This window comes from Chitinophaga solisilvae (assembly GCF_009928525.1).
GTDB classification, from domain to species: domain Bacteria; phylum Bacteroidota; class Bacteroidia; order Chitinophagales; family Chitinophagaceae; genus Chitinophaga; species Chitinophaga solisilvae.
This window is the reverse complement of sequence record NZ_JAABOK010000007.1, coordinates 57,672-453,559: the sequence shown is the minus strand read 5'-3', so window position 1 is coordinate 453,559 and position 395,888 is coordinate 57,672. Positions and strand designations below refer to the sequence as shown.

Annotated in this window: 349 protein-coding genes and 3 tRNA genes; 212 read left to right on the top strand and 140 right to left on the bottom strand. The window is 47.0% G+C overall.

Going from position 1 to position 395,888, the window contains the following annotated elements:
• Positions 1-96: 96 nt before the first annotated feature.
• Positions 97-1,200 carry a DUF2891 domain-containing protein gene (locus tag GWG06_RS17470; protein ID WP_235938397.1) on the bottom strand — a complete coding sequence of 368 codons (1,104 nt, stop codon included), beginning with the start codon at positions 1,198-1,200 and terminating at the stop codon, positions 97-99.
• Positions 1,201-1,210: 10 nt separating this feature from the next.
• On the bottom strand, positions 1,211-2,503 hold the full coding sequence (locus tag GWG06_RS17465; protein WP_235938396.1) for an NAD(P)/FAD-dependent oxidoreductase: 1,293 nt from the start codon (positions 2,501-2,503) through the stop codon (positions 1,211-1,213).
• A gap of 87 nt (positions 2,504-2,590) precedes the next feature.
• On the opposite strand from GWG06_RS17465, the gene GWG06_RS17460 reads away from it, so the two are divergent.
• The 4 genes from GWG06_RS17460 to GWG06_RS17445 all read left to right on the top strand — a co-directional run bounded on the left by GWG06_RS17460 (position 2,591) and on the right by GWG06_RS17445 (position 5,499).
• A complete protein-coding gene (locus GWG06_RS17460) occupies positions 2,591-2,896 on the top strand; it encodes a YbaB/EbfC family nucleoid-associated protein (RefSeq protein WP_127041762.1) in 306 nt (101 codons plus the stop codon).
• A 179-nt stretch (positions 2,897-3,075) separates the two neighbouring features.
• Positions 3,076-4,281, top strand: coding sequence for a PepSY-associated TM helix domain-containing protein (locus GWG06_RS17455; RefSeq protein ID WP_160714683.1), 1,206 nt, complete (start codon positions 3,076-3,078; stop codon positions 4,279-4,281).
• A gap of 317 nt (positions 4,282-4,598) precedes the next feature.
• A complete protein-coding gene (locus GWG06_RS17450) occupies positions 4,599-4,964 on the top strand; it encodes a DUF7674 family protein (RefSeq protein WP_127041766.1) in 366 nt (121 codons plus the stop codon).
• Positions 4,951-5,499 (top strand): N-acetyltransferase, encoded by a 549-nt coding sequence (locus GWG06_RS17445; RefSeq protein ID WP_160714681.1) that lies wholly within the window; start codon positions 4,951-4,953, stop codon positions 5,497-5,499. The genes GWG06_RS17450 and GWG06_RS17445 overlap by 14 nt, the downstream gene beginning before the upstream one ends.
• 69 nt (positions 5,500-5,568) lie before the next feature.
• On the opposite strand, the gene GWG06_RS17440 is transcribed toward GWG06_RS17445, so the two are convergent.
• The 5 genes from GWG06_RS17440 to GWG06_RS17420 form a co-directional block, all read right to left on the bottom strand.
• Positions 5,569-6,186: a hypothetical protein gene (locus tag GWG06_RS17440; protein WP_127041770.1), complete on the bottom strand. Its 618-nt coding sequence runs from the start codon at positions 6,184-6,186 to the stop codon at positions 5,569-5,571.
• 142 nt (positions 6,187-6,328) lie between these two features.
• Positions 6,329-6,754, bottom strand: a complete 426-nt coding sequence (locus GWG06_RS17435; protein ID WP_127041772.1) for a hypothetical protein — start codon at positions 6,752-6,754, stop codon at positions 6,329-6,331.
• A 31-nt stretch (positions 6,755-6,785) separates the two neighbouring features.
• Positions 6,786-7,478: a hypothetical protein gene (locus GWG06_RS17430; protein ID WP_127041773.1), complete on the bottom strand. Its 693-nt coding sequence runs from the start codon at positions 7,476-7,478 to the stop codon at positions 6,786-6,788.
• Positions 7,479-7,536: 58 nt separating this feature from the next.
• Positions 7,537-8,571 carry a GTPase ObgE gene (gene obgE / locus GWG06_RS17425; RefSeq protein ID WP_202183046.1) on the bottom strand — a complete coding sequence of 345 codons (1,035 nt, stop codon included), beginning with the start codon at positions 8,569-8,571 and terminating at the stop codon, positions 7,537-7,539.
• A 163-nt stretch (positions 8,572-8,734) separates the two neighbouring features.
• The gene (locus GWG06_RS17420; RefSeq protein ID WP_160714679.1) at positions 8,735-9,322 is read right to left on the bottom strand and encodes an adenylate kinase; all 588 of its coding nucleotides are present in this window, start codon (positions 9,320-9,322) and stop codon (positions 8,735-8,737) included.
• A 280-nt stretch (positions 9,323-9,602) separates the two neighbouring features.
• On the opposite strand from GWG06_RS17420, the gene GWG06_RS17415 reads away from it, so the two are divergent.
• Complete coding sequence (locus GWG06_RS17415) at positions 9,603-12,584, top strand: serine hydrolase domain-containing protein (protein WP_160714677.1); 2,982 nt, start codon at positions 9,603-9,605, stop codon at positions 12,582-12,584.
• A gap of 158 nt (positions 12,585-12,742) precedes the next feature.
• Here GWG06_RS17415 and GWG06_RS17410 read toward each other — a convergent pair whose 3' ends face one another.
• Complete coding sequence (locus GWG06_RS17410) at positions 12,743-13,192, bottom strand: hypothetical protein (RefSeq protein ID WP_127044623.1); 450 nt, start codon at positions 13,190-13,192, stop codon at positions 12,743-12,745.
• Between the two features lie 174 nt (positions 13,193-13,366).
• Here GWG06_RS17410 and GWG06_RS17405 point away from each other — a divergent pair, with 174 nt between their 5' ends.
• From GWG06_RS17405 to typA, 3 genes are all read left to right on the top strand, one after another.
• On the top strand, positions 13,367-14,410 hold the full coding sequence (locus GWG06_RS17405; protein ID WP_127044624.1) for a COX15/CtaA family protein: 1,044 nt from the start codon (positions 13,367-13,369) through the stop codon (positions 14,408-14,410).
• A gap of 171 nt (positions 14,411-14,581) precedes the next feature.
• On the top strand, positions 14,582-16,810 hold the full coding sequence (locus tag GWG06_RS17400) for a patatin-like phospholipase family protein (RefSeq protein WP_127044595.1): 2,229 nt from the start codon (positions 14,582-14,584) through the stop codon (positions 16,808-16,810).
• A gap of 303 nt (positions 16,811-17,113) precedes the next feature.
• On the top strand, positions 17,114-18,922 hold the full coding sequence (gene typA / locus GWG06_RS17395) for a translational GTPase TypA (protein ID WP_160714675.1): 1,809 nt from the start codon (positions 17,114-17,116) through the stop codon (positions 18,920-18,922).
• 262 nt (positions 18,923-19,184) lie between these two features.
• Here the strand turns inward: typA and recA are convergent, their stop codons facing one another.
• The 5 genes from recA to GWG06_RS17370 form a co-directional block, all read right to left on the bottom strand.
• Positions 19,185-20,195 (bottom strand): recombinase RecA, encoded by a 1,011-nt coding sequence (gene recA / locus GWG06_RS17390; protein ID WP_127043950.1) that lies wholly within the window; start codon positions 20,193-20,195, stop codon positions 19,185-19,187.
• A 577-nt stretch (positions 20,196-20,772) separates the two neighbouring features.
• Positions 20,773-21,474 carry a hypothetical protein gene (locus tag GWG06_RS17385; protein WP_127043951.1) on the bottom strand — a complete coding sequence of 234 codons (702 nt, stop codon included), beginning with the start codon at positions 21,472-21,474 and terminating at the stop codon, positions 20,773-20,775.
• Between the two features lie 8 nt (positions 21,475-21,482).
• Positions 21,483-22,970, bottom strand: coding sequence for an RNA polymerase factor sigma-54 (gene rpoN, locus GWG06_RS17380; RefSeq protein ID WP_127043952.1), 1,488 nt, complete (start codon positions 22,968-22,970; stop codon positions 21,483-21,485).
• 69 nt (positions 22,971-23,039) lie between these two features.
• Positions 23,040-23,639 carry a ribonuclease HII gene (locus GWG06_RS17375; RefSeq protein ID WP_160714673.1) on the bottom strand — a complete coding sequence of 200 codons (600 nt, stop codon included), beginning with the start codon at positions 23,637-23,639 and terminating at the stop codon, positions 23,040-23,042.
• 80 nt (positions 23,640-23,719) lie between these two features.
• Positions 23,720-24,157 carry a hypothetical protein gene (locus GWG06_RS17370; protein WP_160714671.1) on the bottom strand — a complete coding sequence of 146 codons (438 nt, stop codon included), beginning with the start codon at positions 24,155-24,157 and terminating at the stop codon, positions 23,720-23,722.
• Between the two features lie 270 nt (positions 24,158-24,427).
• On the opposite strand from GWG06_RS17370, the gene GWG06_RS17365 reads away from it, so the two are divergent.
• From GWG06_RS17365 to GWG06_RS17335, 7 genes are all read left to right on the top strand, one after another.
• The gene (locus GWG06_RS17365; protein WP_160714669.1) at positions 24,428-26,590 is read left to right on the top strand and encodes a S46 family peptidase; all 2,163 of its coding nucleotides are present in this window, start codon (positions 24,428-24,430) and stop codon (positions 26,588-26,590) included.
• 185 nt (positions 26,591-26,775) lie between these two features.
• Positions 26,776-27,939 carry a porin gene (locus GWG06_RS17360; RefSeq protein ID WP_160714667.1) on the top strand — a complete coding sequence of 388 codons (1,164 nt, stop codon included), beginning with the start codon at positions 26,776-26,778 and terminating at the stop codon, positions 27,937-27,939.
• A gap of 10 nt (positions 27,940-27,949) precedes the next feature.
• Positions 27,950-29,383: an anion permease gene (locus tag GWG06_RS17355; protein WP_202183045.1), complete on the top strand. Its 1,434-nt coding sequence runs from the start codon at positions 27,950-27,952 to the stop codon at positions 29,381-29,383.
• Between the two features lie 24 nt (positions 29,384-29,407).
• Positions 29,408-30,076, top strand: coding sequence for a succinate dehydrogenase cytochrome b subunit (locus GWG06_RS17350; protein WP_127041104.1), 669 nt, complete (start codon positions 29,408-29,410; stop codon positions 30,074-30,076).
• A 6-nt stretch (positions 30,077-30,082) separates the two neighbouring features.
• Positions 30,083-31,993: a fumarate reductase/succinate dehydrogenase flavoprotein subunit gene (locus tag GWG06_RS17345; RefSeq protein ID WP_202183044.1), complete on the top strand. Its 1,911-nt coding sequence runs from the start codon at positions 30,083-30,085 to the stop codon at positions 31,991-31,993.
• 10 nt (positions 31,994-32,003) lie between these two features.
• A complete protein-coding gene (locus tag GWG06_RS17340) occupies positions 32,004-32,750 on the top strand; it encodes a succinate dehydrogenase/fumarate reductase iron-sulfur subunit (RefSeq protein ID WP_160714665.1) in 747 nt (248 codons plus the stop codon).
• A 216-nt stretch (positions 32,751-32,966) separates the two neighbouring features.
• Complete coding sequence (locus tag GWG06_RS17335) at positions 32,967-33,332, top strand: IPT/TIG domain-containing protein (RefSeq protein WP_160714663.1); 366 nt, start codon at positions 32,967-32,969, stop codon at positions 33,330-33,332.
• Positions 33,333-33,426: 94 nt separating this feature from the next.
• Here the strand turns inward: GWG06_RS17335 and GWG06_RS17330 are convergent, their stop codons facing one another.
• From GWG06_RS17330 to rlmD, 11 genes are all read right to left on the bottom strand, one after another.
• Positions 33,427-34,392, bottom strand: a complete 966-nt coding sequence (locus GWG06_RS17330; protein ID WP_160714661.1) for a DUF4377 domain-containing protein — start codon at positions 34,390-34,392, stop codon at positions 33,427-33,429.
• Between the two features lie 149 nt (positions 34,393-34,541).
• Positions 34,542-35,417, bottom strand: coding sequence for a hypothetical protein (locus GWG06_RS17325; RefSeq protein ID WP_127041089.1), 876 nt, complete (start codon positions 35,415-35,417; stop codon positions 34,542-34,544).
• Positions 35,418-35,432: 15 nt separating this feature from the next.
• A complete protein-coding gene (locus GWG06_RS17320) occupies positions 35,433-36,053 on the bottom strand; it encodes an alpha-ketoglutarate-dependent dioxygenase AlkB family protein (RefSeq protein ID WP_160714659.1) in 621 nt (206 codons plus the stop codon).
• A 49-nt stretch (positions 36,054-36,102) separates the two neighbouring features.
• Positions 36,103-36,711: a DNA-3-methyladenine glycosylase family protein gene (locus GWG06_RS17315; protein ID WP_160714657.1), complete on the bottom strand. Its 609-nt coding sequence runs from the start codon at positions 36,709-36,711 to the stop codon at positions 36,103-36,105.
• 181 nt (positions 36,712-36,892) lie between these two features.
• Entirely contained in the window at positions 36,893-37,885 is a 993-nt protein-coding gene (locus tag GWG06_RS17310; protein ID WP_127041080.1) for a M28 family peptidase, read from the bottom strand.
• A gap of 24 nt (positions 37,886-37,909) precedes the next feature.
• Positions 37,910-39,406: a cysteine--tRNA ligase gene (cysS, locus tag GWG06_RS17305; protein WP_127041078.1), complete on the bottom strand. Its 1,497-nt coding sequence runs from the start codon at positions 39,404-39,406 to the stop codon at positions 37,910-37,912.
• A gap of 155 nt (positions 39,407-39,561) precedes the next feature.
• Entirely contained in the window at positions 39,562-40,704 is a 1,143-nt protein-coding gene (locus GWG06_RS17300; RefSeq protein ID WP_160714655.1) for an endonuclease/exonuclease/phosphatase family protein, read from the bottom strand.
• A gap of 29 nt (positions 40,705-40,733) precedes the next feature.
• Positions 40,734-41,801, bottom strand: coding sequence for an endonuclease/exonuclease/phosphatase family protein (locus tag GWG06_RS17295; RefSeq protein WP_160714653.1), 1,068 nt, complete (start codon positions 41,799-41,801; stop codon positions 40,734-40,736).
• A gap of 93 nt (positions 41,802-41,894) precedes the next feature.
• Entirely contained in the window at positions 41,895-42,815 is a 921-nt protein-coding gene (locus GWG06_RS17290; RefSeq protein ID WP_160714651.1) for a rhomboid family intramembrane serine protease, read from the bottom strand.
• A gap of 47 nt (positions 42,816-42,862) precedes the next feature.
• A complete protein-coding gene (locus GWG06_RS17285) occupies positions 42,863-43,696 on the bottom strand; it encodes a rhomboid family intramembrane serine protease (protein ID WP_127041069.1) in 834 nt (277 codons plus the stop codon).
• A 12-nt stretch (positions 43,697-43,708) separates the two neighbouring features.
• The gene (gene rlmD / locus GWG06_RS17280; protein WP_202183043.1) at positions 43,709-45,118 is read right to left on the bottom strand and encodes a 23S rRNA (uracil(1939)-C(5))-methyltransferase RlmD; all 1,410 of its coding nucleotides are present in this window, start codon (positions 45,116-45,118) and stop codon (positions 43,709-43,711) included.
• Positions 45,119-45,215: 97 nt separating this feature from the next.
• On the opposite strand from rlmD, the gene GWG06_RS17275 reads away from it, so the two are divergent.
• The 5 genes from GWG06_RS17275 to GWG06_RS17255 all read left to right on the top strand — a co-directional run bounded on the left by GWG06_RS17275 (position 45,216) and on the right by GWG06_RS17255 (position 49,984).
• Positions 45,216-46,622, top strand: a complete 1,407-nt coding sequence (locus GWG06_RS17275) for a TlpA family protein disulfide reductase (RefSeq protein WP_160714649.1) — start codon at positions 45,216-45,218, stop codon at positions 46,620-46,622.
• A 126-nt stretch (positions 46,623-46,748) separates the two neighbouring features.
• A complete protein-coding gene (locus tag GWG06_RS17270) occupies positions 46,749-47,456 on the top strand; it encodes a porin family protein (protein WP_160714647.1) in 708 nt (235 codons plus the stop codon).
• Between the two features lie 153 nt (positions 47,457-47,609).
• On the top strand, positions 47,610-48,233 hold the full coding sequence (locus GWG06_RS17265; RefSeq protein WP_127041061.1) for an outer membrane beta-barrel protein: 624 nt from the start codon (positions 47,610-47,612) through the stop codon (positions 48,231-48,233).
• Between the two features lie 189 nt (positions 48,234-48,422).
• Positions 48,423-49,115 carry a porin family protein gene (locus GWG06_RS17260; protein ID WP_160714645.1) on the top strand — a complete coding sequence of 231 codons (693 nt, stop codon included), beginning with the start codon at positions 48,423-48,425 and terminating at the stop codon, positions 49,113-49,115.
• Positions 49,116-49,261: 146 nt separating this feature from the next.
• The gene (locus GWG06_RS17255) at positions 49,262-49,984 is read left to right on the top strand and encodes a porin family protein (RefSeq protein WP_127043338.1); all 723 of its coding nucleotides are present in this window, start codon (positions 49,262-49,264) and stop codon (positions 49,982-49,984) included.
• A 285-nt stretch (positions 49,985-50,269) separates the two neighbouring features.
• Here GWG06_RS17255 and metF read toward each other — a convergent pair whose 3' ends face one another.
• Positions 50,270-51,223, bottom strand: a complete 954-nt coding sequence (metF, locus tag GWG06_RS17250; RefSeq protein ID WP_127043339.1) for a methylenetetrahydrofolate reductase [NAD(P)H] — start codon at positions 51,221-51,223, stop codon at positions 50,270-50,272.
• A 168-nt stretch (positions 51,224-51,391) separates the two neighbouring features.
• Between metF and lptB the strand changes: the two genes are divergently transcribed.
• From lptB to GWG06_RS17210, 8 genes are all read left to right on the top strand, one after another.
• Entirely contained in the window at positions 51,392-52,153 is a 762-nt protein-coding gene (gene lptB, locus GWG06_RS17245) for an LPS export ABC transporter ATP-binding protein (RefSeq protein WP_127043340.1), read from the top strand.
• A gap of 66 nt (positions 52,154-52,219) precedes the next feature.
• The gene (locus GWG06_RS17240) at positions 52,220-53,704 is read left to right on the top strand and encodes a GH3 auxin-responsive promoter family protein (RefSeq protein WP_235938394.1); all 1,485 of its coding nucleotides are present in this window, start codon (positions 52,220-52,222) and stop codon (positions 53,702-53,704) included.
• A 17-nt stretch (positions 53,705-53,721) separates the two neighbouring features.
• A complete protein-coding gene (fabG, locus tag GWG06_RS17235) occupies positions 53,722-54,471 on the top strand; it encodes a 3-oxoacyl-[acyl-carrier-protein] reductase (RefSeq protein ID WP_127043342.1) in 750 nt (249 codons plus the stop codon).
• 158 nt (positions 54,472-54,629) lie between these two features.
• Entirely contained in the window at positions 54,630-55,190 is a 561-nt protein-coding gene (locus GWG06_RS17230) for an RNA polymerase sigma-70 factor (RefSeq protein ID WP_127043343.1), read from the top strand.
• Positions 55,191-55,195: 5 nt separating this feature from the next.
• Positions 55,196-56,359 carry a FecR family protein gene (locus GWG06_RS17225; protein WP_160714643.1) on the top strand — a complete coding sequence of 388 codons (1,164 nt, stop codon included), beginning with the start codon at positions 55,196-55,198 and terminating at the stop codon, positions 56,357-56,359.
• Positions 56,360-56,586: 227 nt separating this feature from the next.
• Positions 56,587-59,754 (top strand): TonB-dependent receptor, encoded by a 3,168-nt coding sequence (locus GWG06_RS17220; RefSeq protein WP_202183042.1) that lies wholly within the window; start codon positions 56,587-56,589, stop codon positions 59,752-59,754.
• Positions 59,755-59,774: 20 nt separating this feature from the next.
• Entirely contained in the window at positions 59,775-61,298 is a 1,524-nt protein-coding gene (locus GWG06_RS17215; protein WP_202183041.1) for a RagB/SusD family nutrient uptake outer membrane protein, read from the top strand.
• A gap of 183 nt (positions 61,299-61,481) precedes the next feature.
• The gene (locus GWG06_RS17210; protein ID WP_235938392.1) at positions 61,482-64,508 is read left to right on the top strand and encodes a glycoside hydrolase domain-containing protein; all 3,027 of its coding nucleotides are present in this window, start codon (positions 61,482-61,484) and stop codon (positions 64,506-64,508) included.
• A gap of 118 nt (positions 64,509-64,626) precedes the next feature.
• On the opposite strand, the gene GWG06_RS17205 is transcribed toward GWG06_RS17210, so the two are convergent.
• Complete coding sequence (locus GWG06_RS17205; protein ID WP_160714641.1) at positions 64,627-65,520, bottom strand: SMP-30/gluconolactonase/LRE family protein; 894 nt, start codon at positions 65,518-65,520, stop codon at positions 64,627-64,629.
• 147 nt (positions 65,521-65,667) lie between these two features.
• Between GWG06_RS17205 and GWG06_RS17200 the strand changes: the two genes are divergently transcribed.
• A complete protein-coding gene (locus GWG06_RS17200; protein WP_127044474.1) occupies positions 65,668-66,720 on the top strand; it encodes a nucleoid-associated protein in 1,053 nt (350 codons plus the stop codon).
• Between the two features lie 192 nt (positions 66,721-66,912).
• On the opposite strand, the gene GWG06_RS17195 is transcribed toward GWG06_RS17200, so the two are convergent.
• The 6 genes from GWG06_RS17195 to radA all read right to left on the bottom strand — a co-directional run bounded on the left by GWG06_RS17195 (position 66,913) and on the right by radA (position 73,122).
• On the bottom strand, positions 66,913-68,415 hold the full coding sequence (locus tag GWG06_RS17195) for a PSP1 domain-containing protein (RefSeq protein WP_160714639.1): 1,503 nt from the start codon (positions 68,413-68,415) through the stop codon (positions 66,913-66,915).
• A gap of 147 nt (positions 68,416-68,562) precedes the next feature.
• Complete coding sequence (locus tag GWG06_RS17190) at positions 68,563-69,702, bottom strand: DNA polymerase III subunit (protein WP_127044422.1); 1,140 nt, start codon at positions 69,700-69,702, stop codon at positions 68,563-68,565.
• Between the two features lie 34 nt (positions 69,703-69,736).
• Positions 69,737-70,285, bottom strand: coding sequence for a hypothetical protein (locus GWG06_RS17185; RefSeq protein WP_160714637.1), 549 nt, complete (start codon positions 70,283-70,285; stop codon positions 69,737-69,739).
• Positions 70,286-70,400: 115 nt separating this feature from the next.
• On the bottom strand, positions 70,401-70,922 hold the full coding sequence (locus tag GWG06_RS17180) for a glutathione peroxidase (protein ID WP_160714635.1): 522 nt from the start codon (positions 70,920-70,922) through the stop codon (positions 70,401-70,403).
• 105 nt (positions 70,923-71,027) lie between these two features.
• Entirely contained in the window at positions 71,028-71,714 is a 687-nt protein-coding gene (locus GWG06_RS17175) for a ComF family protein (protein ID WP_160714633.1), read from the bottom strand.
• A 31-nt stretch (positions 71,715-71,745) separates the two neighbouring features.
• Entirely contained in the window at positions 71,746-73,122 is a 1,377-nt protein-coding gene (gene radA, locus GWG06_RS17170) for a DNA repair protein RadA (protein ID WP_160714631.1), read from the bottom strand.
• Between the two features lie 559 nt (positions 73,123-73,681).
• Between radA and GWG06_RS17165 the strand changes: the two genes are divergently transcribed.
• From GWG06_RS17165 to pyrH, 6 genes are all read left to right on the top strand, one after another.
• Entirely contained in the window at positions 73,682-74,371 is a 690-nt protein-coding gene (locus GWG06_RS17165) for a zinc metallopeptidase (protein WP_160714629.1), read from the top strand.
• Between the two features lie 288 nt (positions 74,372-74,659).
• On the top strand, positions 74,660-75,103 hold the full coding sequence (rplM, locus tag GWG06_RS17160) for a 50S ribosomal protein L13 (RefSeq protein WP_127044410.1): 444 nt from the start codon (positions 74,660-74,662) through the stop codon (positions 75,101-75,103).
• A 14-nt stretch (positions 75,104-75,117) separates the two neighbouring features.
• Positions 75,118-75,507 (top strand): 30S ribosomal protein S9, encoded by a 390-nt coding sequence (gene rpsI / locus GWG06_RS17155; protein ID WP_127044411.1) that lies wholly within the window; start codon positions 75,118-75,120, stop codon positions 75,505-75,507.
• A gap of 62 nt (positions 75,508-75,569) precedes the next feature.
• On the top strand, positions 75,570-76,565 hold the full coding sequence (gene rpsB / locus GWG06_RS17150; protein ID WP_127044412.1) for a 30S ribosomal protein S2: 996 nt from the start codon (positions 75,570-75,572) through the stop codon (positions 76,563-76,565).
• A gap of 152 nt (positions 76,566-76,717) precedes the next feature.
• Positions 76,718-77,542, top strand: coding sequence for a translation elongation factor Ts (tsf, locus tag GWG06_RS17145; RefSeq protein ID WP_127044413.1), 825 nt, complete (start codon positions 76,718-76,720; stop codon positions 77,540-77,542).
• 193 nt (positions 77,543-77,735) lie between these two features.
• A complete protein-coding gene (gene pyrH / locus GWG06_RS17140; RefSeq protein WP_476695788.1) occupies positions 77,736-78,425 on the top strand; it encodes a UMP kinase in 690 nt (229 codons plus the stop codon).
• A gap of 120 nt (positions 78,426-78,545) precedes the next feature.
• Here pyrH and GWG06_RS17135 read toward each other — a convergent pair whose 3' ends face one another.
• Entirely contained in the window at positions 78,546-79,655 is a 1,110-nt protein-coding gene (locus tag GWG06_RS17135; protein ID WP_127041824.1) for a DUF3298 domain-containing protein, read from the bottom strand.
• A gap of 87 nt (positions 79,656-79,742) precedes the next feature.
• On the opposite strand from GWG06_RS17135, the gene pdxH reads away from it, so the two are divergent.
• Positions 79,743-80,390, top strand: a complete 648-nt coding sequence (gene pdxH / locus GWG06_RS17130) for a pyridoxamine 5'-phosphate oxidase (RefSeq protein ID WP_160714627.1) — start codon at positions 79,743-79,745, stop codon at positions 80,388-80,390.
• Positions 80,391-80,526: 136 nt separating this feature from the next.
• Here pdxH and GWG06_RS17125 read toward each other — a convergent pair whose 3' ends face one another.
• The 6 genes from GWG06_RS17125 to GWG06_RS17100 form a co-directional block, all read right to left on the bottom strand.
• The gene (locus tag GWG06_RS17125) at positions 80,527-80,646 is read right to left on the bottom strand and encodes a 30S ribosomal protein THX (protein ID WP_127041828.1); all 120 of its coding nucleotides are present in this window, start codon (positions 80,644-80,646) and stop codon (positions 80,527-80,529) included.
• Between the two features lie 148 nt (positions 80,647-80,794).
• On the bottom strand, positions 80,795-81,064 hold the full coding sequence (locus GWG06_RS17120) for an HU family DNA-binding protein (protein WP_029465307.1): 270 nt from the start codon (positions 81,062-81,064) through the stop codon (positions 80,795-80,797).
• Between the two features lie 316 nt (positions 81,065-81,380).
• Positions 81,381-81,683, bottom strand: a complete 303-nt coding sequence (locus GWG06_RS17115) for a DUF4286 family protein (protein WP_127041830.1) — start codon at positions 81,681-81,683, stop codon at positions 81,381-81,383.
• Between the two features lie 48 nt (positions 81,684-81,731).
• Complete coding sequence (locus tag GWG06_RS17110; protein ID WP_160714625.1) at positions 81,732-82,496, bottom strand: exodeoxyribonuclease III; 765 nt, start codon at positions 82,494-82,496, stop codon at positions 81,732-81,734.
• Between the two features lie 153 nt (positions 82,497-82,649).
• Complete coding sequence (metH, locus tag GWG06_RS17105) at positions 82,650-85,415, bottom strand: methionine synthase (protein ID WP_160714623.1); 2,766 nt, start codon at positions 85,413-85,415, stop codon at positions 82,650-82,652.
• A gap of 37 nt (positions 85,416-85,452) precedes the next feature.
• Positions 85,453-86,469 carry a homocysteine S-methyltransferase family protein gene (locus GWG06_RS17100; protein ID WP_160714621.1) on the bottom strand — a complete coding sequence of 339 codons (1,017 nt, stop codon included), beginning with the start codon at positions 86,467-86,469 and terminating at the stop codon, positions 85,453-85,455.
• 402 nt (positions 86,470-86,871) lie between these two features.
• Here GWG06_RS17100 and GWG06_RS17095 point away from each other — a divergent pair, with 402 nt between their 5' ends.
• Positions 86,872-87,087, top strand: coding sequence for a hypothetical protein (locus GWG06_RS17095; RefSeq protein ID WP_127041838.1), 216 nt, complete (start codon positions 86,872-86,874; stop codon positions 87,085-87,087).
• Between the two features lie 193 nt (positions 87,088-87,280).
• Here the strand turns inward: GWG06_RS17095 and recR are convergent, their stop codons facing one another.
• A complete protein-coding gene (recR, locus tag GWG06_RS17090; RefSeq protein ID WP_127041840.1) occupies positions 87,281-87,898 on the bottom strand; it encodes a recombination mediator RecR in 618 nt (205 codons plus the stop codon).
• Positions 87,899-87,958: 60 nt separating this feature from the next.
• Complete coding sequence (locus GWG06_RS17085) at positions 87,959-89,416, bottom strand: Ig-like domain-containing protein (protein WP_160714619.1); 1,458 nt, start codon at positions 89,414-89,416, stop codon at positions 87,959-87,961.
• A 129-nt stretch (positions 89,417-89,545) separates the two neighbouring features.
• On the opposite strand from GWG06_RS17085, the gene GWG06_RS17080 reads away from it, so the two are divergent.
• Positions 89,546-90,016, top strand: coding sequence for an SRPBCC family protein (locus tag GWG06_RS17080; protein WP_127041844.1), 471 nt, complete (start codon positions 89,546-89,548; stop codon positions 90,014-90,016).
• Here GWG06_RS17080 and GWG06_RS17075 read toward each other — a convergent pair.
• Genes GWG06_RS17075 through GWG06_RS17065 form a run of 3 tightly spaced genes read right to left on the bottom strand, consistent with a single transcriptional unit; the run spans position 90,000 to position 92,855 of the window.
• The gene (locus tag GWG06_RS17075) at positions 90,000-90,527 is read right to left on the bottom strand and encodes a hypothetical protein (protein WP_160714617.1); all 528 of its coding nucleotides are present in this window, start codon (positions 90,525-90,527) and stop codon (positions 90,000-90,002) included. The genes GWG06_RS17080 and GWG06_RS17075 overlap by 17 nt on opposite strands.
• Positions 90,528-90,554: 27 nt before the next feature.
• Positions 90,555-91,559 carry a lipid A deacylase LpxR family protein gene (locus GWG06_RS17070; RefSeq protein ID WP_160714615.1) on the bottom strand — a complete coding sequence of 335 codons (1,005 nt, stop codon included), beginning with the start codon at positions 91,557-91,559 and terminating at the stop codon, positions 90,555-90,557.
• 24 nt (positions 91,560-91,583) lie between these two features.
• Positions 91,584-92,855, bottom strand: a complete 1,272-nt coding sequence (locus GWG06_RS17065; protein WP_160714613.1) for an acetyl-CoA hydrolase/transferase family protein — start codon at positions 92,853-92,855, stop codon at positions 91,584-91,586.
• Between the two features lie 123 nt (positions 92,856-92,978).
• On the opposite strand from GWG06_RS17065, the gene GWG06_RS17060 reads away from it, so the two are divergent.
• The 7 genes from GWG06_RS17060 (at position 92,979) to GWG06_RS17030 (ending at position 97,243) form a co-directional block, all read left to right on the top strand.
• Positions 92,979-93,479, top strand: a complete 501-nt coding sequence (locus GWG06_RS17060) for a GNAT family N-acetyltransferase (protein ID WP_160714611.1) — start codon at positions 92,979-92,981, stop codon at positions 93,477-93,479.
• 155 nt (positions 93,480-93,634) lie between these two features.
• Positions 93,635-94,099, top strand: coding sequence for an RNA polymerase sigma factor (locus GWG06_RS17055; RefSeq protein WP_160714609.1), 465 nt, complete (start codon positions 93,635-93,637; stop codon positions 94,097-94,099).
• Positions 94,090-94,569 carry a hypothetical protein gene (locus GWG06_RS17050; RefSeq protein WP_127041856.1) on the top strand — a complete coding sequence of 160 codons (480 nt, stop codon included), beginning with the start codon at positions 94,090-94,092 and terminating at the stop codon, positions 94,567-94,569. Before GWG06_RS17055 ends, GWG06_RS17050 begins: the two co-directional genes overlap by 10 nt.
• 133 nt (positions 94,570-94,702) lie before the next feature.
• On the top strand, positions 94,703-95,203 hold the full coding sequence (locus GWG06_RS17045) for a hypothetical protein (RefSeq protein ID WP_160714607.1): 501 nt from the start codon (positions 94,703-94,705) through the stop codon (positions 95,201-95,203).
• 123 nt (positions 95,204-95,326) lie between these two features.
• Positions 95,327-95,818: a lipocalin family protein gene (locus GWG06_RS17040; protein WP_127041860.1), complete on the top strand. Its 492-nt coding sequence runs from the start codon at positions 95,327-95,329 to the stop codon at positions 95,816-95,818.
• Between the two features lie 120 nt (positions 95,819-95,938).
• Positions 95,939-96,688 (top strand): metal-dependent hydrolase, encoded by a 750-nt coding sequence (locus GWG06_RS17035; protein WP_202183040.1) that lies wholly within the window; start codon positions 95,939-95,941, stop codon positions 96,686-96,688.
• A gap of 30 nt (positions 96,689-96,718) precedes the next feature.
• Positions 96,719-97,243 carry a GNAT family N-acetyltransferase gene (locus GWG06_RS17030; protein ID WP_127041864.1) on the top strand — a complete coding sequence of 175 codons (525 nt, stop codon included), beginning with the start codon at positions 96,719-96,721 and terminating at the stop codon, positions 97,241-97,243.
• Here GWG06_RS17030 and GWG06_RS17025 read toward each other — a convergent pair.
• The 3 genes from GWG06_RS17025 to ispG form a co-directional block, all read right to left on the bottom strand.
• Complete coding sequence (locus GWG06_RS17025; protein ID WP_160714605.1) at positions 97,233-98,126, bottom strand: LysR family transcriptional regulator; 894 nt, start codon at positions 98,124-98,126, stop codon at positions 97,233-97,235. The two genes, GWG06_RS17030 and GWG06_RS17025, sit on opposite strands and share 11 nt — an antisense overlap.
• A gap of 220 nt (positions 98,127-98,346) precedes the next feature.
• The gene (locus GWG06_RS17020; protein WP_160714603.1) at positions 98,347-98,670 is read right to left on the bottom strand and encodes a hypothetical protein; all 324 of its coding nucleotides are present in this window, start codon (positions 98,668-98,670) and stop codon (positions 98,347-98,349) included.
• A 76-nt stretch (positions 98,671-98,746) separates the two neighbouring features.
• A complete protein-coding gene (gene ispG / locus GWG06_RS17015; RefSeq protein WP_160714601.1) occupies positions 98,747-100,699 on the bottom strand; it encodes a (E)-4-hydroxy-3-methylbut-2-enyl-diphosphate synthase in 1,953 nt (650 codons plus the stop codon).
• Between the two features lie 137 nt (positions 100,700-100,836).
• Between ispG and GWG06_RS17010 the strand changes: the two genes are divergently transcribed.
• From GWG06_RS17010 to GWG06_RS16995, 4 genes are all read left to right on the top strand, one after another.
• Complete coding sequence (locus tag GWG06_RS17010; protein WP_160714599.1) at positions 100,837-101,706, top strand: helix-turn-helix domain-containing protein; 870 nt, start codon at positions 100,837-100,839, stop codon at positions 101,704-101,706.
• A gap of 113 nt (positions 101,707-101,819) precedes the next feature.
• Positions 101,820-103,235, top strand: coding sequence for a TolC family protein (locus GWG06_RS17005; protein ID WP_202183039.1), 1,416 nt, complete (start codon positions 101,820-101,822; stop codon positions 103,233-103,235).
• Between the two features lie 41 nt (positions 103,236-103,276).
• The gene (locus GWG06_RS17000; protein ID WP_127043974.1) at positions 103,277-106,510 is read left to right on the top strand and encodes an efflux RND transporter permease subunit; all 3,234 of its coding nucleotides are present in this window, start codon (positions 103,277-103,279) and stop codon (positions 106,508-106,510) included.
• Positions 106,511-106,539: 29 nt separating this feature from the next.
• Entirely contained in the window at positions 106,540-107,646 is a 1,107-nt protein-coding gene (locus GWG06_RS16995; protein WP_158631657.1) for an efflux RND transporter periplasmic adaptor subunit, read from the top strand.
• 468 nt (positions 107,647-108,114) lie between these two features.
• On the opposite strand, the gene GWG06_RS16990 is transcribed toward GWG06_RS16995, so the two are convergent.
• The 4 genes from GWG06_RS16990 to kbl form a co-directional block, all read right to left on the bottom strand.
• Entirely contained in the window at positions 108,115-108,855 is a 741-nt protein-coding gene (locus GWG06_RS16990) for a tetratricopeptide repeat protein (protein WP_160714597.1), read from the bottom strand.
• Positions 108,856-108,899: 44 nt separating this feature from the next.
• The gene (locus GWG06_RS16985) at positions 108,900-109,922 is read right to left on the bottom strand and encodes a VWA domain-containing protein (protein ID WP_127043320.1); all 1,023 of its coding nucleotides are present in this window, start codon (positions 109,920-109,922) and stop codon (positions 108,900-108,902) included.
• 243 nt (positions 109,923-110,165) lie between these two features.
• The gene (gene blaOXA / locus GWG06_RS16980; protein ID WP_127043319.1) at positions 110,166-110,969 is read right to left on the bottom strand and encodes a class D beta-lactamase; all 804 of its coding nucleotides are present in this window, start codon (positions 110,967-110,969) and stop codon (positions 110,166-110,168) included.
• Positions 110,970-111,105: 136 nt separating this feature from the next.
• A complete protein-coding gene (gene kbl / locus GWG06_RS16975; protein WP_127043318.1) occupies positions 111,106-112,293 on the bottom strand; it encodes a glycine C-acetyltransferase in 1,188 nt (395 codons plus the stop codon).
• Positions 112,294-112,668: 375 nt separating this feature from the next.
• On the opposite strand from kbl, the gene GWG06_RS16970 reads away from it, so the two are divergent.
• The 6 genes from GWG06_RS16970 to GWG06_RS16945 all read left to right on the top strand — a co-directional run bounded on the left by GWG06_RS16970 (position 112,669) and on the right by GWG06_RS16945 (position 119,425).
• On the top strand, positions 112,669-113,154 hold the full coding sequence (locus GWG06_RS16970) for an RNA polymerase sigma factor (RefSeq protein ID WP_127043317.1): 486 nt from the start codon (positions 112,669-112,671) through the stop codon (positions 113,152-113,154).
• Between the two features lie 17 nt (positions 113,155-113,171).
• Complete coding sequence (locus GWG06_RS16965; RefSeq protein ID WP_160714595.1) at positions 113,172-114,245, top strand: anti-sigma factor family protein; 1,074 nt, start codon at positions 113,172-113,174, stop codon at positions 114,243-114,245.
• An 18-nt stretch (positions 114,246-114,263) separates the two neighbouring features.
• Positions 114,264-115,208, top strand: a complete 945-nt coding sequence (locus GWG06_RS16960) for an outer membrane beta-barrel protein (RefSeq protein ID WP_127043315.1) — start codon at positions 114,264-114,266, stop codon at positions 115,206-115,208.
• Positions 115,209-115,239: 31 nt separating this feature from the next.
• A complete protein-coding gene (locus tag GWG06_RS16955) occupies positions 115,240-115,578 on the top strand; it encodes a hypothetical protein (protein WP_160714593.1) in 339 nt (112 codons plus the stop codon).
• 169 nt (positions 115,579-115,747) lie between these two features.
• Positions 115,748-118,690 carry a M16 family metallopeptidase gene (locus GWG06_RS16950; protein WP_127043313.1) on the top strand — a complete coding sequence of 981 codons (2,943 nt, stop codon included), beginning with the start codon at positions 115,748-115,750 and terminating at the stop codon, positions 118,688-118,690.
• 168 nt (positions 118,691-118,858) lie between these two features.
• Positions 118,859-119,425, top strand: coding sequence for a L,D-transpeptidase family protein (locus GWG06_RS16945; RefSeq protein WP_127043312.1), 567 nt, complete (start codon positions 118,859-118,861; stop codon positions 119,423-119,425).
• A gap of 192 nt (positions 119,426-119,617) precedes the next feature.
• On the opposite strand, the gene GWG06_RS16940 is transcribed toward GWG06_RS16945, so the two are convergent.
• The 3 genes from GWG06_RS16940 to GWG06_RS16930 all read right to left on the bottom strand — a co-directional run bounded on the left by GWG06_RS16940 (position 119,618) and on the right by GWG06_RS16930 (position 123,149).
• Positions 119,618-120,562, bottom strand: a complete 945-nt coding sequence (locus GWG06_RS16940; RefSeq protein ID WP_160714591.1) for an alpha/beta hydrolase — start codon at positions 120,560-120,562, stop codon at positions 119,618-119,620.
• 85 nt (positions 120,563-120,647) lie between these two features.
• Positions 120,648-122,561 (bottom strand): acetate--CoA ligase, encoded by a 1,914-nt coding sequence (gene acs, locus GWG06_RS16935; RefSeq protein WP_127043310.1) that lies wholly within the window; start codon positions 122,559-122,561, stop codon positions 120,648-120,650.
• 321 nt (positions 122,562-122,882) lie between these two features.
• Positions 122,883-123,149, bottom strand: a complete 267-nt coding sequence (locus GWG06_RS16930; protein ID WP_127043309.1) for a hypothetical protein — start codon at positions 123,147-123,149, stop codon at positions 122,883-122,885.
• 466 nt (positions 123,150-123,615) lie between these two features.
• On the opposite strand from GWG06_RS16930, the gene GWG06_RS16925 reads away from it, so the two are divergent.
• Positions 123,616-124,230: a helix-turn-helix domain-containing protein gene (locus tag GWG06_RS16925; RefSeq protein WP_127044186.1), complete on the top strand. Its 615-nt coding sequence runs from the start codon at positions 123,616-123,618 to the stop codon at positions 124,228-124,230.
• Positions 124,231-124,376: 146 nt separating this feature from the next.
• Positions 124,377-124,904 carry a hypothetical protein gene (locus GWG06_RS16920; protein ID WP_160714589.1) on the top strand — a complete coding sequence of 176 codons (528 nt, stop codon included), beginning with the start codon at positions 124,377-124,379 and terminating at the stop codon, positions 124,902-124,904.
• Here the strand turns inward: GWG06_RS16920 and GWG06_RS16915 are convergent.
• On the bottom strand, positions 124,901-125,440 hold the full coding sequence (locus GWG06_RS16915) for a 5' nucleotidase, NT5C type (protein WP_127044184.1): 540 nt from the start codon (positions 125,438-125,440) through the stop codon (positions 124,901-124,903). The two genes, GWG06_RS16920 and GWG06_RS16915, sit on opposite strands and share 4 nt — an antisense overlap.
• A gap of 82 nt (positions 125,441-125,522) precedes the next feature.
• Here GWG06_RS16915 and GWG06_RS16910 point away from each other — a divergent pair, with 82 nt between their 5' ends.
• The 4 genes from GWG06_RS16910 to GWG06_RS16895 all read left to right on the top strand — a co-directional run bounded on the left by GWG06_RS16910 (position 125,523) and on the right by GWG06_RS16895 (position 133,251).
• Entirely contained in the window at positions 125,523-126,269 is a 747-nt protein-coding gene (locus GWG06_RS16910; protein WP_127044183.1) for a DeoR/GlpR family DNA-binding transcription regulator, read from the top strand.
• Positions 126,270-126,285: 16 nt separating this feature from the next.
• A complete protein-coding gene (locus GWG06_RS16905) occupies positions 126,286-127,440 on the top strand; it encodes an MFS transporter (protein WP_160714587.1) in 1,155 nt (384 codons plus the stop codon).
• Positions 127,441-127,758: 318 nt separating this feature from the next.
• On the top strand, positions 127,759-130,575 hold the full coding sequence (carB, locus tag GWG06_RS16900) for a carbamoyl-phosphate synthase large subunit (protein WP_160714585.1): 2,817 nt from the start codon (positions 127,759-127,761) through the stop codon (positions 130,573-130,575).
• Positions 130,576-131,154: 579 nt separating this feature from the next.
• The gene (locus tag GWG06_RS16895) at positions 131,155-133,251 is read left to right on the top strand and encodes a ComEC/Rec2 family competence protein (protein WP_160714583.1); all 2,097 of its coding nucleotides are present in this window, start codon (positions 131,155-131,157) and stop codon (positions 133,249-133,251) included.
• Positions 133,252-133,373: 122 nt separating this feature from the next.
• Here GWG06_RS16895 and GWG06_RS16890 read toward each other — a convergent pair whose 3' ends face one another.
• Positions 133,374-134,225: a hypothetical protein gene (locus GWG06_RS16890; RefSeq protein WP_160714581.1), complete on the bottom strand. Its 852-nt coding sequence runs from the start codon at positions 134,223-134,225 to the stop codon at positions 133,374-133,376.
• Between the two features lie 150 nt (positions 134,226-134,375).
• On the opposite strand from GWG06_RS16890, the gene purH reads away from it, so the two are divergent.
• The 3 genes from purH to GWG06_RS16875 all read left to right on the top strand — a co-directional run bounded on the left by purH (position 134,376) and on the right by GWG06_RS16875 (position 137,678).
• Positions 134,376-135,890, top strand: coding sequence for a bifunctional phosphoribosylaminoimidazolecarboxamide formyltransferase/IMP cyclohydrolase (gene purH / locus GWG06_RS16885; RefSeq protein WP_127043743.1), 1,515 nt, complete (start codon positions 134,376-134,378; stop codon positions 135,888-135,890).
• Between the two features lie 167 nt (positions 135,891-136,057).
• Positions 136,058-136,615, top strand: a complete 558-nt coding sequence (locus GWG06_RS16880; protein WP_127043742.1) for an RNA polymerase sigma factor — start codon at positions 136,058-136,060, stop codon at positions 136,613-136,615.
• Positions 136,608-137,678: an energy transducer TonB gene (locus tag GWG06_RS16875; protein WP_160714579.1), complete on the top strand. Its 1,071-nt coding sequence runs from the start codon at positions 136,608-136,610 to the stop codon at positions 137,676-137,678. Before GWG06_RS16880 ends, GWG06_RS16875 begins: the two co-directional genes overlap by 8 nt.
• Here the strand turns inward: GWG06_RS16875 and GWG06_RS16870 are convergent.
• From GWG06_RS16870 to mutY, 6 genes are all read right to left on the bottom strand, one after another.
• Positions 137,675-139,051, bottom strand: a complete 1,377-nt coding sequence (locus GWG06_RS16870; protein WP_160714577.1) for a LutB/LldF family L-lactate oxidation iron-sulfur protein — start codon at positions 139,049-139,051, stop codon at positions 137,675-137,677. The genes GWG06_RS16875 and GWG06_RS16870 overlap by 4 nt on opposite strands.
• 55 nt (positions 139,052-139,106) lie before the next feature.
• On the bottom strand, positions 139,107-139,703 hold the full coding sequence (locus tag GWG06_RS16865) for a DUF3109 family protein (protein ID WP_235938390.1): 597 nt from the start codon (positions 139,701-139,703) through the stop codon (positions 139,107-139,109).
• Positions 139,704-139,751: 48 nt separating this feature from the next.
• Positions 139,752-140,351 carry a gliding motility lipoprotein GldD gene (gene gldD / locus GWG06_RS16860; RefSeq protein ID WP_127043739.1) on the bottom strand — a complete coding sequence of 200 codons (600 nt, stop codon included), beginning with the start codon at positions 140,349-140,351 and terminating at the stop codon, positions 139,752-139,754.
• Positions 140,352-140,376: 25 nt separating this feature from the next.
• Entirely contained in the window at positions 140,377-141,651 is a 1,275-nt protein-coding gene (gldE, locus tag GWG06_RS16855; protein WP_160714575.1) for a gliding motility-associated protein GldE, read from the bottom strand.
• 205 nt (positions 141,652-141,856) lie between these two features.
• Positions 141,857-142,318, bottom strand: coding sequence for a single-stranded DNA-binding protein (locus GWG06_RS16850; protein WP_127043737.1), 462 nt, complete (start codon positions 142,316-142,318; stop codon positions 141,857-141,859).
• A 197-nt stretch (positions 142,319-142,515) separates the two neighbouring features.
• Positions 142,516-143,589, bottom strand: coding sequence for an A/G-specific adenine glycosylase (gene mutY / locus GWG06_RS16845; protein WP_160714573.1), 1,074 nt, complete (start codon positions 143,587-143,589; stop codon positions 142,516-142,518).
• A 219-nt stretch (positions 143,590-143,808) separates the two neighbouring features.
• Between mutY and GWG06_RS16840 the strand changes: the two genes are divergently transcribed.
• From GWG06_RS16840 to GWG06_RS16830, 3 genes are all read left to right on the top strand, one after another.
• Positions 143,809-144,096: an HU family DNA-binding protein gene (locus tag GWG06_RS16840; protein WP_073084475.1), complete on the top strand. Its 288-nt coding sequence runs from the start codon at positions 143,809-143,811 to the stop codon at positions 144,094-144,096.
• 24 nt (positions 144,097-144,120) lie between these two features.
• Entirely contained in the window at positions 144,121-144,963 is an 843-nt protein-coding gene (locus GWG06_RS16835) for a tetratricopeptide repeat protein (protein ID WP_127044020.1), read from the top strand.
• A gap of 452 nt (positions 144,964-145,415) precedes the next feature.
• Positions 145,416-146,966 (top strand): Rne/Rng family ribonuclease, encoded by a 1,551-nt coding sequence (locus GWG06_RS16830; protein ID WP_127044019.1) that lies wholly within the window; start codon positions 145,416-145,418, stop codon positions 146,964-146,966.
• 109 nt (positions 146,967-147,075) lie between these two features.
• Here GWG06_RS16830 and GWG06_RS16825 read toward each other — a convergent pair whose 3' ends face one another.
• On the bottom strand, positions 147,076-147,405 hold the full coding sequence (locus GWG06_RS16825) for a cupin domain-containing protein (protein ID WP_127044018.1): 330 nt from the start codon (positions 147,403-147,405) through the stop codon (positions 147,076-147,078).
• 163 nt (positions 147,406-147,568) lie between these two features.
• Between GWG06_RS16825 and GWG06_RS16820 the strand changes: the two genes are divergently transcribed.
• The gene (locus GWG06_RS16820; RefSeq protein ID WP_160714571.1) at positions 147,569-149,242 is read left to right on the top strand and encodes a L,D-transpeptidase family protein; all 1,674 of its coding nucleotides are present in this window, start codon (positions 147,569-147,571) and stop codon (positions 149,240-149,242) included.
• A 116-nt stretch (positions 149,243-149,358) separates the two neighbouring features.
• On the opposite strand, the gene GWG06_RS16815 is transcribed toward GWG06_RS16820, so the two are convergent.
• On the bottom strand, positions 149,359-149,739 hold the full coding sequence (locus GWG06_RS16815) for a RidA family protein (RefSeq protein ID WP_127044016.1): 381 nt from the start codon (positions 149,737-149,739) through the stop codon (positions 149,359-149,361).
• Between the two features lie 175 nt (positions 149,740-149,914).
• On the opposite strand from GWG06_RS16815, the gene GWG06_RS16810 reads away from it, so the two are divergent.
• From GWG06_RS16810 to GWG06_RS16785, 6 genes are all read left to right on the top strand, one after another.
• Entirely contained in the window at positions 149,915-150,577 is a 663-nt protein-coding gene (locus GWG06_RS16810) for a 3-hydroxyacyl-CoA dehydrogenase family protein (RefSeq protein WP_127044015.1), read from the top strand.
• Between the two features lie 7 nt (positions 150,578-150,584).
• A complete protein-coding gene (tsaB, locus tag GWG06_RS16805) occupies positions 150,585-151,262 on the top strand; it encodes a tRNA (adenosine(37)-N6)-threonylcarbamoyltransferase complex dimerization subunit type 1 TsaB (protein ID WP_158631661.1) in 678 nt (225 codons plus the stop codon).
• Between the two features lie 214 nt (positions 151,263-151,476).
• Positions 151,477-151,836: an ArsR/SmtB family transcription factor gene (locus GWG06_RS16800; RefSeq protein WP_073084462.1), complete on the top strand. Its 360-nt coding sequence runs from the start codon at positions 151,477-151,479 to the stop codon at positions 151,834-151,836.
• A 142-nt stretch (positions 151,837-151,978) separates the two neighbouring features.
• A complete protein-coding gene (locus tag GWG06_RS16795; RefSeq protein WP_160714569.1) occupies positions 151,979-153,382 on the top strand; it encodes an MBL fold metallo-hydrolase in 1,404 nt (467 codons plus the stop codon).
• 354 nt (positions 153,383-153,736) lie between these two features.
• A complete protein-coding gene (locus GWG06_RS16790; RefSeq protein ID WP_158631410.1) occupies positions 153,737-154,219 on the top strand; it encodes a BON domain-containing protein in 483 nt (160 codons plus the stop codon).
• An 18-nt stretch (positions 154,220-154,237) separates the two neighbouring features.
• A complete protein-coding gene (locus GWG06_RS16785) occupies positions 154,238-154,615 on the top strand; it encodes a LysM peptidoglycan-binding domain-containing protein (RefSeq protein ID WP_127037068.1) in 378 nt (125 codons plus the stop codon).
• Positions 154,616-154,742: 127 nt separating this feature from the next.
• Here the strand turns inward: GWG06_RS16785 and GWG06_RS16780 are convergent, their stop codons facing one another.
• The 5 genes from GWG06_RS16780 to GWG06_RS16760 all read right to left on the bottom strand — a co-directional run bounded on the left by GWG06_RS16780 (position 154,743) and on the right by GWG06_RS16760 (position 160,847).
• Positions 154,743-155,600 carry a lysophospholipid acyltransferase family protein gene (locus GWG06_RS16780; protein WP_160714567.1) on the bottom strand — a complete coding sequence of 286 codons (858 nt, stop codon included), beginning with the start codon at positions 155,598-155,600 and terminating at the stop codon, positions 154,743-154,745.
• Positions 155,601-155,653: 53 nt separating this feature from the next.
• Positions 155,654-157,252 carry an L-aspartate oxidase gene (gene nadB, locus GWG06_RS16775; protein ID WP_127037072.1) on the bottom strand — a complete coding sequence of 533 codons (1,599 nt, stop codon included), beginning with the start codon at positions 157,250-157,252 and terminating at the stop codon, positions 155,654-155,656.
• Positions 157,253-157,399: 147 nt separating this feature from the next.
• Positions 157,400-158,071 (bottom strand): lysoplasmalogenase, encoded by a 672-nt coding sequence (locus GWG06_RS16770; protein ID WP_127037074.1) that lies wholly within the window; start codon positions 158,069-158,071, stop codon positions 157,400-157,402.
• Positions 158,072-158,120: 49 nt separating this feature from the next.
• Positions 158,121-159,461, bottom strand: coding sequence for a sensor histidine kinase (locus GWG06_RS16765; protein WP_127037076.1), 1,341 nt, complete (start codon positions 159,459-159,461; stop codon positions 158,121-158,123).
• 39 nt (positions 159,462-159,500) lie between these two features.
• The gene (locus GWG06_RS16760) at positions 159,501-160,847 is read right to left on the bottom strand and encodes a sigma-54-dependent transcriptional regulator (RefSeq protein WP_202183038.1); all 1,347 of its coding nucleotides are present in this window, start codon (positions 160,845-160,847) and stop codon (positions 159,501-159,503) included.
• A gap of 214 nt (positions 160,848-161,061) precedes the next feature.
• Here GWG06_RS16760 and GWG06_RS16755 point away from each other — a divergent pair, with 214 nt between their 5' ends.
• The 8 genes from GWG06_RS16755 to GWG06_RS16720 all read left to right on the top strand — a co-directional run bounded on the left by GWG06_RS16755 (position 161,062) and on the right by GWG06_RS16720 (position 173,103).
• On the top strand, positions 161,062-162,309 hold the full coding sequence (locus GWG06_RS16755; protein ID WP_127037078.1) for an efflux RND transporter periplasmic adaptor subunit: 1,248 nt from the start codon (positions 161,062-161,064) through the stop codon (positions 162,307-162,309).
• A 58-nt stretch (positions 162,310-162,367) separates the two neighbouring features.
• Positions 162,368-163,057: an ABC transporter ATP-binding protein gene (locus GWG06_RS16750; RefSeq protein WP_127037080.1), complete on the top strand. Its 690-nt coding sequence runs from the start codon at positions 162,368-162,370 to the stop codon at positions 163,055-163,057.
• Between the two features lie 467 nt (positions 163,058-163,524).
• On the top strand, positions 163,525-165,933 hold the full coding sequence (locus tag GWG06_RS16745; RefSeq protein WP_160714565.1) for an ABC transporter permease: 2,409 nt from the start codon (positions 163,525-163,527) through the stop codon (positions 165,931-165,933).
• A 32-nt stretch (positions 165,934-165,965) separates the two neighbouring features.
• A complete protein-coding gene (locus GWG06_RS16740) occupies positions 165,966-168,353 on the top strand; it encodes an ABC transporter permease (RefSeq protein ID WP_160714563.1) in 2,388 nt (795 codons plus the stop codon).
• Positions 168,354-168,458: 105 nt separating this feature from the next.
• Positions 168,459-169,124, top strand: coding sequence for an ABC transporter ATP-binding protein (locus tag GWG06_RS16735; protein WP_127037086.1), 666 nt, complete (start codon positions 168,459-168,461; stop codon positions 169,122-169,124).
• Between the two features lie 149 nt (positions 169,125-169,273).
• Complete coding sequence (locus tag GWG06_RS16730; RefSeq protein WP_158631411.1) at positions 169,274-170,641, top strand: TolC family protein; 1,368 nt, start codon at positions 169,274-169,276, stop codon at positions 170,639-170,641.
• 24 nt (positions 170,642-170,665) lie between these two features.
• Positions 170,666-172,033, top strand: coding sequence for an efflux RND transporter periplasmic adaptor subunit (locus GWG06_RS16725; RefSeq protein ID WP_127037090.1), 1,368 nt, complete (start codon positions 170,666-170,668; stop codon positions 172,031-172,033).
• 41 nt (positions 172,034-172,074) lie between these two features.
• Positions 172,075-173,103 (top strand): NAD(P)H-dependent glycerol-3-phosphate dehydrogenase, encoded by a 1,029-nt coding sequence (locus GWG06_RS16720; RefSeq protein ID WP_202183037.1) that lies wholly within the window; start codon positions 172,075-172,077, stop codon positions 173,101-173,103.
• 9 nt (positions 173,104-173,112) lie between these two features.
• On the opposite strand, the gene GWG06_RS16715 is transcribed toward GWG06_RS16720, so the two are convergent.
• On the bottom strand, positions 173,113-173,391 hold the full coding sequence (locus GWG06_RS16715) for a hypothetical protein (protein WP_127037092.1): 279 nt from the start codon (positions 173,389-173,391) through the stop codon (positions 173,113-173,115).
• Positions 173,392-173,969: 578 nt separating this feature from the next.
• On the opposite strand from GWG06_RS16715, the gene GWG06_RS16710 reads away from it, so the two are divergent.
• The 4 genes from GWG06_RS16710 (at position 173,970) to GWG06_RS16695 (ending at position 178,737) form a co-directional block, all read left to right on the top strand.
• Positions 173,970-176,243, top strand: a complete 2,274-nt coding sequence (locus tag GWG06_RS16710) for a glycosyltransferase (protein ID WP_160714561.1) — start codon at positions 173,970-173,972, stop codon at positions 176,241-176,243.
• Positions 176,230-176,616, top strand: a complete 387-nt coding sequence (locus GWG06_RS16705; RefSeq protein WP_235938388.1) for a response regulator — start codon at positions 176,230-176,232, stop codon at positions 176,614-176,616. Before GWG06_RS16710 ends, GWG06_RS16705 begins: the two co-directional genes overlap by 14 nt.
• A 63-nt stretch (positions 176,617-176,679) precedes the next feature.
• A complete protein-coding gene (locus GWG06_RS16700) occupies positions 176,680-178,113 on the top strand; it encodes a sigma-54-dependent transcriptional regulator (RefSeq protein ID WP_160714559.1) in 1,434 nt (477 codons plus the stop codon).
• 129 nt (positions 178,114-178,242) lie between these two features.
• Entirely contained in the window at positions 178,243-178,737 is a 495-nt protein-coding gene (locus GWG06_RS16695; RefSeq protein ID WP_160714557.1) for a low affinity iron permease family protein, read from the top strand.
• On the opposite strand, the gene GWG06_RS16690 is transcribed toward GWG06_RS16695, so the two are convergent.
• Positions 178,738-180,174 (bottom strand): hybrid sensor histidine kinase/response regulator, encoded by a 1,437-nt coding sequence (locus tag GWG06_RS16690; protein WP_160714555.1) that lies wholly within the window; start codon positions 180,172-180,174, stop codon positions 178,738-178,740. It lies immediately after the preceding gene.
• An 81-nt stretch (positions 180,175-180,255) separates the two neighbouring features.
• Positions 180,256-181,686, bottom strand: coding sequence for a sensor histidine kinase (locus GWG06_RS16685; RefSeq protein ID WP_160714553.1), 1,431 nt, complete (start codon positions 181,684-181,686; stop codon positions 180,256-180,258).
• 321 nt (positions 181,687-182,007) lie between these two features.
• Between GWG06_RS16685 and GWG06_RS16680 the strand changes: the two genes are divergently transcribed.
• From GWG06_RS16680 to GWG06_RS16665, 4 genes are all read left to right on the top strand, one after another.
• Positions 182,008-182,232, top strand: a complete 225-nt coding sequence (locus GWG06_RS16680; protein ID WP_127037105.1) for a hypothetical protein — start codon at positions 182,008-182,010, stop codon at positions 182,230-182,232.
• A 35-nt stretch (positions 182,233-182,267) separates the two neighbouring features.
• The gene (locus GWG06_RS16675; protein WP_160714551.1) at positions 182,268-182,852 is read left to right on the top strand and encodes a YciE/YciF ferroxidase family protein; all 585 of its coding nucleotides are present in this window, start codon (positions 182,268-182,270) and stop codon (positions 182,850-182,852) included.
• Between the two features lie 84 nt (positions 182,853-182,936).
• Positions 182,937-183,803 (top strand): SDR family oxidoreductase, encoded by an 867-nt coding sequence (locus tag GWG06_RS16670; protein WP_160714549.1) that lies wholly within the window; start codon positions 182,937-182,939, stop codon positions 183,801-183,803.
• A complete protein-coding gene (locus tag GWG06_RS16665) occupies positions 183,796-184,860 on the top strand; it encodes a DNA topoisomerase IB (RefSeq protein ID WP_160714547.1) in 1,065 nt (354 codons plus the stop codon). Before GWG06_RS16670 ends, GWG06_RS16665 begins: the two co-directional genes overlap by 8 nt.
• On the opposite strand, the gene GWG06_RS16660 is transcribed toward GWG06_RS16665, so the two are convergent.
• Entirely contained in the window at positions 184,849-185,196 is a 348-nt protein-coding gene (locus GWG06_RS16660) for a hypothetical protein (protein WP_127037111.1), read from the bottom strand. The genes GWG06_RS16665 and GWG06_RS16660 overlap by 12 nt on opposite strands.
• A gap of 117 nt (positions 185,197-185,313) precedes the next feature.
• Here GWG06_RS16660 and ku point away from each other — a divergent pair, with 117 nt between their 5' ends.
• The 5 genes from ku to GWG06_RS16635 all read left to right on the top strand — a co-directional run bounded on the left by ku (position 185,314) and on the right by GWG06_RS16635 (position 190,517).
• Positions 185,314-186,096, top strand: coding sequence for a non-homologous end joining protein Ku (gene ku, locus GWG06_RS16655; RefSeq protein ID WP_160714545.1), 783 nt, complete (start codon positions 185,314-185,316; stop codon positions 186,094-186,096).
• The gene (locus GWG06_RS16650; RefSeq protein WP_160714543.1) at positions 186,093-186,695 is read left to right on the top strand and encodes a DNA polymerase ligase N-terminal domain-containing protein; all 603 of its coding nucleotides are present in this window, start codon (positions 186,093-186,095) and stop codon (positions 186,693-186,695) included. Before ku ends, GWG06_RS16650 begins: the two co-directional genes overlap by 4 nt.
• 65 nt (positions 186,696-186,760) lie before the next feature.
• Entirely contained in the window at positions 186,761-188,623 is a 1,863-nt protein-coding gene (ligD, locus tag GWG06_RS16645; protein WP_160714541.1) for a DNA ligase D, read from the top strand.
• Between the two features lie 25 nt (positions 188,624-188,648).
• Positions 188,649-189,140 carry a DUF4199 domain-containing protein gene (locus GWG06_RS16640; protein WP_160714539.1) on the top strand — a complete coding sequence of 164 codons (492 nt, stop codon included), beginning with the start codon at positions 188,649-188,651 and terminating at the stop codon, positions 189,138-189,140.
• Between the two features lie 36 nt (positions 189,141-189,176).
• Positions 189,177-190,517: a sigma-54-dependent transcriptional regulator gene (locus tag GWG06_RS16635; protein ID WP_127037121.1), complete on the top strand. Its 1,341-nt coding sequence runs from the start codon at positions 189,177-189,179 to the stop codon at positions 190,515-190,517.
• Here the strand turns inward: GWG06_RS16635 and chrA are convergent.
• The 4 genes from chrA to asnS form a co-directional block, all read right to left on the bottom strand.
• The gene (gene chrA / locus GWG06_RS16630) at positions 190,512-191,672 is read right to left on the bottom strand and encodes a chromate efflux transporter (protein ID WP_235938386.1); all 1,161 of its coding nucleotides are present in this window, start codon (positions 191,670-191,672) and stop codon (positions 190,512-190,514) included. The two genes, GWG06_RS16635 and chrA, sit on opposite strands and share 6 nt — an antisense overlap.
• A 383-nt stretch (positions 191,673-192,055) precedes the next feature.
• Entirely contained in the window at positions 192,056-193,012 is a 957-nt protein-coding gene (locus tag GWG06_RS16625) for an isopenicillin N synthase family dioxygenase (RefSeq protein ID WP_127037123.1), read from the bottom strand.
• A gap of 283 nt (positions 193,013-193,295) precedes the next feature.
• Positions 193,296-193,823, bottom strand: coding sequence for an ExbD/TolR family protein (locus GWG06_RS16620; RefSeq protein WP_127044612.1), 528 nt, complete (start codon positions 193,821-193,823; stop codon positions 193,296-193,298).
• A gap of 240 nt (positions 193,824-194,063) precedes the next feature.
• Positions 194,064-195,503: an asparagine--tRNA ligase gene (asnS, locus tag GWG06_RS16615; RefSeq protein WP_173962872.1), complete on the bottom strand. Its 1,440-nt coding sequence runs from the start codon at positions 195,501-195,503 to the stop codon at positions 194,064-194,066.
• Between the two features lie 465 nt (positions 195,504-195,968).
• Between asnS and rho the strand changes: the two genes are divergently transcribed.
• Positions 195,969-197,681 carry a transcription termination factor Rho gene (rho, locus tag GWG06_RS16610; RefSeq protein WP_127043932.1) on the top strand — a complete coding sequence of 571 codons (1,713 nt, stop codon included), beginning with the start codon at positions 195,969-195,971 and terminating at the stop codon, positions 197,679-197,681.
• A 207-nt stretch (positions 197,682-197,888) separates the two neighbouring features.
• On the opposite strand, the gene GWG06_RS16605 is transcribed toward rho, so the two are convergent.
• From GWG06_RS16605 to GWG06_RS16550, 12 genes are all read right to left on the bottom strand, one after another.
• Positions 197,889-198,074, bottom strand: coding sequence for a quinol oxidase subunit 4 (locus GWG06_RS16605; protein ID WP_160714537.1), 186 nt, complete (start codon positions 198,072-198,074; stop codon positions 197,889-197,891).
• Between the two features lie 123 nt (positions 198,075-198,197).
• Positions 198,198-198,800, bottom strand: a complete 603-nt coding sequence (locus tag GWG06_RS16600; protein ID WP_127043930.1) for an outer membrane beta-barrel protein — start codon at positions 198,798-198,800, stop codon at positions 198,198-198,200.
• Positions 198,801-198,863: 63 nt separating this feature from the next.
• Positions 198,864-199,502, bottom strand: a complete 639-nt coding sequence (locus GWG06_RS16595) for a TetR/AcrR family transcriptional regulator (RefSeq protein WP_160714535.1) — start codon at positions 199,500-199,502, stop codon at positions 198,864-198,866.
• Positions 199,503-199,766: 264 nt separating this feature from the next.
• Positions 199,767-200,516: a LytR/AlgR family response regulator transcription factor gene (locus GWG06_RS16590; protein WP_160714533.1), complete on the bottom strand. Its 750-nt coding sequence runs from the start codon at positions 200,514-200,516 to the stop codon at positions 199,767-199,769.
• 29 nt (positions 200,517-200,545) lie between these two features.
• Positions 200,546-202,630 (bottom strand): histidine kinase, encoded by a 2,085-nt coding sequence (locus tag GWG06_RS16585; protein ID WP_160714532.1) that lies wholly within the window; start codon positions 202,628-202,630, stop codon positions 200,546-200,548.
• Between the two features lie 19 nt (positions 202,631-202,649).
• Entirely contained in the window at positions 202,650-202,880 is a 231-nt protein-coding gene (locus tag GWG06_RS16580; RefSeq protein WP_127043926.1) for a 4a-hydroxytetrahydrobiopterin dehydratase, read from the bottom strand.
• A gap of 91 nt (positions 202,881-202,971) precedes the next feature.
• Positions 202,972-203,415: an IPExxxVDY family protein gene (locus tag GWG06_RS16575; protein ID WP_127043925.1), complete on the bottom strand. Its 444-nt coding sequence runs from the start codon at positions 203,413-203,415 to the stop codon at positions 202,972-202,974.
• On the bottom strand, positions 203,415-203,840 hold the full coding sequence (locus GWG06_RS16570) for an MGMT family protein (RefSeq protein ID WP_160714530.1): 426 nt from the start codon (positions 203,838-203,840) through the stop codon (positions 203,415-203,417). The genes GWG06_RS16575 and GWG06_RS16570 overlap by 1 nt, the downstream gene beginning before the upstream one ends.
• Positions 203,770-203,916 carry a DUF5522 domain-containing protein gene (locus tag GWG06_RS16565; RefSeq protein ID WP_235938402.1) on the bottom strand — a complete coding sequence of 49 codons (147 nt, stop codon included), beginning with the start codon at positions 203,914-203,916 and terminating at the stop codon, positions 203,770-203,772. Before GWG06_RS16565 ends, GWG06_RS16570 begins: the two co-directional genes overlap by 71 nt.
• Positions 203,917-203,941: 25 nt before the next feature.
• On the bottom strand, positions 203,942-204,667 hold the full coding sequence (trmB, locus tag GWG06_RS16560) for a tRNA (guanosine(46)-N7)-methyltransferase TrmB (RefSeq protein ID WP_235938384.1): 726 nt from the start codon (positions 204,665-204,667) through the stop codon (positions 203,942-203,944).
• A complete protein-coding gene (locus tag GWG06_RS16555) occupies positions 204,667-205,683 on the bottom strand; it encodes a virulence RhuM family protein/type II toxin-antitoxin system death-on-curing family toxin (RefSeq protein WP_160714526.1) in 1,017 nt (338 codons plus the stop codon). The genes trmB and GWG06_RS16555 overlap by 1 nt, the downstream gene beginning before the upstream one ends.
• Before the next feature lie 267 nt (positions 205,684-205,950).
• Positions 205,951-206,094, bottom strand: a tRNA-Asp gene (locus GWG06_RS16550).
• Between the two features lie 175 nt (positions 206,095-206,269).
• On the opposite strand from GWG06_RS16550, the gene GWG06_RS16545 reads away from it, so the two are divergent.
• Both GWG06_RS16545 and GWG06_RS16540 read left to right on the top strand, forming a co-directional pair.
• On the top strand, positions 206,270-206,737 hold the full coding sequence (locus GWG06_RS16545; RefSeq protein WP_029465139.1) for an Lrp/AsnC ligand binding domain-containing protein: 468 nt from the start codon (positions 206,270-206,272) through the stop codon (positions 206,735-206,737).
• A 62-nt stretch (positions 206,738-206,799) separates the two neighbouring features.
• A complete protein-coding gene (locus GWG06_RS16540; RefSeq protein ID WP_127044601.1) occupies positions 206,800-207,729 on the top strand; it encodes a tryptophan 2,3-dioxygenase family protein in 930 nt (309 codons plus the stop codon).
• A 9-nt stretch (positions 207,730-207,738) separates the two neighbouring features.
• Here the strand turns inward: GWG06_RS16540 and GWG06_RS16535 are convergent, their stop codons facing one another.
• Positions 207,739-208,443 (bottom strand): alpha/beta fold hydrolase, encoded by a 705-nt coding sequence (locus tag GWG06_RS16535; protein ID WP_160714524.1) that lies wholly within the window; start codon positions 208,441-208,443, stop codon positions 207,739-207,741.
• A 275-nt stretch (positions 208,444-208,718) separates the two neighbouring features.
• On the opposite strand from GWG06_RS16535, the gene GWG06_RS16530 reads away from it, so the two are divergent.
• From GWG06_RS16530 to GWG06_RS16455, 16 genes are all read left to right on the top strand, one after another.
• Complete coding sequence (locus GWG06_RS16530; protein WP_160714522.1) at positions 208,719-209,426, top strand: DUF4290 domain-containing protein; 708 nt, start codon at positions 208,719-208,721, stop codon at positions 209,424-209,426.
• The gene (murA, locus tag GWG06_RS16525; protein WP_127039527.1) at positions 209,423-210,736 is read left to right on the top strand and encodes a UDP-N-acetylglucosamine 1-carboxyvinyltransferase; all 1,314 of its coding nucleotides are present in this window, start codon (positions 209,423-209,425) and stop codon (positions 210,734-210,736) included. The genes GWG06_RS16530 and murA overlap by 4 nt, the downstream gene beginning before the upstream one ends.
• A gap of 220 nt (positions 210,737-210,956) precedes the next feature.
• Positions 210,957-211,526 carry a guanylate kinase gene (gene gmk / locus GWG06_RS16520; RefSeq protein ID WP_127039524.1) on the top strand — a complete coding sequence of 190 codons (570 nt, stop codon included), beginning with the start codon at positions 210,957-210,959 and terminating at the stop codon, positions 211,524-211,526.
• Positions 211,527-211,568: 42 nt separating this feature from the next.
• Complete coding sequence (locus GWG06_RS16515) at positions 211,569-212,834, top strand: hemolysin family protein (RefSeq protein ID WP_160714520.1); 1,266 nt, start codon at positions 211,569-211,571, stop codon at positions 212,832-212,834.
• A 573-nt stretch (positions 212,835-213,407) separates the two neighbouring features.
• Positions 213,408-214,265: a twin-arginine translocase subunit TatC gene (gene tatC, locus GWG06_RS16510; RefSeq protein WP_160714518.1), complete on the top strand. Its 858-nt coding sequence runs from the start codon at positions 213,408-213,410 to the stop codon at positions 214,263-214,265.
• Between the two features lie 28 nt (positions 214,266-214,293).
• Positions 214,294-214,752: a ribose 5-phosphate isomerase B gene (gene rpiB, locus GWG06_RS16505; protein ID WP_160714516.1), complete on the top strand. Its 459-nt coding sequence runs from the start codon at positions 214,294-214,296 to the stop codon at positions 214,750-214,752.
• Positions 214,753-214,873: 121 nt separating this feature from the next.
• Positions 214,874-216,412, top strand: a complete 1,539-nt coding sequence (locus GWG06_RS16500; protein ID WP_160714514.1) for a M28 family peptidase — start codon at positions 214,874-214,876, stop codon at positions 216,410-216,412.
• Between the two features lie 638 nt (positions 216,413-217,050).
• Positions 217,051-217,581, top strand: coding sequence for an HdeD family acid-resistance protein (locus GWG06_RS16495; RefSeq protein WP_158631493.1), 531 nt, complete (start codon positions 217,051-217,053; stop codon positions 217,579-217,581).
• Between the two features lie 278 nt (positions 217,582-217,859).
• Positions 217,860-218,360: an RNA polymerase sigma factor gene (locus tag GWG06_RS16490; RefSeq protein WP_078669945.1), complete on the top strand. Its 501-nt coding sequence runs from the start codon at positions 217,860-217,862 to the stop codon at positions 218,358-218,360.
• Positions 218,361-218,768: 408 nt separating this feature from the next.
• A complete protein-coding gene (locus GWG06_RS16485; RefSeq protein WP_127039506.1) occupies positions 218,769-219,839 on the top strand; it encodes a fatty acid desaturase family protein in 1,071 nt (356 codons plus the stop codon).
• A gap of 75 nt (positions 219,840-219,914) precedes the next feature.
• Positions 219,915-222,248 carry an ATP-dependent helicase gene (locus GWG06_RS16480; RefSeq protein WP_160714512.1) on the top strand — a complete coding sequence of 778 codons (2,334 nt, stop codon included), beginning with the start codon at positions 219,915-219,917 and terminating at the stop codon, positions 222,246-222,248.
• A gap of 48 nt (positions 222,249-222,296) precedes the next feature.
• A complete protein-coding gene (locus GWG06_RS16475; protein ID WP_127039500.1) occupies positions 222,297-222,758 on the top strand; it encodes a regulatory protein RecX in 462 nt (153 codons plus the stop codon).
• 65 nt (positions 222,759-222,823) lie between these two features.
• Positions 222,824-223,633 (top strand): amidohydrolase, encoded by an 810-nt coding sequence (locus GWG06_RS16470; protein ID WP_127039497.1) that lies wholly within the window; start codon positions 222,824-222,826, stop codon positions 223,631-223,633.
• A 6-nt stretch (positions 223,634-223,639) separates the two neighbouring features.
• Positions 223,640-224,035 (top strand): SMU1112c/YaeR family gloxylase I-like metalloprotein, encoded by a 396-nt coding sequence (gloA2, locus tag GWG06_RS16465; protein ID WP_160714510.1) that lies wholly within the window; start codon positions 223,640-223,642, stop codon positions 224,033-224,035.
• 14 nt (positions 224,036-224,049) lie between these two features.
• On the top strand, positions 224,050-225,147 hold the full coding sequence (gene nagA / locus GWG06_RS16460) for an N-acetylglucosamine-6-phosphate deacetylase (protein ID WP_160714508.1): 1,098 nt from the start codon (positions 224,050-224,052) through the stop codon (positions 225,145-225,147).
• A gap of 41 nt (positions 225,148-225,188) precedes the next feature.
• Positions 225,189-226,865 carry an ArnT family glycosyltransferase gene (locus tag GWG06_RS16455; protein WP_160714506.1) on the top strand — a complete coding sequence of 559 codons (1,677 nt, stop codon included), beginning with the start codon at positions 225,189-225,191 and terminating at the stop codon, positions 226,863-226,865.
• A 108-nt stretch (positions 226,866-226,973) separates the two neighbouring features.
• Here the strand turns inward: GWG06_RS16455 and thiL are convergent, their stop codons facing one another.
• Positions 226,974-228,008: a thiamine-phosphate kinase gene (gene thiL / locus GWG06_RS16450; protein ID WP_127039485.1), complete on the bottom strand. Its 1,035-nt coding sequence runs from the start codon at positions 228,006-228,008 to the stop codon at positions 226,974-226,976.
• Positions 227,992-228,780, bottom strand: a complete 789-nt coding sequence (locus GWG06_RS16445) for an inositol monophosphatase family protein (RefSeq protein ID WP_127039482.1) — start codon at positions 228,778-228,780, stop codon at positions 227,992-227,994. The genes thiL and GWG06_RS16445 overlap by 17 nt, the downstream gene beginning before the upstream one ends.
• A gap of 166 nt (positions 228,781-228,946) precedes the next feature.
• On the opposite strand from GWG06_RS16445, the gene GWG06_RS16440 reads away from it, so the two are divergent.
• From GWG06_RS16440 to GWG06_RS16430, 3 genes are all read left to right on the top strand, one after another.
• The gene (locus GWG06_RS16440; RefSeq protein WP_127039479.1) at positions 228,947-230,491 is read left to right on the top strand and encodes a GH3 family acyl-acid amido synthetase; all 1,545 of its coding nucleotides are present in this window, start codon (positions 228,947-228,949) and stop codon (positions 230,489-230,491) included.
• Between the two features lie 24 nt (positions 230,492-230,515).
• Positions 230,516-231,154 (top strand): LysE family translocator, encoded by a 639-nt coding sequence (locus GWG06_RS16435; protein ID WP_127039476.1) that lies wholly within the window; start codon positions 230,516-230,518, stop codon positions 231,152-231,154.
• Positions 231,155-231,285: 131 nt separating this feature from the next.
• Complete coding sequence (locus GWG06_RS16430; RefSeq protein WP_160714504.1) at positions 231,286-231,897, top strand: hypothetical protein; 612 nt, start codon at positions 231,286-231,288, stop codon at positions 231,895-231,897.
• A 120-nt stretch (positions 231,898-232,017) separates the two neighbouring features.
• Here the strand turns inward: GWG06_RS16430 and GWG06_RS16425 are convergent, their stop codons facing one another.
• Positions 232,018-233,052, bottom strand: coding sequence for a 2-oxoacid:ferredoxin oxidoreductase subunit beta (locus GWG06_RS16425; protein WP_127039470.1), 1,035 nt, complete (start codon positions 233,050-233,052; stop codon positions 232,018-232,020).
• A 63-nt stretch (positions 233,053-233,115) separates the two neighbouring features.
• On the bottom strand, positions 233,116-233,460 hold the full coding sequence (locus tag GWG06_RS16420) for a carboxymuconolactone decarboxylase family protein (protein WP_127039467.1): 345 nt from the start codon (positions 233,458-233,460) through the stop codon (positions 233,116-233,118).
• A gap of 234 nt (positions 233,461-233,694) precedes the next feature.
• Here GWG06_RS16420 and GWG06_RS16415 point away from each other — a divergent pair, with 234 nt between their 5' ends.
• A complete protein-coding gene (locus GWG06_RS16415) occupies positions 233,695-235,911 on the top strand; it encodes a M28 family metallopeptidase (protein WP_160714502.1) in 2,217 nt (738 codons plus the stop codon).
• A 112-nt stretch (positions 235,912-236,023) separates the two neighbouring features.
• Here the strand turns inward: GWG06_RS16415 and GWG06_RS16410 are convergent, their stop codons facing one another.
• Together GWG06_RS16410 and GWG06_RS16405 are read right to left on the bottom strand one after the other, a co-directional pair.
• Positions 236,024-237,769 carry an N-acetylmuramoyl-L-alanine amidase gene (locus GWG06_RS16410; RefSeq protein WP_160714500.1) on the bottom strand — a complete coding sequence of 582 codons (1,746 nt, stop codon included), beginning with the start codon at positions 237,767-237,769 and terminating at the stop codon, positions 236,024-236,026.
• 169 nt (positions 237,770-237,938) lie between these two features.
• A complete protein-coding gene (locus GWG06_RS16405; RefSeq protein ID WP_160714498.1) occupies positions 237,939-239,738 on the bottom strand; it encodes an acyl-CoA dehydrogenase family protein in 1,800 nt (599 codons plus the stop codon).
• Positions 239,739-239,923: 185 nt separating this feature from the next.
• Here GWG06_RS16405 and GWG06_RS16400 point away from each other — a divergent pair, with 185 nt between their 5' ends.
• The 27 genes from GWG06_RS16400 to GWG06_RS16270 all read left to right on the top strand — a co-directional run bounded on the left by GWG06_RS16400 (position 239,924) and on the right by GWG06_RS16270 (position 268,835).
• Positions 239,924-240,724, top strand: a complete 801-nt coding sequence (locus tag GWG06_RS16400; RefSeq protein ID WP_127041526.1) for an alpha/beta fold hydrolase — start codon at positions 239,924-239,926, stop codon at positions 240,722-240,724.
• Positions 240,725-240,730: 6 nt separating this feature from the next.
• Positions 240,731-241,873 (top strand): glycosyltransferase, encoded by a 1,143-nt coding sequence (locus tag GWG06_RS16395; RefSeq protein WP_160714496.1) that lies wholly within the window; start codon positions 240,731-240,733, stop codon positions 241,871-241,873.
• Between the two features lie 12 nt (positions 241,874-241,885).
• On the top strand, positions 241,886-243,016 hold the full coding sequence (locus GWG06_RS16390) for an ABC transporter permease (RefSeq protein WP_235938382.1): 1,131 nt from the start codon (positions 241,886-241,888) through the stop codon (positions 243,014-243,016).
• 48 nt (positions 243,017-243,064) lie between these two features.
• Positions 243,065-243,502, top strand: a complete 438-nt coding sequence (locus GWG06_RS16385; RefSeq protein ID WP_127041532.1) for a hypothetical protein — start codon at positions 243,065-243,067, stop codon at positions 243,500-243,502.
• Positions 243,503-243,690: 188 nt separating this feature from the next.
• Positions 243,691-244,779 (top strand): glycosyltransferase, encoded by a 1,089-nt coding sequence (locus GWG06_RS16380; protein WP_160714494.1) that lies wholly within the window; start codon positions 243,691-243,693, stop codon positions 244,777-244,779.
• Positions 244,780-244,828: 49 nt separating this feature from the next.
• On the top strand, positions 244,829-245,176 hold the full coding sequence (gene gldC, locus GWG06_RS16375; protein ID WP_127041536.1) for a gliding motility protein GldC: 348 nt from the start codon (positions 244,829-244,831) through the stop codon (positions 245,174-245,176).
• Positions 245,177-245,194: 18 nt separating this feature from the next.
• Positions 245,195-245,644 (top strand): GatB/YqeY domain-containing protein, encoded by a 450-nt coding sequence (locus GWG06_RS16370; RefSeq protein WP_160714492.1) that lies wholly within the window; start codon positions 245,195-245,197, stop codon positions 245,642-245,644.
• Positions 245,645-245,701: 57 nt separating this feature from the next.
• Positions 245,702-246,244: a CvpA family protein gene (locus tag GWG06_RS16365; protein WP_127041540.1), complete on the top strand. Its 543-nt coding sequence runs from the start codon at positions 245,702-245,704 to the stop codon at positions 246,242-246,244.
• Positions 246,245-246,315: 71 nt separating this feature from the next.
• Entirely contained in the window at positions 246,316-247,089 is a 774-nt protein-coding gene (locus tag GWG06_RS16360; RefSeq protein ID WP_127041542.1) for an alpha/beta fold hydrolase, read from the top strand.
• Positions 247,090-247,205: 116 nt separating this feature from the next.
• The gene (locus GWG06_RS16355; protein ID WP_127041544.1) at positions 247,206-247,868 is read left to right on the top strand and encodes a CBS domain-containing protein; all 663 of its coding nucleotides are present in this window, start codon (positions 247,206-247,208) and stop codon (positions 247,866-247,868) included.
• Between the two features lie 119 nt (positions 247,869-247,987).
• Positions 247,988-249,400: a POTRA domain-containing protein gene (locus tag GWG06_RS16350; RefSeq protein ID WP_160714490.1), complete on the top strand. Its 1,413-nt coding sequence runs from the start codon at positions 247,988-247,990 to the stop codon at positions 249,398-249,400.
• A gap of 187 nt (positions 249,401-249,587) precedes the next feature.
• Positions 249,588-250,478, top strand: coding sequence for an NAD kinase (locus GWG06_RS16345; RefSeq protein WP_127041548.1), 891 nt, complete (start codon positions 249,588-249,590; stop codon positions 250,476-250,478).
• Positions 250,479-250,648: 170 nt separating this feature from the next.
• Positions 250,649-251,515 carry a type IX secretion system protein PorG gene (porG, locus tag GWG06_RS16340; RefSeq protein WP_127041550.1) on the top strand — a complete coding sequence of 289 codons (867 nt, stop codon included), beginning with the start codon at positions 250,649-250,651 and terminating at the stop codon, positions 251,513-251,515.
• 218 nt (positions 251,516-251,733) lie between these two features.
• The gene (locus tag GWG06_RS16335) at positions 251,734-252,495 is read left to right on the top strand and encodes an isoprenyl transferase (RefSeq protein ID WP_127041552.1); all 762 of its coding nucleotides are present in this window, start codon (positions 251,734-251,736) and stop codon (positions 252,493-252,495) included.
• Entirely contained in the window at positions 252,476-255,238 is a 2,763-nt protein-coding gene (locus GWG06_RS16330) for a BamA/OMP85 family outer membrane protein (RefSeq protein WP_127041554.1), read from the top strand. Before GWG06_RS16335 ends, GWG06_RS16330 begins: the two co-directional genes overlap by 20 nt.
• Before the next feature lie 69 nt (positions 255,239-255,307).
• Positions 255,308-255,823, top strand: coding sequence for an OmpH/Skp family outer membrane protein (locus GWG06_RS16325; protein WP_127041556.1), 516 nt, complete (start codon positions 255,308-255,310; stop codon positions 255,821-255,823).
• 56 nt (positions 255,824-255,879) lie between these two features.
• Positions 255,880-256,389 carry an OmpH/Skp family outer membrane protein gene (locus GWG06_RS16320; protein WP_127041558.1) on the top strand — a complete coding sequence of 170 codons (510 nt, stop codon included), beginning with the start codon at positions 255,880-255,882 and terminating at the stop codon, positions 256,387-256,389.
• Positions 256,390-256,728: 339 nt separating this feature from the next.
• Positions 256,729-256,884 (top strand): 50S ribosomal protein L34, encoded by a 156-nt coding sequence (rpmH, locus tag GWG06_RS16315; RefSeq protein WP_012788729.1) that lies wholly within the window; start codon positions 256,729-256,731, stop codon positions 256,882-256,884.
• 13 nt (positions 256,885-256,897) lie between these two features.
• A complete protein-coding gene (locus GWG06_RS16310; protein ID WP_338076695.1) occupies positions 256,898-257,296 on the top strand; it encodes a ribonuclease P protein component in 399 nt (132 codons plus the stop codon).
• An 88-nt stretch (positions 257,297-257,384) separates the two neighbouring features.
• Positions 257,385-257,603, top strand: coding sequence for a membrane protein insertion efficiency factor YidD (gene yidD / locus GWG06_RS16305; protein ID WP_127043282.1), 219 nt, complete (start codon positions 257,385-257,387; stop codon positions 257,601-257,603).
• Positions 257,604-257,646: 43 nt separating this feature from the next.
• Positions 257,647-259,320, top strand: a complete 1,674-nt coding sequence (locus GWG06_RS16300) for a S41 family peptidase (RefSeq protein WP_160714488.1) — start codon at positions 257,647-257,649, stop codon at positions 259,318-259,320.
• A gap of 51 nt (positions 259,321-259,371) precedes the next feature.
• Positions 259,372-259,917 carry an RNA polymerase sigma factor gene (locus GWG06_RS16295; protein WP_127043284.1) on the top strand — a complete coding sequence of 182 codons (546 nt, stop codon included), beginning with the start codon at positions 259,372-259,374 and terminating at the stop codon, positions 259,915-259,917.
• An 88-nt stretch (positions 259,918-260,005) separates the two neighbouring features.
• Positions 260,006-261,043, top strand: a complete 1,038-nt coding sequence (locus GWG06_RS16290) for a FecR family protein (protein WP_127043285.1) — start codon at positions 260,006-260,008, stop codon at positions 261,041-261,043.
• Positions 261,044-261,207: 164 nt separating this feature from the next.
• The gene (locus GWG06_RS16285) at positions 261,208-264,642 is read left to right on the top strand and encodes a TonB-dependent receptor (RefSeq protein WP_160714486.1); all 3,435 of its coding nucleotides are present in this window, start codon (positions 261,208-261,210) and stop codon (positions 264,640-264,642) included.
• A gap of 17 nt (positions 264,643-264,659) precedes the next feature.
• Positions 264,660-266,354 (top strand): RagB/SusD family nutrient uptake outer membrane protein, encoded by a 1,695-nt coding sequence (locus GWG06_RS16280; protein ID WP_158631618.1) that lies wholly within the window; start codon positions 264,660-264,662, stop codon positions 266,352-266,354.
• A gap of 291 nt (positions 266,355-266,645) precedes the next feature.
• A complete protein-coding gene (locus GWG06_RS16275) occupies positions 266,646-268,031 on the top strand; it encodes a Gfo/Idh/MocA family protein (RefSeq protein WP_127043288.1) in 1,386 nt (461 codons plus the stop codon).
• Positions 268,032-268,046: 15 nt separating this feature from the next.
• The gene (locus GWG06_RS16270; RefSeq protein ID WP_160714484.1) at positions 268,047-268,835 is read left to right on the top strand and encodes a 3-keto-disaccharide hydrolase; all 789 of its coding nucleotides are present in this window, start codon (positions 268,047-268,049) and stop codon (positions 268,833-268,835) included.
• 102 nt (positions 268,836-268,937) lie between these two features.
• On the opposite strand, the gene GWG06_RS16265 is transcribed toward GWG06_RS16270, so the two are convergent.
• Positions 268,938-269,540 (bottom strand): superoxide dismutase, encoded by a 603-nt coding sequence (locus tag GWG06_RS16265; RefSeq protein WP_127043290.1) that lies wholly within the window; start codon positions 269,538-269,540, stop codon positions 268,938-268,940.
• A 241-nt stretch (positions 269,541-269,781) separates the two neighbouring features.
• Between GWG06_RS16265 and GWG06_RS16260 the strand changes: the two genes are divergently transcribed.
• The 3 genes from GWG06_RS16260 to GWG06_RS16250 all read left to right on the top strand — a co-directional run bounded on the left by GWG06_RS16260 (position 269,782) and on the right by GWG06_RS16250 (position 272,129).
• Entirely contained in the window at positions 269,782-270,486 is a 705-nt protein-coding gene (locus GWG06_RS16260; protein ID WP_127043291.1) for a LuxR C-terminal-related transcriptional regulator, read from the top strand.
• 303 nt (positions 270,487-270,789) lie between these two features.
• Positions 270,790-270,999: a hypothetical protein gene (locus tag GWG06_RS16255; RefSeq protein ID WP_127043292.1), complete on the top strand. Its 210-nt coding sequence runs from the start codon at positions 270,790-270,792 to the stop codon at positions 270,997-270,999.
• A gap of 200 nt (positions 271,000-271,199) precedes the next feature.
• Positions 271,200-272,129 (top strand): SPFH domain-containing protein, encoded by a 930-nt coding sequence (locus tag GWG06_RS16250; RefSeq protein ID WP_160714482.1) that lies wholly within the window; start codon positions 271,200-271,202, stop codon positions 272,127-272,129.
• Between the two features lie 242 nt (positions 272,130-272,371).
• On the opposite strand, the gene GWG06_RS16245 is transcribed toward GWG06_RS16250, so the two are convergent.
• The 3 genes from GWG06_RS16245 to ligA are packed head-to-tail and all read right to left on the bottom strand — an operon-like array spanning position 272,372 to position 275,617.
• Positions 272,372-273,055, bottom strand: a complete 684-nt coding sequence (locus GWG06_RS16245; protein ID WP_160714480.1) for an acetyltransferase — start codon at positions 273,053-273,055, stop codon at positions 272,372-272,374.
• Positions 273,056-273,066: 11 nt separating this feature from the next.
• Positions 273,067-273,507, bottom strand: coding sequence for a nucleoside deaminase (locus GWG06_RS16240; protein WP_127043693.1), 441 nt, complete (start codon positions 273,505-273,507; stop codon positions 273,067-273,069).
• Complete coding sequence (ligA, locus tag GWG06_RS16235; RefSeq protein WP_160714478.1) at positions 273,500-275,617, bottom strand: NAD-dependent DNA ligase LigA; 2,118 nt, start codon at positions 275,615-275,617, stop codon at positions 273,500-273,502. Before ligA ends, GWG06_RS16240 begins: the two co-directional genes overlap by 8 nt.
• Before the next feature lie 165 nt (positions 275,618-275,782).
• Here ligA and GWG06_RS16230 point away from each other — a divergent pair, with 165 nt between their 5' ends.
• The 10 genes from GWG06_RS16230 to GWG06_RS16185 all read left to right on the top strand — a co-directional run bounded on the left by GWG06_RS16230 (position 275,783) and on the right by GWG06_RS16185 (position 292,359).
• On the top strand, positions 275,783-276,502 hold the full coding sequence (locus tag GWG06_RS16230) for an NUDIX hydrolase (protein ID WP_127043695.1): 720 nt from the start codon (positions 275,783-275,785) through the stop codon (positions 276,500-276,502).
• 683 nt (positions 276,503-277,185) lie between these two features.
• Positions 277,186-280,584, top strand: a complete 3,399-nt coding sequence (locus GWG06_RS16225) for a methylmalonyl-CoA mutase family protein (RefSeq protein ID WP_127043696.1) — start codon at positions 277,186-277,188, stop codon at positions 280,582-280,584.
• 230 nt (positions 280,585-280,814) lie between these two features.
• On the top strand, positions 280,815-282,245 hold the full coding sequence (locus GWG06_RS16220; RefSeq protein WP_160714476.1) for a glycoside hydrolase family 125 protein: 1,431 nt from the start codon (positions 280,815-280,817) through the stop codon (positions 282,243-282,245).
• Positions 282,246-282,341: 96 nt separating this feature from the next.
• Positions 282,342-284,120, top strand: coding sequence for a MutS-related protein (locus GWG06_RS16215; protein WP_160714474.1), 1,779 nt, complete (start codon positions 282,342-282,344; stop codon positions 284,118-284,120).
• 170 nt (positions 284,121-284,290) lie between these two features.
• Positions 284,291-285,382 carry a PA0069 family radical SAM protein gene (locus tag GWG06_RS16210; protein ID WP_127043914.1) on the top strand — a complete coding sequence of 364 codons (1,092 nt, stop codon included), beginning with the start codon at positions 284,291-284,293 and terminating at the stop codon, positions 285,380-285,382.
• 792 nt (positions 285,383-286,174) lie between these two features.
• Entirely contained in the window at positions 286,175-286,741 is a 567-nt protein-coding gene (locus GWG06_RS16205) for a DinB family protein (RefSeq protein ID WP_160714472.1), read from the top strand.
• A gap of 826 nt (positions 286,742-287,567) precedes the next feature.
• Complete coding sequence (locus GWG06_RS16200) at positions 287,568-288,632, top strand: AAA family ATPase (protein WP_127043912.1); 1,065 nt, start codon at positions 287,568-287,570, stop codon at positions 288,630-288,632.
• A 110-nt stretch (positions 288,633-288,742) separates the two neighbouring features.
• The gene (locus GWG06_RS16195; RefSeq protein WP_160714470.1) at positions 288,743-289,495 is read left to right on the top strand and encodes a hypothetical protein; all 753 of its coding nucleotides are present in this window, start codon (positions 288,743-288,745) and stop codon (positions 289,493-289,495) included.
• 3 nt (positions 289,496-289,498) lie between these two features.
• Positions 289,499-290,911 carry an RtcB family protein gene (locus tag GWG06_RS16190; protein WP_160714468.1) on the top strand — a complete coding sequence of 471 codons (1,413 nt, stop codon included), beginning with the start codon at positions 289,499-289,501 and terminating at the stop codon, positions 290,909-290,911.
• A gap of 230 nt (positions 290,912-291,141) precedes the next feature.
• Complete coding sequence (locus GWG06_RS16185; RefSeq protein WP_127043909.1) at positions 291,142-292,359, top strand: sterol desaturase family protein; 1,218 nt, start codon at positions 291,142-291,144, stop codon at positions 292,357-292,359.
• Here the strand turns inward: GWG06_RS16185 and GWG06_RS16180 are convergent.
• Both GWG06_RS16180 and GWG06_RS16175 read right to left on the bottom strand, forming a co-directional pair.
• Complete coding sequence (locus GWG06_RS16180; protein ID WP_338076692.1) at positions 292,344-293,465, bottom strand: acyltransferase family protein; 1,122 nt, start codon at positions 293,463-293,465, stop codon at positions 292,344-292,346. The genes GWG06_RS16185 and GWG06_RS16180 overlap by 16 nt on opposite strands.
• Positions 293,466-293,536: 71 nt before the next feature.
• Positions 293,537-294,037, bottom strand: coding sequence for an RNA polymerase sigma factor (locus GWG06_RS16175; RefSeq protein WP_127043907.1), 501 nt, complete (start codon positions 294,035-294,037; stop codon positions 293,537-293,539).
• Between the two features lie 535 nt (positions 294,038-294,572).
• Here GWG06_RS16175 and GWG06_RS16170 point away from each other — a divergent pair.
• The 26 genes from GWG06_RS16170 (at position 294,573) to GWG06_RS16045 (ending at position 325,966) form a co-directional block, all read left to right on the top strand.
• Positions 294,573-297,062 carry an SLBB domain-containing protein gene (locus GWG06_RS16170; protein WP_160714466.1) on the top strand — a complete coding sequence of 830 codons (2,490 nt, stop codon included), beginning with the start codon at positions 294,573-294,575 and terminating at the stop codon, positions 297,060-297,062.
• A gap of 27 nt (positions 297,063-297,089) precedes the next feature.
• Positions 297,090-298,178, top strand: a complete 1,089-nt coding sequence (locus GWG06_RS16165; RefSeq protein WP_160714464.1) for a GumC domain-containing protein — start codon at positions 297,090-297,092, stop codon at positions 298,176-298,178.
• A gap of 20 nt (positions 298,179-298,198) precedes the next feature.
• The gene (locus GWG06_RS16160; RefSeq protein WP_160714462.1) at positions 298,199-299,488 is read left to right on the top strand and encodes a nucleotide sugar dehydrogenase; all 1,290 of its coding nucleotides are present in this window, start codon (positions 298,199-298,201) and stop codon (positions 299,486-299,488) included.
• A gap of 48 nt (positions 299,489-299,536) precedes the next feature.
• The gene (wecB, locus tag GWG06_RS16155) at positions 299,537-300,712 is read left to right on the top strand and encodes a non-hydrolyzing UDP-N-acetylglucosamine 2-epimerase (protein ID WP_160714460.1); all 1,176 of its coding nucleotides are present in this window, start codon (positions 299,537-299,539) and stop codon (positions 300,710-300,712) included.
• A 40-nt stretch (positions 300,713-300,752) separates the two neighbouring features.
• A complete protein-coding gene (locus tag GWG06_RS16150) occupies positions 300,753-302,192 on the top strand; it encodes a lipopolysaccharide biosynthesis protein (protein ID WP_160714458.1) in 1,440 nt (479 codons plus the stop codon).
• Between the two features lie 5 nt (positions 302,193-302,197).
• Positions 302,198-303,334, top strand: a complete 1,137-nt coding sequence (locus GWG06_RS16145; protein WP_160714456.1) for a DegT/DnrJ/EryC1/StrS family aminotransferase — start codon at positions 302,198-302,200, stop codon at positions 303,332-303,334.
• Entirely contained in the window at positions 303,303-304,265 is a 963-nt protein-coding gene (locus GWG06_RS16140) for a glycosyltransferase (RefSeq protein WP_338076691.1), read from the top strand. Before GWG06_RS16145 ends, GWG06_RS16140 begins: the two co-directional genes overlap by 32 nt.
• Positions 304,228-305,778 (top strand): right-handed parallel beta-helix repeat-containing protein, encoded by a 1,551-nt coding sequence (locus GWG06_RS16135; protein ID WP_160714452.1) that lies wholly within the window; start codon positions 304,228-304,230, stop codon positions 305,776-305,778. The genes GWG06_RS16140 and GWG06_RS16135 overlap by 38 nt, the downstream gene beginning before the upstream one ends.
• Before the next feature lie 44 nt (positions 305,779-305,822).
• Positions 305,823-306,995: a hypothetical protein gene (locus GWG06_RS16130; protein ID WP_160714450.1), complete on the top strand. Its 1,173-nt coding sequence runs from the start codon at positions 305,823-305,825 to the stop codon at positions 306,993-306,995.
• A gap of 38 nt (positions 306,996-307,033) precedes the next feature.
• Complete coding sequence (locus GWG06_RS16125) at positions 307,034-308,227, top strand: glycosyltransferase family protein (RefSeq protein WP_160714448.1); 1,194 nt, start codon at positions 307,034-307,036, stop codon at positions 308,225-308,227.
• A gap of 79 nt (positions 308,228-308,306) precedes the next feature.
• Entirely contained in the window at positions 308,307-309,134 is an 828-nt protein-coding gene (locus GWG06_RS16120) for a glycosyltransferase (protein ID WP_160714446.1), read from the top strand.
• Positions 309,135-309,263: 129 nt separating this feature from the next.
• A complete protein-coding gene (locus GWG06_RS16115) occupies positions 309,264-310,412 on the top strand; it encodes an N-acetyl sugar amidotransferase (RefSeq protein WP_160714444.1) in 1,149 nt (382 codons plus the stop codon).
• Complete coding sequence (gene hisH / locus GWG06_RS16110) at positions 310,409-311,023, top strand: imidazole glycerol phosphate synthase subunit HisH (RefSeq protein ID WP_160714442.1); 615 nt, start codon at positions 310,409-310,411, stop codon at positions 311,021-311,023. The genes GWG06_RS16115 and hisH overlap by 4 nt, the downstream gene beginning before the upstream one ends.
• Before the next feature lies 1 nt (position 311,024).
• Positions 311,025-311,804 (top strand): AglZ/HisF2 family acetamidino modification protein, encoded by a 780-nt coding sequence (locus GWG06_RS16105; RefSeq protein ID WP_160714440.1) that lies wholly within the window; start codon positions 311,025-311,027, stop codon positions 311,802-311,804.
• A 57-nt stretch (positions 311,805-311,861) separates the two neighbouring features.
• Positions 311,862-312,902, top strand: a complete 1,041-nt coding sequence (locus tag GWG06_RS16100) for a polysaccharide biosynthesis protein (RefSeq protein WP_160714438.1) — start codon at positions 311,862-311,864, stop codon at positions 312,900-312,902.
• Between the two features lie 2 nt (positions 312,903-312,904).
• The gene (locus GWG06_RS16095) at positions 312,905-313,336 is read left to right on the top strand and encodes a cupin domain-containing protein (protein WP_202183035.1); all 432 of its coding nucleotides are present in this window, start codon (positions 312,905-312,907) and stop codon (positions 313,334-313,336) included.
• A gap of 29 nt (positions 313,337-313,365) precedes the next feature.
• Positions 313,366-314,484, top strand: coding sequence for a polysaccharide biosynthesis C-terminal domain-containing protein (locus GWG06_RS16090; RefSeq protein ID WP_160714436.1), 1,119 nt, complete (start codon positions 313,366-313,368; stop codon positions 314,482-314,484).
• 44 nt (positions 314,485-314,528) lie between these two features.
• Positions 314,529-315,668: a non-hydrolyzing UDP-N-acetylglucosamine 2-epimerase gene (gene wecB / locus GWG06_RS16085; protein ID WP_160714434.1), complete on the top strand. Its 1,140-nt coding sequence runs from the start codon at positions 314,529-314,531 to the stop codon at positions 315,666-315,668.
• A 14-nt stretch (positions 315,669-315,682) separates the two neighbouring features.
• Positions 315,683-316,912, top strand: coding sequence for a glycosyltransferase family 4 protein (locus tag GWG06_RS16080; protein WP_160714432.1), 1,230 nt, complete (start codon positions 315,683-315,685; stop codon positions 316,910-316,912).
• A gap of 19 nt (positions 316,913-316,931) precedes the next feature.
• Complete coding sequence (locus GWG06_RS16075) at positions 316,932-317,855, top strand: NAD-dependent epimerase/dehydratase family protein (RefSeq protein WP_160714430.1); 924 nt, start codon at positions 316,932-316,934, stop codon at positions 317,853-317,855.
• A 43-nt stretch (positions 317,856-317,898) separates the two neighbouring features.
• Positions 317,899-319,110, top strand: coding sequence for a polysaccharide biosynthesis protein (locus GWG06_RS16070; RefSeq protein ID WP_160714428.1), 1,212 nt, complete (start codon positions 317,899-317,901; stop codon positions 319,108-319,110).
• 11 nt (positions 319,111-319,121) lie between these two features.
• A complete protein-coding gene (locus tag GWG06_RS16065; protein WP_160714426.1) occupies positions 319,122-319,799 on the top strand; it encodes a sugar transferase in 678 nt (225 codons plus the stop codon).
• A gap of 173 nt (positions 319,800-319,972) precedes the next feature.
• On the top strand, positions 319,973-321,085 hold the full coding sequence (gene gmd, locus GWG06_RS16060) for a GDP-mannose 4,6-dehydratase (RefSeq protein ID WP_160714425.1): 1,113 nt from the start codon (positions 319,973-319,975) through the stop codon (positions 321,083-321,085).
• A 1-nt stretch (position 321,086) separates the two neighbouring features.
• A complete protein-coding gene (gene fcl, locus GWG06_RS16055; RefSeq protein WP_160714423.1) occupies positions 321,087-322,022 on the top strand; it encodes a GDP-L-fucose synthase in 936 nt (311 codons plus the stop codon).
• 196 nt (positions 322,023-322,218) lie between these two features.
• The gene (locus GWG06_RS16050; protein WP_127043700.1) at positions 322,219-323,805 is read left to right on the top strand and encodes a hypothetical protein; all 1,587 of its coding nucleotides are present in this window, start codon (positions 322,219-322,221) and stop codon (positions 323,803-323,805) included.
• A 259-nt stretch (positions 323,806-324,064) separates the two neighbouring features.
• Entirely contained in the window at positions 324,065-325,966 is a 1,902-nt protein-coding gene (locus GWG06_RS16045; RefSeq protein ID WP_160714421.1) for an ABC-F family ATP-binding cassette domain-containing protein, read from the top strand.
• Between the two features lie 228 nt (positions 325,967-326,194).
• Here GWG06_RS16045 and GWG06_RS16040 read toward each other — a convergent pair whose 3' ends face one another.
• The 3 genes from GWG06_RS16040 to GWG06_RS16030 form a co-directional block, all read right to left on the bottom strand.
• The gene (locus GWG06_RS16040) at positions 326,195-326,884 is read right to left on the bottom strand and encodes a hypothetical protein (protein ID WP_160714419.1); all 690 of its coding nucleotides are present in this window, start codon (positions 326,882-326,884) and stop codon (positions 326,195-326,197) included.
• A gap of 186 nt (positions 326,885-327,070) precedes the next feature.
• Positions 327,071-327,796 (bottom strand): LytR/AlgR family response regulator transcription factor, encoded by a 726-nt coding sequence (locus GWG06_RS16035; protein WP_160714417.1) that lies wholly within the window; start codon positions 327,794-327,796, stop codon positions 327,071-327,073.
• The gene (locus GWG06_RS16030; RefSeq protein WP_160714415.1) at positions 327,793-328,818 is read right to left on the bottom strand and encodes a sensor histidine kinase; all 1,026 of its coding nucleotides are present in this window, start codon (positions 328,816-328,818) and stop codon (positions 327,793-327,795) included. The genes GWG06_RS16035 and GWG06_RS16030 overlap by 4 nt, the downstream gene beginning before the upstream one ends.
• A 205-nt stretch (positions 328,819-329,023) precedes the next feature.
• Between GWG06_RS16030 and GWG06_RS16025 the strand changes: the two genes are divergently transcribed.
• Positions 329,024-330,172, top strand: a complete 1,149-nt coding sequence (locus GWG06_RS16025) for a serine hydrolase domain-containing protein (protein ID WP_160714413.1) — start codon at positions 329,024-329,026, stop codon at positions 330,170-330,172.
• A 42-nt stretch (positions 330,173-330,214) separates the two neighbouring features.
• Here GWG06_RS16025 and catB read toward each other — a convergent pair whose 3' ends face one another.
• Positions 330,215-330,841, bottom strand: coding sequence for a type B chloramphenicol O-acetyltransferase (gene catB / locus GWG06_RS16020; protein ID WP_160714411.1), 627 nt, complete (start codon positions 330,839-330,841; stop codon positions 330,215-330,217).
• A 292-nt stretch (positions 330,842-331,133) separates the two neighbouring features.
• On the opposite strand from catB, the gene lpdA reads away from it, so the two are divergent.
• From lpdA to GWG06_RS16005, 3 genes are all read left to right on the top strand, one after another.
• Complete coding sequence (gene lpdA, locus GWG06_RS16015; protein WP_160714409.1) at positions 331,134-332,534, top strand: dihydrolipoyl dehydrogenase; 1,401 nt, start codon at positions 331,134-331,136, stop codon at positions 332,532-332,534.
• 139 nt (positions 332,535-332,673) lie between these two features.
• Positions 332,674-332,883: a helix-turn-helix transcriptional regulator gene (locus tag GWG06_RS30855; RefSeq protein ID WP_127044009.1), complete on the top strand. Its 210-nt coding sequence runs from the start codon at positions 332,674-332,676 to the stop codon at positions 332,881-332,883.
• Between the two features lie 17 nt (positions 332,884-332,900).
• Positions 332,901-333,377 carry a HipA domain-containing protein gene (locus GWG06_RS16005; protein WP_160714407.1) on the top strand — a complete coding sequence of 159 codons (477 nt, stop codon included), beginning with the start codon at positions 332,901-332,903 and terminating at the stop codon, positions 333,375-333,377.
• 144 nt (positions 333,378-333,521) lie between these two features.
• On the opposite strand, the gene GWG06_RS16000 is transcribed toward GWG06_RS16005, so the two are convergent.
• Positions 333,522-333,722, bottom strand: a complete 201-nt coding sequence (locus GWG06_RS16000) for a class I lanthipeptide (protein WP_160714405.1) — start codon at positions 333,720-333,722, stop codon at positions 333,522-333,524.
• Positions 333,723-333,907: 185 nt separating this feature from the next.
• On the bottom strand, positions 333,908-334,105 hold the full coding sequence (locus tag GWG06_RS15995; protein WP_127044013.1) for a class I lanthipeptide: 198 nt from the start codon (positions 334,103-334,105) through the stop codon (positions 333,908-333,910).
• 616 nt (positions 334,106-334,721) lie between these two features.
• Here GWG06_RS15995 and GWG06_RS15990 point away from each other — a divergent pair.
• Positions 334,722-335,228: a hypothetical protein gene (locus tag GWG06_RS15990; protein ID WP_160714403.1), complete on the top strand. Its 507-nt coding sequence runs from the start codon at positions 334,722-334,724 to the stop codon at positions 335,226-335,228.
• Between the two features lie 425 nt (positions 335,229-335,653).
• Here the strand turns inward: GWG06_RS15990 and GWG06_RS15985 are convergent.
• Positions 335,654-335,728: transfer RNA gene (locus GWG06_RS15985), tRNA-Arg, on the bottom strand.
• A gap of 47 nt (positions 335,729-335,775) precedes the next feature.
• Positions 335,776-336,342 (bottom strand): MarC family protein, encoded by a 567-nt coding sequence (locus GWG06_RS15980; RefSeq protein WP_127044066.1) that lies wholly within the window; start codon positions 336,340-336,342, stop codon positions 335,776-335,778.
• Positions 336,343-336,430: 88 nt separating this feature from the next.
• On the opposite strand from GWG06_RS15980, the gene GWG06_RS15975 reads away from it, so the two are divergent.
• The 4 genes from GWG06_RS15975 (at position 336,431) to GWG06_RS15960 (ending at position 343,460) form a co-directional block, all read left to right on the top strand.
• Complete coding sequence (locus GWG06_RS15975) at positions 336,431-337,015, top strand: helix-turn-helix domain-containing protein (protein ID WP_160714401.1); 585 nt, start codon at positions 336,431-336,433, stop codon at positions 337,013-337,015.
• Positions 337,016-337,114: 99 nt separating this feature from the next.
• Positions 337,115-340,324: a SusC/RagA family TonB-linked outer membrane protein gene (locus GWG06_RS15970; protein WP_160714399.1), complete on the top strand. Its 3,210-nt coding sequence runs from the start codon at positions 337,115-337,117 to the stop codon at positions 340,322-340,324.
• Positions 340,325-340,349: 25 nt separating this feature from the next.
• Complete coding sequence (locus tag GWG06_RS15965; RefSeq protein WP_160714397.1) at positions 340,350-341,936, top strand: SusD/RagB family nutrient-binding outer membrane lipoprotein; 1,587 nt, start codon at positions 340,350-340,352, stop codon at positions 341,934-341,936.
• A gap of 222 nt (positions 341,937-342,158) precedes the next feature.
• Positions 342,159-343,460, top strand: coding sequence for a DUF5690 family protein (locus GWG06_RS15960; RefSeq protein WP_127044063.1), 1,302 nt, complete (start codon positions 342,159-342,161; stop codon positions 343,458-343,460).
• A 103-nt stretch (positions 343,461-343,563) separates the two neighbouring features.
• On the opposite strand, the gene GWG06_RS15955 is transcribed toward GWG06_RS15960, so the two are convergent.
• The 12 genes from GWG06_RS15955 to GWG06_RS15900 all read right to left on the bottom strand — a co-directional run bounded on the left by GWG06_RS15955 (position 343,564) and on the right by GWG06_RS15900 (position 354,983).
• Positions 343,564-343,776 carry a Sec-independent protein translocase subunit TatA/TatB gene (locus GWG06_RS15955; protein ID WP_127044062.1) on the bottom strand — a complete coding sequence of 71 codons (213 nt, stop codon included), beginning with the start codon at positions 343,774-343,776 and terminating at the stop codon, positions 343,564-343,566.
• A 121-nt stretch (positions 343,777-343,897) separates the two neighbouring features.
• Complete coding sequence (gene cobC, locus GWG06_RS15950) at positions 343,898-344,455, bottom strand: alpha-ribazole phosphatase (protein WP_127044558.1); 558 nt, start codon at positions 344,453-344,455, stop codon at positions 343,898-343,900.
• Positions 344,440-345,216 carry an adenosylcobinamide-GDP ribazoletransferase gene (locus GWG06_RS15945; RefSeq protein ID WP_160714395.1) on the bottom strand — a complete coding sequence of 259 codons (777 nt, stop codon included), beginning with the start codon at positions 345,214-345,216 and terminating at the stop codon, positions 344,440-344,442. The genes cobC and GWG06_RS15945 overlap by 16 nt, the downstream gene beginning before the upstream one ends.
• Positions 345,213-346,259: a nicotinate-nucleotide--dimethylbenzimidazole phosphoribosyltransferase gene (gene cobT / locus GWG06_RS15940; RefSeq protein WP_235938380.1), complete on the bottom strand. Its 1,047-nt coding sequence runs from the start codon at positions 346,257-346,259 to the stop codon at positions 345,213-345,215. The genes GWG06_RS15945 and cobT overlap by 4 nt, the downstream gene beginning before the upstream one ends.
• Before the next feature lie 11 nt (positions 346,260-346,270).
• Positions 346,271-346,786, bottom strand: a complete 516-nt coding sequence (locus tag GWG06_RS15935) for a bifunctional adenosylcobinamide kinase/adenosylcobinamide-phosphate guanylyltransferase (protein ID WP_160714393.1) — start codon at positions 346,784-346,786, stop codon at positions 346,271-346,273.
• Between the two features lie 169 nt (positions 346,787-346,955).
• The gene (locus GWG06_RS15930; protein WP_160714391.1) at positions 346,956-348,287 is read right to left on the bottom strand and encodes a DUF5074 domain-containing protein; all 1,332 of its coding nucleotides are present in this window, start codon (positions 348,285-348,287) and stop codon (positions 346,956-346,958) included.
• A gap of 168 nt (positions 348,288-348,455) precedes the next feature.
• The gene (locus GWG06_RS15925) at positions 348,456-349,052 is read right to left on the bottom strand and encodes a DUF6580 family putative transport protein (RefSeq protein ID WP_160714389.1); all 597 of its coding nucleotides are present in this window, start codon (positions 349,050-349,052) and stop codon (positions 348,456-348,458) included.
• A 19-nt stretch (positions 349,053-349,071) separates the two neighbouring features.
• Entirely contained in the window at positions 349,072-351,018 is a 1,947-nt protein-coding gene (locus GWG06_RS15920) for a TonB-dependent receptor plug domain-containing protein (protein ID WP_160714387.1), read from the bottom strand.
• Positions 351,019-351,188: 170 nt separating this feature from the next.
• Positions 351,189-351,839: a tetratricopeptide repeat protein gene (locus GWG06_RS15915; protein ID WP_127037825.1), complete on the bottom strand. Its 651-nt coding sequence runs from the start codon at positions 351,837-351,839 to the stop codon at positions 351,189-351,191.
• A gap of 125 nt (positions 351,840-351,964) precedes the next feature.
• Complete coding sequence (locus tag GWG06_RS15910) at positions 351,965-352,855, bottom strand: EamA family transporter (RefSeq protein ID WP_160714385.1); 891 nt, start codon at positions 352,853-352,855, stop codon at positions 351,965-351,967.
• A 184-nt stretch (positions 352,856-353,039) separates the two neighbouring features.
• Positions 353,040-354,263 (bottom strand): MFS transporter, encoded by a 1,224-nt coding sequence (locus GWG06_RS15905; RefSeq protein WP_127037829.1) that lies wholly within the window; start codon positions 354,261-354,263, stop codon positions 353,040-353,042.
• A gap of 45 nt (positions 354,264-354,308) precedes the next feature.
• Positions 354,309-354,983 (bottom strand): FadR/GntR family transcriptional regulator, encoded by a 675-nt coding sequence (locus GWG06_RS15900; RefSeq protein WP_127037831.1) that lies wholly within the window; start codon positions 354,981-354,983, stop codon positions 354,309-354,311.
• Between the two features lie 149 nt (positions 354,984-355,132).
• Here GWG06_RS15900 and GWG06_RS15895 point away from each other — a divergent pair, with 149 nt between their 5' ends.
• The 9 genes from GWG06_RS15895 to GWG06_RS15855 all read left to right on the top strand — a co-directional run bounded on the left by GWG06_RS15895 (position 355,133) and on the right by GWG06_RS15855 (position 365,273).
• Positions 355,133-355,828: a sterol desaturase family protein gene (locus GWG06_RS15895; protein ID WP_160714383.1), complete on the top strand. Its 696-nt coding sequence runs from the start codon at positions 355,133-355,135 to the stop codon at positions 355,826-355,828.
• A 96-nt stretch (positions 355,829-355,924) separates the two neighbouring features.
• Complete coding sequence (locus GWG06_RS15890; protein ID WP_160714381.1) at positions 355,925-358,321, top strand: alpha/beta hydrolase family protein; 2,397 nt, start codon at positions 355,925-355,927, stop codon at positions 358,319-358,321.
• Between the two features lie 279 nt (positions 358,322-358,600).
• Positions 358,601-359,479 (top strand): helix-turn-helix transcriptional regulator, encoded by an 879-nt coding sequence (locus GWG06_RS15885; RefSeq protein WP_160714379.1) that lies wholly within the window; start codon positions 358,601-358,603, stop codon positions 359,477-359,479.
• An 18-nt stretch (positions 359,480-359,497) separates the two neighbouring features.
• On the top strand, positions 359,498-359,959 hold the full coding sequence (locus GWG06_RS15880) for a DUF983 domain-containing protein (protein ID WP_127037839.1): 462 nt from the start codon (positions 359,498-359,500) through the stop codon (positions 359,957-359,959).
• A gap of 221 nt (positions 359,960-360,180) precedes the next feature.
• Positions 360,181-361,527 (top strand): TolC family protein, encoded by a 1,347-nt coding sequence (locus tag GWG06_RS15875; protein WP_235938378.1) that lies wholly within the window; start codon positions 360,181-360,183, stop codon positions 361,525-361,527.
• Between the two features lie 12 nt (positions 361,528-361,539).
• The gene (locus GWG06_RS15870) at positions 361,540-362,766 is read left to right on the top strand and encodes an efflux RND transporter periplasmic adaptor subunit (protein ID WP_127037841.1); all 1,227 of its coding nucleotides are present in this window, start codon (positions 361,540-361,542) and stop codon (positions 362,764-362,766) included.
• The gene (locus GWG06_RS15865; RefSeq protein WP_160714377.1) at positions 362,763-363,512 is read left to right on the top strand and encodes an ABC transporter ATP-binding protein; all 750 of its coding nucleotides are present in this window, start codon (positions 362,763-362,765) and stop codon (positions 363,510-363,512) included. The genes GWG06_RS15870 and GWG06_RS15865 overlap by 4 nt, the downstream gene beginning before the upstream one ends.
• Position 363,513: 1 nt before the next feature.
• Positions 363,514-364,734, top strand: coding sequence for an ABC transporter permease (locus GWG06_RS15860; RefSeq protein WP_160714375.1), 1,221 nt, complete (start codon positions 363,514-363,516; stop codon positions 364,732-364,734).
• Positions 364,735-364,751: 17 nt separating this feature from the next.
• Positions 364,752-365,273 (top strand): GNAT family N-acetyltransferase, encoded by a 522-nt coding sequence (locus GWG06_RS15855; RefSeq protein WP_160714373.1) that lies wholly within the window; start codon positions 364,752-364,754, stop codon positions 365,271-365,273.
• A gap of 54 nt (positions 365,274-365,327) precedes the next feature.
• On the opposite strand, the gene GWG06_RS15850 is transcribed toward GWG06_RS15855, so the two are convergent.
• The gene (locus tag GWG06_RS15850) at positions 365,328-365,618 is read right to left on the bottom strand and encodes a hypothetical protein (protein ID WP_127037849.1); all 291 of its coding nucleotides are present in this window, start codon (positions 365,616-365,618) and stop codon (positions 365,328-365,330) included.
• Positions 365,619-365,809: 191 nt separating this feature from the next.
• Here GWG06_RS15850 and GWG06_RS15845 point away from each other — a divergent pair, with 191 nt between their 5' ends.
• Entirely contained in the window at positions 365,810-366,403 is a 594-nt protein-coding gene (locus GWG06_RS15845; protein WP_160714371.1) for a hypothetical protein, read from the top strand.
• A 67-nt stretch (positions 366,404-366,470) separates the two neighbouring features.
• Here GWG06_RS15845 and GWG06_RS15840 read toward each other — a convergent pair whose 3' ends face one another.
• Positions 366,471-366,869: a nuclear transport factor 2 family protein gene (locus GWG06_RS15840; protein WP_160714369.1), complete on the bottom strand. Its 399-nt coding sequence runs from the start codon at positions 366,867-366,869 to the stop codon at positions 366,471-366,473.
• Positions 366,870-367,027: 158 nt separating this feature from the next.
• Between GWG06_RS15840 and GWG06_RS15835 the strand changes: the two genes are divergently transcribed.
• Positions 367,028-368,023 carry an AraC family transcriptional regulator gene (locus GWG06_RS15835; RefSeq protein WP_160714367.1) on the top strand — a complete coding sequence of 332 codons (996 nt, stop codon included), beginning with the start codon at positions 367,028-367,030 and terminating at the stop codon, positions 368,021-368,023.
• Here the strand turns inward: GWG06_RS15835 and GWG06_RS15830 are convergent.
• Entirely contained in the window at positions 368,011-368,598 is a 588-nt protein-coding gene (locus tag GWG06_RS15830) for an SMI1/KNR4 family protein (protein ID WP_160714365.1), read from the bottom strand. The genes GWG06_RS15835 and GWG06_RS15830 overlap by 13 nt on opposite strands.
• Before the next feature lie 167 nt (positions 368,599-368,765).
• Between GWG06_RS15830 and GWG06_RS15825 the strand changes: the two genes are divergently transcribed.
• Positions 368,766-369,044, top strand: coding sequence for a hypothetical protein (locus GWG06_RS15825; protein ID WP_127037859.1), 279 nt, complete (start codon positions 368,766-368,768; stop codon positions 369,042-369,044).
• Positions 369,045-369,100: 56 nt separating this feature from the next.
• Here GWG06_RS15825 and GWG06_RS15820 read toward each other — a convergent pair whose 3' ends face one another.
• A complete protein-coding gene (locus GWG06_RS15820) occupies positions 369,101-369,949 on the bottom strand; it encodes an AraC family transcriptional regulator (RefSeq protein WP_160714363.1) in 849 nt (282 codons plus the stop codon).
• Between the two features lie 86 nt (positions 369,950-370,035).
• Between GWG06_RS15820 and GWG06_RS15815 the strand changes: the two genes are divergently transcribed.
• A complete protein-coding gene (locus GWG06_RS15815) occupies positions 370,036-370,434 on the top strand; it encodes a DoxX family membrane protein (RefSeq protein ID WP_160714361.1) in 399 nt (132 codons plus the stop codon).
• A gap of 105 nt (positions 370,435-370,539) precedes the next feature.
• On the opposite strand, the gene GWG06_RS15810 is transcribed toward GWG06_RS15815, so the two are convergent.
• From GWG06_RS15810 to GWG06_RS15745, 14 genes are all read right to left on the bottom strand, one after another.
• Positions 370,540-372,147, bottom strand: a complete 1,608-nt coding sequence (locus GWG06_RS15810) for a Na+/H+ antiporter (RefSeq protein WP_127037865.1) — start codon at positions 372,145-372,147, stop codon at positions 370,540-370,542.
• A gap of 123 nt (positions 372,148-372,270) precedes the next feature.
• Positions 372,271-372,978 (bottom strand): carboxypeptidase-like regulatory domain-containing protein, encoded by a 708-nt coding sequence (locus tag GWG06_RS15805; RefSeq protein WP_160714359.1) that lies wholly within the window; start codon positions 372,976-372,978, stop codon positions 372,271-372,273.
• Positions 372,979-373,047: 69 nt separating this feature from the next.
• On the bottom strand, positions 373,048-373,782 hold the full coding sequence (locus GWG06_RS15800; protein WP_127037869.1) for an FkbM family methyltransferase: 735 nt from the start codon (positions 373,780-373,782) through the stop codon (positions 373,048-373,050).
• A gap of 228 nt (positions 373,783-374,010) precedes the next feature.
• A complete protein-coding gene (locus GWG06_RS15795; RefSeq protein ID WP_160714357.1) occupies positions 374,011-374,754 on the bottom strand; it encodes a DUF2846 domain-containing protein in 744 nt (247 codons plus the stop codon).
• Positions 374,755-375,220: 466 nt separating this feature from the next.
• Positions 375,221-375,292, bottom strand: a tRNA-Arg gene (locus GWG06_RS15790).
• A gap of 60 nt (positions 375,293-375,352) precedes the next feature.
• Positions 375,353-377,167, bottom strand: coding sequence for an AMP-dependent synthetase/ligase (locus GWG06_RS15785; RefSeq protein WP_127037875.1), 1,815 nt, complete (start codon positions 377,165-377,167; stop codon positions 375,353-375,355).
• A gap of 34 nt (positions 377,168-377,201) precedes the next feature.
• Positions 377,202-377,459, bottom strand: a complete 258-nt coding sequence (locus GWG06_RS15780; protein ID WP_160714355.1) for a 2TM domain-containing protein — start codon at positions 377,457-377,459, stop codon at positions 377,202-377,204.
• 84 nt (positions 377,460-377,543) lie between these two features.
• Complete coding sequence (locus GWG06_RS15775) at positions 377,544-378,209, bottom strand: YceI family protein (protein WP_158631443.1); 666 nt, start codon at positions 378,207-378,209, stop codon at positions 377,544-377,546.
• A 70-nt stretch (positions 378,210-378,279) separates the two neighbouring features.
• A complete protein-coding gene (gene paaN / locus GWG06_RS15770; protein WP_127037881.1) occupies positions 378,280-379,935 on the bottom strand; it encodes a phenylacetic acid degradation protein PaaN in 1,656 nt (551 codons plus the stop codon).
• Between the two features lie 21 nt (positions 379,936-379,956).
• Complete coding sequence (locus GWG06_RS15765; protein WP_160714353.1) at positions 379,957-380,931, bottom strand: tetratricopeptide repeat protein; 975 nt, start codon at positions 380,929-380,931, stop codon at positions 379,957-379,959.
• A gap of 307 nt (positions 380,932-381,238) precedes the next feature.
• Positions 381,239-382,483: a DUF1015 domain-containing protein gene (locus GWG06_RS15760; RefSeq protein ID WP_127043564.1), complete on the bottom strand. Its 1,245-nt coding sequence runs from the start codon at positions 382,481-382,483 to the stop codon at positions 381,239-381,241.
• Positions 382,484-382,653: 170 nt separating this feature from the next.
• On the bottom strand, positions 382,654-383,724 hold the full coding sequence (serC, locus tag GWG06_RS15755) for a 3-phosphoserine/phosphohydroxythreonine transaminase (protein WP_127043565.1): 1,071 nt from the start codon (positions 383,722-383,724) through the stop codon (positions 382,654-382,656).
• A 191-nt stretch (positions 383,725-383,915) separates the two neighbouring features.
• Positions 383,916-384,899 (bottom strand): zinc dependent phospholipase C family protein, encoded by a 984-nt coding sequence (locus tag GWG06_RS15750; RefSeq protein ID WP_127043566.1) that lies wholly within the window; start codon positions 384,897-384,899, stop codon positions 383,916-383,918.
• Between the two features lie 156 nt (positions 384,900-385,055).
• Positions 385,056-385,664 carry a DUF502 domain-containing protein gene (locus tag GWG06_RS15745; protein ID WP_127043567.1) on the bottom strand — a complete coding sequence of 203 codons (609 nt, stop codon included), beginning with the start codon at positions 385,662-385,664 and terminating at the stop codon, positions 385,056-385,058.
• Positions 385,665-385,930: 266 nt separating this feature from the next.
• Between GWG06_RS15745 and GWG06_RS15740 the strand changes: the two genes are divergently transcribed.
• The 6 genes from GWG06_RS15740 (at position 385,931) to GWG06_RS30600 (ending at position 395,684) form a co-directional block, all read left to right on the top strand.
• Positions 385,931-386,542 (top strand): TetR/AcrR family transcriptional regulator, encoded by a 612-nt coding sequence (locus GWG06_RS15740; protein WP_127043568.1) that lies wholly within the window; start codon positions 385,931-385,933, stop codon positions 386,540-386,542.
• A gap of 4 nt (positions 386,543-386,546) precedes the next feature.
• The gene (locus tag GWG06_RS15735; protein WP_160714351.1) at positions 386,547-387,905 is read left to right on the top strand and encodes a TolC family protein; all 1,359 of its coding nucleotides are present in this window, start codon (positions 386,547-386,549) and stop codon (positions 387,903-387,905) included.
• A gap of 39 nt (positions 387,906-387,944) precedes the next feature.
• Positions 387,945-389,063: an efflux RND transporter periplasmic adaptor subunit gene (locus GWG06_RS15730; protein WP_160714349.1), complete on the top strand. Its 1,119-nt coding sequence runs from the start codon at positions 387,945-387,947 to the stop codon at positions 389,061-389,063.
• Between the two features lie 23 nt (positions 389,064-389,086).
• The gene (locus GWG06_RS15725) at positions 389,087-392,647 is read left to right on the top strand and encodes an efflux RND transporter permease subunit (protein ID WP_127043571.1); all 3,561 of its coding nucleotides are present in this window, start codon (positions 389,087-389,089) and stop codon (positions 392,645-392,647) included.
• Positions 392,648-393,047: 400 nt separating this feature from the next.
• Complete coding sequence (gene kynU / locus GWG06_RS15720; protein ID WP_127043572.1) at positions 393,048-394,316, top strand: kynureninase; 1,269 nt, start codon at positions 393,048-393,050, stop codon at positions 394,314-394,316.
• A 9-nt stretch (positions 394,317-394,325) separates the two neighbouring features.
• Positions 394,326-395,684 (top strand): 2'-5' RNA ligase family protein, encoded by a 1,359-nt coding sequence (locus tag GWG06_RS30600; RefSeq protein WP_235938376.1) that lies wholly within the window; start codon positions 394,326-394,328, stop codon positions 395,682-395,684.
• Positions 395,685-395,888 lie beyond the last annotated feature (204 nt).

Sequence of the window (395,888 nt, the reverse complement as noted above, 5' to 3'; positions counted from 1 at the left end):
GAAGCGAAGACATAAGCGGATGAAGAATTTAGTATCCGCTTATGTCTTCGCTTCTCATTCGCAATTCGTAATTCGCAATTCGTAATTGATTAACACTTATTGTTGTTCTGCGGTAAGCAGGTAAACGGCAAAGGAGGCGAGCCAGTGTTCGCCGGCGTAGTCGCCGCTGGCTACCTGGTGGAATGAAGTCTGGAGGTGTTGATCAGCCAGGGCCTGAATGGCCTGCTGGTTTTTGCCGCCATGGCGGGCAATAGCTTCCAGGCACCAGGCTCTGCTGAGATTGAGGCCGTCGAGGTGTACCAGTTTGCCGTCAGTACGGTCTTTTACCTGACCGGGGGCCAGAATGGTAATGGGTGTTTTGAAGAGGCCGGGCAGGAAAGCGTATAGCCATGTGCGGTATTGCTGCTGCGGCAGTATACGGCGCATCAGATCCGCCTCTTCCAGGCTGGGAGAGAGGAAGTCGTAGCCACCGGGCTCCCAGGCAACGGGTGCATTGATATCGCCGGAGTAGAAGCGCATGGCAGCATCGCGGATGGCAGTCTGTAATGCCTTGTCATCCGTGGTTTTGGCGTAATCCCATGCCAGGCATAGTCCGAAGGCCAGGTTGGTATGTTCGCCCACACGGATGGGATACATGATTTTTCCCAGGAAATCGATGTAGGCTTTGGCAAAATGTTGTGCCAGTGGCGCTACATTTTTGCTGAGTTCTTTTCCCAGCGGATCGTTCCATGTCTGCAGTTCGCGTTGCAGCTGCAGCAGCCAGCTCCAGCCGTAGATGCGTTCAAAGCTTTTATTTTCTTTCCCTTTAAACAGCTGCAGTTCCGTTTGAATATTGGCAGCGGTAAGATGCTGGGCCAGTTTGGTGCGGATCTGGTCTGCCTTTTCCATATCGGGGAACATCTTGAGCAGCCGTACCAGCATCCAGTGGCCGTGTACGCTGCTGTGCCAGTCAAAGCAGCCATAGAAGGCCGGATGATAATTCTCCGGCGCTGTCAGCAGTGAGCTGTCAGAGAATACGATACCGGTTTTATAAGGGAACGGCTGGTCCATGCATTTCAGGGGCAGCGCTGCCAGCTGGCTGGCAACTTTGGCACTGATCTGTGGTTTACGGGTATCCGGTGTTTTTTCCATGGTAGATGTCTGTGCGTTTAAGGCAGCAGGAAATAACAGGATGGTGGCTAGTCTGCTCAGGTATCTCACAAAAAAGGATTTATCGGTTGAACAACAGTTTTACATAGAATAATGGGTTGCCCAGTTTCTTACGAAGATCTACTTCGTGGAACATGCATGACATCAGCTCTTTCAGTTGTTTATTACGGGAGCCCATTTTCATCAGCAGGTTAAACAGCCAGGGGTACTTGATAAGTTTTTGCAGTTTGGTACTTACTTCCAGTTCGGGGCCCAGGATGCGGTAAACGTTTTCATCGTAGGCGTCGAAGAACTTATCGGAGAAGTTGTTGGCGGAGATGGCAGCTGCGGCTTGCTGGGCGGCTATTCTGCCGGAGTAGAGCGCGTTGCCGATGCCTTCGCCGGTGAAAGGATCGATGAGATAACCGGCATCGCCGATGAGCATATATCTTTCTCCGTGCAGTTTCCTTTTTTTACTGCCCAATGGCAGACCGTATCCATCAATTGTTCCCACAAGTTCCGCATTTTTAAAACGGTCCTGCATGGTGGCATCGGTGGCAAGTGTGTCCAGCATGAGCTTTTTCAGGTTTATCTTTTTGTTGCGCGCGGTATTGCTGAGCATACCTACGCCCACGTTGGCTTCACCGTTGGGCAGCGGGAATATCCAGAGGTATCCCGGCAACATATTTTTCAGGAAGTGCAGTTCAATGAAGTTGTCGGTATGCAGTCCGGAGATGCCTTTATAATAGGCGCGGATGCCGGCAACATAATGCTCCGGTTCCATTTTGATACCCGCTACATCTTTGGTAAAGGCGGAGTGGGCGCCGTTGGCCACGAGTATCACATCTGCCTTCACCTGAAAAGTCCCTTCTTTGTCGGACAGGTAGTAGCCATCCGCTTCGAGGCGGTAATTGTCGATACTAACGCCTTCGAATAAACGGATTTCAGGGCGGCGTTTAAGCTCTTCTACCAGGAAGTTGTCGAAATCAATACGTTTGCAGACAAACCCTCTGGGATCATTCTTATGTTTCTGGTAATCAGGTTTATAGGGGATGTCCATCCCGATACGGTTGGGCGCCACAAAGGTGACTCCCCAGCTGTCCATTTTAAAGGCGGCCTGCTGCAGGCGTTCACCGATGCCTTTATCAATGCGCTCAAGTATGGTGAGCACTTTGCCGCTGAGGCCATCTCCACAAACTTTATCTCTCGGAAAAACGGCTTTGTCAACAACGATACATTCAATGCCCAGTTGTGCCAGCTGTAATGCGGCGCAGGCGCCACCGGGACCGGCGCCTATGATACAAACTTTTGTTTCCATTTTTTTGCTGATAGTAATTACCTGCCAGTAAGATACGTAATTGTTATTGTCAGACATTCGTATGTGATAAATATCGCATATCAAAAGCCTTGTGACAGCCCGCAGTAAAGGCGTATCTTTACAGTTCTAAAAAACACACAAGTTATGTTTGGTTTGGACATATTAGGTAAGCTGACACAGATCCAGCAAAAAATGAAAGAAGGAAAAGAGCGGCTGGCAAACGTTACCCTGGAAGGTACAGCGGGCGACGGTGCAGTGAAAGTAGTGGTAGACGGCAACCGTCAGGTAAAAAGCATTGATATTGCGGAACAGCTGTTTGCTCCTGAGCGTAAGGAAGAAATGGAAGACCTGCTGCTGACGGCGCTGAACCGTGCACTGAAAGAAGCGGAAGCTGCTTTTGAAGGCGAAATGAAGAATGCGGCAGGCGGTATGCTTGGCGGATTATTATAATATTGTATATCAAATAGTTAGGGCGCAGGTATCAGTAATGATACCTGCGCCCTTTTTGTATACGGGAAAAAAATAAGGCTTCTCCTGCCGGAATTTTTCCCGATTGCGTAAATGATTTTCCGTGTAGGCGGTTATATTCCCCCGCGCGCGATGCACCTTTGCAGCTGGATCAATCTAATATGAAAGTTTTTTTTAGGCGTATTCACCTGTACCTGGGCCTGGCTGCCGGGCTGGTGATTACAATCAGCTGCATTACCGGTGCACTGCTTGTATTTGAAAAAGAATTAACAGAAGCGTTTAACCATGACCGTTATTATGTTCAGCCTGCCGGCAACCGGCTCCCGCTGGATGAAATAGCGGCAGGCGTTAAGAAACAGGTGCCTGGCGCAGGAATATCCCGTATACAGGTTTTTGCAGATCCTGCCCGTACGCTGGCGGTAGTACTGGATGAAAAGAAAGGCGGTAAAGAAAACAAGGCTGCCGGAGAAGGAAAAAAACAACCGGCGAAACCTGGCGGAGAAAAAGGAAAGAAGGAGAAGGGCGGCCGCACCGCGTACGTGAACCCCTACACCGGAAAAATTATTGAACTCTACAGCTATCAGAAAACATTTTATTACAGGATCTTCTCGTTGCACCGCTGGCTGCTGGCCGGCGACACCGGTAAAATGATCACGGGTATCAGCACGCTGATCTTCTTTTTTATACTGCTGACAGGCATCATACTCTGGTGGCCTAAAACACGTAATATCCTCCGCCAACGCCTCAAAGTGAAATGGGACAGCGGCTGGAAACGGATTAACCACGATATGCACATTGTACTGGGCTTTTACACCTCCCTGTTCCTGTTTGTATCTGTGTTCACCGGCCTTACCTGGTCCTTCGAATGGTTTAACAAAGGCATGTATGCTGCCCTGGGCACTTCCCCCAAAGCAATGGAAGCGCCGGCATCTGTAGCAGATACTGCCGCCACCCACTCGACCATCAGCTACGAAGCTGCACTGGCACAGGTGAAGCAACAGGCTCCGGATGCTGTATACTACTCCCTGAGCGCGCCCAAAGACAAAGACACTGCCGCTGCATTTACAGTCAGCCTGCTACCTGCCGGCGCCCTGCATGAAGGCGCTACCACTACCTATTACCTGGATCAGTTCAGCGGAAAAGTACTGCAGTCCCAGACCTTCGCAGAGCGCAACCTCGGACAAAAAATCCGTGGCACCATCAAACCGCTGCATACCGGCTCCATCTTTGGCATGCCTTCAAAAATATTTGCCCTCATCCTCGCCCTCCTGGGCGCTACCTTTCCCACCACCGGCACCATTCTATGGATTAACAGAACCATGAAGAAGAAAAAGCCAAGGAAAGTGGTGCTGAGAGCGGCGGCTTAAAGCGGGAATTGCGAATTACGAATTGCGAATTACGAATGTAAAAGCGAAGAGCTAAGCGTAGATTAAAGCGGATAATTTATAGTTATCACCTTTAATCTACGCTTAGCTCTTCGCTTTTACATTCGTAATTCGCAATTCGTAATTCGTAATTAAAATTTCACTTTCTGCAAGCCGCCATGCAAAAACTGAAGGGTTTTCCGATGGCTAAGATTAACTATTTGGACATTTCCTATTGTCTGTAGCGGGTTACGTGGTTTTGTGCCGGTAAGTGGAACAGGTTTTGGCATATATGGTTTATTAACAACGAATGCTAAGCCATGATAAACCAATATGAAGTGCCGGCCTATATTGAAGATAATATACCGGCACTTAAAAAAGCCCTGCATCAGTTCCCGGCGATTTTTCATATATACGACACCGTTAGTTGTCTGAGTGAATACACCGGGAAGCAGTTGCGGGAACAGAATTTCAGCGTTGCAGGCAAATGCCTGCAGCTGGCAGGAAAGCTATATGAGCGGGGGAATGAAGTAGTCAGGAGTGCTATCACCAGGGTGTTTCTGCCGGTAATATCCAGTGTGCCGACCGGCGACGCGGTAAGCCGCATCCGCATTTATTCGCTGATACCCGATTCCATATATAGTCTTTATATCCAACAACAAATCAGTAACAATGGAAACAGATGAGGAGATAGTGGTCAGGGTGGCCACTTCTGCCGATGTTGACTTTGCCCTTCCCATTGTGGCAGAGATGGAAGCATCTGCCAAAGTGAGAGGAACAGGTATTGCCAGACGTAATCCGCTGACGATCAAAGAAAAAATACTGGAAGGAAAAGCGGTGATTGCTTTCACCAAAAGTGGTATCTGGGCGGGCTTTTCTTACATCCAGGGATGGCAGAACAGCCGCTTTGTATCCAACAGCGGGCTGATAGTAGCACCGGCTTTCAGAGGGCTGAAAGTGGCGGCAGCTATCAAACAGAAGATTTTTGAATTAAGCCGTTTATTATATCCATCTGCAAAAATATTCAGTATCACTACCGGTTTTCCGGTGATGAAATTAAATACCCGGCTTGGATTTGAGCCGGTAACCTATACCGAAATTACGACGGACCCTGCTTTCTGGGATGGTTGTAAAAGCTGCATTAACTATCCTGTCCTGGCGGGCAAAAACTTTCGCAACTGCTTGTGTACAGCCATGTTGTTCTGCCCGCCGGAGTTGTAAAACCCAATACTGTTAAGTACAGCCGATAATCAGCAAACCGGAGATGCGTCTGCATTACCGGTTTTTGTTTTATACCAGCGCCATCACCGGTGAGAGGTGTATGGACAAAATTTTTTCTTTCATCGCTGCATACTTTTCTTCCCCGGTAATAACATAATTGTAATGCGCCATGGTGAACAGCAGGTATTTATTATGTTCACTGATATCTTCCTGTGCTATCATGGCTTCCCAATCGGCGCCAATACCCAGGGTGGTATTGCATACATTTTCCAGTTCTTCATACAGGGCGAACCGTATTTTCGGTGGCAGCAACTCAGGTAGCATATTGTATTCAAATGCGCGGGAAATATAACTGCGGGTAGCTTCTTCTTTTTTGCCGGTTACCGGAAACGTCATCCAGGAATAGAGGCCGTTCAGTAATGCCGCCAGTGCGAGCAACAGTTGCGGAAGTGAAAGTTCACGGGCAAACATAACGCCGGCAATACCCATGGCCAGCAAGGTAGTGCGTGAATAGCCCTTCCATATGCTTTTACCATTGATAGGAATGGCAATGGCTTTGTTGCCGGCAAGTTTGTAGTAGGTGGACAGGGGAAACAGCGGCAGCCCCAGCATAAAAAATTTAGATCGGATTCCCTGGTCTTCGTAATAGTGTATACTACCAGTGAATATGGTACCAATCATGATCATAGGAATGGGATAGTTTTTGACAAGATAACTACATTATCCATTCAGCTAATACTACATTCATGGGATTAATACCGGTTAACCATAAGTTCACGTGGCGGATAACGTATAGGCGGTACAGTTAGATGTGACTTTTATTACAGCATTACTTTTCGCCTGGCATGGCGGTGGTTCTGATAAGATTAAACCAGGTAGGGCTTTTATCTTTACCGTTGACAGGCGTCCAGGAGCCGGTAGCCTGCGTAAAATTTTTATCGAAGGTGAGGAGAAATTTTCCATCGAAAGGATTATCGCCGGGTTCACTCAGTGAAACAAGAAATGAGTCGCCTTTGGGTGTGACATAGCCGCTGAATTCGCGGCGCAGACCTTTGTGAATATTATAGCCGGTAACTTTATTTCCATCCGGGTGGTGAAGATGAATAAAGATAGGTGTGCTGCCGAATTTTCCCGTGTAGGTGCCGGGCAGGCTGTCTGGGGAAGCAGGCGAGAGCGTTGTGAGTTGTCCGGCCGCAGTGTGGGCGGCTGTGAAATACAGGCAGCAGGCGAAGAGGCAGAGAAGAGAATATTTCATCAGAGAGGATTTATGTAAATATACGTATCAGTTATAGTGTTACATCGATGATCAGCACTTTGTTGATCCTGAGCGGGGAATTGCGGATGGTGCCGTTTACCCGGAGGAAGTAGCTGCTGATAGCTGCTTTGGGTAAGGTGTCCAGGAGAGAAACTGCTCTGACAAGTTCTTTATTACCAGTTTTATTTGCATGCAGCTGCAGATCTGCCAGGGTGGTTTCCGGAAAACGGGAGCGTTCTGACGCGGAGTATTTACGGCAGATGTAGAAGTTATTGGCTTCGGCGGTAAGGTGTTCCCAGGCGCCCCGGTGATGCTTCCATTTGCGCAGCAGCTGGTGGCCGGCCACCATACTGGTTTCATAGCTTTGAGCCACTTTTATCTTTTCTGATTCACCGGTGGTGATGGCAATCATCTGGCCTTCGATGGTGCGTTTAGGCGCCAGTGTAAAGAAGATGGTATCCGGGTGGAGTTCAAAATCATTCCGCTGGGTATTGGGCGTAATCCAGTCCAGGGAAAAGTAGCAGTCACCGAAACGCACGTAGGTGGTGCTGTCGCGGCTCACAACAGAGACTTCATTGGATGCTACCTTTACAGCTGATTGCGCGGGTGGCGCTATCAGCTGCATGGTATCAATTTGTACGGGCCTTTCTTTTTCAGGAGGAACTGTTTGCTGGCAGGACAACAATACAATTGCAGGCGCGACAAGTTTAAAAAGTGTTTTCATGGTATGTGGGATCCTATAAAACGAACGTTGGCGTTGTTATCCCTTCATACTGCACGGGTTATTCTGCTTCTACGGTATCCGCCGTATTTACCTGGTTATTTTTATCTGTAAGGGCAGACCAAAGTATATCTTTCAGCTCACTGAGCCCTTGTTGTGTTACAGACGAGATAAACACATGCGGTACATTTTCAGGTAATTCCGCAGATATGGCAGCTTTCAGCTCATCGTCCAGCATATCGCTTTTACTGATGGCCAGCAGAAATTGTTTATCCAGCAGCTCGGGATTATATTGTTCCAGCTCATTCACGAGCACATCGAACTCTTTTCGGTGATCGGGACTGTCAGCCGGAATAAGGAATAATAATACGGCGTTTCTTTCAATATGTCTCAAAAAACGATGTCCTAATCCTTTTCCTTCGTGCGCACCTTCAATGATACCGGGTAAATCAGCCATACAGAATGATTTATTATCGCGGTATTCCACCATGCCCAGCTGAGGGGTGAGGGTGGTGAAGGCATAGTCAGCCACTTTGGGTTTAGCGGCGGTGATGGTGGAGAGGAGGGTGGATTTACCGGCGTTGGGGAAGCCAACGAGGCCCACATCAGCCAGTACTTTGAGTTCCACAACTTTCCAGCCTTCGCGGCCGGGCATGCCGGGTTGGGCATATTCCGGTGTCTGGTTGGTGGCGGATTTAAAGTAGGCATTACCTCTTCCTCCTTGTCCGCCGGGCAGCCAGATTACTTCCTGGCCATCATGGAGGATTTCGGCTTCTACTTCACCTGTTTCTTCATCTTTCGCCTGCGTACCCAGCGGCACTTCGATGATAATATCTTTCCCGAATCTTCCGGTACAGTTGTCGCCACTGCCGTTTTCCCCGTCTTCAGCCAGCAGGTTTTTATGCCAGCGGAGATGGAGGAGGGTCCACAGCTGTGAATTACCTCTTAAAATAACGTGCCCGCCTCTGCCCCCGTCTCCTCCGTCCGGACCGGCCTGTGCATTAAATTTGGTACGCATGAAATGCATGCTGCCAGCACCGCCTTTACCGGATTTACAAAATACACGGATATAATCTACGAAGTTTGCTTTTTCCACAATTCTCGAATTTTTGAAGGGTTGCTGTACAGCCAGCAACATAAAAATAAAACGCAAAGATCGTCAAGTTTAGGGTAATTAGTACATCACCTGTACCAAGTACCATTAACCTACAATCTCTGCGTTGTATAAAAATTTAATGAAAGCCTTTGTGAGTGCTGGTTTACACTTTTTCAGCCACCAGCTCATTCAACTCCCGGCTGAGTAACTCAAATACCTCCTCTTCGGTACCGTCGCCCTTTACCTTTTTGAACTTGCCGAATTTAGCGTAGTGATCCGCCACAGGAGCGGTTTTATTATGATATTCCACGATACGGGCTTTCACAACGCCTTCTGAGGCGTCGTCACTGCGGCCGGAGGTTAATCCGCGGTTGAGCAGGCGTTTTATCAGCTCATCCTCAGGAACTTCCAGGGATAATACCACAGAAATGGCCGTTTTTTTCAGGGCCAGTAATTTATCGAGAGCTTCTGCCTGAGCAGTAGTGCGCGGAAAACCATCAAAAATGAAACCTCTTGCATCAGGGTTTGCATCCAGCTTGGAGCTGATCATGCCGATAACCACTTCGTCCGGAACCAGTAAACCCTGATCCATGAACTTCTTGGCTTCAAGGCCTAAAGGGGTTTTTTCGCCTATCTCACTACGAAGCAAATCGCCGGTGGAGAGGTGAATCAGCCCGTACTTATCAATAATCTTAGCACTTTGGGTACCCTTGCCGCTTCCGGGAGGGCCAAATAAAATGAGATTGACCATGTTTTATTTAAATCTACTTTACTCGCAAGGTTGCAAATATAACAAACAGTTGAATGTATTGGTAATTAAAATTGCGATTGGTTAAAAAATATAAAAGTTTTCGACAAAATAGTAAAGATATTTTAAGTTTTATAGAGAATCTATGAATTATCTTCAAATATCATATTCTAATTTAACGAATATCCCGATACCTAACAAAATCATATTATTAATATTAATAATTAATTGATAGTCAGCCTTAGGCACATAAATTCTTGCCGATTATTTGTAAGTTTATGATATGAGGAAACAATTACTGGTTGCAGGACTTACAGGCTTGTTAATGACCGGAAGCGCCATTCCCTTGCCTCCCGGAATTATCAACAAGAAAAAGCAAAAAAAGATCAGCGGACAGATAAATCCGCAACAGGACAAAGCTGCGCAATGGGCCGACAGCGTTTTCCAGTCGCTCACCCCGGCCGAACGTATTGCCCAGCTTATTGTTATCCGGGCTCATTCCAATCTGGGACAAGATCATATTAACGCCGTGGTAAAGGATATACAGGAGAATAAAGTCGGAGGCGTCATCTTCTTCCAGGGCGGACCTGTCAGACAAGCTAACCTCACCAATTACTACCAGTCCATCTCCAAAGTGCCGCTGCTCGTTTCGATAGACGGAGAGTGGGGCCTGGGCATGCGCCTGGACAGCGTCATCAGCCTGCCCCGTAACATGATGATCGGCGCCACCAGGGATACAGCCCTGGCGTATGATGCCGGCCGCATCATCGGGGAACAGTGCCGCCGCCTCGGTATCCATATCGACTTTGCCCCGGATATGGATGTTAATAACAACCCCAACAACCCGGTTATCAACGACCGCTCCTTCGGGGAAAACAAATACCAGGTGGCCCGCCTCGGCGTAGCCACCATCAGAGGTATGCAGAGCGTGGGCGTGATGGCCTGTGCCAAGCATTTCCCCGGTCATGGTGATACCAATGTGGATTCTCACTTTGATCTCCCTTCTATCAACAAAACCCGCAATGCACTGGATTCCCTGGAGTTATATCCGTTCCGGGAAGCTATCGCCGCTGGCGTAGGCTCCGTTATGGTAGGGCATCTGTACATTCCCGCCATCGATAAAAAAGCCAATACCCCCACCTCCATCTCCTACAATGCAGTAACAAAACTGCTGAAAGATGAAATGGGATTTGACGGCCTGGTGGTAACGGACGCACTTGAAATGAAGGGCATTGCCAAATTTTACTCAAAAGGACAGGAGTCCGCCCAGTCTCTGCTGGCGGGCAACGATCTCATGATATTACCGTCCACGGCCGCCGGCAGTGTGACCGCTATTCAGAAAGCTATCAGGAAAGGACAGATCAGCCAGGAAGAAGTAGACGCCCGTGTGAAAAAAGTGCTGCGCGCCAAATACAACCTGGGCCTCTGGAAGCCGCAACAGATAGACCTGAACCATCTTGCAGAAGACCTGAATGTACAAACGGACTCCCTGCGCCGCCGGATTGCACAAAGTGCGATTACCCTGGTGAAGAATGAGAAAGACCTCATTCCGTTCTCACCTGCCATGACCCAGCAGAAACTGGCGGTCATCGCAGTAGGCGCTGATGTGAACAACGAATTTATTCAGTCCGTCAAAGCATACAAGCCCGGAACGGATGCCTTTATTTTCACTGCACGCCAGTCGGTAGACCAGATAGCACCCATTGTATCGCGCATCCAGCGCGACTATAAAGCCGTTATCATCAGTGTGCATAACTTCAGCCGCCGCCCGGCCAATAATTTTGGCCTGTCGCTGGCCCAGCGGCTGATAGTACGCCAGCTGCAAACGGAAATGCCATCTGCCACCGTTGTATTCGGTAATCCCTATGCGTTGCAGCACTGGTGCGATGCGCCGGTAATGGTGGCCGCTTATGAAGATGACAGCACCACCCAGCGGGTGGCGGCAGACCTTCTCTTCGGCAAACTCGGCCCTAAAGGAAAACTGCCGGTGAGCGTTTGTCCGGCTTACCCTGCCGGTACCGGCATCACTTACGAGGTGAATCAATATACCGTGCTGCCGGAAGCCGCGCCCGCACTGGTAGGCATGAATGAACAGACATTATTGAGAATTGACGGACTGGCGGCGGATATGATTACCCGTGGCGCCGCTCCCGGCTGTCAGGTACTGGCCATGAAAGACGGCAAAGTGGTGTATAACCGCTGCTTCGGCCATTATGAATACAACCGGCAGGAGCCGGTATCACCGCGCTCCATCTATGACCTGGCCTCCGTAACGAAAGTCTGCGCAACTACTATCTCCATCATGCGCCTGTATGACGAAGGGAAAGTGAGCCTTGACGCCACCCTGGGCGATTATCTTCCCTTTGTGCAGGGAACAGACAAAGCCAGGCTGAAAATACGTGATGTGCTGCTGCACCAGGCCGGACTGGTCCCTTTCATTCCCTTCTACAAGGAAACTTTGTATCCCGGCGGAGAGCCCGATACGCTGCTGTACCATGATATGCAGGACAGCGCCTGGTCTGTAAGGGTTGCCGACGATATGTATATGGACCGCCGCTTTGAAGATACCATCTGGAAAAGAATACTGGACAGCAAGGTAACTCCGCATCAGGGCTATGTGTACAGCGACCTGGATTTCCTGTTCCTGGGCAGGGTAGTGGAGCAGGTAACAGGAAAGAAGCTGAATGACTACGTACGTGAAACATTTTATAAACCGCTGGGGCTGGCTACCACGGGGTTTCTGCCAAGAGAACGCTTTCCGGTGGCTTTGCTGGTGCCAACGGAGCATGAACATTTTTTCAGGATGCAGTTGCTGCGCGGAGATGTGCACGATCCGGGCGCAGCCATGCTGGGGGGCGTAGCCGGCCATGCCGGTTTATATTCCAATGCCCATGACCTGGGCATTCTGATGCAGATGCTGCTGAATAATGGCTATTTTAATGGTAACCAATACTTTAAGCCCGAAACCGTTAAATTATTCACCGCCTATAACAGTAATATCAGCCGTCGCGGACTGGGATTTGATAAACCGGAAAAAGACAATAGCTCCCGCCGGGAAAGCTATCCTGCCAAATATCCATCCGGCGCCACTTTCGGACATACCGGCTTCACCGGCACCTGTGTATGGGCAGACCCCGCCAGTAATATTGTCTTCATTTTCCTGAGCAACCGCGTCTACCCTAACGGAGGCGCCAATACGAAAATATCAGCCCTCAATACCCGCGGGAAAATGTTCGACGTTCTGTACGAATCCCTGAACATATAAGGGGCCCTGCGGGCAATTACGAATTGCGAATTACGAATTACGAATGAGGTGCGAAGATTGTAGCGAAGATAAAAGCGAAGAAGCCGCCAGGATATTTCCTGACGGCTTCTTCGCTTTTATCTTCGCTTAATTCGTAATTCGCAATTCGTAATTCGTAATTACTTCTCAACAGATACCATTCTGTTTACCTGCGTCTGGGTCTTGATACCGATAGCTTTTTCGCCCAGTTTGTTTTTACCGCTTCTTACTTCGAAGATGTACTCGCCATCTTCCAGGGATTGGAGGTTATAGCGGGCTTCGAATTTCACAGTTGCCGGTAATACTTCGCGGTGGAGTGTATTATTGAAACTGTCTTTTATATAAAGCGTGAGCTTTTCGTTATCAGGATTTTCAACAGAAAGCTGAAAATGCAGGGAGTCTTTGTCCAGTTGAGCGATAGAGATGCTGAAAGCTCTTTTCTCAATGGGCAGTGGTTCTTCATGCACAAATTTCTTGCTGTTGAACGCAAAAGGGTTTGCCTGCGCTGACATCTGAACAAACGGGATGAGAATAGTAGCGAATAAAATCATTGCAACTTTGGGTGCTAAAACAAAACGTAAGTGTTTCATGACATTATTTTTTTAACTGTATTGTCGTTTTTAATGAGGGCGGTATTAGCTAATACAATGGTGCCGTTTAATTTTCGATGCAAAGCTCCGATTCCAGCGTTAACAGAATATTACGCGATTGTTAAAAGAATGTGAGTATTTGGAGAACCCTAATTCACTATTTTTGCACCGTTTATGGAAGCAGTCAATATAAAGAATAACAGACCGGTAGCCATCTGGCTATATATAGGCGTGGGAATGCTGATAATACAGGTATTATTGGGCGGGCTGACCCGTTTAACAGGGTCCGGGTTATCGATAACGGAATGGCAGCCTCTTCTGGGCGCATTTCCTCCTATGAACGAAGCTGCCTGGCAGAAAGCATTTGACGGATACAAGCAGATTGCCCAGTATAAATATGTTAACAGTCACTTTACCTTATCGGACTTCAAGTTTATTTATTTCTGGGAGTGGCTGCACCGCGACTGGGCACGGCTGATCGGTATTGTGTTTATTGTGCCGTTTATATATTTCATTGTAAAAAAGAAGATTAACAGGAGTATGATCAATCCGTTGATTATACTTTTCGTACTGGGCGCATTGCAGGGCGCTATCGGCTGGATTATGGTGAAGAGCGGCCTGAATGACGAAAACCTGTATGTAAGCCATATCCGGCTGGCCGTTCACTTTATGTCCGCACTGGTGCTGCTGTGCTACCTTTTCTGGTTCGCCCTGAAAATCAGCATTCCGCAAACGGAAATATTATCTGCTAAATTCCTGAAGAAACTCAACCTCTGGCTGCTGGCCCTGGTAGCTGTACAGCTGGTATACGGCGCATTCATGGCCGGGTTACACGCGGCGCTGGTAGCCAATACCTGGCCGGATATCAACGGTACCTGGGTGCCCGCCGGTATGTTCACACAGGGCGGATTCTTTACAGACATTGCTCATAATACTATCACGATTCAGTTCATCCATCGCGGCCTGGCTTATCTGATTACCATCCTGATTGCCATCTGGTGGTGGAAGTCAGCCCAAACTCCCGCCAGCAGTCTGTTACACGGTATCCGTTATCTGCCGTTGCTACTGGTATTGCTGCAGGTATTACTGGGCGTACTCACACTGTTAAACAGCCAGGTAAAAATACCTATCACATATGGCATCCTGCATCAATGCGTAGGCATGCTGCTGCTGCTATCACTCGTATGGACCCTTTACCTTACGAAGGGTTCGGAGTAACCGACATTTCATTATTTAATTATTTGAGATGTAGTTATTTAAAATGCAGCGAAGACTTTTGTGAGTATGTCCGCGAAAGTCTTCGCTGCATTTTAAATAACTACATCTCAAATAATTAAATAATGAAATGATTGGCGATTTTTACGTAGGTTTATTGGTAATAATCGCCAGATGAAGCTGAAGTTACTGCTAATAAAAACGTACTATTCTTTTCCTATTCAGTTGCTGTTGCTGCATTTCAGAAAGTACCAGGTGTTACTCATCTTCTGGATTATTCTTTTCAGCACTATTAACGGGGGCTTTGCTAAGGTATTTGGCGGGGATGCTTTGTTTCTGGCGCCGGAATATCTGGGGAAGGTGAATTTTTACAGTACTACTATTCTGGGATTGGCTACCGGTATGTTTATAATGAGCTGGCAGATCACAACTTTTATCCTGCATACCGGCAGATTTAAATTTCTGGCTACTACCTCACAACCTTTCTTTCGCTACTGCCTGAATAATTCCATCATTCCGCTGGCTTTCGCTATCTGTCTGCTGTATCGTATGTGGTCGTATCAACGGCATGAGCAGCTGAGCAGCGTACCTGAAATATTATTGCTAGGGGAAGGGTATATCTGCGGATTGTTGTTTATCATCTTCTTCTGTTTTTTTTATTTTTTTAATGCAGATAAGAATATAGGCCGAAGACTGGAAAGGCGTTTCGGCAATCCCCGTAATTTTCTGAGAACCATATTGAAACCTACACAGGAGCCGGATGAAAATGCGCTGCCTGTACATAATTACTTCTCCACTCCCTGGCGGATCAGAAGGGCAAGAAATGTAGATCATTACAACAAGCATTATCTGGACAGCATCCTGAAGCAACACCACTTCGCAGCGATGATAACAGTGGGGTGTGCATTGATATTTCTGGTAATACTGGCTTACATGATGGATTATGATGTGTTCAGAATTCCGGCCGGCGCCAGCGTGCTGATATTTTTTGCATTCCTCATCGGGGTAGCCGGGGCATATTCCTATATGTTACAGACATGGTCCATACCGGTGCTGCTGGTAATTTTGTTCGGCCTTAACTGGATGGTGGAGCACAACTGGGTAGATAACCGTAACAAGGCTTACGGGCTGAATTACCGGCAGAAGAAAGAGCGGCCGGAATACAGTGTGGGTGCGTTACAGACATTTTTCACGCGGGAGAAGTCAGAAGCAGATAAAGCGCAGACCTTAGAAATATTGAAAACGTGGAGATCGCAGTTTCCGGCAGATAAAAAGCCCAGGCTGATTGTGATGAATTTCAGCGGGGGAGGGAGCCGGTCTGCAACATGGTCACTCAACGTATTGCAGCGGCTGGACAGCCTGCTGCATGGACAATTGCTGAAGCATACCGTGCTGATGACCGGTGCATCCGGAGGCATGATGGGAGCGAGCTATTTCAGGGAATTGTACTACAGGCAGCAATCGGGGCAACCAATCCGGCTGTGGGACAGTATTTATGCAGAAAGAATTTCCCGCGACCTGCTGAACTCGGTGTTCAGCGCAATGGCTGTAAATGATTTCATTACGCCATGGCGGAGTTTCAGGGAAGGAAACAACCACTATGCCAAGGACAGAGGATATGCCTTTGAGATGCAGCTGAATCAGAATACTGACAGTGTGCTGAACAAGCAACTGAAAGACTATAGGGAGCCGGAGCGGCAGGCCCGTATTCCGATGCTGATATGGAATGCCACCATTAATGCAGATGGCCGCAGGCTGATGATATCTCCGCAACCGATCAGTTATTTATGTAGTCCGCAATACCTGTATCCCACACGCCAGGTGCGGGATATAGATGGTGTGGATTTCGGGCAGTACTTCGCTGCGCAGGATGCTATGGACCTGCGTGTTACCAGCGCCATCCGGATGTGTGCAACTTTTCCGTATGTGCTGCCTAACGCGTTCCTGCCCAGCAGCCCTATTGTAGATGTAATGGATGCCGGTATCAGAGATAACTTTGGACAGCAGACCTCATTGCGCTATCTCTATACATTCAGTAAGTGGATCAATGAAAATACCAGCGGAGTTGTATACCTGCAGATACGCGATACCCGGAAAAATGATATTTCCCCGATCAAGAAAACCAAAGACCTGGGTGACCTGCTTTTTGAGCCGTTGTTTACCATGCAGCAGCATTGGAGCGCCATGCAGGACTTTGACCAGGATGATTTGCTGAACTATATGGAAGGATACTTCCCGGATAAGTTCCACCGTATTATATTCCAGTACGTACCGCAGCAACAGGATAAGGGAGCTGCATTGTCCTGGCATCTTACTTCCCGCGAAAAACTGGATATAGCGCATGCGTTGGATAATCCTGCTAATCAGAGTGCGCTGGAGTATGTATTGAAATTGATGAAATAGAAAAGATAATTACGAATTACAAATTGCGAATTACGAATGAAAAGCGGAGAGCGAAGCGGATACTGAATAGTATTATCCGCTTCGCTCTCCGCTTTTCATTCGTAATTCGCAATTTGTAATTCGTAATTAATAACCAATTGATTATTAGTTATTTGCGCCCCCATAAATATAAGTGACTAAATGGTTACATTTATTTAAAAGACGACTTCCTTCATTCTCGCTATGTTTTCGTACCTTTGCGCCTCATTTTTGTAGCTATTAGCGTAAATTTTGTTAATGGCTGATAGCTAAAGACATACGCATATGAACATTCGTAATATTGCTATTATTGCACACGTAGACCACGGTAAAACTACCCTGGTTGACAAAATCCTTCATCAGACCAATGTATTCCGGGCTAACCAGGAATCGGGAGAGCTGATCATGGATAGTAACGATCTTGAAAGAGAGCGTGGTATCACTATTTTCAGCAAGAACGCTTCTGTTGAATACAAGGGCACCAAAATTAATGTGATTGATACGCCGGGCCACGCCGACTTTGGTGGTGAGGTAGAGCGCGTATTGAAAATGGCTGATGGTGTAATCCTGTTGGTGGATGCTTTTGAAGGCCCGATGCCACAAACCCGGTTTGTGTTGCAGAAAGCATTACAGCTGAATCTGAAACCAATTGTTGTTATCAACAAAGTGGACAAGGCTAACTGCCGTCCGGATGAAGTACACGACGCTGTATTTGAATTGTTCTTCAACCTGGATGCTACTGAAGATCAGCTGAACTTCCCGACCTTCTACGGTTCCGGTAAAAACGGCTGGTTCAACAGTTCCCTGGAGCAGTGCGCAGACATTACACCGTTAATGGATGGTATCCTGGAACACGTACCTGAGCCGAAGACACCAGAAGGTAGCCTGCAGATGCAGATTACTTCCCTGGACTATTCTTCTTTCCTGGGGCGTATTGCTGTAGGTAAAGTTACCCGTAATGCTATTGAAGAGAATCAGTGGATTTCCCTGATGCAGGCTGATGGTACTATCAAGAAACAGAAAGTACGCGAGCTGTACATCTTCGAAGCACTGGGTAAGAGAAAAGTAAGTAAAGTATTTGCCGGAGATATTTGCGCCGTAGTAGGTATTGAAGGATTCAACATCGGTGATACCATTGCCGATGCGGAAGCTCCGGAAGCCCTGCCGGTTATCAGTGTGGATGAGCCGACCATGAACATGCTGTTCGGTATCAACAACTCTCCGTTCTTTGGTAAAGATGGTAAGTTCGTGACTTCCCGTCACCTGCGTGACCGTCTGATGAAAGAAACTGAGAAGAACCTGGCGCTGCGCGTAGTAGATACAGACAGTGCTGATAGCTTCCTGGTTTACGGCCGTGGTATCCTGCACTTAGGCGTATTGATTGAAACCATGCGTCGTGAAGGTTACGAGCTGACTGTTGGTCAGCCACAGGTAATCGTGAAACAGATTGACGGTAAAAAATGTGAACCATACGAAACTTTGGTGGTAGATGTTCCGCAGGAATTCGCCAGCAAGGTTATTGACCTGGTAACCCGCCGTAAAGGTGAGATGCTGATCATGGAAACCAAAGGTGAAATGCAGCACCTGGAATTTGAAATTCCTTCCCGTGGTCTGATTGGTCTGCGTACCCAGATGCTGACAGCAACTGCCGGTGAAGCTGTAATGGCCCACCGCTTTAATGACTATAAAGCCTGGAAAGGCGCTATCCCTGGCCGTAACAATGGTGTACTGATTGCGAAAGAAGCGGGTAGCACTACTGCTTACTCTCTCGATAAGCTGCAGGACAGAGGATCTTTCTTCGTTGATCCGGGAGAAGAAGTGTACAAGGGTATGATCATCGGTGAAAACAATAAGCCGGGTGATCTGGTGGTGAATCCTAATGAAGGAAAGAAACTGACCAACATGCGTGCGAGCGGTAGCGATGGCGCTGCGAACATTGCACCTAAGATCCTGATGACACTGGAAGAATGTATGGAGTACATCCAGCATGATGAGTGCATTGAGGTTACGCCTAACCACATCCGTATGCGTAAAACCATTCTGGATGAAGAAGAGCGTAAGAAATCTGCAAAAAGCATGAAGGCAGAAGCATAATAGTTATTTAGTAAGATGTAACTAGTGATAAAAAAGCCGCTCCGTTATCGGAGCGGCTTTTTAGCGTTTAGCCGTCAGGGTAACTGGCTGTTGGCATTACACCTGATGGCTAATTGCTTTTGGTGCTAACTTCTAAGAAAAATCCCCGCCCAGGATAAGGCAGGGATGTGCATACTAACCCAATGCTTACTAAAACTAAAACTAACTTCTATGTATGTTTAAAAGAGTCTTATTCATTTTTTTCGGCGGAATTACATAACAATCAAGCCTCTTCCTGTTTCTCAGCAATTTTCGCCTTGATTTTTGTTTCAATTTCCGCGGACAGCTCAGGATTATCGTTCAGCAGTTGTTTTACTGCATCGCGGCCCTGGCCGAGTTTGTTGGAATCATAGCTGAACCAGCTACCGCTTTTCTGTATAATTCCGTATTCTACGCCCATATCTATTATTTCACCCATCTTGGAAATACCCAGGCCATAGATAATGTCAAATTCTGCCTGACGGAACGGTGGTGCTACTTTGTTTTTCACCACTTTCACTTTCACACGGTTACCTACAGCTTCGTCGCCATCTTTGATCTGGCTCATGCGGCGGATATCCAGCCTTACAGAAGCGTAGAACTTCAAGGCGTTACCACCTGTTGTTGTTTCCGGGTTGCCAAACATAACACCGATCTTTTCACGTAACTGGTTAATAAATATGCAGCAGCAGTTTGTTTTGGAAATGGTGGCAGTCAGTTTACGCAGCGCCTGAGACATCAGACGGGCCTGCAGACCCATTTTGCTTTCACCCATTTCACCTTCCAGCTCACCTTTGGGTACCAGAGCAGCCACAGAGTCGATTACCACCACGTCCACGGCGCCGGAGAGAATCAGGCGGTCGGCAATTTCGAGTGCCTGCTCACCATGATCCGGCTGGGAAATCAGGAGGGAATCCACATCCACCCCCAGTCTTTTAGCATAAGAGCTGTCAAAGGCATGCTCCGCATCCACAATGGCGCAGATACCGCCTTTTTTCTGCGCTTCCGCAATAGTATGTATAGCTACGGTTGTTTTACCAGATGATTCAGGACCATATATCTCTATGATTCTCCCTTTCGGAAAACCACCAATTCCCAGCGCGATATCAAGACCCAATGAACCGGTTGATATAACCTCCATGGGTGCTTCTGCTTTCTCGCCCATCATCATCACAGATCCCTTACCGAAATCCTTCTCGATCTTATCCATTGTAAGGCGTAACGCCTTCAGTTTTTCTGCATTGGCTGTAGACATATCAGTAATTGTTTTTTACAAATTTAATCGAAAGCAATTCACATCAGGATTGGAATGCTAAATTAAAACCTAATTTTTAATTTTCCTAAATTTTTTAGCATTTTATTTTTAATGCTAAAAAAACTAGTATTCATATCCCCCTGTTTCTCTTCTTCATTCCGGTGCGGCAGCTCCTGAAAACCGTTGTCCCGCATTGACATAACAAAGATGCGAAGCCGTTACGCATTGAATATGCGCAATCAATTTTTCTTTCAGAAAATATTTTTCAGCGGACTTCGGGGGAAACTACTGCATTTTGAAAAAACGTAGTTATACGCTTGAGTATCAATATAGAATATCAGACTTTTGTACTGTCAAGTTTAGTTGTTGATGATTGTTACCCCACATGTTTGTTAGGATTGTTTGTTAACCTTGCCTTGCGGCCTTGCATCCATTACCGGAACAACCGCATCCGGCCCCAGGTAAGCCCCAAAGAAGTTTTCGCCATTCGTTTTCCCCCTTTGTTTCCCCCAATCCCTGTCAACTGCTTAGCTGTATAAGCCGGAACACGGGGATTGGGGAACGGGAAATAACTATATTAAATTACCAGCATCCAGCACGCTGCCAGCTGACTGATAATTCCGATAAAAAATCCGAGGTAAATCTCTGCCGGCGTATGCGCCTGCAGCACCAGCCGCGCAGTAGCTACCAGGCCGGCCACCAGGAAGGTAATCACCAGCGGTACAGACACATTCATGTGCATACCCCACATCAGCGACAGCAGAAAGCCGATTACTCCGCCCCATCCTACGCTGTGCATACTGGTTTTCCAGAAATTATTGGTTACAAACGAAATTACAATCGCAATAAAACTGCCCAGGAAAAAGGCAGAATAAAACCGGGGCGCCCGGCCCTCCTGTAAAAAGGTATAAAATGCCCAGAAATAATATATAATAATCGCCACGTAAGGAATAATACGGTCACGCTGCGTTTTCATATATATAGAGGAGATAAATCCCAGCGATTTGGCCAGCAGCACCGATAATAACGGAAAAAACAGGCTGATGATGATAACCCTGAAATACAGAATATCATACGGAAACCGTTTGCTGACCGGCCTGAACGCCACCATATATTCCGGGATCGACTGCAGTACCAGGAAAGTAAGCAGGGTAGGAATAAACAACGGATGTGTAATATAGGAGATCACCTGCGCGAGCGCGCGCATTACCGGCGAAAACTCCACGGTTCGCGGTTGCATATGTTCATCCCCGAATGATACTGCTTGTTCGTGCGTCATTTGCTATTTTATAATTCTTTACGTAAGCGGGCCACCGGAATATTTAACTGCTCCCGGTATTTGGCCACTGTACGGCGTGCTATATTATATCCCTTGTCCTGCAGCATTTTGGTGAGATTCTCATCACTCAGCGGCTTGCGCTTGTTTTCTGCCTCTATCAGATCAGAAAGAATTTTCTTTACCTCGCGGGTAGATACTTCTTCTCCACTGTCTGTAGATAAGGATTCTGAGAAGAAAAATTTCAGTTTGAAGGTACCGAACTCCGTCTGTACATATTTGCTGTTGGCAACACGGCTCACCGTCGAAATATCAAGCTGCGTGCGGTCTGCAATATCCTTCAGGATCATCGGCTTCATCGTGGTTTCATCGCCGGTGAGGAAAAATTCCCGCTGGTAATCCATGATAGATTCCATCGTCGACAATAACGTATGCTGGCGTTGCTTGATGGCGTCAATAAACCATTTGGCGGCATCGATCTTCTGTTTGATGAACAGTACCGCTTCCTTCTGGCGCTTATCTTTTTTATCACCGCGGTCGTATTCCCGGAGCATTTCCCGGTAGCCGCCTGAAATGCGCAGATCCGGAGCATTGCGTGAATTCAGCGTTAGCTCCAGCTTACCGGCATTGTTCAGTATGAAGAAGTCCGGCAATACGTAACTCTCCGCTTTGTTGAGCGTGGCGTAATTGCCGCCGGGCTTGGGATTCAGCTTAATGATCTGATTGATGGACGCTTTCAGCGCTTCATCGCTCAGGCCCAGTGCCTTTTGTATCTTCTCGTAATGCTTCTTGGTAAATTCGTCGAAATAGTTTTCGAGGATTTGATAAGCGGTATGCACTCCCTCATCATCCTGCGGCTTACGTTTCAGCTGCAGCAGCAGGCACTGTTTGAGGTCTGTGGCGCAAACGCCGGCAGGGTCAAAGTCCTGTATCTTTTTAATCAGCTCGTAGATCTCTTCTTCTGTTGTATCAATATTCTGGGAGAAGGAAAGGTCGTCCACCATGGCGCTCACTTCGCGGCGCAGATAACCATCGTCATCGATGCTGCCGATAATATGCTCTGCGATGGTGTTCTGATGCCCGTCCAGCTCCAGCATACCCAGCTGGCTGAGCAGGTGCTCGTGGAAAGACGTTTCTACCCGGATCGGGATGGTCTTGTTGCTTTCATCCGGATCGGGATAGTTATCGTCACGCAGTTTATAATCTGCTACATCGTCATCTCCTTCACTCACATATTCAGAAATATCGATATTGTCGTACTCATTTTCACTGCCGTCCGGCTCGAAATCGTCCTCATCATCCTTACTGTCAAATTCGTCCTGCTCTTTAAATTCATCCTCATGCGCATCTTCCCCGTATTCCAGGGCAGGATTTTCTTCCAGTTCTTCTTTGATTCTTTCTTCGAGGTTGACAGTAGGAACCTGCAGCAGCTTCATTAACTGAATCTGCTGTGGTGATAGCTTCTGTAATAACTTCTGCTGTTGTGTCTGCTTTAACATAATCGTTCCCCCATCAGGGCAAAATTAATAATATAGAATAGCTTTCGGCTATTTTTTGCTGGAAAGCTACTACAGGTCTAACTCCAGCTGTTCCGGCAACAAACGGAATGACTTGCGGTGGTAAGGCGTTTCGCCGTGTTCCCTCAAAGCATCGCGGTGATACTTTGTGGGATATCCTTTGTTGTCATTCCATCCGAAATGCGGATATTCTGTGTGCAGCCGTTGCATATATTCGTCCCGGTACGTTTTGGCAAGAATGGATGCTGCTGCAATAGAGGCATATTTACCATCTCCCTGAACAATACAGGCGTGGGGAACATTACCATAGGCATAAAACCTGTTCCCGTCCACTATAATATACTCGGGTTGCTGCGGCAGCTGTTCCAGCGCGAGATGCATGGCCCGGAAAGAAGCTTTTAAAATATTTATCCTGTCAATTTCCTCATTATCCACACTGGCTACTGCGAAATACAGTGCTTCTTTCTCAATTACCCCTCTCAGCATGTCGCGGTTGGCAGCATTGAGCTGCTTGGAATCATTCAGCACAGGGTGGCTGAATCCTGCGGGCAGAATTACTGCTGCCGCAAATACAGGTCCTGCCAGACACCCTCTTCCGGCTTCATCACAGCCCGCCTCCAATAATAAATCCTGATAATGAGAAAGTAGCAAATCCAATTGGTTTTATAACGGGTAAAATTACAAGAATAAGTTCAAGGAACAAGGATTGTGGAATTTTGACCGGGTGGCCGTCAGTCCTTCTTAAACAGGTCTTTGAAGTTCTGTTTGAATTCTGTCCACTCCTTGTCTGATTTTCTCATCAGTTCATCCGTAGCTTTACGGGTGCTGTCCCAGGCGTCGGCGCTGCTGCTTTTGATGTCCTTCATCTTTTTGTTCATCTCCACTTTCAGTTCTTCCAGCTCTTTCAGCGCAGTTTTACTTTTTTCAGTGCCTTCTTTTTTCAGTTCATCCGCCGTCTGGTCAATTTGTTTGATACGCTCATTGATGGCCTCTGTCGCCTGTTTCTTCTGTTCGTCCAGGTAATCGCCGGCATTACCTGCGGCAGATTTCAGGTCTTCCTTCAGTTTCGCGGCATCTTCTTTCAGACTGTCCCTGGCCTCTTCCTGACGGCTGCTCTGATTACAGGAAAAAAGGGCGGCAGCGCTCAGCAGTAACAAAATTCTTTTCATGTTCGTACAGATTTAAATATTATTGAAATACCGGATTTACAATTTTGGCACGGTCACGACGCAGCTCCCCTTTATCAAAACATATTCCAGTTTTTTTGTTTATGCTATCAGCCAATAAATTTACAGGATTAAACGATGGGTAAGAAACAATAATATTTGCTGATAAGTACAGACTATGGGGAGGATGATACCCATAATGTCCGCTTCTATAACTGCTGGTAACAAAAAAATAGCTAGGTTTGAGGTCCTTTAAACAAAACCAGAACAATTATGAAGAAAAATTTAGTGGTTTTGCTCCTCCTGCTCAGCGTCAGCATTAAATGGGCGAAAGCAGATGAGGGCATGTGGCTACCTTATTTATTAGGGCAGCAAACCTACAATGACATGGTGAAGAAGGGACTGAAGCTGACGAAAGAACAATTGTACAGCATCAACAAGGCATCCCTGAAAGACGCCATTGTTATCTTCGGTGGTGGCTGCACCGGCGAAATTGTGAGCAGCGAAGGGCTGATTTTCACTAACCACCACTGCGGTTACGGCGCTATTGCTGCTGCCAGCAGTGTAGAACACAACTACCTTAAAAACGGTTTCTACGCCAAAAATAAACAGGAAGAAATTCCTTCCGGATCTTTATCCGTACAGTTCCTGGTACGGGTAGAAGATGTGACTGCGCCGATGCAGGAGTCATTGAAAGGCCTCAGCGGTACAGAAAGAGTACAGAAAGAACAACAGGCTTATGAAGGCATCATCACCAAAGCCATCAGCGGCACCGGTTATGAAGCTAAAGTGGTACCTATGTTCAAAGGTAACCAGTACCTCCTTTTTGTATACGAACGCTACAAGGATATCCGCCTTGTAGGTACCCCGCCCGAAAGCGTAGGTAAATTCGGTGGCGATACCGACAACTGGGAATGGCCCCGTCATACCGGCGACTTCTCCGTTTTCCGCGTTTATGCGGGTAAAGACGGTAAACCGGCTCCGTATGCAGCAGATAACGTTCCTTTAAAGCCTAAGCACTTCCTGCCCGTTTCCATCAAAGGCGTAAAAGAAAATGATTATGCCATGATCTTCGGTTACCCCGGCAGCACCAACAGATATGAAACTTCTTTCGGCATAAAACTGAAAACAGAAGTGGATAACCCTTCCCTGGTTAACCTCCGCGATGTCAGACTGAAAGCCATGATGGAACAGATGCTGAAAGATCCTGCGGTAAAACTGCAGCTGGCATCTTCCTACGCCAGCATTGCCAACTACTGGAAATTCTTTGACGGCGAAACCAAACAGCTGAAAGAACATCATGTACTGGAAGAAAAGGAAAGAAACGAAGCGGCCTTTGCCAAATGGGCGCAGGATAAACCGGAATTCGCCAATATCCTCAGCGATTATGCGGCAGCCTACAAAGCATGGAGCCCTTACGCCAAATCCCGTATTTACCTCACGGAAGGCATCCTCGGTTCCCAGCTGACAGCATTTGCCTCTTCCCTGATGGGCGTAGAGAAAGCCCTGGTAACTCCCGGCGCTGCAAAGAATGCAGCCGCTCAGGCAGTTGCTGCAGCTGATAAAGCCCGCACCACTTTCCTCAGCGAAGAAAATAAACCCAGCGACCAGAAAATTCTGGCGGCTACTGCCCGCATGTACTACAACGACGTGCCTAAAGACCAGCAGCCTGCCGGCTTCTTCGATGCGCTGAAAAATAAGTTCGGCAGCCTCGATGACGAAAACACCTGGAAATTATGGGCCGCTGCTGTCATGAACAATACCATCATCCTGGACGATGCCAAATGGAAAGCATTTGTAGCTAACCCGGATGCAGTAACCCTGCAGAATGATCCGGCCTTCGCATACGCCAGCACCTTCGTTAAGAATTATGTTGGCAAATACCAGCCGCTGTACACACAGTTCCAGCTGAAAACAAATGACCTGGGCCGCGCCTACCTGAAGGGTGTTATGCAGATGCAGCCTACCGGCAACAGATACCCTGATGCCAATTTCACCATGCGCGTGTCTTACGGCCAGGTGAAATCATACGCTCCCCGCGATGCGGTATTCTATGATTATGCAACAACCATGAAAGGCGTACTGGAGAAATATGTTCCCGGCGATTATGAATTTGATCTGCCTGCCAACTATGCTGACCTGTACAAACAAAAAGATTTCGGTCAGTATAAAGACGCTAAACGTAACGATGTGGTGGTAGGCTTCATCACCACCAACGATATCACCGGTGGTAACTCAGGATCTCCTGTCATCAACGCCAATGGTGAACTGATTGGCCTCGCCTTCGATGGTAACTACGAAGCGCTGAGCCACAAAATTCAGTTCGACGCTGCCTTCAACCGCACTATCTGCGTAGACGTACGCTATGTACTGTGGTGCATCGAGAAACTCGGCGGCGCCAAAAACATCATCAATGAACTGAAACTCGTTAAATAGATTCATTTTATTATTTGATTATTTGAGATTTTATTTCTCATAAAGATGCCCTCTGGTAAGTCCGGAGGGCATCTTTTTTTGAAATAAAATCTCAAATAATCAAATAATAAAATGATCAAACATTTCCGTGGCACGTGTTGTTAAAACAGGATTAACGCCTATTTACAACCTCACAACAACCGTGCATGCTCAAACAACCGATAGTCTTTATCGCCATCTTTTTATTTACGGTGAAAGGTGCGTATGCATGGAATGAGCCGGTAAAAGACAGCACTGTAAAAGATACGGTACAGAAACCGCTGGCCGCATTTCTTAAAAAAATTACGCTCGGCGGCGTGTTCCAGGCGCGGTATACTGTTTCCCTTCACCGCGAGGTGGATGTCAACGGGCAGCATCAGGCCAATACCGACGAGGTAGTACGCAACAGCTTCAGCCTGAAACGTGCCAGGCTACAGGTAAAAGCCCAGGTGAGCGACCGCCTGCAGGCGGCAGTATTGGTGAACCTCGCCGACTTTGCCAGTGATCCCAAAGGAAAAGTGCTGGAAAATGCTTTTATATCCTACCGCTGGAACGATGCGCTGAACTTTACAGTAGGGCAGTTCAGGCCTGCTTTCGGACTGGAAGACCTCTTCCCCGTTGATATTATCCAGTCCATGGATTTTTCCAACCAATACTACTCATTCGGCAGCAACGGCTGGCAGAGCTTCCAGGTAGGCGTTTCCATGTCCGGCACCTTCAGAAAAGAAACGGCGTGGCCGCTGAAGTATGCGTTGTCTGTCGTCAACGGCAATAACCGTAACCAGCTTTCCGACGATGACAACGGCAAACTGGGCACCGCCCGCCTGGAAATAGGCGACTTCAGCAAGGCGTCTGTCGGCCTGAATGGTGGCTTCGGTGGTGTAAAACAGCAAAACGTATATGCGTTGGGGGTGGATTTCTCCGGCGTGATTCCCCTCACCGGCAAATGGGACCTGCTGCTGCAGTCTGAATTCAAACAAGGCACCAACCACCGCTACTATTACTCGCTGCCCGACAGCCTGAAAACAGATCCGCTGAACAGATACCTGATGCACGGTGTATATGTACTGCCCAACTTCAGGTATAAGATCAAATACCGCAAGCTCACTTCCATTGAATTTTCCATGAGATATGAGTATTTTAATGAAGACTTCAGACATGCCGGCAATGCCCGACGTACCTATATGCCTATGATCAGCCTTGCCTTCCTCAAAGATTATGGCGGAAGAATTCAGCTGGGAATGCAGATAGATAACTACGACCGGGATATTCCCGGTACAAAAACCCATAACAGCAACCTGTTGATAGTACAGGTGCAATGCAGACTTTAAAGGCGCTTCTATGATGAAAGAAATCAGGTATCCGCAATTATTGATTACCGTAGTATTTGGATTGATTATCTGGCTTATTCCGCCACCAGCCGGTGTAACCCCCGAAGCATGGCACCTGCTGGCTATTTTCCTGGCTACCATTCTGGGCATCATCATGAAAGCGGCCTCCATGGGCACTATGTCTATGCTGGCTATCACACTGGTAGCTGTAAGCGGGGTACTTGCTCCCGGCAACCCCGGTAAATCCGTTACGCTGGCGCTCAGCAGCTTCGGAGATAAAGTTATCTGGCTGATAGGGATTTCATTTTTTATTGCCAGGGGCTTTATTAAAACAGGGCTGGGCAAACGTATAGCCTATGTGTTTATCCGGATATTTGGCCGCAGCCCGCTGGGGCTGGCATACGGGCTTGGTCTGGCCGATCTGGTGCTGGCGCCGGCAGTACCCAGCAATACTGCCCGGGGAGGCGGTATCATTTATCCGATCATGAAATCCATGGCAATGAACTTCGGTTCCGTACCGGAAGACCCTTCCACACACCGCCGGCTGGGCAGCTATCTTACGCTTAACAGCTACAACATGAACCTTATTACCTCCTCGTTGTTTCTTACAGGAACAGCCAGCAATCCCATGTGCCAGAAGTTCGCGAAAAATGTGGGCATTGATATTACCTGGATGTCATGGTTTACGGCGGCGCTGGTGCCGGCGGCAATTTCTATCCTGGCGGTTCCTTTCATACTATATAAAATTTATCCGCCGCAATTGAAATCAACCGGAGATGCGCCGGCCATGGCGGCGGAAAAACTGAAGGAAATGGGGCCCGTGCACCGGGATGAATGGCTGATGCTGCTGGCATTTGTAATACTGTTGTTTTTGTGGATTTCGGGAGATGTGTTTGGCATCGATGCCACCACCACTGCGCTGATAGGTTTGGTATTCCTGCTGTTGTCGCAGGTGCTGACCTGGGAAGATGTGAAGTCTGAGAAAGGTGCCTGGGATACTATCGTGTGGTTCTCGGCACTCGTGATGATGGCCAGCTTTCTCAACTCCCTGGGCTTTATTCCCTGGTTCAGCGATGTAATTAAACAGGAAGTGGGCGGCATGCAGTGGACCATTGCATTCCCGATTATAGTGCTGGTCTACTTCTACAGCCACTACATTTTTGCAAGCGCCACCGCGCATGTGGCTGCCATGTATGCGGCATTTCTGGCTGTAGGGATTTCGGTAGGCGTGCCGGGCACCTTGCTGGCGCTGGTGCTGGGTTTCTGCGGTGGTATTTTCGGAACGCTCACTCATTACGGACATGGACCTGCGCCGGTATTTTTCGGCAGCACCTACGTAGAGCTGAAAGACTGGTGGAAATGCGGATTCCTGCTGAGTATTGTATTCCTGCTTATATGGATGGGTATCGGCGCCGGATGGTGGAAAATACTGGGTATCTGGTAGCAAAAATTTAAACTGATTATGCTTATGGGTCAATGGAAGCAAAAAACACTGAACAGAAAAAACTGGATGGCGCTGACAGGGCTGTTCCTATGTTTTTTTCTTGTTATTCACCTGTTGGGCAACCTGCAGCTGCTATTGCCGGACGAAAGGGCGCATCTGCAGTTTAATGCCTATTCGCATCTCCTGTCAGGTAATATTCTTATCAAAATTATCTCCTGGGTACTATATGCCAGTATAACAGCACATGTGATCTATGCCGTTGTACTAACGGTGACGAATACACGTGCATCTGCAAAAAAATATCACTATGACAAAAGAGGTGCTGTGAGCAAGTGGTACAGCCGTAATATGGGAGTGCTGGGCACCATCATTTTTATATTCCTGGTCATACATTTCCGCGACTTCTGGTATGTATACAAGTTCGGGCAACTGCCGCTGGACAGCGCCGGGAATAAAGACCTGTACCGGCTGGTGACAGCTGTGTACAGCGAACTGTGGTATGTATTGCTGTATGTGATTTGTATGATAGCGCTCTGTTATCATCTGCTGCACGGCTTTTTCAGCGCTGCCAGAACCCTGGGTGTATATCATCCGCGATATGCCGGATGGATCAGCATATTTGGCTGGGTGTTTAGTATCGTTATCTGTGCAGGATTTGCGCTGATACCACTGTATGTTCATTTCTTAAAATAGCGGATCATGCTGGAGTCTAAGATACCGGGCGGACCACTGGAAGACAAGTGGAGCCACTATAAAGCACATGCGAAGCTGGTGAATCCGGCGAACAGGAAAAAGCTGGATGTTATTGTAGTCGGCACCGGGCTGGCAGGCAGCGCCATCGCGGCCTCGCTGGGAGAGATGGGTTACCGGGTAAAGAGCTTCTGCTTTCAGGATACGCCCCGGCGCGCACACTCGGTAGCTGCGCAGGGAGGCGTGAATGCCTGCAAGAACTACAAAAATGATGGCGACGGCGTATTCCGGATGTTTTATGACACCATCAAGGGCGGCGATTTCAGGGCAAGAGAGGCCAATGTTTACCGGCTGGCAGAATGCAGCGCCAGCCTGATAGATCAGGCGGTAGCACAAGGGGTGCCCTTCGGAAGGGAATACGGCGGATACCTGAATAACCGCTCTTTTGGCGGGGTACAGGTGTCGCGCACCTTTTATGCCAGGGGGCAGACAGGGCAACAGTTGCTGCTGGGCGCATACCAGGCGCTGATGCGCCAGGTGAATGCGGGATCTGTACAGCTGTATGCCCGCCATGAAATGCTGGATCTTGTCACTATCGACGGGAAGGCACGCGGAATTATTGTGCGCAATATGGATACCGGTGCAATAGAGCGGCATGGCGCACACGCCGTGGTGCTGGCAACAGGTGGCTTCGGTAAAATTTATTATCTGTCTACCCTGGCGATGGGCTGCAACGGCTCCGCCATCTGGCGCGCGCACAAACGGGGAGCTTATATGGCCAGTCCCAGCTGGACGCAGATTCATCCTACCAGCTTGCCACAATCCGGCGAGTATCAATCCAAACTGACCCTGATGTCGGAATCCCTGCGTAACGACGGCCGTATCTGGGTGCCCAAAAACAAGGATGAAAGCCGTGTGCCCAATCAGGTGCCGGAAGAGGAACGGGACTACTATCTGGAACGCCGTTATCCTGCATTCGGAAACCTTTCTCCGCGCGATATAGCCTCCCGGGCAGCTAAGGAGCGCATAGATGCCGGCTATGGCATAGGACCGCTTAAAAATGCCGTTTATCTCGATTTCTCCAAAGCGATTAAAGACCAGGGCGAAGAAAAAATTAAAGAGAAGTATGGTAACCTGTTCCGCATGTACGAAAAAATTACCGGCGTAAACGCTTATCAGGAGCCGATGCGCATTTCGCCCGCAGCGCATTTTTCCATGGGAGGGCTGTGGGTAGACTATGAGCTGATGACCACCATACCCGGACTGTACGCATTGGGTGAAGCCAATTTTGCGGATCACGGCGCCAACAGGCTGGGCGCCAACTCCCTGCTGCAGGCCTGCGTGGACGGCTATTTCATTGCGCCCTACACGATGGCTAATTACCTGGCAGACGAAATTAAATCCGGCCCTATAGATATCCGGCACGCTGCCTTTGCTGCCGCAGAAGAACAGGTGGAAAAACAACTGCAGCTGCTGATGGGCATTCAGGGTAATCTGTCAACAGATTACTTCCATAAAACACTCGGTAAAATCCTGTATGATAAATGCGGTCTTTCCCGCTCCGGCAAAGGGCTGGAAGAGGCTATCAGAGAGATTGCGGATCTCCGGGAAATGTTTTATCAGCGCCTCTATATCCCCGGCGGATACGCTATGAATACCGAACTGGAAAAAGCCGGCAGGGTAGCGGACTACCTGGAGCTGGGCACCCTGATGTGTTATGATGCACTGACCCGGGAAGAGTCCTGCGGTGCGCATTTCCGGGTGGAACACCAGACGCCCGACGGAGAAGCCCTGCGTAATGACAGGGATTTTTCCTTCATCTCCGCCTGGCAATGGGAAGGCGCTGACACACCGCCTAAACTACATAAGGAACCCTTACATTTTGAATTTGTAACACCTGCCGTGAGAAGCTATAAGTAAAATTACGGGTATGCATATACGACTTAAAATATGGAGACAGGAAAGTCCGGATGCTGCCGGCAGCATGAAGTCCTACACGCTGGATCAGGTAGATCCTGACATGTCTTTCCTGGAAATGCTCGATATGCTGAATGAACAGTTATTGCAGCATGGAGAGCGTGTTATAGAATTTGATCACGACTGCCGGGAAGGCATCTGCGGGCAATGTGGTATCATGATTAACGGGCGTGCACACGGTCCGCTGAAACATACGACCACCTGTCAGCTGCACATGCGTACCTTCCGGGAAGGAGAGGAGATATGGCTGGAACCCTTCAGGGCAACGGCTTTTCCGGTGAAGTGTGATCTGAAGATTGACCGCAGCGCATTTGACCGTATCATTCAGGCCGGCGGTTACATCTCTGTAAGTACAGGGGCTGCTCCTGAAGCAAACAGCATACCGGTAGGGCATCCTGTAGCGGAAGCTGCGTTTGATGCCGCTGCCTGTATCGGCTGCGGCGCCTGTGTGGCCGTCTGTAAAAATTCCAGCGCAGCGTTATTCACCGGCGCAAAAATATCGCACCTGGTATTACTGCCGCAGGGGGAGATAGAATCACAGGCGCGCGTGCAGCGTATGGTGAATCAGATGGATGCAGAAGGATTTGGTCACTGCAGTAATACAGAAGCCTGCGAAGCCGAGTGCCCACAGCAGATTTCAGTGCTGCATATTGCCCGCATGAACTGGGAATTTAACAAGGCGCAGGTACTGAAAAAATGAGTCTCCTACTTTCATATGGGCGTATACGTAGTAGTACGTAATTTTAAATAATGTTGATGAATTACGCGGTTTTTATCGCGATAAGATGTAAATTTGCATCCGTTTGAATACCGAATATATACTGTTGCGGATAAGAGTTGCTAAAAGCAATAGTGTTAGCCCCGGTGATTATTTGTAACAGGGTTTGTTGCCCATCCCAAAAAGTAGAAAAACAAAATGAAACATTGCAAAATGTTTGTGGTGGCCCTGCTGCTGGTTATTACAGCAATGACAGCGTGCGCTCCAAACAAAGGAAAGAAGGCATCCACCGTAACAGGTGATGCAGGTAATTTTTTAGTGATTAAAGGTCACGGATTCAGTAAAGACAAAGCAGCTAACAGAGTGATTTTCGGAGAAAAAGCTGCCCAGGTGTTGCAGGCAGATTCCAATTATCTCCTGGTTCAGATACCCACGCAACAGGCAGGAACTGTGCAGGTGGTAGTAGCTGTTGGTAATAACACTTCCAATGCCATGCTGTTTGAGTACATGCCCAAACACAAGCTGGTAGCGGCGGTGAAAGAGTTAGCCCTTGCGGCGTATTAATCTCCCGCGTTAAATAGTATACCATAGCTTTATTTGAATGAAAAAGGGGTGTTACATTAATGTAACACCCCTTGTCTTTTTTATACAGAGAAAATTATTTTCTGTCTTCTTTAGATTGCATGCCAAACATTAGTACCAGCCTGTTATTATCATACAGGTTTAATGTCTGGTCGGCCACATCATAACGGAAGGTTTTGTCGCTGATCATATGCAGGAAGGCTGCTTCCCGGCGCATCACCTCAGTATCCATACAGGCCATTTTTGTGCTGATGGCAGCAGAGAAGGAAATGACATCGCCACTGGTTTTATAACCGCCTGAAATGCTGTTACAGCCGCCTTTCCCATGGAAACGACCTGTAGCCGGATCAAACTCCAGCCAGATACCGGACTGTGTTAATGTTTTGCCATCTATCTGAATAACATTCCATCGTTTGCCGGAAATATAATTCCAGATATTGCCTTTATCTGTGTTGGCGCCGGCGATTTTCTTTTTCTCCAGTACCTTCTTCAGTGTGTATTTTACGGAAGGCGCATCAGCGGGCGGGTTCTTCACGGGAGTGATACCGATCAGCAATTTATACCGGTAACCGGGAACGTAGTTGAAACCTTCGATACTGGTGTATAAATTCTGCCAGGAAGAATCTTTCTGGTCCCTGATCTGCAGGCATTCCATGGGAGCAACGCCGGTGCAGGGTTCTTTGGATTCTTTTACATAGATGGTTTGTTCTGTGCCCTGTTTTGCTATTTTCTTTTTCTCTAAAACCTTTCTCAGGGTGTATTTCAGGGAAGAACCATCGGCAGGCGGATTTTTAACGGGCGTAACCCGGATCAGCAGCTTGTAACGGTAGCCCGGCGTGTAGTTAAATCCTTCGATGTTGGTGTATAAATTTTGCCATGCAGAATCTTTAAGTCCCTTAATCTGTAAACACTGCATAGGAGCAACGCCGGTGCAGGGTTCCTTGGTTTCTTTCACGTAAATGGTCTGGTTCTTGGGGGGCTGCTTCTTTTGCACCGGGGTGATGAAAGCAGTGGCCAGCGAGAATGCTAATTCGAAAAACATAATGTATTTTTTAATCTTTTAACAACAAAAGATGCCTTCCGGTTTTCTTTTGTCAGAATAACACGATGTTTGCAAAAACGCTGCCAGTATGGGTAATGTTACAGTTGGCTCATATATTTTCAGATTATCTTAACAGTTGGAGATGCCGGTTAATGTGTGTTTCCGATGCGGTGAACAATATTCTTGTAATAGGCCAGCTTATCTTTTCCCGGCAGGCTCACTACATGTACATCGTTGGCTGCAAGCAGATCCACCTTGAATTTAGACGCTGCCATATATTCTTCCGGGATGTAATAATAGATGTTGTTGTGTACCGGGATGTTCTTATGATGAAATTTCTGACGGGCACGGTAGGTCAGCAGCCACCAGAGGTCTGTTTCCACAAAATCGAGGGAAAGCCCGAAAATATGAATATCACGGGTAAAGAACAGGTCTATCCACGAATGGAAGAACACCTGTTTGGCGTGGATACGGCGTAGCAGCGATGCTTTCGGTACTTCCTTGCTGGAATAGAAAGTACCGCTGACTACATAGTTGCGCATCAGCTGTAACTGGCCGCCATAGTGCTCGAAGCCCAGGTTGATACTCATGGGATTGAGGCAGTCGCCATGGATATGCCAGTAGTTGATATCATTCATCCGGTAGCGTCTGAAGATGCTGTAGAATTTCTCGTTTATCAGGCTGGTATTTTCATACGGGGTACGGCCTTCGAGGGTGAACTCGTAGTTGGTGGTCAGAATATGTTCCGGTTTCAGCTCTCTGATGGCGCTGTGTATTTCGTTGCCTTTTATTTCTGCTGCCTTGATGGCAATAAAAGCCTTCAGCTCTTTTTCCCGGAGTTTATGTTTTTTGATGGCGGTTAAAAAAATTTCTTCATACAGGAGGGGGAAGGGTTTTTTGTCATCCAGTTCCACGCTGTCTCCGATATGACAGAAAGCGATAATATCCTGCAGCAGATCTTTCCAGCTTTGTCCGCTGGAAATGTTGTTGATATCATTTCCGATTAATAAAACTAGGGTATTCATAGCAGGAGTACGGTTTTAGATGTAGATAAAGCGGAAGGTAAGGTTAATTCTTCCGGGGATTTTTCGGGTGGTTTTGGGTACCTGGTGTTCCCAGTATTGCTGCAGGCTTCCTTTCATAACCAATAGAGAGCCATGTTGCAACTCCATTTCATGTTTCAGGTGATGATCATTTTTATAGCGTAACAAAAAGCGGCGTGTTGCGCCGAAATTAACAGAGGCGATAACAGGGGCGGGACCCAGTTCCGGTTCGTCGTCGGCATGCCATCCCATGGAGTCGCTGCCGTTGCGGTAATGGTTCAATAATACGCTGTTAAATGGATGGCCTGCTACCGGCGTAATGAGATCGCGTATATGCAGCAACGTTTTTGTCCATGGCTGAGGTTCAAAGGTATTGCCGGAAAAACTGTAGGCAGTGGAAGCGTCTCCGTACCAGGCCATCAGGCGCGGAAACAGTACGGTTTTTCCGTACATAGACATGGATTCCTGTTTCCAGGCGATGGTGCCCAGTAATTCTTGCATTAAACAATCACTTTCCCCCTTCTCAAAGAACTGCGGATAGTAAATCAGTTCTCCGTTTTTCAGCCTGATTTCATTGTCTGGAGCCGGCTCCTCAAAAAAGCTTCCCTGCGCGCTCATGATACAAATTTAGTAAGACACTACGCAATGTATATACACTGAGAAAATATTATTGATCTTTCCATTGCCAGAGATACCTGCAGGCATGGGTACGATAGGGCGACCATTTATCGGATATTTTTTTCATCTTCTCCCGGAAATCTTTCCTGTTACTAATATCCAGCTTATACAGTTTCGCTACCATTTGCTGAATAATAAGATCGTCCATCGCAAAAACATCATCCCGGTGCAGATGAAACATCATCAGCATTTCCACGGTCCAGCGGCCTACTCCCTTGATCCGGGTCAGGCACGCTATCACGGCTTCGTCATCCATCTTCTGCAACTTACCGTCTGTCAGCTTTTCCGTTATCACAAAATTAGCCACATTATGCACATAAGATACCTTGGCATTGGATAAACCAATACTCCGCAGCACCATAGCCGGCGTAGCCGCCACCTGCGCCACCGTAGGCTCTTTACCGTTATAAATCGCCAGAAAACGCCCATAAATTATGTCTGCCACCTTGTTAGACAACTGCTGGTTAATAATGGCCTGTATCAGCCGCAACGCAAAATTTTTCCGTTTAACCCTATCCGTTAACGGCCCGGTGATAATTTTCCGGAAACGCCTGTCCTGGCTGAGGTGAAGCTGGTAATCGGGAAGAAAATCAGGCATAAATTACGAATTACGAATGATGAATTGCGAATGAAAAGTGGAGATTTAAGCAAAGATGAAAATTATGAATTATGAATTATAAGTTAAATCGAAGATCTGACATTATTCGCCCGAATCTTCGCCTTCCATCTTCGCTTAAATCTCCGCTTTTCATTCGCAATTCATCATTCGTAATTCGTAATTAATAGTTAAACGGTTCGTTATAAGCAACATGTAATATCGTTTGCCCTACTGCTTTGAGCGTTTTGGGATCTATTACGCTCATGTTATCGTTCTGGGTGTGCCAGTGCGGAGGGAAGTTGCCGTTAGCCTGCCAGGCGATAATGTCGAAGGTGGGGATGTTGGCCATGGTGTTCACATACACGTGATCGTCGGTAATGAAGGAACCATAGTTTTCATAGCGGAAAAAGTCGCTGTAACCCAGGCGGTTAGCTACGTCCCAGAATTTCTTCATAGGTCCGTAGGCGTATTGTTTGGAGGTGCCTTCCATGTAAAACTGAGCACCGCGGCCGCCTACCATGTCCAGCAATATGCCGTAAGCAGCTTTATAGCCTTTTACGTGCGGGTTCTGTGCCCAGTACTGGGTACCGAGGCAAAATGAATTTTCGTTCTCTTTTACGCCGTAATCCTCCACATCTACGAGCAGGATATCTATGCCGGCTTCCGGTTTATGGGAGCGGAGCTGGCGTGCAACTTCCATGAGTACACCTACGCCGCTGGCGCCATCGTCTGCACCATCCAGTTTTTTGTTTTTGTCGAAGGCATCTTCGTCAGCCCAGGGGCGTGTATCCCAGTGTGCCAGCAGCAGTACCCGCTGTTTGGCGGCAGGGTTAAAGCTGGCGATGATATTGATGCAGGGCAGTTTTGCATTTTTAGGCCCGTTTACGGTTGTACGCTGCACATACACCGTATCGGCCCAGCGGCGAAGGTTGCCGGTGATCCAGGCGGCGCATTTTTCCTGTGCCGGGGTGTTGGGGATCCGGGGTCCGAAGCTCACCTGTTTTTCCGTATAGGCGTAAGCGGAGTCCGCATTGAAGGCCGGTACCGGCACTTCTACCTTGTCTACCTTACCGGCTCCCGTACTGTCGGTGCTGTTGTCTGTTGTTTTCGTTGACTGCTGACATGCGCCGGCCACGAGGGCCAGCGATGTCAGAATGATCAGAGCTTTACGCATTATCTTCCGTGAATATTTTTTAGCTTATTGAATGCTGTAGGACACCGTTCCGTCTTTCTCATCCTTGAGTTGAATACCTACGGCCAGCAGCTCGTTGCGGATCTTGTCGGAAGCGGCGTAATCCTTGCGGCTTTTGGCTTCTTTCCGCATTTCAATCAGCATCTGCAAAACGCCGTCAAGTTTATTGTCGTCGTTGGTGAGAGACGGTTGCTGAATACCCAGGATATCTACCAGGTAAGTCTTCCAGGTCTGTTGCAGCAACTGGAAAGTATCTTCGCTGATTTCATGCATTTTTACCTGACCACCTTTCAGCGAGTTGATGACTGGAGTCAGTTCAAAGAGGTTGGCCAGCACTTTTGCGGTGTTGAAGTCATCGTTCATGAATTCCGCGCATTCGTTGCACCAGGTGCGTACCTGTTTGTCCAGCTCTTCGTTGATGCCGCCGTTGCCGCCGGTCCAGCTGAGTTTCTGCAACGTTTCATAGGCCGACCATAAGCGGGCCAGCCCTTTCTCTGCCGCCTGCAGGGCCTCGTTGGAGAAATCGAGCGTGCCGCGGTACTGGGTCTGCAATACAAAGAAACGTACGGTCATAGGGCTGTAGGCTTTCTCCAGCTGCGGATTTTCTCCGGTAAACATTTCTGTCAGCTTGATGGTATTGCCATACGCTTTACCCATTTTCCGTCCGTTGATGGTAATCATGTTGTTGTGCATCCAGTAGCGGGCCATCAGGTCACCGTGGGCTACTTCGCTCTGGGCAATTTCGCATTCATGGTGCGGGAACTGCAGGTCCATGCCACCGCCGTGAATGTCGAACTGGGTACCCAGGTATTTGGCGCTCATCGCGGAGCACTCAATGTGCCAGCCGGGGAAACCCTCGCCCCATGGGCTTGGCCAACGCATAATGTGTTCCGGCGGCGCTTTTTTCCAGAGGGCGAAATCGGCCTTGTTCCTTTTTTCGTCCTGGCCTTCCAGCTCGCGGGTAGTTTCCAGCATGTCTTCCAGTACACGTCCGCTGAGGATGCCGTAGTCATAGCTGGCGGCATATTTTTTTACGTCAAAATACACGCTGCCGTCTACCTCATAGGCATATCCTTTCTCTATGATCTTCCTGATCATTTCTATCTGTTCAATGATATGACCGGTGGCGGTGGGTTCTATGCTGGGTTCCAGGTTGCCGAACTGCAGCATGGCCCAGTGATACAGGTTGGTGTATTTCTGTACCAGTTCCATCGGCTCCAGTTTTTCGAGTACGGCGCCTTTTGAAATTTTATCTTCCGCAGCGCGGCCTTCTTCTTCAAAGTGGCCGGCATCAGTGATGTTACGAACATAACGCACTTTGTAGCCCAGGTACTGCAGGTAGCGGAATACCACATCAAAGGTGATGTAAGGGCGGGCATGACCCAGGTGCGATTCTCCGGATACGGTAGGTCCGCAAACGTACATTCCAACGTGACCGGGATGTAAAGGGGTGAATACTTCTTTCTGACGATGTAATGAATTGTATATTCTGAGTTCTGACATATGCTGTAATTGGGAATATCCAGGTGTTTTTTCTCCACCAGATACTCATTTTTTATTGGTGGATGCAAAGATAAATATTGTTGCAGACGTTCATGAGCGGGTCCGGCAACAACATCGGTCAGTCATCAAAATATTAAACATTTTCATAATTCTTGTTATTTATTAACTTCTACTTCCGGTACACCGCTGCCCACGAGGCTGAGGTTGGCAATTACAGGATAATGATCGGAAAGATCTGAATTGATTCTCCGGAAGCTGTTTATCTTAAAGTCATCACTTGCAAATATATAATCTATTCGCAGGGTAGGAGCCAGTCCGTTAAAAGTACGTCCTACACCGAACCCTTTTTTCAGAAAAGCGTCCTGAAGGTCGCCCTTAATGGTGAAGTAGGTATAGGAAGACGGCGTATCGTTAAAATCGCCGCATACTATGACCGGATAAGGGCTCTGACGGATGAAATTACCTACAATATCGGCTTGTTGACTGCGGCGTATATACGCTTCCCGCATTTTCTGCACAATACTTTTGGTGGCTACCAGGCCTGTATCTTCCTGATTTTTTATCTTCCTGATGGCATTATAGTCCTTCGCATTAAAGCGGTAGGATTCCAGGTGCATGTTCACTATCCGGATGGTATCGTCATCTTTTACGATGTCGGCATAGATCAGGCTTTCACTCAGCGGCCCCACACTCATCTTCACCTTGTCCGACGCAATAATAGGATATTTTGAATAGATGATGGAGCCCCAGTGCTGCATACCGTTCCGGTTGAAATCACTGGAGAAATAGCGGTAGGGCAGCTGCATCTCTTTGGAGATATCCTCCCGGTTATTAAAATCATTCTTTTTTTCGGAAGTATAGAAATCCTGGAAGCAGGCAATATCGGGCTCCTGCTTTTTTATCAGGGCAAACATGGCCTGGCGGTTGTATTTACTGTCTTTTTCCCGATACAAGCCAAACTGGGCCACATTGTAGCTCATTACCGTCAGGCTTTGAGGCCCGCTCAGGGGCTTATTGCCGGAGGGCAGGTGAAAGGCAATAAAAGCGCTGATAGACTTCCAGCCCAGCAATATGGCGATGAGCGATAATAAGGTGTATTTATAGTTAAAAAACAGCCATCCCACAAGAAATATCACCAGCATTCCCAGCAGAAAGGGAAAGGCCAGCGTGAGAAAACTGATAGGCCAGAACCAGGCCGGTGAAATATACGGCGCGAGGCAGGCGGCCAGGAAAAGGATTACCACCGCCAGATTGATGATCAGGAAAAAGCCTTTCGTAAATAGTCTTAAAAATCGCACCGCGTACGCACTTTGTTGAAACAATAAAGTTAATGTTTTTTCAAAGACAGCCGGGCCATAACCGGATAATGCTCCGATAACGGCATCCTGAAAACCTTACAGGAATGGACGCTGAAGCGATGCTGCGGCAGGATGTAATCAATCCGCAGGGTGGGCGACAAATAGGATAAAGTACGGCCCCAGCCGCTGCCCGATTGCAGAAAAGCGTCCTGCAGGCCGCTGCTGACGGTCCGGTAGGTATAAGAAGCCGGCGTATCGTTCAGGTCTGCACAGACAACCGCCGGGTAGGGGCTGGCTGCTACCAGTGCTGCCAGCAGCTTTGCCTGCTCTGCCCTCTCAGCGAAAGTGCGTTTCATCTTCCGGATCAGGTTTACAGAACGCAGAGATTTCAGCTGTTCGAAGTCATCACGGTGAAGCATATATGAAATCAGCTGGGCTGAAAAAATCCGGATGGTATCTCCGTTCAGCAGCACATCCGCCTGCAGTATGCTGCGGCCGCTCCCGACCGCGTTGCTGTTGCAGGGAATATTGGCGGCGGCAACAACCGGATATCTGGAAAACAGCACAATGCCATAGTACCAGGTGTTCCATGCGGTCCAGTCGCAGGTAAAGTAATGATAGGGGTACCTGCCGATCTTCCGCAGGCTGTCGATATTCCTTGACAGGTCCGGCTTATCGTTCGTGTAGAATTCCTGCATACACAGTATATCCGGCGATGTGGCACGCACCATATCGTATACACCGGCTCTCATGGCAGGATTTACCTTAAAGTTCGTAACACCCATACTGCTGGTGTTATAGGTCATAATACTGAATTGACCGGCAGCAGGAGAGACCGGATTATTTTCGTTAAGGAAGCGGACGCCCCAGGTCTGCAGAGCTGGCCCGGTACATAGTACCAATGCGCCCAGTATCCACCAGATGTATTGTCTTTTGAGAAAGAGCCAGCAGGGGAGCGTAAGGGCAACACCGATAAAAACAAGGGGAAAAATCAGTGCGGCAAAGCCTGCGGGCCAGTAGCTGCCGGGGTTAAGAAACGGGAGATACGCGCTGAGCAACAAAGCCGTTATCAAAAAACCACAAATCCATTTTGTCATTTCATTATTTGAGATTTGATTATTCGGGTCCTGAAAATAGTATGTCGGGACGCGAAATAACCAAATCTCAAATAATTAAAATGATTAAATATTTTATGGGTTGCTGGCACGCAGCAACGTTTCTCTTTCTTCGGGAGTGAGTGAATCTATACCGCTTTCGCTGATCTTATCAAGTATTTCATTCAGGCGTTGTTCCGGCACTACACCGACACGTTTGTAAGGCTGATGATCGGCGCCGGGAATAGCCTGTTTGAGGGTATCCGGATCTATCTGCTGGGAGGCAGGATGGAAAACGTGCGTCAGTTTGAAGATAAGGCGGTTGAAGCCTGCGCCCAGGTCGCGGCCTTTTCTCCAGCTGTACATAAACAACATGCCGGCCAGTGCGCCGCCGGCGAGCTGGAAGATATGCGCGATGCCTGCCGTTTCACTGATGCTGGTGCCTACAGAGAGGCCGGTATAAACAAGAGTGATTACCCACAGGGGGATACCACCTGCCAGCAGCGGGAAAATGCGGTAGCGGGGAGATATGAGCGTAGCGCCGGCAGCAATTGCCATGACAGCAGGGCCTGCGCCGGTAATATTTCCGTTGGAGATAAGCGGGTGCAATGCGGGAATAGCCTGTACCGCACCTACATAAAACAGGTTACCGATAATACCGCCAAAAAGGTACACCGGCAATATGCGCTGATATCCTGCGATGTGCTGCAGGAAAGTACCAAAGCACCACAGCCACACCATGTTGGTGAAGATGTGCATTACCCCGATATGTGTAAACAGGGAGGTAAGGAGCGTCCAGGGCCTCGTGAGGAGGGTGGCCGCACCGGCCGGCAGTCTTAACCAGGTCATAATATCCTGGTAGAACCTGGCCTGACCTACATTTTCCATCTTGTAAATTACCAGTGTAAAGAACAGAAAGATGAAAACGGTAAGGTTAAAAACAACTAATTGTGTAACCATATTCCGGCCTTCTCCCAGGGAGAGGCGGGGCAATTTCTCTTTTTCCAGCGCATGCATGGCACAAAATATTTTCAATATAAAATTACGGCTTAATACAGTTCGTACTAATAAAAATCCGTCCGGTTTTTCTTACTCCATGCTTTGAGAAGCAGATATGCAAAAAGCGCGCCGCCAAGGTGCGCAAAGTGTGCTACGTTATCGCCCGGCGCATTCTGTATGCCACCCCACAGTTCCATCAGAATAAGAAAGCCGACAAAATATTTGGCTTTCACCGGAAAGAGGAAGGAAAACAGAATAATCGTATTCGGGAATAAATATCCAAATCCGAAAAGAATACCGTAGATAGCGCCGGAAGCCCCCACTGTAGGGATATTCCGGTAGCGGATCATATATTCTTTTACGTACAGTTTGCAGATTTCAATGATCTCCGGATTGTCGGGGTGGGAGGAAAATGCCGCTCTGAGGCTGTCAATGCTGGTGCTTTCATCACTCAGACCTACTTTGTTGTCCAGTAGGGCGAAGTTAGCATAACTCGGGTCATGCAGGAATGCATTGGCATATTTTGTCAGCGTCATATTCTCGTAAGTGAGCACGCCCATATAACATAAGGCAGCCCCTAATCCGCAGATGATGTAGAAGATGAGGAAACGCTTGGGCCCCCAGAGGTTTTCGAGGGTAGCGCCAAACATCCACAACGTAAACATGTTAAAGATGAGGTGCATCGGCCCTGCCGTAGAGTGCATAAACAGGTGGGTAATGAACTGGTGCGGCCTGAATAACTCAGAACCCCAGTAATGCAGGGCAAAGAGATCGTTCATATCATACCCGTACTTTTTCAGCAGGGTCATCTGAACCAACCAAACCAATCCGTTAATGATCATCAGGTTTTTGATCACCAGCGGTAAAAACTGAAATTTTCCGGGCCTGTACTCGTTCATTGTATCTGTTTATTAACTTCTTTTTTTCAGCAACACCACATTTTCGATGTGGTGGGTATGCGGAAACATATCTACTGGTTGTACTTTTTCCACCGTGTACAGCGCATCCAGCAAAGCCAGGTCTCTGGCCTGTGTTGCGGGGTTACAGCTTACATATACGATTTTGGGGGCTCCGATTTCCAGGAGTTTATCCACCAGCTTTTCATGCATGCCCGCTCTCGGAGGGTCTGTAATAATCACATCCGGTTGCCCGTGATGTGCAAAAAATTCATCATTGCAAATATCCACTACATCCCCTGCAAAAAATTCCGCATTGTCCACATTATTCATGGCGGCGTTTTCCCTTGCATCGTCAATCGCTTCTTTTATCAGCTCTATACCTACTACCTTACGGGCTTTCCTGGATACGAAAATACCGATACTGCCGGTACCGCAATAGAGATCATATACAACCTCATTACCGGTAAGTCCGGCAAAATCGCGGGTAACCCTGTACAATACTTCCCCCTGGTAGGTATTGGTCTGGAAGAAAGACTTGGGACCTATCTTAAATACAAAATCCTCCAGCTTCTCCTCTGCATACCCTTTGCCAAAATATATCTTCGGTTCCAGGTCAAATATAGAATCGTTCTTTTTCGGATTCAGGGTATACAATACCGTAGTAATGGCAGGAACCGTTTTCAGGAGGTGATCCAGCAGGGCAACCCGGTTGGCCTTGTCTTCATGATGAATTACCAGGTTTACCATAATTTCTCCGGTAGTACAAAGTCTGACAACCAGGTTGCGCAGCCAGCCTTCCTGAGAACGGATATTGTAAAAGGAGAGGTCATGACTGATGGCATAATCCCGGATCGTGTTACGGATCAGGTTTACCGGTTCCTGCATCAGGTAGCAGGTGTTGATATCAAGTACTTTGTCAAACAGTTTGGGAACATGGAAACCCAGAGCCGGTTTAACAGGTATTTCGCCGTTGTTGGCCTGTATTTCCTCGTTGGTGAGATAGGCTTTGTTGCTGAAAGTAAACTCCAGCTTGTTGCGGTAGTGCTGCGTATGCGCCGAACCCAGGATTGGGCTCATTTCCGGCAGTTGCAACCTGCCGATGCGCTGCAGATGGTCCGCTACCTGCTGCTGCTTATATTCCAGCTGAAGACTGTAAGGCATCATCTGCCATTTACAGCCGCCGCAAACGCCAAAATGCTGGCAGAACGGAGTAATGCGCTTGTCCGAATAGGAGTGGATATGAATGGCCTTGCCTTCTGCCCAGTCTTTTTTGTTTTTACTGAGCCTGACATCCACGATATCGCCGGGCATTACGCCGCCTTCAATAAAGATCACTTTACCGTCTTGCCGCGCCAGGGCCTTACCTTCTGCGGCATAGCCGGATACAGGTACGTTTTCTAAAACAACATTTTTTTTCCTCACGGCTGCAAAGGTAACTGGATTTAGTGAATCGTTAATCTTAAAAGGATATAGCATTTACCTTTTTTCCCCGTATTTTTACATATTGCCATCAAATCCTATGCGTAAGATATTTTTCCTGCTCCTGGCAGCGCTCACTATCCAGTTACACCTGCATGCGCAGGGCTACCAGCTTACGGTTAAGCTGAAAAACTATACCAGCGGAAAGCTGTTCCTGGCCAATTACATGGGCCGGACCACCTATCTGGCCGATTCCACCGAAGTGAATGCTGCAGGAGAAGCGGTGCTGAAAGGCAAAACCCCGCTGCTGCCCGGTATTTACCTCATTGTACTGCCCGGTAAACAGAAATACCTGGAAACCCTGATCGATAAGCAGCAGGTGTTTGCCGTAACCATCGATACTACTGACCTGGTCAATAAAACGGTATATAAAAATTCGGCCGACAATGACCTGTTTTTAGCCTATAATAAATTTATCTACCAGCTCGAATCTCAGGCTGCTGCCATCACTGAACAGCTGAAAAACGCGCATACGGCTGCCGATTCCGCCAGCATAGCGCCGCAGCAGCAGGCGTTGGGGAAAAAAGTACAGGAATACCGTAACGATCTGATAACCAAACACCCCGGTACCCTGCTGGCCACTATTTTCAAGGCCATGAAGGAACCGGAAATTCCGCAGAAACCCACGGGTGAAGACTCTTCCTTTGCATACCGGTATTTCAAGGCTCACTACTGGGACGAAGTGGATCTCGCCAGCGATCGCCTGGTAAGAACCCCTGTGCTGGAAGGCAAGTTGAAAAAGTATTTCTCCCAGCTGGTCGTAAATATGCCGGACTCTATCAATGCCGACTGCGATGCCCTCATCGCCATGACCCGGAAAAGCAAGGAAACCTTCAAATATGTGTTGTGGTGGCTGACCTATAATTATGAAAGCTCTCCCTACATGGGCATGGACGGCGTTTTTGTGCACCTGGTAGAGAAATACTACGTTCCGGGAGAAGCCTTCTGGCTCAATGCCGAACAACTGAACAAGATTGTCAACAGGGCTTATACGCTTGCCCCGAACCTCATCGGGCAGCAGGCCGCCCCGCTGGAATTAAAGGATACTGCCTCCAGACCCGTTTCTCTCTATAAAACCCAGGCTAAATTCACGGTACTTGTATTCTGGGACCCTACCTGCGGCCATTGTAAAACAGAAGTTCCCCGCCTGGACTCTGCCTATAAAGCCAGCTGGAAAAATAAGGGCGTGGCTATGATCGGGGTTAAAACAGAAGGTACCCGCGAAGAGTGGCTCAGCTTTATTAAAGAACATAAACTCAACGGCTGGATCCACGCTTCCGATCCGGAACCTGCCAGCAATTACCGCCGCCTGTATGATGTATACAGCACACCGGTAGTATACCTGCTGGATGAAAAGAAGAAAATAGTGGCCAAACGGCTGGCTGTAGAACAGCTCAACGAATTTATAGACCGGTCCGCCGGTAAAAATGCGGCAGCCAGACTGTAGTATATGCGGTGTGGAATGTAGAATACCATCCTCAACGGCGGATGGTAATCAATAAGTTGCGGCGTTTTAACATTCTTTTGGCATACTCTTTGGGTTTCTGGTATCGGACCAAAAAACTTAAAGGTTATGACAAAGAAGACGATTCTGTTATCAATTGCTGCGATGTGCATTTCCTTTGCAGCTATGTCACAGGCCCGAGTGGGTATAAAAGCCGGTTGGAATCTTTCCAATATTACAACGGATAACTCAGGAGGAACCAAAGACAGCCGAAGTTTATCAGGTTTCAACGCAGGCGTGATTGCCGACCTGCCGTTGGTGCCCAAGATCCTATCCTTCCAACCAGGAGTATTTTACAGCACAAAAGGTAGTAAGATTGAATCAGGAGACAAAAACAACTCCACCACCACACCTTTCATCAAGTACAGCGTAACACCGTCCTACATTGAAATTCCCCTGAACTTTGTGGGTAAAATTCCAATCGGACCTACGGTGAAACTGTTTGGTGGTATTGGTCCTTACTTTGCCTTTGGGGTAGCTGGGAAAAATAAGAAAGAAGTATTGCTGGCGGGTGTAACCACCACTACTTCCACAAGTATTAAATGGGATGACGACACCCCGTTCAATTCCAACAACAATTCCGCTCCCGGTAAATGGAAAAGATTTGACTGGGGTGGTAACGTACAGGTAGGTGCTGAAATCAGCAATTTCCTGGTAAGTGCGCAGTATGGTATCGGATTTTCAAAAGTATATTCCGGCCAGAGCAGCAGCACAGACGAAAAGAATAAGAACCGCGTATTCAGCGTATCCGTTGGTTATCTGTTTGGTGGAAAATAGCAACTGTACACAACAAATAACCTCCTGATTTTGTAATACAAGGCAAGCAAAAAATACAGGCTACTTCATAGTTAGCAATCCAGAAAAGTATAAAAGTGGCGTCACCCGCCTGTTGACGCCACTTTTAACCAATTACCAAATACATATCACAAAATGAAAAAGGTACTATTATCGATGGCGGCTATACTTATAGCCGGTGTTACTTTTGGCCAGGCCAAATGGGGTATTGTTGCAGGTCCTCAGTTCTCCAGCGTGGCAACCAAAAATTTCACATCGAACGGAAAGGAAACCAGCAAAATTTTAACCAGCATCAGAGCGGGTGTTACTGTTGACATTCCGCTGGCAGATGAATTTTACATCGGAACCGGATTACTGTATTCCGGCAAAGGCGGTAAATTCAAGAATACCGATATGAAAGTATCACTGGGGTATTTACAGCTGCCTATCAACTTTATGTTTAAACCGGAAGTAGGTAGCGGCAGGCTGGTACTGGCGGTAGGTCCTTACATCGCTTACGGCGTAAGCGGTAAATACAAGGATATTCCGCTGGTAGGCGAAAGGAAAGCCTTCGATGATGAAGCCACTGCCTTACTGAAACTGAAACGTTTTGACGCCGGCGGTAACCTGGCTATTGGCTATGAAATGCCTATGGGCCTTTACTTTGGTCTTAATGCCGACCTCGGAATGGTAAACGCATTTGATAATACCAACAACGACAGGAAATTCAAAAACACTTCCTTTGGCGTTTCCGTTGGATATAAATTCAGTGGCAGATAATTCACTGAATACACCGCAATAACAATTTCTTAAAGGGCTGCCGGGCTATACCGGCGGCCCTTTTTTATGATTTACAAAACCTTTTAATTAATTTTGCCGTTAGTAACCTTGAAAATTAATAAGAGCGGGAGTTTTTACGTTCCAACTTTATAATGACTGTGTTCTTTTAATCCCCTTATTGCGGTATAGATGAAATTTTTTACGTTTACGTGTGTAGTGGCTTTTATGGCCGTTACCACAGCCAATGCCCAGGTGAGCCTGGGGTTACGTGGCGGATATGTTAACTCCTGGACGGATTTTAAACAATCCGGCAACGGTAGCAATCGAGTGAATACTAATTCACTGGACGGATGGCAGGCAGGATTCTACCTGAATGTGCCATTACTTAAGAACCTGCATCTGCAGCCCGGATTGAGCTACATTACAAAGGGCACGAAACTGGAGACTACCGCAGGCCAGCCTTCCAATATTTTTGTTCCCGGAGCCACTGCTATAAAGCTGAAATACCTGGAACTGCCTGTAAACCTGGTTTATAAAGTACCTATCGGTATCGGTAAACTGGTAATAGGCGCCGGACCTTATGCCGCTTACTGCGTTCGCGGAGATTATGACCTGGCTATATATAGCGATGGTAAGGAAGTACAGAACAGCTCCCAGCGAGTGGATTTCAAAAAAGATCCCAATGTGTTTACCACCAGTTTCAGATTGCAGCGCTGGGATGCCGGTTTGAATGCTACTGCCGGCATAGAGTTTAACTGCTATGTAACAGTAGGCGTTAACTACAGCCTGGGGATGATGGATATAGACCGGGCTGATGCCGCACTGAAAAACAGGTACTTCGGTATTAATATAGGCGTGTTGCTGAACCGGGAAGACTGGTAATAATACTACTTAAATATATGCATAAAAAAAGCCCTTCCCAATCGGAAGAGCTTTTTTTATTTCTCGATAACTTTCACTGAATTTACCTTTTAGGCATTATGTAATTAATATATATTTGCGAAAAATATATTTAATAATTCCTTTCTATGAAAAAGAGCGTTCTGTTAATCGCCGTAGCACTGGTAGGATCCATGTCCACTTTTGCACAGGTAAAATTTGGTGTAAAAGCTGGTCTGAACCTTTCCGGAGCGACCGCCAAAGCTGATGACAAAAAAGTTGAAGGTCTGAAATCAGCCACAGGCTTCCACATTGGAGGTATCGCAGATATCTCCCTGGCTGAAAACTTCTCCCTGCAGCCTGGTTTAATCTACAGCCAGAAAGGTTTCAAATTTGAAGAACCATTTGATGGCCCCGGTTCCCAGACTGTTACCATGACCTCTAAAATGAGCTACATCGAAGTACCTGTTAACTTCCTGTACAGGGCTAACCTGGGTTCAGGTAAAATCTTTGGTGGCGTAGGACCTTACTTTGCCTATGGTATCGGCGGTAAGGTTAAGTTCGCAGGTTTAGGCCCTATCGGTGACCTGCCTGGCATGGATGATTACTTCTCCAACAGAAAAATTAAATTCGACGGGAAGAAATTATCTGAAACTGCTACTGCTGAAGAAGAAAAAGAATACTTTAAAAATGACCACTACAAAGGTTTTGATGCCGGCGCTAACGTAATGATCGGCTACGAACTGAAATTTGGTCTGTTCTTCACTGCTAACTACAGCCTGGGTTTAACCAACGGTGCAGTAGAAGATAAAGCCTCCTACAAGAACAAATCCTTCGGTATCTCCGTTGGTTACATGTTCGGTGGTAAATAACTAATTACTTCATTATTAACCGGATAACACGGGAAAAGACCGCTCAAAAGGCGGTCTTTTTTATTTTTTTTAAAAGGAATAGGGGTCTTCTTCAGATAACGCGTCTTATTTACAGAAAGTTGCCTCCCGAAGGAGGCAATGATCATTGGACAGTTAATTTAAATGTGTGACAGTTATAGGGATATGCCAGTACGTATCTACGTGATGGCATTTATATGAAAGAAAAGCAAAAAAGGGAAAGACTTTTGTCATTCCCTTTGTTTTTTATATACAGGCGGGTAATCCTTATACAATAGCCTCTACCGCTTTACGTATCACCTGTGGCTTGCCCAGGGTATAGTAGTGCAGTACCGGCACACCGAACGCTTTCAGCTCTTTTGACTGGTTAATGAGCCACTCTGTACCTACCAGTTCCACATCCTTATCCGTCTTGCATTTCATAATCTCGTTGGAGAGATCCGTAGGAAGGTCTACATGGAAGATCCGCGGCAGAATAGTCATCTGTTTCTTGGAGGTCAGCGGTTTCAATCCCGGAATAATAGGAACGGTGATACCCATCTCCCGGCATTTATTTACAAAATCAAAGAATTTCTGGTTATCAAAGAACATCTGGGTAACGATGTAATCGGCGCCGTTTTCCACTTTGCGTTTCAGATGGCTCATATCGGTCTGCATATTCGGGGCTTCGAAATGCTTTTCCGGGTAACCGGCCACACCGATGCAGAAATTGGTTTTTACGCCGCTTTGCAGGTCGTCTTCCAGGTAAACGCCGTTGTTCATACTTACTACCTGGTCCAGCAGTTCGCTGGCATAGCTGTGCCCGTGCGGGTCGGGTTCAAAGAAGGTTTCGTTTTTAGGCGCATCACCTCTCAGTACCAATACGTTATCAATACCGAGGAAGTTCAGGTCTATCAGGGCGTTTTCGGTTTCCTCGCGGCTAAACCCGCCACAGATCAGGTGAGGAACGGCATCAACATTGTAATGGTTCATGATGGCTGCGCAGATGCCTACTGTACCGGGGCGTTTACGGATTTCCACCTTTTCAAAGGCGCCGTCAGCCTTCTTTTTAAACATATGCTCACTGCGGTGGTAGGTTACGTTAATAAAAGCAGGATTGAAAGCCATCAGCGGATCCAGGTGATCGTAGATAGATTCGATGCTCTTACCTTTAAGCGGGGGAAGGATTTCAAAGGAAATCAATGTATCCTTGGCCTGGGCGATATGTTCTGTTACTTTCATAAAGTTATAAGCTTTGTGGAATGTAGGTTGTCTGGTTAAACCTGATTCCTGCTAAAATACGCGGGCAAAAATACTATATCCGGGAATCAATATCACACATTTTTCATCTTAGGAGAACTATAACTAGGCCAAGTGAATGAATTGTTTAATTTTGCTAAGTTTGATCATATGGCATTAAGAATACATACAGACCAGCTGGTAAAGCGTTACGGTAACAGAACGGTGGTAAACCATGTATCTGTTGAAGTATCTCAGGGAGAGATAGTAGGGCTGCTGGGCCCTAACGGGGCTGGTAAAACCACCTCCTTTTACATGGTAGTAGGGCTGATTAAGCCAGATGAGGGCAATGTGTACCTGGATGACCTGAATATTACCAAATTGCCCATGTACAAGCGGGCTAAAATGGGTATTGGTTATCTGCCACAGGAAGCCTCCGTATTCCGGAAGCTGAGTGTGGAAGACAATATTGCTGCAGTACTGGAGATGACCGATCTGAAAAAAGCAGAACAAAAAGAGAAGCTGGAATCGCTGCTGAGCGAATTCCGCCTGCAGCACGTGCGCAAAAGTCCGGGTGATGTACTGAGTGGCGGAGAACGCCGCCGTACCGAAATTGCCCGCGCCCTGGCCGTAGACCCGAAATTCATCCTGCTGGATGAACCCTTTGCCGGTATTGACCCTATTGCCGTGGAAGACATTCAATCTATCGTAGCCAAGCTGAAATACAAGAATATCGGCATTCTGATAACTGACCATAACGTACAGGAAACCTTGTCTATCACCGACAGGGCCTATTTATTGTTTGAAGGTAAAATTCTGAAATCCGGTTCTGCGGAAGAACTGGCAGAAGATGAACAGGTAAGAAAAGTGTATCTTGGCCAGAATTTTATTCTGCGCAGGAAGAATTACCTGGACGAAGCAGCTAAACAATAAAAACATTCTACAGCATCCTATATGAGAATTTTAAGTCCTGCAATATCACAACTCGCAAGATTGCGCATGGGGCGCATTGCATACTTTATGCAGTATCCCGTGCAGGTGCAGCAGCAGGTATTCCAAAACCTTATCAGTGCCGCCCAGTATACGGAGTTCGGCAAACAGTACGGCTTCTCAAAGATTTATAAAATCGAAGAATATAAAGAAAGGGTACCTGTACATACCTATGATACTATCAAACCGTATATACAGCGTACGATGGAAGGCCAGCAGAACGTGCTGTGGAACACGCCCATCAAGTGGTTCGCCAAATCCAGCGGTACCACTGCCGATAAAAGCAAATTCATTCCGGTAACCGTAGAAAGCCTGGATGAATGCCACTACCGCTCCGGCCGGGATGTTATTTCACTCTATTACAATAATTTCCCGGACTCCGACGTATTTACCGGTAAATCCCTGATTATCGGGGGAAGCCACCAGGTGAATAAATTATCGGAAGACAGCGATTCCTACTGCGGTGACCTCAGCGCTGTGATGTTACAGAACATGCCGTTTTACGGTAACATGATCCGCACACCGGACCTGGAAATAGCCCTCATGGACGAATGGGAAGAGAAAATAGAACGTATGGCCAACGCCGTGATCCACGAGAATGTAACCTCCATTGCAGGGGTGCCTACCTGGACCATTGTACTGATCAAACGTATATTTGAACTTACCGGAAAAGATAACCTGGCCGATGTATGGCCTAACCTGGAATTATATATGCATGGCGGGGTGAGCTTTACGCCATACCGCGACCAGTTCTCCAAACTGATCCGCAAGCCGCTGATGCACTACCAGGAAACATACAATGCCTCCGAAGGCTTCTTTGCCGCACAGGATGTTGTTGGCGAAGAAGGCCTGCTGCTGTTCCTGAACCATGGCATCTTCTATGAATTCATGCCGATGGAGGAACTGGGTAAGGAAAACCCGCGTACCCTGCAGCTGCAGGAAGTGGAAACAGGAAAGAACTACGCGCTTGTCATCAGTACCAACGGCGGCTTGTGGCGTTACATGGTGGGAGACACCATCCAGTTCACTTCCCTGTTACCTTACCGCATTAAAATCAGCGGCAGAACAAAATCCTTCATCAACGCTTTCGGGGAAGAAGTAATCGTAGAAAATTCTGATACCGCTATCGCCAAAGCCTGCGAGGCTACCGGCGCGGTTGTCAACGATTATACCGCAGCGCCGGTATATTTCAGCGACCAGGGCAACGGCGGGCATGAATGGCTGATAGAATTTGAAACAGCACCTGATAATCTGGACAGCTTCGTGACCATATTGGATAAGACACTGAAATCCATCAACTCGGATTATGAAGCCAAAAGACATAAGGATATTGCGCTCAGACCTCCGGTAGTACATGTATTGCCCAGAGGCGCATTCTGCGAATTCCTGAAAAGCAAAGGCAAGCTGGGAGGGCAGCACAAGGTCCCCCGTCTGAATAATGACCGCAACTACCTGGAGGAAATCCAGCGCTTTGCGGCTACCATGAACTCTTAAAACCTATCAACTATAACATGAAATTACTGGAGAACAAAGTAGCGATTGTAACAGGCGCCAGCCGTGGTATCGGAGAAGCGATTGCGTTGAAATTTGCAGCACAGGGAGCTAATGTGGCATTCACATATGTAAGCTCCGATGAAAAGGCAAAGATCCTGGAAGATAAACTCCGGGCACTGGGCGTACAGGCGAAAGCCTATAAATCCAATGCAGGTGTATTTGAAGAATGTGAAGTGTTGGTAAATGAGGTACTGAAAGAATTCGGAAAAATTGATATCTGCGTAAACAACGCAGGCATCTCCAAAGATAACCTCCTGTTGCGTATGAGCCCTGACCAATGGGATGATGTGATGAACATCAACCTGAAGAGCGTATACAACATGACCAAACATGTTATCCGCCCGATGATGAAAGCCAAATCCGGCAGCATCATCAATATGAGCTCCGTTATCGGGATCATGGGAAATGCCGGCCAGAGCAGCTATGCCGCTTCTAAAGCAGGTATTATCGGATTCACCAAATCCATTGCACAGGAAATGGGTAGCCGCAACATCCGTTGCAACGCTGTGGCTCCGGGTTTCATTGAAACAGATATGACCAGCTACCTGAAAGAAGGAGAGGGCGCCAGCAATTATATCCAGCAGATTCCCCTGGGCCGCTTTGGTACGCCGGAAGATATTGCCAACGTATGCCTGTTCCTGGCATCCGACCTGGGCGGATATGTTACCGGCCAGACAATCAGCGCCTGTGGCGGTTTGTGCATGTAATACATTATTTTAAAATCGGGAAAACGCGGGTAGTTTATCCGCGTTTTTTTTATTGATATTAACTGTAGTATCTTGCCCTGACAGTATATTTGTTTACAGTGAACAATGTTGCAGGATAATGCCCTCACCGGTATTGCCTGCATCCCACACTTAACATTTTGGAGGAAGCAAGTCTAAATATCAACCATCAGAAACGCACCCCGCCAGCTTTTGACGCGTTATTCAAAGCGCACTACAATATGCTGTGCGCCTTCGCCTACAATTTTGTGAACCGCCACGACCTTGCCGAAGAAATTGTACAGGACACCTTTCTCCGGATATGGGAACGTTATGATGAGCTGGATATGACTGCTGAAAAAGCATACCTGTACCGCGCTGTGCAGAACAACTGCCTCAACTTCATCCGGCAGGATAAAATCCGCCGCCGTTACGGGCACGAGCTGATGGAACAGCTGGAGAACAGGATCTCCCTTATGAATACCGGCGCAACACCTTCACCGGCAGAAAAACTGGAGCATTCGCAACTGGCGCTGATGGCCGAAGCTGCCATCCGCCGCCTGCCACCCCAATGCCAGGACATATTCCGGCTAAGCCGCTTTGAAGACTTATCATACCCCGAAATATCCCGCCAGCTGGGCATCTCCGTTAATACCGTCAAAACGCAGATGACCCGCGCCCTCCGGAAATTGCGCGACGAATTACTCCCGTTGCTGAAATAATCATCTTGCTGAAAAAAAAATTTTACGGCCTTGTCACCCTGTTCTATACCGGCGATTGTCTTAGTTACTGTTTTACGTATATGGAGGCTAACTATTTCAATGAACAGGCAGATGATCTGATTGCATGTTTTCTTTCCGGCAATGCTACACCGGAAGAACAGGAACAGCTGAAACACTGGCTGGAAGCGTCGCCGGACAACCGGTTACATTTTCAGCAGCTGCGCGATGCATGGCTGGCAGCGGGTACTTCCCGTGGCTATGATGAGGCAGCTGCCTGGCATACGCTGCAGCGGCAGCTGGCTACACCTGCTATCCGCCGCTGGAAGCCTCTCCTGCGTATGGCGGCCTCCTGGGCGCTGCCATTCCTGCTGGGCGGTGGTATCGTTTTCTCCTGGCTGGCCTTCCGTAAAAATACCGGAAACTCCGGTATGGTGACCGTTACCAGCCCCAAAGGAGCTACCACCAGAATTGAACTGGCGGATGGCACCGAAGTATGGCTCAATGCGGGCAGCCGCCTGCAATACGCTGCCAGCTATAATATGCAGGCACGGGAGGTACAACTGGAAGGAGAAGCCTTTTTTAAAGTGCAGACCAACCCCCGAAAACCTTTTACCGTAAAGGCGGCAGACCTGAAAATACTGGCGCTGGGAACCTCCTTTAACGTGAAAGCCTATCCGGAAGATAAAGACGTGGTCACCACCCTGGTGGAAGGCGCGGTGAAAATTGATGGCTCCGGCGCCGTCATTCCTTTCGATATGATGATGAAACCTCATCAGAACGTAGTATACCGGAAGCCGGAAAGCGTGAACAGAAAAGCATCTCCGGCCGGAAACCCTGCAATGCCGGAGCCGGTGGTGAGCAAACAGATCAGCGATACCGAAATATATACAGCCTGGAAAGACGGCAGCTGGATCGTTGCCGGCCAGGCCCTGGAAGAACTGGCTGTAACCATGGAACGCAGATTCAACGTTAACGTGGTATTCAACGATGAAGAACTGAAAGCATATCGTTTCAGCGGCACTTTCCGCCAGGAAACACTGGAACAGATACTCAATATCCTGAAACTGACAGCACCATTATCTTATAGCATAGAAGGAGGAACCGTAACACTGAACGTCGATAAAATACTGAAAGAGAAATATGCCAACGCGCTGAAGGCCGCGAAATAGCCATCATCATTATTAAACCTGTAAAAACACATTTAATGAACGGTATGAACAACTGAAAAAAATTGGGGTAATGCGACTTACCCCAATCCAACGAACAACACATGTTGGTGTAAGCCTTTGCGACGGGCCTGCACCGTAATTATTCGTTTAACTAAAATCTACACAAGTTTATGAAATCCACTTCAAACCTGGCGGCATTTCCGTGGCCCGGGCGAAAATTATTACTTATGACCAAATTAACAGGGTTACTGATTTTCGGAGGTTTTCTACAGGTTTCTGCCACCACCTTCGCGCAGGACAAAATCAGCGAACTCCATGCTGAAAACAAAAGCGTGCGCGATGTTTTCAAGCTCATTGAAAACAACAGCAGCTACCGCTTTTTTTATAATGAAAATTTTGCTGACCTCAACAGAACCGTCAGCATAGATGTGAAAAATAAAAGGATAGGAGATGTGCTGGGAATGATGTTTTCCAGTGCCAGCGTTACCTATCGCGTACTGGAAAACAACCTCGTGGTCATTACTCCGGTAAACAACCAGGCGGTGAAAGTTACCGGCAGAATCACAGATGCCGTTACCAATGAACCATTGCCCGGTGTAACGGTGACTGTGGAAGGCACTGCCATCGGCGTAGTAACAGACGCCAACGGAAAGTACACGCTGCAGGCGCCGTCTGAAAACAATGTCCTCGTCTTCTCCTTCATCGGCTACATCTCCCAGAAAGTGCCCGTAGGCGCCCGTACGGAACTAAACATCAAGCTGGAACCGGATACAAAGAAGCTGGAAGAAGTAGTGGTGATGGGGTATACTACTACCACCACCAAAAACCTCACCGGCGCAGCGCAGTCTGTCAGCGCCGCCAGGCTGAAAGATGTACAGGCAGCGAGCGTGGACAAGATGCTGCAGGGAAAGGTGAGCGGCGTATTTGTGGGCAACAGCTCCGGAGATCCTGCTGCTGCACCAATTGTTCGTATACGCGGTAACGGTACCCTCACCGCCAGTAATGCACCGCTGGTGGTGGTAGACGGTATCATCGGCGGGCTGCCCAATCCCAGCGATATTGAAACGGTTACCATCCTGAAAGATGCGGCAGCTACTACGCTCTACGGCGCACGTGCAGCCAACGGCGTTATGGTTATCACCACCAAACGCGGGAAGGCCGGTAAAACACAGGTCAGCTTCCGAACCAACATCGGTGGCGCCTCCCTGAATACGGGCAACTTCCACCTGATGAACGGCACGCAGCTGTATGATCTGCAAAAAGCCAGCGGCGCCAAACTGGATCCCGAACAACGTGATATCAACACCAACTGGCAGAAGCTGGCTTTTCAGAACGCCACCAACCAGAACTACGAACTGGCGGTCAGCGGTGGTAACGAAAAAACCAAATTTTACCTGGGCGGTAACTACTATAAAGAAGATGGTATCCTGAGAGGCACCGGAGTAGAGCGTTACAGCGTGCGGTTGAACATTGACCATAGCATCAACGATAAACTCCGGCTCAGCGCTAACTTCGCAGGCACGCAGCAGCGCGACCAGGATAATTCCAACGGCTCCCTGTATCAGTATTACCTGAACGTTCCCTGGGATAACCCTTACGATGCTGCCGGAAAGCCCGTCAACCCGGTATTTGTCGATAAATGGTATAACCGCGATCAGAGCAATTTCCTGTATGACCAGCAATACAATTACGACAAAAATACCCGGCAGAACCTGGAAGCGCTGGTGAAACTGGAATACGATATTACCCGGTGGCTATCCTTCAGCACTACCAACCGCGCCCAGTATTACCGCCGTCAGGAAACTTTGAACGGCGATTCCAGAACCAGCGCCGGTGGCGATGATTTCGGCAACCTGACCAACTACAACCAGGACTCTTCTACCTACATCAGCTCCAACCTCCTGAAAGCCAGGTATACGTTCAATAAGAAACATAACGTGGACGGCCTCGTGGGCGCTGAATTCCTGAGTAACAACTTCCTCGACCTGAATGCCAAAGGTAAAGGCATGCTGCCCGGCACCAATGTGCTGGATGTTACTTCCACACCGGTGAAAGCAGGCGGCAGCAGAAAAGAAAGCGTGTATAACTCCTACTTCGTACAGGCCAACTATAACTACGATTACAAATACTATTTCACCGCCTCCTTCAGAAGAGACGGCTCTTCCAAATTCGGACGGGATCAGCGCTATGGTAACTTCTATGCCGCCGGTGTTTCCTGGGCCGTTTCAGAAGAAGCATTTATCAAACAGATCAAAGCCATCAGCAACCTGAAAATCCGCGCCAGCTACGGTACTACCGGTAATGCAGAGATTGGCGACTACACCGCTATCGGCGCCTATAAAATTGATGTGCAGTACAACGGCCGTCCGGTTGGCTATCCTAACATTTACAATGCCCCCGATCTTTCCTGGGAAAAGGCGTACAATGCCAACCTGGGTATCGACATCGGATTGTTTAACCGTATTAATCTGACGGTAGAACTCTACCAGAAAGATAACCGGGATCTGCTCTTCAACGTACCGCAGCCGGCCACCTTCGGCTACGACTACATCGCCCAGAACGTAGGCTCCGTGCGTAATAAGGGTATCGAAATCAATCTCAGTACAGATAATCTCACAGGCGGATTTAAATGGAGCACAGACTTCAACATCGGGTTCAATAAGAACAACATCACAGAACTGAGCAACGGTAAAACATCTATCATCGATCCGCTTAACAGCAGATTTATTCTGCAGACAGGCAGGGATATGCGCAGCTTCTATATGAGGGAATGGGCCTACGTGGATCCCGCTGACGGCTCTCCGGTATGGTATAAATACGGAACAGACGCCAGTGGCAATGTTACCAGAGATACCACCCACAACTATGGCGCAGCAACGCTGCAGGTAGTAGGTACGGCCACGCCTGTATTCTTCGGCGGTATGCGCAATGTGTTTTCCTACAGGAACTTCCAGTTGTCGGCCTTCCTGTCTTTCGTTTCCGGCAATAAAGTATACAACGGCACCCGTGAACTGATGGACAGCGACGGCGCCTATGCCGGCTACAATGCCATGCAGCTGTACAAAGGCTGGAGCCGCTGGGAGAAACCCGGAGACCAGGCTACGCATCCGAAATGGACGAATGGTTCCAGAACCAATTCCAACAAACCGTCTTCCCGCTACCTGGAAGACGGCAGCTACCTGCGTCTGAGAAATGTGAACCTCAGCTATACCTTCCCCAAAGAATGGCTGAACCGCATGCACCTGGGTAATGCGCGTATATCCGTTGGCGGTGATAACCTCTGGACACTCACCCGCTTCTCCGGCATAGATCCGGAAGCAGATGACCGTGGTATCTCCGGCATTAAATATCCGTACAGCACCAAATGGTATGCAGGTCTGGAAATTAATTTCTAACAGGTATTTAAACTGATTACATGATGAAGAAGTTCATATCAACATATCTGGCAGGGGTAATGATGGCATTGGCTTTTACCTCCTGCTCCCTCGACAGAAAACCTTTCAGCGCTGTGGAAGACGACGGCATGCTGAAAGATCCCAGTAAGTGGTCCGCCGCTACAGGCGGTAATTACGCCATGCTGAAGGAAGCAAACTTTACCCGTAACTATGTGCAGATAGGAGAGTTTCCCAGCGATGATATTGTGTTTGTAAAAACATCCACAGACAATCTCTTTTTTTCTTACAACTATGTTCATATTCCAGCACAGGCCAACGTGTACCAGTTATGGACAATGGGATACAAGGCCATCAACGGCTGCAACCGCCTGCTGGAAGCTATGGAGGCCGGAAAATCTCCGGCCACGGATCAGCTGATAGGAGAGAACCTGTTCATCCGTGCATTCGTGCATTTCAGTATGGTTAAAATATTCGGACGTCCTTATCCGCAGCAGGCATCTACCAACCTGGGTATTCCCGTGGTAACAAAAGCCAATGCACCGGTACCGCCTAAACGAAATACAGTCAGAGAAGTATATGACCAGGTAATTGCCGACCTGAAGAGAGCGAAAGACCTGATGAACAATGACAATACCAACAGCTATGCTACCAGCAGCGCTGCAAAGGCATTGCTGGCAAGGGTTTACCTGTATAGGGAACAGAATGATTCCGCATACATCTATGCCGATTCTGTTATCAACTACGGTATGATCAGCAGCCGTGTAAAATTAAAACTGCTGCCCGGAGATGCCCTGCCAGGCTACTTTACCAAGAACAACGAATCCAATGAGGAAACCATCTTTGCAATCAGGCATACATTGCAGGATGACAGAGACTGGGCTTCCCTCGGATCGATGTTTTATACTTCGCCGGGTGGTATGGGGTATGGAGAAGTATATGCATCAGAGCCCTACCGCGAACTGCTGGACAAATATCCGCAGGATATACGCCACGCCTTTATTCAGGCAGCCGGTTATATGAAAAAGACTAACGGAGAAGACTCTATCGGCCCCAACGGGAAGAAGGTCGTGATTAAAGCAGGCCGGGATACCGCCACCTGGGCAGATAAATGGTACATCCTGAAATACTCCAACCAGGAAGGCGTGCCCACGCTAAGTTCGCCGGTAGTACTACGCCTGGCCGAAATGTATCTCATCAGGGCGGAAGCCAGCGCCAAAATGGGTAAAATGGATGCTGCCATCGCTGATGTAAACATCATCCGTCAGCGTGCCGGCCTGAGCGGCAGCGCCCTTTTCTCCACCACCGACCTGAAAGGCTACCCTTCCGTACTGGATGTAGTACTGGATGAAAGGCGCCTGGAGCTTGCATTTGAAGCACAGCGCAGCTTCGATCTGTTCAGGAATAACCGTAGCGTCATCCGCAATTACAAAGGCGTACACCCGCCTAACCAGGTCATTCGCGCTACCGACGAAAAAGTACTGCACTACATTCCGGAACAGGACATATTGTTGAATCCGAATCTGGTACAGAACCCGATTCAGTAATTACGAATTGCGAATTACGAATTACGAATGAGGGGCGGAGACATGAGCGGATAAAGAATTTACTTCTTCGCTTATGTCTCCGCCCCTCATTCGTAATTCGTAATTCGCAATTCATAATCTCCCATTTCCTATGTAAATTGATCCCGCAGTGAACAATATCATTTAATAAACCTTTCAATTTTCATGTACCTGATTCATCACCACCGCCGTCTGTGGCGGAAAGGATTGCTACTGGCCGGGTTTTCCCTCGCCTTGCTGGGTGCTGCAAATGCCCAGCAGGTAAAGTATACGGCCGGCAATAACAGCTGGGATGCGGATTCTCTGGGTAATCACCGCGCAGTAGTAACTTTCAGCGGTAACGGCCCGGTAGCCCGCGTTATTATTCCCTGGAGACGCAGAGATGCCCATCCTGAAAACAAACGGATTATTATCCAGGACGCCCAGACGAAACAAAAAATTTCCAGGATAAAATCACTGTCGCTTACCCGTGAACAGGGAGATATATGCTTTGAACCTGCCTCCGGGAAAGGAACATACTATATTTATTACCTGCCGTATAAGAATGAGGGCAGATCCAACTACCCGCAGGGAGTATACCTCAGCCCGGAACAAACGACAGATAATAACTGGCTGCAGTCTGTTCCCGCTAGCCTGAAACCCAATGCAGTACTGAAAGAGCTGGAAGCTACAGATGATTTCAATACTTTCTTCCCCATGGAAGTTATCGCTACAGCGACCGAAGAAAAGCAGCTGCTGCTAAAGCATCCCGGTGCCGGATACCTCGTATTTCCGGAAGACAGGCAGTATCCCATCAAAATGACAGACGACCTGCCTCAGCGCTGGATTCAGAAGGGGCCATCCCAGTCATTTGCCGGTCAGGCAGATAAAGGAGAATATTATTCCTTTCAGCTGGGCATCTATGCACTCAAAGATCTGAAGCAGGTAAAAATATCTTTCGGAGATTTAAAAGCGCCTGATGGTAAGACTATCCCGGCATCGGCCTTGAACTGTATCAATACAGACGGTACTACCTACGACGCACAGCCGTTTTCCAGTAAGGTGAATATCGCCGGTGGCAAAGTACAGGCGCTGTGGTGCGGCATTGATGTTCCCGCATCCGCTGCAGCCGGCACTTATAAAGGGATTGTCACCATTCATCCGGAAGGTATGCCGGCAATGCCTGTCAGACTCACACTAACGGTAACGAATAAACCGGCAGTTAACAGCGGCTTTAATGAACCCTGGAAACAGACCCGCCTGAAATGGCTGAACTCCACGCTGGCACAGGACAATGCGGTTATTGCTCCCTATACGCCGCTGGAAATGAAAGATAGTGTTATCAGTCTGCTGGGCAGAAAGGTGGCTATTAATAAAGACGGATTCCCGGCGCAGATACAAACTTTCTTTACCCCGGAAATGACCGCCATCTCCAGCCAGGCAAAGAACCTGTTCACCGAACCGGCACATTTTCATTTTGTCTCCGCAGCAGATGGTAAAGACCTGCAATGGCAGCACAGTGGCTGGCAGATCACCGGCAAAGACGCCGGCAAAATCAGCTGGAAAGCCACCAATACCACCACCGGCCTGCAGATGGATGTTGCGGCCTCCCTGGAATTTGACGGCTTCATGGAATATACCGTGCGCGTTACCGCACTGCAGGATGTAGCATTGAAAGATGTTACCCTGCACCTGCCCCTCGACAAAGGCGCCGCTAAATATATGATGGGCCTTAACCAGAAAGGCGGACTGCGTCCTGAAAAGATCGACTGGAAGTGGGATGTACGGCACAGAAACCAGGATGGCGCCTGGATTGGCAATGTCAATGCCGGCCTGCAGTTCACTCTCCGTGATGAACATTATGTACGACCCCTCAACACCAACTTCTACCTGCAAAAGCCTTTGCTGCTGCCGGTTTCATGGGGTAATGACAACAAAGGCGGCATCACCGTCGGAGAAAAGGGCAAATCAATACTCGTTAATAGTTACAGCGGCGAACGCACCATGCATAAGGGAGATACGCTTTACTTTAACTTCCACCTGATTATTACGCCGTTCCATCCTCTTAATACAGATTTCCAGTGGAGCACCCGCTTTTATCACAAGTATAATAACCTGGACAGTATCAGGGCTACAGGCGCTACTGTAGTCAATATCCATCATGGTAATGAAATCAATCCATGGATCAATTACCCGTTTATTGAGTGGAAGAAGATGAAAGACTACATTGATGCCGCCCACAGTAAAGGATTGAAAGTAAAGATCTATAATACGGTACGCGAGTTATCCAATCATGCCTGGGAAACCTTCCCGCTGCGGAGCCTGGGACATGAAGTGTACAGCCCCGGTAAAGGCGGCGGCTTCTCCTGGCTGCAGGAGCATATTGCCGATGATTACATCGCCGCATGGTTTGTACCTGAGTTCAAAGACGCCGCTATCATCAACAGCGGCATGAACCGCTGGCATAATTATTATGTGGAAGGTATGAACTGGCTGGTGGATAATGTCGGTATTGACGGTATCTACCTGGATGATGTTGCTTTTGACCGCATCACTATGAAGCGTATCAAACGGGTACTTACCAAAGACGGACATCCGGGTATCATTGATCTGCATTCCGCAAATCAGTATAATAAATCAGATGGTTTCATCAACAGCGGTATGCTGTATATGGAACATTTCCCTTACCTGAATCGCCTCTGGTTCGGAGAATATTTCGATTATGAGAATAATTCTCCCGATTTCTTCCTTACGGAAGTGAGCGGTATTCCGTTCGGCCTGATGGGAGAGATGCTGCAGGATGGCGGTAATCAATGGCGGGGAATGGTGTACGGCATGACTAACCGGATGCCCTGGTCAGACAATGCAGATCCGCGCCCTATCTGGAAAGTATGGGATGATTTTGGGATGCAGGGCTCACAGATGGTCGGCTATTGGGTAGATAACAATCCTGTAAAAAGTAACAACCCGGAAGTACCAGTAACCATTTACAGGAAAAATGGCGCCGTACTGGTAGCTCTTGCCAGCTGGGCAAAGGAAAATACATCCGTTAAACTGGAGATAGACTGGAAGGCACTGGGCCTCGATCCATCAAAGGCAGTTATAACAGCGCCGGATATACGTAATTTCCAGCGCGGCCAGGTCTTTGATAAGAACGCCGCCATCCCGGTAGAAAAGAACAAGGGCTGGCTCCTCACCATCAAAACCATTTAGTTATTTGGTTATTTAATTATTTGAGATTTTGTATAAAAACAGATGCCTTCCGGACTGTCCGGAAGGCATCTGTTTTTATACAAAATCTCAAATCTCAAATAATAAAATAATTAAATGATTAAAATTTTTTGCCTGGGATATCCACTCTGAAGGTCTCCACACATTTTCTGTCCTGGAGGGTAACGTATACTGTTTTACCGTCTTTGTCACCGAAAATCAGGTTGCTGCATTGTTTGCCTTTGAGGGGGATTTCGCGGATGAGGTTACCTTCCGGAGAAAGTACGGCGATGACTCCTTTGCCCCAGCGCGCGATATAGAGATTACCGGCTTTATCGCATTTCATTCCATCAAATCCGAAATCGGGGAAGGAGGCGAAGAGTGTTTTATTGGAGATGTTACCCGCTTTATCCACATCAAATTTCCAGACGTTGCGTTGTTCGCTTTCGTTGACATAGAGGGTTTTTTCATCCGGGCTCAATTCAATGCCATTGGTAGTGCCCATATTGGATTGCAGCAGTACGGGTTTCCGGTTGGCGTCTATACGCCAGAGCTGACCTGTTTTAGCAGCCCAGTTGGGATCGGATGCGAAGATCTGGTCTTTCTTATTGATGCAGAGATCGTTGGGCTGATTGAACTGACCGGAGTGGGCATATACGCTGATTTTTCTGGTTTTCATGTCCACCATCAGCACGTTATGGCCTTTGAAATCGGGCAGAAACATATAGCCTTTGCTGTTAAAGTTAACGCTGTTGCCTATACTGCCTTCGGGCAGGGTAATGAAAACTTCGCCGGCGCCGGTTTTGGTGTTGATTTTACCAACGGTGCCATCCTGCTTGAAATTTACCACGTAGAAGTTACCGGCCTTGTCGAAGTTAGGGCCTTCAATGTTAACGGAGAACATGTTTTCCGCAGTGAGGTCCTGTGCTTCAAAGAGGGGGCGGGAGCTTTGCTGGGCTATTGTTGGCAGTCCATATCCGGCTATTGCTGCCAGCAGGATCAGGTGTTTTCTCATGGGCTTGAATATTTTAGCAGGTTAAATTAAGCAAGAATTCCTGATTTTTTCAGATGGATTGGCAGGGAGTATTTTTAAGTTGTCAGGAAAAAATGTGGAAAAATATGCTGCAACCGGACTGTCAACTTATTTCTTAATTTTGCGCCCATGATTCATGTTTCGGAGTTTAAAGATCTGTCGCAACTCACAATACATAAGGTGGGCAACTCTTCCAACGAGGAGCCGCTTATCTGTTCAAAGGCGCCTTTGCAGCTGGAAGACGAAACAATCAGCCAGTTGCTGGTTACTTATTTTATTCAGCCTTTTGCCAATGCAGCTGAATATTTCCGGTTTTATCATGATGCAGATATACAGCTAAATGAAATTTTTCAATATTGTCGACGTATATTTACTGAACAAAGTGATTTTCAGGAGCAGTCTGTCAATATTGCCAAACATCTATATAAACATTCCACCCATCCAAAAATAAAAGGCGGGGAGTTGTATATTACCTACTTTAGCAAATGTCAGGTGGATGGGGAAGAAGTGGAAGCCATTGGCATATTTAAATCGGAAAACCGGGATACCTATCTGAAAGTGTTTCTGTCAGACGAGAATTACCAGGTCAACTATGAAGATGGTATTAATATCAACAAACTGGACAAGGGGTGTCTGGTATTTAATGTAGAGGAAGAAGAGGGGTATAAGGTCAGTATAGTTGACAGTAATAGTAAGCAAACCGAAGCCGTTTATTGGAAAGATGCGTTTTTACAGGTGCAGCGCCGTGAAGACAGCTACCATCAGACAGAAACAGCTGTGAATATGTGCAAGCAATTTATTCACAATAAGCTGCCAACCGAATATGAAATGGACCGTGTAGATCAGGTAGATCTGTTGAATAAATCAGCCGCTTACTTTAAGGAGAAAGAACAATTCCAGCTGGACGATTTTGCGAATGAAGTGTTGGGGCATCCGGATGCGATAGCCTCCTTCAAAGAGTACAGAAACGAATACCAGCAAACATATCAGCAGGAGATACCGGATGAATTTGATATTTCAGCTCCCGCTGTAAAGAAGCAGCAGAAAGTATTTAAGAGCATTTTGAAACTGGATCGTAATTTTCACGTTTATATTCATGGAAACCGCGAGATGATTGAGCGCGGTTATGATGAAACTACCAGCCTGCATTATTACAAATTGTTGTTTGAGAATGAATCTTAAATAACGGAACTGACTACAGGCGGCCGTGTTGTTGAATTGGTGAGAGTGATTTACAAAAGATATTTTTAAGTTTTTCTCATAAGCAAAAACCAATTATTAACAAAGGCTGCCTCATCTGGGCGGCCTTTTATTGTATATATCATTACTTAATTAAGCAAAAAGAGACAACCATATGGTTGTCTCTTTTTTATTTTACGCTTTATTATTAGGCTGATTGTTCGGGTTGTTGGGCTTAGGCTTATGGCGGGGAGGTCTCCGGTCCTGTTTAGGATTGCCCTGGCCTTGCCGTTGACCTTGTTCCGGGCGTGGCTGTTGTTCTCCGCGTCCCTGTTGTCCCTGTTTAGGCTGGCCGCCCTGTTCAGTGCGTGGTTGCTGTTCGCGTTCACGTCCCTGCCGCTGTTGCTGGCCGCCACCACCGCCCTGCCGCGGCTGGCGGTTTTCTGGTTTAGGTTTGCGTTGCTCCTGCTGCTGGCGGTTTTCCTGACGCTGGCCTCCTTTCTGTTCAGGCTTTTGTTCGTTTCTGCCACCACCTGCGGACTTCTGCTCGCCGCCTTTCTGTTGTTTATGTTTGTCTTTATCTTTCTGCTTACGTTTCTGGACAGTCTTCTCCAGGGATTTCAGACTGATTTGTCCTACTACATCGGCGAAGCCCAGATCCGTTTCTTTTGGTTTGGCAGTTACCACTTCCACTGGTTTCAGGTCATCCGGTTTAACGCCCTGCCTGTTGAGCAGGCGTATTTCCTTCGCCCGGGTGATGGTCAGCGGATACTGTTTGTTACTGCCTTCGTAGGAATACCACATCAGGCTTTTGAAGATATCTCTCTTCTGCAGATTGGCAACACCGGCGGCAGTTTCAATGGTATCTGCATCTTCCGGGAAGTCTTTCAGTGCATCCAGGTAGGTATCCAGTTCGTAGTTCAGGCAGCATTTGAGGCGGCCGCACTGGCCGGACAGCTTTGCCTGATTGATAGAGAGGTTCTGATAACGGGCAGCCGTAGTGTTAACGCTTTTGAAATCAGAAAGCCAGGTAGAGCAGCATAATTCGCGGCCGCAGCTACCGATACCACCAACTTTCCCGGCTTCCTGGCGGGCGCCTATCTGGCGCATCTCCACTTTAGCCCTGAATTCGGAGGCATAAACCTTGATGAGTTCGCGAAAGTCAACACGATCGTCTGCTGTGTAAAAGAAGGTGGCTTTACGGCCATCGGCCTGAATTTCCACTTCAGCGAGTTTCATTTCAAGGCCAAGATTGCGGGCAAGTGCTCTGGATTTAATGAGAGCTTCTTTTTCGCGTGCCTTGTTATCGCTCATTCTTTGCAGGTCATCGTTACTCGAACGACGTAATACTTTTTTTACTTCGGGGGTGTCTTCAGCACGTCTTTTCTTCATCTGAAGTTTAACCAGTTCGCCGGTAAGGCTAACGGTGCCAACATCAAAGCCGCTCACGCCTTCTACGGTAACCATTTCCCCTTTCTGGAAAATCTGTTTGGTCACATTGCGGTAGAAGTCTTTGCGACTGCCATTGTTGAAACTCACTTCTATAATGTCAAATGGTGCTAAGCTATCGCCAAGCGGAATATTGGACAGCCAGTCAAATACATTCAGTCTGTTACAACCTCCAGTGCTGCATCCTCCATTACTCTTACATCCTGACGGCTTTCCATCCACACCCGTACCACATCCGGCACAAGCCATATTATTAAATAGTTTAAATTTTAGAAATAAGCATTTCAGGTTATACCAATCCTTTAAAATACGTTTTTCCGGTCAGAAAAACAAAAAGGACAGGCGCTGACAAAGGTAAGGAAATGGGATGACAAGCTGAGAGCGGGCTCGCAGTTATTACAGAACCGGTAAAGGTTTCTTTTTAAATATATATTGTAGCTTGATAGACAATGCATGAAATAGCATCTTCGCATTGGCGTTGCGCTCAATATGATAGCAGGCGTTGTCCAGCGCATCCACAATCTCCCGGGTCTGGTCCAGGTTGGCCAGTTTGGCGAGCTTGGCAGCAAAGTCCATTTCTTCCTCAGAAAAAGCCAGCAGGCTTTTATCCAGATACTGTAATCTGAGGGTATGTTCCAGCAGATTAATAAAATAGCGGAGGAACTGTTTCTGGTTCTCACGGCCTGTTTTAGCGCTGGAGATGCCCTCAATCCATTCCTGCAGGGCTACGCGGTTGGCGGTAAAAATATAATTCAGCCAGTTGCGGAGCAGTTCATGATAGTCGTCGTCAGAGTGCTGCAGCAGGTAAATTGCTTCCCGGTAGTTGCCGGCAGTGATGGTGGCAATCTGTTGCGCGCGGGGAGGAGGTACTTTGGCTCTCTCGGTGAGCGCCTTTACCATATCTTCCTTCAGCAGGGGATTGATTTTTACCAGGTGTGTGCGGGATAATATAGTAGCCAGGATCTGTTCCTGGTTTTCAGCTACCAGTATGAACAGGGTATTCTGGGGCGGTTCTTCTATCAGTTTCAGCAGGCGGTTGCCTTCATTACCGAGGTATTCCGGCATCCACATCAGCAGTATTTTATAACCGCTTTCAAAGCTTTTCAGATTCAGCTTGCGGATAATATCCTGACATTCGGTGGCGGTGATGTTACCCTGCTTGTTTTCAGCGCCGATGAACTGCAGCCAGTCATAGGCATTGCCGTAGGGATTGTTTTGTACAAACTCCCTCCATTCACTGATATAGTCTGTGCTCACAGGCTTATCGCCGGCTTTGCGGGGTATTACCGGATAGGAGTAATGAATATCCGGATGTATGCCCTGGGCTGCTTTCATACAGGCAGCACATTTTCCGCAGGCATCGTTTTCCTGCTTGTTTTCACAAACAATATACTGTGTAAAGGCCAGGCCAAGCGGAAGCCCCCCTGCACCTTCCGGCGCCAGCAGTATCATGGCATGACTAAGTCTGTTCTGTTGTATCGACTGCACCAGCTGATGGCGTACATCAGCCTGTCCTATGATGTCTGAAAAAAGCATGGCCGCAAGATAGTGAAAAGGGGCTAATCCATTGTTATGGGAGTGACACGTAGCAGGCACTCACAAAAACGCCTGATCCTTTAACGGTACGGTTGGAAGCTTCAAAATAGAAGGTGCCTGTTACCGTTTTCAATTTGGTATTTACCCGTGTAATGGTAACACTGGAAGTATCGGTAGTCAGGTACCGGTAGTCTTCCTGCCCGGTTTTCACGGCGCCGGCTACCAGGCCGCCCTGGAGTTTGGCTGCCCTGGAAAAAATGTAGGTTTTAAGACGGAGGCTGTCATCCGCGAGTTTATGATCCGGATAAACGCCGTCTACTACATTGATAACAATACGTATGCTATCGGAAACGGCTTCCAGGCTCAGGTACTTGGCGCCGCCGCTATCGATCTGTTGCCGGAAAATGGTGTTGGTAGACAGTTGCATACTCCTGGTGGTATTCTCCAGGGTGGCGCTCATGCTCATATTGGGGCATGAAATGATGGGAGTGTTAAAATCGGACTGGCATGCATTCGTACAAACGCTCAAAGCAATCACGGCCGCTACAGCTAAGGGGCTTTTAAAATTCAGTTGGTGTTTCATGTAAATAAAAAATCCACTTGGTGTAAAATGAATATCATTGAACTAACGTATAGGTATATACGCGAGCTAGCATCAAATTATTACACTCAATGGTATAGGTAGAAAAATGTGACGGCTATTTTTCAATAGCAGCGATTACTTCCGGCGCATCCGGTTGTGTTTTGGGGGAAAAGACAGCTACCAGGTTCCCTTTTTCATCCAGCAGATACTTCTGGAAATTCCATTTCACTTCAGCTGGTTCCAGGTGTTTGGCCTTGCTTTCGTCCAGGAGCCATTTGTAAATGGGGTGAATGTCGCTCCCCTTTACAGAAATTTTAGCTGCCATCGGAAAAGTTACGGCGTATTGCCTGGTGCAGAAGGCCTTGATGTCTGCATTGGAACCAGGTTCCTGTGAACCGAAGTTATTGGCCGGGAAACCTACAATGACCAGTTTGTTCTGATATTTCCTGTATAACTTTTCGAGTCCTTCGTATTGCGGAGTATTGCCACAAAGGGAGGCGGTGTTAACGATCAGGATCTTTTTGCCTTTATAGGCGGCGAAATCAATCTTTCCGCCATCCACTGCATCTACCTTGAAATCATAGATGTGCGATGCCGTAAAAAACATGATAACAGATAAAATCGCTAATCTGAACATAAAAAGTGTTTTTGAGGAACGGTCAAAATATTATGGATACTGCGGCATAAAGATAATTATCCGATATGAGATTTTCCCCATAACAAGAAAAAAATAACTTTATTATTACCGGTAGGCATATGCCAGGCAACAGATACTGACGCCGGCGCCGGCCTCGAGCAGGGAGTGTCCGCAGGCTTCGGTGGTGGCGCCGGTAGTAATCACATCGTCAATCAGCAGCACATGGCGGCCATTGACGCAGGAATCCGCGCTGAAAACGGTTTGTACGTTTTCCCATCTGCTGATCCTGTTTTTCCTGGTTTGGGAGCTGGTATACTGTGAACGGACGAGCGCCTGCGGCAAGACGGGCCTGTTCAGTACTGAGGCGATGCCTGCCGCCAGCACAGCCGCCTGGTTATATCCGCGTTCTTTCTCCTTGCGCGGGTTGAGCGGCACCGGAACAATGGCATCTACCGCTGCTGCCCATGCACTTTCCTGCAGCATGTGCCCCATCTGTTTACCGAGCCAGAGCGCAATGTCTTTTCGCTGCCGGTACTTAAACCGGTGAATAAGACGCTGCAGCCCGGAGGCCTGGCTGTAATAATAGGCAGCAGTGGCCTGCGTAACCGGTAGCCGTCCGCTGAAGATACCGCTTACCGGATTATTCGTATACAGGTGAAAGTTAGTGGCCGGCAGGGTATCCTGACAGGTCATGCATAACAGTTCATCCGTGCGGGAGAGATCTGTACCGCATAGCTCGCAGCAATGCGGATAAAACAAATGTACGAGGGGGGATAACAAACTTCTGATCATGGGGTACTTATTTGCGGGCGGATGGCCGTAGTCAGAACAACTGCTGATAAACTTCCTCCACCCTTCCTACTGAAACTACTTCAATATTGAATTTACTTAAATCTATTCCTTTTTTGTTGTACCGGGAGATGAAAATTTTTTCAAAGCCTAACTTTTCTGCTTCCGCAATGCGTTGTTCAATTCTGTTGACGGCACGTATTTCCCCGCTGAGTCCTACTTCTCCGGCAAAGCATATTTTGCCGGCGATGGGGTTGTCTTCGTAGGATGATAACAGGGCGCATAATACCGCGAGGTCAATAGCAGGATCTTCTACGCGGATACCGCCGGCAATATTGAGGAATACATCCTTCACGCCGAAGTGGAACCCGCCGCGTTTTTCCAGTACGGCCAGGAGCAGCTGCAACCTGCGCAGATCAAAGCCGGTGGCTGTTCGCTGGGGGGTGCCGTATACCGATTGCGTTACCAGCGCCTGTACTTCCACGAGCAGCGGCCGGAGGCCTTCCATGGTTGCAGAGATGGCCACGCCGCTGAGGAGGTCATCGCGTTGGGAGATTAATATTTCAGACGGATTGGTCACCTGGCGAAGACCGGCGCCGGTCATTTCATAGATGCCCAGTTCTGCGGTAGAGCCGAACCTGTTTTTGATGGTACGAAGAATGCGGTAAGCATAATGCTGGTCGCCTTCAAACTGCAGCACGGTGTCCACCATATGTTCCAGTACTTTAGGACCCGCAATGGAGCCGTCTTTTGTAATGTGACCGATCAGGAAAACGGGGGTGTTGCTTTCTTTGGCGAAGCGTTGCAGTTCAGCAGTTGTTTCGCGTATCTGTGATACGCTTCCCGGAGCAGATTCAATTAATGGTGTGTGTAATGTCTGTATAGAATCCACGATCACCAGTTGAGGCTGTAATTTTTTAATTTCCTGGAAAATGGTCTGCGTGGAAGTAGCGGTTAACAGGTAAAAATGTTCATTGGAATTCTGGATGCGGTCTGCCCGCATTTTTATCTGTTGTTCACTTTCTTCACCGCTGATATAAAGTGTTTTTACCTGCTTCAGCTGAAGGGCATTCTGCAGGAAGAGCGTAGATTTTCCGATGCCTGGCTCGCCGCCGACGAGTACCAGCGAACCCGCTACTATACCGCCTCCCAGCACACGGTTCAATTCATTGTCGGGCGTGAGTAACCGTTTTTCTTCGGTAGTGGTTACATCAGAAAGGTTGATGATTTTCTGGCTCCGGTTGTTGGAGGTATCATTATCTTTCCAGTCCTGTTGTTTGCCTGGAATATCTTTTTGTACTCTTTCCTCAACAAAGGTGTTCCATTGTCCGCAACTCGGACATTTACCATTCCATTTTGCTGATTCGTATCCACATTGCTGACAGAAAAATGCTGTTCTTATTTTACTCATAAAAATTTTAAAGAGGACAGATACAAAGTAAGTAGTTTTAAAAAAAATCGGGGTGGAAATGTTAAAAGAAGTGGTGTAAAAAGTGAGTTAAAAACCCCTGAAATGAGAAAAGAGCCAAACGGAAGATTCCGTTGACTCTTTCTACTTACTAACCCATTAAATTCAGGACTAAATTACAAAATGGGTTCAGAATAAAAAAGTTTATTTAATCGATGTGAATAACTTTTGAGTGTTTTTTCTAATGTAAGAAAGTGGCTGCCATCGCTTGTTTCAGCCGCTGGATTGTCCAATATTACTTTCATTGGCAACTCGTAAAATGTTGATAAATAGGGTTGCTGTTGAGGATTTTTGCATATAAATTTTTTCAAATATGGAAATTGCCGCTGATGTAATTTTCCGCCGTATTTTCAGGAAAATTTCTTAAATTAAGTCAAAATGACAGTGTTAAATTTATATATCAGCGGTAAAAAGAAGGGTTGGCAGCAAAGTCTTAAATAAATCTTAAACCGATGGGTCTGGAAAGGTATTTGTTCGTTTTAAGTCACCTAATTTTAAAAGTATGACACCAGGAATCATGTTCGTTTCGCTGATTTTTGTAGGGATCAGCCTGCTTGTGAGCTATGTGTTGAAAAGTAAGTTCAGGTCCTACAGTGAGATACCTACCTCATCCGGACTTACGGGGAAGCAGATTGCCGAGAAAATGCTGCGGGATAATAATATCCATGACGTCAGGGTGCTGTCTTCCGAAGGCTTTTTATCAGATCACTATAATCCGGCCGATAAGACCGTGAACCTCAGTCCGGATGTATATTCCGGCGCCAATGTGGCCGCAGCGGCAGTAGCCGCACACGAATGCGGGCACGCAGTGCAGCATGCCACGTCCTATCCGTGGCTGGGACTACGTTCCAGGCTGGTGCCGGCCGTACAGGTCAGCGCTTCCCTGGTGCAGTGGGTGCTGCTGGGCGGTATCCTGCTGATCAATGTCTTTCCGCAGCTGCTGCTGGGGGGGATTATCCTGTTTGGTATTACCACGTTGTTCTCCTTGATTACGCTGCCGGTAGAATTTGACGCTTCCAACCGGGCGCTGGCCTGGCTGGACAGCAGCAATGTTATGCGTCCGCAGGAGCACGACAAGGCTAAAAATGCGCTGTGGTGGGCTGCTATGACCTATGTGGTGGCAGCGCTGGCATCTATTGCCACACTGGTACAGTATGTTCTTATATATATGGGTGCCCGGGACCGGAGGTAGCAGGCGGGGCAGAAGATATGCCGGCCGTGCAGCCTTCCCGGCTGCACGGTTTTTTATTTTTCTTCCGGCTGTGCCCGGAAAACAGGCCGTTGACATTATGTTTTCTACTGATATCAACGGGGTGTTAATAACTTTAAAACAAAATTTTTATTGAAAATCAATTTGTTGCAAAGGTGCCTTGTAAAAAAGTGGGTAAAATGTATGGTTATTCAGCAGGAGCTGTTTACCTTTGCGTTCCCCATTCCAGGGGGAATTGTTTACAAGACGTAATTTTTATCGTAAATAACAATGAATACATTAAGCTTTAAAACTAAATCGGCTAACGACGCTTACGTAAAGCGTGACTGGCATATAGTAGATGCTACCAACCTGACACTCGGAAGAGTTTGTGCTAAGATGGCGGCTATCTTAAGAGGTAAAAACAAGCCTTACTATACGCCTCATACTGATTGTGGTGATTTTATCATCGTAATCAATGCAGATAAGATTTCTTTGACCGGCAACAAAATGCAGGAAAAAGAATACATCCACTACACAGGCTATCCTGGTGGTCAGAGAATTGAACTGGCTAAAGACCTGATTCGTCGTCGTCCGGAAGTGATGATTGAAAAGGCTATCAAAGGTATGTTACCTAAGAACCGCCTGGGCCGCAAAATGTTCAAAAAACTGTTTGTTTATGCAGGTGCTGAGCATCCTCATGCTGCGCAGAAACCACAACCTTTAACTTTCTAATTTTTCTCTGATACATGGAAAAGCAAAAAAATACAATAGGTCGTCGTAAGGAAGCTGTTGCCCGCGTGTATATCAGCAAGGGTACCGGTAACATTACTGTAAACGACAAAGACTATAAAAACTTCTTTTCTCTGATCTACCTGCAGAACCAGGTTGAACTGCCTCTCAAAACTATCGACGCTGTTGATAAATTTGATATTAAAGTGAATGCACAGGGTGGTGGTATCAAAGGACAGGCAGAAGCTATTAAACTCGGTATCGCCCGCGCATTATGCGAAGTGAACATCGAGTTCCGTCCTGCGCTGAAAGCAGCAGGTCTCCTGAAACGTGATCCAAGAGGTGTAGAACGTAAGAAACCAGGTAAAGCGAAAGCTAGAAGAAGCTTCCAGTTCTCTAAACGCTAATTTTGAGTACTTAGCTAACATCGCTAAACATTATTTGATCCTTTTAATTGAGCAATATAAACATGGAAAATAATACCTCATTGCAGCAGCAGTTACTGGAGGCAGGTGTTCACTTTGGTCACCTGAAGAAGAAATGGAATCCTAAAATGCTGCCTTATATTTTCGCAGAAAAGAAAGGTATTCATATCATTGATCTGAACAAAACCGTTGAAGGTTTACAGGAAGCAGCAGCTGCCCTGAAATCTATCGCTAAAAGCGGTAAAAAGATCATGTTCGTTGCTACTAAGAAGCAAGCGAAAGACATCGTAGCAGATGCTGCGCGTAACATCAACATGCCTTTCGTTACTGAAAGATGGTTAGGTGGTATGCTCACCAACTTCTCTACGATCCGTAAGAGTGTGAAGAAAATGCAGAGCATTGAAAAAATGCTGCAGGACGGAACTTTCGACAACATCACTAAAAAAGAACGTCTGACTTTAAGCCGTGATAAAGAGAAAATGGAAAAAGTGCTGGGTGGTATTGCCCAACTGGCACGTGTACCAGCTGCTCTGTTCATGGTAGATATCAGCCACGAGCACATTGCACTGGCTGAAGCTAAACGTCTGGGTATCTCTACCTTCGGTATGGTAGATACTAACTCAGATCCAAGCAAAGTTGATTTCGCTATTCCTGCGAACGATGACGCTACCAAATCTATTGCTATCATCACCAGCTACATCTGCGCAGCTATCGCTGAAGGTCTGTCTGAAAGAGCTACAGAGAAATCTGAAGAAGAAGTAGAAGAGGAAGAAGCAGACGATAAGGCACGTAAGTTCGAAGTTGAAGGTGGCGAAGACCGCGAAAGAGGCCGTAAATCCGGCAGCGGCGGTGGTGCAGGCAGAGGCCAGGGCGGTCCTGGTGGTGCTAACCGTGGCGGTGGCCAGGGTGGCGCTAACCGTGGCGGCGGCAACAACCGCGGTGGCGGTGGTCCTAACCGTGGCGGTGGCCAGGGTGGCGGACAACGTCGTCCATCTAACGCCGGCGGTGGTGCTCCAAGAAAACCACAGGGCGGAAGATAATCTCCGGTCATTTTGATTTATTGATTTGATAATTTAAGTATTTGAATGCAGCGAAGACCTTTTGGTACCTTCGCTGCATTTCAAATATTTTAAGTCTGAAAATCAGTTTATCCAAAAATCAATTATTTAATTCTCTTAAATCAATATAGCTCATGGCAACAATTACAGCAGCTGATGTAAACAAACTGCGTCAGCAAACTGGTGCGGGTATGATGGATTGCAGAAAGGCACTGGTAGAAAGTGATGGCGATTTTGAAAAAGCAGTAGACTACCTGCGTAAGAAAGGTCAGAAAGTAGCTGCGCTGCGCTCCGACCGTGAAACCAAAGAAGGCGTTATCATCGCTAAAACTTCAGCTGATGGTAAATCCGGTGTTATCGTAGGTCTGGGTTGTGAAACTGATTTCGTGGCTAAAAACGAAGACTTCGTGAAATTTGCACAGGCTATCGTTGACCTCGCCCTGTCTAAAGGTATTAAAACTATTGAAGACCTGAACGCTGCTGAACTCGACGGTGCTACCGTTGCTGATAAAGTAAACGACCAGGTTGCAAAAATCGGTGAAAAAATCACCCTCAATAAATTCGAATACGTTGAAGCTGGTGGCGTAACTGCCTACATCCACGGTAACTACCGTATGGGCGTACTCGTAGCTTTCTCTAAACCTGTTACTGAAGAAGTAGGTAAAGATATCGCTATGCAGATCGCTGCAATGAACCCGATCGCAGTAGACGCTGACAGCGTTCCTGCTGAACTGATCGCACGCGAAAAAGAAATCGCTGTTGAGCAGGTGAAAGCTGAAGGCAAACCAGCTGAAATGGCTGAGAAAATTGCCGTAGGTAAAGTGAATAAATTCTTCAAAGAAAGCACCCTGCTGGCTCAGGCCTTCGTTAAGGATAACAATAAATCCGTAGCGGATTACCTGAAATCAGTAGATGCTGACCTGAAAGTGGCTAGCTTCAAGCGAATCGCTTTAGGTTAATCTGATCATATTAAAAAAAAGGAGAGAATTAAGTTTCTCTCCTTTTTTTTGCGCAGAAAAAAATAGCCGCTGGTTGTGAGCCTTTAGCCACTGCTAATCGCTAAAGACGAACACCTAACAGCTAAAAATTGTATCTTAGGATTATACATCTTACAATATTTATAGCGTCATGTTGCCAAAGTATAAGCGAATTTTGCTCAAATTGAGCGGTGAGGCCCTGATGGGGGATGCAAATTATGGTATTGATCATAAGGTAATTTCCCAGTATGCCTACGATATAAAAGCTGTTACAGACCTCGGTGTGCAGGTTGCCATTGTAATAGGTGGTGGTAATATTTACCGCGGAATGAACGAAGCTGAAACCGGTATTGAAAGAGCCCAGGGAGATTATATGGGAATGCTGGCAACCGTTATCAATGGAATGGCCCTGCAAAGCGGACTCGAAAAAATAGGACTGTACACCCGTCTCCAGTCAGCCATTAAAATGGAACAAATCGCAGAACCTTACATCCGCCGCCGCGCCATCCGCCACGTGGAAAAAGGCCGCGTAGTAATATTCGGCGCAGGTACCGGTAACCCTTACTTTACTACCGATACCGCTGCCTCCCTCCGTGCCATCGAAATCCAGGCAGATGTGATCCTCAAAGGAACCCGCGTAGATGGTATCTACACCGCGGATCCGGAGAAAGACAAATCCGCTACCCGCTACGAAACCATTACCTTCTCTGAAGTATACCAGAAATCACTCAACGTCATGGATATGACAGCTTTCACCCTCTGTCAGGAAAACAAGCTGCCCATCATCGTATTTGACATGAACAAACCTGGTAATCTGTTGAATGTAATTATGGGTAAGAACGTAGGGACGTTGGTGCAGGGATAATTTCATTTTATTATTTTACTATTTGAGATTTACATAAGAGCGAAGACCTGAGCAGATATTATTCCGCTCAGGTCTTCGCTCTTATGTAAATCTCAAATAATAAAATAATTAAAATGAAAACTATTTCATCAGGTTTTTTATCTCGGAAAGCGGCACAAAGAGCGTCACCTGCCCCAGTGCATAAGGGCCTATTTCATAAGGGCTGTAACTGAATGCCACGCCTTTATCGGTCATGATGAAATTGTTGTTGGGTGTAATGGTTTTTACCAGCAGGCTCTGATCGAGGGATTCGTCTTCGTCTATATGGAATTTTTTACGGAAAGCCTTGTCCAGGAAGGGAGCCAGGGCTTCCTTGTAGCCGGGTTTAAAAACTTTTTCGGGGGTAAGTACTTCTTTTTTTGCAAGATCCAGTGTCTTGTAGCTGGAGCCCCAGTTGCCGTGCGCCCCGCCGGTGAAGTCGTATACATACTTTTCTATCACAAGTAACGGCCAGGTATTCCATACCACCTTCATATCGTTTTCGGCAGTCCAGTTCCAGGAAGCGGAGGAAGTGGAGGCAATTTCTGCGCTGTCAACATCCCTGGCGGCGAGGCGATAACCCAGTACAAAGGAATCCACTGCTTTTCGCACGTACTTGTGCGGGTCATTGATTTTTGCGCTGCCGGTGATTTCCTGTATAAGGAATTTGCTGAGGGTGGAATCGGCGGAGGAGTCTGGCCAGATAATACTGTTGGAGGCCGTACCTACCGGCGAGGCCGCCATGGAGGGCACCAGCTTTACAGAGTCGGTACTGTAGTATATATTGAGCGGCATACATTTATTCATGTCTGTATGCAATTCAAAATGAAAGGAGGTGCTGTCTCCATGCCATACTCCCATGAAATAGCCATCGTCAGTGAGTTTGCCACCAAAGAAGCGTTCTTCTTCCTTACTGGCATTATCTTCATAAATTTTAACCTGATCGGAGTCCTCACTACCCCAGATACTGATAGGCACGCCCGCGCTGTCATAGCTGTAATAGCCACGGAAAAGGTGCGGAGCCAGTTTAAGCAGTTGCATGGTAATCATCCGGCCGCCTACCTGGCCTTTAAGTTGTGCATAATAAAAAGGTGTGGTGACCAGCGGAATAATGACGGGCGCCTTTTCATTCTTTTCTTCCGGCTGCCGGTTGTTATGACAGGAGAGCAACGCCGTCGTTGCCAGGATGAACAATAGGAAAGCTCTTTTCATACTATGATTTATATCAGGTCTTCAAAATTACTATTATCCTTCCATACCTTTGCTATACAGGTTTAAACCAATAAAATTCTACAGACCATGTTAAACCAGAAAGTCGCTGATTTAAGGAAGGATTACAGGCTGACCTCACTGGATGAGGGCGATGTGGCGCCGTACCCGTTGCAGCAGTTTGAGAAATGGTGGCACGATGCAACCAGCAGCGAGGTAGAGGAGCCTAATGCCATGACGCTGGCAACCAGTACGCCGGACGGCCATCCTTCTGCACGTATTGTGTTGCTGAAGAGTTTCGACGAGGAAGGGTTTGTGTTTTTTACCAATTATGAAAGCCGCAAAGGGCAGGAGCTGGCACTGAATCCGCACGTGACATTGCTTTTCTTCTGGCGGGAACTGGAGCGTCAGGTACGTATAGAAGGCACGGTCAGCAAGGCATCTATGGCTATTAATAATGAGTACTATAACAGCCGTCCTCTGGGGAGCCGTATCGGGGCAATCGCGTCGCCTCAAAGTAAGGTGATTCCGGGCCGTTCTTTTCTGGAAGAACAGGTGGATCAGGTGGCATCAAAATATGAGAAGGAAACGCCTCAGCGGCCGGATTATTGGGGTGGCTATGTGGTAAAGCCCAGCGTAATGGAATTCTGGCAGGGAAGAAGCAGCCGTTTGCATGACCGTATTTTATATACCCTCACACCTACCGGCAGCTGGAAGATAGAGCGTTTAGCGCCCTGAGCATTTTACTATCTGAGATTTAATTATTTGAGATTTGGCCATTTACAATACACCGGAGATCCTGGCAGATTATATTCGCTTATATCTCCGCTGCATTGTAAATGACCAAATCTCAAATAATTAAATAATAAAATGTTTATGCTTTTTTCTCAGCTTTAGCGGCTGTAGCAGATTTTCTTGTTTTAGACGGTCTTACTTTACCGAAAGATTTGCTGAAGATTTTACCTCTTTTGGTTTTGATATCTCCTCTACCCATGATGAATGATTTGAGTTTTGTTTTTTAATATGATGTTATCAGGCTGCAAATTACTGCAAATAGCCGAAATAGTCTACAGTCCGGGTTCTATATAAAAAAAAAGCAAGAAACATGATTGTTCCTTGCTTGAATAAGTTGTGCTAACTGATTAGAGCTTATCAGATAAAGCTTTACCAGCTTTGAATTTAGCAACTTTCTTAGCCTTGATCTTGATGATCTGACCGGTCTGTGGGTTTCTACCGTTACGTGCAGCACGTTTGGAAACGGAGAAAGTACCGAAACCAACCAAAGTTACTTTACCACCTTTTTTCAGGGTATCAGCAACAGCTTTGGTGAAAGAATCCAGAGCTTCGTTAGCTTGGGTTTTAGTGATAGCTGCGTCTTTTGCAAGCTTGTCGATTAATTCGGCTTTGTTCATAGTTAGTAAGATTTAACTAGTGAAAAAATGTTTGATGTGAGCAAATATAGCGCGTTTTATCAGATTACCAAATTTTTTACAACTTTTTTATAGAAATTTTTATCGGCTGAAAAACGCTACTGGTAACGGTTACAGCTGATTGGTCACCTTCCCGCTAAAGCCGATGACTTTAGCAGAAATACATAAAACCCTGTGCCATAGCTAATTTGCCAGTATTTCGACTGTTACCGCCCCCTCTTTTCAAGTATTGTACCAAACTACAAATGCCTTGAAAATAGTGAATTTCCTGTGGATAAGTTTAATTGTTAAGCATGGTTTACACCACCTGCATAATGGTATTAAAGGCAATAAAACGATCGCCGAAAAGGTCGTAACCCCTTTGCCGCAGGGCTTGTTCGTGCTCGCTTCTGAAGCGCTGATAGTTCTCCGTACTGTCTGTGAAGTACTGGATCGCATAGGTGGGTCCCTCGGTATCATCCTGCTCCAATAACCGGCAGATGCGGCAATCATGGAACAAGCCGGTGTTGAGCATAGCCGGAATATGTTCTTCCCGCATCCATTTCAACCACGACAAATGCGTATCTGTGGCCACTTTTGTGGTAACGTTGTAAATAATCATCTTGTTGTCTGGATTAGTATTCCCATATTAATATATGGCCGGAAACCATTACAGGGCCAGCTCTACAAATACCGGGCAGTGATCTGAATGTTTCACTTCCTGATAAATAGCGGCATGTTTCAGCTTCTCTTTCAGCGGCGAGGTAACGTTGATATAATCGATACGCCAGCCTTTGTTATTGTTCCGCGCATTGGCCCGGAAGCTCCACCAGCTGTACTGGTGCGGATCCGGATTGAAATGCCGGAAGCTGTCCACGAACCCGCTGGCAAAGAATCTATCCATCCAGGCCCGTTCTTCCGGCAGAAAACCGGTAGAGTTCTTATTGCTGACAGGATCATGAATATCTATCGGTTTATGGCAGATGTTGTAATCTCCGCATACCACCAGATTAGGACGGGTTTTCTTCAGCTCTTCCAGGTAGGCAAAGAACTCATCCAGCCACTGGTATTTGTAGGTCTGCCTGAGGTCCCCGCTGGTGCCCGAAGGGAAGTAGGTATTAATCAGGGTCAGATCGCCGAAATCCAGCCGGATAAAACGGCCTTCTGTGTCACTCTGTTCATGGCCGCTGCCATACTGCACAAAATCAGGTTTTATGCGCGTCAGCACGGCCACCCCACTATAACCCTTCTTTTGTGCCGGATACCAGTAGTGCTCATAGCCCAGCTTGTCAAACTGCTGGAAGTCTACATTCTCCTGATGCGCTTTGATTTCCTGTAAGCAGATAACATCTGCAGGATCCGTTTGCAGCCATTCGGTAAAACCCTTGGTCATGGCGGACCGGAGGCCGTTTACATTGTAGGAAACAATTCTCATAACAAACCATTTTGTAAATAATTACGAATTGCGAATTACGAATTACGAATGAGGAGCGAAGACATAAGCGGATAAAGAATTTACTTCTTTGCTTATGTCTTCGCTCCTCATTCGTAATTCGCAATTTGTAATTCGTAATTCATATTGTACGAACTATATATCATATTCCAGATTAGGCCTCAGCCACTTCTCGGCTTCCTCCACTGTCCAGCCTTTGCGGGCGGCATAGTCTTCTACCTGGTCTTTTTCAATTTTTCCCAGACCGAAATATTTGGATTCCGGATTGGCAAAATACCATCCGCTGACGCTGGCAGCAGGGTACATGGCCAGGGATTCAGTGAGGGTAATGCCGGTGTTGGTAGTGGCATCCAGGAGGTCGAATAATTTGTATTTCTCGGTATGCTCCGGACAGGCAGGGTAGCCTGGCGCCGGGCGTATTCCCATGTATTCTTCTTTAATCAGTGCTTCGTTGCTCAGGTGTTCATCGCTGGCATAACCCCAGAACTCCTTGCGCACGCGTTCGTGCATCAGTTCTGTAAAGGCTTCCGCAAGCCTGTCTGCCAGGGCTTTCAGCATGATACTGTTGTAGTCGTCATGCTCCGCCTTGAATTTATCGAGCCATTTTTCAATGCCGATACCCGCTGTTACGGCAAATCCGCCGATGTAATCGGTTTTGCCTGCAGCTGCAGGGGCGATATAATCCGCGAGTGACTGGTTAGGTTGCCCGGGCGCCTTCTTGATCTGCTGACGCAGGAATTCCAGCTTAACCGGGGCAATTTCAGTCTGTTCAGGCGTCACCTGGATGGTGTCGGGAGCGGTTCTGACAGCCGGGTAAATGCCGATAACGGCTTTGGCGCCCAGCCATTTTTCACTGATAACTTTCTTCAGCAGCTCCTGCGCATCGTTGTAGAGCCTGGTGGCTTCAACGCCTACTACCTCATCTGTCAGGATCTGCGGGAATTTACCATGTAATTCCCAGGCGATGAAGAATGGCTGCCAGTCAATATACTTTGCAATTTCTGCCAGGTCATAGTCTTCGAAAGCCTTGATGCCGGTGAATTTCGGCTTAACAGGCGTAAACTTGTCCCAGTCAATCTTCGCATTGTTTTCCTGTGCAGCGGCTATCGTCAGGTACTGTTTTGTCGGTTTTTTATTTTTGAAAGATTCGTTGAGCTTTCTGTATTCTTCCTGTACGGCAGAGAGGAAATCTTTCTTCAGAGCTTTGTTCAGCAGGCTTCCGGTAACGGTTACACTGCGGGAAGCATCCAGTACGTGCACTACGCCATGGGTGTATTCCTGCGCAATTTTCACGGCAGTATGTGTACGGGAGGTGGTAGCGCCGCCGATGATCAGCGGAATATCAAATTCCTGTCTTTTCAGTTCACGGGCTACGTGTACCATCTCATCCAGGCTGGGCGTAATCAGGCCGCTCAGTCCGATGATATCTACCTTTTCCTGGCGGGCTGTCTGCAGAATTTTTTCAGCAGGCACCATTACGCCGAGGTCTACTATTTCATATCCGTTACAGGCGAGTACTACGCCTACGATGTTTTTACCGATGTCGTGCACATCTCCCTTTACGGTAGCCAGCAGGATTTTTCCGGCGGATTTGATTTCTCCTCCGTGCAGGGCCTGGTTGCGCAGTTTTTCCTCTTCAATGAATGGCGTAAGTACCGCCACAGATTTCTTCATTACACGGGCGCTTTTCACGACCTGGGGGAGGAACATTTTACCGGAGCCAAAGAGGTCGCCGACGATGTTCATACCATCCATCAGGGGGCCTTCAATTACATCCAGCGGCCGCGGATATTTCTGGCGTGCTTCTTCCGTATCTGCATCAATATAATCGGTGATACCGTTTACGAGGGCGTGGCTGAGTCTTTCTTCCACGGTTCCCTGCCGCCAGGTTTCATCCTTTTCCACCACTTTGCCTTTGGCCTTTACGGTGTCGGCAAACTGGATCAGTCTTTCAGTTGCATCTTCGCGGCGGTTTAATATGGCATCCTCACAAAGTTCCCGGAGCTGCGGTTCAATATCATCATAGATCTGCAGCATGCCTGCATTTACGATACCCATGTCCATACCTGCTTTGATGGCGTGGAACAGGAATACGGAGTGCATGGCTTCGCGCACGGTTTCATTACCGCGGAAGGAGAAGGAAACGTTACTTACGCCGCCGCTCACTTTTGCCAGCGGCATCAGTTGCTTGATGCGGTGGGTGGCGTTGATGAATTCTACTGCGTAGTTATTATGTTCCTCGATACCGGTTGCGATAGCGAAGATGTTTGGATCGAAGATGATGTCCTGCGGATCGTAGCCTACTACTTCCGTCAGTATTTTATAAGCCCGGTGGCTGAAGCTGACTCTTTTTTCTTCCGTATCAGCCTGTCCGTGTTCATCGAAAGCCATTACCACTACTGCGGCGCCGTAGCTTTTACAGATATAGGCCTGTTCAATGAATTTGGCTTCACCTTCCTTGAGGGAGATGGAGTTTACAATACATTTACCCTGTACGCATTTCAGGCCGGCCTCAATTACACTGAACTTACTGGAGTCAATCATAATGGGGATACGGGCGATGTCCGGTTCTGCGGCCACGAGTTTCAGGAAGGTTGCCATGGCGAGTTCGCCGTCGAGCAGGGCATCGTCCATGTTAACGTCGAGTATCTGTGCGCCGTTTTCCACCTGCTGGCGGGCAACGGACAGGGCTTCTTCGTACAGGCCTTCGCGGATGAGGCGGGCAAATTTTTTGGAGCCGGTTACGTTGGTTCTTTCGCCTACGTTGATGAAGTTGGTTTCAGGACGAACTACCAGCGGTTCCAGGCCGCTCAGGCGCATAAATGGTTTGATTACCCGGTGCTGTTCCTCTGAAATAGCAATATCGTTGGTATCAGTATTGTTTATGATGGTTGCGCTCATGTTGCTTGTTACTCAAATTTAGAATGTAGAACCCTTGTTATGCCAGTGCTGCAGCCAGTGCTGGCTTTGTGCGGGGTTTAATATTTTTCACATGCATGGCAATGTGGCGGATGTGATCCGGTGTAGTACCGCAGCAGCCGCCAACAATATTTACAAAGCCTGATGAGGCAAAGTCTTCGATGATGCAGGCAGTATCTTCCGGTTCCTCGTCGTATTCGCCGAAGGCGTTAGGCAGGCCGGCATTCGGGTAGCAGCTGACATAGCAGCTGGCGATATTGGAAAGCTCTTCCACGTAAGGACGCATCTGTTGTCCGCCGAGTGCACAGTTCAGTCCGACAGAGAATGGATTGGCGTGCATCACGGAGATGTAGAATGCTTCCAGGGTCTGGCCGCTCAGGGTTCTGCCGGAGGCATCCGTGATGGTACCGGAGATCATGACAGGCAGTTCCGGTTTGCCGGATTCTCGGAAGTATTTTTTGATGGCGTATATCGCGGCCTTGCAGTTGAGCGTATCGAAGATGGTTTCGATGAGGAGTATATCCACGCCGCCGTCTGACAAGCCTTTGATCTGCTCCTCATAGGCTGCCGCTACTTCATCGAAGGTAACGGAGCGGAACCCGGGGTTGTTCACATCCGGGGAGAGGGAGAGGGTTTTGTTCAATGGTCCGATAGCGCCGGCAACGAAGCGGGGCTTGTCGGGATTCTTTGCGGTATATTCTGTGGCGGCTTTTTTGGCAATGCTGGCAGCAGCCACATTCAGTTCATAGGCCAGTGCCTGCATATCATAGTCAGCCATAGCTATGGAAGTGCTGCTGAAAGTATTGGTTTCAATAATATCAGCGCCTGCTTCGAGGTACTCTTTATGTATGGCTTCTATAATATGGGGCTGTGTGAGGTTCAGGAGGTCATTGTTGCCTTTGAGATCACTATGGTAGTCAGCAAAGCGGGTTCCCCTGTAATCTGATTCTTCGAGTTTGTACCGTTGAATCATGGTGCCCATTGCACCGTCAATAATGAGCACACGCTCATTTGCGCAGTCTTGTAAAGATTTCATGTTCTTAATGCGTTTATTAGTTTCAGTTTAAGAGCACACAGGGTCGAACAATAAACAAATCCACCCCGTATTATCCTGTAAAGATAAACTATTTTAAGATCTTTCAATCCCCGTTATCTGAAGTCCGGACAACGCTTTTATACGAATGTTTTGCTGATTATATCTGCAGTGTATGATATAGATTTTGTCTATAAATAGAAGTTTTATTTGGTAGAAGTCTATAAAGTCTACTATATTTGTAGGGTAATAAGAAACAACATGCAACGAAATGATTTAAACATACTGATAAACCCGGCAAAGGCCGCCCAGCTCCATGGCTGCTGTATCCCAGGGTGTTGCTGTTAATATACAGTGAACAGATTTGTCATTAGTTCTCCCTCTTTATTACAACAAATTTAAATCATGTCTATATCCAAACATATCCATGCCCTCCGTGAACATCTAGCCAGTCTGGGATTACACCCGGTACCGGAAGTGAACAACGGCAGCCAGTCAGAAGTGTTTAAGGTATGTTTCCTTAATAAATACGAAATGAAGCGCTGGAAAGAACTGCGGCAACAACAAGGATCAGAAACCAATCATAAAATATTTCAGCGCCCATCCCAAAAAGGGCGATGACACCTTTTCATAACGTGGAATTACAGGTTAAACGAAGACGGGCGCTATTGAGCGCCCGTATTTATTTTGGTTATTTAATTATTTGAGATTTGGTTATTTAAAATGCAGCGGAGATTATTGCGAATAAGGTATACGCGAAAATCTCCGCTGCATTTTAAATAACCAAATCTCAAATAATTAAATAATCACATGATCAGGGTTTGACGTAGCTGTCGAGTGGCAGGCGGTTGGAGATGGAGCGGGCGAGCGTCATTTCGTCGGCGTATTCCAGTTCGCCTCCGAAGGCGATGCCTCTGGCGATGGTCGTAATTTTTACCGGGAACTCCTTTAGCTTTTTGGAGAGGTAATAAATGGTGGTATCGCCTTCAATGGTCGGGCTCAGCGCCATAATCACTTCTTCTACACCGTCGTGCTTCACCCTGTCTACCAGGGATTGTATGTTTAACTGTTCCGGACCGATACCGTCAATAGGAGAGATGATGCCGCCCAGTACATGATACAGACCATTGAACTGCTGGGTATTTTCAATCGCCATCACATCCCGGATGCTCTCTACCAGGCACACCACGTGGCGGTGGCGGGAGTGGCTGCTGCAGATGCTGCACAGTTCCTCATCGGATACATTGTGACAAACCTTGCAAAACCTGATCTGTTGCCGCATACGGGCAATCGCTTCACCAAACTGCTGTACCTGGGCTGTTTCCTGCTTCAGCAGGTGCAAAACCAGGCGCAGCGCCGTTTTCTTACCGATGCCCGGCAGTCTGGCGAATTCATTTACTGCGTTCTCTATCAGGGCGGAGGAAAATACCATAATGCAAAGTTAGGAATATTGGCGCTGTACCCGCAGCATTGCCAGGGCAGCGCCAATAAATTATATTTCTATGGTCTGTTTAACGGACCAGTATGCTTTCAGGTTTTGTTTGCCGGGGATGAGAATGACCCGCTCCGGCTGCTTTTTAGGCTGGGTATAGTAATTGCCGCGATCCCATTTACCGTTACCGTTTTTATCCAGCAGCACCCGTACTTCATATTCTCCCGGTGTGATGAACTTCTGCAGCCATAAGCCGTTAACGGCTTCCCCGGAGTATTTGATGGTTTTGTCCTGCACGAGCTGAATAACGTAGTGCATGGAATCGTTGTGCAGGGCGTTGCGGGTACTGTCGCTGATTTTCAGCGTACCGCTGAAGATAGCATAGTCGCTGACTTTCTTGGCTTTAAAGCTGATGGTGTCCGCACGGGCCAGCTGCTGCCCTGCGGTATCTGTAGGCGCATCTTTCGGAATAATGAGGCGGTACGGCAGTCCTTCTTTCCAGGTGTAACCGATGCTCAGCCGGGTATGGGTAGAGTCCATGGTGCTGGTAAAGGTTACAGGCGTATAGGCACTGTCTTCGCCGAGCGTCATCCTGGCGCTGTCCAGGTTTCTCAGAGGCAGGTTAAAGGTGATGGTCATGGGCTGGGGCAGTTCCTGCTGACCTCCGTCCAGTGTTGGCGTGGCCTGCAGTTTAGGCAGCTTTTTCTTTTTCTCTTCCTGCACCGGTTCGTCCAGGTCTGCTGAATCAACAGGTTCGGGCGGCGGTTTAATGGTACTGTCACGTTCCATAAACAGCAGCATGTTTATGTCTGCTATATTGCTTTCTTTCAATACTACCGGCTCTTCACGGAAGGCAATCAGTTCTGAAGGCTGATTATACTGGAGGTCGCGGTCTTCTTCTTTCAGTGCAAAAATCTTATAGCTGCCCGGCGCCAGGTTTTTAAAGCGGAAAGAGCCATCGCTTTTGGTTTTGGCGTAATACACGGGCTTCTCCTTGGATACGACGGAGTCTTCAACTCCACGGTACAGCATCACGGCGATGTTACTGTCCGGCCTCCCTGTTTCCGCATCTATCAGCTGCCCGGTTACCTGTAAGCTATCCAGGTAGTTGCCGGTAGATACTACATACTGAAAGTCGGGGATGGCATTCCGTTCATTGATATCCCGGATGGCGTCTGCAAAGTTGAAGGTGTAGGTGGTGTTTTCCTTCAGGGTATCCTTGATTTCCATGGTAACGGTATGCAGCTTGGCGGTTACGATGGGCGTACGTTTCAGGGTAGGAGACACGATGATTTTATCATTCACATTATCGAGTTCCACAAATTCATCGAATACAAAATATACTTTCTTGTTCTTGAAGTGCAGGGAGGAGTCTTTCGGATTCACTGCCAGCAGGGTAGGCGGTAAGCTGTCGCGCGGGCCTCCGCTGGGCGGCACTATATTGGCGCAGCGGGTCAGTAGAACGGAAATCATTAAAAAAAACAGCGGGAAAGCCCAGCTCCTGATATATCGATACATGTACCTGTCTGATTAAATATTCTACAAACTTACGAAAACGGAGGAAAGCAGAAAGAGAATAAACAGGTTTGGGCCGGCAGATTATAAAAGCCTTGCTGGTGGCCGGCGGGCTTTCATTATCTTTACATTATGTCCCGTATATATGTTTTAAAACGCACCCAGCTCATTCCGGCTTCCCTGCCGGAAGTATGGGATTATTTTTCCATGCCTGAGAACCTGGCAGATATTACCCCGCCGGACATGCGTTTCCGGGTTACCTCTCCACCACAGGAAGGTCCGGTGTATCCCGGTCTTATCATTACCTATAAGGTGAGTCCACTGGCCGGTATCCCGCTGACGTGGGTAACCGAAATCACCCATGTACGCGAAGGCGTTTATTTTGTAGATGAACAACGCGCAGGGCCTTACCGGATGTGGCATCACCAGCATCATTTTAAAGAGGTGGCCGGTGGTATAGAAATGACAGACCTGGTGCATTACAGCCTGCCATTAGGATGGCTGGGCCGCCTGGCGCATTACCTGTTTGTAAAACGAAGACTGGAACAGATTTTCCGGTTCCGGTTTCAGGTGGTGACCAACCATTTTACTCCGGTGTTGTAATGGTGGCGGTCAGCTGATCGCCGGTGTAGAATTTAATGGTGGTCTTGCCCGTTTTAGGAATAGTACCTAACCATAACGGCAGTACGGAATAAGAGTTTTTTGTTTTGGCCGGCGCAACAAAATGCATTTCGGCATTATTACTGACATTATCTATGGTGGCGGATTCCAGCTGTATCTGCGTGCCATAGTAGGTAGCTGGCATTGTGGCGGCTACTACCAGCCGGGTGCCGAAATCAGGTTTGTCAATAGTGTTATTCATGGTCTTCGCCATTCCAAACAGGCTGTCAAATGATTGCTGATTATCAATCAGCCAGAACGTGAGACTGTCTGCCGGCTGGATGGAGTTCTTTACAAAATAGCCGGATATCGGCTGTACATCCATGTTCCCTTTGTTATCCGCCTGTATGTTCATGGCGGAATCCTGATTGCCGTCCATGGCTTTGGGCGTGCTGCCGCTGCAGGCGGTAAGGGCAGCCAGACAGGCTGCTGCTGTTATGTGGTGAATGCGCATAATTGATTTGTTTGTAAGAAGATAACACTAGCGGGACGAATTGGTTGATGGGGACAGCGGAATTAACAGCGTAATGTTCCCGACCGAATGTTTTCCCGTGCCACTCATCCAGGCGGTGCGCGTTTGCTGGGTGTAGCAGACGGAGGTACGGCCAATGCCGATTCCGATGCCATAGTCCAGCCCGATGGAAAACCTTCTCATATGCGAGGTATGCTTTCCCTCCAGTTCTTCAAAATTGGTATCCCTGGAACGGAAGATGCCGCCCTGCAGCAACGCATTATAGGCAACGGCGGTGAACTGCGGCCAGACCATCAGATACAGCTGAAATTTCCTGCGCATGGCGCGTTGGACATCGGTATCCCCGAAATAGGGATTGATAAGGCCATAGCGGGCATATACCTGTGCTGTAAAGCCGGTAATCATCGTGCCGGCCCTGCCGGTAATGCCGGCAACAACTTCCCCGCTGCGGCGGTATTCCCATACCATTCTTTCGTAGGTGAAATTATAATTGAGCAGGGGCGAATTGGGAACCTGGTGTTCCCAGCCTTCCGGCGGCCGGTAGTTGATGATATGATGAAACAGGGTTTGTGTTTCCTTTGCCAGCGACCAGGGGCCCAGCACGCCGAATACTATTTCTGACCGCAGGCTGTATTTTTTAACAGGATCATAAGAGGTAAGACCATGCGTGGCAAACAGCGCTCCGGCATAGTAATAGTCTTCCGGATGAAAACTGGTGTCTGCAATCTGGTTAGGCGTAATCATAATCTGCATCAGCGCCCAGTCGAACACATTAACGGCGTCCTTTCCGGCTTTCGGAAACAACCAGTTGTCGATGAAAACCGATGGTTTCTTTTTCATATATACGTAACCGATACTGCTGCCATTGCTGTAGCCTTTATCAGTACCTCTTCCCCATACGTTAAAGAAATCATCATCTTCGTACAGGCGTAATAGTTGCGCTGCGTTCTGCGTAATCTGCGCATGCGTTGCAACCGTAATGCATAGTATCACGGGGAGTAGTAACTTCTTCATACGCCATCGCTTTAGAGCGGAAGCCTAAAATACCTTGAAGATCTCAAAGGCGTCCCGTTGCAGTTGATCCCGGTGATCGGGATGGGCAATGCTGATCAGTGCCTGGGCGCGTTGTTTCAGGTTTTTGCCCATCAGGTGTGCAATACCGTATTCTGTGACTACGTAATGCACGTGCGCACGGGTAGTTACTACGCTGGCGCCGGGTTGCAACCGGGAAACAATGCGGGAAATGCCGCCGGAAGTGGTAGACGGAATAGCGATGATGGGCTTGCCGCCGGGAGAAAGCGCCGCACCGCGCATAAAGTCCATCTGGCCGCCTACGCCGCTGTATTGCCGGAAGCCAATGGAATCCGCACATACCTGTCCGAAAATATCAATTTCTATTGCACTGTTGATGGCAGTGACTTTAGGATTTTTCCTGATAGTAGTAGGATTGTTGACATACGCTACATCCATCAGCCGGATAATCAGGTTGTTATCCATAAAATCGTACAGGCGGCGGCTGCCGATGGCAAAGCTGGATACCAGCAGGCCGGGATGTATAGCTTTATATTTGTTGGTAATGACACCTCTTTCTACCAGGTCGATGATGCCATCAGAAAACATCTCTGTGTGAATACCGAGATCCTTGTGGGAAGAGAGCGATTGCAGCACGGCATTGGGAATACCACCGATGCCCATCTGCAGCGTAGCCCGGTCGTCTATCAGAGAGGCGGCATGTTTGCCGATAGCCAGTTCAACGTGGCTGGAAGGCCGTACTTCAGCGGCATAGATCGGATAGTCCACATCTACCGCAGCTGTGATTTTAGAAATGTGAATGACACCATCTCCCAATACACGCGGCATATTGGGATTTACCTCCGCAATAATGATTTTAGCCACATCAATCGCTGCCTTGGACACATCGCAGGAAACACCTAAAGTACAGTACCCGTTTTTATCCGGTGGTGATACCGAAATCAATGCTACATCAATAGGGTCTTCCAGCGTACGGAAGTAATGCGGTATCTCGCTGAGAAACATCGGCACATAATTGGCCCGGCCTTCGTTTACAGCCTTGCGTATATTCTTGCCGACAAAAAAAGTATCTATCTGAAAAGATTGTGCATGGGCCGGATCAGCATAGGGAGCCTCCCATTCCGTGTGTATGCTGACAAGCCGCACATGGCGCAGCTCCGGGCTTCTGGCTGCCATCGCCTTTACAAGCTCACGCGGAGTAGCTGCGGCAGTATGAATGAAAACCGTATGACCAGACTGAATAAGTTGTACTGCATCGTTAATTGTCGTATATGCCATCCTGATAGTTTTGAACAAATTTATCAAGGGTTCGAAAGAATAAATATGAGTAAAATCATATCGTAATTTTATTCCAACAAACGGGCCGTGTTATTTGTTGGCGGGCCTGTTAAATCACAGACTATGATATCACTGCAATATGGGGAGGCTACTGCTGCTGACCGTGCGGGTATCCTGGAGCTTTCCTGCATCAGTTACGCCTCCTTTGCGGCACAGCTGGCGCCGGAACACCGGGAAACGCTGCTGCGCAACCAGGGAGATGAAAAGTTGCTGGCGGTATTAATGGCAGAAGCCCGCACTTTTATCTGCAGCACCGGAGAACAACTGGTGGGAGTGGTATTTCTGGTGCCTGCCGGTAAGGCTACGCCGGTATATCCGGCAGACTGGGCCTATATCCGCCGGCTGGCGGTACATCCTGACTTCAGAAGAAGAGGCATCGGCCGGCAACTGATGGAAATGGCCATCGTGCAGGCGCGGGCCGCCGGAGAAAAAATCCTGGGGCTGCATACCAGCACCCTCATGCCGGAAGCGCGCCGGATGTACGACCAGCTTGGATTTGAACTGGTACGGGAGTTGCCGGTTGCACTGGGGCAGCAGTACTGGCTTTACCGTATGGAGCTGTAAATTGTTGTCCATTTCAGCTTTTCCTGTTGATAAGTAGAAATGGATCCTATTACAGAAAGCTATATATTAGCATTCTTAAAATTGGGTAGCACAACTTTTTTTCGTTTTTGCGGAGAGATCTGACACATATTAGTGAGCAAGTGCTTATTGAAAGGTTGACGAAAGGGGATCAGACAGCAAAGGAACTGTTGTATGACCGCTACGCAGCTGGTATTTATGGTATTGTGCTACAGTTGGTGCCTATAAAAGACAGGGCCAATGATGTGATGGTAAGGGTTTTTACCTGGGCTTTTCAACACATTGAATCATTCAGTTCATCCGGCTACCGTACTTTGTTTGCCTGGCTAATGCGTAAAACAAGGGAGTTGTCTATTCAGGAAGCAATACCGGATACAGCATTGACCGGTACGGAGCTGATGAAACGTGAAGAAGGAATTTTACAACAATTCTATATACTATTACCTGCCTCCGAACAGCAGGTGTTCAGGCTAAGCTATTTTAAAGGACTGTCCGTCGCAACGATTGCCCGTATGCTGGGAATGCCGGAAACGGAGGTAAATGAAATACTGGGAGCGTCCATGAAGGCTTTCAGAAAATTCTTAAAAGATAATTGGAACTAAAATTTTACATAGAAAGCGGTATTATCGAATCTTATGTTTTAGGGCTCGCCACTGAAGCAGAAACGGAGGAGCTGCAACATATGAGAAAGCTGTATCCTGAACTGGATACAGAAGTAGATCTCGTGGAAAGACGCCTGGAGAAAGCAGCTTTCGATGAGGCAGTACTGCCGCCAATGGAAGTAAAAGACCGCATCCTGCAAAGGGCGCGCTGGGAATATGCCGGCGCCGGCTATGGGGATTCCTCCTCCAACTATACCTTTATTAACATACAGCCGAAAGACGGCAGCCATATCTCTGTTCACCGCTGGTGGAAAATATTTTTTATCATCATCTTCATACTGTCCAAAATTTTCCTCTTTTTTGCCATCTTCTATTACCTGAAATACCGCCAGCAGAAAGAAAAAGAAGAACCAAAACAGGTGACTGCCATATATGTGCAAGTGCAGCAGAAAAACAGCCATCAGTTATAATTTTGATGGCGATAGTCCGTTTAATTAAAATTATTTTCTCAACTTTAGAATCCGCAAATCATACGGTACCGTATCTATAAAGATATAGAGGATAAAATTTATATTAACGGCAGTCGTTCCTTAAATCCGTGGCTTGAATTTACGAGACTACATAGACAGTGGGGTAATAGAGCGTTTTTTACTTGGCCTTGCCACAACTGAGCAGGAGCAAGAACTCGCGTACCTTCGTCAGCAATTCCCTATTCTTGAACAGGAGATTGCCGCAGTTGAGTTGAAAATAGAAAGAAAGCTGCTGGAAGAAGCCGTAGACCCGCCATACGCCCTCAAGGATGAAGTAATGCAAAGCATCCACCGGAATTACAGCGGAGGGAAACATTACCGTACTTACAGCACAAAAACCCGCCCGCCCCGGAACGATGAGCCTGAATATATTCATGTGAAGCCAGGCGGCTGGAACCGCCGGATAGAAGTAAGCATCTGGTGGCGCTGTGCATTCATCGCCGTTTGTGTACTGGCAATGTCCCTCGCTGCCAGTACCTGGTATTTTCATAAACGGACAGAAAAACTCGAAGACATTCTCATCAGACTGAAAACACCGGCCATCCCCGCGGTTCAGTCAGTTATCCCGGGATGATAATTTTTCATTTGGTACGTTTATTGTAAATGCTGAACTTGCCAGCGCATTTCAGGCTGTTATAAACCTTATTTGATTACAGCTGTTGAATACACAGGCATTAAACATACAAATTCATTTCCCATGAAAAATTTATCATTAGCAGCATTATTTCTGGCCCTGATCGCTATAGCAGGAACTTCCTGCTCCCCCAAACAAGGTGTTACCACCGACATTAACAAAGCGTCAGTTAAAGGAAACTGGATCTTATCTGATGTTAAATATGAAGGTATCCCCGAAAACGCCAAAGTAACTGTTTTTGATCAGGCCGAAGCCAAATGCTTCGTAGGCAGCCAGTGGGTATTACCGGATAACAATGCTAATGGCTCCTATACGCTTTCTTCTTCCGAAAGCGGCTGCAGCCCGGCTACACAGAATATCGTCTGGACGCTCAGCAAACAAGGCGGTGTTACCATGTTCGGTTTTAAAAAGCTGATCAGCGGTACCAAAGCTAAAAATGTGGCTGATGGCTATTATGTACAGGTAATGGGCGCCGGCAGCACCATGACCTGGAGAGCAAATGTGAGCTTTGAAGGTAAATCCGCCGCTATCATCTATACATTACAACGCAGATAAACTTTACCCGTTTATACAAAAGCATCCTGCCTGGTTTAATTACCGGGCAGGATTTTTTATTTGGCAACTTTCATGTGAGAGAAATAGTATATTTAGATAAGGTAAAAAAGCCAGATGACTATGAGCACGCAACACGCCCAGATCCTGTTTATCGGACACGCCAGTTTTCAACTAACGACGCCTGAAGGGAAAATCATTCTGATAGATCCCTGGTTTACCGGTAATCCGGCTCTTCCCGCCGGATATACCATTCCGGAAAAAATTGACCTCATCCTGCTGACCCATGGGCACCGGGACCATCTGGACGCAAAGATTATGGACATCATCCGTAACAGCTCGCCCAAAGTTATTGCCAACCCCATCGTGCGCCTGTTCCTTCTGGAAAATGGTATACCGGAATCCGTGTTCGAACCCATGAACGCAGGCGGTACCGTCTCCGTACTGAATACCAAGGTGACCATGACCAATGCATTCCACTTTGCACAGGTATACCTGCCGGATGGTAAAATTGGCTATACCCACGCCTCCAACGGCTTTATCGTGTGGATGAGCGACGATACTTCCGTATATTATGCCGGCGATACCTCTGTTTTCGGGGATATGGCCCTGATAGGAGAAATTTATGAACCGGATATCGCCATCCTGCCGATAGGCGACCGCTTTACAATGGGGCCACTGGAAGCTGCTTTCGCTACCCGCCTGCTGAAAGTCAGGCACGTGATACCCTGCCATTACGGAACAATGCCGACCCTCACGGGAACGCCCGAACGATTTAAAGAACTTACTGAAGACCTCGGACGGTTACAGATTCATGTGATGAAACCGGGAGAAACACTGGATACCGCCGGATTGAAATCCGGTAACTGGTAGCACATTTATTATTGCTATAACTACCTGTTTATGTTACCCCTTCAAACATCCAGGCTGCTGGTATTCCCATGCCGGCTGCCCGTTATAACGGAAATTTATCTGCAGGATCCGCACGCAGCGGAATCCCTGCAGGCACGCATTCCGCCGGAATGGCCACTGGCGGACCTGAAAGAACAGCTGCCTCACCTGATAGAAACCCTGCAGGACGATCCTAAAGCATTTCCATGGCTGCTATGGGTCATCATTGATGCGAAAGATAAAACCCTGATCGGGGATGTGGGGTTTAAAGGCCGCCCTGATAAAAACGGCGTGGTGGAGATAGGCTATTCCCTGTTACCGCAGTTCCGCGACCGGGGCTATATGCAGGAGGCAGCCACCGCCCTGGTTCACTGGGCATTTCAGCAGCCACATGTGAAAAAAGTAGTAGCGGAATGCGATGTCACCAATACCGCCTCGCGCAGGGTACTGGAAAAACTGGGTATGCAGGAAAATGGTATGACAGGGGAAATGATACAGTGGCGGCTGTTACGCGGGGAATTGCGCCCTATTCGGTAATATGCTGCCGGGAGAATTTAATAAAAAGCTGCGCCAGTTTGTCCTGCAGCCCTTGCAGGTAGGTGAAGTGCAGCTTCCGCGTTATCCGGAAATTCCTGATAGGTATAACAGTGAACTCGCCTGTCTGCAGCTCCCGCTGCACAGCCTGTAACGAAATAAACGCTGCACAGGGAGAATGCCGCAGATATGATTTAATACTTTCGGTACTGCCCATATACATGGCCACATTCAGGTCTGTGATCTTGATTTTCAGCCGTTTAAGTTCATCTGTGATTACTTCCAGGGTACCGGAGCCATGTTCCCGCATCAGCAGGGGAATGGTTTTCAGATCGGCGGGAGTAAGCGGTTCTCCCTTACCATAAGGATGACTGGCATTGCCTACCAGTACAATTTCATCTTTCGCGAATTCTACATATTTCAGCAGCGGATTTTTGGAGCTGCCTTCTATGATTCCTAACAGTATACTTTTTTCAAACAGCGCCTGTTCTATCTGTTCGGTATTGCCGTTGGTCAGCGAGGTTTTAACATCCGGGTAGCGCTGGTTGAATTTTGCGAGCAGCGGCGGCAGCAGGTACTGTGCAATGGTAGTACTGGCGCCTATTGCCAGCAGCCCGCCCTGGGTATGTTTCAACTGATTGATGTCATATTCCAGGTTGCGGTAATCAGTAAAGATAATTTCTGCATGATGCATCACCAGCTGGCCGGCGCGCGTCAGTTTAATCCTGTTCCCTATTCTTTCAAACAAAGCCATGCCCAGCTGCTGCTCCAGTTCATGAATATGTTTGGTCACTGCGGGTTGTGAAATATACAGTTCCTCTGCAGCTTTGGTAAAGCTGAGTCTTTTGGCCACCGTATAAAATACTTTGAGTCTGAAATCGAACATGGAATAAATGTAAGTTTTATTTGATTATTTAATTATTTGAGATTTGATTATTTGATTGACGGATTTTGGAATTTTTTGATTTTGGAATTTATTAATGCAGAGAAGACTTAAGCGAATAATTACGCTTAGATCTTTGGTGCATTAATAAATTCCAAAATCAAAAAATTCCAAAATCCGTCAATCAAATAATCAAATCTCAAATAATTAAATAATCAAATAACTATGCTTTTTTCTTGCCGGCCTCTTTATTATTTGATTTGAAGCGCATATCCGGGGTGCCGTCTTTTTTCTTTGGGCCTTCGGAGGCTGCGTCTTTGTTTGTTTTAAATCTTTTGTCGGGGGTACCATCTTTTTTCAGATGGGTATCGCCTTTGGCGGTGACAACTGGTTTGGCTTCTGCTTTGGCTTTAGGTGCTGAAGTCTGTTCAATTTTAGTTTTGGCAACTTTAGCTTCTTTTTTGGCAGGTGTTGCAGCGGGCGCCTGGGCCATTGCTACGGATGCTCCCATGAATAATGCCAGCATCCCGGTAAGGAACTTTTTCATAAAGTATGTTTTACCAAAAATTAAGCAATTTACTTACCAGAATCACCCGGCCTGTCTGATTTTAAGCAATATTTAATTATTGTTTTTCTACCCACATGCCATTTTCGCGGATCAGGTCAATCAGTTCATTCACGGCAACGTCGCTGTTAAGGCCGCGTTTCACGATTTCCTTACCCCGGTACAGTGTTATTTTACCCACGCCGCTGCCTACATATCCGAAGTCGGCATCTGCCATTTCACCGGGGCCGTTCACAATACAGCCCATGATGGCGATTTTAACGCCTTTCAGGTGATGGGTCACTGCCCGGATGCGGGCGGTGGTTTCCTGTAAATCAAACAGCGTGCGGCCGCAGGACGGGCAGGAAATATATTCTGTTTTGGAGATGCGGGTACGGGTAGCCTGTAATATCCCGAAAGCAATATTATTCAATGTGCTGTGCTGGGTAGCGTCCTGTCCGTGGTTGGTCAGCCATAATCCGTCTCCGAAGCCATCGAGCAGGAGTGCGCCGGCTTCTGTGGCATGATGGATCAGGTGTTCGTCCATGGCGGACCGGGGACTGATGCTGTGTATGATAACGGGAACGCCTATATTTTTTTCTGCCAGGATGATAAACAGTTGCCTGATGGCAGCCATAGCATTACTTCCGGTGGCATATGCCGCCAGGATAACGCCTGTAGCCTGCTGCTGCAGGGCGGTAAACAGGCGGGTATTATCGGTGGTATCAAGGTCATCGCAGCTGATGGCTACGATATTCTTTTTACCGCCGGTGTTGTTTTCCAGGTATTGTGCGGCCGTGAAGTAAGGTACATATGATTCCTTGTCTGCCAGGGTGCGCCAGTGAGCTACATCAGTGATTACCTGCAGTGTTCCGGGCAAGGCGAAGGCGGGTGCCTGCGAGCCGGTGTAAATGTAGTCTGCTGCGGCATCTGCAATATTCCATTTGTCAGACGGCTCATCGTACGTATAGCCGATAGCGTTGAGGTCTGCCGGTTGCAGGGCAGCGGCATCTTTAAAATCAGCTACGACCACAGGCACGTGTTTATCTCCGGTATTATCCACTACCAGACTTTCGCGGCGTTTGTAGGAATAAGGAGAGTAGGGGAGTGTGCCTACCGGCTGTGCAGATGCGGGTTTGCCGGCTTCGCGGTGTGTGTAGCGACTGATGATATCCCGGCAAACAGGCAGTTCAAATTCAGGATCTTCTGTCAGCGATACCCTGATAGTGTCGCCCACGCCGTCTTCCAGGAGGGTGCCTATACCGATGGCCGATTTGATACGGCCGTCTTCTCCATCGCCGGCTTCTGTAACACCCAGGTGCAGCGGGTAGCAGTGGCCCAGCTCTTGCTGCATGGTTTGCACCAGCAGGCGGTAGGCCTGTACCATTACCTGCGGGTTGCTGGCTTTCATACTCAGCACGATGTTACGGTAGTGCAGATCTTCCGCGATGCGCAGGAATTCCATGGCGCTTTCCACCATGCCCATAGGCGTGTCGCCGTAGCGGCTCATGATACGGTCGCTCAGCGAGCCGTGGTTGGTGCCGATACGCATGGCGGTACCATATTCCTTACAGATGCTTACCAGAGGCGTAAACTTTTCCCTGATGCGGTCAATTTCCTCCTGATATTCAATGTCTGTGTAATCCAGCGTTTCGAACTTCTTTTTATCCACATAGTTGCCGGGATTGACACGTACCTTTTCTACAATGCGGGCGGCTATTTCCGCTGCATTGGGGGTAAAGTGTATATCGGCCACAAGCGGAGTGGTATAACCTTTTCTACGCAGTTCATTTTTTATATTCAGAAGATTTTCAGCTTCCTTTTTACTGGGTGCTGTAATACGCACCAGTTCTGCACCTGCTTCGATGCAGCGGATAGACTGTGCCACTGTGCCGGCTGTATCCATAGTGTCTGTAGTGGTCATCGTCTGAATCCTGATAGGATTGAAATTTCCGATGGTCAGATCACCTACTTTTACTTCCAGCGTTGCCAGTCGTTTATATTCTGTTAATGAGTTGCAATAAAGTTGCATACGATTTTGTTTTCCTGCCAGGCAAAGTTAATAAACCTGCGGTGCAATCCCGCGGACCTTAAAGCTACATTAAATTATACGAACGGTAGCCTCAGGGAACCGTATATAACGCCGGATGACGTAAATTTGAGGCGCTTATGTTACCTAATAAAGGACTGGACATACCGTACCAGCAACTGCTCTACCAGGAACAGTTCCGTATTTGTCAGCTGGACAATAACAATACTAATGAATTCACCAATCAGCCACACCGCCACGACCATTTCCAGATAATATGGTTAACCCGCGCCAAAGGCAGACACATGGTGGATTTCGTGTGGTATGATGTGGAAGATAATATGGTGTTCCTGCTGCGGCCCGGCCAGGTACATCAGCTGGACTGCTACCGGGAAGGATATTCTATCTTCTTCACAGAGAAATTTTACTTTACCAACAAACACGATAAGGAAACGCTTTACGATTATTCCAACTTGTTTGACAACTGGCATGGCTACGGTCCCATCTCTGTCAGCGATGTTACTGCTACCGCCCTCCAGGGCCTGGTGAACCTGATCTCCAATGAATTAAATCACCAGTGCTGCACCAATAACCGCAGTATCGTAAAACATTACCTGAATGCCGTGTTGCTGCTGGCTGAACGGGAAAAGAAACGCAACGCCACCGAAACCATGATGCCGCTGAATCATGACGCCAGAGTAGTACAGCTGCGCCGCCTCCTGGAACAGCATTACCCAACGGAACACCAGGTGGCCTTTTATGCCAACGCCTTTGCGCTGACACCAAAAAGACTCAACGAAATCACCAAGGAAACTACCGGCCGCACCGTTACAGAACTGCTGCACGACCGTATCGTACTGGAAGCTAAACGTAACCTGGCTTTCAGCCATAAAAGTATCAAAGAGATCTGTTATATGCTGGGATTCGAAGACCCGGCCTACTTCAGCCGCTTTTTTAAAAATAATACAGGCATCTCCCCGCAGGACTTCCGGGACATGATGTTCAAATAGTACAAGTCAATAGCTGATTTGTCCTAACACCCGCCTGCTCCCACGTCCTACATTTGCATACGATTTTACTCCGCCCTGATCAACGGCTTTTTTAGACGCTATTAGAATAATTTATGAACATCTGGAAACCAATGTTCCTGCTGGCTCTTGCCGCAGGATGTGGCCAGACTATGGTGATGGCACAAGCCCGGCCACTCACACTGCAGGAAGCCTTGCAAACGGGGTTGAACAATTATCAATCTATCAAAGCAAAGGAAAACTACGCAAAGTCTGCCAACGAAAATATCAGTGCTGTACGCAGAGAATTTCTCCCTGATCTGAACCTCTCCGCCCAGAACAGCTACGGAACAGTGAACGGACAGAACGGCCCCGTATGGGCTTACAAAGGATGGTCTACCGGCGCTTCCGGTCCCGCCCTGCCGGCACAGAACTGGAACGCCGCATTCGGTGGGCTTTACCTCGCAAATATCAGCTGGGACGTAGTCACCTTCGGCCGCAGAACAGCCAAGGTAGGACTGGCAAAAGAACAGCTGCATAACAGTACAGCAGACCTGGAACAGGAAAAATTTGAACAACAGGTGAGGATCGCCGGCGCATACCTGAACCTGCTGGCAGCGCAACGGCTCCGTGGCTCCATGGTATCCAACCTGCAGCGCGCAAAAGAACTGCAGCGCCTGATCGTCAGCCGCGCCCTGAACGGCCTCAGCGCCGGTGTAGACAGCTCTATCGCCAATGCTGAAGTATCAAAGGCGCAGCTGACATTGATCGACGCTGTTAATTTTGAACAGGTGCAGGGCAATAAGCTCGCTGAAATGATGGATGTGCCGCCGCAGGAATTTACACTCGATACCTCTTTCGTGACAAGGGTGCCGAAAGAACTCACGGAAACGGCCACCACAGCAGATAGTATCACCCTGAAACAACAGCCCCTGCTGAAATTATTCAGCAGCCGTATTTCACTGAGTGAAGCCAGTCAGCAGTTTATCAGTAAAAATGTGATGCCCCGTCTGTCTTTCATGGGAGTCATGCAAACACGCGGCTCCGGCTTTAGCAGCGACTATGGCATCACCGGGCTGGATCACTACAGTCAGGGCTACTGGGATGGCATTCATCCTACAAGATCCAACTACCTGGTAGGGCTTAATCTTTCCTGGACGGTTACGGACCTGTGGCGCACCCATGCTCAGGTAGCACGCCAGCACTATACTACAGAAGGACTGAAGCATGAATACAATCAGACCTATCACCGCCTGCAGCAGCAATTGCAGCTGGCGGAGCAGCAAATGATCAATGCCGTGAAAAAATACAGGGAGGCGCCCATCGGCCTGAAAGCCGCCAGTGATGCATTTCTGCAGAAAAGTACCCTGTACGAAAACGGTCTTTCCAATATTGCCGATCTGTCGCAGGCACTGTATAATATCAATCGTGCAGAAACAGACCGGGACATTGCCTATAACGGAATATGGCAGGCCGTACTTTATAAAGCAGCTACCATAGGGGATCTGCAACTGTTTCTGAACAGCTATTGATGAGATGAACATTTAATTACCAACAGTACAATGATTGACCCATGAATCTGATTAAAACCGCATTGCAAAAACCGATCGCCATTATTGTTGTCGTGGTGGGCCTGTTATTCTTCGGTATTTCGTCTATGCGGGATATTAAGATAGACATCTTTCCGGACCTGAACCTGCCGGCCATCTACGTTTCGCAGCCTTATGGCGGAATGTCGCCGCAACAGATGGAAGGTTTTATTGCTACCAACTACTCCAATCTCTTCCTGTATGTAACAGGCGTAAAAGATATAGAAGCCAAAAATATTCAGGGTCTGACCATGATTAAGATTGTCTTCTACGAAGGCACCAATATGGCGCAGGCAGCGGCAGAGGTCACGGCGATGGCTAACCGCGCATTTTCCGCGATGCCCGCCGGTACACAGCCTCCGTTTATCATCCGCTTCGACGCTTCCACACTGCCTATCGGACAGCTGGCGCTGAGCAGCGCTACCCGCAGCAACAACGAACTGCAGGATCTGGCGATGACCATTGTCCGGCCTTCCTTCAGTCGTATCGGCGGACTTACCTCGCCGGCACCGTTTGGCGGTAACTCCCGTACCATTGTTATTCACGTAGACCCGCAGCTGATGCGCAGCCACCACCTTACCCCCGATCAGATTGTGGCCTCTGTAAAAGATAATAACCAGATTTCTCCCTCCGGAAACGTGCGTATAGGTGATGTTACCTACATGACGCCCGCCAATACGGTGTTACGGACGGTGAAGGAATTTGAAGCTATACCACTCTCGCAAAACGACGGACAAACCGTATTCGTCCGCGATGTTGCCAAAGTGGAAGATGGCGCGGATATTACCGGCAGCTATGCCATCATCGATGGAAAACGATCCGTATACCTGCCCATCATTAAAACAGCAGATGCATCTACCTGGACGGTGGTGAACAACCTGAAAAAAGCGCTGCCCAATATTCAGAAATTATTACCGGAAGATGTGAAAGTATCTTTCGTATTCGACCAGAGCGTATATGTGGTGAACGCTGTGAAAAGCCTGATCAGTGAAGGTGTTATAGGAGCGGTGCTGACTGCCCTGATGGTACTCCTTTTCCTGGGCGACCGCCGCAGCGCATATATTGTAATCATCACCATACCGGTGTCCATTATTGTCGGGGTGTTGTGTCTGAAGATGTTTGGCCAGACTATCAACATCATGACACTCAGTGGCCTGGCACTCGCTATCGGTATCCTGGTAGATGAATCTACCGTAACGATAGAAAATATTCATCAGCACATGGAGATGGGAAAACCTAAAGCACAGGCCATCTGGCATGCCTGCCAGGAAATTGCATTCCCCAAGTTGCTGATATTACTGTGTATCCTGGCGGTATTTGCTCCTTCATTTACGATGAAAGGCGTACCCCGTGCGATGTTCATGCCTTTGTCGCTGGCAATCGGTTTCTCCATGATTGCTTCTTACCTGCTTTCACAAACGATGGTGCCCATTCTTGCCAACTGGATGCTGAAAGCCGATAAATTCCAGGGGCATCATCACCATATTTTCAGTAATGAAGCACATAAATCTGCCGGGTATATTGAAACCGAGCTGGCAGATGAAAAACAGCACCCTAAAAGCATCTCCCGTTTTGACCGCTTCAAGCTACACTTTATGGGATGGCTGGAAAACCTGATGAGCCGCCGTAAATTGGTTATAGGCGCATATTTCATCGGGGTGCTGGGTATAGTTGCCATATGTATAAGTGTTATAGGCCGTGATATTTTACCTAAACTGAATAACGGACAATTCCAGTTACGGCTGAAAGCGCCCATCGGAACCCGTTTGGAGCGCACGGAAACCATGCTCATGAAATCGACGGAAATTTTAAAAGAGATCGTCGGTGCTAAAAACATCGACATCACATCTTCTTTCATAGGAACGCATCCGTCGTCGTATTCCACCAACCCCATTTACCTGTTCATGGCTACGCCCAGCGAAGCGGTGCTGCAGGTGAATATGAAAGAAGATTTTAAGATCAATATGGATGAATTTAAGGAGAAACTACGGAAACGCATACACGCTGAAATGCCGGATGTGAAGATGTCGTTTGAACCGATAGATCTGACAGATAAAGTGATGAGTCAGGGCGCCAGTACACCTATTGAGATAGCGGTAATGGGTAAGAATTTCAAAGACAGCCGTCCTTTTGCAGAAAAGATACTGGCGGAGATGAAGAAGATACCTTATCTCCGGGATGTACAGATCAATCAGCCACTGGATTACCCGGCTATCCGCATCAACATTGACCGTACCCGCGCCGCTCAGCTGGGTGTAACGGTAGGAGAGATCTCCCGTTCGTTAACGGCCGCTACATCTTCCAGCAGATTTACAGAGAAGAACGTGTGGCTGGATGAAAAAAATGCGACCTCTTATTTTGTGCAGATTTCCGTACCGGAAAATACGATGGCTGCCATCAGCGATATGAATGCCATTCCGGTCAGCAAAGACCGCGACCGGCCGGTACTGGGCGATGTAGCCACGCTGCAGCCGGATACCGTTATCGGGCAGTATGACCGTCTGGGTGCTGTGCGTATCATTTCTATCGGGGCCAACATCCACAAAAAAGATCTGGGCACTGCTACCGCAGCCGTATCCAAAGCTATTGAACGTGCAGGAGAGCCACCGCGTGGCATCTCTGTAGAGAAACGCGGCCTCATGACATTGCTCGATGAAACGCTGAACAGCTTGCAGACAGGTTTGCTGGTGGCGGTAATCGTTATCCTGCTGCTGCTGGCGGCCAACTTCCAGTCGTTCAAAGTAGCGCTGGTAGTGGTATCTACAGTGCCGGCGGTACTGGCGGGATCCCTGATCATGTTGCTGCTGACCGGTTCCACGCTGAACCTGCAGTCTTACATGGGTATCATTATGTCCGTAGGGGTATCGGTCGCCAATGCCATCCTGCTGGTTACCAATGCGGAAAAACTGCGTCTGGAAAATCATGATTCCCGCAGGTCTGCGCTGGAAGGCACTTCTATCAGGCTGCGTCCTATCCTGATGACCAGTATAGCGATGGTAGCCGGTATGATACCAATGGCATCGGGGCTTGGTGAGGCCGGAGATCAGACAGCCCCGCTGGGCCGCGCTGTAATCGGTGGGCTGATAGCCAGCACGTTTGCTTCACTGTTTATCCTGCCGCTGATATTTGCATGGGTACAACGGAAAAGCGCTGTAACCTCCGTTTCCCTGGATCCTGATGATAAGGAAAGCCAGTTTTATGTTCCTGCTAAAGCATAACCTATATGACTAAACGATATTTAACACAAATGACTATACATAAATACAGCCTGTACGTTGCCTTGCTGCCGCTGGCATTATCCTTCACCGCCTGCCACAGTAGCCGCGCTGAAGACGACGAGCACACCGAAAGTCAGGGTGTGCAGGTGAAATTGATTGCGCTGCATAAAAGTCAGCTGGATGCCGGTCTGAAACTGCCCGGAGAAATTAAGCCCTTCCAGTTTGCTGACCTGTACGCAAAGGTGAACAGCTATGTGAAGAATGTAAATGTAGATCTGGGCAGCCAGGTGACGGCGGGGCAGGTGCTCGCTACCCTCGACGCACCTGAAATGCATACGCAGCTGCTGGAAGCCGAATCCCGGCTGCATACCAAAGAGGCGATGTTCCGCGCCAGCCGCGCTACTTACAACCGCTTGCTGAAAACCAGCAAGGTGCCGGGAACCATTTCTCCGAATGACCTGGACATGGCTTTTGAAAAGATGAGCGCAGACAGTGCAGAGTACCTTTCCGCACGCAGCGCCATTCATGAAGTACAGCAAATGCTCAGCTACCTCGTTATCCGCGCACCTTTCGGAGGAGTTATCAGCCAGCGTAACGTACACCCCGGCGCCTATGTAGGACCAGCCGGAAAAGGATCCGACCGGCCGTTGTTCCGCCTGGAAGAACAGCAGAAACTCCGTTTAGCCGTTGCCGTTCCTGAAATATATACAGATGACGCACACCGTGCAGAACAGGTGCATTTCACGGTGAAGTCCCTGCCGGGAGACACATTCACAGCGCAGGTGAACCGCATCGCCGGCAGCCTGGATACCAGGATGAGGTCCGAACTGCTGGAAATGGATATCGCCAATAAGGAGAAACGCCTGCTGCCTGGCATGTACGCAGAAGTAAGCCTGCCGCTGCCCGGTAAAAAGGATGTATACGTAATTCCGAAAAGTGCGCTTGTCAGCAACTCAGAAAAAGTATTCGTCATTAAAATGACTGCAGGAAAAGCAGTATGGATACCAGTGCAGCGGGGTAATGAAGCTGATGGAAAAGTGGAAGTATTCGGCAACCTGTCTGACAACGATCAGCTGGTACAGAATGCCAGCGATGAAATTAAAGAAGGCGCACTGTTACAGGCAGTGACAAAATAATGTGTGTTTAAAAAGGGAAGGTGTCTGCCAATAGTCAGGATAAATGAATTAACGACGAACAACGGCCGGGGAGTGGGTAAAGAGAAGCCCGGTAAGACAGGCAGACCCCAACCCTTATTTTAAACAGTTCCTTTCTTTCAGGAATAAAGACTGTTACCGTGCGTAACGTTGTAGGTTTAGGTAAAATGGCCGGAATAATCTTGTTCCGGTTTTTTTATTTTATTATTTTTTTATTTGAGATTTTGAATAAATAGAGAAGCCCTTTGGGTTTTAATTACGAATTGCGAATTGCGAATTACGAATTACGAATGAGGAGCGAAGACATAAGCGAAGAAGTAAATTCTTTATCCGCTTATGTCTTCGCTCCTCATTCGTAATTCGTAATTCGTAATTCGCAATTCGTAATTAAAACCCAAAGGGCTTCTCTATTTATTCAAAATCTCAAATAAAAAAATAATAAAATAACTCCTACCAATCTTTTTCTACCGGAACTGGCTGGCCTTTTGCTTTTTTCGCTTTATCCTGCAGTTTCTTTTCTTCCTGTGAGAGGGCCTGCAGCAGGCGTTCTGCCTCCTGTTTATTCAGCTTGCTGGGCTGTGGTTCAGGTTTTTGCTGATCGTCCTTGTTTTTATTATCCTTATTCTGATCTTTATTCTGCTGGTCTTTGTTCTGATCCTTTTGATCTTTCTGCTGGTCTTTGTCTTTGCTTTTATCGTCTTTCTGTTTGTCTTTACTCTTGTCGTTATCTTTTTTATCCTTGTTGTCTTTATTATCACCGCCGCCGCCTTGCTGTTGTTTTTTCAGCATGGTCTGTGCATAGGCGAGGTTGTAGCGGGCATCTTCGTCAGCCGGATTTATTTTCAGCGCCTGTTTGTATGATTTGATGCTTTCTTCCCATTTTTTGCCTTCCATGTAGGTGTTGCCGATATTATAATCGGCGTTGGCAGACACGTCTTTTTTATCGCCTATTTTCAGGCTGTTGGCGTATTGCTTGCGGGCGTCATCGAAGCGTTTCTGCTGGTAGAGTGAGTTTCCCAGGTTATAGCTGCCGATGGCAGATTGTGCATTTTGTTCCAGTGCTTTTTTATAATTGGCTTCAGCGTCGGTGTATTGTTGTTTCAGATACAGCTCGTTACCCTTACGGATAAACTTGTTGGACCCGTTCTGCGCGGAGGCGGTAATGCCGGTGAGCAGTAGTGCCGAAGCCATCAGACAATATTTTATCAGCGTAATTTTCATGATCGTAATATAAGTTATGCCACCGGGGTTTCCGCGGAAACCTTGTTGCGGCGTACTTCCGGAATGAAAAATTCTATCAGCAGCAGTGCCAGGCATACGCCCAGAAAATACTGGAAGTAGCTGTTATAATCTGTGAATACGTTTTCACCGAATTCTTTCTGTTCCATGCTGTCGATTTTATTCACCAGCGTGTTTACTACTTCATCTGTATTGTTATCCAGGTGCTGATACAGCCCTTTACCTGCGGCAGCAATGCCTTTCAGCTCATTTTCATTGAGTTTGGATATAACGGTGTTGCCTTCACGGTCTTTTTTGTAACCGCCGGTTTCCGGATCGGGCAGCGGGGAACCGTTGACAGATCCGATACCAATGGTGTTGGTAACAACGCCGTTATCGAAAGCCAGCCTGGTTTTTTGCAGGGCGCTTTCGTCATGGTCTTCGCCATCGGAGATGACTACCAGTGCTTTGTGTTTGCGTTCTTTTTTATTGAAGGCATCGTCGCTGACCTGGATAGCCTGCCCGATGGCAGTGCCCTGTGTAGGGATCATATCAGGGGAAACAGTGCTGAGGTACATTTTAGCCGCAGAGTAATCGATGGTGAGCGGCATCTGCAGGTAGGCGTTACCGGCAAATACCACCAATCCTACGCGGTCGTTATCCAGTTTATCCATCAGCTTACTGATGAGTTGTTTGGCGCGGGTGAGCCTGTCTGGCTGAATATCCGCTGCCAGCATACTTTTGCTGACATCCAGCGCAATCATTACATCCACGCCTTTGCGGGTAATTTTTTCCATGCGGCTGCCCTTCTGCAGATTTGCGAGTCCGATTACACCAAAAAAGAACGCGAGGAAGATGAGCAGAAATTTAAGTACAAACAGCTTACGGGAGTATCCGGTAAACAGCTTTTCTACCAGTGCGGTATCCCCTATACGCCGTATGGAACGCCGCTTCCACCAGGATATTCCCAGGAAGGCAAGCTGCAGAACCAGCAGCAGGGTCAGGGCCCATAAATATTCACTATGCTGAAAACGTAACATATTTCACTTTAAGATGGCTTACCCCAAAGAAAGGTGGCAAGATCTCAAAAATAATTTTTTTGTCACGTATTACAAGAGGGAGTCTAGGGGTTTAGGTTTTTTTTAACCAAATCGGGGCCTATCAGGATGTATTTATTTAATTATTTGAGATTTGGTCATTTAAAATGCAGCGGAGATTACAGTGGTTTTTACCCGTAAATCTCCGCTGCATTTTAAATGACCAAATCTCAAATAATCAAATAGTTACATTTCGCCTTTGAAGTAGCCGGCCTCTGTGAGGATGTCGTGGAGGATGGCTTTACGGGCGGCGACCATATCAAATTTGGGATCTTCTGATTCTATGTTCAGCACAAAGAAGGAGGGGTGTCTGTTTTCTTCGATCCAGCCTACGATCCAGCCGATATTTTTAGCGCCGGAACGGCCCCATCCTGTTTTGTAGGAGAGTTCGTATTGAGGGGTTTTTTCAACCAGCATTACTTCTCTGACAGATTTCATGTTGGTTTTGGCAAAAGGCAGCTGATCGAAATATAGTTTTTTCACAAATCCCAGTTCTTCGTCCGGAGAGATCTGGAGGGAGTTATCGAGCCAGAAAGTATCGATTTTGCTGATTTTCATATTGCCATATTTCACAGAATCCAGCCACAGCTGCATGTTTTGCTTACCTACCCGGCGTGCTACTTCCTGAAAATAGGGCACATCAGAAACTTTGAAAGCCTGTGCCATGCTCTGGTCCTGGTCCCAGCCCGGCATGTTGCGTACTACACCATCCCAGGGAATTACCATGCCGGTATCGCCGATCACGCCGGTTTGCAGACCAACCAGCGAGTTGAAAATTTTGAAGGTAGATGCAGGCGTAAAGCGTTCTTTCGCCCTTTCCAGATTATAAACCTTGAATTCGCCCTGGGCATTATTGAATAACATAAAGGTGCCTTCCACCTTGAACCGGGTAAAATATTTCTCCCAGGATTTTTCTTCTTTAACGTTATTTGGCGCACAGGCTGTAAACGCAATGCCTATCGCTAATAACATCCAGCCAAATCGTTTCATCTGCATAGATTTAGTAAATAATCAGGTGCAAATGTAAAGAGAAGACGGCCAATTCAGCATAAAAAAGCGAAGATTCAGGCAGGTGCATACTCTCACCCGCTGAATCCCCGCTGATATCCGCAATGTATACTGCGCGTTATTTAATTACTCCCAGCTCTTTACCCACTTTGGTAAAGGCTGCAATGGCCTTGTCAAGATGCGCCTGTTCATGCGCGGCACTCAGCTGCACACGGATACGCGCCTGGCCTTTGGGCACCACCGGGAAAAAGAAGCCGATTACATAGATGCCCTCTTCCAGCAGCTTTTCTGCTACTTTCTGACTCAGCACTGCATCGTAAAGCATTACCGGTACAATCGGGTGATCGCCGGGTTTTATATCGAAACCAGCTTCCGTCATTTTGGTACGGAAGTATTGGGTATTGTATTCCAGTTTATCACGCAGCGCCGTGGTTTCGCTCAACATATCCAGTACGGCGATGGAAGCGCCTACAATGCTGGGAGCTACGGAGTTGGAGAAGAGGTACGGACGGCTGCGCTGGCGCAGGATGTCGATCACCTCTTTCGGTCCGCTGGTGAAACCGCCGGAAGCACCGCCCAGCGCTTTACCCAGCGTACCGGTGATGATATCCACCCGGCCCATTACCCCACGGTATTCATGGGTGCCGCGGCCGGTTTTGCCCAGAAATCCGGAAGAATGACTTTCGTCGGACATCACAATGGCATCATATTTATCGGCCAGGTCACAGATTTTATCGAGCTGAGCAATAGTGCCATCCATGCTGAAAGAGCCGTCCGTAACAATGATACGGCTGCGGCAGCCCTGGGCTTCCTGCAGTTTGGCTTCCAGGTCTGCCATGTTATTGTGCTCGTAGCGGAACCGCTGCGCCTTACACAGGCGCACACCGTCAATGATAGACGCATGATTCAGCGCATCGGAAATGATGGCGTCCTGCTCGTTGAATAATGGCTCAAATACACCGCCGTTCGCATCGAAGGCAGCTACGTATAAAATGGTGTCTTCTGTTCCCAGAAATTTGGAGATCTTTTCTTCCAGCTCCCGGTGAATATCCTGCGTACCACAGATGAAACGAACGCTGCTCATTCCATAACCATGTGTGTCAATGGCATCTTTCGCAGCCTTTACCACAGCCGGGTTGGAAGACAGCCCCAGGTAGTTATTGGCGCAAAAATTTATAACCGTTTTACCGCCTACCTGTATTTCAGCTCCCTGTTCAGACGTAATAATACGCTCTCTCTTATACAGACCGGCTTTGCTGATTTCGTCCAGTTCTTCCCGTAAACGGGTTGTAAACTTCTCATTCATAATAAATGCAATGTTTTATAACGCTTTGTCAAAGTTATGGGCAATAAATGTATTACGATTATGTATCGTGTAAACCAGTAACGACTTTTGATGTAAAAAGTTTGACCCAGCTGTAACATTTATGAACCGCATTCCGTCATAATACTATCATGATTGTAGATGCCATGTAATGGAAAACTGAGAATCAGACCTGTGGATAACGGAATAAACCAATGGCTGGAAGATAAGAGGTTGATCATCAGTTTAAAAGAAACTGTTCCTGCCACGTATATTGATTTGCAGCGCTGACAAGTGGAGTGGGAAGGCTGGATTTAGACCATGATGGGGTATTGAACTAAATGTCGGAACTTAGCACTAAAATCCCGCACCACCGGAATGACGGAAAAGGAGTACAACAAATGTGTGGATCTGTATTCGGACAATGTTTTCCGCTTTATCATAAAAAATCTGGATCATGCGGAAGATGCCAGGGATGTAGTACAGAACGCCTTCGAAATATTGTGGAAGCACTGCCAGGATGTGCCTTTTGAAAAGGCAAAGTCATACCTGTTTACAGTCGCGTACCACAATATGATCGACCATGTGCGTAAGAATAAGCGGATAACGCTGGTGGAACAGTTTAAGGAAGAAGAAAAAATAGCTGAACATAAGGTACATAACGCCCGGGAAGTGATTCAGCAGGCACTGGCCAGACTGAGTGAAGTACAACGGTCGCTGATCATGCTGAAGGATTATGAAGGATATAGCTATGAAGAGATAGGGGAGATAATGGAATTGAACCCGTCCCAGGTAAAAGTTTACCTCCACAGGGCCAGGTTACATCTGAAAAATTATCTTGTGAAGATGGAAAATGTTTTATAATTTTTTATAATAAATAATTGGCTGTAGATATTAACATATCGAATTATGAAGGTTTCCTCCTCAGTTATGTGGACAACGAACTGACGGAAGAGGAACGACATGCGCTGGAAAATTTCCTGCAAAAGCACCCGTCTGCCAGACAGGAGCTGGATGTATTGCAGGGAATCCGCCTGGTGCCTGATGAAACCCTCACCTTCGCTAACAAAGCCATGTTATACCGGAAAGATACGGCAGAAGCGGACTATGAAGCGCTGATGTGCAGTTTCATTGACGGTGAGCTCTCCTCCACGGAAGAGGCTGACCTGAAATCCTGGCTGCTCCGTCATCCTGAGCAGGAACAACAGCTGGCCCGGCTGACAGCTGTGAAGCTGCAACCGGATACCAGTATTGTATTCGATAATAAAGCCGCCCTGTACAAACAGCGTACACGCACGGTACGGATGCATTCTGCCGTATGGTGGGGAGCTACCGCTGCGGCCGTACTGGCAGGAATCATCATCTGGATGATGCCCGCCCAGGTACAGCAGCCACACCCGGCTATCGCATCCGGCAATATCACGCAGGAAACCATGATTACACCGGCAGCGCCTTCCACCACCAGGGAAGAAGCCGCGCCTGCTCCGGCCACCGCCACGGCAGATATTGCACGCAGTAAGCCCGAACGCGCTACAGTAGCAGCTTCTGTAAAAGAAAGCCACGCAGCAACTGCTAAGGCGCCCGCTGCAGATCAGGCTCCTGAACCAGTACTGGCCGCAGCTGCCAAAACAGAAACGCCTGCGCTTTCCCAGCTGCCTCCTCCCCGTAATACTACAGACGAAGTAATAGAAAAACACCTGCAGCAGCATACGACCATTGCCGCTGTAAGACCAATAGATAACAATACCGTTGCCGCCGGCACAGGTAAGGAACCGTTGTTAGCTGCCAATATACCGGCCGGCAACACCGCTCCTGCCTCCGTCAACCCCGCACCAACACCAGAACCAGCTCCCATTAAAGGAGAATTGATTATGTCGGTAAGTGGCAGCGATAGTCGCATCCTTGATAAAGTAACCAACGTAGCTAAATTTTTCTCCCGGAGAAAAAGCAAATAAAAATGATGGTAAAAGCATATGAAGCATAAAGTTTTACTCTGTTTATTGTTAGTGCTGAGTGTAGGATTGGCCCAGGCGCAAAAGTTGGATAGCCCTAAAAATACTGCTGCTGCCACCGCGGATACAATTCAGATCAAAGGGCTGATCATCATAAAAGGGAAGAATGAAAAAGGCCGTACCAGCTATAAATTTTATAATGATACCGCCTATGCCCGCACCAAACTTAAAAAGAACCTGCAGACAAGATGGTTCGTTTTTGACCTGGGGTTCAACAATTTTATAGACAGAAGCGAATACGGCGGCGCCAGCTTCCTGGCGTATTACCCCAATACCACCAGTTTATATAACAGCGGCATGCCCGCCTCCAAATCATACGATTACTCCGCCGTAGGCCTGGCTACCTTTGCCCCCAGAAGCGGCAGCGAACCTTTAACACCTTCGGAGTTTAAACTTATCACCGGAAAATCCATCAATTTTAATATCTGGCTATTTGAACAGCGACTTAATATAACAAAACACAAACTAAACTTGTTATATGCCTTGGGAGTGGAGATGAATAATTTCAGGTATGCCCGGAATATCACCTATCAACCGGGTTATCCGACAACAATCATCAGAGACAGCGTAGAATTTTCAAAAAACAAGCTATTTGCCGAGTACGTTTCTATCCCGGTAATGCTCAATTTTAATTCTAACCCCGCCCGCCCTGGACGCGCGTTCCAGGCGAGTATCGGCGTCTCCGGAGGTTACCTGATCAAATCCAGAACCAAACAGATAAGCGAGGAGAGAGGCAAAGTGAGAAAAACCGACGACTTCAATCTCAACAAGTGGCGCTTCGGACTTACCAGCGAACTTGGCTACGGCCCGGTTAAGCTGTATGGCAATTTTGCCCTTACACCACTGCACGATTACGGGTTACAACAATATCCGTTCTCCATTGGATTGCGGTTTAACGGTTTTTAGACTTTTTCAGATCAGACTAAAAACTGCGTTTATGCGTTCTTTCGTTGCGCTGATGGCATGTATTAGCGGGATTGCATGGATTCACTCATGTGAAAAACGTTTGCTGGGGGTTAAATCTGCCCTTGTCATGGAAAGTAATCAACCGGAACTGCCGGTCGATATTTCAGCCGGAACCCTGCAAAACTCCGCCGGATCAACCATTATTCAGAAAAAGACTGTCGACATTCAGGCAAATTCACCGCTGCTGGCCCGCTACGGAAAAAAAGAAGCCGTCAGCTATTATCCCCCGCTGTCAAAAGAGCCGTACACTTACAACCATTTAATCGTAGTAAAACGGCCCTCATCTTTAATGAATTTCCTTATCCCCTGATAATCAGCTAATAAAAGGAAATCCCTGTCCTTGTTTTTTCCGGTTTACAATCGGTTGAAAATCAGTCTGTCTTACCGCTCATAGAATTATCCTCCCTAAATTCCGGTTTTTTTTATCCTTCCGGTTATATTTGGCAACAATTTCTAAACCAAACATTAAATATTTTTCTATGAAACTGTTCAAACAGGCGGCCTTACTGCTGATGTTGCCCTGTACCGTGCAAACCGCCATGGCCCAGGGAAACCATCAGTGGAAAGAAGCATCATCAGGTGGGTATACCTATAAATATGTAACCGACGACCCGATGAAAGCCCGCTTCTATACACTTAAAAACGGCCTGACCGTTATCCTGAGCGTGAACAAAAAAGACCCGCGCATCCAGACCCTGATAGGTACCCGCGCCGGAAGTAACAACGACCCGAAGGATCATACCGGGCTGGCACACTACCTGGAACACCTGCTGTTTAAAGGCACCCAGCAATACGGCTCCCTGAACTGGGCAAAGGAAAAACCGTATATCGACCAGATAGAAAAACTGTACGACAAATACAACAAAACTACCGGCGCTGACGCCCGTAAAGCAGTGTATCATGAAATCGACAGCATCTCCGGTATCGCAGCAAAATTTGCGATCGCCAATGAATACGACAAAATGATGACCTCCATGGGCGCCCAGGGAACCAATGCCCACACCTGGGTGGAAGAAACCATCTACGAAGAAGATATTCCTTCCAACGCCATCGATAAATACCTGACCGTTCAGGCCGAACGCTTCAAAGACCCGGTATTCCGCCTCTTCCATACTGAGCTGGAAGCCGTGTACGAAGAGAAAAACCGCGGACTGGACAACGACGGCCGCAAAGTGTACGAAACCATGCTCGCTGCATTGTTCCCTACCCACAACTATGGGCAGCAATCTACCATCGGTACGGTTGAACACCTGAAAAACCCTAACCTTAAAGTTATCCGCGACTTTTACAACGCCTACTACGTGCCCAATAACATGGCTGTGGTAATGGCCGGCGACTTTGACCCGGATTACGTTATCAAGGCTATTGACCAGCGCTTTAGCTACATGAAACCCAAACCTGTTAAAGAATATAAACCAGCGGCGGAAGCTCCGATCAGCGCTCCTGTCGTAAAAGAAGTATTCGGTCCGGATGCGGAAAGCCTGGATCTCGCCTTCAGACTGCCCGGCGCCCTGGATACCAGGTCCAACCTGGTACTCAGCGTGTTGTCAGGTATCCTGAGCAATGGTAAAGCCGGTCTTATCGACCTCAATATCAACAAACAGCAGAAAGCCCTCAACGCAGAAGCTCAGGTAATGAACCTGAAAGACTACTCCCTGCTGGCGCTTTCCGGTAAAGCCAAACAAGGCCAGACGCTGGAAGAAGTAAAAGCCCTGCTGCTGGGACAGCTGGAAATTCTGAAGAAGGGAGAATTCGATGAAACACTGGTAAAAGCCATCGTAAACAACGCCAAACTGGGCGAATTACAGGGGCTGGAAAGCAATAACACCCGCGCCACTTCTATCATGGACGCTTTCATTAAGAGCCGCGCTACCAACTGGGCCTTTGATGTAGCCTACATCGATGATATGAGCAAAGTAACCAAGCAACAGATCGTTGATTATGCCAACAGGTATTTCAAGGATAATTACGTATTGGTGTACAAACGTAAAGGCGAAGATAAAAGCATCGAGAAAGTAGAGAAACCCGCTATCACCCCGATTGAAGTAAACCGTGAAGCACAATCCGCTTTCCTGCAGAAAATAGAAACCATGCCTGCCACCCCGGTAAAACCACTGTGGCTCGATTATGAAAAAGATTTTCAGACAGCTCCTTTAGGTAACACCCAGCTCATGTATGTGCAGAATAAAGACAATGGTCTGTTCCGCCTGTATTACAGATTTGACATGGGGACCTACAGCAATAAAAAGCTGAACCTGGCTGCTTCTTACCTGCAGTTCCTCAGCACAGACAAATACACTTCCGAGCAGATCAGCAAGGAATTCTATAACATCGCCTGCAATTTCAGCATTTCCGCTTCCGGTGAAAATACCAGCATCACTATCAGCGGGTTACAGGAAAATTTCGATAAGGCCGTGTCCCTGTTTGAACATATCCTGAGCAACTGCAAACCGGATGAAGCTGCCCTGGCTGCCCTGAAAGGCCGCATCCAGAAAGGCCGTGCCGATGCCAAGCTGAGCAAGAAATCCATCATGAGCGGCGTGGTTAACTATGCCATGTATGGTGCAAAAAATCCGTTCAACAATCAGCTGAGCCAGGCAGAACTGGATGCTGTTTCCGCTAAGGAACTGACAGACCTCCTGCATGAACTGCCTGCCTATAAGCATACTGTCATCTACTTCGGACCAAAAGCCCTTGCAGATGCAGCAGCAGATATTAAAAAACTGCACCCGCTGCCAGCCGCCTTCAAAGAAGCACCGGCAGCTATTGCCTTCCACAAGGCAGCACCAGGCCAGACTCAGGTATTATTTGCTGATTACGACATGGTACAGACCGAAGTAAACTGGATCGGTAACAGCAGCACCTACGACCCTGCTAAAACAGGTATCGTTTCCCTGTTTAACAACTACTTCGGTGGTGGTATGGGCTCTATCGTATTCCAGACTATCCGCGAATCAAAAGCACTGGCATACTCTACCTACGCTTTCTATGCATCTCCTGATAAAAAAGCAGAGCGCTATTCCGCCATCGCTTACGTGGGCAGCCAGGCCGATAAAATGAATGACGCCATCAAAGGCATGAACGAACTCCTGAATGAGATTCCCCGTTCCGATAAAATGCTGGCAACAGCCAAGGAATCCATGAAACAGGAAATCGAAACCGAACGTATCACCAACGATGGCATCATCTTCAGCTACCTCGCTGCACAAAAGCTGGGCCTGAACACCGATATCCGCAAACAGGTATATGAATCCATCGATAAAATGAACTTCAGTGATGTGAAGAAATTTCATGACGACAACCTCGCACATAAACCATATACTTATTGCATTGTTGCCTCTGAAAAGAAGATCAACCTGGATGATCTGAAGAAAATGGGAGAAGTGAAGAAGCTGACGATGGAAGAAATATTTGGCTACTAATACAAGGAATTACGAATTACCAATTACGAATTACGAATGAAAAGCGAAGACCGAAGCGAATATCCGCTTCGGTCTTCGCTTTTCATTCGTAATTCGTAATTCGCAATTCGTAATTGATTTATCACAATAAATTCTCCCTATACACGTTATCTGCATATTATTTGCCCTATGAAAAAGTGCCTGAACTATTGGTACGCAGCCTTGTTACTGCTGCTGCCGCTAACGGGATTTGTCCGGAATAATGATTTATATAATGTGCGGTTATCTGCCGGAAATATTAATCCGGATAAGATTTTTTTGCTGATAGATAAGAGCGATTACCGCATGTACCTTTATGAAGATGTAACCCTGAGAAAAATTTATAAGGTTGTTTTTGGTAACCGTGATCAGGGAGATAAATATTCAGAAGGAGACCGTAAAACACCGGAAGGAACGTTTCATATTCTCAATAAAAGAATGGATAACCGCTGGACCCGCTTTTTGCTGCTGGATTATCCCAATGAAGACTCGTGGCAGAAATTTCACACGCGGCAGGCTACCGGCTCCTTATCGTCTGAGGCCACCATTGGCGGAGGTATTGGTATCCATGGGGTTGAATACGAATCCGGTATCAGAGATAATTATGTGGACGGCCGTATTAACTGGACGCTGGGATGTGTGAGTATGAAAACAGCTGATGTGGTCGAATTATATGAAATCATAAAAACAGGGACGCCTGTAGTAATACGCCGGTAAAACAGGAAAGATTTTTGTAGTAATCAGGGACAGTGATTTCCTATGGCAGCAATGATTGCTACCTTTACTGGTCAGTGTAACAGACGGCATCTAGTGACGCAGTTGAGCAATTAACTGCATCATGACTCCAATATATACATGGCGGGTCAGATCCTGTGAAGAGCGCGCTCCACTCGTATGGTGCGCGCTTTTTTATTGTTTCAGAAAGCGCTTCACCAGCGGCTTCCAGATCTCCGGCTCATTTCTGCAGAAAGACTGATGTCCTGATTTTTTGAATACCTGCAGCTGCTTCCGGGAGGAAGCCAGCGCTGCATATACCCGCTTCGTTTCATCCTGCAGTACGCGTATATCCTGCTGGCCCCAGCAGTGCAGTACTGGCATGGTCAGCTTGCGGGCATAATCCTGCGGATTCAGGCTGAAGCCCCAGAATCCCTGCTCCACGCCGCCCCAGAATGTGAGCAGCTGAGAGAAAGGGGTAGGGGGCAGATGTACCGCACGCATCCTGCTTTTCACTGCATCAGTGAGGGTAGCATAGGGAGCTTCCAGTATAATTTTTTGCGGGGTAAGATGATATTCCGGTACGGCTTTCATGATGGCAGCCGCGCCCATGCTCATTCCCCATAGCACGACAGGCTGTGGCGTTTTTGCTGTCACATAATCCCAGGCCAGTTTTACATCTTCCGATTCGTAGTAGCCGATGCTGCACGTATAGCCGTCACTGTTACCATGCCCACGGAAATCCTGCAGGTAAACGTTATATCCCAGCTGCCGGAACCACATTGCTTCGGCAAGATGGGCGCCTTTGTTGCCGAGGTAGCCGTGCAGTACGATGACCGTGCCGGTGGCGTTGGGGGTGGGTATCCACCAGCCTTCCAGGTGCAGCCCTGTTTTGGTTTTTAACCGGACTGTTTCATAGGGTACATCCGGATGTGCGGTCGTAACGGATTTGGATATACGAATACCGAACAGCATCATCTGCGCTTTTTCTCCCACACTCATTTCCTCCGGTCTTTTATTCCGGTGTGAGGTGTCGTTGAAGAAGTGGGTGAACTTCCATGCGTGGAACGCCACTACCACATTGAGCAGTAGTGCTAAAGACAGGCAGCTGTACAGCAGGCGTTTCCAGAATTTTTTCATAGGGTGAAGTTAAGGATTACCGCAAAACAAAGATGCAGACGGAGATAGGCCGTCTGCATCCTTAAATATGAAAGAGCTGATCTGGTTATAGTTTTCCTTTCTTGATTTCATCTACCACGCCAGGATCCAGCAGGGTAGAGGTATCGCCCAGGTTGTCAAGATCGTTCTCCGCAATTTTCCGCAGGATACGGCGCATGATTTTGCCGGATCTTGTTTTAGGCAGGCCGCTTACAATCTGGATTTTGTCTGGTTTAGCGATAGGCCCTATGATACGTGCCACTGTCTGGGCAATATCTTTTTTAGAGAGTTCCGGATCGTGGGACAGGCGTTCCATGATAACGTAAGCGTAGATACCCTGGCCTTTAATTTCATGCGGGTAGCCTACCACGGCGCTTTCAATAACGCCTGCATGCATGTTGATGGCATTTTCCACTTCGGCGGTGCCAATACGGTGACCGCTTACGTTGAGTACATCATCCACACGGCCGGTAATGCGGTAGTAGCCGTCTTCGTCTCTCATACAGCCATCTCCGGTGAAGTAGAGATTTTCGTAGGTAGAGAAATATGTTTTGCGGAAGCGCTCATGATCGCCGTAGGTGGTGCGTAGCATACCTGGCCATGGGTATTTGATACAGAGGTTACCGTTAACACCGTTGCCAGTTACCTCCTTCCCGTTTTCATCCACGAGTATGGGTTGTACGCCGGGAAGCGGCAGGGTGGCGAATCCTGGCTTTTCAGGAGTAACGCCGGCAATAGGCGTAATCATGATACCGCCTGTTTCTGTCTGCCACCAGGTGTCTACTATCGGGCATTTGCCTTTACCGATATTATCTTTAAACCAGTGCCATGCTTCTTCGTTGATGGGTTCACCTACGCTGCCCAGTTTTTTCAGGGAGCTGAGGTCTTTATGATTAACGGGACCGAGGCCGTAACCCATCAGGCTGCGGATAGCAGTAGGTGCGGTATACAGGGTGTTGACACGGAATTTATCAGTGATTTCCCACAGTCTGCCTGCATCCGGGTAGGTAGGTACGCCTTCAAACATGAGGGTGGTGGCGCCTGCGCTGAGCGGGCCGTACACGATGTAGCTGTGACCGGTGATCCATCCTACGTCTGCGGTACAGAAGTATACTTCTCCCGGCTGATACTGGAAGGTGTTCACGAAGGTATAGTTGGCGTAAACCATGTATCCGCCGCAGGTGTGTACCACGCCTTTAGGTTTGCCGGTAGAGCCGGAAGTGTAGAGGATGAAGAGCATGTCTTCCGCATCCATTTCCTCCGCAGGGCAGGGCGGGTTGCCCATGGTTTCCACCTGTTTGATTTCATCTTCCCACCAGAGGTCGCGGCCTTTGAGCATGCTGACAGGCGTGCGGGTGCGGGTGCAGACGATTACTTTCTTAACAGAGGGGCAGGACATGAGCGCATCGTCGATAACGGATTTGAGCGGAATGTCTTTGCTGCCGCGGTAAGCGCCGTCGCAGGTAATAACCAGGCTGGCCTGTGCATCCTGGATTCTGTCGGCAATAGACTGGGCGCTGAAACCACCGAAAACCACCGAATGGATAGCGCCGATACGGGCGCAGGCCAGTACTGCGATGGCCAGTTCAGGGATCATACCCATATATATACAAACGCGGTCGCCTTTCTTAACGCCATTATTTTTCAGCACATTAGCGAACTGGCATACTTTATTGTAAAGGTCGCGGTAAGTAATAATACGATGATGTTCTTCAGGGTCATTGGGTTCCCAGATGATGGCAGGGGTATTGCCAAGCGTTCCCAGGTGGCGGTCCAGGCAGTTCTCCGTGATGTTGAGTTTGCCGCCGGTAAACCATTTGATTTCCGGATCTTTGAAATTCCAGTCCAGCACCTTATCCCATTTACGGCGCCACATAAAATGGTCTGCAACGTTTGCCCAGAAGCCTTCCGGGTCTATTACACTCTGCTGATAAGCCTGTTGATACTCTTCTAAAGTCTTAATCTGGTATGGGTACGACATAGCACCATCAATTGTTTATTGGTTATTATAAGCATTTCCTTACGGGGACTAAATTTAAGAAAAACCCGATGGTTTGCTAGAAAAAATCTAAAAATTTAGCAAAAAACAATTTGTTTGTCGAACAGGAAGGGTATTTATATGAAGAATTTTGCCGGCAGAAAAATAGCTTTCTGCACAGGGCCGCCTGTCAGTATAGAGCGGCGGAGGGCAGAAAGCTATTATATAAAGGCCATATTCCGGGGCAGGAAGGGATTTCAGGCAGAATTGATTGTCAGTCAACATACTTTTCGCAAACAATGGATACGTATAGCCGTGAGCGTTCTATCTCCGGTATTTCTCCATATTGTCCCGGAAGCTGTCGTACACTTCATCCATAATTTCAATGATCTTCTGTTTTTCCGCATTACTGAGGGCTGGTATCATTTCTCCCTTCCTGTGCGGATTGGGCTTGTCTTTGGTGCGTAGTTTCCGGTAAAAGGTAGGCAGGCTCCAGTTACAATCCACACATACCTTTTCCCGGAAAATGGCCGGAATCGCTGAAATCTGTTCGTGTATGTCCAGCAACACGTTGATGGTTTCTTTACTCATAGAGGATGATTTTATTTTTTTGATATTGATAGGTTAACAATTACATGTTGGTTATCATCTTTATGGTGTAATTAAAAATGTTTATAAAGATGCAAGTATAATCATAAAATTATACATTTTATCAAAAAAAGATAATCCTCTGTAATGCCGATGAATAAAGGGTTTCAGGGAAATGGTATTATCCGGCTGTCAGTTGTAATGCTTCGTTTTGTATCTCCTTTTTTACTGCTGTTATAATGCAGATTTCAATATGGTAACGGGTTTGTTAAAATGAAAATCTACGATAGCATATCAGTTACGTGTAACCGTTGTCGTTATAACCTGTTAATTCGTATTTTCTTATTGTTATTTTTTGCCTGTATTTTGATATTTTTATTTACGAAATGAAATATTAATTGTTATATTATACCATAATCCAACGGGAGGTACCCGTGCTTACGAGACTATAAACAAAAATGTATAAACGATGCAATCGAGTCTGATACATATGGGGCAGCGCTTAAAGCAGATTCTGAAGCAGAAGAAGATCAAGATTATCGACTTCGCCAAAATGGCTGGCTTCACGAATCAGATTGCGCACTACCATTTGCGCAACAGCGATATGAAGCGCATTAACCTGGAGCGGTTTTGCCTGCTGATAGGGATAACCCCGGAAGAATTTATCAGGTGGAACGGGGCTGTACAAATGATTAACGGCAAAAACATACATCATGGCAACCGGCTGCAGAACCTCATAGCGGAAAAGGGGCTGAATAAAAGTAAACTGGCAGAGCGCCTGAATATGAGCCGGCGCACGATGTACAATGTTTTTGAAAAGGAAACCTTTTCTCCGGACGAGCTGGACCGGGTGGCAAAAGGGCTGGACATGACTGCCGAAGCATTTCTGAACCCCGGCAGTATACAGGAAGCGCGGCAGACAGACAGTGAGGAAATGATGTTGCTGCGGGAGAAATATTATAAACTGCTGGAAGAACATAACCAGCTGTTGAAGAGTTATACTGCCGTGAAAGATGATGTGATAAAAGTAAAGAAGGAATTAGCTACCCTGCGTAAACAGACAAAACCCAAAACTGTGAAATAATTCTTATTATAATAATATTTGTTTATACAGTTTGAAAACCCGGACTTCCAAAATGCGCTGTATATAAGGCGTTCTGACATGAATTATTTTGAGTGTAATTAAATATCATTACATTTGTGTGCAAGCACCCCCAATGCTTTTTACACATGACAATACCATATTACATTCACGAAGGCGCCAGGTTGAGGCGTATACTCCGTCAGAAAAACATCATTATACTGCAGTATGCAAAACAGACCGGCCTTACTCCACCGGGGTTATACCGCTATTTCAATCAGCCGGTTATCAAAGCCCGCAAGCTGGACACCCTGCTGGCTGCCATACCGCTTACCAAAAATGATTTTTACCATTGGGATTCCCTGGAGAACCTGCCGCTGCACCAGGGTGAACTGTTACTGCTGTATTTTGCACAGCAGAAGCTATCGCTCAGAGGCGTGGCGGCATCATTGGAAATTACAGTACCGGAACTGTACGACTGGCTGGATACTGACCGGTTCTCCCCGGAGCAGCTTACCCAGCTTTATCAGCGCCTGGGGCTTCCTGCCACTTACTTTACAGATCCGGTACATGCACAAAAAGGTGTAAACTGGCTGGAAGCCTATCTGGATAAATGTATGGAGATGCAGCATTATATCCGCAAAATCAAAACGCTGGAGAAAAGAGGCAAGGCCTAGCCTTTTACCAGCTGCTCCTGCAACAGGGCAGCAGCTACTTCTTCCCAGCTATTCACCCGCTGGTAGTCATTGATATGCAGGTTATGCGGTGCACTGAATATTAATTTTCTGCCGTCAAAGTAACGCAGGTTCTTGTCGTGATCATCTATCATAATATCTGCGTCCACAATGGTTTTGGAACCACAGAACACAACCCGCTGCCAGCTGATAAACGGGAAATGCTCATTCAGCCATTCCAGCTTTTCTTTCAGCGACAAAGGAAATTCCATCGCAGCCGATACAATAAACACCTCATATTTATCATACAGCGCTTTTACTACCTCCTGGCTGCCCGGCATCACCGGCAATGTTCTGAAAAAACCTGGTGAGGTAATGTACCTGCGGCAGGCCTCCTTGTCGTCAAACCCTTCTCCCTCTGCTGCACCCGCCAGTGTAGCCGGATCTACCCGGATGCCGTATTCCTCTTCGTAATACTTCAGGTAATGGCTGGTCGTATCTGCCATTACACCGTCCATGTCTATTGCTATTCTTGCCATATTTTGCTGTTTATTGCAAAGATATGCTGTTTCTTGCATAATATTGCAAATGTTTTCATAATATTGCAGAAAATGGCAAAACATGCTGAAAGAAGAACGCCTGGATTATATATTGAAGAAGCTGCAGACAGATCACAAGGTGCTGCAGACGGAGCTGAGCACCGACCTGCAGGTATCTGAAGACACTGTGCGCCGCGACCTAGAAGTGCTGGCGCAGAGCGGGCAGCTGATTAAAGTCAGGGGAGGCGCCATCCCGCATTCGCCCAATCCGTATTCCTTTAAGGAACGTATAGTTTTTCATGAACACGATAAGAAACAGATAGCAGCCAAAGCCTTATCCTTCCTGCATGATGGTCAGACCATCATCATGGATGGCGGTACCTCCACCTTATCACTGGTGAAGTTATTCCCGCCGCATCTGCACATTACAGTAATCACCAACAGTGTGCCCATCCTGGCGCAGCTGGTGGAGCATCCCGCTATTGAGCTGGTGTTCACGGGTGGCCGCATCGGCAAGGATTCCCGGACGGCCGGTGGTATGGATACCATCCGTATGCTGGAGAAACTGCATGCCGACATATGTTTTCTCGGCATCTGCAGCCTGCATCCGTATGCAGGCGTAACGGGGCTTGACCTCGGCGAAGCAGATGTGAAAACTGCCATGGTAGCTGCATCCAACAAAACAATTGCACTCGCTACCAGCGATAAGATGGATACGGCGGAACCTTACCGGGTATGCGATATTACTGCCATCGATACTATTATTACAGACAAGCCGGAGCTGGATACTTTCAAACCATACATCAACCTGGGTATACAGGTGATATAACTTTATCTGACTGCTGATGTTACAGGACTTAACGATGGTGATGATCAATAAAAGAAGTACACGCATTGCCGTGAGTGCATTGTTTTTTCTGACAGGACTGTGTTTTGCCAGCTGGGCATCGCGTATTCCCGATATACAACAGGCGCTGCAGCTCAACGATGCCGGGCTGGGAAGCGTGCTGCTGGCCCTTCCCGTAGGATCTATCATTTCCCTCCCGATTGCGGGCGTGCTGGTGTCCAAATTTGGCAGCCGGCAGGTACTTATTATTGCGGCAGTAGCCTATGCGGCATTACTGCCGGTAATCGGACTGGCAAGGGCGCCCTGGGAGCTGATTATGTTCCTGGTATTTTTCGGATTCTGTGGTAACCTGGCCAATATAGCCGTCAACACACAGGCGGTGGCGGTGGAAGCCCTCTATGGCAGATCTATCATGGCATCATTCCACGGACTGTGGAGTGTGGCCGGTTTTACCGGGGCGGCTATCGGTACTGCCATGAGCGGATGGCATATTGCGCCGGTGTATCATTTTCTGCTGATTACCGCTATGTCATGGGGCATCATCCTGTTTACCATGCGCCGCATGGTAGCGCAGGATACCAATATTCAGCCCAACCAGCCGCTGTTTGCCAGGCCGGACCTCTTCCTGCTCACGCTCGGCATTATTGCTATGTGCTCTATGATCTGTGAGGGCACCATGTTTGACTGGAGCGGTGTTTATTTCAGAAGGGTGGTGCATGTGCGCGACGGCATATCCGGTGCAGGTTACGCCGCTTTTATGAGTACCATGGCAGCCGGCCGTTTCGTGGCAGACCGTATCACCACAAGGTTGGGTATTAAAAAGATGCTCCTGATCAGCGGCGTACTAACGGCCACCGGCTTGCTGATAGCAGTAGCATTCCCGTATTTCATCAGTGCTATGATTGGCTTCATGCTGGTAGGAGCAGGCGTTTCCGCTGTAGTACCCCTGGTATACAGTGCTGCAGGCCGTTCCACAGTAATGTCTCCCGGAATGGCGCTGGCAACCGTTTCCACCATCGGCTACCTCGGCTTTTTATTTGGCCCCCCGCTCATAGGATTTGTTGCGCAAGCTACCAGCCTCGCCGTTTCCTTCTCCCTCATTGCCGTAATGGGCGCGGCGATAGCAGTAATGTCGACAAGAATCAGAATATAAAATCAATTACGAATTACGAATTGCGAATTACGAATGAGGAGCGAAGATATAAGCGAACAATACTATTTGGCATCCGCTTATATCTTCACTCCTCATTCGTAATTCGCAATTCGTAATTCGTAATTTCCCCCATCATGCATGCTGAAAACATCACATACAAAAATTCTTGTCTTTAATAGGTGGTGCAAAAATCTTTCAGAAAAAAAGAAAAATTTATTTCCATTTAAAATTTCAAATGACGTAACTTTGCACGATTTTTTTGGTCCCTCGCACGGCATTAAAATCAATTTGGTTTTTCATTTTCAATAGATTACACAAATGCCAAAAGACTCATCTATCAAATCTGTTCTCATTATCGGTTCTGGTCCCATTATTATTGGTCAGGCTTGCGAATTTGATTATTCCGGTTCCCAGGCAGCACGTTCGTTGCGGGAAGAAGGAATTAAAGTGATTTTGATTAATTCCAACCCGGCTACCATCATGACGGATCCTATGATGGCCGATAAGGTTTATTTGCTGCCACTGACTGTGGAAAGCATTGAGCAGATTCTGGAAGAAAACCAGATAGATGCCGTATTGCCTACCATGGGCGGACAAACAGCGCTCAACCTCTGTAAGGAAGTTGATGAGCTGGGGATATGGGAGAAACACAATGTGCGCCTCATCGGGGTGGATATCAAAGCGATCGACAAGGCGGAAGACCGTGAACAGTTCCGTCAGTGGATGATTCAGCTGGGTATTCCTGTTGCGCCTGCCAGAACAGCCAACTCCTTCCTGGAAGGTAAAGAGTTTGCACAGGAGATCGGATTCCCGCTGGTTATCCGTCCTTCCTTTACACTCGGTGGTACAGGCGGTGGTTTCGTGCATAGCAGGGAAGACCTGGACGAAGCACTGGATCGTGGTCTGAAAGCATCCCCCATTCACGAAGTACTGGTAGAAAAAGCAGTACTCGGATGGAAAGAGTATGAACTGGAACTGTTGCGTGATAAGAATGACAACGTAGTAATCATCTGTACTGTAGAGAACCTGGACCCAATGGGGATTCACACCGGCGACTCTATCACCGTGGCGCCTGCCATGACCCTGAGCGATACTGCATTCCAGGACATGCGTAACAAAGCCATGATGATGATGCGCGACCTCGGCAACTTCGCCGGCGGTTGTAACGTACAGTTCTCTCTCAACCCGGAGAATGAAGAACTGATTGCGATTGAAATCAACCCGCGTGTAAGCCGTTCTTCTGCACTGGCTTCCAAAGCAACCGGTTATCCGATTGCCAAGATCGCCGCGAAACTGGCTATCGGCTACACCCTGGATGAACTGGAAAACCAGATTACCAGAACTACTTCTGCCTTCTTTGAACCTGCGCTGGATTACGTAATCGTAAAAATGCCGCGCTGGAATTTCGATAAATTCAAAGGCGCTGATGATACATTAGGACTGCAGATGAAATCTGTGGGTGAAGTAATGGCTATCGGCCGTACTTTCCCGGAGGCGCTGCAGAAAGCCTGTCAGAGCCTTGAAAATGATGCACTGGGCCTGGGTTACTATGGTAAGTCGCTCATGAAGAGCGAACAGCTCATCGAAAAACTGAAACGTCCTACCTGGGATCGTATCTTCCGTATTAAAGATGCGCTGATGGCTGGTGCTTCCGTTAAACACATTCATCAGCTGACGCATATTGACCGCTGGTTCCTGCACCAGATCCAGGATATTGTGAACCTGGAAAAACAACTGCTGGAACATGATCTGGAAAGCGTTCCTGTGGAAATGCTGAAAGATGCCAAACAGATGGGCTTCTCCGATAAACAACTGTCGGTATTATTCGGCAACTGTGAAGAAGAAGAAGTGTATGAAAAGCGTAAAGCCAGCAACATTGTTCGTACCTACAAAATGGTAGATACCTGCAGTGCAGAGTTTGAAGCGAAAACACCTTACTTCTATTCTACTTTCGATACAGAAAATGAAAGCAAGGTTACTGATAAAAAGAAAATTATAGTACTCGGTTCCGGTCCTAACAGAATTGGCCAGGGTATTGAATTTGACTACTGCTGTACGCATGGCCTCCAGGCCATTCAGGATTGCGGTTACGAGGCGATCATGGTAAACTGTAACCCTGAAACCGTATCCACCGATTTCGATATGGCTGATAAGCTGTACTTCGAGCCGGTATTCTGGGAACATCTGTGGGAAATCATCGAGCTGGAAAAGCCGGAAGGCGTGATTGTACAGCTGGGTGGACAAACAGCATTGAAACTGGCTAAACGCCTGGAAGAAAAAGGCATCAAAATTATCGGTACTTCTTTCGATAACATGGATATTGCGGAAGACCGCGGCCGTTTCTCCGATATGCTGAAAGACCTGGGTATCCCTTATCCGAAATATGGTACTGCCTACAATACTGATGATGCCATTGAAGTGGCGAAAGAAGTAGGATACCCTGTACTGGTGCGTCCTTCCTACGTATTGGGCGGTCAGCGTATGCGTATCGTTATCAACGAAGAGGAACTGGAAGAATCAGTACTGAGCCTGCTGCGTCACCTGCCAGGCAATAAAATCCTGATCGATCACTTCCTGGATCGCTGCCAGGAAGCTGAAATAGACGGTATCTTCGATGGTACTGATTTCCATGTAATGGGCGTGATGGAACATATTGAACCTGCAGGTATCCACAGCGGCGACAGCCACGCGTTACTGCCGGCCTTCAACCTCACACCGATTGAAGTAACCACCATGGAATACTATGCGGAGAAGATTGCACGTGCCCTGAATATCCGCGGTCTGATTAACATTCAGTTCGCGATAAAGGACGGTAAAGTTTTCGTAATCGAGGCTAACCCGCGCGCATCCCGCACTACGCCTTTCATCGCAAAAGCTTACCAGGTGCCATATCTGAACATCGCTACCAAAGTGATGATCGGCGCCAACAAGCTGAGCGACTTTACCATTGAAAAGAAACTCACCGGCTTCGCCATCAAGGAACCGGTATTCTCCTTCAATAAATTCCCGGGCGTAAACAAAGAGCTCGGACCTGAAATGAAATCTACCGGTGAAGCCATCCGCTTTATCAAAGATCTCCGTGATCCGTATTTCAGACAGCTCTATAAAGAAAAGAGCATGTACCTGAGTAAGTAATTACGAATTACGAATTGCGAATTACGAATGTAAACGCGGAGATTGAATCGAAGTATAAACGAAGAAGCCGTCTGGAATTATCCGGACGGCTTCTTCGTTTTATACTTTTGTCTCTTTTCTTGTTTTATATCTGCTTTTATGATCGCCTCAATCTTCGCTTAACATTCGCCATTCATCATTCGTAATTCGCAATTACTCACCCCTATCATGATAAGCACCATGCACTAAAAAAAACAGAGCCTGATAAAGATCAGGCTCCTTCTTTTCCCTCAAAATAACCATTAAAGACACGACTATTGAATCTTGATACGACACAAATAGCGTGACCGGTAATGCATTTTACAAATAATATTATATTTAAAGAAGATGTTAACTAATCAATAACAGATATGATAATATTTAATATTAAATATATTGATTTTTAAATATTTATATAATCGCGGAAAAAGTTGCTAAATCGGTTTGTTAACATCCGGGGTAGAAGTTTTCATGTCATCATATCTTTATATCATATGCGTTACAGAGGGCAAAAAACTTGCATGTAAATCGGTAATTTTATTGGTATAAAAGTTAACCCCCATGCAGTTTGAATCGTCCATGTTTGTGAACGCGCCCTGGAAGCGCGTGCCCTTTGTTCGTCTGATAGTACCGCTGGTAGCGGGAATTACAGCACAGTTATTTATTCCGGTTTCATTGTACTGGCTGTTGCTCATGATAGTAATGGCTGCAGCAGGACTGTGGATGTTCCGGCGATTGCCGCTGCAGTATCGCTACAGTGCAGGGTTTGCGCCCGGTGTACTTCTCTTTGTTTTATTGTACAGCGCTGGTGCTGTTCGTGTTTATACCGGAGACATTCGTCACCGTAAAGGGTATTTTGCGAATGTAGCAGATAGCTCCGCCTGTCTGTTGGTACAGATTGCCGAACCCTTGCAGGAAAAGACACGCAGCCGGAAAACGGTGCTGTCGGTCATCGCTGTTTGCCACGGTAAAAAAACAGTACCTGCAAAAGGCCGCATTTTAGCCTTTTTTAGCCGTGATAGTTCGTCAGCACTCCTACGTTACGGCGATCGCCTGCTGATCGCTAAAATGCCCGTTACAATCCGCAGCAGCGGCAATCCTGGTACATTCGATTACAAGGCCTGGTGTGCAGCGCAGCAGATCTGCCACCAATGGTACCTGCAGCCTGCAGATTACCGGTTGTTACCGGAAAAGGACCGGTCCATACTTACCGGCGCTTTACTGCAGGCAAAGGATTATTGTCTGCATACCCTGAAAAAATATACCGGCGAAGGCCCGGAAGCAGGGATGGCAGAGGCGCTGCTGATCGGATACCGGCAGGATCTTGACAAAGATCTGGTGCAAAGCTACAGCAACACCGGTATTGTGCATGTTATTGCTATATCAGGAATGCACCTGGCACTACTGTACGGCACCCTGTTATGGCTGCTGCGATGGCTGCCGCAGCGCCGGCTGGCAGATGCCGGCAGGGCAGCGGTGGTCATCACAATATTATGGGCCTTTGCGTTGCTTACCGGCGCTTCCGCTTCTGTACTGCGTTCTGCGGTAATGTTTACAGGTATAACTATCGGCCGGTTTGTGCTGCAACGCCCGGCAGTGACCTATAACACCCTTGCCGCTTCCGCCTTTCTGTTATTGTGGTATGACCCGTGGATGGTTACAGATGCGGGTTTCCAGCTGTCTTACCTGGCTGTGCTGAGTATATTGTTATTTTACCAGCCGTTATTCCGGTTGCTTTACTTTCCGCAGAAATGGCTGGAGTATATCTGGCAGATGATTGCTGTATCGCTTGCTGCACAGGTGCTTACGCTGCCGGTTAGCATCTGGTATTTTCACCAGTTCCCGAATTATTTTTTACCGGCTAACCTTATTGCGGTACCGTTATCTACTGTTGTTATTTACGGAGAGATAGTACTATTGCTGGTTTCGCCGTTTCCTCCACTGGCGGTATGGACAGGCACAGCTATCAGATATCTCATCATGTATATGAACGCATGTGTGCACTGGCTGGGAACATTGCCGTATGCACTGATTAAAAACATGCACCTGAGTCTGGCGCAGACCTGCTGGCTGTATCTGCTGATAGCCGGTCTGGCACTGTGGTGGCTGGCCCGCTGGAAACCCGGCCTCTGGCTGGCCGTTATCAGCTGCTGGTGTAGTATAGCATTGCAAGCCTGGTGGGAAATCGATTGCCGCCGTCAGCGGATGCTGATCATATATAACGTTACCGGCTATACGGCAATAGATTGTGTGGACGGAAAACGGGTGCAGTTTGCAGGTCAGGATACCATCTTTACGCTTGCTGCCGGTCAGGCTATAGCCGCCGGCCGCCTGCATTTCGGTTTACAGCCCGGTACAGTAGGCAACTTTGCCCGATACGGCAATTATATCCGTTTCGCCGGCCGGCAGCTGGTTATCATCGACCGCGCTTTACCAGGTGGTATGGCGGAAAAGAAATTCCGGACAGATTACCTGCTGTTGAATAATAATCCGCAGGTCACCATAGCCGCTGTCATGGCATATTATGACTGCCGCCAGGTCATTATCGGCGCCGCCAATTCAATAAAGCGCACTGCGCAATGGAAAGAGGAATGCAGCAAAGCCGGTATTGCATGTCATATAATGACGGAACAGGGCGCATTCATGAAACAGCTGTGAGTAAATATTTAGGAATTTTGTGATTTTGTAATTTTGAGATTTTAAATGCAGCGGAAGTATATGCGAAGCTCTCCGCTGCATTTAAAATCTCAAAATTACAAAATCACAAAATCCCTAAATATTTACCTGCGTTGTTCCAGCGCTGTGATCTTCTTCTTCATTTCAATCATGTGCAGGGTCATTTCTTCCAGTTTCTGTAATAGTTTCCGGTTCATTTCACCGAGATCCACACCTTCTCTGGCAACTTCATCTGTAGTAGGTATTTCCGGCAGATGTTTGTTTTGTCTGATGAATTCGGCTGTTTGCTCCAGGGACATCAGCGGGTAATTGTCCTGGAAAACATAATCAGGCCAGGAGGCAGCCTGTGTAACCTTTACCCTGCGGGCAGCAATGGTGCCATCCACTGCCAGCCTGCTGGAGCCTTTGGCTGCGGTGCCGATTCCAAGTCCGGCTGAATCCCATACACTTCCGCCGGGGAGCAGCACTTTATCCGTAAACCGGTTCTGATAATAGAGCCGGAATTTTTTTGCCGAAGCAGGTGATATTGGCTCGTCAACAACAGTCCAGCCCTGGTAATTAGCGGCATAATCCAACATCCCTTTGGCAAAGGCCCTTACCGCAAAGCGCTGGTAATAGTCCTTCCCCTCCAGCATAATCACCACCTTGCCGTTTTCCTCCGCGATGTATATGGGAGGGGTAAAAGAGCCGAAAGATGAAGCATTGGAAAGTACCAGCGTATCCTGGTTGATATAAAAAGTCATCACAATGCCGATAGGCTCTCCGGTGCCCAGGTTATACCCCTCAATAATAATGGTCGGCAAATGCGTACCGTTCGCAAAATTGAGATTGGTTTTAATTTTGGCGCCATACGCTGCATACTTTGTGGTATGATAGGTGACAATGTCAGCATAGCTTTGGGCTTTCAGGAGAACGGGCAGCAACAAACAAAGAAGAAATACAATATACTTTTTCATGGTACAGGATTTAAAATAAGGGCGGAAATTATGCCATTTTTGCTGCAACCCGGACAGAAGAATGGAAAAATGATTGTTACGTGTTAACTTTGCGCTTCTTTCGGTTCCGGACCAGGGGCCCATGTTAATAATATCTAATGTTTTCCATCCATGCAAAAGCAAATTAAATCAGCGCTGATCTCCGTTTTCTATAAAGATAACCTGGAGAACATTGTTAAAAAGTTAGGTGAACAGGGTGTTACCATCTATTCAACAGGCGGTACACAGAAATTTATTGAAGAGCAGGGCGTATCCTGCGTAGCCGTGGAAGATCTCACTGCTTATCCTTCCATTCTGGGCGGCCGTGTTAAAACACTGCACCCGAAAGTATTCGGTGGTATCCTGGCTCGCCGTGAGAACCCGCAGGACCTGGAGCAGCTGAAGCAATACGAAATTCCGGAGATTGACCTGGTGATTGTAGACCTGTACCCGTTTGAGGAAACAGTAAAAACAGCCACGGAAGAACAGGCTATCATTGAAAAGATAGATATCGGCGGCGTTTCCCTGATCCGTGCTGCCGGCAAGAACTTCAAAGATGTGGTAATTGTTGCTTCCAAAGATCAGTATGCAGATCTGGAAAAGGTATTAACAGAAAACAATGGCGGCACCACCTTACAGGACCGCAGGAACTTTGCTGCCAAAGCATTTGAAGTATGCGCTCATTACGATGTGGCTATCTCCCAGTATTTCCTGAACAACGAACCCGGCGATTATTTCCAGGTGTCCGTTCGGGAGGGTCAGGTGAACCGTTATGGTGAAAACCCGCACCAGCGTGGCGTTTTCTACGGTAATCTGAATGAAGTCTTCAATAAACTGCATGGTAAGGAACTTTCTTTCAACAACCTGGTAGACGTAGATGCTGCCTGCCAGCTCATCCAGGAGTTTACAGAAACCACTTTCGCCGTTATCAAACATACCAACGTATGTGGTATTGCCTCCCGCCCAACCCTGAAAGAAGCCTGGGAAGCGGCACTGGCCGGCGATAAGGAAAGCGCTTTCGGCGGAGTACTGGTTTGTAACAAAACCATAGATAAAACCACTGCTGAATCCATCAACGAGATTTTCTTTGAAATACTGATAGCTCCCGGTTTCGATGCAGATGCACTCAGCGTACTGCAAACCAAAAAGAACCGTATCCTGCTGGAACAGAAACAGCCGGTAAAGAGCAAATACATGTTTAAAAATGTACTGAACGGCGTATTGCTGCAGGACAGCGATAATGGCAGCTACAAAGAATGGAACGATGCCGGCGCCCGCCCCGCTTCCGCCAGCGAAAAGGCTGATCTGGAATTTGCCAACATTGTTTGCAAACACCTGAAATCAAACGCTATTGCTCTCGTAAAAGATAAACAACTGGTAGGAAAAGGTTGTGGCCAGACTTCCCGTATCGACGCCCTGCGCCACGCCATTGAAAAAGCAGGCCAGTTCAGCTTCGATCTGAAAGGCGCTGTAATGGCTTCTGATGCCTTCTTCCCGTTCGACGACTGCGTACGCATCGCCAACGAACAAGGCATCAAGGCGGTGATCCAGCCAGGTGGCTCCATGCGCGATAACGACTCCATCGAATTCTGCAAACAGCACGACATGGCGATGGTAATGACCGGCATGAGACACTTCAGACACTAATGCATGTAGTTATTTGATTATTTGAGATTTGGTTATTTAAAATGCAGCGGAGACATACGAAAAGGTCTCCGCTGCATTTTAAATAACCAAATCTCAAATGATTAAATAATCAAATTCCGTAAATTCCCCTGTAAATTAGACTATTGGTGCCCTTTCTTCAGCAAAATATGATGCAGGATGCAGCAGATGCAGAACTGATCCGGGAGTATAAAACCTCCGGCAGTCTGGATGTGCTGGCCGCCCTGTACCAGCGTTATATGAACCTGGTATATGGGGTATGCCTTAAATATTTTGATGAAGATGCCAGTAAAGATGCGGTGATGCAGATCTTCGAGGAGCTGATAGGCAAGCTGAAGCTGCATGAGGTCCAGAATTTCAAAAGCTGGCTGCACGTATTGGCCCGCAATCACTGCCTGATGAAGCTGAGGGCAATGAAAAACAAGGAGGGACGGCAAATTTCGGTAGATGAATACCCCATTATGGAAAATGGGGAAACGGCGCATCATGACAACGGAATTTCGCTGGAAGATAACCTCCGGTCCATGGAAAAATGCATGGAAACCTTACCGGAAGAGCAAAAGCGCAGTGTAGACCTGTTCTACCTGCAGGAAAAGAGCTACCGGGAAGTATGTGTTATCACCGGGTACGACATGAATAAGGTAAAGAGCTATATACAGAATGGTAAGCGTAACCTGAAAATATGTATGGAAAAACAACATGCCTGACAAGGAATCACATAACAAACCAGTGGTAAGCGCCGAATTAATCCGCCAGTATCTGGCCGGAGAACTCGACGACAAGGCCATGCATGACCTGGAACGCCAGGCCCTGGATGACCCGTTCCTGGCTGATGCGCTGGATGGCTATGCTATGCATACACCTGATCAGCACCATCACCTGGATGACCTTACCGCACGCCTGACGGAAAGAATAGCTCCGCGCAGGTCCAGGGTGCGTACCATGTATTACCGTTGGGCCGCCGCCGCTGCCATCCTGTTATTATTATTTACCGGTGGCTGGTTTCTGGTGAGAGAAGAGGCTGATCGTAAGCCTATTGCCGCCGTTACCCAGCCGGCAGTGCCTGCGGAAGCACCGGCGCTCCGGGAATCAACGCATATCTCAGATACAGGGAAAACGTCCGCAACGGCAGATAATCCCGCTGCCTTAATGGATACGGATGCTGCCCCTGTAACCTTAGCCGCTGCAGATAAACATAAAAAAGGGAATGCCGTTGCCCGGAAATCCGCTGAAGAGATATCCATGAGCAGCATGTCAAAAGAAGATGCCGAAACGGTTGCGATGAAAGATATGAAGGCTCCGGCCGTCACTGCTGCGCCTGCCGCTGCTCCGGCTGCTGTTGCCAAAGAAATGGCTTACGGTTACGTGAAACCATTGCCGGATACTGATACCCATGTGAATGCAATGCTTTCCAGAAAAGTTGCCGGAACCGAAATATCAGCTGTCAACGTTCAGGAAAGCAGGATGAGGGCGCGCAAGGGAACAGCACCTGAACCAATGCCTGTAGCAGGGTGGGAGACTTACCAGCATTATCTCGCAAAGCATACAAAAAATCCGGATAACCAGTTTGAAGGAATAGTACGTATATCCTTTACCGTTAATGCAGACAGTACACTGCATGATTTTAAAGTCATCAAAGGCTTAAACCCGGCCTGTGATGCAGAAGCGATCCGTGTGGTGAAGGAAGGGCCGGCGTGGAAACCCGCTCCTGACGGCAAACCTGCGATCATAGAGCTGCAGGTGGAGTTCGTAAAAAAGAAGGAAGATTAGCCTTTACGCTCTTTCCACAACTGATTGAATGACTTGGGAGCAAAAACCGGCAGTTCGCGGTTGTCTCCCCAGCTTTTCGCGAAGAACTTGCGCAGCAGGAAGTTTTTCATTTTTCCACTGGCCATATTCATCATCTTACGGCTGTTACAGCCCTGTTTCCAGACAAACCACGCAAATTTTTCACCACCGGAAGTGTGATGTTCTTCCACCGCTTTCTGCCGGTTGTGCAGTAACAATTCGTGCAGATTAATACGCACCGGGCATACTTCCGTACAGTTACCACAGAGGGAAGAAGCGAAGCTGAGGTGCATCCAGGAGTCCATACCTTTCAGGTGCGGTGTGATGACTGAGCCTATAGGGCCGCTGTAGGTGGTGGCATAACTGTGGCCGCCGATATTCTTATATACGGGACATGCGTTCAGGCAGGAGCCGCAACGGATGCAGTAAAGACTTTCGCGGGCTGCGGTGTCCTTCAGGATGTTGGTACGGCCGTTATCCATCAGGATAACATACATTTCGTCAGGACCGTCTACTTCACCTTCCTGGCGGGGACCGCTGAAGATAGAGTTATAGGCAGTTACCTGCTGACCGGTACCATAGGTCGCCAGCAGGGGCCAGAACAGTGCCAGATCAGACACGGAAGGCAGTACTTTTTCAATACCTACCAGTACAATATGTGTTTTCGGAAAAGCAGTGGTGAGGCGGGCATTGCCCTCATTTTCAGTGACGGCAACGGAGCCGGTGTCTGCAATGATGAAATTGGCGCCGGTAATACCTATCTCTGCATCCAGGTATTTCTGTCTTAATTTCTCTCTTGCCACCAGGGTCAGTTGCTCCGGTGTAAGATTGGGGTCTGTGCCTAATTTCTCTGCGAACAGGCGGGCTACATCTTCCTTGCTTTTGTGCATGGCCGGTGTAACAATATGGTAGGGCGGTTCGCCGTCCAGCTGCTGTATATATTCCCCGAGGTCAGTTTCCACGCATTCAATACCGTTGTCGGCGAGGAAAGCATTGAGGTGTACTTCTTCAGTGGCCATGGACTTACTTTTCACAATGCTTTTGCATTGTTTGGCTTTACAGATGGCCAGTATTTCCTGTTGCACCTGTTCTGCTGTTTCCGCCCAGATCACTTTGCCGCCGCGGCGGCTGAAGTTCATTTCAAATTCTTCCAGGTGATTATCGAGGTGCTCAATAGCTCTCCACTTGATATTCTTGGCTCTTTCACGTGCAATCGGAAGGTCCGCAAACTGTTGTTTGCCGGCCTTCACAGCGGTATTATATTTACCGATGTTGAAGTTTATAGTCTGACGATGACCAAGATCCGATGCTTTCTTTTCGCTTTCTTCCAGGAAAGCGGAGGCAGTTTGATGCATAAGCAAACGATAATTCCTTTATTAAAGATAGCTAATCACCTGTTGATAGCTATAGTTATTTGTACTGTTTAGTAGCTATTTTATCCAACACCTCATAAAATTCCGTGCCGTATTTTCTGATCAGCGCATCTTTGAGGAAGCGGTAAACAGGGACGCGCAGGGATTTTCCGTTTTTACAGGCTGGTTTGCATATATCCCAGCGATCGTAGTTAACTGCTTCAAAGCTCTCGTATTTGGTAACTCTGATCGGGTACAGATGACAGGAGATGGGTTTTTTGAAGTCAATGACGCCGTCTTTCCAGGCTTTTTCTATGCCGCAACCAACGATACCATGATCGTCGATGGTTGCGTAGGCACAGATGCCTTTGTTAACGATGGGTGTGACATAGCCATATTCAGCGTCGGTGGTGTTGGTGCCGGTTTTCTCGATTTCCTCGATTCCTTCGGGGCGCAGGTAAGACTTAATCTGCGGATAAATCTTCTTCAGGGTTTTGATTTCAGTTTTATCCAGCGGGGCGCCGCAGTCGCCTGCAACACAGCAGGCGCCTTTGCAGGCTGACAGATTGCATACAAACTGCTCTTCAATTACTTCGTCACTTATGTATTTATCGTCAATGATGATCATCGGGTATTGGTCTTTGGTTTGCGGCATTCACCCCGCAAACGCGTTATCATACCCCAAAGTTACGGGATTGGCAGCTTATCTCCAGCGGAGGGTTTCCACCAGGTGCCACATATCTTTTTCGAGGAACTGATTTACAGGAGCCAGGGAGTCTGCCTGGGGGGGCGCGTTGAAGTACAGGGCGCCTCTCAGGAAGTGGCTGGTGGAGTCTGTAGCAAAGAATTGCTTGGCGGAAGCCGCGTTACCGCCTACTTCATAGAAGGTGCCGGTAACATGGTTCGGCGTATGGATTTTATTTTCGTCTATATATTCAGCCTTGTAGGTATGCTTATAGGTCATTTTGAAGGCATCGTCCACCAGTTTCTGAAAACTGTTCTGGGGTCCTATTATTTTATAGCTCAGGTAGATTTTACCATTGAGGGTAGGGAAGTCGATGTTGATCCAGTAAGGATTTTCGGGCTTTTCTCCGAAGAAGGAAGTGTCTTTAACGATATTGGCGTACACCGGGTATTCGAAGGTATACGGGTATCCGGGCATATCGAATACGCGGTATTTTTTTTCCGGGAATTTCACCAGGAAGAAACCACGGGGTTTCGGTGTAGGTGTATTTTCACAGGCAGCTAGTATACAAATCAGCAGGGAAAAAAGGGCTATAGCCTTTCCTTTTAAGTATGGCATTGTTCTGATCACATTTAGGATTGGCTTATGCCTGTTCGCTGGCATCGGGCCGGATGGTTACCTGTACTTTCTGTATACGCATTTTGGTGACTTCCAGTACAGTGAAATCAAAGTTGCTGTAATTGATAACGCTGTTTTCTTCCGGAAATTTTCCTGCCAGTTCAAGTATGAGGCCGCCGAGGGAGTCACTTTCTCCTTTTACGGTTTCAAATGTTTCTGCTGGTATGTTCATGATGCGGCAAACATCGTTCAGCATGGTTTTGCCTTCGAACACGTAGGTGAAGTTATCTAATTTGCTGTAGTTGAATTCTTCCTCGTCAAATTCATCTTTGATATCGCCGATCACTTCTTCCATAATATCTTCCAGGGTAACGATACCGGAGGTTCCGCCGAATTCGTCTACCACTACGGCGAAGTGCATGCGGCGGCTCTGGAATTCGGAGAGGAGATCTTCGATGAGTTTATGACCGTGTACAAAGAATGGTTGCCGCATTACTTCGTGCCAGTCAAAGTCCGCGCCTTTATCCAGGTGCGGCAGCAGGTCTTTGGTATGTATTACACCTACGATATTATCGAGGTTGCCTTTATAAACGGGCAGGCGGGAATAGTGAAGGTCAGCCACCTGCTTAATAACTTCGGTGAATGACTGGTCGTATTCCATGCCATTTACATCCAGGCGGCCGCGCATAATCTGTTTTACGGTGATGTTACCGAATTTGATAATGCCTTTGAGGATATTTTTCTCTTCCTGGGAAGCGGTGGGGTCCACGCTCATTTCGATGGCCTCATCTATTTCCTGGAAGTTAACCGGGCCGCTGCCGCGGTTAAAAAGTTTGGATTCTATGCTGCTGCTGAGGCCCACAAAAAAATCGCTGACAGGTTCCAGGGTAGCGTGAATAAGGCTCACGAACCAGGCGAAGTAGGTGGCGAAGCGGATGTTGTTCTGGGCGGCCCATACGCGTGGTAATATCTGTCCGAAGAACAGAAGTATCAGGCAGATGAGCGAGATACGGACTACAAAGGAGAGGACTGGCAGGGTCTGCAGGTCTTCCATTTGTGTTACCAGGTAGTTGGTAATCATGATAAAGGCTATCATGAGTATGATACCGGCCGTCTGCAGGGAAGCCAGGAGTGATTTAGGCTTTTCCAGCAGTTTGGTAATAAGTTTGCCGGAAGTGTTCTGTCTTGTTTTAAGCACATTCAGGTCCTTATAATTTAAGGAAAAGAAGGCTACTTCTGCTCCGGAAACGATGAAGGTAAGCAGCAGTAAAACAAAAATAACAAGTAGGAATACAACCATATTTGGTGTAGCGATGGGTGCATTCACTTGTAACAAACAGGAAAAGTTGCTTGCCGAGAGGATCTCCAAGATGTTGAACTTTGATGTAATAAATCAAAAATAAAGAAAAACGTAATTCCCTGAATTACTTTTCCATGCACGCAAATATAAGTAATGTCCCATTATGGGATTACGTACCTGTAAAACTTAATATTTTTATATGCGGTTAGAACGGCAGGTCGTCTGCGGGTTCATTCAGCGAAGGGGGAATTTCCATGTTATTGGCGAAATTTTCACCTGCTGAAGATCCGGAACTGCTATGGTGAGGTATGGGGTGATCGGAATTATTGAGGTCCATGCGCTTGTCCAGCATTACCAGGTTATCTCCTACAACTTCTGTGGCAAATTTTTTATTGCCTTCCTTATCTTCCCAGCTGCGGGTACGTAAACGTCCTTCAATGTAAACCAGGCTGCCTTTGTGCAGGTATTTCTGCGCCAGTTCCGCCAGTCCGCGCCAGAGCACCACCGTGTGCCATTCTGTTTGTGAAATAAGTTTGCCGGCCCGGTCCTTGAATGTTTCGGTGGTTGCCAGTGAAAATTTAGCCACCGCAATATTTCCTTCCAGGAACTGAACGTCCGGGTCTCTGCCTAAATTGCCTATCAGGATTACTTTATTAACACCTCTCATAGTTGTAGGTTTTTTTAGTCTATTGTTAAAAAGTTCTTCTTTTATAAATAAACAACCTTCTTAAAGTTAATATTTTTTTCCAATCGATAGTGAAAAATTTCTTGCTGGGAGCCGATTAAGCTCATTCAGAAGCAGATGTTATAACATCTTGCTAGTTTGTCCGTTAATGTATATAAAAAACTTTTATGCATCTTTTGTCAGAATAATTGCAAATGACGCTGCTGTAAAAAGGCGGTGATGGTTTTCGGGAAGGCATAATTATTCAGCGAGGCGGCGGGTACTGCCATATAATCTGTTGCCGGCAGCGGTTGTTTTACAGACAGGCTGATGAACTGGCTGAAAATGGTCTGATGCGTGAGCTGCTGTTTACCGGGTTTGCCGACACCTTCAAATTCAAACCGGGTGTTTCCGAAAATCTGCCTGAAGCCGTCTGTCTGTTGCAGGGCCTCAAAATCCAGCGGGGTGCTGGTTTCCAGGAGAATGAATTCATGCAGGTTCTGCCATATATCGCTTGCCGTTCTTTTACGGATATAGATGTTATCCTTATAATGAACGATGAAATAATTGAAGTATCTCTTTTTTATCTGCAGTTTTTTTGATTTTACTGGTAGTACGGATATCAGTTGCTGTTGGCGGGCCGCACATTTTTTATTGAGGGGGCATTCGTTGCAGAGTGGTTGCTGGGGTTTACAGACAACTGCGCCGAAGTCCATAATGCTCTGGTTATAGGCGGCAGACTGGTCATGGGGGAGCAGTTCCTGGGCGAGGTCGCCGAATTCCTTTTTGCCCGCGGTGCTGTCTATCGGTGTTTCTATGCCGAAGAAGCGTGACAGTACGCGGTAAACGTTTCCGTCCAGTACGGCGTAGGGGAGGTTGAAGGCAAAGGAGGCAATGGCTGCAGCGGTGTAGGGGCCTATACCTTTGAGGGCTTTGATCTGATCGTACTGTGCAGGAAACTTACCTTGATAGGTATCTGCAATTTCCCGGGCGGCGGCGAGCATATTTTTACAGCGGGCGTAATAGCCGAGTCCCTGCCATAATCTGAACACTTCTTCTTCCGGTGCGGCGGCCAGTTTTTTAGCGTCGGGATAGTTTTTTATAAAGTTCTGATAGTATGGCAGCCCTTGCTCCACGCGGGTTTGCTGGAGAATGATTTCGGATAGCCATATCCGGTAGGGATCTTTTTCACCTTTCCACGGCATGGAGCGGGTATTGGTCTCACGGTTCCATTCCAGTAATTTTTCCGTAAAAAAAAGTCGGGAATTGGTCATTTATATATTATTTTAATAAAATTATTTAGTAAATTGATATGGTAAAAGCTGTCCAAAAAACCCTATAGGTACATCAGATACCCATTTCCGGGCCTGCAAATAAATATAAATTATAACCAATACAGGTATAAGAAAAATTAATAAAATTTATTTGCCTAAAATTCAGCAATTAAAAATTTTAAATTAACTTTGAGAGTAAAGTAATCCTCTCGCTTTTATATGAGAAAAGCTGATTTAATTAACAACATTGCTGAAAAAACCGGCATCCCCAAAGTAGATGTTTTAGTCACACTAGAAGCCATGTTCAAAGAGGTGAAAGAAGCCCTGGCTAATGGTGAGCATATTTACATCCGTGGGTTTGGCAGTTTTATCACAAAGAAAAGAGCCGCCAAAATTGGCCGGAACATCAAGAAGAACGTAGCTGTGGAGATCCCGGAGCACTTCATCCCTGCATTCAAACCTTCGAAAGAATTTGTTGCTGAGGTAAAGAAGCTCAAAAGTTCTTAATTTTGCAGCCTAATTTATTAGGCGATGCAAAAAACACAAGTTCTCCTGGTTAGTGGTGCTGTAGCACTATTGGTGGTATTATATGCCTTTGGCCGAACTGTACCCCGGTCAGATAAGCAAGCTATGTCAACTGCCGCGCCTATGCAGGGCGGACAGGGCGTAGAGCCTATTGCCTTTTCGGAACTGCTGGAAACAGCAAAAGCAAAGATTCCTGCTGACAAACTGTTACAGATCAACACTATCGAAACCAATGTGGTACGTGGTGACGTAAAAGCCCAACAAATAGCTGCGTACAAACAACTATACTCTACCTGGGACAGTCTCAATCAGCTGCCCGTGGCGGCCTATTATCTCGGAGAAGCCGCTAAGTTGGAAAATTCCGAAAAAAGCCTCACCTTTGCAGCCAATTTGTTTTTAGCCCATTTGCAACATGCGCCAGATCCGCGCATTGCCAAATGGGAAGCCGACCAGGCTATCAGCCTGTTTGACCTGGCTATAAAAATAAATCCGGCTAACGATACATTGAAAATATCACAGGCTATGGTGTACATGAACACCGGTGAGCCCATGACAGGTGTCGCCAAGCTGAGAGATGTAGTGGCTAAGAATCCTGATAATATTGACGCACAGGTAACACTGGCTAACCTGGCTATCACTTCCGGGCAATATGACAAGGCTATAGAAAGACTGGAAGGAGTGATGAAGAAGCATCCTGAAAATGCGAAGGTACTTTTTGTACTGGCAGAATCATACAGGAGCAAGGGAGATAAAAAGAAAGCAATTGAACTGTTTGAAAAAAGCAAACAATTCATGACCGATCCGGAACTGAAGAAAGAAGTAGACAGCTACATAAAAAGTATTCAATAATATTTATTTTTCAATCATTTAAAAACGTTTAAGCGTATGCCTTGCGGTAAGAAAAGAAAAAGACATAAAATTGCCACTCACAAGCGTAAAAAAAGACTGAGAAAGAACCGGCATAAAAGTAAGAAGAAATAATTACTCCAGTTTCCCGCCATTTATACTAATCAGGTATCCCGGCGCGGTGATCGGATAAAAATTTTCATATATCCTGCATGATTCTGGCAATTATCTTAAATTGCCGGAATCATGCAGGTTGTTTCCATAGATCCCGCATTTGATTGACTCTCCGGAGATACCCTGCAGTGATCGCTGAACCCTTAAGCAATCCATCATCACATCGGTGAAGAATATGCTAACTTTATAGTGAGCTATTGTTTGGTATGCAGTAAGCTGTTCTTACATAGCTGTGCGCATAGCATAAAAGGTGAAGTTTTAAAGGTTAAAATTTTGGACGCTTGAATAAGGAACTTATTATAAATGCGGCTCCCACAGGAGTGGAAATTGCGTTACTGGAAGATAAAAAGTTAGTTGAGTTACACCACGAAAGTGGAAACCCAAACTTCGCAGTAGGCGATTTGTACCTGGGCAAGGTAAAAAAGCTGATTCCCGGCTTGAATGCTGCCTTTGTGGACGTAGGCTTCGAGAAAGATGCCTTTTTACATTATACGGATCTTTCCCCTTATATCCGTTCTATTCTTAAATTTACTGCAACCGCCATCAGCGATAAAACCCCTGAAGGCTTCGATTTCACTAAATTTAAAAATGAACCGGAAATAGTAAAGACCGGCAAAATTACGGATGTGCTGGGTGGTAAACCCAATATCCTCGTACAGATTCTGAAAGAACCCATTTCTTCCAAAGGCCCGCGCCTGAGTTGCGAAATTTCTCTTCCCGGAAGATTCATAGTGTTAACTCCCTTTAATGATATTGTAGCGGTTTCTAAAAAGATCCACTCTTCCGAAGAAAGAAAAAGACTGCAGAAAATTGTGGAAGCCATCAAAGCTCCCAACTTCGGCGTTATCGTACGCACCGCGGCAGAAGGAAAGAAAACGGCAGAACTGCACGAAGATCTTACCACCCTCGTTCAGACCTGGAAAAATATCCAGGCCAACCTCAGCGGCGCCCAGGCTCCGCAGAAAATCCTGAGCGAGCAGACAAAAACCACCAGTATCCTCCGGGATCTGCTGAACGAGAGCTTCAACAGAATAGTTATCAACGATAAAAATATCTATACTGATACCAAGACGTACATCCAGAAGATTGCGCCTGAAAAGCAGGATATCGTTAACTATTACAACAACGGCTCTCCCATATTCGATAACTATGGCATCACCCGCCAGGTAAAGGCTTCATTCGGTAAAACCGTGAACCTCGACAGCGGCGTATACCTCATCATCGAGGCTACTGAAGCCCTCCATGTTATCGATGTGAACAGCGGATACAAAAGCTCCAGCAACAACCAGGAACAGAACGCACTTGCCTCCAACCTGGAAGCAGCCGCTGAAATAGCACGCCAGCTCCGCCTGCGAGACCTCGGTGGTATCATTATCATCGACTTCATTGATATGAAGCTGCCTGAAAATAAAAAGACAGTCTTCGAAGCAATGGAGAAATTCATGTCCCAGGACAGAGCCAAACATACCATCCTCCCGATATCCAAATTCGGGCTGATGCAAATCACCCGCCAGCGGGTGAAACCTGAAATAACCATATCCGTAGCGGAAGATTGCCCCGCCTGCAAAGGAACCGGCAAAATAGGCGCATCCATGCTTATTCTGGAAGATATTGAGAAAAATCTCCAGTACCTCCTGAATCACCAGCACAAAGGATTAACCATCTGCGTACACCCGATACTGCACGCATACCTTACCAAAGGATTCCTGACATCCAAACAATGGAAATGGTACTTCCAATACAAAAAATGGATAAAACTCAAAGCCGACTCAAACTACCATCTTACTGAATACAGGTTCTTCGATGCGAATGACGAAGAGATTAAATTATAGGTAATTTCAAATTACGAATGAGGAATTACGAATGAAAAGCGAAGACCGAAGCAAATATCCGCTTCGGTCTTCGCTTTTTCATTCGCAATTCCTCATTCGCAATTCGTAATTATTTATACAGGTAGTCTTCGCGCACCGGACAAAAACTATCTATAATCTGTACGTCTGTAATGGCTTTGCCGCCGTGGACGGTGTTAGGAGGGATGACCAGGGTATCGCCGGGATGCAGGAGATGCCTGATACCGTCCAGCTCCATTTCAAAGGTGCCAGAAACAATGTAGGTGATCTGCTCATGCGGATGCTGGTGCATCGGCGAGATGGAGTCCGCCGTTATTTCCCAGAAGGCCAGCGTACTTCTTTCGCCATGCACGAAACGGCCGAAATGTCCGGCTACGGTATTTCTTACAGGAATATCCTGGAGTGCCACGGGTGTATTCATCAGATTTCGTTTATTTACCAAGTTAGCCAAATAGAAATAGTTTTAATAATCATGATGCTAAGTGCATATATTTCATACATTTATGCCTGAAATGCAGTTTAATCCCACTGTATATTGTCATGTTTGTTTTCGGTTTTTCAAACTCATTTACATCCATTCACTTATGACTATACGTTATTCTTCCCTGATTGTGCTGGCCCTGATGATATTTGCTGCCTGCCAGCAGCAGAGCGGCGCCCGCAAAAAAAATAAAGCAAGGGATACCACCCACTACACCAAAGAGGAATACATTGAACAGGCGCTAGACAGTAATGCACTGAACACCTTCCTCGCCACCAATCATAACTTTGACGCCTACGACGATTATATCCGTAACTTCTACCGGAAGCGTGATTTCCACTACGCCTGGGTTAATAAAGACGGACTAACGGAGCAGGCCGGCAACTTCATCAATATGATGAAAAATGATGCGGCCTACGGTATTAAAGACAGCAGCCTGATGACCCCCGACCTGCAGCGGCTCACAGATACCCTGCTGGTAAGCGACGTGGGCCTGAAACGCGGCGATACCGCCATTCCACGCATTGAAATGCTGCTCACCGCACAATTCTTTGCCTACGGAAACAAAGTATGGGGCGGACTTACCGCCGATTCTGCCAAAGACCTGGAATGGTTCATCCCCCGGAAAAAGATAGATATGGAAAGCCTCCTGGACTCCATGGTGAAGAAATCAAATGCTTTCCAGGAAGAAGAACCGGTAAACAGACAATACAAACTGCTGCGGAATGAACTGAAAAAGCTGGCGGAACTCGAAGCTGCTGCGAAATGGGACTCCCTCCGTATTCCGGCTAAGAGTACCTTCAAAAAAGGCGATTCGGCAGCTGTTATCGGTGATATCAAACACCGGCTGGAGCTCATGGGCGATATGCCTGGTGGCGACAGCAGCGTACGTTTTACCAATGTAATGGATACGGCTGTACGAAATTTCCAGGCCCGTATGGGACTTAAAGAAGACGGTATCATCCGGCAAAGCGTACTGGATGCCATGAATACACCTATACAGCAGCGTATCCGCCAGGTGCTGGTGAATATGGAGCGACTACGCTGGGTGCCCGTAGATCCGGGCCCCAACTACATCCTGGTCAATATTCCCGCCTTTATGATGTATGTATATGAGAACGGAAAACTCAACTGGAGCTGTAATGTGGTGGTAGGAAAGCCCGGCGCCAATACCGTTATCTTCAGTAAAGACCTGCGTTATATTGTGTTCAGTCCGTACTGGAATGTTCCTCCGGGTATCCTCGCCAAAGAAGTGCTGCCCGGAATCAAACGGGGTGGCAACAGCTATCTGGCCAGACAAAATATGGAAATAGTGGGCGCCAGCGGTAAGGTTATCTCCCCCGGCGCTATCAATCTCAGTAAGTATTCCGGCGGAAACTTCCCCTATGTGGTGCGGCAGCGCCCCGGCGGCAGAAACTCACTGGGCAAGGTCAAATTCCTGTTCCCCAACGAATACAACATTTACCTGCACGATACGCCCGCCCGCTACCTGTTCGGAGAAAACAAACGCTCTTTCAGCCATGGCTGTATCCGCGTAGCAGAGCCTAAGCGCCTGGCTCAATGGCTGCTGCGCGCAGATTCCGGCTGGACTGATAAAAAAATTGATGAAGCCATGAACGCCGGCAAAGAAAAATATCTTACCATCAAAGAAAAAATACCTGTATTCATCGGCTATTTCACCGCCTTCGTTGACAGCAAAGGCAGACTGAATTTCAGAGACGATGTGTATGGACATGATGGAAGGTTGGCGGCGACGTTATTTGGTTCCAGTAAATAATTACGAATTACGAATTACGAATGAGGAGCGAAGACATGAGCGGATAAAGAATTTACTTCTTTGCTTATGTCTTCGCTCCTCATTCGTAATTCGCAATTCGTAATTCGCAATTGCAATTATTTAATTGCTATCACCGAGATCTCCACATTAACGCCTTTGGGCAAAGCGGCTACCTGTACGGTTTCGCGGGCGGGGTAGTTGCTGCTGAAGTAGCTGCCGTAAACTTCATTTACCTGGGGGAAGGTACCCATGTCGGTAAGGAAGATGGTAGATTTAACCACATCGCTGAAGTTCAGGCCTGCTTCCTGCAGGATGGCCTCCAGGTTTTTCATGACCATATGGGCTTCATCTACGATACCGGATTTCACCAGTTCGCCGGTGGCAGGGTTTAAGGGTATCTGGCCGGATACATAGAGGGTGTTACCAGCTTTAACAGCCTGGTTATAGGGCCCGATAGGAGCGGGCGCATTATTGGTATTAATGATTTGCTTTTCCATAAAACAAACCTAAAAAACTATTTGCTCATTTGAGATTTTTTCATGTGAGATTTGACACCAATTCTGGTTGTTCCTGTGCCTGTAAGTACAAAAGTATACCCTGACAGGTGTCAAATCTCACATGAAAAAATCTCAAATGAGCAAATAGTTTTTTAGGTTTGCGGAAATTTAGCGCATGAATATCCTGGTAATAGCAGATGCACAGCGGTATGAAGAATTGCAGCAAAGGGACCTTTCCAGGCATACGGTTCAATGGAAGACCAGTCTGGAAGAGGTTTTGTCGGTCAAGGCGTTTGACCTGGTAATAGATCTCATATTTGATGACAGGCCGGAGCATGCGGCAGTTTATGCAAAGAGTCCGGGTATTCCGGTGCTGGCAGGGATGGTGAAAACGTCGTTGTCTGAAGTCATGAACCAGTATGCCTTTGAGCAGGGATTTAATATGACAGGCTGTAATTTCTTACCTGGATTTATAGCTTTGCCGGTGGTGGAAGTATCGGTGATGGACGAAGGGCAGCGGGAGACGCTGGCAGATATTATGTATCAGCTGAACTGGGAATATACGCTGGTGGCCGATGCCATAGGTATGGTAACGCCAAGGGTGATCTGTATGATTATTAATGAGGCTTATCTTACAGCGGAGGAAGGAACGGCTTCCCGTGCGGATATAGACACTTCTATGCGGTTGGGTACCAACTATCCGTTCGGGCCTTTTGAATGGTGTGAAAGGATAGGCGTGAAGCATGTGTATGAAGTATTGAAGGCAGTGCATGATATTACGGGCGACGACCGTTATGAAGTGGCTGCATTATTGCAAACAGAATACGAGGCGATATAGAAAATTAATGGCACTAATACTGAATATAGATACGGCAACTACTACCGGCTCCGTGAGTCTGGCGCGCGACGGGCGTGCCTTGCGGACGAAGGTAAACGAGCATCAGCAGGATCATGCCGCTACCATGATATTGTTTGTAAAGCAATTACTGGAAGAGGAGGGGCTGACAGCAGCGGATGTAGATGCTGTGGCAGTGAGTGCCGGTCCCGGATCCTATACTGGTTTACGTGTAGGCGTGGCCACTGCAAAAGGCTTGTGTTATGCCTGGAAGAAGCCGCTGATAGCGGTTTCCACGTTGCAGATGATGGCGCAGGGAATGAAAAGCGTGTTGCAGGACGAAGCAGCATGGTACTGCCCTATGCTGGATGCACGCAGGCAGGAAGTATTTACCGCCATTTATGATGCAGGTTTAAATGCTGTGTTACAGCCGCAGGCGCTTGTTTTATCGCCGGATACATTCAGTGCGGAACTGGCGCAGCAGAAGATATATTTTTTCGGTGATGGCAGCCCTAAGTGGGAGCAGCTGTTGCCTGCCCATGAGCATGCAGTTTTTAAGGAATATGTGATGAATGCTGCAGATATGACCCCTTTATCTGAGCAGTTTTACCGCGAAAAAGCGTTTGCTGACCTGGCTTATTTCAGCCCATTTTACCTGAAAAGCTTCTTTTTTCCACAAAAACCCTAACACTTTCGTTTTATTTGTCATAATATTGTCAAATTACATCTAATTTGCACATATCCTCCGGTTATATATGATAAAATAAGGTATGGAAATTTTTTTTATTGTGACAAATATTATATTTTTGTATAAATCGATAAACCGCATTTGTTGTCTAACTGTTTTGCGATTACTGTCCGTTGATCCCTTTCATTTCATCATTTTTTAAAACTATTATGCGATGGAAAAAACATTATTAACTACCTCTTCTAATACTCTTATTATTTCTAGAGGTAACAATGAAAAAGACCAGATCAAATTGGATTACATTGCCGTTAAAAAAGCCGCTATGGTTTTGCGTGCTATCAACCATAAGCTGCGCCAGCAAATGATAAAGCTGCTGGAAGATCATAAGAAAATGACTGTGACAGAGATTTATGTGAAACTGCGTCTTGAACAATCGGTAGCATCGCAGCACCTCGCCATATTAAGGCGTGCCGGCATTGTAATAACCGAAAGAGATGGTAAGTTCATCCATTACACCATCAACAAGCAGCGTATTGCTGAGGTGGCGAAATTTGTGGAAGAACTGGTCGGTTAAGAATTAATTTAACCGTTTAAATACGGAATTGAATTATATAAAAAAGTAGCCATGCGGCTACTTTTTTATTTTGGTATAGATTTTATCCATAAGCAGGAGAGAAGAGAATTAGTAAATTTGTGAAAATCGAAAATCAACAACCATGTTCGTTAAACAATTATACACCAATTGCCTGTCAGAAGCTGCTTACTTTATTGAGTCAGACGGGGTGGCTGCCGTTATTGATCCGCTGCGTGATATAGATGTATATCTGGAGCTGGCACAGGAACGTAATGCTACCATTAAGTATATTTTTGAAACTCATTTCCATGCGGACTTTGTATCGGGTCATCTGGAACTGGCGAAAGCCACCGGCGCGCAGATTATTTTCGGCCCCGATGCTGAAACCGGTTTTGATGCCTATGTAGCCAAAGATAATGAGGAGTTTGCCATCGGCCAGCTGGCATTACAGGTTTTACATACGCCTGGCCATACGCTGGAATCTTCCTGCTACCTGCTGAAAGATGAGAACAAAGCGCCATATGCTGTATTTACCGGCGACACGCTGTTTGTAGGTGATGTGGGCCGCCCTGATCTTTTCAGTGGTAATCTTACCAAGGAAGAACTGGCAGGATACCTCTATGATTCACTGAATAACCGCATCAAAACACTGCCTGACAACGTCATCGTTTATCCTGCACACGGTCCGGGATCAGCCTGTGGTAAGAACCTCGGTCCTAATACCTACAGCACTATCGGTGATGAAAAGAGCAGCAACTACGCACTGCTGGCAACTGATAAAGATAAGTTCATTGAAGAAGTAACAAGCGGATTAACCACGCCTCCTTCTTACTTCCCTATCAATGCTAAAATAAACAAGGAAGGGTACGATGCGCTGCAAGCTGTTATGGACAAGGCATTACAGCCATTGTCTCCGGCTGCGTTCAAAGAAAAAGGTAAATTCGGTGCATTGATGCTGGATACACGCCCTGCTCCTGAATTCGGAGAAGGCTTTGTACCTGGCTCCATCAGCATCGGGCTGGAAGGCCGCTTCGCCGAATGGGCCGGCAGCCTGTTACCCTTTGATCAGGAAATTATCCTGGTAACACCTGCAGGCAAGGAAGAAGAAACCATCGTAAGAATGGCGCGCGTAGGCTTCGAAAATGTAACCGGTTACCTCGAAGGCGGATACCCTGCCTGGGTTGCAGCCGGCGAAGAACGCGATATGATCATCACCGTAGAACCTGATGAACTGGCCATGGATCTGCCACATGATAACAACCTCGTTATAGTAGATGTACGCAAACCGGTAGAATATGCTGACGGTCACATCAAAGGCGCCATGAGCCTTCCTCTCGGCGATATGATGGATCCGGGCAACCTCGCCGATTTCGACGAACACCTCAACCTCTACGTTCACTGCCAGGGCGGCTACCGCAGCATCATCGCCTGCTCCATCCTGAAACGCGAAGGCATCCATAACCTCCGCAACGTAGACGGCGGCTTCAATAAAATGAAGAACGAAAAAGGACTGGAAGTAGTGCAGGAGAAAAACGTGTTAAACTAGCGAATTACGAATTACGAATTGCGAATTACGAATGAAAAGCGAAGACCGAAGCGATCATACTATCAGTATCCGCTTCGGTCTTCGCTTTTCATTCGTAATTCGCAATTCGTAATTCGTAATTCATGATATATGGCTTATTTTATATGTAGCCTCTTATTTTAATGTGTTTGTAACTCCTGCGGTCGTTTCCAATTGCTTTGTGGCTGCACTTTAATCTCAGTTTCTGCTTTCTCTCTGAAGGGAATTAATGTTGTAACATGTTTTTGTTTCTTGTTGATTAACAATTAGTTAAACAAGAAAAAGTTTTCCGTTCGCTGGTTATTCGTTAACTTCTTCCACTAAAATTGTTTAGCCATGAATAGAAAATCCTTAGCATTCGCCCTGTTAATGATGATGGGCGTATTCATCTTTGCCTGTAAGCCCTCGGACAGCAAGCTACAGAAAGCTGTAAATGAAAAACTGAGCGCTATTCCAGGTATTACGGCAGATGTGAAAGGCGGCGTAGTAACCCTTAACGGAGAAGTGGCCGACGAAGCAGCCAAATCAGCAGCGGAAGAAGCTGCCAAAGCGGTTTCCGGAATTAAATCCGTAAACAACAACATCACCGTGAAAGTACCGGAAGTAGCAGCTCCTGTAGTCATCAACCCCGATGATGTGCTCAAGAAAACACTGGACTCCGCTTATGCTGCTGCAGGGTTTTCAACGGTACAGGTAAGCATTGCCAACGGAGAAGTAACCCTGAACGGAGAAGCTAAAAAAAGCGATCTGCGTAAAATTATCCAGACAGCACAGGAAGCAAGACCCAAGAAAGTAAACAACAACCTCAAATTGAAATAACCCTTTAAAATTACTCCCATGAGCTTACAGGATAAATATCAGGAACTGATCAGCCAGGCCAACAGCGCTGGCGTTAGCAACTTACAGGTAAGAGAACAGGACGGTGTACTGTACATCGACGGAGAAGCACCCGCACAGGTGAAAGACCAACTGTGGAGCACCTACGAAAAGCTGGACCCCGAAATGCGCTCTGCAGATGTAGTCATGAACATCAAAGCCTCAGACGCCTCACCCGCCGGCGCGAAGGAATATACAGTCAAATCCGGCGACAGCCTCAGCAAAATCGCCAAAAATTACCCCGGCGTTTCCTGGAAAGATATTTTCGAAGCAAATAAAGATCAGATTAAGGACCCGAATCTGATTTTCCCCGGACAGAAATTGAAAATACCAGGTTGAAAGTAATTACGAATTACGAATTGCGAATTACGAATGAAAAGCGAAGACCGAAGCGATCATACTATCAGTATCCGCTTCGGTCTTCGCTTTTCATTCGTAATTCGCAATTCGTAATTCGCAATTATTTTCAACCCGGGTATTCATGCTTCCACCTTCTATGACTCCACACCCATACTTCGGGTTGTTCGTGGATATTTTTTTCGAGGTATTGTACGAAGGCTTCGGTGATTTTGCCGGGTGGTTCGTTTTGTGGCTCTTCAAACCGGAGCGTTAGCTGCGCCTTGTAGTAGCCGCGTTTCACTTTACGGATGTCTACAAATACGACGGGGATGTTATTGCGTTTGGCTGCCATTTCCGGGCCTTTGTAGAAGGGCGTCATTTTATTGAGGAAAGGAAACCAGAGGCAGCTGCGCGGGTTACCGGGATTCTGATCGGCTACCAGCGCAATGAGGTATTGTTTTTCCATCCAGGGTTTCATACTGTTGGCCATATCATTGGCCGGGATGAGTGTGGAACCGAATTTTTCGCGAAAATGGCGGAACATGCGGTCTGCCGGCTTGCTGCTTAACGGCATATACACTACCAGAAACGGAAAGTTAACACCCTGCATACAGAACAGGTTAGCCCATTCCCAGTTGAAGTTGTGCCCCAGGTGCAACTGGCAGCTCTTGCCTTTGGCATACAGTTCATGAAGCACGCTAAGGTCGCAGATAAAGCGCTTTTGCAGCTGCTTTTTACTCATGGTCAGCAGCTTGATGGTTTCCACCATCATATCAGTGAGATTGCGGTAATATTTTTTTGCCAGCAGCCTGATTTCCTGATCTGTCTTTTCCGGGAATGCCTGCCGGAGATTGGCCAGCACCACTTTTTTGCGGTAACCGAATACATGATACACCAGCACATATAAAATATCGCTGATGAAATAAAGTACCGGAAACGGCAATATGGAAAAGCTATAACAAAATGCGAGCAACAGATAATACATAAGCCGGATTGTTGATATTGCCCCGCAAAGGTAATGAATGCCAGCGGATTAGCTTACAACACGATATTTTGAATGAGTTCGCACTTGAACGGATAATCGGTATTGAAGTGCAGGCCCCTGCTTTCTTTACGGAAGGAGGCGCCTTTGACGATCAGGTAACCTACCGTGATGAGGTTGCGTAATTCGCAGAGCTGTGGCGATACCTCCGTTTTCTGATACAGTGCTTCTGTTTCTTCATGCAGAATATCCAGGCGGCGCAGCGCGCGTTCCAGACGCACGTCTGTTCTTACAATACCTACATAGTCACTCATAATCTGTTTCAGCTCCTTGAGGCTCTGCGTGATAAGAATCATTTCACGGGGAGCGGTAGTGCCGCGTGCATCCCAGTCGGGCACATCTTCCCGGAAATCTACTGTATCGATTTTGCTGGTGGCGTCCATAAAACAGCGGTGCGCAAATACCATCGCTTCGAGAAGAGAGTTGGAGGCCAGGCGGTTGGCGCCGTGCAGGCCGGTGCTGGCGCATTCGCCGCAGGCGTAGAGGTTACGGACAGAGGTTTGCCCCCATTCGTTGGTTTTAATACCACCGCAGCTGTAATGTGCCGCCGGCGCTACCGGAATCATCTGGTGCTGTACGTCTATACCGGCATTGATACAGGTTTCGTAAATGTTCGGGAAGTGATGTACAAACTTTTCAATATCCATATGCCGGCAGTCCAGGAACACGTGTTCGGTACCGGTGATCTTCATCTCACTGTCGATAGCGCGGGCTACAATATCGCGGGGAGCGAGGGAGAGCCTCGGATCGTATTTGTGCATGAAGTCTTCGCCGTTGATATTGCGGAGAATACCACCATCGCCGCGTACAGCTTCTGTAATCAGGAAAGACGGACTTACGCCCGGCTGGTACAATGCGGTGGGGTGGAACTGTATGAACTCCATATTCTCGATGCGGCCCTTGGCCCTGTACACCATCGATACGCCATCGCCGGTGGCGATACCAGGATTGGTGGTACTACGGTATACCTGTCCGTTTCCGCCGGTGGCCAGCAGCGTAACTTTGGCCAGTATCTTTTCAATTTTCTTGTTGGTAAGATTCAGTACATAAACGCCGTAGCATTCTATGTCCGGGGTAGATTTGGTTACCAGGTAACCCAGATGGTGCTGGGTGATAAGATCCACTACAAAGCAGTGAGTAACCAGTTCTATGTTCGGTCTGCGGTGGATAGCGTCGAGCAGCGCCCGCTCTATCTCCTTGCCGGTAATGTCTTTATGATGAATTACCCTGAAAACGGAATGCCCGCCTTCACGGCCGAGGGAGAAATCGCCATCCGGGTTTTTATCGAAATTGGCGCCCCATTCAATGATTTCATTGACCCTTTCCGGGCCTTCCGTGACAACTATTTCCACTATGCGCTCATTACACAGTCCGTCACCGGCGATCAATGTATCTTCAATATGCTTTTCAAAGCTGTCATTCTCCAGGTCGTTTACCACGGCCACGCCTCCCTGGGCGTATTTGGTATTGGTTTCATCTTCCCGGCTCTTCGTGATGATCGTAATCTTTTTATCAGGACACTGCTGTGATACCTTCAGTGCGTACGTTAACCCCGCTATCCCTGAGCCGATGACAAGAAAATCTGTTTGCTGCATAGGCCACGAAATTACCAATCATTTAGCATTTTTTTATTTGAGATTTGGTTATTTAAAATGCAGCGGAAAACAGAGCGAAAATTAACCGGTCTATCCGCTTAGCTCTCCGCTGCATTTTAAATAACCAAATCTCAAATAAAAAAATAGCTACATGAGAAAGTCGCGGTAGTGTCTGGCGCCGCCGTATACGAGGCCGGCCTGTGCCAGGCCGTAGGTGAGCATAACGAGTATGTCTCCGCCGGGGATGGGGCCGTGGAATTTGCCGGTGGCAATGAGGGAGTCGGAAATAACGAAGAGTAGTGCCCCCAGCACACAGTACCAGCCTGCCGGCTGTGACCGTAAGTGGAAGGCATGCAGAGCGCTCTGCAGCATAATGGAAATAGCCAGTGCATATACAATCACCGGAATAGTCATATTGCCCAGCGTAGGAAGCAGGAAGAGGATAAATGCAATTACTGCGGCAGCGTTGAGGAAGATGACCGGATATTTGCAAAGCGGCACCGGCGGATTGGAATATCTTATCCGCAGGAGGTAGCCGATGTAGCAGAGATGCGCCAGTAGAAAACTCCCCAGGCCGGGCAGAAAAAGATGGTCAGACAGCAGCAATACATCTCCTGAAAAAGAAAAGAAAAGTGCTGCATACATCATGATCCGCTGGCTGCGGGGTACCAGGCTGCTGTTCTGAAAAAAGTAAACAGCCAGTATAACCATCAGCAATGGTTTGGTAGCATATCGGTAGGAGTCCATATGCATGGCGATCAGCGATATGTCAGCCAGCAGGGTTACAAAGAATAGCAGCAGCCATCTGGATTTCAGCATTGCAGTAAGGATTCTGTATACAATATAAGAATTCTTTCAGAATAAGAAATCAGGTATTCAGGAGAATTAAAAACGTAGAACCGTTACCGTTGTTACCCGGGCTCAGCACCTTCAGCTGCCCGCCATGCATCTGAATGATCTGTTGTGATAAGCTGAGGCCAATACCCGAACCTTTTTTCTTGGTGGTAAAGAAGGGAATGAATATTTTATTCATGGCATCAGTGTCAATACCAGGGCCGTTATCCGTTATTTCTATACAGATCTGCTGTACGTTGTTGAGGTAGGCTTTCATGCTGATAGTGGCATCGGGCATGTGTTCCAGCGCATCCATCGCATTTTTTACCAGGTTGATGAGCACCATCTGCAGCTGAGATACGTCTGCATGAATCTCGATATTATCGGCATCTATTTCCAGTTCGAAGGCGATACCGGCCTGCTTCATGTCCGCCTGAAACAGGCTGCTGACAGAGGTGACGAGCGATTTAATATTCACGCTGGTAAACTGTGGTTGCGGCAGGGTTGTATAATCGCGGTAGGCGTTCACGAAATTCATAATGCCTTTACTGCGGCTTTCTACTGTCTGCAGCGCTTCCCGCAAATCTTCTATCCCTTCCTGATTGGTGGTAGCCGGCGCCAGGTCAAGATCTACAATTTCCTGCATGGTGCCGATGAGCGATACAATGGGCGTCACGGAATTCATGATTTCATGGCGCAGTATTTTAGTGAGGTTTTGCCAGGCTTCCAGTTCTTTTTTCTGCAGTTCTGAATGGATATTCTGAATGGAGATGAGTTTGATCAGCCTGCCCTGCAGCCTTACTGTAGCGGCATGAATAGAAAGCTGTTGCTCCTGGCGGGTGGCATACAACGTTTTGTTACCTGAATTGAGTTCTATAAGCAGTTCCGGGAGGCCGGGATGTACCGTTTTCAGTTCAAAGATATTCCGCAGCCGGTAGATGCCCATCAGCCGGAATGCGGCAGGGTTGATCAGTTCTATCTTTCCTTCGATGTCAAATGAAAAAACGCCGATACTGATATGTTGAATGATGGTATCGATGTATTTCAGATTGGCTTCCTTTTCGGCGCGGGTCTGGCGAAAGGCTTCCAGCACTTCATTGAATTGTGTGTTGAGCATGCTGAAGCTCTTACCCATTTTATTATCGGCGCTGAAGCGGATGGAGAAATCTTCATACCGGATAGATTCCAGGAACAAGGTGAGCTTGCGGTTTACCCGGTTGAGGTAATGGTATACATTGTAGATCTGCAGCAGGATGAGGGGAGATATCAGCAGCGCCAGCGGCAGCATGTTATGCATATACAGCCAGACGGCGGCCGTCAGTGAGATGGTAAGCAACAACACCCGGAGGCCGATATTAATGCTGAAACGATTCATAACATGCTGTTGAAAAAGCAGCCGGCGTGATGCCCGCTGCTATATATTGTATTTTTCCAGTCTTCTGTAAAGTGCGGCCCTGCTGAGTCCCAGCTCTTTGGCTGCTTCCGTGATGTTGCCGTTGCATTTCTTCATGGCCTGGGTGATGATATTACGTTCCATCTCTTCCAGGTTGTAACCTGTATCCATAGCAGGATCGGAGGTGTTGTTATTTTTTACGAAAACATCTTTAGCCTGCAGCGCCTTGCTTTGAGAGAGGATGACAGCCCTTTCTACGGCGTGTTGCAGCTCTCTGATATTACCTGGCCATTCGTAACGTTCCAGTTGCTGTACCAGGGATTCGTGCAGGCTGTTTACCGGGCGTTTATATTTTTCGCGGTACAGCTGCAGAAAGTGTTCTGCCAGCGGAATAATATCTTCTTTGCGTTCGCGCAGGGGAGGTAGTTGTATTTCGATGGTATTGATTCTGTAGAGCAGATCCTGGCGAAAGAGATGCTGTGCCGCCTGGTGCTGGATATTCCGGTTGGTGGCGCATATCAGCCTCACATCGATGGGGATGCTTTTATTGGACCCTACGCGGGTAACAGACCTGTTTTGCAGTACTGTTAAAAGCTTTGCCTGGAAGGGGATAGAGATGTTCCCGATTTCATCGAGGAATATGGTGCCACCGGCAGCTTCTTCGAAGCGCCCGGCGCGGTCGTCGCGGGCATCGGTGAAAGCGCCTTTTACATGACCAAACAGTTCACTTTCAAAAAGCGATTCGCTAAGTGCGCCCAGATCTACGCTGACAAACGGTTTCCCGCTGCGGTCTGACTGCTGGTGGATATATCTTGCCAGCATATCCTTTCCGGTACCGTTTTCGCCGAGTATCAGGACGTTGGCATCGGTAGCGGCCACTCTGGAAATGGTGTCGAATACGGCCTGCATAGCCGGGCTCTGGCCCACTACCAGATTGCCGGTATTAGGAACGGCAGCCGGCTTATCCACTTTGGCAGCGCGCTTATTATAGGCATTCTGTATAGTGGCAAGCAGTTTTTCGTTTTCCCAGGGCTTGAGTACAAAGTCTACCGCCCCCGATTTAATAGCGCGTACCGCCATTTCTACGTCTCCATATGCGGTGAACAGCACCACCGCAGTATCTGGTTTAATGTCCAGGATACGGTCCAGCCATTCGAAGCCTTCTTTCCCGCTGCTGAGGTCGCGGGTGAAGTTCATATCCAGCAGGATCACATCATAGTCAAAGTTGGATACGAGATATGGAATCTTCTGCGGATTTTTTTCAAAATCTACCTGCTCAAAATGTCTTTTCAGCAAAAGGCGGGCAGCGCGCAGTACGTCAACATCATCATCAACAATCAGAATTTTTCCAGGTTGCATAGTGGTCATGGGCAAAGAGTGAATGGAACAATATTACACAAAGATTTTTTTACGGCCATGCTTAATTTCAGGCGGTTTTAAAAGTGTCCGTTAACGGACACCGGTTGTCCGCCAAAGGACGTTTTTTTGTGGTGTTGTGGCTGAAAATGCTTGATGGCAGGCGATTTTCAGCTTTGGCATATGAATTGGCTTTACCTGATCGCAAAACTTTTTCCCAAATAACATGGACAGAAAAATAGAAAAGAAGTTCTGGAATAAAAAACGCATCCTGATGACAGGCGGAGGCGCCCTGGTTGTTATGCTGCTGTTGTATACGCTGATCTTTGCTGATCACCGGGCTACCCTTAACGTAGAAAAGGATAAAATCACCATTTCTGAAGTCAAGAAAGGAACCTTTGATGTATATATCGCTGTAACAGCCGTAGTCATGCCATTGAAGACCATCCGCCTGGATGCCATTGAAGGTGGTTACGTAAGCCGCAAATACCTGGAAGGCGGCAGCATGGTAAAGGCCGGAGACTCCATTCTGCGGCTGGATAACCAGCGCCTGATGATGGATTTCGTTAACCACGAAACAGAGATCTACCGCCTGCGGAACGAATTGCAGAATACCAGGCTGAATATCCGCCAGCAGGAATTTACGATGCAGCAGACTATCTCTGACATAGATGCTAAAATTGATGCAGCCCAGGACCTGTACGACCGCAACAAGCAACTGGTAGATGAAAAAATTGTTGCCCGCCAGGAATTCAATAAAAATAAGATTGAACTGGAAGGGCTGAAAAGACAAAAAGGTATACAGACGCAATCGCAGTCCTACCAGCGGGAGAACGCCAAAACCCAGATTTCCCAGCTGGAAGGCACGCTGGCCCGTACCCAGCGCAACCTGGAGCTGATGCGCGAAAACCTGAACAGCCTGATTGTACGTGCCCCTGTATCCGGCCAGCTTTCCTCCATTGAAGTGGAAGTGGGCTCCAGCATCACCGCAGGCCAGAATATAGGCCAGATCGATGATCTGAACGGATTTAAACTGCGCGCAGATATCGACGAACACTATGTATCGCAGGTATTTGCCGGGCTGAAAGCCACCTTTGAGTTCGATGGCAAAACCTACGACATGGTGGTTACCAAAGTATATCCCGAAGTAAAAGCCGGTCGTTTTCAGGCCGATATGAATTTCGAAAAAACAACGCCTGAAGGAATCAGGCGCGGACAATCCTCTCCTATACGCCTCGTATTAGGAAAGTCTGCGGAAGCTACCCTGCTGCCATTGGGCGGGTTCTTCTCCGATACCGGTGGTAACTGGGTATACGTAGTCGATAAAAGCGGAAAACGCGCAGTAAAACGCAATATTTCGCTGGGCCGTAAGAATCCGTTATATTTCGAAGTACTGGAAGGATTACAACCGGGCGACCAGGTAATCACTTCTTCCTATGAAAACTTTGGAAACAAGGATGTACTGGCATTTTAATCCGGATTTTTTACTAAACTAGCATCATAAACTTCTTTCATCAGATAACTCAACAACTATGATTCGCACCGTTAACTTACAGAAATTATTTACCACAGAAGAGGTAGAAACAACCGCCCTCAACGGCATCAATATGGAAGTGCAGGACGGAGAATTTGTTGCCATTATGGGACCTTCCGGGTGCGGGAAATCTACTTTGCTGAATATACTCGGGTTACTGGATAATCCGAGCGACGGTGAGTATCATTTCTGGGGCAAGGAAGTGGCAGGTATGAGTGAACGTCAGCGTGCGCAACTCCGTAAAGGCTCCATAGGATTCGTTTTCCAGAGCTTCAACCTCATCGATGAACTGACTGTTTTTGAAAACGTAGAATTACCTTTATTATATCTGAAAGTACCGGCTGCAGAACGTAAACAGAAAGTGGAAGATGTGCTGGAACGCATGAATATCATGCACCGCCGTAACCACTTCCCGCAGCAGCTGTCCGGTGGTCAGCAGCAACGCGTGGCCATTGCCCGCGCCGTGGTAGCAAAACCCAACCTGATACTCGCGGATGAGCCTACGGGTAACCTGGACTCTACCAACGGGGAAGAAGTAATGAAACTCCTGCAAGAGCTGAATAATGCCGGTACCACACTCATCATGGTAACGCACTCCCCGTATGATGCCGGGTTTGCGCACCGTATCATCAATCTGTTTGACGGAAGAGTAGTGACCGAAAATATCAAGGAACAGTTTCACGTGTAATTTATTACCGCCATTCTAAAACCGTGTCATGATGTTCACTGATTCTACGGAAATTATCTCCTGTTATTGCTGACTGATACCCGGAATTTCAATATCGTATAGTCTATCCCGTTATAGCTGTCAATAAACACTGATAAGCCGCCGGCAAATTGATAATGTATGTTGCCACTTTGCCGGCAGTGGTTCCGTATGCGAACAGGTGAAGGCAACATAAAAATATTATACGCCGGATCTGTCGGAAGATCCGCGTTAAAACAAGAGTAGAATAACAAGTGAACAGCAAATCGGAGTGTGTATCTACACGCCCTGCTTCTTTTAAATTTAAATATAAACTATGATCAGAAATTATTTGCAGACCGTATCCGGAAATTTACATAAACGAAAGCCGTTTACCGTGGTGAATCTGCCGGGATTATCCACTGCATTGGGTTGACCCGGAATAAATTACTTTATAAAAACGTGTACATATGCTGAAAAGTTATCTGAAAATAGCCTGGAGAAATCTGCTGAAGCAGAAAGTGTTCGCCTTTGTGAACGTTATCGGCATGAGCGTAGCTATCACCGCAGCTTTATTGCTGACGATGACGGCATACCGGGAGTGGACATTTGACAGCTTCCAGGAAAATAAAGAGCATGTATACCAGATATACCGGGAAGACTACCTGGCCAAAGGTACAGCCATTGGCGGCAGTATGGCTGAACCGCTGGCAGATGTTATCCGGAAGGAAGTGCCGGGTGTAAAATATGCCACCCGTATTGCGGGCATGGAAATGCCGGTGCGTTACGGCGGTAAAAATATATACTTCGATGTGGAAATGGTTGATGCCGACTATCTGAAGATGTTTTCTTTCCCCGTGCTGAAAGGTAACGCTGCAGAGGCGCTGAAGCAGTTGAACAATATTGTGGTTTCAGAAAACGCCGCAAAGAAACTGTTTAAAGAGGAAGAGCCTATCGGTAAAACGATAGAAGTAAATATCGCGAATAAATGGCATCCTTTTATGGTGTCTGCTGTAGTGAAGGATGCGCCGGACAATTCGAGCGTATTTTTTGATGTACTCACCCGTTTTGAGAATACAGACGACTACCAGGATATCCGTAACCGCTGGGACATGGGGAATTATCCGCTGCTGGCGCAGGTAGATCCTGCTGTCAGTCAAACAGCGCTGGAGAAAAGCATGATACCTGTTTCACGTAAATACTATGCGGAGGTACTGGAAGATTTAAAAAAGGAAGGAGCTGTGAAAGATAAGGACGGGCAGATGCTCCGTCTGAAAACCATACCATTGAAAGATTTCCATCTTAACCCGTTCAGTAACTTTAATAATGGTCTGAATCCTTTTTATCCCTGGCTTATGCTCATTCTGGCGATTATGATTATCGCCATTGCCTGCATTAATTTTATCAATTTATCCATTGCCCGGTCCCTTACCCGGGGCAGTGAAATAGGCTTGCGGAAAGCGCTCGGCGCTATGGACAGGCAGTTGATGATACAATTCTGGAGCGAGGCTTTCCTGCTCTGCCTGGTGTCTCTGATGCTCGGAGTTATTCTTACTGTCTGCTTACTGCCGGTATATAATGCCAGTTTCAATCACCAGCTCAGCCTGGGATTATTCTCCAATATCCGTCTGCTTGCATCGCTTACAGCGGGTTTCTTCCTGGTAACACTGATGGCAGGCGGTTATCCGGCCTGGAGAGTAGCCCGTTCCAATATAGTGGAAGTACTGAAAGGAAAACTGAAATTATCGAAAGGCAATAATGTACGGAACGGTCTTATCATTGTGCAGTTCATTGTGGCGGCAGTATTAATCAGTTGTACGGCTATTACCTGGCAACAGTTAAAATTCGTGCAGGCAGCCCCGTTAGGGTATAATGTTACGCAGGTCATCAGTATCCCTGTTGAGAATGCACCTCAGCAAGCATTAACAGCTATGCGTAACAAAATGAAGGAACTCCCGGAAGTGGAAAGCATGACAGCAGGTATGCTGAATCTGGGAATGGGAAAGGATGGTAACATGGGCCGCTGGAAACGCGGGTTTACCTATAAGGACCGTAATGTCAAAACACAATGCCTGATAGTAGACTACGACTACGTTAAAACCCTGGATCTGAAAGTGCTGGAGGGGCGCGACTTTTCGCGGGAATTCGGGACAGATTCCACCGGTGTGGTTATCAATGAACAGATGGCAAGGCAACTGGGAGAAAAAGATCCGGTAGGCGCACAGCTGAACCTGGACGAACACAATAGGTTTCATGTGATCGGCGTGGTAAAGGACTATCATTTTGAATCTCTCCGCAAAAAAGTAGATGCGCTGATGATGATGATCAAGAGTCCGGAGAACCTGAGCTATATTTTTGTTAAGGTCAACACACCCAATGCCACTGCATCCCTGAAAAAGATTGAAGGCATCTGGCAGGGGCTGAATCCGCTGGCTCGCAACAATGCCAGCTTCCTGGATGAAAATGCCAACCGGATGTACAAGCAGGAGCAGCGCTTCTCTAAAATATTCCTGAGTGGCGCCCTGCTGGCGATACTGATTTCCTGCATGGGATTGTTTGCGATTGCCGTATTGGTGATGACGCAACGCCAGAAAGAGATTGGTGTGCGTAAAGTATTGGGAGCATCTGTAAGCAACATCGTTGTGCTGTTATCCAAGGATTTCATGAAACTGGTGGTGGTAGCGGTACTGCTGGCAACGCCATTATCCTGGTATCTGATGCAGCAGTGGCTGAACGGATTTGAATTTCATGTAAGCATTCATTGGTGGATGTTTGTGGCCGTCGGGCTGCTGGCAATAACCATTGCGTTTATTACCACCAGCCTGCAGTCCATCAGGGCGGCGCTGGCTAATCCGGTAGACAGTCTTAAAAGAGATTAATTAAGTTATTCATAAAAAAAATACGCCGACCTATGTGGAAGAATTACTGGCTCATGGCTGTAAGAAATCTGCTTAAACGAAAGCTCTATACCACCATTAACATAACCGGGCTGGCAGCAGGTATAGCCTGCTTTATACTGCTGGCGCTGTACCTGGAGAATGAATGGACCTATGATAAGTGGCATACCAATATATCTGAACTGTACCGGCTGCGTATGGATTACGGAGAGAAAGGAGAGCCGGTTACCCATACCGCGCTGACGCCCAGTGCGCTGTCTGCTGCCATCAAGGATTTTCCGGAGGTAAAACAGGTAGTGAGGGTGTATGGCGTCAATGCCACGGTAAAATACGGGGAAAAGGTAATGAATGAAGACAAGTTTGTTTATGCAGATGCTCCCTTCTTTCAGATGTTCTCTTTCCCGCTGCTGTCGGGGAATGCCGCCGCTGTTTTAAATGGTCCGGGTATGGTGGTGCTTTCGCGCCGTACTGCTGAAAAATATTTCGGTCAGGAAGATCCTGTTGGTAAAACGATTACCATTAATGGAAGGACCAGCCTGCAGGTTACTGGTGTGGCAGAGAATCCGCCATCGAATACACATCTCAAATTTGATTTCATTGCCAGCTATAGTACCCTGCAGTATAAAGACCGCTGGGGCTCTGCTAATTATTATACCTATGTGAGGCTGAATAAGGCAGATATGGCCGGCAGCCTGCATTCCCGGCTGAGCAGCATGGCCATGGCGCAGCTGCCGGAAGAGGCGCGTAACAGCGGGCTTACCTATGACTTTACGCCGGAACCGGTATCCGGCCTGCATCTCGATTCCATTGCGCAGGACCAGCCGGAAGAGAGTGGTGATAAGCGCTACAATTATATTTTCAGTCTTGTTGCCGTGATGCTGCTGATTATTGCCTGTGTGAACTTCATGAACCTGGCCACAGCACGGGCTGCAGAGAGAGGCCGCGAAGTAGGCGTACGTAAAACGCTGGGAGCGGAGCGCGGACAGCTGTTCTGGCAGTTCATTGCTGAATCGGCGCTGATCACATTTATAGCGGTCGTACTGGGTATGTTACTGGCGGCATTACTACTGCCTGCATTCAATAACCTGGCAGACAAGCAGCTGCAGTTTGGCGGTATCGCCGGGTATCGTATTTACCTGCTGCTGGCGGCAGCCTTCTTTATCACTTCCTTCCTGACGGGTACTTATCCGGCGCTGTTTTTATCCGGATTCCGTCCGGTGCAGGTGCTGAAAGGTAAGGTGAACGGGCCTAAAGGCGATAACCTCCGCAGGTCGCTGGTAGTATTCCAGTTTGCAGCTTCTGCTTTTTTCATTATCTGCACCCTGGCAGTAGGCCGGCAGCTGCATTATATACAACACAAAAAGCTGGGGCAGGAGCGGGATCACCTGCTGGTACTGGAAGGATGGAAAGAAGACGTGAATAAACTGCAGGCATTTAAGAATAAATTAATGCAGCAGGCAGGGATTGTGAATGTAACAGCTTCCCCGAATTCACCAATGTCTATCGAAGGCGGATATACCCTGGGAAACATAGAAGGTAAGCAGCCGACATATGAAATGAGTGTGACAGCATTGCCTGTGGAAAAGGATTATATCAAAACAATGGGTATCAACCTGATGAGCGGGGAGGATCTTACAGATGCCGATATACAGGATGTACTGAAAGCGGATTCGTTAAAGGTGTATCATTTCTTCCTGAATGAAACAGCCGTGCGTCTGCTGGGATGGACGCCCGAAACAGCTACAGGTAAGCGCCTTCAGATGAATGGCCGCGTCGGATCCGTAAAAGGGGTGATGAAGGACTTCCATTTTGCTTCCATGAAAAGTAAAATCAAGCCGCTGGTGATTTTCCCGGAGTATGACTGGTTTAATCAGGTGATTGTTAAAACCAGCGGAAATAATGACCGGGAGATGATTGCCGGTATTGAAAAGGTATGGAATGAATATCTGCCGCAAACGCCGTTCTCTTTCCGTTTCATGGACCAGGATTTTAACCGCCTGTACAAAACAGAATACCGGGTGGCAGCCATCCTCAATACTTTTTCCATTGTGGTAATGCTGGTATCCTGTCTGGGATTGCTGGGGCTGGCGGCGTTGACTACACAGCAGCGTACCAAGGAAATAGGTATCCGCAAAGTGATGGGAGCATCGGTTGCCAGTGTGGTGATGCTGTTATCGCGTGATTTTATTAAGCTGGTAGTTATCGCGTTAATACTGGCAGCACCGCTGTCCTGGTATATTATCAGTCACTGGTTGGAAGGCTTTGCCTATCATACTACCCTGAATGCCGGGGTGTTTTTAGGTGCTGCTGTACTGGCCGTTTCAGTGGCTTTAGTTACGGTCAGCCTGCAAACGGTGAAGGCAGCGTTAACCAATCCGGTTATCAGCCTGAAATCAGAATAGCCATCAGGAGATAAAATGGCTGAAATTGAATAAAAAGATCCGGCGAAATGCGCTTATATTGGTACGCCGGTTTTAAACCGATCATTTTAATTAAATAATGTAATCATGATAGAACTGCGGAAAATTTCGAAGCACTACCCGGTAGGATTTGGCAGGAATGAAATTCTGAAAGATGTGGATCTGACAATACAGGAAGGCGAATTTGTTTCCATCATGGGTCCTTCAGGTTCCGGAAAATCTACTTTGCTGCATATAATGGGGTTGCTGGAAGAGCCTTCCGGCGGAGAGTATCTTTTCCAGGGCGAGCGTGTGGACAGAATGAATGAAAAAAAACGCACACAGCTGCACCGGGGAGCTATCGGATTTGTATTTCAGGCATATCACCTGATAGATGAGCTGACAGTCTATGAAAATATTGAAACTCCGTTATTATATAAAAATGTTTCTTCCTCAGAAAGAAAAAGCCGGGTAGCAGATGTACTGGATCGTTTCAATATGGTGGCTAAAAAGGACCTGTTTCCCAGTCAGCTTTCCGGAGGGCAGCAACAGCTGGTAGGAATTGCCCGCGCTATTGTTGCAGAGCCCCGTGTTATACTTGCGGACGAACCGACCGGAAACCTGCACTCTGATCAGGCCAAAGTGATCATGGAGCTGTTCCGGACCTTAAATGAGCAAGACAAAATAACTATTGTACAGGTAACCCACTCTGATCTGAACGCCACTTACGGCAACAGGATTATCCAGATCCGCGATGGTCATATACAAGGATAATTTTCAGCGGGTTCTTTATTTAAATCTGTAAAAAAAGCATTATGTTGTACACTCAATTAGTAGGGTATGGTGCCATACCTACTAAAATTTTGCCTTCTATCATTAAGGGTGAAAAAGTATCATCACAATTACTATATTTTTGGCATGTTATGAGACTATCCCAAATCACAGGCATGTTCCTGTTTTTATTCATGTTTGCTAACATAACACCTACTGTAGCGCAGGATTCGTGGAGTTTGCAGCGTTGTGTTGACTATGCCATGAAAAATAATATAACCATCAAGCAGCAGGAAGTGCAGAAACGCCTTTCCGAGCTGACCCTGCAGCAGAGCCGCTTCGGCCTTTTCCCTAATGTGGACGCCAGTGCAAACGGCGGTTTCAGAGATGGTAGGTTTCCCGATCCGAACACGAACCAGAACGTTACCGCATCCGCCTTCATTGCAAACGGCGACGTGAACCTGGGCGGAGATCTGTTCGGTTGGTTTTCCAAGCAGAATACCATTAAGGCGAATAAATATGATATGCAGGCAAACAGTTTCCTGTTGCTGAAAGCACGTAATGATGTCGCTTTTAATGTTGCCACTGCTTTTTTACAGATCCTGCTGAAAAATGAACAGGTAAAAGTAACAGAAGTACAGGTACAGCAAACACTTTCCAACCTGGAGAATACCAAAAAGCTGGTGGTAGCCGGATCCGTTCCGGAAAGCAACCAGGCCGACCTGGAAGCCCAGCTGGCAACAGACAGCACCTCCCTGGTAACTGCAAAGAATGATGTGATCCTGGCAGAACTGCAGATGAAGGCATTGTTAAATCTTGGTTTTGAATTGCCCTTCCTGCCGGAAATACCGGAGAATATTACTTCCCTGCCGGTAGAACCTTTATCTGAGATGGCGCCGGAAATGGTGTACAGCGCTGCACTTACCACCTATCCGCTGGTAAAGGCTGATCAGCTGAAAATCAAAAGCGCGGAAAAAAGCTGGCAGGCGGCCAAAGGACAACTGTATCCCCGGTTGAGCCTCAACGCGAGCGTAGGATCCAACTACGGAAGTAAAGTGTATGACTTCGACTCTGTTACCAATAAGCTCTACAGGGTTCCTTTCAGAGATCAGATCAGTAATCAGTTCAGTAAATATGTAGGACTGGGACTGAGCGTACCTATCTTTAACGGCTGGCAGCGCCGGACCAATGTTGCCAAAGCAAAAGTAAATATCTACAACCTGGAGTTAACCCGTGATCTTGATAACCAAAAATTAAAACAGGATATTTATACCGCACATGCCAATGCTGTAGCCGCTTTGCAAAAATTCAAAGCCTCTTCTACCGGGGTAATGGCTGCCCAGAAAGCGTATGATTTCGCCACCAAGCGTTTTAACCTGGGGCTGATGAATACGATTGATTATATTACAACCCAAAGTAAATTATTCAGAGCCCAGATTGATAAAGTCTCGGCACAATACGATTATATTTTTAAAATGAAATTGCTGGAATTCTACAGGGATCAAAAAATATCACTGTAGTCTGTCCGGGAAATAAACTGCTTTATGAAGAAGAAGACACTCTATTGGCTCATAGGCGTTATAGGTTCACTCGTTATTTTATTGCTGGTGCTGAAAGCATCAGGTGTTATCGGACAGGAAGAAGCAACCAAGGTTGCCTCCGACAAAGCTTCCAGAAAGAATATCATCGAAGTGGTAACTGCCAGCGGAAAGATTTATCCCGAAATTGAAGTAAAAGTCAGCTCCGACGTTTCCGGTGAAATCACAGATTTAACAGTTATTGAAGGTGACTCCGTTAAAAAAGGCCAGGTACTGGCACGCATATACGGAGATATCTACGGTTCCATGGTAGATAAAGCCGTGGCCTCCGTAAGTCAGTCACAGGCTGAACTGGCCAACTCCGCAGCTGCGGTGAATGCCTTCAAAGCCCGTCTGGATCAGAATAAAGCGGCTTATCTCCGCAATAAGGAATTACTTGGCCAGAAAGTTATTTCCAGGTCAGAATTCGAAACCTCTGAAGCTACCTACCTGGCGGCACAGGCAGATTACAATGCTGCCATGCAGAAAATCAACAGCAGCCGCTATGGCGTACAGAGTGCACAGGCCAACCTGAACGAAGCCAACAAGAACCTGGGTCGTACTACCATCGTAGCGCCCATGAACGGTGTGGTTTCCCTGCTCTCTGTAAAGAAAGGCGAACGCGTGGTGGGTACCGCTCAGATGACCGGTACAGAAATGCTCCGCATCGCTAACCTCAACGCCATGGAAGTACAGGTGGACGTAGGTGAAAACGATGTGCCCAAAGTAAAACTCGGCGATACTGCTGTCATAGAAGTAGATGCCTATAATAACCGCCGCTTTAAAGGCCTGGTAACACAGATTGCCAGCTCCAGCAAAGGTGCGGCTACAGCTACCGCCGCCACCGCCTCTTCTGCGGAACAGGTAACCAGCTACATCGTACATATCCGTATCCTGCCGGACAGCTACAAAGATCTGATCGATACCAAAACGGGAAGAGTTTATCCTTTCCGCCCGGGTATGAGCGCCAGCGTGGATATTCAGACAAGATACGAGAACAACGTACTGTCTATTCCCATCAACGCAGTGACTACCCGCGAAGCGGATTCCACCAAGGCAGATAAAAAACCGCAGGATAATAAAACCACACCATCCGGCAGCGCTAAAGACGAGCAGAATGAAGTGGTATTTGTACTGCAGAAGGATAATACCGTGAAAATGGTTCCTGTAAAAACAGGCATCCAGGACGATACCAATATCCGTATCCTTTCAGGTCTGAATGAAGGAGATGAAGTGATCAGCGCGCCTTACAACGTGGTGTCACGCACCCTTTCCAATGGCAAGAAGGTGAAGGTGGTTCCTAAGTCCCAGCTGTTTGAAGGACAACAAAAATAATAGCTACTGCTATTTTTGCTACCTTGCGTAAAATTCGCATTGTGAGCAAGGACAACAGCATAGGCATTATTGGTAGTGGCAGCTGGGCCACTGCACTCGCAAAAATTCTGACAGATAACGGACAGCATATCCACTGGTGGATCCGGAATGAAGATACCATCCGTCATATGCAGCTCCGTCATCACAACAAGCATTATCTTACTTCTGTATATTTTGATACCAGCTTATTGTCGCTCAGCAACAGCATTCAGGCCGTTGCTGAGGCGTGCGATAAGCTGGTATTGGCTGTTCCATCCGCCTTTCTCCTGGATGTGCTGCAGCAGCTTCCTCCCGGCGCATTAGCGCATAAAAAAATTGTTTCTGCCATCAAAGGGCTGGTACCCGGTGAGAACATTCTCATCAACGAATACCTGGAACAGCATTTCCAGCTGCCGGCTGCACAATATTTTACTATTACAGGGCCCTGCCATGCTGAAGAGGTGGCCAATGAAAAGCTGTCCTACCTGACGCTTTCCGGCACTCACCTGGAAGGCGCGCAGGCAATTGCGGATATGTTTACCGGCAGTTATTTGCAGACGATTGTCAATACAGATATGATTGGCGTACAGCTGGCAGCGGTGCTGAAAAATATTTATGCACTGGGTGCAGGTATCGCGCATGGTTTAGAGTACGGCGATAATTTCCTGAGTGTATATATCACCAATTGTTTCAGGGAGATGCAGACTTTTCTGGAGCAATATGAGTCGCAGAAGGCAGAGCGCCTTGGCACGGAGCCGATGGTGCATAACTACAGCGCCAGCGCTTACCTGGGTGATCTGCTGGTAACCTGCTATTCATTGCACAGCCGCAACCGTACTTTCGGAAATATGATCGGGAAGGGTTATTCGGTGAAAGCGGCTCAGCTGGAGCTGAATATGATTGCCGAAGGATATTATGCCTGCAGAAGCATTTTTGAAATGAATAAGACAATAGGAGCTTATATGCCTATTGCACAGGCAGTATATACCATACTGTGGCAACAGGTACATCCTGCAGAGGCTTTCATGGCACTGGAAAAGGGATTTATTTAAGCGTAGCTGCTAGTAATCATCGTAGTCGTCGTAATTGTCTTCGCCTACTTTTACAATGGCTTTTACTTTAGGAAAGTACTGTTTGATGAGGGAAGAAATTTTCTCAAAGAGGAAATCACTTAAAACGGGTCCTTCATAATACTCCACTTCGTTGGTGGCATCTGAAATAATATATTCCGTCACTGACTGATCGATGATGGCGAGGAATCTTCTTTCTTTGGCGACCTTACGGATGTTGATTTTGGTGGGGACTCCATCTACATTCAGAGTACATGCTATGTGTCGCATAAGCGCGGTAAAGTTTGGTTAGTGAAATAATGGCTATTATTTTTCTCTGCGATGTGTCTTTAGGATAGCTAAGCCTGGAAAAGATATGGTCATTGTCTAAAAATAAGCAAGTTTGGACAATTAACAAAATTGTATATACCCTTGCTTTCTTTAGGTTTATAAATGTATCTTCCGTTAAGTAACCCCGCCAGGAATCATTATCGTGCTGATTCAATACCTGTTATCAGACAGAATACAATACTGAACCTGCATTCCATGACAAATAAGAGATAAGAAATATCCGGGCAAATAGACATCTGCCCGTTTGCCATACCTGTATTCGTATTATTTACGTCTTTACAAACGTAAAGTAAAATGTTTATACAATTTGTGAATCAAATGTAAATGCGGCCTTTTTTCTCTCCGTTAATTATCCACATGAAACGGTTTGAGTAAAAAAGTGTGGAAAATAGTCTACATTATTATTTTGTTGAATCCGGTATAAACCCATCTTTCCGGCATTGGATTGATATTTGGACCTGTTCGTGACTCCGGGAAGTGACGCCCCCGGCCGAGATAAGCCTAAAAAATGTTACCCAATGATAAAGACCTTACTTTTTGTTTCATCTTTTCCGCCACGGCAATGTGGAATCGCAACCTTCGCGCAGGACCTGATAAATGCGCTGGATAAGAGCTTCGCCGGAAAACTGAATGTTGAAATCTGTGCGCTGGAAGAGTCAGGAAAACCATTGACACAAAAACAGGCGCCCGTGACCTGGTCTGTAAACCCGTTTGATATCGACAGCTGTATCGCATTCGCCCAAGAGGTAAATGATGCACCGGAAATAGACCTCCTCTGTTTTGAACATGAATTTGGCCTCTACGGGGGTGAATACGGCCACAACCTGCTCGCCATGCTCTCCCTGCTGGACAAACCCTTCATCGTCCGCTTTCATACCGTTTTACCTTACCCCGATATTAAATGTATTAAAGTCGTCAGCCTGATCAGCTCCCTCGCTGCCAGGGTAACCGTCATGACGCAGTCTTCCGTCAGCCTGCTAAAGGATGTTTACGGTGTGCCGGAAGAAAAAATTGTACACATCCCGCATGGCACCCACGCCCACATTGTGGAAGACGTGCCCGCCCTCAAGAAACAATACAACCTGGAAGATAAACTGGTGCTCAGCACATTCGGACTGCTCAGCGAAAACAAAGGGCTGGAAACAGGCATCAAAGCCATGAAGGAAATTGTGAAGGAGTTCCCGCAGGCCGTTTACCTCGTTCTCGGTAAAACGCATCCGGTAGTGGCTTCCCGCGAAGGTGAGCAATACCGCGAATACCTGGAAGCGCTGGTGAAGGAATACCATCTGGAGAAGAATGTGCGGTTCGTAAATTCCTATCTGTCGCTGGATACATTACTGGATTATCTGTCCTTGACAGACATCTACCTGTTTACTTCCAAAGATCCGCATCAGGCGGTAAGCGGCACCTTTGTATACGCCATGAGCGCCGGATGCGCCGTTATTTCCACCGCCTTTGTACAGGCCCGCGAAATGCTTGATAGTAACAGCGGCTGTCTTATAGATTTTAATCATCCGGAACAACTGGCCACCGCTGCGCTGCGGCTGCTGCGGAACCCGGAACAACGCCGGCAGATGGGCCGCTGTGCCATCGAAAAAACACGCAGCTCCATCTGGGAAAATGTGGCCATCGCACATATGTCCATGTTCAACGAAGTGCTGGCGAACGACAAGCTGCTGCTGCCCAACCTGCCACCGCCATACCTGGACCATATCGACAGGCTCACGGATGAATTCGCGATGCTGCAGTTTGCCAGTCACGACATACCCGACCCCGTTCACGGCTATACGCTGGACGATAATGCCCGCGCGCTCATTGCCATGGCCATGTACAGCCGGGAAATAAAATCCACCAGCTTTGCGGATACACTGATCCGTAAATACATGGACTTTATTGCCTATTGCCAGAAGCCGTCGGGCCGCTTCCTCAATTACGTAGCCGTGGGCGGCGCTTTCCCTGCTTCCAACCAGGAAGTGAACCTGGACGACGCCAACGGCCGCACAGTGTGGGCACTCGGCTACACCCTGTATGCCCACAGAAACCTGCCTTTCGATGTGGTACAGCAGGCTGCATCCCTTTTCCGGGCCAGCCTCCGCTGGATAGAATCCCTGCAGTCGCCCAGAGCAATGGCCTTTGCAGTCAAGGGATTATATTATAGTTTACAATACAAAAAATCAGAAGTCGCCGAAAGTATCCTGCGCACGCTGGCCAACCGCCTGCAAAGCCTCTACAGTACGGAAAAAGATGAGGACTGGCACTGGTATGAGCCTTACCTCACCTACGGCAATGCCGTACTGCCGGAAGCAATGATGATGGCATGGCAAATAACTGGCACGGATATTTATCGTACTACTGCGGAAGAAAGTCTGAATTTTCTCTGTAGCAAAACTTTTACGCACAGTTACATGAAAGTGATCAGCAATAAAACCTGGTATCACAAACATGTACCTGATAACCAGGAGACAGGCGGTGAACAGTCAATCGAAGTAGCGTATACGATGTTGGCACTCCATACATTTTATCACTCGGCAAAAAATCATTCTTACCTTGAAAGAATGCGTGTCGCCTTTAGTTGGTACCTGGGAAATAATCACCTGAAACAACTGATTTATAACCCACTTACCTACGGCTGTTACGATGGTCTGGAACGAAACAATGTAAACCAGAACCAGGGGGCTGAATCAACCGTGTGTTATCTGATCGCCCGACTTTTAATGGAAGAATGGAACAAAAACAAATATGTTACAACCAAAAAAGATGACCTCAAACCGGCAAGGATTGGGTTTAACTAAAACAAAAATAACCAGCGATCCCAGCATCCTGATAATCGATGATGAACCGGACATCTGCCGGTTGCTGCAGCTGAGTCTTGTACGCCACGGATATTCCGTGAAGTATGTACACGAACTGAAAGAAGGGCTGTCTTATCTGCAGCAGCATCAGCCGGACCTGCTGTTTCTGGACATTCATCTGCCTGATGGTTCAGGCCTGGAAGCATTGCCCGTTATTAAAAAGAAATGCCCTGCGATGCCTGTTATTACTATCAGCGCATATGACAACGGCATGGAAAAACAGACAGCGCTGAATGCCGGGGCTGCGTTTTTTCTGCCTAAACCTTTCAGTGTTAAACATATAGATGAATTATTAGGAAGTCTGAAACAGTAAAGACTCCGAATTATGTAGTAATTTTAAATCAGCGTTGCCAAGCACCACATTATTAAAAGAAGTATGAAAAATATCCTGATTATTGACGATGAAATTAACATCTGCACGCTCCTGAGCAAATTCCTGAGCAAGCATGGTTTTAATGTTGATACTACCATGACAGGCGCTGCTGCCCTGAAAATGATGAAGGAAAAGTCCTTCGATCTGGTACTCTGTGATTACAGACTGAAAGATACGGATGGCGCACAGCTGCTGCAGGATATCAGGCAGATAAATCCTCATACGATCGTGATTATCATTACCGGCTATACAGATGTACGCGTAGCTGTGGAAATGGTTAAGAACGGCGCGTATGACTACTTGTCCAAGCCCCTGTATCCGGATGAAATTCTGAACCTTGTACACAAGGCTTTCGCCCACAAGGAATCAGAAATGGAACGCCTCGCGGTACAACCCGTAGATGCAGGCAGTGCGCCTGAAGCACGGGAAACGCTGCTCTCCCGTAATCAGCAGGATAAAAATGATAAATACGTTTACGGGGAAAGCGATGGTGCAAAAGAGCTGATACGCCAGATCAAACTGGTAGCGCCTACGGACTACAGCGTTATCATCTTCGGTGAAACCGGTACCGGTAAGGAATCGGTGGCACATCTGATACATCATCACAGCAAGCGTGCGGAACAGCCCTTTGTGGCGCTGGACTGCGGCAGCCTGTCAAAAGAACTGGCCGCCAGCGAACTGTTTGGCCACGAGAAAGGCGCCTTCACCGGCGCTATCAACACCAAAATAGGCGCGTTTGAACAGGCACAGGGCGGTACACTCTTCCTGGACGAAATCTCCAACCTGTCCTACGACATACAGGTAGCCATGCTCCGCGTATTACAGGAAAAGGTGATCCGCCGGGTAGGCAGCCTCAAGGAAATTCCGGTGGATGTACGCATCATCGTGGCTTCCAATGAAAAGCTCTCCGAATCCGTTCAGCGCGGCAAATTCAGAGAAGACCTTTTCCATCGTTTCAATGAATTCACCATCTATATTCCGCCATTGAGAGAACGCAGCGAAGACCTGCCGCTATTTGTGACATCCTTCGTAAAACAGGTGGAAAGAGAACTGGATAAGTCCTGCGGAAAGATTTCTTCAGAAGTATGGAAATGCTTCCAGCAATACTACTGGCCGGGTAATATCCGTGAACTGAAAAACGTGATCAGACGCGCCTGCCTGCTGACGCCGGAAATGCAGGAAATAACCATGGCAGCACTGCCCCTGGAAATGAAAGAGGCATTTACCCAAACAGCAGAAGAAATGCCGGTAAGCGGAGAACTCGCCATCATGGCCAATGACAACGACCTTAAAACCGTTGCATTACAGGCTGAATACAATAAAATCATCAACGTACTGAAAGAAGTAAAATATAATAAAACCAAAGCGGCGCAATTATTAAATATAGACCGTAAAACGCTGTATAATAAACTGCGGCTGCTGAACATAAACTATTAAAGGGATTTGCGGATTTAGGAATTTTCTGATTTACGGATTTGAAATACAGGAACGCTTCACTGCATTTTAAATCCGTAAATCAGAAAATTCCTGAATCCGCAAATTTCCAACCGCTTCAATCTGAAATCCATGGAGCCCCTGACAGATAAAAAAAAGCACAATTTTTTTGAAGTAATGGCTTCAAAGGTGATGGCCGCTACCGGCAGTGCCTGGGCCTTTTTCGTGGCGCTGGCTGTCATTATTATCTGGGCGGTTACCGGCCCCATTTTCAATTACTCCGATACCTGGCAGCTGGTTATTAATACCGGTACTACCATCATTACCTTTCTGATGGTGTTTGTGATTCAGAAATCCCAGAATAAAGATTCCAAATCCGTGCAGATGAAGCTGAACGAGCTGATTGCGGTCAACCGCAAGGCCAGTAACAGGTTGATAGATGTGGAGAATTTATCTGAAGAAGAGCTGGATATTCTGCACAGGTATTACGCTGTTATGGCAGAAGAAACCAGGAAACACATCAGCATGAAGGAGTCCCACTCTGTGGAAGAAGCCATCAGCGATGCGCTCGGCAAACATGAAGAACACCTGCAGGAACGGAAGAAAGCAGGTAAGAAGGGCCTGTAGTTATCGTACAGCCGGTAACGTTATGGTAAATGTAGTGCCTTTACCCTGCTTGCTGTCTACATGAATGGTTCCCTTATGATTCAATAGTATATTCTGCGTGCTGGTAAGCCCCAGGCCGGTTCCCTTTGTTTTACTGGTATAGAACGGGTCAAACAGCCGGGATAGGCGGTCTTCCGGAATGCCGGAGCCATTGTCTGTAATCTGCAGCTGCGCTTTATCCTGGATACGTATAGTCCTGATGGTGAGTATGCCTTTGCCGGGTGTCATAGCCTCTATGGCATTGATAATGATGTTGAGGAATGCAATGACGACTTTTTCATCATCTGCATTTACAAAAATTTCTCCGGCAGATAACTGTTCCTGTAAGCTGATTTCATCCAGGCGGATACGGTCGGAGGCCAGTAACAGCGCGGATTTTACCAGGTCGTTGATGTCATGCTCTGCGGTATGCAGTTCAATCATCCGGGTACTGTCCAGCAGTTCGGTAATGAGCTGATTAATGCGTGTACAGTTACGTTCAATAATATCAGTATATACGGTGGTTTCTTCATCCGCTACGATTTCATCCTGGTCTTTGAACTGGCTTACGGCCAGCAGGATGTTGGTCAGCGGGTTACGTACTTCATGGGCAATAACACGCGCAATACGGCCGGTGATCACAAATTTCTCCTGATATTGCTTTTCCTGTTCTTCTCTTTTTTTATCGGTAATATCCTGTATGACGCAAAGATATATTTGGGCAGATTCATCCAGTAAGATGGCATTGATCAGCACCACCATCTTTTTGCCATCCTTTGTTTTAAACTCGTGTTCCTGCTGGGGATCACCGGTTTCCATATGACTGCTGAATGTATCTCCCTGTTCCTGTGATACGAAGAGGTCGCGCAGGTGCATCTGCAGCAGTTCTTCTTTGGAATATTGCAGAATCCGCAATGCTGCGGGGTTCCCGTCAATGATATTTTTGGAACCGTCGGTCAGCAGAATAAGGTCATGCGCTTTTTCAAAGATGCCGTAGTATTTTTTCTCACTTTCTTCAATTGTGCGGAGATGCTTGTATTCATCCAGTGCGTAGCGGATGGATCTTTCAAGGAGATCGGCAGTAATCTCACCTTTGACGAGGTAGTCGTATGCGCCGGCCTGCATGGCTTCCCGGTCAATGGCGTAGTCGCCTTTACCGGTAAGCATGATGACGGGCATTTCGTATTGAGTAGCCTGCACATGGTGCAGGATGTCGATACCAGTATTAGGTCCCAGCCGGTAGTCTACCAGAAAAATATCATGTATTCTGCGTTCAATGGCTTCCACGCCTTTTTGGAAGGTAGGCGCCCATTCCAGCTGATATTGCCCGGGAGAGATATCACGAAGTAATTCTGTTACCAGAAAGAAATCATCCTCATCATCATCAATCATCAGGATTTGTATGGGTCGTTCGCTCATGTTGGTCGTTTGGTACGATACATAAATAAAATCAATAGGGTAATACCCCCGCAATAAAGGTGCTAATATTTGGCAGTATGCTTATTCCGGGGCATTAATTACCTGTTTGAAGGGTAGCGTTATTACGAAAGTCGCGCCGGCATTAGGCTGCCCGTATGCGATTATTTGTCCGTTATGACTGTCTACAATTTTTTTGCAGATAGCCAGCCCTATACCTGTACCGGTATATTCACTGATCCCATGCAGGCGTTGGAATATGAGGAAGATACGTTCTGCAAAGGCAGGATCAAAGCCGATACCATTATCTGCAATACTGATACGGCAGAATTGGCTGTTGGCGAGATTTTCCTTGAATCCGCCGGCTTCTTTTCCGGTTAGTACCTCATGACTGATATTAATATGCAGCTGCCGTTCCGGGCTGGCAAATTTGATGGCGTTGGCCAGGATGTTCTGGAACAGCTGATGAAAGGAGGTATCGCTGCCTTCAATTTCCGGCAGCTGATCGTAGGTGACAGTGGCATTCTTCTCTTCCAGTGGTACTTCCAGATCGTTGAGCACTTCCTGCACCAGCTGGTTCATATCCACGCTGGTGATACTTTCCGGGGTAATACGTCCGGCGCGGGAAAATATCAGCAGGTCGTTAATGAGCACCCGCATACGTGCTACAGCAGATACCATGCGGTCTATCAGCTGTATGGCGTCAGGCGGTAACTGGTCCCGGTATTTCATCTGCAGCCGGTCGCTGAAGGTAGATATCTTGCGCAGCGGCTCCTGCAGGTCATGCGAGGCCACATAGGCAAACTGTTCAAGTTCCTGGTTGGTTTTATTCAGCAGGGAAATATTCTGTTGCAGATCGCGCTGGTAGGATTTCATTCTATGCTCGATATGTTGCTGCAGCTTCACTTCCCTGTTCAGCGTAATGTAAGAGTATATGCCTATGAGAATGGCTACCAGAGAGGATATGAAGATAACAGGCACCCAGATGACGGAGAAGAAGTGGAACAGCCTTGACTTTTCATGTACCAGGTTTTCCTCTATGCGTGTCATATCCTGTACTTTACGGTCCAGACGATCCATAGAGCGTTCGCCTTCCTTTATGGAGCTTTGCTGTTTGGCGTGGGTAACTGTCTGGCCTCCTGACAATAGCTGGTTGTATTTGATGACCAGCAGGTCTTCCAGCGTATCGAGGTGGCGCTGTTGCCGCGGATTATCGGCGGTGATGATACGCAGCAGCTTATATTCTTCATTAATGCGCCTGTTCCGTTCCTGCATACTGGGATCCAGGAAGGAGCTGTCTTTGGTAAGATTATACCCTCTCAGCGCGGCTTCTGCCTCTTTCAGCTGCCTGGTAATCACCTCCAGCCTTTTGGATACTTCAATGGCATGATTTAACCTGCCGGCATTATCCAGCAGATTTTTGGCAACGAGGTAAGAAAATATTGAAGCAGTGATGATAACAGTAAAGGCAATGAAAAAACCTATACGTATCTTTTTATGAACTGGGAAATGCATTTTATCTGTTCCAGGTTTTTCTGTAAGCGCATTCAAGTTACTATTTCTGCGGCAGAAATCGGCTTAAAAATAAAGGCATTTTTCATGAAACATCTTGCTGAGCAAGATTTTCCACAGTATGACAGTAATTTCTACGAAGTATACGGACACTGCTGGAAATAGATTTTTAACAGGTTTGCATATAGGTGTAAAAGGGCTCAAACTATTGCTGTTACAGCGTTTGAGAGGATGGTTTTTATTGATTATTGCCACCTGAATGCGCTCTGGAATGAACTTTGTCTTTTTTCCGGTAAGCAGTTCTTCACTTAAAAATCTTGTCTTATGAATAATAATCCTGATAAAAATCAACAACCGGCACCGAACCCGGAACCTGATAAACAACAACCAGGAAAGACAGATCCGCCACCTGTACAGCCACCACCGGATAAGCCGGAAGTAGGGCCGCTGCCGGAAGAAATTCCGGAAAGGGAAATTCCCCGTAAACCGGCGGATCCCAAAGCAACACCTTCTTCAGAGAAGGCATTTGAAAAAAGAAAACCGCACTAGTCATTCACTTTAACTAACCATAAAATTTTAACTGTATGCCTGCAAAAACATCAACAGCCACCCGGAAAACAGCTGCCAGGGCTAATGGCCGGGAACAGCAATCCGGAAGTAACCAGGAACAAATGGATAATTCCAAATTTCATCAGCTATTTATGGATGAGCTGAAAGATATTTACTGGGTAGAGAAAAACCTTGTAAAAGCATTGCCTAAAATACAGAAAGCAGCTACCTCCGAAGAATTGGCTTCCTGTATCGGAGAACACCTGGAAGAAACAAAGAACCACGTTTCCCGCCTGGAAGAAATCTTTGAAATGATGGGCAAGAAACCACAGGCCAAAAAATGCGAAGCCATGGAAGGCTTACTGGCAGAAGGTCAGGAAGTAATTGCCGATACTGAAGAAGATTCCATGGTAAGAGATGCGGGTATTATCATCTCTTCCCAGAAAATTGAACATTACGAAATAGCTTCCTATGGCAGCCTGCGGACATTGGCCAACGTCATGGGACACCGCGATGCGGCCAATCTGCTTGAACAGACGCTGGAAGAGGAAAAGAACGCAGACAGCACACTCACTGAAGTGGCGGAAGGCCAGGTGAATGAAGCTGCTGCCAAAGAGTAGCACGTTTGTATAATTGTTGAATAGAAAACTGCAAAGGGTTCCTGTCATGATTTGCAGGGACCCTTTTAATGTAAACACCCGCTTATGCAAAAAACACAACCCAAAAAAACAGTACGTCCCCCGCAACATCAGCAAAAGCAACCCGGTGCAGAGCATAAGATGAAACCCGCACCCGTATTCGACAAAGAGCAAAGTAAAGAAGGCCGCCTGCAGAACAGGGTGGCGGTTATCACCGGCGGCGACAGCGGCATAGGGCGCGCGGTAGCCGTAGCTTTTGCCAAAGAAGGTGCAGATGTAGTGATCGCCTACTTCGACGAACATACGGATGCTACGGCCACCTGTGAACAGATCTCCCTGTGCGGCCGGCAATGCCTGCTCATCGCCGGAGATATCCGGAATGAAAAGCATTGCGCCGATATTATCAAAAAAGCAGTAAAGCAGTTCGGCCGCCTGGATATCCTGGTTAACAATGCCGCAGTACAGTATCCGCAGGAAGGACTGGAAGGTATTACGCCTGCCCAGCTGCAGAAAACCTTCGAGACGAATATCTACGCGCATTTCTACCTGACACGGGCCGCATTGCCACACCTGAAGAAAGGCAGCAACATTATCTGCACCACTTCGGTGACTGCCTACCGCGGCAGCAGCCACCTGATAGACTACAGCGCTACCAAAGGCGCTATCGTTTCGTTTGTCCGTTCCTTGTCCGCCTCCCTGGCCGATAAGGGAATACGGGTAAACGGGGTGGCTCCCGGACCTGTATGGACACCATTGATACCCGCCACCTTTAAGGCGGAAGAAGTGGCGTCTTTCGGCTCGGATGTGCCTTTAAAACGCGCCGGAGAACCGGTGGAAATTGCTCCCTGCTACGTTTTCCTCGCCAGCGACGACGCTTCCTACATCACCGGACAAATACTGCATCCCAACGGAGGGGAGATCATCAATGGATAGCCCTGATATACTCATGACCGATCCCGTGGCAATAGCCCGGTCCATGAAACTCCGCTATGTGAAAGCCGGTACCCCCGGTTATGCCCGGCTGCGCCAGGGCAACGACTTCATCTACCACGATATGCAGGGCAACCTCATACACGATGAAAACACGCTGGATCGTATCCGTAAACTGGTGCTGCCGCCCGCCTGGGAAAATGTGTGGATTGCGCCCTGGCCCAATGCCCACCTGCAGGCTACCGGCACTGATGCCAAAGGCCGCAAGCAATACCGCTACCACAGCACCTGGGCTAAAGTGCGCAATGAAACAAAATATTACCGCCTGCTGCTGTTCGGCCGGCAGCTCCCGGCCATCCGCCGGCAGATACTCGCAGACCTCCGCCGGAAAATACTGAACAGGGAAAAAGTAATTGCCATCGCATTGTCGGTCATGGAAGAAACACAGATCCGCGTAGGCAACACCGCCTATGAAAAGCTGTACGGCTCCCATGGCCTTACCACCCTCCGTAACAAACATGTTGTTATCAACGGCAGCACCACCTTCTTCCAGTTTAAGGGAAAGAAAGGTGTGCTGCATAAGATAGCCCTGAAACACTCTTCCCTGTCACGCCTGCTCAAGAAAGTAAGCGAAATCCCCGGTCATGAACTGTTCCAGTATTATGATGAAAATGGCGGCCACCGCGTGCTCGACTCCGGTGAAATAAATGACTACCTGAAACAGTTTATGCAGGAAGAATTTACCTGTAAGGACTTCCGTACCTGGGCAGGCACCGTACAGGCATTTAATATGTTGGCAGATCTGCCGCCCTTTCAATCGGCAGCGGAATGTAAACGCAATATAGTAGCGGTTATTGACGGTGTGGCGGGCAAACTGGGGAATACCCGCGCAGTCTGTAAAAAATATTACATACATCCGCAGCTGCTGGACAGCTACGAGAACGGAACCCTGGCACCCTGGCTGCAGAAGATACGCCTGAAACGCGAACAGCCCGCCATGGGCGGGCTGCACGCTGATGAAAAAGTGTTGCTGGCGTTTCTGAAACAGCTATCCGAATAACAGCTGCTCTTCACGGTCTTCTACCGGAATTTTCTGTATAAATTCATCAAAACCGGATTCATCGTGGGAACTGTAGGCCCCGTAAGCATCCAGCACATATCCCTTGTTCCCTTCCTTATCTTCCATTACATATAAAATTGAAGAATCAGACGGATCTGATTCACCTTCAAAACGATAGGTTTTGATAATCAGCAAATCTTCCGGATTATAGATTTTTTTCGTGTCAGGAGACTGCATCCGGCCGTGATCACTCATCTTTAATTCATGGTCAAATCCTCTCTCATGCAGCTTCTCCAGAACGCGTGTCAGTGTAGTCATTTCTCCCGGTTTTTCCATAAAAAGGGTTTTTGGTTACTAACGGAAAAACCAAAAGTTATGCCGCGATGTTTTACTATTACCGGTATCATGGTACCATTTATGTAAACATTAACGTATTACCAAAACTAAAACATCATGCGATCAATCTGGTCAGGATCAATAGGCTTTGGGCTGGTAAACATTCCAGTGAAAATATACAGCGCCACACAGGACAGCCGACTTGATCTCGATATGCTCGACAGCAAAGGCCTGGCGCATATCAAATTCAAACGGGTAAATGAAAATACAGGTAAGGAAGTCCCCTGGGAACAAATCGTGAAAGGGTATCTGTACAATGATGAATACGTTGTACTGGAAGATGAAGATTTTGAAGCCGCCAGCCCGAAGAAAAGTAAAATCATCGAAATAGAATCCTTTGTGGAAGAAGTGGAAATCGATGATATCTACTTCGAAAATCCCTACTACCTGGAACCCGGTAAAGGTGGCGAAAAAGCATATGAACTGCTGCTGAAATCCCTGGAGAAGACGGGCAAGGTAGGGCTTAGCCGCTTTGTACTCCGAACGCAGGAACATCTTTCCGTTATCAGGCCAAGAGAAAACTACCTGCTGCTGCAGCAACTGCGCTTTGAAGAAGAGATCCGCTCTCCGGAAGAACTGACATTACCTTCACATGTTACTATCAACAAAAAGGAACTGGACATGGCGGTTGAACTCATCAAACAGTATTCTGCTGAATTTGATATCAGCCAGTATAAGGATGAATATAAGGCGGAACTGCTGAAGATCATCAAAGCCAAAGCCAGCGGTAAGAAACCGGTGATTAAGAAAATGAAGGTGGTGCATACCAAGAGCGATGATCTGTTCGAACAGCTGAAAGCCAGTCTCACCAAACCCACCGGTAAAAAACGTGCATCATGAGTTTAGCGAAATATAAGCAGAAAAGAGATTTTACGCAGACGACAGAACCCGTTGCCGGTAAGGCTTCCGGCAAGAAGCACATTTTTGTGATCCAGCGCCATCATGCTTCCAGGCTGCATTATGATTTCCGCCTGGAAGTAGACGGCGTGCTCAAAAGCTGGGCAGTGCCCAAAGGCCCGTCGATGAATCCGGAAGATAAAAGACTGGCGATGGAGGTAGAGGACCATCCGTATGACTACAAGGACTTTGAAGGCACTATTCCCAAAGGCAACTACGGTGCGGGTACTGTATACATCTGGGATAAAGGCACTTTTGAGCTGCTTCGTCCTGACGGCGGCCACTTTGATAAGGAAGCCCTGAAAGAAATAAAATCCGGCGATCTGAAAATAGTGATGAAAGGAAAAAAACTCCGGGGAGAATTTGCCCTGGTGAAGATGAAAGGACGCGATGAAAACGCCTGGCTGCTTATCAAACACCGGGATAAATATGCCGTAGCTGAATATAACAGTGAAGACTATACGCCGGAAAAGGTGAAAGCGCTTGGAACAAAGGCAAAAGAAGAAATGAAGAAAACAGGTAAAAAAAAAGCCCGTCTATAGCTGAACCTCCCGCCGCCAATCCCGCCCGGCGTGGCAAACAGGCCATCAGGAAAGTGTATAAGCCTATGCTGGCCACATTGGTCGACGAACCTTTTGACAGCAACGAATGGATATTTGAAACCAAATGGGATGGTTACCGCGCTATCGCCAGCGTACAAAACCACCAGGTATCGCTTTACTCCCGCAACGAGAAAAATTTCAATACCGATTACCCCGCCATAGTGGCCGCTGTAGAGAATATTGCGCACAACGTTGTGCTGGATGGGGAAATCATTGTAACAGAAAAGAACAAAGGCGCCGGATTCCAGTCACTGCAGCGTTTCCGCTCTACCGGCAAAGGCGCCCTGGTATATATGGTTTTTGACCTGCTGCATCTCAATGGCAATGAGCTGCAGGAGCTGACACTGCTGGAACGCAAGAGCCTGTTGCAGGATATTGTCGCCGCGCTCAACGATAAAACAGTACAGTTTTCCGGCCATATACAGGGCAAGGGAAAAAGCTTCTTCCGGAAAGCCCGGAAACAGCAATGGGAAGGCATTATTGCCAAGCGGGCAGACAGCATATACGAAGAAGGCCGCCGCTCCGATAACTGGCTGAAAATTAAAAATATCAATGAACAGGAAGCCCTGATATGCGGCTATACCGAGCCGCGCGGCAGCCGCAAAAAACTGGGCGCATTGGTATTAGGATTGTATGATGATAAGGAGCTGAAGTACATCGGCAACTGCGGGGGCGGACTCAACGAAGAAATGCTTGGCATACTCTACAAAAAGCTGCAGCCGCTGAAACAATCAGCCTCTCCCTTCAGCAAAAAAATTAAAACCGTTATGCCGGTTACCTGGGTAAAGCCAAAACTGGTATGCCAGGTCAAATTCTCCGAATGGACGGGCGACGGAATACTGCGGCAGCCTGTTTTTCTGGGACTCCGGGAAGATAAGGCCGCCGGCGAAGTTCATGCAGAAACACCTAAATCAATCACTATGGCTACTGCTACCGCCTCTGCTGCTGAAAAAGAACGTATAGTCACGCTGAATGGTAAAAAGGTAACCCTTACCAATCAGCAGAAATTATACTGGCCTAAAGAGAAAATTACCAAAGGCCAGCTGATAGATTATTACCTCGGTATGGCGGAAATAATACTGCCACATCTCAAAGACAGGCCGCTGTCACTGCATCGTTTCCCTAACGGCATTACCGGGCAGGCCTTTTACCAGAAGGACCTTAACCTGGAACAGTCGCCGGTATGGATCAAAAGCATTGCCCTGCGGGCGGAATCTACCGGTAAGGATGTGGATTACCTGATCTGTAACAACGAGGCTACGCTGGCCTTTATGGCGAATCTGGGCTGCATCGAAATCAATCCCTGGCTGTCACGCACCGCCAGACTGGATAACCCGGATTTTATAGTGATGGACCTGGATCCTGAGAACATTGATTTTAAATACGTGGTAGAAGCGGCGCAACATATCAAAGCCTTCCTGGATCAGTATAAGGTTACCTGCTTCTGTAAAACCTCCGGCTCTACCGGACTGCATATCTATATTCCCGTGGGTGGCAAGTACAGTTATGATACCGGCCGCCTTTTTGCGGAATATATTGCCCGGCATGTTAACCAGGAGTTGCCCAAAAGCACCAGTGTGATCCGCACAAAGTCGCAACGCAACCATAAAGTGTATATCGATTTTCTGCAGAACAGCCGGGGGCAAACAATCGCAGCTCCGTATTCCGTAAGGCCCAAACCCGGTGCTACCGTATCTATGCCGTTGCTATGGAAGGAGGTGAATGAAAAACTGAAGATGACAGACTTTACCATATTCAACTCACGTGAACGGGTAAACGAAACCGGAGATTTGTGGCATGATATTCAAAGTACAAAAAATGACTTGCGCCGGTTTATCAGTGCAATTGAAAAAGGGGATGCTCCCTGATTTTGTTCAATTAAATCTCCAGGTTATGCAACAATCAAATCCGAAAGCCACAAAATTATCTCCGGTATATGGTATTGTTATCGCGCTTGTATCGATAGTACTGACCATTATTTTTTATGCTACCGATCTATATGGTGCGCTATGGACAGGGTTTTGCACGAGCCTGGTGTTTTTCCTGGGGGTGCTGGTTTCCATTATTCACTACAACAGCAGACATCATGAACATACATCGGTGAAAGCTGCTTTTGCCATGGGATTCCGTACTACCTTGCTGGCTACTATTCTCATCGCAGTATTCACCATCATCTTTCACTTCCTGATTATGTCTTCAGACGGGCATCACCAGATGGTAGAGCAGAGTACGGGCGTGGTGATACAGGATGAAAATGTGAAACGTAATTTCTGGATTATGTTCCTGGGAAACATATTGTTTGTAAACATGGTAATGGGGCTGCTGGCTGCTGCTGTTGGCGCACTGGTGTTTAAGGCCAACCAGAAAACTTCCCGCAATAATTAGTCTTTTTGCTGTTATTTTGCTCTTAAATTCAAAAGATTGAAAGGGCATATCTTAATTATTGACGATGAGGATCAGCTGCGTAAGCTGCTGAGCCGCCTATTGGGACTGGAAGGATATACGATGCACGAGGCGGCCAATATCAGGGCTGCCATGAAGATACTGGAGAAGGAAGAAATCAGCGTGGTGCTGTCTGACGTTAAGTTGCCCGATGGCAACGGTGTGGAGCTGGTACAAACCATTCATGCGCGTTACCCGGAAGTTGAAACCATTGTACTCACTGCATACGGCAACATTGCCGATGGTGTACAGGCCATTAAAAACGGCGCATTTGATTATATCACCAAGGGAGACGATAACAACCGTATCCTGCCACTGGTGAGCAAAGCGATGGATAAGGCTGCACTGCAGTTCCGTATCCGTGACCTGGAGAAGAAGATCAGCGGTAAATATAATTTCGATAATATTCTGGGAACATCGCCGGAAATCAATGCTGCTATTGAGCTGGCCAGGAAGGTGGCGCCGTCTGATATGACGGTACTGCTGCTGGGAGAAACCGGCTCCGGGAAAGAGGTATTTGCACAGGCCATACATGCCGCCAGCCAGCGCCGCCAGCAGCCGTTTGTAGCAGTGAACTGCAGCGCTATCGGCAAGGATATACTGGAGAGTGAATTGTTTGGCCATATTGCCGGTGCTTTTACCGGTGCGGTAAAGGATAAGAAGGGATTTTTTGAAGAAGCCCGCGGAGGAACTATTTTTTTAGATGAGATAGGGGAGATGCCCATAGAACTGCAGGCTAAGCTGCTGCGGGTATTGGAGGCACAGGAGTTTTACCGGGTAGGGGAGCCTAAGCCCACCAAAACGGATGTACGCGTTATTGCCGCCACCAACCGCCACCTGGAACAGGAAATTGCGGCAGGACACTTCCGCGAAGATCTTTTCTACCGCCTGTCTGTCTTCCAGATTGCTCTGCCTTCCCTCAATGAACGCAAGAAAGATATTCCATTGCTGGCCCAGTGGTTCATTCAGCAGTTCTCACCCAAAATGAACAAGCGTATTACCGGCATGACGCCCGCCTTCCTGCTGGCGCTGCAGCAGCACAGCTGGAAGGGCAATATCAGGGAATTACGGAATGTAATAGAGCGCGCGGCCATTCTAACGGACACGGATATACTGGATGTGCCCGCTTTGCCGTTCGATTTCCAGCAGGGTGGCGAAGATTCGCCTTCCTCCCTGCGGCTGGCAGACATGGAAAAGCGCCATATCATCAAGGTACTGGCGCATGTAAAAGGCAATAAAACCCGCGCAGCAGAGCTGATGGACATCGGACTGACCACACTTTACAATAAAATCAAGGAATATAATATCACCGCATCATAGCAGCCAGCCCAGCAACAGGCAGGTGATTACAATGAATGGCGACGGCAGTTTGGTGATGGTCAGCAGCGCCAGGGTACTGATCATAATCAGCAGATTGTACCAGTTGGTCGGGATGGCAAAAAACAGGATAAAGGTAGCCGCCCACATTATACCAACTACTACGGCGTTGATGCCTTCCAGGGCACGGTAAATCACCACATACTTTTTGAGATTGTGCCATATCGGGAAAAAGAACAGCACCAGTAACAGGCTTGGAAGAAAAATGGCTACCGGCGCCAGTATACAACCCAGGAACTGGTAGCCCATGCCCAGGTTACGCATAGCCATGCCACCCACATAGGCGGAAATGGAAAAGGTAGGGCCGGGCAGCGCACGCATGATCCCCGCCCCGGTCAGCAGCTCTTCCGCAGTAAGAAACTGAGTTTTGGCGCGGAATACATACTGTTCCAGCATCATGGCAATTAATATATCGCCCCCGCCGAATACAAGGCTGCCGAAGCGGTAAAAGTTCTCAAAAAGGTTAAAGGGCCTTCTGGTAATCCACTGATGAGAGCGCGCCAGCTCCGATAAAATACCCGCCAGCACAAAGATGGACACAAACAGCCAGATATTTCCCCACTGTATTTTTTTAGGTTTCTCGTTAATATCCGGAATACGTTTATTACTGAAGTTGGACACAATACCGCCCAGGATAATGAGAGCCGGGAAGGTCCACGGCGACTTCAGGTAGAAGGCCGCAAACATGGCCACTATCATAATAATGAAGGTGGCTACGTTGTTGATACTGATCTTAAACGCCCTGATGCCGCCATAGGCCAGGAATCCTACAGCCATTGGCTGAACATATTTGAATATGTCGGTCTGCAATGCCCGCTTGTCAAAGTATTGCAGCAGGAAACTGAGAGAGCCCATCAGCAGGCAGGCCGGGGTGATCCATATCAGCAGGGTGATGATGGCCAGCATAACACCGCCGCGTTTGTATCCGATAAGGGTAAGGGTCTGGGAAGACGATGCACCGGGCAGCAGCTGGCAGAAGGCATTATATTCCATCAGCTCCTGTTCCGTTACGTCTTTACGCTGATGTACAAAGGTTTTCATCATCATTGCCAGATGCCCCTGCGGGCCGCCGTAGGCAGTGATGCTATGTAATAGCACAGCTTTGAGAAAAGGTATATGACGTAGAAACACAGTTATTTATAAGTGAATTCTGCCCGAAGGATTCAATAAGTTAGTAAAAATTATCAGACAAATTACAACGATGTTGCTAATAAAGCTATCGTTCCTGTTTAATAAAGGCACAATACTTGTAATACCGCTGGCTATTGTAACGAATATGGCCTTTTATCCGTTGTGATCAGTTTGTATTAGCGAAATTTATAACCCACCGGCATGAAATAGTGTTCGGACAAAAGAATAACCATATTTTGAAAGCCGTTGAGAGTAACCATAAAATAACCAGAATTGTCCTACATCAAGGATACATGTAAAGTCCCGGTAAGAGCTTGCTTGCCGGGACTTTTACTATAGGGTGGGCCGGATTATTTTTTCAGGCCTATTTCACGTAAACGTTCGTCCAGGTATTCGCCGGCGGTGATGGGCTCGTACGCCAGCGGGTTGGCCGCAGTAATACAGCTTTCCAGGGCATCCAGCTTCATTTCTGATTTGGGATGCAGGAAGAAGGGAATAGAGTAACGGGAGGTATTCCACATTTCGCGGGGCGGATTCACCACACGATGGGTAGTAGATTTCAGACGGTTGTTGGTAAGCCGTTGCAGCATATCGCCCACGTTTACCACAATCTGCTCCGGCAGGGAGGTTACCGGCACCCAGTTATTTTGCTTATCCAGAATCTGCAGGCCGTCCGCGGAAGCGCCTACCAGCAGCGTAATCAGGTTAATGTCTTCGTGTTGTTCCGCTCTGATAGCTGATTTAGGCTCCTGGGTAATAGGAGGGTAGTGAATCGCTCTCAGAATGGAGTTGCCGTTATGTATTTTTCCGTCAAAGTAGTTTTCATCCAGTCCCAGATACAGCGCAATCGCCTGTAACAGGTATTTACCGGAAGTCTCGAAGCCACGGTACGCCTTAAAGAAAGTAGGGGTGAACGCCGGTACCTCGTCTACCGTTACATTCGGCGGATACTGTTCACTGATGGGGTCATTGTCTTCCACAGTCTGGCCAAACTGAAAGAACTCCTTCAGGTCAGGGGCTTCATATCCTTTGGCGTGTTCTTTACCAAACGAGGTATAACCGCGCTGGCCCGCCAGTTCAGGGATTTCGTATTTATGCTTTGTTTCAAAGGGCAGCTTAAAAAACTGTTGAACATAATTGTAGAGGTCAGCAATAAGCTCGTCTGGAATACCATGATTCTTCACCGCTACAAATCCTACTTCTTCATAAGCTTTTCCCAGTTGCTGCACGAAGGCTGCTTTGCGCCCGGCGTCGCCGGAGGTAAAATCTGCCAGGTCGACAGAGGGGATGGAGTGGGTTGTTGCCATATCTTACTATTGTTTTGGAGCGCTAAAGGTAAGGAATTACGAATTACGAATTGCGAATTGCGAATGGGGAACCCGGGCTTATCAGGCAGGAATAAGGATTAATTATGAATTATGAATTAAGAATTATGAGTTAGCGGGAAGATTTAAGCAGATAACAAAATATGTTCTTCGCTTAAATCTTCCCGCTAACTCATAATTCTTAATTCATAATTCATAATTAATCCTTATTCCTGCCTGATAAGCCCGGGTTCCCCATTCGCAATTCGTAATTCGTAATTCGCAATTATTCAGAAAAAATCCCTTTTTCAAATGCATTCATATCTACAATGGCATATCGGTCTATTTTGTTGATAAGCATTTCGTCCATGATGTCTACAACGTTTTCGTAGCGGGCTTTTTCATCGGCTTTGATAAGTACCATCAGGTCGTTTTTATGGGAGGTACGTTGTACTTTTTCTTTTTTGCTGATGATAATATCACGGATGCCGTTGTGATTGGAAAAGCTGGAGCGGTTGACCTGCGGCGGTTTCGCAGGGTCGTCGCCGATACCTTCATACCAGGCGATGGTATTTTGCGGACCGAGGATAATGGTCAGTGCTTTGCTGATGGGTAATGGCATTGGGTTGCCGTCGCGCGGCATAACCAGCTCCATGGTTTTGGCCTGCAGCATGGTGGTGGTGAGCATAAAAAAGGTGATCAGGAGAAACCCCAGGTCTACCATGGGAGTCATGTCCACGCGGGTGGATTTTTTGCTGCTGCGGCCTTTCCCTGGCCTGTGGCCGTTGTCGGAAGATGTGTTTATTTCAGCCATAGTTTAACGTTTGTGGATGTACGAAAATGGTTGAAAGCGCTTTCCTCAATAAGACGCAGCACCGGAAAATTTCCATAAACGAACATAAAAAAAGCCCGTACAGCCTTACCTGTACGGACTTTCATTTTACTATTTTGTTATTTGAGATTTAATTTAAATCATGATGCCCTCTTTACAGTTCAGGTGACATCATGATTAAAATTAAATCTCAAATAACAAAATAATAAAATAGCCACGTGGCTAGAATTCCGCGCTCTTAGGCGTTCTTGGGAAAGGAATGACATCGCGGATGTTGGTCATACCGGTGACGAATAACATCATGCGTTCAAAGCCCAGTCCGAAGCCGGAGTGTGGTGCAGTACCGAAGCGGCGGGTATCCAGGTACCAGCTCAGTTCTTCTACAGGTACATGCATTTCTTCCATGCGTTTCACGAGTCTGTCGTAGTTCTCTTCACGCTGGGAGCCGCCAACCATTTCACCGATGCCGGGGAACAGGATATCCATGGCCCTTACGGTTTTATTGTCATCGTTGAGTTTCATGTAGAAAGACTTGATCTCTTTCGGATAGTCGGTCAGGATAACCGGCTTCTTAAAGTGTTTTTCTACCAGGTAGCGTTCATGCTCACTTTGCAGGTCAGCGCCCCATCCTTCAATGAGGTATTGGAATTTTTTGTTTTTATTATGTTTGCTGTTTTTCAGGATATCGATAGCTTCTGTGTAAGTAATCCGAACGAATTCGTTGTTGAGCACAAACTCCAGTTTTTCTATCAGCCCCATTTCGCTGCGTTCCTGCTGAGGCTTTTGTTTTTCTTCTTCAGCGAGGCGGCTGGCGAGGAAGTCGAGGTCTTCGCGGTTGTGTTCCATCACATAGCTAATGAGCGATTTGATGAATGCTTCTGCGAGGTCCATGTTATCTTCCAGTTCATAGAAGGCCATTTCCGGTTCAATCATCCAGAACTCAGCCAGGTGGCGGGCAGTATTGGAGTTTTCAGCACGGAAGGTAGGTCCGAACGTGTAAATATCTCCGAAAGCCATTGCGCCGAGTTCTCCCTCCAGCTGTCCGGATACCGTGAGGTTGGTGGATTTGCCGAAGAAGTCTTCCTTGTAATCGATATCACCTTTTTCTGTCAGCGGCGGATTCTTCGGGTCCAGCGTGGTTACACGGAACATTTCACCTGCGCCTTCAGCATCTGATGCAGTGATGATGGGTGTGTGCAGGTATACGAATCCGCGTTCGTTGAAGAACTTATGTACGGCAAATGCGAGGGCATGACGTACGCGGAAGATGGCGCCGAAAGTATTGGTACGAAAACGCAGATGCGCGATTTCACGCAGGTATTCCAGGCTGGGCCTGTTTTTCAGCTGTAACGGAAATTTCTCCGGATCGCAGTCACCCAGTATTTCCAGGGTGGCAGCTTTAAGCTCTACCTTCTGACCTTTACCCAGGGAAGGAATCACTTCACCGGTAGCGCTGATGGCTGCGCCGGTGGTGATACGTTTCAGCAGTGCAGGGTCTGTGTTTTCGGTGTTGATTACTACTTGTAAATTATTATTGGTAGAGCCATCGTTTAATGCGATAAACTGATTGTTGCGGAAAGACCGCACCCAACCTTTTACTGTTACTTCGTAATGCGCCTTGTCGTCGGACAAGATTTGCTTGACTTTCACTCTTTGGCTCATAATAAATTTAATTTTAAGGACTGCAAAAATAAGCGTTCTCCCGCATAGTCCATAGCACCGGGTATGGCCTTTTTGCAAGATAATTATAGGGTTTCTTTCAAAAAAAAATGTTAAAAACAAACACAATATAAAAAAATGCAATATAAATACCATATGATGAGGGGCGCGCCACTACGCTTTTATAGCGGAGTCATGATCCTTTCATGTGGCTGATAATGGGTCCTATGGGGCATTGGGGGGCAATTTTTTTTGGATAATAATAAAACTTGTTTTAATCTTGCATCATAATCTGCCTGATTAAGTTCATTTTCCATCTTCATCGGCAGTTCCTAAACTCAATCATTCCCTATCAAATTTAATAATCTATTAAATTTCTTGACGCAAAAACAATTATTTGTAATTGGTGTATGTTGGTATGCAGTGGTACCCGCCTCACAACACTTCTAAAATTTGACAACACAGATGATGTACGACATCTTACAATTGAACGACATGCTCGTTCCTGAGCTGCTTGATATTGCAGAGAAGCTTGATGTTCCCAACGCTAAAAAACTGAACAAACAGGACCTGATCTACAAAATTCTGGACAAACAAGCAGTGATGGCCTCAGAAGATAACCAGTCCAACGGAGAAGAGAAGAAAGCACGCAAACGCAAACCTGTAAAGAAAGACGAAGCAACTCACGCTACAGAAGAACCAGCCGGCGCAGAAGAAAAACCAGCCGCCAAAAAAACTACCAAGAAAGTTACAGGCAAAACAAAAGAGCACGAAGCGGATGAAGCACCTGCTGCATCTTCCAAATCCAAAATAAAAGATTTCGAAATAGATCTCGATAGCATTCCTTCACTCACTTTCGATGATGATGATGATATTATCATTCCTTCATTTACCGAAGATGAAGCGGAAGAAGAAGAAGAGGAAGAAGAATTAACTGCCATTCCTGCTGCAGAAGAAGAGGAAGAAGATGATGATTTCGTGATGCCGGAAGGTATTGAAACGCTGATCCCTGCTTCGCAGAAGCAACGTTTCCCTAACAAGAAAGAAGCTGCCTTTAATATAGAATTTGATGGTGTTATCGTCAGCGAAGGCGTACTGGAAATGATGCCTGACGGCTATGGTTTCCTCCGTTCTTCCGACTATAACTACCTCAGCTCCCCGGATGATATTTACGTTTCACCTTCCCAGATAAAACTCTTTGGTCTGAAAACCGGCGATACCGTTAAAGGTTCCGTGCGTCCGCCAAAAGAAGGAGAGAAATATTTTGCCTTACTGAAAGTGGAAACCATCAATGGTAAGTCACCCGAAGAAGTACGCGACCGCGTGCCATTCGATTACCTGACACCACTGTTCCCTTTCGAAAAACTGAAATTAACTACCACTTCCAATAACTACTCTACCCGTATCATGGATATGTTTACGCCTATCGGTAAAGGGCAGCGCGGACTCATTGTTGCGCAACCCAAGGTAGGTAAAACCATGTTGCTGAAAGAAGTAGCCAACGCCATCGCTACCAACCACCCTGAAATTTATCTGATGGTGGTGCTGATCGATGAGCGTCCGGAAGAGGTGACCGATATGGAACGCAGCGTAAAGGCGGAAGTTATCGCCTCTACCTTCGATGAACCGGCTGAAAAACACGTGAAAGTATCTGCTATCGCTTTGCAGAAAGCAAAACGCCTGGTAGAATGCGGTCACGATGTGGTAATCCTGCTGGATTCCATCACGCGTCTGGCCAGAGCGCACAATACCGTTGCTCCAGCCTCCGGTAAAGTACTGAGCGGTGGTGTGGAAGCCAACGCGATGCAGAAACCTAAACAGTTCTTCGGTGCTGCCCGTAAAATTGAACACGGCGGATCCCTGACCATCCTCGCTACTGCCCTGATTGATACAGGTTCCAAAATGGACGAGGTAATCTTCGAAGAGTTCAAAGGTACCGGTAACATGGAGCTGCTGCTGGATCGTAAACTGGCTAACAAACGTATCTTCCCGGCTATCGATGTTTCCGCATCGTCTACCCGCCGCGACGATCTGCTGCTGGATAAAGATTCTCTCAAACGTATCCACATCCTCCGCAATCACCTGGCAGATATGAACACCGACGAATCCATGCACTTCATGCTGCAACACATGCGCGGCACGAAGAACAACGAAGAGTTCCTGATCTCCATGAACGGATAATAGCCTTCGGCAATTACGAATTACGAATTGCGAATTACGAAAGTAAGCGAAGATATAATCGGATATAAAAAGCGAAGAACCCGTCTGATCAAATCCAGACGGGTTCTTCGCTTTTTATATCCGATTGTATCTTCGCTTTTATCTTTCGCTGATATCTCCGCTTTTCATTCGTAATTCGTAATTCGCAATTCGTAATTATTTTAGCAATTAATATCCTCCTCTCTTCTTTTGCTGCCCTGGTGCAAAAGGTTTGGCGGATTGAGTACCGTATATTTTCTTTTGCTGTCCCGGCGGCATGCCGTGCGGGTTGCCGGAAGGGTGGGTGGTAACACAGCTTCCGAGTATGAAGGAGGTGACAGACACTAATAACAGTGCAAATTTCAGATGTCGCATACAGGTCAGTTTTATTATATACCCAAAATGCAAAAATCCCGCCACAGTTGCCTGCGGCGGGATTATCCAATCTATCTAACCTTTTTAACTATCTTATATAAAACATCAATCTAGACGTTGCTACTAGAATATGAAGTTAACACCCAGGTTAAACTGTTTGGTGAAGTTAAAGTCGAAGCTGCTAACGTTGGTTTTAACTTTAGTCGCTTCATTTTTGTTCTGTAAGTAAGAGTAACCCAGACCACCAAAAGCACCTTCAATCATGAAGTGTTTGGTTACGAAGTAAGTGATACCAGGCAGTACGTTTACAGAGAAACCATTGTGAGTATCTGTTTTAGTACCTGCTGTTTTTTCGTTACCGAAAGTGTAACCAGCGTTAGCTTCAGCGAAGAATGCGAATTTGCTTTCGCCGATCATGTGGTAGTTACGTACAAAGATACCAGGAGTGATGTCCAGGGATTTGAACTTAACATCATTCACTTTTTTAGAACCGAACTGTGTATTTGCAAACACACCCACTACCCAGTTCTGATTCAGTGCCAGACCTACTTTAGGGCTGATACCAAAAGAAGTGGAAGTAGTTTTATTGTCGGAACCTTTAACCTTTGTTGATTCTGTGTTTACATTAACTTGTCCACCCAGGATAACATTGCCTTTTGATAACTGTGCCTTTGCTACTTGTGTGCCGAACAGTGCTACTGCGGCCAATACAATCAACTTTTTCATCTTTCGTAAAATTTAAATATTCATTAAAACTGTTCTCTTGTTTCCTTCTTTGTTCTACATACATTAATGCCGTTCGTGGCTGATTGCTGGTCGATATCTTAAACCATTAAAGAAAATGGTTAATACTTGTTTTTCTCTGTCCATAAAGCATCGCAGGCCGTCGCGGTCATGCGGGTCAAAGCCCGATGCCTGCCATTTGCACCATATTACCCATAAACCGAATAATACGTTTACCAGCAGCTGCGCGGTAAGGTCTGCGTCTGTATCTTCATTGAGTTCCTGCAGACAGATACCTTTCCTGATAGTTGCCGCTATAAAAGCTACTTCCACCTGCTGTAACAGTTCAATCGTCTGCCGCATCAGGCTGGAAGGAACATCCTTGATCCATTCGTTAACACCGAACAGGAAATGATATTCCAGCAACATCTTCTCTTTCAGCTCCAGGTATCGGTTCATAATGTCCGTAGTAGATTGCGCCGTTTCCACATACGCCGACATGTCAATGAAACAATCGGCTATGATACGCTCTACTACTGCTACATAGATAGATTCCTTATCTGAGAAATAATAATATAAAGAGCCTTTCGAAATCTCCAGATCCCTGGCGATCTCTTCCATGGTAGTTTTAGACAGACCATACCGCTTGAAGCGCTTCAGTGCAGCTTCCAATATCAATGTCCGCTTTTGGTCCTGTTCTGCCATAGATTGTGGTCAAATGTTCAAGTCTGACTGTCTGACTTTTTTATTTGACGGGTCAAATGTACAACCAAAAGTAATTCCACCAAATTTTTTTGTTAAATAATTGTTACGTAATCTCCGCGCAATTACATCAAAAGAAAAGGAAAAGACAAAATTGAATTATACGCTGTAAAAAGAGGGATGATTTTTTGAAGAAATCAAAAGGAGAAGTGAAAAAAAATTGAAAATAAGTAATGACGGTAACGGGACTACGAAAAAAACAGGCTATTACTGGTGCAGTCTGGCCAGCAGATCACGTTTCCTGCGCTCCGTAATTTCCAGAACAGTACCGCTCTTGAGCAGGATACGGCCATTGCCGGCATCTACCTGGCTGATGTTCGGTAACTGTACCATCTGCATATTATTAATTTGGTAGAACTGCAATGTGGAAAAGAGATCTACATAATACCGGAAAGGCCGCTCCGCCTTAATCACCGCACCGGAGCTAAGCCGGAACAGGCAGTTATCCAGCTGCGCTTCCAGGTAGTCCACCGCAGGCAGAAATATCGTATGGGCCTCCCCGTTAGCTGCCGGCACCAGCAGCTGCCAGGCGGCATGACGCCCGTTATGGAAATTTTCCAACAGCACCTGGTAACGCTCCAGGCTGCTGTTATTAATGATCCGGGCAGATACCAGCGCAACTGACTGCAACAGGCTTTCCTTATCAATAGGTTTGAGAATCAGCTCCACTTCGCTGCAACGGATCACATGCAGAAACTTCTTTTCAAAAGCAGTGACAAAAACGGCTTCAAACGAAGTTTCCGGTTGGGTGCCCGTAAGTACATCAAACCCGGTGCCATCAGGCATTTCAAGATCCAGGAATACCAGCTGCGGCTGATGTTCCTTAATCTGCGCAATACCATCCGCGCAATCAGAAGCGGTGGCTACAATTTTTATCTCCGGACAATACTTCTCCAGCATCAGGGCTATAATATCCCGGCTGTTACGTTCATCATCTATTATAACTGCTTTTATCATGGCAGATTGCTAACGTTAATGGATATATGTTAAAGTTGCGGTATCAGCACTTTTACCACGGTGCCGCTGTCATCCCCGCTTTGCGCCGATCTGTCAATAATTTCTATATGAATCTCGGTATTGTACATCTTATTCAGCAGCTCTGCGCGGTTCTGGCTGATGTCCATTCCGGACGACTGATGATGCTTAGGCAGCGTACGCAGGGATCTTGACCTGGCAATGCCGATACCGTTATCCGCAATCACGCATTCCAGCATATCTGAGGCTACCTGGTTGAAATGGATCGACAGCTTGCCTATGGCCGCCTGCGGGTTAGTCATACCATGCTTTACGGCATTTTCCACATAAGGCTGCAGCAGCATGGCCGGGATCTCCAGCTCGGCGGTAGCAATCACCGGATCTACAATAATCTCATATTCCATCCTGTTCTCAAAACGCATTTTTTCCAGTCCCAGATAGGTATTGAGATAGGTGATTTCATCTGCCAGCGAAATGAAATTCCTTCTGGAGAAATCCAGTGTTTTACGGATCAGGTAAGAAAAATCGGACAGGTATTTCTGTGCATATTCATAATCCCGCTGCATAACAAACAGCTGTATGGAATTGAGACAGTTGAAAATGAAGTGGGGATTGATCTGTGCCCGGATAGCCTTCAGTTCTATCTCTGTGAGCTTTTTGTCATATTCGGTTTCCAGCTGTTTTTTGCGTTGTTCTTCCAGCTCGTGTTTCTTCCGGAGAATTTCTGTGGTCTGCTCTTTCACCAGCTCTTCCAGTTGCTCATTGAGTTTGCGTTGCAGCTCCTTGTTTTTATTCAGCTGTTTGATAAGCAGTTCCTGCGTACGCGTTCTTTCCAGGTGTACCAGCTTATTGCGGTAGCTGAGCCCGGCCAGGAAAAACATGGCCTGCATGAGTACGCCGGCAATCAGCAGTATGGAAGGCGCAGCCAGTTCTCCCAGTGCGCTGAGCAGCCCCAGTGGCCGGATATGCATCAGGAAGGAGCCGAGGCAGGCCAGGTACAGGCATACGGAACCATAGAGAAAAAAGCGTACCAGCGGATGGTGCCGGGAACGCCGCGCCAGCGCCACAAATACGGCCAGCAGCGGAATCAGCGTACAGAAATATACATAACTGTAAATAATGGTTGGCAGATGGTACTGCTCCATCGCAATACAATACATGCAGATAATAATCAGACCGCCCACTACTGTGGATACCCATGTGAACACCCGCTCCATAAAAGGATAGCGCTCTCTCAGGTTGAGGAAATTATTACCGAACAACAGGTACATAAAGTAAAAGCAAAACAATAATCCCGGAATATCCCAGTAGTACTTCAGCATCGGCCACCGATGAAAGAAGGACAATTGATAGGGCTTACCTTCCAGCCGCAGCGCAAAAAAGAGAATAAGCCCCAGGATATACGCAGCAAAATAGATATAGGATTTATCCGGCAGCTGTACATAATTAATGACAGAAATGCTGAAGAACACCAGCAGCATGCCCAGCAGCACCTGGATGATAACCGCTTCCTTGCGGTAAATATCCAGCTGGGTATCGTGCAGTACGGAAAAGCCCTGTTCGCTGTATAGCTTAGGTATGAGCGGGTTTTCGTTGTATGACTTGTTGATGATATGCAGGTAGTAGGTACGGGTTTCGCCGGGAGGAACGTTTACTTTAAATCCGTAGTGATTCCACCTTTCCACACCTCCCTTATCCAGCATGAGGCCTGTGGCCATCAGCAGGCGGGGAGTGTCTGCAACTGCTTTTTCATACCAGTACATGAAATCATGCCATCCTGCGAATACGATGGATGAAAGCGGTATGCTGCCCTGGTTGCGGATATGCAGCTGCATCCAGCAATTATTGACGCGGCCGTTATTTTTTTTGTTACCATGAAAAAGATGATCGTTGCGGCTGAAGGACCGGTCTGCCACCTGTGCGATGGTCAGGTTATTGTTTTTGTCGGTCAGACTGTATACATACGGGCGCAGATCAGTATCCGCGGCGACGGTCCCGGAGGTAACCACCAGCGTATCATGGGGACTGCGTTCAGCAATGGCAAAGGTTCCTGTAGCATAGCAGTACAACAACAGCATTAAAATAATGCGCTTCACAAGGTCGTAGATAAGTTGATTATAACAATTTGTCTATTTCTCCGGCCAGCGCTTTATCCTTTGCGGTAACAATGTTGCCTGCATCGTGGGTATTGAGGAATATCTCCACTTTATTGTACACGTTGGTCCAATAAGGATGATGATCCATTTTCTCTGCCAGCAGGGCTACTTGTGTCATGAAGCCAAATGCTTCCTTGAAATCGTTGAATACGAATGCCCGGTATAACCGATTGTCTTTTTCTTCCCACATAAGCGGAACATTTAAAGGGTGAAATCGTGGCAATTCACTAGGTTTCTGGTTAAAATACTCAGCTGCAGCAGCTTGATGATGCGTAATGCTGTTAAAAAATGAGGTTCACTTTATTTTTGATTTCTCTTGTATCCAGTAAAGATACTAATTGTACCAGCGGAACGAGACGTAATTCTTCCAATAATTTTTTCACATCACTACCCTGGTAATAATCACCCTTAATCATCCAGAGGAAATGGATATGTTTCAGCTCGGGCAGCAGAAATTCAGCCTGACAGTGGTTATTATAAAAATAGTGTGCAACAGAATTGGTGGGTTCATGGAACTCCAGAACGGTGAAATGAAATGATCTGTTTTTTTTGGACAGTGTAATTTCCAGGGAGTTGTTTACTCTGAAATTGGTGTGCAGGTGCCGGTTTATCTGCCAGCAGAGCTGATAGTCGCGGGCGGTGGATGCGATACCGATCAGGTGTGTATTCTCAAAAAAATCTTCTACCAACTGATCCTGGTCCAGCTTTAATTTAAGTATGGTCATTATACTTTCTTTTTACTGTCCTTACGGGGTTTAGCTTTTACTTCCGGATCCCAAAATACGGTTTTAAAGTTGGTTATTTTATCATCTTTTACGGCAACGCCTTCCTGTTCCAGCAGTTCCTGCATCAGGGTGGGGGTGGCAAAGAACTGGCGGCCACTCAGTTCGCCGTTGCGGTTAACGACGCGGTGGGCGGGTACGGCAGGCTTAACGTTTCCTGCGCCGTTCATGGCCCAGCCAACCATGCGGGGAGTGATGCGGAGCCCGGATGCCTCGGCAATGGCGCCATAGGTAGTTACACGGCCCTGCGGAATTTTACGGACTATTTTATATACCACCTCAAAAAAGGAAACAGGTTTACTGTCTGTCGTTTGCTTCGTTTCTTTTTTTGAGGAGGATGGATTTTTTGGGCTCTGGTACGTTTTCATATGAAAATGGACAATGTTTACAACCGTTACCGCAGCAATAGCCGCGGTCACGGTGATATTTTTCGGTGAATACCATATAGCCTTCCGCGTTATAATAAAAATCAATCTTCTCCACCAACGGTTGCTTCATCGGAAGGTAGTTTTATACTGCGCCAGTCCAGCGGAGTGGCGGGCAGCCGGAATTTCAGGTAACGGATCGTTCTGCCGTCTGCCAGGTGCATGCCTTCATAGTAAGTCTGTATTTGCAGCAACGGTGGTACTTCCGGCAGGGCGTATACGTCCGCAATATCTTCCAGCAGCGTCAGTCCGGCAGCTGCTATCACTTCCTGTGTGAAAGCATAGAGCTGGGGAGAGTCTGTTTTCAGGTTGATGGTGGCGCCAGGCGCCAGCAGCGGCTGAAACAGCTGCAGGAATTTCGGGTGCGTCAGTCTTTTTTTGGATTTCGAATTGCGCAGGAAGGGATCCGGGAACGTAATCCAGATATCCTTTATTTCTCCGTGAGCAAAATAATTAGCCAGTTTATCGATCTGGGTGCGGAGAAAAGCCACGTTGGATAAGGATTCGTCCAGGGCTGTTTTGGCGCCGCGCCAGATACGGTTGCCTTTAAGATCTACGCCGATATAGTTCTGATCTTTGAACATGCGCCCCATGCCCAGGGTGTAATCTCCTTTACCACAAGCCAGTTCCAGTGTTATCGGATGGTTGTTTTTAAAGAATTCATTCCATTTCCCCTGCATTCCTTCCGGGTATATCAATACGTTGGGGAAGGTTTCTATTTCCGCAAAGCGTTGTAATTTTTTCTGTCCCATTGGCGCAAAAATAGCCATTAATGGGCATTTATGAATGGAATCTGGTTTTTAAGGTTGATGAGATTGATGACCACGCGGGTCATTATTTCCTTTTCTTCCGGTTTGGATGCGGCAATCATCAGTGTCAGGGCTACCAGGGCATTATCCGCAATCTTTTTGGTGCCGTCGGCCAGGTACAGGATATTGTTTCTATCCAGGAACCAGACGAACAGGAAGGCGGCAATACGTTTGTTGCCATCAGAAAAGGAATGGTTTTTAATAACGAAATACAGGAGGTTGGCGGCTTTTTCCTCTACGCTGGGGTACAGGTACTGACCGCCGAAGGTCTGGTAAATAGCTGCCAGCGACCCCTGAAAGGATTCATCCTTCTCATTTCCGAAGAGAGTGCTTCCCCCGAATTTATCCCGGAGGCCATTAATGGCTTCCATAGCGCTGGTGTAGGTAATTTCGAAGAGATTGGCCGGTGTGGTGGCTTCTATCTCCAGGGTCTGGTGGTCATACCTGTCCAGTATGTCCAGTGCGTAGGTATAATCTGTAATTACTTTGAGTAGTCCGGAAGCCTCATCAGAGCTTAATTCCTGGCTTTGGGCCAGGCTACCCAGCAGGCGTACGGTCTGCTTCAGTTCTTCCAGCTGCCGGGCCTGTTCCTGCAGGCGTTTCCTGTCCAGTGCAAAGCCTTTGGTAAGGTATTCTCTCAGTACATTATTGGCCCAGATCCTGAATTGCGTGCCTCTGACAGAGTTGACCCGGTACCCGATGGATATAATCATATCCAGGTTATAATATTCAAGTGCCCGGTTTACGGTTCTTGAACCTTCATTTTGAACTGTTCGGAATTTCCGAACAGTTGCCTCAGGATTAAGCTCGCCGGAGCTGTAAATATGTTTAATATGTTCGCTGATATTGGCTTTACTTGATGCAAACAAGTCCGTGATCTGCGCCTGGGTGAGCCAGACAGTCTCATTTTCCAGCTTTACTTCAATGGCAGTATTTCCTTCTGTGTCCTGAAACAACAGCACCTGATTATTTTCCATAAACGTTTTTATACTGGTATAAAACGATGGATCTTCCATAAAGCACTAATTTTTTTTATATAAAAATTTTAACTGCTACAATTTTCGCTTTTTAGAATGAAAAATGCACATTCGCACATTTTTCTTTAACAGGTGTTATTAAAACACAATAATTGTTTTATTTTTTACAATCGATTGGTAATTTTCTTAAATAAAATGTATAAATGGATAGTACCTGAAATAAAAAAGCCCGTAAGTATATTACTTACGAGCTTCTTTAAACCAATTTGGCTGTAGGAGGAGGAGTCGAACCTCCACGGGGCAGTTAGCACAGCATAATAAGATTAGTGGTCAACCCGGTTATGTAGTGTTTATCCTGGGCTCCCCACCCCCGAGACAAGGGGGCATGTCTGCCAGTTTCATCATCCCACAATTTGTATAATCATTAGCTGCATTCGCTTTTCGTTTGCCGTTTTCGTAATGATTATAATGCAAATCTAAAGAGAAGGGCAATTCCTTGCAAATTTTTTAAGAAAAATTTTTGAATTTTCGATATTTTTTAAATATTTGCATATAACTTTAAAACATTCAAAAACAAATTGTAAAAATGAGCCACAATTTGAATATTGACAAACTCGATTTACAGATTATCAGCGAGATGATGAACAATGCTGAGATCTCTTACGCCGATCTGGGGAAGAAACTCTTTGTTTCCGGCGGCACTATTCATGTGAGAATGAAGAAATTGCAAGAACTGGGTATAGTTAAAGGTACAAAATTACATGTAGATCTGAAAATGATCGGATATGATGTAATCGCCTTTATCGGGATCTACCTGGAAAAAAGCTCCATGTATGATACCGTAGCCAAAGAACTCCGTAAAATACCGGAAATGGTACGCCTGAACTACACCACCGGCAGCTACAGCATGTTCGCGGAAATTATCTGCAAGGATATTACCCAGCTGCGCCGTATTCTCCACGATGAATTACAGAAAATAAAAGGCATCGAAAGAACCGAAACCCTCATCTCACTCGAAGAAAGCTTTTACCGCACTATCAATGTGGTGGAATAATTAATGATAAACGGAAATAGCAGGACAGTTGCTATTTCATGCTTTATTATTAATTTTCGCCAATGGTTACAACAGAAATTGCCGATAAAATAAAACGGCTGGAAGAAAAATATGCCGCAATGGGCCAAAACCTGTCATCATACCTTGATGGGCTCCTGTATGCGGATTATCTTACTTATTGGGATTATATTCAACTGGATGTACTGCTGAACCTGCAACATCCCCGCACGCCGATTCCGGATGAAAACATCTTCATCATTTATCACCAGATAACGGAATTGTATTTTAAACTGTCGCTCCAGGCTATCGAACAGATATGCCATGCGCCTGTACTGTCGGCTGAAATATTTAATACCCAGCTGAAAAGGATCAACAACTATTTCCGCAACCTGATTAATTCCTTTGAAATCATGGTAGACGGAATGGACAAGGAACAGTTCCTGCAGTTCCGTATGGCCTTACTGCCGGCCAGCGGCTTCCAGAGCGGACAATTCCGTATGATCGAAATCTGCTCCACCCGGCTGCAGAACCTGGTATATGAACCACAGCGCCCCGGCCTGGACAACAGCAGTCTGAAAGAAGTACTTGATAATATTTACTGGCGCAGCGGCGCCACCGAACTGGCCAGCGGTAAGAAAACCCTTACCCTGCGCCAGTTCGAACTGAAATATATGGAGCCATTCCTCCAGCTGGCTACGCGCTACGAACAATGTAATATGCTGGCCAGCTTCAAAAAATTAACACCGGAAGAACAGCAGCAGATTACTCCGCTGCTGAAGGAATATGACCTGAACATCAACGTGCGCTGGCCGTTGATGCATTATAAGTCTGCGGTAAGATACCTGCATAAGAAACCGGAAGACATAGCCGCTACCGGTGGTACCAACTGGCAGCAGTACCTGCCTCCGAAAAACAAGCGCATAGTATTTTTCCCGGAACTATGGTCTGAAGAAGAAGTGAACAACTGGGGGAAACTGGCGATGGGAGAGTAGTCCGGATGCTTATTTCTTTGTCGTAAACCACTTGATATAATATGCCAGCAACGGCACGTCTGCTTTTTCCAGCGGGTGTGCCGTGGCCGGCAATACCGTCAGCTGTGCCTCCGGCAACGATGCATATACTTCTATCGTCTCCTGAAATGATACCATATTGTCCCGGTCGCCCATCATGAGCATACAGGGAGACGCAATCTGGGCATAGTCTGCCGCCTTCAGGAGCGACTGATGCCCCAGCTCCTCTATCAGCTGCGCTGTACGCGACACCACCTCTTCCCAGTTATTCCCCGCATGGCGCTCTTCCAGCAGCCTGGCAAAAGAAGGCACCTTTTCCGCTATCAGCGCAGGATTCAGCTGCTTCACCTCTTTTCCCGCCGTTGCCTCGTTCCAGTTATACTTGGTGGCCAGCGTCATCACATGCCCGATTTTTTCCGGGTAATGCCTGGCCAGGTACATGGCTACATACCCGCCCATACTATACCCGAAGATATGTGTAAACTCCAGCTGCCTGCTTTCCAGGTATTCCAGCACCTCCGCCGCAAACGCCTGAATGTTAAATCCACTGGCAGAAAAAGGTACGCCGCCATGCCCGCTGAAATTCAGCAGATGTATATCATAATGAGGCTCCAGCTGCTCCGCCAGCGCCTTAAACTGGCTGCTGGCCCCCAAAGCCCCATGTAAAAAAAGTAGAGGGAGTTTCTTGTTTTGCATATATTAAAACTATAAAAGAATTTGATTATTTGGTTATTTGAGATTTGGTTATTTGAAATGCAGCGGAGATCGTTGTTGAACGGATATATAACATAATCTCCGATGCATTTCAAATAACCCAATCTCAAATAACCAAATAATCAGGTTCTGGCTTCCTGCAATGCCATGCTGTTAAATGTTCCTCGTATTTTTTTGTTATTTTTGCAGGGATGTTGTCTCTTTACTATCTTCACTTTAAGATGTTCCTACATCAATAATATTTTTAAACACATATAATGGAATATAACACAACGCGTAATTACCTGATAATGAAGGAATATGGCAGGAATATCCAGAAAATGGTGGAATTCCTGGTAACCATAGAAGATGATGATGAACGCCAGCGCAATGCTATGGCTGTGATTGAACTCATGGGTACGTTGAATCCTCACTTACGCAATGTTGAAGACTTCAGACACAAATTGTGGGATCACATCTTTAACATCTCCAATTTCGAACTGAAGGTAGAATCACCATATCCGATTCCGACACAGGAAACCCTGAGAAACAAACCGGAAAGGCTGACCTATCCCAAAAAATACCCCAGGAACCGCCACTTCGGCAAGAACCTGGAAATGGTAATAGAAAAGGCAGTACACGAAGAAAATCCGGAAAAGAAAGAAGGATTTACCCAGTGCGTGGGCAACTACATGAAACTGGCCTATACCAACTGGCATAAGGAAAGTGTGCACGATGACGCCATCAAGGCGGAACTGCTGGCTATCACCAACGGTGAACTGGACTACCAGCCAGGCCATTCCACTGTCAATACCACCAGCTTCAACCCTGGCGGCGGCGGTAACACTACCGGTGGCGGAGAACACTTCCGTTCCAACAAACGCAAAAATTTCCAGCAGAATAATAAATTCAAAAGCAGCAACAGCGGCGGCGGAAAAAACAATAATAACAAGCACAATAACAAATACAAAAACAGGAACAAGTGAGTAGTGCTTTTGAAGTAAGAGGCGGCAACCGCTTAAAAGGTGAAATAATACCTCAGGGAGCCAAAAACGAAGCTTTACAAATCATCAGTGCTGTGATGCTGACCCCCGAAAAGGTTACCATCCATAATATTCCGGATATCGTAGATGTAAATCTGCTGATTGAGCTGTTGGGAGATGCAGGCGTAAAAATTAACCGTATCAGCCGCGATAAATGTGAATTCCAGGCAGATAATATTGACCAGGCCTATCTGCAGAGCGCCGACTTTAAAAAGAAGTCCGGCAGGCTGCGGGGCTCTGTGATGATTGCCGGCCCGCTGCTGGCCAGATTCGGCAAAGCGCTGATCCCGAAACCGGGCGGCGATAAAATCGGCCGTCGCAGACTGGATACCCATATCATCGGCTTCGAGAAGCTGGGGGCCAGATTTGTATATGACTCCGACGATAACTACTTCCGCCTGGAAGCCGCTGCCGGCGGGCTACAAGGCACCTATATGCTGCTCGATGAGCCCAGCGTAACAGGTACCGCCAACATTGTAATGGCCGCCGTACTGGCAAAAGGTGTTACCACCATCTATAACGCTGCCTGCGAACCTTACCTGCAGCAGCTTTGCAAAATGCTCAACAGCATGGGCGCCCGCATTTCAGGTGTAGGCTCCAACCTCCTCACCATCGAAGGCGTTACCAGCCTGGGAGGTTGCGAACATACCATGCTGCCGGATATGATCGAAATCGGCTCCTTCATCGGCCTCGCCGCCATGACCCAGAGCGAGATCACCATCAAAAACGCAGGCGTGGAAAGTCTGGGCATCATCCCCGATAAATTCCGCTCCCTCGGCATACAGCTCGAAATCAGGGGCAACGATATCTACATACCTTCCCAGGAATCATACGAAATACAAACCTTCCTCGACGGTTCTATCCTCACCATCTCAGATCATCCGTGGCCGGGCTTTACACCGGACCTGCTGAGCATCGTGCTGGTGGTAGCCACACAGGCCAAAGGCAGCGTAATGATCCATCAGAAGATGTTTGAAAGCCGCCTGTTCTTCGTGGACAAGCTGATTGATATGGGCGCCCAGATCGTTTTGTGCGATCCGCACCGCGCTGTAGTAATCGGCCTTGGCCGCCAGCACCAGCTTCGCGGTATCACGATGTCTTCCCCGGATATCCGTGCCGGCGTATCCCTGCTCATCGCAGCACTCAGCGCAGAAGGCAAAAGCACCATCCAGAACATTGACCAGATAGACCGCGGTTACCAGTACATCGACGAAAGGTTGAGAAATCTGGGAGCGGATATAAGAAGAATATAAAAAGGTAATTACGAATTACGAATGATGAATTGCGAATGATGAGCGAAGACAGGAGCGGATATAACGTTTATTTTCGCGCATCATTCGCAATTCATCATTCGTAATTTGCAATTCCTAATTTGTAATTTATCATTAAAAGCCCAAATTCCAGGGAACATTTCCCCCGGTTTTTGGGTTTTGCATTTGAAGTCATCAGCGCTATTTCTACTTTAAAATTATAATGGAAAAAAAGATCATCATTATTACCGCGCCTTCCGGTGCAGGTAAAACCACCATCGTCAGAAAATTACTGGCCAGCATGCCGGTACTGGCCTTTTCCGTGTCCGCTGCTACCCGTAGTGCACGGGAAGGAGAAGTGAACGGCAGAGATTATTATTTCATGTCTGTAGATGAATTTCATGCGAAAATTGATGCGCACGCTTTTGCAGAATATGAAATGGTGTACGCCGGTAAATATTACGGTACCCTGAAAAGTGAGCTGGAGCGTATCTGGGAAGAGCGCCGTATCCCGATGGTGGATATTGATGTAAAGGGAGCATTGTCAATCAAAGAAAAATATCATCAGCAGGCACTGACCATATTTATTGAGCCGCCTTCCATAGATGCGCTGAGAGCAAGACTCAGCGAGCGCGGCACCGAAACGCAGGCATCGCTGGAAGAGCGCCTCGGAAAAGCGCGTTACGAGCTTTCCTTCTCCCACGAGTTCGACCACATTGTAGTAAATGATGAACTGGAACGGGCATACGAAGAAGTAAAAAAGCTGGTAACAGATTTTTTAAATATAAAATAGGCGGGTGATTGTTGGTTTTCCTAATTCAGTATTTTTGTTAGGATGGACGGATACACAATTATTATTTTAGTTTTCCTCGTTCTGCTGGCCGGCTTCTTCGCGGGCATAGAAGCGGCATTCGCCAATGTGAATAAACTCAGCATTGAGCTTAAAAAGAAGCAGGGGAGAGCCACCGGCAAAATATTGGCCAGTTTCAATGAAAACCCCAGCCGGTTTCTGGCTACCAGCCTGGTAGGATTAACAATCACGCTGGTGATTTACAGCATTCTGCTCGCAGGATTTTTCTCGCCGATATGGGAAGCCAGTACGGCAAGGCCGGAAAATGTTCCCATGCCGCTGGTTATTTTCCTGGAAATACTGCTGGCATCGCTGATCATGCTGTTCCTGGGCTTTTTTATTCCCAGGGCTATTTTCAGGTCGCGCCCGGAAGCATTGCTCAGCTTTTTTGCACTGCCTATTTCAATAGTGGCAAAACCGCTGTACATTATCGGTAACGTACTCGTATCAATATCCGAGTGGATGTTGAAATACCTTTTCAACGTACGTATTCTTGAAACGCGGGAATCCTTTACCCGTGTGGATGTAGAGCATTTTATCCGGCAGTCGCAGCAACATTTCGGCGAAAATCAGGAGCTGAACACTGAGCTGTTTGAAAATGCATTGTCGCTGGCACACGTGAAAATCCGCGGCTGTCTTATTCCCCGCAAGGAAATAGAAGCGCTGGATATCAAAAGCCCGATCATCGATGCCAGACAGAAGTTTATGGAAACCAAGCTGTCTAAAATCATTATCTATGATCAGACAATTGATAACATCCTTGGTTATATTCACCAGCTGGACATGTTCAAGAACCCGCAGGATATCGCACCTATTATCCACCCGATACTGGCAGTACCCGAAACAATGAGCGCCATAGACCTGCTCAGCAAATTCAACAAGGAACGCAAAAGTATTGCATGGGTAGTGGATGAATTCGGCGGCACTGCAGGTATTGTAACGATAGAAGATGTACTGGAAGAAATTTTCGGTGAGATCAAAGATGAACACGATGTGGAAGAATTTGTAGAGAAGCAGATCGCCGAAAAAGAATACATTTTTTCAGGAAGACTGGAGCTAGATTACTTAAATGAAAAATATAGTCTCGATTTTCCGGAAGATGAAAGCGAAACATTATCCGGGTATATCATCAACCACCATGAAACGATCCCCAAGATAAAGGACAGGATCATTATAGGCGATTATGAGTTTGATATACTGAATGTTACGGATACACGTATTGAAATGGTAAAGATGAAAATCCTGGGTTAATACAGGCATTTTTAGGCTGATGCATACGATGTTTATATGATATTATTTTTTTTATAATGTTTGTATTAACGAGGCAATAACAATTTTGCTAAAACGTTTTTTAAAAAAGTAGTAGGAATTTAACACGGATTGTATACATTTGCTGTAGATGATGTAACACAATGATTTGATTTTTGTTAAAAGGTTGTAAAAAAAGTGTTCCAACATTGATAATAAAAGAATTCTTGCTATTTTTGTATTACAATATAAAAGCAACCAGTGATTCTTACTTATACTGAACGCTTGCCATCAATTAGGTAAGTCAGAAAAACTGGAAGCCAAAGACATTCTCGAATTCAACTTTTTTGGGGTTAACAAACAATGGATGAAAGGCCGGCTCTTGATTCTTCTCGGGCTGGCTCTTTTTTTGTACCTACCTCATCATATTTTCTCTCTCAGATTTTTTCTTTTTAAAAGAGTATTAAAAACAACCCACTTTATCCGCACTGCGCTGTAATTTGTAGTGTTCAACCGCTATATTTGTGATCCTGTAGAGGAAAATGTATTCAACATCGATTCGACACTATAAAACACATGCTAAAGAAATTCTTTTCAAATAATGAGGATAAGGCAGAGATGTCTTTCTTTGATCACCTCGAAGATCTCCGCTGGCATCTCGTAAGATCTGCGTTAGCGCTTGTTGCATTCAGCATTTTTGGATTTGTATATACCAAGGAAATTCTGGATAACGTCATCTTCGGACCTACCAACGCCAACTTCCCTTCCTACATAGCCCTGTGCAAACTGGGCCATTGGATAGGCATGGGTGATAAACTCTGTATAACCCCTGTTAAAGTACAGTTCCTGAACTATAAGATGGTCGGACAGATCATGTTGCAGTTCAAGCTGGCATTTATCATCGGGTTCATCTGTGCATTCCCCTATATCTTCTGGGAATTCTGGCGCTTTGTAAAACCCGCTTTGAAGGAGAAGGAGCTGAAAGGAGCCAGAGGCGCTATTTTCTGGGTTTCTTTCCAGTTCTTCCTCGGTATCTGCTTTGCCTATTTCCTGATGGCTCCCTTTACCATCAACTTCCTCGCATCCTATACGGTAACGGATAAAGCGCTCAACCAGTTTTTTATTGACGACTACTTCGATCTCATGTCCCAGATTGTGCTGGGTATGGGAATATTATTTGAATTACCGATACTGGTATTTTTCCTCACCAAACTGGGCATTCTGACACCGGATTTCCTGCGTGCCTACAGAAGACATGCGATCGTTGTCATACTCATACTGGCGGCGATTATTACGCCTCCCGACCTGGTGGATCAGCTGATCGTATTTACGCCGCTGTACCTTCTTTATGAAATCAGTATCTTTATATCCAAGAAAGCGCTGCGCGACCGTGAGGCCAAAGAACAGAAAAAAGAAGTGGAAGAGTGGTCCTAATAAGTATTAACAGTAAACAGTAATTGCTATGCAACAACATACATTCAACACTGCATTACCTGTAGCTATCGGGTCTGATCATGCAGGATTTGAGTATAAGGAAGAAGTAATTTCCTACCTGGAGTCAAAAGGATTAACAGTGAAGGATTATGGTACGCATTCCAAAGATTCAGTAGACTATCCGGATTACGCGCACCCCGTAGCTACTGCGGTTGAAAGAGAACAGGCTGCCTTTGGTATCCTGATCTGCGGAAGCGCCAATGGTGTGGCTATTACGGCCAACAAACACCAGGGTATCCGCGCTGCTATCTGCTGGGGCGAAGAACTGGCAAGACTTGCACGCTCTCACAACAACGCCAACGTATTGTGTATCCCGGCGCGCTTCGTGGATGTAGCCGTTGCCAACCAGATGGTAGATATCTTCCTGGATACGCCGTTTGAAGGCGGCCGCCATCAGAACAGAGTTAGCAAAATGGCCTGCCTGTAACCACGCAACACAATACCAATCGCTGAACACTTATTTTTTGTATATTCAGAGAGCCGGATCATATTCCGGCTCTTTTATTTTTATGTCACCCTTAAAGCCTATCACCTTAAAACACGCTCTGATGAGAGTTTTCGTAACGATTGCCTGCTCTCTTTCCCTGCTTGCTGCACAAGCACAGGTTACATCTGAAAAGAATAAGAAACTGCCTGCCACTGCATCGGTTGCGGCCAGATATGCTTCCCTGATCACTCCGCTCAGTACTAAAAAACAACTGGCTGTAATTGCCGGCGCTGAAATGGAAGGCCGGGAAACCGGTACCCGTGGCCAGGAAAGAGCCGCTGCCTATATTGTCAGCCAGTTCAGAGAAGCCGGGCTGCAGCCAGGCGCCAACGGAAAATGGGAACAATATTATCCGTTATACCGGGACACACTCCGCGAAGCGTATATCCGTGCAGGTGATAAAGTCTTCCGGTTCGGAGAAGATATTTATGCCAGTATCCGGGAAGGCGTGAATATAGATACCACTGCGGAGGTAGTATATGCCGGTTATGGTATCCGTAATGAGCAACGCGACGATTATGCCGGCCTGGATGTGAAAAATAAAATTGTACTGGTCAGAGATGGTGTACCCGTGGGTATGTCTGCATCCAAAGGGTATCCTGGAGATAAGAATCAGACTGCCCTGGCGCAGGGCGCGCGTGCATTGCTGCTGATCAGCAATAACGCCAGGAATTTCAAAAGCTTTGATCAGCGCCAGATGAGAAGAACAGGTGTGTACACAGCGAAAGAACCGGTAAGCAAAAATACCTGCGGACTCTACATCATCACCCCGTCGCTGGCGGCTTCACTTTTTGGCGTAGCACAGGCTGACAGCCTGCCTGCACTGCTGGAAAGAAACCTGCAGCTGAAAGCCGGTACACAGGCACGTATTGTTTTCAGAAAAGATGAAGTAGATATGTCTCCCTCCAATGTACTGGGTTACCTGGAAGGTACGGACAGGAAAGAGGAGGTTGTTTTTATCACCGCGCACTATGACCATCTGGGAATACAGGACGGGCAGATACATTACGGCGCAGATGACGACGGTTCCGGTACCACTGCCGTGATAGAGCTGGCCAGGGCTTTTATGCAGGCAAAGAAGGACGGGCATGGTCCACGCAGGAGCATTGTATTTATGGCGGTTTCCGGAGAAGAAAAAGGATTACTGGGCTCGGCATATTACACGGAGCATCCGGTGTACCCGCTGACCAGTACGGTAGCAGATCTGAACATTGATATGATCGGGCGGATTGATCCGGCGCATGAAAAGGATACCAACTACGTATATGTGATAGGTGATAACAAGCTGAGTTCTGCCATGCGCCCTATCAGCGAAGGCGCCAATGATAAATATACCGGGCTGAAACTGGACTATAAGTACAATGATCCGAATGATCCCAACGCATTTTATTACCGTTCTGATCACTATAATTTTGCGCGGCATAAGATTCCGGTGATATTCTATTTTAACGGTACCCATGCAGATTATCACAGGCCTACGGATACCGTGGAGAAAATTGATTATCATCTGCTGACGCGCCGGGCACAGCTGGTGTTTTACACCGCCTGGGATATTGCTAACCGGGATTCCCGGCCGGTGGTAGACAGGAACGAGAAATAATTTCAGGTAGCGCACGCTATACGGCAGCACCGGTAAGCAGTTGAAATGCTTGCCGGTGCTGCTTTTTTATGTCATTATTTTCGTATATCCGTTACCGTTTTAACCGGTATTTTTCTTTTCTGAATAAAATCAGGAGTCCGAAATAGATTTTGTTTATTTTAACAAAATTTTATAAATTGTGTATAGAGTCTTAGTCTTTAATAAAAGATATATATATATTCTTTTATTTATAAGGCGAGTGAATATATGTGAATGTTAATAGGCGATTATTTTTTCGAGAGTCAGGCAAAACCCTTAAACATTTTTAACTAACCTGTTGTTGTCAATCGGTATTTATAGTATCAGGCGGTGAATAAGCGCAAAAAAATGGTGTGAACAGTACTTAGACCCCGCTCATTGGTAACCTTATAAACTTACCATTATGGAAACACCTGCCACCTTTCTTATGAATGACCCATCACCCCCTTTACTGCATATCACTGCGGGAAGACCTGTGCTATATTGTACAGGGCCGACCTGACAGCGGTAATCATTAATCGTTTTATAGTTTTTGGACGGAAACGGATATGCCTGGTTGTACGCGATCTTCACCCTATTACATTATAGCTGCTCATTGTGGAATTATAAAACGAGAATGCATGCATAATTTTTATAGTGCCTACTGGTGGATTTTTTTACTCAGAGGATTATTTGCCCTTATTATAGGTTTGGTTGCTATCTTTTGGCCTGGCGCGGCTTTTACGACATTGGTCGTTTTTTTAGGCGCTTATCTTTTTGCCGGTGGCTTATTTGCTGTAATAGGTGCGGTGGCTGCCCGCAGAACTACTGAAAACTGGGGGTTATTTCTCTTGTCGGGGTTAACAGGCATTATATTAGGAATCCTTACGCTTTACAATCCTTTTGCTACAGGCAACGCCATTATTTACCTGATAGCTGTATGGGCCATGCTGGCCGGTATTTTTGAAATAATTATCGCAATAAGGCTGCGGACCGTGATAACAGGTGAAGGCTGGTATATTGTGGGAGGGCTGCTGACTATTATTTTCGGAATTCTCCTGTTGTCTAACCCTCAAATAGCTGCTTTAACACTTACCTGGGTGTTTGGCCTTTATGCGGTAATCTCCGGAATTATGCTGATAGCGCTGTCGTTCCGGCTGCGCAGCCGCTGATATAACTTTTACTGCTGAATCAAAACATCCCCATATGCAAGCATATTTTCTAACTAAAACGCATACACGATGATAGTCAAAACACCCTGTTAAGGCACCTGTGCCGGCCATGCCCGTTTTTCCTGTTGAGTTCCGGGGCAGAAATGGCTGATGCAGGTGCCGGCAGCGAACCTCCGGTCCGGAGTACCGGCGATACCATTGCTGCCTCCATGCTTACTCCCAACCCGATGAGGTTGTCAGCTGTAGCCTATTTGCTTGATCATTTAAAGTTAACCGTTATGTCATCCACCGAATTCAACAATTTGTTATTAGGAAACGCCGATTTCTTACGGCCTTACGCCGTTACGCTGACAAAAGATTCTGAATCAGCGAAAGACCTTTACCAGGAAACGCTCTTCAGGGCATTGTCCAACCGCGATAAATACCTCGCAGGAACCAATATCCGCGCCTGGCTCTACACGATCATGCGTAATATCTTCATCAACAATTACCGTCGCGGAAACCGCCAGTATAAACTGCTGGACAATGCTGTGGGTGATTATCTCCTCAGCCATCAGCCTTCCGCCATCGGAAATTTTGCTGAGTCGGATCTTCGCGTAAAAGACGTACAGATGGCGGTATATAACCTGCCTGTTATCTTCAAACAGCCGTTCCTGCTGTATTTTGAAGGCTATAAGTATTATGAAATCGCGGCAATCCTGAATGAGCCGTTGGGCACTGTCAAGAGCCGGATCCACTTCGCCCGGAAAATGCTGAAAACGAGAATCACCAGACACTGAGGTATAGCTGCGTAACAGATACATACCTGAAACCATCATATTTTAAGGCTTTTGCGAAAACCGGAGGCCTGCAAACCCTGGACATAAATTAACGGAAACTACTGCTATCTGCTATGAACCCCCGATAGTTGAGATATCATGTTAAGGATACTGCTGTTACCTGTACTCCCGCGGAGGGAGTGGTGAGTGTCTGTTGTACTTACGTTTGTGGGCTCCGGATTAGCCGGAACCGGTTAACCTGTTACTATTTTACCTGCCTAATCACAATTCTTTGTTAATTAATCCGCTTTTCCCGGGGCAGCATGCACTTTTACGTATTTAATACCGTTACTTAGGGGAATTCTGTCAACTATCTTTAATTTTCCCGGCGATCTACAACTGTCTGACTTCCGGTTTTAATGAAGCTGTATGCCTAAAGTAACGTTCAACAACAGGAATGCCCTGTTCTTTCCTGCGCTGAAATCTGCTGTGGAAGAGTATTTTACAGAGAATAACATTAAAAAAACCGGTAACTGGAAATTATACCTGAAAACAATTGTGCTCCTGCCTGCAGCCATGCTGCTATACCTGAGCGTTTTATTTATTTCCATGCCAGCCCCGCTGGCAGTAGCGCTTTGCGCTTTGCTGGGGTTTGTATTGGCCAGCATAGGGTTTAATGTAATGCATGATGCCTGCCACGGAAGCTATTCCGGCAACAAAACCCTGAATGATACGCTCGGACTCACTCTCAATGCGTTAGGAGGCAATGCTTTTATCTGGAAGCAAAAACACAACATCATACATCATACCTATACCAATGTGGACGGCCTGGATGACGATATTGCCAAAAGCCCGCTCATGCGCCAGTGCAGCACCCAGAAATGGACGCCTGCACATCGTTTGCAGCATATCTATGTGGTACTGATCTATGCTATTTCCTCATTTGCATGGGTGTTTATCATGGATTTCACCAAGTACCTGAGCCGTAAGGTATACAGAACACCATTGCAGCCCATGAAATGGAACGATCATGTGGTTTTCTGGGGAAGTAAAGTATTATACGTGGTTTTTTATGTGGTTATTCCTGTACTCCTCACAGGCTGGAAGGCGTGGGCAATAGGTTTTACTGCCATGCACCTGGTAATGGGCTTTACGCTGGCCATCGTTTTTCAGCTGGCGCACGTAGTGGAGGAAACCGAATTTCAATCTGCAGGTACGGATGATAAAGTGATTGAAAATGAATGGGCAATACATCAGATTAAAACTACTGCCAATTTTTCTCCGCAGAATAAAATTATTTCCTGGCTGGTAGGCGGACTTAATTACCAGATTGAACATCACCTGTTTCCCCGGATCAGTCATATTCATTATCCTGCCATCAGTAAAATTGTTGCTGCTAAATGTGCGGAGCATCAGCTGGCATATCACAGCATTCCCACCATGCAAAGGGCCGTGGTATCGCATTTCAGGTTCATGAAAACACTGGGGGCAAAACCGTAACATCATACATTCCCTTCGGGTAATTCGTAAATCGCCATTTCATTTCGTACTTTTACATCTTACAAAAAAGTCGTGATGAAGGAAAATTATTTAGACGAGCTTAACCAACAACAGCGGGAAGCAGTAATACATATTAATGGCCCTTTAATGATCGTTGCCGGCGCGGGTTCCGGAAAAACAAAAGTGCTCACCACCCGCATCGCTCACCTGATGCGCAACGGAGTAGACGCGTTTAATATCCTGTCGCTGACTTTTACCAACAAGGCAGCCCGTGAAATGAAGGAACGTGTGGAGAAAATACTCGGCAGCAGCGAAGCCCGTAACCTGTACATAGGTACCTTCCACTCCGTATTTGCCCGCCTGCTGCGTGCAGAAGCCCACCGGCTGGGTTATCCCAACGATTTTACCATTTATGATACCGACGACGCCAGAAGCGTTATCAAAACTATCGTCAATGAGCTGAACCTCGACGATAAACACTATAAACCCAGCTTCGTTTATAACCGCATATCTGCGGCCAAAAACAGCCTGATGGGACCGGAGGAATATCAGCACGACCACCTCGTTCAGCAGGAAGATATGCGCGCCAACCGGCCGCTGATAGGCAAGATATATGACATGTACGCCAAACGCACCTTCAAAAACGGTGCGATGGACTTCGATGACCTCCTGTTTAAAATGTACATACTGCTGAAAAGCTTCCCGGAAGTACTGCACAAGTATCAGCATAAGTTTAAATATATCATGATCGATGAGTACCAGGATACCAACCCGGCTCAGTACGAGATCATCAAACTGCTGGGTGCCGTCAACGAAAATATCTGCGTGGTAGGTGATGACGCCCAGAGTATCTATTCCTTCCGTGGCGCCACCATTCAGAACATCCTCCAGTTCGAAAAAGACTATGATGATGTGAAAGTGGTAAAGCTGGAACAAAACTACCGCAGTACCAAGTCCATCCTCAACGTAGCCAACGAAGTGATTGCACACAACACCGGCCAGATTGAGAAAAACCTCTGGACAGATAATACCGACGGTGAAACCATTAAGCTGGTACGCACCATGACAGATAATGAAGAAGGCCGGTTTGTAGCGGATACCATCGCGGAACAGAAGCTGCGTAACCACTACAACAACCGCGATTTCGTTATCCTTTACCGTACCAATGCCCAGAGCCGTTCCTTTGAGGAAAGCCTTCGCCGGAAAGCTATACCATACCGCATTTTCGGAGGTCTGTCCTTCTACCAGCGCAAGGAAATCAAGGACTTTGTGGCCTACCTGCGCCTCACCATGAATACCCGCGATGAAGAGAGCCTGAAGAGGATCATCAACTATCCGGTGCGCGGTATCGGTAAAACCACCATGGAAAAGGCAGTCGTGTACGGCAATGACCACAATATTACCATGTGGGAAGTGCTGGAACGCGCCAGGGAATTCGGTTTCAAGGGCGGTACCCTCGAAGCGATCGATGGCTTTGTGACCATGATAAAAAGTTTCCAGGCACTGCTGAACAACCACAACGCCTATGACGTGGCCGTGGTAGTAGGTAAATCCACCAACCTTGTAAAAGAACTCTTCAACGATAAAACTACGGAGGGGCTTGCCCGTTATGAAAACGTGCAGGAACTGCTCAACTCCATCAAGGAATTCACGGAAACGCCTGATGAAGAAGGAGAACTGCTGGATAAAAGCATGGGCTCCTATCTGCAGCAGATCACTTTGCTGACGGATGCCGACCAGGGCAACGATGAAAACAGCGATGTGGTAAAGCTCATGACCATACACGCGGCGAAAGGACTGGAATTTCCGGTAGTATTCACCGTAGGGCTGGAAGAAACGCTCTTCCCCAGCGGTATGTCTATCAACACCCGGGAAGAACTGGAAGAGGAAAGACGCCTGTTCTACGTAGCCATCACCCGCGCAAAATCCAGACTGTGGCTCACGCACGCCAACAGTCGTTACCGTTTCGGTAACCTGGTGCAGAATGAACCCAGCCGCTTCCTGGAAGAGATGCCGGAAAAATTTATTGACCGCAGCTATGCCGGCGGCGGCAGCGTACGCAATGCCTTTGGCAGCGGAGCTACCTCCGGCTGGGGCAATGGCGGCAATATGTTTGACCGCATGCAGCGTAAAGCACCAGGGCAGGCGCCGCAGCAGTCATCGCCAAAGCCAATGGCCAAGCCGGTATCCTCAGCGGCTACCACGCATGTGCCTACTCCTGGCTTTACCCCCGATGATCCGGCAGGAATGGAACCCGGTATGCAGGTAGAACACCAGAAATTCGGTTTCGGTACCATCACCGCTATGGAAGGCGCTCCCAACAACCGTATCGCCACAGTGGTATTCCCCAAAGGCGGCGGCGAAAAGAAAATTATGCTCAACTACGCCAAGCTGAGAATTGTAAGATAAGAAAGGCTGCACCGCAGTCACCCCTGCGGTGCGCCGAAAAAGGACGACATGCTGAAAGCTACTACGGAGGCGCTGACCCGCTACTGCGCCTATCAGGAACGCTGCCATCAGGAAGTGAAATACAAATGCCTGGACCTGGGCCTGCGCGGTGAAGAAGTAGATGAAGCCATCGCCTTCCTGATAGCAGAAAATTTTCTCAACGAGGAAAGATATGCCAAAGCCTTTGCAGGCGGCAAGTTCCGGATGAAACAGTGGGGCCGGCAAAAGATCAGGGCAGAACTGAAACAGAAACAGGTGTCTGACTACTGCATCAGAAAAGGCCTGGCAGAGATTGATGAAGACGACTATTTTGCCGTGATCGTAAAAACAACACAGAAAAAATATAACAGTCTTACCGGCGAACCGGCCATGAAGCGAAAGTATAAAACCATGCAATACCTCCTGCAGAAAGGATTTGAATCCGCCCTGATCCAGGAGGCTCTTGAAGAAATTGCAAATAATGAGGGCTGAAGACGGTATAATTTGAAAAGTTTCTAATTAGTCAGACTGTACTTTTGTAAGATAATCACCCGACAATGTCAGACTTAAAGATAACCTTGATACAAACCCGGTTGCACTGGGAAGATATAGCTGCCAACCTGCAGATGTTTGATGAGAAAATCAACAGCATACAGGAGCGGACAGAAGTTGTTTTTTTACCGGAAATGTTCAGCACAGGTTTCAGCATGAAGCCGGAACGCATAGCTGAAACAATGGATGGCAGCGCTGTTCAGTGGATGAAGAAGAAAGCGGCAGAGAAAAATATCATTATCTGCGGCAGCCTGGCTATTGAAGATAACGGCCATTATGTGAACCGCCTCATCTGGATGCTGCCCAACGGCACCTATGGTACCTATGATAAACGCCACCTGTTTGGCTATGCAGGGGAGCATGAGCATTATCAGCCAGGCAACAAGCGCCTCATCGCGCAGGTGAAAGGCTGGAAAATCAATCTGAACGTTTGCTATGATATGCGTTTCCCGGTATGGGCACGTAATACCATTCAGCCTGAAACCGGTGCGCCGGCTTATGATGTGCTGGTATATGTAGCCAACTGGCCGGAAAGAAGAAACACGGCGTGGAATACACTGCTGCATGCCCGCGCTATTGAAAACCAATGCTATGCCATCGGGGTGAACCGCGTAGGCAATGACGGCAATGAAATTTACCACAGCGGAGAAACCAGTCTGATTGATCCTATGGGAGAAATCATCTACCGCAAATCCCACGATGAGGATATCTTTACGTATACCCTTCAACGTGAGCGTCTGGAAGAAGTCAGAAAAAACCTGCCTTTCCTGAAAGATGCCGACACTTTCACCTTTCTCAGCAATGAACTAGTTTAATTTACCATGATGTTACTGCAGGCCATTCACCATATCGCTATCATTTGTTCTGACTATCAGCGTAGTAAAACATTTTATACCGATATGCTGGGCCTGCAGGTCATCAGGGAAGTATACCGTGCAGAGCGGGACTCCTGGAAGCTGGACCTGGCGCTGGGGGACCAGTATGTGATTGAATTGTTTTCCTTTCCGGAACCGCCGCCACGCGTGAGCAGACCGGAAGCCTGCGGCCTGCGGCACCTTGCATTTGCCGTGAATGATATAGCGGCTGCCGTGAAAACACTGGCTGCCAAAGGCGTGGTAACAGAGCCGGTACGTGTGGACCCGCACACCGGACAACGCTTTACCTTTTTTACCGACCCTGACGGCCTGCCGCTGGAACTTTACGAGATTCACCCATAAAAATATTCACCGTTATGTCTGTTACGTATGTCAACGCCCTGATATTCACCGGGGACAGAATACTTAATGATTATGCGGTTGTTACGGAGAACGATATGATTACTGCCGTAATACCGCAATCGGAAGTAAAGGATACTGATGAGCAGATAGACCTGGAAGGCGGTTTCCTGGCGCCTGCCTTTATTGACCTGCAGATATATGGCGGTAATGGCGAGGTATTTTCGCTGTATCCTTCTGTAAAGGCGCTGGCGGCCACCTATGAATACAGCAGGGCCGGAGGTGCGGCGCATATTATGCCTACGGTAGCCACCCACTCCCCGGAAATAATGCTCGCAGCTATGGAGGCAGTAAGAGCCTACTGGCAGGAAGGCCGCAAAGGTGTGCTGGGCCTGCATCTGGAAGGACCGTTTATCAACCCTGCAAAGAAAGGAGCACATCTCCCCAAATATATCCGTACGCCTACCCAGGAAGATATTGACTGGATACTGGCTAACGGAAAAGATGTAGTGAAAATCATCACGCTGGCGCCTGAATGCTGCGACCCTGCGCTGGTAAAGCAACTACAGGAGGCAGGCATCACCGTATTTGCCGGGCATAGCAACGCTACCTACGCTCAGGCCTATACGTCGTTTGAAAATGGTATCCGTCACGCCACACACCTGTTCAATGCCATGTCGCCGCTGGAAAGCCGGGCTCCGGGCCTGGTAGGAGCCATTTATAACCACCCAGGCGTTTTTGCGAGCATCGTAGCAGATGGCATTCATGTGGACTTTGCAGCTGTCAGCATCAGTCATAAAATAATGGACGGACGCCTGTTCCTCATCACGGATGCGATAGAAGAGAACCTGGAAGGCGATTACATCTATATTAAGGAGAAAGACCGTTTTGTAGGCGCCAGCGGTGTGCTGTCCGGCTCCAGACTTACCATGCTGCAGGCAGTACACAACTGCACGGAAAAAGCGGGTATTCACCTGCATGTAGCGTTGAAAATGGCTTCGCTCTATCCTGCGCGCGCCATGCGGCTCGACAGCAGCCTGGGACGCATTGAACCCGGTTTCAAAGCCGCTTTTATAGTACTGCGGGATCACTGGAAAATGTCAGTTTACTGTTAATACCAGTATCTTCGCAGGATAAATCATTATAGTATAGTTGCATGGATGCCATATCGCGATTTTTAACGAGACGTCAGTACAAGAATCTGTTCCTGTTAGGCTGGCTGCTGCTGGGATTATTACAGGCCTGCTTTTCGGAACTGTGGGATGATGAAGCCTATTACTGGGTGTATTCCCGTCATCTGGACTGGGGATACTTTGATCATCCGCCCATGATTGCCCTGCTGATAAAGATCGGGTACGCCCTCTTTCATAATGAGCTGGGGGTACGCCTGCTGGTGGTAACGCTTAATACCGTCACATTATGGCTGACAGCCAAACTCATTGCCTCAAAGGATAATCAGCTCTTTTACCTGATTATGGGCGCCCTGGGCGCTATGCAGATAGGAGGCATGCTGGCTGTTCCTGATGTACCACTCATATTTTTTGCCGCCTTGTACTTCTGGGCATACCGCCTGTTTATTGCAAAACAGAACTGGCGTAATACCCTGCTGCTGGGAGTTTCCATGGCGCTGATGTTTTACAGTAAATATCACGGTGTATTGCTGGTATTCTTCACGGTCATATCCAACCTGAATTTACTTCGCGTATTCAAGTTCTACCTGGCCTGCATCATCACTACCGTTCTCTTCTTCCCGCATATTTACTGGCAATACGCTCATGGCTTCCCTTCGCTTCAGTACCATCTGGTTGAAAGGAATGCATCTTCCTATGATATTTCCTATACGCTGGAATACCTGGGCGGGCAACTGCTGCTTTTTGGTCCGCTGATGGGCTGGCTCATTTTATATTATGCCTTCCGCTGCCCGATACAAAACACTTTTGAGCGCGCCCTGAAATTCAGTCTGATCGGTGTACTGGCGTTTTTCCTGCTCAGTACCTTCAAAGGAAGGGTAGAGGCTAACTGGACGGTGATGGTATTTACGCCGGTAGTGATACTCGCGCATCAGGCCATTGTCAGGAAAGGCTGGTCCAGAAAGTGGCTGTTATACACCCTGCCGGCCACGCTGCTGCTGGTGCTGGTGGCGCGTGTTTACATGGTGTGGGATTTTATGCCGGGAGTGGAAATACGTCCGGAGATACATCACAACAGGGAATGGACTTCGCAGGTGGCGGCCCGTGCGCAGGGCAGGCCGGTGGTATTCATCAGCAGCTATCAGCTGCCATCCAAATACATGTTCTACACCGGACAGCTGTCTTACAGCCTTAACAGCCGCTATTCCCGCCGCAGCCAATATAATTTCTGGAATACAGAAACACAGTTATGGGGTAAACCTGCCATGGTGGTATTTGATCCGGGAGAAGGCATTCCTGTTACGGATAGCCTGAAAACGCTCTATGGTACCTGGGATTACCTGATTACCCCGAATTATTATTCCTATTCGCTGATACAGCTGAAACCGGCCATGACCAGTCTCAGGGCGCGTCGTGGCGAAACGGTAAACATCATTCTGCAACCGCATAATGGTTACATGCAACCTATTCCTATCGATCGCAGCAATGAAGCGGTACTGGGTTACGGCTTCAATACCAAGGACGAAGATCTGCCCCCGGTAAAATCCACCATGACACTCGAGAGAGCCGTGTTGCGCCGGTTAATCAATCTGCCGGTAGTCATGCCCGATAAACCGGGAGAATATATCCTGAAGTTTTCAGTATTCGCTGGCGACCTGCCACCAACGCATAACAGCCCTGCCATCAAGGTAACGGTCATTTGATTATTTGGTTATTTGAGATTTTATATCAAAAAAAGATGCCCTCTGGTAAGTCCGGAGGGCATCTTTTTTTGATATAAAATCTCAAATAACCAAATAATCAAATAGCTGTTATTCCTGGCGGAACGCATTCCATCCCTGTGCTACGAGCTTGAACTTATTGCCGCCCTTAGTGTGGATGTGGGCGCCTTCGGAGATGTCGGTCATGTAGCCGATGGCGCTGATTTGTTCGTTGAGTACTATTTTATCGTAGTCCTGTTGTTTCATGGTGAAGAGCAGTTCATAGTCTTCTCCGCCGCTGAGTGCGCAGGCAGTAGGGTCGAGGCTGAATTTCAGCGCCATTTCCCTGCTTTCCTGAGCGATGGGAATTTTGTCTTCATACAGTACAACGCCGAGGTTACTCTGTTTGGCGATGTGTAATATTTCAGAGCTGAGTCCGTCGCTGACGTCCATCATAGCGGTGGGGATAATTTCGTTTTCCTGGAGGAAGTCGATAATATCCTTGCGGGCTTCGGGTTTCAGTTGTCTGCCTATAATATAGGTCTGGTCTTCCAGGTCGGGTTTAACGTCGGGATTTTCCAGGAATATTTTCTTTTCTCTTTCCAGGAGGGTAAGGCCGAGGTAAGCGGCGCCGAGGTCGCCGGTAACGCAGAGCAGGTCGCCTTTCTGGGCGGTAGATCTTTTCACGAACTGGTCGGGCGTTACTTCGCCGATAGCAGTTACGCTGATGATGAAGCCTTTCTGGGAGTTGCTGGTATCGCCGCCGATGAGGTCTACGCCGTATTTTTCGCAGGCAGCGTATACGCCTTCATAGAATTCGTTGAGGGCTTCGAGCGATACTTTATTGGAGAAGGCTATGCTCACGGTGATCTGTGTGGGCGTGGCATTCATGGCGTATATGTCTGAAAGGTTTACCACTACTGATTTATAGCCGAGATGTTTCAGGGGGGTATACATCAGATCGAAGTGGATGCCTTCCACGAGCATATCAGTGCTGATGACCGTCTGTTTGCCGAAGTGATCGATAACAGCGGCATCGTCGCCAACGCCGAGTACGGTGCTGGCATTCTGTATTTCAATATTTCTGGTGAGGTAGTCGATTAATCCGAATTCTCCCAGGTCACTTATTTCAGTTCTTTCTTCCATCTGTTTTACCGTTAACGAGGTCCTGTAATGCACTATGAATATGGCCGTTGGTGGCCAGTATTTCCTTTTGGTAGGGGGAGTAGCGGTTGCCGGAGAAGTCGGTGACTTTTCCGCCGGCTTCTTCCACGATGAGGAATCCTGCGGCAGAGTCCCATGCCTGGAGGTGATGTTCCCAGAAGCCGTCGAAGCGGCCGCAGGCTACCCAGCAGAGGTCTATGGCAGCGGAGCCGAGGCGGCGTACGGGGATGCCTTCTCTCAGCACGTACTGCAGTACTTCCATGGGGTCGTTGGCACGGTGTTCCCATTTGTAGGGGAAACCGGTGACAAGGCAGGAGGTACCAACGGTTTCCTTGCGGGAAACCTGTATGGGCTTACCATTGAGGGTAGCGCCTTTCCCTTTTTCAGCTAAAAACAATTCATTCATAAAAGGGTTGTAAACAGCTCCCAGTATCATTTCGCCATCCTGTTCCACCCCGATGGATACGCAACAGAGGGGGATGCCGTTGGCAAAGTTCACGGTGCCGTCTATCGGGTCAATAATCCATTTTATGTTTGAATCCGTTTTTATTTCACCCACTTCTTCGCTGAGGATAAAATGATCTGGATAAGTTTCCCTGATAACTGCTATGATAGCGGCTTCAGACTTCTTGTCAGCTTCCGTTACCAGGTCGTTGACGGTACTTTTACTGCTCACCTCGAAGGCGCCGTTGAAATATTGTTGCAGTATTTTTCCGCTGGCTTCAGTAGCTTTGAGTAAAGTAGTTTTTAACATGCCGCAAAGGTAGTTACGAATTACGAATTGCAGACCTGAATTTCATACGTTATATTGCAGTATTCAATATATATTAATTGCTATTCAGCAATGCATAATTCCGAATTCGTATTTATATTCAATATTCCGCTTATTTTTGCAGTTCATTTAAAGAGAGAGAAAGTAAATGCCCATCATAGGTAATCTGATTTCCAGATCACTACGTATCAGGAAGAAGTTCACGTTTAAGTTAGGTACACCGCGCCAATATCAGCTGCAGGTGCTTCACCGTTTGCTGGAGAAAGCGAAGGATACTGAGTTTGGTCGTCATTACGATTTCCAGGGGATTTTGGATAGTTCCAATTTCATCGGGCAATACCGCGATAAAATACCTGTGCACAACTACAGTAAGATGCATATGGAGTGGTGGTATCGTTGCCTGGAGGGGGAAGCGAATGTGAGCTGGCCGGAGAAGATAAAATATTTTGCGCTGAGTTCCGGTACCTCGGAATCTGCCAGCAAGCATATACCCGTTACCAAAGCCATGCTGAAAACAGTGAAGAAGGTAGGTGTGAAGCAGCTGTATTCCATGGTCAACTTCAATATACCGCCGAAATCCTTTACCAAAGGTATTCTGATGCTGGGAGGTACCACTTCCCTGTTTGAGAAGGGGGATTATTACGAAGGTGATATGAGCGGTATCCAGGCGAAGAATATTCCGCGCTGGTTCCGCCGTTTCTACAAGCCCGGTGGTAACATCTCCCGCAAACCCAACTGGGAGCAGCGTATCAAGCTCATTGTACGTAAGGCCCGCACCTGGGATGTAGGTACTATCTGCGGCGTACCTGCCTGGGTACAGATTGTGCTGGAAGAAATTATCAAATACCACGGCGTAAAAAATATCCACGAAATATGGCCGAATCTGGCTATCTATATTCACGGAGGGGTTTCCTTTGAACCGTACCGCGACAGCTTCCAGAAGCTGCTCGGAAAGCCCGTTAACTTCATCGAAACCTATATGGCTTCTGAAGGCTCGTTCGGGTTCCAGGCGCGTCCGGGCGTAAGAGGTATCAAACTGGTACTTAACGCAGGCATCTTCTTTGAATTCATTCCTTTCAATGAAGATAATTTTGATGCCGAAGGAGAAGTAAAAGCCAATCCGAAATCCTACATGATCAACGAGGTGGTGGAAGATGTGGAGTATGCCGTAATGCTCTCCACCTGTGCCGGTGCATGGCGTTACCTCATCGGAGATGTGGTGAAGTTCACATCCGTGAAGGAACATGAAATTGTGATTACCGGCCGTACCAAACAGTTCCTCAGTCTGGCGGGTGAGCATATGAGCATCGACAACATGAACAAGGCCATCGACACGGTGCAGAAGAAGATGGGCATTACCATCAGAGAGTTCACCGTGGCGGGTTTCCCATATGAGAACCTGTTCGCTCACCGCTGGTATATCGGTACAGACAACGCCGGTGTGGATATTGCACAGGTGCGTGACATCATCGATAAAACACTGGCGGAAGTGAATGATGACTATGCCGTGGAAAGAACATCTGCCCTGAAAGAAGTGTTTGTAGAAATATTGCCGAATGAAATGTTCATTGACTACCTGCGCTGCAAAGGCAAGGAAGGCGCTATGAACAAGTTCCCCAGGGTAATGAAAGGCGAAAAGCTGAAAGACTGGGAAAAATTTCTGGCAGGTAAAACCGTTAAAAATCAGGACTAACCCGTGTCCCCGGAATATTAAAGCATGATAGCATCAATTGTAGCAGGATTAGGACTGGGATTATTTTTATCATTATCTGTTGGACCGGTAATATTCGCTATTATCAAGTACAGCATCAATAATGGTTTTAAGGCAGGCATCAGCTTCGCGCTGGGTGTGTCTTTCAGCGATATTATGTTTGTAATGACCGGCAACCTCGCTACTTCTTTTATCAGCGGCCTGGAAGAATATAAAAGGTCCATCGGAGTAGTTGGAGGTTTCCTGCTGATAGGCATGGGTATCTACGGACTGTTTTTCAAAAAGGTGAGAATCAGTACCGGAGATGAAAAGCCGGAGATGTTCCGTACACATGATTACCTGAAAATATGGCTGGCCGGATTCCTGATGAATACCCTCAACCCGGGTGTTATCATCTTCTGGCTCGGCGTATGTGTGGCCAACAGTGCTACTTCAGTAGGGCATCGCTTTGTCATGTATGCGGTATGTTTAACCCTCGTATTATCCGCCGATATCCTGAAGGTATTTGTATCCGATAAAATCCGGCATAAACTTACGCTCACCAATGTAGAATGGCTGAACCGTATTGCCGGCGCCAGTATGATTATTTTCGGCGTAGTGTTGTTATACAAGGTAATGTTTGAATTAGGAGCGCTGGGACACTGACGCATCTATGGTAAGATAGAAAGGGCTGACAGGATCATATTCCGTCAGCCCTTTTTTATTCCGTTAAAATTTTACAGCCGGATAGGGGCCAACCTACGTTCCGGCCGTCATTAATTGCAAACGGAGAAAATATGAAACAGTTATTCACAACAATGCTGCTCCTGGCTGCAATAGGTGCATTCGCGCAGTCAGGCAGTAATCTTACCAGGAAGAACACAGTAGGTGGTTATGGTGCATTACATACAGGTATTACGGCTATCGGCGGCCATGCCTCTTTAATGGCAGGTGGTTACGGCGGGGTGTTGCTCGACAGGAAATATATGCTGGGACTGGGTTTGAACGCCATGGGAAATATGATTAAAAAGCAGCACGATGGCCTGGACCGTAACTGGCATATGTGGTACACCGGCCTGGCTTTTGAATACACACACCAGACAGATAAAAAATTTCACTGGTCTGCCGGCGCACTTGTGGGTGGTGGTAACCTCACAGAAAGAATGCCCTGGAACTGGGGTAAAGACTGGGAAGAGCTGCATAACTGGAATGAAGACAGGGTGGTATCCAACTACGGTTTCTATGCCATAGAACCTTTTGTAAACCTGGAAATGAACCTGAACAAACACATGCGCCTGTTCGCATCCGGCAAATACCGCCGCGTTTTCGGCTCCGGCAGCGATGTGCTGACCGACAGCAAATTGAGTTCCCCCACCTTCTCTATCGGTATCAAAGCCGGCAAATTCTGATTCATTTTATTATTTGGTTATTTGAGATGTTGTTATTTGTTATAAATAAAGAAGCCCTCCGGACTTACCAGAGGGCTTCTTTATTTGAGAGAAAATCTCAAATAATTAAATAATAAAATTTTACTTGATGGTCCAGGTTTCATTGCCGGCAAACAACTTATCAAGATCGCCATTTCCCTTTCTGGTAATGGCTTCTGTGAGTTGGGCGGCCATGATTTCCTCGTAGGTGGAACGCTGCACCTGGTAGAATACGCCGAAAGGACGCGGGAAGTGGCCTTCAATGCGTGGATCGTCGAACAGGCGGGTGAGGAGCTGCCCTTTATGGAAATCATTTTCATCATGAATCCAGAGGTCGGCGGCACTGTATTCGCTGCCCAGTTCTACTACTACCGGTTTCAGGCCATCGAGGCGGATACCTTTATTTTTGGCGGCGCCGAAAACCAGCGGCTGTCCTTGTTCTACGAACAGGGTTTCATCTGCCTTGCTGGATTTTTCCGTGAAGGCTTCAAAAGCGCCGTCATTGAAGATGTTACAGTTCTGGTAAATTTCCAGGAAAGAAGCGCCTTTGTGGGCGTGGCTGCGTTTCAGCATTTCCTGCAGGTGCTTCGGATCGCGGTCCATACTACGGGCAATGAAAGTGGCATCCGCTCCCAGCGCCAGTGCCATCGGGTTGAACGGATGGTCAATAGAGCCCATTGGCGTGGATTTGGTCACCTTGTTTTCCTCGGAAGTAGGAGAGTACTGCCCTTTTGTTAAACCATAGATCTGGTTATTGAACAGCATGATATTCACGTCGAAATTACGGCGCAGCAGGTGAATGGTGTGGTTACCACCGATAGACAATCCGTCGCCGTCGCCGGTAACTATCCACACGCTCAGTTCGGGGCGGGTGGCTTTCAGTCCGGATGCAATGGCCGTAGCGCGGCCGTGAATCGAGTGCATGCCATAGGTGTTCATGTAGTACGGAAAGCGCGAAGAGCAGCCGATTCCGGAAACGATCACGATATTTTCGCGGGGAATACCCAGCGATGGCATAATAGTTTGTACCTGTTTAAGTATAGAGTAGTCGCCGCAGCCAGGGCACCAGCGAACTTCCTGGTCCGTTGCAAAGTCTTTTGCGGTTAAAGTCTGCGGAGCTATAGTTGCTGTTGACATTTATATGGAATTAGAATATTTAGATTGTGTGTAAAGTTACGACAGATACCTGTAAATCGGGTATCACTGAGCCTGTAATTCTTCCCAGAATTCTGCCGCCCTGCGCGTGTGGGGTATTACAATAGTGCCGCCTACAATGTTGGCCACGGCAAATATTTCATACATCTCCTCTGTATTAATACCCTGCTCATGGCACTTCTCCAGGTGGTATTTGATGCAATCATCACAACGCAATACCATGGAAGCCACCAGCCCCAGCATTTCCTTTGTTTTGGTACTCAGCGCGCCTTCGGCGTAAGTATTGGTGTCCAGGTTAAACAGGCGGTTAATTACCTTGTTCTGCTTACCCAGTATCACTTCGTTCATCTTAGCACGATAATCGTTAAACTCCTGAATCGCATTTGCCATATGATCGTCTTTAGATTGTTATTTTATAGTTTCACAGGGATAAAGCTATGAAAGTGTTTACAAATATAGATTAATCTACTGGTTAAGTAGACTGTTTGCCCTATAACCTGTAATTATGGATCATAACCAAAAGTTATCTTTCAAAATATATGCAGAAAAAAGTCTATTGATGTGGTAGACTATTTGTATCTTGTTCATATATACCAACTTTCAACCAACATATCTGCTCCTCTTATGACAACAACTTATTTTACCCGCCTGCTGGCCATCAGCCTGTGCCTCAGCGGGGCAGTCACCGCCCAGGAAAAGAAACTGCTGGGATACCCGGAAAATGAGGCGGCACAGCAACTACAGCTGGAAGACCGGTTCAACAAAAAGCTCAGCAGCGTCCACATCGGCGAAACCATCAGATCACTTTCTTCCAGGCCTCACCATGTAGGCTCCGCCAGAGGTAAAGCCGTTGCGGAAGATATCCTGCAGCGCTTCAAAAGCTATGGCTGGGATGCGGAAATAGTAACCTACCAGGTACTGTTCCCCACACCCAAGGAAAGGGTGCTGGAACTTACCGGCCCCGTTTCCTATAAAGCTGTACTCAAGGAACCGGCCCTGAAAGAAGACGCCACCTCCGGCCAGGAAGGCCAGCTGCCTACCTACAACTGCTGGAGCGCAGACGGCGACGTGAGCGGAGAGCTGGTATTTGTGAACTACGGCCTCCCGGATGATTACGAATACCTGGCCCGTGCGGGCGTTGATGTGAGAGGGAAGATCGTCATCGCCAAATACGGCCGCTCCTGGCGTGGTATCAAACCCAAAGTAGCCCAGGAACACGGCGCCATCGGATGTATCATCTACTCCGATCCCAAAGATGACGGCTACTATAACGGTGACGTATATCCGCAAGGCGCGTTTAAAAATGAATACGGCGTGCAGCGCGGCTCCGTTATGGATATGGTTATATATCCCGGTGATCCGCTCACCCCGGATATCGGCGCTACTGCCGCCGCTAAGCGGCTCGACCGGCAGGCGGCTACCAACCTGCTCAAAATACCGGTATTGCCCATCAGCTACCACGACGCAGCACCGCTGCTCCGTGCGCTGGATGGCCCGGTAGTACCGGAAGACTGGCGCGGGGCGCTGCCTTTCACCTATCACATCGGTCCCGGTAAAGCTAAAGTACACCTGAAATTGTCCTTCGACTGGCAGATACGGCCCTGCTACGATGTAATCGCCAAGCTGAAAGGCCGTGAACTGCCCGACCAGTGGGTGATACGTGGTAATCACCACGATGCCTGGGTTAACGGCGCCGCTGACCCTATCAGCGGCCTGGCAGCCCTGCTGGAAGAAGCCAAAGCGATCGGTGAACTGGCCAGGGAAGGTTACAAACCCCGCCGTACCCTGGTTTACTGCGCCTGGGACGCGGAAGAACCCGGCCTCCTCGGCTCTACGGAATGGGTGGAAGACCATGCCACCGAACTCCGTGAGAAAGCGGTAGTATACATCAACTCCGATAGCAACGGCCGCGGATTCCTCTATGCCAGCGGCTCTCATGCCCTTGAAACCCTCGTGAATGAAGTAGCCCGCGATATTACTGATCCGCAGACACAAGTCAGCATCCTGGCCCGCAAACAGGCCGCAGACATGGTACGCGCCACTACCCCTAAACTGAAAAAGGAAAAACTGGCCCGCCAGACAATCAATATCAACGCTATGGGCTCCGGCTCCGACTATTCTTCCTTCCTGCAGCACCTGGGCGTGCCTTCCCTGGATTTTGGCTTTGGTGGAGAAGACGCCGGCGGAGAATACCACTCCATCTACGATTCCTACGATGACTATACCCGGTTTAAAGACCCCGGATTTCATTACGGCGTAACCCTCTCACAAACAGCCGGACATACTGCATTGCGTATAGCCGACGCCGTTACACTGCCTTTCGACTTCCGCAGATTGTATGAAACAGCCAGCGGCTACGTCAGCGAACTGACGGAATTGACGGCTAATATGCGGGAAGCAACGGCTATCGAAAATCAGCTGGTGAAAGAACGTAAGTACCTCCTGGCAGCAGATACTGCCAAACGCCTGCAACCGCCGGCACTGAAAGATCCGGTTCCCTACATAGACTTCTCTCCCCTGCAGAATGCCCTGATAACACTGGACACCATCACGCAGGCCCTCACCGCCGGTAAAATTATTGCGGACAAACTACAGGTCAACAAAGCATTTTACCTCGCGGAGCAACAGCTCCTGAATGAAAAAGGGCTGCCCTCCCGCCCCTGGTATAAACACACCCTGTATGCTCCCGGATTTTATACCGGCTATGGCGTGAAAACAATACCCGGCGTTCGGGAAGCCATCGAACAACGCCGCTGGACAGAAGCCACGGAACAGATACAATCCGCCGCTGCTGCCCTCAACCGGCTGGCTGCCCATCTCCGCACAATCGTAAATATTTAGTTATTTGATTATTTGAGATTTGGTTATTTAAAATGCAGCGGAGATCTAAGCAAATTATTACGCTCAGATCTCCGCTGCATTTTAAATAACCAAATCTCAAATAATCAAATAATTAAATATTGGTTATCCATTTCAGGTAGTCTTTCAGGCCCAGGACAATTTTATTGGCTATTTCCTGCTGGAATGCGGGGTTTAATATTTTTTCTTCATCGCCGGGGTTGCTGAGGAATAGTGTTTCTATCAATGCATCGGGAAATTCGATCGGGTTATTGAGGATGAAGTTAAAGCCGGAATTATTACCGAAATCCCGCAGGCCCGTTTCCACCAGACGTTTGTGTATGGCGGCATTCAATGGCTCGCAGAAGGGCCATTTGTAGTAGGTGGCTGTACCAAAGGCATCTACCGGGTTGGCGGATGAATTTAAATGTACACTCAGCAGTATATCCGGATTGGAGCGGCGGAAGAGCGAGAGGCGGTCTTCGTTGGCAACAAACTTTTCTGTGGTTCGGGTCATGATGACGGTGGCGCCTTCATTTTCCAGTGCTGTTTTCAGCAGCAGGGAGAGCCGGAGCGTCAGTTCTTTTTCATATACGCCGGTTAGTCCGGCTGCGCCCGGATTTCCGCCTCCATGACCGGCATCCAGGCCAATTACCAGTTTGCTGAGCGACAGCTTTTCCGGAACGCGTTTAACCTTTACCGTTATACGGTTGCCTTCATAGTATATCTGATAACCCCAGGGCGCATGTTTCAGGGAGATGACCATCCGGAAAACATCATGCGAGGGCTGTCCCCAGGCTACGGCCGTAATTTCCCTGGTGCCCTGCAGCAATGCATTAACTCCCTGTTCTGCATAGGCGCCGTGGATATCGACAATCAGTTTGCCGGGAGACACCTGTTGGGTGGTAGTATACGGCAGTTTGTCAGATAAGGCTACTGATACATAGTCAGCCTGCTCATCGCCCCATACTTTGGCATCAGATACAATGCTGACAGGTGGTGCTTCCTGCGGAATATCAGTATCTACCAGTGGCTCAGGTATAAAAGCCGACATCCTGGAAGACAATCTCACTTTGTAGTAATCGCCTTGTCTGCCTGTAATATGCAGTAATACATCCTTATCCAGAAACCCTATTTTTTCCGGGCCCAGGCGGTCGCCCTCCGGGCTGGAGGTAAGGTAGGTCATGTTATCTATCGTACGTCCGGTAAGCGGTGTTTCATTGTGCATTACCTTGTACCGGTAAGGGCTGTAGAGGGAGGTGGTTTCTCCGTTGCTGTTACGCAGCTGCACACGCAGGCGGCTATTCAGCAGGGAGTCTTTAGGTTGTATAACATAGCTGCCGCCGTAGTATCCGGCAACGCCGCTGTTCTGCGATGCAGGCAGTTCGCGCAGAGGTATGTTTTCGAACCAGGAGGCCTGTGCGCCGGGAAAGCCTTTCATACGGATATACAGCGTATCGCCGGTGCTGAGTTCCAGGTTCCCTTTGGGCCTGATTTCTATAAAGTCTATGCGGAAGGCAGTAGTAGCCCTGGGGGTGGGAGACGGTGCATAATACCAGACAACATTCTTCGTATATGTTTCTCCGTTAGCATCCGTAGCGGTAATGCTGAATGCATTTCTGCCTTCAGACAAATCTTTTCTGACTGCAAAGGTGCCGGTGCTGTAAACGCGTACACTGTCATTATTGATGGTAACACTGCAGCCGGCACAGGTGCGGCCGGCAATAAACTGTCTGGGGTTACTGACATTGCTCTGTTCCCGTGAGGGCTGGCTAAGCCTGATGAAAGCCTGCCCGCTTACCCAACGGGGAATAACAACAATGAACAATATACTGACTAAAACTATAACTGATCGATTCATATCCCGTCGAAATCTTGTAAAGATAGGAAGGGAAACAGGAACAGCGATTTCGATTTTCTTATTTGGTTATTTGAGATTTAATTATTTAAAATGCAGCAAACATCTACGCATAGATCTTTGCTGCATTTTAAATAATTAAATCTCAAATAACCAAATAAGAAAATAACACCTACCAGGTGTATTTGTTTTCCGCAATCAGTTTGTCCGCAATTCTTCTGCGGGCTTCTTTTGCGTTGAAGGGTTCTGCTTTGGTGAAGCGTTTGAGGCCGAGGAGCATCATACGTTGTTCATCGCCTTCTGCGAAGGCGTTGATGGCGTCTTTACCGGATTTGTTGATACGGTCGGCAGCATCGTAGAGATAGGTGCGAACGATATCAGCCTGGAGGGCTGCGGAGGCTTCGCCTTTGCTGTTGCTCAGTTTGATGAGACGCAGCAGGGCGCTTTCGGCAACAAATGTTTCAATAGCCATATCGGCGATGTCCATGAGTACTTCCTGTTCTGTTTCCAGTTTCATCATGAGTTTCTGAGCGGCGGCGCCGGCAGTCATGAGGATCGCTTTTTTGAAGTTGGCGATCAGCTTTTTCTCTTTGCTGAAGGCGGTTTCATCATCGCTGCCGAAGTCGGGGATACTCATGAGTTCCTTCATCACGTTCATGGCGGGCGTCATGAGGTCCAGTTTTCCTTTCATGGCGCGTTTCAGCGTCATGTCGAGGGTGAGCAGGCGGTTAATTTCGTTGGTACCTTCAAAGATGCGGTTGATGCGGGAGTCGCGGTAAGCCTTGGAGATGATGTATTCATCGCTGAAGCCGTTGCCACCGTGTATCTGTACGCCTTCATCCACTACATAATCCAGAACTTCCGAGCCGTTTACCTTCAGGATGGCGCATTCCACCGCATATTCCTCTGCTGCGCCGAGCAATGCCTCGTTGAAGGGTTTGCCGGCAGCGAACAGTTCTTTTTCTTTTTCATCGATCAGCTGTGCGGTACGGAACAGCGCTGATTCGGAGGTCCAGGTACGGATAGCCATTTCTGCCAGCTTGTATTTGATAGCGCCGAAGTTGGCGATGGGTTGTTTAAACTGCTGGCGGGTATTGGCGTATTGTACGGAGGTGGTAATACATTTTTTGGCGGCGCCCAATGCGGCAGCACAGAGTTTCAGGCGGCCTATGTTGAGGATGTTGAAGGCAATGAGGTGACCTTTGCCGATAACGCCCAATACATTTTCTGCAGGGATTTTAGCATCCTGGAAATAGATCTGGCGGGTAGAGGAGCCTTTGATGCCCATCTTATGTTCTTCCGCGCCGAGGGTAAAACCGGGAGTGCCTTTTTCTACGATGAAGGCGGTGAATTTATCTTTATCGCCGTCTATTTTTGCGAATACGGTAAATACGTCTGCAAATCCGGAGTTGGTGATCCAGCTTTTCTGGCCGTTGAGTAAATAGTGTTTGCCGTCTTCTGTAAGTTTGGCGGTAGTTCTGGCGCCGAGGGCGTCGGAACCTGAATCCGGTTCGGTGAGGGCATAGGCGCCTTTCATTTCGCCGGTAGCGAGTTTTGGAATATATTTCTGTTTCTGTTCTTCAGTTCCGAAATACAGGATGGGCAGGGAGCCGATACCGGTATGTGCGGCCATGGCTACAGAAAAGGAGTGGCCTGCGCCGAGTCCTTCGTTGATAATGGTCGCTGTTACGAAATCCTTGCCCAGGCCGCCGTATTCTTCAGGGAAGGCAGCGCCCAGCAGCCCCTGCTCGCCTGCCTTTTCCAGCAGGGAAGGCATCAGTCCTTCTTCCAGTTTATCGATGCGTTCAACGACCGGGGTAACTTCTTTGCTGATAAACTGATCAGCCATGTCTTTAATCATCAACTGCTCTTCAGAAAAGTCTTCGGGAGTAAACACTTCTTCAGGAGCAGTTTCTTTTACAAGAAACTCTGCACCCTTCAGTGCAGCCTTATTTTCAACTGTTGCGTCCATGTTACTGAATTTTTGGTAGTTCTGTAATTTACCGAATTAATTATGAATTCTGATCGGCCCGGGGGATGATTCTCGTCATTCTTCTGCCGGAAAAAATCTTTTAACAGATTTTTAGTGATTATCCGCCCTGAGATACGGTTACATTCGTAATTCGTTATAATTTTCACTATCATTGTCCCCCCTTTATGAATGATTTTTACCTGCCATATTTACAAAGCCGCTTCCATGGTATCAGCTATGGTACAGGGAGTCAGTTACTTATCTGTTTGCATGGCTTTGGTGAAACTGCGGCGAGCTTCGCTCCGCTGGAAGAAGGGCTGGGAGATACGTTCACGGTTGTTGCGCTGGATATGCCGCTGCATGGCCTTACCCAATGGCAGGAACAGCGGGTGTTTGAGAAAAATGACCTGCAGCAGCTGATCTCACTGGTATTACAGCACTTCGGGAAAGACCGGTTCTCGCTGCTCGGATACAGTATGGGAGGGCGGCTGGCACTGTGCCTGACGGAAACAATGGCAGACCGTATCAATCATCTGCTGATGCTGGCCGGCGACGGCCTCCGCAACAATCCCTGGCATATGTTCGTTACCCAAACCACCGTCGGAAATAAGCTGTTTAAATATAATACTTATCATCCCCGGTTATTTTTCTTCCTGCTGAAAACATGGAGAAAAGCCGGATTCCTTAACCAGAGCATCTTCCGGTTTGTACAGAACAGAATGGACCAGCCGAAAAAAAGAGAACAGGTATATCATATCTGGACCATGATGCGGAAAATGATGCCGGATAAAAAGCGCTGCAAACAATTATTGCACCGGTATAACGTTCAGACATTGCTGATATTCGGAAAGTATGACCGCGTGATTCCCCCGGTGCTGGGAGAACGTTTCGCAGACGGTTCCTTCCCCTGCAACATACTGATCCTGGAAAGAGGCCATCAGCTTATAACACCACAGACAGGCTTCATTATTAAAACTAATCTTTAAACCCGGATGTATTTTTTTCTTATAATAGTAATTGCGCTGGCACTGGGATACGGTGTACTGATGCTGTGGTACAGCCTGGGCTGGAAAAAATTACCGGTGTTCCCGGCAGCGATCCACTCCGGCGGCAGCACAAAGGTTACCGTCATCATTCCCGCACGCAACGAAGCCGGCAACCTGCCCGCCCTGCTGAAAGCGCTGCAGGCACAGACCTATCCTGCGGATATGCTCGAAGTGATTGTAATCGATGATTTTTCTACAGACGATACAGCCGCAGTAGTAATAGCATCGGGCGCCGCCAATATTCACCTGCTGCAGCTGAAAGACCACCTGAGCGCTACCGAGCGGCTCAATTCCTACAAAAAGAAGGCGATTGAAATAGCAGTGGCACAGGCTACCGGTCAGCTGATTGTGACCACAGATGCAGACTGCGTGATGGGCCCGCGCTGGATAGAAGTAATGGTACAGTTTTATGAAAAACGCCGCCCTAAATTTATTGCTGCCCCCGTGAGCTTCTACAAGGAGCACAACTTCTTCAGGAAATTACAGTCGCTGGATTTTATGACCATGCAGGGCATTACCGGCGCTGCTGCCTGGCTCCGCGCCGGCGCTATGTGCAACGGCGCCAATCTGGCCTACGAACGCGAAGCCTTTTATGAGGTCGGCGGATTTTCAGGTATCGATAATATTGCTTCGGGAGATGATATGCTGCTGATGTATAAAATTTACAGCGCTTACCCCGACCGGGTGATGTACCTGAAAAATGAAGAAGTTATCGTACGTACGTTACCGGTAGATACCCTGAAAGACTTCATGAACCAGCGTATCCGCTGGTCGTCCAAAGCCGATAAATATGACGACAAACGTATCACCTGGGTGCTGCTGCTGGTGTACCTGTTCAATGTAGGGATGTTGATAACGGGTATCATTGCCCTGGTGCATCCTGCCTGGTGGCCGGCATTCCTGATCCTGCTCCTGTTCAAGGTGACGCTGGAATTATATTTTCTTATACCCGTAGCGCGCTTTTTCCATAAAACGGAGCTGTTGCTCTGGTTTATACCCGGACAGTTATTTCATATTCCTTATATTGTTATTGCCGGCTGGCTGGGAAAATTCGGAAGTTATCAGTGGAAGGGCCGGCAGGTAAACTAAAATCTGTTTCAGTTGTCTGATCTTCAATCTGCCTGGAAACGGCTGCAAAAAAACAAAGGCGCTATAGCGGGGCTGGTGGTGATTACCATAGCGGTATTCATCAGCATCACGGCTTATCTCATTGCGCCGGACAATACCCCCGATGCCAACCGCATGGTGCTGGAGGTGGAAGGGCAGCGGCCGGGTTTTCGTATACACATGCTGGCTGTAAAGAAGGAACAGCCGGTAGCGCAGGTGTCATTTTTCCGCCGGCTGCTGTACGGGCAGGAGTCTGACGTAACGTGGACGCCTGTACGTTCCTGGCAGTTTAAGGATAGTATGCTGGTAGTACAGCGTTATGTAGATGAAACGACCAGCAGGGAAGAAAAATATTATCTGGAAGATATCTGGTACGGAAGAAGGCAAGCCGTGTCTGCACCGATGACGCAACTGCAGGAGCAGATTTCCCGGCATCGCATTTTCCCGGTCACCTACTGGCTGGGGACTGATAAGTTTGGCCGCGATATTCTGAGCCGCCTGCTGGTAGGCTCACGTGTGAGCCTGGGGGTGGGATGTATTGCGGTAATTATCTCCCTGAGCATCGGGGTGCTGATGGGCGCGCTGGCAGGCTATTTCAAAGGTGCTACCGACGAAGCCGTGATGTGGCTGGTGAATGTTATCTGGTCCATGCCGGCACTGCTGCTGGTATTTGCGCTGACGCTGGCGCTGGGAAAAGGTTTCTGGCAGGTGTTCATTGCCGTAGGGCTCACATTATGGGTGGGCGTAGCCCGTATCATCCGCGGACAGATCCTGGGACTGCGGGAACTGGAGTTTGTAGAAGCCGCAAGAGCACTGGGTTTCGGACATGCAAGAATTATTGTAAAACATATACTGCCCAATATACTGGGCCCGGTGATGGTGGTAGCAGCCGGTAACTTCGCCACCGCCATCGTGGTGGAGGCAGGCCTCAGCTTCCTGGGAGTGGGAGTGCAGCCGCCGCAACCTTCCTGGGGGCTGATGATCAAGGAAAACTACAATTTCATCATCACCCATAACCCTTTGCTGGCATTGGCTCCCGGCGTAGCCATCATGCTCCTGGTACTGGCTTTCAACCTGTTGGGCAATGGACTCCGCGACGCCCTGGACGTAAGAACTAAAATTTGATTTGCATATAAAAAAAATATAATTTTATTGCATCTCATACCTGGTCATATGTTATTGCAAAAACCTTTGTTCCTCTGTTTATTAGTGGCTGTAGCCGGTATCATGGCCTGCAGCAAGAAGAAAAATAGCGGCGATACGCCGCCGCCATCCCCTGTGGAAGAGGAAGTGCTGAAATTTGAGCTTTCCGGCGTCACCGCAGGCACAGCCAACGTAGCACTGGACAGCACCTTCACCTTTCAGGTAAAAATAATTTCAAAGGTCCCGGAAAAGGGCGTACGTGTGAAACTCAATGTAGTCACAGACCCTGCCGGCATACCACTGGCCCAGGACGCCATACCGGATGTAAAAACAGGCGCCTTCAATATCACACTGAAACACCTGAAAGAAGTTAAAACCTACAAGGTTACCATCACCCTCAGCTCCCTCGGCAATACCGCCAACATCAGCACCCCGCAGGAATTCCTTATTACGAATAAGTCCAGTTAATGTGGTTATTTGGTTATTTGAGATTTGGTTATTTGAAATGCAGCGGAGGTATAAGCGAATACAATTTCGCTAAGATCTCCGCTGCATTTCAAATAACCAAATCTCAAATAACCAAATGATTAAATAATTGTAGGTTTGCGGGCTGGCAAACGTTATAGTTTATGCAAATTGCTGTTAATGCCGCTTGTTTGAGAAAGGATATGCCTGCCGATACGGGGCAGGTGGTTACAGATATTATTATTGCCATGTGCCGGCAGCAGCCGGGACATCAGTTTGTGTTTTTCTTTGATGGGGAGGTGCCTGCCCGTCTTACTTTTCCGTCAAATGTGACCACTGTGGTGCTGCCTCCGAAAGGGAACAAGGCATGGCATCTGTACTGGTGGCTGGAATGGCAGTTGCCGCGGGCGATGAAGCCTTTCCGTCCGGATGTATATCTGGGGCTTGACGGGATGTTGCCATTGCGCAGTAAGATACCGGCAGTGCTGCTGATCCGCGACCTGTCTTTTCTGAAGGATGCAGGGCTGCAGCCTTACCGGCAGCAGCAGTTTATGAAGAAACATATTGCCCGTTATCTGGTACGTGCGCAGCGTATAGCCGTGCTGTCGGGTACAGCGGCCGATGAGTTGCAGCGCCTGTCGCCGGCGCTGGAATCAAAGGTAGCGCAGCTGGAAACGGGTGTCAGCAGGCTTTATCAGCCGCTGGAGTGGGAAGCGCGGGAAGCGGCCAAAAAAGAATTTTCAGGCGGAGTGGAATACTTCCTGGTAACGGGAAGCGTGCATCCGCGTAATAATATTATTCCGGTGTTCAAGGCTTTTTCCGCGTTGAAGAAGCGGCAGCGTACCAACCTGAAGCTGGTGATTGCCGGCCAGGCCGTAACGGCGGGCGCTGAAATACAGGCTGCACTGCAGAGCTTTAAGTTCCGCCAGGATGTGGTGATGCTGGAGAACCTGGATGAGGCTGCGCTGGCGCGGCTGACAGGAGCGGCCTATGCCGTTATTTATCCTGCCCGCTTTGATGGGCTGCCTTATCCGATCTATACCGCGCAACGCTGCAAAGTGCCTGTGATAGCGCTGGAAGGCGTAGCGGCAAGAGAGGCCGGCGGTGATACGGCGCTATATACGGATCCTGCCAATGTGGACGATCTGGCCGAAAAAATGAGCCTGCTTTATAAGGACGAGCAGCTGAGATCCAGGCTGCTGGCCATGGATTCCCCGGTTAAAACGCGTGACAGCTGGGAGCAGGCAGCCGAAGGATTATGGAGCGTCCTCGTTTCTTAGGACGGAAAATCCCTAAATGATAGTTATTTTTGCGCTTTAACAGAAAGATATGGGTAAAAAATCTACTATACAGATCGAAGTAGGTCTGGATGAAAATAAAGTACCGGAAACAATTGAATGGAGCGCCACCGATAATAAGGAAGAGCGTATGATTAAGGCAAAAGCCATGATGGTGGCCTTCTGGGACCATGCAGAAAAGGCAGCCCTGCGTATTGACCTGTGGACAAAAGACATGATGGTGGATGAAATGGCCGATTTCTTCTTTCAGACGATGATGACCATGGCAGATACCTACGCCAGGGCCACACAATACAAAGATCAGGCAGACGACCTGCGTGCCTTTGCGAAGGATTTCTTCAAGAAATTCCAGGAAAAACAAAATGCAGAAGCGAAATAATCCATTAAATGTAGCCATATGTCATTAGAAACAAATATCAACGCAGAGATCAAAACTGCGATGCTGGGTAAAAAAGAAGCTGACCTCCGCGCCCTCCGCGCTATCAAGGCTGCTATCCTGCTGGCCAAAACAGCAGAAGGCGGTAATGGTGAGCTGACTGAAGCAGATGAAACAAAGCTGTTACAGAAACTCGCCAAGCAGAGAAGGGACTCCCTGGAAATTTTCCGCCAGCAGAACCGGGAAGACCTGGCCGTGAAAGAAGAAGAGGAACTGGCTGTTATAGAGCGCTTCCTGCCTAAACAGATGGATGAGGCAGAACTGAAGGCTGCGCTGACAGACATCATCGCTGCCGTTGGCGCCAGCTCTCCTGCCGATATGGGCAAGGTGATGGGTGCCGCCACCAAACAACTGGCAGGTAAAGCAGATGGCAAAGCCATTTCAGCCATGGTGAAGGAACTTCTTAAATAGCAGGTCAGCTGTTGGCAGCCATGCTGCTGATAGCTGTCTTCTTAAAGCGTACCGCTATTGTCGATTGATATCATTTTCGCCATTATCATGGTGTTTGCCGTCTATAAAGGGTACAGCCGCGGGTTGATTGTGGCTGTTTTCTCTCTGGTGGCGGTTTTGCTGGGAATGGCAGTAGCCCTGAAGTTATCTGCCGCTTCCGCCCTGTTTGTACAGCAGCGTTGGGATATGCATTCCCGTTGGGTGCCGGTATTATGTTTTGTATGCCTGTTTGTAGGCGTGGTATTACTGGTGAGGCTGGGCGCCAGCGCTTTACAGAAGCTGGTAGAGCTGGTGATGATGGGCTGGCTGAATAAACTGGGAGGAATTGCACTGTACAGTGTGATATTTATAATAATTTACAGTGTAATACTGTGGGGGGCCAACCAGCTATATCTGCTGAGTCCTGAAACAAAACTGCAATCTGTAGTATATCCTTATATTGAAAACACTGGCCCGTGGGTAGTGCAGCACATGGGATCCTGGATGCCATTTTTTAAAGATATTTTTTCCCAGCTACAGTCGTTTTTTGAGAGGGCAGCAACACATATCCCGTCTGCTTAACTCATTTCAAACAGTATTTAGATTAATAAAAAGAATTATTTTAGCGTAAAATTGACTTTCAAGATTTGGCAATGGATTACGAAATCAAAACACAGGGTAAGTTTAGTTTCATAGAAGAAGGAGAAGGAGAACCACTTGTATTATTGCACGGACTTTTTGGTGCCTTGAGTAATTTCTCGCACATGATCGAATACTTCCGGCAATATAACAGGGTTGTGATACCGATGTTACCCCTGTATGATTTAAACATCCTGGAAACATCTGTAGGCGGGCTGGCTAAGTTTGTGCATAAGTTTATTGAGGCCAGAGGCTATAAAGACGTGCATCTGCTGGGCAATTCCCTCGGCGGTCATGTGGCATTGGTATACCTGCTCAAACATCCTGAAGCGCCCGTAAAGTCATTGATACTGACAGGCAGTTCCGGTTTGTTTGAAAACGGCATGGGCGAAACCTATCCTAAAAGAGGGGATTACGAATACATCCGTAAAAAGGCAGAACTTACTTTTTACGATCCGAAAATCGCTACCAAAGAACTGGTAGATGAGATGTTCGAAATCGTCAATAACCGGTTGAAGGTGATCAAAATCATCACCCTGGCAAAATCAGCTATCCGCCATAACCTGGGCGATGAACTCAAGGATATTAAACAACCTACACTCCTGATCTGGGGAAATAACGATACCGTAACTCCGCCTATGGTAGGAGAAGAATTCAAAAAACTGATACCTAATTCAGAACTGCAGTTTATTGACAAATGTGGTCATGCGCCTATGATGGAAGTTCCCGATGAGTTCAACAAAATCCTGCATGCCTTTCTGGAAAAGCTGAAAAATAATCCTGCCTGATAAGAGCTTCGGAGCCGCTGCTGACCGCCCTTTCCGGGTGCAGCCGTATTTCAGTGCCTGTAATTTCTTTTTCTGTTGGGAGATTCTTTGCTATTATTGTGTAAGAATACACGAAAATGATAGCCAGGGAACTCATATCTACAGTGCCTATTCTGCAGCCTTCGGATGCAGGAACCAGGGCGTTGCGGCTGATGAATGAATATCATCTGACGCAGCTCCCGATGGTGGTGGATAATAAGTATGCAGCACTGGTAGAAGAAGATCAGATCATGGATCTGGAAGATCCGGAAGCACTGCTGCAGTCTATCCAGTTCAACGGCGCCGCAAGGCCGGCTATCATGGAACAGGCGCACCTCTTCGAGGCGCTGAAGTTATTCTATGAATTTAAATTATCAGCGCTGCCCGTGGTAACCAAGGAGAATGAATACCTGGGTATTATCACAAAAGATAACCTGCTGGCAGCGCTGGCTCAATATAACGGCGCACGCGAAGCCGGCGGTATCCTGGCCCTGGAAATGGACCCGCGCGATTACAGCCTCAGCGAAATTGCACGTATCGCTGAATCCAATGATGTAACGCTGCTCAGCGTCAATACCATTACCGATGCGGCTACCGGCAAATTTGAAGTACTCCTCAAAACCAACCGGCAGGAACTCCACTCCCTCGTAGCTACCTACGAACGCTTCAACTACACCATCAAATACATCTTCTCCGAAGAACAGGAAGAAGACCTCCTCAAGAAAAATTATGATCTGCTGATGAACTATATCAGCATGTAATGATTATTTCACGATTTATTTTTGATTATCTTCCTACAGTTGTTTACCTTCCGTAGCAACAATCGTCAACTTAACTAAATCAGGAGAGAAGGGCCTACATGCTGAAATGCTGTTATTACATGATGGGATTGATATGCCTGTTGGGATTGATATGGCCGGACACCGCAAGATGCCGTACAAGAGGTAACAATTCTACACCTGCCGTCACACAGGATTCCGGTTACCTCATCGTACGAAATATAATCATCACCGGTAATAAGAAAACCCGCACCTCTATCATTCTTAGGGAAATCAGTACGGTTCCCGGCGATACCATCTACCTCAAAGATCTCGCCGAAACCCTGGAAGAGCGCCGCAAGCAGCTGCTCAATACCTCTCTGTTCCTGAATGCCACCGCCAATATCAAAAACTGGGAAGGTAACAATGCCGACCTCGTATTTGAAGTATGGGAACGCTGGTACACCTTCGCCTTCCCCATCTTTAAGCTGGCCGACCGCAACTTTAACCAGTGGTGGGTGGAAAAGGGGCGTAGCCTGGACCGCATCAACCTGGGGGTTAAAGGCACACAGGAAAATCTGACCGGCCGTAATGACGCTCTGGACGCAGCTTTCCAGTTCGGATATACACAGCGCATCGCGGTGTCCTACAACCTTCCCTATATCGATAAAAGCTTCCGTCACGGCCTGGGTATCTCTTTCTCGTATAGCCGGAACCGTGAGGTAAACGACAGCACTAGCAATAACAAACAGCACTTTTTCAGAAAAGATGAATTCCTCCGCCAGGTATATACCATCGGCCTCCGCTACAGCTACCGGAAGGCCATCAATACCCGGCACCAGGTATTCCTGAACTATAACTTTGAACGTGTAGCCGACTCCGTTGCCATCCTGAATCCCAATTACCTGGGGAAAGGCCGTACCAGCGTGCGCTACCTGGATCTTACCTACCGCGTGAGTTATATTAAGGCAGACAGCTGGGTATATCCCCTCAAGGGAATCAGTATCATGGGCGAAGCCTCCAAACGCGGCATAGGCCCCCTCAGCGATATTGACGACGTGCGTTTCCGCCTCAACCTGGCCAGGTACTGGCAGGTGAAACGCAAAACATACGCCGCCCTCGGCATGCGCGGCCAGGTGAAATTCTCCGCCGAACAACCCTACATCAACCAGCAGGCCCTGGGTTATGCAGACGACTACCTCCGCGGCCTGGAATATTACGTAATAGATGGCACCAGCTTCATAATTCTCAAATCCTCCCTCCGCCAGGAAATGCTGTCCTTCAAATTCAAACTGCCCATCGTTCCTAAAAAATTCAATTCCGTACCTGTGCGCATCCTCGCGAAAGCCTTTGCTGACGGTGGTTACGCCTACAGCAAATTCCCCGGCAACGGCTTCCTCAACAACCGCTTCCTCTACTCCGGCGGAATAGGCCTCGACATCGTATCCTTCTACGACACCTGCCTCCGCATCGAATACAGCATTAACCAATTAGGTCAAAAAGGTCTATTTTTACACACAAGCATTGATATGTAAGGATGATTAATTACGAATTACGAATTGCGAATTACGAATGTAGAAGCGAAGAGCTAAACGAAGATTAAAGGTGATAATTATAAAATATTCGCTTTAATCTTCGTTTAGCTCTTCGCTTCTACATTCGTAATTCGTAATTCGCAATTCGTAATTAACATTCATCAGTTCCATTTTAAAAGTACACTCCATGCAGGTTGCACTCTATAGCAGGGGATTTATTACAGAAGATATTGCAAATATCCGGTTGTTGCTGGATGAATTGCAGCGGGCAGAGATAACCGCCATGATTTATGAACCATTTTTCAGGACGCTGGAACAGTATATCCCGTTTGAGCATCCGCCGGCACTGTTTTCCTGCGCGGAGGATCTGCCGGGAAAAATTGACTTCCTGATGAGTCTGGGCGGAGATGGTACCCTGCTGGATACCGTTTGTTATGTAAGAGATACCAATATTCCCGTGGTAGGAATTAATTTCGGGCGCCTGGGGTTCCTGGCGAGTATCGGGAAAGATGAGATCCATTCGCTGGTACAGGCCCTGCTGGACCGTACCTATGTGGTGGATCAGCGTTCCCTGATACACCTGGATGCCAATGTGCCGCTGTTCGGCGATATTCCCTACGCGCTGAATGAATTTACCATCCATAAGAAGGATACCTCAGCCATGGTGAAGATCCATACCTACCTGAACGGGGAGTTCCTGAATACCTATTGGGCCGATGGCCTTATTGTGTCTACCCCGACAGGTTCTACCGGTTACTCGCTCAGCTGCGGCGGACCTATCGTTTTCCCGGATGCAGGCAGCTTTGTCATTACCCCGGTGGCGCCGCACAACCTCAACGTAAGGCCTATTATAGTGCCCAATGAGAGCGTAATTTCCTTTGAGGTAGAGGGGAGGAGCGATCAGTTTCTGTGTACGCTGGACAGCCGTATGGAAACGATCGACAGTACTGTGTTGCTGGCTATCAAAAAAGAAAAATTTAAACTGAGCCTGCTGCGGCTGGATGAAAGTAATTTTCTGCATACCCTCCGGAATAAATTGCTGTGGGGGATAGATGCCCGCAATCAGATTAAAATATGATGCCGGTTTTTCATTTCTAACAAATATATTGTTACATTTACAAATATATTGCCTGCTGATTGTAATCTCTATTATGCCTGTGGTTAGGCCGTTGTTTACTTGCTGTTAGCATAATGATCAGTCACACATTAAATAAATCCGGCATTTTTGCGTTTAAGTAGAACTGATTTATGCTGAAACCTTTTTTATATCCCGGGAAAATCGTGTTATCGTTACTGTTAGTAGCCGGTTCGCTGGTTGCCAACAAGGCAATGGCGCAGAACGAGGTAGAATATGTAGGGGAGCTGGGCATTTCTGTAGGCGCTGCGCAATATTTTGGTGACCTGAACCCCCGCGGGGCTTTAAATACTTTAAAGCCCGCTATTGGTATCTATTACAGGAAATACATGAACGACTACGTGGGGGTACGCGCCCATGGCCGGTTTATGCAGCTGGGGTATTCTGATGTGTATAATACCAACGAGTTTCAGCGCCGGAGAAATCTGAGTTTCAATACCAACCTGTGGGAGCTGGCATTGCAGGGCGATTTTAACTTTTTCCGCTTTGAGCCGGGTTCGCTGAACTACCGCTTTTCGCCTTACCTCACCGGTGGCGCCAGCGCGTTTTATTTCAATCCATATACCTACCTGAACGGGCAGAAGATCTACCTGCAGCCCATGCGGACAGAAGGGCAGGGAACGGCGCTGTATCCGGAAAGAAAGCCTTACGGACCGGTGTCTTTTGCATTTTTGCTGGGGGTGGGTTTCAAATATAATATATCAAGAAAAGTTAACATTGGGCTGGAAGGGTTGTATCGCTTTACCAGAACGGATTACCTGGATGATGTGAGTACCACTTACGCCGGGCAGGCGGCATTTCCGCCGTTATCCAACGGGCAGCCCAGCGTAGCCTACCAGTTGCAGGACAGATCCGGCGTCTGGGGCACGCCTATCGGCGTAAAGGACCGCCAGCGCGGCAACAGCCGGGATAAGGATCAGTACATCACCATAGAGCTCACATTAAGTATTCTTTTCACATCTTACAACTGTAAATTTTAATATAGCCGTAATATACATTCTACGGGCAGCCTTTTCTTGCCTTTGAACTGCCCGCTTCTACCTCCGGATTTCCTCAAACTCCCACTGGTATTGAGTTCGCTGTTAAAACTACGTTAAAACCCCCTCTTATGTTTTGCTAAAAAAGTCATTACTCTATTTTTGTATCTTTGCACACTTTTAGTAAATCTGTTAAATCTGATATAATACGCCTGACACAAATGAGCTTGAAGGATAAATTAGACTTACAACGGTTACCGCGCCACATTGCCATTATCATGGATGGTAACGGCCGTTGGGCTAAGGAGCGTGGACAAGACAGGTTGTACGGGCATCACGAAGGGGTGGAAAGTGTGCGCACCATCGTTACTACCTGTGCAGAACTTGGCATCGGCTACCTGACCCTATACGCGTTTTCCACAGAAAACTGGGACCGCCCGGTTTATGAGGTAAACGGCATCATGGAATTGCTTGTAAATACCATCCGCAAGGAGGTGAACACGTTATCCAGAAATAATATCAGGCTGAGTGTTATCGGCGACATGGAAATGCTGCCGCCCCAATGTCAGCAGGAAATGGAAGAGGCTATTGCGCTTACCAGCCACAATACCGGCCTTAACCTCATTATGGCCCTCAGCTACAGCGCCAGGTGGGAAATTGTGAATGCGGCCCAGAAAATAGCACAGGATGCAAAAAATGGAAAGCTGGACCCGGCTACAGTTACTCCGGAAGTATGGGAGAAATATCTCTGTACTGCCGGTCTGCCGGACCCGGAACTCATGATCCGTACAAGTGGAGAATGCCGGATCAGTAATTTCCTACTATATCAGCTGGCTTACGCGGAACTGTACTTTACAGATACCCGTTGGCCGGACTTCCGCAATGAACATCTTTATCAAGCCATCTTAAATTACCAAACCAGAGAACGGCGCTTTGGCAAAACAAGCGAACAAATTCAGCAGAATGAAGAAATTATTTCCTAAGGGCCTCCTGGCTATAGCATTATGTTGCAGTGCAGGGATTCGTGTATCCGCCCAACAGAAGGATACCGTACCTCCTGTACAGCCCCCCGCTAATCCGCCGGCCGTGTCTCCGCTCAGCATGGGAACTCCGCAACAGTACGAAATTGCCGATATCACCGTTGCCGGTACCCAGTACCTGGACAAGTCCCTGCTGCTGCAGCTCTCCGGGCTCAGCGTAGGCGATAAGGTGGTATATCCGGGCGGCGACCAGTTCACCAAAGCCATTCAAAGCCTCTGGTCTCAAAGGTTATTTGCCGATGTAACCATTTACGTCACCAAAATCGAAGACAACAAAATCTGGCTCGAAATCGGACTGACAGAAATGCCGCGTATGAGCAGCTTCTCTTTCAGGGGAATTAAAAAATCCGAAGCAGACGATATCGCTACCAAAGCCGGTCTGCGTAAAGGAAATGTAGCCAGCCAGAGCCTCAAGCAAAACGTTATCGGTACTACCCACAAGTTCTACGCCGATAAAGGGTTTGGCAACGCTACCATCAGAATCGAAGAAAAAAGAGATACCGCCGGCCAGGCTAACGCCGTAAGCCTCCTGTTCCTCGTGAACAAAGGCAATAAGGTGCGTATCGATAATATCAATATTGTGGGCAACTACAACATTGCTGACTCCAGGCTGAAGAAAAAAATGAAGGGTACCAAAGAACGTACCCGCATGACCCTCTACCCGGATACAGAACATGTGTATGTTGACTCCCTCGCGCAGGCAGACGATTTCTGGCAAACCTACGGGTACCTGCAGCCTACCAGGGCACTGGAAAAGCTGGACCCTTATTTCCGCTTTAAACTGTTCAGCTCCGCCAAGTTCAACGAAACCAAATACAACGAGGATAAAGGTAAAGTGATCGGTTTCTATAACTCCAGAGGTTACAGAGACGCGCTGATTACCAGAGATACTACCTACAAATCCAGAACAAAGAACCTCAACATTGATATGCAGATTTCCGAAGGAAAGAAATACTACTTCGGAGACATCACCTGGAAAGGGAACACCCGGTACAGCGATTCTGTACTGACCCGTATCCTCGGTATCAAGAGAGGAGATGTATATAACCTGGAACTGCTGGAGAAAAGACTCGGTAAACAAATGTCGCAGGAAGGCGGTGATATCACCGGTTACTACATGGACTATGGTTACCTCTTCTTCCAGATCGACCCGGTGGAAATCGGTATCCGCGGCGATACCATCGATTATGAAATCAGACTCCGCGAAGGCCCGCAGGCCACCATTAAGGAAGTACGTATAGCCGGTAACGAAAAAACCAACGAACACGTTATCCGTCGTGAGTTGCGTACCATCCCCGGCGAAAAGTTCAGCCGTGCTGACCTGATCCGTTCCAACCGTGAGATCGCGAACCTGGGCTTCTTCAACCCGGAGAAGATAGGTATGAACCCGGTGCCTAATGTACAGGATGGTACCGTAGATATTGACTATACCGTGGAAGAAAAAGCCAACGACCAGCTGGAGCTGTCTGCCGGATGGGGTGGTTATATTGGCCTGACCGGTACGCTGGGTGTGACTTTCAACAACTTCTCCCTGCGTAACATCTTCCGCAAGGAAACCTGGGATCCGTTACCCAGCGGTGATGGTCAGAAACTTTCCGTACGCGTATCTTCCAACGGTAAGGCATACCGTTCCTACAACTTCTCATTCACTGAGCCATGGCTGGGCGGAAAGAAAAGGAACCAGTTCTCTGTGAGCTTCTACAGCAGCTATCAGAACCCATATGCCTACAGTAACTATTACAGCAACTACTACACGCAGAATACGCAGACAACAGACGGTCACTTTAAGGTACTGGGTGCTTCCGTATCGCTTGGTAAGCAGCTGAAATGGCCGGATGACTTCTTTACGCTGATTTACTCGCTGAACTATCAGCAGTACAAGCTGAAGAACTATAACTACTTTGGTATTGCCGGTTTTGACAACGGTACATCCAACAACCTTAACCTGAAGTTCACGCTGGCACGTTCTTCCGTGGATCAGCAGATCTTCCCGCGCAGTGGTTCCAACTTCATGTTGTCTGCCCAGTATACGCCGCCATACTCCCTGTTCAATCCGGGTAAGGACTATACTTTAGAGCCTAAATCCAAACAGTTTAACTTCATTGAATACCAGAAATACCGCTTCAACGCTGAATGGTATGTGCCTTTGAGCCGTCCGATGGGTAGCGATAACAAAACCTTTGTGTTGAAAGTGGCCGCGAAATTTGGTTATATCAGCCGTTACAACAACCGCACCACGCTGTCGCCGTTTGGCCGCTTTGAGCTGGGAGGCGATGGTCTGAGTAACTTCGCGATTTATGACCGCGACATCATTTCCCAGAGAGGTTATCCGGTGTACTACTATTCCGATCCGCACATGAATGCGGAAACCGGTCAGCCGCTGGGTTACGAAGGTTTCACCGTATTCAACAAATATGTGATGGAGCTGCGTTATCCGTTCAGTCTGAATCCTAGTTCCACCATTTTTGGTCTGGCCTTCCTGGAGGCAGCCAACGGTTACCGTACCATGGAAGATTACAATCCTTTCAGGCTGCGTCGCTCTGCTGGTATAGGTATGCGCTTCTACCTGCCGATGTTTGGTCTGCTTGGATTTGATTATGGTATAGGATTTGACCGTATGCAGCCGGGCGGTGGTCTGAAAGACGCTGCTAAGTTTACGTTTATGCTGGGCTTCGAACCAGAATAATTGTGAAATAAATTTATATATTGCAAGATTAACCGGCTTCCGGTGGTTGCAATTAAAATCCATAGTAGCATGAAAAAACTATTTATTACAGCAGCTGTTGTATTAGCCATGAGCGGCGCAGTAAGTGCACAGCGCTATTGTGTGATAGATACTAAATATATCCTGGAGAATATCCCGGAGTACAAGGAGTCGCAGAAGAAACTGGATGCAGTAGCGGAGCAATGGCAGAAGGAAATAGATGCCAAGTTCCAGGAGGTAGATAAAATGTACAAGTCCTATCAGGCTGAACAGGTTATGCTCACAGAAGAGCTGAAACGCAAGCGGGAAGAGGAGATTGTAGCAAGGGAGAAAGATGCAAAAGACCTGCAGAAGAAGCGTTTCGGATATGAAGGAGATCTTTTCAAGAAGCGGGAGGAGCTGGTAAAGCCTATCCAGGATAAAGTATACAATGCCGTACAGAAGCTGTCTGCCAGCAGAATGTATGATTTTGTACTGGATAAGTCCGGCGGCACCACCATCATCTTTTCAGATCCCAAACTGGATAAAAGCGAGGAAATATTACGTTCCATGGGAGTAAAGAAGTAAGAGGCACCTATTTTTTAACTATAAGTATTTAAATTTTTTTAAACACAGACAACATCATGAAGAAGTTCGTAATTATTGCTTTTGTGGCAGTTGCCGGTTTGTTCAGCGTGAATGCAATGGCACAATCCAAAGTAGCACATATCAACGCCCAGGCGCTTGTTGGAGCTATGCCGGAAGCCAAAAAAGCAGAAACTGATCTCCAGACATTTGCTCAAGGCCTGGAAGCTGAAGGCAAAACAATGGTGGATGAGTACACAAAGAAAATGAAAGAGTTCGATGAGAAGGCAGCAAGCATGACTGAGAATATGAAAGAAATCAAAGGCCGTGAAATCCAGGATGCACAGAAACGTATTCAGGACTACCGCGATCAGGCTGAACAGAAAGTACAGGGTAAACAGCAGGAACTGCTGAAACCTATCTACGACAAAGCCCGCAAAGCCATTGAAGACGTAGCGAAAGAAAAAGGTTATGGCTATGTAATCGACAGCTCTGCCGGTCTGTTACTGGTTTCTCCTGCTGCAGACGATCTGCTGCCTGCTGTAAAAGCAAAACTGGGTATCAAATAATTAAATTTTTTGATATAAAAAGGAATGCAACCAATTAGGTTGCATTCCTTTTTTGTAAGAGAGAATAGATAGATTTTGGAATTTCGGGATTTTGGGATTTTGCAATTTGTCAAATGCAGCAAAGATTTTTGCGTATTTCTCCGCCGCATTTAACAAATTCCCAAATCTCAAAATCACGAAATTCCAAAATTTGTCCATCAAATCTCCCATAACCAAATAACTAAATCTCAAATAATTTCGGTTTTTAAATAATTTCTGCTACCTTTGCCTTCCGTTTTAAAAATAGTATCCTTTAAACGGGATGTTTTAGTATAGTACAGGTAAAAACAAAAAAAAGAAATGAAACGTACTTTTCAACCGCATAACAGACGCAGAAAGAGCGTTCACGGCTTCAGAAAGAGAATGGAAACTGCCAATGGCCGTAAGGTACTGGCTTCCCGTAGAGCAAAAGGTCGTAAGAAGCTGACTGTTTCTGACGAGCGTAAGCTGAAATAATCCAGTAGCCTAAATACTATTTGCCATAAAAACTTATTCTTTTAAGAAAGAAGAAAGGTTAAAAAGCAGAAAACTTATTGAAACGCTTTTTCGAGAAGGGAAAGCGTTTTCTGTTTTTCCATACCGTATCATTTATATGCCGGTGAAATCACCGGCTGTGAATAAGTTCCCTGTGCAGGTAGGATTTAGCGCCTCTTCCCGCCGGTTTCCCCATGCCACTGACCGTAACCGCATCAAGCGGCTCAGCCGCGAAGCCTGGCGCCTCCAAAAGCAGGGCCTCTATGATCATCTCCACGCAGAATCACGCCAGCTCGCCGTCTTCCTCATCTACACCGACAAAAAAATAGCGGATTTTTCTACCCTGCACCATAAAATTTCGGTAATTTTAGAGAAACTGAAGAGTAGCTGTTAATAAGCAGATATAGCTGACTTTGGGGTTTCTTTCATTACGGGAGTGAGTAGTAAAAGCAAACTGCTGACAACTAAAAGCTATTTGCCATATGCGCTGGTTAAGTTATCCGTTTATCTTTCTGATAAAAATCTATCAATGGTTTATATCGCCCCTGCTGGGCAGTAAATGCCGTTATACGCCCACCTGTTCACAGTATGGGCTGGAAGCATTTAAAAAATATGGCGTTTTTAAAGGCGGCTATCTCACCATAAAACGTATCTTGTCATGCCATCCGTGGGGAGGCCATGGATACGATCCCGTACCATAACAGGAAGCAGTGGTCATCATCTATCATCATATACATTCTTTGCATGCGTGCATTTTTGAATAAAAGGAAGAAACTCGCAGCAGTATTGCTCTTGCTGCTGACAGCCGGCGGTATTTTCGCATTCAGCGAAGGGGATAAATATTTCCAGATCGCTAAAAACCTGGATATTTTCGCTGCTTTTTACCGGGAACTCAATACCTATTACGTAGATGACCTGCCCCCGGAAAAGGTGATCCACAAAGGAATTGAAGCCATCCTGGAAGAGACGGACCCGTTCACCGACTTTGTGACGGAAGAAAACCTGGACGACCTGAAATTTATGGCTACCGGTAAATACGGCGGAGTAGGCGCTTCTATCAATAAAAGCGGAGACTGGACCATTATCACCGACGTATATGAAGGCAGCCCTATGTATAAAGCCGGCGTGAAACCCGGAGATATTATCGTTACCATGGACGGTAAGTCCGTGAAAAACACGCCGCAGGAAGAGATCAGCAAAACGCTGAAAGGCGCTCCCGGCACTTCGCTGGATATACTTTTCCGTAATCCCGTTTCCGGCGTGGAAACTCCCCGGAAAATCGTCCGGGAGGAAATCAATGTAAAAGCTGTCAGCTATACCGGTATTACCGGTGGCGACATCGGATATATCCGTATGACCCAGTTTACGGAAAACAGCGGCGCTATGGTGCGTGCTGCCGTACAGCAGCTGAAACAAAGCAACCCCGGTATGAAAGGGCTTATCCTGGATCTCCGCGGCAATCCCGGCGGCCTGCTCGATGAAGCTGTGGTAGTAGCCAATATTTTCGTAGATAAAAATAAACTGATCGTCAGCACCAAAGGAAAAGTGAAGAACTGGGACCGCAACTACGAAACCAGCGAACAGCCGGTAGATACGCGTCTTCCGCTCGCAGTACTCACCAACCACTCGTCGGCATCTGCCTCCGAAATCGTGGCCGGCGCCGTGCAGGACATGGACCGTGGCCTCGTTATCGGGCAGCGCTCCTATGGAAAAGGGCTGGTGCAAACTACCCGGCAGCTGCCTTATAACACCAAGCTGAAAGTAACTACCGCCAAATATTATACGCCCAGCGGCCGCTGTATCCAGGCGATCGACTACTCCCATCGCAGTGAAGACGGCAGCGTGGACTATGTGCCGGATTCGCTCCGGAAAAAATTTACTACCCAAGGTGGCCGTGAAGTCCGCGATGGGGGCGGAATTGAGCCGGATGCAACGGTAGAACCTACCTATATCAGCCAGGTAGCCGTTTCCCTGATACGCAAACAATATATTTTCGATTACGCCACCACGTATTACTATAAGCATCCGAAAGTAGCGCCGGCAGGAGATTTCAGCCTGACGGACGAAGAGTTTTCTGATTTCGAACGCTACCTGGATAACAAGGACTACAGCTATAAAACCCGTAGTGAAGACGCACTGGAAACGTTCAAGACTACCGCCAGGAAAGAGAAGTACTACGATGCCCTCACGAAGGAACTGGAAGCGCTGGAGCAAAAAATGAAACACGACAAAAAACAGGATCTCCTGAAAAATAAAACGGAAATCAAGCGCCTGCTGGAAGAAGAGATTGTAAACAGGTACTACGCCCAGCAGGGGCGCATTGCCAAGTCCCTGGCCTGGGACCGCGATGTGAATGAAGCCATCTCTGTGCTGCATGATGCAGTACGTTATAAGAAATTGCTGTCGCCCGGTAAATAATAACCGGGTAGCAGCCGGATTGCATATTTTCTGTCATTAAGCAATTGTAGCGTGAAGCATTTAACCGATCCCGAACTGGTGATACTGATGAAGGAAGACGATGAGCGGGCTTTTAGGGAAATTTATGAACGCTACTGGAAGCAACTTTATCAGCAGGCCACGCGCAAGCTGGCTACCACAGAGGAAATCAGGGATATTGTACAGGAGATATTTTTCTCCCTCTGGAAATCCCGCCGGTCACTGATCCTGCGGGAAACATTACCGCAATACCTCTTTTCCTCGCTCCGGTATAAAATTGTGGATTTCTATCGCCTGCGTGCCGTACGTACCCGGTACTACGACAGCCTGCTGGGCGAAGAAGAAAGCCTGTCCCCGGAAGTCAGTGAACACCTGCATTACCGCCAGCTGAACAGGCTGGTGGAAGAAGAAATCCGGCTGATGCCTGCCAAAATGCAGGAAGTCTTTGTTCTCAGCCGCGATCATAACCTGAATGCAGTAGAAATTGCCGAAAAATTATCCTTATCTCACCAGACCGTACGCAACCAGATCAGCACTGCCCTTAAACGGATACGCAAAAGATTGGATGAAATGCTGTGAAAACCCGTTCCCCGGCCAGTTTAAAAAAAAGTTAAAACGTATCTGGTACACTTCCTCTATTTAACCGACAAACATTTTAACGGACGTTATGAGAAAACAACAGCCGGGATATTTACCGGAGCACATCCATGCATTGCTGATAAAGCAGACCAATGCCACGCTTACAGCAGCGGAAGACCAGCAGCTGCAACGTTGGTATGATTCCCTGGCTTTCACGCCGGAAAGGGATGTATTGGATAATGGACCGGAAGAAGCTACAGAAAAGCAACTTATCTGGGAAGGAATTACAGCGAGAAGGAAGCAGCCGCGTATGAAAATTTTTTCCCTGAACACATGGATGAAGAGAGGCGCCGCCGCCGCAGTAGTCTTTTTGCTGGCTGCCGGCTCCTGGGTATACCTGCGTAACAGCAACCCGTATCAGCTGCAACTGGCTACCAGCACGGGAAAGGTACAGCAACTCACCCTGCCTGACGGCTCAAGGGTATGGCTGAATGCCAGCAGCGAGCTGCAATACAACAACTGGCAGCCGGGGAAACCACGGGAGGTGATGCTGAAAGGAGAAGCCTTTTTTGAAGTGGCGCAACGCAGCAGTGAGCCTTTTATTATTCATACGCATACGGTAGATATCAGGGTATTGGGCACTTCGTTTAATGTGAAGGCATATGCCGATGACGCCCATACAGAAACAACCCTGGTAGAAGGTAAGGTGGCAGTGACACTGAAAAAGGAAAACAACAGAACGGTACAACTGACTCCCAGCCAGAAACTGGTAGTATACAATAAACCGGCAAAGGCAACAGAAATTAAACCGGTACATCAGCGTATACACGACACCGTTAGTTATAGTATACAGCCCGTACACCCCATCTCCGGCGACAGCAACCTGGCAGAAGCTGCCTGGAGGGAACGCAGGCTCGTTTTCTTCGATCAGTCATTTGAAGACATAGCAGCAGCCTTGCACCGGTGGTACGGCGTAACAGTGATATTCAATGAGGTAACAATGAAAAAGGCGCGGTTTACCGGCAATTTCCGGGATGAAGCGCTACCACGTGTTATGATGGCTTTACAATTATCATCACCATTTAATTACTATATCAGCAATGACACGTTAATGATCAATAAATAAAAGCAGCTAGAAACAAGATGGATACTTAAAAGCAGTGAACCAATTCAATTAAAAAAGGGAAATGCTGGCACATTTCCCCCGAAGATCAACCGGCAGTTTTGGCGCCCTCTCTTGCAGGATCGGGACGCTGACGCCATTTTATTGACCTCTAACTTTCTAAAAGTATGAAAAATCAAAGACTTTCCGGGGATGGAAAAAATCCTCCCGGACTGCCGCTCAATTATGTTCTACGAACTATGAAGCTGACAGCACTTTTTATGCTTGCCGCCTGTATGCAGGTTTCTGCAACGGCCTACTCGCAAAGCAAAATAACGCTGACCACCAAGAGAATGCATCTTGCCAGACTGTTACAACTCATTGAAGAACAGGGCAAGGTACGCTTCGTGTACAGCAATGACGTACTACCCAACAACGAATTTGTATCCATCGATGTAAAAGATCAGCCGCTGGATGTAGTGCTGGGTAAAGTACTGGGCAACACCGACCTTTCCTGGAAAATGCTGGATAAGGAACTGGTAGTTATCGCTCCCGGTAATACCGTTATCCAGAATGTGAAGGTAAAAGGTAGGATCACCGATGCCAAAGGCACGCCTATTCCGGGTGTAAGCATCCAGGTGATGGGCACCTCCAAAGGTACTGCTACCGGCCCTGACGGCTCTTACCAGATCGAAACGCCGGACAATGCCACCCTGATCTTCTCCTTCATCGGTTTCATGGAACAGCGTATCGCTGTTAACGGCCGTACCACCATCGATGTGGTGATGAAAGAAGATATGAAGGGCCTGAACGAAGTGGTTGTCGTAGGTTACGGCTCCCAGAAAAAAGCAAACCTGACAGGCGCGGTAGCCACTATTTCTCCCTCCACCATCGCCTCCCGACCTGTGACCTCGGTACAGAACGCCCTGCAGGGCGTGACGCCGGGTGTAACGATCTTAAACCGCACCGGCGATGTAGGTAAAGACGTGGGTGGTATCTCCATCCGCGGCCGCAGCAGTATCAACACAACAGGCTCTGGTCCGCTGGTGGTGATAGATGGTATCATCTCCACTTCCAACGATATGGCGACCCTCAATCCGAATGATATTGAGTCCATGTCCGTACTGAAAGATGCGGCTTCTTCCGCTATCTACGGTTCCCGTGCAGCCAACGGCGTATTGCTCATCACCACCAAACGTGGAAAGGAAGGCAAAATGTCTGTAGATGTAAATGCTACCTATGGGCTTACTTCTCCTACCCGCACACCTAAGTATCTGGGTTCGGCTGATTATGCCCGTTTATACAATGAGGCCAGAATGAATGACGGCAATACGCCACAGTACACGGAAGAACAGATTAAGAAATATGCTGATGGCAGTGATCCTGACCATTATCCAAGTACCAACTGGTATAAGGAAGCATTGCGTAAGAACGCTGATTTCAAGGATATTCAGATAGGCGTTAGCGGTAGCTCCAAAAATACCGTTTACTACCTGAGTATGGCTTATCAGAACCAGTTATCGCTGGTGCCTACCAAAACGCTGGACAGATATGCCATGCGCCTGAACACTTCCACCCAGGTATTACCTATCCTGAACGTTGCAACCAATGTGGCTTTCGTAAAACAGGATATTAATAACAGGGGAGATGAAATGACCTGGACTGAATTAAACCGTATTTCCCCCACTGCAGTACTCCGCCATTCCGATGGTTCATGGGGTTCTATGGTAGATGGCAGGGAAAATGGTAACATCTCCAAATCCAATCCGGTTCGTAACAACTATGTCGGTGGCCGTGGCTGGGATAAAAACAATGCATTTACTGGTGGCATCAACGGTACGCTCACTCCGTTGAAAGGCTTATCCATAAAAGGACTCATGTCACTGAAACTGGATAACCGCATGGCTAACCGCTTCTGGAATACAGTTGACCCGTTGGTGAATTTCGATACCAGGGCCACTATACCAGGTACCGGTGTTATTCTGAACAAGATGCAGGAGAAGTGGAGCCAGCGCCAGGTTTTACTGGCACAGGCCTATGCTGAGTATGAAAGAACGTTCAACAGGCATTATGTGAAAGTAATGGCCGGCGCATCTCAGGAAAGTAATACCTACCGTAACGTGAACGTTGGCCGTAAAAACTTCCTGTCCAACAATCTGGGTACAGTAGGTGCTGGTAGCGGTTCTGTGGATGATATGTTCAATACGGATGATGACCAGATGACCGACTTCGTTACCGACAGAACCAAGCAGGCTGCAAATGGTTCCTATTCTGAAGTGTGGGCCATCCGTTCCTATTTCGGCAGGGTAAACTACGTTTTCAACGATAGATATATGCTGGAAGGAAATATGCGTCTTGATATGTCTTCCAGGTTCGCTCCCGGACACCGCCTCGGTGCTTTTCCGTCTTTCTCTGCAGGCTGGCGCATGTCAGAAGAATCCTTCATGAAGGATATCAAATGGATCGACAACCTGAAACTCCGTGCTTCATGGGGTTCCCTGGGTAACGAGGCAGTAGTGCCTATCGGCAACTATTATGAATATATCGGTCTGTATCCCGGGGTATACAGCTTTGAAGGAAATATGGTAAATGGTACTTATCAGGCCAGAGCCGCCAATCCGCTCACGTCCTGGGAAACAGTAGTGATGAGCAACTTCGGGGTAGATGGTACTTTCTTCAATGGTAAACTGAATGTTACTGCAGATTACTTTATCAAGGATACGAAAGACATGCTGATAGAACAGTTGCTGGATCAGGTAATTGCGCTCAAACCGGCATATGCCAATGGCGGACGTATGCGTAACAAAGGTTTTGAAATAGCGGCTTCGTATAACGGAACCATTGGAAAGGACCTCACTTTCACGGTTGGCGCCAATGTCTCCAAAATAAAGAATAAAATTCTTACCCTGGGAAGTACTAATAACAGAATACACGATACTTATTACATAGACAGGGAAGGAGAAGCATATAATTCCTTCTACGGTTGGGAAGCAATCGGATTATTTAAAGATGCAGAAGATGTGAAGAACAGTGCTGGTCAGTCAGGTATTATCCAGAAACCCGGAGATATCAAATTTAAAGATCAGAATAACGACGGCGTAATCGATTCAAAAGACCGTGTAGTACTGGGTAATGACATTCCGTGGATGAACTACGGTATTAACCTGAACGTAGGTTATAAGGGTTTTGACCTCGGCGTATTGACCTATGGCGTTGCCAATGTAAAAACATACCTGAGCAATGAGGCATCTGTAGCATTCTTCAACGGTGGTAAGGTGAAAGAATATCATCTGAAACGCTGGACCAAAGAGAATCCTGATCCTAATGCCGCTTATCCGCGTTTAAGCATCAGCGACAAAACCAATACAAATCCTATTTCATCTTTCTGGTTATATAAGGGAGATTATTTCCGTATCCGTTCCATCACATTGGGGTATACATTACCGGCAGCATGGGCCAAGAGGGCTGCCATGCAGTCGGCAAGGATATACCTTTCTGCCAATAATCCGTTCACTTTCATGTTTGATAAACGTATAACGGATTATGATCCTGAAATGGTTTCGGGTCGTGGCGCTTACCCAGGTGTGAAAACATGGGCAGTTGGTGTTAATGTGAAATTCTAACCTGCAAAATGAAAAAAATGAAAAAACAAATTATAACAGGTGCAGCGCTTTCCATGATGCTTATCTGGAGCAGCTGCAGCAAGGATTTTCTGAATCGTATCCCTGAAGATAAAGTAACTACAGATAATTTCTGGAATACGCAGACAGATGCTACCAATGCATTAAATGCCGTATACGGGCAACTGGGAGATGGCGGCGCTGGTATAGCGTCCCTTATGGATGGTCAGAATGCCATCTATGAAGATGGTGCATCTGATAATGCATTGGCCCAATATCCGTGGGAAAGTAATGCTACCGTGATTGCGTTGGGCAATATCACGCCTATCAACGATGATGGATTCGATTTTCAGGGTATCCGGAAAGCGAACGCCTTACTGGAAAATATTGACAAGGTGAAAGGAATGTCCGCAGACCTGAACAAACGCTGTAAAGCGGAAGCCAGGGCCTTACGTGCATTTTATTTCATTTCGCTGGTGCTGAGATTCGGCGATGTGCCGCTGGTAACCAATACCACTATGGGAAACCTGCCCAGAGACCCGAAGGATAAAGTAGTAAAATTCATCTACGATGAACTGGATGCAGCAGCTGCTGATTTACCGGAAAGCTATTCCGGCGGCTATCCGAACGAGAAAGGCCGTATCACCAAAGGCGCTGCCCTAGCGCTTGCTGCCAGAATGCACCTCTACCAGAGCGATTATGCTGGCGCATTAAAGTATGCAAAGGCAGTAATGGATATCCCCGGCTACTCCCTGTTTAAAGTAGCTGCTGAAGATGCCACAGATGCAGCTGACAACTATAAAATCTGGGTAGACTTTGCGGATAACACAGAAGAGAAAAAATTCCGCCTGGGCTTACGCAGCTACGAACAATTGTTCTGGGCTGCCAACAAAGGCAATGCAGAAGTGATTTTCGACAGACAGCACGTATTCCAGAAAGATCCGCAGTCAGAAAACACCTACCTGCTGCCTTCCAACTTCGGCGGCTGGAGCTCTGTTACACCTACACAGGAACTGGTAGACGCCTACGCCAGCTTTAAAACCGGCGACCCGCTTACAACTACCATTGACGCTGCTACCCGTGGCGACCGCTATAAAGTAAGAGATAACGGCAATATCCAGCCGTCATTCTACACTGAATTCCGGAACCGCGATCCCCGCTTTTATGCTACCGTAATGTTCGACAGTACCAGATGGAACCGATTGGGCGGCGCCACCACCTTTAAATGGAGAAAAGGCGGCTCCAACAACTCTAAAACCGGTTATAACTTCAGAAAGCTCGTAGATCCTGCTGCTTATCCTGATTACGACAACTGGTCCAATCATATCATTATCCGTTACGCGGAAATACTGCTGACTTACGCAGAGGCCAAAAACGAAATCAGCGGACCTGATGGCAGTGTCTACGATGCTATTGACCAGATCCGTGAAAGAGCCGGTATGCCTAAACTGGATCGTGCAAAATATGCGGGTCAGGCCGCCCTGCGCGAAGCCATCCGTCACGAACGCCGCATAGAACTGGTGCTGGAAGGTAACCGCTATATGGACATCCGCAGATGGAAAACAGCCCCCGCCGTAATGAACAGAAAAGTTTACGCTATTGACGGTACCGAAGCCGACACCCGCGTATGGTCTGATCGCCTGTATCTCTTACCTGTGCCGCAGTCCGCAATTGATAAGAATGCGAAACTGCTGCCTAATAATAATGGATATTAAGCGAAGGAATTACGAATTGCGAATTACGAATTACGAATGAGGAGCGGAGATGGAAGCGAATCATAAAATGACAGAAGCCGTCCGGAACTATCCGGACGGCTTCTGTCATTTTATGATTGTTCTTCACCTAATATTCTTTATCCGCTATCATCTCCGCTCCTCATTCGTAATTCGCAATTCGTAATTCGTAATTCGTAATTCCCGCCCAATTATGATTTGAAGAAAATAGTTATTATTTTAACAAACTTATTGTGGATTAACGATATTTTTTCAAAACCTAAAAGGGTAGACATGCCAGTAAATTCCAACGAACGCTCACGCCGGAACTTTATCAGCAAATTTGCCAAAGGCGTAGTGGGTGCATCCCTGCTGCCGGGCATTATTACAGCTGCTGACAGAAAACGGAACATTGTATCACTTTCCCGCCTAAACGAAAAATACAGCGCAAACGATCATATTCAGGTAGCGCTTATCGGCGCCGGCGGTATGGGCACGGCAGATGCCAACACAGCCATTACTGTACCCGGCGTAAAGCTGGTAGCTGCCTGCGATCTCTATGACGGCCGCCTGGCGGATGCCAGAAAGAAATGGGGTAACGATATTTTTACCACCCGCAACTATAATGAAATCCTTGACCGTAAAGATATTGACGCCGTTATCATTGCGGTGCCTGACTTCTGGCACAAGGATATTTCAGTTGCCGCCATGAACAAGGGAAAATCAGTGTATTGCGAAAAGCCAATGGTACATGATATCTCCGAAGGGCCGGCAGTAGTAGAAGCTCAGCAACGTAACGGTAAAGTGGTATATCAGGTGGGCAGCCAGGGGATGAGTTCCCTCGGCAACGAAAAAGCGCGCCAGCTGCTGAAAGATGGCGCCATCGGTAAACTCAACTATGCAGAAGGTTTCTGGGCGCGTATGTCGCCTACCGGCGCATGGCAGTACCCGATCCCGGCTGATGCCTCTCCTAAAACAGTTGATTGGGACGCCTATCTGAAAAATGCTCCCAAACGCGATTTCGATCCGCTGCGTTTCTTCCGCTGGCGTAACTACCGCGATTACGGAACCGGCGTTTCCGGCGATCTCTTCGTACATCTCTTCTCCAGCCTGCACCTGGTAACAGGCTCCCTCGGACCCAATAAAATCATGGCTACCGGCGGTCTCCGTTACTGGAAAGACGGCAGAGAAGTGCCCGATGTCATGCTGGGCATGTTCGACTATCCTGAAACTGATATACATCCTGCCTTCAACCTGTCACTGCGTGTGAATTTCGTGGACGGTACCGGCGGTACCAACTACCTGCGCATGGTAGGCAGCGAAGGATCTATGACCGTTGAATGGGATAAGGTCACCCTGTTGCGCAACCGCAATAATGTAGATGAGAATGATCCGCTGGCTGCCGCCAATGCTGCTGCTGAAGCGGGTAAAGCATATACTTACCACCGCGCGGAAATGCTGCCGCCGGATAAAGTAGAGTATGAAGCAGATAAAGGTTATAAAGGCGCGCATTTTGATCACTTCTACAACCTGTTCAATGCGATGCGTACCGGTGGTAAAGTAGCGGAAGATCCTACCTTCGGTTTCCGTGCAGCCGCACCTGCATTGTTATGCAACGAAAGCTATTTCAATAATAAGATCATCCACTGGGATCCTAAAAATATGAAACTCGTTAAGTAACCAATCGTGCAACATATGAAAAAATTATTAGTACCTGCATTATCCGTGATAGCTGTTACGGTAATGTCCTGCGGTGGCGGCGCCACAAAAGAGGCTAAAGATTCCACAGTAGTTACAGATACTGTGGCCACTTCGCCCGTAGCTGCGGCGGATACAACCGTTATCACCTCCCTGAGCGAGGCTGATAAGGCTGCCGGCTGGGAACTGCTGTTCAACGGTACCAGTAAAGACGGCTGGCGTGGCTTTAAAGGTAAATCCACCGATACCTGGGTAGCGGAAAACGGTATATTACACTGCCTGGGCAGCACCACCGACAAAAGCGACAAACGCGGTGATCTTATGACCGACAAGGAATATGAGAACTTTGAATTGTCGGCCGACTGGAAGCTGGCCGCACAGGGCAACAGCGGTATCCTGTACATGGTTACCGAAGAATTTGATGCCCCCTATCTGAGCGGTCCGGAATACCAGATCATTGATGATAATAATTTCCCGGAAAAGCTGGAAGACTGGCAGAAGAGCGGCGCCAACTACGCCATGAATCCGCCGCTGGTAATGGCAGCCAACCCGATCGGGCAATGGAACAATACCCGCATCGTTGTCAATAAAGGACATGTGGAACACTGGCTGAACGGTCAGAAAACAGCAGAATACGATCTCTGGACAGACGACTGGAAGAAGCACAAGGCAGAAGGCAAATGGAAAGATGCCAAAGGCTACGGAATGGCTAAGAAAGGCCATATCACGCTCCAGGACCATGGTAGCGAAATATGGTTCAAAAACATGAAAATCAAAAAAATGTAGTTATTTGATTATTTGAGATTTGATTATTTGTATAAAGCAGGATTCCCCTCTGAGCTTCAGAGGGGAATCCTGTTTTTATACAAATCTCAAATAATCAAATAATCAAATAGACTCGTATCTTTTGTTGATGGCGTTCCAGTCAACTACGTTCCAGAATGCGTTCAGGTATTCCGGACGACGGTTCTGGTACTTCAGGTAGTAGGCATGTTCCCATACGTCTGCGCCGAGAAGAGGAGTACCTTTTACTTCAGCTACATCCATCAGTGGATTGTCCTGGTTAGGGGTGGAAGTGATTTCCAGTTTGCCATCCTTTACCAGCAGCCATGCCCAGCCGGAACCGAAACGGGTAGCGCCTGCAGCATTGAATTTTTCTTTGAAGGCATCGAAAGAGCCGAAGGCGCTGTCGATTGCTTCAGCCAGTTTGCCGGTAGGTTTACCGCCGGCGTTAGGAGCCAGGCTGGTCCAGAAGAAGCTGTGGTTCCAGTGACCGCCGCCGTTGTTTCTTACAGCAGGGCTGATTTTACCAGCGTTGGCAACCAGTTCTTCCAGTGATTTATTCTCATTCTCCGTACCTGCCACTGCTTTGTTCAGGTTATCTACATAAGCCTGATGGTGCTTACCATGGTGAATTTCCATTGTCAATTTATCAAAATGAGGCTCTAACGCATCATGTGCGTAGGGTAAGCTCGGAAGTGTAAATGCCATAACTCAGTTTTTATTGGGTTTATAAATATTATTTGCTGTCAAGTCGCCAAATTTACTGCCAATCCGTTAAAAATCAATTTCCATTTTTTCACATATGCTGATACCTATCTGCTGAAAATACTGCGTCATATTGAAAATTATTTTATATTTACATATACTCGGTTTAACAGGACGTACCATCAGACATGTTTTCGTATATGCCTGAGAGTTGTTTACCTATTGTTTGTTTAAAACGTATAGTATGTATACAGGCTCGGACTTAGGGCAAAACCTTATTCTCACCGCCCTGCAAAAGGAGAATGAGCAGCTAAAGGGTCGTAATCAGTGGCTGGAGAACATTTTGAATAATGTGCCTGCTATGCTTTACTGTTATGACAACAACAACAAATCTATTACCTGGTGTAATACATATCTCGCAGAGACGTTCGGCTTTTCCACGCTGGAAATGACGGGTAAGGGAATGGACTTCTTCCGGCATATCATGCATCCGGATGATTTCAAGCTGGCGGCTGTAGCCCAGCAGCAATTCAGGAATAACAAAGCCCATTTCGGCGGAGTAGCACGTATCAAAAGAAAAGGAGAGGAAGAATACCGCTGGCTGCTGGGACTGGAAGTGCCATTTACCTACGACGCCAAAGGCCAGGTAAAAGAGATCATCTGTGCATTCCTGGACCTTACACATGCTATTGATACCAATGCCCAGATTTCAGTGGCACTGAGCGAAATATTACGCAGACAGAATGAAAATCTGCTCAATAAGCTGACAGCACGCGAGAAAGATGTACTGGGGCTGGCTGTACAGGGGCTGAACAATAAAGAAATCGCAAATGCGCTTAACCTTAGCCGGTATACCGTGGAAACACACCGCAAGAATATCCGGCTGAAACTGAAAGTAAGAAACACCTCCGAGCTGGTAGCGGTTGCCCGGAAAATAGGCTTTGAATAACTGTTGGGTTTGTTAATATAGTATCACTGAATTGCTGAAAAATATCACCCGTGGGTACCTGATGTTTATATGACTGGTCATCAGGGAATGAATATCCTATATACTGTATGTTTCTGATTATTAACGTACTTATGAGAAATTCTGTCAACCACAGTACTTGCTAAACTGTGCTAAATTTTTTGAAAAAATACCCAAGCTTGGGTATTTGCTTGCTTTTGATTCTCCACTAATTTAGTGAATTGAAAATAAGCGTGTTTTTTAAACAATTTTGACATGATTATTGGCTGAAATACCCCTATCACTATGATAACCGAGGAAAGAGCATTTTACATTTTACAACTGGAACAAACTGCGTCGGCAGAAGAAATTGTGGCGCGATATGAGAATCTGAAAGATCAATACAGAAGAATCAAAGACGAAACAGAAGATCTGAGAACAAGGCTGGCCTATCAGCTGAAACAAATAGAGCTGGATGATGTATTCATTTATTTCAGAAGAAAACAACGGATTTAACTCAGCTTTTTATAACATTCATTCATTGTATTTTTAAGCTCAGTATCATCCATTGTTTGTCTTCAAACAACAAACAACGAAAACCCTCAATTTAGCCCGCCGCCAGTAAACAGGGGAAACCTGTGCCTTTCGCCGGTATTGCGTTTTATTTTGCTATATTTACTGCGTACTAAACCCTACCTTGATTTAAAACGCATGACATGAATGTTTACATGATTATTTTATTGCTGTTTGTACTCCTGATTGTACTTTCCTGTTTTGTCACCGTTCAGCAGGGAACCATAGCAGTAACCACCATTTTCGGGAAATATAACCGCGTATTGTACCCCGGTCTTAACTTTAAAATACCGGTTATTGAAAAGGTATTTAAAAGAATTTCCATTCAGAACAGGTCCGTGGAACTGGAATTCCAGGCTATCACCATCGACCAGGCCAATGTGTACTTCAAAGCCATGCTGCTCTATGCCGTATGGAACCAGGAAGAAGAAACCATCAAAAACGTAGCCTTTAAATTTATGGATGAACGTAGCTTCATGCAGGCGCTGGTACGTACGATTGAAGGCTCTATCCGCGGTTTTGTTGCTACCAAAAGACAGGCAGAAGTACTCGGCCTTCGTAAAGACATCACCGAACACGTAAAGGAACAAATCGATAAAACCCTGGAAGAATGGGGCTTCCACCTGCTGGACCTCCAGATGAACGATATTACCTTCGATGAAGTTATCATGAAGTCTATGGCGCAGGTCGTAGCTTCCAACAACCTGAAAGCAGCTGCGGAAAACGAAGGTCAGGCCCTCCTCATCACCAAAACCAAAGCCGCCGAAGCAGATGGTAACGCCATCAAAATTGCAGCGGAAGCAGAACGTCAGGCTGCACAGCTCCGCGGTATGGGCGTAGCCCTCTTCCGTGAAGAGGTAGCCAAAGGTATGAGCATGGCCGCCAAAGAAATGCAGCAGGCCAACCTCGATACCTCCGTTATCCTCTTCTCTATGTGGACAGAAGCCATCAAACACTTCGCCGAAAACGGCAAAGGCAACGTCATCTTCCTCGACGGCTCCTCCGAAGGCATGGAACATACGATGAAGCAAATGATGGGAATGAATAAGTTAATGGACCCAAATAAGAAATAGAATTACGAATTACGAATTGCGAATTACGAATGAGCGCGAAGACCAAAGCGATGTGATTATTTGTTTATTTGATTATTTGAGATTTGTATATAAACAAGATGCCCTCCGGACTTACCAGAGGGCATTTATTTTGGATACAAATCTCAAATAATCAAATAAACAAATAATCACATCGCTTTGGTCTTCGCGCTCATTCGTAATTCGCAATTCGTAATTTGTAATTCTTCCACAAAAAAGGAAACCTACAAATACTTATCCCCTGCTTTCCTCATCCCCATCATCTTGGCGGGGCTGCCGTACCAGGTGTTATAATCCGGAATATCTTTCAGTACCAGGGAACCTGCGCCTATGATGGTGTGGGCGCCGATGTTTATACGATGTCTGATGACTGTGCCAATGCCTACGGCGGTGAAGGCGCCTATGTTTACATTGCCGCCGGTGGTGGTGCCGGGGGCTACGCTGGCATAGTCTTCCAGGATGTTGTCATGTTCAATGCAGGAGGCGGTATTGATGATTGTGAAGTCGCCTATGCGCGTGCCGGCATTGATGACTGCATTTGCACCGATCATGTTGCCGCTGCCTATCGTGAGGCTGGGAGATAGGATGGCGCTGGGATGTATGGCATTGATGAAGTGGAAATCGGGGAGCAGGGCTTTGATCCTGGCAGCAACAAGGCTCCTGACCCAGTTGTCGCCGATGGCAATAAAGCCACCCCGGATATGGTGGGTCTGCAGCAGCTGCGGCAGATCATTTTCATTACCCAATACCGCCAGGAGGCCTCTGCAGAGGGTGCCCGGTAGCTTAAATGCATCTATATAGCCAACAATATGGTATTCCGGCATTAGCGATATAATATCTGAAGCTACCATAGCATGCCCGGAGGAGCCAATAATAATAATGTTATGTTTGGTCTGGTTTTCCATCATGGTTAATCTGTTTATCTCCTCTGTTCAAAGAAAGTTTGCATCAGCTGCAGACTCTCTTCGCGGCAAGGACCTGCTTCCAGCTTTGTTTTTGGATGAAAGGGTGATTTGTCTGCAGTAGCGCGGCGATAGCTGTTCTTATCATCAGCGGCGGCATAGACAATGCGTCCTATTTTACTCCAGTATAATGCGCCGGCGCACATCAGGCAAGGCTCTACGGTGACATAGAGCGTTGCCTCCATCAGGTATTTGCTGCCCAGGGTGTTAAAGGCGGAGGTGAGCGCAATCATTTCTGCGTGCGCGGTACAGTCGTTCAGACGCTCCACCTGATTATGCCCACGGCCTATCACCTGGTTATTTAACACCACTACGGCGCCGATGGGTACCTCTCCGTCTTCAAATGCTTTATGCGCCTCTCTCAGCGCCTGCTTCATAAAAAAAGTATCGTCAATCATTTGCACTATTTATCATCTCCAGGAATTCATCTTCAGACAAGATCCTGATGGTATTTATCTTTTTAGCTTTTTCCAGTTTGCTGCCGGCATCATCTCCTACTACCAGGTAGTTGAGTTTGCTGCTGACGCCGCTCATGATTTTACCGCCCTGCTGTTCTACCATTTCCTCTGCCTCGCTGCGTTTCAGCTTATGCAGGGTGCCGGTGAACAGAAACGTTTGTTCGTTAAGGTTACCGGAAGTCAGCTGGCTGCTCTTCGTATTTTCCATATTTACACCCAGCGCGGCCAGCTGCTGCAGCATGTGGATGTTGTCGTCGTTGGCGAAGAAGAGACGGATAGAGCCTGCAACTTTAGGTCCTATATCTTCCAGGGCAAGTATCTGTTCTTCCGTCCAGTGCTGCAGGTCCATGATGTTGGTCACGGCATTGGCCAGTGTTTTGGCGGTAGTTTCTCCTACATAGCGTATACCCAGGCCAAATATAAGGCGATGCAGCGGCTGGGTTTTCGACTGCTCAATGGCGGTCTGCAGGTTGGAGAGCGACTTCTTCCCGAATCCTTCCATGGCGCCTATCTTCTCAAAGTCCAGCTGATAGATACCGGGAATATCTTTCATCAGGCCCTGTGCATAGAACTTCCGCACATTGCTTTCGCCGAAGCTCTTGATGTCCATCGCGTCTTTGCTCACGAAATGTATCATTCTTTCTACCACCTGCGCTTCGCAGTTGATATTGGTACAGCGCCACACACTTTCTCCTTCCGGCTTTACAAGCTGATCGCCGCAAACGGGGCAGTGTGAAGGAAATACAATCGGCTGTTCTGTACCGTTGCGCAGATCCGCAATAGATTTCACGATATAGGGGATCACGTCGCCGGCTCTCTCCACGAGCACGGTATCGCCCAGCTTCAGGTCTTTTTCCCGGATCACATCTTCGTTGAAGAGAGAGATAGAAGATACGGTTACCCCGCCGATATGCACAGGATCAATTTTAGCCACCGGCGTGATGGAGCCGGTACGGCCTACCTGGAACTCCACGCTGCGGAGCTTACTGGTAGCCTGGCGGGCCTTGAATTTATAGGCAATGGCCCAGCGCGGATGGTGGGTGGTCATGCCTAACTTGTCCTGCAGCGCGTAATCATTCACTTTAATAACCATGCCATCAATTTCGTAAGGCAGGTTGTCACGCTCTGTTTCAAACTGCAGGCAGTAATCGATCACGGCCTGCACGCCTTTTACTACTTTCTTTTCTTTGGCCGGGCTTCTGAAACCGAGGGTAGACAAAAGGTCCAGGGTGCCGCTGTGGGTTTTTATAGCATCTGGTTCTGCCATACCTGTATTCATGGTATGATAACTCATGTGGTACAGAAAGGCTTCCAGTCCGCGTTTGGCTACTTCGTTAGGGTCTACCATACGGAGGGAGCCGGAGGCGGCATTGCGCGGATTGGCCAGCGGTGGCAGGTTTTCTGCGATGCGCTTATCATTGAATGCCTTGAAGGTATTTTTGTTGATGAGCACTTCCCCGCGTATCTCAATGCTGTGAATGCCATATTTAGCGAAGCTGGCAGACAGGGGGATGGAGCGTATCATCCGGATATTGGCGGTAATATCTTCTCCCGCAATACCATCACCGCGCGTAGCGCCACGCACCAGCTGATCATCTTCGTATATCAGGGAAATACTGGCGCCGTCGAACTTAGGTTCTATGCAGTATTCAATTTCATCCATGCCGGCGGCCTCCCGCGCCTTGCGGTCCCAGTCAATGAGATCATCTGCATTGTAGGAGTTCTCGAGGCTGAGCATAGGCACCAGGTGCTGCACCGTCACAAATTCTTTGGTAAGCCCTTTGGCTACGCGCTGTGTAGGAGAATCGGGGCTAATCAGGTCCGGTCTTTCCTGTTCCAGTTTTTTCAGCCAGGCAAACAGCTGATCGTATTCATAATCGCTGATCACCGGTTCGCTTTGCACATAATAGCGCCAGTCGTTATAACTGATCACGCGCCGCAACGCTTCCAGGGTTTCGTCAATGGAATGCGGCAGTTGCTGCCGCTGCAGATGGCTGAGCAGATCTTTGGCCAGCTGTGCCAGGGTTATTTCTATTTCCTTTGTATACATAATCGGTGAAACTGAGCCGTAAATTTAAACCTTATCTTTTCCCAAAGGGTATAGCAGCGTAAAAAATTCAATGTTTTTTGTATTAAATGTGCTATTTTTTTCTTTGATTTGACTATCGTTATTTTTACCGCGATTATTATAACATCTGTAATTCCACGTATTTTTATGATGTCTATGTACACCAAAAACATCAATACTCACCTGATTGAGATTAAGAACTATTTCAAAGCCGCTATTTCTGTGGACTGCGTAATCTTTGGATTTAATAATGATGAACTGAAGGTGCTGCTCATTGAGTCTGACCTCAAGGAATACAAAGGAAAGTGGTCATTACTGGGAGATATAGTACGCCCGGATGAAGAGCTGGACGAAGCCGCCTACCGGGTGCTGAAAGCCCGTACCGGTCTGGATAACGTGTATATGGAGCAGGTGCAGACGTTTGGCGGAATTAACCGTCATCCGGCCGGCAGGGTAATTACGGTAGCCTACTACTCCCTCGTGAATATAGAACATGTAGAACTGAAAATGCATAATAACGAGCTGCACTGGCACTCTGTGAAAGACCTGCATGAAATGGCTTTCGATCATAAACAGATACTGGATACCTGCCACGAAAGACTGAAACAGCAGGTGATGGTACAGCCGGTGGGCTTTAACCTGTTACCCAAAAAATTCTCCCTGCGCGAATTGCAGAACCTCTACGAAGCTATCCTGGATGTAGAACTGGACCGCCGCAACTTCCGTAAGAAATTTCTTTCCATGGATCTGCTGCTGGATCTGAATGAAGAAGAAGAAGATGTCCCTCACCGGCCGGCCAAGCTGTATAAATTCAATTTCGATAAGTATGACCAGCGCAAAAAGCGCTACCTGGGTATCGGTTTTTAGTATCGTACAGGAATAGTATTTTTTTAGCTGCCCGGCGGCCTGTTTGCCGGACTTTCGTTAATTTTTATCTTGATAAGATGTACTGCTGTCAGGGATTGCCATCCTTCCGGCGGGCGGGTGCCTGTGCTTTGAATTATTTTGCCCGGAAAATGAAAAAAAAGTTTGTTTTTAACAAAATTTTAATTAAGATTGTGTAAAATATACACATCCTGAGAAAACGATTATTTCTTGTGTGACATTGACCAGAATTTAGATCCGTTGTAGTCTGTTTTGCCATAGAGAAAACCGAAAATTATTTTTCCTTTTATCAAGTATGCCATAGAAATCATTTAAAAATATTTATCAATAGTTGTTTTATAGTTCCACGTTATGAAATGAAGGCTGCTAAGCACTTTTGCCTGGTGTCTTATCTTTCGCTTTCCCTTGTACGGCTGAAGTACAAGGGAAAGTTGTTTTAGGGAAATACTAACTGATTTTGAGATCAGTTAAAAAATTTCAAACAGTATGGAAATACTGTTCAATCAATTCTAAATCTGCATAAACCCGTGTACTGACGGCAGTTCCGCCGCTTTTTCCGTAACTTGCATTTTCACACAACGGCTATAGGGGAGTAAAAGTCATCCGGGGTAGGTACTACCCGTTTTCCTTTCTTATGCCTGTGTTCAAAATAAACCGGATTTACTATGTCATATACACCAGAACATAAAGTTCGTATTGTAACAGCAGCAGCGTTGTTCGACGGCCATGATGCCGCTATTAATATTATGCGGCGCATCATGCAGGCGAAGGGGGCGGAAGTGATTCACCTCGGGCATAACCGTTCCGCGGCTGAAATAGTAGACTGTGCCATCGAGGAAGATGCGCAGGGGATTGCCGTAACATCCTACCAGGGCGGGCACGTGGAATTTTTTAAGTACATGTTTGACCTGCTGAAAGAAAAAGGTTGCGGACATATTAAAATTTTCGGTGGCGGCGGTGGTACCATCCTGCCTGCAGAAATAGAAGAACTGCATGCCTATGGCATTGCACGCCTCTATTCCCCCGATGATGGCCGCCAGATGGGACTGGAAGGTATGATCGAAGATCTCATCCGCCAGTGCGATACTGCCGTGAAACCCCTCCCCGCAGGCGGTAACCCGGAAGATATACCGCAGCTGCGTAAATCAAAGAATCCGAAAATTATTGCCAGGGCCATCAGCCTGGCGGAAAACGATATGCCGGTAGCGCTGCTCAGCGGCCTCAAAGCCCGCAAAGCCGTTACGGTAGACCAGGAAGCAGGTACGCACATCAGCTCCCTGAAGGAAGAAGAAAGCACCCCTGTACTGGGCATCACCGGTACAGGCGGCGCAGGTAAAAGCAGTGTTACGGATGAACTGGTACGCCGCTACCTGACCCATTATGCGGATAAAACCGTGGCGGTTATTTCGGTAGACCCGTCCAAAAAGAAGACCGGCGGCGCCTTGCTGGGCGACCGTATCCGTATGAATGCCATTCATCACCCACGCGCCTATATGCGCTCCCTGGCCACCCGCGAAAGCGACAAGGCTATCAGTGAGCATATCCAGGAGGCGATTGATATCTGCAAACTGGCCGCATTCGACTTCATCATCCTCGAAACCTCCGGTATCGGACAAAGCGACACCGCTATCACGGACTACTGCGATGTATCGCTGTACGTGATGACACCGGAATATGGTGCTGCCTCCCAGCTGGAAAAAATCAATATGCTGGATTATGCAGACGTTATCGCCATCAATAAATTCGATAAGGCCGGCGCACTCGACGCCCTGCATGATGTGCGTAAACAATACAAACGTAACCACAACCTCTGGACTGCCAAAGACGAGGAACTGCCCGTGGTAGGCTCTATCGCCTCCCAGTTCAATGACGCCGGCATCAACCTGCTGTTTGAAAAAGTGATGGAAAAGGTAACGGAGAAAACCTCCGCCGCCTTCGGCCAGCTGGCGCATGAAAGCGTGAAATCCACCACCACCAAATCGCAGATCATTCCGCCAGCCAGGGTACGTTATCTGGCAGAGATATCTGAAGCAATTGATGACTACAGCAAATGGGTAGATGCCCAGTGCAAAATAGCCACCCAGCTATACCAGGTACAGGGCGTAGAAGAACTGGACCCATCTAAAGCTCCGCTGCTGGCCGATATTAAAGCTCACCTGCAGGAAAGCCTGCATCCGGAATGCAAGAAACTGGTGGAAGAATGGCCGGCCATCGTCAGTAAGTATACTGCCGATAACTACGAATTCCAGGTACGTGATAAAGTCATCAAATTACCTTTGTTCTCTGAAAGCCTCAGCCACAGCCGTATTCCGAAGGTTAGCCTGCCTAAGTATAAAGACTGGGGCGACATTCTGCGCTGGCAGCTCACCGAAAACCTGCCCGGCGAATTCCCATATGCAGCCGGCGTATTCCCGCTGAAAAGGGAAGGAGAAGACCCTACCCGTATGTTTGCCGGAGAAGGCGGGCCGGAGCGCACCAACAAACGCTTTCACTACGTATCCCTGGACCAGCCGGCAAAACGATTGTCCACAGCCTTTGACAGTGTTACCCTGTATGGCGAGGACCCGGCAGTAAGACCAGACATCTACGGTAAAATCGGTAACTCCGGGGTGAGCATCGCTACGGTAGATGACGCCAAAAAACTGTACAGCGGCTTTGATCTCTGTGATCCGAAAACATCGGTATCCATGACTATCAACGGGCCTGCACCCATACTGCTGGCCTTCTTCATGAATGCCGCCATTGACCAGCAATGTGAAAAGTATATTAAAGAACAGGGTCTGACCGAACAGGTGCAGGCACTGATAAAAGATAAATTTAAGGATCATCCGCTGCCGCACTACAACGGCGATCTGCCGGCAGGAAACGACGGCCTGGGCCTTCAGCTGCTGGGTATTTCCGGCGAAGAAGTGCTGCCACGGGAAGTATACGATAAAATCAGGGCACATGCCCTGAGCACCGTTCGCGGTACCGTGCAGGCAGACATCCTGAAAGAAGACCAGGCGCAGAATACCTGCATCTTCTCGACAGAGTTTGCCCTCAAACTGATGGGCGACGTACAGGAATATTTCATCACGCAGAAAGTGCGTAACTTCTATTCTGTCAGCATTTCCGGCTACCATATTGCAGAAGCGGGCGCCAATCCTATCACACAGCTGGCGTTTACACTGGCCAACGGCTTCACCTATGTGGAGTACTATCTCAGCCGCGGCATGAACATAGACGATTTCGCGCCTAACCTCTCTTTCTTCTTCAGCAACGGTATGGATCCCGAATATGCTGTAATTGGCCGCGTAGCCCGCCGCATCTGGGCTAAAGCCATTAAATACAAGTATAAGGGTAACGACCGCTCCCAGAAGCTGAAATACCATATCCAGACCTCCGGCCGCAGTCTGCATGCCCAGGAGATCGACTTCAACGACATCCGTACCACACTGCAGGCATTATATGCCATCTATGATAACTGTAATTCCCTGCATACCAACGCATACGATGAAGCGATTACCACGCCTACAGAAGAAAGCGTGCGCAGGGCCATGGCTATCCAGCTGATTATTAACCGGGAGCTGGGAACCGCCAAGAACGAGAACCCGGTACAGGGATCCTTCTTCATTGAAGAACTGACCGACCTGGTGGAAGAGGCCGTACTGGCAGAATTCAACCGCATCACCGAACGTGGCGGTGTACTCGGCGCCATGGAAAGAATGTATCAGCGTAATAAAATACAGGAGGAAAGCCTGTATTATGAATCCCTGAAACATACCGGCGAATTCCCCATTGTAGGCGTTAACACCTTCCTCAATAAAAACGGCTCACCTACCGTTATTCCTGCGGAAGTAATCCGTTCCACTACAGAAGAAAAAGAATTCCAGATACATACCCTGGAAGCGTTCCAGCACCGCCACCAGGCTAAAAATGCGGCAGCCCTCAAACAGCTCCAGCAGGTAGCCATCAATAACGGTAACCTCTTCGCCGAACTGATGGAAACCGTGAAACACTGCTCCCTGGGCCAGATCACGCATGCGCTGTACGAAGTGGGCGGGCAATACAGGAGAAACATGTAGTCAGGAATTACGAATTACGAATTACGAATTACGAATGTAGCCCGAAGATAAAAGCAAAGACCCAAGCGATAATACTTAAAGTATCCGCTTGGGTCTTTGCTTTTATCTTCGGGCTACATTCGTAATTCGTAATTTGAAATTCGTAATTCCCCTTTAGGGGTCTAATTGGTAAATCGATTAAGCAAATCCCGGAAACTTTTTTATTTTAGCTTTCCTAAACACAAAACAGTATGGTAGCAAGGAGAGATTTTATCAGGAACAGCGCGCTGCTGGCAGGCGCTGTAGGGCTGGGAATGCCCAAAACGGTTTTAGGGTGGAATGGATATACCTCCCAGCGCCCGCCGTTGGCTCAGCGTAAGTTTACCAGCGACGCGGTAGAGAAAACCATTGTCAGCGTGAAAAAACAGATGGCGGATACCAAGCTCGCCTGGATGTTTGAAAACTGTTTCCCCAATACCCTTGATACAACTGTGAACTTTAAAGTGCAGGATGGCAGGCCGGATACCTTCGTGATTACCGGTGATATCAACGCTATGTGGCTGCGCGACTCCTCTGCCCAGGTATGGCCTTATATCCCCCTGATTAAAGATGACGCCAGACTGCAGCAGCTTATCGCCGGCGTTATCAACCGCCAGGTGAAATGCATCCTCATTGATCCGTATGCCAACGCCTTTAATGACGGGCCTACCGGCAGTGAATGGGAAAAGGATCTCACAGATATGAAACCGGAGCTGCATGAGCGTAAATGGGAAATTGACTCCCTCTGTTACCCGGTAAGGCTCGCGTACCACTACTGGAAACAAAGCGGAGATACCAAGGTATTTGATGATAAATACAAACAGGCAGCACATGCCATCGTGAAAACATTTAAGGAACAGCAGCGTAAAGACGGCAAAGGGCCTTATAAATTCCAGCGCGTCACCGCATGGCAGTCAGACACCGTGCCTAATTCCGGCTATGGTTCACCCATGTTGCCGGTAGGGCTGATCGTATCCATCTTCCGCCCTTCCGATGATGCCACTGTATTGCCTTTCCTGATACCTTCCAATATGTTTGCGGTAGTATCCCTGCGGCAGCTGGCGGAAATCAGTGAAACTATATATAAAGATACCGCCTTCGCCAGGGAGTGCAGCAGCCTCGCCGATGAAGTAGACCGCGCTATCAAAGCCTACGCAATCGTGGAGCATCCGAAGCTGGGCAATATGTATGGCTTCGAGGTAGACGGCTATGGTAACCGTTTATTCATTGACGATACCAATGTGCCCAGCCTGCTCTCTATCCCGTATCTTGGCTATACCACTGCGGAAGACCCGCTGTACCAGGCTTCCCGCCATTTTGTATGGAGCGCCTTCCACCCATGGTTCTATAAGGGTAAATACGGCGATGGCATAGGCAGCCCGCATACCGGCGAAAATTATATCTGGCCCATGAGCATCATCATGAAAGCACTGACCAGTCATGATAAGGAAGAGATTGCCGGATGCATTAAAACACTGCGCAATACCGATGGCAACACCGGCTTTATTCATGAGTCCTACGAGAAGGACGATCCTTCCAAATTCACCCGTAAATGGTTTGCATGGGCCAATACGCTGTTTGGTGAACTGATCCTGAAAGTAAGCCAGGAATACCCTGAGCTGCTGAAAAGACAATACGCCTGATTTTACTCCGGATAACCTGTAAGGGATTTTATGGTTTATGTTCAATAAATTGTGAACATAAATCATAAAATCCCTTTCTTTTTTAAAACAGATGATATGAGCAGGGCAACAATATATCAGCAACGGATAAACGATTTCCGGGAGATGATGAATAAGGAGAAGCAGCGTACCGCCATGCTTTCCTGGGCGCGGCTGATCAGCTTCCTGGCAGTGGTGGCGGGCGTGGTATTCTTTTTCCGCAACGGCTGGAATGCTGTATGGTTACTGATTTCAGCTGCCGGTATTGTTGCGTTCCTGTTATCTCTTGTTCAGTACAATAAGTCACTTAATAAGCTGCAGTTATGGAAAACACTGCTGTCTCTCAACGAAAAGGAGCTGCTGCAGGCTACTACATGGGAGTCTGCTTTTGAAAACGGGCAGGAATTTGTGGATGACAAGCACGATTACAGCAGCGACCTGGATATTTTCGGGCCGGCATCTATCTTCCAGTTTATCAACCGTACCGGTACTCTGTCAGGCAAACATAAGCTGGCAGCTGTTTTACGCAGCCCTTTCCGGGAAGTGGCCGCCATCCGGGATACACAGGAAGCCCTTAAAGAGATGACACCAGAACTGGAATTCCGCCAACAGCTCACGGCCAATGCCATCCTGGCACAGGAGGATGCCAGCGACCGGAAGGAGATTAACCTCTGGCTCAATATGCCTTTTGACTTCCTGCACAACCGGTTCCTGCGGGTATGGCGCTGGCTCAGCCCCTTGCTGGTGCTGCTCACACTGGCAGCGTATATTACCACGGGGCATTACTATCCTTTCATCGGTATCATCATCCTGAACTGGATTGTATTGGGCAGCATCCAGAAGAAAATTATGGTGCAATACAACCTTATCTCCCATAAGGAAAAGATACTGGAGAAGTTTTCCGTGTTGCTGCACCTCGTAAAAAATGCTTCTTTTAAAACATCGGTATTGCTAAGGCAACAACAGGAAACAGCCAGGGAAGCGGATGTGGCACTACATCAGCTGTCGCGCATAGGAGCGGCCTTCGATCAGCGACTGAATCTGCTGGTGGCAGTGGTGCTGAACTCCCTTATGCTGTATGACCTGCAGTGTATTCTCCGCCTGGAAGGGTGGAAGGCCGCTCATAAGGCGCATGCCGACAGCTGGTTTGGCGTAATAGAACAGCTGGAGGTATGGAACAGCTTTGCCACCTTTGCCTACAATTATCCCGATTATGTTTTCCCTGAACCACAGGAAGATGTGGTGCTGGAAGCCACCGCACTGGGTCATCCGCTGATTCCGGATACCGCATCCGTGAAGAACAACGGCAGCATTGGGCGGCAGGCAAATTTCCTGATTATCACCGGTTCCAATATGTCCGGGAAAAGCACCTTCCTGCGCAGCGTTGGCGCCAACCTGTTACTGGCCATGTGCGGCGCTCCCGTGTGCGCGGCGCGGTTTGTGTTTCCTCCCATGCGCATTATGACCTCCATGCGTATCAAAGACTCTATCGCCAGCCATACTTCTTACTTTCAGGCGGAACTGCTTCGCCTGCAACATATTATTATGCAGCTGAAAACAGGAGAGCGCGTGTTTATCCTGCTGGATGAGATACTGAAAGGCACCAACTCGGAAGACAAACTCTCCGGTTCCCGCAGCCTGATAGAGCATTTCCTGCAATATAACTGCCTGGGGATGATCGCTACGCACGACCTGGAACTGGGACACCTGGAAGACAGATACCCCGCGCGCATCAAAAACTACTGCTTCGAAAGCACCATACAGAACGACCACCTGTACTTCGACTACCGCATCCGCGAAGGCATCGCCCGCAACAAAAACGCCACCTTCCTGATGAAACAGATGCAGATCATATAAGATTTGGTTATTTGATTATTTGAGATTTGGTTATTTAAAATGCAGCGGAGAGCTAAGCGAATTATATATGCTTAGATCTCCGCTGCATTTTAAATAACCAAATCTCAAATAATTAAATAATTAAATGATTAATGCCAAATATTTTAGTAGTTTTACTAAAATATTTAGTTATGACTTTGCCATTCCAGGAGGGGGCCGCTGAAAATCCCTATTATAAAGGACGTGGCGCCCAGCTGAATCCAAGGAACAAATACCTGAAGGGAGAGTATGTGCAGGAGCATGTAGAGGGAATTGATGAGTGGTGGCAGGCAGATGTGCCTACGCAGGTATTTGAGGAACATGCCAAAACCCTTGTTAATAAGGTGGATAGCCCGGATGTGGGAATGTGGTACTCCATGAATCCCTATCAGGGCTGCGAGCATGGCTGTATTTATTGTTATGCCCGTAATGCGCACCAGTTCTGGGGACTGAGTGCAGGGCTTGATTTTGAAAGAAAGATCATCGTAAAGCATAATGCCCCGGAATTGCTCAGGAAGTTCCTGGATAACAAGAACTGGGTACCCAAGCCCATCTCCCTGTCGGGGAATACAGACTGTTACCAGCCGGTGGAGCGCAAGATGTGGCTGACCCGGCAACTGCTGGAAGTAGCCCTGCAATACAAGCAGCCAATAGGCATCATCACCAAAAACTCACTGGTGCTGCGGGACAGGTACCTGCTGCAGCAGCTGGCACAGGATAAGCTGGTATGCGTATATGTATCCATTACCACCATGCAGGAAGACCTGCGGCAGAAAATGGAACCACGCACCACCACCGCCGCACAGCGCTTCAAAATAGTAAAGGAACTCAGCGAACTCGGTATACCCGTTGGCGTTATGACAGCTCCCATGATTCCGGGGCTGAACGATCATGAAATGCCCCGGCTCCTGGAAACCGCTGCAGCCAACGGCGCTAAATATGCCGGTTATACTGTAGTAAGGCTCAACGATGCCGTGAAAATTATCTTTAATGACTGGTTGTATAAGAATTTCCCGGACCGGGCAGACAAGGTTTGGCATCATATTGAAAGTATGCACGGCGGAAATGTGAATGACAGCGAGTTTGGCCGCCGTATGCGGGGAGCTGGCAATATCGCCGACCTGATCAGGCAGCAGTTCAGGGTACATACCAAAAAGAACGGATTGAACATGGAACGGTTCGAATTCAACACAGAAGCCTTTCGCAGACCTAACAGCCAGCTGAGTTTATTTGATCCGGTATAAAGTAAAAGACCGTTGGCGTAATTGTACAGATAATTACCAACATGCCGGTAAATACCTGCCCGGAAGGTCGTTGCCGCTGAAATGCTTTCCAGTGGCCCGGTTGGGACATGCGAAATGCCCGTGGGGCAGCAAAATATCTGTTACACAGGATGTAAAAACAGGAGCAGATGCCTGCATAGCAATAGCAGCATAAGGAAATTTTACCGCAGATGAAAATGTTGAAACCCGCCAGTGAAGCGGGAATTTAAATAAATTGTTAACTCTATAAAAAAAGTAGGGTGTATTGTTGCGGAATAAAAAAAATAAAATTTACCTTTGTACAAAGAATTAAAAAATCAAGTGCAACTTCTGTCAACATATAAGATTACAGCGATGGCGTGCGAGAAGCAGGTCAAGGACGGATTGCGGGCACGTTGCACCGATTGCTAACGAGATAAAAGTTATCAAACGATACAAACAAAGGTCCCGCTCTAAAAAAGTGGGGCCTTTTTGCTTTTGAAGCAGTACTGAAATGATGACATCGAAAGACATTGAGACGTTAAGTCAACAATATAAAAAATACGCCGTATGGCGTAAACGGGATGGCTTTGCCTATAAAAAGCCATACGGATCTGGTATGTAGTAATGTGAGCTAAACCCCTTACATTATCTGACCCGGTCCGTAAATACGGCCGGGTCTTTTGTTTACCCGGCAGGCAGGATGACAAACTATTTTTAAATTATGTTATGTGCTAAACCCACTTGATTTGGAAACCAGAACAGGTACAGTGCATAACCCCAAAACGTTAGTATATGAGAAACGTTATTCAAGTTGTAAGAGAGGCATTGCTCACCAATTTCAGGGAGTTGGACAGTTGGTTTGAAAAAGATCACGTATTGCTGCACTTCAAACCAGAGCGCGATCAATGGAATATCAGAGAGGTTTTGGAACATATTTCCCTTACCAACTATTTCCTGCTGCTGATTATTAACAAAAGCACCCGTCGTGCGCTGGACAGAAAAAGAAACGGCCAGACAGTTATACTGCCCGCTGATTACGAAAGTAAATTCAGCCAGATAGATGTCATCAGCAGTAAATCTTTTGGCTGGGTAAGACCTGAACACATGGAGCCCACCGGCCTCAAAAATATGCAGGAAATAAAAGCGCTGCTGAAACAACAGTACGCACAATGCATGTATAACCTTTCCTTACTCAAGAACGGTGAAGGATTGCTGGTATTCACCAACATGTCCGTCAATCAGCTGGGTAAGCTGGATATATATCAGTACATCTACTTCCTGACCAAACATATTGAACGTCATATTAACCAGATGAAACGTCTGGAAGAAGAGTTTGAAGAAAGCGCGGTCATGATCTGATTTTATGGTCGACCACCATCATCTGTTTTTGTTATCCTTGAATATTGAAAAGCACCGGGAGTACCGCGCACTCCCGGTTTTTTGCAACTGATGTAATTATCATGCAAAGAAAAATCTGAAAAAATATTAGCTAAAAGTTTGCAATATCAGACAAGAAGCATTTATCTTTGCATCGTTAAAAATTGATAATAGAAATCAACAAATACTTTAGAATATGAAACGCATTAATTCACAAATGGAACTCGCAGCACCCGTCTATACATGGGATGGTGGCTGCTTCCGGGCGTTTTATGTTTACAGGTAGATCAAAAATATTTGTATATATAACAAAAGCCCGGGTCGTGTGATCCGGGCTTTTTTGTTATAGATTTGTGATAATGATATTACCAGTTGGCACAATAAGAATCCGGATGACGTGGCTGCAAATCAGCCGCAGTAAAGGATATCGTAATAGCTTCGGCAAGCCGGAAGCTAAACGGACAAGGCATGCCTTAACGTAGTATATGCGTTAACGTTAGTAACCCGGTCCGTGTTGAACAGACCGGGTTTTTTTGTGTCAGTACTGAAAGGCATTATTTGAGGAGGTACACTAGTAACAGGCAGCGGAGTAATCCTGCTCCGCTTTTCCTCTCTCTTAAAGATGTTTTTTTCGTCTCTGTTTGAATTAACCCCCTATCTCAGGTTATCACAAGGATAACTTGTAACTTCCCCGAAACAGACACTGCAGAAAGTGCTGTAATGATAAGCTGATTTGCCGGGAGTCCACTTCCCCCGGACTCCGGTAAATCTTTATCAGTATCGGGTTGTAACTTTAAAAGAAAAGTAAATGAAAGCATTGGTGAACAGTAGTATTGATATAAAAGATGGTGAATATTTTGATCCGAAAGGAGTGTATACTTCACATTTCAACAGTATTCCCAACATCAGCAATATCTATGAGGTAGACGGCGAAAAGGCTGCAGTGGCCTTTAGTAAATCGTTTGAAGGCATGATTGTAAATACCTTCCGCTATACTGATTATGATAGTAAAAAGAAAAAGTATAAACACAATCAGACCATGATACTGCTGAGTAATAATTGTCTGGTTGCATTCTGGCAATCCTGGTGTGAGATTTTACATGATGGCACGGATTTGGATTTCCTGAACAAAGTAACGGAAACGGTTACACGATATAAAGAAAAACAACGCCGCGAACCGCATGAGATAAACCTCATCGTCAGCGGAAGAAAAGGGCTGGAGCTGAAAAGTATGGAGATTAAACGTACCCGGCTGGATATAGGTATGTTTTACGATGAAGATTTTAAAGCAGTGGATAAGGTTATACAGCAACGCCTGAAAAAGGATAAGGACAAAGGTATTGTATTACTGCATGGTATGCCGGGCACCGGTAAAACAACGTATCTGCGCTACCTGATCGGGAAAATCAAAAAGCGTATTCTCTTTGTTTCCCCCGATCTGGCCAATAATATCATGAATCCGGAATTCATGGAGTTGCTTATCGATAATCCCAACTGTGTAGTGATTATTGAAGATGCTGAAAATGTAATCATGGACAGAAAGTTTTCCGGCAACTCTTCTGTATCCAATCTGCTGAATCTGTCGGACGGATTGCTGGCAGACTGCCTGAATATACAGCTGGTCTGCTCTTTTAACAGTGAACTTTCTGCTATAGACAGTGCGCTGCTGCGTAAAGGCAGACTGATTGCAAAGTACGAATTCAAACGCCTGAATGCAGAGAAAGCACAGCGCTTATCACGGCACCTGGGCTATGACAGCATTATCAGTAAACCCATGAGTATTGCTGAAATCACCAATCAGCATGAACCTTCTTTTGAAGTACCGCAGCATATTATCGGATTCAGAAGAATAAGCATCGGTGAAACCGTATAGAACAACATTATTTCATCTACCCAAAAAATATTTTTTATGAAAAAGAATCACTTGTCCATCAGCAAAAGAATAGGAAGTAAAACACACATGAATGAAATCTATCAGAAATTATGGACAAGTTACTACCGGATGCATTGCAGGACTATGTGTCTGCATCCCGGTTCAGAAGCGAAAGACGACGCATACGTGCGGCGAAGTCAGACGCTGACAAGCATCTGATCGCTTTAAAACGAAAAAGAGAAGAACTCGGTTGCGAGCTTCGCAAAAAAGTATACGTTCCGTTAACCCCGCCCGTGATGAAAGGTTACAAGCGTTTCTTTGTATTAAGGGATGATGTGGCCAGGGGGGTACAGGCATCTTTCTTTCAGGGAATACTGGATAAAATCAATACATATGATTATTTTCATCGTAGAGATTATAAAGTAAAAAAGAGGAAGCATGGGAAGAAGATATTGGTGGTGAAAGAGCAGCAGGTATTGTCTCCTGACCGGAGTCATTTTAAAAAAATGAACTTTACTGCCGCAGAAGCAGCCTTTTTCGAAGAAAGAGATGTGCCTCACCGTTGCGGAAGAGGAGCCATCCGCTGCATGGTATTTACCCAACCCTGGCGCTTTGTGCTGAGGGTACGGCCCAACATGATTACGGAAAGAAGAATCATTGACCCTGTATTACTGGCAGAAGAACAACAGCTGGATAACCATATCAAGAACCATCAGCTGGCTCACCGCATGTACTGGTTGTTCAAAGGAAAAAGCAACCGCAGATGGAACTGGTGCCTTGGCGAAAAGGTGAAATACCGTATGCAACCGAAAACCCTGCAGCAATGGCTGCAGGAAGTAATTAATAACACCGAAGAACCCTGAAATATGTCAGCATTAAAATTAGATGGTAAAACATTACGAAGCATAGGCTATCCGCAGGGATTAGTTATTCGTATAGCCATAGAAGTTATAGAAGAACATTATGCGGATTATACAACAGCAGCCGCTACAGATTTGTTGCAGCAGGTGCTGGCGGATCCTGAAGCATATGCCGCAGATGAAAAGCTGGGAAAGATAGCCGCGGAATTGATGATAAAGGAAGATCCGCGTATAGTGGCCCTGCGGGCAGAACCTGTGGAATATGAAGTTTTCGGGTCAGACTTTATCGATCCGGGAGCTATCAGGCAGCTGCAGAACGCTGTTCGTTTGCCCGTTGCCGTAGCCGGTGCATTGATGCCGGATGCGCATCAGGGGTATGGATTGCCTATCGGCGGTGTGCTGGCGGCAGATAATGCCGTAATACCTTATGGCGTGGGGGTGGACATTGGTTGCCGTATGTGCCTGAGTATTGTGGATTTGCCGGTAGCCTCGCTGACATCACAGCATGACCAGTATCGGCGTGCGTTGGAGAAGCATACCAAATTTGGTGCAGGAGCAGCATGGAAGCAACGGGAAGCCGATGCTGTGCTGGAAAGAAATGAGTTCCGGGAGATTCCGGTGCTGCGTAACCTGCTGGATAAGGCTTCCGGGCAGCTGGGTACTTCCGGCTCCGGTAATCATTTTGTCGAATGGGGTATTGCCGCTATCAGCGATGCAGATAATGAATGGCAGTTACCCCCGGGGAATTATATAGCGTTGCTGTCGCACTCCGGTTCCCGCGGACTGGGAGCGCAGGTAGCCGGGCATTATACGCGTCTGGCAAAAGAGCTGTGTGTACTCCCCGGCGAGGCGCAACACCTGGCCTGGCTGGATCTTGACAAAGAAGAAGGGCAGGAGTACTGGCTGGCAATGAACCTGGCCGGCGACTATGCGTCCGCCTGCCACCACCTGATTCATAAGCGGCTGATAGCTGCTATGGGCGCCACTTTGCTGGCAAGGGTGGAGAACCACCATAACTTCGCGTGGAAAGAAATACATCACGGGAAGGAACTGATTGTGCATCGTAAAGGCGCTACCCCGGCAGGTAAGGGCGTACTGGGTATCATACCGGGCTCCATGACGGCGCCGGGATTTATTGTGCGCGGAAAAGGTGAAACCACCAGTTTGCAATCTGCGTCGCATGGCGCCGGGCGGCAGATGTCGCGTACAAAAGCGATGGCTGCTATCTCCGGTGAAGAACTGAGTAAAGTACTGGCAGATAATGGCGTTACACTGATTGGCGGCGGACTGGATGAAGCGCCCGGTGCGTATAAAAACATTCATGAGGTGATGGCTGCACAGCAGCAGCTGGTAGAGGTAGCAGGGCAATTCTGGCCGAAGCTGGTAAGAATGGCTGATGGCGGTCCGGCAGAAGATTAATAACTGAAACATACAATGCAATGAAGACAGGGCGGAAGGCAGCGTAATGCTGCTTTTCGCCTTTCATTTTTAGTAGTCTACAAATTTAGTAGGATAATTAAATTTAATTACTTATCATTGTAGCTGATTTACCACCACTGATCACAAGAAAAGAAAACACCTATGCGCGGGCTGGCGCCATGCCGGTTCCGGTGCTTTTATTTTGATTTCCGGATTCTAAAAAAAACAATGTGCATTTAAATTATCTGGCATTGGCTGTTCCGCTCTTCCTGACGTTTATGGGATTAGAGTACCTGGTTGCGCATAAAAAGGGGAAGAAGTATTTTAAGTTCAATGATTCTGTTGCCAATATCAGTGTTGGCATTGCCGAGCGGTTACTGGATGTGTTTACCGTTGGGCTGTTCTATTTTGTATATGATTATCTGTACCGGCATTATGCGTTGTTCGATATCAAAGCAGGTGTGCTGCTGTGGGTGGCATTGCTGATCTGTACTGATTTTATCTGGTACTGGTATCACCGGCTGGCGCATGAGGTAACGGTATTGTGGTGTGCGCATGTGGTACATCATCAGAGCGAGGAGTTCAACTATACAGTATCTGCGCGTATTACCGTATTTCAGGCATTTATCCGCACGGGATTCTGGGCGGTACTGCCGGTAATTGGTTTTCCGCCGGCCATGATAACGAGCATGTTGCTGGTGCACGGGCTGTATCCTTTCTTCATTCATACGCGTACCATCGGTAACCTGGGCATTCTGGAATATATACTGGTAACGCCTTCCCATCATCGTGTGCATCATGCCAGCAATCCGAAGTATCTGGATAAGAATTATGGTGATGTGTTTATCATCTGGGATAAATTGTTTGGCACTTTTCAGAAGGAAGAGGAAGAGCCGGTGTATGGTCTGACCAAGCCGCTGCAGAGTAACAGTTTCCTCTGGCAGCATTTTCATTTTATACTGGAGATGCTCTATTCCGCAAGAGCGGCCAAAGGCTGGCGGAGTAAGCTGAAAGTGGTATTCGGTAAGCCGGATAATGTAGATCCGGAAGCCAGGGCGGTGCTGGAAGAAACTTTCCTCCTGCGTAACAGCAGTATAACGGAAACGCCTAAACTGAATAATTATGTTGTGTGGCAGATAGCGACCACACTTACCTTATTGTTCCTGTTTATTTTGCTGGAGCATTATACGCCGGTATTTATAGAGATCTGCATCACCTTGCTGATACTGCTGACGCTGATCAACTGCGGCGCCATACTGGAGCAGAAGCGCTGGGTGTTTTACCTGGAATATGCGCGGTATGCAGTACTGAGTTTTGCGGTATATTATTGCTGGCCGCATACGGAGGTGTTATGCCTGGCCGCGCTGATACTCACTACAGCAGTGTATTTTCAGTCGCGGCTCAGGGAAAGGTATTACCGGTTGGTATATGGTTATACCCGTACGTAAATCTTTTTCTTATCCATCCACCAGCCTATTGCGGCAAACACGCAGACATGAAAAACGGCGAACAGGAGTGAGCCGTTCATGTTGCCGCCTATAGGGCGGAAGATATTTTCATAAATCCAGCTGTACAGGTTCTGGTCGGGCGTTGGCCTGATTACGGCATATAATTTCACGACCACACCTGCCAGGATATAGATGAACAGCGGGTTTTTACCGAATGCCGTAAAGAAGGCCGAACCTTTGGTGACCCCGCGGAATTCGATAATATACATAATTACGGAGAGCAACAGGAGGGCGAGTCCTACTGTATACAGCACATAAGAGCTGGTCCATATTTTTTTATTGATAGGGAAGACCATATCCCAGCAGAGGGCGGCGAAGATCATTACGCAGCCCATGATAAGCAGGCGGGCCAGCATTTCGTAGGTTTTACCCTGCTCCTGAATGAACCTGCCGGCGAGATAGCCGAAGATAACGTTGCAGATAGCCGGGAGCGTACTGAGCAGTCCTTCCGGATCAAAGGGAACGCCTTCACCCCTGTACATATGATTTTCACCGAGTATTAACTTATCGAGCGGCAGTCCGGCATAGCCTTCCAGGCTGTACGGATCTCCGGTGCCGCATGCCAGTAACAGGAACCAGTATACGAAAAGCAGTACGCCTGCCGCCACGAAGGCGCCTTTATCTTTCAGGTAATGGATGATAAGGGCTGCCGCGCCGTAGCAGAGGGCGATGCGGGGTAGTACGCCGAGTATACGCAGGCTGCTGAGCGGTTTGAAGGTGAGTGCGCCGTCCGTCCATTTTACAAAAGGGAACCAGTTGAGCAGCAGTCCGATCACAAAGATAAGGATGGTGCGTGTGAGGATTTTCCTGATGACGGCGGTATTACCGGCAGCTTCATATTTTTTCATGGCAAAGCTCATGGCGTTGCCGACAGCAAACAGGAAGAAGGGAAATACCAGGTCAGTAGGGGTGCAGCCGTGCCATTTGGCATGCGCCAGCGGCGGGTACACATAGTCCCAGCTACCGGGATTATTGACCAGTATCATGGCGGCAACGGTGAGGCCGCGGAAAACATCGAGAGATAGAAAACGTTGTGGTGCTGTCACGATAGCGATTATTTGGTGGATTGTTAATTCACCAAGATAGAAATTATAACCGAATCGTCACAGTGGCACGGTTAATGCCGGGGGATCTGGTTTTTCAGGATTTTTCTGGCGAAGTGTATTCTGCTTTTGATGGTGCCCAGTGGTTCCTGGAGTATATCAGCTATTTCGAAATATTTGTATCCTTCATAGTAGAGCATGAAGGGTTGTTTAAAGATAGGGGGGAGGTGATAAACGGCGACGTGAATATCTTTCATGCGCAGGTTGGTGTCTGCCTTGTTGGAGGCGGGCATCTGCTGATAGTTGAGAAAGAAATCGCTGATGGCAGGTTCGGTTACCAGCCTTGTTTTGGCTTTTTTGCGGTAGTGGTTGATAAAGATATTACGCATGATGGTAAAAAGCCAGGCACGGATGTTGGTACCTTCCAGGTATTTTTCCTGGTTGGAGAGGGCCCGGAAGAGGGTTTCCTGGTAAAGATCCTTGGCTTGTTCCGCATCTTTGGTAAGGGTAAATGCAAAGGGTTTCAGGAAATCAGCATTACCGATGAGCAAGGTGTTAAATTCAACAGATGACATATTGTTTAAGTTTTGCCTTAACTAATTTAAACAGAAAAGTTCTCGGTTCAAGCGTTCACAGCTATTCAAATGATTGATTTATAATGTTTTTTGAGTAGTTTCACATGGCGCAACAGGTTTCGCATGTTCACAGGACCGGTCTGAGTAAAGATTTTGGTGGTTTAATATGGAAAACAGGTATTTTGAATTGACTCTAAAGGTATTAACGAGAAAAAGCGGGAAAAAGATTGATTCAATTTTTGATATGTTGCAATAATTTCATATGACGTTTATTGCGATATTATAAACTGCTTAAAACTAATTTTTATTAAATCTGATTATTATTCCTGACAACCCATTGAAAATGAATGTTGAAACGTTTAAATAAAGCAGGTGAATGATTTAAGAATAAAATGATTCACCACAGGGGATTCCTGTAACATTTATATGTTATTTTTAATAGATTTGCAACTTGTTTGGCTGTATCATAACCAGATAGCACCTTACAATTGTTTCCAAAAAAGATATTCGAGAAGTTTTTATATCCTATTAATACATGTTCAAAAAATTATTGCTGATCCAGCTGTTCCTGTTTATTGGCTATTGTGTAACCGCCCAGAATCAAATATTGTCAAAAGAGCAAATCAAGCAGATGAAGGTAGATAATCTGACGGATGATCAGGTACGTCAGTTGGTGTCGGAAATGAAGAAAAGTAATATTGCTTTTGCAGATATAGACTCTTATGCTCAGCAGAAAGGGATTCCGGATATCGAAGTTGCCAAATTAAAAAGCAGAATACAGCAATTGGGCCTGGATAAGGAGCTGGATGCGAAGTCTCAACAGAAAGATGCCTCTTCACAGGATGATCAGACAGGTAGCCGTAAGGTAGATGATGCTGCGGACGAACAAACAATTGATAGAAAAGGGGAATCGAGAGAAGACAGGGATCTGGCTAAAAGAAGAAAACGCATTTTCGGGTCAGAGTTGTTCAATAACAAAAATCTTACTTTCGAGCCCAATCTTAAAATGCCTACTCCCCTCAACTATCGCCTTGCTGCCGGTGATGAGTTACTGATTGATGTTTATGGTTATTCTGAAGTACAGCATCGACTGAAAGTTTCTCCGGAGGGTTATATACGTGTGCCTAACCTGGGGCCGGTGTATGTAAATGGTCTTACCATGGAAGAGGCCAGAATCCGTATTACCAAACAGTTATCGTCTATTTACAGTGGAATCAGATCTGGAAATACTTCTGTTCAGATAACACTGGGGAGTATCCGTAGTATCAGGGTGTTGATGATTGGTGAAATCGTAAAACCTGGTTCATATACAATCCCTTCACTTGCAACTGTTGCAAATGCATTGTATGTTTCCGGTGGTCCGAATGAAAATGGATCTTTCCGTAATATTCAGGTGATCCGTAACGGCGTGCCTGTAGTTACATTTGACTTATATGACTTTCTTTCCAATGGAGATCTGACTAATAATATCGTATTGCAGGATCAGGATATTGTGAAGGTTAATCCCTATAAAACAAGAGTGGAGCTATCCGGAGAAGTAAAGCGTCCGGCCATCTTTGAAGCTAAGGAAAATGAAACCCTACAGCAGATTATTAATTACGCAGGCGGGTATACAGATGTCTCTTTCAGAGACGTGATCCGCGTTTTTCGGGTTAATAATAAAGAAAGAGAAGTAGTGAACGTTCCCGCTAGTGAGGTAGCTTCCTTTAAACTGAAATCCGGAGATCAGTTTTTCATCGATTCAATCTTAAATCGTTTCAGTAACCGGGTTACTATTTCAGGAGCAATATTTCATCCGGGGAATTATGCACTCGAGCAGAATATGACAGTTGGGGATCTGATAAAACGTGCTGATGGGGTGAAGGAAATAGCTGCCCTGTCGAGGGGGTTGATTCGTCGTTTGCAGGAGGATTTTACACCGGCATATCTTAATTTCAACGTAAGAGACGTATTAACCGGGAAAACCACGCTGGCCTTACAGAAAGAAGACAGTGTGATCATTTATTCCAAGTTTGATCTGCGTGGTGGCTATGAAGTAAGAATTGACGGAGAGGTCAACAAACCTGGTTTTTTCAGTTATGCTGACAGTATGCATCTGGAAGATCTGGTGCTTTTGGCCGGAGGCCTTACTGATGCAGCAAGTACCAAACACATAGAAATTTCGCGAAGGGTGCGTGGCGGGGAGTATGACCCGAAAGATAGTATTAAATCAGTTATACAGCAGTTTGATATCAATGCTGACCTCAGCAGTAACCCTGATGCAAGCGGATTTGTGTTGCGTCCTTTTGATGAGGTGGTAATCCGTCGGTCTCCTACCTACTCTTCACAGGCAAATGTATTGATCAGCGGAGAAGTCGTATATCCTGGTGATTATACGATCAACAATCGTTCTGAAAGAGTATCAGATCTGATTAAAAGATCCGGTGGTCTGCGTCCGGAAGCATATGCGCAGGGAGCGGTAATGATGCGTAAAACATTTATCAACGAAAGTGATAGCATATTGCTCGCTAATAAACTCCAGGTTTTTTATAACAAACTGCAGGACAGTAGCGATATTTCCCGTGTACAGAGTACGGTAGACAGAAAAATGCAGCTGTTAGGTATTAACCTGGAACTGATTATGAAAAACCCGGGATCCAAGTATGATTTATTGCTGGAACAGGGAGATATTATTAAAGTACCGAAAAAATTACAGACGGTACAGTTATTTGGTGAAGTGTATTTTCCCAAGAAGATCAGGTACGATGGAAATTATACTTTCAAGGATTACGTACACGGTGCTGGCGGATTTACTTCACAGGCACTGAAAAGACGTAGTTATATTGTGTACGCTAATGGTGAAGTAAGAAATACGAAAAAAGTAATGTTCTTTAATGCTTACCCCAAAGTTAAACCCGGCGCAGAAATTTATGTGCCAACCAGAAAGGATAGAAAAGGCCTGAGCTCGGGAGAAGCAGTGGGATTGGCCAGTGGATTGGCTTCCATAGCTCTTGTAATTGTGACGATATTGACCAGGGTAAAATGATTCCTTCAGGATTAGATAATAAATTACATGGATTCGTATAAAAATAGCCCGGATGCAGATAAATTCCGGAGTAATGAAATATCTGTCAAAGATCTTGTTTTAAGGTTTTATGATTGGTGCGGATATCTCTGGAAAAAGAAACTGATTATCCTGATTGCCGCCGCAGCCGGTTTAGGTTTGGGTTGTTATATCGTAACCGTTCTGAAGCCTAAGTATGAAGGTAAGCTCACTTTTGTATTGCAGGAAAATAGTCAAGGTGGCATGGGGGCATATGCAGGAATTGCCAGTCAGTTTGGCCTTGATCTGAGTGGAGGTAGTAGTGGCGCCGGTGTATTTACCAATGATAATATCATGGAATTTCTGACTTCCCGTCTGATGGTAGAAAGTACCCTGCTTTCACCTGTAACCCTCAATAATAAAGCCATGACACTGATGAACCATTTTCTGGACTTCAGTGGTAACAGAAAAAGGATGGCCAAAAACAAAACACTGGAACATATTGATTTCCCACTCAATGCTGACAGAGGTAAATTTTCCCTCCAGCAAGATAGTATACTGAATGAAGCTTATAAAGTCATTACAAAGAAACTGCTGAAAGTAGAAAAGAAAGATAAAAATCTTGACTTCATTTCTGTTACCTGTTCTTCAGAAGATGAAATTTTTTCAAAAGTATTTATTGAGTCACTGGTGGAGAAGGCATCAGCTTTCTATATAGATACCAAAACCAAACGGACTAAAGGGAGTGTTGACCGCTTGCAGCTTCAGGCAGACTCCATGGAAATTTTACTGAACAGGAAAACATACGCTTCTGCAGAAGTACAGGATTTGAATCAGAACCCGGCCAGAAGAATAGCCAGCGTAAAAACAGAACTGCTTACCCGTGATAAGATGATGCTCCAGACTATGTATGGAGAAATTGTGAAAAACCTGGAGTTAAGCAAAATTACTATGGCACAGGAAACTCCGGTTATTCAGGTTGTAGATAAACCTATTTTTCCACTGGAAAAAAAGGAATGGGGGTTTGCCAAAGGAGGCATACTTGGTGCTATAGTCGGGGGATTTCTCGCCTGCATCATTATCTGCATAAGGAAGCTGTATAAAGACATCATGAAATAACCTCATAATCAAAATAAGTAATGTCATCTTCTAAGAGAATAGCAATTATCGGACTTGGTTACGTTGGACTACCATTAGCGATAGAATTCGGAAAAAAGTACCACGTGCTGGGATTTGATATAAATAAATCCCGTATTGAAGAACTGCAGAGAGGAGAGGATCATACGCGTGAAGCGGATCTGGAAGGACTGCATCTGGCAATTACAGGAGATGTTGCCAATAACAGTTTTGGACTTGAATTTTCAAGTGATCCCATTTCGCTGGAGCAATGCAATGTATTCATTGTTACCGTACCCACACCGATTGATCACTATAAAAAACCGGACCTGGTTCCTCTGTTGAAAGCCTCAGAGATGTTGGGAAAAGTGCTTAAAAAAGGAGATATCATTATTTACGAATCTACTGTATATCCTGGATGTACAGAAGAAGATTGTGTACCTGTTCTGGAAAAAATATCCGGCCTGAAATTCAATGAAGATTTCTTTTGCGGATATTCTCCTGAGCGTATCAATCCCGGAGATAAATTAAACACACTTGTCAAAATCAAGAAGGTTACTTCCGGCTCTACACCCCAGATTGCTGAAGAAGTGGACGGATTATACAGAAGCATAATAACTGCAGGTACATTCAAAGCCAGTAGCATTAAGGTAGCAGAAGCATCCAAAGCCATTGAAAATGCACAAAGAGATGTGAACATAAGCTTCGTTAATGAATTGGCACTGATTTTTGACAGAATAGGTATTGATACAACTGAAGTGCTGGAAGCAGCCGGAACCAAATGGAACTTCCTGAAGTTTAAACCAGGATTGGTAGGTGGGCATTGTATTGGAGTGGACCCATATTATCTGGCACATAAGGCAGAATCCCTGGGTTATCATCCGCAGGTTATCCTGTCAGGAAGAAGGGTGAATGATAATATGGGAATGTTCGTCGCCAATAAGGTGGTAAAATTAATGATTAAGAAAGGGCATAAGATTGATGGTTCCAGGGTACTGATCCTGGGCTTTACGTTTAAAGAAAATTGCCCGGACGTACGTAATTCCAGAGTTATCGATATATATAAGGAACTTATTCAGTTTGGTGTGCAGGTATGCATCTATGATCCTCATGCCCATGCTGCTGATGTTAAGGAAGAGTATGACGTAGAGCTGTTGCCTGTATTGAATGAAAAGTACGACGCAATAATATTGGCAGTGGCGCATAATGAGTTCCTGGCAATTGATTTCAATACCCTGAAATCGGGTGTTGATGCAGTCGTGTTTGATACAAAGGCCTTTTTAAGCAAGGAACTGGTTGATGGCAGGTTGTAATTTTAGTGCATTCATCCCATCTTCATCATTTGAATAATAAGTCTGAATATGAAAAATAGTAATACAAAATTTAAACTGATTCTGATAGCTGGGGCAAGGCCTAACTTCATGAAAATTGCTCCTTTGATGCATGTTTTGAAAGACCACCACCTGATTCAGCCCATACTTGTTCATACAGGACAGCATTATGATGAGAAGATGTCTGATTTGTTTTTCAGACAGTTAAATATTCCTTTACCGGATATAAACCTCGAAGTTGGCTCTGCGTCCCATGCAGTGCAGACTGCACGCATTATGGAAGGGTTCGAAAAGGTGTGCCTTGATATCAAACCAGATATGGTACTGGTGGTTGGTGATGTAAACAGTACAGTAGCATGCACCCTGGTAGCTTCCAAGCTGGGTATCAAAACTGTACATTATGAAGCAGGACTCAGAAGTAATGATCGTTCCATGCCCGAAGAAATCAATCGTCTTGTAACAGATTCCATCAGCGATTATTTTTTTACAACCAGTGCAGATGCAGATGAAAACCTGACAAATGAAGGCGTGGCGGCAGAGAAGATTCATATGGTGGGAAATCTGATGATTGATACGTTAGTTAAAAATCTGCCTAATATTGATAGCGAAAACCTGGCTTTTGATCTGTTGAATAAACAGCGTCGTATAAAGATAGGGGTTGACTTTAATAAGAATAACTATGGTGTGATGACGTTTCACCGGCCTTCCAATGTAGATGACAGGGAGCAGTTAACTGCCCTGGTGAATATCTGGATTAAGATTGCAGAGAAGACGCCAATGATCTTTCCAATTCATCCCAGAACCTATAAGAATATTCAGGAATTTGGCTTGTTAGAGAGTATCAATAAATCGGATAATATATTTCTGATAGAGTCATTGGGATATTTTGAATTTATTGCTCTTGTGTCCTCGTCAAAATTTGTATTGACAGATTCCGGTGGAATTCAGGAAGAAACAACTTATCTGAATGTACCGTGTCTGACAGTACGTCCTAATACAGAACGTCCGGTTACCATCACAGAAGGGAGCAACAAGCTGATCAAGGTAACTGAAATTGAACAGGAAGTAAACCTTATTCTGGCAGGCGAAGGCAAAACAGGGAATGCACCTAAGTTCTGGGATGGAAAAACAGCCTCCAGAATAGTTCATGTTATAGAATCAGAGATCACCAGTAGACCAGTACTTCAAAGTACAATTGAGGGGTAAAGCCGGAAGGACCAGTTCGTATGAAATTTTTTGAAGTGTTATGAGTTTACTAAGGCAGAAAGCAATAAAGGGAGTTACCTGGAGCTTTATAGATAATCTGGCCAATTCGGGTATTACATTTCTGGTAGGCCTGATCCTTGCGAGGTTACTGTCTCCTGCTGAATTTGGTATACTCGGAATGATTACGGTTTTTATAGCGGTCGCCAATTCATTTATTGATAGCGGATTCAGTCAGGCTTTGATTCGAAAGAATGATGCTACGACACAAGATTATAATACTGTTTTCTTTTTTAACCTCTCAATAGGAATAGCAATATTCCTATTGTTGTATTTACTGGCGCCTGCTATCAGTATCTTTTTTAAAGAGCCTAAACTGAAAGCAGTAACGCGTGCCATGGGCATTTTTTTAGTAGTAAGTGCTTTGGCTATTATACCCAAAACTATTCTGACAAAATCAATCGATTTTAAAACGCAGGCGAAAATTTCGCTGGTGTCTTCATTAAGCAGCGGAGCTATCGGAGTTGGGATGGCCTATTATCAGATGGGAGTATGGAGTCTTGTTGGGCAGGTAATTTCCCGGCAGCTGCTGAATACAGTATTATTGTGGATAGCAAGCCCATGGCGCCCGTCCAGGGAGTTTTCCATGACAAGCCTTAAAGGCTTGTACAGATTTGGATCAAATTTATTGGTCGCAGGATTATTGGAAACCATTTACAAAAATATCTATTACCTTATTATCGGGAGGTTTTATTCGGCCAGTCAGTTGGGGCAATATACCAGGGCAGAACTTTTTGCAACAGCTTTTTCCTCCAATCTTTCTATGGTGGTCCAGCGGGTAAGTTATCCTGCTTTAAGTGCTATTCAGCATGACAACCAACGGTTGAAGGAGGCATATCGGAAAGTAATAAAAAGTACCATGCTGCCTACGTTTGCATTAATGATGGGACTTGCAGCAGTTGCCAGACCGCTTATACTGATTCTTATTGGCGAAAAGTGGTTACAGGCAGCAGCCTTTTTGCAGATACTTTGTCTGGCTGAGATGTTTTACCCGTTACATGCCATTAACCTGAATGCACTGAATGTAAAAGGCCGGTCAGACCTTTTTCTGAAGCTGGAGATAATAAAAAAATCAATCGCTATACCGGTTATCGGTATTGGTATCTGGTTTGGAATTACCTACATGCTTTGGGGCAGTGTTTTACTTTCTGTAATCGCCTATTTCCTGAATAGTCATTTCTCTGGCAGGTTATTGCATTATTCAACCAGAGAACAGATAAGGGATCTTGCTCCCGGATTTTTAGTCGCTGCTCTGGTAGCTTCTATTATGTGGGGAATATCCTTTATGAACTTTCTGCCCTGGATAACGCTTTTACTGCAATGTATTACAGGCGTTGTATTATCGATAGTTATTTATGAAATCTTAAAATTGTCAGAGTATCTGGATTTGAAACAAATGCTGTTGACTGTTATTAAAAAATAATTGAAATGGAAGATAAGCAAATTACGGTTAGCAGCCCTCTGCTGCCTCCATTGGAAGAATTTATGCCATATCTGGAGAAAATCTGGAATCGTAAATGGTTAACCAATAACGGGGATTACCATCAGGAACTTGAAAAAGCTTTATGCGATTACCTGGGGGTAAAGCATCTGGCACTCTTCTCCAATGGTACGCTGGCTTTAATTACTGCCCTGCAGGCGCTTCGTATAACCGGTGAGGTTATAACAACTCCATACAGTTTTGTTGCTACTACCCATTCCCTGTGGTGGAATAATATCAAACCGGTATTTGTGGACATCGATCCTGTTACTATGAACCTGGATCCTGAGAAGATAGAAGCTGCCATTACCCCAAGAACAACTGCTATTATGCCGGTACATGTATATGGTACCCCTTGTGATACGGAACGTATCCGGCAGATTGCTGAAACTTACGGACTACAGGTAATTTATGATGCTGCACATGCTTTTGGCGTTACGCAAAACGGAACATCTGTTCTGAATCACGGAGATCTGAGCATATTAAGCTTCCATGCTACTAAAACGTATTCTACCATTGAAGGTGGCGCTATTGTTTGCCATGATGCTAAAATGAAACAGCGGATAGATTTTCTCAAAAATTTCGGATTTGCTGATGAAACTACCGTAGTAGCGCCAGGAATAAATGCCAAGTTGAATGAGGTACAGGCCGCCTATGGCCTGCTGAGTTTGAAACATGTGGACAAAGCCATTCAGAACCGTAAAATGGTTGCAGGTATTTACAGAGAAAAACTGAAAAATCTGCCTGGACTCACCTTCCTGCATGAGTTACCAGGTGTGAGTGGCAACTATTCCTATTTTCCGGTATTTATTAATGAAAGTGCTTTCGGAATCAGCAGAGATGATTTGTATTTTAAGATGAAAGAGAAAAAAATACTGGGACGAAGATATTTTTATCCGCTGATAAGCGATTTTCCGACTTACCGGGGGCTGCCGTCCGCTGCGCAGGAAAACCTGCCAGTTGCACGGAAAATGGCCAGTCAGGTTATCTGTCTGCCTTTACACCATGACCTGTCTGCAGCGGATGCAGAAAGGATAGTTTCCGTAATCCTGAATGAACATGCAGCAGCCAGCAGAAACAAATAATGGGAAAGTGCAGGTAAGTATCTGTATGATTACGTATAATCATGCCCGATATATTCTGGATGCAATCCAGGGGATTATTGACCAGCATACCGGACTGGAATTTGAGCTGATTATCTCCAATGACTGCTCTCCGGACAATACGGATGAGGTCGTGCAACAATTCATTCATGAACATCCTGCTGCCGCTGAACGTATCAGGTATTTTTCTCACAAGAAAAATCTTGGAGTAATGAATAATTTCATCTTCGTATTATCCCAGTGTTCAGGAACATATATTGCTCTCTGCGAAGGAGATGATTACTGGAGTAATCCGGAGAAGTTACAGCGGCAGTTCGATTTTCTGGAAAGTAACCCCTCAGTTGGATTGGTACATTCTGACTGCGATATAAAGTATGAAGATACTGGTGAGTTGAGAAGAAACGGGAATGCAGGTCTGCAACTGGAAGGGATTGGAAGAGAACAGGTTATTGCCCGGTTACTGGAATTCAGGTATAAGGTAAGAACAGCAACTGCTATGTTTAGAAGGGAAATTTTCGATTCCTTCAGGGCAGAGTTTTTTAATGATATCCGTGATTTTCGGATGGCGGATACACCATTATGGCTGGAGCTGGCACGTAGAGCAGAGATAGGCTATATGAATGAAGTAACAACTGTATACAGGGTAGTGGCCGGTTCTGCCAGTAATAAAAAATCTCCCCGTGAACACCTAGCGTTTGTTGTATCCATGTATGAAATGAGACTTCATTATATCCGGAAATATAATATCAGAAATTCCTTTCTGAATTTTGCAGTACCGGCACGGTATTATATTAATAAAGTAAAGCTGGAAGCAATAACTAGCAAACAGAAAAATATTAAATATTATTTTATATTGTTATGTGAAAAGTTCTTGAATGCTTTGGAAAAAATCAGGAATTTTGTTTCCAGATAGAATAAATAAACGGTTAATCGGCTTAAAGATTGGTTATGTCGGAAATCATTTAAGATTGTCTTTAAAAAATAACATTATGACAAAAATAGTGTCTCTGTGGAACATACTTTTGGGGTTATTGATATTGACAATATCTGCAGATGCCCGGCAGATAAACAAAAATACTTTTGCCGTGAAAGATTTTGGTGCAGCCGGAAATGGTCGTACTGATGACAGCCGTGCAATTGCAGAAGCTTTCCGCACGGCAGCTTCCCAAAATGGTACGGTTGTGTTCGAATCAGGAAAAACCTATGCAATTGACACAATAGCCTTAACCGGTACCCGGAGCAATGTGTATCAGCGGTTGACCATTATCGGAAATGGCGCCAGGCTTAAAAGCTTCTCCAGAGGAACAGGCAACCTGCTGACATTCTATTACACAGATACGCTCAGTATATCAGGTCTGACTCTTATCGGGAATAAACAACAGGAAAAGAATGGTCATGGTATAGGGGTATACTATTCAAAGAATTGCACAATAACTAACTGTGATATATCCAATTGCAAGTACAGCGGAATTCTGATTGCATGGGTAGTAAATGGCACCATCAGCGGTAACAGGATTTATAATAACGGAGATGCTACACTGCCTTCAGACGGTATAGGGATACATTCTATGGAAGGAGGAACTATCAGCTGTAATATCATTTACAATAATAATCCGAACGGTAATGATGATGGGGACGGTATTCAGATCGGTGCAACCGCTACAGGGATTACCGGTTACTATAACCAGACAGCCCTGAAGCCTATTCTTGTAAAGCATAACATCTGCTATAAGCATGGCAGACGGGGGATAAAGGTACAGCGATCCAATGTAACGGTAACCGAAAATTTCCTTTCAGATAATACTGCTGCAGGTGTTTCCCTGGTGAGAGGCGATTTTCCTATCAGCTCCATTGTTGTGAAGTCAAATGTGATTCAGAAAAGTTATATAGGTGTAAATACAGATGGTGGCGGTAATCTTCGTATTAAGGATGCTTCCATCCAGGATAATGATATTCTGGAATCTATTGTCACAGATAAAATTCAGTTGAAAGATGCGCAGAACCTGAAGATTTCAGGTAATAATTTCTTCAGAACAAAAGCACAGAAGTATGGAAAGAACAATAGCTATTTTGATGTAAATGCAGCGGCCACTGTAAGTGATGTAAACCTGAATCAGGATAATGTGGCAGACTTTAAAGTCAATGATGGAAAAATGTTTCAGCGGTCAGCATTACCAGCTTCAGAAAAAATATCAGATGAGACAGGTGAAAATCACTTTATAGCCATTAACGGCAATACTAACGTCTTTACCGTTGATGCCAATAAAGTTGGGAAGGATTATTTTTTTGTATACTCAAATTATAATGCCAGTAAGGCAACAATCAATATACTGAACGGGAAATCAAGGAAGAGTATTGCATTGAATTCAGGCCACCAGCTTATATTATATACATGTAACGGGAAGTTGAACTCTTATGTGTACTAATCCATATTGGTTGTATTTATGTTTTAAATTTACTTTTTGCAATTATGGGGTATACCATCCAAAGGTCGGCAACATTCAATAACCTTTGTGCCTTAGTGATATTGTTTCCGGTGTTCTTTTCATTTGTTTTTGCAATGATTGGAATACCTGTTCCTTCCTATCTGGCTATAATTGTGATTTTTACCATCATTGGTACATTGCTGGTAAACAGGTTGTTTACATTTTCGGCAGACTGGCTGAAAATAGTAATGGCATTACTTTTCTTATGGATATTAGGGAGTATTTCCTATACAAATTCAGTCATTGCTTCTAAAGAGAAATTCATTTCCATTGTATATAATACTGTTCTTCCCATTTTTATGATAGAACTTTTTTTTCTGTCTTCTGAAAAGAAACAGATTAATCTGCTTGATCTGGAGAAGAAGTTCCTGCTGTATTCATATTGTCTGATCTGGTTCGCTTTTTTTGCCTTTTTGTTATTCAGGGTGAGAGATGAGACTGGCCGTTACAGTATTCCTGGGTTAAATAATCCAATATGGTTTTCCCGATTCATAGGCATGTTAATGATCGTGTTGCTGTATTGTGAAAAGCCAACCAACAAGAATGTGGTTTTATACTTTTCCTCTATCTTGATCGCCTTGTTTCTGATGTTTGCGGGCGGTTCCCGTGGCCCTTTGCTGGCAGTGATTATTACTTATTGCTTTATAAAGAGTTATCTTGTTTCCAAGAAGAAAATTATTTTGATTTTAACCCTGATAGTATTACTGATACTGATCGGATTTAAGTTCGTGGGTGGTTATCTTTTTGAAACCAATTTTTATTCATTAAGCGAGCGTGTAAATCTGGTAGGCCTTTTCTCCAGTCTGAAGTTCGATTATCTAAAGGGAAACGGAATCGGATCTTATTCTATTTCTTTTTTCGGAAAGGATGTTGTACAATATCCCCATAATGTTTTCTTAGAACTTTTTATTGAGAATGGTATTATTGGAGTATTGATATTTATAGTTGTAATGGGCATATTCTTTAAAAAATTTCAGCCTAACATTATTACATTCCTTTGTTTTTTCTATTTCCTGTCGAGTTTACCCAGCGGAGACATTCCAGGCAATAACAATCTCTATATACTATTGTATCTGTCAATTTATGCGAGGGGGAATACATTGATATATTATCATGGATCCCGTGGTTCAGAACCCCCACAGCTGTTAGCTGCATAATAGGTTGTAGATAGTATTAAATATGTAATCATAAGATAATGATGAAAAATCAGCAACGAAGAGCACTATTTATTTTGCATGAAGGCGTGGGCTCTACCATTTTTAACTCCCAGGTACTGGAACATGTTAAGGACATGGCAAACTTTAACCTTACTATTGATATCCTGTCCTATGATACTTTTGAGAAATCCTGGGAATTGTCACAGAAAAACCTGCAGAAGACTATTGAGAAACATCCGAATATAAAAATTACCCTGAAGAAAGCTGCAAATATTTACATGCCGTTTTCCTCTGTCTATAACCTGGTACTGTTGATCAGTTTTCTGACGAAACACCGCAGGAAATATGACTTCATTCATGCCCGGGCTGATTATACTGCTTTTCTCTGCATACTTGCAAAACCATTTCATAGGTTACCCGTTTACTGGGATTGCCGGGGGGATGCTGTGGATGAGTTAAAAGACAGTTTATCAAGAAAAGGCAAACTGGTAAGAAGAATCGGTAATGTATACCTGGTTCCTTTCAGCAGGCTTTCTGCATATATAAACACAAAATTCAGTTATGGGGCTATATTCGTAAGCCGTGCCCTGCATGCCTTGTTCCAAGATAAATTGAGAACAAAACGTTACCATATCATTCCATGCCCGGTTTCTGAACAGAAATTTTTCTTTGATCCTGTATTGAGGGCTGGTATGCGCCAGGAATTGAATATTAAGGATAACCAGGTAGTATACCTTTACTCCGGAAGTATGATCGCATACCAGTCACTGGCTGATCAGTATAAAGTATATAAAGGTCTGTTGCAAAAGGAGAATAATGTCATTATTATTGCGACTTCAGAACCAGATAAGGCGCGTGACTACTTCAAAGACCTGATACAGGACAGATTTATTATTACCAGTGTCAGTTTTGATAAAATGAATGCCTACTACAATCTGGCGGATTTTGCTTTTTTAATCCGGGAGGCAAAGCAGCTGAATTTTGTAGCATCTCCCACAAAGCATGGAGAATACTGTCTGACAGGTCTTCCGGTAATAATGAATGATACCGTAGATCAAGCCAGGGAGTTCTCACAGGCAATCGGGAACTATGTCGCTGAATCCGGTATGGAAACAGCTATGCCATTACCGGATGATGTAAGGAAAGATATTGCATCCAGGGCTGTTTCCTTTTATTCGCGTAAAATATTAAATGCAAAATACATTGATCTTTACGGGCTGGAAAGAAAGTAGCCTGTAATACATTAACCAGGCGCTAACTGGACACATGTGAATTTTTAACGTATTATATAAAATGAAAAATCTAAAGAGTATGGAAATAGGATTTGTATTTACAAATTACAATAACTCTCATTATACCAGACAGGCCGTTCATTCCATATTACTTAACAATGATTCTCATCTGTATATTGTAATTGTAGATAATAAATCGAAAGCGGAAGATGTAGATAAATTAAAGGAAATAAAAAAGGATTATCCTGCCGTGCACCTGATACTGAATGAAGATAACGTAGGATACTTCAAGGGCCTTAATGTCGGAATTGCCTACCTGAGGAATCAGTATAGGAATCTGGAATATATTGTGATTGGTAATAATGACCTTGTATTTCCTCCGGACTTTTCACAGGCAGTACAAAATAAACTGCCATTGTTTGAAGCATACCCTGTTATCTCTCCGGATCTGATTACGCTGGATGGGGAGCATCAGAACCCTCATGTATTGCATGGGATTTCCAGAACAAGGGAATTCATCTGGGATATTTATTTCTCTAGCTATGCCATGTCTGTCATGATAGGCTGGCTTGCCATGATAACCAGAAAGTTCACCCGCCGTAAGGATTTTACACAGCATGAGACGGCACAACCTATTTACCAGGGATATGGAGCTTGTTACCTGCTTGGCCCTCTTTTTTTCAAACATTTTGATAGTTTATGGGCTCCCACTTTCCTGATGGGAGAAGAGTTTTTCCTTACCAAACAACTAGAGGAAAAGAACTTGCGGATATTTTATGAACCATCAATTAAGGTCAACCATCATGATCATGCCACTATGGATAAACTTCCCGGACGGAAACTTTGGGAAATCACCAGGGACTATCATAAAATTTACCGGAAGTATGTAAGGGGGGTTTTCTATTAATCTGCGTCTATATATTAGGTATTATGCTTTGATGAGCAATTTTGTACAAGTAAGAGCCTAAAACTTGTTTTCAAGTTCACTTGAAATGATAATGCCTTATTTGTGATAAATAAAATACATAATATATAAATGAAAGAAAATAACCCAAGAGCGTATCAGATTTGTACAAAAACGATCATGGATACCAGCGATTCGAATATTATTTTTGATGAAAATGGTATTTCAGATTATTATCATAATTTCAAACAGAACATCTTACCTAACTGGCATCCGAATAAAGAGGGAGAGGAGAAGTTATGGAAAACCATTGAAAAGATCAAGCAGGAAGGCCGTAACCAGGATCATGACTGCATCATAGGTATCAGTGGAGGAGTAGACAGTTCCTATATGGTATATCTTGCAAAAGAAGTTTTTGGACTACGTCCCCTGATTTTTCATGTGGATGCCGGATGGAACTCTCAGCAGGCTGTAAACAATATAGAACGAATAGTAGATGGACTTAACCTGGATCTGCATACTGAAGTAATAAACTGGGAAGAAATGAAAGACCTGCAGCTGGCTTTCTTTAAAGCGCAGGTAGCTCACCTGGATACTCCGCAGGATCATGCCTTTCAGGCCGCCCTTTATAATTTTGCTGCAAAACACGGTTTCAGGTATATCCTGAACGGTGGTAACTACTCAACGGAATGTGTAAGAGAACCTTTGGAATGGCATTATCATGCCTCCGATTTGCGTCAGCTAAAAGATATACATGCCACATTCGGAAAAATTCCTTTAAAAACATTTCCGCTCGCCGACATCTTTAAATATAAAATATATTATAAATATTTCAAAAATATAAATGTAGTAAAGCCACTTGACTGTATGCCATATATTAAGGAAGATGCCATGAACTTCCTGGTAGAACGTTTCGGCTGGCAGAAGTATGCCCATAAACATTATGAATCCCGTTTTACTAGATTTTATGAAGGATACTGGCTGCTGAATAAATTCGGATTCGATAAACGCAGGGCGCATTTTTCCAGCCTGATCCTTACCGGGCAGCTAACAAGGGACGAGGCGCTGAAACGTATTGCTATCAAGCCTTATGATGATGAAACAATTATGCAGGACTTTGAGTATATAGCAACCAAACTGGATATTACGGTTCAGGAACTCAGAGCAATTGAAGCCGGTGAAAACAAAACTTACCGGGATTATAAGAATAACATGTTTTTGCTTGATCTGGGCGCTAAAGGTATGCGCATGATGGGTATGGAGAAAAAACTAATCAGATGATAACGATTATAGATTATGGAGTAGGTAATATAAGGGCTTTTGAAAATGTTTACAAGCAACTGAATATCCCGATAACTATCGCTACAACAACGACTGCCTTAGAGAATGCTACCAGAATAATATTACCAGGTGTAGGCGCCTTCGATTACGCCATGGAGCAATTGAATAAATCCGGGATGCGGGAATGCCTGAACGAAAAGGTGCTGGTACAGCGGGTACCTGTTCTGGGTATATGCGTGGGTATGCAGATGCTGGCAAACCGGAGTGATGAAGGCGTACTCAACGGACTCGGGTGGATTGATGGTGAAGTCCGGAAATTTGATCCTGCACAGATCAATCAGGCAACGCAACTCCCGCATATGGGGTGGAATGACGTACAACCAAAATCTGATAATGGCCTTTTTACCGAGCTGACAACCAATTCGAAATTTTATTTCCTTCACTCTTACTATTTTAAAGCTCATAGAAATCAGGATATTCTCGCTGTCACCAACTACGGGGATGAATTTTCCTCTGCCGTAAATGCAGGAAATATCTATGGAGTTCAGTTTCATCCGGAAAAAAGTCATCATTACGGAATCCGGTTGCTTAAAAACTTTGCAAACTTATAACATGTTACGTCCGAGAATTATTCCTTGTTTGTTGATCAAGGACAAGGGGCTTGTAAAAACTGTCAACTTTAAAAACGCTAAATATGTTGGAGACCCCATCAATGCGGTACGGATTTTCAATGAGAAACAGGTAGACGAACTTGTGGTGCTTGATATTGATGCCACCACAGAGAACAGAGAACCTGATTATAAAATGATCAGCCGCCTGGCTGCTGAATGCCGAATGCCGTTATGCTACGGCGGAGGAGTAAAAACAGTAGAACAGGCGAAACGTATTTTCGGGCTGGGGGTCGAAAAAGTGGCCATCAGCGCTGCGGCTATCGAAGATCCCTCTCTCGTAAGGCGTATTGCTGACCAGGTGGGAAGCCAGAGCGTGGTGATTGTGATGGATGTGAAAAAACGGATGCTGGGCGGATATGAGATTTATATTAAAAACGGTCAGAAAGCCACCGGAAAGAATCCTGTAGAAATGGCAGCAGCATTTCAACACCTGGGCGCCGGGGAAATTGTTATCAATTCCATTGACCATGACGGAGTGATGAAGGGGTACGATATTAATCTGATTGAAAAGGTGAGAAAGGCGATCAATCTCCCGCTAACAGTGCTTGGTGGAGCAGGTTCCTTAAAAGATATTGGCGATTTAATCAATAAATTTGGTATTATTGGGGCTTCAGCCGGAAGTCTTTTTGTTTTTAAAGGCATTTATAAGGCTGTATTAATCAATTACCCCAACGAAACGGAGAAAGAAGCACTGATTCAGCGTAATTTTAAATTTTCATGAGGGGCAAGCGCGCTCATGGCTGATTCAGCTGTTAATTTTGCATGTTAATTCAAAATTATGATTAAAGAGAAAACATTACTTATTACAGGAGGAACAGGATCATTTGGAAATGCCGTACTGCAACGTTTTCTGAATACGGAACATTTTAAGGAAATCCGGATTTTCAGCCGCGATGAGAAGAAGCAAGACGATATGAGAAAAAGGCTGAATAATCCCAGGATCAAATTCTATATCGGTGATGTGAGAGATGCTGCAAGTGTTGATACTGCTGTTAAAGGTGTAGACTATATTTTTCATGCTGCTGCTTTAAAACAGGTACCCTCTTGCGAATTTTTTCCCTTAGAAGCAGTTAAAACCAATATCCTCGGTACTGAGAATGTACTCACTGCTGCTGAAAAATATGGGGTTAAGCGTGCTGTGGTACTGAGTACCGACAAAGCTGCCTACCCCATCAACGCCATGGGAATGTCAAAAGCCCTGATGGAAAAAGTTATGGTCGCCAAATCCAGAAACCTGGATGATACTAAAACAATATTCTGCGGGACCCGTTATGGCAACGTAATGGCATCCCGCGGTTCTGTAATACCCCTGTTTATCGAACAAATCAAAGCAGGTCAGCCATTGACTGTCACAGATCCCAATATGACCCGCTTTATGATGACCCTGGAAGATGCTGTAGATCTGGTACTTTTCGCCTTTGAAAACGGCAGACAAGGTGATCTCTTCGTGCAAAAATCTCCCGGAGCCACAGTGGAAACCCTTGCCAAGGCTATCATGGAGTTATATGATGTAAAGCATGAAATCAGAGTAATAGGTACCAGACATGGCGAGAAACTTTACGAAACCCTTGTGAACAGGGAAGATATGGTAAAAGCGGTGGATGTGGGTAACTATTACCGTATTCCGGCAGATAACCGTGACCTGAACTATGCTCAGTATTTCTCCGAAGGAGAAGTAGCAGTAAGTATGCATGACGAATACCATTCCCATAATACTACCCGACTGGATGTTGAAGGCATGAAGAATCTGTTGCTTAAATTGCCGCTCATCCGTAGGGAAGTTCTGGGAGAAACTAACATTGTGCAATATCCTGACTGATCATGATGCTACAACCAGCAGTTATTATGGGAGGTAAACATGAAGATAAAAGAGGTATTGTTTCTTTTATCAATGACTTTGATATGTCTCCTGTTAAACGTTTTTATACTATTTATCATCCGGATACAACGGTAATACGTGCCTGGCAAGGACATCAGATAGAACAGAAATGGTTTGTAGTACTGGAAGGAAGCTTCGAGATTGCATTAGTCAACCCCGATAACTGGATAGCTCCTTCTCCCCGCCTACCAGTACAGCTATTCAAACTGTCTGCTGCTGTGAGTCAGGTATTGCATATCCCGGGAGGATACGCTTCAGGCTTCAAGGCCATAGCTCCTCATTCCAGAATGATCGTCTACTCCAACCTGTCTCTGCAGGAGTCCGCAGATGATGATTTCAGATTTGATCAGCAGTTATGGCATACCTGGCAGTAAACCTATTTACTCCGGTTTAAAAGATTATTATGTTGAAAGTTGGGATCACCGGCCAGACCGGCTTTATTGGAAAACACCTGTACAATACGCTGGGCCTTTACCAGGAAGAATTTGAGAGAATCGAATTTAAAAAGGAATATTTCAGCGATGATACACAAATGGATCACTTCATTGCAACCTGTGATGTAATTGTCCACCTTGCAGCCTTGAACAGACATAATGATCCGCAGACAATCTATAATACCAATGTGGATCTCGTTAACAAGCTGACTGCTTCGTTACGCCGGTGTTATAAAAAAACACAGGTGATATTTTCTTCTTCTACCCAGGAAGAAAGAGATAATCTTTATGGGAAATCAAAACTAACGGGTAGAAATGCGCTGGCAGCCGCGGTTGAAGAAAATGGAGGCAGCTTCGCCGGGCTGATTATCCCCAACGTCTTCGGACCATTTGGAAACCCCTACTATAATTCAGTTGTGGCTACTTTCTGTCATCAGATTTCTCATGATGAAATCCCGGTAATTGAGATAGATGGAGAACTGAAACTGATTTATGTTGGCGAGCTGATTGATGTTATCCTGTCAGTTATCAGAAACAAAACCACAGCAGCATCATTAGAGGTGCCCTTTACCCATAAGGCAAGGGTTTCTGAAATACTGGCACTCCTGCAGACATATCACAAAGAGTATCAGTTGAATGGTGTGATACCCGCCCTTCATAACAATTTCGAGCGGAACCTGTTTAATACATTTCGTTGTTATATGGATATACCGAAGTATTTTCCGGTAAAATTCAAACAACATACAGATCCCAGAGGAGCTTTTGTGGAAGTCATACGTCTGAATACAGGCGGTCAGGTATCTTACTCCACCACAGTGCCGGGTATTACCAGAGGAAATCACTTTCATACCCGTAAGATCGAACGCTTTGCAGTAATAAAAGGAGAAGCTTTAATACAACTCAGGCGCATTGGAACCGACGAAGTACTCGATTTCTATCTTTCCGGAAATGAACCTGCCTACGTTGATATGCCTGTCTGGTATACCCATAATATCCGGAATATAGGAACAGAAGAGCTTTTTACTATATTCTGGATCAATGAATTTTTTGATGCAGCTGATCCTGATACCTATATGGAAATAGTATAGGTAATCTGAAAGTAAAAGATTTAACTGGCGATAACTAATAAAGCATGAAATCAAAACTTAAAGTAATGACAGTAGTCGGCACACGCCCGGAAATTATAAGATTGGCGCGTGTAATGGCAAAACTGGATGAATCACCTGCCATAGATCACCTCATTGTACATACAGGTCAGAATTATGATTATGAACTGAACCAGATCTTTTTCGATGATCTCCAAATCCGTAAACCAGACTTTTTCCTGAATGCTGCAGGTGCCACCGCAACCGAAACGATCGGGCAGATCCTGATTAAAATTGATCCCCTGCTGGAAACTGAAAAACCGGATGCATTCCTGGTACTTGGGGATACTAACTCCTGCCTCTGTGCCATTCCTGCCAAAAAACGGCATATTCCCATTTTCCATATGGAAGCAGGAAACAGATGTTTTGATCAGCGTGTGCCAGAAGAAACAAACAGGAAAATTGTAGATCATATTGCAGATATCAATCTCACTTATAGCGATATTGCAAGAGAGTACCTGCTCAGGGAAGGATTACCTGCTGACAGAATTATCAAAACCGGATCTCCGATGTTTGAGGTATTGTCTCATTACCTTCCGCAAATTAATACGTCCGATATACTCACCCGGCTGCAACTCGAAAAACATAAGTTTTTTGTAGTGTCTGCACATAGGGAAGAGAACATTAATAATGAAAAGAAATTCAATGCCCTTATTGAAAGTCTTAATCAGATTGCAGAGAATTATGGCTTCCCCATCATTGTCAGCACTCATCCCAGGACCCAGAAAATGATTGATGCAAAGAATATCAAGGTACACCCGGAAGTCAGATTCCTCAAACCTATGGGCTTTTCCGACTATAATGCTTTGCAGATAAACTCATTTGCTGTACTCTCGGACAGCGGAACTATCTCAGAAGAATCATCTGTTCTGAATTTTCCAGCTTTAAACATCAGAGATGCGCATGAACGTCCGGAAGCAATGGAAGAAACCGCTGTAATGATGGTAGGTTTAAATTCTGAACGTATCTTGCAGGGATTAAAACAATTGGAAATACTGGACAGAAACCAAAGGCAATTCAGACTGGTTGGCGATTACAGCATGCCCAATGTATCTGATAAAATGGTGCGGATTATCCTGTCCTATACTGATTACGTAAAAAGAGTTGTCTGGAGTGAAGGCATTTAATTAAACTGATAATTGTGGCAAGAATACTGATTCATTCTTTAATTTTTAAACCGGATGGCGTTTCCACGGCTTACTTGTATGCCGACCTGGTTTCTGAACTGAAAAAACTCGGACATGAAATAGAGGTGATTACAACGACGCCTCATTATAATATTATTCCGTCTGATATTCAGAAACAACCACTGAAAAGAAAAAATCTGTTCTTCTACCAAAGTATATATGACGGCGTTCCCGTTTATCATATACCCATGACCAAATCCAAGTTTGTGCTGAAAAGAATGGTGGATTTTGTTAAATTTCATATACTGACACTTTGCAGCACTTTTTTTATCAGGAAGTTTGATATTGTACTGGCGCCTTCTCCTCCGTTAACCATCGGCGTTATTTCCTGCTTTCTTGCCCGGCTGAAGGGAGGAAAGGCTATTTATAATGTACAGGAGATTTATCCGGACTTTGCCATTAACCAGGGAGTACTGAAAAACGGTTTCATGATAAAAGTATTGAAATCCGTTGAACGGTATGTATACAATAGAAGTGCTGCCGTAGTTACTATTGATGATAAATTTTCCGGTATTATTAAACCCAGAATAGTAGATCAGCAGAAGCTTTCCATTATTCCCAACTTTGTAGACACTACCTTATATGTTCCCGGAGAACGTCATAATTCATTTTCGGCGCAGTATGGGCTGGATGATAAATTTGTTATTACCTATGCCGGTAATATAGGCTATGCGCAAAACTGGAACCCGATTGTATTTGCTGCCGAAAAATTGCGTCATCTGCCTGTCGTGTTTCTGATTCTTGGAGACGGAGTGATGAAACCCTGGCTGAAAGAAACAATTGCAGCAAAGCAACTGGAGAATATTCTCTTATTGGATTATCAACCCAGGGAATTAATGCCGCAGATTAACGCAGCCGCGGATGTACATACTATTGTTATGAATGCAGGCACTGACGCAGAAGGATTCCCTTCAAAGATCTACAGTATTTTATCTTCTGCCAGACCTGTTATCGTTTCCACAGGAGATAACTCTCCATTAGGTTGTTTTCTTAAGAAAGCAGATTGCCGTAGGGTAGTCCCACTAGATGATAATGAAGCATATGCAGCAGCAGTACTGAAAGCATATGAAGAAAAGAACCTGCTCCAGGAAGAAGGCAACAGGGGAAGAGTGTTTGTGGAACAGAATTATTCCAAGGAAGCTGTGGCATTGAAATACCATCAGCTGATTAACTCGTTGTGTTAAGTGATAAAATAACTGCGCTATGAAAGTGGCTATTACCGGTGCGAACGGATTTGCCGGACAAAATCTTACACAGTATCTGCAACCATACGATAGCATAAAGCTGATAAAAGTAATGCGGACTATTGATCCGCAACAAGGTAATCAGGTAACTTTATCCTCTTTTATTAATGAAGCTCCTCTTTATGATGCTATTGTACACCTTGCCGGAAAAGCGCATGATCTGAAAAATACTGCAGAGGAAGAAGCTTATTTTGAAGTAAATTACGAACTGACCCGTAAGTTGTTTGAACAATTTTTAGTTTCTTCAGCGAATATTTTCATTTACATCAGTTCGGTAAAAGCGATAGCGGATTTGCCGTCGGGAGCATTAACTGAAAGTACCAGCCCTGCACCAGCCACACCTTACGGCAGATCCAAATTAAAAGCGGAAAATTATCTCATAGACACGGTGCTGCCACCCGGCAAGAAAGTATATGTGCTGCGTCCCTGCATGATTCATGGCCCGGGAAATAAAGGCAATCTCAACCTGTTGGCTGGAATAGTTAAGAAAGGTATTCCTTATCCTTTAGGTAGTTTTAATAATAAACGCTCTTTTTTATCGATTGAAAACTTCTGCTTTACAATACGGGAAATACTGTTCGGAAATATTCAGCCCGGCGTTTATAACCTGTCAGATGATGAGGTTCTATCTACAAATGAGTTAATTTCACTGATGGGTGAAGTTTTTGCTAAACCTGGAAAAATCTGGAAGATAAACACAAAAATAATTTATCTTTTGGCCAAATTGGGGGATTTGTTACGCTTACCGCTTAATAGCGAGAATTTACAAAAACTTACCACTAATTATATGGTTTCAAACCAAAAAATCAAAGCCGCTTTGAATAAACCATTTCCTTTGACTGCCAGAGAAGGGCTGATCCATACATTGAAATCGTTTATTTAACCAGGCTGATGCCCGCTTATCTTAAGAATAAAGTATTTACTATATGCATTTCGAGCTTAATAAGTTTATAGAAGAAGCAATCACAGAACGCAGAAGCAGTTTATTCAGAAAAGATCTGGATAAATCAGCACAATTACTGGATGAACGTTTGCGGGGGAAATCAATGATGGTTATCGGCGGAGCCGGTACCATAGGCTCTTCATTTATTAAAGCAGCATTGCATTTTAACCCTGGTAAGCTCTATGTAATCGACAATGATGAGAATGGTCTTACGGAGTTGGTTAGAGATATCCGTAGCTCCTTTGAACTCCCGGCTTCATTTGACATCAAAACCTACCCGATAGATTTCGGTGATCCGGTATTTGAGAAAATACTTGCAAAGGAGGGACCCTTTGATATCGTCGCAAATTTTGCAGCACACAAACATGTGAGAAGTGAGAAGGATCCTTATTCTATCGAGGCAATGCTAAGAAATAATGTCATCAAGGCTAAAAGACTGTTAGAATTGCTGACTGTATATAAACCGCAACATTTTTTCTGTGTATCTACTGATAAAGCAGCCAATCCGGTTAATGTAATGGGGGCCAGTAAGAAAATTATGGAATATCTGATTCTGGCCTATGCTTCCAAACTTAAAATTACAACAGCCAGATTCGCCAATGTTGCGTTTTCAAATGGCAGTCTGCCATTTGGATTTACCCAACGTATATTAAAGAAACAACCATTATCCAGCCCCGGAAATATTAAACGTTATTTTGTTTCCCCTCAGGAAGCAGGAGAGCTTTGTCTTATTGCCTGTATGCTGGGTAATAACGGAGAAATATTTTTTCCTAAACTGGGAGAAGAGCATATGAAAACCTTCTCTATGATTGCAGAAAAATATCTGGCTGCGCTGGGATATAAACCGGATTATTGTGCCTCAGAGGCCGAAGCTAAGGAAAAAGCTGCCAGTTTAAATGCAACCTCCGGATCCTACCCGGTATACTTTTTTGAATCAGATACTTCAGGAGAAAAAACATTCGAGGAATTTTATACGGAAGATGAAGTACTGGATATGGATAAATTTCATGAACTTGGTATCATCAAGAATGCAGAACGATTGCCCATGGAAGAAATTCTGGCCATCATCAATAAAATCGAACAGCTTTTTCTGAATGAAAATCTAAGTAAAGAAAAAGTTATTGCAGAACTGACCAGTATTATTCCCACCTTTCATCATATAGAAACCGGTAAAAATCTGGATCAAAGAATGTAATTATTGCCAATATGTACAATATAATAAAGAGAGTCTTCGATTTTATTGCTGCGTTAACCGCTATTATTATTTTATCACCTGTATTAATTCCCATCTGTATTATACTCAAGTTTACAGCTGAAGGAGAGGTGTTTTATTTCCAGCGGAGAATAGGTTATAAAAATCAGTATTTTGATATTTGGAAGTTCGCGACTATGCTGAAAAATAGCCCTAATATAGGTACAGGAGTCATCACACTCAGGAATGACCCCCGTGTTACCCGTATTGGAAAGTTTCTGAGGATGACAAAAATTAATGAACTCCCCCAGTTAATAAATGTAGTCATTGGGAATATGAGTGTAGTAGGGCCCAGGCCACTTGTACAACGCACCTTTGATGCCTATCCTCAACATATTCAGCAGATAGTATACAATTCAAAACCAGGAATAACTGGCATCGGATCTATTATTTTCAGGGATGAGGAAAAGCTGATCTCTCAGGCTTCCATGGAGCCCCACGAGTTTTACCAGAAAGTGATCGCGCCCTACAAAGGTGCATTGGAAGAATGGTATCAGGAACATAAAAGTATTCTGACCGATTTCAAAATCATTTTTCTGACTATCTGGGTAATTATATTCCCTGAAAGCGATCTGCCGTATAAAATGTTCAAAACACTACCGGCAAATACGTTAAAGACTGTTACTGCCTGATTCTGATCCCAGGAACCTTCTTCAGATTAAATTTTTTAATGCTATTTTTGCCGGGAAAATTCTTTCCAGTGTGAAAATAGCTTTTTCTTTCTGAGCCGTTGAATCCCAACTAATCAGACAGAATCAGGGATATTCCCGGGGAATTCATATATTAATTTCGCTAAAGCGATCGCATGAAAAAAGCGCTTATTACAGGTATTACTGGTCAGGATGGTGCTTACCTGGCCCAGTTGCTGCTGAAGAAAGGTTATGAAGTACACGGTATTAAAAGGAGAAGCTCTCTCTTCAATACAGATAGAATTGACCACCTGTATCAGGATCCTCATGAGAAGAATGTACACTTTAAACTACATTACGGGGATCTGTCAGACTCAACAAACCTGATCCGGATTATTCAGGAAGTACAACCCGACGAAATATATAATCTGGGCGCCATGAGCCATGTACAGGTAAGCTTTGAAGCTCCTGAATATACGGCCGATGTTGATGGAATAGGTACGCTTCGTATACTGGAAGCTGTGAGATTACTGGGACTTACACAAAAAACCAGAATATATCAGGCTTCTACTTCAGAACTCTACGGTCTCGTACAGGAAGTGCCGCAATCTGAAAAAACACCGTTTTATCCACGCTCTCCCTATGCAGTCGCCAAAATGTATGCCTTCTGGATCACTGTTAACTACAGAGAAGCCTACAATATGTTCGCCTGCAATGGAATTCTCTTTAACCATGAAAGCCCGCTGAGAGGAGAAACCTTTGTAACCCGCAAAATCACCCGCGCAGTTGCCAAAATATCTCTGAACATGCAGGATAAACTCTATATGGGAAACCTGGATGCAAAACGGGACTGGGGACACGCCAAGGACTATGTGGAAGCTATGTGGCGCATATTACAACAGGATACTCCTGAAGACTTCGTCATCGCAACCGGAATCACCACCACCGTAAGGGAGTTTATCACGATGTCTTTTGCTGAAGTTGGCGTGGAGATTGCGTTTAAAGGAACCGGGGTTGAGGAAATCGGATATGTAAAAGCTCTGCAGATAAAAGATACTCACCTGACAGTCGGCGATGAGCTGGTAGCAGTAGACCCAAGATATTTCCGCCCCACCGAAGTAGAACTCCTGATAGGCGACCCCACCAAGTCTAAAACCAAACTGGGATGGGAACCTAAATATGACCTGCCTGCGCTGGTAAAGGAAATGGTGGCGGCAGACGTAGAACTCTTTAAGCGGGAAAAACTCCTGAAAGATGCCGGCTATAAGGTATTGAACCAATTTGAATAGTATGAACCAACAGGATAAAATATACATAGCAGGTCACCGCGGAATGGTAGGTTCAGCTATATTAAGACGTCTGGAAAAAGATGGATTCAATAATATCATCAGCCGGACCTCAGATCAGCTGGACCTTAAAGACCAGGCTGCGGTTGCAGATTTTTTTGCCAAGGAAAAACCTGACCATGTATTTCTGGCAGCCGCAAAAGTAGGCGGCATCGTTGCCAATAATACCTACAGGGGCCAGTTTATATATGAAAACCTGATGATCCAGAACAACGTTATTCACCAGGCATACGTAAATGGTGTGAAAAAACTGATGTTCCTCGGATCTTCCTGCATTTACCCTAAAATGGCGCCGCAGCCATTAAAGGAAGAATACCTGCTTACCGGCCCGCTGGAACCTACCAACGAGCCATATGCCATCGCAAAAATTGCCGGTATTGAAATGTGTGATGCCTACAGGGCACAGTACGGTTGTAACTTTATTGCAGTAATGCCTACCAACCTGTACGGCCCCAATGATAACTATGACCTGAACAATTCCCATGTACTGCCCGCCATGCTGCGTAAAATGCATGAGGCACGGATAAATCAGGTGCCGGAAGTGACCCTCTGGGGAACGGGAACGCCTAAACGGGAATTCCTGCATGCGGATGATATGGCTGACGCCTGCTTTTACCTGATGCAACACTATAACGACCCCGGTTTCGTTAATATCGGCGTGGGGGAAGATATCAGCATCCACGACCTTGCCCTCCTGATTAAAGGCATAGTAGGCTATGAAGGCAGGCTGGTATTTGATACCTCCAAACCGGACGGTACCCCCCGTAAACTGATGGATGTATCCAGACTGCACAGCTACGGCTGGAAAGCGCGGATCACCCTCGAAAATGGTATCCGTGAAGTATACACGGAAGCTGTAAAGAAAAATTGGTCAAAATAGATTATATTGAACAGGAACCCGTGTAAACAGGTTCCTGTCCTGATCCTTTCCCGATCCCTCGCTGTCGCCACGATTTATCTAAAAGATTATCTTTGCGTCTATAAAAAAACAGCAACCGTAGTTTTGCCAGGTTATTTGTGGATGTTTGTGTAGCCTGAAACCGTACACTAAATATTGTTAAATCAAAAAGTAATTAATGAAGCATCTTGTTTGGATGACAGCAATCCTATTGCTCTCACGTGCAGCTTTTGCACAGGAAAAATTACCGGTAATTCTTCCTTACAATCCCCAGAATATCAGGGAGCTTTACCTTGATACAAACAACCACCATACCGCATTTAAGCCTATTCTCCACGTAGATACCAGCGCCATGTACACCCGGCCTGATACTACCCGCCGCAGCTGGATACACCGTAAACTTTTTGATGAACACCTGCTGGAATTCAGAAATAAGGAATATAATGTATTCATCGACTTCCTGCCGGATTTTCAGATCGGTAAAAGCCGCGACGGCAGCAGAACCAACTGGCTGAATACCCGCGGCGCCATCATTCAGGCCAACGTAGGCACCAAGTTTTATTTCGAATCCTCCTTCTACGAAAACCAGGGTAAATTCCCGCTGTATCTGGACCAGTACATCCGGAAAAATGATATTGTTCCCGGCCAGGGCGGTATCAAAGACTACAGCGAAGGCAAAGCATTCGATTTTAACTACGCCAATGCCCTGCTGTCCTACACGCCCAACAAATACCTGAACTTTACACTCGGCTATGGACAGAACTTCATCGGCGACGGTTACCGTTCACTCATACTTTCGGATATCCAGTTCAGTTATCCTTACCTGAAAATAACCGGTAACCTCGGCAGCGTGCAGTACACAGCCATGTGGACGCAGTTCATGGATAAGCACAGTAAAAGTTTCAACACCGCCTACAAAGACCTCGGCTTCTTAAAGAAATGGGGCGTATTTCACTTCCTGGACTGGAACGTAAACAAACGCCTCACCATCGGTCTGTTTGATGCCGTTATCTGGCCGGATGCCGATTCTACCGGCCGTAAACGCGGATTTGACTGGAGCTATATGAACCCCATCATCTTCCTGCGCCCGGCTGAATTCTCCCAGGGCTCTTCTGATAATGCCCTGGTTGGCGCAAATATCAAATATAAACTGCTGCCCAAAACCACTGTTTACGGACAGCTGGTACTGGATGAATTTAAGCTGAAAGAAGTATTCGGCGGTAAAGGCTGGTGGGCCAACAAGCAATCCTATCAGCTCGGTTTCCGTTCCTTCGACCTCTTCAAAGTTAAAAACCTCGACCTGCAGGGAGAAGGAAACGTGGTACGGCCATACACCTACTCCTACAGCACTACCTATATTAACTATGAACACTATAACCAGTCGCTGGCACACCCGCAGGGAGCCAATTTCTGGGAAGTACTGGGAATAGCCACCTACCGCTATAAGCGTTGGTATGGCAGAGGTGAACTTGTATATTCCAAGTATGGAGATGACCCGGATGCCAAATCCAACTTCGGGCATGATATCTCCAAACCATATACTACCCATCCCAGAGAATATGGTAACTGGATCGGACAGGGCGTGAAAACAAGCCTCCTGTACGCTCAGGGAACTATCGCCTATGTACTGAATCCAAAGTATAATCTGCGCCTGGAAGCCTCTCTGGCCGCCCGCCGCGTTAAAAATGACATTGAATCCAAAAATGACCTGATCTTTAGTTTCGGACTGCGCAGTACCTTCCGCCAGTTCTATTATGATTTCTAAAGAGAAAAGACATAGTGCCTGAAAACACGCAAGCCCTTCCGCTTTTGAGCTGAAGGGCTTTTATTTATCGCAAAGAGGGGCAAGGATAATGGACAAAGGCCGAGACAGAACTAACAATAAAAAAGATTTTTTTTCATTAGGTGTGGGTATAATCTGCTCTACCTCCAAATCCTATACTGAATATACGAAAAAAATCATAATATCAAATACATAATTCGGGTTTCCGGGGAGTTTTCCTGAATATGTATAACTTCGCATTATGCATTATGTTACAGTAGAAGGGCTCACCAAGTCGTACGGCGTTAAGCCGCTTTTTAAAAATATTTCCTTTCATATCGAAGAAGGCGATAAAATAGCGCTGGTAGCGCTGAATGGCACAGGTAAATCAACCCTGCTCAAAATAGTTCTGGGCAAAGAAATGCCCGACGATGGAAAAGTATGGATTCATAAGGATGTTACCGTTGTCATGCTGGAACAGCAATCAGATTTCGATCTCTCGAAATCCGTGATTGAGAATATCTTCAACCACGACCATCCTGTACTCAATGCCATCAAGGAATATGAGCTGCTGACGGAAGAAGGCCATGAACCGGACCCCCTTAAGCTCGCTGACGCCTTTGCCCGCATGGATGAACTCAATGCCTGGCATTTCGATAGCAAAGTCAAACAGATCCTCGGCAAACTCAATATCCACAACCTGGAACAGCCCGTTGGCTCCCTGTCCGGCGGACAGCAGAAAAGGGTAGCCCTCGCCAAAGTACTTATCGATATCGGCTTTGAACATAAACATGTGCTCCTCATCATGGATGAGCCTACCAACCACCTCGATGTAAGTATGATCGAATGGCTGGAAAACTACCTGGACCAGGAAAGGGTGACCCTGCTGCTGGTAACGCACGACCGTTACTTCCTCGACAGTGTCTGCAACGAAATTATGGAACTGGACCAGGAACAGCTCTTCATATATAAAGGCGACTACGAGAACTACCTGGAAAAGAAAGCCGCCCGTGAAGAGATGGACAAGTCCAGCGTGGAAAAGGCCCGTAACACCTACCGCAAGGAGCTGGAATGGATGCGGAAACAACCCAAAGCCCGCACTACCAAATCCAAGTCCCGCCAGGATGCATTCTATGAGGTAAAAGAAAAAGCTGCTACCAGGATCGCCGACCAGCAGCTCGAACTCAATGTGAAAATGACCCGTCTGGGAGGAAAAATCCTGGAACTGAAGAAAGTATACAAAGCCTTTGGCGATCACGTTATCCTGAAAGGGTTTGACTATACCTTCAAAAAAGGAGAACGCGTAGGTATCGTCGGCAAAAACGGCGTAGGTAAATCCACCTTCCTCAACATGCTGCTGGGTACGGAACAGCCAGATTCCGGAAAGATCAACGTGGGTGAAACCATCGTCTTCGGAAACTATTCGCAGTCCGGCCTCGTGGTAAAGGAAGATATGCGCGTCATCGAATTCGTGAAGAACATCGCGGAAAACTTCCCACTGGCCGACGGCTCCAAAGTAAGCGCCGCCCAGTTTCTGGAACTATTCCTGTTTCCGGCGGAGAAGCAATATACCTACATCTCCAAGTTAAGCGGAGGCGAGAAAAGAAGACTGCACCTGCTGTCTATCCTCTTCCGCAACCCTAACTTCCTGGTGCTGGATGAACCTACCAATGACCTGGATCTGCCCACACTCAGCATCCTGGAGAGCTTCCTGCAGGAGTACCAGGGCTGCGTCATCATTGTGAGCCATGACCGCTACTTTATGGATAAACTGGTGGAACACCTGTTTGTATTTGAAGGCGACGGCCAGATCAGGGATTACCCCGGTAACTATACCCAATACCGCGAATGGCAGAAAGAAGAAGACAAAAAGAAAACAGCAGAGAAAAAGGAAATAAAGCCTGAACCGGTTGCCGCTACCACCCCAGCCGCTACCAGTACCGCGCGCAAAATGACCTTCAAGGAAAAGCGTGAACTGGAACTGCTGGAGAAAGAAATAGAAAACCTGGAAACAGAAAAGAAAACCATAGAAGCAAAACTGGCCAGCGGAGAACTCCCTTATGAAGAGATGGAACCTCTCACGCACCGCATCGGAGAAGTAATGCAACTGCTGGACGATAAAGGCATGCGCTGGCTGGAGCTGAGTGAACTCAGCGGAAGCTGAAACCGTTCATTTGATTATTTGATTATTTGAGATTTAATAAAAGCGAAGACCTGAGTGGAACAATATCCGCTCAGGTCTTCGCTTTTATTAAATCTCAAATAATCAAATGATTCATATATAGGGCAGGACTATTATAAATTTAGTAAGAATTCGGACAGGTAAATGAAAGAGGCTGCCTCAACTTCTGAGACAGCCTCCTGCAATAGGAAAAGAAGGAAATAGGTCAGATCAAGGGAATTTGGGGCAATCAAACGGGCATTTTACTTCTCCGGCAATAATCGGATTGCCAAACTGTAGCAGATTGCCACCGGCAGCGTTTACAGGCGCTAACAGAAAGGTGTGTTCATCTTTCTGATCAATTGCGTTGAAAACACGGATACCGGCGCATCCGGGTGTATTCAGCAATGATTGCACTATCTGCCGGCCCAAAAGTATAGCATACACCCCCTCCGGTTCATGATGCTGGTATGACAGGATCATCTCCTGTGCTTCCTGGCTGGAAATAGTTTTAGCGTTCAGGTCAGATGCGGTGCTGTCGCTTCCCGGAATCAGTTCCAGCGCACCTTTGGGGCAGTCAAAAGGACAAAATCCATTTCCGGTAAAAATAGGATCCCAGATATTTACTGCACCATCAGCACCTTTTACCTGTATCATACGAATACGTTCTCCGCTGGCATCGGCAGCAGTAAAAATCAGGCGCTGTTCTCCTTCTTCATTCATGGCATTGAAAATGCGTATGCCGGCGCATTGCGGCGCTTCCAGCATCTGGTCCAGCAGGTGGCGGCTAAACATAAAGGAACGGAGACCATCAGGCTCCTGCTGCTGATAGGTGTTGATCATTTCCTGCGCCGCGGTAACAGAAAGCCGGAGGCCGGAAGTCAGCAGTGATTGGTTTTTGACAGAAATCTGAGCATTCATAATGTGTGGTTTACAGGGTGATAGAATACAAATAATGATAGGGATGAATGTCGTCGCGTTGTAACAGTAACAGTTGCTGAAAATAAAAATTTAGCGCGGGATTATCCAGTGTCCGCCTGGTTTTATTTTCAAGAAATTTATCGAGTGAAAAAGCAGTTTTGACTGCGTGAAATAAGTGACCTGCTGTTATCTTCCTGTAACCTGATTATCCGCAAAAAACGGTAACAGCTGTTCCCGGTAGGCATGACCGATTGCCAGTGCTTTGTCGCCGATATATACATCCTGGTTGTTCAGACTGGTTACATGCCGGAAATTAATCACCAATGATTTACTGATGCGTACAAAAATATCCTGTGGTAATTGTTCCAGCAGCGCTTTCAGGTTAATGGCTACCATGAGCTTGCGGTTGGCCAGGTGCATGATGCAATAGTCACGCACCCCTTCGATATACAGGCACTCACTGAACAATACCCGATGCAGCCGGCGGTCTGCACGAACAAACACATGATCCGGCCGTGCGGTAGTCTGAGGTTGCTGCTGCTGATGGCGGTACCTCTGCATATCTGCATAGTCTACTGCTTTCTTTACGGCCTGTGTAAACCGGGCGGGATGTATGGGCTTCACCAGATAGTCAACTGCATTTACATCGTAGCTGTTCAGCGCGTATGTTGCATGCGCCGTGGTGAATATTACGAGAAGGTTGTGCGGAAGTTGCCGCGCGAAGTCCAGCCCGTTGCAGCCGGGCATCTGCACATCCAGGAATATGAGTTCTACCGGGTTCAGTTCCAGGAAGTCCGCTGCGCCGGCGGTGCCGGAGAAGCAGCCCAGTACCTGCAGGGATACATCCTGCGCTGCCAGCATTCTGATCTTTTCCCGCGCCAGTGGTTCATCATCAATAATAATGCAGTTCATATATGTAAGGTTAGTTGTACCGTGAAAATGTTGCCGGATGCTGCTGCATGCAGCTCATGCTGCCCCGGGTATAATAATGCCAGCCGCCGCCGTACATTTTGGAGTCCGGCGCCGCCCGTAGTGGCAGCGGGTTTCATGCCCAGCGGATTGATGCAGCTGAATTCCAGTTTATCGCTGTTAACGGTAAGGCTGAAATTAATATAGGCATTACCGTTATAGTCATTGTGTTTGGCTGCATTTTCAATAAAAGGTATCAGCAGCATGGCATGCAGGGTTACCTGCTGTATATCGCCGGAGATGTGCGGCGTAATGTCCAGTGCGTCATGACGTAGCTGCTCCAGGTACAGGTAGTCCTGGAGGAAGTCCAGCTCCTGCTGCAGCGGCACTTTATTATCGCCGGACAGATACAGCTGGTGGCGCAGCAGGCGCGAGAGCGCATGCACTACTTCTGATGCCCTGTGCTGATCTGCATAAATCAGGGTATCCAGGTTGTTAAGCGTATTGAAAACGAAATGCGGAGATAATTGTCGTTTAAGATTTTCCAGCTCAGTACGCAGGTTGTCGGTACGCTGGCGGCTGGCTGCCATCCAGTGCCTGAACAACTGTACGGTAGTAGATGCAGCAATCAGCGCCAGCATCATCACAAAAAAGACTACTGTATCATGTAATTCCAGCGGCGTAAAATATTCGCCGGTATTCAGCAGCGGCGTAAAAAGCGGTTGCATCCAGATAGTGAATAACAGGAGTACGGATATGAGCAGCAGCACAGATAAAGCATAGGCCAGGTAACGGAAGCGCAGTAACAGCGCCGGTACGAGCAGGTAAATATTAACATAGGGCGCCGCCAGTAGAAACAAGGCCGCCACGGCTTTCATAGCGGGCTGCCATTCCGGACGGAACTGGTTCATGCCTGCTATGGCGTATAATGTTATTGCCGGTGCAAGGTGCAGCAATATCCGCAGGTACAGCGGTTTGTTTACCTGCAGCGGCGTTGCTGCAGGGTGGCATATAGTAATTCCCATCGTTATCCTTTGCGGTTGACGGACAAACTGATGTATGCTGACAACCAACCGGCTGATTTTGTCTGTCAATAATACGCGACTGCCTCCTGTTTACCCCTATTCACTACTTGTTGCCAATGCAGGGTTGTTGAATGGTATGTTTCCCGGTATTCCTATAATACAGGCTTCCTGTTATTGCCGGCATCCTTTGATTTGCAGAAAAAACATGAGAAATTATTGTGTTGCTTTATTACTGCTGCTGGCAGCAGGTGCCTGCAGAAAGAAAGACAGCGGAGATACAGTGCCCGTACCATCGCAGGATACAGCGCGGATAACACAGCAGATAACCGTATTGCTGAATGAAGTGAGAATACCGGGTATTGCTGTTGCCGTTGTAGGCCCGGAAGGTATTATCTGGTCTCAGACTGCTGGTATGGCCGATGTAGAAAAGAAAATACCCATCACTGCGAAAACAGTTTTTAAGCTGGGCTCAATGGCCAAACCATTTATTGCATTCAGTGTGATGCAGCTGGTGCAAAGCGGTAAGCTGAGCCTGGACGCTAACGTGAACGACTATCTGCCGTTTAAGGTATACAATCCTAAGAATCCCGGTAAGGTAATTACCCTGCGGCATTTGCTGAGTCATTCTTCCGGTATTGTGGACAAAACCTACGCCGGTTTGGTGCTGGAAGAGTTTATTGCGCCGGAGAAAGATCATCCTATGACGATAGCGGCCTTTATCCGTGACATGCTGGATCCGGCCGGAAAATATTATCATCCCGATACTTTTCTTGACGACAGGGCAGGAGCAGTATACAGTTATTCCAATGTAGGAGCCACGCTGGCAGCCTACATGGTGGAATGTGTGAGCAGGGAGAGCTTTGATACGCGGACAACCCGCGAGTTTATTACTCCGCTGCATACTACCACACTGGTATGGCATCTGCGCGATTATGTATCAGAGCCATTTGCTGTTCCATACGACAGCGACGGGCAGCCGCTGGGGAATTACAGCATGGTAGATTATTGTACCGGCGGCCTTCACGGCAACCTGGCTGATATGTCGGTTTTTGCGCAGCTGATCATTAACCGTGGTGTAAAAGACGGTAAGGAAGTGATTGCGCCTGCCATACTGGATGCCATGGGCAAGGTGCAGTATCCGGAAGTTAAATCCACACAGGGGCTTTTCTGGGAGAATGTACCGTTTAAGAACCTGCATATTTACGGACACATGGGAGATGTACCGGGAAGTCACTCCATGCTATACGCAAATCCTTCCGCTAAAAAGGCCGTCATTGTATTGTATAACGGTGATGTAAAAGAGGCACAGTTTCCGGAAATAAACAAGCTGCTGAACCTGTTACTGGAGCTATAAAGCAGCAGGGGAGGACCTGTCAGGCCCTCCCCTGTGTTTTTATCAGATTTTCTGATAGCATTCATACAGTAAATCTATATTCTCTGAACATAGAACGGGCATGAGATCTTTTAAAATATCTTCTTCCCAGTTCCACCATTTCATTTCCATCAGCAGGGTGATATGATGCTCGCTGAATCTTTTCCGGATCAGCTTTGCAGGATTCCCTCCAACGATGGCATACGGTTCCACATCCCTGGTTACCAGGGCGCGGCTGCCGATAACGGCTCCGTCGCCGATTGTTATGCCAGGCATAATCATGGCTTCACTGCCTATCCACACATCATTTCCGACAACGGTGTCGCCGGCTGGCTGATAGCCATCGCGGCTCTGCCGGAAGTAAGGTATTTCAGACATATAGAAAAACGGGAAACTGGAAATCCAGTCGTGCCGGTGGCCCTGGTTGCCGGCCATAATGAAGCTGACGCCGGAGCCTATGGAGCAGTAAGACCCGATAATCAGTCTGTCAACGTCATTCCTGTCCGAAAACAGGTAACGGGCGCAGTCGTCGAAGGAGTGCCCGTGATAGTATCCTGAATAGTAGGAGTATTTGCCGGCGATGATATTGGTATTGGTGATATGATCTTTAATGATTTTGCCCCTGAACGGACTTTCAAAGAAATTCTGCATGATAGCATATTTTAAATGATAACAAATAACGATAAGGAACAGGGTGGCTGTTCCGGAAGGAGAGGTATGTTATCTGTATAGCTAATATGCGAATTCCATGCGGTGAAGGTAGGCTATCTCTGCTATTTATTAAAATCAGATTAAATAAATATACCGATCGGTATATTTATTTATATTTGTACCGCATTTGAATGATTTGGTTGAATTCATTGGCAAATGCTTTTTTTTACATTTGAAATATACCGATTGGTATATTTTATGAACTGACTTAATAAATAAAAAAAACAGAGAGATGGAAAAGTATGACATAGCTGTAATCGGCGCAGGCCCCGGAGGATATGTGGCGGCAATCCGCAGTGCGCAGCTCGGATACAGCACGGTACTGATTGAAAAGTATGACACATTAGGTGGTACCTGTACCAATGTGGGCTGCATTCCCAGCAAAGCGCTGCTGGACAGTACGCATGCGTACCATGATGCCCTGCATAAATTTGAAGCGCAGGGTATCCGCACCGGTGGTGTTTCGCTGGACTTTGAGCAGCTGTACCGCAGGAAACGGGAAGTGGTTCAGAAGAATACGCAGGGGCTGGAATTTCTGATGAAAAAGAACAGGATCACCATCATCCGGGGGAAAGCTGCTTTCACAAATGATAGCACCCTGCAGGTAACGGGAAGGGAAGGCGTTACTACGCTTTCAGCTACGCACTTTATCATTGCCACAGGGTCTAAGCCCGCCACCATTCCCGGTGTTGCTATAGATAAAGAAAGGATTATCAGTTCAACGGAAGCCCTTTCACTGAAGGAGCAACCGAAAAGTATGGTGATAATCGGCGGAGGCGTTATCGGGGTCGAAATGGCATCCATCTTCAGCAGAATCGGTACCGCAGTAACCATCCTGGAGTATGCCGGTAACCTCATCCCTGCCATGGACCAGGAGTTGGGGAAAGCATTGCATAAAATACTGAAGAAGGAGGGTATAGATATCCGGTTGCAGCAATCTGTGTACAAAACGGCAAATCTGGGGAAGACAGCCGCCGTATGGTTCAAAGATGAAAATGGGCAGGAGCAGCAGCTGGAAGCAGATTATGTGCTGGTAGCAGTTGGCAGGAAGCCCTATACCGAAGGGCTGGGGCTGGAGCATACCGGCATTGCCAAAGATCCCAAAGGATTTATTCTTACCAACGAGAAATTGCAGACAACCGTACCGCATATCTATGCCATCGGCGACGTTACCGGTGGTGCAATGCTGGCGCATAAAGCGGAGGAAGAAGCAGTGCTGGTAGCAGAAACTATTCACGGTCAGCAGCGGCATATCCATTATAACCGTATTCCGGGAGTAGTATATACCTGGCCGGAAGTGGCTGCGGTTGGCTATACGGAGCAGGAATTGCAGCAGCGGAATATCCCCTATAATGTTGGCCGGTTCCTGTTTTCTGCCAATGCCAAAGCCCGTGCAGCCATGGACACAGAAGGGTTTGTAAAGGTGCTCACTGATCCTAAGTACGGCGAGTTGCTGGGAGTGCATATCATCGGTGCAAGAGCTGCCGATCTCATTGCTCAGGCGGTAATAGCGATGGAGTACGAAATCCGCGATGAAGATATGTTCCGTATCTCTTATGCACATCCTACCTATTCGGAAGCATTAAAGGAAGCGTATATGATAGCATCCGGGCAACCGGCTGTTAACCTGTGAGGGAACTGGGGGATGCCGTTTTCTTTATTTGCTGAATTATTCTTCAAAAGATATAAGGTGCGGTGTTAGATATTGAATTATACCCTTTGGGGTATAATATTGAGATATTTTTGTTATATTTATACCCAAAAGGGTATAAATGAATAGTCTGTCTGAACTGATAAAGCTTAAACGTAAGCAATATGGTATGACGCAATATGATCTTGCGCTCAAATCAGGCTTAGGACTAAGGTTGATCAGGGAAATTGAACAGGGTAAAACAACCATGCGAATGGATAAAGTAAATCAGTTACTTGCATTATTCGGAATGGAATTGATTCCGGCATCTAAAACATATCACCATGAGTAAAAGAGGAAAAGTTTTTTATGGTGAAAAGCTGGCTGGTATTATATCTGAAACAGATGAGGGATATGTTTTTCTGTATCAGGTATTGCACAAATAAGGGCTTGGATCTGTTGAATTATTTCGAAGTATTATTGTTCTCATATCTTACAGGAAATAATGATATGCATTTGAAAAATTTCTCTGTTATTCATCTGGAAGAAGGAGTTGTTTTATGTCCGGCCTATGACCTGTTGAATGTAAATTTGGTTAATCCTGCCGATGATGAGGAATTAGCTTTAACGCTGAATGCAAAAAAGAAAAAAATAAGATTGGCCGACTTCATCACACTCGCAGACAATTTAAATATTCCGGCAAAGGTAAGGGATAATATTTTCAGGAAATTTTCCTCAAGAAATGAGGAGGTTAATGCGCTAATCGACGCTTCTTTCTTAGATGAAGCAAGTAAGGTTATGTATAAACAAATCTGGCTCCAAAAGCAAAAGATATTCAGCATTTAATAATCCGGCATTGATTTTTATTTGAGATTTTTTCATTTGGATGTTTTCTTTCCCGGTGTTTGCCGGAGTTGTAGGACACACCTTATCAGAAAGAAAAATCACAAATGAAAAAATCTCAAATCATCAGCATTTACTCAGCCAATATCAATTGGTGCAGGGGGAGTTCTGCGATTCAGTAGGAATATAGCAGCAAAGACAGTTAATAGGGCTGGGAATAGTAGGCGCCGTAAAATAAGTTTTGGTTCTTACGCCTCCCTGCACCTGCTGTTGCTGGGATGAATTCAGGTTACCGATAGTTTCTTTCTGCAGGAAAAGTTTCTTGTTCAGGCTAATTTTCTTTTTCATACTTTTTTTTTGATGTGATATAATGGGATGTGTCAGATGAGTGATACTTTATTCTTATCAAGGGTAACGGGTATCGGGCACAGGAATATTATGGGTTACAAATGAATCCGGATGCACTGATTTTTTTCGTTGGTATCCTGATCAGAAGGAAGTGCGCCAGTCATCAGCATTGGCTGATGACTGCATTAGTAATTGCAGGGAATATCTTCAGTCTCGACAGGGATATAGCAGCAAAGACAGTTAATCGGGCTGGGTAAGGTGGGGCCGGTCTGGGCTACCGTTCTTCCCCCGCCCTGCAGCCGGCGTTGCTCGAACGCACTGAGGACGGCGATTGTTTCCTTTTGCAGGAAAATCTTTTTGTTCAGACTTAGTTTCTTTTTCATGCTTTCTTTTTTGATGATTATAAATCAGACAGATGTTATCTGCCTGTGATTACAGGTTTATAGTGGAATGCTCCGATATTTTAAGGAAGATAAGGCGCAAGTAAACGGGTGCTTTATTCTTATCAAGGGAAAACTGTTTCTGGTATAGGTATTACGGGTTACAAGGGCTGCGGGCTATTATTGATTGAGTTGTTAAACAAATCCGGTGCTTACGATAATGGGTCTGAAATAAAGTTAATAAATCAATATCATTTTCTGTGCTGAAATATTGCAACCGGACGAATATTTTGAAAAGGACCACCACAAAAGATGATCCTTCCGTATTTAATACAAGTGATCAATTTCATTTTGCAATGAATGCCTGTTCTTCACCTTACTGGCAAGGCCCGGCCACATCCATATTGCGAGCGGTATACAGGCTGTCTGTTAAAGCCTTTCGCACCATGCTTTGTACATAGGTCATTCTTTCGGATGTAGAAGTAGTAGCAAGGTTGCCCTGTACCGTGGGAAAATGATTGAGAGAATGATGCTGATAGGCAGATATATAAATATTAGAAAACCACTCACATATTATAGCAGGAGTATCACATAAATTTATTCTAAACATTCTCACAATATGAAAAAAATTAACCGTTTACCCCTTTACGTTTTATGTGGAATAATCTTGACAATCAGTAGCTGCAGGAAATCAACTGACCGTTTAATGCTTCCAGATAAAACAACAAAGGATGACATTATTCCGCAACAAGATAAAAATGTAACTAGAAACTCTGTGCAAGGTCTCTGGACGGAAGTTAAAGGCAACGTATTAACGCCTGGCGTTGTTGAGTTTACTCTTAATACAACCAGGTTTCCATCAAAGATGAAGTTTTGGTTTACTCCAACATGGGTAGGGTTACAGATTGATGGTACTTCTCTTTACGGGAAGGGTATCCTTTGGATGTATACGCATAGAAGTGCTTATAGCGATGGTTCAGATCGAAGTAAAGCATACTTTGAGGGAGAATTAATTGAAGGTGTAGTTGCGACAAGCACTGTAATTAAATATAAAGTTGACGGATTTTTAAAATTAACTACTTCGCCAAATATTGCATACGCAACAGTAAGGATATCTCTTCCTTGATTATTGATCCATCCATTGTTTAAGTCAGGATGTACTATCCTGGTCTTTTATTTTAATATGGCATTGTTGCATAAATATTTCCCAATGTCAGTGCCGGTTTATAGAAGGATAAGGGAAGCCAATTTTTTCTGTCTTATTGCTTCCCACAGATGCCAGATACCTGAAAGCTCTGCTAGCTTTGGATTTATTTATGCAACACCGCTCTTTAATATCATGAATAAATATCGATTGTCTTTGGCACCCGTCTAAATAGATGATGATGGTATCTGATTGAAAAATCCTGAGGCTTAAAATGCATATCCTGAGACGGTGGGGGCATTCTGCACAATTTTCCTTTATCTCCCTGGTTCTTTTCTCCAAAACCCACGCCCGTAAATGAAAAACGCCCAAACTTAGTAAAGCTAAGTCTGGGCGAATCAATGTTCTGGTAGCCTCGTCAAGAATCGAACTTGAATCTGGAGCTTCGGAAACTCTTATACTATCCATTGTACTACGAGGCCGGAAAGTCCGCAAAACTACATTTTCTCTGCTACAATCCCAAATTACATTAAAGATTGATATTACTTTTAAAGATTTTTACCGCAATCGCCAGCAGGATAACCCCGAAAAATTTACGTACCACCATCAGCCCGGCCTTGCCCAGCAAGCGTTCTATATAGTTCAGGCACCGTAGCACAATATATACGATCAGGAGGTTGAGTATGATCCCGGCCAGGATATTATATTCCCCGAAATTGGCTTTGAGCGACATAATGGTGGTCAGCGTACCGGAACCGGCTATGAGCGGAAAGGCGATAGGTACCACACTGCCGGCCTTGGCATCTTTCTCTGCCTTGAAAAATTCAATTCCCAGGATCATTTCCAGCCCTATCACGAAAATAACGATAGAACCCGCTACTGCAAAGGAATGTACATCTACGCTGAGCATCCGCAGGAAAGGTTCTCCTACCAGCAGAAAAAGCACCATCAGGAAACCGGAAGCCAGCGTGGCTTTGCCGGCATCTATATGCCCCAGCTTTTCCTTCAGGGATACCAGTATAGGGATGGAGCCAACGATATCAATCACCGCAAACAACGTAAAGGTAATAGCCAGAATTTGGTCGATACTGAACATGCAGCTTCATTTCCTGTAAATATAATGAGAATGCCTGTGGTTTTATGCTTCCCCCTTTCTCCCTATATTTGCTATAATCACGACCTATATGACCGAGGATATTATCATTCAGATCAGCAATAAGATCAAGGAAAAGCGGAAATCAAAGGGAATTACCATCCAGGAGCTGGCAGACAAGGCAGAAGTCAGCAAAGGGCTGATATCGCAGATCGAAAACAACCGCACGGTGCCCTCCCTGCTGGTACTCATCAACATTATCCGGGCACTGAACCTGGATATGAACGAATTCTTCAATGAAATAGACCAGCAGACCCAATCCGCTAAAGTCATTATCAAACAGAAAGCATCTTACCAGGAATTTGAAAAGGAACCTGCCAAAGGCTTCCAGTACAAAAGGGTACTGACCAAAAATGTCAAGAACTTCCCGGTGGATATTGTGATCCTTGAACTCAAAAAAGGCGCCCGCCGCACCCATATCGTCAAAACTGACGCCTACGAATACAAATACATCATCAAAGGAACCGTAGAATACCAGATAGACAACGAAAAATATATACTGGAAGAAGGTGATTCCCTCTTTTTTGATGGCCGCCTGGGCCATAAACCCGCCAATATAGGCGAAGATACCGCCCAGATCCTCGTCGTTTACTTTTTCCTGGATAACGATAAGTAAACATCTATATACAAATACTTAACATAGAATTTAGTATAGCTTAACATTCCCGTCACATTCGAACCTAACCTTTGCATGGTAACTTTAATCTAAATTGCTATGCAATCCACCCTACAACGGGCGCTCATAAACGTATGCGCCCTGCTCATGCTATTGCTGTATGTAACGGCAGCACAAGCTCAGCAAACCGTTTCTGGTAAAATTATTTCCGGCGACGACCAGCAGCCTGTCATCGGCGCTACCGTTAAGGTGAAAGGCGCTAACCGCGGCACCGCCACCAGCAGCACCGGTACTTTCACCATCAACGCTGCCGGCAACGATATACTGGAAATAACTTCTATCGGATTCCTCCCCACTACCCACGCCGTTAACAACGCCTCCAACATCATCATTACCCTGCACCCCGACAAAAAAGCACTGGACGAAGTGGTTGTAACGGCCCTGGGTATACGAAAAGAAGTAAAACGCGTAGGATATGCCGTACAGGAAGTGAAAGGCGCGGACCTCATCAAAGCCCGCGAACCTAACCCGGTAAACGGCCTTGTCGGAAAAGTAGCCGGCCTCACCGTAGGCGCTTCTGCTGAACTGCTGGCTGCCCCGCTCGTACTGCTGCGCGGTAACAACATCAACCTCTATGTGGTCGACGGCGTACCTATTAACTCCGATACCTGGAACATCTCCCCGGACGATATCGAGAGCTACACCGTTCTTAAAGGCGCTACCGCCTCCGCCCTGTACGGCTCCCGCGGCCTCAACGGCGCTATCATGATCACCACTAAAAAAGGATCTAAAGACAAACGCGGCTACTCCATTGAATTCAACTCCAGCACGATGTTCGAAAAAGGATTCAACGCCGTGCCCAGGGTACAGGATGAATACGGTCCCGGCGATCATGGTAAATACGCCTTCGTGGATGGTAAAGGCGCCGGCGTAAATGATGCCGACTACGATGTATGGGGCCCAAAGTTTGAAGGACAGCTGATCCCGCAGTACGACAGCCCTGTAGATCCCGTTACCGGCAAACGTACCGGCACCCCCTGGATTGCCCGTGGTAAAAATAACCTGCAGCGCTTTCTGCAGACAGGCATGCTGAGTACCAACAACCTGGCCGTATCGTCCCATTCCGATAAGGCAGACCTGCGCTTCTCCATCTCCAACTCCTATCAGAAAGGGATTGTACCCAATACGCAGCTGAATATTACCAACTTCAACATCTCCGCAGGCTATAACTTCTCTCCGCGCCTGCGCCTCGACGGATACATGAACTATAACCGCCAGTACTCCGATAACTTCCCGGACGTTAACTACGGCCCCAACAGCCTTATCTATAATATGCTGATATGGGCAGGCGCCGACTGGAACGTGGATGATATGCGCAATTACTGGCAACCCGGTAAAGAAGGTATCCAGTCCATCTATGCGGAATACCAGCGCTACCACAACCCCTGGTTCATGACAAAGGAATGGCTGCGCGGTCACTATAAAACAGATATCAACGGCTACGCACGCCTGACTTATAAAGTGTCCGACCATGTGGAAGTACTCGCCCGTACACAGGTTACCAGCTATGACCTGATGCGTAACGAAAAAATGCCTTTCTCCGCTCACCCCTACGGCCGCGAAGAAGGTAAAGGTGACTACCGGGAAGATAAACGCTCGCTGTATGAAAACAATACCGATGTGCTGGTATCCTATTCCAACGTGTTCCCGCACAAAATCGGTGTACGTGCTTCCGTAGGAGGTAATGCCCGCAGCTTCAAATACAACTCCGGATTCACTTCCACCAACTACCTGAATGCCCCCGGCACCTATAACTTCGGCAATACCCGCGATCCGCTGTACGCTACCAACTACCGCGCTTCCATGCTGGTGCTGAGCGCTTACGGTTATGTGGATATTGACCTGGGCAAATATGCGACCATCTCACTGACGGACCGCGTGGATAAGGCTTCCAGCCTTCCGGAAGGTCACCGTTCCTACGACTACCCTTCGGCTTCCATCAGCACCGTGGTTTCCGATTATGTACACCTGCCGGAAGTAATTTCCTTCCTGAAGCTCAGAGGCTCCTATGCCAACGTAAAGGGCGGGCTGACACAACCCACTATCGGCGCTACCCCGGAGGCCAACTATCCCCTCGGATATGGTACGGAGTATAAGTCTTCCTATGACGGTCCCAACTTCAACACCCTTACCTACGACGTGTTTAAGGTATACCAGAACCAGGCTGCTGCTTACTATACCCGCGTCATTGCAAACCCCAATCTGAAGCCATTTACCAGTAAGGTAACAGAAGCCGGTATCGACATCCGTTTCCTGAAAAATCGTATAGGCGTTGACGCTACCTGGTTCACCAATCTGAACGGCCCGCGTATTTACAGCCTGCTGCTGCCCGCCAGCACCGGCGATTCCGCGCTGAGAATGAATGCAGTAAATACCCGTAAAATCGGTTATGAAGTTGCAGTAAATGGTACACCCATCAGAAACCCTAAAGGGCTGACCTGGACGGTAACCGCCAACTGGTCGACCTTTACGGAGAAGTATACCTACATCCGTGACGGCAGCGATAAGCTGGATGCCTTTGTGGGCGTGGGTGACCGCGTAGATAAAATCTACGGTACCAAATTCGTGAGAACACCGGACGGACAAATCATCAACGGACCTGATGGCCGCCCTATCGTAAATCCTACACAGCAATTCCTGGGAAATGCAAGTCCTGACTGGGTTTGGGGAATCAATAACAATTTCAGCTACAAGGGCTTTAACCTCAGCTTCCAGTTCGACGGACGCGTAGGCGGCAGTATGATCGATTACATCCAGCAGCAGACCTATCGCGGCGGCCGTAATATCCTCACTACGCAGGGCGCCATGGGCGAGGCCCGCTACCAGGATTACAAAGGGGTGAAATCATGGCAGGGCGAAGGCGTTGTAGTAAGCAACGGCGTACCCATCCAATACGATAACAACGGTAATGTAACCAACTACGATAAACTGCAGTACGGCCCCAACACTACCAAAACCTTCCTGCAGGACTATATCAGCGTATACTACAAAACCAACGAAGCTAACCTGATCAGTAAAACTTTTGCCAAACTGCGTGAGGTAACTATCGGCTACTCTCTGCCGGAAAACATACTGAAAGGCACTTTTATCAGATCTGCCAATATCTCTTTTGTAGGAAGAAACCTGCTCTATTTTGCTAAAAATAAAGATGTGGACCTGGATCAGTACCCCGGCGCAGATCAGGGCTCTTCAACCCTGCAAACGCCTACTACCAAAAGATATGGCTTTAACGTAAATCTTACTTTCTGATCCTGATCCAACAAAAATGCATTGTATGAAATCATTTAAAATACTGGCCCTGGCTGCCTTAGCCGGTCTTGCTCTGAGCAGCTGCAATAAAAAATTCGACGAATATTACGTTAATACCAACAAACCTGCCCAGGTTCCCCCGAGCCTGGTACTGGGTGGTGTGCTGGGCGATATCAACAAGGATCAGCCCTGGAGTATTGTTATGCGCTGGAATCAGTTCGACTGCTGTAACTATAACTATTACGGCGATCAGCGGTATGACTGGGGCGGCGCCGATTTCTCTACCTATTTTTCCCTGACCAATATCCAGCAGATGGAGAAGGAAGCCTCACGGCTTGGTGGTAAGGATGTGAATCCCTATACTGCGCTGGGTAAGTTCTTCCGCGCATTCTTCTACTACCGTATGACCTGCCTGGTCGGAGATCTGCCTATGAAAGAAGCTGCCAAAGGAGAAAACAATCTTGCGCCTGTATACGACTCTCAGAAGCAGGTCTTTATACAGATCCTGCAGTGGCTCGAAGACGCCAATACCCAGCTGGCGCAACAGATAGCCAACCCGGATAAGGGAAATACCGGAGAAGGACAGGTGCTGAAAGGCGACTTCTACTATGGCAACGATCTGACGCAATGGCAACGTGCGGTTAACAGTTTTCGTTTACGCGTACTGGTTACCCTCAGCGCTAAAACCGATGATGCAGAGCTGAAAGTGGTGCAGCAGTTCAAAGACATCACCGGCAACCCGGCTAAGTATCCGCTGATTTCCGGTATGGACCAGAACCTGCAGTTCATCTACAATAACATTAACAAGTATCCTTCCAATCCGGATAACCTCGGATTTGATGCCACCCGGTATAACATGTCAGCCACCTACCTGAATACGCTGGTAAGTCTGAATGATCCGCGTGCCTATATTACCGCAGAACCAGCCACCAAACAGATTAACAAGCTGGCTAAACTGCCTTCTGATATTACGGCCTACGTAGGTGCTTCTCCGGGAGAAAGCCAGGAAGATATGTCTTCCAGAATGGCGAATGTGGACACCGCCGAGTATTCTGTACGCAGCCGCAGCCGCTATTACAGCAGCTATGCTGCAGAGCCGGGCGTTATCCTCGGGTACCCTGAGCTGTGCTTCAATATGGCAGAAGCTATCAACCGCGGCTGGATCACCGGCGATGCAGAATCCTGGTATAAGAAAGGTATCAGCGCATCGATGTCATTCTACGGTATCCCTGTAGCTGCTCCCGGTATCGTGACAAAAACGTATAAGGGTGTACGTTATGAAATATCTTTCAGCTTTGAAACAGGTTACTACCAGCAGCCAACCATAAAGTATAAAGGCAATGATGCAGCAGGACTGAAACAGATCCTCACACAGAAATATCTTGCCTTCTTCGAAAACTCCGGCTGGCAGGCCTATATCAACTGGCGCAGAACCGGCGTGCCTGCCTTCGCAGTAGGTGCAGGTACCGGTAACAGCGGCATCATCCCCAAACGCTTCAAATACCCTGACAGCGAAAGAGCCTCCAACACAGTTAACTGGACAGCCTCGCTGAAAAGCCAGTTCGGAGGTACAACGGATGATATTAACGGGGATATGTGGTTAGTGAAGTAATTACGAATTACAAATTACGAATTACAAATTGCGAATTACGAATGAGGAGCGAAGACCTGAGCGGAGAAGTAAATTCTTCATCCGCTCAGGTCTTCGCTCCTCATTCGTAATTCGCAATTTGTAATTCGTAATTGTTTTAGCTAAACTTAACAATTAGTTCAGTATTTGTTAACAATGTGTTTACATTGAATCTTCACCTTTGGCCCAAACCGTTTCGTTATAATGTTAACTATTCCGTGGATAAAGCAGCGGCTGGAGAAGGCGCATCACCTTACATTTTCGCTGTATGCAGCGCTGGTTGCTTTTGGGACCTATTCGTGCATGTATGCTTTCCGCAAGCCTTTTACGGCGGGTATTTTTGAAGGTATGACCTTTCTGGGTGTTGATTATAAAATATGGCTGGTGATAGCACAGACAATCGGCTATGCCTGCAGTAAGTTTTATGGTATCCGTTTCATTGCTGAAATGAAAGGTAACAAGAGGGCACAGAGCATTATTACACTGATACTTATTTCCTGGGCTGCGCTGTTACTGTTTGCGTTGCTGCCGGCGCCGTATAATATTGTCTGCCTGCTTATCAACGGTTTTCCGCTGGGCATGATCTGGGGGCTGGTTTTCAGTTACCTGGAAGGGCGTCGCAGCACGGAGTTTATGGGCGCGGTGCTGTCTATCAGCTTTATCTTTTCTTCCGGGTTTGTAAAATCTGCCGGTAAGATGACCGTAGTAGACTGGGGTGTTACGGAAACGTGGATGCCTTTTGTGACAGGGCTGTTGTTCATTGTCCCGATTGTGGTGTTTATCCTGCTGCTGGAGCAGATTCCGCCGCCTACGGCAGATGATGAACGTATGCGCACCAAACGTGTACCGATGAACAAGGCAGAGCGCAAGCGCTTTCTGCAGCTGTTTCTGCCGGGACTGATGCTGCTCATTGGCAGTTATGTAATGCTGACTGTTTTACGGGATATACGCGACAATTTCGCGGCCGATATCTGGAAGGACCTGGGCTATGGCGCACAGGCAGGCATCTTTACGCAAACGGAAATTCCTGTATCGATAGCTATTATCGTGATCATGGGGTTGCTGGTGTTTATCCGAAACAACTACCAGGCATTTATGCTCAATCACCTGATTGTAATTACCGGGTTTCTCATCGCGTTGATCAGTACGCTGCTGTTCCGGCAGCACCGCCTGGATCCGGTATGGTGGATGATGCTGACGGGACTGGGATTGTATATGGGCTATATTCCCTTTAACTGTATCTTCTTTGAACGGCTGATTGCAGTATTTAAATATGCGGGCAACGTAGGCTTCATCATGTATGTGGCAGATTCTTTCGGGTACCTGGGTAGTGTAGGAGTGATGCTGGTAAAGAATTGCAGCAATATATCGCTGTCCTGGAGCCAGTTCTTTATGGATGCCGTACTAGGTGTATCCGTTACCGGTATCGTGATGATGATAATATCCACCTGGTATTTCAAAAAAAAGTATATCAGTGAAACTGCTGTACAGATGATCAACTGCTAACAAGGCTCACCCAAAAAATAAAGCGAAGATGCAGACGATAATAATTGCTATTATCTGCTTACATCTTCGCTTTTTTATTCTTGCTCTGTACTTACTTGCGCAATTATGCTTTTGGTGCTTCAGAAGCGCCTTTATCTTTTTTAGGCTCGTCTTTCGCATCTTTGAATTCGCGTATGCCGCTACCCAAACCACGCATTAACTCTGGTATCTTTTTACCGCCGAATAAGAGTAAAACTACTAAAGCAATCAGCAGCAATTCCTTGATACCTATTTCCTGCAGAAACAAAAACGGAATATTCAAAAATGATGTTGTCATTATAACGGATTTTTATGATGTTACAGAGATTCCAAACATAAAGTTAACACGAAATAACAGTTTTTTTGTTTTTTCGGAAGATATTTGAATATTTTAACATAATGTGTGGATAACCATTACATTACGAATTATAAAAAATAACTTTTATATCTTCGTTTTCCACATGCAGATGTGAAATCCGGCCATACTGTATTTTCAGGTCAAAAGAGTCTGCCAGCGCGGTATTGGTGGCATGCGCCAGGATAGACCGGATCACGCCGCCATGGGTAACCAGCACAGCGTCTTTATCTTTTTCCATTAGCTCAGTTATCAGTTCCATACTGCGGGTATATAGCTGTTCATAGCTTTCTCCGCCGGGAACTTTTGCCAGCACAAAATCGTTGGCCCAGTCGTCCAGCTCTTTCCTGTCAATCGCTTCCCAGGGCTGCATTTCCCAGTTGCCGAAGTCCATTTCCTTGAGGCGTGCATCTGTGGTCACCGCTTCTCCGAAGAGGGCGGTAGCCAGTTTGCTGCAACGTTGCAGAGGGCTGCTATATACGTCAAAGTTGCCTTGTGGCAGTTTGGTACGGATGGCGGCTACTTCTTCTTCGAAAGTATCAGCTACATCAATATCGCTGTTACCGTAACAGATGCCGCTTTCAATGGCCGGCGCGGTATGCCGGATCAGGTAGATTTCCATGCGAGTATGCAAAAGCACAAATATATGACTGTTTCCGCAACCTGCTGAACGGCTCCCAGGCAATCGCCGGTATAACCGCCGATCCACTTGCGCATCAGCCGGGCCATATACCACCTGGCAAGAAACAGGGCCGGCAGGATCAGGAGCAGTGTGTAATTCTGCAGCCAGAGGATCGCCAGCAAGAGGGGTACTAACCCAAAAATGCCTGCCAGCACGAAATCCCGGGTACATATGCCCTGGGATACCGGTTTGGCCTTACTATCTTCATTTTCCCGCACATAACGATGGGTATAGATGATACTGACTGCTACAAACCTGCTCAGCGGCTGTGCAATGATCACCGCCAGCATCACCATGGGAATGGTCAGCGGCAGCAGGCAGATATATTTCAGCGCCATGAGCAATAGCAGTCCCATCATGCCGTAAGTGCCGATGCGGCTGTCCTTCATAATCTCCAGGATACGCTCTTTGGTCCAGCCGCCGCCGAATCCATCGCACATATCCGCGAACCCGTCTTCATGAAAAGCGCCGGTAACCCATACACTCATGATGATTGATAACAGTATGGCTACCATACGCGGGGCAATATCCCCGAAAACATAGAGTACGCCTATCATGAAGGCGCCTGTAATCCAGCCTACGAGGGGGAGGTAGCGGGTAGATTTATTGAGCATTTCCGCGTTATACGGCGTACTAACGGGAACGGGCAAACGCGTATAGAACATGATAGCGGTTAGCAGCAGCTGCCACTGTTTCTTCATATGGTACGGTTTGAGACTTGTGCACTGTTGAAGCTGGCCATGTGTTCGAGGAACAGCACGGCGCTTTGTATAACAGGAATTGCCATGGCGGCGCCTGTGCCTTCGCCGAGGCGCATATCCAGCTGCAGCAGGGGCTGTACGCCCAGGTGTTGCAGCATGGCTTTATGCCCTTTTTCTTCAGAGCAGTGAGCAAACACACAGTAGTCCTTTACATGTGGTTGCATGGCTTCAGCAGCCAGCAGTGCGGAAGTAACAATAAATCCGTCTATCACCACCAGCATCTTCAGTGCGGCGGCCTGCAGGATAGCGCCACAGGTCATGGCAATTTCAAACCCGCCGAAAGTGGCCAGTGCCTGCTCCGGGGAATGTGGCATAACATGATGCGCCATTACCTGCTGCAGCACGGCCTTCTTTTGCATCAGCTGCTGCATATTGCTGCCGGTACCAGTACCGGTGCATTCCGCAACAGGTATCCGGGTAAAATAGCTCATCAGCAGCGCAGCAGAAGAGGTATTGCCAATACCCATCTCTCCGAAGCCTATGGTATTACAGCCATTATCATGCAACGCCTTCACCTCTGCAGCTCCGGCTTCCATGGCCAGCCTGCACTGGTCCAGCGACATGGCAGGGGCATGCAGATAGTTCTGCGTACCGCAGGCTATCTTACGGTCTTTCAATAAAGGGTGCGCCGGAAATTCGTGATTTACCCCGGCGTCTACTACGGTCAGCTGCAGCTGGTGCTGCCGGCAGAAAACATTTATGGCTGCGCCACCCTGCAGAAAATTATACACCATCTGTGCGGTAACAGCCTGTGGAAAAGGATTGACCAGCCCTTCGGCCGCAATGCCGTGATCACCTGCAAAAACAATGATGGCAGGCTTATTCACGACCGGACGGAGTGTTTCCTGAATCAGCCCGGCCTGTAAAGCTATCTGCTCCAGTCTGCCCAGCGATCCGGGAGGTTTGGTCTTCTGGTTAATCTTGTCCTGTAAAGCATCTCTGAGTTCCTGCGACAGCGGCGTAATTTTCATTTCCTGCATCATGCTCTCCTGATTTATAGTTCCTTGTTTTTAATAATAACGGGTATGCCGGCAACCATCAGTATAACGGTATCGGCTAAACGCGCAATGTACTGATTGGCCCATCCCTGCAGATCCGCAAACTTCCGGCCAATCACCGTATCTGCATGAATACCCATCCCTATTTCATTGCTGACAATTAAAAAATTACCGGCTTTCTGATGCAGGGCACGGATTTCGGCCTCCATCTCCGCCAGCGATTTTTCTACGTCATTATCATGCTTCATGAAAAAGTTGGTCAGCCATAACGTAACACAGTCTATTACCACAGTATGACCATCCAGTGGCAGCCGGCTCACATACATCTCTTCTTCGTAATTCACCCACACAGGTCCGCGTTCCTCTTTATGACGCTGCACCCGGTGGCCAAAATCCTCATCCCATATCCGGGCAGTAGCCACATACACCGGATGGGCACTGTGCGCCAGCGCCTGCTCCTGTGCATAACGGCTTTTGCCTGACCGCACGCCGCCGGTAATAAGTGTTATCATAAATAAGATAGATATAATGTAATTGCGAATTACGAATTGCGAATTACGAATGTAGAAGCGAAGATGAAAGCGTAGATATAAGAGGATTTTCTATAGCTAACCTTCTTATATCTACGCTTTCATCTTCGCTTCTACATTCGTAATTCGTAATTCGCAATTCGTAATTTAACTAATTAAATACTGGTATTGCCGGGAAAAAATATCCTTCATACGGTACAGCTTTAACAGTAGCGCCGGTGAAGGCATTATAAATAAACATGGTGTTTTTGGAATAATGGCTGCCATAGCCAGGTTCAACACTGGTTGCAATGATGGTGTTGTTGCCGGGGTTGTACCTGAAGCCTGCGCCATACAGTTCGCGGTCGGCAGGTAAGGTAACGAAAGGCGTCTGCAGGGAGGCAGGGTTGCCGGCGAGGTATTTGTATATTTCTCTGCCACCGGCGCCCCAGGCGTTGGTTTTGGCAATCCATACAGCATTTTCAGTGGTAGAAGCCGTAATCATGGTGGCATTCCACGCACCCCATGCACCATACAGGTCGAATGGAACAGCTACGGTAGTGGTGGTGAGGCCCAGCGGATCAATGGCGATCAGCTGTTTGCCCATACCGGCCCAGATGGTGCCGTCTGCCGTGCGGGCCAGACCCACATCTGCCTTCATCAGCGTTTTTACGATGGCATAATTGCTGGCATTGAGTACTACGATACCAGCATCCTGGGACATGGCAAAGATGTAGTTGCCTGCTTTGAGCATGGTGCCCACCTGGCCGCTGATACCTGGAATTTTAGTGCCTATGGCCAGCGTTTGCAGGTTCAGCGGATAGATACCGTCTGCCGTGGAGATAAGGCCCCTGTTATTGTCGATACCGCAGAAAGCGCGGCCATCGGCAGGCAGATTGTCTATACGGCCCGTTTCCTTCATGGAATAGGCATCTGTTACTACAAATGCGCCCTGTTTGGATACCAGGTACATTTTACCGTTGTAGATGGCGCCGAAGTCGGTAGAATTACCTATTGTTTTGCCCGGATTTTCGCGGTCATACACATTTTTATAGATGGTGTCAGCACCGTTGCGGTAGAAGCTCACGCTGCCCGGTTCATGCGTAAACCATCCTTCATTAACCAGGTAAAAACCGTTATCATATTTACCGACTACCTTGATACGGTAGAAGAAGGAGTTCAGGCTGTTGCCGGAGCTCACCTTGAAAGAGATGGTATAGTCGCCGGTTTTGGCAGGTGTAAAGGTATAGATGGAGTCGGTGCCGGCTACTTCGCCGTTTACCAGCCAGAGGAAAGTAGGATTGGTAACGTTGGCCAGCTGAGGTCTGATTACTCTGGTATCGCCTACGCCGATAGTATCTTTTCCGTTGTTCAGTCCGGGAGCGGTAATCTGGGGAACAACAATTTCTGCGATGTTATCTTTCTTGCTACAAGCTGTAAAAGTGAGTACAGCAGCGGTCGCCAGAAGGAAAAGATGTTTGAACCGGTGTGAAATTCTATGCATGGTATTAATGGATTTATCGATGGTATTGCCCTAAATATGTAGAGATTTAGTGATTTGTCTTTCGTAGCTGTTTATGATAGTCCGCAAAAAAATATCTTGACAGAGTCTCAGTAAACGAATCGCTCAGAACAAACCGCTAAATCTCTAACGTAAAAAAATCTTGATATATTACTGGTGAGCGGGACGGAGCCTGCGCTGTACCAGTTCGAAGCCGCCAAAGAAAATGGCGCTGTAAATCAGTGTACCGATCAGCGTATACTGCATGTAAGGGATTGCCAGGATATAGCATTTAGTAAGACCAGCTATATCTCTGGTAAAAGGCAGACCCGTTGTAATATCGGTGGAGCCGCTTACCCATACGCCGAAGTTGGAAACCAGGAAGTGCAGGAAGGCTGCTGCTACAGAAGCCAGTACTATTCTGCCTGCGCTGATTTTCTGGATCATTACCTGACCAATCAGCACCATCAATACAAAGCTCACATAGTTCCACATCCAACCCTTGTACAGCAGACCTGAAGCATATTCTTTGTGAAATACCTGCATCAGGATAATATCGCTGATAAATAAAGTTAACAGCGGAAAAGCGTATGATTTCCACTTCTGTGAGAAAGAAGCACCGCCAAACAGCGCCATAGCGCCTACAGGCGTAAACATCGCGATGGGCGACATATTGCTGTCAGCTCCCAGCACAACACGGATGATACCTGCTACCAGTATAAACAGCAGCATGAGTCCAAGCCGGGGATTGAGATTCTTTAATGACATTATCTGGATTTTTTTGAGTTTACAAATTTACGACGATACCGGTATTAAAATTAAACCGGCGGGAATTATACCCCAGGATGTCAAAATACTGATAATCTGTAATATTTCTGAACCCTGCGAAAATTTTCAGCAAGTTACCAAATTTATACTCACCATAGAGATCTATGGTGTAATAATCACCCATTGGCTGGCTGTTGTCATAGCGTTCGCCGGTGTATTTCAGTGTGGCGGATGTATAGAGCGCCCGTGTTACCTGATAGCCCAAAGTAGCATTCACAGCATGTTTCGGGATTCTGAGCAGGTTATAATAGGAGGTATCTTTACCATCCTGCAGTTTGGTTATTTTTCCATCAGTATAGCTGTAGTTGACAGTCAGGTCCAGCCCTTTGGTGATGTGCCAGGCAGCCTCGGCTTCTCCGCCGTAGGCCCGCTGCCTGTAGGCATTGTCATACCCGCCGTATGGAGGCAGGGTATCTGATATGAAAACAATCAGGTCGCGGGTCTTCCTGGCGAAGCCTGCCACCCTGATATTCAGGGCATTACCTGCCAGCGTGGCCTGGTAGCCGGTTTCATAGCTGACCGTGCTCTCCGGCTTCAGGTTCCGGTTGCCATAGCCTGCCGTATACAACTGGTAGAGGGAAGGTACGCGGTATGCTGATGATATATTAATAAAAATCTTATGCCGGTTGTTAATCAGGTAAGAAGGGTTGAAGGAGAAGGTTTGATTATTACCATACAGACTATGATGGTTTAGTCTGCCACCCGCTTCCAGGTTGAATCCGCCCAGGTTATGCAATAGCACAGACGCATACACGCTGGTCTGCGAGGTATGGCTGCTATCCGGTGAAAGGTAGGACAATACCGCCTCTGCTCCGTCATAGTTCCCCACATTCAGGTTATCCTGCTGCATCCTGGTATAGCTGAAAGCACCACCGCCAACCAGCTGCACAACCCGGCTGATATGCCAGTTCACATACGTTTCTGCCTGGTGGATACCGGAGATAAGTCTGGTATCGTCATATTTACCAAAGCCTACCGGCGAAATCCAGGAGGAGTCATTGATCTGTTTCCTGTTTGTATGCTGATAGCTGTATAACACATGCCAGGAGCCGGTTTTGAACTTATACTCACTGCTGAAGCTGTTGAGCAGATATTTATATTTACCGGTATAATCCTTTTCATCTGTATAGGGCATCACATCCAGGTCATGGAAGTAGTTGCTCCAGTTGAACAGGTATTGCAGATTCCAGCGGGAAGTTGCCTGCAGCCCCAGTTTGGCAAATGCCGTCTGCTGGCGGAAGCCATCCTTATCAAATCCGCCGCTGCCGGTTTTATCATAGGCATCAGACTGGCCATCGGAATATTCCTGTTTGTAACCGGCCTGCCAGGAAAAGCTGCGGACGTTCCCATAGACATTAACATTGCCGGCAGCGCTGTTATAGCTGCCATAACCGGCATTGAGAGAGGCTCCCAGCTTTTTATCGCCTGTTTTACGTGTGATAATATTGATAACGCCGGTTACTGCATTGGAGCCATATAATGTAGACTGGCTGCCACGGAGGATTTCAATTCGTTCTATCTGATCCGGACTGATAAAATTGAGGTCAAAGGTATTGGCTATCTGGGAGGCATCGCTTACGGGCATGCCGTCCACCAGGATCAGCACATTGCCGTTGGGCGCTCCACGCATATATACTTCCTGTATAGATCCACGGTTATTGGAGGCGCCGTTGACTACCATGCCGGCCTGTTCATTCAGCACCTGCGAGATGCTTTTCCCTCCCTGCTTATCCAGGTATTCCCGCGATAAAACAGTAACTATTTTACCGGTTTCACCTGCCTTCATCGGTACCTTGGCCGCAGTAACCGTCACCTCGCTCAGCTGGCTGCGCTGAGAGATGGAATCCTGCGCAGTTGCTGCTCTCGCGAATAACAGTAATGAAAATGTGTAGATGTTGAATTTCATGGTGCAAAGTAAAGACAACAATTACGAATTACGAATTGCGAATTACGAATGAAAAAGCGGAGAGTAATTCGAAGATTAAGGTGATAACTATTAAATATCCTCTTTAATCTTCGAATTGCTCTCCGCTTTTTCATTCGTAATTCGCAATTCGTAATTCGTAATTTCCCAAATCAACCCGGCATCCTCGAAATATACTTATCCATTTCTTTGATCTGGCTTACTATCTGCGGAGTTGTGGGCTTTTGGGCTTTGGCTCTGCGGAAATATTCTTTGGCGGATTTAAAGTCGCGGCGGTTCATGGCGATAGAGGCCAGGGTAAGGAGGGCGGCAGCGGTATTTTCTTTGTCCGGGAGGCCCATGCGCACGGCTTTCTTCAGGTTCTGGTCAGCCGTTTTCAGGTCATTTTTCTGGTAGGCGATGGTTCCCAGCTGGAAATACTGCATGCCTTCATATTCCTTCATCGGGCTGCCAGACTGAATACTCTGCCGGATGGTGCTTTCTGCCTTATCCAGGTCGTTGCTGTACATGGCCATGTTGCTCTGCATAAAATAATATACGGAGCGGATAGGTTTATACAACAGTTTAGGGAATTTCACCATATTCATCAGAGCGGTAGCTCTTTCAATATTGCCGGCTTCCACGGCTTCCTGCACCATTCTCATTGGTCCGAACAGCAGGTGGGTGACAATACAAATCACAGCAATCACCAGCACAATAGTAGCTTCCCACCATCCGATAGTAAAGCCCAGGGCAATACCAGCCAGCAATAACACGATCCCGATAGGGAAACGATATAGAATAAAAAAGTTAAATGCTTTCATGTATAAACAGTTCGTAAATCACTTGATTCTGATAGCGGGGGCAAAGATAAATAAAAAAAACGCCTTATAAGTGAATTAGTAAGCCTTGCGGGCCAATAAAAAAGCAGGAGAGTGTTCCTGCGGTATTATGCGTGGGCGGGCGCCGCTTTGGGCTTCATCAGATTGGCCATCACAATGGCGCCCAGTATGATGATGACACCGGCTATCTGCAACGGGCTCACGGATTCATGGAGCAGAATGGTGGCAGAAATCATGGCCACCGGCAGTTCTGCAGCACTCAGAATGGCTCCCAGCGCCACACCGGTTTGCGGCATGCCCTTGGAAAACAGGAACGGAGGCAGCACCGTACCAAACAATGCCAGCGGCATACCCCAGGCCCACAGCGGCGGTTGCGTAAACCGGCCGTTGATAAGGTACGCCGGCGGAAATAATACGGTAATGATGATAAAAGCACCGGTAACTATCCAGGCACTTTTCAGCACAGGACTGAGCGATTGCCCCACCCGGCTGCTCACCACAATAAAGATGGTATAAAAAGCAGCTGCCAGCAAGCCGAAGCCAATGCCCCGCCAGTCCAGCTGCATATTACTGCTGTTGAAAACGCCTCCTGCCAGCAGCGTGCCGGTCAGTATAAAAACGACGGCTATCCACTGAACTGCTGTAGGTTTCTTCTTATATATCACCCATTCTGCCAACATACTCATCCAGGTAAACTGCATCAGCAGCACAATACCAATACTCGCCGGTATATACTTTACACTCTGATAATAGGTAATGCTCACCAGACCAGTGGAACTGCCCAGTATAAATGACGTACGTACATCCCTGTTATTCAGCCCGGACGTTTTTCTCCCCGATAAAAAATGCAGCACCCACAATGCCAGCATCCCGAATCCTGCCTGCACACTACATAGCTCTCCCAGCGTAAAACCTTGCTGATACCCCAGTTTAACAATTGTTGATAAAATACCAAAGCTGCATGCCCCTATAAGTACCAACAATATACCTTTCCACATATTTATAAATTTTGTTGCAAGTTAAAGTATTTGGATTTGCTTTGATGAATGGTGGGGATTTAAGTAATTACGAATTACGAATGATGAATGGCGAATGAGGAGCGAAGATTTAAGCGGATAGAGAATTTCTTTATCTGCTTAAATCTTCGCTCCTCATTCGCCATTCATCATTCGTAATTCGTAATTATTGTTTTTTCTTCTTCTCCAGATTCGGCAGAAACCCTGTCAGGAGTCCTATTAAGGGAAGGTATGCACACACCTGATATACATACTGGATGCTGGTATTGTCGGCGAGGCGGCCCAGGAGGGCGGAGCCTACACCGGCCATGCCGAAGGCCAGTCCGAAGAACAGTCCGGCAATCATGCCTACTTTTCCGGGCACTAACTCCTGCGCATATACGAGAATGGCGGAGAAGGCCGACGACAGAATCACTCCGATGAAAACGCTGCATACGGCAGTCCAGAAAAGGTTAACATGCGGCAGCAGCATGGAGAAGGGCGCTACGCCCAGGATGCTGATCCAGATTACATATTTGCGGCCGATACGGTCGCCCACCGGTCCGCCGATGAAGGTGCCTGCTGCTACAGCAAGCAGAAATATGAACAGGTATACCTGGGAAGACTGTACGGAAAGGCCGAAACGGTCTATCAGGTAAAAGGTATAGTAGCTGGTCATGCTGGCCATATAGAAATATTTGGAGAATATCAGTACCAGCAGGATAAACAGGGAGAAGATAACCTTTGCTGCCGGCAGTTGGTGTTTTACGTGGGTGGCCGATTTCTTGGGCTTGATCCTGTCCATATTGCCGCGGTACCATTTACTGATATACAGCATGACAAAAATGGCCAGGAGTGCGGCGAGAGAGAACCAGATAATATGGAACTGCCCCAGCGGCACAATAATCATGGCTGCCAGCAAAGGCCCCAGCGAACTGCCGGCATTACCGCCTACCTGGAAGAGTGACTGGGCCATGCCATGCCGCCCGCCGGATGCCATATAGGCCAGGCGCGACGCCTCCGGATGAAATACCGAAGAGCCGATACCTACCAGCGCCACTGACAATAATACCAGCGGGAGGGAGTTGGCAAAAGCCAGGCTTATCAATCCTGTAAGGGTAAAGGTCATTCCGATGGCCAGCGAGTAAGGCTGGGGCTTGCGGTCTGTGAAAATGCCCACCAGCGGCTGCAGCAATGATGCTGACATCTGGAAGGTGAGCGTGATGAGTCCTATTTGGCTGAAGGAGAGGTTCAGTGATTTTTTTACCAGCGGATAGATAGCTGGTATCAGTGATTGTAAAGTGTCGTTCAGCAAATGCGTGAAGCTGAGTGCAATAAGTATCGAAAAAACCGTTTGCTTGGCGGCCTGTTCTGCCACCACTTTGGGTTCTTCCTGCATGGTCGTTGTCATGGGTGTGGTTTAGATCAGATCATCTGATGTTTGTGAATAAAAATTTTATTTGGCGTGTGTGGTGATTTTTGTCGCCCACAGCAGCGCTTTCTTTGGATCTTTGTCTATAATGCTCTGCAGCAGTGCATCATGCAGGGGCTGCGACTCAATAAACGAGTCCGTATTCCCGTAGCGGTGCATGAATGATTGCTTCAGGTGGGTGGCTACCGTATTGTACAGGTCCAGCATAATTTCATTCTTGGAGGCTTCCGCAATGGTGGTGTGGAAATTGATATCTGCCTGAATGCATGCTTCCAGCTGCTGGCTGGCTGCATAGTTGAACCGCTTCTTCAGAAAGCCTTTCATCTTCTCTATTTCCTTGGTGGTACGGTGCATAGCAGCTTTCTCCGCGATTTTCACTTCCAGCAGCAACCTCACCTCGTTCAGCTCCTCAAAAGCCGCCCGCTGCAACCGCTGTGCCAGCGGCTCTCCGTTCCCCGTCTGTGATACAACAAAAGTGCCCAACCCTTGCTGCACACGTACTAACCCTTTGTTGGCCAGTGTTTTCACCGCCTCGCGGATACTGGAACGCCCTACGCCATATAGCTGCATCAGCTCCGGCTCCGTCGGAAGCTGCTGCCCCATAGCATATTTGCCGGTATTGATTAATTCCTGCATGCTGGCTGCTACACTCTCTGCCAGACTTTGACGTTTTAAAGGTGCCTGTATTGTACTCATCATATCATCAGATGTTTGCAAAGATAGAATTTTATTTAAGATGTGGCTACTTTTTTATTTTTTTATTTGAGATGTTGTCGGACTACCTTTGAAAAAAGCGGCAGATCAAGCACACCACAAAATCTCAAATAAGAAAATAAAAAAATAATAAAATGCTTGAGGTGCTCCGACATATGTCCCCCTGGCTGGTATGGTTGCTTTTTGCGGCAGAAAACTTCCTGATTATGATCGGGGTACTGGCAGTGGGGAATGTACTGCAAAGGCAGCCCCGGCGGCAGATGTTTGCCTATAGCCGCAGGCAGTGGTCCATTGCACTGATGACCTGCGCCATCAACACCGTCATCACCTGGATAGGGTATGAAGCCTGGCTGATGGGAGTGATCCTCATCAGCACGGACGTCTCCTGGCGCATCTTCACAGATGCCCTGGCGCTCTTCCTGGCTATGGATCTGCTGATGTACCTCTTTCATTATCTCATACATCAGCATGCCTTCCTGTATAAGACGCTCCACCGCCTGCATCATGAAGCAACGGATCCTGTACCAATAGACCTCTTCATACTGCATCCCCTGGAAACACTCAGCTTCGGCGCACTATGGCTGATACTGCTGCTGCCTTTCCGCCTGAATATCTATGGTATCATCATCTACCTGGTCATAAACGTCTTCTTTGGGATGATGGGGCACCTGGGGATGGAGCCTATCCCTGAAAATATCCGCCGGTGGCTGGGAATGCAGTACCTTGGTACTTCTGCCTTTCATCACGGGCATCACCGCCATGAAGCATATAACTATGGCTTTTATACTACCATCTGGGATCGCCTTTTCCGCACACTACGGAAAGTGTAACCGCAGCCCTCCCTGCCACTCACCACTTCCGCCCGGCTAAATCCCGGAATTTTCCCTATTTTGGCCAGATTCATTCTTGAGAGAATCTACTGCCATATGAGAAAATTGATACTGACATTATCACTGTTCGTTGCTTTCCGTGCCTATGCACAGGAGGGGCTCAAATACCAGACGCCACCGCAAAGCATCCTCGAACTGGCCGTGGCTGCACCCGCGCCAACAGTTGACTTTAACAGCAAAGGAGATGTGATGCTGATACTGGAGAAGTCCAGCTATCCCACTATTGAAGAATTATCCCAGCCTGAATACAGACTGGCGGGTGAACGCATCAATCCGGCCAACTTCGGACCAAGCCGCAGCACATATTACACCGCTATCCGTATCAAAGAGGTGAAAGGAAAAAGAGAGTATGTGGTGACCGGCCTGCCTGCCAACGCACGCATCGGCAGCGTAAAATGGTCGCCTGAAGAAAAGAGTATAGGCTTTACCGTTAGCAGCAATACCAGCATTACGCTGTGGAAAGCCGACATCGCCAGCGGTGTTGCCCGTCAGGCCAGCAGCCGTAAACTGAATGCCATCAGTGCAGATCCCTTCATCTGGATAGATGAAAACCGTATACTGGTGATGGCCGTTCCTGCCGGCATCGGAAAGGCTCCGGAAAAACCGCTTGCTCCGGAAGGACCTACCGTACAGCAAACCAGCGGCAAAGCCGCTCCTTCCATGACCTACCAGGACATGCTGAAGAACCCATACGATGAAACATTATTTGATTACTACTTCCAGTCAGAACCAGTGCTCATCAGCGCTGCAGGAGAGCAGCCTGTCGGTAAGCCCGCCATCTACACAGATGTTATTCCTTCTCCGGATAATCAATACCTGCTGGTGAAATCTGTTCACCGCCCTTACTCTTACCTGGTAGGCGCTAACCGCTTCCCTTCAGAAACTGACATCTGGAAAATGAATGGCGAGCCCGTGAAAAAGCTGGCCAGCAATCCGCTGGATGAAGTACGCCCTAAAGGCTTCGATGCTACCAGCAATTTCCCCCGCCAATTCGCCTGGCGCAACGACGCGCCGGCCACCATCACCTGGGTGCAGGCCCTCGATGGCGGCGATCCTAAGAAAGACGTGCCTTTCCGTGATGTGGTAAACATGCTGGACGCTCCTTTCTCCGGCCAGCCCGCTGAACTGGTAAAAACAAAAGACCGTTTTTCGTTTATCCGTTGGGGTAACAATACCTTCGCCCTCGTAGCAGATGCCAACAGTACCACACAGAAGGTGAGAACCAGCCGCATCAACCCGTCCCGCCCCGGACAGGATGCCGTTACAGTATTTGACCTGTCTGAAAATGACCGCTATAACGATCCGGGTACACCTGTAACCGTTAAAAATCAGTATCACCGCAATGTGCTGTATGTTTCTCCTGCGGAAGAACTGCTGATGACCGCTCCCGGTGCTTCACCGGAAGGCGACCGCCCCTTCCTGGCGCATTACAGCCTGAAAACAGGTAAACAGCAAATCCTGTGGCGCTCACAGGCTCCCTATTATGAACAGGTGTCTGAAGTCATAGATCCTGCTAAACTGGTAGTAGTGCTCTCCCGGGAGTCAGTAACCTCACCTGCCAACTACTTCCTGGCTGACCTGAAAAAGAAAAATTCACTGACGGCGCTGACTGCCTTCCCGCATCCGCAGCCACAGCTCACAGGCGTACAGAAGCAACTGCTGAAATACAAGCGTAAAGACGGCGTAGACCTGACCGCCATGCTGTATCTGCCCAAAGGCTACGACCCTGCAAAAGATGGCCGCCTGCCGGTACTGATGTGGGCATACCCGCGTGAGTACAAATCTGCCAGCGATGCAGCACAGGTGCGCGGCTCCGCCTATAAATTCACCCGTGTCAACTACGGTTCTCCTATCTTCTGGGTTACCCGCGGCTTCGCCGTTATGGACGCTACAGAAATGCCTATCGTAGGGGAAGGAGACAAGGAACCGAACGATTCCTTCATTGACCAGCTGGTAATGAATGCTGAAGCAGCCGTGGAAAAAATTACTTCCATGGGTGTCGGCGACAAAGACCATATTGCAGTCGGCGGCCACTCCTACGGCGCATTTATGACGTCTAACCTGCTCGCACATACGAACCTCTTCAAGGCCGGGATCTCCCGCAGCGGCGCCTATAACCGTACCTTAACACCTTTCGGATTCCAGAACGAACAACGTACCTACTGGCAGGCTCCTGAAGTATACTATAAAATGTCGCCTTTCTCTTACGCCGATAAGCTGAAAACACCCATACTGCTCATCCACGGTGAAGCTGACAATAACCCCGGCACCTTCCCGGTTCAGAGCGAAAGATTATACAACGCCATCAAAGGCAACGGCGGTACCGCACGCCTGGTATTCCTCCCGCAGGAAAGCCATGGCTATGCCGCTAAGGAAAGTATTCTGCATATGCTCTGGGAAATGGACCAATGGTTGATGAAATACGTTAAATAAGAGGGGAGGAATTGTAGTTCCCCTTTGAATAATTACGAATTACGAATTGCGAATTACGAATGTAGAAGCGAAGATAAAAGCGGAGATTAAAGGAGATAAACTATTGTCAATCTCATTTAGTCTCCGCTTTTATCTTCGCTTCTACATTCGTAATTCGCAATTCGTAATTCGTAATTAATTAAATCAACCAGCATAAAAAAACATAATAAGTAAAAAACACCATTCTTACCCCATATTCCACAATCGCGCTTCTTTATTACGTTGTACCTTTGAGGTATCATGTCAAAAGCGCATATTCCTACATACGATATATGTTCACTGGCGATGGAGAAGCCGGCATCAGAAGATATTCTGGTGGCAAGGTTCAGCGATTACCTGGCTGCGCACCCGGATATCCGGTTTCCGCACCGCCACTCCTTTTATCACCTGGCGTTTTTTACCGGTGGAGCAGGAAGCCATACCATTGACTTTGAACGTTTTCCGGTGAAAGCAGGACAGCTGTACTTTATGATACCAGGACAGGTACACAGCTGGTTTTTTGAAGGAAAAACGGAAGGATATGTGGTGAATGTGTCTGCAGGGTTTTTTACGGCTTTTCTGCAGGATGCGGAATATGTGGAGCGCTTCCCTTTTTTCAGTGGCGTCAGTACGGAAGGAGTGGTGCAGCTTCCCAGACAGGGAATTGCGGCAATCGTTGCCCTGTTTGAGAAGATGCTGGAAGAACAGCGGAGCGCAGAATTCTATAATCACGACATGATGCGGTTGCTGATGCTGGAAATGTTTATCCAGGTAAGCCGTGTTGCCAGTAAAGGTAAAACCCGTCAGAATCCGCCCCACAGCTATGTATTACTGCGGAATTTCCGGAAGCTGGTGGAACAGCACTATATGCAGTTGCGCCTGCCGAAAGACTATGCAGCATTACTATATGTTACACCGAATTATCTCAACGCTTTCTGCCGGGATATGCTGGGGAAATCGGCCGGAGAAATCATCCGGGACCGTATACTCCTGGAAGCAAAGCGGCTGCTGATCAATGCGGATATGAGTATCTCGGCTATTGCCTATCAGCTCAGCTTTGCAGACAACTCGTACTTCACCAAATTCTTTAAGAAGTACGCAGGGGTAACACCAGAAGAATTCCGAAAAAATATTTCCTGAGATTAAAAGCTTCATTATATGTGTGCAGATAAAAATCATGTAAAACCAAACCTGATAAAAAGTCTGTTAGGTAACAAGTGTGCCCGTTGCAGACGCGGTAATATTTTCCTGTATAAAAATCCATACGACCTCAAAAACTGTCTGAAAATGCCGGACAACTGCCCCGTATGCGGCCAGCAGGTAGAAGTAGAAGTAGGCTTCTACTACGGCACCGGATATGTAAGCTACGCGCTGTCTGTAGCCGTTTGTGTAGCCAGCCTTATTGCATGGTGGCTCTTTATCGGCTTCTCTATCTACGATAACCGCCTGTTCTGGTGGCTGGGCTTCAACGCACTTCTCCTGCTCGTTATGCAGCCATTGCTGATGCGCTGGTCCAGAACCATATGGATGGCATTCTTTGTCAGATACGATGCAGACTGGTTCCAGGGGCCACCGCAAGGGACAGGGAGGGTGAATGCTACGTTTAAGAACGCGATTTAGTATAATTACGAATTACGAATTGCGAATTACGAATGTAGAAGCGAAGAGCTAAACGAAGATTAAAAGGGATAACTATTAAGGCATCGCTTTTAATCTTCGTTTAGCTCTTCGCTTCTACATTCGTAATTCGCAATTCGTAATTCGTAATTTTTATTTAAATTGTATTACTATTTAACCCCTCATTCCTACCGGTAGCTTTTACTAACATCAATGTACAAACGATGATGTGGTTCCGATGGCTTGTTAATGTATCACCGCTGATGCTGTTGTTGAGTGCATCTGCGCTGCTACAGGCGCAGGATACAGCTGTAACTGACCTGCCCGGTAAATGGACGTTGCAGGACTGTTTTGATTATGCGCTGAAGAATAATATTCAGATTAACAGTTTGCGCCTGAACAGAATGAGTAGCGAGCAGGATCTGCTGCTCTCGAAAGCAGCCAGGATGCCCAATCTTACAGGGTCTGCCTCTCAATCGCTCACCGGAGGAAAGGTGCTCAGCGGCTCCGGTGGATCATCTTACGAAATTAATACCGCAGGAAATTATTCGGTTAACTCTTCGGTTGTCATCTTCCAGGGCAATACCATCAACTATGATATAAGACAGAAAAATCTTTCCCTGCAGGTGGCAGGACTGAACATCGCGCAGCAGGTGAATGATGTCACCGTGCTGATTACACAGGCTTTTCTTAATATTTTGCTGGCAAAGGAAAATATTATTTATGTAAATGATGTGGTGACTACCTCAGCTGCGCAGGTGCAACAGGCGCAGCAGCGGTTTGATGTAGGCAGTATTGCCCTGAAAGACCTGGCAGCACTACAGGCGCAGCTGGCGAATGACCGCTATACATTGGTGACTGCGGAAAATCAGCACCGGCAGAATAAACTGGTTCTCAAACAGTTGCTACAGCTGCCTTCTGCCTACGATTTTAATATTAATGAGCCGGATACTATTATCGCGAATGAAGAGATAGTATCGCTGCAAGCCGCACAGGATACAGCTTTTGCTACCCGGCCTGAAATTAAAAGCGGAGAGCTGGGAATAGAGATCGCACGCCTGAACCTCGCGAAAGCCCGGGCTGCCTACCTGCCCACCCTTTCAGCTACAGGTGCATTGGGTACCTCCAATAACCGGGACCCTGCCTATAGCTACTTCAAACAGCTGGATAATAATTTTTATCAGCAGATAGGTCTCTCCTTGTCTGTCCCGATTTTTACGAGAAGAGTCAATAAAACAAATGAAGAAAAATCCAGGATCGCAGTAGCGCAGTCAACGCTGGCGCTGAAGGATACCAGAACCAGCCTGGCGCAAACAGTAGAGCAGGCTTATATCAGCGTACAAAACGCGCAGGCCCAGTATGATGCTGCCGTTGAACAGCTGAAATACACCCAGGAGAGCTATCGTATTGCTACAGAACAACTCAGGGTAGGCGTAGCCAATATGGTGGATTTCCTGCAACAGAAAAATTTATACATACAGGCATTTCAATCTTATATACAGTCGAAATACAATGCAGCGTTGACTGTACGGATATATGACTTTTACAGGGGCGTACCTGTAAAACTATAAATGCAATGAAGTATGAGAAAGTATAAAGGCATTTTGATCGTTCTGCTGATATTGTTGGCATTACTGATGATCTGGTATTTTTTTATCAGGAAGAAAGATGTACCGGTATCGTTTGAAACCGTGCAGCCGGCCTATGGTCATATTGCTACCAGCGTTACCGCTACCGGCACTATTCAGCCTGTAGACACCGTAGCCGTTGGTACACAGGTATCCGGTACCATTAAATACCTGTATGTGGATTTCAATAGTCAGGTTAAGAAAGATCAGCTGCTGGCGGAACTGGATAAAGCGCTCTTTCAGGCACAGGTAGACCAGTTCAGGGCTAACCTGCAGGTGGCGCAGAGCAACCTGGCATATCAGGAAAATAATTATCACCGGCAGGAACTGCTTTATAAGACCGGCGCTATCAGCAAGGCGGACTACGACCTGGCTACCAATCAGATCGGACAGGCAAGAGCCAACGTCGCCAGCGTGAACGCACAGCTGCAGTCAGCACTTAAAAATTTCTCTTTTACCGAAATTACTTCTCCTATCAACGGGGTGGTGCTCAACAGGAATGTAAGCGTAGGGCAGACAGTGGCAGCCAGCTTCAATACGCCTACCCTGTTTGTGATTGCGAAAGATATTACCAAGATGCAGGTGGAATCAAAAGTTGATGAGGCAGACATCGGTAATGTAAAGGATTCACAGCGTGTAACCTTTACCGTAGATGCATACCTGGATGATGTGTTCTCCGGACGCGTGCAGGAAATAAGGCTGCAGCCCAGCGTTTCATCGAACGTAGTCACCTACAATACCATCATCAATGCACCTAATGAGAACCGGAAACTGAAGCCCGGTATGACCGCCAATGTCACCATTTATACCGCTGAAAAAGACAGTGTGCTGCTGTTACCTGTAAAAGCGCTGAAGTTCCGGCCGGACTCGGTGTTGCTGAAGAAATATGTCATTCAGTATTCCGTAAGAAAGGATAAGGGCGCCAAACGGGATACCACTGCGCCTTTCAGAAGCCAGGAGAGAATAGGCTCTTCCAACTGGGTATGGCTGCTCCGCGGCGATACACTCACGCAGAAGCATATACGAACAGGGTTGAATGATAATACACATATCGAAGTACTGACAGGACTGGAGCCGGCAGATATTGTGGTGCTGTCTGTCAACGGTAGCAGCGGCCCCGCTGCGGCTGCCGGCAGCAGAAGTCCTTTTTTACCAAAAATGGGAGGAGGGCGCAGACGATGAACAACAAAATTTTAGAACTGCAGCAGATCAGGCGTGAGTTTGTCATGGGCACAGAAATAGTACGTGCCCTGAAAGGTATCACCTTCGACGTACATGCCGGAGAATTTGTGACCATCATGGGCAGCAGCGGATCGGGCAAAACAACCCTGCTGAATATGCTGGGATGCCTGGACAAGCCTACGGACGGTACTTACCTGCTCGACGGGGTGGATGTAAGGGGACTATCCCGCAATGAGCTGGCACGGCTGCGTAACCGCAAAATAGGTTTCGTATTCCAGGCATATAACCTGCTGCCGCGCACTTCCGCACTGGAAAATGTAGAGCTGCCCCTGTTTTATAACCCTGCCTTAACGGCGCATGAACGTAAGGAGAAGGCGATTAAAGCCCTGGAAGCGGTGAGGCTGGCAGACAGGCTGGATCATACGCCCAGCCAGCTTTCCGGTGGGCAGCAGCAACGGGTGGCCATTGCACGGGCGCTGGTAAATCAGCCCGTCATGATACTGGCAGATGAAGCTACCGGTAACCTCGACACGCGCACCTCCTACGAAATCATGGCGCTGATGCAGGACCTGAACCAGCAGGAAGGCAAGACCATCGTGTTTGTAACACATGAGCCTGATATCGCCGCCTTCAGCAGCAGAACCGTGATGCTGCGTGATGGGAAAGTAGTGAAAGACAGTATCAACGAAAATGTAAGATCGGCCCGGGAAGCACTGGCTTCTCTGCCGCTGGCAGAAGATTACTGATATGAGCGCCATCAATCTCATACGTATTGCCTTACGGGCGCTGCAGCGTAATAAGCTGCGGGCCTTCCTCACCATGCTCGGCATAATTATCGGGGTGGCCGCAGTGATAGCCATGGTGGCCATCGGAGAGGGATCGAAACAAAGTATACAGTCACAGCTGAGCAGCATGGGGTCTAATATGATTACTATCCTGCCCAGCAGCAATGTGTCCGGGGGCGTAAGAATAGAAGGCGCCAGCTTTCAGTCGCTCACCATCACCGACGTAAAAGCCATACAGCAGCAGGCAGAATATGTCAGCGCCGTATCGCCGGTGGCTTCCACCAAGGGACAGGCTATCTACGGTGCGCTCAACTGGCCTACCAGCCTGCAGGGCGTGGCGCCGTCCTATTTCGATATACGCAAGCTCACCATCGCCGATGGCATCAGCTTTTCAGATGCAGATGTAGGCTCGGCTGCCAAGGTATGTGTACTCGGACAAACGGTTATCAACAACCTCTTCCCCAGCGGGGAAAGCCCTGTAGGAAAGGTAATCCGATTCAATTCCATTCCCCTGCAGGTAATTGGTACGCTGGCGGCAAAAGGGCAAAGCTCGTTCGGGCAGGATCAGGACGATATTATCCTGTGCCCCTATACAACGGTACAGAAGCGCATACTCGCCACCATCTATTTTCAGAGCATCTATGCATCAGCGGTGAGCGAAGACGCATCTTCCAAAGCAACGGACGAAATCATAGACATACTCCGGGAAACCCACCGGCTGCGGCCATCGGATGAAAATAATTTCCAGGTGAGAACCATGGAAGAACTGATAAAAACACTAAGCTCCACCAGCAGCCTGCTAACCATCCTGTTAACCGCTATCGCCGGTATATCGCTGGTAATAGGAGGCATCGGGATTATGAATATCATGTATGTGTCGGTGACAGAACGCACCCGTGAAATAGGACTGCGCATGTCAATAGGAGCGCGGGGAATTGATATATTACTGCAGTTCCTGGTAGAAGCAATTATTATCAGTATCACCGGCGGGCTCATTGGTGTGGTGCTCGGTATTTCTTCTGCCAAAGTAATTACAATTACATTAGGATGGCCAACGCTGGTATCGGAATCATCTATTATTTTATCCTTTATGGTATGCGCTTTCACGGGTGTCTTCTTTGGATATTATCCTGCACAGAAGGCTTCCCGGCTAGACCCGATAGAAGCGCTGCGATACGAATAATTTATTATCTTGTTACTATGGAATCAGCAAGATTAGTACTCAGAAAACTAACTACCGGTGATATACCCGATGTACACCGGCTGCATAGCATTCCGGAAACGGATGAATTTAATACGCTGGGTCTTCCGGCTACCATAGCTGTTACCGAGCAGCTGGTAGAAGAGTGGATGCGGGCCAGCGATACGCAGGTATGGTGTATAACGGAGAAGGATACACGTACTTTTGTAGGCCTGATCGGCCTGATACTGAAGCCGGCGCGTTTCCGTTCAGGAGAAATATGGTATAAACTGGATATAGCGCACTGGGGCCGCGGTATTACTACAGAAGCAGTACAGCTGCTGCTGGCACATGCATTCGATACACTATCCCTGCACCGGGTAGAAGCCGGCTGCGCCGTGGATAACATCGGATCTGTAAAGGTGCTGGAAAAATGCGGTATGGCCAGAGAAGGAAGCAAACGGAAAGTGCTGCCTGTACGCGGTACATGGCTCGATAATTATATGTATGCCATCCTGGAAGAAGATTACAGGGCCAAATAAAGAACCGGCCAGGATATGCTCCTGAACCGGTTCCTGCGATGACTAAAACTAAACCTAGTTTTTCTTATCGTGAATCTGCGACTTCTTCAGATATACTTTTTTCCCTTTACCATCCACCATGTATTTCTGATCTTTCCGGTTGATATAAACCGTTTCACCATTCGGCCCCTCCTTTCCTTTGTATATTTTGTCTGACACGGCAGAAGCACCTTTTACTGCTACGGAAGCCGTTTTATGACCAATCTTTTTAATGGTGCTGTCTATACCCTGCGCTGAAGCGCTTTGTGCTGCAATACCTATTGTGGCGGCCAGCAATAATGCGGATATACGATTTGGAGTTCTCATGTTACTTCACGTTTTTGTTGATTAATATCCTCCATGTTTCAATTATGGTGCCATAACAGGACATCAGAATTCAGCAGTTGAAAAACAGTGTGTTATAAATATGTTATTTCTTCCGGAAGCTTTGTGGCCGGGGATTTTCCCGTAGTATATTGTTAATATTTTCGTATATTCATATCCGATAACCTGTATTTATGAAATCCGTTAAAGGTCTGTACCTGTCTGTTCCTACACCATGTGGGGAGAATTGGGATAAAATGTTAGATACAGCTGCCGGTAAATACTGTTCAGCTTGTGAGAAAACTGTAATTGACTTCTCCTTAATGACGGATGCTGAAATGCTTGCTGTTATCACTAACAGCCAGGGGAACGTTTGTGGCCGCTTTTACACGGCACAGCTGGAAAGGCATATCACAGCAGCTACCCCCGCACGGCGCAATTTTATACCTGCTGCCCTGTTATCTGCAGGCATGATGATAAGTATTGCCAACGATACACATGCAGAAGCCAGACAACTGGAACGTACTGAAATGGAAATGCATCCGGCAGATACTATCCCCTGTAAAAAATGTATGACGGAAACGGTACAGCAACTGCCTGAACTGGTAGTGACCGGATTGGCCATGAAAAAACAGGTGTTTATTACCGGTGCGGTATCTGTGGTTGATGCTACCGTAATAACTGCCGCAAATAAAGATATTCGCTTCCCCAAAAATGCGGGTATCGACCCTGTGTATCCCACTCCGGGAGAGAGCAGGAAGAGTAAAAAGAAACGCTGGTTTTTCTGATGGTATAATATACCAGATATGGAGGAAGCGCCCCTCCGGAGCCCGTATCCAAAGAGGCGCCGCTATATTAATTCTTCCCCCAGAAGTTGTCTTCCTGCGCAATGTCTGCTGCATATACTGTAGCTGCCACTATCTGACCATTTTCCACCGTATATACATCCACGTTATCCGTATCTAACGCAGCACCCGGCCGCGTTGCCTTCCAGTGAAGCACTACTGCCGCCTGGTTGCCGTTTACCGTAATGGACTTTATATCTGTCAGCGCCATCGTATTCTGTGATAGCTCAAACATGCCGCCTACCATCTGGAACACTTCCCCGCTGGTTTTTTTAATGCCTGCGAAACGATTGCTCCCCGGCTGGTTCCAGGTGATTTCCGGATGTAATAATGCACCTAAGGTTTCCAGGTCTACCTGCTGTACTGCCTTTACAAAGTTGGTAACTACCGTTAATGTCTGATTTTCCATGTTGCATGTTTTTGTTGTTATGAGTAATGTTGTTTGTTTCATTTGTTGACACAAAGCTACGTTTACCCGCTCCCGTATGGGTTATCATAACACGACAAACACTTATCATTTTACGACAGGTTGTTTTTTGTACCGGGAGTGTTGAATAACTTTATACCATGAAACAATTAGTATCAGCGATCATTGCATATGCGGTACAGCGCGATGTTGATGCCGCACAGCTCTGTAAGCTGGCAGGTATCAGCCTGACTGCCCTGAAGAAACAATCAGCACCGGCCATCACCCGGTCGCAACTGGATGCATTATGGTTAAGCGCCAGCCGGCTTACCGGCGATCCCTTATTCGGATTACATTTTGCAGAAGCCGCCAAGCCGGCTGCATTGGGCGTAGTAGGAGAGATCGTTCAGACCAGCGCCACCGTTGGCGAAGCGCTGACGCATGCTGCGGCACTGACGCACCTGGTAACAGATCAGTGCCGCCTGGAAATACATCGCACGGCTAAGAACTTTTCAGTACGTTTTATTCCGGTGACGGATTACGGAGATGCGCCACCAACAACGTTTAAGCTGCTGGTAGAGTTTCTGATGGTCATGGTGATTCATGAAGTATCCGGTCTGATGCTGGAAAAAATAATGCCGTCGGCGGTGCGGCTGCCATATGCCACGCCCGACCCGGCGGCTTATGAGCGGGTATTCCGGTGCAAACCGGTGAAGCGTGCCGGCGAATACGTGCTGGTATTTGATATCCGCTACTGGGACGAACCTATATTATCCGCAAATTACGAACTGCAAAGCCTGTTACTGAAAAAGGCAGGCACGCTGCAACATAAAACAGACAAACCGCAGTCGCTGGAAGTACGGGTATATAACCACCTGCTGGCGAACTCTTATCTTGGCATTATTTCGCTGGAGGAGATGGCGGCTAATTTCAACCTCAGCCCGCGCAGCCTGCAACGCAAGCTGCAGGAGGAAGGCGTAAAGTACCAGGATATTGCTGATAGTGTGCGTAAGTCGTTGGCATTGTATTATATATCTTCCGGCAATTATGCTATGAAAGATATATCGTATATGCTGGGGTATAATGAACTGAGCGCTTTTACCCGTGCGTTCAAGCGGTGGACGGGCAGCAGTCCGGCGGGGTATCAGTCGTTGTAGTTCAGGGTGGTGTCTTTGCTGACGATACCCCATTTTTTAACGAAAATATAATCTCCCCGTTCCACAGCATCGAGGTATTGCGCAATCCATTCCCGGAAGGAGGGCGCAATAATCTCGCGGTGGCCGTCGTCATGCCAAAGGGTGATGATCTGGCCATAAGTGCCTTCCGGCGCAGGGTCCAGGTCAATGCAGTGGTAGTTGCCGAAGCCGTCGCTGGTAATAGGTATCCACAGCGGATTCCACCAGTTGTTGCGGATGCCGGTATCTGGTTCAGAGGCTATAGGTTCGCCGTTGTACTGAAAAGTGCCCGCATCCAGCAGGTCCTGCCAATAGTGCCACTTTTCAATAATATCCTCCACAGGCAGCAGCTGGTCTGCATCTACCAGGCCGGTACGCACCCGTTGCTGTCCGTTATGGACAACATAAAATGCTTTGAAATCATCCGGCATGGCTTTACCGATGAGTTTCTCCAAAGATTCCAGTACCTCTTGGGATACGCCGGAATTGAGGATGGTAAGTAATTTTGGGGCATACTGTTTCATCCAATTTTCCCATCTTGTCCAGTATTCTTGCATATGGTATGGGTTTAAACCGACTATAAAGATGTAAAATTTTCACCATAAACAAAAGTCCTGCTTTTTTAGCGCTTCAACACGCTATCACACATTTTTTAGTACCTGAATTTTTAAATAATTTTGTGTACTGCTTTACAGCAAAATCACTTAAACGTAAATAACGAACTATGGCACAGTTACCTAAATTTCTGATTGCAGATGATCCTGTAACAGATCCGGAAAATGAATATATTTTTCATACCGAGAAACCCCGCTTCTTCGCCAAGAGAGTGGAAGAAGATGAAGAAACTGCCTACATTGATATCATTCATGAAATCGATGATGTAGAAGCATTCTACAAAGATGCACCGGAGAAAAAACAGGAACTGCTGGAGCAACTGGAAGACTGGTACTACGATTACATGGAGTGGCTGGAAGATGACGGTGAAGAAGAGGATGAAGAATAGTAACTGAAAAGAAGTTTAAAAAGCGTCCGCAGCCCGCGGACGCTTTTTTTTGTCAATCAGTTGAACTGTTCCGTTGACAGCTCCTTCCTGAAGGTGGATGGATTGACTCCTTTATATTTTTTGAACATCCTGTTCAGGTGACTTTCGTCTGTAAATCCCAGCTCACAGGCTATTTCCCCCACACGCATACTGCTGTACCGCAGCCTTGTTTCCACCAGTTTGAGTTTGTACTGCGTGATGTACTGCTGCAGGCTGTCGCCGTTGTTCCGCTTAAAATATTCGCTGAGATAGGTCGGTGAAATATTGAAATGTGCTGCAATCTGCTCTGCCCGCAGCTTTTCAGGGGCGTAAATATTTTCGTGGATATAATGCAATATGTTCAGCGGCGCTTCTGTTTTACCCGCCTGCCGCGGTGGTTCCGGCAGCTGGAATAATATGTTACGCGCTACAACCATCAGCAGCGTATTAACTATCTGCTGTGACAGCGCCCTGTGGTAATGCTGCTGGTTGATGATTTCCCGTATCAGCGCTTCCACCAGGGATTTCACCAGAGGCTTGTCTGTCTTGTTTTTCAGAATACACCCCGGCATATGATTATTATTCTGGAAGATGAATTCCAGCTGTTGTATCCAGTCTTTCTGCTGATTTTTCAGGTAGATGTTATTGAAGCGGATAAAAAAGAATTTGGTAGATGACTTTACCTCGAAAGAATGACAATCCTGCGGCATCACCAGAAAGAGCTTGCCGGCGCTGTAGGGTAGCTGATTCTTGTTAACGCATTGTATGCCTTCCCCTTCCACAATATATACCAGTTCAAAAAAATTATGTTTATGCGCATCTATCGGGCATTCAGTGCATTCCCGGTATTCTACCTCAAACGGCTGATATAAATTCTCCTGTACCATACCTGTAAAAGTACAGAATGATCCCTGAATAATACAGGTGTTTTGCCGCTGGCCGCCGGATCTTTGATCTGTAAAAAACATAGAACATGCAAAACAACGCTATCGCATTCGTATTGCTCCGGTTGGCCATAGCCGCCAGCATGCTGGGGCACGGGCTGGTAAGACTCTCTAAGCTCAATGGTTTCAGCGCCTGGATGGCGAAAAACTTTGAGAAATCAATATTACCGGACCTGCTGGTCATTCCCTTCAGCTATGTTCTGCCCATAGCAGAATTTGTTATAGGCCTGCTGCTGGTACTGGGCCTGTATACCCGTATAGCGCTCATTGGCGGCGGCATTGTAATGGTTCTCCTTATTTTCGGTACCGCCATGATAGAAAACTGGGAAGCGCTGCCTTCCCAACTGATTCACACCGCTTTCTTCGGAATACTGCTGGCTTTTATTCAATATAACAGCTTCGCTGTTGACAACATGATTATAAAATAGGATCAAAGATTAAAGCGCAGATCCAGGAAAATTTCTCATAGTAAATCTCCTGCTGTCTACGCTTTAATCTTCGCTTCTGCATTCGTAATTCGTAATTCGCAATTCCTAATGCGTTGCCTTGCTGATCTTAAGCTCATCCAAATCCAGCTGCAGTTCCTGTCCGCGGATGATTTCATCGCTGAAGCTGTTATGCTGGCGTAACCGGAATAGTTCCTGCCGCTGGGTGGTATAGAGGTCCCGCAATATGTGGTGGTATTGTTCTATTTCTTCTTTCTCGGTTTCATTACACTCAAGTGATTCCAGCCGGGCTCTGTTGTTGGCAATATGATGTTCCAGGTCTTTTTTGAGGAAGCCTGCCAGTTCATTTTCTGTGATTTCCCTGGCGTATTTTTCTTCCAGGCGTGCCAGCGCTACTTTCATCAGGTGTAATTCAATACCCGCCTCCTGTTCATCTTCCGGGGTAATATTATCTATCTCTTTTATTTTGATTAACCGGATGAGCAGTGGCAGGGTAAGGCCCTGAAATACCAGTGTGACGAGGATTACAATGAAGGTGATGAAGAGAATAAGATTACGGTGCGGAAATGCCTGTCCGCCTGCGAGCAGGGGAATAGACAAGGCCGATGCCAGCGATACCACCCCGCGCATTCCTGCCCAGCTTACTACCAGGGGCCCTTTCCAGCCGGGGCTTGGTTCGTTGGTCCTGATCTTTTTGCTGAGCCAGCGGGGAACGAAAGTAGCAGGGTATACCCAGCATAAACGCACCAGGATGGTGATAGCGCTGATAACTAATCCGTAGATGATGGCTTCGCGAATAGAGTAGTCACCCAGTCCTTCCACGATGGTAGGGAGTTCCAGCCCTATCAGTATAAAGATGATGCCATTCAGTACAAATATGAGAGTACTCCATACGCCCAGCATCTGCATGCGGGTGGCGCCGTTAGTGAAAATTTCGTGCGAACGGTAGGAGAGGAACAGCCCTCCGCTGACTACCGCGAGTACACCGGAGTAGTGGAAATGTTCCGCTGCAATGTACATGAAGTAAGGCGTCATCACAGTCAGCGCTGCGTCTATACTGGGCGTCGTAGGCAGAAAACGGTGAAGGGCATACATGACATGCGCAATGGCCAGTCCGATTAATATGCCCATACCTGCTGCCAGAAAGAAATCTACCAGTGCCTGATGCATAACAAACTGCCCGGTGGTAACCGCTACTACAGCGAAACGGAAAACAATCAAACTGGATGCATCGTTTACGAGGCTTTCTCCTTCTAGGATAGTGAGCGCACGTTTGGGCACTTTCACATGCTTGAGTACAGAGGTGGCAGCCACCGCATCGGGCGGAGAAATGATGCCGCCCAGCACGAAGCCCAGTGCCAGCGTAAAGCCGGGAATCATGGCTTGCGATACATAGGCGATGATGACAGACGTAAATATGACGGCGCCGAAAGCCAGTAAGGAGATGGGACGCTTCCATTTCCAGAAATCATTCCAGGAGGTGTACCAGGCCGCCTCATACAGGAGCGGGGGCAGAAAAATCAGAAATATCAGCTCAGGGTCTATGGTAAAACGAGGCAGGCCGGGAATGAATCCTATGCCCAGTCCGGCCAGTACCAGGAATATGGGATATGATATTTTAAGCCGCTGCCCCAGCATGACCAGCATAAAAACAACAAATAAAAGCGATAAAATCAGGAGGAGATTATGATGCATACGATCACATAAATTTGGCTGTTAAATTACAGAAATTATGTAATGCTTATATATGCAGGCTTTCGGAAGAAACAGGAGCAGCGGCTGCGTATATACCGGAAACGGCTATACGTTATGACTTACTTATTTACCGCTGCTGTATTTAAGATACTGTTCCCGGATATACTGATACAGGTCGTAATCGGAGGCATTGGTAATAAATTCATAGGAAGGCTGATGACGCAGCATAAAGTCCGCCAGACTGTCGCCCTCCATACCGGTGAGCTGTGTAATCACTTCCGGATTAAAGAGGCGGTCGATGGTGTTTTGTTTTTCCTTCTCCAGCAAAATCTTTTTAAACCGGTCTTTCTTCCGGTTTTTGGCAAAGGAAACTGCACGATACAGCTGGTTGATATTGACTGCTATGAGGGGGCCTACAGATGGCACAACTTCATTCCACCGGGGGCGCCTGAAGTTAAATTCATTGCGGAACTCATCGCGCAGCCGCTGGGAGTCTTTCAGGTAGCCATACCTGATGATGCGTACCGTTTGCAGCTCAATAGGTTGTGGCTGCAGGCGGTGGCGGATATTATCCTTTTCTTTGGTGACAATGTACAGCAGGGGCATATAGCCCAGTGCTTTCAGCAACAGGGTATCGCCCCGCTGGGCTTTCAGCTGGTAGTTGCCTTTGTCGTCCGTGATGGCGGCATGCTGCATACGTTTATTCAGCACCGTTACACCTGTCAACGGAATGCTGTCGCCCTGGCTGACATGCCCCTGCAGCAGGCTTTGTGCCTGGCCGTGCTGCAGGATACACAGCAATACGGCAAGTATGACGATGGTTCTTGTCACGTGTAGTGGATTACACCGGAAGATACCCTGCTTTTTACAAATGAAAAGTTAATATACCACCGCCGGTATTCAGTTAAAAAGGTTGTTCCGGAAGATGAGGTTTTCACCTAGCCGGCTTTCGGTAAAATCGTATTGCTGCATGGCTGCTCTGAAAGTATTGCTGCTGCCGGGTAACAGCTTGTCGTGCAGTTCAATGATGAGTACCCTGGTTTTGGCAAGCCACTCAAAATTGCTGGCAAAGATTTTTTCCTCAGCGCCTTCCACATCCAGTTTAACAATATCGATATGCGGCCACTGGTACATCGTCATAATATCATTGATGGAAATAGCAGGGAAGGAGGAGCTGCAGTCATCGGTTTCCTGCACCTGAAAAGACCAGTCTTCCAGCCCTTCTTTAATCACCTGCAGGTGGCATTGCTTGTTCCACAATCCGGCCTGAATGGCCGTTACATTGGGATATACGGCAGTATTGGCTTTCAGCTGGCGGAAGTTATCACTTTCCGGCTCTATGCTGACAATAGCGGCATCCTGCGCGCGGTTGGCGAAAAGGATAGCAAACAGCCCGATGTTCGCACCACCGTCAATAATATACCTGGGACGAAATGGAAATTCAATATCGTATTCCCCCCGCATGTATACCTGTTTCAGTACTTTGTAATCGGTAGACCCCGGCCGTAATATCACCGGGTGTTGCAGCTCCGGGAATTTAACAGCAGGGCTTTTGCGCTTGATCGCACGATAGATTTGCATGCCCTTCAGGAATCCGAGTCGTTTGATTCCATCCAGCAGTGTAGATGATGACATAGGTCGTTAGTTGTAGGTTATATCGTTGACAGTTATCTTATACAGGTTAAAATAGACATCAAAAATTATAAAACGAAATAATTTGGGAGAGAGGATTTACTCCCCGGTGGCCCGGAATAGCAGCCACCAGGGATGAATATGCTGGTAATGAAAGAGTTGGGGTGTGATGTTGGTGCTGAGATCAGCGTCGGTTTTTCGCAGAAATAATAAGTTCAGTTATCCTGATGTTTAGTAGGTAGGGTCTTTTTCCCGCTCCAGTTTATCCTGGTCCTTATTACTCTGGACAGCGTTGTACTCTTTTAATCCTGTCAAAGCGTCTACTACATTAAGTTTGGGACGGCCCACAAACGCGCCCATAGCAATGCTACCTCTTACAAAATAGGCTTTACCCGGCTGAATATCTATAGTGACTTCAGATTTTGATTCTGTTTTTGCAGAAAAGGTGGTGCTACCGGTTTGATATATTTTAACGATGCTTCTGGAGTTATTTTTCAGCCGGCAAACAGTAGAGTCGTTCATCTTCACATCATAGGAAACCAGCGATCCCATACCACGCGGGCGGTAGAAATAGACCAGTGCATAGGATGCGGTATCTGGCAGCAACGATTTCAGCGTACTGTCAGCAGATTTGTTTTGACTGAGATGTAAATCTGCCGTGTTTTCCAGGTAATAAATCTCCCCAAACAAACGATAGCAGGTACTAAATCCATCGGGCGATTTCAGCTCTGTAATCTTGATGAGATTTCCGCCAGCCTTTACAGCTTTGGCTTTAGCCTGTTCAATCGTGTGCTCGTAGCCGCAGTTCACCTTGAACCCGCCATCGGTTATTTTCACTTTACCGATATGCCTGGCGCCTTCCGGTAACGGCTCCTGCTGATTGATGATAATGACGTCAGTTGTGTCGGATACAATTGTGGCAAAGCCTGGGGTATAGAAGCCCAGGGCGAGTAACAGTATAATAATGTGTTTCATGTGTACAGGAATTAGATGAGGTAAAGCTAAGGTATTATCGGAGGAAATGTGCAACGGTTGGTTCTTTAATGGAAAGGGGGGCAGCAGGAGATAGCCGCTTCCTGCGTGTTAGAAGGAGGAGGTATGGATATGAAGACCAGGCTGTGCAGCCACTTATATCTAATGACCGGAAGGATCAGTTCTGTTAACCGGATCACTGCCGCAGTAAGCGTATGCATTAACGCCGCGGGTTTAGTAACAGCAGGTTACGGAACGTTATATCAACGTTGTTGTATCCCTTTGATAGTTAATTATTTGCGTAATGATCCGAAAGCTGCTTTCCGGTTGATGACAAATGAAGATAATCTGAAACGTTTAGAAGAGCTGTCATTAATTTCTCCTTGCCGCTCTTTCCCTGGGAACCGCTGCCGCTAATGAAAAACGCCCAATTCCAGTAATGCTGAAATTGGGCGGGTAAACGTTTTTGTAGTCCCGACAGGGATCGAACCTGTATCTAAAGTTTAGGAAACTTCTATTCTATCCATTGAACTACGGGACCAGCCTGCCTGATACCCTTATGGGGTATCGGGTTGCAAAAGTAAGGGTTTTAATTTTAAAATTAAAGACTTTCTATGTCAACTTTGCCGCCGGCGGGGGCATAGATACCGTCAATCTCTTTTTTGTATTTCTCCAGGATCACCTTTCTTTTAGCTTTCAGGGTGGGCGTAAGTTCACCGCCGTCTACCGTCCATTCCCGCGGCATCAGCACAAACTTTTTGACTTGTTCTATATGGTTGAAGAACTGGTTGTATTTGTCCACAGCCTGTTTAAAGAGGTCCAGCACATCCGGGTGCTGTACCATTTGCTCGTTGGTGGTATAGTTGATACCCCGTTTCTGTGCCCAGGTGCGCAGGTTGCTGAAGGATGGTACAATCAGGGCAGCCGTAAATTTACGGTCTTCACCCACCACCATAATCTGTTCTATATAGGGAGATTCCTTGAATTTATTCTCTATCGGCTGCGGCGCCACAAACTTGCCGCCGGAGGTTTTGAAGAGTTCCTTTTTACGGTCGGTGATCTTCAGGAATTTGTTGTCAATGATGACGCCGATATCGCCGGTATGGAACCACCCGTCTGTGATAGCGTCGGCAGTGAGGTCCGGACGTTTATAATATCCGGCCGTGATGCTGGGGCCCTTGCATAATATTTCCCCGTCTTCGGCTATTTTAACCTCTACATTGCTGATGACGGGGCCTACGGTACCGAACATACGATCTTCCACATTAAAGCGGTTTACGCTGATAACAGGGGAGGTTTCCGTCAGGCCATAGCCTTCCAGTATGGGAATGCCACCTGCCGTGAAGATCTTCAGTAAGCGTACCTGGCAGGCCGCTGCACCGTTAACGATGGCCTGTATATTGCCGCCCAGTGCTGCCCGCCACTTGCTGAAAACAAGCCGGTTGGCCAGTTTGAGCTGTATGTTATACCAGAAGCCCTGGTCCTGGTTGATTTCATATCTTTTCCCCAGGTCTACTGCCCAGAAGAACAGCGCACGCTTGATGCCCTTCAGCTCCAGCCCGGTAGACATGATCTTCTCATATACTTTTTCCAGCAAACGTGGTACAGTGGTAAAGATGGTCGGTTTTACCTCTTTGAGGTTGTCACCGATGGTTTCCATACTTTCTGCGTAATACACAGGTACGCCGGCATTCAGATAGAGATAGGTTACCATGCGTTCGAAAATGTGGTTGAGCGGCAGGAAACTCAATGCCCTGGCATCCTTGTTCACCGGCAGGTATGGCTGGCAGGCCAGTACGTTACTCATAACATTTTTGTGTGTGAGCATAACGCCTTTGGGCGTACCGGTAGTACCGGAAGTATAGATGAGTGTAACCAGCTCTTCAGGTGCAATGTTTTTGCGTATTTCATCAATCGTGGGGTAGTCTGCCGCGTCGCCCAGGGCTACTACTTCTGTCCAGTGCCGGGCGCCTTCTATTTTATTGAAGGTAAATATCTCCCGTACGGTAGGGAATTTATCACGGTTATCCATGATTTTGGCGAGCAGTTCTTTATCGCTGACAAACAGTATTCTGGCTTCTGCATCATTCAGCACGTATTCCATTTCACTCTGGCTGATGGTGGGGTAAATGGGTGTAAGGGCCGCCCCCAGCTGCTGACAGGCCAGATCGGTAATAATCCACTCCGGTCTGTTGGGGGAGATAATAGCAATCTTATCTTTCTCTTCGTTCTTTTTTATTCCTGGCCTGATGCCCAGTTTTAATAATCCGGAACTGAATTTCATGGTAAGATCAGCTACTTCCTGTGTGCTGTACTTTCTCCATTTACCATCAACTTTTCCGGCAAGCATATCCGCTTTGGGATACTTTGCCAGCTGATTGGGAACGACGTCGAATAATCGCTGCGGTTGGTCCATTGTACTGTAATTTTGTTTTGGCACAAAAACGCGCTCAATGCTGATACTCCTTCACGGCGTTGTAAGAGTTTTTATGATAAGCGTTGTAATACTGGAACGCCAATGCAATACCCCAGCCGAGAGCGGGCCATATAGGCCACGGAACACCTTCCGGTAAATCCCTGTCAGTCGGAAACCACACTGCCCATAATCCTGCATTCACAACGAGGTAAATGATAAGATGCGATTTGAATCCGGCTCTGGCTTTCGCAATACGCCACAGTCGTTCATCTCTCTGCTGGGTAGTTTCCATTATGCTTCAGGTTTTACATGATAAGGTGCTTACCCAATTTAATTTATTTTATTGGCTTCACACAGAAAAAAACGAAAAACCCGGCTATCGCGTGGCTTTCACCTGGAAACGGATATTTACCTGGGAGTTAATGAGTTTGTCTTGCACTGACTTGTCAGCGCGGTAACTGATACCCCATACGGTGCGGTCAATATTGAAGTTGGCGGCAGCATTCAGTTCATGTCCGCTGATGCTGATCCGGGCGGGGAAAGATATATTTTTGGTAACAGCTTTGAGGGTGAGATTCCCGAAGATGGTATGAGTAGCATCTTTCAGTTCTATTTCTTCGCCGGGCGCTGGCCGGAAGGGTTTTACGCCGGTAATTTCAAAGGTGGCAGCGGGATACTGCTCTGTATCAAAAAAGAGTTTGCCTTTTAACTCGCTTTCAAACTTATTTTTCATGGCGGTATCGGCCGCCAGGTCTATGTTTTGTAAAGAACGCATATTGATGATGAACTGTCCGCCGGTGATCACGCTGTCTTTTACATAGATGACACCACCTGTCAGATCCAGTGTGCCGTGATGTTTACCGGTAGGCTTGGTACCGGTCCATCCTACCACGCTGTTGCTGGTGTCAACAAGATAGGCGGTACCGCTGCCTGCCTGCACGGCCTGTGCTTCGCTGACAGTGGCTTTATCAGCCCGTGGCGCCTGTTCACAGCTATACAGCCCGATGGCAGCCAGCCATAATATGGATAAAAATTGCTTCATAGACATCTCCCTGCTTTATTATGATACCCGCCGGCACTATGAGTAAACATAATACCGGCGGATGTTTTAACTACTCTATCAATTCACGGTTGCCTACCCACACGAATCTTTTGACAATAAATTCCTGGTTGGTAAAGCTGGCATTTCCGGCCGGATTACCACCTGTTACATGGAAATCAGAGAAGGCGGCATGCTGGTTTACCCAGATGAAACCGGTCAGGTTGAAAGATACAGGCGTAAATACGCTGTTCATTTCATCTGCTATCTTCTCCTTTACGGCAGCATCTGTGGTGTAGGCTGCGCAGGTGATAGCGCCATGTTTGCGGGCCATCTGCCTGGCCAGCTGTATGGTGTGCGGCGTATCTTTCGTTTTAATGATCAGTACAACCGGACCGAATAATTCTTTCTCGTAAATGTTGTTATCGGCGCTGCTTACTTCCAGGATGGTAGGGGCAAATACCCGTGCCTTGCTGAATTCGTCGTTTGCCACTTCTGTGCCGGCCAGTATTACCTTGCCGCCCAGCTGCTGTGCTTCACGTGCGCGCGTCAGTGTGCCTTCATTCTGAACTGCTCCCAGCGTGCCTGCACCCATCTTGGGATTGTTGACGAGGCCTACTACGGCGTCCCTGAATTTCTGTACTACGTCATTGAAACTCACCACGCCGTTATCTGTACGGACGCCGGTTTCAGGAATGAAGAAATTCTGCGGGGCGGTACACATCTGTCCGGAATAGAGGCTTACAGAGAATGCCAGGTTCTGGATAACGGCATCCAGGTCCTTTACACTGTCGAGCAGTACGGAGTTCACGCCTGCCTTTTCTGTGAAGACGGTTTTACCGGGAAGGGATTCTATATAATTTCCGAAGGTGCTGCCTCCTGTATAGTCAATCAGTTTAACATCAGGATGCTCGCTCAGCTCTTTGGTGATGAGATGATCGGAGCTGTCTGCTGCCAGCTGGCACAGTGCAGGATCGTATCCGTTGTCCTGTAATACCTGCTGGATGGCGCTAACGGCGATGGCTATAGGAAGAATAGCTCTCGGATGAGGTTTTACGATAACCGGGTTGCCGGTAATGAGGTCAGCATATACACCTGGCAGCGTATTCCATACCGGGAAGGTGGAGCAGCCGATAACCAGGCCTACGCCTTTGGGAATAGCCCTGAATGTTTTCTGCAGTTTGATACTGAATTTGCCCATAGGTTTTTCCCAGGCCACCTGCGGCGGATAGCGCTGCAGTTCGTGGTAGCCGGTGGCAATGGCCTCCAGTGCACGGTCGTTGGCATGCGGTCCTGAAGCCTGGAAGCTCATCATGAAGCTCTGGCCGGTAGTATGCATGGTGGCGTTGGCAATATCAAAAAAGTAATCCTTGATTCGTTCCAGCGTTTCTGTTAGTACGGCAGCTCTTTCGCCAACGGGTGTTTTGCCCCATTGCTGTCCTGCTGTGATGGCTTTTTTTACCAGATCGTCCACCGGAAAGGAAGGATAGGTGACACCCAGCACTTCCTGTGTGTAGGGAGATACTTCTTCTCCGGTCCAGCCTGTTTCGCCTGTCTGGAGCAATTGTTTGAAGGGTTTGTTCAGCAATTGCTGGTAGCTCTGTACGCCTTTGGCATGAGCATCTTCTCCGTAAGCCTTGGGATGCTCCGGGTATTGCGAATAGAATGCTCTTTCGTGGTTGGCTTTTACAGCAGCTTCAATAGTGTTTTGGTGTTTCGTAACAAGCATATTTGGATTTTGAGATTGTGCTTAATATCCTGCACTCAGCAACGTAAACTTCCCGTCGTTATAATATTCATCCGGCTGTGGCTTCAGGGGATTGCTGCGCTGGTATTTCAGAAAAGCGTCATAGTCCTGTTTGTGGAGCCCTATCCAGGCTTTGTAGCCGGCCTGGCTGGCAGCCGGGCCAAACAGCCACTGGTTATAGGCTTCAAACAACCCTTCTCTTAACATCTTCCGCTGGAAATCGAACAGGCTGTACGGAAATTTCACTCCGTAGAAGTTGTTCCAGTCCAGCAGGAACCGGGTACGTGCCATAATCAGCGCGTCGGGGTCTACGCCGCCGGTAACCACGCTCATCTGTTTACCCATGCATTGTTTGTATGCAGCTGTAAAATCGTCGCTGCCTCTGCCTTTCCTGCCTTTCTTTCCTTCTTCTTCCGGCACCATGCTGTCAAACAGGGACGGGTCATTGAATAGTTTCTTGTATGATTCCAGTACAATATTCCTGATTTCTGCTGTGCGGGTGGTGAAGCTCTCCATATTCATGAAGGTTTCGCCATAGAGTATGCACCAGATAGGATTATTGCTGTAGTTATAGGTTTTGGTGGCATTGTAGTAGTTGCCCGGAAAGCCGGGATCCTGTTCAATACCTTTTATCCAGCTGCGCAGTGCGCCGTCGTACATTTTGAAACGCATGAGCAGTTGTCCGTTATCGTTGTACAGCTCGCCGCTGTTTGGGAATTTACGGAGTGCTTTTTCATACATCCGCTGGGCTGTTTTCCATTCTTCCCGGCCCTGGTAAATATTGCCGGCTATCTGATATACCTGCACATCCGCTTCTTTCTTATTCAGCAGCGGCTCAATTACATTTTTCGCTTTGATGAGATCACCTTTCAGATAGAAGGTAAAACCCAGCTGTTTCCTGTATTCAAAATTTTCAGGCTCCAGCTGTAAGGCCTGATTCAATACAAGCACTGCATTGGAATAGTCCCCGTTTCGCATGAAATTGGTTGCAGTATTATACAACTCTTTTGCATCCTGCGCTGCTGCCACTTGTGAAAATAATACGCCTGCAACTAAAACTGTTTTCAATAAAGAAGACCTCATATGCATTCCTTGTCTGTCGTTTGTTGTAAAAGTAAGGAAAATGATGTAACATAAGGGCTTTATATTAAAGGTTTACATTATGTGAATTATGAATTAAGAATTATGAATTATGAGTTGGGGCGAAGATCTAAGCAAGTGAATATATTTTATCACTTGCTTAGATCTTCGCCCCAACTCATAATTCATAATTCTTAATTCATAATCAAATCACGTGTGTTACAAGTCCGTCGCGCAGCTTTGGTTCAAACCAGGTGCTTTTTGGCGGCATAACATTGCCACTGTCGGCAATATCGAATAATTGCTGGATGGTAACGGGGTAGAGGGCGAAGGCTACTTTCATTTCGCCGCTGTCTACGCGTTTTACCAGTTCCTGGAGGCCGCGGATACCACCTACGAAATCGATGCGTTTGTCGGTACGCTGGTCTTTGATGCCGAGGTGTTTGTCCAGGATGTTATTGGATAAGATGGTAACGTCGAGGATACCGATAGGATCGGTGGTGTAGGTGCCTTCTTTGGCTACGAGGCGGTACCAGCTGCCATCGAGGTACATGCTGAATTCGTGCAGCATGGCCGGTTGCTGGGGCGTGTGGCCGGTTTCTTCCACGGAGAAGTCGTAGTCCAGTCTGGATAACAATTCCGCTTTACTGAGGCCGTTAAGGTCTTTCACTACGCGGTTATAGTCCAGGATGGCCAGCTGGCTGGCCGGGAAGATGGTGGTGAGGAAGAAGTTGGCCGGATTCTCTACAGACGTGATTTTTCCATTTTCCTGGAGTTCTTTCTGTACGAGGCTGGCGGAGGCAGCGCGGTGGTGCCCGTCTGCGATGTAGGTGCAGGGCACTTTTTCAGCGAACAGGGTGGTGATATCCTGTACTGCCTGTGGTGTATTTACCACCCAGATGGTATGTTGTATACCGTCTTCTGCGGTGAAGTCGTATACGGGTTTATTATGTTCCTGCCAGTGGTCGATCAGCGCATTCAGTTCGGGTACGTCGTTGTAGGCGAGGAATACGTTGCCGGTCTGGGCGAGGGTGGTTTTAATGTGGTTGATGCGGTCCAGTTCTTTATCAGGACGGGTGAACTCATGTTTTTTGATGATGCCGTTGTTGTAGTCGGTTACGGAGGAGGCGCATACGAGTCCGGTCTGGGCGCGGCCGTTCATCACCAGTTTATATATATAGTAGGCAGGTTGTGCTTCCTGGAAGAGGGTACCTTCCTTTACAAGGCGTTGCAGGTTTTCTGCGGCTTTGTCGTATACCTGCTGACTATGGGTGTCGATACCTTCCGGCAGATCGATTTCTGATTTCGAAACATGATAATAGGAGTAGGGGTTACCTGCTGCTGCTGCTTTTGCTTCTGCAGCACTGAGTACGTCGTAAGGCCTTGCAGCTACCTTTGCCGCCAGTTCTTCTTTGGGCCTTAATCCTCTGAAAGGTCTGATAATTGCCATGATGCTTGGTATGTAGGTGAGGTTATAAAAGTACTGAAAAAGAATTACGAATTACAAATTACGGATTACAAATGTGGTGCGAAGATATAGGCAGATGCTGAAGTCATACTGCGCTCATATCTTCGTAACACATTTGTAATGCGTAATTCGCAATTCGTAATTGCTGTTATTTATGCTTTTTTCAGAGAGAAGTATTTCATGGCTTCCACCATTACTTCTACGCTCTCGTAGGGTAATGCGTTGTACATGGATACGCGGAATCCGCCGGATAAGCGGTGGCCTTTGATGCCAACGATATCTTCTTTTTTGCAGAATTTCAGGAATTCATCTTCCATTTCCGGTTTATCCATGATAAAGCAGGCGTTCATTTTGCTACGGTCTTCTTTGGCAACGGTACCGCGGAACAGCGGGTTGTGGTCAATTTCGTCGTAGAGGAGTGCTGCTTTTTTATCATTGATTTTTTCGATGGCAGGAATACCGCCCTGCTCTTTCAGCCAGCGAAGGGTGAGCATGGAGATATATACTGCGAATACGGGAGGGGTATTCAGCATGGAGCCGTTGTCTATATGATTTTTGTAATCCAGTATAGACGGGATTTTGCGGGTTACTTTACCCAGCATGCTTTTACGTACGGCTACCATGGTAGCGCCGGCGGCGCCCATATTTTTCTGTACGCCTGCATAGATGAGCGAGTATTTGTTGAAATCCATGCTGCGGCTCATGATATCGCTGCTCATGTCAGCAATCAGGGGAACATCTGTTACCGGGGTCATATGCCACTGTGTACCATAGATGGTATTGTTGGTGGTGATGTGGAGGTAACTTGCCTGTTGGGGGATAGTGAACTGTTTTGGGATGTGGTTGTAGTTGCTATCTTTTGAACTGGCTACTACGTCTACGAAGCCAAACAACTTCGCTTCCTTGATGGCCTTATTGGACCAAACGCCGGTATCTACGTATGCCGCTGTTTCACTGCTTTCCAGCAGATTCATCGGCACCTGCATAAACTGCGTGGTAGCGCCGCCATGCAAGTAGAGCACCTCAAAGTCGTCATCAAGCTGCATCAGTTCCCTCACCAGGCTGCGTGCCTCATCCATCACCGCCATAAACGGTTCTGTTCTGTGGCCTATTTCCAGTATAGACATCCCCGATCCTTCAAAATCGATCAGGGCTTTACTGGCTTTGTATAGCACCTCGTTGGGTAATACAGAAGGACCTGCGTTAAAATTATGCACCTTCATGTTACGATCTAGATTAAATTCATTTTTTGATCTTTCCACTTTGTTTTGGTTTTTCTAAGGAAACGGAAAAAAAACGGCACGGGTATAAAACCTGTAAGGCGCGTGGTGTAGGATAGGTTAAAAGATAGTAGGAGCAAAGATAAAATATCTTTTGTAAATATTTAGTATTACTCTAAATATTTTAGCAGCTTTTATTCCTGGCGGCCCAGCATACGGCCTTGTATCCATTGCTTTTGCAACAGTTCAAACTCCTGCGATTCGCTGTCAGTAAGGGTTGTATGATTCAGTGTTTGTAAAGAAGGCTGTCCCGCATTCATCCACGCGGTATACCAACAGGCCGCAACTGCTTCAATGGCGTTTTTCATGCGGCGTTCAACCATATCGCCCATTGCATGACGGTACGCTTTCGTATACCCGTCAGCGTAAGTACGTATAAGAGTGCCGTTGCGGCTTTCCCATGCATATCGCTGCGCCGGCTGCCATTCGTGGCTAAGCCGCTTTTCTTCCCGCAGCACCGTATCTGCCGCCAGGCCGCTGGCAGTAATAATCTGCCATACATACCGCCGCCAGTCTGCAATGTACACGGCTTTGCCGGCCCAGTAATCAAATTCCCTGTCTGCCAGCAGTTCCGGTATCCTGGATTCCCAGAGGCCATGTATACCCTGCTGCCCTGTCAGCTGCCCGTTATGATTGGAGCATACATGCAGCGGTACATGCGCATCTGCAATATAGTGGCCTATTTCAGCCGATATCTGTAAGATGCGGTGCTGGTCCCGCTCCCGGAATGCTTTCGTCAGTACGGCCATCATCTTTTCAAGATGCCAGGGCAAAATACCATTACGGTTCAGCGAATCAGCCGTATACTTCTCTACCGCATCCTGCCATCTGCGCGGTATCCGCAGATAAGGCGGCGTGTCAAATACATCAATGTCGATATAATGCCGCGCTCCCTCCGCAGCTACCGCATAGCGCCGCTTATCCGGATCCGTGGCATGTACACTCAGGTACTCCAGCTGCGGCTTATATAACTGCATCATCTCCGGCGGCAGGCAAAACACCGCCAGCCGGTTAATCCGCTGATGCGCAAAAAATCCCCACGCATGTACTTCTTCATGCCGGAGTAATATGAATAATATAAAATATACAGGAATCTGTATCAGACAACGGGGTAACATATGGTTCGTTTTTGGGGTTAAACGAATATAGGAATTTAATTACGAATTGCGAATTGCGAATTACGAATGAGGAGCGAAGATTTAAGCGGATAAAGAATTTACTTCTTCGCTTAAACCTTCGCTCCTCATTCGTAATTCATAATTCGCAATTCGTAATTAAATATTCGTAACACCTCCGCTCACGGCAAACTTCATCGCTTCACCCGCGGAAATATTCTCCAGTGGTTTTACCTTTTCTTTAGGTACCATGAATACTTTGCCCGTAATGGCGTAGGCATGCGGAACATATACTGCCATGTAGCCTTCCAGGCCGAAGTTGCTGACATCCGGCTGGGTGATAAATCCCATCTCCCATACGTCAACGCCGTAAATCTGCACCAGCACAGGGTGATCAAATTTTTTCTTTTCTCCGACAAACGCATCAAATACATCTTTAATGGATGTATAAATGTATTTGATGAATGGAGTGCGCTCCAGCAGATGATCAAACAGATCAAAGATGCGCCCGATGATAAAGGAGGAACTGAGGTAACCTACGCCTACCACCAGTATCAGTACCAGCGCAAACCCCACGCCCTTGTACTTCAGAAAATTAAAAGAAGTATCCTCGGGAATCAGCTCTTTAGGAATAAGGTTATCTATCGTTACAAACGCCCAGTAAAGGGTTAACGCGGTAATCCCGATAGGCGCCAGTATCAGCAACCCCTGGAAAAAATACCGCAACAGGCGCGATGCAAATACTTTCAATCTAAGTTTCGGCGACATGTGAATAGTAATGTGAATGTGCAGCTTTTTCCGGCACTTTCCCCGGATGCATATGCTGGATTTTATAAATCAGGTTTCTGTTCCGGTGCCAAAATTATACAAATAACCGCACATTGCAGATGCCTGCATCCTGCCTTCAGCGATTAAAACGACTCCCTCTTTTTCGATGTTGCCACATATAAAAAAATAGTACTGGAAACTTTGGTAGTTTAAAAAGTTTCCATAGTTTTGTCTCCGTTAAGCTGTTTTATCAACGATTCACCCTTATGGAAACACAGGAACGTATTATGGACACGGCTTTCGGCCTGTTCCGCCAGTATGGAACCCGCTCCATAACTATGGACGACATAGCAGAGCGGATGGGCATTTCCAAAAAAACACTCTACGCACACTTTACGGATAAAGATGATATGGTTTTCCATACCATCACCCGGTTTATTGACCTGGTCAACGAAGAATGCCAGGCCGATAAACAGAAATCCGGAGACGCCATTCAGGAGCTGTTTCTCGTTATGGAAATGCTGGACCGCCGCATGCGTAATATGAATCCTGTCATCATCCTCGATCTTCAGAAATTTCATGCTAAAGCATATCAGGTATTTATCAACTATCAGAATAACTACCTGCACAACATGATCCGCGAAAACATGGAACGCGGCATCAGAGAAGGCCTTTACAGGGAAGACCTCGACATCAGAATACTGACACAGTACCGCGTATACGGATGCATGCTGTGTTTCCAGCCGGAAGCATTCCCCGGAAACCCGGATATGACTAAAGTGCAGAGAGTATTGTTGGAGAATTTTTTATATGGAGTGGCTTCTTTAAAAGGATACAAGCTGATTGAAAAATATAAACAACTATCGCAAAACAACTAATACTATGCAACTAATCAAAAGGCTCACCGGCATGGCTTTAATGGTGTGGCTGCTTTCATTGGCAACCGCCGTCAGCGCACAGCAGACGGCCTCACAGGAGCCCCAGCGCCTGTCTGCCAAAGAAGCGGTGGACTATGCACTGGCTAACCAGTCCTCCATAAAAACCGCCAAACTGGATGAGCTTATTCAACTGGCCAAAAACAAGGAAGTAAGCGGAATGGCCCTCCCTACCATCGCCGGAACAGGTATGTATCAATACAACCCTATCCTGCAGAAACAAATGTTTAACATGAAGAACTTCGGTGGCGGACGTGATTCCTTCGCCGTGATCTCCTTCCAGTTACCACATAACCTGCAGGGCGAAGTAAGACTCACCCAAACCCTCTTCGATCCCAGCGTACTCGTAGCGCTGCAGGCCCGTAAAACCCTGGAAGCACTGGTATCCCAGGGCGTCACCAAATCCGAAATAGATGTAAAGGCCAACGTGTACAAGGCTTACTACAATGTACTCTCCGCCGAAAAAGCACTCAGAATCCTTTCCAATAACATCGCCACCCTGGAAAAGATTCTGGCAGATACAAAAGAAACCTATAAAAACGGTCTCGTGGAGAAACTGGATGTAGACAGGCTGGTGGTACAATTTACCAACCTGCAGACGGAACAAACCAAACTCCGCAACCTGATTGAACTGGGATACGCCTCCCTCAAATACCAGATAGGCATGCCCATTAAACAGCCTGTAACGTTAACGGATACACTCAGCACTGCTGAAATTGTAGCCGGTACACTGGACCTGGATAAATTTGATTACTCTCAACGCGTGGAATACCGCTTACTGCAAACACAGAAAGCCGCCAACGAATTCGACCTGAAAAGATATAAACTGAAAGGCCTGCCCTCCCTGCAGCTCTTTGTAGCCACAGGTGCGATGCGCGGAAGCGATAAATTCGATTACCTGCAGAGCCAGAGCTACTACGGTTATCTGAACACCGGCCTCAATCTCTCTGTACCCATCTTCAGCGGGCTGCAGCGCAGACGCCAGGTAGACCAGGCAATGCTCAACGTGAAGAAAAATGAAGTGGCGATAGAAAATGCCAAACTCGGCATCGACCTGGAAAGAGAACAGTCTGCCTCCACCTTCAGAAACAACGTACTGAACCTGGAAGCACAGGAGAAAAATATGAAACTGGCAGAAGACGTACATAGCCTCACCCAGATCAAATACAGGGAAGGCGTAGGTTCCAGCGTGGAAATGTCTACCGCGGAAAACGACCTGCTCACTGCCCAGAATAATTATTTCACCGCACTGTACAATGCTGTTGTAGCGAAAATAGATCTGTTGAAATCGTACGGCAAATTATAGTGTTCATCAAATTTCCATTCACCTTTCACTACTAACTATATGAACAGAAAATATTTCATCATCCCTGCAATTACTGTATTACTGGCGGCCTGCGGCGGTGGTGGCAACAAAGAAGCACAACTGGCAAAACTTAAACAGGACAAAACTGCCCTGGAAGAAAAAATCGCTGCCCTCGAAAAAGAAGTGGGCGTTAAAGGCGCCGCCGACTCTGTAGCCAGAATGAAGGATGTAACGGTAGCCGAAGTAACTGAATCCGTATTTGAACACTATATCGATGTACAGGGCAGCGTAGACGCCCGCGAAAACGTAAACGTTTCTGCCCGCGTTCCCGGTGTCATCACTGCTATCCTCGTCAGAGAAGGCCAGAACGTAGCTAAAGGCCAGACGCTTGCTCAGGTAGACGATCAGGTGCTGAAAGCCAATATGGCCGAACTCCGCACCCAGATGGACCTCGCCAATACCCTCTTCGAAAAGCAGAAGAACCTCTGGGCGCAAAAAATTGGTTCTGAAGTACAATATCTAAATGCCAAAAACCAGAAAGAATCCCTCGAAAGGAAAATGGCTACATTGAAGGACCAGATGGATCAGACCCGCATCATTGCTCCGATATCCGGCTCTGTAGATGCGGTTATTGCCAAAGTAGGCGATAACGCCGCTCCCGGTAATCCCGCTTTCCGCGTAGTAAACGCCAACAACCTGAAAGTAACGGCCAACGTAGCTGAAACCTACGCCGGACTGGTGAAAACAGGCGACCGCGTGGTGATTGCCTTCCCGGATATCAAGCGCGAAATCAATACCAGCATCAGCTTCGCTTCCAGAACTATCGACCCGCTCAGCCGCACCATCAAAATTGAAGTGCCGCTGAAACCGGACAATGCCCTGCGTCCTAATATGATCGCGCATATCAAAATCGTAGATTACTCCGCTTCTAATGCTGTAGTAATCCCGGTGAACGTTATCCAGTATTCCTCCGGTAAACCCTACGTGATGGTGGCACAACCCACTAAAGATGGCAAACTCGCTTCCATGCGCAAAACCATCGAAATGGGCCGCACCTACAACGATAAGGCGGAAATCAAAAGCGGCCTGAATAAAGGTGATAAGATCATCACTACCGGATTCCAGGGGCTGAACGACAATGACCTGATCAAATTATAAGCGGTTAGCTAAAAGCGATTTTTATGCAAGACAATCTCAATAAAGAATTCAGGCCTACCAGCTGGGCCATTGATAATAAGGTCAGCATCTATGTGGCTACCATTATCATTGCGCTGGCAGGTATCCTTTCCTATATCAGCCTTCCCAAGGAACAATTCCCGGAAGTGGTTTTCCCGCAGTTCTATATCAATACCATCTATGCGGGTACCTCTCCGGAAGATATGGAAACACTGGTAACCAAACCCATAGAAAAACAACTCAACGGCATCTCCGGGGTGAAGAAAATCAAGAGTACCTCCATGCAGGATTTCTCTGCCATCACCATCGAGTTCAATGCCAATGAAGATATTGAAGCTGCCCGCCAGCAGGTGAGGGAAAAAGTGGACGATGCCAAGAAAGATCTGCCGAAAGACCTGACACAGGAACCGCAGATCATTAAAATCGACGTGTCCCAGATTCCTATCATGAACGTAAACCTCTCCGGCGATTTCGACCTGCAGACACTGAAACGTTATGCAGATGATATGAAAGACCGTATTGAGGCGCTCAACGAAATTACCCGCGTAGACCTCGTCGGTGAACTGGAACGCGAAATCCAGATCAACGTGGACAAGTATAAAATGGACGCTGCCAAGATCAGCTTCGAAGACCTGATCGGCGCCATCCAGGGAGAAAACATCACCATCTCCGGAGGACTTGTTTCCATGGACGGCCAGAAACGGACCCTCAGCGTAAAAGGCGAATACAAGGATCCTGCACGCATCGGCAATATTATTGTACGCGGACAGTCTGGTGCAGTCGTTTACCTGAAAGATATTGCCAATGTTGTGGATGGATTCCTGGAGCAGGAAAGCTATGCGCGCCTGGCCGGTAAAAACGTAATCACGCTGAACGTCATCAAGCAAAGTGGTAAAAACCTGATCGATGCTTCTGATAAAATTCAGGAGATTACCAAAGACATGAAAGCCAACTATTTTCCGAAAGGGCTCAATGTCACCATCACTGCGGATCAGTCTAAATCCACCCGCGTTACGCTGCACGACCTGATTAACACCATTATCATCGGTTTCATTCTCGTAACCCTTATCCTGATGTTCTTCATGGGTGCGGTAAACGCCATATTCGTGGCCCTGTCCGTACCTATTTCAATGTTCATCGCATTCCTCCTGATGCCGATGTACGGCTTCACGCTGAACATGATGGTGCTGTTCTCCTTCCTGCTGGCACTGGGTATTGTGGTAGATGACGCGATTGTGGTAATTGAGAACGTGCATCGTATTTTTAATGAAAGAAAAGACCTGGGTATAGTAAAAGCCGCCAAGATAGCGGCGGGAGAGGTGTTTTTACCGGTATTGTCAGGAACCCTGACGGTATTGGCGCCGTTTGTACCGCTGTTATTCTGGCCCGGCGTTATTGGTAAATTCATGTTCTTCCTGCCGGTGACACTGATTACCACCCTGGGTGCATCCCTGCTGGTAGCCTATATCATCAATCCGGTGTTTGCCGTGGATTTCATGGATAGGCATGAAGGAGAACATCATCCCAAACCAACATTCAATAAGAAGTTCAAAATCCTTACCGGCGTATTTGCATTGCTGGCGCTGATAGGATATCTCAACGGCAGCGTAGGCGTAGGTAACTTTGTCGTTTTCCTGTACCTGATGATTGTGCTGGAACGCTTCTGGCTGGGTGGCGTGGCACGCCGCTTCCAGCATGGCTTCTGGCCTAAAGTACAGGAGCGTTACAAACAGATCCTGAAATGGTGCCTGGTAGGATGGCGTCCGGTATGGATCCTGGTGGCTACTTTCGCACTGCTGGTATTCAGTATCATACTCACCGGCATCCGTAATCCGAAAGTGGTGTTCTTCCCGCAGGCCGATCCTAACTTCATCTATGCCTATATAGAATTACCGAATGGTACCGACCAGAAGTATACGGATTCTATTACGCATATTGTGGAAGACCGCATCACCAAAGTGGTAGGCGCCAACAATCCGATTGTGGAGTCTATCATCTCCAATGTGGCCAAAGGCGCCGGCGATCCTTCCCAGATGGATATGAGCGTACAGCCGCAGAAAGGTAAGGTGACCGTGGCTTTCGTGGAATTCGGCGCGAGAAACGGGCAGTCAACCGTACAGTACCTCGACAAAATCCGTAATGTGGTAAAAGGTATTCCAGGCACCAATGTAACGGTAGAGCAGGAACAGGGCGGCCCTCCGACCGGTAAGCCGATCAACATTGAAATCACCGGCGATAATTTTGATGAGCTGACCAGTTCTTCGTTCAGGCTTAAACGTTACCTGGATTCACTGCATATCGGCGGGGTGGAAGAGCTGAAGAGCGATTTTGAAGCAAACAAGCCGGAGATAGTGGTGAGCATTGACCGCGAACGCGCCAATAATGAAGGTATCTCTACCCGTCAGATCGGTGGAACCCTCCGTACGGCCCTGTTTGGCTACGAGGCATCCAAAATCCGCGATGCCAAGGACGAATACAAGATCATGGTAAGGTTGAACGAAGAGCAGCGTAATAATATTGACAACCTGATGAACCTGAACCTGGTATACCGCGATATGAACATGGGAGGTGTAATCCGTCAGGTACCGCTGTCGGCCGTAGCAGATATTCATTACTCCAACACCTATGCCGGTATCAAGCGTATTGACCAGAAACGTGTGATCACGCTGTATTCCAACATCCTGACGGGCTTCAATGCCAATGAGGTAGTGCAGAATATAGAGAAGTCACTGCATAATTTCTCTCATCCCAATTCCGTAACTATCCGGATGACCGGTGAGCAGGAAGATCAGCAGGAAACGATGAACTTCCTGTTGATGGCCATGCTGGGCGCGTTTGGGCTGATCCTGATGATTATGGTGACGCAGTTCAACTCGATCGGTCGTCCGCTGGTGATTTTTATGGAAATATTATTCAGTATCATAGGGGTATTCCTGGGCTTCTCCATCTTTAAAATGGATATCTCCATTGTAATGACCGGGGTAGGTATCATGGCGCTGGCAGGTATTGTGGTACGTAACGGTATAGTGCTGGTAGAGTTCACTGATTTGCTTATCAAGCAGCAGATGCCGGTATATGAAGCGGTAGTGGAAGCGGGCAAAACCCGTATGACACCGGTAATCCTTACTGCGATAGCAGCGATACTGGGCCTGATTCCGCTGGCGGTAGGGCTGAATATAGACTTCGCCACCCTGTTCAGTGAGTTTAAGCCTCATATCTTTTTCGGAGGCGATAACGTCGCATTCTGGGGGCCGCTGGCATGGACGATGGTATACGGACTGATATTTGCGACTTTCCTGACACTGATTCTGGTGCCGGTGATGTATGCGATGAACAAGCGTTCCATCGATGTACTGGATAGGTATAACATGCCGAGAGGGCTGAAGTATGTACCTTTCCTGGTATTGATTTTAAAACTGTTTATGAAGAAGGACACTGTGAAGAAATTGCATGATCCGGAGTATATGTCGTCCAAACCATATAATTTTTTCCCTGAAACAACGGTAGAGGAAGAGAGCGGCGTAGCGCATGCGGGCCACAAAGTAGACAGAGTTTCAGTGAATTAAGTAAATCTGATAACGATTTTTAGTAATACAGTGTAACAGTTGTAGGTTAACAGTCTCCGTCCTGATTCTTCAGGACGGATTTTTTTTTGTATATTGTGATCGAAACCATATTTTCGGGTAATTAACAAATTTTAACAATTCGGAATAGTGGGCATTTGGATAGCTATTATTACTTTTGACCCTTCAGAGCGTTCACGTTACTAGCCATATACAGCCTTAGCCTTATATGCCATTTGGAAAATCAGGAAGTTTAAGTATAATAGATAATGGAAACAGCCTGTTTTAAACAGTTAAGCCTGTTGGCTGTTTAGTAAATTATGAGAGATAATAAGACACAAGAGTTACAACAGGAGAAAAATATCCGCCATTAAAAAGAAGTCTGGCAAAAGATTGGAAGACCATGGAGTACGTAGCATCGTTAGCATATGCTAAAGAGAAGGACCGGCAGGATCCGTTAAATAAATTCAGGGAGCAATTTTATTTTCCCCAACGTAATGGAAAGGACGCCGTCTATTTATGTGGCAATTCACTTGGGTTACAGCCTAAAAATGTAAAAGCAGCGATAGAACAGGAATTGGCGGACTGGCAGCAATGTGCGGTAGAGGGCTATTGGGCGGCTAAGAATCCCTGGCTGTATTACCAGCAATATTGCAGTGCCCCGTTAACAGGTATAATGGGTGCGAGCCGGCAGGAACTAACGGTAATGAATACACTGACAGTTAACCTGCATCTGATGATGTTGAGTTTTTACCGGCCAAACAAACAGCGCTTTAAAGTGTTAATGGAAGCAGGGGCATTTCCCAGTGATCAGTATGCTGTTGAAACACAGGTAAAGTTCCACGGATTAGACCCCGAACAGGCGATTATAGAGGTTTCTCCGAGAGCCGGAGAGCATTTGATAAGATTAGACGATATTTTAGAAATAATTAACAGGGAAAGTGATAGTTTAGCACTGGTTTTATTGGGAGGTATTAATTATTACACCGGACAATTTTTTGATATACCCGCTATTACGGCCGCAGCACATAGTGTTGGCGCTTATGCCGGTTTCGATCTGGCGCACGTAGCAGGAAATATTCCGGTGGAGTTGCACAATTGGGATGTAGATTTTGCCGTTTGGTGCTCATATAAGTACCTGAATGGTGGTCCCGGCGCTGTAGGAGGTGCATTTGTGCATGAAAAACATGCCAGCAACCGCGGATTCCTCCGATTGGGTGGCTGGTGGGGCAACGAAGAGAGTGCACGTTTCAAAATGGAAAAAGGGTTTGTGCCTAAAAAAGAAGCCGAAGGATGGCAACAAAGCACCGCTCAGGTGTTTAACATGGTAAGTCTGAAAGCATCCCTCGAATTATTTGAAGCAGCCGGTATCGGTGCTTTACGTAAGAAAAGCGAAGAATTAACCAATTATTTGGAGTTTTTGCTGCAGCAATTGAAAGGCATAAATTTTGAAATTATTACACCTAAAAATTGTAATGAACGTGGCGCTCAACTATCTTTGCTGTTCCAGGAAAGAGGAAAAGAGATACATCAGCATATGACAGATGCCGGTATAATCGTTGATTGGAGGGAACCCGGAGTCATCAGGGTTTCACCGGCGCCAATGTATAACTCTTATCAGGACGTATTTCATTTTTATGAAATCATAGCTAATATTGCTTCAAACGCTTAATTAAGTAAGATGAATTTTGAGAGAAACGAACGCCCCCGCAGGCCCTACTCTTCTGATACCAACAAAGAGAATGATCCCAACAAGGAGAGAGGTGACTTCAAACCCAACTTAAACGATGAGCGGGAGGGTGGAAAACCCGACTACAACAGTGGCGACAGAGAAGGTCGTCCACGTACTAACTACAACAGCGGCGACAGAGAAAGTCGTCCAAGGACTGATTACAACCGTGATGGCGGTTATCGTCCACGCACTGATTACAACCGTGATGGAGGTGGAGGCTATGACCGCGGTGGCGGTGGTGGCTATGATCGCGGCGGCGGCGGCTATGACCGTGGCGGCGGCGGCGGTGGCTACAACCGTGGCGGTGGTGATTATAACCGCGATGGCGGGGGTGATTATAACCGCGGTGGCGGTGGTGGTTATGACCGCGGTGGCGGTGGTGGCTACGATCGTGGCGGCGGCGGTGGTTACAACCGTGGCGGCGGTGGTGGTGGTTACGACCGCGGTGGCGGTGGTGGTGGCTACGATCGCGGCGGCGGTGGTGGTGGTTACAACCGCGGTGGCGGTGGTGGCGGCTACGATCGCGGCGGTGGCGGCGGCGGCTATGACCGTGGCGGTGGTGGCGGTGGCTACAACCGTGGCGGCGGTGGTGGTGGTTACGACCGCGGTGGCGGTGGTGGCGGCTACAATCGCGGCGGTGGCGGCGGCGGTTACAATCGCGGCGGCGGTGGCGGTGGCTACAATCGCGGCGGCGGTGGCGGCAGACCTGGTGGCAGACCAGGCGGCAGACCTCAACGCTTTGAACCAAAACCTGACAATAAAATTTACTTTATCGCACTGCTGCCAACCGCAGAAGTAGGTAAGGAAATCATCAAAATAAAACAGGAATTTGCTGAACAATACGGCCCGATGTACGCATTGAAAGTATTGCCGCATATTACCCTGCAGGTACCTTTTACTGCTGATCCGGCACTGGAAAAAGCCTTCTGCGATGAACTGACAGAGTTTGCCAAAACACAGGCTCCTTTCGAAGTTTCCCTGAAAGGTTTCGGTACTTTCCCGAATAAACAGAACCGCGTACTGTTCATCAACGTGGAAAAAAGTGAAACCATGTCTGCCATGCACAGACAACTGATCAACTTCCTGCGTAAGGAATTCGGATTCAGTACCATGCTGGCACGTACAGGCTTTACTCCGCACGTTACCGTGGCTTTCAAAGACCTGGAAGATGATCAATTCAACAAAGCATGGCCGGAATATGAAAACAAGGAATACGAGGCTACCTTCAAGGTAAATAACCTCTACTTCCTCCGTCACAACGGTAAATCCTGGGAAGTGCTGCAGAAATGCAAACTGGGCGGCGCCTGATAAATGCCCGTCTTTAAATAACGAAAGGCCCCTGCTACAGCTGCAGGGGCCTTTTCTTTTGATTATACCACAGTATAACAGTGCAGGTTATTATTAATTACGAATTACGAATTACGAATTACGAATTGCGAATTACGAATGATAAGCGAAGATCTAACCGAAGAGGTAAATACTTTATCCGCTTATGTCTTCGCTTATCATTTG

Excerpts from the sequence above, each read along its gene's own strand:
- GWG06_RS16770 (WP_127037074.1), bottom strand. The coding sequence starts at position 158,071 with ATGCTGAAATCCAGATGGCTGCTGCTATTCTTTGTAACCCTGCTGGCT.
- GWG06_RS16530 (WP_160714522.1), top strand. The coding sequence starts at position 208,719 with ATGGAATATAACACAACGCGTAATTACCTGATAATGAAGGAATATGGC.
- rpmH (WP_012788729.1), top strand. The coding sequence starts at position 256,729 with ATGAAACGTACTTTTCAACCGCATAACAGACGCAGAAAGAGCGTTCAC.
- GWG06_RS16040 (WP_160714419.1), bottom strand. The coding sequence starts at position 326,884 with ATGAATGCTCAGATTTCTGTCAAAAACCAATCACTGCTGACTTCCGGC.
- GWG06_RS16515 (WP_160714520.1), top strand. The coding sequence starts at position 211,569 with ATGGACGGATACACAATTATTATTTTAGTTTTCCTCGTTCTGCTGGCC.
- GWG06_RS17330 (WP_160714661.1), bottom strand. The coding sequence starts at position 34,392 with ATGTTTTTCGAATTAGCATTCTCGCTGGCCACTGCTTTCATCACCCCG.
- GWG06_RS16590 (WP_160714533.1), bottom strand. The coding sequence starts at position 200,516 with ATGATAAAAGCAGTTATAATAGATGATGAACGTAACAGCCGGGATATT.
- hisH (WP_160714442.1), top strand. The coding sequence starts at position 310,409 with ATGATAACGATTATAGATTATGGAGTAGGTAATATAAGGGCTTTTGAA.
- catB (WP_160714411.1), bottom strand. The coding sequence starts at position 330,841 with ATGCAGAATTTCTTTGAAAGTCCGTTCAGGGGCAAAATCATTAAAGAT.
- GWG06_RS15910 (WP_160714385.1), bottom strand. The coding sequence starts at position 352,855 with ATGTGGAAAGGTATATTGTTGGTACTTATAGGGGCATGCAGCTTTGGT.
- GWG06_RS16675 (WP_160714551.1), top strand. The coding sequence starts at position 182,268 with ATGCCTGCAAAAACATCAACAGCCACCCGGAAAACAGCTGCCAGGGCT.
- rpsB (WP_127044412.1), top strand. The coding sequence starts at position 75,570 with ATGGAAAATAATACCTCATTGCAGCAGCAGTTACTGGAGGCAGGTGTT.
- GWG06_RS16005 (WP_160714407.1), top strand. The coding sequence starts at position 332,901 with ATGGTGAAAAGCTGGCTGGTATTATATCTGAAACAGATGAGGGATATG.
- GWG06_RS17030 (WP_127041864.1), top strand. The coding sequence starts at position 96,719 with ATGTTACCCCTTCAAACATCCAGGCTGCTGGTATTCCCATGCCGGCTG.
- GWG06_RS17210 (WP_235938392.1), top strand. The coding sequence starts at position 61,482 with ATGTACCTGATTCATCACCACCGCCGTCTGTGGCGGAAAGGATTGCTA.
- GWG06_RS16715 (WP_127037092.1), bottom strand. The coding sequence starts at position 173,391 with ATGCGACACATAGCATGTACTCTGAATGTAGATGGAGTCCCCACCAAA.
- metF (WP_127043339.1), bottom strand. The coding sequence starts at position 51,223 with ATGAAAGTAACAGAACATATCGCCCAGGCCAAGGATACATTGATTTCC.
- ligD (WP_160714541.1), top strand. The coding sequence starts at position 186,761 with ATGCTGGCCACATTGGTCGACGAACCTTTTGACAGCAACGAATGGATA.
- GWG06_RS17180 (WP_160714635.1), bottom strand. The coding sequence starts at position 70,922 with ATGTTCAGATTAGCGATTTTATCTGTTATCATGTTTTTTACGGCATCG.
- GWG06_RS16125 (WP_160714448.1), top strand. The coding sequence starts at position 307,034 with ATGATGAAAAATCAGCAACGAAGAGCACTATTTATTTTGCATGAAGGC.
- recR (WP_127041840.1), bottom strand. The coding sequence starts at position 87,898 with ATGGTATTTTCCTCCGCCCTGATAGAGAACGCAGTAAATGAATTCGCC.
- GWG06_RS16600 (WP_127043930.1), bottom strand. The coding sequence starts at position 198,800 with ATGAAAAAGTTGATTGTATTGGCCGCAGTAGCACTGTTCGGCACACAA.
- GWG06_RS15945 (WP_160714395.1), bottom strand. The coding sequence starts at position 345,216 with ATGAAGAAACAGTGGCAGCTGCTGCTAACCGCTATCATGTTCTATACG.
- GWG06_RS16220 (WP_160714476.1), top strand. The coding sequence starts at position 280,815 with ATGGTAGCAAGGAGAGATTTTATCAGGAACAGCGCGCTGCTGGCAGGC.
- GWG06_RS16740 (WP_160714563.1), top strand. The coding sequence starts at position 165,966 with ATGTGGAAGAATTACTGGCTCATGGCTGTAAGAAATCTGCTTAAACGA.
- GWG06_RS16785 (WP_127037068.1), top strand. The coding sequence starts at position 154,238 with ATGAGCTTACAGGATAAATATCAGGAACTGATCAGCCAGGCCAACAGC.
- fabG (WP_127043342.1), top strand. The coding sequence starts at position 53,722 with ATGAAATTACTGGAGAACAAAGTAGCGATTGTAACAGGCGCCAGCCGT.
- GWG06_RS16575 (WP_127043925.1), bottom strand. The coding sequence starts at position 203,415 with ATGACCATACTTAAATTAAAGCTGGACCAGGATCAGTTGGTAGAAGAT.
- GWG06_RS16925 (WP_127044186.1), top strand. The coding sequence starts at position 123,616 with ATGCAATCGAGTCTGATACATATGGGGCAGCGCTTAAAGCAGATTCTG.
- wecB (WP_160714460.1), top strand. The coding sequence starts at position 299,537 with ATGAAAAATAGTAATACAAAATTTAAACTGATTCTGATAGCTGGGGCA.
- GWG06_RS16350 (WP_160714490.1), top strand. The coding sequence starts at position 247,988 with ATGATGGGATTGATATGCCTGTTGGGATTGATATGGCCGGACACCGCA.
- GWG06_RS17445 (WP_160714681.1), top strand. The coding sequence starts at position 4,951 with ATGGAAACAGATGAGGAGATAGTGGTCAGGGTGGCCACTTCTGCCGAT.
- GWG06_RS15990 (WP_160714403.1), top strand. The coding sequence starts at position 334,722 with ATGAAAAAAATTAACCGTTTACCCCTTTACGTTTTATGTGGAATAATC.
- GWG06_RS17365 (WP_160714669.1), top strand. The coding sequence starts at position 24,428 with ATGAAGAAAAATTTAGTGGTTTTGCTCCTCCTGCTCAGCGTCAGCATT.
- GWG06_RS16905 (WP_160714587.1), top strand. The coding sequence starts at position 126,286 with ATGTTACAGGACTTAACGATGGTGATGATCAATAAAAGAAGTACACGC.
- GWG06_RS15750 (WP_127043566.1), bottom strand. The coding sequence starts at position 384,899 with ATGTTACCCCGTTGTCTGATACAGATTCCTGTATATTTTATATTATTC.
- GWG06_RS15980 (WP_127044066.1), bottom strand. The coding sequence starts at position 336,342 with ATGTTCAGTATCGACCAAATTCTGGCTATTACCTTTACGTTGTTTGCG.
- GWG06_RS17355 (WP_202183045.1), top strand. The coding sequence starts at position 27,950 with ATGATGAAAGAAATCAGGTATCCGCAATTATTGATTACCGTAGTATTT.
- GWG06_RS17165 (WP_160714629.1), top strand. The coding sequence starts at position 73,682 with ATGACACCAGGAATCATGTTCGTTTCGCTGATTTTTGTAGGGATCAGC.
- GWG06_RS16665 (WP_160714547.1), top strand. The coding sequence starts at position 183,796 with ATGGATAGCCCTGATATACTCATGACCGATCCCGTGGCAATAGCCCGG.
- GWG06_RS16765 (WP_127037076.1), bottom strand. The coding sequence starts at position 159,461 with ATGAATCGTTTCAGCATTAATATCGGCCTCCGGGTGTTGTTGCTTACC.
- GWG06_RS16535 (WP_160714524.1), bottom strand. The coding sequence starts at position 208,443 with ATGCAAAACAAGAAACTCCCTCTACTTTTTTTACATGGGGCTTTGGGG.
- GWG06_RS17400 (WP_127044595.1), top strand. The coding sequence starts at position 14,582 with ATGAAGCTGAAGTTACTGCTAATAAAAACGTACTATTCTTTTCCTATT.
- GWG06_RS16135 (WP_160714452.1), top strand. The coding sequence starts at position 304,228 with ATGCTTTGGAAAAAATCAGGAATTTTGTTTCCAGATAGAATAAATAAA.
- GWG06_RS17135 (WP_127041824.1), bottom strand. The coding sequence starts at position 79,655 with ATGAAAAGAGCTTTCCTATTGTTCATCCTGGCAACGACGGCGTTGCTC.
- GWG06_RS16410 (WP_160714500.1), bottom strand. The coding sequence starts at position 237,769 with ATGAATCGATCAGTTATAGTTTTAGTCAGTATATTGTTCATTGTTGTT.
- GWG06_RS16595 (WP_160714535.1), bottom strand. The coding sequence starts at position 199,502 with ATGGCAGAACAGGACCAAAAGCGGACATTGATATTGGAAGCTGCACTG.
- ligA (WP_160714478.1), bottom strand. The coding sequence starts at position 275,617 with ATGTATACAAAGGAAATAGAAATAACCCTGGCACAGCTGGCCAAAGAT.
- gldC (WP_127041536.1), top strand. The coding sequence starts at position 244,829 with ATGGGTAAAAAATCTACTATACAGATCGAAGTAGGTCTGGATGAAAAT.
- GWG06_RS17255 (WP_127043338.1), top strand. The coding sequence starts at position 49,262 with ATGAAAAAGAGCGTTCTGTTAATCGCCGTAGCACTGGTAGGATCCATG.
- purH (WP_127043743.1), top strand. The coding sequence starts at position 134,376 with ATGCAAAAGCAAATTAAATCAGCGCTGATCTCCGTTTTCTATAAAGAT.
- GWG06_RS15835 (WP_160714367.1), top strand. The coding sequence starts at position 367,028 with ATGAAACAATTAGTATCAGCGATCATTGCATATGCGGTACAGCGCGAT.
- GWG06_RS16640 (WP_160714539.1), top strand. The coding sequence starts at position 188,649 with ATGCAACAATCAAATCCGAAAGCCACAAAATTATCTCCGGTATATGGT.
- GWG06_RS17020 (WP_160714603.1), bottom strand. The coding sequence starts at position 98,670 with ATGAAAAAGTTCCTTACCGGGATGCTGGCATTATTCATGGGAGCATCC.
- kbl (WP_127043318.1), bottom strand. The coding sequence starts at position 112,293 with ATGAATGAGAAGTTTACAACCCGTTTACGGGAAGAACTGGACGAAATC.
- GWG06_RS17450 (WP_127041766.1), top strand. The coding sequence starts at position 4,599 with ATGATAAACCAATATGAAGTGCCGGCCTATATTGAAGATAATATACCG.
- ispG (WP_160714601.1), bottom strand. The coding sequence starts at position 100,699 with ATGCAACTTTATTGCAACTCATTAACAGAATATAAACGACTGGCAACG.
- cysS (WP_127041078.1), bottom strand. The coding sequence starts at position 39,406 with ATGTCAGAACTCAGAATATACAATTCATTACATCGTCAGAAAGAAGTA.
- GWG06_RS16320 (WP_127041558.1), top strand. The coding sequence starts at position 255,880 with ATGAAGAAGTTCGTAATTATTGCTTTTGTGGCAGTTGCCGGTTTGTTC.
- GWG06_RS16620 (WP_127044612.1), bottom strand. The coding sequence starts at position 193,823 with ATGGCTGAAATAAACACATCTTCCGACAACGGCCACAGGCCAGGGAAA.
- nagA (WP_160714508.1), top strand. The coding sequence starts at position 224,050 with ATGTCTGTTACGTATGTCAACGCCCTGATATTCACCGGGGACAGAATA.
- GWG06_RS15830 (WP_160714365.1), bottom strand. The coding sequence starts at position 368,598 with ATGCAAGAATACTGGACAAGATGGGAAAATTGGATGAAACAGTATGCC.
- GWG06_RS16865 (WP_235938390.1), bottom strand. The coding sequence starts at position 139,703 with ATGCCGCAAACCAAAGACCAATACCCGATGATCATCATTGACGATAAA.
- GWG06_RS16950 (WP_127043313.1), top strand. The coding sequence starts at position 115,748 with ATGAAACTGTTCAAACAGGCGGCCTTACTGCTGATGTTGCCCTGTACC.
- GWG06_RS15975 (WP_160714401.1), top strand. The coding sequence starts at position 336,431 with ATGACCGAGGATATTATCATTCAGATCAGCAATAAGATCAAGGAAAAG.
- GWG06_RS16890 (WP_160714581.1), bottom strand. The coding sequence starts at position 134,225 with ATGAAAAAGTATATTGTATTTCTTCTTTGTTTGTTGCTGCCCGTTCTC.
- GWG06_RS16480 (WP_160714512.1), top strand. The coding sequence starts at position 219,915 with ATGAAGGAAAATTATTTAGACGAGCTTAACCAACAACAGCGGGAAGCA.
- GWG06_RS17120 (WP_029465307.1), bottom strand. The coding sequence starts at position 81,064 with ATGAACAAAGCCGAATTAATCGACAAGCTTGCAAAAGACGCAGCTATC.
- GWG06_RS17085 (WP_160714619.1), bottom strand. The coding sequence starts at position 89,416 with ATGTATCGATATATCAGGAGCTGGGCTTTCCCGCTGTTTTTTTTAATG.
- GWG06_RS16025 (WP_160714413.1), top strand. The coding sequence starts at position 329,024 with ATGAGAAATTATTGTGTTGCTTTATTACTGCTGCTGGCAGCAGGTGCC.
- blaOXA (WP_127043319.1), bottom strand. The coding sequence starts at position 110,969 with ATGAAACGATTTGGCTGGATGTTATTAGCGATAGGCATTGCGTTTACA.
- GWG06_RS17195 (WP_160714639.1), bottom strand. The coding sequence starts at position 68,415 with ATGGCTTGTGCCGGATGTGGTACGGGTGTGGATGGAAAGCCGTCAGGA.
- GWG06_RS16875 (WP_160714579.1), top strand. The coding sequence starts at position 136,608 with ATGCCTGACAAGGAATCACATAACAAACCAGTGGTAAGCGCCGAATTA.
- GWG06_RS16880 (WP_127043742.1), top strand. The coding sequence starts at position 136,058 with ATGATGCAGGATGCAGCAGATGCAGAACTGATCCGGGAGTATAAAACC.
- GWG06_RS16255 (WP_127043292.1), top strand. The coding sequence starts at position 270,790 with ATGATAACCGAGGAAAGAGCATTTTACATTTTACAACTGGAACAAACT.
- GWG06_RS16990 (WP_160714597.1), bottom strand. The coding sequence starts at position 108,855 with ATGGCTTCGGCACTACTGCTCACCGGCATTACCGCCTCCGCGCAGAAC.
- GWG06_RS16030 (WP_160714415.1), bottom strand. The coding sequence starts at position 328,818 with ATGGGAATTACTATATGCCACCCTGCAGCAACGCCGCTGCAGGTAAAC.
- GWG06_RS17430 (WP_127041773.1), bottom strand. The coding sequence starts at position 7,478 with ATGAAAACACTTTTTAAACTTGTCGCGCCTGCAATTGTATTGTTGTCC.
- GWG06_RS16825 (WP_127044018.1), bottom strand. The coding sequence starts at position 147,405 with ATGAATACACCCGTGGCACTCCAGGATATTCCTGTAAGAAATACCGTA.
- GWG06_RS16840 (WP_073084475.1), top strand. The coding sequence starts at position 143,809 with ATGAGAAAAGCTGATTTAATTAACAACATTGCTGAAAAAACCGGCATC.
- GWG06_RS17000 (WP_127043974.1), top strand. The coding sequence starts at position 103,277 with ATGAATCTGATTAAAACCGCATTGCAAAAACCGATCGCCATTATTGTT.
- GWG06_RS16175 (WP_127043907.1), bottom strand. The coding sequence starts at position 294,037 with ATGTCATCTGTTGAATTTAACACCTTGCTCATCGGTAATGCTGATTTC.
- GWG06_RS16065 (WP_160714426.1), top strand. The coding sequence starts at position 319,122 with ATGTACAATATAATAAAGAGAGTCTTCGATTTTATTGCTGCGTTAACC.
- GWG06_RS16105 (WP_160714440.1), top strand. The coding sequence starts at position 311,025 with ATGTTACGTCCGAGAATTATTCCTTGTTTGTTGATCAAGGACAAGGGG.
- trmB (WP_235938384.1), bottom strand. The coding sequence starts at position 204,667 with ATGGCTATTTTTGCGCCAATGGGACAGAAAAAATTACAACGCTTTGCG.
- GWG06_RS17270 (WP_160714647.1), top strand. The coding sequence starts at position 46,749 with ATGACAAAGAAGACGATTCTGTTATCAATTGCTGCGATGTGCATTTCC.
- GWG06_RS17095 (WP_127041838.1), top strand. The coding sequence starts at position 86,872 with ATGTCTATATCCAAACATATCCATGCCCTCCGTGAACATCTAGCCAGT.
- GWG06_RS16345 (WP_127041548.1), top strand. The coding sequence starts at position 249,588 with ATGCAGGTTGCACTCTATAGCAGGGGATTTATTACAGAAGATATTGCA.
- GWG06_RS16945 (WP_127043312.1), top strand. The coding sequence starts at position 118,859 with ATGAAAAAGTGCCTGAACTATTGGTACGCAGCCTTGTTACTGCTGCTG.
- GWG06_RS17110 (WP_160714625.1), bottom strand. The coding sequence starts at position 82,496 with ATGAGAATTGTTTCCTACAATGTAAACGGCCTCCGGTCCGCCATGACC.
- GWG06_RS15880 (WP_127037839.1), top strand. The coding sequence starts at position 359,498 with ATGTGTGCAGATAAAAATCATGTAAAACCAAACCTGATAAAAAGTCTG.
- GWG06_RS16570 (WP_160714530.1), bottom strand. The coding sequence starts at position 203,840 with ATGAAAACGTACCAGAGCCCAAAAAATCCATCCTCCTCAAAAAAAGAA.
- GWG06_RS17175 (WP_160714633.1), bottom strand. The coding sequence starts at position 71,714 with ATGATCAGAAGTTTGTTATCCCCCCTCGTACATTTGTTTTATCCGCAT.
- GWG06_RS17460 (WP_127041762.1), top strand. The coding sequence starts at position 2,591 with ATGTTTGGTTTGGACATATTAGGTAAGCTGACACAGATCCAGCAAAAA.
- GWG06_RS16815 (WP_127044016.1), bottom strand. The coding sequence starts at position 149,739 with ATGGAAAAGCAAATCATTAATACCAATAATGCGCCCGCTCCTATCGGG.
- GWG06_RS17070 (WP_160714615.1), bottom strand. The coding sequence starts at position 91,559 with ATGAAGAAGTTACTACTCCCCGTGATACTATGCATTACGGTTGCAACG.
- GWG06_RS17100 (WP_160714621.1), bottom strand. The coding sequence starts at position 86,469 with ATGAAATCTTTACAAGACTGCGCAAATGAGCGTGTGCTCATTATTGAC.
- GWG06_RS17320 (WP_160714659.1), bottom strand. The coding sequence starts at position 36,053 with ATGAGCGCGCAGGGAAGCTTTTTTGAGGAGCCGGCTCCAGACAATGAA.
- tsf (WP_127044413.1), top strand. The coding sequence starts at position 76,718 with ATGGCAACAATTACAGCAGCTGATGTAAACAAACTGCGTCAGCAAACT.
- recA (WP_127043950.1), bottom strand. The coding sequence starts at position 20,195 with ATGTCTACAGCCAATGCAGAAAAACTGAAGGCGTTACGCCTTACAATG.
- GWG06_RS16115 (WP_160714444.1), top strand. The coding sequence starts at position 309,264 with ATGAAAGAAAATAACCCAAGAGCGTATCAGATTTGTACAAAAACGATC.
- GWG06_RS16960 (WP_127043315.1), top strand. The coding sequence starts at position 114,264 with ATGAAGCATAAAGTTTTACTCTGTTTATTGTTAGTGCTGAGTGTAGGA.
- GWG06_RS17190 (WP_127044422.1), bottom strand. The coding sequence starts at position 69,702 with ATGCTTTTTTCAGACATCATAGGACAGGCTGATGTACGCCATCAGCTG.
- GWG06_RS16940 (WP_160714591.1), bottom strand. The coding sequence starts at position 120,562 with ATGAAAAAATTCTGGAAACGCCTGCTGTACAGCTGCCTGTCTTTAGCA.
- GWG06_RS16120 (WP_160714446.1), top strand. The coding sequence starts at position 308,307 with ATGGAAATAGGATTTGTATTTACAAATTACAATAACTCTCATTATACC.
- GWG06_RS16930 (WP_127043309.1), bottom strand. The coding sequence starts at position 123,149 with ATGAGTAAAGAAACCATCAACGTGTTGCTGGACATACACGAACAGATT.
- GWG06_RS16435 (WP_127039476.1), top strand. The coding sequence starts at position 230,516 with ATGATAGCATCAATTGTAGCAGGATTAGGACTGGGATTATTTTTATCA.
- gmd (WP_160714425.1), top strand. The coding sequence starts at position 319,973 with ATGAAAAAAGCGCTTATTACAGGTATTACTGGTCAGGATGGTGCTTAC.
- GWG06_RS16140 (WP_338076691.1), top strand. The coding sequence starts at position 303,303 with ATGAACATGCAGCAGCCAGCAGAAACAAATAATGGGAAAGTGCAGGTA.
- GWG06_RS16820 (WP_160714571.1), top strand. The coding sequence starts at position 147,569 with ATGACTATACGTTATTCTTCCCTGATTGTGCTGGCCCTGATGATATTT.
- GWG06_RS16210 (WP_127043914.1), top strand. The coding sequence starts at position 284,291 with ATGACTTTGCCATTCCAGGAGGGGGCCGCTGAAAATCCCTATTATAAA.
- GWG06_RS16270 (WP_160714484.1), top strand. The coding sequence starts at position 268,047 with ATGAAAAAATTATTAGTACCTGCATTATCCGTGATAGCTGTTACGGTA.
- GWG06_RS16440 (WP_127039479.1), top strand. The coding sequence starts at position 228,947 with ATGCCCATCATAGGTAATCTGATTTCCAGATCACTACGTATCAGGAAG.
- GWG06_RS16165 (WP_160714464.1), top strand. The coding sequence starts at position 297,090 with ATGGATTCGTATAAAAATAGCCCGGATGCAGATAAATTCCGGAGTAAT.
- GWG06_RS15855 (WP_160714373.1), top strand. The coding sequence starts at position 364,752 with ATGGAATCAGCAAGATTAGTACTCAGAAAACTAACTACCGGTGATATA.
- GWG06_RS16275 (WP_127043288.1), top strand. The coding sequence starts at position 266,646 with ATGCCAGTAAATTCCAACGAACGCTCACGCCGGAACTTTATCAGCAAA.
- GWG06_RS16735 (WP_127037086.1), top strand. The coding sequence starts at position 168,459 with ATGATAGAACTGCGGAAAATTTCGAAGCACTACCCGGTAGGATTTGGC.
- GWG06_RS16205 (WP_160714472.1), top strand. The coding sequence starts at position 286,175 with ATGAGAAACGTTATTCAAGTTGTAAGAGAGGCATTGCTCACCAATTTC.
- GWG06_RS15995 (WP_127044013.1), bottom strand. The coding sequence starts at position 334,105 with ATGAAAAAGAAACTAAGTCTGAACAAAAAGATTTTCCTGCAAAAGGAA.
- GWG06_RS16500 (WP_160714514.1), top strand. The coding sequence starts at position 214,874 with ATGAGAGTTTTCGTAACGATTGCCTGCTCTCTTTCCCTGCTTGCTGCA.
- GWG06_RS17010 (WP_160714599.1), top strand. The coding sequence starts at position 100,837 with ATGTTACCTAATAAAGGACTGGACATACCGTACCAGCAACTGCTCTAC.
- GWG06_RS16650 (WP_160714543.1), top strand. The coding sequence starts at position 186,093 with ATGAGTTTAGCGAAATATAAGCAGAAAAGAGATTTTACGCAGACGACA.
- GWG06_RS17005 (WP_202183039.1), top strand. The coding sequence starts at position 101,820 with ATGAACATCTGGAAACCAATGTTCCTGCTGGCTCTTGCCGCAGGATGT.
- GWG06_RS16225 (WP_127043696.1), top strand. The coding sequence starts at position 277,186 with ATGTCATATACACCAGAACATAAAGTTCGTATTGTAACAGCAGCAGCG.
- GWG06_RS17115 (WP_127041830.1), bottom strand. The coding sequence starts at position 81,683 with ATGATTATTTACAACGTTACCACAAAAGTGGCCACAGATACGCATTTG.
- GWG06_RS16160 (WP_160714462.1), top strand. The coding sequence starts at position 298,199 with ATGTCATCTTCTAAGAGAATAGCAATTATCGGACTTGGTTACGTTGGA.
- GWG06_RS17025 (WP_160714605.1), bottom strand. The coding sequence starts at position 98,126 with ATGTTCGATTTCAGACTCAAAGTATTTTATACGGTGGCCAAAAGACTC.
- GWG06_RS16755 (WP_127037078.1), top strand. The coding sequence starts at position 161,062 with ATGGACAGAAAAATAGAAAAGAAGTTCTGGAATAAAAAACGCATCCTG.
- GWG06_RS17415 (WP_160714677.1), top strand. The coding sequence starts at position 9,603 with ATGAGGAAACAATTACTGGTTGCAGGACTTACAGGCTTGTTAATGACC.
- GWG06_RS15865 (WP_160714377.1), top strand. The coding sequence starts at position 362,763 with ATGAACAACAAAATTTTAGAACTGCAGCAGATCAGGCGTGAGTTTGTC.
- cobC (WP_127044558.1), bottom strand. The coding sequence starts at position 344,455 with ATGGAAATCTACCTGATCCGGCATACCGCGCCGGCCATTGAAAGCGGC.
- GWG06_RS16360 (WP_127041542.1), top strand. The coding sequence starts at position 246,316 with ATGGATTACGAAATCAAAACACAGGGTAAGTTTAGTTTCATAGAAGAA.
- GWG06_RS17080 (WP_127041844.1), top strand. The coding sequence starts at position 89,546 with ATGTCCCGTATATATGTTTTAAAACGCACCCAGCTCATTCCGGCTTCC.
- GWG06_RS17455 (WP_160714683.1), top strand. The coding sequence starts at position 3,076 with ATGAAAGTTTTTTTTAGGCGTATTCACCTGTACCTGGGCCTGGCTGCC.
- GWG06_RS15840 (WP_160714369.1), bottom strand. The coding sequence starts at position 366,869 with ATGGAAAATCAGACATTAACGGTAGTTACCAACTTTGTAAAGGCAGTA.
- GWG06_RS16835 (WP_127044020.1), top strand. The coding sequence starts at position 144,121 with ATGCAAAAAACACAAGTTCTCCTGGTTAGTGGTGCTGTAGCACTATTG.
- GWG06_RS16780 (WP_160714567.1), bottom strand. The coding sequence starts at position 155,600 with ATGTATTATCTGTTGCTCGCATTTTGTTATAGCTTTTCCATATTGCCG.
- GWG06_RS16395 (WP_160714496.1), top strand. The coding sequence starts at position 240,731 with ATGTATTTTTTTCTTATAATAGTAATTGCGCTGGCACTGGGATACGGT.
- GWG06_RS16050 (WP_127043700.1), top strand. The coding sequence starts at position 322,219 with ATGAAGCATCTTGTTTGGATGACAGCAATCCTATTGCTCTCACGTGCA.
- rpiB (WP_160714516.1), top strand. The coding sequence starts at position 214,294 with ATGCAACAACATACATTCAACACTGCATTACCTGTAGCTATCGGGTCT.
- GWG06_RS15875 (WP_235938378.1), top strand. The coding sequence starts at position 360,181 with ATGATGTGGTTCCGATGGCTTGTTAATGTATCACCGCTGATGCTGTTG.
- GWG06_RS16710 (WP_160714561.1), top strand. The coding sequence starts at position 173,970 with ATGATAAAGACCTTACTTTTTGTTTCATCTTTTCCGCCACGGCAATGT.
- GWG06_RS17435 (WP_127041772.1), bottom strand. The coding sequence starts at position 6,754 with ATGAAATATTCTCTTCTCTGCCTCTTCGCCTGCTGCCTGTATTTCACA.
- GWG06_RS17315 (WP_160714657.1), bottom strand. The coding sequence starts at position 36,711 with ATGCCTGATTTTCTTCCCGATTACCAGCTTCACCTCAGCCAGGACAGG.
- GWG06_RS16000 (WP_160714405.1), bottom strand. The coding sequence starts at position 333,722 with ATGAAAAAGAAAATTAGCCTGAACAAGAAACTTTTCCTGCAGAAAGAA.
- GWG06_RS15725 (WP_127043571.1), top strand. The coding sequence starts at position 389,087 with ATGCAAGACAATCTCAATAAAGAATTCAGGCCTACCAGCTGGGCCATT.
- GWG06_RS16130 (WP_160714450.1), top strand. The coding sequence starts at position 305,823 with ATGGGGTATACCATCCAAAGGTCGGCAACATTCAATAACCTTTGTGCC.
- GWG06_RS15795 (WP_160714357.1), bottom strand. The coding sequence starts at position 374,754 with ATGAAACACATTATTATACTGTTACTCGCCCTGGGCTTCTATACCCCA.
- GWG06_RS15825 (WP_127037859.1), top strand. The coding sequence starts at position 368,766 with ATGGCACAGTTACCTAAATTTCTGATTGCAGATGATCCTGTAACAGAT.
- GWG06_RS16415 (WP_160714502.1), top strand. The coding sequence starts at position 233,695 with ATGACAACAACTTATTTTACCCGCCTGCTGGCCATCAGCCTGTGCCTC.
- GWG06_RS16730 (WP_158631411.1), top strand. The coding sequence starts at position 169,274 with ATGAGACTATCCCAAATCACAGGCATGTTCCTGTTTTTATTCATGTTT.
- GWG06_RS15730 (WP_160714349.1), top strand. The coding sequence starts at position 387,945 with ATGAACAGAAAATATTTCATCATCCCTGCAATTACTGTATTACTGGCG.
- GWG06_RS16870 (WP_160714577.1), bottom strand. The coding sequence starts at position 139,051 with ATGCATCAAACTGCCTCCGCTTTCCTGGAAGAAAGCGAAAAGAAAGCA.
- GWG06_RS16240 (WP_127043693.1), bottom strand. The coding sequence starts at position 273,507 with ATGATTGACGATACTTTTTTTATGAAGCAGGCGCTGAGAGAGGCGCAT.
- gmk (WP_127039524.1), top strand. The coding sequence starts at position 210,957 with ATGGAAAAAAAGATCATCATTATTACCGCGCCTTCCGGTGCAGGTAAA.
- GWG06_RS16725 (WP_127037090.1), top strand. The coding sequence starts at position 170,666 with ATGAAGAAGAAGACACTCTATTGGCTCATAGGCGTTATAGGTTCACTC.
- GWG06_RS15745 (WP_127043567.1), bottom strand. The coding sequence starts at position 385,664 with ATGTCGCCGAAACTTAGATTGAAAGTATTTGCATCGCGCCTGTTGCGG.
- radA (WP_160714631.1), bottom strand. The coding sequence starts at position 73,122 with ATGAGTAAAATAAGAACAGCATTTTTCTGTCAGCAATGTGGATACGAA.
- GWG06_RS17345 (WP_202183044.1), top strand. The coding sequence starts at position 30,083 with ATGCTGGAGTCTAAGATACCGGGCGGACCACTGGAAGACAAGTGGAGC.
- GWG06_RS16445 (WP_127039482.1), bottom strand. The coding sequence starts at position 228,780 with ATGTTAAAAACTACTTTACTCAAAGCTACTGAAGCCAGCGGAAAAATA.
- GWG06_RS16695 (WP_160714557.1), top strand. The coding sequence starts at position 178,243 with ATGGAGCCCCTGACAGATAAAAAAAAGCACAATTTTTTTGAAGTAATG.
- GWG06_RS15915 (WP_127037825.1), bottom strand. The coding sequence starts at position 351,839 with ATGAAAGCATTTAACTTTTTTATTCTATATCGTTTCCCTATCGGGATC.
- GWG06_RS16625 (WP_127037123.1), bottom strand. The coding sequence starts at position 193,012 with ATGGCAACAACCCACTCCATCCCCTCTGTCGACCTGGCAGATTTTACC.
- porG (WP_127041550.1), top strand. The coding sequence starts at position 250,649 with ATGCTGAAACCTTTTTTATATCCCGGGAAAATCGTGTTATCGTTACTG.
- GWG06_RS15845 (WP_160714371.1), top strand. The coding sequence starts at position 365,810 with ATGAAATCCGTTAAAGGTCTGTACCTGTCTGTTCCTACACCATGTGGG.
- GWG06_RS17240 (WP_235938394.1), top strand. The coding sequence starts at position 52,220 with ATGGGGCGCATTGCATACTTTATGCAGTATCCCGTGCAGGTGCAGCAG.
- GWG06_RS16790 (WP_158631410.1), top strand. The coding sequence starts at position 153,737 with ATGAATAGAAAATCCTTAGCATTCGCCCTGTTAATGATGATGGGCGTA.
- GWG06_RS16545 (WP_029465139.1), top strand. The coding sequence starts at position 206,270 with ATGAGCCACAATTTGAATATTGACAAACTCGATTTACAGATTATCAGC.
- GWG06_RS16690 (WP_160714555.1), bottom strand. The coding sequence starts at position 180,174 with ATGAGCGAACGACCCATACAAATCCTGATGATTGATGATGATGAGGAT.
- serC (WP_127043565.1), bottom strand. The coding sequence starts at position 383,724 with ATGAAGGTGCATAATTTTAACGCAGGTCCTTCTGTATTACCCAACGAG.
- GWG06_RS17370 (WP_160714671.1), bottom strand. The coding sequence starts at position 24,157 with ATGAAAAGAATTTTGTTACTGCTGAGCGCTGCCGCCCTTTTTTCCTGT.
- GWG06_RS15905 (WP_127037829.1), bottom strand. The coding sequence starts at position 354,263 with ATGACAACGACCATGCAGGAAGAACCCAAAGTGGTGGCAGAACAGGCC.
- GWG06_RS16095 (WP_202183035.1), top strand. The coding sequence starts at position 312,905 with ATGATGCTACAACCAGCAGTTATTATGGGAGGTAAACATGAAGATAAA.
- GWG06_RS15870 (WP_127037841.1), top strand. The coding sequence starts at position 361,540 with ATGAGAAAGTATAAAGGCATTTTGATCGTTCTGCTGATATTGTTGGCA.
- GWG06_RS16895 (WP_160714583.1), top strand. The coding sequence starts at position 131,155 with ATGCAGTTTGAATCGTCCATGTTTGTGAACGCGCCCTGGAAGCGCGTG.
- GWG06_RS16300 (WP_160714488.1), top strand. The coding sequence starts at position 257,647 with ATGCGTGCATTTTTGAATAAAAGGAAGAAACTCGCAGCAGTATTGCTC.
- gloA2 (WP_160714510.1), top strand. The coding sequence starts at position 223,640 with ATGATGTTACTGCAGGCCATTCACCATATCGCTATCATTTGTTCTGAC.
- GWG06_RS17410 (WP_127044623.1), bottom strand. The coding sequence starts at position 13,192 with ATGAAACACTTACGTTTTGTTTTAGCACCCAAAGTTGCAATGATTTTA.
- GWG06_RS15895 (WP_160714383.1), top strand. The coding sequence starts at position 355,133 with ATGCTTGAGGTGCTCCGACATATGTCCCCCTGGCTGGTATGGTTGCTT.
- GWG06_RS17335 (WP_160714663.1), top strand. The coding sequence starts at position 32,967 with ATGAAACATTGCAAAATGTTTGTGGTGGCCCTGCTGCTGGTTATTACA.
- fcl (WP_160714423.1), top strand. The coding sequence starts at position 321,087 with ATGAACCAACAGGATAAAATATACATAGCAGGTCACCGCGGAATGGTA.
- GWG06_RS16290 (WP_127043285.1), top strand. The coding sequence starts at position 260,006 with ATGAGAAAACAACAGCCGGGATATTTACCGGAGCACATCCATGCATTG.
- GWG06_RS16170 (WP_160714466.1), top strand. The coding sequence starts at position 294,573 with ATGTTCAAAAAATTATTGCTGATCCAGCTGTTCCTGTTTATTGGCTAT.
- GWG06_RS16190 (WP_160714468.1), top strand. The coding sequence starts at position 289,499 with ATGTCAGCATTAAAATTAGATGGTAAAACATTACGAAGCATAGGCTAT.
- GWG06_RS15800 (WP_127037869.1), bottom strand. The coding sequence starts at position 373,782 with ATGTCATCATCTACACTGCTGGATGGAATCAAACGACTCGGATTCCTG.
- GWG06_RS15815 (WP_160714361.1), top strand. The coding sequence starts at position 370,036 with ATGCAAAACAACGCTATCGCATTCGTATTGCTCCGGTTGGCCATAGCC.
- GWG06_RS17275 (WP_160714649.1), top strand. The coding sequence starts at position 45,216 with ATGCGTAAGATATTTTTCCTGCTCCTGGCAGCGCTCACTATCCAGTTA.
- GWG06_RS16670 (WP_160714549.1), top strand. The coding sequence starts at position 182,937 with ATGCAAAAAACACAACCCAAAAAAACAGTACGTCCCCCGCAACATCAG.
- GWG06_RS16540 (WP_127044601.1), top strand. The coding sequence starts at position 206,800 with ATGGTTACAACAGAAATTGCCGATAAAATAAAACGGCTGGAAGAAAAA.
- GWG06_RS30855 (WP_127044009.1), top strand. The coding sequence starts at position 332,674 with ATGAATAGTCTGTCTGAACTGATAAAGCTTAAACGTAAGCAATATGGT.
- GWG06_RS16955 (WP_160714593.1), top strand. The coding sequence starts at position 115,240 with ATGCGTTCTTTCGTTGCGCTGATGGCATGTATTAGCGGGATTGCATGG.
- GWG06_RS16430 (WP_160714504.1), top strand. The coding sequence starts at position 231,286 with ATGAAACAGTTATTCACAACAATGCTGCTCCTGGCTGCAATAGGTGCA.
- GWG06_RS16070 (WP_160714428.1), top strand. The coding sequence starts at position 317,899 with ATGCATTTCGAGCTTAATAAGTTTATAGAAGAAGCAATCACAGAACGC.
- GWG06_RS17340 (WP_160714665.1), top strand. The coding sequence starts at position 32,004 with ATGCATATACGACTTAAAATATGGAGACAGGAAAGTCCGGATGCTGCC.
- GWG06_RS16090 (WP_160714436.1), top strand. The coding sequence starts at position 313,366 with ATGTTGAAAGTTGGGATCACCGGCCAGACCGGCTTTATTGGAAAACAC.
- GWG06_RS15765 (WP_160714353.1), bottom strand. The coding sequence starts at position 380,931 with ATGCGAAACGGGGACTATTCCAATGCAGTGCTTGTATTGAATCAGGCC.
- lpdA (WP_160714409.1), top strand. The coding sequence starts at position 331,134 with ATGGAAAAGTATGACATAGCTGTAATCGGCGCAGGCCCCGGAGGATAT.
- GWG06_RS17220 (WP_202183042.1), top strand. The coding sequence starts at position 56,587 with ATGACCAAATTAACAGGGTTACTGATTTTCGGAGGTTTTCTACAGGTT.
- GWG06_RS15885 (WP_160714379.1), top strand. The coding sequence starts at position 358,601 with ATGTCAAAAGCGCATATTCCTACATACGATATATGTTCACTGGCGATG.
- tsaB (WP_158631661.1), top strand. The coding sequence starts at position 150,585 with ATGGCACTAATACTGAATATAGATACGGCAACTACTACCGGCTCCGTG.
- GWG06_RS17065 (WP_160714613.1), bottom strand. The coding sequence starts at position 92,855 with ATGGCATATACGACAATTAACGATGCAGTACAACTTATTCAGTCTGGT.
- GWG06_RS16660 (WP_127037111.1), bottom strand. The coding sequence starts at position 185,196 with ATGGAAAAACCGGGAGAAATGACTACACTGACACGCGTTCTGGAGAAG.
- GWG06_RS15735 (WP_160714351.1), top strand. The coding sequence starts at position 386,547 with ATGCAACTAATCAAAAGGCTCACCGGCATGGCTTTAATGGTGTGGCTG.
- thiL (WP_127039485.1), bottom strand. The coding sequence starts at position 228,008 with ATGGAAGAAAGAACTGAAATAAGTGACCTGGGAGAATTCGGATTAATC.
- gldE (WP_160714575.1), bottom strand. The coding sequence starts at position 141,651 with ATGGTTGTATTCCTACTTGTTATTTTTGTTTTACTGCTGCTTACCTTC.
- yidD (WP_127043282.1), top strand. The coding sequence starts at position 257,385 with ATGCGCTGGTTAAGTTATCCGTTTATCTTTCTGATAAAAATCTATCAA.
- GWG06_RS16915 (WP_127044184.1), bottom strand. The coding sequence starts at position 125,440 with ATGGCAAGAATAGCAATAGACATGGACGGTGTAATGGCAGATACGACC.
- pdxH (WP_160714627.1), top strand. The coding sequence starts at position 79,743 with ATGTTAAACCAGAAAGTCGCTGATTTAAGGAAGGATTACAGGCTGACC.
- GWG06_RS16335 (WP_127041552.1), top strand. The coding sequence starts at position 251,734 with ATGAGCTTGAAGGATAAATTAGACTTACAACGGTTACCGCGCCACATT.
- GWG06_RS15850 (WP_127037849.1), bottom strand. The coding sequence starts at position 365,618 with ATGAGAACTCCAAATCGTATATCCGCATTATTGCTGGCCGCCACAATA.
- GWG06_RS16230 (WP_127043695.1), top strand. The coding sequence starts at position 275,783 with ATGATGTCTATGTACACCAAAAACATCAATACTCACCTGATTGAGATT.
- carB (WP_160714585.1), top strand. The coding sequence starts at position 127,759 with ATGCCAAAAGACTCATCTATCAAATCTGTTCTCATTATCGGTTCTGGT.
- GWG06_RS16495 (WP_158631493.1), top strand. The coding sequence starts at position 217,051 with ATGCATAATTTTTATAGTGCCTACTGGTGGATTTTTTTACTCAGAGGA.
- GWG06_RS16035 (WP_160714417.1), bottom strand. The coding sequence starts at position 327,796 with ATGAACTGCATTATTATTGATGATGAACCACTGGCGCGGGAAAAGATC.
- GWG06_RS17200 (WP_127044474.1), top strand. The coding sequence starts at position 65,668 with ATGATTCATGTTTCGGAGTTTAAAGATCTGTCGCAACTCACAATACAT.
- GWG06_RS15785 (WP_127037875.1), bottom strand. The coding sequence starts at position 377,167 with ATGGACCAACCGCAGCGATTATTCGACGTCGTTCCCAATCAGCTGGCA.
- GWG06_RS16685 (WP_160714553.1), bottom strand. The coding sequence starts at position 181,686 with ATGCATTTCCCAGTTCATAAAAAGATACGTATAGGTTTTTTCATTGCC.
- GWG06_RS15860 (WP_160714375.1), top strand. The coding sequence starts at position 363,514 with ATGAGCGCCATCAATCTCATACGTATTGCCTTACGGGCGCTGCAGCGT.
- GWG06_RS15760 (WP_127043564.1), bottom strand. The coding sequence starts at position 382,483 with ATGGCAATTATCAGACCTTTCAGAGGATTAAGGCCCAAAGAAGAACTG.
- GWG06_RS15960 (WP_127044063.1), top strand. The coding sequence starts at position 342,159 with ATGTTAACTATTCCGTGGATAAAGCAGCGGCTGGAGAAGGCGCATCAC.
- GWG06_RS16370 (WP_160714492.1), top strand. The coding sequence starts at position 245,195 with ATGTCATTAGAAACAAATATCAACGCAGAGATCAAAACTGCGATGCTG.
- GWG06_RS16195 (WP_160714470.1), top strand. The coding sequence starts at position 288,743 with ATGGACAAGTTACTACCGGATGCATTGCAGGACTATGTGTCTGCATCC.
- lptB (WP_127043340.1), top strand. The coding sequence starts at position 51,392 with ATGGCATTAAGAATACATACAGACCAGCTGGTAAAGCGTTACGGTAAC.
- gldD (WP_127043739.1), bottom strand. The coding sequence starts at position 140,351 with ATGCCATACTTAAAAGGAAAGGCTATAGCCCTTTTTTCCCTGCTGATT.
- GWG06_RS16490 (WP_078669945.1), top strand. The coding sequence starts at position 217,860 with ATGTCATCCACCGAATTCAACAATTTGTTATTAGGAAACGCCGATTTC.
- GWG06_RS17060 (WP_160714611.1), top strand. The coding sequence starts at position 92,979 with ATGATATCACTGCAATATGGGGAGGCTACTGCTGCTGACCGTGCGGGT.
- GWG06_RS16150 (WP_160714458.1), top strand. The coding sequence starts at position 300,753 with ATGAGTTTACTAAGGCAGAAAGCAATAAAGGGAGTTACCTGGAGCTTT.
- GWG06_RS17350 (WP_127041104.1), top strand. The coding sequence starts at position 29,408 with ATGGGTCAATGGAAGCAAAAAACACTGAACAGAAAAAACTGGATGGCG.
- GWG06_RS15955 (WP_127044062.1), bottom strand. The coding sequence starts at position 343,776 with ATGACAACATCATTTTTGAATATTCCGTTTTTGTTTCTGCAGGAAATA.
- GWG06_RS17465 (WP_235938396.1), bottom strand. The coding sequence starts at position 2,503 with ATGTCTGACAATAACAATTACGTATCTTACTGGCAGGTAATTACTATC.
- rpoN (WP_127043952.1), bottom strand. The coding sequence starts at position 22,970 with ATGTTAAAGCAGACACAACAGCAGAAGTTATTACAGAAGCTATCACCA.
- GWG06_RS17290 (WP_160714651.1), bottom strand. The coding sequence starts at position 42,815 with ATGCATGCGCTGGAAAAAGAGAAATTGCCCCGCCTCTCCCTGGGAGAA.
- GWG06_RS15935 (WP_160714393.1), bottom strand. The coding sequence starts at position 346,786 with ATGATAACACTTATTACCGGCGGCGTGCGGTCAGGCAAAAGCCGTTAT.
- GWG06_RS16605 (WP_160714537.1), bottom strand. The coding sequence starts at position 198,074 with ATGCGACATCTGAAATTTGCACTGTTATTAGTGTCTGTCACCTCCTTC.
- GWG06_RS17295 (WP_160714653.1), bottom strand. The coding sequence starts at position 41,801 with ATGACAAAATGGATTTGTGGTTTTTTGATAACGGCTTTGTTGCTCAGC.
- mutY (WP_160714573.1), bottom strand. The coding sequence starts at position 143,589 with ATGACCAATTCCCGACTTTTTTTTACGGAAAAATTACTGGAATGGAAC.
- GWG06_RS15810 (WP_127037865.1), bottom strand. The coding sequence starts at position 372,147 with ATGCATCATAATCTCCTCCTGATTTTATCGCTTTTATTTGTTGTTTTT.
- GWG06_RS17360 (WP_160714667.1), top strand. The coding sequence starts at position 26,776 with ATGCTCAAACAACCGATAGTCTTTATCGCCATCTTTTTATTTACGGTG.
- rpsI (WP_127044411.1), top strand. The coding sequence starts at position 75,118 with ATGGAAAAGCAAAAAAATACAATAGGTCGTCGTAAGGAAGCTGTTGCC.
- GWG06_RS17420 (WP_160714679.1), bottom strand. The coding sequence starts at position 9,322 with ATGGTCAATCTCATTTTATTTGGCCCTCCCGGAAGCGGCAAGGGTACC.
- GWG06_RS16680 (WP_127037105.1), top strand. The coding sequence starts at position 182,008 with ATGAATAATAATCCTGATAAAAATCAACAACCGGCACCGAACCCGGAA.
- asnS (WP_173962872.1), bottom strand. The coding sequence starts at position 195,503 with ATGAGCCAAAGAGTGAAAGTCAAGCAAATCTTGTCCGACGACAAGGCG.
- GWG06_RS15970 (WP_160714399.1), top strand. The coding sequence starts at position 337,115 with ATGCAATCCACCCTACAACGGGCGCTCATAAACGTATGCGCCCTGCTC.
- GWG06_RS16850 (WP_127043737.1), bottom strand. The coding sequence starts at position 142,318 with ATGAGAGGTGTTAATAAAGTAATCCTGATAGGCAATTTAGGCAGAGAC.
- GWG06_RS16250 (WP_160714482.1), top strand. The coding sequence starts at position 271,200 with ATGAATGTTTACATGATTATTTTATTGCTGTTTGTACTCCTGATTGTA.
- GWG06_RS17405 (WP_127044624.1), top strand. The coding sequence starts at position 13,367 with ATGGAAGCAGTCAATATAAAGAATAACAGACCGGTAGCCATCTGGCTA.
- acs (WP_127043310.1), bottom strand. The coding sequence starts at position 122,561 with ATGTCGTACCCATACCAGATTAAGACTTTAGAAGAGTATCAACAGGCT.
- GWG06_RS17075 (WP_160714617.1), bottom strand. The coding sequence starts at position 90,527 with ATGCGCATTCACCACATAACAGCAGCAGCCTGTCTGGCTGCCCTTACC.
- GWG06_RS16920 (WP_160714589.1), top strand. The coding sequence starts at position 124,377 with ATGACAATACCATATTACATTCACGAAGGCGCCAGGTTGAGGCGTATA.
- GWG06_RS17260 (WP_160714645.1), top strand. The coding sequence starts at position 48,423 with ATGAAATTTTTTACGTTTACGTGTGTAGTGGCTTTTATGGCCGTTACC.
- GWG06_RS16470 (WP_127039497.1), top strand. The coding sequence starts at position 222,824 with ATGTCAGACTTAAAGATAACCTTGATACAAACCCGGTTGCACTGGGAA.
- GWG06_RS16330 (WP_127041554.1), top strand. The coding sequence starts at position 252,476 with ATGAAGAAATTATTTCCTAAGGGCCTCCTGGCTATAGCATTATGTTGC.
- GWG06_RS15775 (WP_158631443.1), bottom strand. The coding sequence starts at position 378,209 with ATGAAGCAATTTTTATCCATATTATGGCTGGCTGCCATCGGGCTGTAT.
- GWG06_RS17035 (WP_202183040.1), top strand. The coding sequence starts at position 95,939 with ATGAGCACGCAACACGCCCAGATCCTGTTTATCGGACACGCCAGTTTT.
- GWG06_RS16145 (WP_160714456.1), top strand. The coding sequence starts at position 302,198 with ATGGAAGATAAGCAAATTACGGTTAGCAGCCCTCTGCTGCCTCCATTG.
- GWG06_RS16385 (WP_127041532.1), top strand. The coding sequence starts at position 243,065 with ATGTTATTGCAAAAACCTTTGTTCCTCTGTTTATTAGTGGCTGTAGCC.
- GWG06_RS16045 (WP_160714421.1), top strand. The coding sequence starts at position 324,065 with ATGCATTATGTTACAGTAGAAGGGCTCACCAAGTCGTACGGCGTTAAG.
- wecB (WP_160714434.1), top strand. The coding sequence starts at position 314,529 with ATGAAATCAAAACTTAAAGTAATGACAGTAGTCGGCACACGCCCGGAA.
- GWG06_RS16985 (WP_127043320.1), bottom strand. The coding sequence starts at position 109,922 with ATGTTACGTTTTCAGCATAGTGAATATTTATGGGCCCTGACCCTGCTG.
- GWG06_RS16555 (WP_160714526.1), bottom strand. The coding sequence starts at position 205,683 with ATGGAAAATAATCAGGTGCTGTTGTTTCAGGACACAGAAGGAAATACT.
- paaN (WP_127037881.1), bottom strand. The coding sequence starts at position 379,935 with ATGCTTGTTACGAAACACCAAAACACTATTGAAGCTGCTGTAAAAGCC.
- GWG06_RS17325 (WP_127041089.1), bottom strand. The coding sequence starts at position 35,417 with ATGAATACCCTAGTTTTATTAATCGGAAATGATATCAACAACATTTCC.
- rho (WP_127043932.1), top strand. The coding sequence starts at position 195,969 with ATGTACGACATCTTACAATTGAACGACATGCTCGTTCCTGAGCTGCTT.
- GWG06_RS16325 (WP_127041556.1), top strand. The coding sequence starts at position 255,308 with ATGAAAAAACTATTTATTACAGCAGCTGTTGTATTAGCCATGAGCGGC.
- rplM (WP_127044410.1), top strand. The coding sequence starts at position 74,660 with ATGAATACATTAAGCTTTAAAACTAAATCGGCTAACGACGCTTACGTA.
- GWG06_RS16420 (WP_127039467.1), bottom strand. The coding sequence starts at position 233,460 with ATGGCAAATGCGATTCAGGAGTTTAACGATTATCGTGCTAAGATGAAC.
- GWG06_RS15925 (WP_160714389.1), bottom strand. The coding sequence starts at position 349,052 with ATGTCATTAAAGAATCTCAATCCCCGGCTTGGACTCATGCTGCTGTTT.
- GWG06_RS17385 (WP_127043951.1), bottom strand. The coding sequence starts at position 21,474 with ATGACGCACGAACAAGCAGTATCATTCGGGGATGAACATATGCAACCG.
- GWG06_RS15920 (WP_160714387.1), bottom strand. The coding sequence starts at position 351,018 with ATGAAATTCAACATCTACACATTTTCATTACTGTTATTCGCGAGAGCA.
- GWG06_RS16100 (WP_160714438.1), top strand. The coding sequence starts at position 311,862 with ATGATTAAAGAGAAAACATTACTTATTACAGGAGGAACAGGATCATTT.
- GWG06_RS15890 (WP_160714381.1), top strand. The coding sequence starts at position 355,925 with ATGAGAAAATTGATACTGACATTATCACTGTTCGTTGCTTTCCGTGCC.
- GWG06_RS30600 (WP_235938376.1), top strand. The coding sequence starts at position 394,326 with ATGAATTTTGAGAGAAACGAACGCCCCCGCAGGCCCTACTCTTCTGAT.
- GWG06_RS15965 (WP_160714397.1), top strand. The coding sequence starts at position 340,350 with ATGAAATCATTTAAAATACTGGCCCTGGCTGCCTTAGCCGGTCTTGCT.
- GWG06_RS17215 (WP_202183041.1), top strand. The coding sequence starts at position 59,775 with ATGATGAAGAAGTTCATATCAACATATCTGGCAGGGGTAATGATGGCA.
- typA (WP_160714675.1), top strand. The coding sequence starts at position 17,114 with ATGAACATTCGTAATATTGCTATTATTGCACACGTAGACCACGGTAAA.
- GWG06_RS16565 (WP_235938402.1), bottom strand. The coding sequence starts at position 203,916 with ATGGTATTCACCGAAAAATATCACCGTGACCGCGGCTATTGCTGCGGT.
- GWG06_RS16285 (WP_160714486.1), top strand. The coding sequence starts at position 261,208 with ATGAAAAATCAAAGACTTTCCGGGGATGGAAAAAATCCTCCCGGACTG.
- tatC (WP_160714518.1), top strand. The coding sequence starts at position 213,408 with ATGCTAAAGAAATTCTTTTCAAATAATGAGGATAAGGCAGAGATGTCT.
- GWG06_RS16425 (WP_127039470.1), bottom strand. The coding sequence starts at position 233,052 with ATGTCAACAGCAACTATAGCTCCGCAGACTTTAACCGCAAAAGACTTT.
- GWG06_RS17125 (WP_127041828.1), bottom strand. The coding sequence starts at position 80,646 with ATGGGTAGAGGAGATATCAAAACCAAAAGAGGTAAAATCTTCAGCAAA.
- GWG06_RS16700 (WP_160714559.1), top strand. The coding sequence starts at position 176,680 with ATGAAAAATATCCTGATTATTGACGATGAAATTAACATCTGCACGCTC.
- GWG06_RS16200 (WP_127043912.1), top strand. The coding sequence starts at position 287,568 with ATGAAAGCATTGGTGAACAGTAGTATTGATATAAAAGATGGTGAATAT.
- GWG06_RS17440 (WP_127041770.1), bottom strand. The coding sequence starts at position 6,186 with ATGATCATGATTGGTACCATATTCACTGGTAGTATACACTATTACGAA.
- GWG06_RS16215 (WP_160714474.1), top strand. The coding sequence starts at position 282,342 with ATGAGCAGGGCAACAATATATCAGCAACGGATAAACGATTTCCGGGAG.
- GWG06_RS17205 (WP_160714641.1), bottom strand. The coding sequence starts at position 65,520 with ATGAGAAAACACCTGATCCTGCTGGCAGCAATAGCCGGATATGGACTG.
- GWG06_RS16265 (WP_127043290.1), bottom strand. The coding sequence starts at position 269,540 with ATGGCATTTACACTTCCGAGCTTACCCTACGCACATGATGCGTTAGAG.
- GWG06_RS16260 (WP_127043291.1), top strand. The coding sequence starts at position 269,782 with ATGTATACAGGCTCGGACTTAGGGCAAAACCTTATTCTCACCGCCCTG.
- metH (WP_160714623.1), bottom strand. The coding sequence starts at position 85,415 with ATGAGCGCAACCATCATAAACAATACTGATACCAACGATATTGCTATT.
- GWG06_RS16970 (WP_127043317.1), top strand. The coding sequence starts at position 112,669 with ATGACGGAAAAGGAGTACAACAAATGTGTGGATCTGTATTCGGACAAT.
- GWG06_RS17185 (WP_160714637.1), bottom strand. The coding sequence starts at position 70,285 with ATGAAACACCAACTGAATTTTAAAAGCCCCTTAGCTGTAGCGGCCGTG.
- GWG06_RS15900 (WP_127037831.1), bottom strand. The coding sequence starts at position 354,983 with ATGATGAGTACAATACAGGCACCTTTAAAACGTCAAAGTCTGGCAGAG.
- GWG06_RS15930 (WP_160714391.1), bottom strand. The coding sequence starts at position 348,287 with ATGCATAGAATTTCACACCGGTTCAAACATCTTTTCCTTCTGGCGACC.
- GWG06_RS16405 (WP_160714498.1), bottom strand. The coding sequence starts at position 239,738 with ATGGACGCAACAGTTGAAAATAAGGCTGCACTGAAGGGTGCAGAGTTT.
- nadB (WP_127037072.1), bottom strand. The coding sequence starts at position 157,252 with ATGCAGCAAACAGATTTTCTTGTCATCGGCTCAGGGATAGCGGGGTTA.
- GWG06_RS16455 (WP_160714506.1), top strand. The coding sequence starts at position 225,189 with ATGGATGCCATATCGCGATTTTTAACGAGACGTCAGTACAAGAATCTG.
- GWG06_RS15820 (WP_160714363.1), bottom strand. The coding sequence starts at position 369,949 with ATGGTACAGGAGAATTTATATCAGCCGTTTGAGGTAGAATACCGGGAA.
- GWG06_RS17265 (WP_127041061.1), top strand. The coding sequence starts at position 47,610 with ATGAAAAAGGTACTATTATCGATGGCGGCTATACTTATAGCCGGTGTT.
- GWG06_RS17285 (WP_127041069.1), bottom strand. The coding sequence starts at position 43,696 with ATGAACGAGTACAGGCCCGGAAAATTTCAGTTTTTACCGCTGGTGATC.
- GWG06_RS16580 (WP_127043926.1), bottom strand. The coding sequence starts at position 202,880 with ATGTGGGAAGAAAAAGACAATCGGTTATACCGGGCATTCGTATTCAAC.
- GWG06_RS16810 (WP_127044015.1), top strand. The coding sequence starts at position 149,915 with ATGAATATCCTGGTAATAGCAGATGCACAGCGGTATGAAGAATTGCAG.
- GWG06_RS17310 (WP_127041080.1), bottom strand. The coding sequence starts at position 37,885 with ATGCGTAAAGCTCTGATCATTCTGACATCGCTGGCCCTCGTGGCCGGC.
- GWG06_RS16995 (WP_158631657.1), top strand. The coding sequence starts at position 106,540 with ATGACTATACATAAATACAGCCTGTACGTTGCCTTGCTGCCGCTGGCA.
- GWG06_RS16910 (WP_127044183.1), top strand. The coding sequence starts at position 125,523 with ATGCTGAAAGAAGAACGCCTGGATTATATATTGAAGAAGCTGCAGACA.
- GWG06_RS16400 (WP_127041526.1), top strand. The coding sequence starts at position 239,924 with ATGAATGATTTTTACCTGCCATATTTACAAAGCCGCTTCCATGGTATC.
- GWG06_RS16245 (WP_160714480.1), bottom strand. The coding sequence starts at position 273,055 with ATGATGGAAAACCAGACCAAACATAACATTATTATTATTGGCTCCTCC.
- kynU (WP_127043572.1), top strand. The coding sequence starts at position 393,048 with ATGGAGTACGTAGCATCGTTAGCATATGCTAAAGAGAAGGACCGGCAG.
- GWG06_RS16485 (WP_127039506.1), top strand. The coding sequence starts at position 218,769 with ATGCCTAAAGTAACGTTCAACAACAGGAATGCCCTGTTCTTTCCTGCG.
- GWG06_RS16795 (WP_160714569.1), top strand. The coding sequence starts at position 151,979 with ATGTTCGTTAAACAATTATACACCAATTGCCTGTCAGAAGCTGCTTAC.
- GWG06_RS16760 (WP_202183038.1), bottom strand. The coding sequence starts at position 160,847 with ATGACCACTATGCAACCTGGAAAAATTCTGATTGTTGATGATGATGTT.
- GWG06_RS16800 (WP_073084462.1), top strand. The coding sequence starts at position 151,477 with ATGGAAAAAACATTATTAACTACCTCTTCTAATACTCTTATTATTTCT.
- GWG06_RS16280 (WP_158631618.1), top strand. The coding sequence starts at position 264,660 with ATGAAAAAACAAATTATAACAGGTGCAGCGCTTTCCATGATGCTTATC.
- GWG06_RS15740 (WP_127043568.1), top strand. The coding sequence starts at position 385,931 with ATGGAAACACAGGAACGTATTATGGACACGGCTTTCGGCCTGTTCCGC.
- GWG06_RS16075 (WP_160714430.1), top strand. The coding sequence starts at position 316,932 with ATGAAAGTGGCTATTACCGGTGCGAACGGATTTGCCGGACAAAATCTT.
- GWG06_RS16475 (WP_127039500.1), top strand. The coding sequence starts at position 222,297 with ATGCTGAAAGCTACTACGGAGGCGCTGACCCGCTACTGCGCCTATCAG.
- GWG06_RS16355 (WP_127041544.1), top strand. The coding sequence starts at position 247,206 with ATGATAGCCAGGGAACTCATATCTACAGTGCCTATTCTGCAGCCTTCG.
- GWG06_RS16745 (WP_160714565.1), top strand. The coding sequence starts at position 163,525 with ATGCTGAAAAGTTATCTGAAAATAGCCTGGAGAAATCTGCTGAAGCAG.
- GWG06_RS15780 (WP_160714355.1), bottom strand. The coding sequence starts at position 377,459 with ATGGAAACTACCCAGCAGAGAGATGAACGACTGTGGCGTATTGCGAAA.
- ku (WP_160714545.1), top strand. The coding sequence starts at position 185,314 with ATGCGATCAATCTGGTCAGGATCAATAGGCTTTGGGCTGGTAAACATT.
- GWG06_RS17040 (WP_127041860.1), top strand. The coding sequence starts at position 95,327 with ATGAAAAATTTATCATTAGCAGCATTATTTCTGGCCCTGATCGCTATA.
- cobT (WP_235938380.1), bottom strand. The coding sequence starts at position 346,259 with ATGATGCAGGAAATGAAAATTACGCCGCTGTCGCAGGAACTCAGAGAT.
- GWG06_RS16750 (WP_127037080.1), top strand. The coding sequence starts at position 162,368 with ATGATTCGCACCGTTAACTTACAGAAATTATTTACCACAGAAGAGGTA.